Source organism: Pseudomonas sp. RtIB026 (assembly GCF_016861355.2).
In the GTDB taxonomy this organism is placed as follows: domain Bacteria; phylum Pseudomonadota; class Gammaproteobacteria; order Pseudomonadales; family Pseudomonadaceae; genus Aquipseudomonas; species Aquipseudomonas peradeniyensis.
In genome coordinates this window covers 1746306-2199429 of the sequence record NZ_AP023348.2, presented here as the reverse complement: position 1 = coordinate 2199429, position 453124 = coordinate 1746306, and the positions used below count along the sequence as shown (strand labels likewise).

Genomic DNA, 453124 nt, shown 5'->3' with positions numbered 1-453124 from the left:
CATGGGCACCACGCCCAGGCCGGTTTCGTTGCTGACCAGGATGACGGTGCCCGGCAACTGCACCAGGCACTCGAGCAGTGCGTCGCGCTCCTGCGCCAAGCGCAGGTCATCCTCGAGCATCAGCAGGTTGGTCAGCCACAGGGTCAGGCAGTCCACCAGCAGACAGCGTCCTTCGGCGGCTTCGGCACGCAGCACATCAGCCAGCGCCACGGGCTCCTCCACCAGCCCCCAATGGGCCGGACGGCGCTCGCGGTGCAGGCGCACGCGTTCATTCATCTCGCCATCCAGCGGCCGGCTGGTGGCGATGTAGGTCACCGACAGGCCGCTGGCCTCGGCCAGTTGCTCGGCCAGGCGGCTCTTGCCCGAACGGGCGCCACCGAGGATCAGGTTGCGCATGTCAGGCGACTCCACACAGTTGGCGCAGGTGCGCGGTATCCAGATGCTGCTCGACCAGATCGGCCAGACGCTCGATATCGCGTTCGCGCAGGGCCTCGTAGTCGATGGTCTGCACATCGGCCAAACCTGCCCAGCGCAGCAGCGCGGCGCACGACTGGCTGCCCTCGAACAGGCCATGCAGGTAGGTGGCGAGGATCTGCCCGTCGGCGCTGATGGCACCGTCGGCGCGGCCATCGGCCAGTTGCACCGCCGGACGCTCCAGCGCCGGTCCCTGTGTGACACCGGCATGTATCTCGTAACCCGACACCGGGCTCTGTTCGAGGTCGAGCGTGCCCGTGACATTGCGCAACTGCTTCTCGGCCTCCAGCACGGTGCTGTAGGCCAGCAGGCCGAGGCCTGCGCTGGAACCGGCGGGCCCTTCCAGGCCCAGCGGATCATGCACCTGCTCGCCGAGCATCTGCAGGCCGCCACAGATGCCGATGAGCTTGCCGCCGTAGCGCAGGTGCCGGGCGATGGCGGTGTCCCAGCCACGCTCGCGCAGTTGCGCCAGGTCGCCACGCACGCTCTTGGAGCCTGGCAGGATGATCAAGTCGGCGGGCGGGATCGGCTGGCCCGGGCCGATGAACTGCAGGTCCACCTGCGGATGCAGGCGCAACGGGTCGAAGTCGGTGTGGTTGCTGATCCGCGGCAGCACCGGGACGATCACCTTGAGCACGCGCTCGCCCTTCGCCCCCTGGCGGGTATCGATACCGTCCTCGGCCTCAAGGTGCAGGTCGGTGACATAGGGCAGCACCCCCAGCACCGGCTTGCCGGTGCGTTGTTCCAGCCAGTCCAGGCCCGGTTGCAGCAAGGCGATGTCGCCACGGAAACGGTTGATGACAAAGCCCTTGACCCGCGCCTGTTCGCTTGCCGACAGCAGCTCCAGGGTGCCGACCAGGTGGGCGAACACGCCGCCCCGGTTGATATCGGCCACCAGGATTACCGGGCAGTCGACCGCCTCGGCAAAGCCCATGTTGGCGATATCGCCGGCCCGCAGGTTGATCTCCGCCGGGGAGCCGGCGCCTTCGACCATCACCACCGGATAGGCTACGCTCAGGCGCTCGTGGGACGCCAGCACCGCCTGCATGGCGATCGCCTTGTAATCGTGGTAGGCGACGGCGTTCATGCTGGTTACCGCGCGGCCATGGACGATCACCTGGGCGCCGGTGTCGCTGTTGGGCTTGAGCAGCACCGGGTTCATGTCGGTGTGCGGCGCCAACCGGCAGGCCTGGGCCTGCACCGCCTGGGCGCGGCCGATCTCGCCGCCGTCGGCGGTCACGGCGCTGTTGAGGGCCATGTTCTGCGGCTTGAACGGCACCACGGCAACGCCCTGGCGCAGCAGCCAGCGGCACAGGGCGGTGACCAGCGTGCTCTTGCCGGCATCGGAGGTGGTGCCTTGCACCATGAGGGTGGTCATGCCGATTCCTTCTGGTAGTCCGCCAGGGCCTGGGCCAGACGTTGTTCGTCCGCCGACGTGGCAGGCAGGCCGAAACGCAGCGCGGGCGGCTGTTCGAACAAGCGCACCAGGATGCCACGGCGGGCGAGAAATTCATGCAGGTGCGCGGCACGCTCATCACGCACGTACTGGAACAGGTCGCAGCCACCGCTGGGTGGCAGGCCTGCACCATCGAGCAAGGTGGCCATACGCTGGCTGGCCTGGGCGCAACGGGCAATCTGTGCCTGGTGCGCCGCGTCGTCGGCAAAACACGCCTGCCCCAGCACACGGGTCGGACCGCTGACGGTCCAGGGCCCGAGTGCCTCGGCCAGGCGTCGCAGCACATCCACCTGGGCGACGACAAACCCCAGCCGCACGCCGGCCAGGCCGAAGAACTTGCCGAACGAGCGCAACACGATCAAGCCCGGTTGCCCGGCATGCTCGACCACGCTGTGTTCGGGCGTGTTGTCCATGAAGGCTTCGTCCACCAGCAGCCAGCTACCGCGCTCGGCCAGGCGCGTATGCCAGGCCAGCAGGCGTTCGCGGGTCACCCGGCGGCCAGTGGGGTTGTTAGGGTTGACCAGCACCAGGACGTCGAGGCTGTCGAGCACGTCCTCGACCTTGCTCTCGTCCAGTTCGACCAACGTGTGCCCTGCCCGTGCCCAGGCATGCGGGTGCTCGGCATAGCACGGCGACAGGACCCCGACCCGCCCGCTCGGGCGCAGGTACGGCAAGGCCTGGATCGCCGCCTGGGAGCCGGCCACCGCCAGCAACGGCTGCGCGCCGTAGTACTGCCGCGCCGCCGCCTCCAGGCCATCCTCGGTCTCCGGCAGGCGGGCCCAGGCCTCCAGCGGAATCGGCGGTATCGGGTAAGGCCATGGCGCGATACCGCTGGACAGGTCGAGCCACTGCTCCCGAGGGATGGCGTACTGTTTCACCGCCCGCAGCAGGCGGCCACCGTGTTCAAGCATTCAGATAGGCTCCCACGCAGATCAACAGCACCCACAGCCACACGCCGCGCTGCACCAGGCTCCAGCCGCGCTCGATGGCATCGGCGTCGGCCATTGGCCCTTCACCCAGGCGCGGCCGTTCGTGCAACTCGCCGTGATACACCGCCGGGCCGCCCAGCTCCACGCCCAGCGCACCGGCCCCCGCCGCCATCACCGGGCCGGCGTTGGGGCTGTCCCACAGCGGCGCCTGGCTGCGCCAGCAGGCCAGGGCCAGGCGGGTCTTGCCCAGCAGCGCATAGGTCAGCGCCACCAGCCTGGCGGGAATATAGTTCAGGCCATCGTCGATGCGCGCCGCGCACCAGCCAAAGCGCTCGAAGCGCTCGTTGCGATAGCCCCACATCGCGTCCAGGGTATTGCTCAGGCGATACAGCACCACCCCCGGCGCGCCGGCCACGACGAACCAGAACAGCGCGGCGAACACCGCGTCGCTGCCGTTCTCCAACACCGACTCAGTAGCCGCCCGGGCCACGGCGGGCTCGTCCAGCTCGCGGGTCTCGCGGCTGACCAGGTAACCGACGCGCCGCCGCGCCTCGGCCAGGTCGCCCTGGCGCAGCGCCTGGGCCACCGGCAGCACATGCTCGCCCAGGCTGCGCAGGCCCAGGGCGCAGTACAGCGCCAGCACATCCACCAGCCAGCCGATATACGGCAGCCACGACAGGATCAGCGCCAGCAGAGTCAGCGGCACCACGGCCAGGAACCACGCGGTAACGCCATGGCTGCGCCAGCCGCGCCCGCCGGCGTTGAAACGTTGTTCCAGGCGCGAGGCGAAGTTGCCGAAACCCACCAGCGGATGACGTCGACGCGGCTCGCCCAGCAGCGCATCCAGGGCCACGCCCGCCACGGTCAGCAAGGCCACGCTCATGGACGCTCTCCCCAATGGTTTTCGTACAGCATCTCGCTCAAGGGCCGTTGCTCGGCCCAGTCTTCCAGTACCAGCATCGGTGCCGGATAAAATTCGGTCACCGGCCCCAGGCACAGCACCGCCATGGGCTTGGCGCCGGCGGGCATGCCCAGTAGCTCGGCCAGGGCCTCGGGGTCGAACAGCGACACCCAGCCCATGCCCAGCCCTTCGGCACGCGCCGCCAGCCACAGGTTCTGGATGGCGCAGGCCAGCGAGGCCAGGTCCATCTCGGGCAAGGTGCGGCGACCGAAGACGTGCGCCTCGCGCTTGTCCATCAACGCCGCCACCAGCACTTCGGCGCAGTCGTTGATGCCTTCGACCTTGAGCTTCATGAATTCATCGGAGCGCTCGCCCAGGGCCTCGGCGGTGCGTACCCGCTCCTGCTCCACCAGCGCCTGGATCCGCTCGCGCAATGCACGCTGGCTGATCCGGATGAAGCGCCACGGCTGCATCAGGCCCACGCTGGGTGCCTGATGGGCGGCGGCGAGCAGGCGCCCGAGCAACTCGGGGGCCACCTCGCCCCCGGCGAAATGGCGCATATCGCGGCGTTCGCCAATGGCCCGGTAGATGGCCTGGCGTTCGGCTTCACTGTAGGCGTGTCGGCTCATGGTCGCAGCAGCGCCGCCGCCGCATCGGGGTTGGAGGGAAAATAGAAGTGCACGTAGGAGGCGGTCAGGCGCCCCAGGCGATAGACCGCCTCGTTGCCCCGCCCACCGTTGGGGCTCAGGCCACGGGCGATCGGCGCCAGCTCGGTGCTGGTCAGCGAATGGTGGTAGGTGTGGCCACGCAGGGTGCCTTCAGGCAGTTCGACCGCCTGCAGGGCCAGGGCCGCCAGGCGCTTCTGCATGGTTGCCTCGCCCGGCAGCAGGCCCAGCAGCGCGGCGCGCTCGCCCGCCACGTCGGTCAGTGCGTCGAGCAGGTAGAGCATGCCACCGCACTCGGCCAGCAGCGGCTTGCCGGCGGCATGATGGGCGCGGATCGCCTCCAGCATCGGCGCGTTGGCGGCCAGGGCCTGGTGATGCAGCTCAGGGTAGCCGCCGGGCAGGTAGAGGCTGTCCACCACGGGAAGCTCGCGATCATGCACCGGCGAGAAGAACTCCAGCTGCGCACCGAGGCCGCGCAGCAGGTCGAGGTTGGCACCGTAGGTGAACGCAAAGGCTTCGTCGCGGGCCACGCCGATGCGCACCCCGGTCAGCGACGAGGTCACGCTCACCGGCTCAGGCCCGGCAAAACTGACCGGTGGCGGCAACGCGGCATCGCAGCTGGCACCGAGCGCTTCGGCGGCAGCGTCCAGTCGAGCATCCAGATCGTTCAACTCGCTGGCCTGGACCAGGCCGAGGTGGCGGCTGGGCAGCTCGATGCCGCGCTCGCGGGACAACCCGCCGTACCAGCGCAGGCCTTCGGTCAGGCTGCCTTCGAGCAGTTGCGCATGGCGCAGGCTGCCGACCCGGTTGGCCAGCACCCCGGCGAACGGCAGGTCGGGCTGGTAGCGCGCCAGGCCCAGGGCCAGGGCGCCGAAGGTCTGGGCCATGGCCGTGCCGTCGATCACCGCCAGCACCGGCACGCCGAAGTGGCGTGCCAGGTCGGCGCTTGACGGGGTACCGTCGAACAGGCCCATCACGCCTTCGATCAGGATCAGGTCGGCCTCGCCCGCCGCTTCCCACAACAGGCGACGACTTTCCTCGGCGCCAATCATCCACAGGTCGAGCTGGTAGACCGGCGCGCCGCTGGCGCGCTCCAGGATCATCGGATCGAGAAAGTCAGGCCCGCACTTGAACACCCGCACCTTACGCCCGAGGTTGCGGTGCAGGCGAGCCAGGGCGGCGGTGACCGTGGTCTTGCCTTGGCCCGAGGCCGGGGCCGCGATCAGCACGGCGGGACACTGGCGCGACTCACTCACAGTTCGACGCCCTTCTGCGCGCGGATACCGGCCTGGAAGGCGTGCTTGAGCATGCCCATCTCGGTGACGGTGTCGGCCAGTTCGATCATTTCCGGCTTGGCGGCGCGACCGGTGACGATCACATGCTGCATCGGTGGACGGGCCTGGATATCCGAAAGCACCTGATCGAGGTCCAGGTAGCCATGCTTGAGGGCGATATTCAGCTCATCGAGCACGACGAACTGGATCGACGGGTCCTGCAGCAACTGCCGCGACACCGCCCAGGCGGCTTCGGCGGCGGCGATGTCACGCTGACGGTCCTGGGTTTCCCAGGTGAAGCCCTCGCCCATCACGTGGTAGCGCACCTGCTCGGGGAAACGACGGAAGAACAGCTCCTCGCCGGTACTGTTGCGGCCCTTGATGAACTGCACCACGCCGCATTGCATGCCGTGGCCCAGGGCGCGGGCGAGCATGCCGAAGGCCGAGCTGCTCTTGCCCTTGCCATTGCCGGTCAGCACCAGCAGCAGGCCGCATTCGTTGGGGGAATTGGCGATGCGCTCGTCGATGATCGCCTTCTTGCGCTGCATGCGCGCCAGGTGACGTTCGTCGCGTTCGATGGATTCGCTCATCAGGGGTCTCCGCAGGCTGTCGCGGCGGCGGCGACAGATAAAAGGCAGGCAGACGAGGAGCGCGCAGGGGGCATGGCAACGGCCACATCGCACCGCGCATCACCCTCCGTGATGCCGTTTGGCAGTGACAGGCCGGTCTCCGGGCTCATGAGCGGGCGCAGGCCCTGGCCACGCGCCTTCCCGGACTTGGAAATCCAGTGGCCTTGCGTAACCGTCGACTCATCTACCGTTGCGGGGGCAGCGCCGGGCTCGCGCCTGCTGGCGCCCACCGGCTTCCCAGTTTCACCCTGCCGAACCGCGGCTCGCAGGGCACCTGAAACACGCCGCGAAGGTTAGAGGGTTGAATCGGGAGCGTCAATCGAACGAGGGCCGATCTGGCCTGGATCAATGGCCGATCCGCCAGCTTGTGCCACACTCAAAGCAGTGATATCACATAGCCACCATTTTATCGGCTGACCTCGATCACAATGACAAGGAGAGCGCAGCATGCAAGGCCTGATCATCAACAACCCGCGCCTGGAGTTCCTGCGCCCGGCCCTGGAACGCTGGGTCGACTGCATCGACCGCTTCAACCAGCTGCAGGGCGACAACGAGGCACCCTACTGGCACGGCACCGCCGCCAACGTCGGCCTGCTCGCCGCCGCCGCCTGGCAGGGTGAGCTGGTGGCGCTGGAACGGCACATGAGCAAGAAGCAGCGCGACGAGGGCGAGCGCGATGGGCGCTGCGACCTGTCGATCAGCAGCGCCGAGGAGTCGCTGTACCTGCACGCCGGCCAGCGCTGGCCACGCATCGCCCGCCTCGACCTGACAGCAGCCCTGCAGGAAACCGCCGCCCTGGCCAAGCCGATCGCCTATGGCAGCCAGCTCAAGGCCGGGGCGCTGTTCGTCACGCCATGGAAGGCCGGCCAGCATGCCAGCCCCGAGGAACTGCAGGACCTGGTGGACGACCTGCAAAAGCACACGGCCTGCGCGATAGCCTGGTACTTCCCGTATGCCTACCGCAAGCTGCATAACGAACTGGGACAGTACTATCCCGGGGTGGCATTGCTGCTCAAGCAGGCTTGATCGGCGCCGCCTCAGTTGGCAGCGGCAGCCGGCGGGTCGACGGGAAAGAAACGCTCTGCCAGCCCAGGCGTCCTGAATCGCACCTTGTAGGCCTGTTCGTCGAACAACAGGCCTGTGCGCAGATCGTAGACCGGCCCGACAGCAGGCTTGGGCACCTGCTGGAGCGTGACATGGACGAAGCGATAGTGCTCACCGTAGACCTGCTCCAGGTTGTCGATCCGGAAGTAGTGGCCCGGCAGGAACAGGGTCTCCCCTTCGTCCCAGTAAAGCGAGAATGCGCTGATCGGCGTGCCCTCCTGGTAACGCCCTAGGGGCAGCTCGAACACCACCGACGTGTCGTCGAACACCCCCGGCAGGTGACCGGGTGCATTGACCGAAGGTTGCGAGGCGAACTCGGCGACCTTGTAGGGATTCTCGGTAAACGAGGTCAGGTCGGTATTGACCAGCACATCGCCAACCCGTATCCGGCCATTGCGATAGTGTTCGCCACTGGTGCCACGCGAAGCATGCCCGCCACGATACAGGCTCACCTCACTGCTCTCGGGCAGTTGCTCCAGGGTATCGGCCAGCTTGGCGATGTAGTCATCCTCGTCGCCATAGCGGTACGTGCCTGAGCGGAACACATCGTTCACCCTCGACTCGTCGCTGGTGTAGTACTCGATCAACGAATTGAAGTACTCGCGATCGTAACGGTAGGAATACTGGACAACGCCCTCCCTCCGCACGCAATCCAGGCCATGCTCGTCCAGCTCGGGAACCTGGTCGCGCGCCAGGCGTGGAATAGGCTGGGGCTCCAGCAATGCCTTCTGGCGGTGCAAGGCATTGGCGGAAAACGCCTTGGCCCGCGCGTCATCCACCACCACGTGGCGGTTCCAGAAGCGCGAGGTGGCGCTGGGCATGCCTTCGACGACGGGAGGCGCGCCACCGGCCAGCCGCGGCGGCACCAGCAGCTCCCATTCGTTGCTGTCGCTCAGACGTACCGGATACAGGGGGCCGAAGGCAAAGGGATTGTGCGCGGGCACCACCTGCCAGACCCGCAGTTCATGGTTGTAGCGCACCCGGTAGGACAGGCCGTTGAGCACGATCCAGCAGCTGCCGTGCGCATCGACCCTGATACCCCGCAAGCGCCCGCTGCCTTGCAGCTCGCCCCTCGGCAACGCGTTGCTCTCTCGCCCTTCCACCGGCAGCGTGGCGGTCTGCGCCACCTGCCAGCGCTCCAGGTGCACATCCATTTCGCCGGCCGGCGTTTCATAGGCCAATGAGGCAAAGCTCGACTGAAACCCCAGATCGACCATGTTCAAGGCGGCAAACAGGCTGTCGAGCATGGCATCGCGCAGGGCGCTCTTGCGGCTCTGCTCATCCGCGGCATGCAACGCCGCATCGATGTCCAGGCCCACCTTGCCCAGGCTTGCCCCCAGCAGCATCAGGGTCATTGGCCAGCCGAGCGGGGCAAAGCCGCCGAACACCTTGATGAATACCGACAGGTAACCGCTCCACATCGCCTTGCGCAGGTCGGCATTACCCAGCATCGCCGCGGCGTTGTCATTCATCTCGCCGGTGGCCTGGCTGGCCAGGTAGGTGAAGATATCGTCGCTGATCGGCCTTTTCAGGTAACCGAGCAACACCCGTGCCGCTTGCTCGCTCGCACTGTTGGCGATGCTTAGCAGGTGGGTCCTCACCGAGTGGGCGCGCGCGGGATCGCGGGCATCGGTGTGCGCCGCCTTGACGTAGCTGGCCAGGGTGTCGGCATCCTGCAACTGTTCACGCAGCCAGCCCGCCATGGCCTGCTCGGAGTCGAAGCTCTTGAACGCGTCGCTCGCCCAAGGGCGGTACAGCAGCGTCCGCCCCGTGTCGGTCGCAAAGCTGTAGAGGCAACCACGATCGCCGCGATCGAGCACGTAGCGACAGGCCGAAAACGGGTGCGTGGTGCTGGCCTGTTTCAGCTTGTCCAGGGTCGGCAGCACGCCGCCCTGCAGGCCGTCGGCGACCATCGACCGCAGCAGCGCCCAGTCGCTTCGACTGATACGTCCGGCCCGCACCGCGCCCGCCCCCTGTCCCAGCAGGTTGACCTTGGCCAGTACGCGAAAATGCTGCGAGTAGGTGTTCCAGAAGCGGCTGATCGCGCTGCGGTAGGCAACGGCGAAGTCCAACGCCCAGAGATCCTCCTGGACCTTGCTGGCAAGCATTGGCACTTCATTGCGTTCGTCGAAACAATCGGCTTGCCGACCCTGGCGGTAGAAACCACCGTACAGGTCGAGTTCGTCGGTCGCTTCCTGGAAATGCGCATCGAAGCGCTTGATCACCAGCTCGACCAGGTGCATCGACTTCAGCGGCGGGCCGCTGTGCTGCCAGCCGGTGAAACTGCGCTGACTGGAACTGGCGGTGGCGAACTGGTGCCACCAGATGAACCGTGGATCGATCGGCTTGCCCGTGTGCTTGAGCACGATGCGTTGCGCATGCTGGGAGGCCAGCACATAGGGGTCGGGGTATTCGCGAATGATCTCGTCGACCAGGCGCACCAGTGGCCGCCCCGCATCCAACGCCTCGAGACTGCGCTCCACGCGCTCCTTGATACTGCTCATGCTCCACTCCCGGGATGTCGTTGTCGGACGGACATCCTGGCTCGACGGGAAATGGCAGACGCGGTAGAAGATTGTCGCAGCACCCGCGAAGGCGGTGGATCCTATGACGCGATTGCGGGTAAATCCGCTCCCACAGGCTTAATGAAGCAGCATCAAGGATTCTGCGCCAGGTGGCCCGGCGGCAGTACGCGCTTGGCCTGGAGGTAGGCCTTGGCCCAGTAGCTGTTGGACAGGTAGTCCAGGCGCACGGTCCCGCCCGTCGACGGCGCGTGCACGAAGCGCCCTTCACCGACGTAGATGCCGGCGTGGCTGACCTGCGAACCGCCGCTGGTGGCGAAGAACACCAGATCGCCCGACTGCAGCGCATTGATATCCACGTTCGGCGCGCGCATGACGATCATCTCGCGGGTCGAGCGCGGCAGGCTGATACCCGCCGCGTCACGGTAGACGTAGCCGATCAGGCCGCTGCAATCGAACCCGGCATCCGGCGTGTTGCCCCCCCAGCGATACGGGGTGCCCACCAGGCCGATGGCGCGGAACAGCACATCGTCCGCCGCCGGCGATGAAGGCGCCTGATTGAACACCATCGGCTGTTTGGGCATGGGCGCCGGCGCAGGTGCACGGCTGGAACAGGCCGCGAGCAGGGCCAGCAGGGAGAGGAATGCGAAGCGCGCCAACATCGCCATGATGCGAACGTCCTGTCAGGAACCCTGCGGCCACGGCCGAAGGTCGAAAAGAGTTGAGAATTTAGATTAGACGCTTTCTGTAAATGCGCACGGCGGCGAGCTTTTCAGCTACGCCGCCGTGCGAGATTACAGCATTTTGATATCAAATCAATTGCGCGAGATCGTGGTCGGCGCCATGGCGAGCGCGCGTTTGGCCTCGATGAAGGTCTTGCTCCAGTAGCGATCGCCCAGGCTGTCGATGCGCACGCCACCGCTGCGGCGGCTGCTGGAGTGGATGAACTGGTTGTCACCCAGGTAGATGCCGGCATGGCTGACGCGGCCACGGCCGTTGGTGCTGAAGAACAGCAGGTCGCCGGGCTTGAGCTTGTTGCGGGCGACCTTGGGCGCGTCGACGTTGATCATCTCGCGGGTCGAGCGTGGCAGGTTCATGCCCGCCTCTTCGCGGAACAGGTAGCCGATGAAGCCGCTGCAATCGAAGCCGGACTTCTCGGAGGTGCCGCCGAAGCGGTAGCGGGTACCGATCAGGGCCATGCCGCGTTCGAGAATGCTGTCGGCCAGCACAGGCAGCTGGTACGGCTTACTGTTGCTGGAGAAGGCCTCGAGGTCGTCTTCGCTGGCCAGTTCTTCCTCGGTGAATACGGAAGAGGCGGAAGCCTTGGCCTTGACCGATTGCTCGGCGGCCACGCGGTGATCCTGCGAGGGTGCGACCGGGCCGGTGGAGGCGCAGCCGTAAAGTAGGGTGACAAGTGCAAGTGGCACGAGGGGTGCGAAGCGCTTCAGCATGGGCACGACCGTGTCTGTAGTCCTTTAGAAGGGGGAAACTATGCCTTCTATCGGACCCATTTGCAAATTTTATCGAAAAAGATGTGACTTTTCCGTTTTGACGCTCTGGCACCGCGTTCCCAAGGTCACCAGCCTAGGGTTTCCTTGAGGAACGGGATGGTCAGTTTGCGCTGGGCCTGCAGGGAAGCCTGGTCGAGGCGCTCGAGCAGGTCGAACAGCGCGCTCATGCTGCGCGTGCCGCGGGTGAGGATGAAGTGACCGACCTCGTCGGTCAGGTGCAGCCCGCGGCGCGAGGCACGCAGTTGCAGGGCACGCAGTTTGTCCTCGTCGGACATCCCGCGCATCTGGAAGATCAGTGCCAGGGTCAGCCGCGATTTCAAGTCTGCCAGCTTGATCGGCAGCTCCCGTGGCGAACTGGACGCTGCCAGCAGCAAGCGCCGGCCGCTGTCGCGCAGGCGGTTGAACAGGTGGAACATGGCCTCTTCCCAGTCCGCCTTGCCGGCAATCACATGCAGGTCGTCGATGCACACCAGTTCGTACTGTTCAAGGCGGTCAAGCAGTTCGACGCCGCGATCGAGCAGTTGCGCCAGGGGCAGGTAGACGGCGGGCTCACCCAACTGCTGGAAACGGTGGGTGGCGGCCTGCAACAGATGGGTACGGCCCACGCCCTGTTTGCCCCACAGGTAGATGAGGCTCTCGGTCCAGCCGGCATCGGCTTCGCACAGCCGCTCGACATAGCCCAGTGCCGCGGCATTGGCGCCGGGGTAGTAGTTGATGAAGGTGGCGTCGTCGCGCAGACGCACACCCAGGGGCAACTGGATCGGTTTCATGCTCGCGGGCGGTCGCGGGGACCACAGGGGGCCTTTGATTAACAGTGTGCAAAGTCTATACCCGCAGCGCGGACGGCACAATCGGCGAGGGGAATAGCGCAAGTAAAATCAATTAGTTGCAGTAATTTCTGGCGCAGCCAATAACCTGTGGGAGCGGGTTTACCCGCGATCACCCGCAAGGCGGGTGCCAGCCACCGCGGCGCCTGCTTCGCGGGTAAACCCGCTCCCACAGCCAGGGGATCACCCGCACGCACAAAATTGCATTAAAGCTCCGGGTCGATCTCCCCGGCATACATGTCCGATTCCTTGTACAGGTCATGCACATGCCGCAGCAGCACCATGATCACCGCCGCCACCGGCAACGCCAGCAACACTCCGGTGAAACCAAACAGCTCACCGCCGGCCAGGATCGCGAAGATCACCGCCACCGGGTGCAGGCCGATGCGGTCGCCTACCAGCAGCGGCGTCAGCACCATGCCTTCGAGGGCCTGCCCGACCATGAACACCGCAACGATGCCCAGCATCGGGTAAAGCTCGCCGCCGAACTGGAACAACCCGGCGACCAGCGCCGCGCCGATGCCGATGATGAAGCCCATGTACGGCACGATCGCCGCCAGCCCCGCGAGCATGCCGATCAGCAGGCCCAGCTCCAGGCCCACCAGCATCAGGCCGCTGGAATAGATGACGCCCAGCGCCAGCATCACCAGCAACTGCCCACGCACGAACGCCCCCAGCACCTCGTGGCACTCGCCGGCCAGCCCCACCACCTGCGGCTCGCGCTGGCGCGGCAGCAGGCTGCGCAGCTTGGCCATCATCAGGTCCCAGTCGCGCAGCAGGTAGAAGCCCACCACCGGGATCAGCACCAGGTTGGCCAGCCAGCCGATCAGCGCCAGGCTCGAGGCGGTGGCCTGGGACAACAGCACGCCGACGATGTCGGTGGTCTGGCCCATATGCTCGCCGATGGCGGCCTTGATCTTGTCGAACTTCCAGAAGCCATCGGCCAGGCCCAGGCGGCTCTGCACCCAGGGCAGTGCCACATGCTGCAACCAGTCGAGCATCTGCGGCGCCAGCTCGTACAGGCGCAGCAACTGCTTGGCCAGCATCGGCACCAGCACCAGCAGCAAGGCCAGGAAGATCAGGGTGAACAGGCTGAACACCACCACCACGCCCCAGGTGCGTGAAAGGCCGAGCCGCTCCAGGCGATCCACCAGCGGGTCGGCCAGGTAGGCCAGCAGGATGCCCACCAGGAACGGCGAGAGGATGTTGTGCAAAAAGTACAGCAGCACGGCGACCACAAAAGCCGCGCCAAACCAGATCCAGCGACGCATATCAATCATTCAAGTATTCCTTACCAGCGAAAACGCAGGCCGTCGAACGGCTTGGCGGCGGTGGCCGGCGGCGTTGCGCCGGCCGGTTCCTGGATGCTCGGCGCAGGCGTGGCGGGAGCAGGCTCGGCGGGCAGCTCCTGGAGCTTGGCCAGGCTCAACTGCGCGCGCAGCTGTTCGCGATTGCCGCTGACGCGGTAGGTCAGGGTGCCACCATCGGCCATCTGCAGCCGCGCGCCATAAGGCTCGAGCACCCGGCTCAGCTCGGCGTAGCGTTGCAGGTTCATGCCCTGGACCTGCACCTGCAGGTCGCTGCTGGCGCCGGGACGGGTGACGTAACGCGGCGCCAGGCGATTGCTCACCGCCAGCAACACGGCATCGGCCAGGGCCGACTGGTCGGCGCCCTCGGCGCTGCCCTGCTCGCGCTGATCGCCCAGCCACAGCTGCCACTTGCCCTGCCACTTGCCGTCGGCCTCATGGGCGTGTACCGCCAGCAGCGCATCGGCGCCATAGCGTTCGGAGGCCTCGCGCAGCGGTGCCGGGTCGTTGCCTTCGAGCAGCTTGGCATTGGCCACCAGTTGCTCCTGCAGGTCGGCCAACGGCAGGCGCAGGGGCAGGCCACGGTGCTGGGCGGCCCGACGCAGGGGTTCGGCGACGGCCTGGCCATCGCCGACCAGGTTGCTGCCCTCGACGCTGTCATTCAGCCACCAGCCAAGGATCGACGGCCGGTTGCTGCCCCACAGCGCCAGGCCAGCCTGGCGCAGGGCGCGCTCGGTGCTGCCGGGGTCGAATTCGACCAGCACCGACTCCGGCGGCCCGGCTTCGGTGCCGACCTGGTTGATGATCTGCTGCGGGTCCTTGCGCAGCGCGGCCAGTGCCGGGTTCTGCGCCGCCTTGGCATCGCCGGTCAGGCGCAGCACCAGGGTATCCAGGGCCTTGCCGGTGGCCTGGGCGCGGGCTTCGCTGCCCTGCCCTTCGACCGGTTCGCGCACCTGATACAAGCCGGAGACGGTTTCGGCCTGGGCGACGGTGCCGGCCACAGCCAGGCAGGCGCCCGCGAGGAAATTGAGAAGACGCATTGAGGATTCCTGTCCAGATGACCTTGGGGCGACACGCCCTTGCCTGTCGGCTGTGACCGCGCAACCACGGAAAATGCTCCGCGTTGCCGGCCCGTTACGTGGGTCGCCATGCCTATACCTTATACAGGCACCGGCGCGGCAACCAGTCGCACGGGGTGAAACACGGTTTTTTGCCCAGATTTCCCGCCTGCCCGTCGGCCTGAGGATGGCCGCCTTGGGGCAACCCTGATAAAATCGCGCGCCTTCGCAGACCAGTGACGTACAGGCAGCCGCCGTTTCTGAAACCGGCCTTGGCCGTCCCGGTCGTTTTTCTGAATCCCTCCCTCCTAAAGGCCTGGATCAATGAGCAAGCAACCCTCCCTGAGCTACAAAGACGCCGGTGTAGACATCGACGCCGGCGAAGCACTGGTCGAACGCATCAAGGGCGTCGCCAAGCGCACCGCACGTCCTGAAGTCATGGGTGGCCTGGGCGGCTTCGGCGCCCTCTGCGAGATCCCGGCCGGCTACAAGCAGCCGGTGCTGGTCTCCGGCACCGACGGCGTCGGCACCAAGCTGCGCCTGGCGCTGAACCTGAACAAGCACGACAGCATCGGCCAGGACCTGGTCGCCATGTGCGTCAACGACCTGGTGGTGTGCGGCGCCGAGCCGCTGTTCTTCCTCGACTACTACGCCACCGGCAAGCTCAACGTCGACGTGGCCGCCACCGTGGTCACCGGCATCGGCGCCGGTTGCGAACTGGCCGGTTGCTCGCTGGTCGGTGGTGAAACCGCCGAGATGCCAGGCATGTACGAAGGCGAAGACTACGACCTGGCTGGCTTCTGCGTCGGCGTGGTGGAAAAGGCCGAGATCATCGACGGCTCGAAAGTGGTCACCGGCGACGCCCTGATCGCCCTGCCGTCCTCCGGCCCGCACTCCAACGGCTACTCGCTGATCCGCAAGATCCTCGAGGTTTCCGGCACCGACATCGACAACACCCAGCTCGACGGCAAGCCGCTGGCCGACCTGCTGATGGCGCCGACCCGCATCTACGTCAAGCCGCTGCTGCAGCTGATCAAGCAGACCGGCGCGGTCAAGGCCATGGCCCACATCACCGGCGGCGGCCTGCTGGACAACATCCCGCGCGTGCTGCCAAAAGGCGCCCAGGCCGTGGTCGACGTGGCCAGCTGGCAGCGCCCGGCGGTGTTCGACTTCCTGCAGGAAAAAGGCAACGTCGACGAGCATGAAATGCACCGCGTGCTGAACTGCGGCGTGGGCATGGTCATCTGCGTGGCCCAGGACCAGGTCGAAAGCGCCCTGAACGTGCTGCGCGCCGAAGGCGAGCAACCGTGGGTGATCGGCCGTATCGACGTGGCCGCCGAAGGCGCCGCCCAGGTCGAGCTGCAGAACCTCAAGGCACACTGATGCCCTGCAATGTAGTCGTGTTGCTGTCGGGCTCCGGCAGCAACCTGCAGGCACTGATCGACAGCAACAGCGCCAGCGACAGCCCGGCACGCATCCGCGCGGTCATCTCGAACCGTGCCGATGCCTATGGCCTCGAGCGCGCCAAGGGCGCCGGCATCGAAACCGCCGTGTTGTCGCACACCGGTTTCGACGGGCGTGAAGCCTTCGACGCGGCGCTGATGGCGCTGATCGATGGCTTCCAGCCCGACCTGGTGGTGCTGGCCGGTTTCATGCGCATCCTCAGTGGCGATTTCGTGCGCCACTACCAGGGCCGCCTGCTGAACATCCATCCGTCACTGTTGCCGAAGTACAAAGGCCTGCACACCCACCAGCGCGCGCTGGAAGCGGGTGACGCCGAGCACGGCTGCAGCGTGCACTTCGTCACCGAGGAACTCGATGGCGGGCCTCTGGTCGTACAGGCTGTGGTACCCGTGGCAACGGATGACACCGCGCAGACGCTCGCCCAGCGTGTGCATCTGCAGGAACACCAGATCTACCCGCTGGCGGTGCGCTGGTTCGCCGAAGGACGCTTGCGTCTGGGCGAACAGGGTGCATTACTGGATGGCCAGCCGCTGGCGGCCAGCGGTCACTTGATTCGATCCTAGGAGAATTTATGCGTCGCGCCCTGCTCTTGGCTCTCGCCGTGCTCGCCCTGCCCCTCCAGGCAGCTGATCTGAAGCCTTTCGCGGCCAGCTACACCGCCGACTGGAAACAGCTGCCGATGAGCGGCACCGCCGCACGCAGCCTGGAAAAGAACGCCAACGGCACCTGGAGCCTGAACTTCAAGGCTTCGATGATGATCGCCAGCCTGACCGAGCAAAGCACCCTCAAGTTCGAGAACGACACCCTGCTGCCGCAGCAGTATCACTTCGAACGCGGCGGCCTGGGCAAGGCGAAGAAGGTCGACCTGAACTTCGACTGGGCCGGCAAGAAGATCACCGGCAGCGACCGTGGCGACGCCATCAACCTGCCGCTCAACCGCGGCGTGCTGGACAAGTCGTCCTACCAGCTGGCCCTGCAGCATGACGTGGCCGCCGGCAAGAAGAGCATGACCTACCAGGTGGTCGACGGTGACGAGATCGACACCTACGACTTCCGCGTGCTGGGCACCGAAAAAGTGACCACCAAGACCGGCCAGGTCGACGCGATCAAGGTCGAGCGCGTGCGCGACCCGAGCCAGAGCAAGCGCATCACCGAGCTGTGGTTCGCCAAGGACTGGGACTACCTGCTGGTCCAGCTGCGCCAGGTCGAGACCGATGGCAAGGAGTACGTGATCGTGCTGCAGGATGGCACGGTCGATGGCAAGGCGGTCAAGGGTAACTGATCGTCAAGCCTGCAATGCCCGAAGCCCCGCCCTGTGCGGGGCTTTTTTTTGCTGCTGTCCGCCCTCCCCTGTGTAGGAGCGGCCTTGTGCCGCGAAAGGGCCGCAAAGCGGCCCCGGCAATTTCTGCGTCGGTGCTGACATCCTGGGGCTGCTGCGCAGCCCTTTCGCGGCACAAGGCCGCTCCTACATGAAACTTGTTTCATCGCTGTTTTATTTACTTAGCCTGCTAACAAATTCTATAAAGAAGGCCTGCGACACAGTGCCGCAGCCAACCAAGCAGTGGAGTTTGACGATGACAGTCCAAGTAACCGAACGCGACGAATCGAAAATGTCCCACGAAGGCCAGGCCGCTGGCCTGCGGATCTGGGACGTGCATCAGCAAGGCCAACTGGTCGGCATGTTCCATGACGAGCAACAGGCTCACCAGTACCGCATGGAGCTGGAATGCCTCGAGCGCCAACGCCCGGCGCAGTGACCCGGCCCTGCAATAAAAAACCCCGCCAAGGCGGGGTTTTTCGTGCTTACCACATCAGATCGTCTGGGATCTTGTAGGCCGCGTAAGGATCGTCCTCGTCCGCTTCCTCGACATGGGTGTTGAGCAGCAGGATACGGTTGGGGTCGCGCTCCTGGATCTTCACTGCCGCCTCGCGCGGGATCACTTCGTAGCCGCCACCATGGGCGACGATGGCCAGCGCGCCATTGCTCAGCTTGCTGCGCATCAGGGCGTTGACGGCGATGCGCTTGACCTTCTTGTCATCGACGAAGTTGTAGTAATCCTCGGTGGTCAGCTTGGGCAGCCGGGTCGCTTCGATCAGTTGCTTGACCTGCGCGGCACGGGCCTTCTGCTCGGCCTTTTCCTGGACCTGGCGGTTCAGCTCCTGGTCCTTCTTGGCCTTCTCGGCCTGGGCTTCCCTGGCCAGGCGCTGCTGGCTGTCGTCCACCTCGACCTGGCCCTTGTGTTCCAGGCGTTTCTGTTTCTTCTCGGCTTTGTTGGTCTGCGAGACCTGTTTCTGGTTGACCAGGCCGGCTTTGAGCAATTGGTCGCGAAGGGAAAGGCTCATGGGTGTTCACTCACTTATGCATCGGCTCAGCCGCAGCTGGGCAGGTTCTTTTCCTGACGCTTGGCCTCGCCCCATAAGGCGTCCAGCTCGTCGAGGGTACGATCTTGAATGTTCAGGCCCTGCTCGCGCAATGCCTGTTCGATAAAACGGAAACGGCGCTCGAATTTACGGTTGGCGCGGCGCAAGGCGTTTTCCGGGTCGTGCTTGAGGTGCTGGGCCAGGTTGACGGTGGCGAACAGCAGGTCGCCCAGCTCGTCCTCCAGCGCCTCGCTGTCTCCATCGGCCATGGCCTGCAGCACTTCGTCGAGCTCCTCGCGGACCTTGTCCAGCACCGGCAACGCCTCGGGCCAGTCGAAGCCGACCGTGGCGGCGCGCTTCTGCAGTTTGGCGGCGCGAGACAGCGCGGGCAAGGCCGCGGGCACGTCGTCGAGCAGCGACAACTGCTCGGGCTCGCTCTTTTCGGCACGCTCCTCGGCCTTGATCTCCTCCCAGCGCGACTTGACCTGGGCCTCGTCGAGCTTGGGTGTGTCCAACGGTGCGTACAGCTCGCCGGTGGGGAATACATGGGGATGGCGGCGGATCAGCTTGCGGGTGATCGAATCGACCACGCCATCGAACTCGAAGCGCCCTTCCTCGCGGGCCAGCTGGCTGTAGTAGACCACCTGGAACAACAGGTCCCCCAGCTCGCCCTGCAGGTGCTCGAAGTCGCCGCGCTCGATGGTGTCGGCGACTTCGTAGGCTTCCTCGAGGGTGTGCGGGACGATACTGGCGTAGTCCTGCTTGAGGTCCCAGGGGCAGCCATATTGCGGATCGCGCAGGCGGGCCATGAGGTGCAGCAGGTCTTCAAGGGTGTAGGTCATGGGTTGTCCTTACCGGCCTCATCGCGGGGCAAGCCCGCTCCCACGCTGACGGTACAACAGCGTGGGAGCGGGCTTGCCCCGCGATAGCAGTCTCAAGGGGTACGATTACGCCGCGTCTCGATGATGTTGGGCAACTGCGAGATCCGCCCCAGCAAGCGCCCAAGGGCGTCCAGGCCTGGGATCTCGATGGTCAGCGACATCAGCGCGGTGTTGTCTTCCTTGTTCGAGCGGGTGTTGACCGCCAGCACGTTGATCTTCTCGTTGAGCAGCACCTGCGACACGTCGCGCAGCAGCCCCGGGCGGTCGTAGGCACGGATGACGATGTCGACCGGATAGGTCTGCACCGGGATCGGTCCCCAGCTGACCTGGATCATGCGCTCCGGCTCCTTGCCCGCCAGTTGCAGCACCGAGGCACAATCCTGGCGGTGAATGCTCACGCCACGGCCCTGGGTGATATAGCCGACGATGGCGTCGCCCGGCAGCGGCTGGCAGCACCCGGCCATCTGCGTAAGCAGGTTGCCGACACCCTGGATCTGGATGTCGCTGCGCTTGCCCGCGCGGATGCCCCGGGCCTGGCGCGGGATCAGCTCGACCGGCTCCAGGCGCTCGGGTTCGAGCAACTGCTGCGCGGCGTTGACCATGTGCGCCAGGCGCAGGTCGCCGGCGCCAAGGGCGGCGAACATGTCCTCGGCAGTCTTGACGTTGGCCTTTTCCGCCAGGCGTTCGAAATCCACCTGGGGCAGGCCCAATCGGCTCAGTTCGCGCTCGATCAGGGTCTTGCCGGCGGCCACGTTCTGGTCGCGGGCCTGCAGCTTGAACCAGTGGACGATCTTGGCCCGGGCCCGCGAGGTGGTCACGTAGCCCAGGTTGGAGTTCAGCCAGTCGCGGCTCGGGTTGCCGTGCTTGCTGGTGATGATCTCCACCTGCTCGCCGGTCTGCAGGCTGTAGTTCAGCGGCACGATACGGCCGTTGATCTTGGCGCCCCGGCAGTTGTGGCCGATCTCGGTGTGCACCCGATAGGCGAAGTCCAGCGGCGTGGCGCCCTTGGGCAGGTCGATGGCGTGGCCGTCGGGGGTGAACACGTAGACCCGGTCCGGCTCGATATCGACGCGCAGCTGTTCGGCCAGGCCGCCGATGTCGCCCAACTCCTCGTGCCACTCGAGCACCTGGCGCAGCCAGGAGATCTTCTCTTCGTAGTGGTTGGAGCTGGGCTTGACGTCGGTGCCCTTGTAGCGCCAGTGCGCACACACGCCCAACTCGGCTTCCTCATGCATGGCGTGGGTGCGGATCTGCACCTCCAGCACCTTGCCCTCGGGGCCGATCACTGCGGTGTGCAGGGAGCGGTAGCCGTTTTCCTTGGGGTTGGCGATGTAGTCGTCGAACTCCTTCGGAATGTGCCGCCACAAGGTGTGCACGATGCCCAGCGCGGTATAGCAGTCGCGTACTTCCGGCACCAGCACGCGCACCGCGCGCACGTCGTAGATCTGGCTGAACTCCAGGCCCTTGCGCTGCATCTTGCGCCAGATCGAATAGATGTGTTTTGCCCGGCCGCTGATGTCGGCGTTGACGCCGGTGGCCAGCAGCTCGTTCTGCAGCTGGTTCATCACGTCGCTGATGAAGCGCTCGCGGTCCAGCCGGCGCTCGTGCAGCAGCTTGGCGATCTGCTTGTACTGGTCGGGCTCGAGGTAGCGGAACGACAGGTCCTCGAGTTCCCACTTGATATGGCCGATACCCAGCCGGTGCGCCAGCGGCGCATAGATGTCGAACACCTCGCGGGCCACGCGCAGGCGCTTCTCGTCATCGGCGGCCTTGACCGCACGAATGGCGCAGGTACGTTCGGCGAGCTTGATCAGCGCCACGCGCACATCGTCGACCATGGCCACCAGCATCTTGCGCAGGTTCTCGACCTGCGCCTGGGAGCCGAGCACCAGCGACTGGCGCGGGCTGAGGCTGGCACTGATGGCCGCCATGCGCAGCACGCCGTCGATCAGCTTGGACACCACCGGGCCGAAACGCTGGCCGACCTCGGCCAGGGTCACCTTGCCTTCGCGCACCGAACGGTAGATGACCGCCGCCACCAGCGAATCCTGGTCGAGCTTTAGGTCGGCGAGAATTTCGGCGATCTCCAGCCCCGCCTGGAAACTGGAGGTACCGTCGGCCCAGGAATGCTTGGCCGGATTACCCTTCCTCTCGACTTCATGGGCAAACTCGCAGGCCTCTTTCAGCCCAGGGCGATCGAGCTGCGAATCGACGCTCACCACATGATCGAGCCATGCTTCGAGATTGATACTGCCGTCGTTGTTGACCGGCTGGTGCACTCTCACCTGTACCATCTTTGTTCTACCTTTCCATACAGCGCACCACACGGGTGCACTGGCTATCACCTGTGCGCCCCTCACTCCCTGAAGGGCGCACCAAGAGGGCCAGCCCAGCTAGCCCGCTTCGAATAACGCCATGGCCTCGACATGCGCCGTCTGAGGAAACATGTCGAGAATCCCGGCCCTTTTTAACCGGTACCCCTGTCCGACCAGCACCTGCGCGTCTCGCGCCAGCGTGGCCGGGTTGCACGATACGTAGACCAGCCGCTTCGCGCCCAGCCGGGCGATGCCTTGCACCACCTCGAAAGCCCCGTCGCGCGGTGGATCCAAGAGTACCGCAGAAAAGCCCTCGGCGACCCATCCGGCGCCCGCCAAAGGCTGCGATAAATCGGCCTGAAAAAACCGAGCGTTATGCACATTGTTGCCATCGGCGTTGGCCGCGGCGCGCTCGACCATGGCCTGCACGCCCTCCACCGCCACCACCTCGCGCGCCTGGCGAGCCAGGGGCAAGGCGAAGTTGCCCAGGCCGCAGAACAGGTCCAGGACCCGCTCGTGCGCCTCGGGCGCCAGCCAGGCGAGAGCCTGCTGGATCATCAAGGTGTTGACCTGGGCGTTGACCTGGACGAAGTCACCCGGCCGCCAGGCCAGTTCCAGGCCCCAGGGCTGCAGGGCAAAGCCCAGTTGCGCCGCAGCATCCACCGGCGCCGGCTCGCCCTCGCCCTGCAGCCACAGCTGGGCGCCGGCCTCGCGGCAGAACGCCTCGAGCCGCGCCAGGTCGTCACTTGGCAGGGGCGCTACATGCCGCACCAGCACCGCCTCGGCGGTGCCGCTGAACAGCTCCACGTGCCCCAGCGCCTGTGGCTTGCCCAGGCTGCGCAGCACGGTCGGCAGGTGGCGCATGATCGTTTGCAAGGGTTGTACCAGCACCGCGCATTCGTCGATGCCGACGATGTCCTGGCTGGCCTCGGCGCGAAACCCCACGTCCAGTTGGCGCGCCTTGGTGTCCCAGCGTACCGCGACCCGCGCCCGGCGGCGGTAGCCGAATTCCGGTCCGCTCAGGGGAACAGCCCACTCCTCGGGCTGCACGCCAGCCACCCGCTGCAGTTGCTCGGCGAGCAGGCGCTGCTTGAGTGCCAGCTGGCCGTCATGGGGCAGGTGCTGGAGGTTGCAGCCACCGCAGCGGGCGTAGTGCCGGCAAGGCGCTTCACGGCGCTCGGGGCTGGCCTGGAACACGCGCTCCAGGCGCGCCTCGACCACCTTGCCGCGGGCGGCGAGCACCCGCGCCTCGACGTCCTCGCCGGCCAGCGCGCCGCTGACGAACCAGGTACGTCCTTCAATGAAGGCGATGCCGCGACCGTCACCGGCCACGCGCTCGATCGACAGACGTTGCTTCTTGCCCACGGGCAGCTGTGCGGCACGGTTGCCGCCGGCCGGCTGGAAGCGCAGGCCGGTGTTGCTTTTCTTTCTGGACATCAGGTCGGGTCGAACAGGCCGGTGGAGAGGTAACGGTCGCCGCGGTCGCAGATGATGGCGACCATCACCGCATTCTCGACTTCACGGGACAGGCGCAGCATGGCTGCCACGGCACCGCCGGAGGATACGCCACAGAAAATGCCCTCTTCGCGGGCCAGGCGACGGGTGGTCTCCTCAGCCTCCTGCTGGGACATGTCGACCACGCGGTCGACGCGGGTGGCGTCGAAGATCTTCGGCAGGTACTCGTGGGGCCAGCGGCGGATGCCGGGGATGGCCGAGCCTTCCATCGGCTGCAGGCCGACGATCTGCACCGCCGGGTTCTGCTCCTTGAGGTACTGCGAGCAGCCCATGATGGTGCCGGTGGTGCCCATGGAGCTGATGAAATGAGTGATGCTGCCCTGGGTCTGCTGCCAGATTTCCGGGCCGGTGCTGTTGTAGTGGGCGATCGGGTTGTCGCCGTTGGCGAACTGGTCAAGGACCAGGCCGCGGCCTTCGGCCTGCATCTTCTCGGCGAGGTCGCGCGCGCCCTCCATGCCCTCTTCCTTGGTCACCAGGATCAGCTCGGCGCCATAAGCGGTCATCGCCGCCTTGCGTTCGGCGGTGGAGTTGTCCGGCATGATCAGGATCATCTTGTAGCCTTTGATCGCCGCGGCCATGGCCAGGGCGATACCGGTGTTGCCGGAGGTGGCTTCGATGAGGGTGTCGCCGGGCTTGATCTGGCCACGCAGCTCGGCGCGGGTGATCATCGACAGCGCCGGGCGGTCCTTGACCGAACCTGCCGGATTGTTGCCTTCGAGCTTGAGCAGCAAGGTATTGCTGGTGTCCCCGGCGATGCGCTGCAGGCGAACCAGTGGCGTATGGCCGATGCAATCGGCGATGGTTGGGTACTGCAGGGTCATGGGCGTTTTCGCAATCCGGACGGCAGGGGCGCCTATCATACCGGCAAACCCAGCGCGGCCATATCACGCAATTGCTGGATGTTATAGCGCATGGCTATAAGGGCATGGACCTGGCACCCGCTTTGCGGGTGATCGCGGGGCAAGCCCGCTCCCACGGAACAAACCGTAACTCATAGATTTAGGTGGACCCGCTCCCACAGGAGGACAGTTCCCAGCGCGGCAACGCAAGTTTCCTACAGGGTGTGCGAAGCCTTTGTGGGTGCGGGTTTGTCCCGCGATGAGCTCGACTCCCCCGCAGCCAGGCGCATGCACAAGCGCAGGCCATGCTCGCCATTGACCGCCCACACGCTCCCGCCCTGGCGCCGGATCGCATTGCGGGCAATGCTCAAGCCCAGGCCGAAACCACCATCCCCGGGCCGCGAACCCTCCAGCCTGGAAAACGGCGCGAATATCCGCTCCAGGTCTTCCTCGGCCACGCCACCGCCCTCGTCCTCCAGGTCGATACGCCAGTACCCGCCCTCTCGCCAACCGCTCAGGCGCACCACGCCCGCCTCCGGGGAATGACGGATGGCGTTGCGCAGCATGTTCTCCAATGCCTGGGCCAGGTCGTTGAGGCTGCCCTGCACCCAGCAGCCGGCCGGCAAGTCGCAGCGCAGCCGCTGCGGCGCCCAGCCACTTTCGTAGCAGGCGTTCTCGCTGAGCAGATCCCACAGCGCCGCCACCTGGATCGGCTCGAGGTTCACCGGTGCGCGTTCGGCGTCCTGCCAGGCCAGTTGCAAGGTGTCCTCGACCAGTTGCTGCATGCCATCCACCTCGCGGTGCAGGCGTTCGCGCAGGCGCTGCAGGTCGGTCTCGCCATCGCAGGCCACGCGCAGGCGGCTGAGCGGCGTGCGCATCTCGTGGGACAGATCGCGCAGCAACTGCTGCTGCAAGGCCACGGTGCCCTGCAGGCGCTCGGCCATCTGGTCGAAGGCGCGGGCCAGTTCGCCCAGTTCGTCCTTGCGCCGGGTGGTGCGCGAATCCAGGCGCGCGGCCAGCTGGTCGGCCCGCCAGGCATTGGCCTGCTCGCGCAACTGGTTGAGCGGCACGATCAGCATGCGGTACAGGCCGACGCACAGCAGCAGGGTGAACAACCCGGGGATGATGCCGTTGGTGACGACGCGCCAGAACAAGCGGTACTGGCCGGGGTTGAAGCGCTCCGGCAGCTCGATCACCAGCATGCCCTGCTCCGGCGCGCCGGGGAACGGCAGGCGCAACCAGGGCTGGCCGACACTGCGTCGGCTCATGGGCCAGTCGACGCCACGCAGGCGGGTCAGGCGCTGGGCCTGGCCGGCGCTCAGGTCGGCGCTGCCCAACGGTTGCAGGTCACCGTCGAGCACGCCCACCCAGCCCTGCTCGCGCTCGCGCATCTCGGCCAGCCAGGCGTCCACGCCCTCGCGGTCGCCACTGCGCCAGGCCTGCTCGGCCTGCGTCGCGTAGCCGCGCAGCACTTGCCGCGCCGGCTCGGACAGGAAGGCATCCTGGGTTTCCATGTGCCGGCCCCAGCTGTAGCTCAGGCCGATCATCAGCAGGCAGAAGCCCACCAGCAGGACGGTCAGTTTCCAGAACAGCGAGTGACGGTCGAGCACGGTTCAGTCGGCCTCGCCCGCGCCGAACACATAGCCCTTGCCCCACACGGTACGCACCTGCCGCTCGTGGTAGCCGATGGCCTTGAGCTTGCGGCGGATCTGGCTGACGTGCATGTCCAGGCTGCGGTCATGCCGCGAGTAGCCACGCTGCAGCACCTGCTGGTAGAGGAAGGGCTTGCTCAGCACCTCGTCCTGGCTGCGGTGCAGGGTGTCGAGCAGGCGATATTCACTGGGGGTAAGCCCGGCCCAGGCGCCGGCGAGGCTGACATCGGTGGCCTGCTCGTCGAAATGCAATTGCCCGGCCTCCACCCCACGCGGCGCCCGAGCGCGCCGCTCGAAGGCCACCCGGCGCAGGATCGCCTCGATGCGCACCCGCAGCTCGGCAAAGCTGAACGGCTTGGGCAGGTAGTCGTCCGCGCCGCGCTCGAAGCCGCTGATGCGGTCGGCCTCGGCGCCCAGCGCCGACATCAGGATCACCGGCGTGGCGCTGCGTCGACGCAGGCTGGCCAGTGCGTCCAGGCCGTTGAGCCCGGGCAGCAGGATGTCCATCAGCACCAGGTCGAACACCTGCCGGCCCGCCGCCTCCAGGCCTTCCAGGCCATTGCGGCACCAGGTCACCTGGAAGCCGCCGCGCTGCAGCTCGTCATGCAGGTAGGCGCCCAGCACGGGATCGTCCTCGATGGCGAGGATGTTGGTCGCGTGAATCGCTTCAGGATGCATTGGCAACTGCCATCAATTCTCAATTACGCGATTATTGGACAAGCGGTCCGAACAAGGCAACCTCCGTCCGACTGGCGTGACATTGAAGTGCCCGCACCGGCAACGCCAGCCGAGAAAAGCAAAAACCATTACAAATCCTGTGCATTACCCCTCAGCGCAGAGTAACGTTCCCGCTGATGCGCGAACCGCGCCTTTAACAGCACATGACAGGAGACAGGTGTGCTCGACCGTTTGGGAATCCGCAGCCGCGTCCTGCTGCTGGCCTTGCTGCCCGCCAGCCTGATGGCCCTGGTGCTGGGCAGTTACTTCACCTGGCTGCAACAAAGCGACCTGCGCACGCAACTGCTGCAACGCGGCAAGATGATCGCCGAGCAGTTGGCACCACTGGCGGCACCGGCCCTCGCCCGCCAGGCTCCGGCGCAACTGGAGCGCATCGCCGCCCAGGCCCTGGAGCAGGCCGATGTGCGCGCCGTGGCGTTCCTTGCCGCCGACCGCACGCGCCTGGCCCATGCCGGCCCCAGCATGCTCAACCAGCCGCCCAGCGGCGGCACCGGCACGCAGCTGCTGCAGCGCACGGGCAACGACGCCACCCGCTACCTGATGCCGGTGTTCGGCCATCACCGCGACCTGGCCACCGACGCCGTGCCGGCCGAGGCCGAGCGCCTGCTCGGCTGGGTGGAGATCGAACTGTCCCACGACGGCACCTTGCTGCGCGGCTACCGCAACCTGTTCACCAGCCTGCTGCTGATCCTCGCCTGCCTGAGCCTGACCGCGCTGCTGGCCCTGCGCATGAGCCGCACCATCAACAACCCGATCAACCGCATCAAGCACGCGGTCAACCAGCTCAAGGACGGCCACCTGGACGAGCGCCTGCCGGCCATGGGCAGCCACGAGCTCGACGAGCTGGCCGCCGGCATCAACCGCATGGCCGAAACCCTGCACAGCGCCCACGAAGAGCTGCAGCACAGCATCGACCAGGCCACCGAGGACGTGCGCCAAAACCTGGAGACCATCGAGATCCAGAACATCGAGCTGGACATGGCGCGCAAGGAGGCCCTGGAGGCCAGCCGCATCAAGTCTGAGTTCCTCGCCAACATGAGCCACGAGATCCGCACCCCGCTCAACGGCATCCTCGGCTTCACCCACTTGTTGCAGAAGAGCGAGCTGACCCCGCGCCAGCTCGACTACCTCGGCACCATCGAGAAGTCCGCCGACAACCTGCTGGGGATCATCAACGAGATCCTCGACTTCTCCAAGATCGAGGCCGGCAAGCTGGTGCTCGACAGCATCCCGCTGAACCTGCGCGACCTGATCCAGGACACCCTGACCATCCTCGCTCCGGCCGCCCACGCCAAGCAGCTGGAACTGCTGAGCCTGGTCTACCGCGACACGCCGCTGTCGCTGGTCGGCGACCCGCTGCGGCTCAAGCAGATCCTCACCAACCTGGTGAGCAACGCCATCAAGTTCACCCGCGAAGGCACCATCGTCGTGCGTGCCATGCTCGAGGACGAGCAGGAAGACAGCGTGCAACTGCGCATCAGCGTGCAGGACACCGGCATCGGCCTGTCGCCCCAGGATGTGCGTACCCTGTTCCAGGCGTTCAGCCAGGCCGACAACTCGCTGTCGCGCCAACCCGGCGGCACCGGCCTGGGGCTGGTAATCTCCAAGCGCCTGATCGAGCAGATGGGCGGCGAGATCGGCGTCGACAGCACCCCTGGCGAGGGCTCGCAGTTCTGGATCAGCCTCAACCTGCCCAAGGCCCACGACGACGCCGAGGAACAACCCGCCCAGGCCCTGCTCGGCCGCCGCGTGGCCATCGTCGACGGCCACGACCTGGCGCGCCAGGCACTGGAGCACCAACTGGAGGACTGCGGCCTGGCGGTCAGCGTGTTCGCCTCCTGCGACCAGCTGCTGCAAGGCGTGCAGGCCGCCAGCCAGGCCGGGCAGCCGTTCGAGTTCGCCGTGCTCGGGGTCAACCTGGGCAGCCTGGCCCCGGAACAGCTGGGCCAGTACCACCAGCAGCTCGAACGTCTCGGCTGCCAGTGCGTGGTGCTCTGTCCGACCACCGAGCAGCCGCTCTACCACCCTTACCTGCCCAATGCCCATGGCCAACTGCTGGCCAAGCCGACCTGCACCCGCAAGCTGCGTCGCCTGCTGCTGGAGCTGGTGCAGCCACGCCGCCCGGTGTGCGAACAGCGCAACCACGGTGGCCAGCGCATGCCGAAGATCCTCTGCGTCGACGACAACCCGGCCAACCTGCTGCTGGTACAGACCCTGCTCGAAGGCATGGGCGCCGAGGTGCTGGCAGTGGACAACGGCTACGGCGCGGTACAGGCCGTGCAGGACGAACCGTTCGACCTGGTGCTGATGGATGTACAGATGCCCGGCATGGATGGCCGCGCCTGCACCGAGCAGATCCGTCAGTGGGAAAGCAGCCAAAGCGGCCCGCCCCTGCCGATCGTGGCCCTCACCGCCCACGCCATGGCCAACGAAAAGCGCGCCCTGCTGCACAGCGGCATGGACGACTACCTGACCAAGCCGATCAGCGAGCGCCAGCTGGGCCAGGTGGTGATGAAGTGGACCGGCCTGAGCCTGGGCTCACCACCACCGGAACGCGCCAGCGAACGCCTGGCCGACAGCAGCGAGCTGAAGGTCCTCGACCCGGAAGAAGGCCTGCGCCTGGCGGCCGGCAAGCCGGACCTGGCGGCGGACATGCTGGCCATGCTGCTGGCCTCGCTGGAGTCCGACCGTGAAGCCATCCGCGCCGCGCGCAACGCCGCCGACCGCACGGCGATGATCGAGCGCGTGCACCGGCTCAACGGCGCCTCGCGCTATTGCGGCGTACCGCAGTTACGGGCGGCCTGCCAGCGCAGCGAAACCTTGCTCAAGCAGGACAGCCCCCAGGCGTTGCAGGCGCTGGACGAACTGGACCAGGCCATCAGCCGACTGGCCGAACAGGCGCGCGAGAGCGCGTAGGTAACTGTCCCCTGTGGGAGCGGGTTTACCCGCGAAGAATCCAGCGCGATGGATGGCACCGGCTGCGCCGGTGTTCGCGGGCAAGCCCGCTCCCACAGGGACCGCGCCAGATTCTAAAAATTGAGCAAGACAGTTGCTCCCACAGGGTGCGCGGATCACCTGTGAAGTCAGTTCCCAGCGCGACAGCGCAGCCCAGCAGACTGGGCGATCTCCCACAAGAGACACAGGTCAACCCCCAGACTGACCATTTGGCTAGACTGGTGGCATTTAAGATAGGACTCAGACCATGCGCGCCCTGTTGTTCAGCAGCCAGCACTACGACCAGGAAAGCTTCACCCGCGCCGCCAGTGCGGGCAACGTGGAGCTGCACTACCAGCCCGCCCGCCTGACCCTCGACACCGCGCCGCTGGCCCAGGGCTTCGAGGTGGTCTGCGCCTTCATCAACGACGAACTCGACGCGCCGGTGCTGGAACGCCTGGCCGCCGGCGGCACGCGCCTGATCGCCCTGCGCTCGGCCGGCTACAACCATGTCGACCTGGCTGCGGCGCAGCGCCTGGGCCTGACCGTGGTCCGCGTCCCGGCCTACTCGCCCCACGCCGTCGCCGAGCACGCCGCGGCCCTGATTCTGGCCCTCAACCGCCGCCTGCACCGGGCCTACAACCGCACCCGCGAAGGCGACTTCACCCTGCACGGGCTGACCGGCTTCGACCTGCACGGCAAGACCGTCGGCGTGGTCGGCACCGGCCAGATCGGCGCCGCCTTCGCCCGCATCATGGCCGGCTTCGGCTGCCAACTGCTGGCCTACGACCCCTACCCCAACCCCGAGCTGGTCGCCCTCGGCGCCCGCTACCTGGAACTGCCCGAGCTGCTGCGCCAGGCACGCATCATCAGCCTGCACTGCCCGCTGAGCGAGCACACCCGCCACCTGATCAACGCCCAGAGCCTGGCCCAGCTGCAGCCCGGCGCCATGCTGATCAACACTGGCCGCGGCGCGCTGGTCGACACCCCAGCGCTGATCGACGCGCTCAAGAGCGGCCAGCTCGGCTACCTGGGGCTGGATGTGTATGAAGAGGAAGCGCAGCTGTTCTTCGAGGACCGCTCCGACCTGCCGTTGCAGGACGACGTGCTGGCACGCCTGCTGACCTTCCCCAACGTGATCGTCACCGCCCACCAGGCCTTCCTCACCCGCGAGGCCCTGGATGCCATCGCCGCGACCACCCTGGACAACATCAACCGCTGGGCGGCAGGCAATCCGCACAATCTTGTAAACGGTTGATGCTAGGATACGCGGCAATTTTGGAGGACCCATGGTCGAACACGATTTCCGCTACACCCTTTTCAACCCGCAACACACCCTGATCGAGTGCCGCGCGCTGGTGCCTGGCCGCTACCAGGTTACCGGCAACGGCGGCTCGATCCAGAAGGGCGACGTCCTGCTGGTCACCCTCAAGGGCAGCAAGGACCTGTCCATGCGCCTGACCGTCGAGACCGTGCGCCACCTGATCAACCCGCATGGCCAGTGGGTCGCCGTGGCCCAGGGCCCGGCGTTCAACGAGCTTGAGATCCTCAACTGGCAGGTCAAGTGCGACAGCTGCGACGCGGTGCTGGACTTCGAGTTCGCCAACGACGCCAAGCTGGGCAAGAAGGGCCAGGCCCCGGCCGCCAGCGCGCGTATCCAGGAACTGGGCTGGGCGAGCAAGGGCGACAAGCACCTGTGCCCGCAGTGCCGGGAGCGTGGTTGAGTGAAACAGCTGCTGACCGGCGCGCTGATCGCCTGCGGCCTGCTGGGCTGCGCCGCACAACCCTCGAAGCTGCAGCAGGAGCAGAGCTACGTGCTGGAGTGGATCGGTGAGCGCCCGCTGATCGACTACAGCCACCTGACGCTGACCCTGGCCAGCGATGGTCGCGCCTACGGCAACGGCGGCTGCAACCACTGGTTCGCGCCCTACACACTGGAGGGCGAGCGCATCAGCTTCGGCAAGGTCGGCAAGACCCGCAAATTGTGCGCGCCAGCGCTGATGGACCAGGAAAAACGCTTCCTGCAGGCGCTGGAAACGGTGCAGCGCTGGGATGTGTCGCCGATCGAGCAGATCCGTTTCTGGCCGGCCGAGGGCAAGCCGCTGCGGTTCTGGCCTGAGGAAGGCTGATCATCGCCGGGGGCTGCTTTGCAGCCCTTTCGCGGCACAAGGCCGCTCCTACAGGGGTTCGCATTCCCTTGTAGGAGCGGCCTTGTGCCGCGAAAGGGCCGCAAAGCGGCCCCAGGATCGATCAGGCGCCGCCTTTCAAAGCCCTGATCTTCGCCTGCAGCCCTTCAAGCGTCTGCTCGCCCATCAACTGCTCACGCACCTTGCCCTTGTCGTCGATGATGTAGGTCACCGGCAGCGCCTCGCTGCGCGGCAACTCGTAGCGCTCGGCCGGGTCCTGGGCCAGCACGGTAAAACCGATGCCCAGGGTGTCGGCGGCGGCTTTCAGGTCCGGCCCCTGCAGGCCGTCGAAATTCACCCCCACCACCCGAATGCCCTGGGCCTCCCACTGCTTGGCGGCGGCATTGAGCTCAGGGATTTCCGTGCGGCACGGGCCGCACCATTCGGCCCAGTAGTTGAGCACCAGCCAGTGCCCGTCGATCTGTTCGGCCTTCACCGTATTGCCGTGCTGGTCCACGCCGTAGTCCGCACCGCAGCCGCCGAGCAACAGGCTCGCGGTGATGGCCAGTGCAGCTGCCAAACGCCTTGCCATGGGTCAATCCTTCTCGAAGTTTTCAAGCATTGAAGTCGGTCGCTGCGGTTAGAATAGCCGCCACACCCAGCTGGATGCGACCCGTCATGACCGATCTGACCCTCTATCATAACCCGCGCTGCTCGAAATCCCGCGGCGCCCTGGAACTGCTCGAGGCACGCGGCCTCGCGCCGACCATCGTGCGCTACCTCGAGACCCCGCCGGACGCCGCCACCCTCGAACAGCTGCTTGCCAAGCTGGGCATCGGCGCGCGCCAGCTGCTGCGCACCGGCGAAGACGAATACAAGGCCCTGGAGCTGGCCAACCCGGCCCTGAGCGACGCCCAGCTGATCAAGGCCATGGTCGAGCATCCCAAGCTGATCGAGCGCCCGATCCTGGTGGCCGGTGACAAGGCCGTGGTCGGCCGCCCACCAGAGAAGGTCCTGGAGATCCTGCCGTGAGCGAACCCTACATCCTGGTGCTGTACTACAGCCGCCACGGCTCGACCAGCGAGATGGCCCGGCATATCGCCCGCGGTGTCGAGATGGCCGGCCTGGAGGCGCGCCTGCGCACCGTGCCGGCAATCTCCACCGAGTGCGAGGCCGTGGCCCCGGACATCCCGGCCAGCGGCGCGCTTTACGCCACCCTCGACGACCTGCGCCACTGCGCGGGCCTGGCCATGGGCAGCCCGACCCGCTTCGGCAACATGGCCGCGCCGCTCAAGTACTTCCTCGACGGCACCAGCAGCCTGTGGCTGGGCGGCGAGCTGGTGGGCAAGCCGGCGGCGGTGTTCACCTCCACCGCCAGCCTGCACGGCGGCCAGGAGACCACCCTGCTGTCGATGCTACTGCCGCTGATGCACCACGGCATGCTGGTCACCGGCCTGCCCTACAGCGAATCGGCGCTGCTCGAGACCCGTGGCGGCGGCACGCCGTACGGCGCCAGCCACCATGCCGGCGCCGACGGCAAGCGTGAGCTGGACCCGCACGAGATCACCCTGTGTCGCGCGCTCGGGCAGCGCCTGGCGAAGACGGCCAAGGCCCTGGGTGGCGAACGTGGCTAGAAAGCCGAAGGTATTGCCGCCACTGGACTGGCTGGCCCCCCGGGTGCGCTTTACCCGCGCCCTGAGCCTGGCCTGCTTCTTCGGCCTGATCGCCCTGCTGGTGGTGAACAACCTGTGGTTCGCCGACCTGCACGGGGCGCGGGTCGAGGTGATCATGGCCATCGAGCTGATCCCCCTGCTGCTATTGCTGCCGGGCATGCTGATGGGCAGCGCCCGGGCGCACGCCTGGACCTGCTTCGTGGTGAACATCTATTTCATCAAGGGCGTGCTGGCGGCGTTCGATCCGGCGCGGGCGCTGTTCGGCTGGGTCGAGGTGCTGGTGAGCCTGGGGTTGTTCGTCAGCGGGTTGCTGTTTGTGCGCTGGAAGTTCCAGCAGGAGCGGCGCCTGGCGGGTGAAGGGCGTTAAGTTCCGGGGCTGCTCTGCAGCCCTTTCGCGGCACAAGGCCGCTCCTACAGGGGGACGCGTACTCCTGTAGGAGCGGCCTTGTACCGCGAAAGGGCCGCACGGCGGCCCCGGCGATCTCAATGATTGACGGTATGCGCCAGCATCACCGACAACTGGCACAGCGGCCGGCCGCTCTCTGCATGCCACTGGTTGAACGCCTGCTGCACCAACGCCAAGTCGCGCTGGCTGGTCGGCGGCTTGTCGATGATCTTCTGCGCGATCAGCGCCGCCGCCATGTCATCGGTGGGAATGAACGTATCCTTGCCGACCATCCGCAGGAACCGCGGCGCCGACAACCCGCCCAGCTGGTTGCCATGCTTGGCCAGGTACTTCCACAACCCGACGATATCGGTCTCAGGCCAGTCGGCGATGAACGCGCCGAAACTGCCCTTCTCCTTCGCCACGTCCAGCACCATCTGCGCATTGCGCGGCACGCTCTTGAGCTTGCCCAGGTGGCGGATGATGCGCTCGTCGTGCATCAGCCGCTCCAGGTGCTCGGCGCCCATCAGCACCACCTTCTGCGGATCGAAACCGAAGAACACCTGCTCGAACGCCGGCCACTTGGCGTCCACCAGGCTGTGCTTGAGCCCGGCGCGGAACACGCGCAGGGCCAGGGTCGACAGGTAGCGATCGTCAGGGATGTCGCGCAGCTGCGCGGGCGTGCGCGGCTGCGGCAGGAAGGCTTCCAGCGCCTGGGCCGAACCGAAGCGGTTCAGGCAGTACTCATGCAACCACTGATAGTCGCGCATGGGCTCAGATGTTCAGCACGTCGAGGAAACGCGGGGTGGCGCTCTCGTCGATCTTCAGGCTGGTGAAGTCGAACAGGTTGCGGTCGGCCAGTTGCGACGGCGCGACGTTCTGCAGGGCGCGGAAGATGCTCTCGGTACGGCCCGGGTGCTTGCGCTCCCACTCCACCAGCATGTCCTTGACCACCTGGCGCTGCAGGTTCTCCTGCGAGCCGCACAGGTTGCACGGGATGATCGGGAATTCCTTCATGTCCGAGTAGGCCTGGATGTCCTTCTCGCTGCAGTAGGCCAGCGGGCGGATCACCACGTTGCGCCCGTCGTCGGCGCGCAGCTTCGGCGGCATGCCCTTGAGCGCGCCGTTGAAGAACATGTTGAGAAAGAAGGTCTCGACGATGTCGTCGCGGTGGTGACCCAGGGCCATCTTGGTCGCGCCGATCTCGTCGGCGAAGGTGTACAGGGTGCCGCGACGCAGGCGCGAGCACAGCGAGCAGGTGGTCTTGCCCTCGGGTACCAGCTCCTTGACCACCGAGTAGGTGTCCTTCTCGACGATGTGGTACTCGACGCCCAGCTCCTTGAGGTAGGCCGGCAGCACGTGCTCAGGGAAGCCCGGCTGTTTTTGGTCCATGTTCACCGCGACGATGTCGAACTTGATCGGCGCCACCTTCTGCAGGTGCAACAGAACGTCGAGCATGGTGTAGCTGTCCTTGCCGCCGGACAGGCAGACCATGACCTTGTCGCCATCCTCGATCATGTTGTAGTCGGTGATGGCTTCGCCAGCGAGACGACGCAGGCGTTTTTGCAGTTTGTTCTGGTTGACCGAGAGGGTGCCCATAGCGCTTGGATCCGCGAGGTGTGACAAAAGCCGGCTATTTTACGCACAAACCGCACGGCGCAGTAGGTGAATCCGATAAAGACTTCAAGGGAATCAGCACCGGGCCTGACAGCGCAATTTGCTCTAAAAAGCCGGTTTTGTGCCGGGATCCGCTTCCTATACTGCGACATAAGGCCACATTGGCGCAGCACTTGGTGTCCTGGCCTCGGGCCATAGGCGCTCCATCCGGGGGGCGTTTGGCAACGACGATAGGAGTGACCCGTATGATTCATCACGTTGTTGGGCTGTTCACCCACCCTGACCAGGAGTGGCGGGAGATCCGTGGCGAGGAAGAAAGCATCAGCCACATGTACCTGACGCACACGCTGATCCTGGCGGCGATCCCCGCCGTCTCGGCGTTCATCGGCACCACCCAGGTCGGCTGGGTGATCGGCGAGCGGCCAGCGGTGATGCTGACCATGGAAAGCGCGCTGTGGATGAGCATCATGTCCTACCTGGCGATGCTCGCCGGGGTCGCGGTGATGGGCGCCTTCATCCACTGGATGGCACGCACCTACGACGCCAACCCGAGCATGGCGCAGTGCATCGCCTTCGCCACCTACACCGCCACCCCGCTGTTCATCGGCGGCCTCGCGGCGCTGTACCCGCACCTGTGGCTGGGCATGCTGATCGGCACGGCGGCCATCTGCTACACCGTGTACCTGTTGTATGTCGGCTTGCCGACGTTCATGAACATACCGTCGGATGAAGGCTTCCTGTTCTCCAGCTCCGTGCTGGCGGTGGGCCTGGTGGTACTGGTGGCGATCATGGCCGCGACCGTGATCATCTGGGGACTGGGCGTGGGGCCCGTCTACACCAACTGAACGCATACCTATCAGATCCAACCAACACTGGGGCATCACCCGAGGCCGCCGCAAGGCGGCTTCGTTTCGTGTGCCTGACCGGCGGCTCGGCAGCCGGTCATTGCCTGCGGCATAATGCCCGGTCAGGAGAACTGCCCCGCCATGCCCGAGCTGCTCAGACAACGCGTCGAAACCTGTTACCAGCAAGCCGAAACCTTCTTCAAACGCCCTTTTCCGCGCCCGCAGGTCAGCTTCAAGCTGCGCGGCCAGAAAGCCGGTGTCGCCCACCTGCACGAGAACCTGCTGCGCTTCAACCTGCAGCTGTACCACGAGAACCAGGACGACTTCCTGCGCCAGACCGTGGCCCACGAGGTCGCCCATCTGGTGGCCCACCAGCTGTTCGGCGAGCGTATCCAGGCCCATGGCGAGGAGTGGCAGCTGATCATGCGCGGGGTGTACGAGCTGCCGCCGAACCGTTGCCACAACTATGAAGTGCAGCGGCGGGTGACGACGCGCTACATCTACCGCTGTCCGTGCCCGGAGAGTGATTTCCCGTTCACCGCCCAGCGGCACAAGCTGGTGCGCCAGGGCCGGCGGTACCTGTGCCGGCGGTGTCGGGAGATTCTGGTGTACAGCGGCGAGACCCGCGTCGAGTAGATGCCGGACACCTCCCTGTAGGAGCGGCCTTGTGCCGCGAAAGGGCCGCGCAGCTGCCCCGGCGATCCTTGCATCAACGCTGAAATCCTGGGGCCGCTTTGCGGCCCTTTCGCGGCACAAGGCCGCTCCTACAGGGGGGGGTAGGCTTATGCAAGTGGCACAAAAAAGGCGACCCGAGGGTCGCCTTCTTCATTTCACACCGCGATCAACGTGCCGGGCCTTCGGCCACGCCCAGGTCGTCGGTTGGACGGGTGTCGATCAGCGGCGAGCCGCCGGATGCCAGTTCCGCCTGCAGGGTGTCGGTGTCCAGCTCCTTGACCCACTTGGCCACGACCACGGTGGCCACGGCGTTGCCGATCAGGTTGGTCAGGGCGCGGGCTTCGGACATGAAGCGGTCGATACCCAGGATCAGCGCCAGGCCCGCCACCGGCAGGTGGCCGACAGCCGACAGGGTCGCGGCCAGCACGATGAAGCCGGAACCTGTGACGCCCGCAGCACCTTTGGACGCTACCAGCAGCACCAGCAGCAGGGTGATCTGGTGGGTGATGTCCATGGTGGTGTCGGTGGCCTGGGCGATGAACACCGCGGCCATGGTCAGGTAGATCGAGGTACCGTCCAGGTTGAACGAGTAGCCGGTCGGGATCACCAGGCCAACCACGGATTTCTTCGCGCCCAGGCGCTCCATCTTGGCCAGCATGCGCGGCAGGGCCGACTCGGAGGACGAGGTGCCCAGCACGATCAGCAGCTCTTCACGGATGTAGCGGATCAGCTTGATCACGCTGAAGCCGTGGGCGCGGCAGATACCGCCCAGCACTACCAGGATGAACAGCACGCAGGTGATGTAGAAGCAGGCCATCAGGTAGCCCAGTTGCACCAGCGAACCCACGCCGTACTGGCCGATGGTGAAGGCCATGGCACCGAAGGCGCCGATCGGGGCCAGCTTCATGATCATGTTGATGATGTTGAACATGACATGGGCGAAGCGATCGATCAGGTCGAGCACCGGCTTGCCGTAGCTGCCCAGGCGATGCAGGGCGAAGCCGAACAGCACCGAGAACATCAGCACTTGCAGGATATCGCCGTTGGCGAAGGCGCCGACCACGGTGTTGGGGATGACGTTGAGCAGGAAGCCCACGGTGGTCTGCTGCGCGCCGGCGGCGGCGTAGGCGGCCACGCTGCTGGCGTTCAGGGTGCTGACGTCGACGTGCATGCCGGCGCCCGGCTGGACCACGTTGACCACGACCAGGCCGATGATCAGGGCGATGGTGGAGACGATCTCGAAGTACAGCAGCGCGTAACCGCCGGTCTTGCCGACCGATTTCATGCTCTGCATGCCGGCGATGCCGCTGACCACGGTGCAGAAGATGATCGGGGCGATGACCATCTTGATCAGTTTGACGAAGCCGTCACCCAGGGGTTTGAGGGCTACGCCGGTTTCCGGGTAGTAGTGGCCGAGCAGGATACCGATGGTGATGGCAACGATCACCTGGACATACAGCGATTTGTACAGCGGCTGACGAGTCGTCATGGCTAGTTTTTCCTCAAGTGGGCCGGCGCATCCTTCCCAGGATGTCGGGGCACCTGAATCGCGAACCCTCCTGTACCCGGAGGGATTTGTCGTTGTGGGCGAGTGCCTGGGCAGGCCTCTGTCAGCTGAATAGCAAGGGCGATGCCAAAGTGCCCGCTTGAGGTGCACAGCCAATGATTACAGGGTGTGAATGCCCCGGGACGGGGCGAAGAACCACGTAGGAAATGGCGGATTTCCGCCCGATGGCGGAAATCGTACAGGGCAGGTTGGCGGGAATCCGCCTCAGAGGTATTCAGTGGGACTTTCCGGTGGGAGCGGGCTTGCCCCGCGATGAGGCCCGGGCCGGATGGCACCGGCTTCGCCGGTATCGCGGGACAAGCCCGCTCCCACGCACCGCCCCCTGCACTGGAAAGGCAGAATCAATCGAGTCGGAACGCGATACGGAACGCAGCCCCGCCCAACGGCGAATCACCCAGGCTCAGCTCGGCGTCATAGCTGTCGATGATGTCCTTGACCACCGCCAGCCCGATCCCCTGCCCCGGGTGCTGGCGGTCCAGCCGCTCGCCGCGTTCGAGAATCCGCTCGCGTTGATCCGGCGGCACGCCCGGCCCGTCGTCCTCGACGCACAGCTCCAGCAGCCCCGGCGACTGCTGCAGGCTGACCCGCACCTGCCCCAGGCATAACCGGTAGGCGTTTTCCAGCAGGTTGCCCAGCAACTCCAGCAAGGCGCCCTGCTCCATCGGCACCCGTGCCAGGGCCGGAATATCGAGGCTGACCTCGACGCGCTTGTCGCGATAGACCTTGGCCAGGGTGCTGCACAGGCTGTCGAGCAACGGCTTGAGCTCGACCTGGTGCTTCACCAGGCCGCTCTTGCGCAGGCTGGCGCGCTGCAGCTGGTAGTCGATCTGCTGGCTCATGCGCTCGATCTGGCTCTGCAGCACCCGCGCCTGTTCGCGGTCGCCCTGCTCCATGCTCTCGCCAACGCCCTGCAGCACCGCCAGCGGGGTCTTGAGGCTGTGGGCCAGGTCGTCGAGCGAGTCGCGGTAGCGCTGACGCTGCTCGCGCTCGCTGCGCAGCAGGCGGTTGAGCGAGCCGGTCAGGCGCAGCAGCTCGCGTGGATGCTCGCGACTCAGCCCATCTCTGGCTCCGCTCTCCACATCGTCGAGCTCGGAGCTGAGCCGACGCAATGAACGCAGGCCCCAGGTCAGGCCGGCCCAGAGCAGCACCATCAACGCCAGCAGCGCCGCGCCGAAGCCCAGGTAGAGTTTCTCGCGCAGGCCGTTGAGGGTGTCCTGGTATTCACGCACCGGCTGCAGGGCGACGATGCTGAACGCCGCGCTCTTGCCGCCGAGCAGCTTGACCTCGACGTCGTAGACGAAGAATTCGTCGCCGTCGTCCTGGTGAATGCGGGCGAACTCGTTGCCGCGTCCGTCATAGCGGGGGTGATAGTTGATATTGCGGTTACGGGTGGCCCGCGACTGCCACACCAACGTGCCCTGGCGGTCGAAGATGTAGCCAAGCAGACCGGTGTAAGGCAGGTTGTAGCGTTCGTCCGGCAGCAGCGCCGGCATCTGCAGCTGGCCGCGCTCGATGCGCGCGGCCGAAATCAGGGTGGTCACGTCCGAGGCCAGGCGCTGCTCGATCGACTCCTGCAACGCCAGGCTGAAGGCCTTCTGCAAGGCCGGCAGCAGCGCCAGCATGAACAGCAGCGCCAGCAACGCCGCCGCCAGCATCAGGCGCACCCGCAGCGAACGGATCATCGGCAGCGCTCGGTGAACAGGTAGCCCAGGCCGCGCACGGTGTCGATCGGCTTGAAGCCGTTGTCGCCCTCGAGCTTGCGGCGCAGGCGGCCGACCAGCACCTCGATGACGTTCGGGTCGCGCTCCTCGTCGTCCGGGTACAGTTGCTCCATCAGGCGGTCCTTGGCCACCACTTGCTGGTGATGACGCATGAGGTACTCGAGGATGCGGTATTCGTAGGCGGTCAGCGCCAGCGGTTGCTCGTCCAGGGTCGCCTGCTTGCGGTTGAGGTCAAGCACCAGGGGCCCGGCAGCGATGGTCGACTGGGTGAAGCCGCTGGAGCGGCGCAGCAAGGCGTTCAGGCGGGCCTCCAGCTCCTCGAACTGGAACGGCTTGACCACGTAGTCGTCGGCGCCGGCAGCCAGGCCCTCGACCTTGTCCTGCCAGTTGCCGCGGGCGGTCAGGATGAGGATCGGGAACGTCTGGCCGAGGCTGCGCAGCTGGCGGATCAGATCCAGCCCGCTCATGCCCGGCAGGCCCAGGTCGATCACCGCCAGGTCGTGGTTGTACTGCTCGGCCTGGTACAAGGCCTCTTCCGCGTTGGCCACCGCCTGCACCACATGGCCGCCCTCGCCGAGGCGGGTGAACAGGTGATGACGCAGCAGCGCCTCGTCCTCGACCACCAGCAATTTCATGTGGATCTCCTTTCAATGGGAATGCCCTGTGCCGGCCTCTTCGCGGGTAAACCCGCTCCCACAGGGTTGTGCACCACCTGTGGGAGCAGGTTTACTCGCGAAGAGGCCGGCACAGGATAACAGCGACCTCAGAACTTGTAGGTAGCCGCCAGGTAGGTCTGCGCGCTGCTGGTCAGGCGCAGGGTACCGTCCTTCGGCCCGCCGTGGGCGCCGATCTCGGTGGCGGCGTTGCTGCGCAGGTAACGGTAGCCCAGCTCCACCGAGGTGTTGTCGGTCACTTCCTGGATCACACCGGCCTGCAGGCCGACGGCGTAACCGTAGTCGGTGTCGCGGCGGGCGCCCGGCGAATCCTGGGTCAGCTTGGTCATGCCCAGGCTGCCGCCGCCGAACAGTTTGGTGGTATCGCCCACCGGCAGGAACAGGTCGTAGCTGCCCAGCAGGTTCTCCTGGCGCAGCTTGACGCCGCTGTGATCGCCCGAGACGTTGTCGTAGGTGATGTAGTAGCGGCCCTGGTCGTTGATCTTGCCCAGGCGCGCGCCCCAGGTGCTGTCCTTGCCGATGATGCCGTCGGCGTTCAGGCCGTCGGTGTTGCGCTGCAGCAGGCCGGACTTGCGGACTTTGTCGCTGGTCTGGCCGTAGGTCAGGCTGGCGAAGTTGTCATCGGCCTGGGCAACGCTGGTGAGGCCGGCGGCGCAAACGGCCATGGCGGCGATCAGGGTATTGAGGGTTTTCATGGTTCAGGTACTCCGGGTTGGATGCGTTGTTGCTGTCTGGGGGCTAGAGTAGGGAGGGCGCCCTGAACCCCTGCTGAACCCGGCCTGAACCTTGGCTGAACGAACCGAAGAAGGAGCTCGACCATGCGTACCCTGCTTGCCCTGGCCTTGTTGTGCAGCGCCAGCCTTGCCCAGGCGGCGGTGCAGACCCGCGAGATTCCCTACCAGGATGCCGACGGCAAGCGCCTGATCGGCTACTACGCCTATGACGACGCTATCGAGGGCAAGCGCCCGGGCGTGGTGGTGGTGCATGAATGGTGGGGGCTGAACGACTACGCCAAGCGCCGCGCCCGCGACCTCGCGGCGCTGGGCTACAACGCCCTGGCCATCGACATGTACGGCGACGGCAAGAACACCGAGCACCCGGCCGACGCCCAGGCGTTCATGGCGGCGGCGATGAAGGACCCGAAAGCCGCTGCCCGGCGCTTCGACGCCGGGCTTGAGCTGTTGAAGATCCAGCCCAACACCAACAAGCACCAGCTGGCGGCCATCGGCTACTGCTTTGGCGGCAAGGTGGTGCTGGATGCGGCGCGCCGGGGCAAGAAGCTCGATGGCGTGGTGAGTTTCCACGGTGCGCTGGTGACCCAGACGCCGGCCAAGCCTGGGGTGATCCGGGCGAAGATCCTGGTGGAGCACGGTGAGGCCGACAGCATGGTCACCCCGGAGCAGGTGGCGGCGTTCAAGGCGGAGATGGATGCGGCCAAGGCCGACTACAAGTTTGTCGGGATTCCGGGTGCCAAGCATGGGTTCACCAACCCGGATGCGGATCGGTTGGGGCATGGGGGGCATGGCGGGCCGGATATCGGGTATGACAAGGCGGCTGACGAGAGCTCCTGGAAGGATATGCAGGCGTTCTTGAAAGACGCGTTCGACTGATGATCGCCGGGGCCGCTTTGCGGCCCTTTCGCGGCACAAGGCCGCTCCTACAGGAGACCGCATGCCCTTGTAGGAGCGGCCTTGTGCCGCGAAAGGGCTGCAAAGCAGCCCCAAATATCTGCTCCACCACCAGTCACCAGGCTGGCACAATACCCGCCATGAACAGACTCCCCACCTGCTGCGCCCCGCTCCAGCACCACTGGCCCCTGCCCCGCCCGGTCCCCGGCGCGGTGCTGGTCAGCTGCGCCTTCGACCCGGCCCGCCTGGCCGCCGACGACTTCCAGCGCGCCGGCATCGAGCAGACCGCCAGCCTGCAACGCTCGGTGGCCAAGCGCCAGGCCGAGTACCTGGCCGGTCGGGTCTGCGCCCGCGAGGCACTGCGGATTCTCGATGGTCGAAGCTACGTTCCCACCCCTCATGAAGACCGCTCGCCAATCTGGCCCGCCGGCATCCACGGCTCGATCACCCACGGCCAAGGCTGGGCCGCCGCGGTTGTCGCAGCCGACGGCCAATGCCGTGGCCTGGGCCTGGACCAGGAAACCCTGCTCAGCGAAGAGCGCGCCGAACGCCTGGCCGGGGAGATCCTAACGCCCGCCGAGCTGGAGCGCCTGGACCGCAGCCAGCAGGCCCTGGCCGTGACCTTGACCTTTTCGCTCAAGGAAAGCCTGTTCAAGACCCTCTACCCGCTCACCCGGCAGCGCTTCTATTTCGAACACGCCGAACTGCTGGCCTGGTCCGCCGACGGTCACGCCCGCCTGCGCCTGCTCACCGACCTGTCGGCCGAGTGGCACCACGGCGTCGAACTCGATGGCCAGTTCTGCCTGCAGGACGGCCATCTGCTCAGCTTGATCAGCGTCTAGTCGCGCGGCTGCTCACGCGGCCAGCTCAGGCTGAAACACGCCCCGCCCAGTTGCTCGCTGTGCCCGACCAGGGCGCGGCCGCCGTGCCAGTAGATGATCCGCCGCACGATCGACAGCCCCAACCCATGCCCGCCCGAGGCCCGGGTGCGACTGTCATCGAGACGGGTGAACGGGGTGAAGATGCGGTGCCATACCCCTTCGGGAATCCCGGGTCCGTCGTCCTCGACATCGATGCGGCAACGCTGCTGGCCGATCTGATAACTCAGGCGCACTTGCGATTCGGCATGGCGCATGGCATTGCGCACCAGGTTCTGCAGGGCCCGGTGCAGGTAACGCGGCTCGGCCTCGACCCGGGCGTCGCCGCCGTCGAGCCCGTGGCACACCCCGCGCACAACCCGCACCTCGGCCCGCAGCGGCGCCAGCTCCTCGATCACCCGCGCCAGCAGCTCGTCCAGGTCCACCACCTGGAAATGCAGGGCCGGCGCGCCCTGCTCCAGGCGGGCGTAGGTCAGCATCTCGTCGACCAGCTTGTCCAGGTCCTGGATATCGCCGTCCATGCCGGCCAGGTGCTTGGCCCTGGCCTCATCGGTGCTGGCGCTCTCGATCATCTCCAGGCCGAAGCGCAGCCGCGCCACCGGCGTGCGCAATTCGTGGGACACCGCCCGTACCAGCTCGCGCTGCATGGTCAATGAGCGCTGCAGGTGCTCGGCCATGCCGTTGAAGGCCTCGGCCAGACGCCCCACCGAGTCGGCGTCGCCGGCCGGCACGCGGGTATCGAGACTGCCCTGGGCGATGCGCGTGGCCGCCACCTCCAGGCCCGACACGCGCCGCTCCAGTTGGCGCACCAGCAGGTAGACCACCAGGCCGATCAGGCACAGGCCGAGGAAGGCGATCAGGATCAGCAACTGCGGCGGATACGGGTTGAGCTGGTACAGCGGGCCGATCTCCAGCACCCAGGGCGAACCGGACAGCCCCGCGAACACGCGGATCGAATCGCCGTCCCGGCCCAGGGCCATCACCGTGTCGCCCTCCTCCACCCGGCGGCGCTGGTCGTCGTCCAGGGCAGCGCGCTCGATACGCTGCAGGGCGATGTCGAAGCCGAAGCCCTTGCTCTGGCGCAGCTGCGCCAGACGCGCCTGCTGCTCGGTCACCGGGTAGCGCACCAGTTCGTCGGCCAATAGGTAAAGCGTGGCGCGGGCCAGCTGCTCGCTGATCTGCTTGACCTCGGCCACCAGCAACAGATCCTCGTGACCAACCCGGCGCAACACCCGGGCGGCATGCGGGCCGGTCTTTTCCACCACCACCAGGTCGCGGTACAGCCGCGCCCGCTGCCCGCCGTCGAGGGTGAACGCCGACAGCGGCTGCAGGTCCAGCGGCACGCCGAGCAGGCGCTCCCAGATCACCAGCGAACGGGTGCGTTCCACCGCGTTCTGTTGCGCCAGGTTGTCGGCCATCAGGCTGAAAGTGCCCTGGGCCAGACGCTCGCGGTGCTGGCCGGCGCGGATTTCGTTGAGCAGATGCAGGCTGAGCACGCCGAGCACGGCCACCAGCACCAGCACCGCGAGCATGCCGCCATAGATGCGCAGGAAGATCGAGTTCATGGCGCCTCGCCGACGAACAGGTAACCCTTGCTGCGCAGGGTCTTGATCAGCCGCGGGGTGATCGGGTCATCGCCGATCTTGGGGCGGATCTTGGAAATGCGCACATCGATGGAGCGGTCCTGGCCGTCGTAGCCGACACCGCGCAGCGAGGTGAAGATCTCCTCGCGGGACAGCACGCGCCCGGCGTTGCTGGCCAGCAGCCAGAGCAGGTCGAACTCGGCGCCGGTCAGCTCGATCAACTGGCCGCTCAGGCGCGCCTCGCGCTGACGGCTGTCTATATGCAGTGGGCCGAAGGTCAATTCCTGGCGCCGTTCCGGGGCCTCGCTGCGGCGCAGCAGGGCGTTGATGCGCGCCAGCAGCACGCGCGGGCGCACCGGCTTGCACACATAGTCGTCGGCGCCCAGGTCCAGGCCCTGGATCTGGTCCAGCTCGTCGCTGCGAGCGGTGAGCATGAGGATGGGGCCGGCGTACTGGCCACGCACCCGGCGGCAGATGCTCAGGCCGTCCTCGCCGGGCAGCATCAGGTCGAGGATCACCAGGTCTGGCTGGCTGTCGATGATGCGCCGGGCGGCACGGCCACCATCGCCCTCCACCGCCACCTCGAAGCCGTTGGCCTGGAGGTACTCGGCGGTGAGCTCGGCGAGGCGCTGGTCGTCCTCGACGATGAGGATGCGGTTGATTGGCTGGTCCATGGCCTTACCCTTCTTCTGGTTTTTTTTGGGCCTTGCTGTTGTCTGTACCGGCTTCATCGCGGGGCAAGCCCGCTCCCACGCATGACTCTGTATCCCACGCATGGTTCTGTATTCAGCGTGGGAGCGGGCTTGCCCCGCGATGAGGCCAGCACAACCCTTTGATTCCAGCGAAAAACCGCCTTCACCAAAGCGCAACATCAGCCCCGGATACTACGTCCCGCCCCCACCCCTGCCAACCACCCAGAACGCCCCACGACTGAACCGTTTTTTGTGATAGGGTGCGCGCCCGAAAAAAACTGCGCGAAGGCGTAGCACAGACAAAAAATAGTGCAAACCTCTTGGGACAAGGCCTACAGCGAATACCCACGGATCACTCACAAAGTACCCACAAGTTATCCACAGGCGCTCACCTTGCAAAGCCCCCGAGACCGCATTATCTTGTATCCCTATCGCAGCGAACCACTAGATGTTGGGTTTCGCGCAAAATCACAAACACAAGTCGCCAGGCAAATTCAAGCGAATTTACCGACTGAACTTAACGTGATTTCAACAGCCAAACCGCTCCTGCGGAGGGCGACCGAGGCAAGCCGCAGACGGCCTTGTTCGGGTATGAGTGTTGCAGGCAACGCCTCGCCACTCATCAGCAACAGATTTTGGGTACGCCCAGAACCTTTGACTTCGGCCAGGGAGCGGCAGGTTATTGCCCCTTATTCCTGAGTCTGTCCCGAAGTCGGTAAGCCCGAGCGGGCGTATGCGCGTGCATGACGCCTCCCCGCCCGGGCCATCGAGCAAGCGGACGGAACGGTGGGCGCCCCAACAAGGCGCCTGAACAAACTAGAAACTGTGGAGACACCCACCCATGCAAACCGACACAACTCGCGAGAACCCGCAGGCCAAGGCGCCGCAGGCCGAATCCAACCAGGATCTGGCTGCCACCGCCCCCGGCCAACTGCGCGTGATCAAGCGCAACGGCACTGTCGTCCCCTACACCGACGACAAGATCACCGTGGCCATCACCAAGGCGTTCCTCGCAGTTGAAGGCGGCACCGCCGCCGCCTCGTCGCGCATCCACGACACCGTCGCGCGCCTGACCGAGCAGGTCACCGCCACGTTCAAGCGTCGCATGCCATCGGGTGGCACCATCCACATCGAAGAAATCCAGGACCAGGTCGAACTGGCCCTGATGCGCGCCGGCGAGCAGAAAGTCGCCCGCGACTACGTGATCTACCGCGACCAGCGTGCCAAGGAGCGTGCCACCCGCTCCAACGCCGACAGCGTGGTCGAGCCGCACCCAAGCATCCGCATCACCCTGGCCGACGGCAGCCTGGCCCCCCTGGACATGGCCCGCCTGAACACCATCATCAGCGAAGCCTGCGAAGGCCTGGCCGAAGTCGATGGCGAGCTGATCCAGCGCGAAACCCTGAAGAACCTGTACGACGGCGTGGCTCTGAAGGACGTCAACACCGCCCTGGTGATGACCGCCCGTACCCTGGTCGAGCGCGAGCCGAACTACTCGTTCGTCACCGCCCGCCTGCTGATGGACACCCTGCGCGCCGAAGGCCTGGGCTTCCTGAATGTCGCCGACAGCGCCACCCACCACGAGATGGCCGACCTGTACGCCAAGGCCCTGCCGGCCTACGTCGAGAAAGGCGTCGAGTTCGAGCTGCTCGACCCAGCACTGAAAGGCTACGACCTGGAGCGCATGGGCAAGGCGATCAACCACGAGCGTGACCAGCAGTTCACCTACCTGGGCCTGCAGACCCTGTACGACCGCTACTTCATCCACAAGGATGGCGTGCGCTTCGAGCTGCCGCAGGTGTTCTTCATGCGTGTGGCCATGGGCCTGGCGCTGGAAGAGAAAGATAAAGAAGCCCGTGCGATCGAGTTCTACAACCTGTTGTCGTCCTTCGACTACATGGCTTCGACCCCGACCCTGTTCAACGCCGGTACCCTGCGTCCGCAGCTGTCCAGCTGCTACCTGACCACCGTCCCGGACGACCTGTCGGGCATCTACCACGCGATCCACGACAACGCCATGCTGTCGAAATTCGCCGGTGGCCTGGGCAACGACTGGACCCCGGTACGTGCACTGGGCTCGTACATCAAGGGCACCAACGGCAAATCGCAAGGCGTCGTGCCGTTCCTGAAAGTGGTCAACGACACCGCCGTTGCCGTGAACCAGGGTGGCAAGCGCAAGGGCGCCGTGTGTGCCTACCTGGAAACCTGGCACCTCGACATCGAAGAATTCATCGAGCTGCGCAAGAACACCGGTGATGACCGTCGTCGTACCCACGACATGAACACCGCCAACTGGATCCCTGACCTGTTCATGAAGCGCGTCTTCGATGACGGCAAGTGGACCCTGTTCTCGCCATCGGAAGTGCCTGATCTGCACGACCTGACCGGCAAGGCCTTCGAAGAGCGCTACGAGTACTACGAAGCCCTGACCGAGTACAACAAGATCAAGGTATTCAAGACCATCCAGGCCAAAGACCTGTGGCGCAAGATGCTGTCGATGCTGTTCGAGACCGGCCACCCATGGCTGACCTTCAAGGACCCGTGCAACCTGCGCTCGCCCCAGCAGCACGTGGGCGTGGTCCACAGCTCGAACCTGTGCACCGAGATCACCCTGAACACCAACAAGGACGAGATCGCGGTCTGCAACCTGGGCTCGATCAACCTGCCGAACCACATCGTCGACGGCAAGCTGGACACCGCCAAGCTGCAACGCACCGTGAACACCGCCGTGCGCATGCTCGACAACGTGATCGACATCAACTACTACTCGGTGCCGCAAGCGCGTAACTCGAACTTCAAGCACCGCCCGGTCGGCCTGGGCATCATGGGCTTCCAGGACGCGCTGTACCTGCAGCACATCCCCTACGGCTCGGACGCTGCCGTCGAGTTCGCCGACAAGTCGATGGAAGCGGTCAGCTACTACGCGATCCAGGCTTCCTGCGACCTGGCCGACGAGCGCGGCGCCTACGAGACCTTCCAGGGTTCGCTGTGGTCCAAGGGCATCCTGCCACTGGACAGCCAGCAGATCCTGATCGAGGCCCGTGGCCAGAAGTACATCGACGTCGACCTGACCGAGAGCCTGGACTGGGCCCCGGTGCGCGAGCGCGTACAAAAAGGTATTCGTAACTCGAACATCATGGCCATCGCGCCGACCGCGACCATCGCCAACATCACCGGCGTGTCGCAGTCCATCGAGCCGACCTACCAGAACCTGTACGTGAAATCGAACCTGTCGGGCGAGTTCACCGTGATCAACCCGTACCTGGTCCGCGACCTGAAGGCCCGCGGCCTGTGGGACTCGGTGATGATCAACGACCTGAAGTACTACGATGGTTCCGTGCAGCAGATCGAGCGTATCCCGCAAGAGCTGAAGGACCTGTACGCCACCGCGTTCGAAGTCGAGACCAAGTGGATCGTCGATGCCGCCTCCCGTCGCCAGAAGTGGATCGACCAGGCCCAGTCGCTGAACCTGTACATCGCCGGCGCTTCGGGCAAGAAGCTGGACGTGACCTACCGCATGGCCTGGTACCGTGGTCTGAAGACCACCTACTACCTCCGTGCCCTGGCCGCGACCAGCACCGAGAAGTCGACCATCAACACCGGCAAGCTCAACGCCGTGTCGAGCGGCGGCGACAGCGCCCCGGTCCAGGCCGCGGGCCCTGCCCCGGTACCGAAGGCTTGCGCCATCGACGAGCCGGATTGCGAAGCCTGCCAATAAGGCCTTCGCAGCGCTGAGCTGAAGATGCCGCCTCAACCGCCCTCACGGGTGGCTGAGGCGGCATTTTTTTGCGCCCCGACATTCCCTGCGGGAGCGGTGCGTGGGAACGGCACGTGGGAGCGAGCTTGCCCCGCGACAGGGCCCTACAGGCAATACACCCCCTAGGCCCTGACCAAGATCAAAACACCATATGTAGCGCCAAACAAAAAAAATCACACTACATATAGGATCTAATCCCATTTAGGGCTAGACTCTTACCCCGTGACGAACCACCGGTATCCAGTGAACGGAAGCACGTAATGCAGGTCGAAAATTTACCGCCTTGCGCCTCCTGCGCCGCCCCGATCCAAAGTGATTTCCGGTATACTTCGCGGCCCCAAAAAGGGATGAGCCAATGATCGACTGCGTGAAGCAAGCCCCCCCGGGCCACACCGCAGGTTTTATCGTTGCCGTACAGCTTCCAGGTGCCCTGCCCCCTCGCCCGAGTGCAGGCCAGGCGCCGACCCGAACACCTTCAAACGTGACGAGAGCCCGCTCTCACTGCTTGCCGCAGCGCCTGTTGGCGTCGCGCCGTACAGGCATCACTTCAAAATCCAACCGGTTGCCCCGCGCAACCCTCTAGCAGGAGCCAGGACCATGCTGAGCTGGGACGAATTCGACAAAGAAGACGGTGAAGTCGCCGCCAAAGGCAACACCCCCGCGCAGGCCGCAGCCGCCACCACCCTCGACAAGCTCGACAGCGCCGGCGGTGCCGCCGCCCTGGAAGCCCGTGCCGCCACCGCCGCCGACTCCGACGCCGTCAAGCGCGCCAAGGCTGCGCTGGACGCCCTGGATATCGCTGAAGGCCTGGCCGAGCTGGAAGGCTCCTCGGCCCGTGTCGCCGTTGACGAAAAGCGCATGATCAACTGCCGCGCCGACCTCAACCAGCTGGTACCGTTCAAGTACGACTGGGCCTGGCAGAAGTACCTCGACGGCTGCGCCAACCACTGGATGCCGCAAGAGGTCAACATGACCGCCGACATCGCCCTGTGGAAGAGCATGGACGGCCTGACCGAAGACGAGCGCCGCATCGTGATGCGCAACCTCGGCTTCTTCTCCACCGCCGACTCCCTGGTGGCCAACAACCTGGCCCTGGCCGTGTACCGTCTGATCACCAACCCCGAGTGCCGTCAGTACATCCTGCGCCAGGCCTTCGAAGAGGCGATCCACACCCACGCCTACCAGTACTGCATCGAGTCGCTGGGCATGGATGAAGGCGAGATCTTCAACATGTACCACGAGATCCCGTCGGTCGCGAAAAAAGCCGCCTGGGGCCTGAAGTACACCCGCGCCATCTCGGACCCGGAGTTCAACACCGGCACCGTCGAGACCGACAAAGAGCTGCTGCGCAACCTGATCGCCTACTACTGCGTGCTGGAAGGCATCTTCTTCTACTGCGGCTTCACCCAGATCCTCTCCATGGGCCGCCGCAACAAGATGACCGGCGTCGCCGAGCAGTTCCAGTACATCCTGCGCGACGAGTCCATGCACCTGAACTTCGGCATCGACGTGATCAACCAGATCAAGATCGAGAACCCGCACCTGTGGGATGCCGCGATGAAGGAAGAGGCTACCCAGATGATCCTGCAGGGTACCCAGCTGGAGATCGAATATGCCCGTGACACCATGCCACGCGGTGTGCTGGGCATGAATGCGGCGATGATGGAGGACTACCTCAAGTTCATTGCCAACCGTCGACTGACCCAGATTGGGTTGAAGGAAGAGTATCCGGGGACGACTAACCCGTTCCCTTGGATGAGCGAGATTATGGACTTGAAGAAGGAGAAGAACTTCTTTGAGACTCGGGTGATTGAGTATCAGACTGGCGGGGCGTTGAGCTGGGACTAATTTGTCCGGCCACTCCAGAAGGCTGCCCTCGGGCAGCCTTTTTTATTGCGTTCGCTTTCAAAGTGTTTGCGTGAGGGCCGAAAGGTGTTCGTCGGGGATCCTGTAGCGCCTACCAGATCGAGCGCCGCCCGCGCGGCGCATCGCGGCACAAGGCCGCTCCTACATCTGTTTCGGGCCAGTTTCTCCTGCGCCATCACCTGGTCCGCCTTGTTGGCACGACGCGGTTTCAGCGTGTGCCTTACCCCCGCCCCACATGACTCAAGACATGCACCAAGGCAGGCGCCGCCCCGCTAACAGGCATAACTGGCCCGAAACAGATGTAGAAGCGGCCTTGTGCCGCGATGCGCCGCGCGGGCGGCGCTCGATCTGATAGGCGCCACAAGGCTTTCGGCGAACACTTGGTGGCCCTCATGCAATAGCACTCAAATGCCCTCAAACATCTGATATCAAATCAAGAAACGCCCTACAGATTTGCCACTTTTTACCACCAGCAAATCACGCTAATTTCTCCAAGCGCTAAGAACGCTCACGCAGCGGAATCCCGTTCCCGTTAGAAACGGCTCTCCTGACTTTGGATAGCCCATCATGGACCACTACTCCACCACCCTCTTCACCCGCCACAACCGTCCCCTCCACACCCTCTGGCTCGAATCCCAGGCCTGGTTCTGCGCCCACGAACTCGGCCGGATGACCGGACGCTTCTTCGACGAACACTGCATCCGCAAGCTCGACCCGGACCAGCATCGCACCGTGCAGCTGCTGCGCTACGGCCAGTACAGCGAGACCACCATGGTCAGCGAGTCCGGGGCCTATACCCTGCTGGCCCATCATCACATTCCGGAAAACCGCCACCTGCGCCACTGGCTGACCCACGAGGTGGTGGCGGTGCTGCGCGATGGGCAGGACTCGGCGCTGGAAGACCTGCCGCGCCTGGGCAGGATGTGCTGGCCGGGTGGGCATACGGCGAGTCTGTTGTATTGGCAGAGTGAGCCTTGGGTACGGATGCGGGATATGCCGGTGGTGATGGCGGCGGAGAGGCCCGTGGTGGTGCCCGAGCGGCGCAAGTTGAGCTGGAAGGAATGTGCGCAGCGGGCGTTGCGGTTGCACGGGGTTGGCGATTGAACCCTGCGATCCCCTGAAAGGGCTGCCATGCAGCCCTGTTCAATCCTGCCCTGATTTCTTCCGGATGCGCTGGCGCTTGGCACCAAGCTCATAGCGAGCGATGTCGGCTATGCACTCCACCTTCGGCAAAAACAACGCCTCAAGCTCTTTTCTTCGACCTAGAACCATCGCCACTCGGATCAGATTTTCAAAACCGACATTTCGTCCCGTTTCAAGGTTGGACACGGTATTGGTGCCGATGCCAGCACGAGCAGCCACTTCCGCTTGCGACATCTGTTGAGCGAGCCGCTCGGTGCGCAAGCGCTCGCACAAGGCCCTCATGAGTTCGCAGGGTTTGGTAAGACTTAAATCCAACTTCATGTGTGTTAACTCAATAAATCGCAGTTAAGACACAAAATATTGGATTAATAACTCCTCTGCCAGGGAGGGGTTCGTCTTTCTGAATGGTCTGACAACGCCGTAAGACTCAGGCAGTTTTCGAAGGAAGATTTCGGATGACTGGGGCGTGGGAGCGGCGCTGCGCCGTAGGAGATTGCACCGCAAAGCCGGTGCTCCCCTTCGCGGGGCAAGCCCGCTCCCACGCCCTTATCCGCTCACAATGGACGTAGCACAATAGCCTTAGTGAGCAACATCCAACGGCATCCGATACTCGATCACCCCCGGTTTCTCGGCAATCCAGTCATACAACCGCTGCGCAGTCCGGTTGGTCTCCTGGGTATGCCAGTACAGCCGGTCGCACTGCTGCTGCCGGGCCTTGTCCTGGACGAACTCGATCAGTTGCTTGCCGACCATCCGCCCCCGGGCGCTCGGGCACACGAAGAGGTCTTCCAGGTAGCAGAAGTCGTTGCGTCCCCAGGTCGAGCGGTGGAACACATAGTGGACGAAGCCGAAGAGCCGCTCGCCGTCGGTGGCCACGGCGCAGTGCATGGGCTCGGCCGGGTCGAAGAAGCGGGCCCAGGTGCGCTCGGTGATGGCTGGGCCCAGGTCTACCTGGTAGAAGGCCTGGTATTGCGACCAGTAGTCGAGCCAGGGCTGGAGGTCGGTTTGCTTCACTTCGCGGATGAAGACAGGTAGTTGGGTGGTGGTCATTGGTGGAACCCCTTTTTGGGCAACGCAGTGTGGATGAGTGAGGGGGCCGGCCTGCCCGTAGCGCTTGCCTTCCTTGGTGGTTGCTTGCGGGCTTGGGTTTTATAGCGGATAAATGGTTGGTTTTTACCTGCCAATCGTTCGGTTGTTACCAGACCATTTTGGGGTTGTGGATGAGCGTAAGGCTTGGGATTGCCGGGGCTGCTTTGCAGCCCTTTCGCGGCGCAAGGCCGCTCCTACAGGAGGGCGCGGTCCCTTGTAGGAGCGGCCTTGTGCCGCGAAAGGGGCGCGAAGCGGCCCCGGCATTGGCAGCCATTAATCAGGTCCATCAGCCAGGGAATCAGGCCAATGTTCAAACACGCGCAGCTGGAATCGGTGAAAGCCTGGATCAACGACCCCGCACACGCCGCGCTGGCCTTGCATGTGCGTATTCAACGGGCGATCCGTCAGTTGATCCTCGACGACGCTCTGCCGGTGGGCAAGGCGTTGCCCGCCTCGCGCCCGCTGGCCCAGTCCCTGGGCGTATCGCGGGATACCGTGGAGTCGGCCTACAGCCAGTTGCACGCCGAAGGCTTTATCGAGCGGCGCGTGGGCAGTGGCAGCTTCGTGTCGCAACGGGCGCGCTGCCTGCCGTCGCGCAAGCGCCAGCGTCCGGCACACACCGAAGCCCCCGTGCAGTTGAGCCGCCGTGGTGAAGCGCTGTTGCACAGCGGTGGCGTCCACAACTTCCAGTCGCCCCGCCCCTTCGCTCCGGGCGTGGCCGAAACCCGGCATTTCCCCCTGGCCATCTGGGAGAAGCTGGAACGACAGGTGTACAAGGAATACGGCACGCGGGCGCTGGAACACAGCGAGCCGCAGGGCATGGCCCCGTTGCGCAGGGCAATCGCCGACTACCTCAACCTCGAACGCGGGGCCCAGGCATCCGCCGAGCGCATCCTGATCCTCACCAGCTCGCAACAGGCCCTTGGCCTGTGCGCCCAGGTGCTCATGGACGCAGGCGACCAGGTGCTGGTCGAGGACCCGCTGTACCAGGGCACCCGCAAGGCTGTCACCGCCGCCGGCCTGGCATGCGTGCCGGTCCCGGTGGACGAGCATGGCCTGCAGGTGGACGCCATGGCCCGGCTGGCGCCGGATGCCCGGGCGGTGTTCCTCACCCCTTCGCACCAATACCCGACCGGCGCGACCCTGGCGCTGGACCGGCGCCTGCTGGCGATCGAATGGGCCCGCCAGCAACAGGCCTGGATCATCGAGGACGACTACGACAGCGAGTTCCACTACGCCGGCCGCCCCACCGCCTGTGTGCAGGGCCTGGACCCACACGACCGCACGCTGTACATCGGCACCTTCACCAAATCGCTGTTCGCCGGCCTGCGCATCGGCTACCTGCTGCTGCCGCCCCAGCTCGTCACGCCGATGACCGCCGCTCGCACGCTGCAGGACGGACATAACGCCTCCATCGCCCAGCTGACCCTGGCCCGGTTCATGGAGGGTGGCCACTTCAACGCCCATGTGCGGGCCATGCGCGCGCTCTACGCCGAGCGGCGGGATGTACTGGCGGATCTGCTGCGCAGGCACCTGGGGGCGTTTCTCGTGCCGCAGGTGCCCGCCGGCGGGCTGCAGATGCCCTGCCATTTCGTGCAGGGCTTGCCTGAAGACGCCGTGGTCAGGGCGGCACGCGGAGTAGGGATCGATCTGTTGGGGCTGGGCAGCTTGTACGCGGTGCCGAGGAACGATGCCGGCTTGCTGATGGGGTTTGCGGCACTGACACCCGCTGAGATGAGGGAGGCGGTGGTGAAACTGGAGAAGGTGTTGGCAGGTCTGGTCACTTCGGGACGTTCGATGCGGTAGCCCGTTCTGCGCGAAACGAAATGTGGTAAACCAATCGCTGAAATCCACCGCGAAAACCAGGATCAGACAACGCCTAGAATTCTTGGCAAAAAAACCAAAATGCACCATCAACGCCTAGAAAACTAGTCTTTATCGAGTAGCGGATTTTCCTTTCAAGTGGACCATACAAAGCCTAGAATCCTAGGCATGCAGGTCAATAACGGCGTTTTAAGCATAGGATCCCAGGCGTTATGAAAGCCATATCAATGACTGACGACGCTATCGCCAACGAGATCGGCCAACGCATTGAGGCTATCCGCCTGAAGCGTAATATTGGCCAGGACATCGTCGCCCATGAAGCCGGGATTTCCCGGGAGACCTACCGCAAGCTCACGGCAGGCAAAGGCACCCTGGTGAACGTGATTGCCGTCCTGAGGGTGCTGGGAGAGCTTGATCGTCTCGCCTCCCTCATCGAGGACGTCAGGACCAGCCCCGTGCAACTGGCAAAAATGCAGGGCAAGCAGCGGATGCGGGCGACTGTCACACGGGCTACACCGCCGGCGCCTGAACACGGAATCAGGACGCCTATCGGCAAGCCCACGCTCATTGGTGGCCCGAAACCCGACAAGGATGACAGCTGGTGATTGCACGGATCTATCTCTGGGATGTGTATGTAGGCGCGCTCAACTGGAACACTCAGACCCAGATCGGAGAGTTCGAATACACCCCCGAGTTCGTCAGGACCGGCCTTGAGATCTCGCCGGTCCACATGCCCTTGCGCCAGGACTACACCTACGTGTTCCAGGGGCTGGACCGCGAAACCTTCAAGGGCCTGCCCTCGATCCTCGCCGATTCCCTGCCCGATGATTTCGGCAACGCACTGATCGATGCCTGGCTGGCCCAACAGGGGCGTGACAAGGCAACGTTTACCCCGGTCGAACGCCTGCTGTACCAGGGCAAGCGCGGCATGGGCGCCCTGGAATATCGTCCGGCGATGGCCACCGAGCGGGACAAGGGGGAGAGCATCCATATCGATGCCCTGGTGCGCCTGGCCAGCGAGGTGTTGTCCGAACGCGAATCGATCGCCGAGCGCCTGGATGCCAAGGACCCATCGCTGGACGACAGCGCCCTGCAGCACCTCATCCAGATCGGTACCAGCGCCGGCGGCGCCCGGGCCAAGGCGGTGATCGCCATGAATGCCGAAGGCGAGATCCGTTCGGGCCAGGTCACCGCGCCGCCGGGTTTCGAGTACTGGCTGCTCAAGTTTGACGTGGCCAAGGACTCGACCGTACTGGCTGATTCGCAAGGCTATGGGCGCATCGAGTACGCCTACCACCTGATGGCCAGGGCGGCCGGGATCACCATGACCGAGTGCCGATTGCTGGAGGAAGGTGGACGCGCTCACTTCATGACCCGGCGCTTCGACCGCACGACCGAAGGTGAAAAGATCCACGTGGCGACCTTGTGCGCACTCGACCACGCCGACTTCCGCAAGCCTGGCCAATACTCCTATGCCGAGGCCTTCGCGGTGATGCGCGCACTGCGGATTTCCCGCGACGGCGCCGAACAGTTCTACCGCCGCATGGTCTTCAACCTGGTGGCACGCAACCAGGACGACCACACCAAGAACACGGCCTTCATGATGGACACCGACGGCACCTGGTACCTGACGCCGGCGTATGACGTGTCCTATTCCTACCTGCCTGGCAGCTTCTGGGTCGATACCCACCAGATGACCGTGAACGGCAAACGCGACGACTTCACCCTCGACGATCTGTTAAGCGTTGCCAGCCAAGTGCGTGGCATGGACGCACGGCGGATCATCAAGGAAGTCTGCGAAGCCGTCGCACAATGGCCGCAGTTTGCCCAGGACGCTGGGGTGCCAACCTCAGCCAGTAAGCGAATCGGTGAAGTACACCGCCTGTATCTTGGCGAGGGGCTTTGAATAAACGCCCCTCCCGAGGGCTGGACACGCAGCTCAAGCCACCCGCACCACCACCTTGCCCTTGCTCCGCCCACCTGCCACCGCCGCCAACGCCTGTTCGGTAGCCTCGAAGGCGAACACTTGGTCGAGTACCGGCGTCAGGATCCCCTCCTCCACCAGCCGGGTGATGTCCTCCAACTGTCGACCATCGGCGCGCATGAACACGAACCGATAGCGCACGCCCAAGGCCTCACAACGCTTGCGGATGCGGCGGCTGAGCAGGCGAAGTACCTGCCGTAATGGCCAAGCCATCCCTTGCTCGGCCGCGAACTCAGGCGTGGGCGGCCCGGAAATGGAAATCAGCTGGCCACCCGGTTTGAGAATCTGCACCGAGCGCTCCAAGGTGCCTGCCTCCAACCCGCTGAGCACCACATCGTAGTCGCGCAATTCCCGGGTGAAATCCTGGCGCTTGTAATCGATGACCTCATCCGCGCCCAAGGCCTTCACCCATTCGACATTGCCCGTGCTTGTCGTGGTGGCGACGAACGCCCCCAAGTGCTTGGCCAACTGGATCGCGATGCTGCCCACGCCACCGGAGCCCGCATGAATCAGCACCTTCTGCCCCGGCTTGAGCTGGGCGGTTTCCACCAATACCTGCCAAGCGGTCAAGGCCACCAAGGGCAGCGCGGCGGCCTGCTCCATGCTCAAGTTGGCGGGCTTGCGCGCCAACGCCTGCTGGGTGACGGCAATCTGTTCGGCAAAACTGCCGATGCGTGCCTGCCCAGGCCGTGCATAGACCTCGTCGCCGGGCTTGAAGCGGGTAACACGGGCGCCCACGCGCAGCACGGTGCCAGCCAGGTCGTTGCCCAGGATCAGCGGCAAGCGGTACGGCAGCACCCGTTTGAACTCGCCGTTACGCAGTTTCACGTCCAGGGCGTTCACCCCGGCGGCGTGGACCCGCACCAGCACATCGTCATCCCCCAGGGTGGGCACGGGCATTTCGGCGATACGCCCGACGACATCCTTGCCATAACGATCAATGATGAAAGCTTTCATTGAGGTCTCCCGCAACTCACTGCGCATTGCGATAGCGCTCGGCAACCAAGGATTGGCGCAGGTCACCCATCAGTAACTGCCGGGTGCCATCCAACGCAGCCCAGCGCTCGGCATGTTGCAAGGGTGGAATGGTGATCGCTTCGCGGCGGTCGTAACCCACCAGCGCAGCATCGACCAAGTCTTCCACCTCCATCACTTCTGGCAGCGTGTTGATGTCCAGCCCGGAACGCGACCAGATCTCGGTGCGGGTCGCGGCCGGCAGCACGGCCTGCACATAGACCCCCCTCTGCCCCAGCTCCAGCGCCAGCCCCTGGGACAGGAACTGCACGAACGCCTTGGTGGCGCCATACACGGTCATGCCCAGTTCCGGCGCCAGACCCACCACCGAGCCGATGTTGACGATCGCGCCAGTGCCCTGCTCGGCCAGGCGCGGCGCAATGGCGGCAGCCAAGCGGGTGACGGCGGTGACGTTCAGGCCGATCAGGCGCTCGAGGCTTGCGCCATCCTGCCCCAGAAAGCCCCCTGACTGGCCTTGCCCGGCGTTGTTGATCATCACGCCTATACGCGAGTCTTCACGCAACCGCGCTTCGACCCGAGCAAGGGCATCGGCCTGGGTGAGGTCGGCGACCAGCACCTCGACGGCGACAGCGAAGTGCTCACGCAGGCGGGCAGCCAGGGTCTCCAGGCGCGCCTGGTCGCGGGCGACCAGCACCAGGTCGTGACCACGCTGGGCGAAGCGTTCGGCATAGGTGGCGCCGATACCGCTGGAGGCACCGGTGACGAGAACGGTAGGCAAGGCACTCATGGCAAATCCTCAAGGTGGGTGGCGACACCCGATCGGGGTGGGCCTGGCATTTATGATTACGGCCATCATCTAACTATGTCAACATTTTGATGATGACTGACATCAATGTATGATGAACCTCATCCCCACGGCGCAGGAGTCATCCGCCATGAAAGTCACCAAGGCACAAGCCCAGGCCAACCGCGCCCATATCGTCGAGACGGCGTCCTCGTTGTTCCGCCAGCGGGGCTATGACGGGGTCGGCGTCGCCGAGTTGATGGCGGTCGCCGGTTTCACCCATGGCGGCTTCTACAAGCATTTCGGCTCGAAGGCCGACCTCATGGCCGAGGCGGCGGCCTGCGGGCTGTCGCAGAACGCCTCCGGCACCGACAGTGGCGGTGTGGCGGACTACCTGCGCCAGTACCTCTCCAGGGAGCACCGCGACAACCCGGCCTCAGGTTGCACCCTGGCGGCGCTGGCCAGCGATGCCGCGCGCCAGCCCGACGCCGTGAAGGCGGTGTTTGCCGACGGGCTCGAGCGCTTGCTGGCAACGCTCCAGGCCGCCAGCGAGCCGACGGATACCGCCGACGAGCAGGCCGAACGCGCCCGGCGCCTGGGCGTGATCGCCACCCTGGTGGGCGCCATCACGCTCTCCCGCGCCTGCCCGGACGATTCGCCGCTCGCGGACGACATTCTCCAGGCCTGCCGGGACCGGTTGCTGACACCGCAGTAACCCCGCCCCGAGCTGTATTGAAAATCGCCCAGGCGCTGTATCTGTTTCAGCAGGCGCCCGCCCTTCACCCTCCACCTCACCCCCTGGATGGCTGAAGGAACCCGCATCATGGCTGCCCTGCTGCTGCAAATGTCCCCCATTGGCTTGGTGATCGCCCTGATCCTGCTGCTGCGCCGCCCACCCGTGCAGGCCGCGCTGGCCGGCGTGGCCGGTGTCCTGCTGCTGTGGGGCCTGGGCGCCGCGCAGCCGCTGTCGGCGGCGGTGTCCGGCGCCATCCTGCAAGACACGCTTATCCTGTTCCTCAGCACCGCCTGCGTGATCGTTCCTGGGCTGGCCTTCGTCATCCTGGTCGAACGCGCCAACGCCCCGCAGGCAATCGGCGTCTGGGTGCGGGAGCTGGGCTGGACGCCGCCGATGCAGGTGATCTTCATCGTGCTGGGCCTGGCGCCGCTGCTGGAGGCGATGACCGGGTTCGGCGTATCGCTGATCGCCACGGTGCCGCTGCTGATGGGGCTGTTCTCGCGTCAGGTCGGCATGAAGATGGCGCTGGCCGGCATGGTGGTGATGCCCTGGGGCACGCTGGGGCTGGCCACGGTGATCGGCGCGCTGCTGGCCCATGTGCCGGCGCAGGAACTGGGCAGCCATTCGGCGCTGGTCAGCGCGCCGGTGTTCCTCGGCCTGGCCGCCGTGGCGCTGGTGCTGGCGGGGATTCGCAGCCTGCAGGCATGGCTGGGGTTGGCGCTGGTCTCGCTGCTGTTCAGCACGGTGCTGTATGCGGTCAACCACTGGATCGGGCCGGAGGCATCGGGCGTGCTGGCCGGGCTGGCGGTGGCCGGCGTGGGTCTGGGGATGTCCTGGGCGCGGCGCGGGGCGCTGGTGCGCTGGCCGCAGGCGGCATGGCCGTACCTGGCCCTGCTGACGGTGATCATCATCTCGCGGGGGCTGTTCCTGCTGTCGGGGTGGGACGGGCTATGGGTGGTGCATGGCACCAACGTGTCGTGGAAGCCACTGGCTTCGCCGGGGCTGGCCTTGCTGCTGGTGGTGCTGATGATGGTCGGGCGCCAGGGCACGGGCTTTCCGTGGCAGGCGCTGGTCACGCGGGCGCGGTTCCCGGTGGCGACAATATTCCTGTTCCTGCTGCTGTCGCAGGTGATGGTCAAGGCCGGCTTCCTGGTCGAGGCGCAACGGGCGTTGCAGGCGCTGTCCGGTGTGTCGCTGGCGTCGACGGTGTCGCTGCTGGCGGGGTTGGCCGGCTATGTCACCGGCTCCAATGTCGGCGGCAACACGCTGATGATGCCCTCCATCGCCGCGCTGTCCACGGTCCACGGCCCGTGGCTGGCGGCGATGGTCAACAGCGCCGCCGGGCATGGCGCGCTGGGCTCGCTGTCGATCCTGTCGCTGATCATCGGGCTGGCCGGGGCCAACCGTGAGGAAGAGCACGGGCTGATCCGCTTCGGCTTTGCCCTGGTGCTGCTGAACATCGTCATCGTGGCTGCAACCGGCGTGGTTTTGCTCTACCTTTCCGGAGCCCCCGCCTGAGACGACACAAGGCCCCCATGGACCGGAACCCCAAGCCCGACAAACGCTGGCACACCGTCAACGCCTGGCTGCTGCGCCAGATCGACAGCGGCGAATGGCCCAGCGGCATGCAATTGCCTTCGGTGCGTGAACTGGCGCGGCTGTTCGACAGCAGCATCGCCACCGTGCAACGGGCACTGGCGGAGCTGGAGGCCAATGCCTATGTGCAGGCCACGCCACGGGTGGGCTATTTCGTCGCCAAGGGCGCGGCCCAGGTGCAGGGGTTCGACCTGGCCAGCGTCACCGTCAACGTAGACCACGCGGTGGTCGCCATGCTTGCCCAGGCGGCCAGCAACACCACGCTTTCGCTGAGCTCGGCGGTGCTGCATGACGAACTGGCGCCCCAGGTTCTGCTGAGCAGATGCCTGGCCTCCCTGGCGAGCAAGGCCGATCTGGCGCTGGCCGGGCTGATCGCCCCACCCGGCCTGGCCTCGCTGCGCCGACGCATCGCCGGGCTGATGCTGCAACGCGGCGTGGCCTGCGGGCCGGACGATATCCTGGTGACCTCGGGCGACACCGTGGCCCTGGAGCTGGCCCTCGAAGCCGTCGCCCGGCCGGGGGCCACGGTGGCCATCGAAACGCCCACCTACTACGGCATCCTGCAGACCATCGAACGCCTGGGAATGCGCGCCCTGCCCATCCGCACCCACGCCGACAGCGGCATGGACCTCGAGCACCTGGAATGGGCCCTCAAGCGCGGGAAGGTCGATGTGGTGTTCCTCAACCCGACGCTACAGAACCCACGGGGCTTCATCATGCCCGACGCGGCGCGGGCACGGCTCTCACAGCTGGCGCAGGCAGCGGATGTGCCGATCATCGAGGACGATATCTTCTTCGACCTGGTGGACGAGGCGCAGCGACCCAAGGCGATCAAGCACTACGACGAGACCGGGCAGACGATCTATTGCTCGTCGTTCTCCAAGACCGTGGCGCCGGGGTACCGGGTGGGCTGGTGCGTGGCCGGACGGTACCGGGATGCGATCCTGGCCCAGATGTTTTCGCGTAACCTGGCGGTGTCGAGCCTGGCGCAGCGGGTGCTGGATGAGTTTATCGGGCGGGGGTACATGGACGAGCACTGCGCGAAGCTGCGCGGGCGGCTGGTAGCGCAGACCGAGGTGATGGCGACGCTGGTGCAGTCGGTGTTTCCGGCGGGGACACGGTATGTGGCGCCGCAGGGCGGGTTTATCCATTGGGTCGAATTGCCGGAAGGGACGGACATGCTGGTGCTGCAACGGCTTGCGGCGGAGCGTGGCTGCAATGTCGGCGCCAGCGGGATGTTCTTTGCCGATGGGGAGTGTGGCACTGGGTTGCGGGTGTGCCTGGGGCGGGTGATCACGCCGCAGGTGATGGGCGGGTTGAGGGTGCTGGCGGAGTGTGCGGCGCTTTCAGGCGCTTGATTGCTGGGGGCGCTTTGCGCCCCTTTCGCGGCACTAGGCCGCTCCTACAGAGAGATGCACGCTCCCGTGTAGGAGCGGCCTTGTGCCGCGAAAGGGCTGCGCAGCAGCCCCAGCTATCTGGATCAGGCCAGATGCACCTGGCTGCGCAAATGCTCGGCCAACATATCGATAAAGGTCCGCACCTTGGTCGAGCCATATTTACTCTCCCGATGCAGGATATGGATCGGCCAGGGCGCCTCTTCATACTCGGCCAGGATCACCTGCAAGCGCCCGGCCGCCACTTCATCCGCCACCTGGTACGACAGCAGCCGGGCAATCCCGAGCCCGGCACTGGCCGCGGCGATGGCGGCGTCGTTGCTGGTCACGGTGAGGCGCGGCTTCATGCGGATCAGCGTCGGGTCGTCGATGGCGCCGAAGCGCCAGTCGGTGCGCGGTGACAGGGTCCCGGCGGCGATGACTTCGTGCTTCTGCAATTCCGAGGGATGGCGCGGCGTGCCGTGGCGTTCGAGGTACTCGGGCGAGGCGCACAGCAACCGGCGCATCCTGCCCACGCGCAACGCCTTGAGGCCCGAATCGGGCAGCTGGCCGATGCGCACCGCCACATCCATGCCCTCCTCCACCAGGTTCACCACGCGGTCGAGAAAGTACGCCGACACATCCACCTCGGGGTACTGCTGCAGGTAACGGACGATGCACGGCATGACGAACTTCTTGCCGAACAGGATCGGCGCGGTCACCGCCAGGTCGCCCTTGGGCGCGGCGTTGATGCCGGCGGCGGCTTCGTTGGCTTCGATAATGCTGGCGAGGATATGCCGGGTGTCTTCCAGATAGCGCCCGCCGGCCTCGGTCAGGCGCACGCTGCGGGTGGTGCGCAGCAGCAGCTTGACCCCGAGTTGGTCCTCCAGGGCGCTGACAGCGCGAGTCACCGCCGCCGGCGAGATGGCCAGGCGACGGGCGGCGGCGGCGAAGCTTTCCAGCTCGCCCACGGCCACGAACACTTTCATCAGGTGGATCTGGTCCATGCCGCGCCCCACGCGTTGTCGTGGGGCGATTATCGCCGTGGTCACGCTAGAGCTCCAGTACCAGGGGCTGCACGCCGCCCTCGGCCTGGGCGGGGATAGCGCAGCAGATCAACACGCTGCCGGGCTCGGGCAATTCGGCGGGCGGGTTCTGGTAGTGGACCTGGCCGCTGACCAGTTTGGTCCTGCAGGTACCGCAAGAGCCCCCTCGGCAACTGAAGTCCGGCGACAGGCCACGGCTTTCTGCCAGTTCCAGCAGCGTGCCGCTGTCCGGCGCCCAACGCGCTTCCTTGGCGGAGCTGGCGAAGTACACCGGCACCGGCTCGCTGGCGGGAGGGGGCTGTTGCTGCGTCGGCTGGTTGTCGTCGGTGTGGCGGCGCAGGGTCGAGGGGCCGAAGGCTTCGGCATGGATGCGGGCGTCGGGCACATGCACGCCGCGCAGGCCTTCGTACAGGTCCTGGGTGAAGCTGGCCGGGCCGCAGAGGTAGAAGTCGTAGTCATCCAATGCCAGCGTGGCCTTGACCTGCTCGATGCCCAGGCGGCTGGCGAATTGGTAGTCATGCCCTGGCACGGCCGAAGGTTCGGGCTGGCTCAGGGCACGATGGATGCTCAGAAAGCCATTGGCCTGTTGCTGGAGCGCGGCAAGCTCCTGCTGGAACGGCATGTCGGCCAGTGTGCGCCCGCCATGGAACAGATGGATTCGCCGCCCCTGCCCCCTGGCCAATTGCTCGCGGAGCATGGCGATCAACGGGGTGATGCCGACGCCCGCGCCGATCAGCACAAGGGGCCGGTCGCTCTGCTGATCCAGGGTGAAGCTGCCCGTGGGCTGGCGCACCTGAAGACGATCGCCGACCTTCACCTGTTGGTGCAGATAGCGTGACGCCGGCCCCTGCGCCTTGACGCTGATGCGCAGGAAGCCATCGGACGGCGCGCTGGACAGGCTGTAGGTACGGATCAGCGGCGCCTCCCCATCGATGCGCAAACGCACGGGAATATGCTGACCAGGGGCGAAGGCCACCGCGGCGCCATCCTCGGGTTGCAGATGGAACGAGCGGATATCGCGACTCTCCTGCTCGATGCGCAGTACCCGCCAGGTCAGCCACTGGCGCTGCCGTTCGCGCTGTTGCAGGCGCTGCTCGGTTTCGCGCCAGGTGCCGGTCATCAGGCTGGTGGGTGCGTATTCCTGGAAGGCCCAGCGCAGCGACACGGCAGCCCGGCGCAGCACCACCTGCTCGATGTCCAGGGTCCAGATCCGCTCGGCGCCTTCGAAGGCGCTGATCAGCGGGCTGTCGAGCATGACCTCGGTACGCCCGGAAACCTGCAGCACATCGCCCGTGGTGAAGTCGACGAACAGCAGGCCGGCGACCGGGTTGACCAGCAGATTGCCGAGGGTATTGAAATGCAGGTTGCCGGCGTAGTCGGGAATGGTCAGGCGATTGCCCTCGACCCTGACGAAACCAGGCCGGCCACCGCGATGGGAGACGTCCACCGAGCGCTGGCCAGCGTCCTGATCGACGTAGCTGGCGACAAAGAAGGTGTCGGCGCTTTCGATGATGGCGCGGGTCGCGGCATCGAGCGCCGCTGAATCCCGTCGCCCCTGCGGCGGCTCGTCGACGCGGGTGTACTCGCGCAGCTGGATGTACTGCGGGCAGTTGCCGAAGGATTGCTCGACCACCACCTCCAACTGGCCGGCGCTGGCTCGGCGGATCAGGCCATTGAGGCGATTGCGCCGCCGCGTGTGCAGCTCGATCCCCAGCAGGCCGATGGCGCCACCCGCCACCAGGCCAGGCGTGGCCGGATCGTCGCTGGCGAGATCGGCGCCGATCAACAGTTGCCGTGGATCGGGCGAGCTGACGAAGCCTTCCGGGCCTTCGAGCAGCGTCGCCCAGGGTTTGCCTGCGGCGTCCACGGTACCGGCCACCATGAACGGCAGCTGCTGGTAGAACGTGCGATGCTGGTCGGGCATGTAGTCACGAATGACCTTCTGCCCGAACGCCTCCATGCGCTCTGCAACACCGACGTGCTCCTGCAGCTGTTTTTCACCTGCATGCCAGGGCGATTGCATGGCGGCATCCCTCGGGAGTCAGAGCGTGGTCTGCAAACCGATGACCGTACGTGGCATCGGCACGAAGCCCGGCAGCGCCTCGATACGGGCCAGCCAGGCGCGCACGTTGGGGTACGGCTCCAGCGACACGTTGCCTTCCGGCGCGTGGGCGATGTACGAGTAATTGGCGATATCGGCGATGGTCGCCTGGCTACCGACCAGGAACGGGCCCTCGGCCAGTTCGGCGTCGATCACCTTGAGCAGGGTGTGGGCGCGACCGATGACTTCGTCGGTGTTGAACGAGGCACCGAACACCGTCACCAGGCGTGCCGCCGCCGGGCCGAAGGCCAGGGGACCCGCCGCCACCGACAACCAGCGCTGCACACGGGCGGCACCGAGCGGATCCGCAGGCAACCAGCGCTCACCGCCGTAGGCCTTGGCCAGGTAGACCAGGATGGCGTTGGAGTCGGCGATGACGATGCCGTTGTCATCGATCACCGGCACCTGGCCGAAGGGGTTGATGGCGAGAAACTCGGGTTGCTTGTGCTCGCCCTTGGCCAGGTCGACGAAGACCAGTTCGGTGGGCAGTCCGAGCAGCGACAACATCAGCTCGATGCGATGGGCGTGGCCGGACTTGGGGAAGTTGTACAGCTTGATCGGGCTTGGCATGTGCAGGGCTCCGGATCAGCGCCGGGAGTGGCGCTGCTGGAGGACATGCTGCACTGGATCGGCTGGCAGCAGAATCAGTGCTGGGAGCAATCCAGTATTTCGGCAGGTGGAATAATCACGATTGCGGGGGCAAGTCGGGTCGCCGCATCGCCGCTCCCACGCGCCCGCGATTACGATCTCAATGACCGTGCTGTTTCTGGTACTGATACAGCCCTCGCGCCGCCTCGACCACCAGCGGCACACAGGCCTGATGCTCATCGAAGCTCATCGAATCGAGCAGCTCGAAATTGTCTTCCAGCCCATGCAGGGAAATGGCCTTGAGCAGACGATCCTGCTCCGGCGGCAGCTCGCTCCACTCGGCTACCTGGGTACCGCGCATGTAGCCGAAGCACCATTCCTCGAGAATGATCGTCGGGCCCTCTTCGCCTTTGCCTTCCTCGAACAGCGGTTCGAAGTGCTCAATGTCGTCGGCCAACTCTTCCGCCACCTGGCTGGCGTAACGCAGCATCAGCGCGGTGTAGGCCTCTTCATGGGCGGGCTTCTTGAACTTCGGCACCTTGCCGCCGGAGACAGCGGGTAGCCATTGCTCAGGGTTGACCTTGCTGGGGGAACTGGCCAAAGCGGTGAAGAAGCCGTTGAGTTCGGCGAGGTTGAGCACCGAATAGTCGTTGCCGTAGGTCATCAGCAGGTCTTCGAGGCGATCGAGTTCTTTTTCGCTGAGCGCGGGGAGCATGGGCGGGTGTCCTAGGGTGGAAATTTGCGTGCACCCTAGCACAGGCAACGCCTGCCCGCTCCCATCAAGGGAACGGGCATCGGGCTATTGCTGCAGCCAGTGCGCCAGGTCGGCCTGCCGCCCGCTGCCGATCAGCAGCCACAGCAAGAGTCGGCACTTGCGCGGGCAGAGCCAGCCGGCCATGTGCAGGCCCCGGGCCTGCAGGTCGATCTCACCGCCGATGAATCCATAGGTCCCCTGGGCTGTCGGGCCATTGCCGGTGCGGGTGGCGATGATCACCGGCATGTTGCCGGCGATGCTCCCCAACGCCTCGGCCCAGGCTTCGGAAACATGGCCGGCGCCAAATCCGGCAACCACCAGCCCTGAATAGCCCAGGCCTCCGAGCGCTTGCAGCAGCCTCGTATCGGCATCGAGACAGGCCTCCAGCAGGACGACCTGGTGATCCACCTGCACCGGCAGGGGCAACACCCGCCGTGGCGTGGCAGCCTGGCGATAAATTGGGCGGCCCTCCACGACCTCCCCTATCGCTCCTGTGCCGGGCGACTCGAAGGCCGCCATTGCCAGGCTGGCAGTCTTGCGTACCCGTGCGGCTTGGTGGATCTGGTCGTTGATCACCACCAGCACGCCACGCCCCCGGCTACCATCGGCTATCGCCACCTGCACTGCCGCCAGCAGGTTCGCCGGACCATCCGCGCCCGGTTGGCTGGCCGAACGCATGGCGCCGGTCATGATCAGCGGGATGTCATGGGGCCAGAGCAGGTCGAGGAAATACGCGGTCTCCTCCAGCGTATCGGTGCCTTGGGTGAGGACCACGGCCTGGGCCCCCGCTTGCACTTGCGCGCTTGCCCAGGCCAGCGCGTTCAGCATGTCGCTGAACGCCAGCGAGGCGCTCGGCACCAGGCATAACGTGGCGGTACTGATCTGTGCCAGTGCCTGCAGTTGCGGCAGGGACGCCAACAGCGCGGCGCAATCGAGCCGGGGTGTCACCCCCTGCCCCGGCGCCCCGGATTGCATGCTGACCGTGCCGCCCAGGCTGGCGATCGAAACACGTGGTGCTGTCATGGGTTACCTCCCGCAAGCAGGCCGACCAGGGGCACGATGCCCAGGGTGCTGATGGCCATGGACAGGACATTGCCGATATAGCCGTGCATGTAGCCCGGCAAGCGCTGGCTGATGGCCACGGCAAGCGGTGGCGCGATCAGCGCGCCGAGCACGGCGCTGGCGACGATCACCTGCCAGCTGCCGCCCAGTGTCAGCACGGCGGCGGGCACGATCGACACGATGGGAATATAGGTCGGATACCAGCCCCGTTCTTGCCATTGCCGCCGCCAGAACAGCACACCGACCAACGATGCCAATGCCTGCCCAGCCACCATCTGCAGCACCAGTTGCGATCCGTAGGCCGGTGCCGCCGGGGCCAATACATAAGCCAGCAACACGCCCAGCAGCAAGCCGAGGCTGGCCAGTTCATTGCCAAAAAACGGCGCCTCGCTGAAATCGGCCAGTACCCGACGCAGGGTCCAGACCACACCATAGTCCGGCTTGCTGGCCGTCGCTACGACCTCAGGACGCTGCCCATCGCGAACCAACGTCGGGAAGCGCTTGCACAGCAGGAACGCCAGCATACTGGCCAGGGCCATGCCACTGACATTGCCGATCACCACCGGCAACTGCAGCGGGTAGCACAGGTAGTTGACCAGCAGCAGGCTGGCGGGCGTCACCAGCACGGCACCGAGCAGCGCGCCATTGATCGTGACGCGCCAACCGCCGCCAAACAGCAGGACCATGGCCGCCGGTAACGAGACAAAGGCGACGAAGGTCGGCTGCCAGGCACCACCGTCCAGCGTCCAGCCCCACAACGCATGGCTGAGCAGCAGACCAAGCAGCGAGCTGATGATCAGCCAGGGCCACAGCCCGGTGCCGTAGCAGATGGCAAAGCCTTGCCAGCGATATCCGCGCTGCTGGGCCCAATGCGCGAGGCTCGCCCCCAGCAGCAGCCCCAGTGCCGGCAACTCGTGCTTGTAGAAGGCGACCTCGCTGATATCACCGACAATCCAGCGCAGTCTGCTCAGCGGCTGGTCGAGGGTTGCGACGAGCTGCGCATAATCGGGCCATCCACCCAACATCAGGCTGGCAACGCAAAGCAGCGCGAGGCCCAGGAGAATCAGCGACGACGACCGTTGTCGCGGTAAGGAAAGGCGCTGTTCCATGACGCCTCCTCAACGTGGCATCGGCGCATGCAGCCGATACCCCAGGGTGGCGTCGTAGAGGTCGGTGCGCCGGTCACGCGGCAGGTCGTTGAGGCTGTTCCAGATCGGCGCCGAGCGGGCGGCGCTGAGGTCGACGTCGGCATAGAGGACGCACTCCTCCTCGGCATTGGCCACCTCGCCGATAGGCCAGCCGTTGGTGCCGGCAATCAGCGAACAACCGAGGAAGCGCCCGCCCCGTTCGCGACCGATGCGATTGGCGGCGGCGATGTAGACATTGTTGACGTGGGCCGCGGTCATTGTCAGGTACGAGGCCATGCAGCGTCCGGCCTCGTCGAACAGCGGCGGCGGTGTCCAGACCCAGTTGTTCAGGCTGCAGATGATGTCGGCGCCCTGCGCCGCCATGAGCCGTGGCACCTCCGGGAACCAGATGTCCCAGCAGATCAGCAGGCCGATGCGGCCGATGGGCGTTTCGAATACCGGGAAGCCCAGGTCCCCTGGCGTGAACCAGAGCTTTTCCTGGTTCCACAGGTGCGCCTTGCGGTAATGCCCGAGCCGCCCCTGCGGGCCAAACAGCACGGCGCTGTCGAAGAGCTTGAGGCCGTCACGCTCGGCGAAGCCTGCGGCCAGATACACCTGCTGCTCACGGGCGAACTCCGCCCAGGCCTGCAGGCATCGCCCATCCTCCAGCGACTCGGCGTGACCATAGGCCTCGGCGCGGGAGTTGAAGGTGTAGCCGGTGTTGGCCAGCTCCGGCAGCACGATCAGGTTGGCCCCTTCACGCGCGGCGCGGCGGGCCAGGGCCAAGCCACGGCTCAGGTTGCCATCGCAATGGTCCAGGCCGACCTGCGGATCGTACTGGATGACGGCAATGCGTACGGGGCTGACGGGAGTGGTGTGTTCCTGCATGGCGGCTTCCTGTTCTGGTTGTTGTGGAAGGCCGCCAGTAGAACGGGCATGGCATAAGGGACGACAGTCAGCGGAATCCTCTGGAACTGAGGGAGATTGCGAAAATACCTGGAGGAGCACTCCTACAAAGTTGTTTCAAAGCGCCTGTCGAGGTACCTGATAATGCGGATAGTGCTCCAGGCTGAAGCCCCCCTTGAAACGTGCGCCGGTGTTGTTGCAGAGGTTGATCACGGTGTCGATGGCAGTACGCAGACACGGCTCGGTCCAACCGGCATCGACAGAGAAAGACTCCCCGGCGAGGTAGAGCCCTGAATGGGCACTCAGGTCGCGGTTGTACTTCATCAGGCTTACCGCCTCGTAATAGGCGCCCGCCCGGTACAATTTCGCACAGCCAAGTGCATTCCTGTCTGTCATTCATCTTTGTATGCGGGTGTTTCCAAGATCGATGCCAAAGGGCGGCTCAACGACATGGGCGCAGGAGATTTTGCGTTGATCTGATGGTGATGGTTTCGGGTTCTCAGGGTGGTGAAGAGCCTGAGCATGCCGAGAGCAGGGAGGTGGGGATGGGTAGATGTGTATGGTGGTGCTGTGTGTGTCGTTGTCTGAACTGACGCTATCGCGGGGCAAGCCCGCTCCCACGCCCCCCGTTCCCACAGGCCTGTATTAGCGCAGTGGGAACGGATAGCGTGGGAGCGGGCTTGTCCCGCGATGGGTCGTCAGCGTTTAGACCGCCAGCGCGCGCTCACGCAGCTCGCTGTTGAGGATGCGGTCGTTCTCGCTGTAGTCCACCGGGCAGTCGATCACGTGCACGCCCGGGGTCTTGATGCAGTGCTCGAGCAGCGGCAGGAAGCCTTCGGCGCTTTCCACGCGGTGGCCATTGGCACCGTAGGCTTCGGCGTATTTGACGAAGTCCGGGTTGCCGTAGTCCAAGCCGAAATCGGTGAAGCCCATGTTGGCCTGCTTCCAGCGGATCATGCCGTAGCCGTCGTCACGCAGGATCACCACGGTGATGTGCATGCCCAGACGTACCGCGGTTTCCAGCTCCTGGCTGTTCATCATGAAGCCGCCGTCGCCGCATACCGAGATGACCGGGCGATCCGGGTACACCAGGTGCGAGGCCATGGCCGATGGCAGGCCGGCGCCCATGGTCGCCAGGGCGTTGTCCAGCAGCACGGTGTTGGGCTTGTGGGCCTTGTAGTTGCGGGCGAACCAGATCTTGTAGATGCCGTTGTCCAGGGCGACGATGCCTTCGGACGGCAGGGCGCGACGGATGTCGGCGACCATGCGCTGCGGGTAGACCGGGAAGCGGTTGTCATCGGCGCCTTCGGCGATCTGCGCTTCGTTCGCTTCACGGATGGCCATCAGGCGGGTGAAGTCCCAGTGGCTGGTGTCGGTCAGCGCTTCGCTGATCTGCCACACGGCGTTGGCGATGTCGCCGATCACTTCCACCTGCGGGAAGTACACGGCATCGACTTCAGCCGAGCGGAAGCTGACGTGAATGACTTCGGTGCCACCACGGACCATGAAGAACGGCGGCTTCTCGATCACGTCGTGACCAATGTTGACGATCAGGTCGGCGGCTTCGACAGCGCGGTGAACGAAGTCACCGGACGACAGCGCGGCGTTGCCCAGGAAGCGCGGGTGGCGCTCGTCGACCACGCCTTTACCCATCTGGGTGGTGATGAACGGGATGCCGGTCTTGTCGATCAGTTGCTTGAGGACCTTGGCGGTCATCTTGCGGTTGGCGCCGGCGCCGATCACCAGGATCGGGTTGCGGGCGTTCTGCAGTTTCTGCACGGCGGCTTCGATGGCCACGTGTTCGGCCAGCGGGCGACGGTGCAGGCTGCGCGGGATCGGCAGCGCATCGGTCTGCTCGGCGGCGATGTCTTCCGGCAGCTCCAGGTGCACGGCGCCCGGCTTCTCTTCTTCGGCCAGGCGGAAGGCCTCACGCATGCGCGCAGGGATGTTGTCGGCCGAGGCGAACTGGTGGGTGTACTTGGTGATGGGGTCCATCATGCCGCACACGTCGATGATCTGGAAACGGCCTTGCTTGGACTTCTTGATCGGCTTCTGGCCGGTGATCATCATCATCGGCATGCCGCCCAGGTAGGCGTAGGCGCTGGCGGTCACCAGGTTGGTCGCGCCAGGGCCGAGGGTCGACAGGCTGACGCCGGTCTTGCCGGTCAGGCGGCCGTAGGTGGCGGCCATGAAGCCCGCGGATTGCTCGTGGCGGGTCAGTACCAGCTTGATCTTCGACTTGCGCAGGGACTCGAGCAGGTCGAGGTTTTCCTCACCGGGAATGCCGAACACATACTCGACACCTTCGTTTTCCAGGCATTGCACAACGACATCGGCGGCCTTGGCCATCTTGCTTCTAACCTCAAGTAATAGGACGGTGAAAGTCCAGAAATGCGCAGCACGGTACGCTGGCATCGCTCGGTCCGGGTGCCAGGATTGCCCCGAACCTAAGCCTTGACGCAGGGTAGGTACGGGGAAGTCACGTAATTGTGACGGCAATATTGTCGCACCTGTGACGAGGCGATGTGAGGTAGCCGACGAGCAAAGGATATTTGCGTGATCGTCAGCAAACGGATGCCTGTGTAGGAGCGGCCTTGTACCGCGAAAGGGCTGCGTAGCAGACCCAGGATTTGTGCATCACGCTGATATCGCCGGGGCCGCGTTGCGGCCCTTTCGCGGCGCGAGGCCGCTCCTACAGGGGGAGACTGTGTTTATTTGGGAACGCAGAAAAGACAAAACCCCTACCTGCTCGCGCAGATAGGGGTTTTGCGAAATGAATCTTGACGATGACCTACTCTCACATGGGGAAACCCCACACTACCATCGGCGATGCATCGTTTCACTGCTGAGTTCGGGATGGGATCAGGTGGTTCCAATGCTCTATGGTCGTCAAGAAATTCTGTTGCCAGAACATCCAGATGGATACTCCAGCCAATTCGGATATGCGATATTTGTGGTTTGTCGCGAACTTTCGGTTCTTTCGTCTTCACCACCACAATTTGGCCTCGGCGCAAATTGCTTGGGTGTTATATGGTCAAGCCTCACGGGCAATTAGTATTGGTTAGCTCAACGCCTCACAGCGCTTACACACCCAACCTATCAACGTCGTAGTCTTCGACGGCCCTTCAGGGAGCTCAAGGCTCCAGTGAGATCTCATCTTGAGGCAAGTTTCCCGCTTAGATGCTTTCAGCGGTTATCTCTTCCGAACATAGCTACCCGGCAATGCCACTGGCGTGACAACCGGAACACCAGAGGTTCGTCCACTCCGGTCCTCTCGTACTAGGAGCAGCCCCTCTCAAATCTCAAACGTCCACGGCAGATAGGGACCGAACTGTCTCACGACGTTCTAAACCCAGCTCGCGTACCACTTTAAATGGCGAACAGCCATACCCTTGGGACCGGCTTCAGCCCCAGGATGTGATGAGCCGACATCGAGGTGCCAAACACCGCCGTCGATATGAACTCTTGGGCGGTATCAGCCTGTTATCCCCGGAGTACCTTTTATCCGTTGAGCGATGGCCCTTCCATACAGAACCACCGGATCACTAAGACCTACTTTCGTACCTGCTCGACGTGTGTGTCTCGCAGTCAAGCGCGCTTTTGCCTTTATACTCTACGACCGATTTCCGACCGGTCTGAGCGCACCTTCGTACTCCTCCGTTACTCTTTGGGAGGAGACCGCCCCAGTCAAACTACCCACCATACACTGTCCTCGATCCGGATAACGGACCTGAGTTAGAACCTCAAGGTTGCCAGGGTGGTATTTCAAGGATGGCTCCATGAGAACTGGCGTCCCCACTTCAAAGCCTCCCACCTATCCTACACAAGCAAGCTCAAAGTCCAGTGCAAAGCTATAGTAAAGGTTCACGGGGTCTTTCCGTCTAGCCGCGGATACACTGCATCTTCACAGCGATTTCAATTTCACTGAGTCTCGGGTGGAGACAGCGCCGCCATCGTTACGCCATTCGTGCAGGTCGGAACTTACCCGACAAGGAATTTCGCTACCTTAGGACCGTTATAGTTACGGCCGCCGTTTACCGGGGCTTCGATCAAGAGCTTCGCTTGCGCTAACCCCATCAATTAACCTTCCGGCACCGGGCAGGCGTCACACCCTATACGTCCACTTTCGTGTTTGCAGAGTGCTGTGTTTTTAATAAACAGTCGCAGCGGCCTGGTATCTTCGACCGGCGTGGGCTTACGCAGCAAGTGCTTCACCCTCACCGGCGCACCTTCTCCCGAAGTTACGGTGCCATTTTGCCTAGTTCCTTCACCCGAGTTCTCTCAAGCGCCTTGGTATTCTCTACCTAACCACCTGTGTCGGTTTGGGGTACGGTTCCCAGTTATCTGAAGCTTAGGAGCTTTTCTTGGAAGCATGGCATCAACCACTTCGCGCTCTAAAGAGCACTCGTCATCAGCTCTCGGCCTTGAGATCCCGGATTTGCCTAAGATCTCAGCCTACCACCTTAAACTTGGACAACCAACGCCAAGCTGGCCTAGCCTTCTCCGTCCCTCCATCGCAATAACTGGAAGTACAGGAATATTAACCTGTTTTCCATCGACTACGCTTTTCAGCCTCGCCTTAGGGACCGACTAACCCTGCGTCGATTAACGTTGCGCAGGAAACCTTGGTCTTTCGGCGTGCGAGTTTTTCACTCGCATTGTCGTTACTCATGTCAGCATTCGCACTTCTGATACCTCCAGCAAGCTTCTCAACTCACCTTCACAGGCTTACAGAACGCTCCTCTACCGCATCATCATAAGATGATACCCGTAGCTTCGGTGCATGGTTTGAGCCCCGTTACATCTTCCGCGCAGGCCGACTCGACTAGTGAGCTATTACGCTTTCTTTAAAGGGTGGCTGCTTCTAAGCCAACCTCCTAGCTGTCTAAGCCTTCCCACATCGTTTCCCACTTAACCATGACTTTGGGACCTTAGCTGACGGTCTGGGTTGTTTCCCTTTTCACGACGGACGTTAGCACCCGCCGTGTGTCTCCCATGCTCGGCACTTGTAGGTATTCGGAGTTTGCATCGGTTTGGTAAGTCGGGATGACCCCCTAGCCGAAACAGTGCTCTACCCCCTACAGTGATACATGAGGCGCTACCTAAATAGCTTTCGAGGAGAACCAGCTATCTCCGAGCTTGATTAGCCTTTCACTCCGATCCACAGGTCATCCGCTAACTTTTCAACGGTAGTCGGTTCGGTCCTCCAGTCAGTGTTACCTAACCTTCAACCTGCCCATGGATAGATCGCCCGGTTTCGGGTCTATACCCAGCGACTAAAGCGCCCTATTAAGACTCGCTTTCGCTACGCCTCCCCTATTCGGTTAAGCTCGCCACTGAATATAAGTCGCTGACCCATTATACAAAAGGTACGCAGTCACCTAACAAAGTAGGCTCCCACTGCTTGTACGCATACGGTTTCAGGTTCTATTTCACTCCCCTCTCCGGGGTTCTTTTCGCCTTTCCCTCACGGTACTGGTTCACTATCGGTCAGTCAGTAGTATTTAGCCTTGGAGGATGGTCCCCCCATGTTCAGACAAAGTTTCTCGTGCTCCGTCCTACTCGATTTCACTGGCAAGAGATTTTCGTGTACGGGGCTATCACCCACTATGGCCGCACTTTCCAGAGCGTTCCACTAATCTCAAACCAGCTTAAGGGCTGGTCCCCGTTCGCTCGCCACTACTAAGGGAATCTCGGTTGATTTCTTTTCCTCAGGGTACTTAGATGTTTCAGTTCCCCTGGTTCGCCTCTTGCACCTATGTATTCAGTACAAGATAACCAGCTTATGCTGGCTGGGTTCCCCCATTCAGAGATCTCTGGATCACAGTCTGTTTGCCGACTCCCCAAAGCTTATCGCAGGCTACCACGTCTTTCATCGCCTCTGACTGCCAAGGCATCCACCGTATGCGCTTCTTCACTTGACCATATAACCCCAAGCAATCTGGTTATACTGTGAAGACGACATTCGCCGAAAATTCGCACGTCGCTCTTTCGAGCAGAACTCACAAATTTTACCTTAGCCTGATCCACCAGCAGTGAAACTGGTAATCAGTCTATTTCTATCACATATCCGAATTTTTAAAGAACGATCTGACAAAAGTCAGAAATCAACATTCATCAACGAATGTTCATTTCTAAGTTCTGAGCAGTGCGAAACCTGAAGAGTGGTGGAGCCAAGCGGGATCGAACCGCTGACCTCCTGCGTGCAAGGCAGGCGCTCTCCCAGCTGAGCTATGGCCCCATTTGACCAGCCGAACCAGGTAGTACCAATAAATGGTAGGTCTGGGCAGATTTGAACTGCCGACCTCACCCTTATCAGGGGTGCGCTCTAACCAACTGAGCTACAGACCTATATAACAGGTCGCATCGTCTTTACATCATGAATCAAGCAATTCGTGTGGGAGCTCATCAGCAGGCTGATGTCTTCGATTAAGGAGGTGATCCAGCCGCAGGTTCCCCTACGGCTACCTTGTTACGACTTCACCCCAGTCATGAATCACACCGTGGTAACCGTCCTCCCGAAGGTTAGACTAGCTACTTCTGGTGCAACCCACTCCCATGGTGTGACGGGCGGTGTGTACAAGGCCCGGGAACGTATTCACCGCAACATTCTGATTTGCGATTACTAGCGATTCCGACTTCACGCAGTCGAGTTGCAGACTGCGATCCGGACTACGATCGGTTTTGTGAGATTAGCTCCACCTCGCGGCTTGGCAACCCTCTGTACCGACCATTGTAGCACGTGTGTAGCCCAGGCCGTAAGGGCCATGATGACTTGACGTCATCCCCACCTTCCTCCGGTTTGTCACCGGCAGTCTCCTTAGAGTGCCCACCATTACGTGCTGGTAACTAAGGACAAGGGTTGCGCTCGTTACGGGACTTAACCCAACATCTCACGACACGAGCTGACGACAGCCATGCAGCACCTGTGTCAGAGTTCCCGAAGGCACCAATCCATCTCTGGAAAGTTCTCTGCATGTCAAGGCCTGGTAAGGTTCTTCGCGTTGCTTCGAATTAAACCACATGCTCCACCGCTTGTGCGGGCCCCCGTCAATTCATTTGAGTTTTAACCTTGCGGCCGTACTCCCCAGGCGGTCAACTTAATGCGTTAGCTGCGCCACTAAAATCTCAAGGATTCCAACGGCTAGTTGACATCGTTTACGGCGTGGACTACCAGGGTATCTAATCCTGTTTGCTCCCCACGCTTTCGCACCTCAGTGTCAGTATCAGTCCAGGTGGTCGCCTTCGCCACTGGTGTTCCTTCCTATATCTACGCATTTCACCGCTACACAGGAAATTCCACCACCCTCTACCGTACTCTAGCTTGCCAGTTTTGGATGCAGTTCCCAGGTTGAGCCCGGGGCTTTCACATCCAACTTAACAAACCACCTACGCGCGCTTTACGCCCAGTAATTCCGATTAACGCTTGCACCCTCTGTATTACCGCGGCTGCTGGCACAGAGTTAGCCGGTGCTTATTCTGTCGGTAACGTCAAAATTGCACGGTATTAGCGTACAACCCTTCCTCCCAACTTAAAGTGCTTTACAATCCGAAGACCTTCTTCACACACGCGGCATGGCTGGATCAGGCTTTCGCCCATTGTCCAATATTCCCCACTGCTGCCTCCCGTAGGAGTCTGGACCGTGTCTCAGTTCCAGTGTGACTGATCATCCTCTCAGACCAGTTACGGATCGTCGCCTAGGTGAGCCATTACCTCACCTACTAGCTAATCCGACCTAGGCTCATCTGATAGCGCAAGGCCCGAAGGTCCCCTGCTTTCTCCCGTAGGACGTATGCGGTATTAGCGTTCCTTTCGAAACGTTGTCCCCCACTACCAGGCAGATTCCTAGGCATTACTCACCCGTCCGCCGCTGAATCAAGGAGCAAGCTCCTCTCATCCGCTCGACTTGCATGTGTTAGGCCTGCCGCCAGCGTTCAATCTGAGCCATGATCAAACTCTTCAGTTCAATACTGCTTGGGTTTTTAAGAAACCCTAAACTTGGCTCAGCAATCTCAAATGACTATGTGATTTCTCGCATGGCCACTTGTGATGCTGATAATCTTGGCGACTATCAGTCCATACTCACAAGCACCCACACGAATTGCTTGATTCAATTTGTTAAAGAGCGTTTGGCTGAGAGCTTTTCGTCTCAACCGAGGCGCGCATTCTACGCTTTCCTCATTTGCTGTCAAGCGTTATTTTGAAGTTTCTTTCGAAGTCGTTTTCTGCAAACACCTTCAACCTCAACAACTTACCGCTTGCCTCGTGGCGTTCAACGCTGCGAGGAGGCGAATAATACGCGGTTTGATTTCAGAGTCAACACCTTGATCTGAAAAAACTTTCGATCGCCATCCGGCGGCCGCTCGGCAACTATTCGGCGCGGTTGCCGCTCTGTAGAGAAACACGCAAGCGGAGCGGCTGCCATGAGCGATGCACAGAGCGAGAAGACCCCGGGGCTGTCGCCGGACGAAGAGCAGGAAGTCAGCCATAACCAGCCGCCCCGGGCGGCGGTGCTGCACGAGATCATCCGCGCCCAGGGCGACCAGGAGTTGGAGCGCACCCTCGCCGCCCTGTGGTGGTCGGCGCTGGCGGCCGGCCTGACCATGGGCCTGTCATTGATGGCCATGGGGCTGTTCTATGCTCGCCTGCCCGAGGGCGACAGCGCCCAGGTAGTCGCCAGCCTGGGCTACAGCGCAGGCTTTCTGGCAGTGATCCTCGCCCGCCAGCAACTGTTCACCGAGAACACCCTGACCGCCGTGCTGCCGTTGATGACCACCCCCACCCTCATCAACCTGGGCCGCCTGCTGCGCCTGTGGACCATCGTCCTGCTCGGCAACCTGGCCGGCACCCTGCTGGTGGCCTGGGTAATGCTCGAACTGCCGATCTTCGACAGCAAGACCGACATCGCCTTCCTGGATGTGGGCCGCAAGGTGATGGAGAACGACATCGGCCAGATGTTCGCCAAGGGCATCGTTTCGGGCTGGATGATCGCCACCATGGTCTGGATGATCCCGTCCATGGAGCACGCCAAGATCTGGATCATCCTGATGATCACCTACCTGATGGCCCTGGGCGACTTCACTCATATAGTAGTGGGCTCGGTCGAGGTGTCTTATCTGGTCTGGGCCGGCGAGCAGAGCTGGAGCGCCTTCTGGCTCGACTTCGCCCTGCCCACCCTGGCCGGCAACATCATTGGCGGCAGCTTCATTTTCGCCTTGATCAGCCATGCCCAGGTGCGCAGCGACAGCGGCAAGCCGCCCTCGAAACTGTTGAAGGACGACAAGCAGGTCAAGGATTAGCGCGCGACAACCGCCCGCTCGGATGACCTGCCCCGCTGCGGCAATGGCCGCGGTCGCCACCAGTTCTGCCCCGGATGCGGCGAGTCGAGGCTGAGCCGCTCGCCCATCTGTGGCGTGCTCAGTTGCACCTGGGCGGCATTGGCCAGCGCCAGGATGCGCTCGAAGGGTTCCTGCCAGCTGTGGATCGACAGGTCGAAGGTACCGTTGTGAATCGGCAGCAGCCAACGGCCTTTCAGATCCCGGTGCGCCTGCAGGGTCTGCTCCGGCTGCATGTGCACATTGGGCCAGGCAACGTTGTAGGCGCCGGTCTCCATCAAGGTCAGGTCGAACGGCCCGTAGCGCTCGCCGATCTCGCGCAAACCGGCGAAGTAACCGGTGTCGCCGCTGAAGAACAGCCGCAGCCCTTCGTCGATCATCACCCAGGACGCCCACAGCCTGCGGTTGCTGTCGAACAACCCGCGCCCGGAGAAGTGCTGCGCCGGCGTGGCGGCGAAGCGCACGCCTTCGACCTCGGTTTCCTGCCACCAGTCCAGCTGCCGCACCTTGGCCGGCGGCACGCCCCACTCGATGAGCAGGTCGCCCACCCCCAGCGGCGCGAGAAAGTGCTCGGTGCGCGGCGCCAACCGGCGGATGGCCTGCTCGTCGAGGTGGTCGTAATGGTCATGGGACAGGATCACCGCGGTCAGCGGCGGCAGGTCGTCGAGCGCCAACGGTGGCGCATGGAAGCGCAGCGGCCCGGCCCACTGCACCGGTGAGGCGCGTTCGGCGAACACCGGGTCGGTAATGAAGAAGCGCCCGCGCAGCTTGAGCAGTACCGTGGAGTGGCCGAGGCGCCACAGGCTGTGATCCGGTGCTTCGGCCACCTGCTGGCGTGTCATCGGCTGCAGGCTCAGCGCCGCGTCTGGCCGGGTTTGCGGCGGCTTGCGCAACAGCAGGTACTTGACGCCGATGCGCAGCTTCTTGAGCACGCCATCCCGGGGCAGCTCGACCTGGTTGTGAAAGCGTCCGTCCCGGTGCGGTGCCGGCTCGCCGGCGGGGGTAGCCATGGGGACCATGAGCAGCAGCACTCCGCATAAGAGGAAAGCCTTCATATTACTCCACAGGGTCGGATCAACCGTGAAATGGCTTGTAAGGTCATTTTTCGCCGATGAACGATTGTTCAACAATATTCACACGACTTATGCGATAAACGGCGCCCCACAGAAGAACGACAACCATGATCGACAACCGCAGCGGCAAGGGGCTCTCTTTCGTCAGGCGCATCTACCTGCCGCGCATCATCGGCCTGGGGATCGGCCTGTTCAGCGTGATGGCCGCCATCGCCCCGCTGAACCCGCCGCAGTGGGCCTGGGCCCTGCTGCTGTTCAACGGCTTGCTCTGGCCTCATGTGGCCTATCAGTGGGCTCGGCGCTCGGCCACGCCCTACCAGGCCGAACAGCGCAACATCCTGCTGGACTCGCTGATGGGCGGGTTCTGGACCGCGGCGATGCATTTCAACCCGCTGCCCACCGTGACCATCCTGTCGATGATGACCATGAACAACGTCGCCGCCGGTGGCAAACGGGTGCTGCTGCGCGGCCTGCTGGCCCAGCTGGGCGGCATGCTGCTGGCCAGCGCCCTGCTCGGCACCGGCCTGCAGCTCCAGGCCACGCAGTTGCAGGTGCTCGCCTGCCTGCCGATGCTCACCTTCTACCCCCTGGCCCTGGGCTGGGTGTGCTACCAGCTGGCGATCAAGCTGGCCGAGCACAAGCGCCGCCTCAGCGCCCTGAGCCGCACCGACAGCCTCACCGGCCTGCTCAACCATGGCTCATGGAAAGACCTGCTGCTGCTCAAGTTCCAGATCTGCCAGCAACAACAGCTGCCGGCGGTCATCGCCCTGATCGACATCGACCACTTCAAGACCATCAACGACACCTACGGCCATGTGGTCGGCGACTGCGTGCTGCGCCAGCTCAGCCAGGAACTGCGGCGCAGCCTGCGCGAGGACGACCTGGCCGGGCGCTACGGCGGCGACGAGTTCTGTGTGATCCTCCCCGGCGCCCAGGAGGCCCAGGCCTGCCAGGCCATGGAACGCCTGCGCGAGCGCGTCGGCGCCTACCGCAACCCGCAATTGCCTGACTTGCGCATCAGCCTGAGCATCGGCCTGGCGGACTTTCGCACCACCCTCGCCTCGCCCGAACACTGGCTGGAACAGGCCGACAAGGCCCTGTATGCCGCCAAGCACCAGGGCCGCGACCAGGTCAATTTCGCCCGCGGCGAGGCCGCCATGCTCAAGCTGGCCTATCCTGACTGAACCTTCGCCCAGGCCCGGGCGCAGACAGCAGTTGAAGGAGTCGCCCGTACATGGACAGGAACGTCGACCTTTCATCCTCCAGCCCCACCTCGCGCCTGCAGGTGCGCCGCCTGGTCGGCGGCTTCTGCGCGCTGTTCGGGCTTGCCTGCGTGTTCACCCTGGTGGCGCTGTTCAACATCGCCGCCACGCTGGACCACCAAGCGCAGCAGCAAAGCACCTTCCAGGCCACCCAGGCGCTGGAGCAGCGGCTGGTGGCCTCGCGCCAGTTCCTCTCCAGCTACGCCGTCTGGGACGTCGCCTATGAACATCTGGTCGGCAAGGTCGACTGGCAGTGGGCCTATGACGAGAAGAACGTCGGCGAGTCGCTGTACAGCGCCAGCGGCTACGAAGGCGTGTTCGTGGTCGAGGATGGCCGCACCACCTACGCCCTGTTCAAGGGCAAGCCCACCGACTCGCCGGCCAGCGCCCATATCGACAGCCCCCTGGCGGCGCTCATCGACGCGGCGCGCAAAGCGGCCCCCGCCCGCGAGCAGGTGACCCACTTCGTGCGTTTCAACGACTGGCCCGCAGTGCTCAGCGCGGCGGCGGTGCGCCCGGATAAAGAGGTGACCGAGGCGGATGTGCGCCAGGCGCCGGTGATGGTGTTCGTCGACCAGCTGACCGAGGCCAAGCTCGCCGTGCTGGGCAAGGGCGCTGGCCTGACCGGCATGCGCCTGGAGAAGAACGGCTCTGCCCAGGCCGGACAACCGTATATAGCCCTGGGCGAAACCGGCTATCACCTGGCCTGGAACACGCCGCTGCCGGGCCGCCAACTGCTCCACGCCTTCCTGCCACCGCTGCTGGCGGTGCTGCTGGTGCTCGGCCTGGTGCTGCTCTACCTGTTTCGCCATGCCCTGCGCAGCTCCCGCGCCATCGACGACAGCCTGCTGCGCCTGCAGCAGAGCAACCGTGCCCTGGAGGCGAGCGAACAGCGCTTTCGCGCGGTAGCCGAGGCCGCGTCCGACTGGATCTGGGAAACCGACCGCCAGCACCGCCTGACCTACCTGTCGCAGCGCTTCGTCAGCGTCACCGGTTACCGGCTAGAGGACTGGATAGGCCAGCCGCTCAACCAATTGCTGGCCTGCGACACTACACCGCTTTTGCCTTGGCTCGACAGCCAGGCCGACGAAAACCCGCAGCAACTGGCCAACCTGCGCTGCAACTACGATGACGCCAGCGGGCAGAACCGCTACTGCCGCGTATCGGCGCGCTCGATCATCTACGAGGGCAAGCTTGTCGGCTTTCGCGGTACCGCCAGCGACATCACCGACGAGGTCGCCGCCCATGCCCGCATCCAGCACCTGTCGATGCACGATGCCCTGACTGGCCTGGCCAACCGCAACAAGTTGTCACGCCACCTTGAGCAGGCACTGTTGCGCGGCAGCGATTCACCGCCGCTGACCTTGCTGCTGCTCGACCTGGACAGTTTCAAGCCGATCAACGATTCCCTCGGCCACCCGGCCGGCGACGCGGTACTGCAGGAGGTGGCCGGCCGCCTGCGCGACACCACCCGCGACAACGACCTGGTAGCCCGCCTGGGCGGCGACGAGTTCGTCCTGGTGCTGCATGGCCTGGACAACCGCAGCGAGATCGACCGCTTCTGCGCCCGCCTGCTCGACCTGCTGCAGCAACCCATCGCCTACGAGGAACACCAGTTGCACATCGGCGCCAGCATCGGCATCGCCCAGACCCGGGCCCAGGGCTACGATGCCGGCGAGCTGATCCGCTGCGCCGACATCGCCTTGTACCAGGCCAAGGCCGACGGCAAGAACACCTGGCGTTACTTCTCGCCGGAGATGAACCAGCAGATCCAGTACCGCCGGCAACTGGAAAACGACCTGCGTCGGGCGATCAAACAGCACGAGTTCGTCCTGCACTACCAGCCGCGCTACCGCCTGGACGACCTGAGCATCGTCTCGGTGGAGGCCTTGCTGCGCTGGCAACACCCCGAGGAAGGCCTGCTCGGGCCGGACACCTTCATCCCCCTGGCCGAGCAGAGCGACCTGATCGTGCCTCTTGGTCGCTGGGTGCTGGCCGAGGCTTGCCGCAATGCCCGCGACTGGCCCGACGAACTGCTGGTCTCGGTCAACCTGTCGCCGGCGCAGTTCTCCCGCAGCGATGTGGTCGCCGATGTGCGCCAGGTGCTGCTGGACACCGGTTTCCCGGCCCAGCGCCTGGAACTGGAGATCACCGAGAACGTGATGCTCAACGACATCGAAGGCGCATTGGGCACCATGCTCGCGCTCAAAGAGCTGGGCGTGCGCCTGAACATGGACGATTTCGGCACCGGGTACTCGTCGCTGGGTTACCTGCGCACCTACCCGTTTGACAGCATCAAGATCGACAAGCGCTTCATCGCCGGGCTCAGCAGCCAGAGCGGCAACGACCGTGCGGTGGTCCAGGCCATCATCAACCTGGGCAAGGCCATGGGGCTGACGGTCACCGCCGAGGGGGTGGAGACCGAGCAGCAGCTGCAGGCGCTGGACAAGGAGCAGTGCCATGAGGTCCAGGGCTACTACCTGAGCAAGCCGGTGGACCGGGCGGGGTTCGAGGCGCTGCTGGCGGGCCGGGAGGTGCGCCAGCAGGATGTGTCCTGAGTCCCTCGGGAGAGGGAGCTGTATCTCTGTGGGAGCGGGCTTGTCGGAACGCCGCACCGCCCGGATCACCGGCAAAGCCGGTGCCAAACATCGCATCGCGGGGCAAGCCCGCTCCCACGCAGGTGATGCTTAAAACTCTGTTTCCTGCGCGACAGCGCAGCCCGAAGGACTGGGGGGGTTCTACAGGGATTGCGTTTGCCCTTGGGAGATGCCTTCAGCGCAGGCTGCGTTCGGCCACGATCTCCGGCAGGTCGGTGCGCTGGAGGTAGATGCGCAGCGGCTCGCCGATGTTCAGCCGGTCGTCCACATGCTGCTCCAGCAACAAGGCCAGGCGCTCCCGGCACAATGCCATGCGCGTATCGGCCTCGTGCCGCCAGACGAACTCGTTGCAGGGGGTAATGCTGTCGTCGGCGACATCCATGCCGAACGAATCTTCGGAAAACCGCACGATATGAATGCCGCGCTTGCCGTGGAAGCCGACGAAGCCCTTGAGCTGGTCGGCGGCGTTGCAGATGTCCTGGGAAGTGATGGCCATGGCGTAACCTCGCAAAATTCGGAAGTGACGCACGCAGGGAACGGTCACCTCTGACGGGCGACGCGCAGGTGCCAGCCTAACGCAACTGCCGGAACCTTCGCCACGCTTTCTCACCCTTCCCGTTTCAGCCGGTTGGCGCCGCCACCGGGTCGACCTGCGACGCCAGCAGCGCCGCCAGCCAGTTCATGAACGCCTGGACCCGGCGCGGCACATGGCGCTGCCGCGCATACAGCAACGACACCGGCATGGCCCGCGCCTGCCAGGGCTCGAGCAGCGATACCAGTTCACCGTTGCGCAGGTGTTCAGCGACACCCACCGCCGGCACCTGGATCAGCCCGAGCCCGGCCAGGCAGGCGGCGGAGTAGGCTTCGGCATTGTTCACCGTGACCACGCCGGCCATGGCCTGGAAGCGCAGCTCGCCATCCTGCTCGTATTCGAACCCGGCGCTGCGGGCACCGAGGTTGCGCACGTAGTGGACCAACCGATGGCCAGCCAGGTCCTGCAGGTTCTGCGGCACGCCGTACCGCTCGAGGTAGGCGGGGCTGGCGCAGTTGCGCATGCTCAGGCGCCCCACCGGACGGGCCACCACATCCAGGTCGCTGAGCGCGCCGATGCGCATCACGCAGTCGAAGCCTTCGCGCAGCAGGTCGACCTGGCGGTCGGTGCAACTGAGCTCCACCTCCAGACGCGGAAAACGCTCAAGGAACCCTGGCAGCGCCGGCACGATCAGCCGCCGCGCCATCATGGTCGGCAGGTCGATGCGCAAACGCCCGGCCAACTCGGCATCGTCGGCGCTGAACAGGCTTTCGATCTCGTCCATGCCCGACAGCAGGTCCTTGCTGCGCTCGTAGAGCAAGGCACCATCCTGGGTGGTCTGCACCCGTCGCGTGGTGCGGTTGAACAGGCGCGTGCCGAGCAACCGCTCCAGCGCCCGCACCTGCTCGGAGACGGTCGAGCGCGGCAAGCCCAGGCTTTCGCCGGCCAGGGTGAAACTGCTCAGTTCGCTGACCCTGACAAAGGTGCGCAACAGCTCCAGCTTGTTCATCACGGGCTCCGATTGTCCATTCTATACGAACAGTATTTCCGGAATCCGTGGATTTAACAGCCATCAACCGATCAATAACCTGTCATTCAACAGCCACCCCACCGAGGTAATCGACATGACTCGCAAGATCGCACTGATCACCGGCGCCAGCCGCGGCCTGGGCAAGAACACCGCCGAACACCTGGCCGCTCGCGGTATCGACATCATCGGCACCTATCACAGCAAGGCCGACGAGGCCCGCGCCGTGGCCGCCTCGCTGGAGCAGGCCGGCGTGCGCGCCGCCATGCTGCAACTGGATGTCAGCGACAGTGCCAGTTTCGCCGCCTTCGCCGAGCGCCTGGGCGACACCCTCGAACAGCAGTTCGGCCGCCGCCAGCTGGACTTCCTGGTGAACAACGCCGGCATCGGCCTGAACGCGCCGTTCAGCGAGACCAGCGAGGCGCAGTTCGACCAGTTGCTGAACATCCAGCTCAAAGGGCCGTTCTTCCTCACCCAGCACCTGCTGCCGCTGTTGGCCGACGGCGGGCGAATCGTCAACATCTCCACCGGGCTGACCCGCTTCGCCCTGCCCGGCTACGCTGCCTATGCGGCCATGAAGGGCGCCATGGAGGTGCTGACCCGCTACCAGGCCAAGGAGCTGGGCGCGCGCGGCATCCGCGTGAACATTCTTGCGCCGGGCGCCATCGAGACCGACTTCGGCGGTGGCGTGGTGCGCGACAACCAGCAGGTCAATGACTACATCGCCGGCAACACGGCGCTGGGACGCGTCGGCCTGCCCGACGATATCGGAGCGGCCATCGCCCTATTGCTGGAGGACGGCAATGGCTGGATCACGGGGCAGCGGCTGGAGGTGTCTGGGGGGATGTTTCTCTAGGCGCGCGTTGTCCAGTCGATGCGCAGTTCCTGTGTAGGAGCGGCCTTGTGCCGCGAAAGGGCTGCGCAGCAGCCCCGGGATTTCAGCGTTGATGCAAAGATTGCCGGGGCTGCTGCGCAGCCCTTTCGCGGCACAAGGCCGCTCCTACACGTAGAAACGCCTACCACCCTTCAAACGCGGCTCAGGGCCTGATGCAGCGCCGCCACGGCGGGCAGTGCCAAGGCCTCGTGGGACATGCACAGCCCGACCCGACGCCGCAGCGCCAGGCCACTGCCCGGCTGCCAGTAGACACCCGGGCAACGCTCGACCAGCGACTGCGGCAACCAGGCCGCGCCTTGCCCGGCGGCGACCATGGCCAGGACCAGTTGCAACGAACCGGCCTGGCCGACCTGCTCGCCCCCGTCATACAAGCCCATCAGGCGTTGGTGCGAAGGGTGCTGCGGGCAGGTGACCCAGCGCCCGTCCGGCTGGCTGCCGGTGGCCATCACCCGCACGAACGCTTCCTCCCACAGCGCCAGGAACAGTTCATCCTCGCAACGCTGGGCCTCGTCGGCCAAGCGAGCGTCGCCGTCGCAGCCTTCCAGCAGGGTCAACTGCAAACCCGCCACCGCCTGGCTGGCCAGGCGCACGCAGGCCTCGACCTGGGCCGGCGCGATGTCCGCCTCGATGCCCAGCGCCAATGGCACCCGCTCCTGCCCCTGGCGAAACCGCAGGCGCAAGGCCTCGGCCTCGGCCACCATGCGACAGGCCTGGGGATACAGCTCGCGGGCGTGTTCGCTGACTTCGACGCCGCGGGCCTGGCGCAGGAACAGTTCGGCGCCAAGGTCCTCTTCCAGCTGGCGAATGGTCACCGACAAGGTCGGCTGGGCCACGCACAAACGCTGGGCGGCTACAGTGATGTTGCGCGCTTCGAAGACCGCGATGAATGCCTTGAGATGACGGATATCCATAGATAGAACCGATGCCAGCCAGAGAAATAAGCCGTTTTTCATGGCCGCGAGCGCTATCTAGAATCCTGGCCATCGAAAGCGATTATGCCTTGGAGGCAACCATGAACAAACCCCTGATCATCGTCACTGGCGCCAGCTCCGGTATCGGCGCCGCCACCGCCCGGCGCTTTAGCGCCGCAGGGCATCCGCTGCTGCTGATCGCCCGGCGCCTGGAACGCCTCGAGGCGCTGGCGCTCCCCGATTGCCTGTGCCGCGCCGTGGATATCCGCGACCGGGCGGCGCTGGTCGCCGCCGTGGCCGAGGCCGAAGCGCTGTACGGCCCGGCCGATGCCCTGGTGAACAACGCAGGCGTGATGCTGCTGGGGCAGATGCACGAGCAGGATCCGGAGCAGTGGGAGCGCATGTTCGACATCAACGTCAAGGGCCTGCTCAACGGCGTGCATGCGCTGGTCAGCGGGATGATCGAGCGGCGCCACGGCACGCTGATCAACGTCAGCTCCGTGGCCGGGCGCAAGACCTTCCCCAACCATGTCGCCTACGTGGGCAGCAAGTTCGCCGTGCACGGGCTGTCGGAGAACCTGCGCGAGGAGCTGGCGCCGCACAATGTGCGGGTGGTGACCATCGCCCCGGGCGCGGTGGAGACCGAGTTGCTCGGGCACACCACCGACGAGGGCATCAAGCGCGACTACGAGGCGTGGAAGGCCAATGACATGGGTGGCGTGGTGCTGAGTGCCGAGGATGTGGCCGGGGCGATCGTCTGGGCCTACCAGCAGCCGCAGCAGGTGTGCATTCGCGAGATCGTGCTGGCGGCGACCGCCCAGCAGCCCTGAGATGGATGTATCCGGGGCGCGATGCGCCCCGTTCGTCGGCAGGCCCCACCCCGTGATGAAAATACAGGCAAAAAAATGGGCGACCGAAGTCGCCCTAAATGCCTTGCGTGCTCGTGAATCGGGAAGGATCAGCGCTGATTGCGCTTTTTCGAGTCCTTCCAGATGAAAATGCCCAGACCGGCGAAGAACGCCAACATCAACCCGACCGTTACCACACCGGCGATAACCACGTTGTCGAAGAACATGTCGGCCCCTCCCTTGATGTGCCGTCATCCGATGGGTGCAAGGTAACCAATGCCGGGAGGGGGAAAATTGACCGGAGTCAATGGCGCCCGAGGCCGGGCGCGCGAGGCGGGTGCAGGGTTGACCTGCATCAAGTTTCAGCGCTTCTTGGGTTTGCCCTTGGGCTTTTTCTTCTTGGCCTGGGTTAGCGGCATGGCCTGCTCGAAGGCCTGGCGCATGTCGTTCAGGCGCTTGTCATTGAGGTCGTGGATGCGTTTGGCGCGTTCGGCGCCGAAATCGATCAGGTTGTCTTGGCTCATGGCGGGCTCGACGGACAGCAGAGGCCTTCATGATGAAGGCAAGCGGCAACGCTGACTAGGGTACAGAGCCTGGTCAGACTTCGATATCCACCAACAGCCCCTGGCGCGTGCGTTCGCCCATCGGCGCCACCGGCACGGTGTTGTCGGCGTTGAGCTCCTCGCCGGGCACGGCTTCGTAGCGGTCCCCTTCGGCCTGCTTGCGCCGTTGCTGCTGGCGGCGCTGCTCCTCGCGCAGCAGCAAGGTCTGCTCCTCGGGGTCGCGGTGGTGCTTGAGGTCGATGGAGCCGTCGCTGGAGGTCGGCTGCGCGGGTACCACCGGCGGGATGGTCGGCGGCGGCTTGACCGGATCCTGTTGCGAGGTCACGGGGGCGGCACTGAGCGGGATGATCGGCGGCAGCATGATGGGTCTCCTGTAGCCTTGTTATCGGCTGGTGGTGCGCCGCCTTGAATGCCCGCGGTCAAAGGTGTGCGGCGTATCACAAGGCCACACTGCGCTGGAGTATAGCGCGGGCTTACTCGGCTTCTTCGTCCGGGTCGTCGTCGGGCGCGGCGCTCGACTCGCTCCAGGGCCGCTTGTAGACCTGTTGCCAGACAGCATCCATGTGCTCGCGCACGACCTGCGGGGCGCTCTTGAGCGAGGCGCTGTCCTCGCGCTCGCCGCCGAACGCGTCCTCACCGGGCGGGCTGATCAGCGACTGGCCGGTGATGGTGTAGATCGCCTGGCCCTCACGCATCTCGATGGCGATGTCATGGGGGTCGATGCCGCCGCCGCAGAAAGCATGGCTGGCCACCGTCACTTCGGCGACACCGTCCTTGTTCAGGTCGCCGACATCGCTGACATCGGTATAGAAGTCGACGTCCAGGTCCAGCCCGGCGCAGGTGGTCTCCTGCTCGATCTGCCAGCGCGCCTTGAAGGCGTCACCACCGGCAGCGCGGCCATACAGCGTGGCCTTGAGCACCACCTTGTCGACTTCCTCCTCGGTATCGGGGTCGGTGGCCTGGCCATCGGCCCGGCTCAGCACCAGCAGGCCTTCGCCCTCACGGTCGTGGAAGTGCACGCTCTTGATCGGCGTCTGCACACCGAGCACCTCCAGTTGCTCGACCGGAATAGGCGGCAGGACCTCGAAGCTCTTCTGTTCACAGGCGGCCAACAGCGCGAGGCTGCCCAGGCCCAGGGTGACGTTCAACCAGCGGTGCTTGGCAACCATGTTGGCGCGTGGCCCTCGTGACGGGACGGTGTTCGTCGATGAAAGCGCTAGACTCTTCACATTCATTGGTCTGGCGAAGCCGATCCGTTAACATAGTCGGCTTTTTCATCGCGGGAGTTTTGGCAGTATGGCGCAGCAGTATCAACCGGGGCAACGCTGGATCAGCGACAGCGAAGCCGAGCTCGGTCTTGGGACCATCCTGGCGCAGGATGGCCGCCTGTTGACCGTGCTCTACCCGGCCACGGGCGACACCCGCCAGTACTCGCTACGCAATGCGCCGCTGACCCGCGTGCGCTTCTCGCCCGGCGACCTGATCACCCACTTCGAAGGCTGGAAGCTGACCGTGCAGGAGGTCGATGACATCGACGGCCTGATGGTCTACCACGGCATCGACGGCCAGAACCAGCCGCGCACCCTGCCCGAGACGCAGCTGTCGAACTTCATCCAGTTCCGTCTGGCCAGCGACCGCCTGTTCGCCGGGCAGATCGACCCGCTGTCGTGGTTCTCGCTGCGCTACAACACCCTGCAGCACACCAGCAAGCAGATGCTCTCGTCGCTGTGGGGCCTGGGCGGCGTGCGCGCCCAACCCATCGCCCACCAGTTGCACATCGCCCGTGAAGTGGCCGACCGCATCGCCCCACGGGTCCTGCTGGCCGACGAAGTGGGCCTGGGCAAGACCATCGAGGCGGGCCTTGTGATCCACCGCCAGCTGCTGTCCGGGCGCGCCAACCGCGTGCTGATCCTGGTGCCCGAGAACCTCCAGCACCAGTGGCTGGTGGAAATGCGCCGACGCTTCAACCTGCAGGTGGCGCTGTTCGACGCCGAGCGCTTCATCGAGAGCGACGCCAGCAACCCGTTCGAGGATGCCCAGCTGGCGCTGGTGGCCCTGGAATGGCTGGTCGAGGACGAGAAGGCCCAGGACGCGCTGTTCGCCGCAGGCTGGGACCTGATGGTGGTCGACGAGGCCCACCACCTGGTCTGGCACGAGGAGCAGGCCAGCGCCGAATATGCGCTGGTCGAGCAACTGGCCCAGGTCATCCCGGGCGTGCTGCTGCTCACCGCCACCCCGGAACAGCTCGGCCAGGACAGCCACTTCGCTCGCCTGCGCCTGCTCGACCCCAACCGTTTCCACGACCTGGCCGCCTTCCGCGCCGAGAGCGAGCACTATCGCCCGGTGGCCGAAGCCGTGCAGGAACTGCTCGACGAAGGCCGTCTGTCGCCGAAGGCCCACGCCACCATCCAGGGCTTCCTCGGCGCCGAAGGCGAGGCCCTGCTGGCCGCGGTCAGCGATGGCGACAGCCAGGCCAGTGCCCGCCTGATCCGCGAGCTGCTCGATCGCCACGGCACCGGCCGCGTGCTGTTCCGCAACACCCGCGCGGCGATCCAGGGCTTCCCCGAGCGCCAGCTGCACCCCTACCCGCTGGCCAACCCCGACGCCTACGCCGAGCTGCCCTCGGGCGAGCGCGCCGAGCTGTACCCGGAAGTGGCCTTCCAGGCCCAGGGCGAGAGCGGCGACGACGAGCGCTGGTGGCGTTTCGACCCACGGGTCGACTGGCTGATCGACACCCTGAAGATGCTCAAACGCACCAAGGTCCTGGTGATCTGCGCCCACGCCGAGACCGCCATGGACCTGGAAGACGCCCTGCGCGTGCGCTCCGGCATCCCGGCCACGGTGTTCCACGAAGGCATGAGCATCCTCGAACGCGACCGCGCCGCCGCCTACTTCGCCGACGAGGAATTCGGCGCCCAGGTGCTGATCTGCTCCGAGATCGGCAGTGAGGGCCGCAACTTCCAGTTCGCCCATCACCTGGTGATGTTCGACCTGCCGGCACACCCGGACCTGCTCGAACAGCGTATCGGCCGTCTCGACCGGATCGGCCAGAAGCACACGATCCAGCTGCACATCCCGTACCTGCAGGACAGCCCGCAGGAGCGCCTGTTCCAGTGGTACCACGAAGGCCTCAATGCCTTCCTCAACACCTGCCCGACCGGCAACGCCCTGCAGCACCAGTTCGGCCCGCGCCTGCTGCCGCTGCTGGCCGACAGTGACGAAAAGAGCTGGAGCAAGCTGGTGGCCGAGGCCCGCGCCGAGCGCGAACGCCTGGAAGCCGAACTGCACACCGGCCGCGACCGCCTGCTGGAACTCAACTCCGGCGGTGCCGGCGAAGGCCAGGCGCTGGTCGAGGACATTCTCGAACAGGACGACCAGTTCGCCCTGCCGATCTACATGGAAACCCTGTTCGACGCCTTCGGCATCGACAGCGAAGACCACTCGGAAAACGCCCTGATCCTCAAGCCGAGCGAGAAGATGCTCGACGCCAGCTTCCCGCTGGGCGACGACGAAGGCGTGACCATCACCTACGACCGTGGCCAGGCGCTGTCGCGCGAGGACATGCAGTTCCTGACCTGGGAGCACCCGATGGTCCAGGGCGGCATGGACCTGGTGCTGTCCGGCTCGATGGGCAACACCGCGGTGGCGCTGATCAAGAACAAGGCGCTCAAACCCGGCACCGTGCTGCTCGAGCTGCTCTACGTCAGCGAAGTGGTGGCCCCGCGCAGCCTGCAGCTGGGCCGCTACCTGCCGCCGGCCGCGCTGCGCTGCCTGCTCGACACCAACGGCAACGACCTGGGCCCGCGGGTGGCGTTCGAAACCCTCAACGACCAGCTCGAAAGCGTGCCCAAGGCCAGCGCCAACAAGTTCGTCCAGGCCCAGCGCGACGTGCTGGCCAAGCGCATCGCCGCCGGCGAAGCCAAGGTCCTGCCGATCCACGACGAGCGCGTGGCCCAGGCCCGGCAGCGGCTTACCGCCGAGGCCGACGAGGAGTTGGCGCGCCTGACCGCGCTGAAGGCCGTGAACCCGAGCGTGCGTGACAGCGAGATCGATGCGCTGAGCAAGCAGCGCGAAGAAGGGCTGGCGGCGCTGGAAAAAGCGGCGCTGCGTCTCGAGGCAATCCGGGTGCTTGTCGCCGGTTGATCAGGACTCACGCATCCTCTGTAGGAGCGGCCTTGTGCCGCGAAAGGGCTGCAAAGCAGCCCCAGGATTTCAGCGTTCATGCAAAGATCGCCGGGGCCGCTGCGCGGCCCTTTCGCGGCACAAGGCCGCTCCTACAGGGTTTGTGCGGGGCAGCGGTATCCGTTTAGACCATCCAGCTATTGCCTTCATATCCAAATGGTAGAAACCAAAGTGCCATTAATCAGGAAGGCTTAAGCACCCGTTCCTATACTCCAGCAGGAACAGTCTCCATCCGTGCTTTTTGGGGACGAGTGAAGACTCGACGAAGAGGCCTGCAATGGAGTGGCTGGGACTGCAATTGTTCGCCGAGCTGCCGGCGACCGGACAGATCATCCTCGACTGTCGACACAACCCCTTCCTGGTGCTGCTCGCCTTTATCGTGGCCAGCGCCGCCTGTTTCGCCACGCTGGACATGAGCGAAAGGCAAAGCCACTGCGATGACCGTTTCGCCCGCCGGCAATGGCGGGTGCTCGGCGCCTGCTGCCTGGCCGGCGGGATCTGGGCCATGCACTTCATCAGCATGCTGGCGTTCCAGGCGCCGCTGGAGATCCACTTCGACGCGCCATTGACCGGCCTGTCGCTGCTGGTGGCCCTGCTCGCCGCCTGGCTGGCGATGAACAGCCTCAACCGCAGCGAAATGCGCCTGCGCCACTACCTGCAGACCGCGCTGTTCATCGGCCTGGGCATCAGCCTCATGCACTACACCGGCATGGCCGCCCTGCAGACCAGCGCCCAGCAGTACTACCAGACCGGCCTGCTGCTCGCCTCCATCGGCATCGCCGTGCTCGTCAGCCTGCTGGCGCTGCTGATGGCCCGTTATTTCAACAAGGGCAGCGGCACCTTGCACCTGCTGCTCAAGTACGGCGCCAGCCTGTTAATGGCCGGCGGCATCGTGCTGACCCATTTCACCGGCATGGCTGCCATGACCCTGGTGATTCCCGGCGAAACCGCCCTGCGCCTGCCCTCGGCCGACAACAGTCTGCAACTGGCGCTGACCATCGCCGTCATCACCCTGCTGATCAGCGGCGGCAGCATCAGCGCGGCGCTGGCCGACAAGAAGCTGCAGAGCAAGGAGCACGACCTGCGCCGGGTCAATGTGCTGCTCAGCCAGCTCGACCAGGCCCGGGCCTCGCTGCAGCAGGCCGCCCACTACGACGCCCTGACCAACCTGGTCAACCGCCGCGGTTTCAACCAGGTGTTCGCCGAGCGCCTGGCCGAGCAGGCCGCCCATGAGGGCATGCTGGCGGTGATGTTCCTCGACATCGACCATTTCAAACGCATCAACGACAGCCTCGGGCATGCCGCCGGCGACGAGCTGCTCAAGGTCATCGCCGACCATATCAAGGCCGCCACCCGCGGCCAGGACCTGGTGGCGCGCTTCGGCGGCGACGAGTTCTGCATCGTCACCAGTCTCAACAGCCGCGACGAGGCCCGTCATCTGGCCCAGCGCATCATGCAACGAATGAAGGAGCCGATCGACCTGGCGGGCCGGCGCATGGTGATGACCACCAGCATCGGCATCAGCATCTTCCCCGACGATGGCCAGAGCACCGAGGAACTGCTGAAGAACGCCGACCTGGCGCTGTACCAGTCCAAGGGCTGCGGGCGCAACAGCCTGAACTTCTTCAACAACGGCCTGAAGACCCGCGCCACCCTGGAGCTGCAACTGGAAGAGGAACTGCGTGTGGCGCTGTTCGAGGAGCGCGGCCTGTGCGTGCACTACCAGCCGATCTTCGACCTGCGCAGCGGCCAGGTCGCCAAGCTCGAGGCCCTGGTGCGCTGGCAGCACCCGCAACACGGCTTGCTCAGCCCCGACCGCTTCATCTGCATCGCCGAGGCCAATGGCCTGATCGCCGAGCTGGACCTGTGGGTGCTGCGCCGGGCCTGCGAGGATCTGGCCCAGCTCAATCGCCATGGCTACGGCGAACTGAAGGTCACGGTGAACTGCTCGGCGCTCACCCTCGGCCGCGAGGAGCTGGCCACCGAGGTGGAAATGGCGCTGTTCCAGGCCGGCCTGGCGCCGCGCCAGCTGGAGTTGGAGGTCACCGAGAACGCGCTGATGGGTGACATCCACCACACTATCAGCCTGCTCAAGCGCATCCGCGCCCAGGGCGTGGCGCTGTCGATCGACGACTTCGGTACCGGTTATTCCTCGCTGGCCTACCTCAAGCGCCTGCCGCTGGACGTGCTGAAGATCGACCGCTCGTTCATCCAGGACGTACCGGGCAGCCAGAAGGACCGGGAGATCGTCCAGGCGATCATCATCATGGCCCACACCCTGCACCTGAAGGTGGTCACCGAAGGCGTCGAGACCGTCGAACAGCATGAATTCCTGGCCAGTCATGGCTGCGACTACCTGCAGGGCTACCTGCTCAGCCGACCAGTGCCGCTGGCCGAACTGCGGCCGATCCTCGAACGGCTCGACCGCCAGCCGGGCGAGCTCAGTCCTTGTTGCGATACAGCGTTACCAGGGTCGCCGGATCTTTTTGCAGATAGCCCTGGCTACCGTGCAGGCGCATCAATTGCGCGGCGAGGCCACTGAGCGGCGTCGCCGAGCCCTGCTCGCGGGAGAATTTCACCGCGGTGTCGAGGTCCTTGAGCAAGGTGCGCACATGCCACTTGACCGGTTCGAAGCGGCTCTCGGCCATTTGCGGAGCAAGAATCTGCAGCGGCCTGGAGTCGGCAAACCCGCCCGCCAGCGCCTCGGCAATCAGCCGCGCATCGACCCCTGACTGCTCGGCCAGCGCCACCACCTCGGCGATCACCAGCGCATTGCAGGCCACGATCATCTGGTTGCACGCCTTGGTCACCTGGCCGGCGCCCACCGCGCCCATGTGCGTCACCCGCTGGCCCAGGGTCTGCAGCACCGGCCGCGCCCGCTCAAGATCATCGGCCTCGCCACCGACCATGATTGCCAGAGTACCCGCCTCGGCCCCCGGCGTGCCGCCGGACACCGGCGCATCGAGCCAGGCCATGCCGCACAGGGCAGCCAGCTCGGCGGCCATCTCCCGGGTGGCGGTCGGCTCAAGGCTGGAGAAGTCCACCAGCAACTGACCGCTGCGCCCGCCCTGGGCGACGCCCTGCTCGCCGAACACCACCTCGCGCACCACCGCCGTGTCGGCCAGGCACAACAGCACCATATCCGTCGCCTGGCACAGCTCGGCGGGGCTGGCGGCCAGTCGCGCACCGGCGGCGACCAGCTCGGCGCACTTGTCCGGGCTGCGGTTCCACACGGTCAGCGGATACCCGGCGGCCAACAGCCGACGGCACATCGGCAGGCCCATCAGGCCGATCCCGGCAAACCCCAGCGAAGGCAATGCAGTACTCATGAGCGACTCCAGATTAAAGAAGCGTGACAAACGGACGATGCAATGCGGGTGCGAAGGGAAAAACCTTAGTCCGACTAAGGAAACCCCCTATCGCATAAGAAAAAGACGCACTGATAAAGTCGCGAAATTTCTCCGTGATGGCTAGATGATATTCATCACCGGGAAGCCAACCACTCCAGGCAAATGGCGCACTATGACCTCTACGAACACTTCTGCCAATGCGGCTCCCGAGCCGACCCTCAGCCCCACCTCGCTGACCGCCGGCAGTGCTCGAGACCTACCCGCCGCCCGCAGCACGCCGGCGCAACAGTACCTGTACTTCACCGAGCAGGACATCCAGCGCATCCTCGACAACCTCGACGGCCTGCGCGACCTGGTGTTTCCGCCGAACCTGCACGTCGAGGACGAGGACCAGCTGCGCCTGGAGCAGCAGTTCCCGTCGGTGTGCCTGATCGGCCTGGGCCGCTGCGGCTCGAACATCGCCCTGGACGTCGCAGAGCTGGTGTACAACGCCCGTACCTTCTTCCTCAACGAGTACAACAACGAGGACCGTTTCAAGGGCGAGGCCGGCTACAGCCCGGCGCGCTGGATCCGCCAGAACCTGCGCCTGGTGCAGAACAAGGCCGCCAAGCCGGTGTTCCTGGTCGAGCCGCTGGTGATGCTGGGCGATCTGGACAAGGACATCGCCGGGCGCATCCGCTTCTCGCGCAAGGGCGAGCGTGGCGGCTTCCTGCGCGACTACAGCAAGATGAAGATCATGGACCTGTCCGAGGTGCATGCCGGGGGCGCCGGCAACGCGCCGATCCTCGGCCAGTACCTGGCCAAGATCATCCTCAACAAGGACACCCAGCGCTTCTCCAGCGCCGACTGGAAGCTGATCCACTCGTACCTGATCGACTCCTGCGGCATCAAGGCCAACCAGTCGCGCCTGTACTTCTACATCTTCAGCGCCGGCGGCGGCACCGGCTCGGGGATGGCCTCGGAGTTCGGCCTGGCCCAGCAGTACTCGTACATGAACAAGACCTTCGACACCAAGCCGGCCGACGAGAACGACGGCAAGAGCGGGCACTCGTTCGTCTTCGAGCCGATCTTCACCAGCGGCATCTGCGTGCTGCCCAACGCCTCCGATCACCGCAGCGAGATGTCCGAGGCGCTGCACATCAACGCCGGGCGCCTGCTGTGCAAGTACCTGTCGGAAGAATGGGACTTCTCGTACAACTTCGACAACGAAGACAGCAGCGAAGCCAGCGTCATGGGCCGCATCCGCCCGTGGAACGCGATGATGCTGATCTCCAACGACATCATGCGCTACGCCGAGGAGAGCGATGACGGCACGATCCAGAACATCGACGTCAACGCCATGGAGAAGCACGCCAACCAGTACATCTCCCAGCAGATCTTCAACATCCTCACCGCCCAGGCGGTGACCACCGACTACGACCAGAACTACTTCCGTCGCGCCGGCATCGATATCGGCGAGACCATCCGCCTGGACGCCAACGACCTGTTCATGAGCCTGGCAGGCCCCGTGGCCATTGCCTACGCCGAATCGGTGGTGCCGGAAGTGCCGCCGGCGGGCTCGGACAAGTTCAAGGTGTTCGAGCGCGAGCAGCCGCGCCTGGACATCGACGACCTGTTCTTCCGCTCCATCGACCTGCCGCACTTCAACAAGCAGACCCAGGCCATCGAGGGCATCAGCCTGCTGCCGATCGAGTCGCGCCGCTACCGTGCCGCGCTGGAGCAGTACCAGGCCTCGGGCTACGACGCCGCAGCCTTGCACGACCTGCATTTCTTCAAGAACTGCTCGTCGGTGGTGTCGATCGTATCCCTGCCCAAGGACTACAAGCTGTCGTACATGGACCTGAACCGGCTCAAGACCCACCTCAACAGCCTGTTCCCCAACACCACGCTCAAGCGCTACGCACTGGTGATCGGCGCCTCGGCCAACCTGTCGCTGACCACCCTGATCGCCAAGAGCCCGTGCCTGTCGGATGACTTCCTGACCCTGATCGTGGCGTTCATCAAGCGCTGCTTCGCGCGCAACCCGTACCGCTTCGACGACACCATGGACAACGCGATCCTGGAGTTCATCACCAGCGAGCACTTCGATGAAGACAGCATCGACGACCTGCTCAACGAGTTCGAGAACCCGGCGAAGATCCTCGACACCAACTGGTATGCGATCAAACCGATGTACGAGAAGAAGTACCGCGAGCTGATCAACGACAAGAGCCGCTTCGTCTCGATCAACGATATCCGCCTGTCGCGCGAGTGCGTGAAGAAGGCGGTGAAGTACCTGCGCGAGATCTTCCGCCATCGTATCGGCAAGACCCGGGTGATTTCGCTGAACAGCCATACCGGGCGCGTGGATTACTGATAGAGCTGGGGCCACTTAGTGGCCCTTTCGCGGCACAAGGCCGCTCCTACAGGAAATCGCGCCCTCCTGTAGGAGCGGCCTTGTGCCGCGAAAGGGCTGCGCAGCAGCCCCATTTACGCATCCCGTAAACTGTTACCGCCCCGCCAAATCACCCCGCCACTGTTACCAACTTCCACCTTACGTGAGCGTCAACGCGCACCAACGTGAGGCGCCTGCGCGTTTTTGCGCACTAAAAAAGCGCGTGCTTATTCCGCTTTCTTCGCCTGGATCACGATGAACGGCGAAACCACCACCGCCCAGATCTCTGGATCGCGGGTTTGCAGGTCGAGCGCCTGCTCGGCGGAAACCGCCCCGACAGTGCCATCATTACGCCACTTGGCGAAGATCTCGCTGCGATTCTCGGCCATCGCCTCGGCAACGGTGATCAGGTCAAGGCTGGGGTCGACCCAAATCAGGTCACCCTTGGCCCAGAAACGCTCCAGGGCTTTCCACTCGATGACGGCGGTCTCGCCGAGCAATTTGGCATAGAGGGTGCTTACTTGATCAGTCATGGGTTTACCTGCGCAAAGATCGTCCAACAAAAAGGCCGGCATTTTTGCAGAAAAACCTGGTTTCAAATACGTAATTTGGTCGATCAGGCCCGAACTTGTGGGGGCGGGCCGCAGATACCGGCAAAGTGATGGCGCTTTTCTGTATCTTTATGTCGACCAGGCGACACCCCTCGAAACAGACGCTTTTCGCCCGCTTTTCAAGCGCTCGGACAGCGCTCTACACTGTACCGGTACAGTTCCGGGACATGTTCCGGGGGAAGGTGGGCTTACGGCATGGCGTAGCCAGGCCGAAATCCCGCCCGGTCTGTAGCCCTGGCCTCAGGACTATAAGAATTACAACAGAATGAGTGGAGCACTATGATCAAGATTTCCAAGCTGTTTGCCGCGATGGTTCTGGCCGGAGTCGCCAGCCATTCGTTTGCCGCCGACACCATCAAGATCGGCATCGCCGGTCCCAAGACCGGGCCGGTGACCCAGTACGGCGACATGCAGTTCGTCGGCGCCAAACAGGCCATCAAGGACATCAACGCCAAGGGCGGCGTCGATGGCAAGATGCTCGAAGCCAAGGAATACGACGACGCGTGCGACCCTAAACAGGCCGTGGCCGTCGCCAACAAAGTGGTCAACGATGGCGTCAAGTACGTGATCGGCCACCTGTGCTCCAGCTCCACCCAGCCTGCGTCCGACATCTACGAGGACGAAGGCGTGATCATGATCACCCCCGCCGCCACCTCCCCGGACATCACCAGCCGTGGCTACAAGATGGTCTTCCGCACCATCGGCCTGGACAGCGCCCAGGGCCCGGCCGCCGGCAACTACATCGCCGACCACGTCAAGCCGAAGGTCGTCGCGGTCCTGCACGACAAGCAGCAGTACGGCGAAGGCATCGCCACCGCGGTCAAGACCACCCTCGAGAAGAAAGGCACCAAGGTCGCCGTCTTCGAAGGCCTGAACGCCGGTGACAAGGACTTCTCCTCGATCATCCAGAAGCTCAAGCAGAACAACGTCGACTTCGTCTACTACGGCGGCTACCACCCAGAGCTGGGCCTGATCCTGCGCCAGGCGCAAGAGAAGGGCCTGAAGGCCAAGTTCATGGGTCCGGAAGGCGTGGGTAACGACTCCATCTCGCAGATCGCCCAGGGCGCCTCCGAAGGCCTGCTGGTCACCCTGCCGAAGTCGTTCGACGCCGACCCTGCGAACAAGGCCATCGTCGACGCCATCAAGGCCGACGGCAAGGACCCGAGCGGTCCGTTCGTGTTCCCGGCCTATTCGGCTGTCCAGCTGATCGCCGAAGGCATCAAGGCCGCCAAGTCCGAAGACACCGACAAGGTGGCTGCCGCCATCCACGCCGGTACCTTCAAGACCCCGACCGGCGACCTGTCCTACGACGCCAAGGGCGACCTGAAAGACTTCAAGTTCGTGGTCTACGAATGGCACTTCGGCAAGCCGAAGACCGAAGTCTCCCCTCAGTAACTGCGTGACTAATAGCTGACCGAGAAGCCCACTGTGCGAGCAGTGGGCTTTGTTTTACGAGGTTCTATGGACCTGATTCCCGTGATCCGGGAGCCGGTTCACCTGAAAATCTTAAAACCGTCACCCGCGGTTTCCTGGTTGTGCCCGCACAAGATCACGTGGCGTAGACCACGAGAACATGGGCCGGGGTCATCCCCCGCCAGAGAAATGCAAATCAGGTTTTTAGGAGCGCTGTAATGCCTGAGATCTACCATTTCCTACAACAACTGGTTAACGGATTGACCATCGGCAGTACCTACGCGCTGATCGCCATCGGTTACACGATGGTGTACGGCATCATCGGCATGATCAACTTCGCCCACGGCGAGGTGTACATGATCGGTTCCTACGTGGCCTTCATCGCCCTTGCCGGGCTGGCCATGATGGGCATTCACTCGTTGCCGATCCTGATGACCGTGGCTTTCGTCGCCACGATCTTCGTCACCAGCGCCTACGGCTACAGCATCGAACGGGTCGCCTACCGGCCGCTGCGCAACAGCAACCGGCTGATCCCGCTGATCTCCGCCATCGGCATGTCGATCTTCCTGCAGAACACTGTCCTGCTGTCGCAGGACTCAAAAGACAAGTCCATCCCCAACCTGATCCCCGGCAGCTTCTCGTTCGGCCCGGGGGGCGCTGAGGAAGTACTGGTCTCGTACATGCAGATCCTGGTGTTCGTGGTGACCCTCGTCGCCATGACCTGCCTGACCCTGTTCATCTCCCGTTCCCGCCTGGGCCGCGCCTGCCGCGCCTGCGCCGAGGACATCAAGATGGCCAACCTGCTGGGCATCAACACCAACAACATCATCGCCCTGACCTTCGTCATCGGTGCCGCGCTGGCGGCGGTGGCGGCCGTGCTGCTGAGCATGCAGTACGGGGTGATCAACCCCAACGCCGGTTTCCTGGTGGGCCTGAAGGCCTTCACCGCGGCGGTACTGGGCGGCATCGGCAGCATCCCGGGCGCCATGCTCGGCGGGCTGGTGCTGGGCGTGGCCGAAGCGTTCGGCGCCGACATCTTCGGCGACCAGTACAAGGACGTGGTGGCATTCGGTCTTTTGGTTCTTGTCCTGCTGTTCCGGCCGACCGGCATCCTGGGCCGCCCGGAGGTTGAAAAAGTATGAACAGAAATCTCAAACAGGCGTTCTTCAGCGCCTTGCTGGTCTGGGCCGTGGCCTTCCCGGTGCTGGGCCTGAAACTCAGCATCGACGGCATCAGCCTGATCGTGCACAGCCAGGGCTCGTTCACCATCAGCATCATCGCCGCGTGCTCGGTGCTGATGTTCCTGCGCGTATTGTTCGACAAGCAGTGGAGCGCGGTGATGGGCCGCCGCTCGGAGCGCAAGCTGGTTCCACCTTCGGTGACCAACTTCCTCACCCTGCCGAAGACCCAGCGCTGGGTCATCATGGGGCTGATCGTGGCGGCGCTGATCTGGCCGTTCTTCGGCTCGCGCGGCGCGGTCGACATCGCCACGCTGATCCTGATCTACGTGCTGCTGGGCCTTGGCCTGAACATCGTGGTAGGGCTTGCGGGCCTGCTCGATCTGGGTTACGTCGGTTTCTACGCCGTCGGCGCCTACAGCTACGCGATGCTCTCGCACTACCTGGGCTGGAGCTTCTGGGTATGCCTGCCGATCGCCGGCCTGATGGCCGCCACCTTCGGCTTCCTGCTCGGTTTCCCGGTGCTGCGCCTGCGCGGTGACTACCTGGCGATCGTGACCCTGGGCTTCGGCGAGATCATCCGCCTGTTCCTGCGCAACCTCACCGACTGGACCGGCGGCCCCAACGGCATCAGCAACATCCCCAAGCCTGAGTTCTTCGGCCTGACCTTCGAGCGCCGCGCCGCCGAGGGGATGCAGACCTTCCATGAGTTCTTCGGGCTGGAATACAACTCGATCAACAAGGTCATCTTCCTCTACCTGGTGGCCCTGCTGCTGGCACTGCTGGCGCTGTTCGTCATCAACCGCCTGCTGCGCATGCCGATCGGGCGCGCCTGGGAAGCGCTGCGTGAAGACGAGATCGCCTGCCGTGCGCTGGGCCTGAACCCCACCGTGATCAAGCTCTCGGCGTTCACCCTGGGTGCCTGCTTCGCCGGTTTCGCCGGCAGCTTCTTCGCCGCCCGCCAGGGGCTGGTGACACCGGAGTCGTTCACCTTCATCGAGTCGGCGATCATCCTCGCCATCGTCGTGCTGGGTGGCATGGGTTCGCAGCTGGGCGTGATTCTCGCGGCCATCGTGATGATCCTGCTGCCGGAGATGATGCGTGAGTTCAGCGAATACCGGATGCTGATGTTCGGTGCGCTGATGGTGTTGATGATGATCTGGCGTCCGCAGGGCCTGCTGCCCATGCAACGTCCGCACATGGAGCTGCCTCGATGAGCCGCGAAATTCTGCAAGTCAGCGGCCTGAGCATGCGCTTCGGCGGCTTGTTGGCGGTCAACGGCGTGGGCCTGACCGTCAAGGAAAAACAGGTGGTGGCATTGATCGGCCCGAACGGCGCCGGCAAGACCACCGTGTTCAACTGCCTCACCGGCTTCTACAAGCCCAGCGGCGGCACCATCCTGCTCGACGGCCAGCCGATCCAGGGCCTGGCCGGCCATCAGATCGCCCGCAAGGGCGTGGTGCGGACCTTCCAGAACGTGCGCCTGTTCAAGGAAATGACCGCGCTGGAAAACCTGCTGATCGCCCAGCACCGCCACCTGAACACCAACTTCTTCGCCGGCCTGTTCAAGACCCCGGGCTTCCGCCGCAGCGAGAAGGAGGCCATGGAGCGCGCGCAGTACTGGCTGGAGAAGGTCAACCTGACCGAGTTCGCCAACCGTACCGCCGGCACCCTCGCCTACGGCCAGCAACGGCGCCTGGAAATCGCCCGCTGCATGATGACCCAACCGCGGATCATCATGCTCGACGAACCGGCCGCCGGCCTCAACCCCAAGGAGACCGAGGACCTCAAGGCCCTCATCGCCTACCTGCGCGAATCCCACAACGTGACCGTGCTGCTGATCGAGCACGACATGAAGCTGGTGATGAGCATTTCCGACCACATCGTGGTGATCAACCAGGGCACGCCCCTGGCCGATGGCACGCCGGAAGAGATCCGCGGCAACCCTGATGTGATCAAGGCCTACCTGGGGGAGGCGTAAATGCTGAAGTTCGAGAACGTTTCCACCTTCTACGGCAAGATCCAGGCGCTGCACAGCGTCAACGTGGAGATCAACCAGGGTGAGATCGTCACCCTGATCGGTGCCAACGGCGCCGGCAAGTCGACCCTGCTGATGACCCTCTGCGGCTCGCCCCAGGCGAGCAGCGGCAGCATCAAGTACCTGGGCGAGGAACTGGTCGGCCAGCCGTCCTCGCACATCATGCGCAAGAGCATCGCGGTGGTGCCGGAAGGCCGCCGCGTGTTCTCGCGCCTGACCGTCGAGGAGAACCTGGCCATGGGCGGTTTCTTCACCAACAAGGGCGACTACCAGGAGCAGCTGGACAAGGTCCTGCAGTTGTTCCCGCGCCTTAAGGAGCGCTACATCCAGCGCGGCGGCACCATGTCCGGCGGCGAGCAGCAGATGCTGGCCATCGGCCGGGCGCTGATGAGCAAGCCCAAGCTGCTGCTGCTCGACGAGCCGTCCCTGGGCCTGGCGCCGATCATCATCCAGCAGATCTTCGACATCATCGAACAGCTGCGCCGCGATGGCGTGACCGTGTTCCTGGTGGAGCAGAATGCCAACCAAGCGCTGAAGGTCGCCGACCGGGCATATGTGCTGGAGAACGGCAAGGTGGTGATGCAGGGTACCGGTGAAGCGTTGCTGACCGATCCGAAGGTGCGCGACGCATATCTGGGGGGTTGAATGATCAAAGGGCCTTCGCAAGGCCCTTTTTTCTGCCTGCCAGGAATATATCGCCTATGCCGGCCTCTTCGCGGGCAAGCCCGCTCCCACAGGTACATCACTGCATACAAGGGTGGTGGTGAACCTGTGGGAGCGGGTTTACCCGCGAAAGGGCCGACACACGGTCCACTTGTGATCAGCGCCCAGCCTCGGTACCGTGGCCCGTTATTCTGCAAAGTCTCCCGGAGCCCGCCCCATGCGCCTCACCCCTTCCCTGCTGCTCACCGCCTTGCTGCCGCTGTTCACCGGCTGCCAGATGCTGGCCGAAAAACCGGTAGACCCGAACCTGGGCACCACCCGCATGCAAGGCGAACTGAGCGCGGCCGGCGGTCATCTGCTGTTCAAGCCCTGCAGCGAAAGCCGCCGCTTCATCGTCAACGACGCCGCCGCCACCGGCATCCTGCAGGAAGCCGCCAACCTGGCCGACGACGCCGGTGACAAGCTGTTTGCCGACGTCCGCGCGCGCATGACCGGCAGCAAGCAGGCCGGCAGCGACGGCCAGCTTGACGTGACCCGCCTGTACCGCCTCGAAACCTCCGAATATTCCGGCTGCGAAGACCCGAACTTCAGGCAACTGACCCTGCGTGCCGGCGGCCACGAACCGGACTGGGACATCAAGGCCAGCGGCAAGGGCATGGTGCTCAACCGCATCGGCCAGGATCCGCTGGCGCTGCCTTACCTGGAAGAGGCAATGCCCGGCGGCGGCCTGAGCCTGTCCAGCGAGGCCAATGGCCAGCGCGTCGAGCTGTGGGTCGCGCCGCAACGCTGCGTCGACGGCGCCACCGGGGCCATCCGCCACCTCAAGGCCGAACTGCGCATCGACGGCAAGACCCTGCAGGGCTGCGCCTACTACGGCGGCGCCCGCGACCTCTGATCACCAGGCGCTTTTATCCTGCCTGTCGGGGCGGCTAACAGCTTATACTTGGCGGTTTGTGTAAAGCCGCCGGCCGCCCATGGCCGGGATACTGGACCCTGCCATGCTACGAATCACCGAACTGAAGCTGCCCCTGGACCACTCCGACGACGAATTGCGCGCCGCCATCGTCCAGCGCCTGGGCATCAGCGATGAGCAACTGCTCGGCTTCACCCTGTTCAAGCGCAGCTACGATGCGCGCAAGAAGAACAGCGAGCTGCTGTTCATCTACACCATCGACCTTGAAACCAGCAACGAAGACGAACTGCTGCGCCGCTTCGAAGGCGACGGCAAGATCGGCGTGGCCCCGGACGTCAGCTACAAGTTTGTCGGCCAGGCCCCCGCCGACCTGCCTGCGCGCCCGATCGTGGTCGGCTTCGGCCCCTGCGGTATCTTCGCCGGGCTGCTGCTGGCGCAGATGGGCTTCAAGCCGATCGTGCTCGAGCGCGGCAAGGAAGTGCGCCAGCGCACCAAGGACACCTGGGGCCTGTGGCGCAAGAGCGTGCTCAATCCCGAGTCCAATGTGCAGTTCGGCGAAGGCGGCGCCGGTACCTTCTCCGACGGCAAGCTGTACAGCCAGATCAAGGACCCGAACCACCACGGTCGCAAAGTGCTGGAAGAGTTCGTCAAGGCCGGTGCCCCGGACGAAATCCTCTACATCAACAAGCCGCACATCGGCACCTTCCGCCTGACCAGCATGGTCGAGAAGATGCGCGAGGAAATCATCACCCTGGGCGGTGAGGTGCGCTTCGAGCAGAAGGTCACCGACCTGCTGGTGGACGGCGAGCAGCTCACAGGCGTGGTACTGCAAAGCGGCGAACAGCTGCACTCGCGCCATGTGGTCCTTGCCCTGGGCCACAGCGCCCGCGACACCTTCCGCATGCTCCACGCCAAGGGCGTGTTCATGGAGGCCAAGCCGTTCTCGGTCGGTTTCCGTATCGAACACCCGCAGTCGCTGATCGACAAGGCGCGCCTGGGCAAGTACGCCGGCCACCCGAAACTCGGCGCCGCCGACTACAAGCTGGTGCACCACGCCAAGAACGGCCGTTCGGTCTACAGCTTCTGCATGTGCCCGGGCGGCACCGTGGTCGCCGCCACCAGCGAACCGGGGCGCGTGGTCACCAACGGCATGAGCCAATACTCACGCAATGAGCGCAACGCCAACTCCGGCATCGTCGTCGGTATCGACCCCGAGCGCGACTACCCGGGCGGCCCGCTGGCCGGCATCGAGCTGCAGGAGCGCCTGGAGGCCCATGCCTACGTGATGGGCGGCAGCAACTACCAGGCACCGGCGCAGCTGGTGGGTGACTTTGTCGCCGGCCGTCCGTCCACCGCACTGGGCAGCGTCGAGCCGTCCTACAAGCCGGGCGTGACCCTGGGCGACCTGGCCCCGAGCCTGCCGGACTTCGCCATCGAGGCAATCCGTGAGGCGCTGCCGGCCTTCGACCGCCAGATCAAGGGCTACAACCTGCACGACGCGGTGCTGACCGGCATCGAGACCCGCACCTCGTCGCCGCTGCGCATCACCCGTGATGCCAGCTTGCAGAGCCTCAACCTCAAGGGCCTGTTCCCGGCCGGCGAAGGTGCGGGCTACGCTGGCGGCATTCTCTCCGCCGGCGTGGATGGCATCCGTATCGCCGAGGCGGTGGCGCGGGACATGCTCGGCCTGTAATCGCATCGCGGCTACAGGTAAAAGAAAACCCCGAACAGGCCTGGCCCGTTCGGGGTTTCTTTATATGAGCCGGAATCAGTGAGTGACGCGGCTGGTGCCATCGACGGTCATGATGCGCACACGTTCGCCCACGCGGAAAACCTCGTTCTGCTGCACTTGCTGCACATAGGCGCGCATGCTGCCATCGTCTTCACGCACGGTGATCTCGACCCCCTGGGTGCGGGTCAGGCCTTCTTCGGCGGCAGAGCCGGCCAGACCACCGGCCACGGCACCGATCACCGCAGCCACGACGCTGCCACGGCCGCCACCGATGGCGCTGCCGGCGACGCCACCGACGATGGCGCCAGCACCACCACCGATCGGGGTCTTGGTGCCTTCGATCTTCACCGGACGCAGGGATTCGATGGTACCCATGCGCACGGTCTGCACGCGGCGGGCCTCATCACGGGAGTAGCTGTCGCCGGTCAGCGACGACTGGCAGCCGCCCAGCAGCAGCGACACGGTGGTGAAGCTGGCCAGCAGCAAAGCGGATTTACGCATGGGTCAATCTCCATAAGACAGGTGTCCATTAGACTCCGCGCCTTGACAAGTGTCACGGCGCAAACGTTATAAAATTGTTTTCATTCAGCCCAGGTACAGCCTGCGCCGACTGTGTGGCGGGCTTTTACGTTCGACCAAGGATAGCCATGGATTACTTCATCGTCGTCGTGGTGACGATCGCCGGCCTGTATTTTCACGGGTGGCTGTATGTGCGCATGCGTCGCTGGATGGACCGGGACCTGGCGCTGTCACTGGCCGGGGAGGATCCGGCGAAGCGGGATTTCATGCTCAAGCTGCTGGAGCGGGCACGGGTGGAGAAGGTGCGGCGCAAGGAGTTGGCGGCGTGGCTGGAGCGGGAGGCGGCGGGGTATCGGTAATGCTGGGGCTGCTTTGCAGCCCATCGCGGCACAAGGCCGCTCCTACAGGGGTTACGCGATCCCTGTAGGAGCGGCCTTGTGCCGCGATGGGCCGCGCAGCGGCCCCAGATGTCAGGGCGCCAAACGCTCGCGCAGCCACTGGCCATCGACCAACCGGAAGTTCAGCCGGTCGTGCAGACGACTGGCACGCCCCTGCCAGAACTCGACACGCTCCGGCACCAGGCGGTAGCCGCCCCAGTGTTCCGGGCAATGCGGTTGGGTGTCGGAAAAGCGCGCCTCGGTGGCCTTGACCAGCCCTTCCAGTTCCTCGCGGTCGGCAATCACCCGGCTCTGCGGCGACGCCCAGGCGCCCAGGCGGCTGCCTAAAGGACGTACCTGGTAGTAGTCATCCGACTCCTTGGCCGTGACCTTTTCCACCCGCCCTTCGATCCGCACCTGACGCTCCAGCGCCGGCCAGAAGAAAGTCATGGCCGCGAACGGGTTCGCCGCGATGTGCTGGCCCTTGGCGCTTTCATAGTTGGTGAAGAACGTGAACCCTCGGGCATCGAGGGCCTTGAGCAACAGCACCCGGCAATGCGGACGGCCATCGGCGTCGACGGTCGCCAGGGTCATGGCGTTGGCTTCCACCGGCAGCTGCTCGGTCTTCAGCGCATCGGCGAACCAGTGGTGGAACAGCGCGAACGGCTCCCCCGGGGCCTGGGCTTCAGCCAGGCCATCACGGGTGTAGTCGCGGCGCATATCGGCCAGGGATTGGGTCATGACTGCGTTTCCTTGACGATCAGTTGGTCTTCGCAGGGCTGTTGGCGGCGACTTTCTTGTCGGTGGCGGCCTTCTTCGCGGCGGGCTTGGCCGGAGCGGCTTTCTTCTTCGCGGCGGTGCTGGCCTTGGCAGGCGCCTTGGCCTTGGCGGCCGGCTTTTTCGCGGCTGGCTTGGCAGCGGCCTTGGCGGCTGGCTTGGCCGCCGGGGCCTTGGCGTCCTGGGTGGCGACCATTGCCGCCGGGGCTGGCGCCGGGGCGGCCTGCTGGTACTTGGCCAGCAGCGCGATCATGGTGTTCTGCGGGGTCAGCAGCAGCTCGACGCGGCGGTTCAGGGCGCGGCCCTCTGCGCTGTCGTTGGCGGCGCGCGGCATCACCGAGCCCATGCCCTTGAGCATCAGGCGGTCACGCTGCAGGCCGCTGAGACGGAAGATCGCCGACACCGAAGCAGCGCGCTCGAGGCTGAGCTTCTGGTTGGCGGCGGTGGCGCCGCTGCTGTCGGCGTGGCCAAGCACCAGCACGGCGGTCTTGGTGTCGGTCTCGATGGCCTTGGCCACCTGGGTGATCGGGCCGAGGGTGACCGGCAGCAGCATGTTCGGACGGTCCGGGTTGTAGGAGCTGTCCACCGGAATGGTTACCGCCAGCACATCTTCACGGCGTTCGAGTTCAAACTTGCTGCCCTTGATCGCCTCGCGGACCTTCGGCTCGTACTGGTCGAGCCAGGCCTGGGTGGCCTTCTGGTCGATCTTCGGCACCGCCGCGACCTTGTCCTTTTTCTCATCGCTACCGAACGGCCACCACCAGCGGCTGGCGCTTTCGGACTTGGCATCAGCCTTGGCGACGTTTTCGACGACGGCCTCCTTCACTTCCTTGTCGGCGACCTTGTCGGTGCCGAAGGGCCACCAGTTCAAGCCACTGTCCTTGGCGGCGTCCTGGGAATGGCTGGCGCAGCCGGTCATGGCCAGGCACAGGGCGAGTGCTAAGGTTTTATGTGAAGACATCAGCGATACACCATGAAATAGAAAGAAATTTTGCCCATACGCGTCAGGCGTTGGCATTGAGGATAGTCAAAGGGTCCGGGCAATACCCGCGTTACCCGATCAAAGGCAACTGCCAAGGACCCGCACCAGGCGTTGGGCGCGCGGGTCCATCAGCACGTAGGGGCCCAGGGTATTGGTGACGAAGCCAAAGGCCACGTCGTGTTCGGGATCGGCAAAACCGACCGAGCCGCCCGCACCGGGATGGCCGAACGCCCGTGCGCCAAGGCCGAAGGTGGCGTTGGCCAGCTCCGGCTGGTCGAGCATGCAGCCCAGGCCGAAGCGGGTCTGGGTCAACAGGGTGCGGTCCTGGCCGAGGCTGTGCTCGCGGGTGAGTTCGTCAAGCAGTTCGGACTCCAGCAGGCTGCCGTCGAGCAGGCCGGCATAGAAGCCCGCCAGGCTGCGGGCGTTGCCGTGGCCATTGGCCGCCGGCTGCTGCATGCGCCGCCATTCGGGCTTGTTGGTGCTGGTGAGGATCGCCGGCGGGTTGGTGAAGGCCCGGGTGGGCAGGGCCTCGGGTTCGCGCAGGGTGACCTGCAGCAGGCGCTGGGCCGCGGCATCGCCGGGGTTACCCTTGCCGCGGGCGATATGCGCCACGCGGTGGAATTCGTCGTCCGCCAGGCCAACATGGAAATCCAGCCCCAATGGCCGGGCGGTTCGGGCCACGATCGAGTCGCCGGGGCCGCGACCGTCGGCGCGGCGGATCAGCTCACCGATCAGCCAGCCATAGGTGATCGCCGCATAACCGTGTTCGCTGCCGGGCGCCCACCAGGGCGCTTCGGCGGCCAGGGCATCGACCATGGTCTGCCAGTCGTACAGCGCCTCGGCTGGCAGCAGCTCACGGATGGCCGGCAGGCCGGCGCGATGGCTGAGCAGCTGGCGCAGGGTGACCTGCTCCTTGCCGGCCTGGGCGAACTCCGGCCAGTAGCGTGCCACCGGCGCATCGAGGGCCAGCTTGCCCTCGCCCACCAGTTGCAGGGCGGTGACGGCGGTGAAGGTCTTGGTGCAGGAGAACAGGTTGGCGATGGTATCGCTGTGCCAGGCCTCGCGGCCGTCCTTGTCGGCGCTGCCGGCCCACAGGTCGACCACGGTCTCGCCGCCAACCTGGATGCACAATGCGGCACCACGTTCCTGGGGATCCTCGAACAACGCGGCGAAGGCATCGCGCACCGCCTCGAACTTCAGCTCATAGTGACCCTGGATCTGCACCCGACTACCTCTCTGTACGACCTGGCTTGCAAAGGGGTGCATTGTTTCAGTAGTTGGGCGATTTGCAAACTGGATATGGCTGGGTGGTTGTCAGGGGCGTCCTTGTTCCCTGATGGAACGCTATCGCGGGGCAAGCCCGCTCCCATGAAAGCGCTCCCAGGGACAGCGCTCATTTTTTGGGGGCGGGCTTGTCCAGTTCGGTGCGTAGCTGCGTGAGGCTCTGCAGGTTGCTCCGGCGCACGGTTTCGACGAAGCCCGGGTAGCTCACGTCGGTAATGGCCACCAGGCCCAGGTGGCCGTTTTCGCCATCCAGCAGCCTGCCGCTGGCCGGTTGGTCGAGATACTGGAACCAGTGCGCGCCGACGATCATCGGTTGGGCCATGGCGGCCTTGAGGAAGTTGGCATAGGCCGGGCCCCGATCCTCCTCGCGGGCCACTTCAAGCGGGCCGGGCCAGAACGGACCGCGATCGCGGGAGCCGAACTGGAACTCCGAGACCAGCACCGGCTTGTCCAGCTCGGCCAAACGGACGAAGTCATAGCCGTCATCTGGCTTCAAGGTATAGAAGTTGAAGCTCAGCACATCGCAGAACCTGGCGCAGGCCTGCACCGCCTCGGGCGTGCTGACCGCATAGCGCCCGCCCAGCAGCAGATGGTTGGGCGCATGCCATTTCAGGGCATCGGAAATGGTCTTGAAATAGGTTTCGGCAAACACCTGCTGGAAATACTGGTAGTCGCGCTCGATTTCCGGGTGCTCCGGATTGGGCAATGGCGCCTCGAACCCTGGGTCTTCCATCAACTCCCAGGCGGTCAGCTCGATCCCCCAGGCCTTCGACAACCCTTGCTGGTTGCGGTATTTGTCGCGCAACTGCTTGAGGAAGGCACGCTTGGCCGGCACATCGGTGGTCAGGCGCAAGGTGCCATAGGCCAGGCCGTAGCGTGCCTTGGGGTCGTCGCCGGGGGCGGCCCAGGCCAGTTCGTTGTCGGCGAAGTAACCGATCAGCCAGGGGTCGTCGCGGTGATCCCGGGCGGCGATGGCCACGGCGCGCTCGGTGGCCATGGCGAAGCGCGGGTCGAACGGGTCGGGCATGCGACCCCACCAATCCATGCCGGTGCTGATGCTGGCGTAATCACCGACAATCGACAATGGCAAGGTAAACGGCAGGCGCTTGGCTTGAGCGAGCGCCGGGTCGCTCCAGTTGCCGAGGGTGTTGAAGCCCCAGGCCTGCAGGCGGTCCAGGGTGTGGGCCTGCCAGCGTTGGGCGTCCAAGGCCGGCACCGGGCAGGCCGTGCCATCCTGTGGGCAAGGCTTGCCGTAGGTGCGCTGCAGGTTGGCCGCATAGAAATCGAACCAGCGCCCTTGCTTGAAGCCCCGGCCCTGGGACGAGGTATTACCGTCGTCGTTATTGCCCTCGCCGTAGAAGGCGTTCATGGCTTCGCCCTCGCCTGGCAAGCTCTTGAACATGCCTTCGCGGCCGGCGACATAGGTGCGCCCGCCATCGGCGGCAACGGCATTGACGCCAAGCGAATAGAACGGATGCCCGTCCGGCGTCACCAGGTACCAGCGCCCGTCGCGTTTCTCGGTACGGAAGAAGCCCTTGGCTTCGAACGCCGGCCCCGCGAGCAGGCCGCCGTAGGTGTCCAGCTTGAGCTTGTCGCGCTCGGCCAGCCAGGTCTTGAGCTGTGCCTGTTCGCGGTTGTCGGCGGCCTTGAGCTGTTCATCGCTGACGATCTTCTCCGGCCAGCGGCCACGGGTCGATTGCCCATAGGCATCGATCAATTCGCTGTAGGCGGCCTTGAACGCCTGGTCGTCATCCTGCAGACCGACTTTCTCGATCAGCAGGCTCTGGGCAACCTTGGGGCCGGGAATGCTCAGGCTGACCGAAGTGACCTGCGCCAGGTCCACCGCACCTTCGCTGCTGGTGAGCAGCAGGCGCTGTCCTTCGAAAGTCCAGGGCATCGGAGGCCCGGCGCGCATGCCCCGGCTCAATGGTGAACTGGCCTTGAGCGGAATCATCACGGTCTGTGCGGGCCCAGCCGGCAGGTCGATACGGCTGGTGAGGGTGCGCCCGTCGCTGCTTTGCACCGTCACATCGACGGTCAGCGCCCAGTCCATCCCGCTCTGCAGGCGCAGGGTCAGTGCCTGGCCGGTGCTCCAGTCCCACGCTCCGCCTTGCGGTGCGAGGCGCAGGGTCGGCTGCGCCACCGGGTTGAACACCACCCGCCGCAACACTTCGCCTTCGGCTGTCTGTTCCGCGTTGTACTGCGGCAGGCTGGCGTCCTGGGTGACGACATTCACCACCGAGGCCGGGCGCACGAAACTGAACAGCGTCTGTTGCCCGGCCAGCAAGGGCGCACTGAACAACAGGGAGAACACGACAGGCAGGGTGCGGCGGATCATAGGGCGGTGACTCTCCTTCGGAGCCCGTCATGGGCTCACAATCGAGTAATGGACAACGGGATGTGCGTCTTGCTCCGACGCTCAGCCGATTTCCCGTCGGAACGGTGGCAGCGCATTGAGGATAGCCTTGCCGTAGCGCTGCGTGACCAGACGGCGGTCGAGCAAGGTGATGACGCCTCGGTCCTGCTCGGTGCGCAGCAGCCGTCCGCAGGCCTGGATCAGGCGCAGCGAGGCGTCGGGTACGGCGATTTCCATGAACGGGTTGCCGCCACGGGCCTCGATCCACTCGGCCAACGCGGCCTCGACCGGATCATCCGGCACGGCGAAGGGGATCTTGGCGATCACCACGTGCTCGCAGTAGGCACCCGGCAGGTCGACACCCTCGGCGAAACTGGCCAGGCCGAACAGCACGCTGTGCTGGCCGTCGTCGACCCGCGCCTTGTGCTTGTTCAGGGTCTCCTGCTTGGACAGGTTGCCCTGGATCAGCACCAGCTTGCGCCAGTCGCGGTCCAGGCCATCGAACACGTCCTGCATCTGCTTGCGCGAGGAGAACAGCACCAGTGCGCCACGCGCGTCCTCGACGATGCCCGGCAGCTCGCGGATGATCGCCGCTGTATGGGCCGTTGCGTCCCGCGGGTCGGCGCCCAGGTCCGGCACCCGCAGCAGGCCGGCGTCGCCATGCACGAACGGACTGGGCACCACGCACTGCACCGCGTCGCGGGGCAGGCCCGAACGCATGCGGAAACGGTCGAATTTGCCCAGGGCAGTGAGCGTCGCCGAAGTCACCAAGGCGCCATAAGCGACGTTCCACAGGCTCTTGCGCAGCATCTCGGCGGCCAGGATGGGGCTTGCATTGACCTCGATGTCGAACAGCGCGCCGCTTTCGGCCAAGGTCAGCCAGCGGGCCATGGGCGGATTGTCTTCCGGGTCTTCGGCGGTGAAGGCGGTCCACAGTTCCCAGTTACCCTGGGCGCGGGTCACCAGGCTGCCGAACAGCGGGTACCACTCCTCGGCCTGGTGGCTGGCAATCCCGATGTTGTTCTCGCCGTCCATGCCTTCCTTGAGCAGGTCGGCCAGGCGGGTGAACAAGTCGTTGAGGCGGGCGAAGCCTTTCTTGAGCTCGATGCCGACTTCGCGGATCTGCTCCGGCACCACGCCACCTTCGAAACGGTAGCGCGGGCGGTCGCGGCCTTCCATGTCCTCGCCGGCGCGGAAATCCGCCACCTGCTCACAGAGGGTGAACATGAACTGCTGCTGGGTGCGGACCTCACGCGCCAGCTCCGGAACCTGCTCGATGTACTTGCCAAGGTCGCCCGGCAACGGATGCTGGGCCAGCAGCTTGGTCAGGTTCTTGGCGGTCTGCTCCAGCCAGTCGGCGGTGGAGCGCAGGCGCGAATAATGGGCGAAGTGGCCGATGGCCTTGTCGGGCAGGTGGTGGCCTTCGTCGAACACGTACATGGTGTCGCGCGGATCGGGCAGCACGGCGCCACCGCCCAGGGCCAGGTCGGCCAGGACCATGTCGTGGTTGGTGACGATCACGTCGACCTTGCCCATGCCTTCACGGGCCTTGTAGAACACGCACTGCTGGAAGTTCGGGCAATGCCGGCCGGTGCACTGGCCATGGTCGGTGGTCAGGCGAGCCCAGTCCTGGTCTTCGACAGCCTCCGACCAGCTGTCGCGGTCACCGTCCCAGCGGTTGCCGGCGAGCTTCTCGATCATGCTGTTGAACAGCTTCTGGCTGCGCTCGTCGACCTCGATGCGAAAGCCTTCCTCCTCGAACAGCTGGGCGGTGGCCGACTGGGCATGGCCTTCCTGCAACAGGACGTCGAGCTTGGACAGGCACAGGTAGCGCCCGCGCCCCTTGGCCAGGGCGAAGCTGAAGTTCAGCCCGCTGTTGCGCATCAGGTCGGGCAGGTCCTTGAAGACGATCTGCTCCTGCAGGGCCACGGTCGCGGTGGCGATCACCAGGCGCTTGCCGGCGGCCTTGGCGGCGGGGATTGCGGCCAGGCTGTAGGCGACGGTCTTGCCGGTACCGGTGCCGGCCTCGACGGCCACCACGGCGGGCTCACCGGCACGGCGGCCGTCGTCGTCGCAGGCGATGTCGCCGAGCACCTTGGCCACTTCGGCGATCATCAGGCGCTGACCGTAGCGTGGCTTGAGGCTTTTGGCTTCGAGGAAACGCGAGTAGGCGCCCTGGATGGTGGCTTTGAGTTCGTTGCTGATCATGGTCTGCAGGCGCCCGGAGGGCTGGATATATTTTCAGTGTTTCGCATGGGCCGGCTATCATACCCCGCTATTGACCTTTGTGCCGCATGGAGATCCGGATGCTTGCCTTTGCCCTGCCCTACACCTTGCATGTCCTGGCTGCCCTCGTCTGGGTCGGGGGGATGTTCTTCGCCTGGCTGGTGCTGCGGCCGGCAACGGTTGCCGCGCTGGAGGGGCCTGCGCGGCTGCGGTTGTGGGTGGAGGTTTTCCAGCGGTTCTTCAGATGGGTCTGGCTGGCGGTGGCGGTGTTGGCTGTCAGCGGGGTCGGGATGATTCACCTGCGGTTTGCCGGGTTCGAGACCGCGCCTCGTTACGTGCAGGTGATGATTGGCGGGGGGATTGTCATGTTTGCGTTGTTCATGCGGGTTCAGTCTTTGTTGTTGCCTGAACTGCGGGCGGCGGTGGAGGCTGGGGATTGGGCTTCGGGGGCTGGGGTGCTGGGGCGGATTCGGCGGTTGGTGGGGGTTAATTTGTTTATTGGGGTGGTGGTGGTCGGGGTGGCTAGCTCGCGGATTTTGGTTTGAGGGCTTCGGCTTCGGCTTCGGCTTCGGCTTCGGCTTCGGCTTCGGCTTCGGCTTCGGCTTCGGCTTCAAAGATGATTGTTTTGGTTTTTGTAAGCACATTCGTAGGCGATGTCGACACTTAGTCACCTTTTCGCCTTTACGGCGACCTACTTTTCTCTAGGGAAAAGTAGGCAAAACCGTTCCGCTCCGTTCATCCGGCCCCTGCGCTTCGCTCCGGGGTTCCCTCGCTCCGTTCTTGCTCCCGGGAGGACCGCGCTGAACGCCCCATCCTGGGGCGCAGCGCTTGACGGCCATCCATGGCCGTCACCTCCCTCCGCAAGAACTCCGCTCGGCCTCCTGAAGTCGCAATTGGCGGCGCCTGGACTATTGCGCGTTTAGAAGCAAGAGCAAGAGCAAGAGCAAGAGCAAGAGATGCGAAGTTATTTGTTTTACAGTTATTTATATATTGGCTGTTCCGGCCCATTCGCGGGGCAAGCCCGCTCCTACAGGGTTATATATAACGGCGACTATTGCGTGGGAGCGGGCTTGCCCCGCGATGCGATCGAGAGATTAATTAAATTTCAACTAGCGACAGCTGCGCTAGTTCAGGCGCCGCCCGTAACTTCGCGACTTCAGGAGGCCGAACGCAGGCCTTGCGGAGGGAGGTGACGGGCATGGATGCCCGTCAAGCGCTGGGGCCCAGGATGGGCCCTGCAGCGCGGTCCTCCCGGGAGCAAGGCCGGAGTGAGGGAACCCGGAGCGAAGCGTAGGGCCGGATGAATGGAGCGAGGATTTTTTGGTGACTTTTTGATCCTTCAAAAAGTTACCCGCCGTAAGGGCGGAAAGGTGAATAAGCGTCAACATCGCAAATGAATGCACATACAACTCTCAACACCAACCAAAACAACCAAACAACCAAACAACCAAACAACCAAACAACCAAACAACCAAACAACCAAACAACACTAACCCAGAAAACTCAAAGCCGCTGAAGAATCAACTCCCCCGAGCCCCCAGCCAACCCAGGCTGCCCGGCCTGCCCAGGCCGCCCATTCCCCCCAGCATCAGTCCGATAAACCAGACACCCCTTACTGGCCCCACCCAAACCAGCCTTCCCAGCAGCCCCCGCCTTCCCCGGCGCCCCACCATCAAGCCGCACCACAATCCGCTCCTGCGCAAACCCTTCAGGCACCGCCAGACGAACCCGCCCACCGGCAGCACCATCATGCCCATTGCCCCCATCATCACCATTGGCCCCACGGCTGGCCTGCCCCCAGGTACACCCCCCGGGCTTGCCATTGGCCCCATCGAGCCCGACATACCCAGGCGCCCCAGCCCCGCCCCGGGCGTCGATCGACAGCCGATCCGCCTCCAGCGCCTGCAACCGCAGATCCAGGTTACGCCCCGGCCGCGCAGCACGCTCGTAGGTCCCGGGCGCCCCGGGCGCGCTGAACTCGCTGCCTTCGCCCAGGTAGGCACTCAATGCCTCGATACTCAGGTCCCGCTCGGCCGGCGCAATGGCGATCCGCGCATCACGCCCCAGCTCGAGCCGGTCGATCTTCAGTTCGGTAAGCGTGGCCGGCAGCAGCAACGTCGCCGAGTCGGCCACCCGCAACTGCTCCAGGTGCACGCTGGCCGCCTTGTTGGGCAGACGCAGCATCGAATGGGCGGCGACCTCCAGGCTTTCGGCCTGGACCAGGGGGCTGGCCAGTGCGGCCAGCAACATCAATTTACGCATGGCTCGACGCCTCCTGCGGACGGGGGATGGACATGACATGGAAGATACCGGTCAGCAGGATCTGCAGGCGGTCGAACCAGCGATGGCTGCGCCCGCGCAGGCTGCCATTGAAGAACAGCACCTCCAGCGCATGCAGCGACAGCAGGACGATACCCGCGGCATTGATCAGCAGATTGAGCGGCAACGGCTGCGGCATGAACAGGTTGAACAGCACCACGCCCCAGAACGCCACCGTCAGAGCCTTGCCCAGGCCCAGGATGAACTTCATGTCCGGCCCCCATGGATTGTTGTTATGTCGGCGCGGCCCGTTCGAGCGGACCGCGCCAACAACAGTAACCCTACTGCCGAGGTATGCGCCAGAGGGGTCAGTTCAGGTGCAGTTCCACCCGACGGTTGCGCGAGCGGCCCTCGTCGGTGTCGTTGTCGGCCACCGGCTCGCTCTCTCCGCGACCCTGGCTGGTCACCTTGTTCGGCGCCAGCCCCTGGCTGATCAGGTACTCGGCAACACCGCTGGCGCGGCGCTCGGACAAGCGCTGGTTGTAGGCGTCCGAACCCACGCTGTCGGTGAAACCGAGAACCTTGACACTGGCCACGCCGGGCTCGTTGAGCTTGGGCAACAAACCTTGCAGGCGCTGCTGGGCGCCCTGGGTCAGCTCGGCGGAGTCGAAGGCGAACAGCACCTGGCCCTGGTCATCGAGGGTGATCACCTCCGGGGTTGCCGCCGGCTCAGGTGGTGGCGCCGATGCCGGATACTGCGGCAACGGGCAGCCCATGTGATTGACCTGGGTGCCTGCCGGAGTATCCGGGCAGCGGTCGCGGCGGTCGAATACGCCATCGCCATCCTCGTCGCCATCCTGGGCATAGCAGATCAGGCCACCGGCAATCGCACCGGCAACACCGGCACCAGCCGCCCAGGTGGAACTCTCGATGGCGCCCAGGCCGCCGCCGACCAGTCCGCCAAGCAGGCTGCAGATGGGCCAGGTCCTTTGATTGAGGGGCGCGCTGCCATCGCTGTGGGTGGCGCAGCCTGTAAGCAGGCTTGTGGCCACCAGCAACGGCAGTGCCGCTTTCGACAAAACACGCATGGTGATTGCTCCTGTGTCACCGGCCGCTACCGGTCACACAGGAGTAAAGACGCGCCCGCGCCACTTCTCAAGGCGCGGGCGCACGGCACTCAACGCTGGATCTTGATCTCGGTGCGGCGGTTCATGGCACGGCCGTCGGCGGTGGCGTTATCGGCCACAGGCTGAGTCTCGCCAGCGCCCACCACCGAGACAAAGCTCGCACGCGGTACACCGCTTTCGACCAGGTAGTTGGTCACGGACTGGGCACGACGCTCGGACAGCTTCTGGTTGTAGCTGTCGGAACCGACACTGTCAGTGTGGCCGGAAACGCTCAGGCGGGCGCCCGGGGCTTCCTGCTTGAGGCGTGTCGCGATGGTGTTCAAGCGCTCCTTGTCAGTGGCAGTCAGGCGCGCCGAGTCGAACTCGAAACGCACGTCACGGATGACAATGACTTCTTCCTTCTGCACCACCACTTCCTCGACCACCGGCGCCGGCTCAGGCGGGCAACCGTTGGCATCGACCTGCACGCCTCGCGGGGTGCCGGGGCACTTGTCGCGGCTGTCCGGCACGCCATCGCCGTCCTCGTCGCCATCACCGTGGGCCCAGCAATAGCCAGCCGCCAGACCGCCACCGAGCAACGCGCCCCAGCCGGCCCAGCTGGAGCTTTCGATCGCGCCCAGGGCCGCGCCGCCCACGCCCCCGACGGCAGCACACTTCGGCCAGTCGGTTTTTTGCAAACCTGCACAACCAGTCAACACACTGGTGAGCAGAACCAGGGGTATCGCTGTGCGTACTATGCTCATCTTGTTGCTTCTCCTAGGGGGAATCGGTGCATTACCGATGCTCTGGGAGTAAAGACCGGCGATTACCGCTCTGCCAGCAATAAGCCACGACGTGGCGACGCGCCTCTTTGCCCGATCGCCTGGGACCGCTAGTCTTGAGCGACCTGAACGAGGAATGGCAATGACCGAGGTTTTCTCACAACGCACGCCGCAGCAGGCCCTGGCCGCCCTGCTCGATCGCTTCACCCCGCGCCACCTGCTGCTGGTGGGCAGCCGCTTCCCGGCCCTGGAGGCCTTCAGCGCCGCCCATCCCGAGACCCGGATCGAGGTCGCCACACCCGGCCCGCTTCCCGCCGAACAGGCGGCCCGACGCTTCGATCTGGCGGTACTGGTCGACTGCCTGGAGCACCTGCCCAAGCGCACCGGCCTGGAGCTGCTGGGCGGTATCCGCAACCTCAATGCCAGCCGCGTCGCGGTGCTGGCGGATCTGAACGCCTGCGGCTGGCAGGACACCGACTTCTATTCACTGGCACTCTCGGCCAGCGAGAAATTCCAGCGCGACGAACAGGTGCTGAGCCTGTTCACCTATGATCTGCATGACTACAAGCAGGTCCCGGACTGGCTCAATGCAAAGTTCTGGGCCAACCCTGAAAACTTCGGCAAGTACTGGTGGTGACTGGATGAGTGTCTCGATCTGCCCCTGCGGCAGCGGCAACCTGCTCGACGCCTGCTGCGGGCATTATCACAGCGGCACCCCGGCGCCGGACGCCCAGGCCCTGATGCGTTCGCGCTACAGCGCCTACGTGCTGGGCCTGGTGGACTACCTGGTCGACACCACCCTGCCGGCCCAGCAGGCCGACCTTGATCGCACGGCCATGTCGGCGTGGAGCGCGCAGAGCACCTGGCTAGGGCTGGAGGTGGAAAGCGCCGAGGTACTGGGCGGGCAACCCGAACACGCCTTCGTCACCTTCACCGCGCGCTGGCACGACCTGGAAGGCGACCACCGGCACCGCGAGCGCTCGGCATTCGTCCAGCATGCAGGACGCTGGTACTTCATCGACCCGACCGTGCCGCTCAAGGCCGGTCGCAACGATCCCTGCCCCTGCGCCAGCGGGCAGAAGTTCAAGAAATGCTGCGCCAGTTACCTCGGTAGTTGAACATGCGCCCCCTGGCCCGCCTGCTCACACTCTGCCTGCTGCTGGGCTGGCTGACGGGCTGCGCCGGCTGGGGCGGCGACACCTGGCGCGAGCCACAGCTGCACCTGCTTGAGGTGGAGCCTGTGAAGATGCGCCTGCATCAGCAGGAGTTTGTCCTGCACCTGCAGGTCGACAACCCCAACGACGGCCGCCTGTTCATCCGCCACCTGGCCTACTCGGTGCGCCTGGGCGACCTGCTCCTGGCCGAGGACGAGGCAAGCCTGTGGCGTAGCGTCGGCGGCCAGGCCCGGCGCACCTTCAAGATCACCGTGCGTACCAACCTCTGGCAGCACCTCAAGCCCCTGGCGAAGCTGCTCAAGAGCGGCCAGCCACTGCAATACCAGCTGCGCGGCGAGCTGGCCACCGGGCTGATCGTCCATCGGGACCTGCACTTGTCGCAAAGGGGTGAGATAATCCCCGGCGATCTACAACCGGAGTAACCCCGCAATGACCCAGCAACCCCATGTCCATGGCCCCGACTGCAACCACGGTCACGACCATCACCACGACCACGACCATGGCCATGTGCACGGCCCGCACTGCAACCACGGCCACCAGGAGCCGGTGCGCAACGCCCTGAAGGACGTCGGCCGCAACGACCCTTGCCCGTGCGGCAGCGAGAAGAAATTCAAGAAGTGCCACGGCGCCTGATCGACGTCGACGCAGACCATTGCGGGTCAAGCGCACTCCCCGGCAAATAGTCGTGGGAGCGGGCTTGACCCGCGATCTGCACGTACCAGCACTACCACTGGTAAATAAAGCTTCCCGGCACCTTGCACGGCGACTGCGCGCTCACTACCTTAGCGCCTTTCAGAACCCCGCCACGCCCTGCAGGAGCCTAGTCATGGCCGCCCCCGTCCTTCCGCCCTTCCCTCTCCGCCTCGGCAGTGCTGCCGCGTTGCTTGGCCTGCTCGCGCTCGGCGGCTGCCAGATGGGTGGTCACCAGGGCAGCGTACTGCCGACGACCGGCGTGCAACCGCTCAAGGGCCTGGCGCAGAACGTCTCGGTTCGGCGCAACGCGATGGGCGCGCCGCTGATCGAAAGCAGCAGCTTCCACGACGCACTGTTCAGCCTGGGCTACCTGCATGCCGGGGATCGCATCGAGCAGATGGTCGCCATGCGCCTGCTGGCCCAGGGGCGCCTGGCCGAGCTGGCCGGGGCCGACGCCCTGGAGTTGGATCGCCTGATGCGCGCCGCCAACCTCAAGCAGAGCGCCGGCCAGCTCTATGCCGACGCCTCGCCGCGCCTGAAGCGCTTCTTCGAGGTGTACGCCCGCGGGGTCAACGCCTACCTGTTCCGCTACCGCGATAAGCTGCCGGGCGAGCTCGCCCGCAGCGGCTACCGTCCGGAATACTGGAAACCGGAGGACTCGGCGCTGATCTTCAGTCTCTACGCCTTCAGCCAGTCGGTGAACCTGCAGGAGGAACTGTCGGCCCTGACCCTGGCGCAGAAGGTCGGTGCCGACAAGCTCGCCTGGCTGCTGCCCGGCGCCCCCGACGAGCCACTGGCCGAAGGCGAGGTCGACAAACTCAAGGGCGTGAACCTGGCCAGCCAGCTGCCGGGGCTCGGCGCACTCACCGCCGCCGGCCAGCAACTGGCCGATCTCGGCCTGCTGGGCGCCCCCGGCTCGGCCAACCTGGCCCTGGCGCCCCAGCGCAGCCGCAGCGGCAATAGTCTGCTGGCCAGCGACAGCCGCGCCGCCTGGGCGCTGAGCCCGGTGCAGATCCACACCACCAAGTACCGGGTCGCCGGCCTGTCGCTGCCGGGCCTGCCGATCGTGCTGGCCGGCTACAACGGCAAGCTGGCCTGGAGCAGCAGCGCGGTGATGGCCGACAACCAGGACCTGTTCCTCGAGCAAGTACGCCGCCAGGGCAACCAGCTGAGCTACCTCGCCGACGGCAAGTGGCAGCAGGCCCGCGCACGCAACGAAACCTTCTTCGTCCGCGGCCAGCGCCCGCAGCGCGAGGTGATGTACGACACCCGTCACGGCACCCTGCTGCCGGGCCATGGCAGCCTGGCCCTGGCCCTGCACCTGCCGCAGCTCAAGGAGGATCGCAGCCTCGACGCGCTGTTCGACCTGACCCGCGCGCAGAACATAGAACGCGCCTTCGACAGCACCCGCGAGGTCACTGCGGCGGCGCTGAACTTCGTGTTCGCCGAGCCGCAGCACATCGGCTGGCAGGTCAGTGGCCGCTACCCCAACCGCCGCGAAGGCCAGGGCCTGCTGCCCTCGCCGGGCTGGGACGGGCGCTATGACTGGGACGGCTACGCCGACGCGATGCTGCACCCCTACGACCAGGATCCGCCCGCCGGCTTCATCGGTCACGCCAACCAGCGCAGCCTGCCCAAGGGCTATGGCATGCAGCTGTCGAGCAGTTGGTACTACCCCGAGCGCGCCGAGCGCATGGCCCAGCTGGCCGGCAACGGTCGTCATGACAGCCGCAGCCTGATGGCGCTGCAGAACGATCAGGTGACGCTGCTGGCCGACAAGCTCAAGCAGATGTTCGACGCCCCCGGCATGGCCCAGCCGCTCAAGCAGGCCATCGATGCCCTGCCCGCCGCGCAGCGCGACAAGGCCCGCGATGCCCTGGCCCGGCTCAAGGCCTTCGATGGCCGATTGAGCCAGGTGTCCGCCGATGCCGCGCTGTATGAACTGTTCCTGCAGGCGGTCACCCGGCAGACCTTCCTCGACGAGCTGGGCCCGGAATCCAGCCCGGCCTGGCAGGCCTTCGTCGGCAATGCCCAGCTGTCCTACTCCGCCCAGGTCGATCACCTGCTGGGGCGCGACGACAGTCCGTTCTGGGATGATCGCGGCACGCCGCAGAAAGAAGACAAGCCGACCATCCTCGCCCGCAGCCTGGCCGCCGCAGTAGATGCCGGCACCGCCCAGCTCGGCGCCGATCGCCGCGCCTGGCAATGGGGCAAGCTGCACCAGTACCGCTGGCCGGCACCGGCCTACCACGGCCTGGGCGACAAGCTCGACCGCGCGCCCCTGGCGGCGGGCGGCGACTTCAGCACCCTGGCCCTGACGCCCTTTGCCTGGGGGAGCAACTTCGACACCCAGCTACCGGCCTCGGCGCGGATGATCGTCGACTTCGGCCAGGCAGAACCGCTGCAGGTACTGACCAGCAACGGCCAGTCCGGCAACCCGGTCAGCCGCCACTACAGCGACGGGCTCGATGCCTGGTTCAAGGGTCGCTTCACTAGCCTGCCGCTGCAACCACAGAACTTTGCCCGTGCCTATGGCAGCCAGCGGTTGACGCTGGTGCCTGGCAAATAAGTCCTATTGCGGCCCATCCGCGGTAGCCCTGGATGGACCGCAATAGAAGCTTCGCCAGGAGGTAAGCTCCCGGAGCCCTCTCAGGCAGCCACCACTGCAAGTTCGATGCGCTGCCCCAACACATGCAAGGCATGCTCGACCTGTTCGATCTTGGAGCGATGCAGCAGGTCGACCAGGCGATCCACCTGCGGTCGGTTAACGCCAAGCCGTCGGGCCATTTCAGTCTTGGTCACATTCTGGGCGATCATGGTGTTCCACAAGGCCGCCTTGGCTGCGGTCAGCGCCGGCAACCTGACAACGGCCTCGGCCGATTGCAATGACGTAGGCAACGGAATGGCGACCCGCCGCTCCACGTACAGTGAAAGCGCCGATTCCAGGCCATCCACGGCATCGAACAGCGCCTCATCGAGCGTATCCCCCGCACTGGCCATCTCGGGAATATCCGGGCAACTGATCCAGACACTGCCTGCATCACGGTGCACGTTCACCGGATAATCGAAATTCATTTAGTCACCTCGTTGCGTGGCCAATCGCGGACAACATATTTGTTGCGCATTACGATGAAGCCCCAGTAAACAACACCTGAAGGTTCAGCATTTCTTCATTTCAGGTAGTCCGTGTCTGTACCGTGCTCCTCGGTCCCGCGATCTGAATAGTGCGCCACTCCCGAAGTTATGCTTCTATCCTTGATCCCAGCCTTCGCCCTACAACGCTGACGACATCAGGACCACCATGCACCACTCGACCCACGACCTGCTCTCCCCTGTCCCGGGTATCGCCCGCCAGCTGCACAGCTTCCACTTCGGCCCGCGTGGCGCCGGCAAGGTGTACATCCAGGCCTCGCTGCACGCCGACGAGCTGCCGGGCATGCTGGTGGCCTGGCACTTGAAGCAGCGACTCGGGGAAATGGAGCAGCAGGGCCGGTTGCACAAGGAGATCATCCTGGTGCCGGTGGCCAACCCGGTGGGCCTGGAGCAGGTGCTGCTGGACGCGCCGCTGGGCCGTTTCGAACTGCAGAGCGGCGAGAACTTCAACCGCAGGTTCGTCGACCTGTCCGACAGCATTGGCGACCAGATCGAAGGGCACCTCACCCAGGATCCGGCGCACAATCTGGCGCTGATACGCGAATACCTGCGCCGGGGCCTGGATGCCCACCCCGCGCACACGCCGCTGCAGTCGCAGCGCCTGACCCTGCAACGCCTGGCCTGCGACGCCGACATGGTGCTCGACCTGCATTGCGACTTCGAGGCCGTCGAGCACCTGTACACCACGCCGGAGGCCTGGCCCCAGGTCGAGCCGCTGGCCCGTTACCTGGGCGTGCAGGCCAGCCTGCTGGCCACCGATTCGGGCGGACAGTCGTTCGATGAGTGTTTCAGCCTGGTGTGGTGGCAGCTGCAGCAGCGCTTCGGCAAACGCTTCCCGATCCCCCAGGGCAGTTTCTCGGTGACCATCGAGCTGCGCGGCCAGGCCGATGTCAGCCACCCGCTGGCGACCCGGGACTGCCAGGCGATCCTCGACTTCCTTACCCATGCCGGGGTCATCGAGGGCCAGCCGGCGCCGTTGCCCGCATTGGTTCACCCGGCAACGCCGCTGGCGGCGGTTGAGCCGGTCATGACGCCGCTCGGCGGGCTGCTGGTGTTCCACGCCGCGCCCGGCCAGTACCTGCAAGCCGGTGAGCTGATCGCCGAGGTCATCGACCCGCTCAACGACCGGGTCACGCCCCTGCGCAATACCCAGGCCGGGCTGCTCTATGCGCGCAGCATCCGGCGCATGGCCACGGCGGGCATGGTGGTTGCCCATGTGGCCGGCGAGCAGGTCTGTCGCAGCGGCTACCTGTTGGGCAACTGAGAAAAATCAGGCCACCGGGGCTGGAGGCGGCTCATCGGGTAGGGTCGGCTCGCCCGGCTCCATCGGCGGGTGCTCGCCGGGTTCCGGCGGTTGCGGCGTGTCGGGATCGGGCTGGTGTGGCACGCCACCGGCCTGCATCGGTAGCGGTGTGTGGATCGGCGGGTGGGCCATCAGCGACCAGGCCAGCAATCCGATCTGGTTCGGCTGCAGGACGGCCAGCTTGGCACTGATTGAGGGGTCGAGTTTCATCGGCGGCTCCTGACGAGGCCCGGCGCACGGCATGCGCGCCGAAACTGTATTCTCGTTGGAGTGCCGGGCGCGGAAACAATTCCCGCGCTTTGTCGGCTCAGGTGCGTGGCAGGGTAACGCCGCGCTGGCCCTGGTACTTGCCGCCACGATCCTTGTACGAGACTTCGCATGCCTCGTCGGACTGCAGGAACAGCATCTGTGCCACGCCTTCGTTGGCGTAGATCTTCGCCGGCAGCGTCGTGGTGTTGGAGAACTCCAGGGTCACATGGCCTTCCCACTCGGGCTCGAGCGGCGTGACATTGACGATGATGCCGCAACGGGCATAGGTGCTCTTGCCCAGGCAGATGGTCAGCACGTCACGTGGGATGCGGAAGTACTCGACGGTGCGGGCCAGGGCGAAGGAGTTCGGCGGGATGATGCACACGTCACTCTTGATGTCGACGAAGCTGCCGGCATCGAAGTTCTTCGGATCGACGGTGGCCGAGTTGATGTTGGTGAAAACCTTGAATTCGTCGGCACAGCGCACGTCGTAGCCGTAGCTGGAGACACCGAAGGAAATGACCCGGCTGTCCTGCTCGCCGCGCACCTGGCGCTCGACGAACGGTTCGATCATGCCGTGTTCCTGCGCCATGCGGCGAATCCACTTGTCCGATTTGATGCTCATGGCGGGGTGTCCTGAAGAGTGCGGGGTAAAAAACGAGAGGTGCATCTTACCGGTCCCGGCGCCCGGGTTAAAGTTTCCTCGCCCTATCCCGCGCCGGACGGGGCCTGCACCGGCCGTCGATCCGAATTTCATCAAAGCGCTTCTTGGCCATTGGCAGGTCGTGGAAAGTGGGTTAAGGTGGCGCCACTGTGCTGCACGTGACACCGAGAATCTCTAGTTTGATGCACGATCCTGATCGGCCCATCGCTGAATTTTCTGCTCTCTTTGCGCTCAGTCCCGGTCAGGGTGTTTCCTGACCGTTATCAACTTTGTCCAAGGAGACAGAAAAATGTCCAACCGTCAATCCGGTGTTGTCAAGTGGTTCAACGATGAGAAGGGCTACGGCTTCATCACCCCTCAGTCGGGCGACGACCTGTTCGTGCACTTCAAAGCCATCCAAGCTGACGGCTTCAAAACCCTGAAAGAAGGCCAGGCTGTTACTTTCGTCGCTACCCGCGGCCAGAAAGGCATGCAGGCTGAAGAAGTTCAGATCGCCTAAGTCGATCTCGCTTCCTCGCTTTCAAAAAAAACCCGCCATTGGCGGGTTTTTTTGTGCCTGAACAAAACAGAGGCTGGATTTGCGCATTTCCCTGTAGGAGCGGCCTTGTGCCGCGAAAGGGCCGCAGAGCGGCCCCGGCAATATCTGCTTGATACACAGATTCTGGGGGCGCTTCGCCCCCCTTTCGCGGCACAAGGCCGCTCCTACAGGTAACGGGTCAGTCTTCGCTGATGGTAATGCTCGGCATCGCTGGCGCCGCCGCTTCCTGCAGCACGATCCGCGCCCCCACCTGCCGCGCCAGCTCCTGGTAGACCATGGCGATCTGGCTTTCCGGCTCGGCGATGGCGGTCGGCTTGCCGCTGTCGGCCTGTTCGCGAATCAGCATCGACAACGGCAGCGAGGCCAGCAGCTCGACACCGTACTGCGCCGCCAGCTTCTCGCCACCGCCTTCGCCGAACAGGTGCTCGGCATGGCCGCAGTTGGAGCAGATATGCACCGCCATGTTCTCGACCACGCCCAGCACCGGGATGTTGACCTTGCGGAACATCTCCACGCCTTTCTTCGCGTCCAGCAACGCCAGGTCCTGGGGCGTGGTGACGATCACCGAGCCTGCCACCGGCACCTTCTGCGCCAGGGTCAGCTGGATGTCGCCGGTGCCCGGCGGCATATCGATCACCAGGTAGTCGAGGTCGTCCCAGGCGGTCTGGGTCACCAGTTGCAGCAATGCGCCCGAGACCATCGGGCCACGCCAGACCATCGGCGTGTTGTCGTCGGTGAGAAACGCCATGGACATGACCTCGACCCCATGGGCCTTGATCGGCACGAACCACTTCTGCTCGCGCACCTGCGGGCGGGTGCCTTCGGCGATGCCGAACATCACCCCCTGGCTCGGGCCATAGATGTCGGCATCGAGAATGCCCACCCTGGCACCTTCGCGGGCCAGGGCCAGGGCCAGGTTGGCGGCGGTGGTCGACTTGCCGACCCCGCCCTTGCCCGAGGCCACGGCGACGATGTTCTTCACGTTGGCCATCGCCGGCACCTGGGCCTGGGCCTTGTGGGTGGCGATCACGCAGTCGATGCTGACGCTGGCCGAAGTGACGCCATCAAGGTTGCCGATGGCGGTCTGCAGCACCTGCGCCCAGCCGCCCTTGAACAGGCCGGCGGCATACCCCAGCTGCAACTGCACGCTGACCTGCCCGCCCTGGATGTCGATGGCGCGCACGCAACCGGCGCTGACCGGATCCTGGTTCAGGTAGGGGTCGGTGTACTGGCGAAGCACGCCTTCGACGGCGGCACGGGTAACGGCACTCATGGAGGCTCCCATTGGCAAACTGGATACGGAACAGGCGCCTATGCTAACCCGTCAATCGTCAGCAGATGCGTCCTTGGGGTGAAATAAATTCGCCAGCCCTTTATAGTGGCCGATCACCCTCATTTTTACCCCGTAGCCAGATAAGTAGCCGAGCCACCATGTCCGAGCCACGTCAGATTCTCGTCACCAGCGCCCTGCCCTATGCCAATGGATCGATCCACCTTGGCCATATGCTGGAGTACATCCAGACGGACATGTGGGTGCGCTTCCAGAAGCTGCGCGGCAACCAGTGCATCTATGTCTGCGCCGACGACGCCCACGGTTCGGCCATCATGCTGCGCGCGGAAAAGGAAGGCATCACGCCGGAGCAGCTGATCGCCAACGTCCAGGCCGAGCACAGCGCCGACTTCGCCGACTTCCTGGTCGATTTCGATAACTACCACTCCACGCACAGCGAGGAGAACCGCGCACTGTCGAGCCTGATCTACACTCGCCTGCGCGACGCCGGGTACATCGCCACCCGTTCGGTCACCCAGTATTTCGATCCCGAGAAGGGCATGTTCCTCGCCGACCGTTTCATCAAGGGCACCTGCCCCAAGTGCGCGGCTGAGGACCAGTACGGCGACAACTGCGAGAAATGCGGCGCCACCTACGCCCCGACCGAACTGAAGAACCCCAAGTCGGCGATCTCCGGCGCCACCCCGGTGCTGCGCGACTCGCAGCATTTCTTCTTCAAGCTGCCTGACTTCCAGGCCATGCTGCAGCAGTGGACCCGCAGCGGCACCCTGCAGGACGCGGTGGCCAACAAGCTCGCCGAATGGCTGGACTCGGGCCTGCAGGAGTGGGATATCTCCCGTGACGCGCCGTACTTCGGCTTCGAGATCCCGGGCGAACCGGGCAAGTATTTCTACGTCTGGCTGGACGCGCCGATCGGCTACATGGCCAGCTTCAAGAACCTCTGCGAGCGCCGTCCGGAGCTGGACTTCGACGCGTTCTGGAACGAAGGCTCCAAGGCCGAGCTGTACCACTTCATCGGCAAGGACATCGTCAACTTCCACGCCCTGTTCTGGCCGGCCATGCTCGAAGGCGCGGGCCTGCGCAAGCCGACCGCGGTCAACGTGCACGGCTACCTGACCGTCAACGGCGCGAAGATGTCGAAATCGCGCGGCACCTTCATCAAGGCGCGCACCTACCTCGACCACCTGCAGCCGGAATACCTGCGCTACTACTACGCCGCCAAGCTGGGTCGCGGCGTCGACGACCTCGACCTGAACCTCGAGGACTTCGTGCAGAAGGTCAACTCCGACCTGGTCGGCAAGGTGGTCAACATCGCCAGCCGCTGCGCCGGCTTCATCCACAAGGGCAACGACGGTGTGATGGTTGCCGGCGATGCCGCGCCCGAGCTGACCGAGGCCTTCCTCGCCGCCGCGCCGTCGATCGCCGAGGCCTATGAGGCTCGCGACTTCGGCCGCGCCATGCGCGAGATCATGGCCCTGGCCGACCGCGCCAACGCCTGGATCGCCGACAAGGCGCCGTGGTCGCTGGCCAAACAGGAAGGCAAGCAGGATGAAGTGCAGGCCATCTGCGCCCAGGGCGTCAACCTGTTCCGCCAGCTGGTGATCTTCCTCAAGCCGGTACTGCCACTGCTGGCAGCCGACGCCGAGGCGTTCCTCAACGTCGCCCCGCTGACCTGGAACGACCACCTGTCGCGCCTGGAAAACCACCAGCTCAACCCGTTCAAGGCCCTGATGAGCCGCATCGAGCCGGCCAAGGTCGAAGCCATGGTCGCCGCCAGCAAGGAAGACCTGCTGGCCGCCGAAGCCAAGGCTGCTCCGGCGGGCAATGGCGAACTGGCCAAGGACCCGCTGTCGGCCGAGATCGAGTTCGATACCTTCGCCGCAGTCGACCTGCGCGTGGCGCTGATCGTCAAGGCCGAAGCCGTGCCCGGCGCCGACAAGCTGCTGCAGCTGACCCTGGACATCGGTGACGAGCGCCGCAATGTGTTCTCGGGCATCAAGTCGGCCTACCCGGATCCTTCCCAGCTGGAAGGCCGCCTGACCATGATGGTGGCCAATCTCAAGCCGCGGAAGATGCGTTTCGGCGTTTCCGAAGGCATGGTCATGGCCGCCGGCCCCGGCGGTGAAGAGATCTACCTGCTCAGCCCCGACAGCGGCGCCAAGCCAGGCCAGCGTATCAAGTAAGCCCTCCTGCCCCGGCCAATTGGCCGGGGCAGTTGCATCTGCCGCCCGCTACCCGATAATGATGGCACCCTCCGGCTTTCGACATCGCCATGAGTGACTACGTCCTGATCCTGGTCAGCGCCGCGCTGGTCAATCACCTGGCCCTGCAGGCCGAGCCGGTCGAGCGTGCGCGCCTGCATGCACTGGGTCTGTGTTCGGCCCTGTTGATCCTCCTCGCACTACCTGTCGGCGTCTGGCTACACCGGCAATTTCTCCTGCCCATGGGGTTGCAGGACCTGCAATTGTTCATCTTCCTGCCCTTGCTGGCGGCATTGGCCTGGACACTGCCAAACCTGCTCCGACATTTTCGGCCAGGCTGGCCCCTGCACGATCTGCAACCTCTGCTGAGCGCAAACGCCGTGGTGCTAGGCTTGCTGTTACAGCTTGCCAACGGCGCCGTCGACGGCTGGGGTATTCTGGCGTGGGCCACTGTCGGCGCGCTGGGATTCTGGCTGGCCCTGGCGCTGTATGCAGACCTTGACGCCCGCTGCCGCCATACCGAGATGCCCGCAGCCCTGCGCGGCCTGCCCGTCCAGCTGATCGGGGCTGGGGTGATGGCCATGGCGTTTTCTGGACTCAACGGACTCTTCACCCAATGAGCCCGGCTCCACGCATCGCCCTGCCCCTGGCAACGGAAGCCATCGCTGTGCAACACCTCGAGGACCTGTAAAGCCATGCCGACCACTGATCCGCGCCTGCGCAGCACCATGCAGCTGGTTCTGCTGGCCTGCGTCCCTGGCCTGCTGGTGCTGTTCTGGCTGCATGGCTGGGGCGTGCTGATCAACCTGCTGTTGAGCGGTTGCGCGGCGCTGGCTACCGAGGCTGTGCTATTGCGCTGGCGGAGAATGCCGGTCGCCTGCGCCCTTGGCGACGGCAGTGCACTGGTCACCGCCGCGCTGCTGGCCGCAGCCCTGCCCAGCCTGGCGCCCTGGTGGCTGCCCGTGACGGCGGCCTGCGTCGCCATCGGCCTGGGGAAACAAGCTTTTGGCGGGGTCGGGCGCAACCTGTTCAACCCTGCCATGGTCGGCTATGCGTTCGTCCTGTTGAGCTTCCCGCTACAGATGAACCACTGGCCCGGTCAGGCACCTGGGCTCGTGGAAAGCCTTGGCCTGAGCTTGGGCGCCAGCGAACGGATCGACGCCTGGGCCAGCCCCACGGTGCTCGATGTGCTGCGCCACAACCGCAGCCTGACCATAGACGAACTGTTCGCCAACCACCTGGCGTTCGGCCATCTGGGCGGGCGTGGTAGCGAGTGGGTCAACCTCGCCTTCCTGCTCGGCGGGTTATTCCTGCTGCAGCGCAAGGTCTTCGGCTGGCAGGCCCCCGTCGGTCTGCTCGCCGCCTTGTTCCTGTCCGCCCTGCTGGGCTGGAATGGCGCAGGCTCCGATTCCAACGGCTCGCCACTGCTGCACCTGCTGTCCGGCTCGACCATGCTTGCCGCGTTCTTCATCGCCACCGAACCCGTGTCCGGCTGCAAGCAACCACTGGCCCGCCTGCTGTTCGGTATCGGCACCGGCCTGCTGATCTACCTGATCCGCACCTGGGGCAGCTTCGCCGATGGCACGGCGTTCGCCGTCCTGCTGATGAACCTCGCCGTCCCCACCCTTGATCGCTGGGCGGAGCGCCGCCAGCAACAGGCCTGTCCATGACCGCCCGCTGGCACAGTGCCGCAGCGCTGCTCCTGGTGGCAGGGCTGGCGATTGCCGCGACGCTGGCCTGGCACCGCTTCACCGCCGGGCCGATTGCCGAGGCTTCGCGCCAATGGCAGGAACAGCAGTGGCTCAAGGTGCTGCCGCCGGGCAGCTACGACAACCGGCCATTGCAAACACCCGTGGCCCTCAAGGATCCCAGCCTGAGCCATAGCCATCTGCTGGCCGGCTACCGCGCCAGCCTGGCGGGCGTCACCAGCGCTATCCTGCTGCACAGCAGCGCCCAAGGCTATGGCGGTGCCATCGAACTGGTGATCGCCATCGCCCCCCAGGGCCGCCTGGTGGGCGTGCGCGTGCTCGAACAGCAGGAAAGCCCCGGCCTTGGCGATCAACTGGTCGACCCGGCGCGCCATTGGCTGGACCAGTTCATCGGCCGGACACTGCGCGATACGCCCGAGCAGGCCTGGGCAATCAAACGTGACCAGGGTGCGTTCGACCAGCTGGCCGGGGCGACGGTAACCTCGCGGGCAGTCATCGAGGCGATCCAGGATGCACTGCGCTATTTTGACCAGCATCGTCCCGCATTGCTCGGTGAGACGCCTCCATGAACCGTTTCTGGCTCCTGCCAATCAGCCTGGCGCCATTGCTCGGCGCGACCAGCACCATCGTCCAGGCGCTTGCGATCAGCCTTTGCACAATACTGCTGGTGGGCCTGCACCAGGCGTTGATGACTCCTCTGCGCCGTCACCTGGAACAAGCCCCCCGCCTGTGGATGAGCATTGTACTTGCCGCCACCTTGGCGACCTGCCTGCACCTCGGCCTGCAAGCCTGGGCAATGCCCCTGACCAAACAGCTTGGCCTCTACCCACTGCTGCTGGCCTTGCCCTGCCTCGCCAGCGAGCAACTGCCAGCACAGCCTGGCCGATATCGCCACCTGGGGTTCGGACTGCTCGGCTTACTGGCGGCCGGGCTGGCCCTGGGCATCTGCCGCCAACTCCTGGCCGAAGGTCTCGGCCTGCACCTCGCCGCACTGGCTCCCGGCGCGCTGATACTGCTCGGCTTGCTGCTGGGCCTGTACAATCACCTGCGCCCATCGAATACCGCCTCACGCCGTCAAGGAACCCGTTGACCCCATGAATGCCGCCAAACGCCTGGAGATCTTTCGCAGGCTGCATGAAGACAATCCCGAACCCAAGACCGAACTGGCCTACTCCACCCCTTTCGAACTGCTGATCGCCGTGATTCTCTCGGCCCAGTCGACGGATGTCGGCGTCAACAAGGCCACCGCCCGCCTGTTCCCGGTCGCCAATACCCCACAAGCCATCCACGCCCTGGGCGTCGACGGCCTGAGCGAGTACATCAAGACCATCGGCCTGTACAACAGCAAGGCCAAGAACGTCATCGAAACCTGCCGCCTGCTGGTCGAGCAGCACGCCGGCGAAGTCCCGCAGACCCGCGAGGCCCTCGAAGCCCTGCCCGGCGTCGGCCGCAAGACCGCCAACGTGGTGCTCAACACTGCCTTTCGCCAGTTCACCATGGCCGTCGACACGCATATCTTCCGGGTCAGCAACCGCACAGGTATCGCACCGGGCAAGACCGTGCTGGAGGTGGAGAAGAAGCTGCTCAAGTTCGTCCCCAGGGACTATCTGCTCGATTCCCACCACTGGTTGATCCTGCATGGCCGTTACGTCTGCCAGGCCCGAAAACCGCGCTGTGGCAGTTGCCGGATCGAAGACCTGTGCGAATACAAGCACAAGACCTCCGACGATTGAGGCAATAGCTGAAACCTGCGCGAGGCAATTGAAAAAATCTTTTTTACCCGCTCTGCGATTCCCGTTATAAGGACGGCCAATGGCCCTTTGGCTTGGAGTGACGCATGAGCACCGATAAAGAAGAGCTGGTAATCGACGACGATTTCCAGAGTGCGGACGACGATGTGGAGCCGCAGGCCGAACCGGCCAAGACCAACCTGAGCAAACGCCGCACCATCGACAACATGCTCGAGGAACGACGCCTGCAGAAGCAACTGGCCGACTTCGACTACGACTTGTAGAACAGGCACGCAAAAGCCTCCCGAACGGAGGCTTTTTCAATGATGCTCAGGCCAGCCCATGACGCTGGGCAAGCTCGATCAGGTCCACCAGCGAGCGGGCATTCAGCTTGAGCAGCAGGCGCGTCTTGTAGGTACTGACCGTCTTGTTGCTGAGGAACATGCTGTCGGCGATCTCCTTGTTGCTCTTGCCCCGGGCAAGCTGCTGCAACACCATCATCTCCCGCCCGGAAAGCCGCTCGACCATCTCCATCTCCGTGGCGCCGCTCACGCCCGAGCGTCCCTTGTGCAGCGCCTGGTTGGGGAAGTAGCTGTAGCCGGACAGCACGGCCTTGATCGCGCTGAGCAGTTCGGTCAGCTCCTGCTGCTTGCACACATAACCCGCCGCCCCCGCCTGCATGCAGCGCATCGAGAAGTGCCCCGGAGCCTGAGAGGTCAGCACCAGCACCTTGGTCCCGGGACTTGCCAGGGTCATCCGGGCAATCACTTCAAGCCCATCCAGTTTGGGGATCCCGATATCCAGAATGACAATGTCCGGCAGATACTCCCGCGTCAGTTGCAAGGCATCCACACCATTGTCGCTCTCCGCCACTACCTCGTAGCCATGCCGTTCCATCAGCATGCGTACGGCCAGGCGAATGACCGGGTGATCATCCACGATCAGCACTTTATTCATGCGATTCCCATTGATACGTTATTTTTAGTTCGATAGACCACCACACCCGAGCATAACGATTATTTATGCAGCGGTTTCCCTGGCAAATTCACCGAAAGAAGTGGACTACTGTTAATAGAGATTCTTCCTACAAGCAGCTAATTAACAAAATGTAATAGATGCATGTTCGTCGCCCCCAAAAAGTAACAGTCGGCAGAATTGGATCCAAGTGCCGCCAGGTGACACTTCATGCAGGAAATTTCGACTGTACAGACTGGATAAAAAGCGCTGCCGTAGCCTGTGGCATCACCCGGCAGGGAAATGATCCACGCTTATCGCATTCGGAAAAACGAGCTACTGATGGGCAAAGCATGGCCAGGCACTCATCATGAATCGCGACCCTATCAGTCCGTTGACCCTTATCGCTGTATTTGCCGGTGTGATCGAGGCGTCCGCCCTGGCCTCGCTGCCGTTTCTCAGCGACGACAGCCAGATTGTCTACACCTGGTTTCTGGTGGGGTTTCCGTTCTTCCTTACCGTGCTGTTCTTCCTTACGCTCAACTTCAACAACGGCTCGCTGTTTGCCCCGGACAGACGCGCCACGGGGGCGGACAGGCCGCCTCGCCCACCTGCCGCACGGGACAAAGGGGCGATGATCATCGCCATCTCCGGCGCCGACAGTCGAAAGCTCATCGAAAACCATGTGCAGCGGATGATCGAGCGTCCCCACGGCCAACAGCGGCGCTGGATCCTGTACAACCTCGATACGCGAACCTGCATCCACCTGTCGGTATCGCCGATGCAGGAAGGCGAGGCCCCGCCTCCCCCTGAATCCCGGGCATGAAAAAACCCGGCCGAGGCCGGGTTTTTCGGGCACGCCAAAGGCTTACAGCAGCGAACGGCCCTTGTTGGCCGCGATGCGCATGCGCAGTGCGTTGAGCTTGATGAAGCCTGCGGCATCGGCCTGGTTGTAGGCGCCGCCGTCTTCCTCGAAGGTCGCGATATTGGCATCGAACAGCGAGTCGTCCGACTTGCGGCCAACGACCGTGACATTACCCTTGTACAGCTTCAGGCGCACGACGCCGTTCACGTTGACCTGGGAGGCGTCGATCATCTGCTGCAGCATCAGACGCTCCGGGCTCCACCAGTAGCCGGTGTAGATCAGGCTGGCGTACTTGGGCATCAGCTCATCCTTCAGGTGAGCGACTTCGCGGTCCAGGGTGATCGACTCGATGGCACGGTGGGCCTTGAGCATGATGGTGCCGCCCGGGGTCTCGTAGCAGCCGCGCGACTTCATGCCGACGTAGCGGTTCTCGACGATGTCCAGGCGACCGATGCCGTTGGCGCCGCCGATGCGGTTGAGGTCGGCCAGCACGGTGGCCGGGGTCTTCTCGACGCCGTCGATGGCGACGATGTCACCGTTGCGGTAGGTCAGCTCGAGGTAGGTAGCCTGGTCGGGGGCGTTCTCAGGCGAGACGCTCCATTTCCACATGTCTTCCTCGTGCTCGGTCCAGGTATCTTCCAGGACACCGCCTTCGTAGGAGATGTGCAGCAGGTTGGCGTCCATCGAGTACGGCGATTTCTTCTTGCCGTGGCGCTCGATCGGGATGCCGTGCTTCTCGGCGTAGTCCATCAGCTTCTCGCGGGACAACAGGTCCCACTCGCGCCATGGAGCGATGACCTTGACGCCTGGCTTGAGCGCATAGGCGCCCAGTTCGAAGCGCACCTGGTCGTTGCCCTTGCCGGTGGCACCGTGGGAAATGGCGTCGGCGCCGGTTTCGTTGGCGATCTCGATCAGGCGCTTGGCGATCAGCGGGCGGGCGATGGAAGTACCCAGCAGGTACTCGCCTTCGTAGACGGTGTTGGCGCGGAACATCGGGAAGACGAAATCACGCACGAACTCTTCGCGCAGGTCGTCGATGTAGATTTCTTTCACGCCCATCGCCTGGGCCTTGGCGCGGGCCGGCTCGACCTCCTCGCCCTGGCCGAGGTCAGCGGTGAAGGTCACCACTTCACAGTTGTAGGTGTCCTGCAGCCACTTGAGAATCACCGAAGTATCAAGGCCGCCGGAATACGCCAATACGACCTTTTTTACGTCCGCCATGCCATCACTCCACGGGGTTGTACGGAAAGCGGATGATTCTACCGGCGTTGCTGAAAAATTTACAATGGGGCGACAGCTTGTGACGACAAAGCGACAGGAATTGTCGAGAGCGCGACCCGCTGTCGCACTCAGGATTTCGCTGGAGTGGACGGCGTGGCAGCGGCTGCAGGCGTCGTTGGCGCAGGCGTGGCGGCGGGTGCCGGGGCCGACGGGGGCACCTGCGCTGCCGGTTTCTCCACCGGCTTCTCGACCGGCGTTACACGCTCGAGCTGGATGTTCACCCGACGGTTGCGCGCCCGGTTGGCGGTACTGTTGTTCTTGGCCAACGGATAGCGTTCGCCGTGGAAGCGTACGCTGATCTGCTCTTCCGGCACGCCATGGGCCTTGAGGTAGTCGGCCACCGCCAGGGCCCGTCGGCGGGAGGTGTCGCGGTTGGTCAGGCGATTGCCGCTGTTGTCGGAGTGGCCGTTGAGTTCGATGTGGTTGACCGTCGGATCGGCCTTCAGGTAGTCGAGCAGCACATCCAGACGGGCGCGCGCCGAGCTGTCCAGCTCGATCCCGCCGCCGGGGAAGCCGACCTGGGTCTGGCGGATCTGGTCGTAGTTCATCGGCAGCAGCTTGGCGGCGCACAGTTGGTAGTCGCTGTAGGCCTTGGCGAAGCTGACCGGCATCACATGCACTTCCATCGGCCGACCACCTTCGCCCCGGTAGTTGCGCACCACGGTGCTGCGACCATCGAGCAGACCGTTGATCAGGCGGCTGGCCTGCCCCTGGCTGGAGGTGAACAGCACGCCGGTACGGGCCATGTGCACCGCACCGAGGTTGATGTCGCCGCGCCCGGGCTGCCAGGGCGCGGCGGCGGCCAGCAGGGTGGCGGAGCCAGCGCCCAGGACATTGCTGTCCGAACGCAGCTGGAAGGTCGGCTGCTCGCCGGCACGGCGCACGAACTCACCGCTGCCGAAACCGTCGATCGGCTGGATCAGGCGACATTCGAACTGGTCACCCTCGACTTTCCAGGCGACGTTCTCCACGCGGGTCTGGAAGGTCATTGCTCCGGCCGGCAGGCTGGCAACGAGGGTGAACAGGGCTAGGTAACGCTGGCGCACGGGCGGCTCCACAAATTCCGACGACTTACCTGAACGCTATCGGTCGCCCGTCGGAAAACTTGATAGCCGTGCTCGAACAGGGGTTTTCCGGTAGCATTGGCTTCTGAGTTCGACCCGCCTGGAATCTCCAATGTCCGATCGCCTGACCCTCCTGCGCCCCGACGACTGGCACATCCATCTGCGCGATGGTGCCGTCCTGCCCCACACCGTCGGTGACGTGGCGCGCACCTTCGCCCGTGCCATCATCATGCCTAACCTGGTTCCGCCAGTGCGCAACGCCGTCGAGGCCGCCGCCTACCGTGAGCGCATCCTTGCCGCACGCCCCGCCGGCAGCCGCTTCGAGCCACTGATGGTGCTCTATCTCACCGACCGCACCAGCGCCGACGATGTGCGGGCCGCCAAGGCCAGCGGGATCGTGTACGCCGCCAAGCTCTACCCGGCCGGCGCCACCACCAACTCCGATTCGGGCGTGACCAGCATCGACAATATCTTCCCGGCGATCGAGGCCCTGGCCGAAACCGGCATGCCCTTGCTGGTGCACGGTGAAGTCACGCGCAGCGAGATCGACGTGTTCGACCGCGAGAAACGCTTCATCGACGAGCACATGCGCCGCCTGGTCGAACGCTTCCCGACCCTGAAGGTGGTGTTCGAACACATCACCACCAGCGACGCCGCGCAGTTCGTCAGCGAAGCGCCGGCCAACGTCGGTGCGACCATCACCGCCCAGCACCTGCTGTACAACCGCAACCACATGCTGGTTGGCGGTATCCGCCCGCACTTCTACTGCCTGCCGATCCTCAAGCGCAACACCCATCAGGTGGCGCTGCTGGATGCCGCCACCAGCGGCAACCCGAAGTTCTTCCTCGGCACCGACTCGGCGCCCCACGCCAAGCATGCCAAGGAAGCCGCCTGCGGCTGCGCCGGCTGCTACACCGCTTATGCCGCCATCGAGATGTACGCCGAGGCGTTCGAACAGCGCAACGCCCTGGACAAGCTCGAAGGCTTCGCCAGCAAGCACGGCCCGGACTTCTACGGCCTGGCGCGCAACACCGACACCATCACCCTGGTGCGTGAGGAATGGACCGCGCCGGACAGCCTGCCGTTCGGCGACAACACCGTGATCCCCTTGCGCGCCGGTGAGAAGTTGCGCTGGCGCCTGCTGGAGGACAACGCGTGAGCGAAGATCTGTACGAAGACGACCAGGACAGCCAGGTCAGCAGCGGCTCGCGCCACCCGATGGCCGAGCGTTTCCGTGGCTACCTGCCCGTGGTGGTGGATGTCGAGACCGGCGGTTTCAACAGCGCCACCGACGCGCTGCTGGAGATCGCCGCCGTCACCATCGGCATGGACGAGAAGGGCTTCCTGTTCCCCGAGCACACCTACTTCCACCGGGTCGAACCGTTCGAAGGGGCCAATATCGAAGCGGCCGCGCTGGAGTTCACCGGTATCAAGCTGGACCACCCGCTGCGCATGGCGGTGAGCGAGGAAAGCGCGCTGACCGATATCTTCCGCGGCGTGCGCAAGGCGCTGAAGGCCAATGGCTGCAAGCGGGCGATCCTGGTCGGGCATAACAGCAGCTTCGACCTGGGCTTCCTCAATGCCGCGGTGGCGCGCAACGACATCAAGCGCAACCCGTTCCATCCGTTCTCCAGCTTCGATACCGCCACCCTCGCCGGCCTCGCCTACGGCCAGACCGTGCTGGCCCGGGCCTGCCAGAGCGCGGACATCGACTTCGACGGGCGTGAGGCGCATTCGGCGCGCTACGACACCGAGAAGACCGCCGAGTTGTTCTGCGGCATCGTCAATCGCTGGAAAGAGATGGGCGGCTGGCGCGATTTCAACGATTAAGCCGACCGTTCCCTGTAGGAGCGGCCTTGAACTGGCCTAATGATTTTGGACACCTTCATCGGGCGCTATGATGGCGCCCAATTGGAGGCAAAATCAGTGCGTAAATCTTATTCAAGAGAATACAAAGTCCAAGCTGCCGAAATGGTGCTGGACGGTGGGCAGTCAGTTCCTGAGGTCTGTGCCGCCCTTGGGCTGGGCCCTACCGCGCTTCGCCGCTGGGTTGATCAGGTGCGTGAAGAGAGAGCCGGTAAGGTTCCGGCTGGAGCCAAAGCGATCACACCCGAGCAGCAACGAATTGAAGAACTCGAAGCGCTGGTTCGGCAAAAGGATCGGGATATCGAAATCCTAAAAAAGGCCAGTGCTCTCCTGCTTCGGGACTCCAAAGATCGTTCTCGCTGATCAACGAGCTGAGTGAGCAATACCCTGTTGTCGACTGCTGCCGCGTGCTTGGGGTTAAGCGCAGCAGTTTCTATGCGTGGCGCAAACGGCAAGGACGTGAAAACCCGGCAAGAGATGCGCTACGCCTGCTGGTAATCAAGCACTTCAACGCATCGCGAAGTGCTTCTGGCTCGCGAACCCTGGCGCAGGAATTGCGGCACGAAGGCCATGAAATAGGACGATACAAGGTGCGTGCGCTAATGCGTGAAGCTGGCCTGAAGTGCAAACAGCGCAGGCCGCACCGCTATCGGTCATCAGGGGCAGAAGCGTTGATCGCCGAGAATCAGCTGAAGCGCAATTTCAAGGTTTCGGCGATCAATGAGGTTTGGTGTGGCGATGTGACCTATATCCAGGTTGGCAGGCGCTGGCTGTACCTAGCCGCCGTGATTGACCTCTATGCCCGTCGCGTAGTGGGTTGGGCATTCTCGATGATTGCAGATGCCAACTTAGCTTGTAACGCCCTGCGCATGGCCGCTGAATCGCGGGGTAGGCCGGCGGGCGTAATGTTTCATTCAGACCAGGGCTGTCAGTACACCAGCCATAAATTCAGAGCCGCGCTCGATGAGTACAACTTGAACCAGAGCATGAGCCATCGAGGCCAATGCTGGGATAACGCTGCCATGGAGCGATTCTTCGGAGCATTGAAATCAGAATGGGTGCCGGCAGAGGGTTACGAGACCGAAGCGCAGGCACGAGTGGATATCCAGGCTTATCTGATGCGCTACAACCTCAAGCGCCTCCACAGCTACAACGGCTATGAAACGCCAGTAGCCATGGAGGAAAAGCTCAAGGCAGCGGCATGAACCTTAACCGGTGTCCAAAATTACTTGACCAGTTCACCTTGCGCCGCGAAAGGGCTGCGCAGCAGCCCCAGGATCTCAGTGCCGAGGCGGATATCGCGGGACCGCTGCGCGGCCCTTTCGCGGCACAAGGCCGCTCCTACAGGGCGCCGAACGCACTAACCGCGGGCATAAAAAAACCGGCCACCAGGGCCGGTTTTTTTATGCGCATGGCAATTACAGCTTGCCAGCGTTCTCGCTCAGGTAAGCAGCAACGCCTTCCGGCGAAGCGTTCATGCCCTTGTCGCCTTTCTTCCAGTTGGCCGGGCAGACTTCGCCGTGCTCTTCGTGGAACTGCAGGGCGTCGACCAGGCGCAGCAGCTCGTCCATGTTACGGCCCAGTGGCAGGTCGTTGACGATCTGCGAACGAACGACACCGTTGGTGTCGATCAGGAAGGCGCCACGGAAGGCCACGCCGCCTTCGGACTCGACGTCGTAGGCCTTGCAGATTTCGTGGGTCATGTCGGCTGCCAGGGTGTACTTGACCTGACCGATACCGCCGTTGTTGACCGGGGTGTTGCGCCAGGCGTTGTGGGTGAAGTGCGAGTCGATCGACACGCCGATCACTTCCACGTTGCGCGCCTGGAAGTCAGGGATGCGGTTGTCCAGGGCGATCAGCTCGGACGGGCAGACGAAGGTGAAGTCCAGCGGGTAGAAGAATACCAGGCCGTACTTGCCCTTGATGGCCGAGGCCAGGTTGAAGCTGTCGACGATCTCGCCGTTGCCCAGCACGGCTGGAACGGTGAAGTCCGGGGCTTGTTTGCCAACGAGTACGCTCATTCGATCTCTCCTGATGAGGGGTGAAAAACCTTGCCCGGGCGGAACACCTTCCCCCGGATCCAGCAAAGGCCGACCATCATACACAGCTTTGCGTGACAGGCCGAATCTCGACCGCCGGTCGCTCTGGCGCGCACCTTACACAAAGTGTTTTGACAAGCATTCTCATTACCATTACTCTCCAACGCATCGACTCAACCCGCGACGGTCAGCCTTTATGTATGTGTGTCTCTGTGTCGGTGTCACCGATGGACAGATCCGCGATGCGATCTACGAAGGATGCTGCAGCTACAAGGAAGTGCGAGCTGCCACCAATGTGGCCAGCCAGTGCGGCAAGTGCGCCTGCCTCGCCAAGCAGGTGGTGCGCGAAACCCTCACCGAGCTGCAACTGAGCCAGCAGGCCGCCCTGCCCTACCCCGCTGAATTCAACGCGGCGTAATTACCCCGAATTCGAAGAACCGGACCCAGAGTCCGGTTTTTTTATGCCTGCAATTCAATAAGTTAGCGCCCGAACGCAGTTCACAAACATTCTTATTCCGATTAATTTTCACTTATTATTCAATAACTTAGGTTTGACATAGATAGTTGAGGGGCTCAGACTTGTTTTCATTGGCTCAACATCTACAGGGCAGACCCCATCATGAAAGGCGACGTAAGCGTCATCCAGCATCTCAACAAGATCCTCGGAAACGAGCTGGTCGCAATCAACCAGTACTTCCTGCACGCGCGCATGTATGAAGATTGGGGCCTGAACAGGATCGGCAAGCTCGAGTACAAAGAGTCCATCCAGGCGATGAAGGACGCTGACAAGCTGATCAAGCGCATCCTCTTCCTCGAAGGCATCCCCAACGTCCAGGACCTGGGCAAGCTGATGATCGGCGAGCACACCAAGGAGATGCTCGACTGCGACCTGAAGCTTGAGAAAAAGGCCCATGCCGACCTCAAGGCCGCCATTGCCCACTGCGAAACCGCTGGCGACTTCGGCTCGCGCGACGTGCTCGAAGACATCCTCGAAGACCAGGAAGAGCACATCGATTGGCTGGAAACCCAGCTGGGCCTGATCGACAAGGTCACTCTCGAGAACTACCTGCAGTCGCAGATGGGCGAAGAATAAGTTTTACGTCGGTCAGACAAAGCATCTCCAGCAGGTGATCGCGTAACACTGTAGGAGCGGCCTTGTGCCGCGAAAGGGCCGCATAGCGGCCCCGGCAATATCAGCTTGGTGCGCAGATCTGGGGGCGCTTCGCACCCCTTTCGCGGCACAAGGCCGCTCCCACAGGGGGACAGTTCCCTGCGCAACAGCGCAGCCCCCAAAGGGCTGGGCGATCTCCTAAAAGGACGAGACCTCGATTTTTCTGCGACACAGCCCAACAAAAAGCCCCGCTGATGCGGGGCTTTTTGCGTGCAGGCGAGTAGACCTGAATCAGGCCTCGGAAGCCTTGGCCTTGGCGGCCGCGTCCTTGATCAGGGTCTGCAGTTCACCCTTCTCGAACATTTCCAGCATGATGTCGCTGCCGCCGACCAGCTCACCAGCCACCCACAGTTGCGGGAAAGTCGGCCAGTTGGCGTACTTGGGCAGGTTGGCGCGAATTTCCGGGTTCTGCAGGATGTCGACGTAGGCGAACTTCTCGCCGCAACCCATCACGGCCTGCGAAGCCTTGGCCGAGAAGCCACACTGTGGGGCATTCGGCGAACCTTTCATGTAAAGCAGAATGGTGTTGTTGGCAATCTGCTCTTTGATTGTATCGATGATATCCATGAAGCACCTCGGCTGAACTTTCCGACAGGGTCGTCGGCACGGTGACGCATTGTATCGGAAAGCCGAGCAGCGTGCTCGGCCTTGCCGTGCTTCATGCGGCCTCGACCTGTACCGGCACTCCATTGAGGGCGGCATTGCCGGAAACGCCATCGCGCAGGTGTTCGTCAGTCAGGTCATTGGCACTCGCCCCCGGCTGCACAGCGGCCACCTGCAAGCGCGCGCCCTGGCGCCCATGGCCGTAGCCATGGGGCAGGCTGACCACGCCCGGCATCATCTCCTCGCTGGCCTGTACCGCCACCTCGATCACCCCTGTGCGCGAGCGCACCCGCACCATCTGGCCGTCCTGCAACTGGCGCCGGCTCAAGTCGTCCGGGTGCATCAGCAACTGGTGGCGCGGCTTGCCTTTGACCAGGCGGTGGTAGTTGTGCATCCACGAGTTGTTGCTGCGCACATGGCGACGGCCGATGAGCAACAGCTGGTCATCCGTGGGCGCGGACACACTGGCAAGGCGCCGCAGGTCTTCGAGCAGCACCGCCGGTGCCGCCTCGACCTGCCCGCTCGCCGTGCGCAGGCGCGTTGCCAGGTTGGCACATAGCGGCCCGAGGTCGAGACCATGGGGATACGCGTCTAGCGCCTCCAGCGAGAGCTTCCAGGGCGTCCCGTCGCCATAAGGCCCCTTGCGCAGGGCGAAGTCGATCATCTGTGCCGGCGGCAAGGTGGCCTTGAGCTCGACCTGCGCGCGCTCGGCAAAGGCCTTGGCCAGGCCCACGAAGATCTCCCAGTCGTGCAGCGCGCCATCGGGCTTGGGCAGGATTGCCCGGTTGAAGCGGGTGACGTTGCGCACCGCCAGCAGGTTGAAGGTGGAATCGTAGTGATCGTTCTCCAGCGCCGAGGTCGACGGCAGGATCAGGTCGGCATGGCGCGTGGTCTCGTTGATGTACAGATCGATGCTGAGCATGAAGTCGAGGCCGGCCAGGGCGTCGTCCAGGCGTCGCCCGTTAGGCGTGGACAGCACCGGGTTGCCTGCCACGGTCACCAGCGCCCGCACCTGCCCTTCGCCTGGTTCGAGGATCTCTTCGGCCAGGGCCGAGACCGGCAGCTCGCCGCCATACTCGGGCAAGCCCGAGACCCGGCTGCGCCATTGATCGAAATGCCCGCCGGAGGTGCTGGCGACCAGGTCGACCGCAGGCGCCGTGCACAGGGCGCCACCCTCGCGGTCGAGATTACCGGTGACCAGGTTGATCAACTGCACCAGCCAGTGGCACAGCGAACCGAAGGCCTGGGTCGATACGCCCATCCGGCCATAGCACACCGCCTTGTCGGCGGCGGCGAAATCCCGCGCCAGCTGGCGGATCGCCTCGGCCGGAATACCGCACAACGCGCTCATGGCGGACGCATCGAATGGCAGGATGGCTTCGCGCACCTGCTCCAGGCCCGCAACCGGCAGATGCGAGCCCCGGGCCAGGTTCTCGCTGAACAGCGTATGCAGCAAGCCACACAGCAGCGCCGCGTCGCCACCGGGGCGAATGAACAGGTGCTGGTCGGCCAGCGCAGCCGTCTCGCTGCGTCGCGGATCCACCACCACCAGTTGCCCGCCCCTGGCCTTGAGTGCCTTGAGGCGCTTTTCCACATCCGGGACGGTCATGATGCTGCCATTGGAGGCCAATGGATTGCCGCCGAGGATGAGCATGAACTGCGTATGGTCGATGTCCGGAATTGGCAGCAGCAGGCCATGGCCGTACATCAGGTGGCTGGTCAGGTGCTGCGGCAACTGGTCCACCGAGGTCGCCGAGAAGCGATTGCGGGTCTTGAGCAAGCCAAGGAAATAGTTGCTATGGGTCATCAGCCCATAGTTGTGCACGCTGGGGTTGCCCTGGTACACGGCGACCGCGTTGCGCCCGTGGGCCTGCTGGATCGCCCACAGCCGCTCGGCGGCCAGGGCGAAGGCTTCGTCCCAACTGATTGGCAGCCACTGGTCACCGATGCGCCGGTGGGGCTGGCGCAGGCGGTCGGGGTCCTCCTGGATGTCCTGCAGGGCGACCGCCTTGGGGCAGACATGGCCGCGGCTGAACGGATCCTGCGGGTCGCCCTTGATCGAGCTGATCCGCGCCGGGCCATCGGCTTCGTGGGTGACTTCGATGTTCAGGCCGCAGATGGCCTCGCACAGGTGACAGGCTCGGTGATGCAGGGTCTTGGTCATGGCCGCCTCTGCCTTGTTATTGTCGAGGTTCGACTATGCGCCTGCCGACCGAGGCTCGCCAGCGAGGTTCGCGGCGTGAATCGGACGACATCAGGCGGGCGATTCGCGACAACGGGTTTGCCAAATACGCTCCGAGCCGTGTACAACCGCTGTAGCAAATAAAAAACAGCTAGCCGGCAAGGGCTTACGACACCCTTTGACACAGTGGCGCTGTTTCCCCTCTTGGTTTTAGGCGACATTTAATTATAGTATTGCGCCTTTCCCTATTCCGTCCGCCCCGTGCGGCTTACGCCGCAGGTCACCCCCGTTGTCAACAAAACCCATACGGTCGACCTGCAGAACGTTGCAGATAAGGTAGTCAATCATGAGCGCAAGGCACTTTCTCTCCCTGATGGATTTCACCGCTGACGAATTGCTCGGTGTGATCCGTCGAGGCATCGAGCTGAAGGACCTGCGCAAACGAGGCGTGCTGTTCGAGCCGCTGAAGAACCGCGTGCTGGGCATGATCTTCGAGAAGTCCTCGACCCGCACCCGGGTGTCCTTCGAAGCCGGCATGATCCAGCTCGGCGGCCAGGCCATCTTCCTGTCGCCGCGCGACACCCAGCTGGGCCGCGGCGAGCCGATCGCCGACAGCGCCATCGTGCTCTCGAGCATGGTCGACGCGGTGATGATCCGCACCCACGCCCACAGCACCCTGACCGAGTTCGCCGCCAACTCGAAGGTGCCGGTCATCAACGGCCTGTCCGACGAGTCGCACCCCTGCCAACTGCTGGCCGACATGCAGACCTTCTTCGAGCACCGTGGCGCGATCCAGGGCAAGACCGTGGCCTGGGTCGGCGACGGCTTCAACATGTGCAACTCCTATATCGAAGCTGCCGTGCAGTTCGATTTCCAACTGCGCATCACTTGCCCTGAAGGCTACGAGCCTGATCAGCGCTTCCTGGCGCTGGGCGGTGACCGTGTACAGATCATCCGTGATCCGAAGGAAGCCGTGCGCGGCGCTCATCTGGTGACCACGGATGTCTGGACTTCCATGGGCCAGGAAGAGGAAACTGCACGGCGCCTGGCGCATTTCGCGCCTTACCAGGTCACCCGCGAACTGCTCGACCTGGCGGCACCCGATGCCCTGTTCATGCATTGCCTGCCCGCCCACCGTGGCGAGGAAATCAGCCAGGACCTGCTCGACGACCCCCGTTCGGTCGCCTGGGACGAAGCTGAAAACCGCTTGCATGCGCAGAAGGCCCTTCTGGAATTCCTTGTAGAACCGGCTTACCACCACGCATGAGTCAACAGCTACTGCTCAACCTGCGCAACCTCGCCTGCGGCTATGGCGAACAGCGCATCGTCCAGAACCTCAACCTGCACCTGAACGCAGGCGACATCGGTTGCCTGCTGGGGTCCTCCGGTTGCGGCAAGACCACCACGCTGCGCGCCATCGCCGGCTTCGAGCCGGTGCACGACGGCGAGATCCAGCTGGCCGGCGAAGTCATTTCCCGCGCCGGGTTCACCCTGGCCCCGGAAAAGCGCCGGATCGGCATGGTGTTCCAGGACTACGCCCTGTTCCCCCACCTCACCGTGGCACAGAACATCGCCTTCGGCATCGGCAAGCACCCGCGCCAGGCGGCGGTGGTCGACGAGATGCTCGAGCTGGTCAAGCTCGGCGGCCTGGGCGGGCGCTACCCGCACGAGCTGTCCGGCGGCCAGCAGCAGCGCGTGGCCCTGGCCCGGGCGCTGGCGCCCGAGCCGCAGCTGCTGCTGCTTGACGAGCCGTTCTCCAACCTCGACGTGGAACTGCGTCGGCGCCTGAGCCATGAGGTCCGCGACATTCTCAAGGGCCGTGGCACCAGCGCCATCCTGGTCACCCACGACCAGGAAGAAGCCTTTGCCGTCAGCGACCATGTCGGCGTGTTCAAGGAGGGTCGCCTGGAACAGTGGGACACCCCCTACAACCTCTACCACGAGCCGCAGACCCCGTTTGTCGCAAGCTTCATCGGCCAGGGCTACTTCATTCGCGGCCAGATGAGCAGCCACGAGTCGGTAACCACCGAACTCGGCGAGCTGCGCGGCAACCGTGCCTACACCATGGCTCCTGGCAGCTCGGTGGATGTGCTGCTGCGTCCGGATGACATCGTGCATGCCCCCGACAGCCCGTTGCGGGCGCGGGTCATCGGCAAGAGCTTCCTCGGCGCCTCGACCCTGTATCGCCTGCAACTGCCCACCGGCAGCCAGCTCGAGGCGATCTTCCCCAGCCACAACGACCATCAGGTCGGCCAGGACGTCGGTATCGCGGTAGCGGCGGACCACCTGGTGCTGTTCGCGGTACCCGGCAGCGTCGCCGCGCAGCTGGCCAGTCATGAGCAGGGCGTACGGCGCGTGAGTTCCACGCATTGATGCAGGCGGCCTGACATCACTCTGTAGGAGCGGGCTTGTCCCGCGATTGCGCCAGATCTGGCTACAACTGTGCCGGATCGAACGCAATCACGGGACAAGCCCGCTCCTACAGGGACACATGCCCATGCAGATTCACAACATCAGCGTACCGCTGGCCACCCGCCGAGCCATCCCGCCGATCTTCACCCGCTCCCCTTCCAGACGACAGAACAGCTCACCGCCCCTGGTCGAGCACTGGAAGGCCTGCAGCTCGGACTTGCCCAACCGCGCCGCCCAGTAAGGGATCAGCGAGCAATGGGTGGAACCGGTGACCGGGTCCTCCGGGATGCCGATGCCCGGAGCGAAATAGCGCGACACGAAATCATGCCGCTCGCCTGGAGCCGTCACGATCACCCCCAAGCCCGGCAGGCGAGCCAGCGCCGCCATGTCCGGCGCGCAATCGCGTACCGCCTGCTCCGAGTCGAGCACCACGAACAGCTCGCGGGTCTGGTAGACCTCGCGCACCTCGCATCCCAGCGCTTCGGCCACCGCCACAGGCTCGGTCAGCGGCTGCGGGTCGATGCGCGGGAAGTCCAACCACAGGCGGCCATGCTCACGGCTGACGCTGAGCAGGCCCGAACGGCTCTGGAAATCCAGGCGCGGCGCTTGCTCACCGTAGACGTCGAACAGGACATGGGCGCTGGCCAGGGTGGCGTGACCGCACAGGGGGACTTCGGTGCTCGGGGTGAACCAGCGGATCCGATAGCCATCACCTTCGGCCACCACGAAGGCGGTTTCGGCGAGGTTGTGTTCGGCGGCCACCTGCTGCATCAGGCCATCGTCGAGCCACTGTTCCAGGTGGTAGACCATGGCCGGGTTGCCAGCGAACGGGCGGTCGCTGAAGGCGTCCACCTGATGAAAATGCAACTGCATGCCACGACTCCTGTATCTGACGGGAAAGGTTCCGAGCATGCGGCATGCCGCCAGGGCCCGACAGTGACAGAGTCGTGGAATTTCAATCAGTACAGATGATCAGCCGCGACCGATCTCGGCGAACTGTCCCTGGGTATGGGTGGCCAGCACCACGGCGGCCAGTTCCACTTCGAGACCACGGCGACCAGCGCTCACATGAATCGTTTCATGTTGTTGCGCGGATTGATCGATAAAGGTGCGCAGGCGCTTCTTCTGCCCCAGCGGGCTGATCCCCCCGACCAGGTAACCCGTGGCGCGCTGGGCCGCCTGCGGATCGGCCATCTCGCATTTTTTTACCCCCGCCGCATGGGCCAGTGCCTTCAGGTCGAGGGTGCCGACCACCGGTACCACCGCTACCAGCAGCTCGCCCTTTTCGCTGCTGGCAAGCAGGGTCTTGAACACTCGCAGCGGGTCAAGGCCCAGCTTTTCCGCCGCCTCCAGGCCATACGAGGCGGTTTTCGGATCATGTTCGTAACTGTGCACGCGGTGCTCGGCGCGCGCCTTCTTCAAAAGGTCCAGGGCGGGGGTCATCAACGGCTCCAGTCGATCACAAGTCGCCCGGTACTTTAGGGCAATTCCACCGGTGCAGCCAGCGCAGGTCCCAGGCTAGAGCAGCGGCCATGGATTCACGACCCGGTGCGTCAGTCAGATTGTGGCCAAGCGTTCATTTTCGACCTTTGACATCAGCGTTTCTTGTCTATATTTTTTCGTTTATGAATACATGGTGCACCTATAAGGTGCACTTCCTGTACCCGCCCGGCGTCAATGGGGATCGACTCCGGGCTTTTTTGCTGTCGAGCGCCCAGCGCCTCACAACAACAAGAACCGAGGTCACACATGACAACTGCTCTACGCGAACCCACGTTATCCGCCCAATGCCTGGCCGAGTTTCTCGGCACCGCCCTGCTTATCTTCTTCGGCACCGGTTGTGTCGCCGCGCTCAAGGTCGCCGGCGCCAGCTTCGGCCTGTGGGAGATCAGCATCATCTGGGGGGTCGGCGTGAGCATGGCGATCTACCTGACCGCCGGCGTCTCCGGCGCGCACCTGAACCCGGCGGTCAGCATCGCCCTGGCCGTGTTCGCCGGTTTCGACAAGCGCAAGCTGCCGTTCTACATGCTGGCCCAGGTGTGCGGCGCGTTCTGCGGCGCCGCCCTGGTGTACTTCCTGTACAGCAACCTGTTCTTCGATTTCGAACAAAGCCACGCCATGGTGCGTGGCAGCCAGGCCAGCCTGGAGCTGGCCTCGGTGTTCTCCACCTATCCGCACCCGGCGCTGTCCACCGGCCAGGCCTTCCTGGTCGAGGTGATCATCACCGCCATCCTGATGGCCGTGATCATGGCCCTGACCGACGACAACAACGGTCTGCCACGCGGTGCCACCGCCCCCCTGCTGATCGGCCTGCTGATCGCCGTGATCGGCAGCGCCATGGGCCCGCTGACCGGCTTCGCGATGAACCCGGCGCGGGATTTCGGGCCTAAACTGATGACCTTCCTGGCCGGCTGGGGCGAAGTCGCCTTCACTGGCGGGCGCGATATTCCGTATTTCCTGGTGCCGGTGTTTGCGCCGATCCTCGGTGCCAGCCTGGGCGCGGCCCTGTACCGCGGGCTGATCGCCCGCAACTTGCCAGCCATCCAGGCCGCGGCCCAACAAACAGACGATAATCCTCAGGGCGACACCCAGGTTTCCTGATGCCCGCGCCGGGCCCGGACCGCAAGGCCGGCGCCCGCCACGCCCTGACCTACTCCCATATTCGTGCAAGGCCACCGACATGACCGATACCCTGGACAAGAACTACATCATCGCCCTGGACCAGGGCACCACCAGTTCGCGCGCCATCATCTTCGATCGCGACGCCAACGTGGTGGGCACCTCGCAGCGTGAATTCGCCCAGCACTACCCGCAGGCGGGCTGGGTCGAGCATGACCCGATGGAAATCTTCGCCACCCAGAGCGCGACCATGGTCGAGGCCCTGGCCCAGGCCGGCATCAGCCACGCCCAGGTCGCCGCCATCGGCATCACCAACCAGCGCGAGACCACCGTGGTCTGGGACAAGGAAACCGGGCGTCCGGTGTACAACGCCATCGTCTGGCAGTGCCGCCGCAGCACCGATATCTGCGCCCAGCTCAAGCGCGACGGCCACGAGCAGTACATCCGCGAGGCCACCGGCCTGGTCACCGACCCGTACTTCTCTGGCACCAAGCTCAAGTGGATCCTCGACAATGTCGAAGGCGCCCGCGAACGCGCCGAGCGTGGCGAACTGCTGTTCGGCACCATCGATACCTGGCTGATCTGGAAGTTCTCCGGCGGCAAGGTGCATGTCACCGACTACACCAACGCCTCGCGCACGCTGATGTTCAACATCCACAGCCTGCAATGGGACGACAAGCTCCTCGATATCCTTGGCATTCCGCGCCAGATGCTGCCTGAGGTACGCCCATCGTCCGAAGTCTATGGCAAGACCAAGAGCGGTATCGACATCGCCGGTATCGCCGGCGACCAGCAATCGGCGCTGTTCGGCCAGATGTGCGTGGAGCCCGGCCAGGCCAAGAACACCTACGGCACCGGCTGCTTCCTGCTGATGAACACCGGCGACAAGGCGGTCCAGTCGTCCCACGGCCTGCTCACCACCATCGCCTGCGGCCCCCGCGGCGAGGTGGCCTACGCCCTCGAAGGCGCGGTGTTCAACGGCGGCTCCACCGTGCAGTGGCTGCGCGATGAACTGAAGATCGTCAACGACGCCTACGACACCGAATACTTCGCCAGCAAGGTCAAGGACAGCAACGGCGTCTACCTGGTGCCGGCCTTCACCGGCCTGGGCGCGCCCTACTGGGATCCGTATGCCCGTGGCGCGCTGTTCGGCCTGACCCGTGGCGTCAAGGTCGACCACATCATCCGCGCCGCCCTGGAGTCGATCGCCTACCAGACCCGCGACGTGCTCGACGCCATGCAGCAGGACTGCGGCCAGCGCCTGAGCGAACTGCGGGTGGATGGTGGCGCGGTGGCCAACAACTTCCTCATGCAGTTCCAGGCCGACATTCTTGGCACCTGCGTCGAGCGTCCGAAGATGCGCGAGACCACGGCCCTGGGCGCGGCCTACCTGGCAGGCCTTGCCTGCGGTTTCTGGAGCGGCCTGGACGAGCTGCGCGACAAGGCGATCATCGAGCGCGAGTTCAGCCCGCAGCTGGATGAAGCGGCGAAAGAGAAGCTGTACAAGGGCTGGCGCAAGGCTGTCGATCGCACCCGCGACTGGGAAGATCACGACGCCTGATCCCTGAAGCATCGCGGGGCAAGCCCGCTCCCACAAGTGGTTGTGCGTGGGAGCGGGCTTGCCCCGCGATGGCTATTTACGCGATAACCAGACTGGTCCTACACCACGACCTACGGCATCATTGCAGAATTTGTCCGGCAGCCCCAAAGGACCGCCCATGAATCTGCCCCCACGCCAACAACAAATCCTCGAGCTGGTCCGCGAACGCGGCTACGTGAGCATCGAGGAGATGGCGCAGCTGTTCGTCGTCACCCCGCAGACCATCCGCCGCGATATCAACCAGCTCGCCGAGGGCAACCTGCTGCGCCGTTATCACGGTGGCGCGGCCTACGACTCGAGCATCGAGAACACCGCCTACGCCATGCGCGCCGACCAGATGCGCGACGAGAAGCAGCGCATCGCCGAAGCCGTGGCCCGACAGATTCCCGACCATGCCTCGCTGTTCATCAATATCGGCACCACCACCGAATCCATTGCCCGCGCTCTGCTCAACCATAACCACCTGAAGGTCATCACCAACAACCTGCACGTAGCGGCGATCCTGGCGGCCAAGGACGATTTCGAGGTGCTGGTGGCCGGCGGCACGGTGCGTCGCGACGGCGGCGTGGTCGGCCAGGCGAGCGTCGACTTCATCAACCAGTTCAAGGTCGACTTCGCCGTGGTCGGCATCAGCGGCATCGATGAGGACGGCAGCCTGCTGGACTTCGACTACCAGGAAGTGCGGGTATCCCAGGCGATCATCGCCAACGCCCGCCAGGTGCTGCTGGCGGCGGACTCGAGCAAGTTCGGCCGCAATGCCATGGTCCGCCTCGGTTCGATCAGCCTGATCGACTGCCTGGTGACCGACCAGGCGCCCACTCCTGCCCTGACCCAGTTGCTCAACCAGTACAAGATTCGTCTTGAGGTGGTTTGAGGCAGAGGGCGTGGGAGGCCAAAGGGCGCAGGCCTCACCCCTTGTATTGCCTGTGAGATCGAGCGCCGCCCGCGCGGCGCATCGCGGGACAAGCCCGCTCCCACATCTGTTTCGGGCCAGTCTGTCCTGTGACGTTATAGCTGTTCGCCTTGGTGCACATCTTGAGACAGGTGGAGCGGCAGTGGTGCCCACGCTGAAACCGCGTCGTACAAACTAGGCATACAGCCGCGGCGGCGCAGACATAACTGGCCCGAAACAGATGTGGGAGCAACTGTCTTGCTCAATTTTTAGAATGGCGCGATCCCTGTGGGAGCGGGTTTACCCGCGAAGCAGGCGACGCGGTGCCTGGCACCGGCTATGCCGGTGTTCGCGGCTGAAGCCGCTCCCACAGCGACCGTGCGGCCCTCAAGCCACGCGCTACGCCTGTGGGCTTGTCCCGCGATGCGCCGCCCGGGCGGCGCTCGATCTCGACACCCCTGAAAATCTCCAACCGTTCACCCCACCTTTTTCACAAATGTTCATTTCCCTGTCATCCGATCAGTTTTTTCTATAAAGACTGACTGGCAGCCGCCTGTTCATTGCGCTAGTATTTTCGAAAACGAACATCAATGTTCATATTCGATGTGAACAGCCCCAGGAGGCCTTGCCCGTGTCCCAGCCCGTTTCGTCCCAGCCACCACTCCAGGACTGCTACGACCTCGCCGTGATCGGCGGTGGCATCAATGGCGTCGGTATCGCTGCCGATGCCGCCGGGCGCGGCCTGAAGGTGTTCCTTTGTGAAAAGGACGACCTGGCACAACACACCTCCTCGGCCAGCAGCAAGCTGATCCACGGCGGCCTGCGCTACCTGGAGCACTACGAGTTCCGCCTGGTGCGCGAAGCGCTGGCCGAACGCGAAGTGTTGCTGGCCAAGGCGCCGCACATCGTCAAGCCCATGCGCTTCGTGCTGCCCCATCGCCCGCACCTGCGCCCGGCGTGGATGATCCGCGCTGGCCTGTTCCTCTATGACCACCTGGGCAAGCGCAAGCGTCTGGGCGCCTCGCGCGGCCTGCGCTTCGGCCCGGGCTACCCGCTCAAGCCGGCCATTACCCGCGGCTTCGAATACGCCGACTGTGCGGTGGACGATGCCCGCCTGGTGGTAGTCAACGCCATGGCCGCCCGGGAAAAGGGCGCGCACATCCACACCCGCACCCGCTGCCTGCGCGCCGAGCGCGTCGATGGCCTGTGGCAGGTGGAACTGCAGCATGCCGACGGCAGCCTGCAGAGCATCCGCGCCCGGGCACTGGTGAACGCGGCCGGCCCCTGGGTCGCCAGCTTCATCAAGGACGACCTCAAGCTCGACGCGCCGTACGGCATCCGCCTGATCCAGGGCAGCCACCTGATCGTGCCGCGCCTGTACGAAGGCGAGCACGCCTACATCCTGCAGAACGAAGACCAGCGCATCGTCTTCTGCATCCCTTACCTGGACCGCTTCACCCTGATCGGCACCACCGATCGCGAGTACAGCGGCGACCCGGCCAAAGTGGCGATCACCGAGCAGGAAACCGACTACCTGCTCAAGGTGGTCAACGAGCACTTCAACCACCAGCTCAGCCACGCCGATATCCTGCACACCTATTCCGGCGTACGTCCGCTGTGCAACGACGAGTCGGACAACCCGTCGGCCGTCACCCGCGACTACACCCTCGCGTTGTCCGCTGCCCAAGGCGAGGCGCCGCTACTGTCGGTGTTCGGCGGCAAGCTGACCACCTACCGCAAGCTGGCCGAGTCGGCCATGGCCGAACTGCAACCGTTCTTCACCCAGATGCGTGGCAGCTGGACCGCCGGCGCACCGCTGCCGGGCGGCGAGAGCATGACCACCGTACAGGCGCTGGTCGATGCCGTGCTGGCACGCCATGACTGGTTGCCGGTGGACATCGCCAAGCGTTGGGCCGTCACCTACGGCAGCCGCGTATGGCGCCTGCTCGAGGGCGTGGAAGGTCCAGAAGGCCTGGGGCAATCCATTGGCGGCGGGCTGTTCAGCCGTGAAGTGGACTACTTGCGCGAACAGGAATGGGCGGTCGATGCCGCCGACATCCTCTGGCGCCGGACCAAACTCGGCCTGTTCACCTCTGCCGCCGAGCAGCAGGCACTCGAGGAGTACCTGCTACAGAACCAGGCTCGCGTCCAGGCTGCCTGATCACGCCTCGGCGACAGGCACAGCCGGCAGGAGGCGGGCGTACGCCTCCTGCGCCAGACTCAGGCGCAGCGCCTGCAGCGAGGCTTCGTACTTCACCCTCAGGGCCTCGGATCGAACCAGGTACATCTGCTCGGACAGCGACGCGGCCTGTGTCAATTGCTCATCGAGGGCAGAGACCAAGGCATCGACCCTCTCCGGGTAGCGCACATGCACAAAGCTGTCCCAAAACGGGCGTTGTGCCAGCGCCTCGCTCAGCCGTTGCGGCGTCTCCTCCCGCAGGACCTGAAGCCTGGCCGTGATCAGGTCACCCGGCGACACCCTGGCATCCATCAGGTAGTACATGCCGTCAGGCTGGGCAGGAAGGCCCAGCGGCTCGGCCAGATGCGTCCGATAGGCCATATAGACTTCGATCGGGTCCACCTCCCCACCTCTACGCTCGAGCTCCTGAACCTTGCGCGCAGCCAGCGTATTGACCTCATCCAGCCGATACAACGCCCGGCCGGCCTTCAGCAAGGCCTCCTCACGCTCGACCAGGCGCGTTCCCGCCGAAGCACGCTCCACGTACAACGTGACCTCCAGTTCGCTGAGGATCAGCAACAATCGATCCTCGCAGGCACGCTCCCCGCCAGCCTGGGCGAACATCACTGCACGCAGCTCGGTGTTCTGCTCGCACGCCTCGATCATTCGCCAGATGCGCCTGCGATAGAAATCGTCATGCTCGCGAAAATCCTCGGTCCGGGCAAAATCGGCAAAGAACTGGAACAGCGCCGTTGATTCAGGTTCCTCGCGCAATCTCAGCCATTGCGCTTCACGCTGGCTACGCAGCTTGCCCGAGCTGCCGGCCAACCACAGCTCCCGAGCCGCCTGATCGATCAGCTGGTGCTCGATGGGGTTGCGATTGATCGGCTCACGGGACGCCAGGTTCACCAACGCCTGGCTGGCTTCATCCAGCGGATTGTCGTGCAGGACCATCCGCTGCAGGCGCAGCTGCAGGTTGTGCAAATCCTGACGCACATGCTGGATGCTGTTGTTGCGCAGGTCGACCACCCCCTGCCAGGGCAACTGCTGAACCCGCTCGGGCAACCTGGCGATCTCGCCCGAATGCAGCGATAACCGACGCAGGTGTCGCAGCCCATTCACATCCGGAGCCCAACCGAGCGGGTTATGGCCCAGGTCGAGTTCCCGTAGATTGACCAGGGCCAGCAGGCGCTGGTTGCCGGCACTGTCCATGGCGATCTGGTTGTACCCAAGGCGCAGGTAGCGCAGCGAAGTAAGGCGCTCGATGCCCGCCGGCACCTGAGTCAGCCTGTTTTCCCGCAGGTCAAGTTCCACCAGCCCGGTGAAACGTGACAGGAAGTCCGCATCGACGTTGGCGAGGTCCATGTCGCGCAGGGTCAGACGGGTCACATGACCATAGCTGATGCCCGCGGGCAGGCTCGGCAGGCTGCCGACCTGCTCGCCACGGACCATCAGCCAATGGCCACCATCGCCCAGGACTCGGCTCTTGCGGCGCCAGCAACGACGCATGACGGTGGCCACACGCCGGCGCCTGAGCTTGGCGAGTATGCCGCCGCCTGCGCGGCACCAGCTCTGCAAGCCTTCGCGCAGGCGGCTCAACTGATGTTTCAACTGGTTGTAGTGCACCCATGGATCGACATGCCTGGAGACCAGGTCCAGCAGATAGTTTTCCAGCTCATCCTCGCCGAGGGTCGGATAGATCTGATGAATCCCCCGTCGACTCGCCTGTCGGCCACCTGGAGTACGGCCACATAATGGATATCCCAGGCGGCCGTCGGCGAAACGGGCCAGTGGACGGATACCCTCTCCGACCGGCGCCTGCCTGATCAATGTAGCCACCTGCTCGCGCTGGGTGGCAGCCAATGCTGCCAACTTGTCGGTCAACGCCTTTTCGTCCAGCGAAGCATCACCCAACAACAGTTTCTGCGACGGTTGCAGATGCAGGCATATCGCCTGGATCAGACTGTCCTGCTCCGTTGCCTGCGGTAACGGGATGCCGTTGCCATCCCGGGCCTGATAACCCTGGGTGCCGCGAACGATATAGCGAATATCCGCGGCTTCCTCACTGCCTACCTGTGTGCGCAACGTGCCTGCATGAGAACCGTCACGCAATTCAAGACGCAGGTTCTCAGCCCACGGCGCTTGCTGGTCGATCAACCCTAGGGCCAGACGCTCACTGTCAAGATTCACCGCGCTTGCCTGGCGCAAGCCAGCGCAAGCCCGATCCAACCGACTGTCACGCAGAAACCAGTACGCGTGCTCGGCAAGCTCCAGCGGAATGCGCTGCTTATCGAGCATCTCTGCGAGCTGCCGCCCATTGGCCTGTTCGATGATTTCCCGCGCGCCCCGATGGCTCAATCCCGGGAAATCCCGCCTCAGCAGCAACGCTTCTGGTGTCTCGGTGCCTTGCCTGGATCGCACCTCGGCCTCAAAGGCTTCGCCACGCAACGCAGGAAACTGCTCGTGCAGCTGGTAGCGCTCCCAGGCATCGAGCAACCGGGCTGGGGGCGACGCCTGCTGTACATGCAATCGACGCAGGTGCTCCTCGCCAAAACCGGTACCTTCGGCCAGCCACAGGGCCTGCTCATCGGTCATGTTACTCAGTTCTCGGCCAAGCCGACGCATCAACAGGCCTGCGCCGGACCATTCATGTGGTTCCATTGAGTTCCTGAACAGCTTGGTCTGCCCTGCGTCATCGACTATCGGTACCAGGTTGTCTACCGCCAGCGAACGCTCCAGCACCTTCCCGGTCGCCATTCCCCCCGTGGCGAGGATGGCAGCCACCGCAAGGTTCTCTGCCACCCCGAACATATGCTGCAAGGCGGACTGACGATCACCTATTGCCCAGTCCTCGTAGCCCTCGTAGACCTCATTGGCAATCTGGACGGCGGCCACCCCCAGCATGACCTCGCCAAGCAGTGGCACGAAGAAGGCCGCCAGATTGAGCAGGGTAAGCCCGGCTTCCAGGTAACGGTCGAATCGCTCGCGACACGCGTCGGCATCTGCTTCAGCGGTGGGCACCGCAAGCACACGCGCGTCATCCAGGATTTTCTCGATACGCAACTTACCCAGGTAGGCAATCAACGTGCCTTCGAAGTCCAGATGACGTCCATCCAGTTCGATATCCCGGGAGCTGTCCGTCTCCTTGAGCAGCTTTTTCAGGACAGTGGCGAACACCGGCCTGTCCCGCTCACGGACGAAACGCATGAAAAAGTCGACATAAGGTGATTGCCGCATGCGCCTGGCCAGCGTCTGGTACAACGCAGACCAGGAGGCATGATGCTGGACGGGCTGGATCGGATCGCCCGGAATCCAGCTGAGAATGCCCGTGACAGCCCCCAAGGCGTGCTCCCGGACTTCCACGGTCACCACGCCCTCCACGCGCTTGCCCAGCAGGTGCAACTGACGGCAGGTCAATACGGCCGGATCGCCCGGAACGATCGGCGCAGGCGCACACAATGGCAGCAGTTGCAGGTAGGCGCGCTCATCGATATGTCCTTCGAGAATGGCCCGGCGCACGGCAACCTCCATGCGTGCCCGAAGGTCCTCTTTGACCTGCGCATGAACGGCCTCCTTCTCCAGCAAATCGCTCGGTCGCAGGTGCGCCCTGAGCAATGTCTGATACTGACCGCCCAGGTCGAGACTGCGGCAAAGTTTCGCGAACTGAGTAAAACCGATATTCAGCCGTTTTTTATCGGCATCCAGCACCGTAGCCACGGTCAGTTCGCCAGGCGTGGTTTCATCCTCGGTGTAGTTATGCAGTGCCGCAGTCAACAGCTCCCTGCTGGACGTGCGCCGGTCCCATAGCTTCGGCGCCGAGTTCAGCGGCACCGGATGATAGATCTCCTGCACGATCTTCACAGTGCTGTTGCGCACGTCAACGTCGAGCTTGAACTGCTGGTGCAGTGCCTGCCTGAGCAAGGGCTCGGCAAAAGCATCAAGTGCCGACACAGGTGCCAGCAGTTCACGCATCTTCTCGGCACTTTTCTGCTGTGCCTTGAGCGCACGGTGTAGCGCCTGCAAGCGGTCGACCGCGGCGGTTTGCAACCAAGCCGGCAAACGCTTGGCAATCAGCGCATCGATGGAATCGGGGGCAATCTCGTGAAAACTCATCCAGCTTCTCCTGATGGGAAAAGCCACAGTTGACCCGCGACCCGCCAAGCCATGTCGGTAGATAGCTACATGTCTTCATTCGGATTTCCGAACAGCATGGCACCATGCGTTCGGTTTGACGGACATCAAATGACATCCAAAAACCTTCAACAAAGAGTCATCCCCAGCATTTTCACGGCGTTATGATCAAGGTTGGGGCTTGGCACGACTCATGCTCTACACTTGAACGCCGAATGCACCACGCTTCATGCTGTATTCGTTGAACGAAAGAGTCCGCCAACGGCTCCATAAAAAAAACAAACACGTCGAGGAAAATTTGATGCGCATCGTTCGTCAATTGCTGGGCGCCGCCATCGCGGCCGCTGTCATCGCATCGCCGGTCATGGCCGAAGAGCTCACCGGTACTCTGAAGAAGATCAAGGACTCCGGCACCATCACCCTGGGCCATCGCGACTCCTCCATCCCGTTCTCCTACCTGGCCGGCAAACCGGAACCGGTGGGCTACTCCCATGACATCCAGCTAGCCGTTGTCGAAGCTCTGAAGAAGCAACTGGGCACCGACATCAAGGTCAAGTACAACCTGGTTACCTCGCAGACCCGCATCCCGCTGGTGCAGAACGGCACCGTGGACCTGGAGTGCGGCTCCACCACCAACAACGTCGAGCGCCAGCAGCAGGTCGGCTTCTCGGTGGGCATCTTCGAAGTCGGCACCCGCCTGCTGACCAAGGTCAAGGATGGCCAGCCCTCCTATAAAGACTTTGCCGACCTGGCCGGCAAGAACGTGGTGACCACCGCCGGCACCACCTCCGAGCGCATCCTCAAGGCGATGAACGCCGACAAGCAGATGAAGATGAACGTGATCTCCGCCAAGGACCACGGCGAAGCCTTCAACATGCTCGAAAGCGGCCGCGCCGTGGCCTTCATGATGGACGACGCCCTGCTGGCCGGTGAAATGGCCAAGGCCAAGAAGCCTGCCGACTGGGTCATCACCGGCACGCCACAGTCGTACGAAATCTACGGCTGCATGGTGCGCAAGGACGATCCGGCCTTCAAGAAAGCGGTCGACGAAGCCATCGTCGCCTACTTCAAGTCGGGTGAAGTCAACAAGAGCTACGACAAGTGGTTCCAGCAGCCGATTCCGCCAAAGGGCCTGAACCTGCAGTTCCCGATGAGCGACGAGCTGAAGAAGCTGATCAATGAGCCGACCGACAAGGCAGCGGACGAGAAGAAGTCCTGACCTCCGGCAAATAGTGGCCTGAAGCGCATCCGCGCGAATCCATCCAACAGGCCACTTAGTTAGTGTCTAACCTTTACATCCGAGGGCGTCGAACGCCCCCGGATGTATCGAGGTGCCCGTGAAACAACCGTCTGAGGGGAAATCCCGATGAATTACAACTGGGACTGGGGCGTGTTCTTCAAGTCCACCGGCGTGGGCAGCGAAACCTATCTGGACTGGTACGTCACCGGTCTGGGCTGGACCATCGCCATCGCCATCTCCGCCTGGATCATCGCCTTGCTGCTGGGCTCGCTGCTCGGCGTGATGCGTACCGTACCCAATCGTCTGGTGTCAGGGATTGCCACCGCCTACGTCGAGCTGTTCCGCAACGTGCCGCTGCTGGTGCAGCTGTTCATCTGGTACTTCCTGGTACCGGACCTGCTGCCCGAAGGCCTGCAGGAGTGGTTCAAGCAGGACCTCAACCCGACCACCTCGGCGCTGATCAGCGTGGTCATCTGCCTGGGCCTGTTCACCGCCGCCCGTGTCTGCGAGCAGGTGCGCACCGGCATCCAGGCGCTGCCCCGCGGCCAGGAGTCGGCCGGGCGCGCGATGGGCTTCAGCCTGTCGCAGATCTACATGAACGTGCTGCTGCCCCAGGCCTACCGGATCATCATTCCGCCGCTCACCTCGGAATTCTTGAACGTGTTCAAGAACTCCTCGGTGGCCTCGCTGATCGGCTTGATGGAGCTGCTGGCGCAGACCAAGCAGACCGCCGAGTTCTCCGCGAACCTGTTCGAAGCATTCACCCTGGCCACCCTGATCTACTTCACCCTGAACATGGGCCTGATGCTGCTCATGCGCATGGTCGAGAAGAAAGTCGCGGTACCGGGCCTGATTTCCGTGGGAGGCAAGTAAATGGACATGGATTTCAGTGAAATCATCCCGGCCCTGCCCGCCCTCTGGGACGGCATGGTCCTGACCCTGCAACTGATGGTCATGGGCGTGGTCGGCGGCATTGCCCTGGGTACCATCCTCGCCCTGATGCGCCTGTCGTCGAACAAGCTGCTGGCCAATGTCGCCGGCGCCTACGTCAACTACTTCCGCTCCATCCCGCTGCTGCTGGTGATCACCTGGTTCTACCTGGCGGTGCCGTTCGTGCTGCGCTGGATCACCGGTGAAGACACCCCGGTGGGTGCGTTCACCTCCTGCGTCGTGGCATTCATGATGTTCGAGGCGGCCTACTTCTGCGAAATCGTCCGCGCCGGCGTGCAGTCGATCTCCAAGGGCCAGATGGGCGCCGCGCAGGCGCTGGGCATGAGCTACGGCCAGTGCATGCGCCTGATCATCCTGCCCCAGGCGTTTCGCAAGATGACCCCGCTGCTGCTGCAACAGAGCATCATCCTGTTCCAGGACACCTCGCTGGTCTACACCGTCGGCCTGATCGACTTCCTCAACTCGGCCCGCTCCAACGGCGACATCATCGGACGCTCCCACGAGTTCCTGATCTTCGCCGGTGTCGTCTACTTCCTCATCAGCTTCTCCGCTTCGTGGCTGGTCAAGCGCCTGCAAAAAAGGATCACCGTATGATTTCCATCAAGAACGTCAACAAGTGGTACGGCGACTTCCAGGTACTGACCGACTGCAGCACCGAGGTCAAGAAGGGTGAAGTGGTGGTGGTCTGCGGCCCGTCCGGCTCGGGCAAGTCGACCCTGATCAAGTGCGTCAACGCGCTGGAACCGTTCCAGAAAGGCGACATCGTGGTCGACGGCACCTCCATCGCCGACCCGAAGACCAACCTGCCCAAGCTGCGCTCGCGGGTCGGCATGGTGTTCCAGCACTTCGAGCTGTTCCCGCACCTGACCATCACCGAGAACCTGACCATCGCCCAGATCAAGGTGCTCGGCCGCAGCAAGGAAGAAGCCACCAAGAAAGGCCTGGCACTGCTTGAGCGCGTGGGACTGTCGGCCCATGCCCACAAACACCCCGGCCAGCTCTCCGGCGGCCAGCAGCAGCGCGTGGCCATCGCCCGTGCCCTGTCGATGGACCCGATCGTCATGCTGTTCGACGAACCCACCTCGGCACTGGACCCGGAAATGGTCAGCGAAGTGCTCGATGTAATGGTGCAACTGGCCCACGAAGGCATGACCATGATGTGCGTGACCCACGAAATGGGCTTTGCGCGCAAGGTGGCCAACCGGGTCATCTTCATGGACAAGGGCAGCATCATCGAAGACTGCACCAAGGAAGAGTTCTTCGGCGACCAGGGCGCCCGCGACCAACGCACCCAGCACTTCCTCAGCAAGATCCTGCAACACTAAGTCCGCCTCAGTGACGCTGCCCGGCCCTTCGCCGGGCAGCGGAAGCTGGTCGTGACAAGGCCACTGTGATGAAATGCGACCCCTCGCTCCTTCGCCCTGCCCAGCCTGCCGTGAAATCCCGTCTGATCCGCCAACTGCTCGTCCCGCCCCTGGTCATCCTGCTGATGGTCGGGCTAGGCTTCGCCGGCTTCCTGATCAGCGAGAGCAACGGCATCCGCACCCTCAGCGAGAACGGCGAGCGCCAGCTGGAACTGCACGCGCGTACCGTCGAGAGCGAAATCAGCAAGTACACCTACCTGCCCAGCCTGCTGGAGCTGGAAGACAGCGTCTCGCGCCTGCTCACCGACCCCGAGGCTGGTGATCGCCAGGCCGTCAACGAATACCTCGAAGGCCTGAACCGACGCAGCCGCAGCCGGGCGATCTTCGTCCTCGACACCAACGGCCGGGTCCAGGCCACCAGCAACTGGCGCGACGCCGACTCTTTCCTCGGCGAGGACCTGGCATTCCGCGCCTACTTCCAGGTCGCCGTGCGCGGCGAGCCGGGGCGCTTCTACGGCATCGGCAGCACTACTGGCGAGGCCGGCTACTACCTGGCCCACGGGCTGGAGGAGCACGGCAAGATCATCGGCGTGGCGGTGATCAAGGTGCGCCTGGACACCCTCGAGGAGCGCTGGCAGCGCGCCCGCCTGGAGGCCTTCGTCAGCGACGAGAACGGCATCATCATCCTCTCCAGCGACCCGGCCCGGCGCCTGAAATCGGTACGCCCGTTGACGCCGCAGATCAAGGAGCGCCTGGCGCGCAGCCTGCAGTACTACTGGTGGCCGCTCAACGAACTGCAACCGCTGGCCCGCGAAACCCTGGCCGACGGCGTGGAGAAGCTCACCTTCCCGGCCAACAGCGAGACCGACCAGGGCAAGCAGCGAGAGGTGTCCTACCTGGCCCAGACCCGCCGCCTGGTCGACACCCCCTGGCATTTCACCCTGCTCACCCCGCTGCAGGACCTGCGCCGCGAATCGATGATGCAGGGCATCCTGGTGGGCGTGGCCTTCGCCCTGCTGGCGATCCTGGCCATCGCCTGGAACGAGCGGCGCAAGGTGATCGCCACCCGCCTGGCCGCCCGCGAGGCGCTGGAAGAAGCCAACAGCCAGCTGGAACGCAAGATCACCGAGCGCACCGCCGACCTGCGCGCCAGCAACGAACGGCTCAAGGGCCAGATCCGCGAACGGCGCCACGCCGAGCAGACCCTGCGCCACGCCCAGGACGAACTGGTCCAGGCCGGCAAGCTGGCGGCCATCGGGCAGATGTCCACCAGCATCGCCCATGAACTCAATCAACCCTTGGCGGCCCTGCGCACCCTGTCCGGCAACACCGTGCGCTTCCTTGAGCGCGGCGCGCTGGAAACCGCCAGCGCCAACCTGCGCACCATGAACGACCTGATCGACCGCATGGGCCGCATCACCGCCAGCCTGCGCTCGTTTGCCCGTCGTGGCGACGACAGCGGCCAGGCTTCGCTGGAAAAGGCCGTCGAAGCCACTCTGCAGGTGCTGGCCAACCGCATCAGCGCCTGTCACCTGCAACTGCACCGGCAGTTCGACGACCAGCTGCTGGCCATCGACCAGACCCGTCTGGAACAGATCCTGGTCAACCTGATCGGCAACGCCCTCGACGCCATGGCCACCCAACCCCTGCCGCAACTGTGGCTGGAAGGCGAAGTCCAGGGCGACAAGTACCGCCTGCGGGTGCTCGACAACGGCCACGGCATCGATGCCGAGGCACGCAAGCACCTGTTCGAACCCTTCTTCACCACCAAACCGGGCGAGCATGGCCTGGGCCTGGGCCTGACCCTGTCGGCGAGCCTGGCCACCGCCGCCAAGGGTACACTGAGCGTCGAACACCCTGCCGGTGGCGGCACCGCGTTCGTGCTTGCCCTGCCCCTGGTCACGCCCCCTAGCGAATTGGCTGAGCCTCTATGAAACAAGCACCTCTCACCGTCCTGATCGTCGAAGACGACCCGCACGTGCTGCTCGGCTGCCAGCAGGCGCTGGCCCTGGAAGACATTGCCTGCGAAGGCGTCGGCAGCGCCGAGCAGGCCCTGGAACGCATCGGCGACGACTTTGCCGGTATCGTCGTCAGCGATATCCGCCTGCCGGGCATCGATGGCCTGGAACTGCTCAACCGCCTCAAGGCCCGCGACCGCAGCCTGCCGGTGGTGCTGATCACCGGCCACGGCGACATCGACATGGCGGTCGGCGCCATGCGCAACGGCGCCTACGACTTTATGGAGAAACCCTTCTCGCCGGAGCGCCTGGTCGAGGTGGTGCGCCGGGCGCTGGAACAGCGCGGCCTGTCCCGCGAGGTGTTCGCCCTGCGCCGCCAGCTGGCCGAGCAGAGCAGTCTTGAAGGCCGCATCATCGGCCGCTCGCCGGCCATGGAGCAATTGCGCGAACTGATCGCCAACGTCGCCGACACCTCGGCCAACGTGTTGATCGAAGGCGAGACCGGCACCGGCAAGGAACTGGTGGCCCGCTGCCTGCACGACTTCAGCCGACGCCAGGGCCAGCCGTTCGTGGCGCTGAACTGCGGCGGCCTGCCGGAGAACCTGTTCGAAAGCGAGATCTTCGGCCACGAGGCCAATGCCTTCACCGGCGCCGGCAAGCGGCGCATCGGCAAGATCGAGCACGCCAACGGCGGCACGCTGTTCCTCGACGAGGTCGAGAGCATGCCGCTCAACCTGCAGATCAAGCTGCTGCGCGTGCTGCAGGAGCGCACCCTGGAACGCCTGGGCTCGAACCAGAGCATCCCGGTGGACTGCCGGGTGATCGCCGCGACCAAGTCCGACCTTGCCACCCTGGGCCAGAGCGGCCAGTTCCGCAGCGACCTGTACTACCGCCTCAATGTGGTCACCCTGGAGCTGCCGCCGCTGCGCGAGCGCCGCGAAGACATCCTGCAACTGTTCGAGCATTTCCTGCAGCAATCGGCCCTGCGCTTCGACCGCGAGGCGCCGGAGCTGGACAGCCAGACCCTGTCGCGGCTGATGGCCCACGACTGGCCGGGCAACGTGCGCGAGCTGCGCAACGTCGCCGAGCGCCATGCCCTGGGCCTGCCCGCGTTCAAGAAGGGCCCCAGTGGTGGCGCCAGCCAGGGCCTGGGTTTTGCCGAGGCGGTCGAAGCATTCGAACGCAACCTGCTCAGCGACGCTTTGCAGCGCACCGGCGGCAACCTCAGCCAGGCCAGCCAGGAGCTGGGCATGGCCAAGACCACGCTGTTCGACAAAGTGAAGAAGTACGGCCTCGGCTGATCGGCAACCTGACCCTGGAAGTTCAACGTGGACCTGGTATTCAAAGCGGCCCTGGGCGCCGGCGTGGTGGTGCTCCTGGCGATCCTGTCGAAGACCCGCAACTACTACATTGCCGGCCTGGTGCCGCTGTTTCCCACCTTTGCCCTGATCGCCCACTACATTGTCGGCAAGGGGCGATCGCTGGAAGACCTGAAGACCACCATCCTGTTCGGGATGTGGTCGATCATTCCGTACTTCGTGTACCTGGCAACGCTCTACGTACTGGTCGACCGCCTGCGCCTGGAGGCGTCGCTAGGCCTGGCCACGGTGGCCTGGCTGGTGGCGGCGACGGTGCTGGTGAGCGTTTGGGTGCGGATGCACTGATGAACCGTGGCGCCTGCTTCGCGGGTAAACCCGCTCCCACAGGGAACCCATGGCTCTTGAGAAGGATGCCTAGCCTGTGGGAGCGGGTTTACCCGCGAACAAAACAACGCCGATTCAAAGCCGGGCGATATGCGTGACATCCTGCCGATGCGCCTGCAGGTAGGGTAAAACCGCCCCCAGCAACGGTGCCTTGAACGGCTCCTGGAAACGATGCGCCAGCCCCGGAATCAGCCGCAACTGGCTGCCCTGGATATGCGCAGCCAGATGCACCCCGTGCATCACCGGCAGCAACGGATCAGCGGTGCCATGCACCACCAGCGTCGGCACCCGCAGCTGGTTGAGCAACTCGACCCGACTGGGTTCGGCAAGGATCGCCATGATCTGGCGCTTGACCCCTTCCGGATTGAACGCCCGGTCATAAGCCACGGCGGCTTGTTCGAGCAGCACAGCCCGGTCGTCCCGCACCTCGGGGCTGCCCAGCGCTGCCAGCAGGTCGGCCTGCTGCTCGATGGCCACCTCGCGACTCGGCGCGCTGCGCCGCGCCAGCAACTGCACCAGCGCCGGATCCGGCGCCGGCAGGCCGACAGCGCCCGAGCTGGACATCACCAGGGTCAGGCTACTCACCCGCTCCGGGGCCATGGCCGCCAGGTGCTGGGCAATCATGCCGCCCATGCTCACACCCAGCACATGGAACTGGCGGATGCCCAGGGCATCCATCAGTCGCAGACCGTCACCGGCCATGTCGGTGAGGGAATAAGGCGCCGACACCGGCAGGCCCAGCTTGTAGCGCAACAGTTCGACGGTCAGGTTGGCCGAGGCCGGCAGCTGGTTCCAGCGCGACAGGCCGACATCGCGGTTGTCGTAGCGGATCACCCTGAAACCTTGGCGGCACAGGGCCTCGACCACGTCGTCCGGCCAGTGAATCAGCTGCCCGCCCAGGCCCATGACCAGCAACAGCGCCGGATCGCGGGGCGCACCGACACTCTGGTAGACCAGGCTCAGCTCACCCAGCTCGGCCCGTTGCACCGGCACATGGACGTCGCAGCGACCCTCGGCGAAACTCGCCGGCACGCTGACCAGCAGCAAGAAGAAAAGTAGTAAAGCCCGCATGAAAGAAACACCAGAATGCAGATCCCCAGTAGAGCGCGAGTCTGATGAAATCCGTTCGGGCGCGCTGCCACAAAACCGTGACAGTTTCGTGAACCTTGCCGAGCGGTCGTGTGCATCCTGTTATCGACAGCACATGGCAACATGAGGGAAACTCAACGCAATCTCGTTTTAGCTCAAAGAATGCTCACGGAGCCGTCGTGCTGGAAATCCGCCACCTGAAAACCCTTCATGCCCTACGCGAAGCCGACAGCCTGGTGGAGGCCGCCGAGCGCCTGCACCTGACCCAGTCGGCGCTGTCGCACCAGTTCAAGGAGCTGGAGGAGCGCCTGGGCCTGCCGCTGTTCGTGCGCAAGACCAAGCCCATCCGCTTCACCAGCGCCGGCCTGCGCCTGCTGCAACTGGCCGATGCCACCCTGCCGCTGCTGCGCGGCGCCGAGCGCGACATTGCCCGCCTGGCCGGCGGTACCGCCGGACGCCTGCACATGGCCATCGAGTGCCACAGCTGCTTCCAGTGGCTGATGCCGACCATCGATCAGTTCCGCGATGCCTGGCCGGAAGTGGAGCTGGACCTGGCCTCGGGCTTCGCCTTCGCCCCGCTGCCGGCCCTGGCCCGCGGCGACCTGGACCTGGTGGTGACCTCCGACCCGGTGGACCTGGCCGGCATCACCTATGTACCGCTGTTCACCTACGAGGCCATGCTCGCCGTGGCCAACCAGCATGCGCTGGCGAGCAAGCCCTATATCGTGCCCCAGGATCTGCTCGACCAGACCCTGATCACCTACCCGGTGGAACGCGACCGCCTGGACATCTTCACCCGCTTCCTGGAGCCGGCCGACATCGAGCCGGCGGCGGTGCGCACCTCGGAGCTGACGGTGATGATGATGCAACTGGTAGCCAGCGGTCGCGGTGTGTGCGGCATGCCGCACTGGGCGCTGCACGAATACAGCTCGCGGGGCTACGTGAAGGGCAAGCGCCTGGGCGAGAAAGGGCTGTTCGCCACGCTCTACGCCGCGGTGCGCACCGACATGCTCGATGCACCGTACATGCGCGACTTCCTGCTGACCGCCAAGGACACCTCGTTCGCCACCCTGGACGGGGTCAGCGCGGTGCGTTGAGGCCTTCGCGCCACAGCGGCAGGATCAGGTCGCGAGTCAGGGGGGCCAGATCCAGGTCCGGCGCCTGGTCGGCGGACAGCCAGGTCACCTCTTCGATTTCCGCCGCCGGGTTTACCGTCGCGGTGCATTGGACGCGAAACAACTCGGCCTGCACCTCGAAGCCCGGTTCGTTGGCGGCCGGGGCGCTGAAACGGCCCAGGTGAATGGCCTGGACCGGGTCGACGCGCAGGCCCAACTCCTCGTGCAGCTCGCGTACCAGCGCCTGGGCCGGCGATTCGCCTGCATCGATCTTGCCGCCAGGCTGCATGAACGCCTGGGTGCCGCGCTTGCGTACCAGCAGGGTGCGGCCTTGCGCGTCGATGAGCAGGGCGGCGGCGATGCGGATAATGTTGGGCATGGTGGACTCACGAGCGAATGAAGGGGCGCAGGATACCTGACAAGGCCCTATCGCGGGGCAAGCCCGCTCCCACCAGAGCCCTGCCGAGTACGCGTGGGAGCGGGCTTGCCCCGCAATAGGCCTCCCGGACGAACGGCCCCTTGCCAATCCGCTGGCAACCCGCCATAACCAACCCATGAACCTCCCCGCCCACCAACACCCGGTGCTCGGCCTGTTCCACCCCGCCGTCGCCACCTGGTTCCGCCAGCGTTTCGCCACGGTCACCGAGGCCCAGGCCGGCGCCTGGCCGCTGATCCACGCTGGCCAGTCGATGCTGCTGGCCGCGCCGACTGGCTCGGGCAAGACCCTCAGCGCCTTCCTCGCCGTGCTCGATGAGCTGTTTCGCCAAGGCCTGGCGCAAAACGGCGAACTGCCAGCACAGACCCAGGTCGTCTACGTCTCGCCACTCAAGGCACTGTCCAACGACATCCGCCTGAACCTCGACGCGCCGCTCGAAGGCATCGGCCGGCAGCTCGAACAGCTTGGCCTGAAGGCCCCGCGCATCACAACCGCCGTACGTACCGGCGACACCCCGCAGAAGGAGCGCGCGGCCATGCGCAAGCTGGCGCCGCATATCCTGGTGACCACGCCGGAATCGCTCTACGTGCTGATGGGCTCGGCCTCGGGCCGCGAGGGGTTGGCCAACGTGCACACGGTCATCGTGGACGAGATCCACGCGCTGGCCGGCAACAAGCGCGGCTGCCACCTGGCGCTGACCCTCGAGCGTCTGCAGGCCCTGGCCGGCCGACCGCTGCGACGCATCGGCCTGTCCGCCACCCAGCGCCCGGTAGAGCGGGTGGCGCGGTTCCTGGTCGGGCATGAACGCCCCTGCGCCATCGTCGATATCGGCCATGCCCGCCATCGTGACCTGGCCCTGGAAGTGCCACCCGTGCCGCTGGGCGCGGTGATGGCCACGGATGTCTGGGAGCTGGTCTACGACCGCCTCGCCAGCCTCGCCCGCGAGCACCGCACCACCCTGGTATTCGTCAACACCCGGCGCCTGGCCGAGCGCCTGACCCGCCACCTTGGCGAGCGCCTGGGCAACCACGCAGTGGCCGCGCACCACGGCAGCCTAGCCAAGGAGCATCGCCTGACCGCCGAGCAGCGCCTCAAGGGCGGCGAACTGCAGGTGCTGGTGGCCACCGCCTCACTGGAGCTGGGCATCGATATCGGTGAGGTCGACCTGGTCTGCCAGATCGCCTCGCCGGGCTCGATCGCCGCCTTGCTGCAACGGGTCGGGCGTTCCGGCCACCAGGTCGACGGCGTGCCCAAGGGGCGCCTGTTCCCCACCTCGCGGGACGATTTGATCGAATGTGTCGCCCTGCTCGACTGCGTGCGCCAAGGCGAGCTGGACGAATTGCACATCCCCGAGGCGCCACTGGATGTATTGGCCCAGCAGATCGTCGCCGAAGTCAGCAACCAGCCCTGGGACGAACGGGCGCTGCTCGACCTGTTGCGCCAGGCCAGTCCCTACGGCCAGCTCGACGAAGGCCACTACCAGCCCTTGCTGCGCATGCTCGCCGAAGGTTTCAACGGCCGCCAGGGCATCCGCAGCGCCTACCTGCATCGTGATGCGCTAAACCACACCCTGCGCGGGCGGCGCGGCAGCCAGCTGACCGCCCTGACCAGCGGCGGCACCATCCCGGAGACCGCCGACTATGCGGTGCTGCTCGAACCCCAGGCGCTGAACATCGGCAGCGTCAACGAAGACTTCGCCGTGGAGAGCATCGCCGGCGATATCTTCCAGCTGGGCAACGCCTCCTATCGCATACTACGGGTCGAACCTGGCCGGGTACGGGTCGAGGACGCCCACGGCCTGCCGCCGACCATCCCGTTCTGGCTGGGCGAGGCGCCAGGTCGCAGTGACGAACTGTCCGCCGCAGTGGCCCGCCTGCAGCAGCGGATCGACCAGCAATTGCAGGCCGGCGACAGCCAACAGGTGCGCGCCTGGCTGCAAACGGCCTACGCCCTGGATGAAGGCTGCGCAGAGCAACTGCTCGACTACCTGGGGCGCACCTGGCAGGTACTGGGCGCCCTGCCCTCGCAGCAGACGCTGGTGATGGAGCGCTTCTTCGACGAGTCCGGCGGCACCCAGCTGATTATCCACTCGCCCTACGGCAGCCGGATCAACCGTGCCTGGGGCCTGGCCCTGCGCAAGCGCTTCTGCCGCACGTTCAATTTCGAGTTGCAGGCGGCGGCCAGCGAGGACGCCATCGTGCTGTCGCTATCCACCAGCCACAGCTTCGCGCTGGACGAGGTATGGCGTTACCTGCACAGCCGCACCGCAGAGCCGATCCTGGTCCAGGCCCTGCTCGATGCGCCGCTGTTCGGCGTGCGCTGGCGCTGGAACGCGGCGGTAGCGTTGGCCTTGCCGCGCTATGTGGGCGGACGCAAGGTGGCGCCGCAGATCCAGCGCATGAAGAGCGAGGACCTGGTGGCCGCCGTGTTCCCCGACCAGATCGCCTGCCTGGAGAATATCGTCGGCGAGCGGCAGATCCCCGACCACCCGCTGGTGCAACAGACCCTCGACGACTGCCTGCACGAGGCCATGGACAGCGAGGGCTGGCTGGCGTTGCTGCGGCGCATGGAAAATGGCGAGGTACGCCTGCTAAGTCGCGACCTGCCGGCCCCTTCGCCGCTGGCTTCGGCCATCCTCAACGCCCGGCCCTACACCTTCCTCGACGACGCGCCGCTTGAAGAGCGGCGTACCCAGGCCGTGCTCAACCGACGTTGGAACGACGTGCACAGCGCCGACGACCTGGGTGCACTGGACGGCGACGCCATCGCCGCAGTGCAGGCCGAGGCCTGGCCGCAGGCGGACAACGCCGACGAAATGCATGAGGCGCTGATGAGCCTGGGCGCCATTACCCAACCTGAAGTAGAGGGCAATCCCGGCTGGCCGCAACTGCTGCTGCAACTGGCCAAGGCAGGTCGCGCCTGTCATCTGGATGCCGGGGAGCAACGCCTGTGGTTCGCCCGCGAGCGCCTGCAGGCAATGCTGATCCTGTATCCCGACGCACGCCCGCACCCGGACGTTACGGTGTTGCCGGGCTTCGCCGACCCGCCCGACCTCGACACGGCCCTGGTCGAGTTGCTGCGCGCACGGCTCAGTGGCTTCGGTCCATTGACCCTGACCGAGATCGTCAACCCGCTTGCACAGCCGGCGGGTAATGCCGAACAGGCCCTGGCCCGCCTGGAAGGCGAAGGCTATGTGATGCGTGGCCACTTCAGCCCAGGCCAGACTGGCCTGCAGTGGTGCGAGCGGCACCTGCTGGCACGTATCCACCGCTACACGGTCAAGCGCCTGCGCCAGGAAATCGAGCCGGTCAGCCTGCAGGACTTCATGAGGTTTTTGTTCGACTGGCAGCACCTGGGTGGCGAAGCACGCCTGCGCGGGCCGCAGGCGCTGGGCGAAGTGCTCGCCCAACTGCAAGGTTTCCCCGCCGCCGCCGGTACCTGGGAAAGCGACCTGCTGCCGGCTCGTATCAAGGACTACAGCCCACACTGGCTGGACGATGCCTGTCGCAGCGGCCAGTGGGCCTGGAGCCGGCTGGCCTCGACACAGTCAGCCAGCACCCTGGCCAGCACGCCCCTGGTGCTGCTGCCCCGCGAGCACCAGGGGCTGTGGCGCAGCCTGGCGCCCACAGCCGACCTCGAACAACTGGGCGCACGCGCACGGCGGGTCATGCAGACGCTGCAGGAACAAGGCGCCTTGTTCTTCGATGAACTGGCCCATGAGGCCCACCTGCTACCCAGCGAGCTGGAGACAGCCCTGCAGGAACTGGTAGGTTCCGGCCTGGCCAGCGCCGATGGTTTCAGCGGCCTGCGCAGCCTGATCACACCCGCGGCCAAGCGCACTTCACGCAACAGCCGCCGCGGCCATCCTGCGCTGTCGAGCAGCATGGTCCACGCCGGACGCTGGGCGCTGTTGCGTCGTTCGAGCATTGCAGTGGACGCAGACCTGCGCCTGGAACATGTGGCCCGCAGCCTGCTGCGCCGCTATGGCGTCATGTGCTGGCGCCTGCTGGAACGCGAAAGCGACGTGCTGCCGTCGTGGCGGGACCTGTTGCGCTGCTACCACCGCCTAGAGGCCCGCGGCGAAATCCGTGGCGGGCGCTTTATCGCCGGGCTGGCGGGTGAGCAGTTCGCCTTACCTGAAGCCGTGGGGCTGTTGCGCCAGGTGCGCAGACGCACGCCACAGGGCGAGCTGGTGGTGGTCAGCGGCTGCGATCCGTTGAACCTGGTGGGTACCTTGTTGCCGGGGGCCAAGGTACCGGCGGTGGCGGGTAACCGCGTGCTGTACCGGGAGGGTGTCGCGGTGGCCACTCGGGTGGCGGGGCGATACCAGTTTCTGATCGAGGCGTCGGCGACCGAGCAGGAGCAGTGGCATCAACAGCTGTTGCGCCAGACGCCGCCCCTGTAGGAGCGGCTTCAGCCGCGATCACCCGCAAAGCGGGTGCCACACTCAGCGCAGCCTGCTTCGCGGCTAAAGCCGCTCCTACACCTGGAAACCGGCGAAGCGCTTGTTGAACCCGGCCACCCGCCCTTCGACCGTGGTCTTGCGCTGCTGCCCGGTGTACACCGGATGCGAGGCACTGGACACATCCAGCGCCACATAGGGGTAGGTCTGACCGTCGCTGTGCATCTGGGAGCGATCTGTCTCGACGGTCGAGCCGATCAGGAAGAACACATCGGCGGCAGTGTCGTGAAACAGCACGGGGCGATAGGCGGGGTGGATACCAGCTTTCATGGGGTCAATCTCCTGCGAGCAATAGTTACTTTATAACATATCTCATTGCGAATGATTTTCGATACCCCAATTTTCATTTTTCTCGTCCGCCCCACGCTGGCATAGCGGCGCCCAACCGGGCTATGGTCGGGCTTTGCCCCAGGCCCCTGAGCCTGACCGAGCCATTCGCAAGGACACCGTATGAGCCTGTCACTCCTCAGCCGTTACGCCTTCTTCGCCGCCTGCGTGCTGTTCACCCTCGCCAGCCTGCCGTTCCTCACCCACGACTGGTTGTGGCCGTTCACCCTGACCACCGGGGTGCTCAGCCTGATCGGCGTGTTCGACCTGCTGCAGCAACGCCACGCGGTCCGCCGCAACTACCCGATCCTGGGCAACATCCGCTACCTGGTCGAGGGCATCCGCCCAGAGATCCGCCAGTACCTGCTGGAATCCGACAGCGACGCCCTGCCCTTCTCCCGCGCCCAGCGCTCGCTGGTCTACGCCCGGGCCAAGAACGAAGCCTCGGACAAACCCTTCGGCACCCTGATCGACGTCTACGAGTCGGGCTTCGAGTTCATCGGCCACTCCATGCGCCCGGCGCCGTTGGCCGACCCGGCCAGTTTCCGCGTCAGCGTCGGCGGCCCGCAGTGCACCCAGCCGTACTCGGCATCGATCTTCAACATCTCGGCCATGAGCTTCGGCTCGCTCAGCGCCAACGCCATCCGTGCCCTCAACCAGGGCGCCAAGCTGGGCAACTTCCACCACGACACCGGCGAGGGCAGCATCAGCCCCTACCACCGCGAACACGGCGGCGACCTGGTCTGGGAACTGGGCAGTGGCTACTTCGGCTGCCGCACCGCGGACGGCCGCTTCGACCCCGAGCGTTTCGCCGCCCAGGCGCAGAACCCGCAGGTGCGGATGATCGAGATCAAGATGAGCCAGGGCGCCAAGCCCGGCCATGGCGGCATCCTGCCCAAGCACAAGGTGACCCGGGAAATCGCCGAGACCCGTGGCGTCATGATGGGCGAGGACTGTATCTCGCCCTCACGCCACAGCGCCTTCTCGACCCCGATCGAGATGATGCAGTTCATCGCCCAGTTGCGTGAACTGTCCGGCGGCAAGCCGGTGGGCTTCAAGTTCTGCCTGGGCCACCCGTGGGAATTCATGGGCATCGCCAAGGCCATGCTGGAAACCGGCATCCTGCCCGACTTCATCGTCGTCGACGGCAAGGAAGGCGGCACCGGCGCCGCCCCGGTGGAGTTCACCGACCATATCGGCGTGCCGCTGCGCGAAGGCCTGCTGTTCGTGCACAACACCCTGGTCGGCCTGAACCTGCGCGACAAGATCAAGCTCGGCGCCAGCGGCAAGATCGTCAGCGCCTTCGACATCGCCAGCGTGCTGGCCATCGGCGCCGACTGGGCCAACTCGGCGCGCGGTTTCATGTTCGCCATCGGCTGCATCCAGTCGCAGAGCTGCCACACCAACAAGTGCCCGACCGGCGTGGCCACCCAGGATGCCCTGCGCCAGCGTGCGCTGGTGGTGCCGGACAAGGCCCAGCGAGTGCTCAACTTCCACCACAACACCCTGCGCGCCCTGGCCGAAATGCTCGCCGCCGCGGGCCTGGAGCATCCGGCGCAACTGGAGGCCAAGCACCTGGTGCGGCGGATCTCGGCCACCGAAATCAAGCTGTTCTCGCAGATGCACGTGTTCCTCAAACCGGGCGAGTTGCTGACCGGCGAGGTCAATGGGCAGTTCTATTCGCGGATGTGGCAGCTGGCCCGGGCCGATAGTTTCGAGCCGCATAGCGAGGTGGCGGCCTGATCGATCACAGGGGCCGCTTTGCGGCCCTTTCGCGGCACAAGGCCGCTCCTACAGGGGGACGCATAATCCCTGTAGGAGCGGCCTTGTGCCGCGAAAGGGCTGCGCAGCAGCCCCCGCTATTTCAGCTTGTCAGCGCCTGCGCCTCTTTCGGCGCCAGACGGAAGCTGTAGTACAACGCCGTCAGCAGCACCAGGAACGCCGGGCCGATATACAGGGCCACGCGGGTATCCTCGAAGTACGCCATCAGCCCCACCACCAGCACCAGGAACGCCAGCGCCAGGTACGAGCTCAGCGGCCACAGCCACATGCGGTACTTCAGCGCGTTGCGCTCGGCAGTGCTCAGCCCGGCGCGGAACTTCAGCTGCGCCAAGAGGATCATCACCCAGGTCCAGATCGCGCCGAAGGTGGCGATCGAGGTCACCCAGACGAACACTTTCTCCGGCACCAGGTAGTTGGCCAGCACGCCCAGCAGCAGCGCGGCGATCGACAGCAGCAGCGCGTTGCGCGGCACGCCGTTCTTCGAGGTGCGGGCGAAGGTAGCCGGGGCCTGGCCATTCTGCGCCAGGCTGTAGAGCATGCGCCCGGTGCTGAAGATGCCGCCGTTGCACGACGACAGCGCGGCGGTGATCACCACGAAGTTGATGATGCCGGCGGCGGTCTTGATGCCCAGGCGCTCGAAGGTCATCACGAACGGGCTGCCCTGGCTGCCGATCTCGTTCCACGGGTAGATCGACAGGATCACGAACAGCGCGCCCACGTAGAACAGCAGGATGCGCCAGAACACCGAGCCGATGGCCTGGGGGATGGTCTTCTGCGGGTTGCGCGCTTCGCCGGCGGTCAGGCCGATCATTTCCACACCCAGGTAGGCGAACATCACCATCTGCAGCGACATCAGCACGCCGGTCACGCCATTGGGCATGAAGCCGCCGTTGCTCCACAGGTTGGAAATGCCCATGGCCACGCCGTCGTTACCGAAGCCGAAGGCGATGATGCCGATGCCGCCGAGCACCATGGCAATGATGGTGACGATCTTGATCAGGGCGAACCAGAACTCGAACTCGCCGAACGCCTTGACCGCGATCAGGTTGATCGCGCCCATGCTGCCCAGGGCCATCAGCGCCCAGATCCAGCGCGGCACGTCGGGGAACCAGATGCCCATGTAGATGGCCACCGCGGTGATCTCGGCGACACAGGTCACCAGCCACAGGAACCAGTAGTTCCAGCCCGTGAGGAAGCCCGCCAGGGGGCCGAGGTAGTCCTGCGCGTAGCGGCTGAAGGAGCCTGCCACCGGGTTGTGCACGGCCATCTCGCCGAGGGCGCGCATGATCACCAGGATGGCCAGGCCACCGATGATGTAGGAGAGCATGATGGCGGGGCCGGCCATTTCGATGGCCTTGGCCGAACCCAGGAACAGGCCGACGCCGATACAGGCGCCAAGGGCCATCAGACGGATGTGCCGTTCGCCCAGCTCGCGCTTGAGCGGGCCGCCCTGGACGGACTCGTCGTGGGCAGGATGGTTGCCGACTGGCATAGCAATACAACCTCATTTTGTTATTGGATTTGACCTTCGTGCAGCACCGGCCGCGCCGATAGGCGGGGCGTCGTCTCGCCAGGCCGCCTTGTGGGCGGGCCTGCCCACCGGGCGCGGGGCGTCGGCGGGTCGAAGGGGGCGAGCAGTATAGGAAGCCACTTGCAGGGCTTTTCACTATATACAGTGGGATATTTGGCGAGAATTCTCGGCAAAAAGCCCTTTACCGGAGGGGCATTCTGGCCTCGCTCCGCCCATGCACAGGAATGGGGCAGCTACATTAACAACATTGCCGAAGAATGGAAGTCGCACCAAAGGCGCATGTTCATACGCGATTGCTCGAAGCTTCTTACAAATTTTTCACCAAACTGGGCCAGCGTCTAAGCTTCAGACAAGTAACGCGAAAACACCTGGCCGGACTCAAGACTATGGGCGCACTGTGGCAATCGGAACCAACCGGAACGGAAGCACCCAAAGCACCTCAGGCTGAAGCCCCCTTGCCCAAGACCCCACGTCAGCGCCGCCTGTGGTGGCGCCTGATCCTGCTCATCCTGTTGATCGGGCTGGTCGCGGCGGGCCTTGCCGCTTATGACGAGTTCCAGACCTCACGCCTGCAATCGCGCGAGTTCAGCCGTCTGGCCGGCACCCTCACCTACGCCCTCGAGCCCGGCCCGAGCGATGCCATCGTCTACCCGGGCGAGGGTCCCTTCGACAGGCGCCTGGGCTACAGCGCCCTGGGCGAGTTCCTGCCACGGCTGCTCAAGCGCGACTACCTGATCAACCAGCAGGTGCGTTTCTCCCCGGCGCTGATGAACTACGTCGATCACGGCCTGTTCGTGCCCTACGTGGAGAAGATCCAGGCCGGCCTGTCTATCACCGACTGCCGCGGTGACATGCTCTATCAGTACAACTACCCGCAGCACCTGTACCCGAACTTCGCGGCGATCCCACCGGTGATGGTCAACAGCCTGCTGTTCATCGAGAACCGCGACCTGCTCGACCCGAAAGACCCACAGAACAACCCGGCGGTGGACTGGCCGCGCTTCGCCAAGGCCGCCTACAGCCAGGTGGCCAAGTACCTGGCGCTGCCCGGGCAGTCGGCCGGCGGCAGCACCCTGGCCACCCAGCTGGAGAAGTACCGGCACTCGCCGGACGGGCTGACCGTCTCGGGCGCGGAGAAGATCCGCCAGATGATTTCCGCCAGCGTGCGCGCCTACCAGGGCGGCCCGGACACCACCGAGGCCCGCGAACGCATCGTGCGCGACTACCTCAACAGCGTGCCGCTGTCGGCGGTACCCGGCCACGGCGAGGTGCACGGCATGGCCGAAGGCCTGCGGGTGTGGTACGGCGCCGACTTCGACCAGGTCAACCAGGCCCTCACCTCCACCGCCAGCGATGAAAAGAGCATGGCCGAACGCGGCCTGGCCCTGCGCCAGGTGCTGTCGCTGATGATCGCCCAGCGCCGCCCCTCGCACTACCTGTCCAAGGGCCGCATCGAGCTGGCCGAGCTCACCGATTCGCACATCCGCGTACTCGCCGCCAACGGCATCATCGAGCACCCCCTGGCCGACGCCGCCCTGGCCAGCAAGGCGGTGTACCGCGACTGGGTGGCCCAGCCGACCATCGTGCCGATCATCACCAACAAGGGCATCAGCCTGGCCCGCAACCGCCTGGCGGCCATGCTCAACCGGCCGCTGTACGACCTCGACCGCCTCGACCTGTCGGCCACCAGCACCCTGCAGGCCGACCTGCAAGTGCAGGTCAGCCAGTACCTGAAAAACCTCGCCGACCCGGAGTTCGCCGCACAGATCGGCCTGATCGGCGAACGCCTGCTCACCGCCAAGACCACCGACCAGGTGAGCTACAGCTTCACCCTGTTCGAACGCACCGCCGACGGCTCGCGGGTGCGGGTGCAGACCGACAGCACCAACCAACCCTTCGACATCAACGAAGGCAGCAAGCTAGAACTGGGCTCCACCGCCAAGCTGCGGGTGCTGACCACCTACCTGGAGATCATCGCCGAGCTGCACGACAAGTACGCCGGCAAGCCGGCGGCCGAGCTGAAGAAGGTCCCGGTGGCCGAACTCGACCGCATCACCCAGTGGTCGCTGGAATGGCTGATGCAGAACAGCAAGAACCAGAGCCTGGACGCCATGCTCGACGCCGCGCTCGAACGCAAGTACTCGGCCAACACCGGCGAGGCCTTCTTCACCGGTGGCGGCATGCATGTGTTCAACAACTTCCGCAAGGAAGACAACAACCGCAACCCGACCCTCAAGGATGCCCTGCGCGAGTCGATCAACCTGCCGTTCATTCGCCTGATGCGCGACATCGTGCGCTACGTCACCTACCAGCAGCCGTTCAACCGCGAACCGCTGCTCAGGGACGACAGCGACCCGCGCCGCCAGGAATACCTGGCGCGCTTCGCTGACCGCGAAGGCTCCAACTACACCATGCGCTTCTGGAAGAAATACCAGCGCAAGACCTCGCAGCAGCGCCTGGACACCTTCCTCGACAGCCTGCGCGTAACCCCGCAGCGCCTGGCTGCGGTGCACCGCTACCTGTTCCCCGAGGCCGGCCAGGAGACCTTCAACGCCTTCGTCCGCGCCCACAGCAAGGAAGACAAGAAGGCCATGGCCAAGCTCACCGACGGCCGCCTGGTGGAGATGTACGAAGCCTACGGCCCGGGCAAGTACGACCTGCCCGACCAGGGCTACATCGCCAAGGTCCACCCACTGGACCTGTGGCTGCTCGGCTACCTGCTGAAGAACCCCGGCGCCTCGCTCAAGGACGCCCTCAACGCCAGCCGTTTCGAGCGCCAGGAGGTCTACAGCTGGCTGTTCAAGAGCCGCCACCAGGGCGCCCGCGACAGCCGTATCCGCACCATGGTCGAGATCGAGGCGTTCACCGATATCCACCAGCGCTGGAAGCGCGTCGGCTACCCGTTCGACCATCTGGTGCCGTCGCTGGCCACCGCCATCGGCAGCTCCGGCGACCGCCCGGCGGCGCTGTCCGAACTGGTCGGGATCATCCAGAACGACGGCGTGCGCCTGCCCACGCTGCGCATCGACACCCTGCACTTCGCCCAGAATACCCCCTATGAGACGCAACTGATCAGCGACCCGGACCGTGGCCAGCGGATCCTCCCGGTGGAAGTCGCCCGGGCGCTCAAGGGCGCCATGTCGCAGGTGGTCGACGCCGGTACCGCACGGCGCATCTCCGGCAGCTTCAAGCTGCACGACGGCACCCCGCTGGTGATGGGCGGCAAGACCGGCACCGGCGACAACCGCATCGAAAGCTTCGGCGCCGGCGGCCGGCTGATCGGCTCGCGTTCGCTGAACCGCACCGCGACCTTCGTGTTCTTCCTCGGCGACAACCACTTCGGCACCCTCACCGCGTTCGTCCCGGGGCGCTCGGCCGAAGCGTTCAAGTTCACCTCGGCGCTGCCGGTGCAGGTGCTCAAGGGCATGGCGCCGATCCTCATGCCGTACCTGGAACCGGGTAATCCCACCGCCTGCAAGGCGCCGCAGGTGGCGGGTCAGTCCTGAACAATCAAAAAAATAGATGATAATCATCTGCATTTAACGGCTTGTCTTTAGATATATCTTGAGTAATATCTTGCGATATATCTAAACAGACGGAGCCCTCCCCATGCGCGACCACGACCCCTTCGAACGCCGCCCTGGCCGCGGCGAGCGTGGCCCGCGGGTGTTCGCCCCCGGCGACCTGAAGCTGCTGATGCTGTCGATGCTGGCCGAGCAACCCGGCCACGGCTACGACCTGATCCGCCAGATCGAGACCCTCTTCGACGGCAGCTACAGCCCCAGCCCCGGGGTGATCTACCCCACCCTCAGCTACCTCGAGGAAGCCGAGCTGGTCACCGGCGCCATCCAGGGCAGCAAACGCCTCTATGCCATCACCGCTGCCGGCCGCAGTGCCTTGCAGGAACAGGCCGTCGCCCTCGACGGCGTGCGCATGCGCATCGAGGTGAGCAAGCGCGCCCTGCGCGGCCACGACCGGCCGCCGGAAATCCACGAAGCCGTCGGCAACCTGCGCCACGCGCTGCACATGCACAGCGGCCGCTGGACCAGCGAAGAGATCGAGCGGGTGCGCAACCTGCTCAATGACACCGCCAAGGCCATCGCCTCCGGGCCGGCCACCCCCGTTACGGAGAACACCCCATGAGCGACACTATTCATCGCGTCAATCACGAGATCCGCCAGCGCCGTCTCGAAGTGCTGCGGGTCACCGACCTCACCCCGCGCATGCGCCGCATCACCCTCGGTGGCGCGGAGCTGGCCGGTTTCACCAGTGTCGGCACGGACGACCACATCAAGCTGCTGTTTGCCTGCAGCCCCGAGGAACAACAGGCCATCGACGCGCGCAACCTGGGTCGCGACGGCGGCGCCCGGCCGACCATGCGCGAGTACACACCACGGCGCATCGACCTGGTGAACAACCAGCTGGATATCGATTTCGTCCTGCATGGCGACGGCCCCGCCTCCACCTGGGCAGCCCAGGCCGCGCCCGGCCAGACCTTGGACATCGCCGGCCCGCGGGCCTCGATGGTGGTGCCGGATATCTTCGACAGCTACCTGCTGATCGGCGACGAGACGGCAATCCCGGCCATAGCCCGGCGCCTGGAGGAACTGCCGGCGGGCCGCCAGGTGCTGGCGGTGATCCAGATCGAGGACGAGCAGGAGCGCCAAACGCTGACAAGCAAGGCCCAGGTCGAGGTGATCTGGGTGCGCCGGCACCAGGAGGATGTGTTGGTGCGAGTGAAACACCTGGCGCTGCCTCAAGGCCGGTTGTATGGCTGGGTGGCGCTGGAGAAGGCACTGACCCGCCAGGCCAAGGCGCTGCTGCTGGAGAAAGGCGTGCCCGAGGATGCCCTCAAGGCTGCGGCTTACTGGCGAGCTGACGGTACCGCCGACGACGAATGATCGGGATCTGCACACCCCGGTGTAGGAGCGGCCTTGTGCCGCGAAAGGGCCGCGCAGCGGCCCCCGGGGTCTCAAATTGCTGGGGCCGCTGCGCGGCCCTTTCGCGGCACAAGGCCGCTCCTACAGGGCTGCGCATGATCTGAATGGCGAGGTCGGCAATCTCATGAAGGCCTGCGCCAGCGATCCAACCCCAGCAGTACCAACCCGATCCCCCAGAACCCCGCCAGCACCATCAGGGCATTGCCCAGCACCTGCCCATATCCCAACCGTGCCACATCGATGAACGGATAGGGATAGACCCCGATCTCATGCCCGCGCAACAGCACGAAGGCGAAATACAACGCCGGGTACAACGTCCAGGCCGCCAGGTGCCAGAGCCGCAATCGCCCCTTGGGCACCTCCAGCCACCAGTACAGGAGGAACACCAGCGGCATCACATCGTGCAGCAGTTCGTCCGCCAGCCACTGCCAGCCCTGGGGCTGCCACAGGTGGCGCAGCAACAAGCTGTAGGCCAGCGCCACCAGCAGGATGCTCGCGGCGATGCACGAGCTCACCGCCGGCGACAGGAACCAGCGCCTGGCCGCCGACTCGCGGCCGAACGCGGCCTGGCTGAGCACGGTGGCCACCAGCGTGTTGCTCAACACGGTGAAAAAACAGAACAGGTTGACCAGCCCGCCGATCAGGCTGGCCTGCTCCTGCCAGCGCGCCAGCAGCACCAGGTACAACTGGATCGCCAGGCCGGTCCAGCCGAGGACGGCTGCCAGGGTCAGCCAGGGGCGGCGCGGCATCAGCCTTTGCGCTGCAGCTTCACGTACAGCTGCTCGACCTTTTCCCGTGCCCACGGGGTCTTGCGCAGGAAGGTCAGGCTCGACTTGATGCTTGGATCGCTCTTGAAGCAGCGGATGTCGACGCGCTCGGCCAGGCCCTGCCATTGGTAGTGCGCCACCAGCTCGGTGAGGATCTGCTCGAGGGTCTTGCCGTGCAGCGCGTTGTGATTGGCCGTGCTCATGCCAGTGCTCCAGGTTCGGGAAGGTGCGCACCTTACACGAGTGTAGTGGCATCTACAGCCTCTACCGCTGTGCCCTGTAGGAGCGGCCTTGTGCCGCGAAGGGCTGCAAAGCAGCCCCGACGACATAGGTCATGGCCAAGATCCTGGGGCCGCTTTGCGGCCCTTTCGCGGCGCAAGGCCGCTCCTACTGGGTAAACGCGTCACCACATAAAGTGCTGGCCAGTGGCAAACAGCTTGTGATGAAATGTTATAAAGTAACCACTAACAATTCTGCCAAGGAACGCCACATCCCCATGCGTCACATGCCGCTGCACCTCTCCCCCCTTGCCGTCGCGCTCTGGCTGGCCTCCACCTCCAGCCAGGCCGTGGAGCTGCAACCCCAGGTGATCACCGCCAACCCGCTGGGCAACGCCCAGCTGGCCGCACCCAGCACCGTCCTCGAGGGCGACGACCTGCTGCAGCAGCAACACGGCAGCCTCGGGGAAACCCTCAACAAACAGCCCGGCGTTGCCTCCACCTGGTTTGGCCCCGGTGCCAGCCGCCCGGTGATCCGCGGCCTGGACGGCGACCGTATTCGAATCCTGCGCAACGGCGTCGGCGCCCTGGACGCCTCGTCGCTGTCCTATGACCACGCCGTGCCACTGGACCCGGTGACCGTCGAACGGGTCGAGATCGTCCGCGGCCCTGCCGCGCTGCTGTATGGCGGCAACGCCATCGGCGGCGTGGTCAACACCTTCGACAATCGCATCCCCGACTCGCCCATCGACGGCATCCATGGCGCGGGCGAGCTGCGCTACGGCGGCGCCGACACCACCCGCAGCAGTGCCGGCAAGCTTGAGGCCGGCAACGGCGCCTTCGCCCTGCACCTGGACGCCAACAGCCGCCAGTTCAACGACCTGCGCATCCCCGGCTACGCCCGCAGTTCGAAAGTCCGCGATGCCGACGAGCCCGGCAGCAAGCATCGCCTGAAAAACAGCGACGGCCGTCAGGACGGCGGTGCGATCGGCGGCTCCTACCACTGGGACCACGGCTATACCGGCCTGTCCTACAGCCGCTACGACAGCAACTACGGCTCGGTGGCCGAGCCCGGCGTGCGCCTGGACATGCAGCAGGACCACTACGGCTTCGCCTCGGAACTGCGCGACCTCGACGGGCCGTTCAGTTCGGTCAAGGTCGATGCCGGCTACACCGACTACCAGCACCGCGAAATCGAAAGCGGCGAGGTGCACACCACCTTCAAGAACAAGGGCTACGAGGCGCGCATCGAGGCCCGTCACCAGCCGCTGGGCCCGGTCGAGGGCGTGATCGGCGCCCAGGTCAGCCGCAACGAGTTCTCCGCGCTGGGCGAGGAAGCCTTTGTCCCGCACACCGACACCGACAGCCTGGCGCTGTTCCTGCTCGAACAATGGCAGGCCAGCGAACGGCTCAACCTGAGTCTGGGCGCGCGCCTGGAGCACACCCGGGTCGATCCGGACGCCAAGGGCAACGAGAACTTCGCCGGGGCCGACAGCGCCAGCAGCTTCAACGCCTTCAGCCTGTCCTCGGGCGCGGTGTACCAGCTCGACCCGATCTGGTCGCTGGCCGCCAACCTCGGCTATACCGAGCGCGCGCCGACCTTCTACGAGCTGTACGCCAACGGTGCCCACGTGGCCACCGGCGCCTACGAGATCGGCGATCCGAACCTGAACAAGGAAAAGGCCATCTCCACCGACCTGGCCCTGCGCTTTGACAACGGCACCCACAAGGGCAGCGTCGGCGTGTTCTACAGCCACTTTCGCAACTACATCGGCCTGATCGGCACCGGCAACCTGCGTGAAGGCCATGATCACGGCCACGACGATCATGACCACGATCACGACCATGATCACGGCGATATCCCCGAGTATGCCTACCAGGGCGTGCGAGCACGCTTCTACGGCATCGAGGCCCAGGATCGCTGGCAACTGCTGGAAAACCGCTACGGCAGCTTCGCCCTGGAACTGTCCGGCGACTACACCCGGGCCAAGAACCTCGACAGCGGCGAGCCGCTGCCGCGCATCGCGCCGCTGCGCCTGAACAGTGGCCTGGTCTGGGAGCTGGACCGCTGGCAGGCGCGGGTCGATGTGCAGCACGCCGCGTCACAGCACCGCAAGCCGGCCAACGAAACCAGCACCGATGGATACACCACCCTCGGCGCCAGCCTGGGCTATCGCTTCGACATCGGCCAGAGTGAATGGCTGGCCTTCGTGCGCGGCGAGAACCTCACCGACCAGACCGTGCGCTATGCCAGCTCGATCCTGCGCGATATCGCGCCGGCGCCGGGGCGCAGTGTGCAGGTGGGACTGCGCACTTCCTTCTAAGGCTCCTCTGTGGGAGCGGGTTTACCCGCGAATGCGTTAGTGGATTCAACATTGCATTCGCGGGTAAACCCGCTCCCACAGTGGCCCCTGTACCTCGAACTGTTACCTAGTGAGCAACAATCCCCTGCGACATTTTGTCTTTTTTTCTTACAACTTCCCCTATATCCTCCCTGCCGCAAGCTGAATCGCTTCACTCGATCCCCAACGCAGTCATTTCCCTTCGAAGATCTCGCACTTCGTTGCGCTTGCCGTTTCCTCAACAATCAAAAGATAGCGCTATCTCATGCTCCAGCTGCCCAATACCCGCTACTCCGGCCTCGCCCTCGCCACCCTGCTCGGCGCCCTGTCCCCCACCACCAGCGCCAGCGAGATGTTCGCCAAGGACTCGCCGTGGATGCTCGGCGACTGGGGCGGCACCCGCAGCGAGCTGCTGGAAAAAGGCTATGACTTCACCCTCGGCTACACCGGCGAGATGGGCAGCAACCTGCACGGCGGCTACAGCCACGACCGCGCTGCGCGCTACAGCGACCAGTTCACCTTCGGCGTGAACATGGACCTGCAAAAGATCCTTGGCTGGCACGACACCGAGTTCCAGCTGACCGTCACCGAGCGCCATGGCGACAACATCAGCAACGATCGCATCAACGACCCGCGTGTCGGTGGCTTCACCTCGGCGCAGGAAGTCTGGGGCCGTGGCGAGACCTGGCGACTGACCCAGATGTGGATCAAGCAGAAGTACTTCGATGGCGCGCTGGACGTGAAATTCGGCCGCTTCGGCGAAGGCGAGGACTTCAACAGCTTCCCCTGCGACTTCCAGAACCTGGCGTTCTGCGGCTCGCAGGTGGGCAACTGGGTCGGTGGCATCTGGTACAACTGGCCGGTCAGCCAGTGGGCCCTGCGCGTGCGCTACAACCTGAACGACGAACTCTACGCCCAGGTCGGCGTGTTCGAGCAGAACCCCTCCAACCTCGAGAGCGGCAACGGCTTCAAGCTCAGCGGCAGCGGCACCCAAGGCGCGGTGATGCCGGTCGAACTGGTCTGGAGCCCGCGGGTCAATGGCCTGAAAGGGGAATATCGCGCCGGCTACTACTACAGTAATGCCAAGGCACAGGATGTACTCAAGGACAGCAACGGCACGCCAGCCGCCATCAGCGGCGCCGCCTACCGCAGCAGCTCGAGCAAGCATGGCCTGTGGCTGGGCGCCCAGCAGCAGGTGACCGCGCTGGCCTCGGACCAGTCGCGCGGCCTGAGCCTGTTCGCCAATGCCACGGTGCACGACAAGAAGACCAATGCCATCGACAACTATGTGCAGGCAGGTGTGGTTTACAAGGGGCCCTTCGATGCCCGCGCCAAGGACGACATCGGATTCGCCCTGGCCCGCGTGCACGTCAATCCCGGCTACCGCAAGAACGCCCGCCTCATCAACCAGGCCAACGGCCTGGACGACTACGACAACCCCGGCTTCCTGCCCGTGCAGGACACCGAGTACAGCGCCGAACTCTATTACGGCATCCACCTGGCCGACTGGCTCACCGTGCGCCCGAACCTGCAGTACATCCGCCATCCGGGCGGAGTGTCGCGGGTCGACGACGCCCTGATCGGCGGCCTGAAGATCCAGAGCAGTTTCTAACCCGACCCTTTCACACTACGGAGAACAGACGATGAGCACTGACGGTGCCAAGAATGGAACCCGCTGGCTACCGCGCCTGATGGGCGTATTGCTGCTGCTGATGGGCCTGGCCCTGCTGGCCGGCGGCATCAAGCTGAGCCAGCTGGGTGGCTCGCTTTACTACCTGATTGCCGGCATCGGCTTCGCCTTGTCCGGCATCCTGCTGCTGGCCAAGCGCCGTATCGCCTTGGGCCTGTATGGCCTGGTGCTGCTGGGCAGCACCGCCTGGGCGCTGCTGGAAGTCGGTCTGGACTGGTGGCAACTGGTGCCGCGCCTGGCCATCTGGTTCGCCATCGGCGTGGTCCTGCTGCTGCCGTGGGCGCGCCGCCCGCTGGTCGGCCCCGCGTCGAAGGTCAACACCGCCCTGCTCAGCGTCGCCGTGGTCGCCTCCGGCGCCACCGCCGTGGCCAGTCAGTTCACCCACCCGGGCGAGATCCGTGGCGAGTTCACCCGCGACAACAGCGAGATGGGCAGCGCCGCCCCGGCCATGCCGGACGGTGAATGGCAGGCCTACGGCCGCACCGAACACGGCGACCGCTACTCGCCGCTGCGCCAGATCACCCCGCAGAACGCCTACCGCCTGGAAGAGGCCTGGCGCATCCGCACCGGTGACCTGCCGAGCGAAAACGACCCGGTGGAGCTGACCAACCAGAACACCCCGCTGAAGGTCAACGGCATGCTCTATGCGTGCACCGCCCACAGCCGCCTGCTGGCCCTGGACCCGGACACCGGCGCCGAGATCTGGCGCTACGACCCGCAGGTCAAGAGCCCCACCGGCACCTTCAAGGGCTTCGCCCACATGACCTGCCGCGGCGTCTCGTACTACGACGAGAACAGCTACGTCAGCCGTGACGGCAGCCCCGCGCCGAAGATCACCGACGCAGGCCAGGCCGTGGCCCAGGCCTGCCCGCGCCGCCTCTACCTGCCCACCGCCGACGCCCGCCTGATCGCCATCAACGCCGACACCGGCAAGGTCTGCGAAGGCTTCGCCAACCAGGGCGTGATCGACCTGACCCGCGGCATCGGCCCGTTCACCGCCGGTGGCTACTACTCCACCTCGCCGGCGGCGATCACCCGTAGCCTGGTGATCATCGGTGGCCACGTCACCGACAACGAGTCGACCAACGAGCCGTCCGGCGTGATCCGCGCCTACGACGTGCACGACGGCCACCTGGTGTGGAACTGGGACAGCAACAACCCGGACGACACCAAGCCCCTGGCCGACGGGAAAATGTACAGCCGCAACTCGGCCAACATGTGGTCGATCGCCAGCGTCGATGAAGACCTCGGCATGATCTACCTGCCGCTGGGCAACCAGACCCCCGACCAGTGGGGCGCCGACCGCACTCCCGGCGCCGAGAAATACAGCGCCGGCATCGTCGCCCTGGACCTGGCCACCGGCAAGGCGCGCTGGAACTACCAGTTCACCCACCACGACCTGTGGGACATGGACGTTGGCAGCCAGCCGACCCTGGTTCACCTGAAGACCGACGACGGCGTCAAGCCGGCGGTCATCGTGCCGACCAAGCAAGGCAGCCTGTACGTGCTCGACCGCCGCGACGGCACGCCGATCGTGCCGATCCGCGAGATCCCGGTACCGCAGGGCGCCGTGAAAGGCGACCACACCGCGCCGACCCAGGCCCGCTCCGACCTCAACCTGCTCGGCCCCGAGCTGACCGAACAGGCCATGTGGGGCGCCACGCCGTTCGACCAGATGCTCTGCCGCATCCAGTTCCGCAGCCTGCGCTACGAAGGCCAGTACACCCCGCCGTCCGAGCAGGGCAGCCTGGTCTACCCGGGCAACGTCGGCGTGTTCAACTGGGGCAGCGTGTCGGTCGACCCGGTGCGCCAGATCCTCTTCACCTCGCCGAACTACATGGCCTTCGTGTCGAAGATGATCCCGCGTGAGCAGGTAGCCGAAGGCAGCAAGCGCGAAAGCGAGACCAGCGGCGTGCAGCCGAACGCCGGCGCGCCATACGCGGTAACCATGCACCCGTTCATGTCGCCGCTGGGCATCCCGTGCCAGGCGCCAGCCTGGGGCTATGTGGCGGCCATCGACCTGTTCACCAACAAGGTGGTGTGGAAGCACAAGAACGGCACCACCCGCGACAGCACCCCGGTGCCGATCGGTATGCCGGTGGGCGTGCCGAGCATGGGTGGCTCGATCGTCACCGCCGGTGGCGTGGGCTTCCTCAGCGGCACCCTGGACCAGTACCTGCGCGCCTATGACGTGAAGAACGGCCAGGAGCTGTGGAAGGGCCGCCTGCCGGCAGGCGGCCAGGCCACGCCGATGACCTACACCGGCAAGGACGGCAAGCAGTACGTGCTGGTGACCGCCGGCGGCCATGGCTCGCTGGGCACCCGCATGGGTGATTACATCATCGCTTACAAATTGGCTGAGTAAGCCAGCCCCGTCTGGCAAGCAGCCCTGTAGGAGCGGCCTTGTGCCGCGAAAGGCCGCAGAGCGGCCCCGGTTATCAACGCAGATGCAAAGATTGCCGGGGCCGCTCTGCGGCCCTTTCGCGGCACAAGGCCGCTCCTACACCATTGAAACCCATCCTCCCCTGCCCCATCTAAGCACCATAGCCATTCACGCAGGTGCCCCATGAGCGACCAGCAGGATTTCCCGGAACATCCCGACGAACACAGCGAAGTCGAACACCTCGATACCTCGGCCACCCCCGGCCACCACCTCGCCCTGCCCGGCCAGCAGCTGCCGGACAAGGTCTACGTGATCCCGATCCACAACCGCCCGTTCTTCCCCGCGCAAGTGCTGCCGGTGATCGTCAACGAAGAACCCTGGGCCGAAACCCTCGACCTGGTCGCCAAGACCCCGCACCACTCCCTGGCGCTGTTCTTCATGGACACCCCGCCGGAAGACCACCGCCACTTCGACACCAAGGCCCTGCCCGAGTACGGCACGCTGGTGAAGGTGCACCACGCCAGCCGCGAAGGCGGCAAGCTGCAGTTCGTCGCCCAGGGCCTGACCCGGGTGCGCATCCGCACCTGGCTCAAGCACCATCGCCCGCCCTACCTGGTGGAAGTCGACTACCCACGCCAGCCGGCCGAGCCCACCGACGAGGTCAAGGCCTACGGCATGGCCCTGATCAACGCGATCAAGGAGCTGCTGCCGCTCAACCCGCTGTACAGCGAAGAGCTGAAGAACTACCTCAACCGCTTCAGCCCCAACGACCCGTCGCCACTGACCGACTTTGCCGCCGCCCTCACCTCGGCCACCGGCAACCAGCTGCAGGAAGTGCTCGACTGCGTGCCCATGCTCAAGCGCATGGAAAAGGTCCTGCCGATGCTGCGCAAGGAAGTCGAGGTGGCCCGGCTGCAGAACGAGATCTCCGCCGAGGTGAACCGGCAGATCGGCGAGCACCAGCGCGAGTTCTTCCTCAAGGAGCAGCTCAAGGTCATCCAGCAGGAGCTGGGCCTGACCAAGGACGACCGCAGCGCCGACCTGGAGCAGTTCCAGCAGCGCCTGGAGGGCAAGACCCTGCCTGACCAGGCGAAAAAACGCATCGACGAAGAGATGGGCAAGCTGGCCATCCTCGAGACCGGCTCGCCGGAGTACGCCGTTACCCGCAACTACCTGGAATGGGCCACGGCCCTGCCCTGGGGCGTGTACGGCAAGGACAAGCTCGACCTCAAGCACGCGCGCAAGGTGCTCGACCGCCACCACGCGGGCCTGGACGACATCAAGGAACGTATCCTCGAGTTCCTCGCCGTGGGCGCCTGGAAGGGTGAGATCAGCGGCTCCATCGTGCTGCTGGTGGGCCCGCCGGGCGTGGGCAAGACCAGCATCGGCAAGTCCATCGCCGAATCCCTGGGCCGGCCGTTCTACCGCTTCAGTGTCGGCGGCATGCGCGACGAGGCCGAGATCAAGGGCCACCGCCGCACCTATATCGGCGCCCAGCCGGGCAAGCTGGTGCAGGCGCTGAAGGAAGTCGAGGTGATGAACCCGGTGATCATGCTCGACGAGATCGACAAGATGGGCCAGAGCTACCAGGGCGACCCGGCCTCGGCGCTGCTGGAGACCCTCGACCCCGAGCAGAACGTCGACTTCCTCGACCATTACCTGGACCTGCGCCTGGACCTGTCCAAGGTGCTGTTCGTCTGCACCGCCAACACCCTCGACTCGATCCCCGGCCCCTTGCTCGACCGCATGGAAGTGATCCGCCTGTCCGGCTACATCACCGAAGAGAAGCTGGCCATCGCCAAGCGTCACCTGTGGCCCAAGCAACTGGAGAAGGCCGGCGTGTCCAAGGCCAGCCTGGGCATCAACGACGCCGCCCTGCGCGCAGTGATCGAAGGCTACGCCCGCGAAGCCGGGGTGCGGCAGCTGGAAAAACAGCTGGGCAAGCTGGTGCGCAAGTCGGTGGTCAAGCTGCTCGAGGACCCCGAGGCCAAGATCAGGATTGCCGCCAAGGACCTGGAGCCCGCCCTGGGCATGCCGGTGTTCCGCAGCGAACAGGTGCTGGCCGGCAAGGGCGTGATCACCGGCCTGGCCTGGACCAGCATGGGCGGTGCGACCCTGCCCATCGAAGCCACCCCCATCCATACCCTCAGTCGTGGCCTCAAGCTCACCGGACAGCTGGGCGAGGTGATGAAGGAGTCGGCGGAGATCGCCTACAGCTACGTCAGCTCGAACCTGAAGCAGTTCGGCGGTACGCCGGGTTATTTCAACGAGGCCTTCATCCACCTGCATGTCCCTGAAGGCGCCACGCCGAAGGACGGCCCCAGCGCCGGCGTGACCATGGCCAGCGCCCTGCTGTCGCTGGCCCGTGACCAGGCGCCGAAAAAGGGCGTGGCGATGACCGGCGAGCTGACCCTGACCGGCCAGGTGCTGCCGATCGGCGGGGTGCGCGAGAAGGTGATCGCGGCGCGCCGGCAGAAGATCTTCGAACTGATCCTGCCGGAGGCCAACCGCGGTGACTTCGAAGAGTTGCCCGAATACCTGAAAGACGGTTTGACCGTGCATTTCGCCAAGCGCTTTGCCGACGTGGCGAAAGTGCTGTTCTAAAAAGCCCAAGCCAGCTCCTGCAGGAACCTGTAGGAGCGGGCTTGCCCCGCGATCTGGCCCGCACAGACCACACAAACTTCCGACAGCTTCGGTTATCCTCAGGCAACTTCAGCCTCAGGAGCCAACATGATCGCCCCTCGTCTGCTCGTCCCCCTGGGTCTGGCCCTGCTCACCGCCTGCGCCCAGCACCCGCAACACACCGTCGAACTGGACGGCGACAGCGAGTGCCCCAAGCGTCTGGTCGTCGGCCAGACCATGACCCTCACGCTGCCCAGCAACCCCACCACCGGCTACCGCTGGCTGCTGCAGAACCCGGCCCCGGAGATCCTGCGCAGCCTCGGCCCCGAGGTATACAACTCACCGGAACAAGCCGGCATCGTCGGCAGCGGCGGGCTTTCCACCTGGCGTTTCCAGGCCAAGGCCGCCGGCGAGGGTCACCTGATCCTGGTCTACCAGCAGCCGTGGGCCCCGGAAGTGCGCCCGGTGCAGACCTTCGATTGCGCCATCCGGGTCAAGTAAGCGGGCGGCGCCGGTCAGCGAATCATGCAAGCTTGCCGTGGTTTGGCTAGAATGCCGCCCCTGTAGATTGCCAGCCGCCTGGACCCACCCGTGAGCAAACAACCCGACCGCCTATTCGCCCAACCCCTGGAGCAGGTGCCCGACTTCGTCTTCAACGAAGACGTGGTGCAGGTGTTCCCGGACATGATCAAGCGCTCGGTGCCCGGTTACCCGACCATCGTCGAGAACCTCGGCGTGCTGGCCGCGCGCTTCGCCCAGCCGAACTCCGCGCTGTACGACCTCGGCGCCTCGCTGGGCGCGGTGACCCAGGCGCTGCGTCGCCATGTGCGCACGGACGGCTGCCGGGTCATCGCGGTGGACAACTCCGCGGCCATGGTCGAGCGCTGCCGCCAGTACCTCACCGCCCAGGACTCGATGTTCCAGGAGCTGCTGCCGGTGCAGGTGCTGGAGGCCGACATCCTCGCCCTGCCCTTCGAGCCCGCCTCGGTGGTGGCGATGAACTTCACCCTGCAGTTCGTCGCCCCCGAGCAGCGCCTGGAGCTGCTGGGCCGCATCCGCCAGGCCCTGTTGCCGGGCGGTGCGCTGATCCTCTCGGAAAAACTGCGCTTCACCGACGCGCAGGAGCAGGACCTGCTCAACGAACTGCACCTGGACTTCAAGCGTGCCAATGGCTACAGCGAACTGGAAATCGCCCAGAAGCGCAGTGCCATCGAGAACGTGATGAAGCCCGACACCCTGGAGACCCATGAACAGCGCCTGCGCGCTGCCGGTTTCTCCAAGGTCGTGCCCTGGTTCCAATGCCTCAACTTCGCCTCGCTGATAGCCCTGCCATGATCGATCTGTCCCCCCTCGTCCGCCGCCTGGCGGGCACGCCCCTTGCCACCTGGTCCCAGGGCCTGCAGGCGCAACTCGAAGCCAAGCTGGAAAAGGGCCACGGCGACCTCGACCGCTGGCGTGGCGCCCTCGAGGCACTGCCGCAGCTGACCCCGAGCGAGATCGACCTGGTCGACGGCCTGCGCCTGGACTGCACCTGCGACGACGCCACCCGGGCGCAGATGCGCCAGGCGCTGATGGGCCTGTCGCCCTGGCGCAAGGGCCCGTTCGACCTGTTCGGCGTGCATGTCGACACCGAATGGCGCTCGGACTGGAAATGGTCGCGGGTCGGCCCGCACCTGGACCTCAAGGGCAAGCGTGTGCTCGACGTCGGCTGCGGCAACGGCTACTACCAGTGGCGTATGCTCGGCGCCGGCGCCGACATGGTCATCGGCGTGGACCCCAACTGGCTGTTCTTCTGCCAGTTCCAGGCCGTGCAGCAGTACCTGCCTGAACTGCCGGCCTGGCACCTGCCGTTCGCCCTCGAAGAGCTGCCGGCCAACCTCGAAGGCTTCGACACCGTGTTCTCCATGGGCGTGTTCTACCACCGCCGCTCGCCCATCGAGCACCTGCTGGCGCTCAAGGACTGCCTGGTCAAGGGCGGTGAACTGGTGCTGGAAACCCTGGTGATCGAGGGTGACGAAAACCAGGTGCTGGTACCCGAGGATCGCTACGCGCAGATGCGCAACGTCTGGTTCCTGCCGTCGGTGCCGGCCCTGGAGCGCTGGCTGCGCCGCGCCGGCTTCAGCGATGTGCGCTGCGTCGATGTCAGCGTCACCAGCATCGAGGAGCAGCGCAGCACCGAGTGGATGCGCTACCAGTCGCTGGGCGACTTCCTCGACCCGAACGACCACGGCAAGACCGTCGAAGGCCTGCCGGCCCCGCGTCGCGCCACATTGCTGGCACGCAAATAAAAAAAGGCGCCCGTTCGGGCGCCCAGGGTCACCTGCGCCGAGGAGCTGTCGCGGTGCAGGTGTGTGGTACTCAGTCCTTGGCCAGTTCGCGGGCCTTTTCCTCGGCCTCGCGCTCGGCCAGCGCCTGCTGCTTGTCGCCGTGCAGGCGAGCCTGGTCGTCGCGGAACGCTTGCCAGAATTGCTTCGAACGTTCCGCGCCACCCTCGGCGAAAACACTGGTGCTGCCCAAGGCGAGAATCGCCAGCAGCAGGTACTTGGTCAGGTTCATCGTGCTTGCCTCGTGTTAACCGTTTCGACAGGGCCATCATCGCAAGCGGCAGCTAACGCCAAGGTGAGGCGGACATTACAGTCCTGCAAGACAACCGCATCGCGGGGCAAGCCCGCTCGCACAGGATCGCCCTGTCAGGCACATGACCCGCGTATTACAAATCCGTTATTCCCGCCGCTTGCCCATTCGCATCCAGTAACATCCTCGCCGCTTGACCCTGATGTCACTACAGGGTCGAGAATCGCCCCCTTTCCACACAGAGCCCGACCATGCGCCTACTGATCATCGAGGACGAACCCCGCACCGCCGACTACCTGCAACAGGGCCTGCGCGAGAACGGCTACGTGGTCGATTGCGCCCACACCGGCACCGACGGCCTGCACCTGGCCCGCCAGCAGGCGTACGACCTGGTGATCCTCGATGTCAACCTGCCCGGGCTCGATGGCTGGGGCGTGCTGCAGCGCCTGCGCGCCGAATCCTCGACGCGGATCATGATGCTCACCGCCCATGGCCGCCTGGCCGACCGGGTCAAGGGGCTGGACCTGGGCGCTGACGACTATCTGCTCAAGCCCTTCGAGTTCCCCGAACTGCTGGCGCGCATCCGCAGCCTGTTGCGGCGCAACGACCAGCATCTGCAGCCAAGCACGCTGAAGGTCGCCGACCTCGAACTCGACCCCGGCCGCCACCGGGCCTGGCGCGGCGGCCAGCGCATCGACCTGACCGCCAAGGAATTCGCCCTGTTGCACCTGCTGATGCGCCAGAGCGGCGAGGTGCTGTCGCGCACGCAGATCATCTCGCTGGTGTGGGACATGAACTTCGACTGCGACACCAACGTGGTGGAGGTGTCGATCCGCCGCCTGCGGGCAAAGATCGACGACCCGTTCGAGGACAAGCTGATCCACACCCTGCGCGGCGTCGGCTACGTGCTCGAGGCACGGACGTGAAGCGCTCCAGCCTGTCGCTGCGCCTGGGCCTGACCGTCACCTTGCTGGGCGCGGCGCTGGTCTTGCTGCTGGCGTGCCTGGCGGTGTTCGCCCTCGACCACGAGCTGGACAGCCGGGCGCGTAAGGACCTGGCGCGCAAGATGCAACAGGTCGAACACAACCTGCGCGTCGATCTGCGCAGCGACGATCTGGGTGCCCGCGCCCACCCCCTGCTCGACCTGGTCATGGGGCACGACAACCTCAGCCTCAGCGTGCTGGCCGTCAACGGCCGCCACCCCGCCCTGCTCAGCCTGGGGCCGGCGCTGCAGTCGCAGCACCTGCTGAACCAGGAGGCCGACAACCAGCTGACCTTCCATACCTGGCGCGACGATGATGGTAATCAGATCCTCACTGCCAGCCGCCTGATGCGCCTGCGCGACGACACCCCGGTCAAGGTGCTGATGTCGCTCAACCGCAGCGATGACAACAGCCTGTTGCAGGCCTACCTGAACTCGACCCTGCTGGCCCTGCCGCTGCTGCTGGTGCTGATCGGCATCGCCGCGTGGAAGCTGGTGCAGCGCGGCCTGCGCCCGCTGCGGCACTTTCGCCGGATCGCCGGGCAGGTCTCGACCCAGGACCTGGCGCATCGCCTGCCGGACGAGGGCCTGCCTGCCGAGCTGGCCGACCTGGCCCGTGCCATCAACGTCATGCTCGACCGGCTCGACCAGGGCGTGCGCCAGCTGTCGCAGTTTTCCGACGACCTGGCCCACGAACTGCGCACGCCGATCGGCAACCTGATGGGCAAGGCCCAGGTGACCCTGGCCCGCGAGCGTGATGGCGACAAGTATCGCGAGGCGCTGGAGGACAGCGTCGAAGAGCTGACCCGGCTCAACCGCATCATCAACGACATGCTGTTCCTGGCCCAGGTCAGCCAGCCGCAGACCCAGGTGGCACTGACCCCTGTGGCGCTGGCAGACGAAGTGGCGCGGGTGAGTGAGCTGTTCACCTTCAGCGCCGAGCTCAAGGGCATCTCCCTGCACTTGCAAGGCTGGGGTACCGCGATGGCGGACAAGCTGATGTTCCAGCGGGCGCTGTCGAACCTGCTGAGCAATGCGATTCGCCATGGCCCTGAAGGCCAGCCGGTGGCCGTGGGGATTGAGCGAGTCGGTGACCAGGTCTGCGTGTGGGTGGAAAATCGCGGGCCGGGGATTGGCGAGGCGCATTTGCCGCACCTGTTCGAGCGGTTCTACAGGGCCGGGGCCGGGCGTTCGCGATTGGAAGGCGGGACGGGGTTGGGGCTGGCGATCGTGAAGTCGATCATGCAGTTGCATGGGGGGCGGGTGGAGGTTCAGAGCCAACCAGCGGGCCCGACTCGCTTCACCCTGGTGTTCCAGGCCGAGTGATCCACCGCCAGCGCCGGCCTCTTCGCGGGTAAACCCGCTCCCACAGGGATCTCACCAGCCCTGGGGCTTGCCCAGTACCTGTGGGAGCGGGTTTACCCGCGAAAGGGCCGGTACTGAAGAGCGCTGATCAGCGCGAAGCGGCGACGATCAGTGCCTTCATCTCTGCTACCGCCGCCTTGAAACCGACAAACAGCGCATGGGCCACCAGCGCGTGGCCGATGTTCAGTTCGTTGATGCCCTTGATCGCGGCCACGGCCTCGACGTTGTGGTAGTGCAGGCCATGGCCGGCATTGACGATCAGGCCCTGGCTAACGCCAAATGCCACGCCATCGACAATACGCTTGAGCTCCTCGGCCACCTCGGTCGGTGTCTCGGCGTCCGCATAGCGGCCGGTGTGCAGCTCGATGGCCGGCGCGCCGACACGGCGCGAAGCCTCGATCTGCCGCTCGTCGGCATCGATGAACAGCGACACCTCGGCGCCAGTGCGCGACAGGCGCTCGACCGCCGCCTTGATCCGCGCTTCCTGGCCGGCCACATCGAGGCCGCCTTCGGTAGTCAGTTCCTGGCGGGTTTCCGGCACCAGACAGATATGCGCCGGGCGGATCTTCTCGGCGAAGGCCATCATCTCTTCGGTGACGCCCATCTCGAAGTTCATGCGGGTCTGCAGCACGTCCTTGAGCAGCAGCACGTCGCGCTCCTGGATATGCCGGCGGTCTTCGCGCAGGTGCACGGTGATGCCGTCGGCACCCGCTTCCTCGGCGTCCAGGGCGGCCTTGACCGGGTCCGGATAGCGGGTGCCCCGGGCCTGGCGCAAGGTCGCCACGTGGTCGATGTTGACGCCGAGAAGCATGCGGTTGCTGTGAGTCACGAAGGGGCACTCCTGAAGGTTGAGGGCCACAGCATACGTGCTGATCAGCGCTTGCGAAACAGTTCCCGGCTGACCAGCGGCTTGGGCCCCAGGTGCACCGCCAGGGCCTGGCGCATCAGGCGCTTGGCGGCGAGCAAGGCGCCGGGCGCCTCCCAATCGGCCTGGGCCAGGGCCAGCAGCTCGCTGCCCTTGAACAGCCCGGGCTGGAACAGCTCGACCCGCTCAAGGCCAGCGTCCACCTGCAGGCGATAGAGCCCCTCGGCGACGACGGCGCTGTCGTTGACGTCATGATCCAAAGCGAAGGCATAACCCAGCTCGTCCAGCAGGCGCCATTCGAAGGAGCGCAGCAACGGCTCCAGCGGCCGCCCGGCGGCCAGGGCCTGCAAGGTCAGGGTGTAGTGTTCGAACAACGCCGGGTGCGGCGCCTCGGCGGGCAACAGGCGCATCAGCAGCTCATTGAGGTAGAGTCCGCTGAACAGCGCGTCGCCATGCAGCCAGGCGGCAATGCCGGAGCTGTCCAGGCGGCCGACGTTCTTCAGTTCGCCGCGCCCGCGCAGTTCGACTTCCAGCGGCACGAACGGCCGCACCAGGCTGCCACCCTTGCCCCGCGCCCGGCGCAGCACCGCCCGCACCCGCCCCTGGGGGGTGAGGAAGTCCACCAGCGCGCTGGTTTCCTTGTAGGGGCGGCTGTGCAGCACGTAGGCGGGTTGGGGGGCTGGTTGTTCCATGACGATCTCTGAACCCAGGTTTGACGCAACCCATGTAGGAGCGGCCTTGTGCCGCGAAAGGGTCGCGCAGCGGCCCCAAGACCCACGTAGTAATCGAGATCTTGGGGCCGCTGCGCGACCCTTTCGCGGCACAAGGCCGCTCCTACAGAGGGGGTACAGGCTTTACAGGTCGCCGTAACCCAGCGACCGCAGGGCGCGCTCGTCGTCGGACCAGCCACCCTTGACCTTGACCCACAGGTTGAGCATGACCTTGGAGTCGAACAGCACTTCCATGTCCTTGCGCGCCTCGGAACCGATGCGTTTGATACGCTCGCCCTTGTCGCCAATGATGATCTTCTTCTGCCCGTCACGCTCGACCAGGATCAGCGCATGGATATGCAGCACATGGCCCTGCTGCTTGAACTCCTCGATTTCCACGGTGATCTGGTACGGCAGCTCCGCGCCCAGCTGGCGCATGATCTTCTCGCGCACCAGTTCGGCGGCGAGGAAGCGGCTGCTGCGGTCGGTGATCTGGTCTTCCGGGAAGAAGTGTTCGTTCTCCGGCAGGTGCTTGGCGATCTGGGCTTCCAGCGCTTCGAGGTTGTGCCCCTGCTGCGCGGAGATCGGCATCACTTCGGCGTTCGGCAGTTGTTCCTGCAGCCATTGCAGATGCGGGATCAGCTCGGACTTCTCTTCCATGCGGTCGGTCTTGTTGACCGCAATGATCAACGGGCCGGTGACGTACTGCACCCTCTCCAGCACAAGCTGGTCCTCGTCGGTCCACTTGGTACGGTCGACCACGAAGATCACCACGTCGACGTCCTTGAGGGCCGCCGAGGCGTTGCGGTTCATGTAGCGGTTGAGCGCCTTGTCGTTGGCCTTGTGCATGCCGGGGGTATCGACATAGATCGCCTGCACGTCACCCTCGGTCTTGATACCGAGCATGTTGTGGCGGGTGGTCTGCGGCTTGCGCGAGGTAATCGCCAGCTTCTGCCCGAGGATGTGGTTGAGCAGCGTGGACTTGCCCACGTTGGGGCGACCGACAATGGCGACATAGCCGCAGCGGGTCGAAGTGTTCTCAGTCATTGCCATTCTCCACGCCCAGGGCGATCAATGCGGCGGCAGCGGCGACCTGCTCGGCGATACGCCGGCTCACGCCCTGGCCGCGGCTTTTCTTGTTCAGCAGGACCACTTCGCATTCGACGAAGAAGGTCCGGCAGTGCGGTTCGCCCTGGATGTCCACCACTTCGTAGCGTGGCAGCTCGCAGGCACGCGACTGCAGGAACTCCTGCAGGCGGGTCTTGGGGTCCTTGTTGGTGTCGACCAGGGTCAGCCCGTCGAACTCATCGGTCAGCCAGGCCAGGATACGCTCGCGGGCGGTCTGCATGTCGGCGTCCTGGTAGATGGCGCCGATCAGGGCCTCGAGGGCGTCGGCGAGGATCGACTCGCGACGAAAGCCACCGCTCTTGAGTTCGCCCGAGCCTAGGCGCAGGTACTCGCCCAGGTCGAAGCCACGGGCCAGACGGGCCAGGGTCTCGCCCTTGACCAGGCGTGCACGCAGGCGCGACAGCTGGCCTTCGCGGGCCTGCGGGAAGCGCTCGAACAGCGCCTCGCCGACCACGAAGTTGAGGATGGCATCGCCAAGGAATTCCAGGCGCTCGTTATTGCGCCCGGCATAGCTGCGATGGGTCAGGGCCAGCAGCATCTGGTCCTGGTTCTTGAAGGTGTAGCCGAGCTTGCGCTCCAGGCGGGCCAGGGAAGCGCTCATGGGGCCACCCGTGCAATGTTCAACGCGTTGTTCAAATCAACATCCTGAAAGACGGTTTGACTGCGGTCTGTCGCCGGAAACGGCGAAAGCTCTCGCTCCCTGAGAACACAGCCTATGTCAGAAATGCAATCGGCGCTGTCCGTGGACAGCGCCGTCGTTACTCAATGGATCAGCCCGACCCGCGACAGGTTCGGGAAGTGGCTGAGTTTCGGCTCCGGCCAGCTCATCCACACCGCGAACGCCTTGCCGACGATGTTCCGGTCAGGAACCATGCCGTGCAGCTCCTTGGGAATATTCGGGTCATCCCAGAAGCGGCTGTCGTTGGAGTTGTCGCGGTTGTCGCCCATCATGAAGTAATGACCGGCCGGCACGGTCCATTGCTGGTCCGGCGGCATGCGGTAGCGGGTCATTTCCTTGCGGATCAGGTGCTCGGCTTCACCGAGCTTTTCCTTGTACAGCTCGGCGCTGCCCAGGGTACCCGGCTCGCTGCCGACCAGTTGCTCGGCGATCGACTGGCCGTTGACGAACAGTCGCTTGTCGCTGGTGTAGCGCACCACGTCGCCCGGCAGTCCGACCACACGCTTGATGTAGTTGACGTTGGGGTCGCTTGGGTAGCGGAACACCATCACATCCCCGCGCTGCGGATCGCCCACCTCGATGACCTTCTTGTCGATCACCGGCAGGCGAATGCCGTAGGAGAACTTGTTCACCAGGATGAAGTCGCCCACTTCCAGCGTCGGCTTCATCGACCCCGACGGGATCTGGAACGGCTCGACCAGGAACGAACGCAGCACCAGCACGATGAACAGCACCGGGAAGAACGACTTGCCGTACTCGACCAGCAAGGGCTCCTTGTTCAGGCGTTCGACCACGGCCATTTCGGGCTGGCTGACGCTGCCCTGGTAGTTGGCGATCGCCGCCCGCCGGCGCGGGGCCAGGAACAGCAGGTCGATCAGACCCAACAGACCGCAGACGGCGACGGCGATGACGAGCAACAGCGGGAAATTTAGCGACATAGGACCTAGCTATCCAACCTGAGCACGGCAAGGAAGGCTTCCTGTGGAATCTCCACGTTACCCACCTGCTTCATGCGTTTCTTACCGGCCTTCTGCTTCTCCAGCAGCTTCTTCTTACGGCTGACGTCACCACCGTAGCACTTGGCCAGTACGTTCTTTCTGAGCGCCTTGACGGTTGTCCGCGCGATGATCTGGCCGCCAATGGCTGCCTGGATCGCCACATCGAACATCTGCCGAGGGATCAGTTCCTTCATCTTTTCGGTCAATGCGCGGCCTTTGTAGGCGGCATTGTCGCGGTGCACGATCAGGGCCAGGGCATCGACCTTGTCGCCGTTGATCAACACGTCCAGCTTGACCAGGTTGGCCGACTGGTAACGGTCGAAATGGTAGTCCAACGAGGCGTAACCGCGGCTGGTCGACTTCAGGCGGTCGAAGAAGTCCAGCACCACTTCGTTCATCGGCAGGTCGTAGCGCACCTGCACCTGGCTGCCGAGGAACTGCATGTCGCGCTGCACGCCACGCTTCTCGATGCACAGGGTGATGACGTTGCCCAGGTGCTCCTGTGGCACCAGGATGGTCGCGGTGACGATCGGCTCACGGAAGTCGTTGACCGCCGAGACGTCCGGCAGCTTCGATGGGTTGTCGACGGTGATGGTCTCGCCGGTCTTGAGCTCCAGCTCGTAGATCACGCTCGGCGCGGTGGTGATCAGGTCCAGGTCGTATTCGCGCTCCAGGCGCTCCTGGATGATCTCCATGTGCAGCATGCCGAGGAAGCCGCAACGGAAGCCGAAGCCCAGGGCGTCGGAGCTTTCCGGCATGTACTGCAACGACGAGTCGTTCAGGGTCAGCTTCTGCAGGGCGTCGCGGAAGTCCTCGAAGTCGTCGGAACTGACCGGGAACAGGCCGGCGTAGACCTGCGGCTGGATCTTCTTGAAGCCTGGCAGCACTTCGACTTCAGGCGTGTTGGACAGGGTCAGGGTGTCGCCCACCGGCGCGCCGTGAATGTCCTTGATGCTGGCGATGATGAAGCCCACTTCACCGGCTTTCAGATCGGCAGTCTGGGTGTGTTTCGGGGTGAACACGCCGACGCTGTCGACCAGGTGCACCTTACCGGTGGACTTGACCAGGATCTTGTCGCCCTTCTTGACGCGGCCCTGGCGCACGCGCACCAGCGAGACCACGCCCAGGTAGTTGTCGAACCAGGAGTCGATGATCAGTGCCTGCAGCGGCGCATCGATCTCGCCCTCCGGCGCGGGGATGGTCTGCACCAGGCGCTCGAGTACCTCGTCGACGCCCATGCCGCTCTTGGCGCTACAGGCCACGGCATCGGTGGCGTCGATGCCGATGATCTTCTCGATCTCGTCCTTGACGCGGTCCGGGTCGGCCTGGGGCAGGTCCATCTTGTTCAGCACGGGCATGACTTCCAGGCCCTGCTCGATGGCGGTGTAGCAGTTGGCCACGGACTGGGCCTCGACACCTTGACCGGCATCGACCACCAGCAGCGCACCCTCGCACGCCGCCAGCGAGCGCGAGACTTCATAGGTGAAGTCGACGTGGCCGGGGGTATCGATGAAGTTCAGCTGGTAGGTCTTACCATCCTGGGCCTTGTAGTGCAGCGTGACGCTGTGGGCTTTGATGGTGATACCGCGCTCGCGCTCGAGATCCATGGAGTCGAGAACCTGAGCTTCCATTTCGCGCGCAGTCAGGCCACCGCACATCTGGATGAAACGGTCGGCCAGCGTCGACTTGCCATGGTCGATGTGGGCGATGATGGAGAAATTGCGGATATGACTCAAATCACTCACAGGTCAACACTCGAAAAGGCTGCGAGCCGGACGCCCGCCGAAAAATAGCCGGGAATTGTACCTCAAGCCGGAGGGATATGGGAGATTCCTCTATCGGGTGCACTTACGCACTGTAGGAGCGGCCTTGTGCCGCGATCGGGCGCGCAGCGGCCGCAATATCCAGCATGCGCTGCACCTGGCGAGCGGTGACGGTGCCTCTGCGGCCGCTGCGCGCCCGATCGCGGCACAAGGCCGCTCCTACAGAGAATTGTGAAATTTCATGAAAAAAGGCAGCCGAAGCTGCCCTTTCCCTACTGTTCAACCCGCTTATTCAGCCAGCTTGAAGGTGATGAAGCTGGCACGCCCCTGACGCAGCACACGCATGGACACCGAACGGTTCTTCGGCAGCTCCTTGGCGATCTCGGTGAACTGCTTGGCCGAGGCGATGGCCTGGTTGTTCAGGTGGCTGATGACATCACCCGGACGCAGGCCGATCATGGCCGCCGGACCATCCTGGACTTCCTTGATGACCACGCCGCCCTTGAGTTCCAGCGACTTCTTCTGCTCGGCGGTCAGGTCCGACACGGATACGCCCAGACGGTTGCTGCTGCGCTCGGCGCTGCCATCGGCACCCGCGCCCAGACCGATGTCGGCGTCATCCTCAGGCAACGCGCCGATGGTGACGTCCAGGTTCTGACGCTTGCCGTTGCGGATGATCTCCAGCTTGGCCTTCTCGCCGTCCTTGAGGCTGCCGACCAGGTGCGGCAGGTCGGCGGACATGACGATCGGCTGGCCGTTCATGCTCAGGATCACGTCGCCCACCTGCAGGCCGCCCTTGGCTGCCGGGCCGTTTTCCAGGACCTGGGCCACCAGGGCGCCGGCCGGCTTGTCCAGGCCGAAGGACTCAGCGAGGTCCTTGTTGACCTCCTGGATCACCACGCCCAGCCAGCCGCGGCTGACCTTGCCATCTTTCTTCAGCTGGTTCGACACATCGATCGCCACGTCGATCGGGATGGCGAACGACAGGCCCATGAAGCCGCCGGAACGGGTGAAGATCTGCGAGTTGATGCCCACCACCTCGCCCTTCATGTTGAACAGCGGGCCACCGGAGTTGCCCGGGTTGATGGCCACGTCAGTCTGGATGAACGGTACATAGGTGTCGTTGGGCAGCGTACGGCCCTTGGCGCTGACGATACCTTTGGTCACCGAATGGTCGAAGCCGAACGGCGAGCCGATGGCCAGCACCCACTCACCGACCTTGAGCTTCTCCGAGTCGCCCAGCTTGACGATCGGCAGGTTCTTGCCTTCGACCTTGAGCAGGGCCACATCGGTGCGCGGGTCGGTGCCTACCAGCTTGGCCTGCAGTTCGCTGCGGTCGGACAGGCGGACGATGATCTCGTCGGCGTCGGCCACCACGTGGTTGTTGGTCAGCACATAGCCGTCGCTGGAGATAATAAAGCCCGAGCCCAGCGACTGCGCTTCGCGCTGGCGATCGCCACGGGGCGAGCGCGGCTGCTGCGGCATGTTGCGCTCGAAGAACTCGCGGAACATCGGCGGCAGGCCTTCGAGGTCCGGCATCTGCCCGGCGGCGACGCGGCGGTCCGGCAGTTTCTGCTTGGTACTGATGTTGACCACCGCCGGCGAGGCCTGCTCGACCAGGGTGGTGAAGTCCGGCAGGGACTCTTCGGCCTGGGCGTTGAGCACCTGGCCGAGCATGAGCACGGCGGCGAACATCGATAGGTAGGTTTTCAAGCGTGGTATTGACATACGGCTCCCGTCACAACGAGCGTAGTTAGCAGTAAGGTTCCCGCAGACGCAGGAAAGGCCAGACTCCGAGAAGCCTGACCTATAGAAAATTTGCGGCAGGATTGCAAATGACAATGCCTTAATTTCATGTCAGCTCTGTGTAACAAGAGCTGTCAGAAGGCGCGCCGTCATTGACGCGCCTGGGCATCCTGGGCCCGCATCGACAGGGCGACACGTTCAGCGGTCCCCAGCGGGATCTCGCCGACCACGGTGACCATTACCTTGCCCTTGGGCGTGGTCAGGCGCCGCGACACCGCGACGGTGGGACCGAGCTGGGCACGGGTATCGATACCGGCCTCGTTGCCGATCGGCTCGAGGAACACCGAGAAACGAGCGAGGCCGTCGTCATACATGAGGCTGCTGACGGTGCTCTTGCGTTCAGGATCGCGACGTACCGAGCTGTTGACCAGCTCGAAGCCCGGCGGCAGCCAGTCCGAACGCCATCCGGCGACGGTTTCGGCGGTGCCGGCAGCCTTGCGCTCGACCGGTTTGCAGCTCGCGCTGGCCCCCAGTTCGGCATCGGTCGGCAAATTGTCGGTGTCCAGACGGGTCATCTGGAAGCGCTCGAGCAACTGACCCTTGTCGTTGAGCATCAACGAGCGCAGGGGCAGGCCGGTGCGGCGGTCCAGGTGCAATTCGAAGGCATAGCGATGCTGGTCACGCGGGGTGAGCGCGACAATCACCGCGTCGCGCCCGGCGACGCGTGATTTGCCTGCCACGCTCAGGTCGTACCAGCTCATCAGTTTCAGAGGATCAAGCACCCGCGGGGCGCTGTCCGGCGGTGTGCCCACGCTGCTGGCCAGGTTGCCGCTGACGCACTGCACCTTGCCATCGACCCGCACGATTTCCTGGGCCGAGCCGTCGAGCTGCAGCAGCCGCTCGCTGACCTTGCCGTCCTGGACGCGATGCCAGATATCGTGGGATGAGAAGCTGCCGTTGCGTTCGTAGACGAAGGATCCCTGGTAACTCTGCTGCTGCTCGGCCCGTGCCAGCTTGTTCAGCCACTCACTCGCCTCGGGCGAGGAGTTGGCGGCCAGGGCCTGTACCGTCAGGCTGCTGCCAAGCAGCAGCGACAGGAGAGGTAGCGCGCGCATGATCCTCCTTAACTTAGCGGTTTTCCAGGCTGGCGGCGCGGGCGTAAGGCAGCGCGGTCTCGTTGCCCTTCAGCGCGGACTCCTGGGCGTGCTGGCGCAGGTAACCCGGCAGACGTTGATCCCAGCCGGCCTGGTTCTGCAGCACACCGTTGGCCATCGGCCCGGTCGGTTGCTCGTTGCCTTCACTATAGCCTGCCAATACGGCTGGGCCTTGCGCCTGTGGCATGCTCAGGCCCTGCTGGGCAGGCTGCTGGGCGGCCAGCTCGGCACCAGTGATCTCGTCCTGGTTGTAGAAACGCACGCCGGCCAGTACGGCAACGGTCACCGAAGCGGCCACGGCCAGGCGGCCGATGCTGCGCCACGGGCCCTGCTTGACCTTGGCCGGCACGGCCTCGTCGGCCAGCGCCGCGGAAACCGCCGAGGCGATGTCCAGCTTGGGCAGCAGCAGCTCCTTGTGCATGGCTGCGCGGGCAACCTGGTAACGCGACCAGGTGGCACGGGTTTCGGCATCGTCGACGGCGTTCAGCACGCGACGCAGTTCCAGTTCGTCCGCTTCGTTATCCATCACCGCGGACAGCGATTCCTGCAAAGCTTCACGACTCATGGCGGTTCCTCTCTTGGCTGTCGCCGCTGTCTCAGGTTTCCTGCAACAAAGGTTGCAGGGCTTTGTCTATGGCCTCCCGAGCGCGGAAGATTCGAGAGCGCACGGTACCCACTGGACATTGCATGACGCTGGCAATGTCCTCGTAACTCAGTCCATCGAACTCGCGCAGCGTCAATGCTGTACGCAGGTCTTCCGGCAGTTGCTGGATGGTGCGATGGACAGTGCCTTCGATTTCATCCCGCAACAACGCGCGCTCTGGGGACTCGAGATCCTTGAGACCATGATCGCCGTCGTAAAACTCCGCATCCTCGGAGCTCACATCGCTGTCTGGTGGCCGTCTACCGCGGGACACCAGGTAGTTCTTCGCCGTGTTGATGGCGATGCGGTACAGCCAGGTATAAAAAGCACTGTCACCGCGAAAATTCCCAAGCGCCCGGTATGCCTTGATGAAGGCTTCCTGCGCCACGTCCTGCGCCTCATGGGTGTCGTGTACAAAACGCACGATCAACCCGAGAATCTTGTGCTGATACTTCAGCACCAACAGATCGAAAGCTCGCCTGTCGCCACGCTGCACGCGCTCGACAAGCTGCTGATCCTCTTCCTGGGTTAGCATGAACACTCCTCAGTGATCTCGAAGGAGCGCTGCAACAGCCATCGTTCAGGCTTGCAACCATAGACTCGGGCTTTGCGCAAAAGTTCTCCCCTCCAAGCAAGTTTCCTGCGGCCCTTGGTCGGCTCGCACGAAAGACGCAGCGCGGTCACGGCCGGCTGCGTCGATAATCTGGTTTCATTACGCAGGTGCCAGCCCAAGATAGAGCTGCCGCCTTGCGTCGCCGCGGCGATCTGTGGCGTACGGGCAGCCTTCATAGGATTTCCAGGGGTATCGGAAAGTTCCCATAAAGATCGCCATCCACCCGTATGCGCCATTGGAAATCAGGCGCCCGGGGCTGCTATAAAGGCATCCCGGCCAGGTTTCACGATAGTTTCACAGTGCCATCTGCGCTCGACTATTGTGCCGTGCCCCTTCCAAAGATTACTAGTGTCCCGACATGAGCCAACAATTCCAACATGATGTCCTGGTGATCGGCAGCGGTGCCGCCGGTCTCAGCTTGGCACTGAACCTTCCGCGCCACCTGCGCATCGCCGTGCTGAGCAAGGGCGACCTGGCCAACGGCTCGACCTTCTGGGCCCAGGGCGGCGTCGCCGCGGTGCTCGACGACACCGACACCGTGCAGTCCCATGTCGAGGACACCCTCAACGCCGGTGGTGGGCTGTGCCACGAGGACGCCGTGCGCTTCACCGTCGAGCACAGCCGCGAGGCCATCCAGTGGCTGATCGAGCAAGGCGTGCCGTTCACCCGCGACGAACACTACAGCGTCGACGACGGCGGCTTCGAATTCCACCTGACCCGCGAGGGCGGCCACAGCCACCGGCGCATCATCCATGCCGCCGATGCCACGGGCGCCGCGATCTTCACCACCCTGTTGGAACAGGCTCGGCAACGCGCGAACATCGAACTGCTCGAACAACGCGTGGCCGTCGACCTGATCACCGAGCGCCGCCTGGGCCTGGACGGCGACCGCTGCCTGGGCGCCTACGTGCTGGACCGCAACAGCGGCGAGGTGGACACCTTCGGCGCGCGCTTCACCGTACTGGCCACCGGCGGCGCGGCCAAGGTCTACCTGTATACCAGCAACCCCGACGGCGCCTGCGGCGACGGCATCGCCATGGCCTGGCGCGCCGGTTGCCGGGTGGCGAACCTGGAGTTCAACCAGTTCCACCCGACCTGCCTGTACCACCCTCAGGCCAAGAGTTTCCTGATCACCGAGGCCCTGCGCGGCGAGGGCGCCCTGCTGCGCCTGCCCAACGGCGAGCGCTTCATGCCGCGCTTCGATCCGCGCGAGGAGCTGGCGCCACGAGACATCGTCGCCCGCGCCATCGACCACGAGATGAAGCGCCTGGGGGTGGACTGCGTCTACCTGGACATCAGCCACAAGCCGGCCGATTTCATCACCAGCCACTTCCCGACGGTCTACGAGCGCTGCCTGACCTTCGGCATCGACATCACCCGCCAGCCGATCCCGGTGGTGCCTGCGGCCCACTACACCTGTGGCGGGGTGATGATCGACGAGCACGGCCACACCGACGTGCCCGGCCTGTACGCCATCGGCGAGACCAGCTTCACCGGCCTGCACGGCGCCAACCGCATGGCCAGCAACTCGCTGCTCGAATGTTTCGTCTATGGTCGCGCCGCCGCCGCCGACATCGAGGCGCGCCTGGAGCAGGTGGCCATGCCCCGCGCCCTGCCCTGCTGGGACGCAAGCCAGGTGACCGACTCGGACGAGGACGTGATCATCGCCCACAACTGGGACGAGCTGCGGCGGTTCATGTGGGACTATGTCGGCATCGTGCGCACCAGCAAGCGCCTGCAGCGCGCCGAGCACCGGGTGCGCATGCTGCTGGACGAGATCGACGAGTTCTACAGCAACTACAAGGTCAGCCGCGACCTGATCGAACTGCGCAACCTGGCGCAGGTGGCCGAGCTGATGATCCGCTCGGCCATGCAGCGCAAGGAAAGCCGGGGCCTGCACTACACCCTGGACTACCCGGGGATGCTGCCCGAGGCCCGGGACACCATCCTGGTGCCGTAGGCAGTCTGCGCGATCCCTGTAGGAACGGCCTTGTGCCGCGAAAGGGTCGCGAAGCGGCCCCAGGATGTCAGTGTTAGTGCAAAAATCGCGGGGCCGCTGCGCAGCCCTTTCGCGGCACAAGGCCGCTCCTACAGGGGCATGCGCCAGATCACACAAGTGTAGGGTCGATCACCAGCACCAGCTTGCCGGACACCTGGTTGCTCGCCAGCTCCGCGTAGGCGGCCTCGGCGAACGCCACCGGGTAGGTGTCGACCAGCTGTGGCGACAGGCGCCCCTCGGCGAACAGCGGCCACACCTGCTGACGCAGCTCGCGCAACAACTCTGCCTTGAATACATCATCGCGGTTGCGCAAGGTCGAACCGGTGATTTCCAGGCGCTTGCCCAGCACCAGCGCCAGGTCCAGCTCGACCTTGCGCCCGCCCATCAGGCCAATGATCACCCAGCGCCCGTCACGGGCCAACAGCTTGAGGTTGAGCGGGCCATAGCTGGCGCCCACCGGGTCGAGGATCACGTCGAACGGCCCGAGCTGCTCCAGATCGTCGAGGTTGTCATTGCGCACCACGCCGCCGGCGGCGCCGAGGGACTGACAATAGGCCAGGCGCTCCGGCGAACCGACACTGACCCACACCGGGTTGCCGAACGCCTTGCACAACTGGATGGCCGCGGAGCCCACACCACTGGCACCGGCATGCACCAGCACCTTCTCGCCGGCTTTCAACGCGCCCAGCTGGAAGATGTTCAGCCAGGCCGTGGCATACACCTCGGGCACCGCCGCTGCCTCGTGCAGGCTCAGGCCTTCAGGCACCGGCAGCACGTGCCGGGCGTCGACCACGACTTCCTCGGCCATGCCGCCGCCAGCCAGCAGCGCGCAGACCCGGTCGCCCACGCGCCAATCGGCGCCAGCCCCGACCTCCTCGACGATCCCTGAGCACTCCAGGCCCATATATGGACTGGCGCCAGGCGGTGGCGGGTACAGTCCGGCCCGCTGCAGCAAGTCGGCGCGGTTCAGTCCGGCGGCGGCCACTCGGATGCGCACCTGCCCGGCATCGCAGGCCGGGCGCTCGGCCTCGACCCACGCCACATGTCCGTCAACGCCTTGCAATGCCTTCACAGTGCCTCCATAGTTGAATCATATGACTGAGCCTGGGATAAGCACGTCCCAGGCTTTTTGCAGTATGCGTCCGGCTCCGATGGAACCGGCGAACGGAAAAGACGGCCTACTATGCGTGATCAATTGCCTCCACGTCGAATCAGCATGAAGCATTTCCTCCCCAGCACCGCCCTCGCCCTCATGATCGGCCTGGGCAGCCTCACGCTCGGTGGCAATGCGGCCGCCGCCAACAAGTGGGACAGCCTGCAGCCGGACCGCGACGAGGTCGTGGCCAGCCTCAACATCGTCGAGCTGCTCAAGCGCCACCACTACAGCAAGCCGCCGCTCGACGACGCCCGTTCGGTCATCATCTACGACAGCTACATCAAGCTGCTCGACCCGTCGCGCAGCTACTTCACCGCGGCCGACATCGCCGAATTCGACAAGTGGAAGACCCAGTTCGACGACTTCCTCAAAAGCGGCAACCTCGAACCCGGCTTCACCATCTACAAGCGCTACCTGGACCGCGTGAAGCAGCGCCTGGACTATGCCCTGGGCGAGCTGAACAAAGGCGTCGACAAGATCGACTTCAGCGCCAAGGAAGACCTGCTGGTCGACCGCAAGGACGCGCCCTGGATGAAGAACCAGGCCGAGCTCGACGACCTGTGGCGCAAGCGCGTGAAAGACGAGGTGCTGCGCCAGAAGATCTCCGGCAAGGAGCTCAAGCAGATCCAGGAAACCCTGATCAAGCGTTACAAGAACCAGCTGGCGCGCCTGGACCAGACCCGTGCGGAAGATATCTTCCAGGCCTACATCAACACCTTTGCCCAGTCCTACGACCCGCACACCAACTACCTGTCGCCGGACAACGCCGAGAACTTCGACATCAACATGAGCCTGTCGCTCGAAGGCATCGGCGCGGTGCTGCAGAGCGACAACGACCAGGTCAAGATCGTGCGCCTGGTGCCGGCAGGCCCTGCCGCCAAGACCAAGCAGGTCGCCCCGGCAGACAAGATCATCGGCGTGGCCCAGGGCAACAAGGAAATGGTCGACGTGGTCGGCTGGCGCCTGGACGAGGTGGTCAAGCTGATCCGCGGCCCGAAAGGCTCGGTGGTGCGCCTGGAGGTCATTCCGGCCAGCAACGCGCCGAACGACCAGACCAGCAAGATCGTCTCGATCACCCGCGAAGCGGTCAAGCTCGAGGAGCAGGCGGCGAAGAAGTCGGTGCTCAAGCTCAAGCAGGACGGGCGTGACTACAAGCTGGGGATCATCGAAATCCCGGCCTTCTACCTGGACTTCAAGGCCTATCGCGCAGGCGATCCGGACTACAAGAGCACCACCCGCGACGTGAAAAAGCTGCTTACCGAGCTGCAGAAGGAAAAAGTCGACGGCGTGGTCATCGACCTGCGCAACAACGGTGGCGGCTCGCTGCAGGAAGCCACCGAGCTGACCAGCCTGTTCATCGAGAAGGGCCCGACCGTACTGGTGCGCAACGCCGACGGCCGTGTCGACGTGCTCGAGGACGAGAACCCGGGCGCCTTCTACAAAGGCCCGCTGGCGCTGCTGGTAAACCGCCTGTCGGCCTCGGCCTCGGAGATCTTCGCCGGTGCCATGCAGGACTACCACCGCGCGCTGATCATCGGCGGCCAGACCTTCGGCAAGGGTACCGTGCAGACTATCCAGCCACTCAACCATGGTGAGCTCAAGCTGACCCTGGCCAAGTTCTACCGGGTTTCCGGGCAGAGCACCCAGCACCAGGGCGTGCTGCCGGACATCGCCTATCCGTCGATCATCGACACCAAGGAAATCGGCGAAAGCGCGCTGCCTGAGGCCATGCCGTGGGACACCATCCGCCCGGTGGTCAAGCCGGCCTTCGATCCGTTCAAGCCGTTCCTGGCCCAGCTCAAGGCGCAGCATGAGGCGCGCAGCGACAAGGACGCCGAGTTCGTCTACATTCGCGACCGCCTGGCGCTGACCCAGAAGCTGATGAACGAGAAGACCGTCAGCCTCAACGAGCAACAGCGTCGCGCCCGCCACGACGAGATCGAGGCCAAGCAGCTGGCACTGGAGAACATCCGCCGCAAGGCCAAGGGTGAAGAGCCGCTCAAGGAACTTAAAAAGGAAGACGAGGACGCCCTGCCTGCCGAGCCGGACGACACCAAGCCAGAGGACGATGCCTACCTGTCCGAGACCGGTCGCATCCTGCTCGACTATCTGGGCCTCAGCACGTCGGTGGCCAAGCACTGAAATGATGGCGAAATAATGTGACCTGTCATCAAACAGTCACCGGACTGTCGTGAAATGTAAGGGCCGGACGTGCAAGCGTCCGGCCTTTTTCACTTCAGGAAGCAGTCCATGACCGTCACCGAACAGCTCAGCGCATTGAGCGCCATCCTGGCTCAACGCAGCGTCCACTGTCTGTTCCAACCCATCGTCTGCCTCTCTGAAAGGCGTATCCTCGGCTATGAGGCCCTGAGCCGCGGCCCGTCCAACAGCCCACTGCACTCGCCGCTGAACCTCTTCGCCATCGCCCGCCAGGCCGGCCGCCTCGCCGAACTGGAGGTGCTGTGCCGGGAAACCGCCTGCCGCCGTTTCAGCGAGCTGAACCTTCCGGGCCTGTTGTTCCTCAACGTCTCGCCCGAGTCCCTGGTCGAGCCCGACTACCCGTCCGGGCGCACCCTGAAAATGCTCGAACAGGTCGGCCTGGCACCCAGCCGAGTAGTCATCGAGCTGACCGAGCAGACGCCTACCGAAGACTTCCAGCTGCTGTACAACGCCCTGCACCACTACCGCGACATGGGTTTCTCCATTGCCCTGGACGACCTGGGCGCCGGTTACTCGAGCCTGCGCCTGTGGTCGGAGCTGCGCCCGGACTATGTGAAGATCGACCGTCATTTCATCGATGGCATCCACCAGGACCCGCTCAAGCGCGAGTTCGTCGGCTCCATCCTGCAGATCGCCCGTGCCTCCCGCGCCCAGGTGATCGCCGAGGGCATCGAACTGGCCGAGGAGCTGGCAGTGCTGGGCGACATGGGGGTGACCCTGGTCCAGGGCTACCTGCTCGGCCGCCCTCAGGAGTTTCCAGCAGGCGACAGCCTCGGCCTGCCGCCCCCAGTGACAGGCTCGGGCGTTGCGCTGTGCGAGGACAGCCGCGACCTCAGCGCCCTGCTTATCCAGCAACCCTCGGTCACCCTCGACACCGCCACGCAGCAGGTGCTCGACGCTTTCCGTCGACAGGCCAACCTCAACTCCCTCGCCGTGCTGGACGAGCAAGGTCGCCCCTGTGGCATCGTCCACCGCCACTCGCTCGCCGACGTCCTGCTCCAGCCTTTCGGCACCGACCTGTTCGCGCGCAAGCCGATCAGCCGCCTGATGAGCCAGGATTTTCTCGCCGTCGAGCGCGGCCAGTCGCTGCAGCAGGTCAGCCGCCTGCTTACCAGCCGTGCGCGCCAGCGTATCGAGGAAGACTTCATCATCACCCAGAATGGGCGTTACCTGGGGCTTGGGCGGGTGATCGACGTGCTCAAGCTGATCACCGAGCAGAAGATCCAGCAGGCAAGGCACGCCAATCCGCTCACCCTGCTGCCGGGCAACGTGCCGATCCAGCAGTGCCTGGCACGCCTGCTGTTGCAGCGGCGCAAGGCAGCTGTGTGCTACGTGGACATCGACAGTTTCAAGCCCTTCAACGATATCTATGGCTACGCCCGAGGCGATGAAGTGCTGTTGTGCCTGGCCCAGTGCCTGAACGACTGCGTCGATCCGAGCCGGGATTTCGTCGGCCATATCGGCGGCGACGACTTCATGCTGGTGCTGGGTTCGGCGGACTGGCGCGAGCGCCTGCAATTGCTGCTGGAGGCCTTTGGCCGGCAATGCCGGCGCTTCTACCGTAGCGAACACCTGGAGGCCGGCTGCTTCATCGCCCACAACCGTCAGGGGCAGCGGGAGACGTTCGCCTTGCTGTCACTGTCGATCGGCGTGGTCTGGCTGGAGCCCGACAGCAGCGACGGGCTGGATGCCGGTCAACTGGCCGAACTCGCCTCCCAGGCCAAGCGCCAGGCCAAGGATGGCGGTGGCTCAGGCCTGAGCCTGATCGATACGACTGTGCTGAGTTAAACCAGGGGACCGCTATGCGGTCCTTTCGCCGGCAAGCCGGCTCCCGCAATCCAGCCTACAGCCCCGATTTCAGGCTTCTTCCGGGTAGCGATACTCGAACACTCGCACCACTTCCGAGGCATGCCAGGATGCCGCCTCCATACCATCCACCGGCCCGGAAAACCGCCCCAGGCGCTCGACGCACTCGAAGAACCCGGTGCGTGGCAGGCGACTGGCCCCCTGGCTGATCACCAGCGAGCTGCGCAGCGGCTGCTCGGCGCGGGCGTCGAGCGTCGCCAGGTACTCGAGGGCCGCCGTCAGGGTCTGCATGGCCGGGCTGGGCAATTGCAGACGCTCGAGCAGCGCACGGTAGGTGAGCAGGTGGCGTTGACGGCGGGCCAGGTCGAGCTCGGTCAGCAGGCTCTGCCACTGCTGACGGCTGATCCTGACCTGGCTCATGACGGCTCGCTCCAGCCGGCCACGCCCAGGTGCCAGGCCAGGCTGCGCAGGATCGCAGCGTCCGGGCGGCGCTCCCCGGACTCGATCATCGCCAGGTAGGCCGGGCTGATGCCGACACTGCGTGCCAGTTGCTCCGGGGCCAGGCCCTTGGCCTGACGCAAGGACGCCAGCTGGTCCAGGGAGGACTGGCTGGCGCTCGGTTGAGTGCTCTCGTTGTGACTGACTGAGTCGGGAGCTACGGCCGGCGCCTGGCCTGCGGCCGCCAGCAACTTCTGATATTGCTCCCAGGGAACCACTGCGTACTCGGGCTGACCGTCCCGGCTGATGACCTGAATACCCATACAACCCCCTTGACGTTGGATTACGGCATGTAATCCGTAGGCATAACCCTTATGCCAATTATATTACCAACCTCGGGGGTCTGTGCGGAATCAGCTGCCGGGCCGTTCGAGACGCAGGGCCTCGGGAGTATCAGGCAGGCGCTCGACCACCCGCAGCCGTTCCGGCGACTGGGCATCGCGCCAGGCCTTGAAACGGCCCAGCTCATCGGCCACGGTCTTGAGCACCCAGCCCAGCACGGCGATGTCATCGAGCAGGCCGACACCCAGCAACCAGTCAGGGATGGCGTCCAGGGGGCTGACGAAATACAGCAGCCCGGCAACGATGGTCACCAGCGCCCTGGGGCTGACGGCGCGGTACTCGCCACGCCACCAGGCCAGGCACAGCGCCTGCATCAGGCGCAGGTCCTCGCGTAATTGGCCCAGCTTCGGCCCCTTGCGGGCCACCGCGAACAACAGGGCCGGCAGCCGGCCACGACTGAGCAGGCGCTCGGCCAAGGGCAGGAAGCGGGCGAAATTCCAGGGTGCGCTCATGGGACCTCCAGAGGAGCAGGGGTTATCCACATTTATTGTGGATAACCTTGTGAACAGGGCGACATTGGCGCCGCGTGGTGCCCGCCGGGCAAGGGCCAGGTACGAATCGGGCGTTTTTTACACAACCGTTTCAATCGCGCAAACGTTTTGCGACACCGGCACCCGTGTCTGCGCAGCTACTGCTTGCGACAGTGAATGACGCCGACGGTTCGCGTCAAGCCGGACTGAAAACGACGACGCCCCGTCGAAACGGGGCGTCTTCTTGCAACGGGCCGGGTATTACTTGGCCGGTGCCTGGTCGGCCTTGGCCGGATCCTTGATGGCAATCAGTTCCAGGTCGAAGACCAGGACCGAGTTGGCCGGGATCAGCGGGCTCGGGCTCTGGGCGCCATAGGCCAGCTCAGCCGGGATGTACAGCTTGTACTTCTCGCCGACGTGCATCAGTTGCAGACCTTCGACCCAGCCCGGGATCACGCCGCTGACCGGCAGGTCGATCGGGCTGCCGCGCTCGACGGAGCTGTCGAAGACCTTGCCGTCGGTCAGCTTGCCTTCGTAGTGGACGGTGACCACGTCGGTCGGCTTGGGTTGCGGGCCGTCGGCCTTCTTGACCACTTCATACTGCAGGCCCGAAGCGGTGGTGATCACGCCAGGCTTCTTGGCGTTTTCCTCAAGGAATTTCTTGCCGGCGGCGGCAGCTTCCTCGCTGGCCTTGGCCAGGCGTTCTTCGGCGCGCTTCTGCAAGGCGGTGAAGGCTTCGACCAGCTCTTCGTCCTTGATGCGCTGCTCTTTCTTGCCTACCGCGTCCTCGATGCCCTGGGCGACGGCTTTCGAGTCCAGGTCGTCCATGCCTTCCTGGGCCAGGCTCTTGCCCATGTTCAGGCCGATACCGTAGGAGGCCTTCTGTGCCGGAGTCTTCAGCTCGACGCTGCTGGTCTGGGCGTCGCAGCCCGCGAGGACCAGGCCTACCAGGGCAACCGCGGCCGCCAAACGATGCTGTTTCATGTAATTTCCTTGTTCATGCGCCATGAGGGCAATCAGGGTAAAGCCGCGAGCTTAGCAGGCGGCCGCGACCAATGGCTACCGGCATAAGAGCGGGTTGCGCGCAGGAAGTTCCTGGGTGAAAGGTTGTTCATCCTCGGCGCTTGAAGCCAATGGCCAGTATTGACGGTTCAAGGGCGTGTTGCCGGAAGAATTTCATACAACCCGCTGCTCTTCCTCTCGCAGCGTCAGCACCTCGAATCCGCCCTCGGTCACCGCCACCGTGTGTTCCCACTGCGCCGACAGGCTGTGGTCGCGGGTGATCACCGTCCAGCCATCGCGCAACCCGCGCGTGCCGCGCCCGCCCTGGTTGATCATCGGCTCGATGGTGAACACCATCCCCGCTTGCAGCGGCATGCCCTGGCCGCGCTGGCCGTAGTGCAGCACCTCCGGCGCCTCGTGCATCTGCCGGCCGATGCCGTGCCCGCAGTACTCGCGCACCACGCTGTAGCCGGCGGCCTCGGCGTGGGCCTGGATGGCATGGCCAATATCGCCGAGCGTCGCGCCGGGGCGCACCTGCTCGATGCCCTTCCACAAGGCGGCATAGGTGGTGTCGACCAGGCGCCTGGCCTCGTCGCCGATCTGGCCGATGCAGTACATCTTCGACGAGTCGGCAATGTAGCCGCCCTGCTCCAGGGTGATGTCGACGTTGACGATCGAGCCTTCCTTGAGCACCTCGTCGACCTTGGGCATGCCATGGCAGACCACATGGTCCACCGAGGTGTTCAGCGAATAGGGGAAACCGTATTGGCCCTTGCTCGCCGGCCGGGCCTTGAGGGTTTCGACGATGAAGGCCTCGGCGCGGTCGTTGATCTGCATCGTGGTCACCCCGGGGCGAATGAAACCGTCGAGGTCGGCGAACACCCGGGCGAGCAGTTGGCCGGCGTTGCGCATCAGCTTGAGCTCGGCGGCGTCCTTGAGGATGACCTTGCTCATTGCAGCAACTCCTTGAGGTTGGCCTGTTCCTGGCGCAGCAAATGGCGCAGCAGTTCCTGGTAGGTCGCTTGCGGGTGCAGCTCGGCCAGCATGCCGATGCGGATCCAGTGCTCGGCCTGGGCGTTGATCGAACGCGACAGCGCGGCGCTGGCCACGCGCAGGTCTTCGTGGAGGTCGTCGGAGATCTTGACGATGCCCATGGTGCAGTTACTCGCATATATGAAACGTATGTGAATCATATACTCATCCAATTGCATGTGCCATCCGCTGGTGCGTGGCTCCCCGTATCGGTGCACGCCCATCGCGGGGCAAGCCCGCGCCCACGCGTGCTCACCTGCGGGGCGTGGGAGCGGGCTTGCCCCGCGATGACATGGCCCGGGATTTGCTGCCCCATATGGCATCGAGACCATCAACGCCGATGGTCCCCTCCCATCACGACGAAGGCGCCGTGTTGCCCCGCTTGCCATTTGCAGGCCGGGCAGCCGGCGCCTTTGTCGTTTCATCAGCAGGAGATTGCCGATGAGCGACAGCCAAGTGCGCAGTGTGTGCCCGTATTGCGGGGTCGGCTGCGGCATCGTCATGCACGTGAGCGATGGCAAGGTGGTCAAGGTCAGTGGCGACAAGCAGCACCCGAGCAACTTCGGCCGCCTGTGCACCAAGGGCCAGAGTGCCCATGTGCCGCTGCAGGCCGGGCGCATGGCCCACGCCTTCGTGCGCGACCAGCGCAACCAGCAGCCGGCGCGCCGCAGCCTGGACACGGCCATCAGCGAAACCGCCGCGCGGTTGCGCGCGATCATCGACATCCATGGCGCGGATGCCGTGGCCTTGTACGTGTCCGGGCAGATGTCGCTGGAAGCCCAGTACCTGGCCAACAAACTGGCCAAGGGCTTCATCCGCACCCGCCATATCGAGTCCAACTCACGGCTGTGCATGGCCAGTGCCGGCAGCGGCTACAAACAGTCGCTGGGCGCCGACGGACCGCCGGGCAGCTACCAGGATTTCGAGCGTGCCGAGGTGTTCCTGGTGATCGGCGCGAACATGGCCGACTGCCACCCGATCCTGTTCCTGCGCCTGCTGGACCGGCTCAAGGCCGGGGCCAGGCTGATCGTCGTCGACCCCCGACGCAGCGCCACCGCCGACAAGGCCGACCTGTTCCTGCAACTGCGTCCGGGCACCGACCTGGCGTTGCTCAATGGCCTTCTCTATCTGCTGCATGCCAACGGCCACACCGACGCGGATTTCATCGCCCGCCACACCGAGGGCTGGGAAGACCTGCCGGCGCTTCTCGAGGACTACACCCCGCAACGGGTCGCGGCCATCACCGGGTTGGACGAGGCCGACATCCGCGAAGCCGCCCGCCTGATCGGCGAGGCCGGTGAATGGATGAGCTGCTGGACCATGGGCCTGAACCAGAGCATCCACGGCACCTGGCACACAAATGCCCTGTGCAACCTGCATCTGGCCACCGGCGCCATCTGCCGCCCCGGCAGCGGGCCGTTCTCGCTGACCGGCCAGCCCAACGCCATGGGCGGCCGCGAGATGGGCTACATGGGGCCGGGCCTGCCGGGCCAGCGTTCGGCGCAGGTGGCGGCGGACCGCGTCTTCGTCGAGCGGCAATGGCAGCTGGCGCCCGGCACGTTGCGCAGCGAGGGCGGCGAAGGCACCGTGGCGCTGTTCGAACAGCTCAAGAGCGGCGAGGTGAAGGCCTGCTGGATCATCTGCAGCAACCCGGTGGCCAGCGTCGCCAACCGCCAGCAGGTGATCGACGGCCTGAACCAGGCGCAACTGGTGATCAGCCAGGACGCCTTCCTCGACACCGAGACCAACCGCTACGCCGACATTCTCCTGCCGGCGGCGCTGTGGGCCGAGGGTGAAGGGGTGATGATCAACAGCGAGCGCAACCTGACCCTGATGCCCCGCGCCGTCGAGCCACCCGGCGAAAGCCTGGAAGACTGGCGCCTGATCGCGCGCATCGCCTGTGCCCTGGGCTACGCGCATGCCTTCGACTACCCCGACGCCGAGGCGGTGTTCGATGAGATCCGCCACTTCCATAACCCGGACACCGGCTACGACCTGCGCGGCATCGACTATGCCGGACTGCGCGCCAGCCCCCGGCAGTGGCCCTGCGCGCCGGGGCGCGAGGATGACCGCAGCCCGCTGCGCTATCGCAACGACGAACACGGCCAGCCAGCGGCACTGGCCTTTCCGACCGTCAGCGGCAAGGCGCGTTTTCATGCGCGGCCCTGGCTGGCGCCCGCCGAGCTGCCGGACGACGCCTACCCCTTTGTCCTCAACACCGGCCGCGTGCAACACCAGTGGCACACCCTGACCAAGACCGGCAAGGTCCCGAGCCTGAACCGGCTCGAGCCCGGCCCCTTTGTCGAGATCCACCCCGACGATGCCCGGCGCCTGGGCATCCGCGACAAGGACCAGGTGGCAATCCGTTCACGCCGTGGCCAGGCGCTGCTGCCGGCCCGTCTCAGCAACCGGGTGCTGCCTGGTGGCTGCTTCGCGCCGTTCCACTGGAATGACCTGTACGGCGAGCAGTTGGCGATCAACGCGCTGACCAGCGACGCCGTCGACCCCACCTCGCTGCAACCGGCCTTCAAGTACTGCGCCGTGACCCTCGAACGGGTCGCGGGCGAACGCATTGAGGCCCTCGACCTGAACGTCGCCATTCCTTCGGAGCCCGTCACCATGCCGACCGCCACCCTCGCCCGCCTGCTGGGCCTGGAGACACAGCCTGCCCCGGTGCTTGCCGAGGAGGAGCGGCATTACCTGCAAGGTTTCCTGCTCGGCCTGCAACAGGCGCGGGCCGAAGGCGTGCCAAGCCTGCCGGCTAACGCACCGCTGGCGCCGCCCCGACGCCTGTTCGTCGATGGTCTGCTGGCGGGGCTGTTCGCCCAGCCTCAGGCACAGGCAGGATTACCTTGCCATCGCGTGCTGTGGGCCTCGCAGACCGGCAACGGCGAGGCGCTGGCCGAGCGCTGCGCTAAACGCCTGCGCGAGGCAGGGCTGAAGGTGGAGCTCAGCAGCATGGAAGGTGTCAGCCCGGCGCAACTGCGCGGCTGCGCCAGCGTACTGCTGATTGCCAGCACCTTCGGCGACGGCGACGCCCCGGACAGTGGCGCCTCGTTCTGGCAGGCCCTGCAGGGCGCGGGCGACGTCGATTGCGTCAAGCTGCCCTATGCGGTACTGGCCCTGGGCGACTCCAGCTACGACCAGTTCTGCGGCTTCGGTCGCAAGCTCGACCAGCGCCTGGCGGAACTGGGCGGCCAGCGCCTGCTGGAGCGGGTCGACTGCGAGCCGGATTTCGATGCCGCATTCAGTGCGTGGCTCGAGGCCCTGCTGGCGGCCCTCGGCACAAACACCCCCGCGACATCGGCACCAGCAACCGCCGAATCTCACGGCAGGCACCAGCCATGGCCTGCGCGCCTGGTGCAGAACCGCCTGCTCAACGGCCCCGGCTCGACCAAGGAAACCCGCCAACTGGTGTTCGACCTCACGAGTAGCGGCCTGGACTATCAGCCCGGTGATGCCCTGGGCGTGTGGCCGCGCAACTGCCCGGCGCTGGTCCAGGAGCTGCTCAGCCTGATGCAACTCGATGGCCAGGCCGTGGTCGAGCTTGAAGGTCAGACGCCGATGCCCCTGAGCCTGGCGCTGGAACGGCATCTGGAGATTGCCCGTGTCACGCCACGACAGCTCGAAGCGCTCAGCGAAAACGCACCCTCTCTGCAACAGTTGTTGCAGCCTGAGTGCAAGACCGCGCTCAAGGACTGGCTATGGGGCCGGCAACTGGCCGATGTGCTGCGCGAGTTTCCCCGGCAATGGCCACTGAGCCGTTGGCTGACCTTGCTCAAGCCCTTGCAGCCGCGGCTGTACTCGATCAGCTCAAGCCCCAAGGCGCATCCCGGGCAGGTGCACCTGACGGTGTCCACAGTGCGCTACGGTGAACGCAAGGGGGTCTGCTCGGCCTTTCTCGCCGACCGTGCTGCGGACGTCGAAGTGGCCATCTTTGCCCAACCATCCAGACACTTCCGCCTGCCCGACGACGACGGCACGCCCATCGTAATGATCGGCCCCGGCACCGGCATCGCGCCCTTCCGGGCGTTTCTCGAAGAACGCCGGGAACGCGCTGCGTCTGGCCGCAACTGGCTGTTCTTCGGCGAGCAGCACGAGGAGCACGACTTCTACTATCGCGAGCAGTTGCTGGCTTGGGAAGCACAGGGCCATGTGCGCCTGAGCACCGCGTTCTCCCGCGACCAGCCGCAGAAGATCTATGTGCAGCAACGCCTGCTGGAACAGGGCGCCGAGCTGTGGCGCTGGCTGCAGGATGGCGCGCATGTGTATGTCTGTGGCGATGCCCAGCGCATGGCCCGGGATGTGGATGCGGCCTTGCGCCAGGTGGTGGCGCAGCACGGCGGCCTGGACGAGGCCGCGGCAGCGGCGTATGTCGAAGGGTTGGGGCGGGACAAGCGCTACCGGCGGGATGTGTATTGATGCACCACGGTGGTGAGGGCTGCACCCTGCTTGTGCGGCCGCACCACCTGGCCAGCACATGCCCAAAGCTGTAACCCTTGTGGGAGCGGGCTTGCCCGCGATGAAAGCGAGCCTGGCACACTCCCTGCTTCACCCAATGCACAACAGCCCCAACGACCAACGGCGGTCGACAGGGGCCTCACACTGATGAGTACAGGCAAAGGCGCCTGGAGCTTCGGCTCCAGGCGCCTTTTTCGTTTTCCGTGATCGAGGATCGGCTATGCAGGCAACAGCGAACGAGGCACAACGAGCGCGACTGGTCATCGTCGGCAATGGCATGGTCGGCCATCACTGCGTCGAGCAGTTGATCGAACGCGGCGCCACGGCACACTTCGAGCTGCATGTGTTCGGCGAGGAGCGCCAGCGCGCCTACGACCGCGTGCACCTGTCGGAGTATTTCACCGGCAGCTGCGCCGAGACCCTGGCCCTGTGCGCCCCGGACTACTACAGCCGCCACGGCGTGTACCTGCACCTGGGCGAGGCAGTGCTGGACATCGATCGCGAGCGCCGGGAGCTGGTCACCGCCGAGGGGCGCCTGGGCTACGACCAGTTGATCCTGGCCACCGGCTCCTACCCGTTCGTGCCGCCGATCGAAGGCTCCAGCGGCAATGCGCGCCTGGTCTACCGCACCCTCGAGGACCTCGACGCGATACGCGCCGCCGCCGCGGATGCCCGGCGTGGCGTGGTGGTCGGTGGCGGCCTGCTCGGCCTCGAGGCGGCCAACGCCCTCAAGTCCCTGGGCCTGGAGGCGCATGTGGTGGAATTCGCCCCACGCCTGATGCCGGTACAGCTGGACAGCGAAGGCGGCGCGGCGCTCAAGGCACGGATCGAGGCCCTCGGCGTGGGCGTGCACCTGTCCCGCGCGACCCAGTCGATCAGCGCTGGCGAGCAGTACCGCTACCGGATGAACTTCGACGGTGGCGAACACCTGGAGACCGACCTGATCGTCTTTTCCGCCGGCATTCGCCCACAGGACGCCCTGGGCCGGGCCTGTGGCCTGGAGATCGCCGCGCGCGGAGGTGTTGTGATCGACAACCAGTGCAAGACCAGTGATCCGCGGATCTTCGCCATCGGCGAGTGCGCGTCGTGGAATGGCAGCGTGTTCGGCCTGGTCGCCCCCGGCTACGCCATGGCGCGCAACCTGGCCGCGCGGCTGCTGGGCGAGGCGGCAGACGACTTCACCGGCGCCGACATGTCGACCAAGCTCAAGCTGCTGGGCGTGGATGTCGGCTCGATCGGCGATGCCCACGGCGCCACGCCCGGCGCACGCAGCTACCGCTTCATCGACGAGGCCAACAGCGCCTACCGCCGGCTGGTGGTGGATGCCAGCGGCAAGCACGTGCTCGGCGCGGTGCTGGTGGGCGACAACAGCTACTACGACACCTTGCTGCAGTATGCCCAGAATGGCATCGCCCTGCCGGCCGACCCGGCCGCGCTGATCCTGCCGCAAGGCGGTGGCGCGCCGGCCCTGGGCGCCGATGCGCTGCCCGACAGCGCGACCATCTGCTCCTGCCACAACGTCAGCAAGGGTGCGGTGTGCGCCGCCATCGACAGTGGTTGCGCCGACCTTGCCGCCGTCAAGGGCTGTACCAAGGCCGCCAGCGGCTGTGGTGGCTGCGCAGCCCTGCTCAAGCAGGTGTTCGAACACGAACTGACCGCCCGTGGCGTGACGGTAGACAAGAGCCTGTGCGAGCACTTCGCCTACACCCGCCAGGAACTCTACGCATTGGTGCGGGTGGAGGGCATCCGCACCTTCAGCGAGCTGCTCGACCGCCATGGCAAGGGCCACGTGGGTTGCGACATCTGCAAGCCGGCGGTAGGCAACATCCTCGCCTCGTGCTGGAACCAGCCGATCATGGACCCGGCGCTGGTGCCGCTGCAGGACACCAACGACACCTTCATGGCCAACATGCAGAAAAACGGCACCTACTCGGTGGTGCCGCGCATTCCCGGCGGCGAAATCACCCCGCAAAAGCTGATCGTGATCGGCCAGGTGGCGCAGAAATACGACCTCTACACCAAGATCACCGGCGGCCAGCGCATCGACCTGTTCGGCGCCCAGCTGCATGAACTGCCGCTGATCTGGGGCGAGCTGATCGCCGCCGGTTTCGAGACCGGGCACGCCTACGGCAAGTCGACGCGCACGGTGAAATCCTGTGTCGGCAGCACCTGGTGCCGCTATGGCGTGCAGGACAGCGTGGCCATGGCGCTGCGCCTGGAGGATCGCTACAAGGGCCTGCGCTCACCGCACAAGCTCAAGTTCGCGGTGTCCGGCTGCACCCGCGAATGCGCCGAGGCGCAAAGCAAGGACATCGGCGTGATCGCCACCGACAAGGGCTGGAACCTGTACGTGTGCGGCAACGGCGGCATGCGCCCGCGCCACGCCGAACTGTTCGCCACCGACCTCGACGACGAGACCCTGGTACGGTTGATCGACCGCGTGCTGATGTTCTACATCCGCACCGCCGACAAGCTGCAACGCACCTCGGTGTGGCGCGAGGGCCTCGAAGGCGGGCTCGACTACCTCAGGCAGGTGGTGATCGACGACAGCCTGGGCCTGGCCGCCGAACTCGAGGCACAGATGCAACTGGTGGTCGATCGCTACGAATGCGAATGGGCCAACGCCCTGGGCGATCCGGAAAAGCTCAAGCGCTTCCGCACCTTTGTCAATGACCAACGCGCCGATCCGGATGTGCACTTCGTGCGCGAGCGTGGCCAACGCCGACCGGCCGCGCCCCTACAGCTGATTCCCACCCATGAGGAGGCGATGTGATGAACCTGTCCAACACGGCTGTAGCAAGTGAAACCCGCTGGCAGGCGGTGTGCCTGGCCAGCGACCTGGTCGCCGACTCCGGGGTGGTGGTGTGGCATGAGGGCGAACAGGTGGCGTTGTTCTACCTGCCGGGACAAGGGCAGGAGCTGTACGCCGTCGGTAACCGCGACCCGCGTTCGGGCGCGAACATCATCGGGCGTGGGCTGGTGGCCAGCCTGGGAGCAACCGTGGTGGTAGCGGCGCCGCTGTACAAGCAGCATTTCTGCCTGCAAAACGGCAACTGCCTGGAAGATCCGACACAGCGCTTGCCGGTGTGGCCGGTGCGTATCCGTGGGATGACGGTCGAACTGGGACAGAGATTCAGATAACGATCAGCCTGCCGGGGCATGCCCCCGGCCAGTGCCCGGCTCTTGCCGCGGGTAATCAGTTCAGCCGCAAACCTGCCTTGATGGCTTCCCAATGGGCCAGATCAACCGCCTCCAGTGGTGTTTCCTTGCTATAGCTGACCGCCACAAAACGGGCCTGCCCGCTAGGCGCGTAGGCCAACTGACGCTGGTACGAGACCACTTCGCCGCGCTTGAACTGCAGGCTGACTTCCAGGCCGTGGATGCCGCGATCGACGCCTGCGCTGACCGGCTGTGGTTCGCTGATGACCGCCCCCAGGCGCTCACGCAACTGCGCCAGTTGCTGCTGGTAAAGCGCCTCCAGCGTCTGCCCGGCCGCCAGCGGACTGCGGGCGATCACCAGGGTGGTGCCACGCTGACGGAAGGTCAGCATGTTCATGGTGGTGTCTTCGGGCGTTTCATCGCCCAGTTCAAGGACCAGGTCCTGGGTCAGGTAGGCGGCCATAGCGCTGCTCCATGCATCGAAGCGGCACACGCTAAAGGTTCGGGGCTTCGCCTGCAAGGGAGGAACCGCCGCCCAGTGACGAAGATCACCCAGACGTTGCAGGTCTGGCCCGCACGGATACACTGCCGGGCATGAACCTCGATACCCGCATCAAGTTCCGGCACCTGCTGTGCTTCCTGGAGATTGCCCGGCAGGGCAGCCTGGCCAGAGCCGCCGACGTGCTTGCGATCAGCCAGCCGGCGATCTCCAAGACCCTCAAGGAACTGGAGGAGCTGCTCGAGGCACGCCTGTTCGAGCGCGGCCACAACGGCGTGACCCTGACCCCGGCCGGCACGCGCTTCATGCGCTACGCCGGCCCCAGCGTGCAGGCGTTGCGCGACGGGGTCGGCAGTGTCCGCGGCGAGGCGCGAGCGCCGTCGCAGGTGCGCATCGGCGTGCTGTCGACGGTCGAAGGGCTGCTGATGCCCGAGGTGCTGTGCCGCCTGCACCAACGTCACGAGGCGTTGCCGATCAGCGTGGTGACCGGGGCCAGCGCCCAGTTGCTCGGCCAGTTGCACCTGGGGGAGCTGGAACTGGTGGTCGGGCGGATGACCGACAGCCCGCAGATCCAGGGGCTGTCGTTCGAGCACCTGTACAGCGAGTCGATGACCCTGGTGGTGCGGCCCGGGCATCCACTGCTGGCGCAGCAGCCCGTCGAGCGCAGGCAGGTCGGTGATTATCCGCTGGTGCTGCCGCCACCGGGGACGACCATTCGCCAGCATGCCGACAGCCTGTTCGTGCAATGCGCGATCCCGCTGCCGGCACAGCGCCTGGAAACCTTGTCGCTGGCCCTGAGCAGGCGCTATGTGCTGGGCAGCGAGGCGGTCTGGGTGGCGCCACGGGACGCCGTGCTGATCGACTTCGGGCGTGGTGAGTTGGCCGAACTCGACCTCGGTGTGCGCGAACCGGGCGGGTCGGTGGGCATCTGCCGCAATGCGGCCCTGCCCCAGAGCCTGCCGGCGCAATGGGTGTGCGAGGTGCTCCGCGAGGTGGCCGAGGCCTATCGACTCGGGACCTATCCCTGACAACCCGGCAGGCATCTTCCTATACAATCCCCGCCAGTTCCCCGCGCCTCCAGGACCCCTTTCATGGACGAAACCGCGCAGCACTGGCTGCATGCCCTCTCCGCCCCCATGGCCGCCCTCAACGGCGCCAGCTACACCGCCCCCGACTATTTCGAGGGCGAAGACCAGACCGACCTCGAGCGCTGGTGGGGCATCAGCAACCGCGCCCAGTTGCTGGACATGCTCAGCATGGCCGACAACGGCCACGCCACCGAGATGAGCGAGGCCTACTGGCAATACCAGCGCTGCCTGCCCAGCCAGTGGCAAGCCCTGCTCGACACCCTGTCTCCACGCGAGCGCATCCGCCACGAATACGCCGCCCGCACCTTCCCCGACTGTGGCCCGGGCGGCACCCGGGCCTGGGACCTGGGGCGCATGGGTTTCCTGTTGCGTGCCGGCGTCAAGAAAGGCCTGATCGAACGCGACGAGAGCCTCTACCTGCACTACCGCCTGGCCCTGCGCGCCCGCCATTACTACAACCGCTGGGACGGCTACCTGGCCGGCTACCTGTTCGGCAAGGCGCTGTGGAATGCCAGCGACAGCAGCGACGAGACCCTGGCCGCCAACCTCGAGCGCCAGGGCTGCGAGCACTGGAATCGCTGCATCGTGCTCAACCTGCGCCTCGGCGCCCATGACCTGCTGGCCGGGCTGCCCTGGGACATGCCCCTGCCCGAGCCCGCACGGCCCACCACGCTGGAAGAGGACTGCTGGTCATGAGTTGCTGGATTCGCCTGGGGATCGAACCGACCCAGGACCTGGACACCATCCGCCTGGCCTATCGCGGCCGCCTGCCCTCGCACCACCCGGAAACCGACCCCGAAGGTTTCCAGGCGCTGCGGGCAGCCTACGAGGAAGCCCTGCGCCTGGCCCGCGAGCAGGCGCCCAGCGAGGCTGAGCCAACACTCGAAGAGAATGCCCCTCATCCAGCACTCAAGCAGTTCCACACCCTGCTTGAGGAGCCGTCCCTGCGCTTCGACCCACAAGCCTGGCAGCGTTTTATCGCCGAACTGGACGAGTTGCCGCTGGACGAACTGGACGACCTCGGCTGGCAACTGCTGCACACCCTGCGCGACTGCGGACCGCTGTCCCACCACTGCGCGGGCCTGCTGGCCCGGCGCCTGGGCTGGGCCGAACAGCTGCTGCGCCTGGACGACCGCCACGAAGTGGAAGCTTTCCTCGACCGCCTGGAAGAGCCCGACCCCTTCGACACCGCCTGCATGCGCGACTGGCCGGCCAGCGCACAGATGGAAAGCCTGTGGTATTTCCGCAGCCTTGAATACTGCTACCAGCAGCGCCCACTGTTCGAATACGAGCAGTTCGCCAGCGTGCATACCTGCCTGGCCATGCCGGATGACCCGGCCCTGGTGCAACGCCTGCTGGTGCAATTCTGCCAGGCCGGCATCGCCAGCAGGACCTTCCACGACCTGCTCCAGGCGCGCCAGCAACAGGCCCCGGACGATGCCGACCTGCTCTACCTGCTGGCCCGCCAGGCCGATGCCCTGGGCGCCGAGCAACAGGCCCTGGACTGCTGGCTGCGGCTGTACCGCGAACACCAGCACCCCCAGGCCGAACGCTGGCTGATCGACCTCTGCGCCCGTCACCAGCCCCAGCGCCTGCCGTTGCTGATCCAGGCCTTCGACCGCCTGCACACCCCGGCCGGCTGGCCCGCCGAGCTGGACGACCCCGCGCAAAACTGGGGCAGCCCCGGGCAATCCCCGCAGACCCTGGCGCGCTGGTCCGAAGCCTCGCGCCTGGAGCTGCAAGGCATCGCCGCGACCTTTGTCGACTGGCGGCTGGACGGCGACGACGAACTGCCGCTGCTCGCCTGGCTGTTGCAGGACCCGCAGGACCACGACCTGCACCGCCTGTACTGGCAGGCCTGGGCGCTGCAACGCGGGGAAGCCGGCCTGCTGCGCCAGGTTCTCGCCCAGCCCCTCGCCGAAGATGCCCTCGACGCGCTGATCCTCGAAGGCTTCCAGCGCCAGGCCAGCCAGCAACTGCACTGGCTTGAACAGGCCCCGGTGGTCAAGGCGCTGGTGGACTTCTGCGCCAGCGACGCCCCGGTGGCGGTCCTGCCCGAGGCCTTGACCGAGGACGCCATTCGCCCGGTCTGTCGCGAATGGCTGCGGCGCATGCGGGTCTACCCGGCCCACGCCCTGCATGCCCTGAATGTGCGCTTCGACATGCGCCGCCTGTTCACCACGCCGTTCGCCTTGCAACTGCAGGGCAACCTCGCCGAGACCGGTGTGCTGCTGCCGGCGATGCCTGAAGGTGAGTCGCTGTGGAACTGGCATCGCCAGCAATTGTTCATGCTCGCCCTGCTGGAGCAGCCGTCACGCTGGCTGACCCTGATCGACCCGGCCCTGCCGAGCCAGCTGCACTACCCGGCCGGGCATCCGTTCGCCCCGCTGCACGCCCTGCTCTGCCAGTTGCTGCCCAGCCCCGACGGCAGCAGTGGCCTGCTCGGCAGCCTGGACACCCGCGACCCTGTACAGGCGGTGGTTTCAGCGCGGTTGCTGACCCTGCATCAAGCCCTGAACAGCACACGTCTACCGGATGCAGCGCAATTGCTGGCCTGCCTGGAGCATGACGATGGCAGCCTGGGCAACGACCATCCTCTGGGTTACCTGCTGTTTTGCGCCGTGCTGCACCATGACCGCTCCCTGGACACCGAGCAGCGTGAACGTCTGCGCCAGCGCCTGGAAGCGCTGGCCCCGCAGGACGAATGGTTCGAGGCGCTGCGCAACGGCTTGCTGCAAGGCAAGACCAAGCATCCACCGGCCGAACTCGCCCATGCCCACGGCGTCGACAGCCGTGCGCTCAATGACGTGCTCGACGCCCTGGACAGCCTGTACAACGATTGCGCGCCGCCAAAGCTCCGCGCCCTGCGCGCCTTGCAGAAGATCAAGGACGACCCGCAGCAGGACCCGGGCCTGCGCTGTGCAATCATGGCCGTGCTGTCGTGGAGCGAGCGCATGCTGCGCAATGCCCTGCAGCACCCTCCGGCGAAATTCTGGGCCGTATGGAAGCTCAATAGCCGCCTGAACCGCTCAGGATTCGCCTTGAACCTGGCCGCCGCCGCCCTCTGCGCCAGCATGATGCTCACGCTGCCGGTGTTGATGCTGGTCACGGTGCTGTTGTTGATCAGCGCCTTCCTCAGGCGCCTGCGCGACCTTGGCCAGGGTATCCCGGCGCTGATCCTGCTGCTCGTGCTGAGCAGGGTGCTTCCGGTACTGCCGCTGTTGCTGCTGGGGCTGCCCGGTGACCGGCTGCCGAACCGCTACGGCTCGCAACCGGGCCAGCAGGCGCTGCTCGATGACAGCCTGCAGGCTACCCTGCGGCGCCTGAACGGTCAGTAGCGCAGCTCGTCGAGCGCCTGGCTCAACGCCTGGCGCTCACGGCTGATCTCACCGGCCTGCTGCCCGGCGAGCACGGCGTTGAAGGCGTCCAGCCAGTTGCCGATCAGCTCGCGCTCGTCGCCCAGGCTCTGCATCCAGGCCCGCTCCAGGCGGGCCAGCAGGGTACGGTTGGGCAGCGTGTCGCGCGGGTGGATCTTCAGCCGCGCCAGGCGCTCTTCACTGGCCAGGCGCGTCTCGGCATCCAGCCCGGTGGGGCTGCGGTCGATGCTGTGGCTGTGCTTCTGGCCGCTTTCGAGGAAGGTCACGTCCACTTCCAGCAGACCGTTGATGTCGTAGCTGAAACGCACGTCGAGTGACTGGATCTCGCCGGTCGACTGCAAGGGGATCTCGAAACTGTCCACCAGGATGTTGTCGCGCACCCACGGCCGCTCGCCCTGGTACACGGCGATGCGCACGAACTTTTGCTCCGGGTGGCTGCTGTAGAAGCGCTGCACCTTCGAGGTAGGGATCACCGTGTTGCGCTCGATGATCGGCGAGAACGCGCCGGTGACGTCCTCGCCCCGGGACGAGGCCACACCGAGGGTGTAGGGGCAGACATCGGTCAGGATCAATTCGTCGATGGCCGCGTCGCGGGCCTTGCAGGCGGCCTGGCTAGCCGCGCCGAGGGCGACAATGGTGTCCGGGTCAAGGTGCCGGTACGGCAGGCGGCCGAACAGCTTGGCCACCAGTTGCTGCACCTGCGGCATGCGCGTGGCGCCGCCTACCAGCACCAGGCTGTCCAGCTCGCGTGGGCTCAGCCGGGCATCGCGCAGGGCCTGCTCGATGGGCGCACGCACCCGGGTCAGCAAAGGCGCCCAGATCGCCTGCAGCTTGAGGTCGTCCAACCGCCACTCGCGGGGCTGCACGCCATCGTGCCAGTCCAGCACGCGGCTGCCCTCGCCCGCCTCGCGCTTGAGCTGTTCGATGGCGTCATGCAGGCTGGCCAGGGCCTGGGGGGCCAGCTCCTCGACCTTGAGGTTCCAGTCGCGCAGGCAGGCCTGCAACAACACTTCGGTGAAATCCTCGCCGCCCAGGTAATTGTCACCGGTGGAGGCATGCACCTCGATCAGCGGCAAGGCGTACTCCAGCACGGTGACATCGAAGGTGCCGCCGCCCAGGTCGAACACCAGGGTGCGCTCGAACTTCTGCTCGTGCAGGCCATAGGCCATGGCCGCGGCGGTCGGCTCGTTGATCAGCCGCTGGACCTTCAGCCCGGCCAATTCAGCCGCGAACACCGTGCGCTTGCGCTGCTCGTCGCTGAAATACGCCGGTACCGAAATCACCGCCTCGTTGACCGCGCAGCCCAGGTACGCCTCGGCATCCTGTTTCAACGCACCCAGCACCAGTGCAGACAATTCTTCAGGCGTGAATCGATGCTCCCCCAGCGTGTAGCGCTTGTCGCTACCCATGAAGCGCTTGAACGCCGCCGCGGAGCGCTCGGGGTGCGTGGTCAATCGCGCCCGGGCGGCCTGGCCGACCAGGATCGAGCCGTCGTCATCGACACTGACCACCGAAGGGGTGAGCACTTCACCCACGGCATTAGGGATCAGCCGGGCTTCACCGCCCTGCCAGACGGCAATCAGGCTGTTGGTGGTGCCGAGGTCGATACCGAGCAGTGGCGTGGAATGGGTGGGGGCGTTGGAGAGGCTGGCATCCTGCATGATCGGTCTCTGGCTTGCGATAGGAACCGACGCGGGGCCTGCTGGCCACATGCGGCGGACAGGGGCATTCTGGCGCAATGCCAGAAACAAAAAAAGCGACCCTAAGGTCGCTTTCTCTGTTGCTTCCGGGTGTTCAGTGGGCCCTGGAAGCTAAATATGGCGCGGCGGACGGGACTCGAACCCGCGACCCCCGGCGTGACAGGCCGGTATTCTAACCGACTGAACTACCGCCGCGCTATACATCGAGTGGTGGGTGATGACGGGATCGAACCGCCGACCCTCTGCTTGTAAGGCAGATGCTCTCCCGGCTGAGCTAATCACCCTTCGTCTCGGTGTGGCGCGCATTCTACGGAGGACCTCCTACCCTGGCAAGCACTTTTTTCAAAATTTCTGAAAAAAATTTCCAGGCCTTTCAAAGACCTAGCCGCGCCGCGATTTTCTTCCTCTATATAAGACTGCTGGCCCTCTGACAGGGCTGGCCTGGAACCGCCGCTCGGAGAATAATGCCCGCCTTATGTATTAAGGAGAGATTCCCCCTCATGTGGTTCAAGAACCTGCTGTCCTATCGCCTGACCCAGGAAGTACCGTTCGAGGCCGAGGCCCTGGAGGCCGCCCTGGCCAGCAAGCCGGCCCGCCCCTGCGCCAGCCAGGAACTGACCACCTACGGTTTCGTCGCGCCGTTCGGCAAGGGCGAGGATGCCCCCCTGGTCCACGTCAGTGGCGAGTTCATGCTGATCGCCGCCCGTAAGGAAGAACGCATCCTGCCCAGCAGCGTGGTCAACGACGCGGTCAAGGAGAAGGTCGAGGAGATCGAGACCGAGCAGATGCGCAAGGTCTATAAAAAGGAACGCGACCAGATCAAGGACGAGATCATCCAGGCCTTCCTGCCGCGTGCCTTCATCCGCCGCTCGATGATCTTCGCCGCCATCGCCCCGCGCCTGGGCATGATCCTGGTCAACTCGGCCAGCGCCAAGCGCGCTGAAGACCTGCTGTCGACCCTGCGTGAAGTGATCGGCTCGCTGCCGGTGCGCCCGGCCACCGTGAAGATCGCGCCGAGCGCGACCATGACCGACTGGGTCAAGTCGCAAAAGGCCGCCGAGGGCTTCTTTGTCCTCGACGAGTGCGAACTGCGCGACACCGCCGAGGACGGCGGCATCGTGCGCTGCAAGCGCCAGGACCTGACCAGCGAGGAAATCCAGCTGCACCTGAGCACTGGCAAGCTGGTCACCCAGCTGGCCCTGGCCTGGCAGGACAAGCTGTCGTTCGTGCTCGACGACAAGATGGTGATCAAGCGCCTGAAGTTCGAGGAACTGCTGCAGGAGCAAGCCGAGCAGGATGGCGGCGACGAGGCCCAGCAACAGTTCGACGCCAGCTTCCAGCTGATGATGATGACCTTCACCGAGTTCCTGCCAGTGCTGTTCGAAGCCCTGGGCGGCGAAGAGATCCCGCAGGGGGTCTGAGGGTCAGGCCGGCGCGGCCCAGCGGCGCCGGCTGAACTTCAGGCGCACCCGCAATCGCCGGTGCGCCTCACGATCCAGTGCGTCCCTGGGGATGCACTGGCTCTGGCTGAACCTGTGCCCCTTGGGCACGAACCGCAGTACCACCAGGTTGGGCAGTGCGACGCTGTCCCTGCACAGGCGCGCCAACTGCCAGCCCCGCGCGCGGCTATATAGAAGCCAACCACGTGGGTCACGGCGCAGGCCGGTGATGGCCTCGGGGTGTATCAGCAGGATTCGCCGGGGAATGGCCCAGCAGGCGTGGGCAAGACAGGCGACGACCAGCAGGCCGCGCAGCCAACCGGGCAGCGCCATCAGCGCGAGGGTGAGCAGTGCCAGCGCCAGGCTGGCGAGGTAGGCCGTCAGCAGCAGGCGCGAGCCTTGCCAACGGCACTCGAAGCATTCACTTGGGCTGGACACGGTCCAGGATGATGCGAACCATGCGCTGCAGCTCCGGGTCTTCGGACTCGCTGCGTTCCATGAACCAGCCGAACATGTCCTGATCCTCGCAGGTCAGCAGGCGACGATACAGCTCGCGGTCGGCTTCGCTCAGGCTCGGGTAGACCTCCTGGGTGAAAGGTACCAGCAGCACGTCCAGTTCCAGCATGCCGCGGCGGCTGTGCCAGAAAAGCCGGTTGAGTTCAGTTTGTTCGACCATGGGGCCCTCCTCGAGTGGTCGCGCAGTATACCGTGCAGCGGACAAAGCGGCACAAGGCGTTGGTCTAGTCACCTACCTATTTTGTTACCGGCGTTCTATGATGGCCGCCAGTCTTTAGCTACCGCGATGACCCATGGCCGATTCCGCTTTCTTCTGTACCCTCTCCCATGAGGGCATCCTCGCCGTCCGCGGCTCCGACGCCGGCAAGTTCCTGCAAGGTCAGCTGACCTGCAACATCAGTTACCTCAGCGACGAGCACGCGAGCCTTGGCGCCCGTTGCATGGTCAAGGGGCGCATGCAGTCGAGCTTCCGTATCCTGCCCGAGGGCAATGGCTACCTGCTGGCCATGGCCAGCGAACTGCTCGCGGCGCAGCTTGCCGACCTGAAGAAGTACGCGGTGTTCTCCAAGGCCACGCTGGTCGACGACAGCGCCGCCTGGACGCGCTTCGGCCTGCAGCAGGGCGACGCCGCCCTGCAGGCGCTGGGCCTGTCCGTGGCGGACGAGGCCGGCGCGACCGCCCGCCATGATGGGCTGATCGCCGTCCGCGCCTCGGCCGGCCGGGTCGAACTGTGGGCGCCTGCCGACCAGGCTGCCGCCGTTGGTGAAAAACTCGCAGCCTTGCTGCCTGAGGGCACGCTCAACGACTGGCTGCTGGGCCAGGTCCGCGCAGGCATCGGCCAGGTCATGGGCCCGACCCGCGAGCTGTTCATCCCGCAGATGATCAACCTGCAGGCCGTCGATGGCGTGAGCTTCAAGAAAGGCTGCTACACCGGCCAGGAAATCGTCGCCCGCATGCAATACCTGGGCAAGCTCAAGCGCCGCCAATATCGCCTGGCGCTGGCCGAGACAGCGGTACCCCAGCCGGGCGCCGAGATCTTCTCGCCGACCCACGGCTCGTCGGTCGGCGAAGTGGTGATCGGGGCCAGCACCGGCAGCGCCGTCGAACTGCTGGCCGTGCTCAGCGCCGAGGCGGTGGCGGACGACAACCTGCACCTGGGCAGCCTGGAAGGCCCGCGCCTGACGCTGCTCGACCTGCCTTACGAACTGGACCGCGACCGGGAAATCCAGCGCTGACCAGCCCGCCCCGGCTTTATGCCGGGGCAGCACCACCTTTGCCGTAGAGAAGTCCATGAACAAGCTGGCCGAGAAGGTCCAAGCGCAACTGCTCGCCGCCATCGACCGGGACGACCTGGTCCTGCCGACGCTGCCGGAAGTCGCCCTGAGCATCCGCGAAGCCGCCGAAGACAGCGAGATCAGCGTTTCCGCCCTGAGCAAGGTGATCGGTCGCGACGCCGCGTTGTCGGCCCGCCTGATCAAGGTGGTCAACAGCCCGCTGATGCGCGCCGCCGTCGAAGTCACCGACCTGCACACCGCCATCACCCGCCTGGGCATCAACTACAGCTGCAACCTGGCCATCGGCCTGGTGATCGAGCAGATCTTCCATGCCCGCGCCCCGGCGGTGGAACACAAGCTGCGGGATATCTGGGCCAACAGCCTGGAAGTCGCAGGCATCAGCTATGAACTGTGCCGACGCTACACCCAGCTCAAGCCCGACCAGGCCACCCTCGGCGGCCTGGTGCACCAGATCGGCGCCCTGCCGGTGCTGATCTATGCCGAGGAGCACAACGAGCTGCTGTCCGACCCGATCTGCCTGCATTTCGTGATCGAGCAGATCCAACCGGTGCTGGGCGACAAGATCCTCAGCGCCTGGGAATTCCCCGAGCAGTTGGTCAATGTGCCTAGTCAGGTGCAGGACCTGGACCGGCGCACCGACCAGATCGACTACATCGACATCGTGCAGATCGCCCGCTGCATCAGCCAGCGCGAGCGCAGCCGGCCCCTGGCCGCCCTGCCCGCCTACCGCCACCTGGGGCTGCCCTATGGCACCGAGCTGGATATCGCCGAGCTGCTGGATGCGCGGAGCATGCTGCGCTGATCGAGCCCCGTCTGCGCCGCCCCCTTCGCGGGTAAACCCGCTCCCACAGTCACCAGCCTCCCTGTGGGAGCGGGTTTACCCGCGAATAGGGCTGTAGGGACAACACATCAATCCGCGATAAAACTCACCCGCACCTTCAGCCCGCCCCGCTCGCCGTCGTGCAGGCTGATCTGCGCCAGGTGCGCCCGGCAGATCTCGCCGACGATCGCCAACCCCAGCCCGCTGCCCTGGGCGCTGCGCCGATAGAAGCGCTCGAACACCCGCTCACGCTCGTCCTCGGGAATCCCCGGCCCGTCGTCCTCGACTTCGAGCACGGCCGGCGCCAGTACCCGCAGGACTACGTCGCCACCGGGCGGGGTGTGGGCCAGGGCATTGTCCACCAGGTTGCTGAGCAGTTCGTTGAGCAAGGTCGGCTCGCCCTTGAGCCACACCGGCGCCTCGGCCTCCAGCGCCAGGGCGACGCCGCGGGCATGGGCCAGGGGCGCCATGGCCATGCCCAGTTCGCGGGCCAGCTGGCTCAGGTCCAGGCGCTGGGCGCCGCCCTCGGCGATGGCCCGGGCGCCGTTCTCCACCCGTGCCAACGACAGCAGCTGGTTGGCCAGGTGGGTGAGTCGGTCCGTGCCCTGGGCCGCTGCCTCCAGGGTCTTGCGCCATTCATCGGGCTGCTGTGAGCGCAAACCCAGTTCGACCCGCGCCTTGAGCGCCGCCAGCGGCGTGCGCAGCTCGTGGGCGGCGTCGGCGATGAACTGCGCCTGGCGTTCGAACTGCCCCCGCAAGCGCTCGGTGAAGTGATTGAGCCCGCGCACCAGCGGCCCCAGCTCGCGCTGCACCTGGACCACCGGCAGAGCACGCAGGTCGTCCGGCTGGCGCTCCTCCACCGCCGTGCGCAAGCGCTCCAGCGGGCGCAGCGCGGCACTCACCGCGAACCACACCATCACCAGCGCGCCGAAGGCCAGCATGCCCAGGCGCAGCAGGGTGTCGGCCATCAGCCCGCGAGCCATGCGCACCCGTGCCTCCTCGGTCTCGGCCACGCGGATCTCGGCCATGCCGTTCATGTTCGGTTCGCTCACCGCCTTGAGCAGGCTGACCACGCGCACGTCCTGGCCCAGGTAGGTGGCGTTGTAGAAGCGCGCCAGCGCCGGATAGTCGTCGGTGCGCGGCGTGCCCGGCGGCGGCGGCGGCAGGTTCTCGTAGCCGGAGATAAGCTTCTGGTGGATGTCCAGTACCTGGTAGTAGATGCGCCCGGCACTGTCGTAGGCAAAGGTGTCCAGGGCCACGTAGGGCACATCGGCGCTGAGGGTGCCGTCGCGCTGCGACAGGCCGGCGGCGATGGTCCGTGCCGACGCCAGCAGGGTCCGGTCATAGGCGGTGTCGGCGGCCTCGCGACCGTTCCAGTAGGCGCTCAGGCCGCTGGCCAGCATCAGCACCACCAGCAGCAGCGCCAGGTTGCCCAGCAAGCGCCCGCGCAGGCTACCGTTGTCACGCATCGCGATGCTCGAGCAGATAGCCCAGGCCACGGAAGGTGACGATGGCCACCGGATGGCCGTCGAGCTTCTTGCGCAGGCGATGAATGTAGATCTCGATCGCGTCGGCGCTGGCCTCCTCGTCGAGGCCGAACACCTGGGCCGCCAGCTGTTCCTTGCTCATCACCCGGCCAGGGCGGGCGATCAGCGCCTCGAGCACGCTCTGCTCGCGCTGGGTCAGGGTCAGCGGCTCGCTGCCAAGGCTGAAGCGCCGGGTATCCAGGTCGTAGACCAGCGGGCCGCAGCGCTGCTGGCGCTCGCCACCAAGCACGCTGCGGCGCAGCAGGGCCTTGACCCGCGCTTCCAGCTCGGTCAGCTCGAAGGGCTTGGCCAGGTAGTCGTCGGCGCCCAGGTTCAGGCCGTGCACACGGTCCTTCACATCGCTGCGGGCGGTGAGCATCAGCACCGGCAAGGTCTTGCCGCGCCCGCGCAAACGCGCCAGCACCTCGAAACCGTCCAGCCGCGGCAGGCCGACATCCAGCACTGCCACGGCGTAGTCCTCGCTGGCCAAGGCCAGGTCGGCGGCCACGCCGTCATGCAGCACGTCCACGGTCAGGCCCTGGCTCTTGAGGGCCTGGGCCACGCTTTCGGCCAGTTGCAGATGGTCTTCGACCAGCAGCACACGCATCGGATTCTCCCTGTTCGGCTGGGCTTTTTGCGCGGAGTGTAACCCCGTGGCGGGTGCTGTGAAGCCCTCGCCGGAAACCTTTCACGCTGAAAGGTTAGCGAAAGGTTGGTTGCCTAGCATCGCACCACGGTCGCCCCGCGCGCCGCAAAAAGCACCAGCAAGGTGCAACACATAAGAACAATAAATGGAGTCACCGACGATGCTGTCCATGCAGCCGCAGGCGTTTGCGCCTATCCGTTCATTCGCCGCCCGACCTTCCGCCCTCGCCAGCGCCGTCGCCCTTGCCGGTGTCGCGCCCATCAGCCAGGCCGCCTTCTTCGAAGACAGCACGGCCACCTTCGAAACCCGCAACATGTACTTCAACCGCGACTTCCGCGACGGCACCAGCGCGCAGCAATCCAAACGCGACGAATGGGCCCAGGGGTTCATGCTCAATTTCGAGTCCGGCTACACCGAGGGCACCGTGGGCTTCGGCCTGGACGCGCTGGGCATGGTCGGGGTCAAGCTCGACTCCAGCAAGGACCGCACGGGCACCGGCCTGCTGCCCACCCACGACAACGGCAAGGCGGCCGACGAGTACTCCAAGCTGGGCCTCACCGGCAAAGTCAAGGTCTCGCAGACCGAGCTGAAGATCGGCACGCTGATACCCGAACTGCCGACCCTGCAGCCCAACGACGGGCGCATCCTGCCGCAGACCTTCGAAGGCGGCCTGGTCACCTCGAAGGAGATCAAGGGCCTGACCTTCACCGGCGGGCGCCTGGAAAAGGCCAAGGACCGCGACGACAGCAACTGGGAAGACCTGGCCCTGAACAACAAGAATGGCCGCTTCGGTGGCACCTTCAGTGCCGACAACTTCGACATGGGCGGCCTGGACTACCAGTTCACCGACCGCATCACCGGCAGCTACCACTTCGCCCAGCTCGACGACATCTACCGCCAGCACTTCATCGGCCTGCTCGCCACCCAGCCCTGGGGCCCGGGCACCTTTGGCGCCGACCTGCGCCTGGCGATCAGCGACGACGCCGGCGCGGCCAAGGCCGGCAAGATCGACAACACCACCGTCAACGGCATGCTCAGCTACACCCTGGGCGGGCACAAGGTCAGCGGCGCCTGGCAGCAATTGTCCGGCGACAGCGCCTTCCCCTACGTCGATGGCGCCGACCCGTACCTGGTCAACTTCGTCCAGATCAACGACTTCGCAGGCGCCGACGAACGCTCCTGGCAGGCACGCTACGACTACAACTTCGCAGCCCTCGGCATCCCCGGTCTGACCTTCATGACCCGCTACATCAGTGGCGACAACGTCAGCCGCGCCGCCGGTGGCGAGGGCAAGGAGTGGGAACGCAACACCGAACTGAAGTACGTGGTACAAAGCGGCCCGTTGAAGAACGTCGCCGTGCGCCTGCGCAACGCCACCTTCCGCTCCAACTTCACCCGCGACGCGGACGAAGTGCGGCTGCTGGTGAGCTACAGCGTGGCTCTGTGGTAACCCATAACAACAACGTTCACGGAGATAGACGATGACCTTTTCACTGCGCCGCCTCGTCCTGGCCACTGGTTGCCTGCTGCTGGCCGGCAACGCCCTGGCCGCCGAACCGAAACGCCCCGAATGCATCGCCCCGGCCTCGCCCGGTGGCGGTTTCGACCTGACCTGCAAGCTGGTGCAGAGCGCCCTGGTCAACGAGAAGATCCTCAGCAAGCCCATGCGCGTGACCTACATGCCCGGCGGTGTCGGTGCGGTAGCCTACAACGCGGTGGTCGCCCAGCGCCCGGCTGACGCCGGCACGTTGGTGGCCTGGTCCAGCGGCTCGCTGCTGAACCTGGCCCAGGGCAAGTTCGGCCGTTTCGACGAGAACGCGGTGAAGTGGCTGGCGGCCGTCGGCACCAGCTATGGCGCCATCGCGGTGAAGAGCGACTCGCCCTACAAGACCCTCGACGACCTGGTCGCGGCGCTGAAGAAAGACCCGAGCAAGGTGGTGATCGGCTCCGGCGGCACCGTCGGCAGCCAGGACTGGATGCAGACCGCGCTGATCGCCAAGGCCGCCGGGATCAACCCGCGCGACCTGCGCTACGTGGCCCTGGAAGGCGGCGGCGAAATCGCCACCGCGCTGCTCGGCGGGCACATCCAGGTCGGCTCCACCGACATCTCCGACTCCATGCCGCATATCCAGAGCGGCAACATGCGCATCCTCGCGGTGTTCTCCGACAAGCGCCTGGACGAGCCGGAAATGAAGGACATCCCCACCGCCAAGGAGCAAGGCTACGACATCGTCTGGCCGGTGGTGCGCGGCTTCTACCTGGGGCCGAAGGTCAGCGACGAGGACTATGCCTGGTGGAAGGCTTCGTTCGACAAGCTGCTGGCCTCCGAGGACTTCGCCAAGCTGCGCGACCAGCGCGAGCTGTTCCCGTTCGCCATGACCGGCGAGGAGCTGGACGGCTATGTGAAGAAGCAGGTGGCGGACTACAAGGCGCTGGCCCGTGAGTTCGGGCTGATCCAGTAAGCCACTCACACAGCTCCCTCTGTAAGAGCGGCCTTGTGCCGCGAAAGGGCTGCGCAGCGGCCCCAGGATTTCAGCTTCGCAGCTTGAATTGCCGGGGCTGCTGTGCAGCCCTTTCGCGGCACAAGGCCGCTCCTACAGAGGGCCGCGCAGTGTCGAACATTACCGAGGATTCTTCCATGATCCTGCAACGCCTCTTCGCCCTGGCCCTGCTGGCGCTGTGCGCCGTGCTGGCCGTGATGGCCTGGCCCTACCAGGCCGCCTTCTCCTATGAACCGGTAGGCCCGCGCGCCTACCCGCTGCTGATGCTCGGCCTGATGGGCCTGGGCCTTTTGTACCTGGCGATCCGCCCCACACCCATCGTGCGCAAGGACGACGAACCGGAACTGGACCGCGAGACCCTGATCAAGATCGCCGCCTGCGTCGGCCTGCTGCTCGTCTTCGCCAGCACCTTCGAAACCCTGGGCTTCATCCTCAGCGCCATCCTGGTCGGCGTGCCCATGGCCCGCCTGTACGGTGGCCGCTGGCTGCACAGTGCCCTGGTGGTGGTGGGCATGAGCCTGTTCCTCTACTGGCTGTTCGACCGCGTGATGGACGTGCCCCTGCCCCTCGGCCTGCTCGACGTACTGGAGAACTGACACATGGATACCTTGAGCTACCTGGGCCAGGGCTTCGGCGTCGCCCTGAGCCCGTACAACCTGGTCACCGCCCTGACCGGCACCCTGATCGGCACCGTGGTCGGCCTGCTGCCGGGCCTGGGCCCGATCAACGGCGTGGCCCTGCTGATCCCCATCGCCTTCGCCCTCGGCCTGCCGCCGGAGTCGGCGCTGATCCTGCTGGCCGCGGTGTACCTGGGCTGTGAATACGGCGGGCGGATCAGTTCGATCCTGCTGAACATCCCCGGTGAGGCCTCGACCGTGATGACCACCCTCGACGGCTATCCCATGGCCCGCCAGGGCCTGGCCGGCGTGGCGCTGTCGCTGTCGGCCTGGAGTTCGTTCATCGGCGCCTTCATCGCCACCTGCGGCATGGTGCTGTTCGCCCCGCTGCTGGCGAAATGGGCGATCGCCTTCGGACCGGCGGAGTACTTCGTGCTGATGGTGTTCGCCATCGTCGCCCTCGGCGGCATGGCCGGCGACAAGCCGCTGAAGACCTTCATCGCCGCGCTGATCGGCCTGTTCCTCTCGGCGGTGGGCATCGACGCCAACAGCGGCGTGTACCGCTTCACCGGCGACAGCGTGCACCTGGCCGACGGCATCCAGTTCGTGGTGCTGGTGCTGGGCCTGTTCTCCATCAGCGAGATCCTCCTGCTGCTGGAAAAGACCCACCACGGTCACGTGGCGGTCAAGGCGACCGGGCGCATGCTGTTCAACTTCAAGGAAGCGGCCTCGGTGTTCTTCGTCAACATCCGTTGCGGTCTGCTGGGCTTCTTCATGGGCGTGTTGCCGGGTGCCGGCGCGACCCTGGCCAGTGCCGTGGCCTACATGACCGAAAAACGCATCGCCGGCGACAAAGGCAAGTTCGGCAAGGGCGACGCCCGTGGCCTGGCCGCGCCGGAAACCGCCATCGGCGCCTCCTGCTGCGGCGCCCTGGTGCCGATGCTGACCCTCGGTGTGCCAGGCTCCGGCACCACCGCGGTGATGATCGGCGCGCTGACCCTGTACAACATCACCCCCGGCCCGCTGCTGTTCGAACAACAGCCAGACATCGTCTGGGGCCTGATCGCCTCGCTGTTCATCGCCAACCTGATGCTGATCATCCTCAACGTGCCGATGATCCGTGTCTTCACCCGCATCCTCGCCGTGCCGAACTGGGCGCTGGTGCCGATAATCGCGATCATTACCGCGATCGGCGTGTACGCAGTGCATGCCACCACCTTCGACCTGTTCCTGATGGTCGGCATCGGCATCATGGGCTACATCCTGCGCAAGCTGGACTTCCCGCTGTCGCCGATCCTGCTGGGCTTCATCCTCGGCGGGCTGATGGAGCAGAACCTGCGCCGTGCGCTGTCGATCTCCAACGGTGAACTGGGCATCCTCTGGTCGAGCCCGATCAGCATGGGCGTCTGGGTGCTGGTGGTGTGCATGCTGAGCCTGCCGCTGCTGCGCAGCTGGCGCAAACGTGCCCTGCAGCGCCGGGCCATGGCCGATGCCTGATCGGTCGTTGCCACTGTTCTGGGCCACCGGGCTGGTCGGTCTTGCCGGCGGATTTCTCGCCAGCAAGGTCGGCTGGCCCTTGCCGTGGATGGTCGGCTCGTTGCTGGCGATCATCCTGGTGCGTTGCCTGAGCCCCTGGCAGCTCAGCGAAATCCCCAATGGCCGCAAATGCGGGCAATGGATCATCGGCATCGGCATCGGCCTGCACTTCACCCCGGCGGTGATCGAGCAGGTGGCCAGCCACTTCGCGCTGATCTTCTTCGGCGCGTTGTTCACCACCCTCTCCAGCGTGATCAGCGTGTGGCTGCTGCGGCGTACCGGTGAAGACCGCGCCACGGCATTCTTCGCCAGCATGCCGGGCGGTTCGGGCGAGATGGTCAACCTCGGCGCGCGCAACGGCGCGGTGCTCAGCCAGGTGGCCGCGGCGCAGAGCCTGCGGGTGCTGGCGGTGGTGCTGTGCGTGCCGGCGCTGTTCAAGTTCTTCCTCGGCGATGGCGTGCCGCTGAACCATGCCGGCAGCGTGAGCTGGGGCTGGCTGGCGCTGATCGCGCCGCTGGGGGTGCTGGTGGCGCTGCTCTGGCAGCGCCTGCGCCAACCCAACCCCTGGTTGTTCGGGCCGTTGCTGGTGGCAGCCAGTGTGAGCCTGGCGGGCAACCTGCAGATTGGCCTGCCCAACGGCGCCAGCCAGATCGGCCAGTGGCTGATCGGCAGCGGCCTGGCCTGTCATTTCAATCGCGCGTTCTTCCGCCGGGCGCCGTCGTTCCTTGGCCGGACCTTGCTGGCCACGGCGCTGTGCATGCTGATCGCGGCGGGCGCGGCCTGGGCGTTGAGCCTGCTGACGCACCTGGACCTGCGCTCGCTGACGCTGGGGATGATGCCTGGGGGCATCGCCGAGATGAGCCTGACGGCGGAGACCCTGCAACTGTCCGTGCCGCTGGTGACGGCGCTGCAGGTGATGCGGCTGTTGTTCGTGCTGTTCCTGGCCGAGCCGTTGTTCCGGCGCTGGAATGCCAGCCAGTAGAGATGTGCTGGCTTCTTCGCGGGTAAACCCGCTCCCACAGGTACTGCGCAGACCCTGAAAGGCAGCACATTTTCTGTGGGAGCGGGTTTACCCGCGAAGAGGCCCTCAGCCAATCACAGCGGCGGCAACGCCCAATCGATCGGCGCCATCCCGCGTTGTTCCAGGAAGCTGTTGGTACGGCTGAAATGCCCGCAGCCAAAGAACCCACGGTAAGCCGACAATGGCGATGGATGCACCGACTTGAGCACCAGGTGCTTGCTCGCATCGATCAGCTTCTGCTTGCTCTGGGCATGGGCACCCCACAGCAGGAACACCACGTTCGGGCACTGCTCGCTGACCACCTGGATGATCCGGTCGGTAAAGAACTCCCAGCCTTTCTTCGCGTGGGACGCGGCATTGGCGCGCTCCACGGTCATGGTGGTGTTGAGCAGCAGCACGCCCTGCTCGGCCCAGCTCTGCAGGTAACCATGCGCGGGAATCGGCAGGTTCAGATCGCGCTGCAGCTCCTTGTAGATATTGACCAGCGACGGCGGCGTGGGGATGCCCGGCTGCACCGAGAAACACAGGCCATGGGCCTGGCCGGGGCCGTGATACGGGTCCTGGCCGAGGATGACCACCTTGACCTGCTCCAGCGGCGTGGAATTCAAGGCGTTGAAGATCAGCGGCCCAGGCGGGTAGATCTCCTTGCCGGCGGCGTACTCGGTACGCAGGAACTCGCGCAGCTGATGCATGTAGGGCTGGTCGAACTCGGCGCGCAGCGCGGCCTTCCAGCTGGGTTCGAGTTTGATGCGATCGTCGTCGGTCATGGGGGCATCCAAAAGCAAAGTGCCGCGACACTAGGAAAGCCGGGCCGGCTTGTCAATCGATCCGACCGACGACCGGCAGCTTCGCCGCGGCAGGCCATACTGAGGGGATGACCTGCACGAGGTAGTCCATGTCCATTCAATGCGAGGTACTGACCGGCGTCGACGGCGCCCGTATCGGCATCGCCACCCTGGATGCGCCCAAGGCGCTCAACGCCCTGACGCTGCCGATGATCGAAGTGCTCGACGAACGGCTGCGCGCCTGGGCCAGCGACCCCGGGATCGTCTGCGTGCTGCTGCGCGGCAACGGGCCGAAGGCCTTCTGTGCCGGTGGCGATGTCCGCGCCCTGGTCGAGGCCTGCCGCGAACACCCCGGTAGCGTACCGCCGCTGGCCGCTACCTTCTTCGCCAGCGAATATCGCCTCGATCATCGCCTGCACACCTACCCCAAACCCTTGTTGTGCTGGGGCCATGGCCATGTGCTGGGCGGCGGCATGGGCCTGCTGCAGGGCGCCGCGGTACGTATCGTCACCCCCAGCAGCCGCCTGGCCATGCCGGAAATCAGCATCGGCCTGTACCCGGATGTCGGCGCCAGCTGGTTCCTCGCCCGCCTGCCGGGCAAGCTCGGCCTGTTCCTGGGGCTGACCGGGGCCCCGCTCAACGCCCGCGACGCGCTGGACCTGGACCTGGCCGATCGTTTCCTGGGCGAGCATCAGCAGGAGGCGCTGATCGAGGAACTGCTGCAATTGAACTGGCAGGAGCAGACCGCCCTGCAGCTCAACAGCCTGCTCAAGGCCGAGCAGCACCGCGCCTGCGCCGAACTGCCGCAAGGCCAGTGGCTGGCACGCCGCGCCGTGATCGACGAAGTGCTCGATGTGGCCGACCCGGTGGCGGCCTGGCGGGCCCTGGCCGGCCTGGCCACCCATACCGATCCCTTGCTGGCGGCGGCGGGCCAGCGTCTGCACGAGGGCTGCCCGCTGACGGCGCACCTGGTGTGGGAGCAGATCCGTCGGGCGCGGCACCTGTCACTGGCCCAGGTGTTCCAGATGGAATACACCCTGAGCCTGAACTGCTGCCGTCACCCGGAGTTCAGTGAAGGGGTGCGGGCCAGGTTGCTGGACAAGGACAACACCCCGCGCTGGCACTGGCCGGATGTGGCACAGGTGCCGGCGGCGGTGGTGGAGGCGCATTTCAGCAAGGCCTGGGAGGGGCGCCATCCGTTGGCGGAACTGGGATGACGTCAGTGCCCTGTCACCGCGACCAGCCCCGCTCGCCACCCCGGCCCCCATCGGGTCGACGGTCACGGTTGCCCTGCCCGTTGGAGTGCCAGCGATCGCCCCGGCGGTCGTCATTGCGGTAGTCGTGGCGGTCGCGATCCCGCCCGTAGTCGTAGCGCTGGCGGTTGCCGTAGTCGTAACGCGGATTCCCGTGCCAGCGCGGCTGCATGCCGGGCGCCGGATAAGGGCGGTATTGCGGCACCGGCGCCGGCCTGTAGTAACGCGGCGCGGGCTGATAGTAGTAACGGGTCTGCGGCACCACGTAGTAGCGGTCCTGGCGGTAGTAGCCTGGGTAAACGTAGCGATCGCTGGTGTAGTAGTCGCTGCGGTAATAGCCGCCGCTCTCGTAATAGGGGGCGCAGGCGGAGGTCAGCAGTCCGAGCAGGACGACGAGCAAAATTCGTGGGTACATGGCGGCCTCCTGGACCGCAGGGATGCCCGGCACAGCGACGCTGGCGGGCGTCGACGACAAGCTGTTGGTCGACACAGGATAAGACCGTGGCAACCGGGTTCAGTGCCATTTTCGCAACAAATTGAAACAGGTCCTGTAACGCCGAAAAACATGCAGTCATTTTTCGGTCATCTCTCTAGAATGTGGCCACCGGCACACCTCACGGGACGATCATGCCCTCGCCTTCCACCCTGTTCTCGCAACGCTCGCTGATCTTCGCCCTGCTGCTGTTGCTGGCCGGTGGCTTCCTGGCCACTTCGCTGCTCGGCTACTACGCCTCGCGCGGGGCGATCCGCGACGGCATCGTCAACACCGAGCTGCCGCTGACCTCCGACAACGTCTACTCGGAGATCCAGAAGGACCTGATCCGCCCGGTGCTGATCGCCTCGATGATGGCCCAGGACACCTTCCTGCGCGACTGGGTGCTGGCCGGCGAGCAGGACACCGGGCGCATCACCCGCTACCTGGGCGCCGTGATGGGCAGCCAGGCCACCTGCACCAGCTTCTTCGTCTCCGACCGCAGCCTCACCTACTACCAGGCCAAGGGCGTGCTCAAGCAGGTGCGGGCCGACGCCTGGCGCGACGCCTGGTATTTTCGCCTGCGCCAGTCGAGCAAGCCCTACGAGATCAACGTCGACCTGGACATGGCCAACCAGGACAAGCTCACCGTGTTCATCAACCACCGGGTGCTCGACTACCAGCAGCGCTTCATCGGCGCCGCCGGCGTGGGCTTGAGCGTGGAGTCGGTGGTCCGCCTGATCGACGACTACCAACGGCGCTACCAGCGCTCGGTGCTGTTCACCGATGCCCAGGGCAAGGTCCTGCTGACCGGCTCCGACGGCGGCCCCCATGGCCTGCGGGCTGGCCAGCAACTGGCCGACAGCAGCCAGTGGCAGGACCTGCTGGCACGCATGCCGACACCGGCCAGCGGCAGCCACGAGTACACCGACAACGACGGCCACAGTCACTTCCTCAATGTGCGCCTGCTGCCGGAACTGGACTGGTACCTGTTGGTGGACAAGCGCGAAACCGGCGCCCTGGACCGCATCCGCCAGTCGCTGTACCTGAACCTGGCGATCTGCGCCATGATCACCCTGGTGGTCCTGTCGCTGCTCAATGCCATGGTCAAGCGGCACCAGGATAACGCCGAAGCGCTGGCCACCCTCGACAGCCTCACCGGCCTGCCCAATCGCCGCAGCTTCGACCTGCTGGCCGGCCAGGCGCTGGTCGAGGCCCAGCGCGACAACGCGCCGCTGGTCGCCCTGCTGATCGACCTCGACCACTTCAAGACCCTCAACGACACCCACGGCCACCTGGCCGGCGACGAAGTGCTGCGCCAGTTCGCCAATGTGCTGCAGGGCAGCCTGCGCCAGTCCGATATACTGTGCCGCTGGGGCGGCGAGGAGTTCATCGTGCTGCTGCGCGAAGCCGAAGGTCGCCAGGCCATCGAGGTGGCGGAAAAGATCCGCCGGCGCACCGAGCAACTGACCTTCAGCCATGCCGACCAGCCAATACGCCTGACCGTGAGCATCGGCCTGTCCGCCCTGCAGCGCGACGACAGCCTGCACAGCCTGCTGACCCGCGCCGACCACGCGCTCTATCGTGCCAAGCAAGGCGGACGCAACCGTGTCTGCAGCGAAATGCCCGGAACCGACCATGCCTGATCCTCGACACTGCCCCGCCTGCGGCGCCCTCAACCGGTGCGGCCTGGCCGACCCGCGCAACGCCACGCAAGGCTGCTGGTGCTTCGAAGTGGCCATCGACCCAACAGTGATCGAGGCCTTGCCCACCGAACTGCGCGACAAGGCTTGCCTGTGCCCGCGCTGCGCGCAGGTCGATGGGCAACTCAAGGCAGCGCCAGTGCACACGATCCGCTAGACTGCGCGCCGATTTCCCGCAAGCGACCCGCCCCATGCGCCTCGACCGATTCCTCGGCAACCTGCCCTGCTACAACCGCCAGCAAGTACGCCTGCTGCTGGCACAGCGGCGCGTGCGCGTGGATGGCCAGCCGACCGCCGACCCGTTGCTGGAGGTGCGTGAATTCAGCCGCGTCGAGGTCGATGAGCAGGTGCTCCAGGCCGGTCGTCCGGCACGCTACCTGATGCTGCACAAGCCCACCGGTTGCGTCAGCGCCACCCAGGACCCGCAGCACCGTACCGTGCTCGACCTGTTGCCGGCAGAGCTGCGCGATGACCTGCACATCGCCGGGCGCCTGGACTACAACACCACCGGGCTGATGATCCTGACCAACGATGGCCAGTGGTCGCGGCGCCTGACCCAGCCACGGACCAAGCAGCCCAAGACCTACCTGGTGCACACCGAGGACGAAATCGGTGCACATTACGTCGACAGGTTCCGCGAAGGGTTCTACTTCGCCTTCGAAGACCTCACCACCCTGCCCGCCCAGCTGGAGATCCTCGGCCCGCGCAGCGCACGCCTGGTCATCGTCGAGGGGCGTTATCACCAGGTGAAGCGGATGTTCGGGCACTTCCAGAACAAGGTGGTGGGGCTGCATCGGGAAAGCATGGGTTCGATCACACTGGACCCGATATTGCTTCCAGGAGCGTTCAGGACGCTGACCGCCGAGGAAATCGCCTCGGTCTGAGCGGATTTGCATGCCCCTGTAGGAGCGGCCTTGTGCCGCGAAAGGGCCGCGCAGCGGCCCCGGCAATTTCTACCTCGACGCGGAGATCGTTGGGCCGCTTCGCAGCCCTTTCGCGGCACAAGGCCGCTCCTACAGGGCGTGTATGCGGCCGATCCACCATTCGGCGGTTTCCCACGAAAGATTGCTCCAACGGCACTTGCGCGATCCCGCCCTCCCTGCTTGACTGCTAACTCGTCGGTCTGCATGTGACTCAACGGTCACAACCGCAGTCCAAGACGCCCTTTACCGGCCACCCGGGGTCTCGATGCCCTGGGGCACGGTAATCGCCCGCACAACAATACCGTCGACTACACGCGTCAAGGATCGACACAAGGGCCCACCGGTTTCCGTTCCAGGCGAATGCCTACCTGTCATAAAGCACGTGCACCCTAATGGCCTGTCCGGTCGATTCGGCGCCTAGCCCGCCTGCCGATCGCACACGCCACCAGGTGACGCGAATACCCTTTTTGCGCCAGGAGTCGATGACATGAGGCCAGAAATCGCTGTACTTGATATCCAAGGGCAGTACCGGGTTTACACGGAGTTCCATCGCGCGCAGGGCGCCGAAAAGACGATCATCCTGATCAATGGCTCGTTGGCGACCACGGCGTCCTTTGCACAGACAGTGCGCAGCCTGCACCCGCAGTTCAACGTGGTGCTGTACGACCAGCCGTATGCCGGCAAGTCCAAACCGCACAACCGCCATGAACGGCTGCTGACCAAGGAGACCGAGGCGCACATCCTGCTCGAACTGATCGAGCATTTCCGTGCCGACCATGTCCTGTCGTTCTCCTGGGGCGGTGCCTGCACCCTGCTGGCGCTGGCGCACCAGCCGCGGCTGGTGAAGAAGGCCATCGTCAGTTCGTTCTCGCCGGTGATCAACGAACCGATGCGCGACTACCTGGACCGCGGTTGCCAGTACCTGGCCGCCTGCGACCGCTACCAGGTGGGCAACCTGGTCAACGACACCATCGGCAAGTACCTGCCGTCGCTGTTCAAGCGCTTCAACTACCGCCACGTCAGCAGCCTGGACAGCCACGAATACGCGCAGATGCACTTCCATATCAACCAGGTGCTCGACCACGACCTGGAACGGGCGCTGAAGGCCGCGCGCAACATCGACATCCCGGTGCTGTTCATCAACGGCGACCGCGACGAGTACACCACCGTCGAGGATGCCCGCCAGTTCAGCCGCCATGTCGGGCGCAGCCAGTTCAGCGTGATCCAAGGCGCCGGCCACTTCCTCGACATGGAGCACAAGACCGCCTGCGAGGATACCCGCAGTGCGATGCTCGGTTTCCTCAAGCCGGCTCTGCGCGAATCCCGCCACCGCTACTCACAGGAAACGGGGCAGCATGCACTGGCCATCTGAGCGCATCGGCGCCCTGTAGCCCTCGATACCCGCAGGCTAGGGTCGCCGACAGGCTTTTTTTACAGCCTTGGGCTTCTCATTCGGGGAGGGTTCTGGTAAAAAGTCGTGCTTCGAAGCGGGTATAGTTTATTGGTAAAACTATAGCTTCCCAAGCTATTGAGGAGGGTTCGATTCCCTCTACCCGCTCCAACTCGCATTCCCCGCACGACGTTCCAATGACGTCGTCGCTGTCAAAAGGAGCCTCGGCTCCTTTTTTCGTTTCTGCGCCAAAGCATTGATCTGGCCTCCCCCTCAACCTGGACATAACCCCGCCAGCCTGCGGCCACAGCGTTAAGTGTGAAGGCTGGGGCCAAAACAGCGCGTGTCCGCAGTTGCGGGCTAGAAATTCAACGCAACGCTGAAATTGGCAAGGTCACTCATCATCGTCTTGCCTATCTCGGCCTTCAAACGCCGACCGAACGGCCTCCACGATTCGCGCTGCCAGGCGCTCATCCTCAAGCTGCGGATAGTGCTTCCTGAGCTTGCCGGAAACACTCCAGCCATTCTCCTTGACCGCGCGAATGATGCGATTTGCATCCTGGTCTGGCATCTCCACGACGTCTTTGAGCCGCTCCTGGGCGAGCTGGAAGATGATAAGGATCCTGGCTTCGTCCGCCATCCCCGTTCGAATCGTGTGCTCGACGACGCGCGCCGTATAGAGAACATGTGCGGTCAGATCCGGATAACGCCAGGCGAAGCGCGCATCTTCGTAGTCGTCGAACTCGAAGTTGCTCGGTGTACCGTCTTCGTCGGTCACAAGCCTGCCAAAGCGATAGGATGCCGCATAGCGGCGCATGAAGGGGCGAGAGAATACCTCCAGTGTCGCATCATAGCCGGCACGGAACTCGGCCGAGCTGGTAATGGTTGCTGAAACAGGCAATATCACGCCATTTGGAACCGCCTGGTCCCGAACCAACGTGTCGTTGATCAGGAAACGGTGGATTCGCCCATTCCCGTCTCTCATCGGATGGATGTAGACGAAACCGAACGCCAATGCTGCGGCGCGGGCAAGCGACTCGGCTCCGCGGGTGGCCATCTCGAATTCGTTGAGGCCAGCAAGCATCGGGGCCAGGTCGTCAAAATGTGGGGCGACGTAGTGCACGATGTTCTCGCGCATCGTGGATTGCCCTACAAAAACGGGGGAGTGCCGCAACCCGAGGCCAAACGCATCGCGCCCCAGGATACCTGCCTGCAAGAGATGCAGACTTCGGTCACTCAAAGGGTCTTCGATATGGCCGCAGTGCTGCGCGATGACATGTGCAAAGCGCTGGATGCGGTCGGCTTGGCCTTCCTCTTTTTCAATCAGAAAACTCGCGCGCGACTCTTTCAACGTCAACCAGCTCGCCGTCCGCATCAGGATGTCGGGGCCGAAGGTCTGATCGAGCTCTTCCAACGCGGCTGTCAGGTCAAACTGCAAGGCTTGCTGCACGGCGTCGGTTCGCCGGATCAGTGGGCAAAACTCAGGCGTACCTGGCAGATTGTTGTTGACCCGCCAGCGGCGAGATCGAAACGGCGTCGTTCGGGTCAGGTAGCGGGCCGGCGACACGGCATCGGTATAGGCGCCATTGGTCACATCAGGCACGTCCAGATGCTGCCCCGTCAGCCACTCGTATAGAAACCCGGTGCGCCGGGCGTACTGGCCATAAGGGGAACGTCGGCACCAAGCTTCGACTGGCTCGGGCCCTGTGACTGCAAACAGGCGGGCGAAGAATTCAAGGTGAATCGCCTCGTACTTGAGCCCGAATTCGAAGTGGCCTGCAAAATCGTCGTCAGGCCGATAGTTGGGCGGATACTTGTTTTCTACCTGACTACCGGTGTCGCGGCTTGCCCGCACCGTGCCGATGGTCGAGTCGACGCGTAGAGGTTGTGCCGGATCAACCCCGTACCGAGTGGCTAGCGCCTTGAAACCGACCTGCATGGAATAAATCCTCTACCGAAAGCCCAAAAACGCTACTTTTAGCGGAACATCACCCTAAAACAATACCATCAGCCATGAGACGCAAAAATACTACGGAACATACAATTTCGCTACTTACCCCAAGCATTCCCTCAAAAACGCTAATGAATATGCCATTTCATGTTCAATTCCCCCTACCCACTCCAACTCGCATTCCCCGCACGACGTTCCAGCAACGTCGTCGCTGTCAAAAGGAGCCTCGCCTCCTTTTTCGTTTCCAGCGTCCCTTTCTTGATCTGGCCCATGGCCATTGCCGCGCCGATTGGCTTGAATGCCCAGTGATTCGCGGTGCATAACCGCTAAGCTTGCTGAAACAATTCCAAAGGACTGCGCATGTTTCTCTCCCGCTGGCTACCAGGCCTGGCCAACCTGTTGCACTACCGCCGCGAATGGTTCCACGCTGACCTGCAGGCCGGCCTGTCGGTGGCCGCGATCCAGATCCCCATTGCCATCGCCTATGCGCAGATCGTCGGCCTGCCTCCGCAGTACGGCTTGTACGCCTGCGTGCTGCCGATGATGGTCTATGCCCTGATCGGCAGTTCACGGCAATTGATGGTCGGCCCGGACGCCGCCACCTGCGCCATGATTGGCGGGGCCGTGGCGCCGCTGGCCATGGGCGATGCGCACCGCATCGCCGAACTGTCGGTGATCGTCACCGTGCTGGTGGGCGTGATGCTGATCGCCGCCGGGGTGGCGCGGGCCGGTTTCATCGCCAGCTTCTTCTCGCGGCCGATCCTCATCGGCTACCTCAACGGCATCGGCCTGAGCCTGCTCGCCGGGCAGTTGTCGAAGGTGGTGGGTTTCAAGATCGAAGGCGATGGGTTCATCCTCAGCCTGATCAACTTCCTCCAGCGCCTGGGCGAGATCCACTGGTTGACCCTGGCCATCGGCCTTGCCGGGCTGGGCCTGCTGATCTGGCTGCCGCGACGCTACCCGCGACTGCCGGCGGCACTGGTGACCGTGGTGGTGTTCACCGCCCTGGCCGGGCTGTTCGGCCTTGACCGTTATGGGGTAGCGATCCTAGGCCCGGTGCCGGCGGGCATCCCGGAACTGGCCTGGCCGCAGAGCAGCCTGGCGGAAACCAAGAGCCTGCTGCGCGACGCCCTGGGTATCGCCACCATCAGTTTCTGCAGCGCCATGCTCACTGCCCGCAGCTTTGCCGCCCGCCACGGCTACGCGATCAACGCCAACCACGAGTTCCTCGCCCTGGGCGTGAGCAACCTGGCCGCCGGCATATCCCAGGGCTTCGCCATCAGCGGCGCCGATTCGCGCACCGCGGTCAACGACATGGTCGGCGGCAAGAGCCAGTTGGTGGGCATCATCGCCGCCCTGGTGATCGCCCTGATCCTGCTGTTCTTCACCGCGCCCATGGCCTGGATTCCCCAGGCCGCGCTGGGCGCGGTGCTGCTGATGGCCGGCTGGGGGCTGATCGACGTGAAGTCGCTCAAGACCATCCGCAAGCTAAGCCGTTTCGAGTTCTGGCTGTGCCTGCTGACCACGGTCGGCGTGCTCGGCCTGGGCGTGTTGCCGGGCATCGTGTTCGCCGTGACCCTGGCCATCCTGCGCCTGCTCTACAGCATCTACCAGCCCACCGACGCCGTGCTGGGCTGGGTGCCGGGCATCGAGGGCCAGGTGGACGTGCGCCAGCACAAGGACGCCCGCACCGTCCCGGGCCTGGTGGTGTATCGCTTCGACGATGCGATCCTGTTCTTCAATGCCGACTACTTCAAGATGCGCCTGCTCGAAGCCGTGCAGGGCGTGGAGAAACCACAGGTGGTGCTGTTCGACGCGGAGGCCGTGACCAGCATCGACGTCAGTGGCGTGGCGGCCCTGCGCGAAGTGCGCGACACCCTCGCCGCCCAGGGCATCCACTTCGCCATCGCCCGCGCCCGCGGCACCTTCCTGCGCATGCTGGTGCGTTCCGGGATGGCGCGGGAAATGGAAGAGAAGTTGCTGTTCGGCTCGGTACGGGCGGGGATTCGGGCGTATCGGGTGTGGCGCAACAGGGCTCGGCGGGAGGGGGCGAGCGAGTAAAGGAAAGGGACTACGCCATCACCAGAAGGGAATGATGCAGCTGCGCAGTCACCACTCTGTAGCCTTGCCATTCATCTTCAACTCGTAGCATTGATCCCAGGATCAGCTACGCCAATGGCGTACCTTCTGCTATGCTCTTCACCGAAACCGCCATCTTTACCAAACGCGTCAGAGAGTTGCTCGACGATGAGGCCTACCGAATGCTTCAAGTACGCCTCATGATGTGCCCCGACGCGGGAGAGATTGTTGAGGGAACCGGCGGCCTGCGCAAGATCCGCGTCCCGGCAAATGGGCATGGAAAGCGTGGAGGCGCCAGGATCATCTACTACCACTTCGTCGCCGCATCCCAGATTGCCATGCTTTGTATCTATCCCAAGAATGAACAGTCAGACCTTAGCGCCACGCAGCGCAAGGTACTGAAAGCTGTTATCGAACACTGGAGCCAGCCATGAGCCGTTTCTTCGACGAACTGATGGAAAGCGTTGAACAAATGGATGAGATCATCCAAGGTCAACGCCCTCCCTCACGCCAGTTCGAAATCGACGCCCTCCAGGTCAGGAGCATACGCAAGGCGACCGGGCTATCTCAGGCACGCTTTGCCGAGATGATCGATGTGCAGGTGGCCACCTTGCGTAACTGGGAACAGGGACGTCGAGAGCCGACAGGGCCGGCCAAAGCCCTGTTGAGGGCCATCAACAACGATCCAGATCATGTTCTGAAAGCACTTTCCCACTGAACACGCACGACGTCCCTTGAACGGGACGTCCGCTCGATCTACGGCACACAAGCCCGCGCAACAACCTGTGCTCCCTGCCCAAGCAAGCTGATCAACCCACAGGGCAGGCTCCCGCGCCATTGCAGATAGTCATGCCCGGCAGGAAACTCCACCTGTTCTACCCGGTACCCCTTGGCCAGCAGCACATCGCGCAGATGGCGGTTGGTATCGAGGATCCTCGGTCCCTCGAACAGCCCCGCCTGCAGGTAGAACCGCAATGGCCGGCGCGGTGCCTTGACATACTCGCGGGTCAACCAGCCAGACTCGTCGCCGGCCATCGGCCACCAGTAGGAGCCGGACATGCTCAGCACATTGCCGAACAATTCCGGGTGCCTGAGGCCCATGTAGGCCGACGCCAGGCCGCCGTAACTGGACCCGGCGACCACGGTGCGCGAAGCCGGCGCCGCCAGTCCCTGGCGGCTGGCCCAGGGCATCAGCTCTTCGGCCATGAAGCGGGCGAACAATGGGTTGGGCGGCAGCTCCCGCTCGCGGCTTTCGCTGCTGGGGTTGGCGATGATCAGCGCCGCAGTGGGCGGGATCAGGCCGTCGGCCATCAGGTTGTCGAGTATCGTCGGGGTCGGCACCTGGCGGGTGTAGGCATGGGCATCGAACAGCACCAGCAAGGCCTGGTCAGCCTTGCCCGGGCGCCAGCCCGCCGGGCGGTAGAGGTAGATATCGCGCTCGTTGCCCAGCACCTCGCTGGCCAGGCGCTTGCGCTCCAAAGAGCCACGGGCCACCCCGGCACGCTCGGCGACCCAGGGCTGGGGCGCCGCATCCGCAAGCTCCAGGCGTGAACGCGATAACCAGGCATCGCCGCTGGCGTCGGCGAAGGTGTTGGGGTTGAGCGGGTCGCGCCGGGTGCTGGCGAGGATCACCCGACGGTCGTCGGATACCGGCACATCCGGGGCCATCTGGTAACTCAGGCGGGTGGCCGCTGGCACCTCGAAGCTGTGAAACCAGACATCGCTCGCACCCATCCGAGACAAGGGCTCGTGGTTGCCAGAAGGCGCACCGAACATCCGCACATTGTCCCGTGCGCCACGCCAGAGGAAAGTGACCAGCCGCTTGTCCGGCTGCCCTGGAATTACTTCGACCAGCGGCGTCCCTTCGCCCGCACGTGCCTTCCAGAACGCATCGGTGCCTCCACCAGACGCCAGTTGCTGCTGCAGAGCACGCATTGTCGGGCTGAGCAGGGGCGCAGCAGTTCGACGCTGCTCGCTGGACGGCTGCACCTGCTCCAAGCTCACGCTGAAGCGTTCTGCCGGTCGGATCGCCAAGGGTTCGGCGCGCACTCCGTAGCGGCCATCCTGCGGCGCGACGAACAGGAACTCACGGGGTTGATCCAGGCCGTCGATCAGCAGGCGCAACGGCCGCCCCTCGGTATCCAGCAGGCGCAGGCTGACATCACCGTCGACCCGACCACGCACCAGGTCCCCGGCCTTGAGCGCCAACTGCCAGGTTGGCGGATGCGCTGCGTCGACCTGGCCGGCGACCGATTTTCCAACCTCAAGATCGGCGTGCGCGGCCGCCAGGGCCGCATTCGAGCACAGTGCAGCCAGCAGCCATGCACCACTCAAGCGCTTGAATCGCTGCATGCCCACCTCAGAAGTCGACGCTGGCGGAGAGTTTGAGCGTGCGCGGTTCGCTGACGGTGGCGTAGCCATCGTTGAACACGCCGGCCCAATAGGCCCGGTTCTCGACGTTCTCCAGACTGGCGCGCAGGGTCACCTCCTTGCTCAGCACCCTGGTCGCATAGCGCGCGCCGAGGTCGTAGCGGGTCCACTGCGGGATCTTCAACTGGTTGGCGGAATCGAGGTACTGGGAGCTGCTGTGGATACCCAGGGCGGTCAGGGTCAGGCCCTCGACCCCGGGCAGGTCCCACTCGGCGCCGAGGTTGGCCGACCAGGCCGGCACGCCGCGGGCGGTGTTGCCGTCCATGGCGCCATTGGCGGTCTTGCTCAGCACCGCACGGGTGTAAGTCACGCCACCGAGCAGGCGCACGCTGGGGACGACTTCGCCGAACATCGTCCACTCAACCCCTCGGTTGCGCTGCTCGCCGTCATCGTTGTAGCGATTGCTGGGCTTGTCGTAGATCATGCTGGGCTTGTCGATCTGGAACACCGCCAGCGTGTGGGTGAAGTCGCCCAGGTCCCACTTCACCCCGGCCTCCATCTGCTTGGCGACATAGGGCGCGAACTGCTCGCCGTAGTTGGCGGCCTTCTGGTCGGTGACCATGCCGCCCTGGGTCAGGCCCTCGATGTAGTTGGCATACAACGACACCGGCGCTTCCCAGGGCTTGAGCACGATGCCCACGGCCGGAGTCAGCTTGCGCTCGTCGTACGCAGGGTTGCTCATCTTCTGGCGCACGCGCTGGGAACGCACCCCGAGGGTGAGCAACACCCGCTCGTCCAGGAAGCCCAGGGTATCGGCCACGGCAAAGCTCGACAGGGTGTTGTCGCCGGTCTTGGTGCTGCTGCCGTGGTCGCCGGCGATGATCGCCTTGCCCGGGTGGTAGATGTTGGTGGGGTACTTGGCTCCGGTGACCGTTGGCGCACGGCCGATGTCCTGGTGCAGCAAGGTGGTGCTGAGCACCATCTGGTGGCTGACCGGGCCGGTCATGAAGTTGCCGCGCAGACCGGCCTCGGTAGACAGGCTGTGGGTGTAGCCGGCCTGGTTGTAGGTTTCCCCCGTAGCCGTGCCGTCGGCCTTGTTCACCACCACCCGCGTACCGTTGAGGAAACCATCGTAGCGCGTGCGCGCGCCACCGACGCTGGCGTAGGCGCTCCAGCTGTCATCGAGCTGGTACTCGCCACGCACCACCATGGCCTTGCTGATCTGCCGGGCGTGGATGCCTTCGAGGATGTTGGTGTCCGGCTTGGGTGCGCGGGTTACGTGGTTGAGGCCGCTGAAGCCGGCCATCATCGGGCTGCCGTTTTCCAGTTTCTCGTGGTTTTCGTAGGCATCCAGTTCGAGCTTGAAGTCATCGCCCCGATAGTCCAGGGCCAGCGCCGCCAGGGTACGGTCCTTGGACTGTTCGTCGACACCCGTGTCGCCGCTGCCGTAGACGCCATTGAAGCGAATGCCGAAGCGGCCATCGGCGAAGCGCCGGCCGACATCGATATGCTCGGCGACATAACCATCGGACACGTAGCTGGTGGTCAGGCGGGTCAACGGCGCATCGCCGGCGCGTTTGGGCACCAGGTTGACCACCCCGCCGACACCACCGTTGGGCGCCATGCCATTGAGCAGCGCGCCCGGTCCCTTGAGCACTTCGACGCGCTCGAGGAATTCGGTCGGCACGTGACCATCGGGCGCCAGGCCGTAGAGTCCACCCAGCGCCAGCTCGGTGGAGTCCAGGGCATAGCCACGGATCATGAAGTTCTCGTAGGCATGCCCTTCACCGGTGCTGAAGCGGATCGACGGGTCGTTGCGCAACACCGCGCCGACCGTGCCGCTCTGCTGGTTCTCGATGGTCTTGGCGGTGTAGGCGGTGACGCTGAAGGGGGTGTCCATCAGGTCACGGTTGCCCAGCATGCCGATGCGCGCGCCACGGGCCACCTGGCCACCGCTGTAGCTTTCCGGCAGGTCGCTGTTGAAGCCCGAGGCATTGACCGTGGTCGCCCCCAGGGTCAGGGCACCCTGGTCGGTCGGGCCGCGCAGGATGATCACGCCGTTTTCTTCCACCGCCACCAGGTCGCTGCCGGCCAGCAGCTGGCGCAGGGCCTGCAACACCGTGTAGCGGCCCTGCAAGGCAGGCGCGCTGCGCCCGGCCAGCACACGGCTGTCGGCGGCGATCGCCACCCCCGATTCATGGGCCAGGGCATGCACCGTGGCCTCCAGCGACTGCCCCGGCAGGTCGAGGTTCAGCGGCTGGCTATCGGCCAGGGCCAGGCCACTGCCGCCGAGGGCGCAGGCCAGGGCCAGGCGCCGCAGGGTGCCGGGGAAGCGGGGGGTGAAAAGCGACATGATCGGTCCTTGCAGGAGGTGGGTTCACAGCTGATGACGCGGCAGCGGCGGTTTACCCCTCAAACTTTTTTGGGCGTCAGCGCGGCACGACCAGACGCTCGCCACCCTGCTCCAGCAGCCTGACCGGCAGGATCCCCGGCAACGCCTCAAGCAACACCTCGGGGCGGTCGCTCGGGAAGCTGCCCGTCAATCGCTGGTTGGCCACCCCCGGATCGACCCGAACGGTCCGCCCGACATAGGCATTGAGCTCGCCGATCACCTCGACCAGCGGCTGGTCGGTGAACGACCACCAACCCCGCTGCCAGTGCGCCAGGTCCGGGCCAAACCGGCCACCGGCACGCAAGCTGCCCAGCCGCCCCTGGCCATCCAGGCAGATGCGTTCGCCGGCCTGCAGCACCTGCTCGCCACCTTGCAGGTCGCGCACCTGGACCCGCCCCCTGGCCACCGCCACCTGGACCCGGTCGCCACGGTCACTGACCGTGAAGGCGGTGCCCAGCACCTGCACCAGGCCCAGGCGCGTGCTGATCAGGAACGGTCGCCACAGCTCATGGGCGACATCGAAGAACACGTTGCCGTGCAGCAGCAGGACCTGGCGCTGGCCATGATCGAAACACACGCGCAGGTTGCTTTCGGCCGCCACCAGCAACTGGCTGCCGTCCGGCAACGCCAGCGCCTCCGGCGCTTGCCCGTGGGCCGTCTGCAGGTCCTGCTGGAACGCTGCGGTGCGCTTGTACATCCAGCCCAGCCAGCCACCGGCAGCCAGCAGCAAGGCCAGCGCGCCGCCCTGGCGCAACACCCGCCGGCGACCGACATCGCAGGCCTGCGGCTGCAACGCGCCACGCAGCTGCGGCGCGAGGCGGTGAACCAGCTGCCAACGCTGCTCGGCTTCCAGCCAGGCGCGCTCATGCTCGGCGCTGCGCCCGCGCCAGCGCTGCGCCAAGCCGTGAGTCTTGCGCACGCGCTCCGGATCGTCCCCTTGCAGCGCCGCCAGGTAGACCAGCGCCTGTTGCACCTTGCGCGGCGCAGCCGGCTCAGTCATGAAGGCTCGCCAGGCGCAGCTCGGACAGGTCGAAGACCGCCCGGGCGATATGCAGCTCCACCGACTTGGCCGACAGCGCCAGGGCCTCGCACACCTCACGGTGACTGTGGCCGTGCAGGCGCACGCGAACGAACACCTCACGGCGCAGCCTGGGCATCCGTTCGATGCGGGCGATCAGGTGCTGCAGCTGCTCGCGCGCGATCATGATCTCTTCCACGCTGGGGCTGAGCCAATCGGCCCGCGCCAGCCAGTCTTCCAGCGCCGCCAGTTCGGTGCTGCGCCGACGGTACTGGTCGATGCACAGGTTGCGCGCCGCCTGGAACAGCAAGGCCCGGGCATTGATCACCGGTGCGTTGAGCGCGTGGGCATAGGCCTGGGCGAAGCTGGACTGGGCGATATCGGCGGCGTCGTCAGGATTGCGCAGCCGCCCGCAGAGGTAGCGGCGCAGATCGCTGTAATGGGCGAGCAGATCATCGACGGCCGCCTTGAGGGCAGGCTGGGCGTGCCAAACGCGGGAAAGGGAGGTCATTGCGGATGTGGCGAGGGCCGTTAATAGGAATTCCTATCATTCTCACACATGCCAATCGGCCATCGCTAGTGTCCTGTCTCGGAAATACGTTCTCTTTTGGCGAGTGGCTTGGGTGTTCGGCCAAGGCGCCGCGACGAGTCATAGCAGGGCTATGGCGAGGAGTGGTAACGCCGGCCGGGCGCCCAAGACGCCGCCAAAAGTGAACAGCTTATTTCCGAGACAGGACACTAGTGTGGTGTTTTGCAAATACGACCAATAAATCGCGAGCGATTTTTGCGCTCAGGCAAGGCGTCGCGACGAGTCGTAGCCCAGCTACGGCGAGGAGCGACAACGCCGCATGAGCGCAAAAAACGCCGCGAGTTATGGTCGTTATTTGTGAAACACCACACTAGCATCATCGTGTCGATCAGTAACCCAGCTTGCGCAGCAACTGGCCCTCGTTCTGCGGCAACGGCCGGCCGTAGAAACGCATCAGCTCAGCGGCGCGGTTGGTGAAGATGCCATCGACGCCGGCTTTCATCGCCTTGTCGAAATCCACCGCCTCGTCGAGGGTGTAGACGTGCACCAGCAGGCCCTTGGCATGGCTGGCCTGGTTCATCCACGGCTGGATCAGGTCGGAATAGCTCTGCTCGCCCAGGCGGGTGCGGATCGCCGAAGGGCCGGTACCGATGGCGCCGCCGGCCTTGGCGTAGTCGAGCCAACGCTCGAACTCGGCACGGTCCTTGGGCTGCTGGCGAGCGTAGAAGGCCGACTTGTCCTGCTCGCCGGACTCGGCGAAGTCCTGCCCGGAGGCCGGTTCGATGCTGCCCTTGGCCACCCACAGCAAGAGGATCTTCGGCACCTGCGGCATGGCTTGGTGCAGCAGCTTGAGGCTGTTGCGGTCGAAGGTCTGCAACACCACCCGGCCCGGCTTGTCGAGCCAGCCGCGGGCTTCGAGGCGTTTCTTCAGGTCCTGTTCGATGCCAGGGAACTGGGCCGGTTCCTTGGTCTCGATGTACAGGCCGGGGTGACGCTCGGGGTTGCCTTCGGCGATGTCGATCACCTCGTCCAGGGTCAGGATGCGCTGGCCCTTGAACGCATCCCGGGCACGCTGGGGATAGGCCTTGTTGAACCAGCTGCCGGCATCCAGCGCCTTGAGCTCGGCCAGGGTGAAGGCGCTGACCGGGCTGGCCTTGCGCTCCGGGTAACGTTCGGCGACGTCGCTGGTGCGCGCCAGCACATCGTCGTGGACTACCACCAGCACGCCATCGCGGGTGCGCTGCAGGTCCATTTCCAGGTAGTCAGCGCCCAGTTCACGAGCCAGCAGGTAGGCGGGAGTGGTGGACTCGGGGGCGTCGAACGAGGCGCCGCGGTGGGCGATCACGGCCGGGTGAGGGATGTCCTGGGCACTGGCGAGGGCCTTGCCATCAGTGGCATGGGCGGCAGAGCTCGCCAGCAGGGTGGCCAGGAGAAGGGTCTTGTACATGGGTAGTCCTTTGCAGATCGGGGCCGGCCTCCGGAAGACGCCGGCAAGGTCAACGGTGCAGTCCTTGAAGGCGCAAGCCTCGCACACTCTGCATGACATGCTAAAGTCCCCGGCGTTTTCCGCCCCACCCAACGGACCGCCCATGCCCGCACTCGACGCCCACCTGCCCTCCTGGGCCGACCTCAACCAGCGCCACCCCAGCACGGCCCTGCTGCTGGGCAACGGCGCCAGCCGCGCGCTGTGGAAACCGTTCGGCTACTTCTCGTTGTTCGAGCAAGCCCAGCAGGTGCGACACAAGGCGCTGGGCGTGAGCGACCAGGCGCTGTTCAAGGCCCTGGGCAGCGAACTGTTCGAGCCGGTGCTCAGCACCCTGAACACCACGGTAAGGGCCAACGCCGCGCTGGCGATCAACTCCACCGCGCCGCTGAACCGCTACTACTCGATCAAGGAAGCGTTGATCCACGCGGTGCGCGCCGTGCACCTGCCCTGGCCGCTGTTCCCCGACGCGACACGCACGGCCATCAACCAGGCGCTGCGCCAGTACCGCACCGTCTACACCAGCAACTACGACCTGATCCTGCCCTGGGCCGTGGCCCAGGATGCGCAAGGTTTCGCCAGCCTGTTCGACGAGCAGGGTTTCTTCGATGTGCGCCGCAGCCAGGTCGAAGGCATTCGCGTGCTGCACCTGCATGGCGGCATGCACCTGCTTAAACTACCCGACGGCAGCACCCGCCAGCGCGGCGCGGAACAGGCCGAGCTGCTCGAAGGCTTCGCCGTCAACATCCCCGGCGAAGTGCCGCTGTTCGTCAACGAGAGCCGCAGCGAGGACAAGCTGCGCGCCATCCGCAACAGCGACTACCTGTCCTGGAGCCTGGGGCAACTGGCCCGCGAACAGGGTGGCCTGTGCCTGTTCGGCCAGCACCTGGATGCCAGCGACCAACACCTGCTCGAGGCCATCCGTCAGGCACGGCCCCAGCACCTGGCCATCGCCATCCGGCCATTGAGCGAGGCTTCGATCATCAACCAGAAGCAGCACTTTATCGACCGCTTCGCCGATCTTGCCCAGGTTCCCCTGCATTTCTTCGACTCAGCCAGTCACCCCCTCGGGCTGGCAGAATTGGCGATCGCCGTGCCCGTCAACCACGCTCGTCGGCGCTAAATCGATCACTTTGCAAATGTAAATAATTCTCGATAAGATCCGCACCCTTTCCTCCACGCCAGCCCGGAAAGCGTGCATGCAGCGCCCCAAGCCCGACCCTGTCGCCCACGGTTTCTATGCCGACATCCTGCATTTCCTGCGCAAGCGCATGGACAATGCCAGCGATGCCGCGGACATGACCCAGGATGTGTTCGCCCAGTGGCTGGGCTACCGGGACCGGGCCAAGGTGGAGCAGCCGCGCGCGTTCCTGTTCCAGGTGGCCCGCAACCTGCTGAGCGACCATTGGCGACGGCAGAAAGTCCGCCACGCGGTGCTGGCCGACGACACCCTGCCCGAGGCACATGACACTCCCGCCAATGACCCGCTGGACCACGCCCAGCAGCAACAGCGGCTGAATCAATTGCGCCAGGTGCTCAGCGAACTCTCGCCGCGACGCCGCGAAGCCCTTATGCTGCACCGTTTCGAAGGCCTGACCCAGGCCCAGATCGCCGAACGCATGAACATTTCCGTCAGCATGGTCGAGAAGCACATCGCCGCCGCCCTGCTGCAATGCAAGCAACGCCTGGACAGTGACAACGGCACGGAGCAGTTCCCATGACCCCCACCGACGAGCTCGACCCGCGGCCGATCGACGCCCAGGCGGCGAGCTGGTTCAGCCGCAACCGCAACCAGCCTTCGCGCCAGGAGCGCAAGGCGTTCGCCCTGTGGATGCAGACGCCCGAGCACACCCGCGCCTACCGCCAGTTCGAACAATTGTGGGATGACCTGGCCGCGCTCAAGCAGGCCAACCGCCCCGTGCCCTTGCCGGTGCGCCGCGCACCACGCTGGCGCCCGGCCCTGGCAACCGCGGCGGCCCTGCTCTGCGCGGTGCTGGCGGGCAACCTGGGGGCGGGCAGCACCGCCTTCAGCCAGCGCATCGCCGCCGGCCAGGCCTTGCAGACCCTGCAACTGCCCGACGGCAGCCAGCTCTACGTCAACGCCCAGACCCGCCTGCGCCTGGACTTCAGCGCCGAACGACGGCTGATCCACCTCGACCGCGGCCAGTTGTACATCGAGGTCGCGCCCGACAAGGAACGCCCATTGTTCGTCGACGCCGGCAGCGGCCGGGTGCGCGTGGTCGGTACCGGCTTCGACCTGCGCCGTGGCGAGCGTGAACTGGTGGTGGCGGTTGCCCACGGCCAGGTGGCGTTCGATACGCCGGGCGAACGACAACCGCCCGTGCTGCTCGGAGCCCGTCAGGGTGCCACCTACGACCTGGCGCGCGGCAGCCTGACACGCCACGAACTCGGTGAGCAGCAAGTCGCCGACTGGCGCGAGGGCCATGTGAGCTTCCGCAACCGCGAGCTGGCCAGCCTGGTCGACGAGCTCGGCCTGTATCGCCAGCACCCGGTAGTGCTGGCCGATCCGGCGCTCGGCCGCTACAAGGTGTCCGGCAACCTCGACGTGCACGACCCGGACGCCCTGCTCAATGCCCTGCCGGCGCTGTTGCCGGTCAAGACCACCTTGCTCGCCGACGGGCGCCTGCGCATCGAGCGACGCTAAAAAAATAATTTGAGAATTTTTATCATTCGCAGGTGAGGTTTTGTCGCAACGCCGCGTCTTCCTCCCCGCCTGCCGCGTGATGGCGGGCTTTTTCCGGCCTTTTGCCGTTTGGGGGAATTCATGTTGTCCGCGTTGCGTCCATTGCACTGCCTGCCTGCCCGACCCACCCTGCTGGCCCTGTGCCTGGCCATGAGCCTGGCCGCCGAAGCCGCGCCGGTGCCCTTCGACCTGCCGGCGCAACCGCTGGCCCGTTCGCTGAGCCAGCTGGCCCAGCAGGCCAAGGTCCAGTTGCTGTTCGACGAGGCCCTGCTCGGCAGCGCCCAGGCACCGGCGCTCAAGGGCGACTTCGAGGCCGAGGCGGCCATCGGGCGCCTGCTGGTGGGCAACCGCTTCAGTGTCGTACGCATGGGCAACACCTACGTGGTGCGCCTGCGCGAGGACGCCCCGAGTGCCGACAACAGCATCCAGCTCGGCGCCTTGAGCATCGTTGGCGACGGCAAGCAGGTGGAGCCCGGCAACGTCGGACGCTCGACCCTCGACCAGGAACAGATCGACCGCTACCAGCCGAACAACATCCCCAGCGTGCTGGCCACCTTGCCAGGCGTGAACATGGGTGGCTCGGCCAAGCCCGGCGGCCAGACCATCAACATCTGGGGCCTGGGCGACGCCGAGGACGTGCCGATGACCCTCGATGGCGCGCCCAAGAGCGGCTTCGAGCGTTACCAGCAAGGCACGATCTTCATCGAGCCGGAACTGATCAAGCACATCGAGGTGGAGAAAGGCCCGCACTCGGTGAAGACCGGCAACGGCGGCTTCGGCGGCAGCGTCAACATGGAGACCAAGGACGCCGGCGACCTGCTGCAGGAAGGCCGCAACAGCGGCGCCATGCTCAAGTATGGCTATGCCAGCAACGACCATCAGCAGATCTACAGCTCGGCGCTTTTCGGCCGCAGCGATGACCGGCGCTTCGACGGCCTGGTCTATTACACCAAGCGCGACGGCGGCAACCTGAAAATGGCCGACAACCTGCCGGACCCGAACAACCAGTGGCCGGTCAACCCCAAGCGCGTGCCCTACAGCGCCCTGGACCTGGACGGCATGCTGCTCAAGGGCAACGTCCACTTCACCGACGAGCACAGCCTGGGCCTTTCCTACTCGCGCTCCGAAACCGACCGCTGGACCACCTTCGCCGCCACCGCCTACCCGGCGCCCCCCTCGGCGGCGGACATCAAGAAGTACGGCTATGAAGGCTCTCTCAAACGCTTCCTGGCCTATCGCACCACCATCGACACCACCTGGTCGGCCACCTACAAGTACCAGCCCATCGAGAATCCGTGGGTCGATTTGCAGGTGAAATACTCCGAGTCCGACACCAAGCAGACCGACGAGCGTGAAGCCACGGCGTTCTTCCAGCCGTCCACCGGTGGTCGCAAGATGGACACCGAGTACAAGGACCGCATGCTCGATGTGAAGAACACCAGCAGCTTCCTCACCGGTCCGCTGGAACACGCGCTCACCGCAGGCGTGCAGGTTCGCCGCCATGATCGCGACACGCAGATGTGGATGCCCGGCAAGACCTATGAAGTGCCCAAGTACAACTATGGCCACTACCAGCCGTACTTCATGCCCAGCGGCCAGGTCGACAGCCAGGGTTACTACCTGCAGGACGCGGTCACCCTGGGCAGCGTGACCATCACGCCGTCGTTGCGCTATGACCACGTCACCAACGAGGGCAAGCCCAACCAGGCGCCCTACTACAACAACCCGGCGGCCGGCCACGACTACAGCGACAAGACCTACAGCGGCTGGTCGCCGCGCCTGTCGCTGTTCTGGAAGGCCACCGAGCAGACCGTGCTGTTCGCCGACTACAGCAAGACCTGGCGCGCGCCCGTGCTGGATGAGCAGTACGAGGTGCAAGGCGTGGGAAGCCGTACATCCACCAGCCGCAATCTCGACCCGGAACGTATCACCGGCGTGCGCGTGGGCAGCATCAGCGATTTCTCCAACGTGTTTGTCCAGGGCGACAGCGCCCAGGTACGCACGACCTTGTTCCGCAACAAGATCACCGACGAGATCTTCAAGGCCACCGGGGTCGGCTGCCAGGAGCAACTGGCCACCGGCGGCAGCATCGCCAACACCTGCGGTGGCGGCCTGATGGGCAACTACCGCAACATCGGCGACGTAGAGTACAAGGGCTTCGAGATCGAGACGTTCTACGACTCCACCTACCTGTTCGGCGCGGTGTCGTACGCCTGGATGGAAGGTCGCCACGAGGGCGCCTACACCAACCCTTGGGGCCCCGACGTGTGGGCCAAGGATGTGCCTGCGCCGAAATGGATCACCACCCTGGGGGTCAAGATTCCGTCCTGGGACGCCCGTGTCGGCTGGACCGCGCAGTTCGTCGGCGCCACCCACCACCTGCCCAGTGACAAGTACTTCGAGGGCCCGGCCAGTGCCCTGGGCGACCGCTACTACGACAACTTCGGCAATGAGAAGTACGAGATTCACGGCCTGTTCGCCAACTGGAAACCCCAGCAGCCGTACCTCAAGGGCACCGAGGTCAACCTGACCGTGGACAACCTGTTCAACAAGGCCATCCGGCCGGAGCTGTCGGGCGAGAACGCCTACACCCAGGGGCGCAATGCCAAGATCAGCGTGACCCGGTTCTTCTGATCCTGCGCAACGGCGATGATGCAATGGACTGCATCACCTGCCACTCGCCACCCGTTCCTGGGCCCTGGCGACATTCACCTGCATCGCCACGACAGCCAGTTCATGGAGCGCCTGGGCAACGGCGTGGGTACCCCGTTCCTGCATCCAGGCCAGGATGTCGGCCAGGTGCCAGAGCGAAAGGCTGCCGTCATGCACCGGGGCCGGGAAAGTGCGGTGATGCGTGAGCATGAGCTTGCGCATGTTCTGTCGGGACACCCCCACCAGCGCCGCCACATCGGTCAGGCCGACCAGGTCCGGACTGGCTTCGATCAGGCGGGCCTCCGGCAAGACCTGCCGGACATTCTCCAGGGCGCTGTGCATCGCTTCCCGCGCAGTCTTGCCCTCGCGGGCGAAGGCCAGGGCCAGGCGACCGGGCTGACCGCTACCGACCACCGCGTCATCGCAACCGGCCTCTCCCAGAAGCTCGATCAGTGCATCGACATCCACGCCGTCGTGCAATTGGTACTTGAGGGTGAATTCGTACTCCATCACTTTCGCTCCACTGGCTGATTGACGATCCCACGCATCGACGTGCAGTTGTCCACGACCCGGCGCAACTGGCGAGCGAAGGAGCCCGGATTTCTGGGCGTGCTCCACACGCTGGTGATGCAGAACTCGCCACAGCGGCATTCGCGGTCGTTGTTGGGGCAATAGATCCGCCCCCAGCAATGGCCGCCCCGCACCGTGACTTTCCAGCCCTGCGCCTCAGCGTGTGTCAGGGACTGCTCGACTTCCTTGTTTGGATGGAGAGGACGGGCCATCGATTGAGCTCCAGTATGGGCATGGGAATAAGGTTGTCAAGTGACAACCATGCGACGCCGACGGGCGTCACCACAAGCCAGACTAGGTGCCAGAGAGGCTGCAACAGGCTCAGAAAGACTCTTTCGGAAACGGCCTAACCGAAACTGGGAAGGTGCTGTAGGTTCAATCACCCAGCAATCAGACCATCCGCCTGCAGCAGGGTTTCCAGGCAATGCTCGCGTACCCCATAGAACGCCTTGAGCTCGGCGATCTTCTCCAGCAGCGCGGCATTGTCCTGGGGCTGTCGGCGCTTGACCGCAAGAATCATCTTGTTCTTGTTGGTGTGCTCGAGCGAGATGAATTCGAACACCTTGGTCTCGTAGCCACAGGCCTCAAGATAGAGCGCGCGCAGGCTGTCGGTGAGCATTTCGGCCTGCTGCCCCAGGTGCAGCCCGTATTGCAGCATCGGTTGCAACAGGCCGGGGCTGCGCAGTTGCGGACGAACCTGCTTGTGGCAGCACGGCGAGCACATGATGATCGCGGCGTTGCAGCGAATGCCGGTGTGGATGGCGTAGTCGGTGGCAATGTCGCAGGCATGCAGGGCGATCATCACGTCGATGGCCTCAGGCACCACGCTGCGCACATCACCGCATTCGAACACCAGGCCCGGATGCTCCAGGCGCGCGGCGGCGGCGTTGCACAGCTCGACCATGTCTGGACGCAACTCGACCCCGGTGACCTGCGCCTCACGCCCGAGGGTATTGCGCAGGTAGTCGTGCATGGCAAAGGTCAGGTAGCCCTTGCCCGAACCGAAGTCGGCGACTTTCAGCGCCTGCTGCGCATCCACCGGCGCACCGCTCAAGGCATGGTCGAAGACTTCGATGAACTTGTTGATCTGCTTCCACTTGCGCGACATCGACGGGATCAGCGCGCCCTGCCCATCGGTCACCCCCAGGTCGCGCAGGAACGGTCGCGACAGTTCCAGGTAGCGCTTTTTCTCGCGGTCGTGCCCGCCAGCCCCCGCCTCACGCGGCGCCGGCTGGGCCAGGTGACGGCGCAGCATCGGTTTGCCCTTCTTGCTGAACTCCAGTTGCACCTCGCCGGCGGCGGTGAACAGGTGCGCGTTGCGAAAACTCTCCGGCAGCAGCTCGGCCACCAGCGCCAGCGCCGGGTCCAGCCCCAGGTTGCGGGTGATGTCGCGGGTCTGGTGACGGTAGACCAGCGACAGACAGGCCTGGCCCTTGATCTGCACCGGCTTGGCGATGATCCGCTGCAGGGTCTGGTCGGCGCCGACATGACGGGCCAGCACCAGCTTGCTCAGGCTGCCATCAGCCAGGGCATCGGCTAGCAGGCTCAGGAACTGGGCACGCGGGTCCGGCGCGGTGGGGGCGGAAGAAGGGGACGACATGGGAACGGGTGCCTCGGAATGCGGGGGCGCGATGCGCAATGCCGGGCATTCTACGTCGATGTCAGGCCATCGCGAACCCCTGTGGGAGCGGGCTTGCCCGCGAAGCCGATAACTCGATGCATGACACCGGCTTCGCCGGTGTTCGCGGCGCAAGCCCGCTCCCACGACAACAAGCATTGATTCAGACCACGAGAATCAGTCGAGAATCACCAGGCGGTTGGGCAGCTCGTTGCGCGCATGGGTGGGCGGCACGTGTTCGCTGAGCAGCTCGCCGCAGGCCTCGATGCACTCGACGAAACCCTGCAGGGTATGGCCCTGGCGCACCTGATCGGTGAAGCGGGCGACGATCGCCTCGCGTGCCTGCTCGGGCAGGTGCCGGGCAATGCCCTCATCAACCAATATCTCGACATGACGCTCGGCTTCGCTGACGAAGATCAGCACCCCCGTGGCACCAGCGGTACGCTGCAGGTTGAGCTCGAGAAACTGCTGGCGGGCCAGGCCCGACGCACGCCGGCGCCGCAGCACCACCGGCACCACCCAGGCCGCCAGGCGCGGGTGGCGCAACAGCAGGCACAGGCTGATGAAGGTCAGCATCTGCGCCAGCAGCAGGCCATTGACGCCAATGCCGCCCAGCCACAGGTGCAACGCGCCAGGGATCAGCAAGGCCAACAGGGCGGCCCAGAGCAACGGCAGGTAGGGGAAGTCATCGGCGCGGCGGGCCAGCACGGTCACCAGCTCCGCATCGGTACGCCGCTCGGCGCGGGCGATCGCCTCGGCGATCTGGCGCTGTTCGTATTCGGTCATGCCATCGTCTCTCGAGCGTTCTTATCGTTGTTATCCCGGCAATCGGGTGGGCGAGAGTGTATCTCAACAAACGCCTCATATAAGGCATAATCCGCGACTGCGCCGGATCATGGATGAATGATCCACAGAACCGCCAGCGGACGCGACAATAACAGGCGTACGAAACGTCTCGGCCAGCCGCATATCACTCGACAACGGAATTGATGATGAAACTGTCTTTGCTGGGCCTGGCCATGGGCCTTGCCAGTCAGGCGGCCCTTGCCGCCCCAACCGCCGCGCCCCTGCAAGACAAGCAGGCGTTCATCGACCATCTGGTCGGCCAGATGACCGAGGCCGAGAAGATCGGCCAACTGCGCCTGATCAGCATCGGCCCCGAGATGCCCCACGAGAAGATCCGCGAGGAAATCGCCGCCGGACGCATCGGTGGCACCTTCAACTCGCGTACGGCCCCCGAGAACCGGCCGATGCAGGACGCGGCCATGCGCAGCCGTCTGAAGATCCCGATGTTCTTCGCCTACGACACTATCCACGGCGAGCGCACCATCTTCCCGATCGGCCTGGGCCTGGCCTCGTCCTGGGACATGGACGCCATCGCCAAGGTCGGCCGCACCTCGGCCATCGAGGCCGCCGCCGATTCGCTGGACATGACCTTCGCGCCGATGGTCGACATCGCCCGCGACCCACGCTGGGGCCGCACCAGTGAAGGTTTCGGCGAGGACACCTACCTGACCTCGAAGATCGGCCAGGTGATGGTCAAGTCGTTCCAGGGCTCGAGCCCGGCCAACGCCGACAGCATCATGGCCATCGTCAAGCACTTCGCCCTGTACGGCGCGGTGGAGGGCGGGCGCGACTACAACACGGTCGATATGAGCCTGCCGAAGATGTACAACGACTACCTGCCGCCCTACCGCGCCGCGCTCGACGCCGGTGCCGGCGGGGTGATGGTGGCGCTGAACTCGATCAACGGCGTGCCGGCCACCTCCAACACCTGGCTGATGAACGACCTGCTGCGCAAGGAGTGGGGCTTCAAGGGCGTGACCATCAGCGACCACGGCGCCATCCAGGAACTGATCCGCCATGGCGTTGCCCGCGACGGCCGTGAGGCCGCCAAGCTGGCGATCAAGGCCGGCATCGACATGAGCATGAACGACACCCTCTACGGCGAGGAGCTGCCAGGGCTGCTGAAGTCCGGCGAAGTCAGCCAGGCCGAACTGGACCAGGCGGTGCGTGAAGTGCTGGGCGCCAAGTACGACATGGGGCTGTTCAAGGACCCCTATGTGCGCATTCCCAAGGCCGAAACCGACCTGAAGGACTACTACGCAGAAGACCGCCTGCACCGTGACACCGCCCGCGACGTGGCACGCCGTGGCCTGGTGCTGCTGGAGAACCGCGAGCAGACCCTGCCGCTGAAAAAGGCCGGCACCATCGCCCTGGTCGGTCCCCTGGCCGATGCGCCGATCGACATGATGGGCAGCTGGGCCGCCGACGGCAAACCGCAGCACTCGGTCACCGTGCGCGAGGGCTTGCGCCGTGCCGTGGAAGGCAAGGCCAAGCTGGTCTACGCCAAGGGTTCGAACGTGACCGGCGACAAGGCCATGTTCGACTACCTGAACTTCCTCAACTTCGACGCACCGGAAATCGTCGATGACCCACGTCCCGCCGCCGTGCTGATCGACGAAGCGGTCAAGGCCGCCAGGCAGTCGGATGTGGTGGTGGCCGTGGTCGGCGAGTCCCGCGGCATGTCACACGAATCGTCGAGCCGCACCACCCTGGAGATCCCGGCGGTGCAACGCGACCTGATCAAGGCGCTGAAGGCCACCGGCAAGCCCCTGGTGCTGGTACTGATGAACGGCCGTCCGCTGTCGATTGCCTGGGAGCGCGAGCAGGCCGACGCCATCCTCGAGACCTGGTTCAGCGGCACCGAAGGCGGCAACGCCATCGCCGACGTGCTGTTCGGCGACTACAACCCGTCCGGTCGCCTGGCCATCACCTTCCCACGCTCGGTCGGGCAGATCCCGATGTACTACAACCACATGCGCATCGGCCGTCCGTTCACCCCGGGCAAGCCGGGCAACTACACCTCGCAGTACTTCGAGGAGCCCAACGGCCCGCTGTACCCGTTCGGCTACGGCCTGAGCTACACCAGCTTCGAGCTGTCGGGGCTGGCGCTGTCGCAGAAGGAACTCAAGCGTGGCGGCACCCTGCAGGCCAAGGTTACGGTGAAGAACACCGGCAAGCGTGACGGCGAGACCGTGGTGCAGCTGTATATCCAGGACCAGAGTGCGTCAATGAGCCGCCCGGTCAAGGAACTGAAGAACTTCCAGAAAGTCATGCTCAAGGCCGGCGAAGCGCGAACCTTGACCTTCGACATCAGTGAGCAGGACCTGAAGTTCTACAATGGCCAACTGCAGCACGTCGCCGAAGCTGGCCAGTTCAATGTGCAGATCGGCCTCGACTCGCAGGCGGTGCAGCAGCAGAGCTTCGAGCTGCGTTAAGCAGGTTCGGCCCCTTCGCGGGGCAAGCCCGCTCCCACAGGAACATCTGCAATCCTGTGGGAGCGGGCTTGCCCCGCGATGAGGCCGGCACAGACAACCGAGATCCCGGATCCGCCCCATGCCCTCATCCTTCCGCGCCCTGCGCCTGGGTTTGATCATCCTGCTGATCCTGGTCGGCACCACCCTCAGCGCCGGCTGGGCCATGCACCAGGCCAAGCGCCAGGCCATGGAAACCGACGCCCGCCGGGCCAGCGAGCAACTGGGCCTGTATGCCAACGCCCTGCACACCCTGATCGAGCGCTATCGCGCCCTGCCTGCGGTGCTGGCGCTGGATCCGGAGCTGATCGCGGCCCTGCGCGGTCCGATCACCGAGCCGGTGCAGGACGCCCTGAACCGCAAGCTCGAACGCATCAACGGCGCCGCCAACTCCTCCACCCTGGAGCTGCTCGACCGCACGGGCCTGGCCATCGCCGCCAGCAACTGGCGCCTGCCGACCACCTATGTCGGCTCCAACTACGGCTTTCGCCCCTATTTCAAGCAGACCCGCAGCCAGGGCAGCGGCCGGTTCTATGCCGTCGGCGTGACCAGCGGCGTGCCGGGCTACTTCCTGTCCAGCGCGGTAAACGACGAACATGGCCGCTTCCTCGGCGCCATGGTCGTCAAACTTGAGTTCCCGGAGCTGGAACGCGAGTGGCGCCAGGGCAGCGATATCCTGCTGGTCAGCGATGCCCGCGGCATCACCTTCATCGCCAATCAGGACGGCTGGCGCTACCGCGAGCTGCAACCGCTGTCCGGCGCCGACCGCGCCGAACTGGCCGAAACCCGCCAGTACGACAAGCAACCGCTGGTGCCCCTGCAGCACCAGGCCCTGACCCGCTTCACCGACACCAGCCACCTGACCCGCGTGCAAGGCCCGGATGGCACCGCCGAGTACCTGTGGGAGCGCCTGCCCCTGGAGGCCGAAGGCTGGACCCTGCACTTGCTGCGCAAGCCGCAGGTCGCCGAGGATGGCCGCAACGCCGCCCTCGCTGCTGCAGCCATCTGGCTGAGCCTGGTGTTCGCCGCGCTGTTCGTCAGCCAGCGCCTGCGCCTGGCCCGCCTGCGCCAACGCAGCCGCGAAGAGCTCAAGCGCCTGGTCGAGGAGCGCACCCGTGAGCTGCATACCGCCCAGGAAGGCCTGGTGCAATCGGCTAAGCTGGCGGCGCTGGGGCAGATGTCGGCAGCCCTGGCCCACGAAATCAACCAGCCGCTGACCACCCAGCGCATGCAGTTGGAAACCCTGCGCCTGCTGCTCGACCATGGCCGCCATGACGAAGCCCGCCAGGCCCTGGAGCCGCTGGAGCAGATGCTGACCCGCATGGCCGCGCTCACCGGCCACCTGAAGACCTTCGCCCGCAACAGCCCCGGCGGCCTGCGCGAACGCCTGGACCTGGCCACGGTGGTCGACCAGGCGCTGCACCTGCTGGATACCCGCATCCGCGCCGAAGGCGTCGAAGTGGCGCTGTACCTGGCCCGCCCGGCCTGGGTCCGCGGCGACGCGATCCGCCTCGAGCAGGTGCTGATCAACCTGCTGCGCAACGCCATCGACGCCATGGCCGACAAACGTTACAAACGCCTGGAGATCCGCATCGAGGCAGACGATGGGCAATGGCGCCTGAGCGTGCTCGATTCCGGTGGTGGCATCCTCGACTGCGACCTGGACCGGGTCTTCGATCCGTTCTTCACCACCAAGCCGGTCGGTGAAGGGCTGGGCCTGGGCCTGGCCATCTCCTATGGCATCGTCATCGACGCCGGTGGCCGCCTGCAGGTCGAGAACCTGCCGGGCGGTGCCCGCTTCAGCCTCACCCTGCCCCGCGACCTGGAGCCTGTATGTTGAATTCGGTGATTGTCGTCGACGACGAAGCGAGCATCCGCACCGCGGTGGAACAGTGGCTGAGCCTGTCGGGCTTCAGCGTGCAACTGTTCGCCCGCGCCGAAGACTGTCTGGACAGGCTCGAGCCGCACTTCCCCGGGGTGATCCTCAGCGACGTACGCATGCCCGGCATGTCCGGCCTGCAACTGCTCGAACAGCTGCAGGCGAACGACCCCGACCTGCCGGTGATCCTGCTCACCGGCCATGGCGATGTGCCCATGGCCGTGGAAGCGATGCGCAATGGCGCCTATGACTTCCTGGAAAAGCCGTTCACACCACAGCACCTGATGGGCAGCCTGCGCCGGGCCCTGGAAAAGCGCCAGCTGGTCCTGGAGAACCGCCACCTGCATGAGCAGGCCGACCTCAAGGCGCAGCTGGAGAACACCCTGCTGGGCATGTCCCAGGGCTTGCAGCAACTGCGCCGCCAGGTGCTGGAGCTGGCCGGCCTGCCGGTCAACGTGCTGATCCGCGGTGAAACCGGCAGCGGCAAGGAGCGCGTGGCGCGCTGCCTGCACGACTTCGGCCCGCGCGCCGACAAACCCTTCGTCGCCCTCAACTGCGCGGCCATTCCCGAAACATTGTTCGAGGCCGAGCTGTTCGGCCATGAAAGTGGCGCGTTCACCGGTGCCCAGGGCAAGCGAATCGGCAAACTGGAGTACGCCAATGGCGGTACCGTGTTCCTCGACGAAATCGAGAGCATGCCCCTGGCCCAGCAGGCCAAGCTGCTGCGGGTGATCCAGGAACAGAAGCTCGAGCGGCTGGGCGCCAATCAGAGCATCAGCGTCGACCTGCGCATCATTGCCGCGACCAAGCCGGACCTGCTTGAAGAAGCCCGCGCCGGGCGTTTCCGCGAAGACCTGGCCTACCGCCTGAACGTCGCCGAGTTGCGCCTGGCACCCCTGCGCGAACGGCGCGAGGACATCCCACTGCTGTTCGAGCATTTTGCCCGCGGCGCCGCCGAACGCCTGGGGCGCAGCGCCCCACCGCTGAGCGGCGCGCAACTGGCGCGCCTGCTGGCCCACGATTGGCCGGGCAATGTGCGCGAGCTGGCCAATGCCGCCGAACGGCATGCCCTGGGGCTGGGCTCGCCGGCCCTGGAGATCGAGTCCGGCGGGCAATCCCTGGTCGAGCAGATGGAAGCGTTCGAAGCCCAGTGCCTGCGCGCAGCGCTGCGCCAGCACAAGGGTGAGATCAAGGGCGTGATGGAGGCACTGCAACTGCCGCGGCGCACACTCAATGAAAAGATGCAGCGGCATGGGTTGGTGAGAGAGGACTTTCTTGAGCGCGAATGAGCGGATTCTTGCCTATCCATTGGCGAGAACAAGCGAAATTCCGCTCACTCACTGATCCTCCGAGGCACTTCTTCGCGGGGCAAGCCCGCTCCTACAAGGATATGCATTACCCGCAGGTTACAGGGGTTGCGTGGGAGCGGACCGGCTCGCGATGCACCCAAACGGATCACTGCGCCCCCACCTGGCACACCTCCTGCAAAACCCTTCTCAAGCTGCGCCTCGAGCGCGCTCCACAAAAACAACGAGAAGGTATCCCTGATGGATAACGCCAGCACTCTGCCCACCGGGGCGGCCGTTGCGCCCGCCGCGCAAAAGTCCACCGCCAGCCGCCTTAAATCGATCTTCAGTGGTTCCATCGGCAACATGGTCGAATGGTACGACTGGTATGTCTACGCCGCATTCTCGCTGTACTTCGCCAAGGCCTTCTTCCCCGCCGGCGACACCACCGCCCAACTGCTCAACACCGCCGCGATCTTCGCCGTGGGCTTCCTCATGCGCCCGATCGGTGGCTGGCTGATGGGCCTGTACGCCGACCGCAAGGGCCGCAAGGCGGCACTGATGGCTTCGGTGCTGCTGATGTGCGCAGGCTCCCTGGTCATCGCCCTGACCCCGGGCTACGAGACCATCGGCGTCGCTGCGCCAGTCCTGCTGGTCATCGCCCGCCTGATGCAGGGCTTGTCGGTGGGTGGCGAATACGGTACCTCCGCCACTTATCTGAGCGAGATGGCCAGCAAGGAACGCCGTGGCTTCTTCTCCAGCTTCCAGTACGTCACCCTGATCTCGGGTCAGCTCATCGCCCTGGCGGTGCTGATCGTCCTGCAGAACACCCTGACCACCGAGGAGCTGTATGCCTGGGGCTGGCGCGTGCCGTTCGTGATCGGCGCGCTGTGCGCGGTGGTCGCCCTGTACCTGCGTCGCGGCATGGAAGAAACCGCGTCCTTCACCAAGAAGGAAAAATCCAAGGAAAACCTGATGCGCACCCTGCTGCGCCATCCCAAGGAGCTGATGACCGTAGTCGGCCTGACCATGGGCGGAACCCTGGCCTTCTACACCTACACCACCTACATGCAGAAGTATCTGGTCAACACCGTGGGCATGAGCATCAGCGACTCGACCACCATTTCGGCGGCCACGCTGTTCCTGTTCATGTGCCTGCAACCAGTGATCGGCGGGCTGTCCGACAAGATCGGTCGACGCCCTATCCTGATCGCCTTCGGCGTGCTCGGCACCCTGTTCACCGTGCCGATCCTCAGCACCCTGCACACCATCCAGACCTGGTGGGGCGCGTTCTTCCTGATCATGGCCGCGCTGATCATCGTCAGCGGCTACACCTCGATCAACGCCGTGGTCAAGGCCGAACTGTTCCCGACCGAGATCCGCGCCCTGGGCGTCGGCCTGCCGTACGCGCTGACCGTGTCGATCTTCGGCGGCACCGCCGAGTACGTGGCCCTGTGGTTCAAGAGCGCCGGCATGGAGACTGGCTACTACTGGTACGTCACCGCCTGCATCGCCTGTTCGTTGCTGGTGTACGCGACCATGAAGGACACCAAGCAGCATTCGCGGATCACCACCGACTGATCCCTCCTCGCAGAACTGAAAAGGGGCGCTCCGGATGACCGGGCGCCCCTTTTTTAATGGATTGTGAGCCGAATAATAGCGTCATTCGGCTCATATCATGAGCCGAATGACGCTATTATTTGGCTCATGAACCCAAAAGCGCACACGGCTGCAGACACCGTCTGGGTCTGGCAGCAGGCCGACTGGCCCGACGTTCGTTGGGACGCGTCGCAACTGGCAACCTTGCTCAGGGACTGCGTCCAGGCGCAAGGCTGCCTGCTGGGCAGAGCGGGGGCGGTGACCGAGGCCAATGCCAACCTCGATACACTCGATACCCTGCTGCAGAACATTGTCACGTCCTCGGCCATCGAGGGTGAGCAGCTCAATGTGGAGTCCGTGCGCTCTTCCCTGGCCCGCCGGCTCGGGATTGCCGAGCCAGGAACGACCACGACACGCAGCGAGGGCCTGGCCGAGTTGATGGTGGATGCGACCATGGGCTATGTTCGGCCACTGGATCAGCAGCGCCTGTTCCTGTGGCATCGCTGGCTGTTCCCCGAGCATGACACTACGCTCGCACCGCCCATGCCAGTCGGCGCATGGCGCGACGATGCCCCGATACAGGTGGTGTCGGGTCGTATCGACAAACCCAGGGTGCATTTCGAAGCACCGCCGCGTGCCGGCCTGGAGCAGCAGGTGCAGCAGTTCCTCGACTGGTTCGAGAGAAGCCGCAGTGATCGGCAACTCGACCCCCTGCTACGCGCGGGGCTCGCCCATTTCTGGTTCGTCACCTTGCACCCCTTCGCCGATGGCAATGGCCGCCTGGCCCGCGCCATCACAGACCTGGCATTGGCCCAGGGCGAGCAGCGGGCGGTCCGTTTCTACGCCATATCCAGCAGCATCCTGGAAGACCGGGCCGGCTACTACGCAGTCCTTGAAAGCAGCCAGCGCGGCGATCTGGACGTCACACAATGGCTGGCCTGGTTCCTTGCCACCTTGCTGCGCAGCCTCCAGCAAGCGCTGGCGCGCATCGACCGGGTGCTGGCCAAGGCACGCTTCTGGCTGATCCATCGTGGCGACGGCTTGTTACCCGAACAGGTCAAAGTGCTCAATCGCCTGCTCGACGGTGGCCCTCGCGGCTTCGAGGCGGGTATCAGCGCCAGCCAGTACCAGGCTGTGGCCAAGGTCTCCAAGGCCACAGCCACCCGGCACCTTGCCGACCTGCTGGACAAGCACTGCCTGGTTCGTCTGCCCGGCGGCGGACGAAGCACCCGCTACAGGATCGATACCCGAGAAGCCTGAGCAAGGCCGGTCAAGCCGGCCAACCCATGGTTACGACAGCTCGGCCACCCGCTGCGGCTCGCGACGCTGGTAATAGGTGGCCATCAGCACCAGTACCAGCAGCAAGCCGCCAAGCACCAGCGATGAGCCCACCGTGCCGAAATCCAGCCCGCCTTTCTCGTGTGACTTGGTCAGCACGTCGCCCAGCGTGGCACCGAACGGACGGGTGAGGACGAAGGCGATCCAGAACAGCACGACGCCCGAGATCTTCGTCCAGTAGCGGGCCGCGGCCACCAGCGCGATCCCCGAGCCAATCAGCAGCACGCCACCGGCGAAGCCCAGGCCGGAATCATCGGCCAGGTAATCGCCCAGGGCGGTGCCCAGGGTGTTGGAGAACAGGATCGCTACCCAATAGAACAGCTCGCCACCACGATTGCGGATGCGGCTGACGTCCAGCGGGTTGCCGCTCAGGCGCCACAGGGCAAAGGTCAGCAGGAGAATGCCGATCAGCAGTGCCGAGCCCATGGCGTAGCCCAGGCCCAGGGTCCGGTCCATGAAGTCGGACATGGTGGTACCGGCGGTACTGGTGGCGAGGATCACCAGCCAGTACAGCATCGGGTGGTAACGGCGCGAGTAGAGCTGGGTGAGCAGGGTCACCAGGAACACGCTGATAAGCAACAGCGAACTCATGGCGTAGCCGATGTCCAGGGTCATCGACAGCAGGTCGCCGGCCGTCTCGCCGAGGGTGGTGGCGCAGATCTTCATGACCCAGAAGGCCAAGGTGATTTGCGGGAGTTTGTTCATGGGTGTGCCGCTCCAGGGGTTCAAGTGCGGCGATGGTGGCGAGCGAAGCCTGAAAAATCGGTTTGAGCCGTATGAAAAATCCGTTGATTGCTTAATCCCCAGGCTCGCGTGCCCTTAACTCCCCATTAATTTCCGCCTTTCATCTTTGTCGAACTGGAAAATCATTGGCGCTCGTGCTGCACGCCACACGCGATGCTCACTGCAAGCCAGGGATAGCCACACCCTAAATAATCTAATAAATAGATTCTTTTGCGCTATTTTTTGCGCTTTTTTATCGATTTTATAGGCGTAGCATTGGACCCATAGAAACAACAACCCCTAGCAACTCACCGGAGCAACGACCATGAAAAACAAACTGATCCTTACCCTCGCCCTCTCTGTTCTGGCCACTGGCGCCTTTGCCGAAGACGGCTTCGATCGTACCGGCGCCCACACCTTCGCTGCCGTGCAGAGTCAGTCGGCCACCTACGCAGAAGATGGCTTTGATCGTACCGGCGGCCAACGCTTCGCCGAAGACGGCTTCGATCGCACAGGCGGCCAGCGCTTCGCCGAAGATGGCTTTGATCGCACCGGCGGCCAACGCTTCGCCGAAGACGGCTTTGATCGCACCGGCGGCCAGCGCTTCGCCGAAGATGGCTTCGACCGCACCAACGGCCACCGCATCAGCTGATCGCTGATGCGCGCAACCAGCCCGGCTTCGGCCGGGCTTGATCATTTGCAGCCGGGCCAAGCCTTGGCACACTAGGCGCCTTGTCCCCCACCAGGAAGGGCCTCGCGGCCTTGCGCAGATGTACTACTACGAACCCGCCAAAGGCCACGGCCTGCCCCATGACCCGTTCAACGCCATCGTCGGCCCACGGCCCATCGGCTGGATCTCCAGCCACGACCGCGAAGGCCGCCTGAACCTGGCGCCCTACAGCTTCTTCAACGCCTTCAACTACATCCCTCCGATCATCGGTTTCTGCAGCGTCGGGCGCAAAGACAGCCTGAACAACATCGAGCAGACCGGTGAGTTCGTCTGGAACCTGGCCACCCGTCCGCTGGCGCAGCAGATGAACCAGAGCTGCGCCGCCGTGGCGGCGGATGTCGATGAGTTCACGCTCAGCGGCCTCACCCCGACCGCCTCGAATGTGGTCAAGGTGCCGCGCGTGGGCGAAAGCCCGGTGAGCTTCGAATGCAAGGTCAGCCAGATCGTCCAGCTCAAGCGTGCGGACCAGGAAGTGGTGCCCAGCTGGCTGATCCTCGGCGAGGTGGTGGCGGTGCACATTGCCGAGCACCTGCTCAAGGACGGCATCTACGACACCGCCGCCGCCGAGCCGATCCTGCGTGGCGGCGGCCCGGCCGACTACTTCGCGCTGGGCGAGCTGTTCAAGATGGCTCGCCCACAGGTCTGATCAGAAGACCAGTTCACCTTCCTCGCTCACGCCCTGCAGGCGTTCGAGTTCGGCACAAGCGGCCTGGTCGGCCGCGATCGCCGACTGGAACACCTGCCCGTCCAGCACTTTGTGAAAGCGCGGCGCACCGCCCATGACCAGGGCCTTCACGGCGATCGCCGCGTAGTAGCCGCCGCCTTGCACCGGAACCATTGCCGAAACCGCTTCGAAGTGGGGGAATTCTCTACGTGCCATGTCGCTTTGCGCCTGTGTGATCGAGGGGCGGCATTCTACACGTTAGGCGAAGGTATGCAGGTCCAGGCTGCTGACCACCTGCTCCTGCACCAGCTCCCCGAACACGTCGAGGGTGGGCGAAGCGAAATAGCCACTCATCGCCTGCTGGTCGCACCAGCTGCCGCTGAGCAGCCACAGGTCGGCATCGACCTGCGAGCGCTGCACGCTGAAGCTCAGGCAGCCCGGCGCACGTCGCGACGGCTCGAGCAGGTCGCGCAGGCGCACGCCGAGTTCTGCGGATCGACCGTTGCTGGCGCGGATGAAAGCCAGGTGTGTGACCGGTTGTTGCTGGGTCATGAACGATCTCCTTGAAGCGCTACGGACGGGAAAACCAGGCTGCCAAGGTTAGAGGTTCGCCCGCGCGGGACGTTAGGCCATTACTGCCGGCCGATTGCCTGATCCTGCAACGCGGCAGGATCAGGCAATCGATCTGCAGCTTTCGACTAGCGCCTGCCATTGCCCAAACCTATGCTGCGTCGGTCAGCAGAGGAATCCCGCCATGAGTTCATCCACGCCCCTCGATCCGCTTCTGGAACAGCAACGCCAGGAGCTGGCCGGGCTGATCCGACGTCACGCCAATGGCCCCTATGGCGCGGTGTCGGCCATCGAAGACCTGTACCTGACTCGCTATGAAGAAGATGTGCGCGGCATGCCGGCCCTGGCGCAACCGGCCTTGTGCATCCTGGCCCAGGGCAGCAAGACATTGTTCCTGGGCGACGAGCGCTATACCTACGACCCGCTGCACTACATGGTGGTCTCGGTAACGCTGCCCATCACCGGCGCCCTGCTCGAAGCCAGCCCCGAGAACCCCTGCCTGGGTTTGCGCCTGGACATCGACCCGGCGCAGATCAGCCAGCTGATCGCCGAGAGCGGGCCGATACTGGTCCCCGGCCAATCCTCCGGCCGAGGGCTGTTCGTGGAGAAAAGCGATCCGCAGTTGCTCGACACGCTGCTGCGCCTGGTCCGCCTGCTCGACAGCCCACGAGATATTGCCGTGCTCGCCCCACTGGTGCGCCGCGAGCTGATGTATCGCGTGCTGCGTGGCCCCCAGGGCTGGCGGCTGTGCGAGATCGCCCTGTCCAGCAGCCAGACCCACCGGGTATGCCAGGCCATCGCCTGGCTCAATCGGCATTACCAGGAGCCCTTGCGCATCGAGGACCTGGCGCGCGAGGTCAACCTCAGCACCTCGACCCTGCACCACCGTTTCAAGGCCGTGACCTCAATGAGCCCGTTGCAGTACCAGAAGCAGCTGCGCCTGCAGGAGGCGCGGCGACTGATGCTCAACGACGGGCTGGAGGCCGCGGTGGCTGGCTACCGGGTAGGTTATGAAAGCCCGTCGCAGTTCAGCCGCGAGTACAGCCGCCTGTACGGCGCGCCGCCGATTCGCGACGTGGCGCGCCTGCGCGCCAGCGCCAGCTGAAAAGAGACAAACATCGGGCGACTGTAGGAGCGGGCTTGCCCCGCGATCGAGGGCAAAGCCCTCGCTGCAGCTTCAGCCCTGAACCGCCCGCTGCCACTGACCTTGATCCACCTGGATCAAGGTCGGCCCCCTGCGCTCCACCGCCCTGCCCAACGCTGCCTGCAGTTGCGCCACATCACCCACGTCCTCTGCCTCGGCCCCCAACGCCCGCGCCACGCCAATGAAGTCCGGGGTATGGATGTCCACGCCGACCGGCTCGATCGCCCGGTTGACCATGTACTTCTTGATCTCCTCGTACCCCTGGTTGTTCCACAGCAGCACGATCAACGGCACCTGCGCCTCGACCGCGCTGGCAAGCTCAGGCAGGGTGAACTGCAGCCCGCCGTCACCGATCAGGCACACCGCCGGCGCGCGTACGGCGGGCGACTCGGCGCTGCCCAGCCAGGCGCCCATGGCGGCCGGCAACGCGTATCCCAGCGTGCCGTAACCAGTGGAGGCATTGAACCAGCGACGCGGCCTGGCCATGTCCAGGGTCAGGTTGCCGGTATAGACCGGCTGGGTCGAGTCGCCCACCAGGATGGCGTCCGGCAGGGTCTGCAGGATGCTGGTCAGCAGACGGGTCTGGCTCAGGGTCGGCTGGTCCCAGCTGGCCGCGTTGTCCTGGCGCAGGCGGGCGGCCCGCGCCGCTCCCCAATCGCTTTCGCGCGGCGGCTGCGCCTGCAGGTTCAGGGCCACCAACAGCGCTTCAATAGCCTGGGCGGCATCCGCTACCAGGGCCAGTTCGGGCAGGTAGTTGCGCACCGTCTGGTCCGGGTCGATATCGATCCGCAGCAGGCTGCCGGGGATCTCGAAACCGCCCTTGAAGGTCACGTCGTAGTCGGTTTCGGCCAGTTCGGTGCCGATGGCCAGCACCACGTCGGCCTCGGCCACCAGCGCACGGGTGGCCGGCAGGGTCTGGGTCGAGCCGATCTGCAGCGGATGGTTCGCGGGCAACAACCCCTTGGCGTTGATGGTCAGCGCCACCGGCGCCTGCAGGTGCTCGGCCAGCCGCGCCAGCCCGGCGCCCGCCTTCAGCGCACCGCCACCGGCCAGGATCAGCGGACGCCGCGCCTTGGCCAGGCGCACGGCCATGCGTTGCACGGTCTGTGGCGCGGCGCCGGCCCGGGTGGTGCGCACCACGCGGCCCGGCAACAGGTGATCGGCGGGTTCCACCAGCACATCCAGCGGGATCTCGATATGCACCGGGCGCGGACGGGCGCCATCGAACACGGCGAAGGCGCGGGCCAGCACCTCGGGCAGGTCATCGGCGCTCATCAGCGTGTGCGAGAACGCCGCCACCCCCGCGACCAGGCCAGCCTGGTTGGGCAGCTCGTGCAGCTTGCCGCGTCCACCGCCCAGCTGGCTACGCGATTGCACGCTGGAAATCACCAGCATCGGGATCGAGTCGGCATAGGCCTGGCCCATGGCGGTGGTGATGTTGGTCATGCCCGGGCCGGTGATGATGAAGCACACCCCAGGCTTGCCCCGGGTACGCGAGTAGCCGTCGGCCATGAACCCGGCCCCCTGCTCGTGGCGCGGGGTGATGTGGCGGATCGAGGAGGCGGCCAGGCCGCGGTAGAGTTCCACGGTATGCACGCCGGGAATGCCGAAGACATGATCGACGCCATAGCCTTCGAGGAGTTTGACCAGCACTTCACCACAGGTTGCCATCATCGAGTACCCGATTCTTGTTGAGACCTGTGCTCATGGAACCAAGCGCCGACTACCGCCACAATGCAAAAAAACACATACTAGCCATGACCTCACATCATGGCTTGTCACAATGAAACGCCTGCCGCCCCTCCCCGCCCTGCACACCTTCCTGGTGACCGCCCGGCACTGCAACTTCACCCGCGCCGCGCAACAGCTGCACATCACCCAGGGCGCGGTCAGCCGGCAGATCGCCGGGCTCGAGGAGCACCTGGGCTACGCGTTGTTCCAGCGCCAGGCCCGGGGCCTGGCGCTGACCCGCGAAGGGCAGGACTGGCTGCCCCGGGTGCAGCAGATCTTTGCCCTGATCGAGCAAGGCGTGCGCGAGGTCGGCGGGCGTAGCGCGACACTGCAGCTAAAGGCGCCGACCTGCGTGATGCGCTGGCTGCTGCCACGCTTGCTGGAATGGCAGGCACTGCGCCCGGACGTGCCGGTGGAGTTGACCACCACGGTGCAGCACGGCGTGGATTTTCGCCGCGAGGGCTTCGATGCGGCCGTGGTGTATGGCGCGGCGCCGAACCATGGGCTGCAGGTACGCAAGCTGTTCGATGAACAACTGACGCCGGTCTGCGCGCCATCGGTATCAAGCGACCTCTTGCAGTTGCAGGACCTGGCGCGGCAGATGCTGCTGCACCCCTCGCGGGACGAACACGACTGGCAGCTGTGGTTGCAGGCGGCCAACGCCGGGTTCGAGCCCCAGGGGCCGAAGCAGCACTTCGAGACGTTGGACATGGCAATGGCCATGGCCTCCCAGGGGACGGGGATCGCCATCGGCGATTTCTCGCTGATCGGCGACGACCTGCGCACAGGCCGGTTGTGCATGCCGTTCGAGCTGAAGGTGACGACCGGGAAGGGCTATTACCTGGTGAGCCCGTCGAAGACCATGCCCACGGGGCTGGTCGAGTTGGTGGAGTGGCTGCAGACGCGCGCCTCAAGCCTTGCGCAACCTTTGTAGGAGCGGCCTTGTGCCGCGAAAGGGCCGCATAGCGGCCCCGGCGATATCTGATTTGTCGCTGAAAGCCTGGGGCTGCTGTGCAGCCCTTTCGCGGCACGAGGCCGCTCCTACAGGGTACCGCGCGACTCAGTAGCCGACCGTGAACCGCGCCCGCGAGTGCGCCGGTTTCTCCAGCTCGTCGAGCATGGCGATGGCGTAATCGGCAAAGGTGATCCAGCTCTTGCCATCAGCGCCGATCAGCAGGTGGTCCTTGCCCAGGGTGTAGTGCCCGCTGCGCTCGCCTTCGACGAACTCCGCCGACGGCGACAGGAAGGTCCAGTCCAGGGTCGGCTCGCGGCGCAGCGTCTCGAGGAAGCGCACCCCGGCACTGGCCTCGGCCTTGTAGGCCTCGGGGAAGTCCGGGCTGTCGATCACCCGGTGCCCGGATGGCAGCAGCAGCAGGCTGCCGGCACCACCCACCACCAGCAGGCGCTTGACCCCGGCACGCTTGACCGGCTCGATGATCGCGCCAGGCTCGAGGGTGGAGAAATGCGCCGCGCTCAACACCGCATCGCAGCCAGTCACGGCCGTCTGCAGGGCGGCGCTGTCCTTGGCATCCAGCGCCTTGACCGTCACGCCGTCACGGCCTTGCAGCTTGCCCGGATCCCGAGCGATGGCCACCACACTGTGGCCACGACGCAGGGCCTCTTCCAGCAACTGGCTGCCGGCGCGCCCGGTGGCGCCGATGATTGCGATCTTGCTCATGGGAAACACTCCAACAGGTTGAAAGGGATTACCACTTCATCTCGCCCTTGGCGACCTTGGCCCCCAGTTCCAGGGAGCTCTCGTCGGCAAGGTTCGGGTAGCGTTGCTTCATCGCCGCGATCAGCGCGGTGGAATCGGCGGCCTTGGCGGCTTCGGTATCGAAGTCACGAATGTAGCCGGCGGTGAAGCGCACAGCGTCCAGCGAGCGGCTGCTGTCGCCCAGGTAATGCCCGGGGATCACCGTGCGCGGGGCGAGCTGCTCGATCTTCGTCAGGGTGCTCAGCCAGTCGGCGTGGGATTTCGCGGTCTGGGTATCGGCCATCCACACGTGGATATGCTCGGAAACCACCACACCACCGACCACTGCCTTGATCGAGGGAATCCAGACGAAGCTGCGGTCCGGCTGTGGACCGTCCAGGCCGACAACCTCCAGTGCCTGGCCTTCAAGCTCCAGGCGATTGCCCTCGAGGACCTGCGGCACCACCAGGCGTGCCGGCTTGTCCGCGCCCATCTGCGGGCCCCAGTAGGCCAGCTTGGCGTCCATGGTCTTGCGGATGTGCTCGACCGTGGCGGCCGAGGCGACCACCCGGGCCTTGGGAAACGCCTGGGTGATGGTGTCCAGGCCGAAGTAGTAGTCGGGGTCGCCATGGCTGACATAGATGGTGGTCAGCTGCTTGCCGCTGGCACGCAGGCGTTCGACCACCTGCTCGGCCTGGCCTTTGCCGAACTGGGCGTCGACCAGGATGACGTCGTGGGCGCCGCTGACGATCACCGAGCTGACCGGGAAGATCGCCGCGTGGCCAGGGTTGTAGGCTTCGAGCTTGAGCGGTTCGCTGGCCATGGCCTGGCCGCCGAGGGTGAGACAGGCCAGCAGCAGACCGCGCAAGGGAGTGAGAAGAGACATCGCAAGATCCTGTGAGTGGGACGATGCAGGCAAGCTTAGTTGCCCGAACCAATACAAAAAATGCGATGCTTCGACATAGTTTGTTTCTGAAATCGGACAGATCATGGACCGCCTCAACGCCATGCGCGTATTTGTCACCGTCGTCGACCTGGGCAGCCAGTCCGCCGCGGCGGATCATCTGGAGCTTTCCAGGCCCGTGGTATCACGCTACCTGGCGGAGCTGGAGGACTGGGTCGGCGCGCGCCTGATGCAGCGCACCACGCGCAAGCTAAGCCTGACAGCGGCGGGCCTCGAAACCCTGCCCCGCTGCCGCCAGTTGCTGGAGCTGGCCGGCGACCTGCAGAACGCCGTGCGCCAGCCGGACGACGCCCCCCGCGGTGAACTGCGCATCAGCGTCAGCACCTCGTTCGGCCAGGCCCAGCTGGTGGACGCGCTGGCGGCCTATGTCAAACGCTATCCCGGGGTGAAGGTGGAGCTGCAGATGCTCGACCGCACCGTCAACCTGGTGGACGAGCGCATCGACCTGGCCATCCGCACCAGCAACGACGTCGACCCCAACCTCATCGCCCGACGCCTGAGCGTGTGCCGCTCGGTGGTCTGCGCCAGCCCCGCCTACCTGCGCGAGCACGGCACGCCGCGCCAGGTCGAGGAACTGAGCCGGCACAACTGCCTGACCCATGCCTACTTCGGTCACAGCCTGTGGCATTTCGAGGTGGACGGGCAGAGCGTCGCCGTGCCGGTGCAGGGCAATATCAGCGCCAACGAGGCCATGACCCTGCAGAAAGCCGCCCTGGCCCACGTCGGCATCGCCATGCTGCCCACCTACCAGGCTGCGGCCGCGTTGCGCAGTGGCGAGCTGGTGCGGCTGTTGCCGCACGCCAGGCCACGGGAGCTGACCCTGAATGCGGTGTACACCTCGCGCAAGCACATGCCGGCGACACTGCGCAGCATGCTGGACTTCCTGGCGCAGCGGTTCGGCGACGAGCCGGAGTGGGACAAGGGATTGAGCTGAGTCCAGGCCATGCAGATCCGCGCACAAGGCCTATGCTGGAAGGTATCACCTGTTGCACCAACAGGAGGTCCGCACCATGAGCATCAAATCCAGGCGTTGCGCCCTCGTCTTTGCCCTGGTCGCGGTGGCCGGGCTCTACGGCTCGGCCTGCTGGCGGGTCGAGCTGCTGCGCAGCCAGCCCAACGCGGCCGCCAGCTGCGTCCACGAGCACTGCGTCCCTCATAGCGCCACGCTGAGCGCCGTCAGGTAGAGAGGATCACTCCTCGACGCTCATGTACTCTTTCGCCCAGCGGATGTAGTCCTCGGGCTGGGTGTAGGTGTGCGAAAGCTCGGTGGCGCCGAGGTTGTCCGATTTGTGCTGCTGGCCGCGCTGCTGGCGCAGGCAGTCGTAGGTGGCCTTGATCGCGGCGAAGTAGGCGGCATGGCCATCGACCACGATGCGCACGCCCAGGCGCGCCAGGCGCTCGTCGTCACGCAGGTTCGGGTTGGCGTAGGTGACCAGCATCAGCGGCACGCTCAGGTGCTCGGCGATCTGCTCCAACTGCTCGAAGTCCTTCACCCCCACCATGCAGATGCCATCGGCGCCGGCCTTCTGGTAGCTCTGGGTGCGGACGATGATTTCCTCGGTGGTGAGCACGCCGGCATTGGTCCGGGCGATGATCGCCAGCGCCGAATCGACACGCGCCTCCAGCGCCGCACGAATCTTGCCCACGCCCTCCTCCACCGAGATCAGGTCGGTGGACTTGCGACCGAACTGGGCCGGCAGCAAGGTATCCTCGATGGTCAGCGCGGCCACGCCGGCGCGCTCCAGTTCGATGACCGTGCGCATCACGTTGAGCGCATTGCCATAGCCATGGTCGGCATCGGCCAGTACCGGCAACTGGGCGACGCGACCGATGCGGGTGGCCTGCTCGACGAACTCGCTGAGGGTGATCAGGGCGAAGTCCGGCGCGGCCAGGACCTGCAACGAGGCGACCGAGCCGCCGAGGATGCCGACTTCGAAGCCCAGGTCCGCGGCGATACGGGCGGACATCGGGTCGAAGACCGAAGCGGTGTGATAGCACGAACCTGAAGCAAGCAGTTCGCGGAAGGCAAAACGCAGATCGTGGTGGGAAGCCTTGGGCATGATCACTCCGCTTGTAATGAAATTTGTGAACGGCTGACAACCGACCCCTGAATCGGGTCTACCTGACTGTTCCAACCGTCGCCATCTGGGCGGTCATGCTCGACATGCAGGCAGAGGAATAGAAGGTGTGGACATACAGCGACGCGAAATCCTGCGGCAAATGGCTGCACCATGCTGGTGCAGGCCCCGGATTTCAGCCTCTGCGGCCTAGCCACGATATCACGCGGCCATGCAGCACTGGATGAATGCGCCAATGCCGATCTTGCATAGGGGATGCACGGAGTACATAGGTAGCTATGTAACTCAGGGTACAATTGTCTCGCTGGTGGCAGTGGGATTGCCCCGCGATGGCCACACCGCACTGCATGGCACCGGCTTGGCCGGTGTTCGCGGGACAAGCCCGCTCCTACAAGAAAAAGGAACCGAACGTGACCGCCGCCCTGCCCCCCACCGTCCTGCGCAGCGTCCTGACCGCCCTGATGCTGGCGATCTTCCTCGGCGCCCTCGACCAGACCATCGTCGCCGTGTCCATGCCGGCGATTTCCGCGCAATTCAATGATGTCGGGCTGCTGGCCTGGGTCATCTCCGGCTACATGGTGGCCATGACCATCGCCGTGCCGATCTACGGCAAGCTCGGCGACCTGTATGGCCGGCGGCGCATGATCCTCACCGGCACTGCCCTGTTCACCCTGGCCTCGGTGGCCTGCGGCCTGGCCCAGGACATGCCGCAGCTGGTGCTGGCGCGGGTGCTCCAGGGCATCGGCGCCGGCGGCATGGTGTCGGTGAGCCAGGCGATCATCGGCGACTTCGTGCCGCCCCGCGAGCGCGGCCGCTACCAGGGCTATTTCAGCAGCATGTATGCCCTGGCCAGTGTCACCGGGCCGGTGCTCGGTGGCTGGCTGACCGAGTATCTTTCCTGGCGCTGGGTGTTCTGGATCAACCTGCCGCTGGGGCTGGTGGCGCTCTGGGTGATCCACCGGGCGTTGGACGGCTTGTCGGTCAAGCGCCGCGAGGCCCGGGTGGACTATCTGGGCGCGGTGTTGATGATCCTCGGCCTGGGCAGCCTGCTGCTGGGCATCACCCTGGTCGGCCAGGGGCATGCCTGGCTGTCTTCGCAGGTGCTGGCGCTGCTGGGCTGCGCGCTGCTCGGGCTGCTGGCATTCATCGCCCACGAGCGCCGTTGCCGTGAGCCGCTGCTGCCGCTGGGCCTGTTCGGCAACCGGGTCGCGGTGCTGTGCTGGTGCGTGATTTTCTTCGCCAGTTTCCAATCGATCTCGCTGACCATGCTCATGCCCCTGCGCTACCAGGGCATCACCGGGGCCGGCGCTGACAGCGCGGCACTGCACCTGCTGCCGCTGGCCATGGGTCTGCCCATCGGTGCCTTCACCGGCGGGCGCATGACCAGCCGCACCGGCCGCTTCAAGCCGCAGATCCTCACCGGTGCGCTGCTGATGCCGCTGGCCATCGCCGCCATGGCGCTGACGCCGCCGCAATCGGGGTTGCTCAGCGCACTGTTCATGCTACTGACCGGGATCGCCTGCGGCCTGCAGTTCCCCACCTCGCTGGTGGGCACGCAAAGCGCGGTGGACAGCCGGGACATCGGCGTGGCGACCAGCACCACCAACTTGTTCCGCTCGCTCGGCGGGGCGATGGGGGTGGCGTGCATGTCCAGCCTGCTGCTGGCGCTGCTGCATCAGGGCGGCTTGGAGATGCTGGGCAACCCATTGCTGGGCAGCCTCAAGGCGGGCGAGGCGGATCCGCAGACCCAGGTGCGCTTGCTGGAAACCTTCCGCGACCTGTTGCTGGTCAGTGCCGGGGCTTCGCTGATCGGGCTGCTGGCGGCGCTGGCACTGCCGGACCGGCAGTTGCGCGGGCGCTGAAAGTTGTGGGAGCGGCGGTGCGCCGATGCGACTTGCCCCGCGATAGCGTTCCGCCCAGGTGACGTCATGGCCTGGAAGGTCTCATCGCGGGGCAAGTCGCATCGGCGCACCGCCGCTCCCACGTTATTAATTCTGCGTTAATAGGATGGGAGTAACACTTCCTCACAATCCTTAACAAAGTGTCATTTGCGCAAGCCCGGGCTCAAGCGCAGCATATCCAGCCCGGTATCGACCCATTTTTCGACATCGGCCAACAGATCGAAGCTGTCCGGCAGCAGCAGCCAGCGGCCGATCAGGCCATCCACATAGGCAAACATGGCCACGGCAGCCCGATCGATATCGAGCTCCCCGGGCAACTGGCCACGACGTACGGCATTGCCCAGGGCCAGGGCGATGCTCTGATGGCAGTCCAGCACCGCGCCCTGGCGTTGCTGGCGAATCTCACACATGTCGTCGGTGAACTCGCACTTGTGATGCAGGATTTCATTGATACGCCGGGTACGGGCATCGAGCACCAGCTCGTTGAACACTTGCAGCAACAGCTTGCGCATGCAGCCGAGCGGGTCGAGTTCGTCCTCGCTTTCACTGGCCCGGGCCAGGTGGTCATGGGTCTCGTGCAGGCTGTCGAGCAGCGCCTGCACCAGCTCCGCCTTGTTGCTGAAATGCCAGTAGATTGCCCCGCGGGTCACCCCCGCGAGCTCGGCGATGTCGGCCAGGGTGGTGCGCGCGACCCCGCGCTTGTAGAAGGCCTTTTCCGCCGCCTCGATGATCTGGGCACGGGTTTCCTGGGCTTCTTCTTTGGTTCGACGGACCATGGCAGTACAACCTCATCAGGCCCCGCCTGCGCATCCGGCGGGCGGGAATCAGGCCGGGGCAGGCGCTACATGGGCCGCTCCCGGGTGCATGTGGACGATCCGCGGCGACTCACCGACGGTATTTACAAACAACCATGAATGTAAGTATATTCCTTAGCAAGCTATTTATCCACCGGATAGCGTTTTTCTCATAAGACACTTCCACTATATTCTTGAGCTCCCTTGCTCCTGCGACCCGAGGATCCTCATGCAATTCAAGCCAGCCGTAACCGCCCTGGTTTCCGCCGTGGCCCTGGCAACCCTGCTCAGTGGCTGTAAGAAAGAGGAAGCCGCGCCAGCGCCCCAGGCTCCTCAGGTCGGCGTCGTGACCGTGCAACCGCAAGCCTTCACCCTGACCTCGGAACTGCCGGGGCGCACCAGCGCCTACCGTGTGGCCGAGGTTCGCCCGCAAGTGAACGGCATCATTCTCAAGCGCCTGTTCAAGGAAGGCACCGACGTCAAGGAAGGGCAGCAGCTCTACCAGATCGACCCGGCCGTCTACGAGGCGACCCTGGCCAACGCCCAGGCCAACCTGCAGGCTACCCGCTCGCTGGCCGAACGCTACAAGCAACTGATCGACGAGCAGGCCGTCTCCAAGCAGGAATACGACGACGCCAACGCCAAACGATTGCAGGCCGAGGCCTCGCTCAAGAGCGCCCAGATCGACCTGCGCTACACCAAGGTGCTGGCGCCGATCAGTGGCCGCATCGGTCGCTCCTCGGTCACCGAAGGCGCCCTGGTGAACAACGGCCAGACCAACGCCATGGCCACCATCCAGCAGCTCGACCCGATCTACGTCGACGTCACCCAGTCCACCGCCGAGCTGCTCAAGCTGCGCCGTGACCTGGAAGGCGGCCAACTGCAGAAGGCCGGCGACAACGCCGCCCAGGTGCAGCTGGTGCTGGAAGACGGCAGCCTGTTCAAGCAGCAGGGTCGCCTGGAGTTCTCCGAAGTCGCGGTCGACGAGACCACCGGTTCCGTCACCCTGCGCGCGATCTTCCCCAACCCCGACCACACCCTGCTGCCCGGCATGTTCGTCCATGCGCGGCTCAAGGCCGGGGTCAACGCCAACGCCATCCTGGCCCCGCAACAGGGCGTGACCCGCGACCTCAAGGGCGCGCCGACCGCGCTGGTGGTCAACCAGGAGAACAAGGTCGAACTGCGCCAGCTGAAGGCCAGCCGCACCCTGGGCAGCGACTGGCTGATCGAGGAAGGCCTGAACCCGGGCGACCGTCTGATCACCGAAGGGCTGCAGTTCGTGCGACCGGGTGTCGAGGTCAAGGTCAGCGAAGCCACCAACGTCAAGAAGCCGGCCAGCCCGGCTCAGGCCAACGCGGCCAAAGCAGACGCCAAAGCGGAGTAAACCATGTCGAAGTTCTTTATCGATCGCCCGATCTTCGCCTGGGTGATCGCCCTGGTGATCATGCTGGTCGGCGCCCTGTCGATCCTGAAGCTGCCGATCAACCAGTATCCGAGCATCGCCCCGCCGGCCATCGCCATCTCCGTGACCTACCCGGGCGCCTCGGCGCAGACGGTGCAGGACACCGTGGTGCAGGTGATCGAGCAGCAGCTCAACGGTATCGACAACCTGCGTTATGTGTCGTCGGAAAGTAACTCCGACGGCAGCATGACCATCACCGCCACCTTCGAGCAGGGCACCAACTCCGACACCGCGCAGGTCCAGGTCCAGAACAAGCTGAACCTGGCCACCCCGCTGTTGCCGCAGGAAGTGCAGCAGCAAGGTATCCGCGTCACCAAGGCAGTGAAGAACTTCCTGCTGGTGATCGGCCTGGTGTCCGAAGACGGCAGCATGAGCAAGGACGACCTGGCCAACTACATCGTCTCCAACATGCAGGACCCGATCTCGCGGACCGCGGGCGTCGGTGACTTCCAGGTGTTCGGTGCGCAGTACGCCATGCGCATCTGGCTGGATCCGGCCAAGCTGAACAAGTTCCAGCTGACCCCGGTCGACGTGCGCACCGCCGTGGCCGCGCAGAACGTCCAGGTCTCGTCCGGCCAGCTCGGCGGCCTGCCGGCACTGCCGGGTACCCAGCTCAACGCCACCATCATCGGCAAGACCCGCCTGCAGACCGCCGAGCAGTTCGAGAAGATCCTGCTCAAGGTCAACAACGACGGTTCCCAGGTCCGCCTGGGGGATGTCGCCACGGTCGGCCTGGGCGGCGAGAACTACGCCATCAGTGCCCAGTACAACGGCATGCCGGCCTCGGGCCTGGCGGTCAAGCTGGCCACCGGCGCCAACGCCCTGGACACCGCAAAGGCGCTGCGCACCACCATCAGCGACCTGGAGCCGTTCTTCCCGCCGGGCGTGAAGGCCGTGTTCCCGTATGACACCACCCCGGTGGTCACCGAATCGATCAGCGGGGTGATCCACACCCTGATCGAGGCCGTGGTCCTGGTGTTCCTGGTGATGTACCTGTTCCTGCAGAACTTCCGCGCCACCATCATCACCACCATGACCGTGCCGGTGGTGTTGCTGGGTACGTTCGGCATCCTCGCCGCCGCCGGTTTCAGCATCAACACCCTGACCATGTTCGCCATGGTCCTGGCCATCGGCCTGCTGGTGGACGATGCCATCGTCGTGGTGGAGAACGTCGAGCGGGTGATGTCCGAGGAAGGGTTGCCGCCCAAGGAGGCGACCAAGCGTTCCATGGAGCAGATCCAGGGCGCCCTGGTGGGTATCGCCCTGGTGCTGTCGGCGGTACTGCTGCCAATGGCGTTCTTCGGCGGTTCCACCGGTGTGATCTATCGCCAGTTCTCCATCACCATCGTCTCGGCCATGGGCCTGTCGGTGCTGGTAGCGCTGATCTTCACCCCGGCCCTGTGCGCCACCATGCTCAAGCCGCTGAAGAAGGGCGAGCACCATGTGGCCAAGCGCGGCTTCTTCGGCTGGTTCAACCGCAACTTCGACCGCAGCGTCGTCGGCTACGAGCGCAGCGTCGGCACCATCCTGCGCAACAAGATCCCGTTCCTGCTGGCCTACGCCCTGATCGTGGTCGGCATGATCTGGTTGTTCGCGCGCATCCCCACCGCGTTCCTGCCCGAGGAAGACCAGGGCGTGCTGTTCGCCCAGGTGCAGACCCCGGCCGGCTCCAGTGCCGAGCGCACCCAGGTGGTGGTCGACCAGATGCGCGAGTATCTGCTCGACAAGGAAGCCGATACCGTGGCATCGGTGTTCACCGTCAACGGCTTCAACTTCGCCGGTCGTGGCCAGAGCTCGGGCATGGCGTTCATCATGCTCAAGCCGTGGGACGAGCGCTCGAAGGAGAACAGCGTGTTCGCCCTCGCCCAGCGCGCGCAGATGCACTTCTTCAGCTTCCGCGACGCGATGGTGTTCGCCTTCGCCCCGCCGGCGGTGCTCGAACTGGGTAACGCCACCGGCTTCGACGTGTTCCTCCAGGACCGCGCCGGCGTCGGCCACGCGAAACTGATGGAAGCGCGCAACCAGTTCCTGGCCAAGGCCGCGCAGAGCAAGATCCTCAGCGCCGTGCGTCCGAACGGGCTGAACGACGAACCGCAGTACCAACTGACCATCGACGACGAACGCGCCAGTGCCCTGGGCGTGACCATCGCCGACATCAACAACACCCTGTCGATCGCCCTGGGCGGTAGCTACGTCAACGACTTCATCGACCGTGGCCGGGTCAAGAAGGTCTACATCCAGGGCGAGCCAAACTCGCGGATGAGCCCGGAAGACCTGCAGAAGTGGTACGTGCGCAACGGCAAGGGCGAGATGGTGCCGTTCTCCTCCTTCGCCAAGGGCGAATGGAGCTATGGCTCGCCGAAGCTGTCGCGCTACAACGGCGTTGAGGCGGTCGAGATCCTCGGTACCCCGGCACCGGGCTACAGTACCGGTGAGGCCATGGCCGAAGTCGAGCGCATCGCCGGCGAACTGCCAACCGGCATCGGCTTCTCCTGGACCGGCATGTCCTACGAGGAAAAACTCTCCGGCTCGCAGATGCCGGCGCTGTTCGCCCTCTCGGTGCTGTTCGTGTTCCTGTGCCTGGCAGCGTTGTACGAAAGCTGGTCGATCCCGATCGCGGTGGTGCTGGTCGTGCCGCTGGGCATCATCGGTGCACTGCTCGCCACCAGCCTGCGCGGGTTGTCCAACGACGTGTACTTCCTGGTCGGCCTGCTGACCACCATCGGCCTGGCGGCGAAGAACGCCATCCTGATCGTCGAATTCGCCAAGGAACTGCACGAACAGGGCAAAAGCCTGTACGACGCGGCCATCGAGGCCTGCCGTATGCGTCTGCGCCCGATCATCATGACCTCCCTGGCGTTCATCCTCGGCGTGGTACCGTTGACCATCGCCAGCGGCGCCGGCGCCGGCAGCCAGCACGCCATCGGTACCGGTGTGATCGGCGGCATGATCAGTGCGACCGTGCTGGCGATCTTCTGGGTACCGCTATTCTTCGTCGCAGTGTCGTCGCTGTTCGGCAGCAAAGAGCCGAAAGAACACGCCACCCCTGAAACTCCACGTTATGAGGCTGGGCAATGACCAAGTCTTTGTTGTCCCTGGCGGTAACCGCCTTCATCCTCGGCGGCTGCTCGCTGATCCCCGACTACCAGGCGCCCGAGGCGCCGGTGGCCGCGCAGTGGCCGCAAGGTCCTGCGTACTCGCCGACCGAGTCGGCCAACGTTGCCGCGGCCGAGCAGGGCTGGCGCCAGTTCTTCCACGACCCGGCGCTGCAGCAGCTGATCCAGACCTCGCTGGAAAACAACCGCGACCTGCGCGTCGCGGCGTTGAACATCGACGCCTACCGCGCCCAGTACCGTATCCAGCGCGCCGACCTGCTGCCGGCCGTGACGGCCAATGGCAGCGGCAGCCGCCAGCGGATGCCGGCCAACATGTCGCAGACCGGCGAATCCACCATCAACAGCCAGTACTCGGCCACCCTCGGTGTCAGCGCCTATGAGCTGGACCTGTTCGGCCGTGTGCGCAGCCTGACCCAGCAGGCCCTGGAAACCTACCTGTCCAGCGAGCAGGCGCGCCGCTCCACGCAGATCAGCCTGGTGGCCAGCGTGGCCAACGCCTACTACACCTGGCAGGCCGACCAGGCGCTGCTGAAGCTGACCGAAGAAACGCTCAAGACGTACGAAGAGAGCTACAACCTGACCCGCCGCAGCAATGAGGTGGGCGTGGCTTCGGCGCTGGACCTGAGCCAGGCCCGCACCGCCGTCGAAGGCGCGCGGGTCAAGCTGTCGCAGTACCAGCGCCTGGTCGCCCAGGACCTGAACAGCCTCACCGTGCTGGTGGGCACCGGCGTGCCGGCCACCCTGCCCAAGCCGCTGGAGCTCAATGCCGACCAGTTGGCCGAAGTGCCGGCCGGCCTGCCGTCCGACATCCTGCAACGCCGTCCGGACATCCAGGAGGCCGAGCACCTGCTCAAGGCCGCCAATGCCAACATCGGCGCCGCCCGCGCCGCGTTCTTCCCGAGCATCAGCCTGACCGCCAACGCCGGTACCCTGAGCCCGGACATGGGCGGGCTGTTCAAGGGTGGTTCGGGCACCTGGCTGTTCCAGCCGCAGATCAACCTGCCGATCTTCAACGCCGGTAGCCTCAAGGCCAGCCTGGACTACTCGAAGATCCAGAAGGACATCAACGTCGCCAAGTACGAGAAGACCATCCAGACCGCCTTCCAGGAAGTCGCCGATGGCCTGGCCGCACGCAAGACGTTCGAAGAGCAGTTGCAGGCGCAACGCGACCTGGTGGCGGCGAACCAGGACTACTACCGCCTGGCCGAGCGTCGCTACCGCATCGGCATCGACAGCAACCTGACCTTCCTCGACGCCCAGCGCAACCTGTTCAGCGCCCAGCAGTCGCTGATCGGCGATCGCCTGTCGCAGCTGGTCAGCGAGGTCAACCTGTACAAGGCCCTCGGTGGCGGCTGGTACGAACAGACCCAGCAGCAGGCCTCGATCCAGACGCCGAAAGGCTGATTGGACCGGTAACGCATCAAGCCCACCCTTGCGGTGGGCTTTTTGTTTTTTGGCTGACTGCCAGGGCCCTTTCGCGGGTAAACCCGCTCCCACAGGGGGAATGCAGCGTCCTGTGGGAGCGGGTTTACCCGCGAAAGGGCCAGCACAGCCTGCACCGGCTACCAGCGCCAACATATGGTTCGATAATCGCCCCATTCCGCGTTCCGCGAATTGCCTCGCCCCCACCCTCCCCCGCACCATCGCCCACGCAACGTTGCACAAGCTCTCTCTAAAGACGCCCGACCCTGCGGCCCGCACCCGCAGCGCACCGGCTCGCCCAATAAAAACAAGAGATCCACGACAGATGAGCACTTTGCAACCCGCACGCCAGCTGCTGCCGGGCCTGTTGGCCCTGTCCTGCGCCTTGCCCGCCGTCGCCGCCGAAAGCGGTTTTCTGGAAGACGCCAAGGCCAGCCTCAACCTGCGCAACTTCTACATCAACCGCAACTTCGTCGACCCGGCCAACCCCCAGGGCAAAGCCGAGGAATGGACCCAGAGCTTCATCCTCGACGCCCGTTCCGGCTTCACCCAGGGCACCGTTGGCTTCGGTGTGGACGTGCTGGGCCTGTACTCGGTCAAGCTCGATGGCGGCAAGGGCACGGCTGGCACCCACCTGCTGCCGGTGCATGACGATGGCCGCCCGGCCGATGATTTCGGCCGCCTGGGCGTGGCCTTGAAAACGCGCCTGTCGCAGACCGAGCTCAAGGTCGGCGAGTGGATGCCGGTGCTGCCGATCCTGCGCTCGGACGATGGCCGCTCGTTGCCGCAGACCTTCCGCGGCGGCCAGCTCACCTCCAAGGAGCTCGACGGCCTGACTCTGTATGCCGGCCAGTTCCGTGGCAACAGCCCACGCAACGACGCGAGCATGGAAGACATGTTCATGCAGGGGCGCGCCGGCATCACCTCCGACCGCTTCAACTTCGCCGGTGGCGAATACAGTTTTAACGACAAGCGCACGATGGTCGGCCTGTGGGACGCCCGCCTCAAAGACATCTACCGCCAGCAGTACCTGAACCTGGTGCACAGCCAGCCCTTGGGCGACTGGACCCTGGGCGCCAACCTGGGCTACTTCCTCGGCAAGGAAGACGGCAGCGCCCGCGCCGGCGATCTCGACAACCGCACTGCCTCGGCCATGCTCTCGGCGCGCTACCAGGGCCACACCTTCTACGTCGGCCTGCAGAAGGTCAGCGGCGACGATGCCTGGATGCGGGTCAACGGCACCAGCGGCGGCACCCTGGCCAACGACAGCTACAACGCCAGCTTCGACAATGCCCAGGAACGCTCCTGGCAGGTGCGCCATGACTTCAACTTCGTCACCGTGGGCATCCCCGGGCTGACCCTGATGAACCGCTACATCAAGGGTGACAACGTGCATGCCGGCGGGGTGGACGATGGCAAGGAGTGGGCCCGCGAGACTGAGCTTGCCTATGTGGTGCAGGCCGGGACGTTCAAGGACCTGTCGGTGAAATGGCGCAACTCGACCATGCGCAGGGACTTCAGCAGCAATGCGTTCGACGAGAACCGGTTGATTGTCAGTTATCCGCTGAACCTGCTTTAGCAGGTCTGGCCTCTCGCGGGTAAACCCGCTCCCACAGGGACAGCACAGCCTTGGAGTCCAGTGTTATACCTGTGGGAGCGGGTTTACCCGCGAAGAGGCCGGTGGCCACACTAAAGAATCTAAAGGAATATATAAATCAAATAACATTCTTTGACGTCATATATGGCAGCCCGCTAAAACCGAGCCCTGATCCCCGCACCAGAGCCCGAGCATGGACCTCCGCCAACTGCGCTATTTCATCGCCCTCACCGAATACCGCAGTTTCGTCCGCGCCGCCGAAGCCATGGGCATCACCCAACCTGCCTTCAGCCGCGCCATCCAGAACCTCGAGCAGACCTTCGGCTGCGCCCTGGTCGATCGCGCCAACAAGTCACTGCCCCCTACCCCCGAGGGGCAGGTGGTACTGCAACACGCCCGCCGCCTGGTGCAAGGCGCGGCGCAGTTGAACAACGACGTGCTGCAGATGACCAAGCTCGATGCCGGCGAACTGCATTTCGGCAGTGGCCCGGCCCTGGCCGTGCGCCTGGTGCCCCAGGCCCTGCAACAGTTCATCGATCGCCACCCAGGCATCCGCACCGCGCTGCTGGTGGACAACGCCGAACGCCTGGGCCAGGCGCTGCGGCGAGAGCAGATCGAGTTCTTCGTCGATGACGTGCGCCCCTTCGAGGCCGATCCGAACTTCCACACCGAAGCGCTGACCCCGCGCCCCGGCCTGTTCTTCTGCCGCCCGGGTCACCCATTGCTGGCCAAGGACAGCCTGTCGACCAACGACCTGTTCGCCTACCCACTGGCCAGTGCGCTGCTGGCGCCGGGCGTGCGCAAGCGCCTGGCCAACCTCAGCGGACGCAGCGACTTCACCCCGCACCTGCAGACCGAGCACCTGGCGGTGCTGCGCAGCGTGGTGCTGGCCAGCGACGCCATCGGCACGGCCAGCGAGGAGGCGGTGGCCGAGGACCTGGCCACCGGCGATCTGGTGCGCCTGCACTGGCGCAACCTGCCGCCGGGCCTGGAGGTCCTCAGCGTGCGCTGCGGGGTGATCAGCCGCAGCGGCTATCGCCTGTCACCGGCGGCGCGGGCGATGATCGACACCCTGGTCAGCCTGGATGCTGCCCCATCGCCCGCAGACGCCGGGCATCGACAATCTCCACCTCGCCATAGCCCAGGCGCACCACGCCGGACTGCTCGAAGCTCCTGAGGATCTGGTTGATGGTCTGGCGCGACAGCGACAACATCAGCGCCAGCTGTTCCTGGGACACCTGCAACCGCCACTGGGCGACATCGCGCTCGCCATAGCCTTCGGCCATCTGCAGCAGGCGCTGGGCCACCCGCGGCGCTGCGGCCAGCAGGCTCTGCTGCTCCAGGGCAACGAACACCCAGCGCAACTTGTGGCTCATCAACAAGGCCAGGTCGCGCCAGTGCACAGGCTCACGCGCCAGCCACTCGAGCAGCGGCGCCTGGGGGATCCACAGCAGGCGCGTCGGCCCTTCGGCATAGGCGTCGTGGGTACGCGGCTGGCCGTCGAACAGGCTGATCTCGCCAAACCAGTGGGGCGACTCGACCAGCGTCAACAGTGCCTCCTTGCCTTCGCTGCTGACCGCGCCGACCCGCATCGCCCCCTCCAGCACCGCATACAGGCCACAGGGCGCATCGCCGCGCTGGAACAGGCATTGCCCCGGCGCCAGCTCACGCGCACGGCCCAGGGCCAGCAGGCTATCCTGAACGGTAGCGGGCAATTGCCGGAACCACTGGCCATGCAGCAGCTGGGTACGCGGGTCGTGCATGGTGCCTCGCAAAACGAACTCTGTCGGCCAGGCGACAGACGACGGTGACTGAACAGGGGCAAGCTGCGCTCACCCCTGATGGAGGAACAACAATGAAAAACCTCGTCGAGCACCTGAGTCAATACGCGGCCTACCACCGCGATCCGCGCAACATCGCCACCCACTTCATCGGCATTCCGCTGATCGTGCTGGCGGTGACCATCCTGCTGTCGCGCCCCGGCTGGGACCTGGCCGGCGTCTGGCTGTCGCCGGCCCTGCTGCTGGCGGGCTGGTCGGTGTGGTTCTACCTGCGCCTGGACCTGCGCTTCGGGCTGGTGATGGGCCTGCTGCTGGGGCTGTGCCTGTGGGCCGGCCAGGCACTGGCCGTGCAGAGCACCGGGCTGTGGCTGAGCGCCGGGCTGGGGGCGTTCGTGGTGGGCTGGATCATCCAGTTCGTCGGACACTGGTATGAAGGACGCAAGCCGGCGTTCGTCGATGACCTGAGCGGGCTGATCATCGGGCCACTGTTCGTGGTGGCGGAGCTGGCGTTCATGGCCGGGCTGTGCCCTGAGCTGAAAAAGGCCGTGGAGGCCAATGCCGGGCCGGTGGCCATCCGCCAGAAGAAAGCGGCGATCTGACCCCACCTCGAGGCCTGTAGGAGCGGCCTTGTGCCGCGAAAGGGCCGCAAAGCGGCCCGGCAGCTTCGGCGTCCCCCGCGATGGGGCTGCTGCGCAGCCCATTCGCGGCACAAGGCCGCTCCTACAGGGAAGCGCGCAAGCCTACAGCCGCGACTCCACCCCCAGCTCATCCCACACCGACTCGGCCAGGTGGAACGTGGCGTTGGCCGCCGGGATCCCGCAGTAGATCGCGCTCTGCATGATCACTTCCTTGATCTCTTCGCGCGTCACGCCATTGTTGCCGGCGGCGCGCAGGTGCAGCTTGAGTTCGTCGTTGCGGTTCATGCCGATCAGCATGGCGATGGTGATCAGGCTGCGGGTATGCCGCGCCAGGCCGGGGCGCGTCCAGATATCGCCCCAGGCATGCCGGGTGATCATCTCCTGGAACTCGCCGTTGAAGTCGTTGAGCTTCTCCAGGCTGCGGTCGACATGGGCGTCGCCCAGCACCGCACGGCGTACCTGCATGCCCGCCTCGTAGCGTTGTTTCTCGTCCACGGTGTACTCCTCAGCGGCTCGACAGGAAGTCGAGCACACGGCGGCTGAACGGCGCGCCGATCTCGACATTGGACAGGTGCGCCGCCGCAAACTCCACGTACTCGGCGCCGAGGATGCCGGCCTGCATGAAGCGACCGTGCTCGGGGGTGGTCACCGCATCGGCGCTACCGGCGACAATCAGGGTCGGCACCTGGATCTGGTTGAGCTGGTCACGGAAATCGGCATCGCGCACCGCGGCGCAATTGGACGCGTAGCCCTCCGGCGAGGTCTGCGCCAGCATCTGGCAGATACGCAGGGTGCGTTCCGGCTCGGCGGCGGCGAACGCCGGGGTGAACCAGCGGGCGATGGAGGCATCGCGCAAGTCGGCCATGGCCTGCCGGCCCCCCGCGAGCACGGTGTCGATGCGGGTGTTCCACACTTCGTCACTGGCGATCTTCGCCGCCGTGTTGCACAGCGCCAGGCTGAGCAGGCGGTTACCCGCGTTTATGCCCAGCCACTGACCGATCAGGCCACCCATGGACAGGCCGATGAAATGGGCCTTCTCGATATCCAGGGCATCAAGCAGGGCCAGCACGTCGCCACCGAGTTGCTCGATGCTGTAGGGGCCCTCGGTGACCAGCGAACCGCCATGCCCCCGGGTGTCGTAGCGCAGCACACGGAAATGTTCGGCCCAGGCCGGGATCTGCGCATCCCACATGTGCAGGTCGGTGCCCAGCGAGTTGGACAGGACCAGCACCGGCGCATCGTCCGGACCGTCGAGTTGGTAATGCAATGCGCCATCGGCCAGTTGCAGGTGCGCCACAGCGGTCTCCTTTCAGGCAGTGAATCGTTGATGTTCGGCCACGGCGCGTGCCACCCAGACACGCGCCTGGCCGAGGTAATGGGCAGGGTCGAGCAGACGGTCGAGCTCCTCAGCGGACAGTTCGGCGCTGACCTGCGGTTCGTCGCCCAGCACGGCACGCAGGTGGCGCCCCTCGGCCACGGCGCGCTGGCAGCATTGCTCCAGCAGGTGATGGGCACGCTCGCGCCCCAGGCGCTGGGCGAGCACGATACTGACCGCCTCGGCCAGCACCAGGCCCTGGGTCAGGTCCAGGTTGCGGCGCATGCGGGCGGCGTCCACCTCCATGCCCTCGGCTATCAGCTGCGCCTGGCGCAGGGCGCCGGAGACCAGGCAGCAGATTTCCGGCAGGGTTTCCCATTCGGCATGCCACAGGCCGAGGCTGCGCTCGTGCTCCTGGGGCATCGCGGTGAACAGGGTCGAGACCAGCCCCGGCACGCGGGTGGCGGCACCGATCAGCACCGCCGCGCCCACCGGGTTGCGCTTGTGCGGCATGGTCGAGGATCCGCCCTTGCCCGGCGCGCCGGGCTCGAACAACTCGCCCGCCTCGGTCTGCATCAGCAGGCTGACATCCCGGCCGAACTTGCCCAAGCTGCCGGCGACCAGGCCCAGTACCGAGGCGAACTCCACCAGGCGGTCCCGCTGGGTGTGCCACGGCTGTTCGGGCAAGGACAGTTTCAGCTGCGCGGCCAGGGCCTCGGCCACCGGCAAGGCCTTGCTGCCCAGCGCCGCCAGGCTGCCGGAGGCGCCGCCGAACTGCAGCACCAGCAGGCGCGGGCGCAGTTCCTTGAGGCGCTGGCGATCACGGGTCAGGGCGCCAAGTACACCGGCCAGCTTCATCCCCAGTGTCACTGGCGTCGCATGCTGCAGCCAGGTGCGCCCCACCAGCGGCGTGTCGGCATGCTGCAGCGCCTGGCGGGCCAGGGTGTCGGCCAGCTTGCCGAGGTCGCGGTCGATCAGCGCCAGGGCGTCACGCAGTTGCAGCACCAGGCCGCTGTCCATCGCATCCTGACTGGTTGCGCCCAGGTGCACGTAGCGCTCGGCCTCGGGCACGCCGCTGGCGACCACCTTGCCCAGGGCCTTGACCAGCGGAATCGCCGAGTTGCCGGCAATGGCGATGGCATCGGCCAAGGCACGCACGTCATAGCGCTCGGCCTTGCAGGCCGCCTCGATGGCGCTCACCGCGGTGTGCGGCACCAGTCCGGCACCCGCCTCGGCACGGGCCAGGGCGGCCTCGAAATCGAGCATGCCCTGCAGCCGGCCACGGTCGGAGAAGATCTCGCGCATGGCCGGCGCGGTGAAGTAGGCATCGAACAGTTGGTTGCTCATGCAACGTCCTTAGTGATCATGGTGCAGGTACGCCGCTTGCTTGGGCAGGCGCAGGCTGAACAGGAAGGCCACCGCCATCATCGCGGTCACGTACCAGTAGAAGGTGTTCTCCATCCCTAAGGTTTTCAAGCCCAGTGCCACGTATTCGGCGGAACCGCCGAACACCGCGTTGGCCACGGCATAGGCCAGCCCTACCCCCAGCGCACGGACCTGCGGGGGGAACATCTCGGCCTTCACCAGGCCGCTGATGGAGGTGTAGAAGCTGACGATGCACAGCGCCAGGGTCACCAGCACGAAGGCCATGAACGGGCTGCTCACGGTCTTCAGCGCCATCAGCAACGGCACGGTGAAGATCGTCCCCAGGGCGCCGAACAGCAGCATCGAATTGCGTCGGCCAATGCGGTCGGAGAGCATGCCGAACACCGGCTGCAGGATCATGAACACGAACAGCGCGCCGGTCATGACGAAACTGGCGCTCTTGGCGTTCATGCCGGCGGTGTTGACCAGGTACTTCTGCATGTAGGTGGTGAAGGTGTAGAAGATCAGCGAGCCACCGGCGGTGTATCCCAGCACTGTGATGAAGGCGGCGGCATGGTTGCGAAACAACCCGCTGATGGTGCCGGCGTCCTTGTCCTGGCGGGTCTCGGCGCTGCTGGTCTCCTTCAGCGAGCGACGCAGCATCAGCGAGATCAGCGCGGCGATGGCGCCGACCACGAACGGGATGCGCCAGCCATAAGCGCGCAGCTCATCCTCGCTGAGCAGCTGTTGCAGGATCACCACCACCAGCACCGCCAGCAATTGGCCGCCGATCAGGGTGACGTACTGGAACGAGGCGAAGAAGCCGCGCTGGCCGCGCAAGGCCACTTCGCTCATGTAAGTGGCGGTGGTGCCGTACTCGCCGCCCACCGACAGGCCCTGGATCAGCCGTGCCAGGAGCAGCAGCGCCGGTGCCCAGGCGCCGATGCTGGCGTAGGTGGGCAGGCAGGCGATGATCAGCGAGCCGCCGCACATCATCAGCACCGAGATCATCAGCGAATTCTTGCGCCCGTGACGGTCGGCCAGGCGGCCGAAGATCCAGCCACCGATGGGGCGCATCAGGAAGCCTGCGGCGAACACACCGGCGGTGTTGAGCAACTGCACCGTGGGGTCGTCGGAGGGGAAGAAGGCCGGGGCGAAGTAGATCGCGCAGAAGGCATAGACATAGAAGTCGAACCATTCGACCAGGTTGCCCGACGAGGCGCCGACGATGGCGAAGATCCGCTTGCTGCGTTCTTCGCCGGTGTAATAGCTGGAAGTCATGGTGTTTTTACTCCTGGGAGGTCACTGCAAAGTCTAGACATACCCAGTAACAATCTCGTTCCCTGCCGGACATGGATCCCTGTAGGAGCGGCCTTGTGCCGCGAAAGGGCTGCGTAGCAGCCCCCGGCGGTATTCGCGTTGGAACACAAGTCTCGGGGCCGCTGCGCAGCCCTTTCGCGGCACAAGGCCGCTCCTACAGGGGGCGAGTCCAACTTCAGACCCGCTCGATGGCCAGCGCCAACCCTTGCCCGACGCCCACACACATGGTCGCCAGCCCCTTGCGCCCGCCACTCTTCTCCAGCTGATGCAGCGCCGTCAGCACCAGGCGCGCCCCGCTCATCCCCAGCGGGTGCCCCAGGGCGATCGCACCGCCGTTGGGATTGACCTGCGGCGCATCGTCCGCCAAGCCCAGCTCGCGCAGCACCGCCAGCCCCTGGCTGGCAAACGCCTCGTTGAGCTCGATGACATCGAAATCTGCCACCGCCACACCCAGCCGCTCGGTCAGCTTGCGCACCGCCGGCAGCGGGCCGATGCCCATCACCCGTGGCGCCACGCCGGCACTGGCCATGCCCAGCACCCGGGCCCGTGGGGTCAGGCCATGCTTTTTCACCGCCTCGGCCGAGGCCAGGATCAATGCGGCGGCGCCATCGTTGACGCCCGAGGCATTGCCTGCGGTAACCGTCTTGTCAGGGCCATTGACCGGTTTGAGCCTATTCAGCGCCTCCAGCGTGGTGTCCGGGCGCAGATGCTCATCCTGCTCGACCACCGTCTCGCCTTTCTTATGGGCGATACGCACCGGCACGATCTCTTCGGCGAAGTAACCGGCAGCCTGCGCGGCGGCGGCCTTCTGCTGGCTGCGCAGGGCAAAGACGTCCTGATCGGCGCGCGACACCTGGTAGTCGTCAGCGACGTTGTCGGCGGTCTCGGGCATCGAGTCCACGCCATGCTGCGCCTTCATCAACGGGTTGACGAAGCGCCAGCCGATGGTGGTGTCCTCGAGCTTCATGTTGCGCGAGTAACCGCTCTCGGCCTTGCCCATCACGAACGGCGCGCGGGACATCGACTCGACGCCACCGGCGATGGCCAGCTCCATCTCGCCACTGGCGATGGCGCGGAAAGCACTGCCAATGGCGTCCATGCCCGAGGCGCACAGGCGGTTGAGGGTCACGCCGGGAATGCTCTGCGGCAGGCCGGCCAACAGCAGCGCCATGCGCGCCACGTTGCGGTTGTCCTCGCCGGCCTGGTTGGCGCAGCCGAGGAACACTTCGTCGAGCAGTTCCCACTGCACCTGCCGATTGCGCTCGACCAGCGCCTTGAGCGGCACCGCCGCCAGGTCGTCGGCGCGCACACTGGCCAAGGCGCCGCCGAAGCGGCCAATGGGGGTGCGGATGGCGTCGCAGATAAAGACGTCACGCATCAGGCTTCTCCTGCCGTCTGGCCATGGGCGGCGGCGGTGCGCGCTTCGAGGTCGCGCAGGGCGGACAGCTCGACATCGCTGGGTGCCGCAGTCTGCTGCACGTCGTCGGCGAAGCGGATCGCCCACCCGGTGGCGGCAACGATCTGCTCGCGAGTCACGCCCGGGTGGATCGATGTGACCACGAATTCATGGGTGCCCGCTTCCGGCTCCATGATGCACAGGTCGGTGATGATGCCGACCGGTCCCTCGCCGGGCAGGCCAAGGCGCTTGCGCGAGTCGCTGCCTTCGCCGTGGCCGACCGAGGTGATGAAGTCGAGCTTGTCGACGAACGCCCGCGGCGACTGCTTGAGGATGATCAGCACCTGCTTGGCGGAACCGGCGATCTCCGGTGCACCGCCGGCACCCGGCAGGCGAGTCTTCGGCGCATGGTAGTCGCCGACCACCGTGGTGTTGATGTTGCCGAAGCGGTCGACCTGGGCCGCGCCGAGGAAGCCGACGTCGATGCGCCCGCCCTGCAGCCAGTAGCGGAAGATCTCGCCGGTCGGTACCACGGTGTCGGCGGTTTCGGCCAGCTCGCCGTCACCGATGGACAACGGCAGCACGCTCGGCTTGGCGCCGATCGGGCCGGACTCGTAGATCAGCACGACATCAGGCGACGAGGTCAGGCGTGCCAGGTTGGCGGCCTTGGACGGCAGGCCGATGCCGACGAAGCACACGGCACCGTTGCGCAGGCGACGGGCCGCCGCGACGGTCATCATTTCGGAAGTGGAGTAGCTCATTGCGCGGCCTCCGCGGTGCTGGCCAGCTTGGCCTGGAATTCGGTGAAGTCCCGGGTGCCATGGATAAAGGTATCGATCCAGGCGGTGAACGACTCGCGGTTGCGGGCGATCGGGTCCCAGGCCTGGTAGAAGCGGTTGTCGCGCTCGTAGTAGCCGTGGGCGTAGGACGGGTGGGCGCCGCCGGGCACCAGGCACACCGCGCTGAGCGCCCAGGTCGGCAGCACACAGGCATTCATCGGCGCATTCAGGTCATCGACGATCTCCTCGACGGTGACGATGCAGCGCTTGGCCGCCAGGGCCGCCTCCTTCTGCACGCCGAGGATGCCCCACAGCAGCACGTTGCCCTTGCGGTCGGCCTTCTGCGCATGGATCACGGTGACGTCCGGGCGCACCGACGGCACGGCGGCAAGCACCTCGCCGGTGAACGGGCAGGTGACGCTCTTGATCAGCGGGTTGACCTTCGGCAGGTCGGAGCCGGCGTAAGCCCGCAGCACCGCGAACGGCAGGCCGGAGGCGCCGGCGACATAGGCGTTGGCCAGGTCGGCGTGGCTGTGTTCCTCGATCTCGATGGCGTGCGGCCACTGCTTCTCCACCGCGTCGCGCAGGCGATGCAGCGAACCAACGCCGGGGTTGCCGCCCCAGGAGAAGATCAGCTTGCGCGCGCAGCCGGCACCGATCAGCTGGTCGTAGATCAGGTCCGGGGTCATGCGCACCAAGGTCAGGTCGCGCTTGCCCTGGCGGATGATCTCGTGACCGGCCGCCGTCGGAATCAGGTGGGTGAAGCCTTCGAGGGCGACGCTGTCGCCATCCTGGATGAACTGCTTCACGGCCTCGTGAAGCGAGAGGATTGCTGCCATTGGAGACTCCTGGTCAGGTCGAGTCGAGTCAGTGAGCAGCGGGCCATTGCGTCGCTGCGATGGGCCCAGATTACGGCGGCTGTCGGGATGGTAACAATCCGATAATCGCACTTTCGTGCGATTATCGAACCATTTGTTACTCTACTATCTAACGCGTACCTATCGCCTCAGGTCGCGTCGGCGTGGCTCACCAGCCCCTTCACCACTACGCCGATGGTGGCCAGCGCCGCTGGCACCAGCAACGCGGTCAGCACCTGCTCGAAGGTCCACCCCAGACCCAGCAGCGTCGCCCCGCTCCAGGCACCGAGAATCGCGCCGAAGCGACCGATCCCGAGCATCCACGACACCCCGGTGGCGCGCCCCTGGGTTGGGTAGAACCGCGCCGCCAACGACGGCATGGCCGATTGCGCGCCGTTCACGCACATGCCGGCGACCAGCACCAGCGTGGCCAGCAAGGTGATGTTGCCCAGGCTCTGCCCCACGGCATAGGCGAACACACCCGCCAGCAGGTAGAAGACGCCGATCACCTTGTGCGGGTTGAAGCGGTCCATCGCCCACCCCACGGCCACCGCGCTGAGCACGCCGCCGAACTGGAACAACGCGCCGATGAAGGCGGCCTGCTCCATGCTCGCGCCGCTGTCACGCATCAGGGTCGGCAGCCAGCTGGTCAGCAGGTAGACGATCACCAGGCCCATGAAATAGGTCAGCCACAGCAGCACGGTGCCCAGGCCATAGGTACCCGAGAAGATCACCGCGAACACGTTGCGCGCCGCCACCGCCTTCTGCTCCGGCACACTGAAGCTCGCGGCCTGTGCCACCAGCGCCGGAGCAATCGGCGCCAGGGTCCGGCGCACCTTCTCGGTGCCACGGTTGCGCACCACCAGGAACCGCGCCGACTCCGGCAGCCAGACCAGCAGCACCAGTGCCAGCAGCAACGGCAGCACCCCGCCGATCACCAGCAGGCTGTGCCAGCCGTAGGCCGGGATCAGCTTGGCCGAGATGAAACCGCCCCCGGCCATGCCCAGGTTGAAGCCACAGAACATGCTGGTCACCAGCAGCGACTTGAGCCGCTCCGGGGTGTACTCGGAGAGCAAGGTGGTGGCATTGGGCATGCCCGCCCCCAGGCCCAGGCCGGTCAGAAAGCGCAATACCAGCAGTTGCTCGACATTGGTCGCGTAGGCCGAGGCCAGGCTGAACCCGCCGAACACCAGCACCGCGCCCACCAGCACGCCCTTGCGCCCGAAGCGGTCGGCCAGCGGGCCGGAGCCGAGGGCGCCGAAGACCATGCCGATCAGCGCGGCGCTCATCACCGGGCCGAGACTGGCGCGGTCGATGCCCCATTCCTGGGACAGCGCCGGGGCGATGAAGCCCATGGCGGCGGTGTCCAGGCCATCGAGGAAGACGATCAGGAAGCACAGGATCACCACCCGCCATTGATAGCGCGACAGCGGTTGGTCATTGATGAGGGACTGGACATCGAGGCAGTTGCCGACAGCGGATTGTGGCTTGTTCATTGTTGTTATCCGGGAGTTGGGCACAGGCAGGCTACCGCGCATCGCTGATGCGCAGGAACAGCAAACGGTGGATACGGCGAACTGGATCAGCCGGCGTGCAGCAGCACTGCGCGCGGGTGCGGCCGCGACAGCGAAGGGATGGTCTTCATGGGGATGCCCTCGGGCCTGTTGTTATTGTCCGGTCGGCGAAGCCGACTCGTGCGACAGACATTAATCAGCAGGCCTGGGCGGCGCAATTCGTCGGGAACGACACTGTGCGTTTATCGAACACAAAGCGCCCGGTTCCTGTGCGAGCAACTGTCATGTGCAAACTCCACTCCCACAAGTACTGCACAACGTCTGAGACAGTGGGAATCCCGTGGGAGCGGCTTCAGCCGCGAACACCGGCGAAGCCGGTGCCACAGGATTGTGCGCAGGAATGAGGAGCGTCTGTGCGGATCAGCCAAACAACTGGTGACACAGGTCCTGGCTGGCCGCCAGCAGGATCGGCAGGAAACGCTGCTCCAGTTCCCCACGGCTGACCCGACCGACATGGGTACTCACGTTCAACGCCGCCAGCACCTGCCCCGAGGCGTCATAGATCGGCACGGCAATCGAACGCAGGCCCTGCTCCAGTTCCTGATCAACCACGCACCAACCCTGCTCGCGCACTTGCTGGATGCAGGCGAACAGCGATGCCGGATCGTGCAGGGTACGGCTGGTCCGCGCCTTGAGGTCCGCCCGCTCCAGATATTCGTGCAGGCTGGCGTCGTCCAGCGCCGCCAGCAGGATGCGGCCCATCGACGTGCAATAGGCCGGGAGCCGCCCACCGACCGACAGGTCGACCGAGATCAACCGCTCGACCGTGGCCGAGCGCGCTATATAAAGGATGTCGTCGCCCTCCAGCGTGGCCATGTTGGCCGCCTCGTGGAGCTGGTCGCTGATCCGGTCGAGGTAGGGCTGGGCCGATACCGCCAACGGCGTGGACGACAGGTAGGCATGGCCAAGGGTCAGCACCTTGGGCAACAGCGAATAGGTTCGCCCGTCGGTGGTCGCGTAGCCAAGCTTCATCAGCGTATGCAGACAACGCCGTACCGCCGCCCGGGGAATTTCCGTGCGGTGGCTGATCTGGGCAATGGTCAGGTGTCGCTTGCGCTCCTGGAACGCCTGGATCACCGCAAGGCCACGAGCCAGGGAGGTCATGAAATCCGGATCGCCGGTGAAGGCCTGGATGCGCTTGGCCGCGGACGCCACGATCGGCGGTGCCAGGGTGGGGCTGGTATTGCGCGCGGGCTCGTTCGTTGGCGGGCCGCTGGTTTCTTCGCTCATGGACATGCCTCAAAAAAATCGCTACCTCGTTCGATTATCGAACGAACGGCCGATAATCGCAATTGACCGCTGACACTTTTGCTTATACCTTTCCCCTGCCACATGTGGCTTCTTTGGAGAGACTGGTCAGGTACCCACCGTAGAAGTCCCAGGCAACGGCCTCGCCTCCCAGCGAGGCCGTTTTCATTTCCGACACCCATCGGCAAACTTGCCTACCACAACAACTTGAACTTTCAGCAGTCCGCTCGGACAAACCCTCTGTCCGCAAAGAATAACTTCAGGACTATTGTCAATGGCGGGTAAAGAACGATAGCCTTCGAATTGCCGATTGCTATAATCGGCTCATGTTGATTGTCTGCGCTGTATAACGGATCCAATCGACAAACTTTCGTTGCCTTCCTGACGCCTGCCCGCTGCCTGAGCAGTGGCTTGTCGTGTGGTGCGCCGCAGGTCGCCCTCCCACACTCTGTCCTTGCAGTGCAACGATGTGTTCGCGTTGCTGAATTTCCACATCCTGCGTGTGTATTTAGCGGCTGACGCCCAACTTCAACCTATTCAGGTATTACTGTGACGAAAGAAGAACTGCGCGCGGAGCTCGAGCGCCAGGCCGAACGTTACAAGGATGTTTACGGTGGTGAAGTCACCACCTATGCCGCACAACCCGACCCGGAACGCAAACCCTGGCGTAAACGCGCCAGCATTCTCGACCAGGCCTTCGCCCAGGAAATCGAGAAGATCGAAAAGGAACTGCGCAGCGACGGCGAGTGAAGTCACACGATGTCATGGCGCCGCTATCGAGCAACGGTTGCGGCAAGGCATCCTGGGTGAAAATGCTCGATATGAAATGGAATCACACAAATTTCATACAATCGTTTAAATTGCGGGCTCTCTACGAAAATCGTCTCAAATCGCTGATTTTTCTGAAATTTATCGATTTTTTACGACGTTTTTGCGCGAAAGCTCACCTGCGCCATGCAGGTGCGGGGTCGTCATTCCCCTGCCATCGGTCAGTGGCGGGTGCATCGATTGCCATGGTTTTCTGGCATAATCCGCCCCCCCTAAGACCGCCAGACAACCTTCATGATCGATTTATTCAGCGGACTGGATGCCTGGGTTATCGTGAGCCTGACGCTCGCTCTGACCTTCGTGCTCGCATTCGAGTTCATCAATGGCTTTCATGACACCGCCAACGCGGTAGCCACTGTCATCTATACCAAGGCCATGCCACCGCACCTGGCCGTGTTCTTCTCCGGTGTGTTCAACTTCCTCGGGGTTCTGCTCGGTGGTGTCGGGGTGGCCTATGCCATCGTCCACCTGCTGCCGGTCGAACTGCTGATCAATGTGAACACCGGCCACGGCCTGGCCATGGTCTTCTCGCTGCTGGCCGCGGCCATCACCTGGAACCTGGGCACCTGGTACTTCGGTATCCCGGCCTCCAGCTCGCACACCCTGATCGGCTCGATCCTCGGCGTCGGCCTGGCCAACGCCCTGATCAGCGACATTCCGCTGGGCGACGGCGTCAACTGGCAGAAGGCGATCGACATCGGCATGTCCCTGGTGCTCTCGCCCATGGCCGGCTTCGCTGTCGCCGCCTTGCTGCTGATCGGCCTGAAATGGTGGCGTCCGCTGTCGAAGATGCACAAGACCCCGGACCAGCGCCGCAAGCTCGACGACAAGAAGCACCCGCCGTTCTGGAACCGCCTGGTGCTGGTGATCTCGGCCATGGGCGTGAGCTTCGTGCACGGCTCCAACGATGGCCAGAAGGGCATCGGCCTGATCATGCTGGTGCTGATCGGCATCGTCCCGGCCAAGTTCGTCCTCGACCTGAACAGCACCACCTACCAGATCGAGCGCACCCGCGACGCCACCCTGCACCTGAGCCAGTTCTACCAGCGCAACGCCGCGACCCTGGGCGAGTTCCTGGCGCTGGGCAAGGCGCAGGCAAGCGATCTGCCGGAACAGTTCAGCTGCAATCCGCAACAGACCGAGCCGACCATCACCGCGCTGCAATCGTCGCTCGCCGGGGTGACCGACTACCGCGCCCTGAGCGCCGAGAAGCGCGTCGAAGTGCGTCGCTACCTGCTGTGCCTGGACGACACGGCGAAGAAGGTCGGCAAACTGCCGGGCCTGCAGGCCCGTGAAAAGGCCGACCTGGAGAAACTGCGCAAGGACCTGACAGCCACCACCGAGTACGCACCATTCTGGGTGATCGTCGCCGTCGCCCTGGCCCTGGGCCTGGGCACCATGGTCGGCTGGAAGCGCGTGGTGCTGACCGTTGGCGAGAAGATCGGCAAGCAGGGCATGACCTATGCCCAGGGCATGTCGGCACAGATCACCGCGGCCTGCGCCATCGGCATGGCCAACGTGTTCAGCCTGCCGGTGTCCACCACCCACGTGCTGTCGTCAGGTGTCGCCGGTACCATGGTCGCCAACAAGAGCGGCCTGCAGGGCGGCACCGTGAAGACCATCCTGCTGGCCTGGGTGCTCACCCTGCCGGCAACGATGGGCCTGGCCGCCGGCCTGTTCTGGCTAGCCACCAAGGCCATTGGCTGAGTGGTACGGCAATAGAAGAAGGCGCCCTCGGGCGCCTTTTTCGTGGGTATTTCTTCGCGGGTAAACCCGCTCCCACAGGGCAGTGGGATATCCCTGTGGGAGCGGGTTTACCCGCGAAGAGGTCGGTACAGGAAACTCAACGCTTCCTGCCCCCCAACAACGACCCCATCAACCCACGCACCAGCTGCCGCCCCAATTGGTTGGCCGCCTGGCGCACCGCCGACTTGATGGCCTGCCCCGCCGCGCTCTGCAGGAACTCACCGGCCTTGTCGGCGAAGCTGTCCTCATCGGCCTTGGCCTGGGGCGCCGGCTCCACCGGCTCGCCCTTGCGCTGGGTAAGCATTTCATAGGCCGACTCACGGTCCACCGGCTTGTCATAGCGCCCGGCCAGCGGCGATGCCGCGATCAGGGCCTGCCGCTCGACTGCGCTCAACGGCCCGATCCGCGACTGTGGTGGCGCGATCAGCACCCGCTGGACCATGGCCGGCGTGCCCTTCTCTTCCAACGTCCCGACCAGCGCCTCACCAATGCCCAGTTCGGTCAACACCGCCAGGCTGTCGAACGCCGGATTGGGGCGGAAACCATCGGCCACGGCGCGCAGCGACTTCTGCTCCTTGGCGGTGAATGCCCGCAAGCCATGCTGGATGCGCAGCCCGAGCTGGGCCAGCACCGCATCCGGCAGGTCGCCTGGTGACTGGGTGACGAAATATACCCCCACACCCTTGGAGCGGATCAGCCGCACCACCTGCTCCAGACGGTCCTGCAACGCCTTGGGGGTGCCGTTGAACAGCAGGTGCGCTTCGTCGAAGAACAGCGCCAGCACCGGCTTGTCGGCATCGCCACGCTCCGGCAGTTGCTCGAACAGTTCGGCCAGCAGCCACAGCAGGAAGGTCGCATAGACCTTGGGCGCGTCATGCACCAGGCGGCTGGCATCGAGCAGATGGATACGCCCGCGACCATCGCCTTCGGGGCGCAGCAGGTCCTCCAGTTGCAGCGCCGGCTCGCCGAACAGCGCCTCGGCGCCCTGCTGCTCCAGGGTCGCCAGGCGGCGCAGCAAGGCCTGCGTGGAGGCGCTGGTCATCAAGGCGCTGTCCTCGCCCAGCAGCTGGGGATTGTCCTTCAGGTGCGCGAGCAGGGCCTTGAGGTCTTTCAGGTCGAGCAGCAGCAGGCCTTCGCGGTCAGCCACCTTGAACGCCGCATACAAGGCGGCCTGCTGGCTGTCGGTGAGCTCCAGCAGATTGCCCAGCAGCAACGGTCCCATTTCGCTCAGGGTGGTGCGCAAGGGATGCCCCGATTGCCCCGCGATATCCCAAAGACTTACCGGATAAGCCTGGGGCTTGTGGTTCAGCCAGGGCATGCCGGCGATCCGCTCGGCCACCTTGCCCTGGGGCGCCCCGGCCGCGCCGAGGCCGCACAGGTCGCCCTTCACATCCGCGGCGAATACCGCGACCCCGGCATCGCTGAACAGCTCGGCCAGGTGTTGCAGGGTGACCGTCTTGCCGGTGCCGGTTGCCCCGGCCACCAGGCCATGCCGGTTGGCCAGGCGCATGGACTGGAATACCGGCTGACCATCAGGACCCGCTCCTACTACCATTCGTAAGGAATCTGACATCTTCTTTCATCCCCTGCTCAAGTTCCGCCGCGTGACAGCCGATATTTCAAAATGATTCTACCCAGAAAGACAGTAACAACCCGAAAAGGACCCACGGGAATTGTTGCACTGTTTTCCAGCCGTGCTTTGTGCGAACGACCCGATAAAAAACCTTAGCGGACACGATCACGTTATGAATAAAAGCCTTCGTTTCAGCCACAAGATTCTTCTGGCGGCATCACTGATCGTGATACTCGCCTTCAGCCTATTCACCCTGTACAACGATTACCTCCAGCGTAACGCCATTCGCGAAGACCTGGAGAACTACCTGGCTGAGATGGGCGAGTCCACCTCCACCAATATCCGCAACCTGTTCGAAGGGCGCATCAAGCTGGTCGAGAACGTCGCCCAGAACATTGCCCAGTACCCACAGAACACCGGCACCCTGCTGGGCCAGAACGCGCTGACCTCGAGCTTCCAGACCATCTACCTGGGCCAGCCCGACGGCACCTTCACCGTGCGCCCGGACACCAAGATGCCTGACGGCTACGACCCGCGCGTGCGCCCCTGGTACAAGGACGGCCTGAACGCCAACGGCCCGATCCTCACCGAACCCTACATTGACATGGCCACCAACGAGCTGGTCATCTCGATCATCAGCACCGCCTCGCGTTCGGTCGGCGTGGTCGGCGGCGACCTGGCCCTGGACGGCCTGGTGCAGATCATCAACTCGCTGAACTTCGGCGGCATGGGCTACGCCTTCCTGGTCAACGACCAGGGCAAGATCCTGGTGCACCCGGACAAGAACCTGGTGATGAAGACGCTGTCGGACCTGTTCCCGCAGAACACGCCGAGGCTGTCCAGCAACCTGACCGAAGTGACGCTCAACGGCGAAACCCGCCTGCTGACCTTCACTCCGGTCAAGGGCCTGCCTTCGGCCAACTGGTACATCGGCCTGTCGGTGGACAAGGACAAGGCCTTCTCGATGCTCAGCACCTTCCGCACTTCGGCGGTGATCGCCACGCTGGTGGCAGTGGTGATCATCATCGCCCTGCTCGGCCTGCTGATCCGCGTGCTGATGCAGCCGCTGCACACCATGACCCGCGCCATGTCGAACATCGCCGAGGGTGAAGGCGACCTGACCCGCCGCCTGGAAATCCACAACCACGACGAGTTCGGTATCCTCGGTACCGCCTTCAACCGCTTCGTCGAGCGCATCCACGGTTCGATCCGCGAAGTGTCCTCGGCCACCGAGCAGGTCAACGAAGTGGCACTGCGGGTGATCAGCGCCTCGAACTCGTCGATGAGCAACTCCGACGAGCAGTCCAACCGCACCAACAGTGTCGCCGCCGCAATCAACCAGCTCGGCGCCGCTGCCCAGGAGATTGCCGGCAACGCCGCCCAGGCCTCGCAGCATGCCAGCTCGGCGCGGCTGCTGGCCGAGGAAGGCCAGCAGGTGGTGCAGCGCAACATCGATGCGATGAACCGCCTGTCGGACCTGATCGTCACCTCCAGCGAGCATATCGAGACGCTGAACAACAAGACCGTCAACATCGGCCAGATCCTCGAGGTGATCACCAGCATTTCCCAGCAGACCAACCTGCTTGCCCTCAACGCCGCCATCGAGGCCGCCCGCGCCGGTGAGGCCGGGCGTGGCTTCGCCGTGGTCGCCGACGAGGTGCGCAACCTGGCGCACCGCACCCAGGAGTCGGCGCAGCAGGTACAGAAGATGATCGAGGAGCTGCAGGTCGGCGCCCGCGAGTCGGTCGACACCATGGGCCAGAGCCAGCGCCACAGCCAGGACAGCATGGACATCGCCAACCAGGCCGGCGAACGCCTGGGCAGCGTCACCCAGCGCATCGGCGAGATCGACGGCATGAACCAGTCGGTGGCCACCGCCACCGAAGAGCAGACCGCCGTGGTCGACTCGATCAACATGGACATCAACGAGATCAACATGCTCAACCAGGAAGGCGTCGAGAACCTGCAGGCCACCCTGCGCGCCTGCTCGGACCTCGAGCAGCAGGCCGGCCGCCTCAAGCAACTGGTCGGCAGCTTCCGCATCTGACCTGAGCAAACGCGTCGCCTGATTCGCGGGCAAGCCCGCTCCCACAGGATCTCTGCCGGCCCTGTGGGAGCGGGCTTGCCCCGCGAAGGGCGCAACGCCATTCACCCGTACTCCACCCTCGGCGATCGAACAAACTATCCTTCAGATAGGTCAACCCTCAGGCGCGTCATCGCCGGATCATTACCGCCGAATGACACACCCGAGGACGATCCCGGAGGGATGCTGATCGTGCACATCGCCGACATCACCATGTTCTACGCCCCGGCCAGCGGCGGCGTGCGAACCTATCTTGATGCCAAACACCGCCGCCTCGACGCCATGCCCGGCGTTCGCCACAGCCTGTTGATTCCCGGTGCCAATGCCAGCCAGGTCGACGGTGTCTACCACGTGCCTGCCCCGCCCCTGCCCTTCGGCAACGGCTACCGCTTCCCGGTGCGCCTGGCGCCCTGGTGCAAGGAATTGCGCCGCCTGCAGCCCGACCTGATCGAGGTCGGCGACCCCTACCTCACCGCCTGGGCGGCCCTTGAAGCGCGGCGCAAGCTCGATGTCCCGGTAATAGGCTTCTATCACTCCGACCTGCCCTTGCTGGTGAGCAATCGCATGGGCAACTGGTTCACCCCCAATGTCGAGGCCTATGTCAGCAAGCTCTACGGGCATTTCGACCGGGTCCTGGCACCCAGCCAGGTGATGGCCGACAAGCTGCGCCGGCTGGGCGTGGAGAACGTGCACGTGCAGCGCCTGGGCGTGGACCTGGCGCTGTTCAACCCAGAACGGTACGACCCCGGCCTGCGCGCCGAGCTGGGCATCGCCGATACCAGCCGCCTGCTGGTGTTCGCCGGCCGCGGCTCGCGGGAAAAGAACCTGCCGGTGCTGCTCGATTGCATGCACGCACTCGGCCAGCCCTACCACCTGCTGCTGGTGGGCTCGAACATGCCGGCCAGCGTGCCGGACAACGTCAGCGTGATCGACCACTTCCGCCCGCCCCAGGAGGTCGCCCGGCTGCTGGCCAGTGCCGACCTGCTGGTGCACGCCGGCGACCAGGAAACCTTCGGCCTGGTGATCCTCGAAGCCATGGCCAGCGCCACGCCCGTGGTGGCCGTGCGCGCCGGCGCATTCAGCGAAATCGTCGACGAACGCTGCGGCCGCCTGTGTCCGCCCAACAATGGCCAGGCCATGGCCGAAGCCGTGCGCGAGGTCTTCGACAACGGTGTGAGCGAGCTCGGCCGCCACGCCCGTCACCACGTGGAGCGCCACTACAGCTGGGACAGCGTCGTCAACGGTCTGCTCCAGCATTACCAGGCAGTGCTCGGCCACCCGCTGCCGGTGCGCGCCCATGGCTGAGGGCCGAGCCGACACGCGCAGCCTGATGCTGGTGCTGCACGATATCTCGCCCGAAACCTGGCCGGACTACCAGCCCTTCGTCCAGGCCATCGACGAACTCGGTGGCGTGCCGATGACCTGGCTGGTGGTACCGGACTTCCACCATCGCAACCCGCTGACCCGTTCACCCACCTTCTGCCGCCTGCTCGAGCGGCGCCTGGCCCAGGGCGACGAGCTGGCCCTGCATGGCTACTACCACGCCGACGATGGCCCGCCACCGCGCGGACCGGGCGAATATTTCATGCGCCGGATCTATACCCACGAGGGCGAGTTCCATGGGCTGGACCAGGCCAGTGCCCTGCAACGCCTGCAGGCCGGGCTGGCAGTGTTCGAACGACAGGGCTGGCCGGTGGCAGGCTTCGTCGCCCCCGCCTGGCTGATGAGCGAAGGCACGCGCCAGGCGTTGCGACAGTTGCCACTGCGCTATACCAGCTCCCCACGTCACTTGTACCGGCTGCCGGACTTCACCGCCTTCGATGCCCCAGGACTGGTGTGGAGCGCCCGCAGCGCCTGGCGCCGCGGCCTGTCGAGGGTGGTCAGCGACTGGCAATGCCGCCGCTGGCGCGAAGCCGACACCCTGCGCCTGGGCCTGCACCCGGTCGACATGCGCCACGCCAGCGCACGCAATTACTGGCTCGACACCCTGCACCAGTTGCTGGCCCAAGGCCGTGAGCCACTGACCAAGTCGGCCTGGCTGGCGCGCCAGGCCGCCCCATGAAGCGCCTGGGCTGGCTGGCCCTGGCACTGCTGCTGGCGGGGCTGGTACCCGCCCTGTTCGGCGGCAGCGACCTGCTCCCGCGCCTGCGCGCCTTCGAACCCGGGTTGCTGCTGCTGTTGCTGGCCATGATCCTGCTGTGCTGGATTCTCAATGCCGCCCGTCTGCGCCTGCTGCTGGGTGACCAGGGCGCACGGGTGGGACGGATGCACAGCCTGGGCGTGGTGATGGCTACCGAGTTTGCCATCTGCACCACGCCCGGCGGCAGCGGTGGCCCGTTGACCCTGATGACACTGCTGGCCCGCGAGCGCATCGCGCCATCGCGCAGTGGCGCGGTGTTCGCCATGGACCAGTTGAATGACCTGCTGTTCTTCTTCTGCGCGATGCTGTCGATTGCCGCCTACGCCCTGTTCCACCACCTTGGCCACAGCCAGGCGCAGATGCTGCTGGGCAGCGCCCTGCTGCTGTGTGCCACACTCGCGGGGATCTTCCTGCTGCTTCGCTATCGACGCCGGGTGATGCGTGGCAACGGCCGGTTGTTGCATCGCCTGGGCATGGCGCCAGCACGCCGACGACGTTGGGCACGCAAGCTGCTGCGCTTTGTCCATGCCCTGGCCGATACCTGGCGCATGCCCCGGCGTACGCTGGCGCTGGTGTTCATCCTCACCTGCGCGCACTGGTGCCTGCGCTACAGCGTGCTATATCTGGCATTGCGGGGGTTGGGGGTGGACCTGGGGTGGATTGCCAGTTTCCTGGTGCAGATGCTCTCGCTCAGTGCCGGGCAGTTCAGCCTGTTGCCGGGCGGTGCCGGCGCGGCGGAGCTGACCTCGGCGACCTTGCTGTCACCACTGGTGGGCAGTTCGACGGCGGCAGCGGCGATCCTGATCTGGCGCGCGGTTACCTATTACTTCTATCTGCTGGCGGGTGGGCCGGTGCTCCTGTACCTGCTGGCACATCCGCGACTGGAGCGTCGTCGCCAGACGGGTTGAGGCGCCCCCAAAGCTCGGCGGCACCGGGAAACTCGGTGCCGTCCTCATCGCTCAACGCCTCGGGGTCGAAGCGAGCCAGGCAGCCTTCGCCCAAGGTGGGTGGCGCCGAGGCGCCGGCCTTGTCACGCGGGTCTGCCATGCCAGGGCCCTCGACTCAGTTGAACACCACGGTCTTGTTGCCGTGCACCAGCACGCGGTCTTCCAGGTGGTAGCGCAGGCCACGGGCCAGGACCATCTTCTCCACGTCACGGCCGAAGCGCACCATGTCCTCGATGCTGTCGGCGTGGCTGACACGCACCACGTCCTGCTCGATGATCGGGCCGGCGTCCAGCTCCTCGGTCACGTAGTGGCAGGTCGCGCCGATCAGCTTCACGCCGCGCAGCGCCGCCTGGTGGTACGGCTTGGCCCCCACGAACGACGGCAGGAAGCTGTGGTGGATATTGATGACTTTTTCAGCGTATGCCTGGCACAGCTGCGGCGGCAGGATCTGCATGTAGCGCGCCAGCACCACGGCGTCGGCGCCGTACTCGGCGACCAGGCGCGAGACCTCGGCGAATGCCGGCTGCTTGTCCTTCGGATCGACCGGCACATGGTGGAACGGAATGCCATGCCACTCGACCATGCTGCGCAGGTCATTGTGGTTGGAGATCACGCAGGGAATCTCGCAGTCCAGCTCGTCGGTGTGCCAGCGGTGCAGCAGGTCGGCCAGGCAGTGCGACTCACGGCTGGCCATCAGCACCACGCGCTTCTTCTGCGCCGAGTCGGTGATCCGCCAGGTCATGGAGAACTCTTCGGCGATCGGGGCGAATGCCTCGCGGAAAGCCTCGATACCGAACGGCAGGGACTCGGCGCGGATCTCATGGCGCATGAAGAACCAACCGCTCTGCTCGTCGGAGTGGTGGCTGGCTTCGTTGATCCAGCCATTGTAGAGGGCCAGGAAATTACTGACTTTTGCCACGATGCCGACGCGGTCGGGGCAGGCAATCACCAGTCGATAGGTGCGCATGAGGGAGACTCCAGAACTTCGCAAAGGCGCATATTCTAGCGACCTGCCGGGAAAAACGCAGTAAGCATCTACACCCCCGCGCCACCTGGCTCAAGGACCCAGTCGTACAGGCCTATTCCCTTCTTCCCAAGGGGAAATAGCCTGCGCCCCAGACAAATTGTAAATTTTTCTTAACCTAATGACTGCGCAGTCAGTGCCTACTATTAAATGAGTGATCAATATTAATTTGTTTACTTGAGAGTTTCGCCTGTCTATTATTGCCCCCACTGTCTCTCTCTGAACATGCATTAAGGAACACATCATGTCCCTGATCAACGAATACCGCGCCACCGAAGAAGCCATCAAGGAACTTCAAGCCCGCCTGGCCAACCTGTCGCAAGACGGCAAGCTGCAAAAAGAACTGGAGTTCGAAAAGAAACTGCGCGAGCTGATGGCCGAAAACGGCAAGTCGCTGCGTGACGTGATCGCCCTGCTCGATCCGGAAAGCAAGCTGAGCAAAGCCCCGCGCGGCGCAGTCAAGACCACCGGCACCAAGCGTGCACGCAAGGTCAAGCAATACAAGAACCCGCACAACGGCGAGGTTATTGAAACCAAAGGTGGCAACCACAAGACCCTGAAAGAGTGGAAAGCCAAGTGGGGCGGCGACGTCGTCGAAAGCTGGGCCACCCTGCTGGACTGATTCGCTTATCAGGCGCATTGGTTTCAACATGAAAAACGCCGGCACTTGCCGGCGTTTTTTGTTTATCTGCACATTTCAAAGCTGGTACTGCACTTTCAGTTGCCGGACATGGGCTTGCCAGGCCTCCAGCACCTGCCGTCCCGCTTCGCTGGCATCGGCCCAACTGCTCTGGCATGCCTGCTCGAAGTCCGCCACGGTATTAGGCGCACCGTAAGTAGGATCTGTAAGACGCTGCTGACAGAACGCATGCCAACGTGCGCGGTCTTGTTCATCAAGGGTGTCGGAAAAGTTTCGCGCGCGATAGCGGAACAGCAGTTCAGGCAGCCGCGGATCATCGAACATCCATTGTCCATGCGCCAATTGCGCCGGATCCACACGCCGTACTTGTTCGCTCAGGCGCTTGTCGCGGTCGCCTAGAAAACCGTCATACAACTGTTGCTCCGGGTCTTCGCTGGGGGCAAAGCCTTCTTCCTGATAAATGATGTCCAGCTTGTCTCCCCACATGGCCTGCTGATTGGCCAACTGCTCTGCCCGTGCCTGCAATGCCGACAACTCGAGCCCCAGGCGTTGTTGATCGGCCGGGCGCAGTACCGACAGTGGCGCCAATACCGGGCAGCGGTTGATATGCACCAACTTCAGCGGTACCGGTAGTTCGCCCTGGGCCATGTCTTCGTGCCGCGTATACAGGCGCTGGCGCAATGCCTCTGCACTTTCATGGAGCAGCGGCGAAGCATCTTGTTGCAAGTCACAGACAATCAGCGCGTTGCGGTTGCGCGGATGCCAGGCCAAAGGCAGTACCACGCCGATATAATTGCGCTGGGCCGAGAAACGCCCGGATACATGAACCAGCGGTTGCAACAGCCGAACCTGTTCCATGACCTTGTGCTTGCTGCGCAACTGGAACAACCAGTCATACAACCGCGGCTGTTTCTCGCGGATCAAGCGGGCCAGGGCAATGGTCGCCCGCACGTCGGAAAGCGCCTCGTGGGCATGGCCGTGGTCGATGCCATTGGCCTTGCTCAGCAGTTCCAGGCGCAGGCTGGTACGCCCGTCCTGCTGTGGCCAGACGATCCCCTCGGGGCGCAGCGCATAAGCGGTGCGGACCACGTCAATAAGGTCCCAGCGGCTGTTGCCACCCTGCCATTCCCGGGCGTAGGGGTCGAAGAAGTTGCGGTAGAGGCTGTAGCGGGTAACCTCATCGTCGAAACGCAAGGTGTTGTAGCCTGCAGCGCAGGTGCCGGGGCGAGCCAGTTGATCGTGCACCCGGGTCATGAACTCGGCTTCGCACAGGCCTTGGTCGGCCAGTTGCCGAGGGGTGATGCCAGTCACCAGGCAGGCCGCCGGATGCGGCAAGATATCGTCAGAGGGGCGGCAGTAGAGGCTGATCGGCGCCTCGATCTCGTTGAGGTCGAGGTCGGTGCGCACGCCGGCCACCTGCAGCGGGCGGTCGCTACGCGGATTGATGCCGGTGGTTTCGTAGTCGTGCCAGAAAATGCTGGAGCTCACGGGGTCTTCCTGTATCAAGGTCGACCAGAGTCTAGCGGCATGTACGAGGGCGGGGCCAGCCTCAGGCGGAGGCGTTCATGGGCCTGAAGCTGAAGAAGTCGCGCAGGGAGCGAACGAATTCATCGTATTCCTGCGGTGCCTGCAGCAGCATGAAGCCGGCATCGAAATGCCCCGGCGTCTCATCCTCGCGGCACCACAGGCAACTGGCGGTCAGGTTGATGAACTGCAGTCCGCCACCGGCGAGGGGCACCCGTAGCTGCAGCTCGAAATCCGGCCCCACCAGCACCGGCAACTGGCTGATCAGCATCAGGCCGTCTTCCGAGGCATTGCCCAGATAGCCGATCTGCTGGTCGGTGCAGCGGTTGAACACCTTGAGCACGCAAGGCAGCTGATGACGTTGTATGTGTCGCTCGATAAACATGATCGCAGTGAAATCCTGTACCTGGGGCCAGGAAGACAAGGTACTGGCGATGAACGTTACGACTCTCTAACAGATTAGCCCAGTCCGACGGACGGACTACATGAAATCATCGACACATTGGGATTAACGCCAAGGTGTAGTGTTCACGGGACTCGCCACCGTCGCCTCGCTGCCGCGCAGGTGCCCGAGCTTTTCCAGCGTCTGCAGGCGGGCCTGGGCGCGGTAGGCGTACTCGTTGCGCGGATACTGCTGGATCAGGTACTGGTAGGTCTGCGCCGCGTCGACGAAGAGCTTCTGCCGCTCCAGGCACTGGCCACGCAGCAGCGACACCTCCGGGTGGATGAACGGTCGGGCGCGGCTGGTGCGGTCGACCTGCGACAGCTCCAGCATGACTTTCGCGCAATCGCCACGGTCGTAGGCGCGATAGGCATTGTTCAAGTGGTGGTCCATGGACCAGCGGGTGCAGCCGACGACACTGGCCGCCATGGTCAAAACGATCAGGGTGCGCATGGAAATTCTCCTTTGATGGGCAGTGTATCGGCCTTTCACGGCAAATCTTCACCGCCATTTGCAAGCATACCCGTACCGTTCAAACGCAACCCTGCTTCGTGTGCGGGTAGTGCAACGGAACAATGACTACAGCGCAATTGAGGAGTAGCCTTTCGCTGCGCTTCACTATAGGAGTCTGTGCATGACCATCCGCCGTACCAAAATCGTCGCCACCCTTGGCCCCGCCAGCAATTCGCCGGAAGTGATCGAACAGCTGATCCTCGCCGGCCTGGACGTGGCACGCCTGAACTTCTCCCACGGCACCCCGGACGAGCACAAGGCCCGCGCCCGCCTGATCCGTGACATCGCCGCCAAGAACGGCCGCCATGTCGCGCTGCTGGGCGACTTGCAGGGTCCGAAGATCCGCATCGCCAAGTTCGCCAACAAGCGCATCGAACTGAAAGTCGGTGACAAGTTCACCTTCTCCACCGCCCACCCACTGACCGAAGGCAACCAGGACATCGTCGGCATCGACTACCCCGACCTGGTCAAGGACTGCGGCGTCGGTGACGAACTGCTGCTCGACGACGGCCGTGTGGTCATGCGCGTCGAAACCGCCACCACCGATGCCCTGCACTGCGTGGTGATCATCGGTGGCCCGCTGTCCGACCACAAGGGCATCAACCGCAAGGGTGGCGGCCTGACCGCGCCGGCCCTGACCGAAAAAGACAAGGCCGACATCAAGCTGGCCGCGGAAATGGACCTGGACTACCTGGCCGTATCGTTCCCGCGTGACGCCAGCGACATGGAATACGCGCGCAAGCTGCGTGACGAAGCCGGCGGCAGCGCCTGGCTGGTGGCCAAGATCGAACGCGCCGAAGCCGTGGCCGACGATGAAACCCTCGACCAGCTGATCCTCGCTTCCGACGCCGTCATGGTCGCCCGTGGCGACCTGGGCGTGGAAATCGGCGACGCCGAGCTGATCGCCATCCAGAAGAAGATCATCCAGCACGCCCGCCGCAACAACAAGGCAGTGATCGTGGCGACCCAGATGATGGAGTCGATGATCCAGAACCCGATGCCGACCCGCGCCGAAGTGTCCGACGTGGCCAACGCCGTGCTCGACAACACCGACGCGGTGATGCTGTCGGCCGAAAGCGCCGCCGGCAGCTACCCGATCGAAGCCGTGCAGGCCATGGCCCGTATCTGCTCGGGCGCCGAGAAGCACCCGACCAGCCAGAAGTCCAGCCACCGCCTGCACACCACCTTCGAGCGCTGCGACGAGTCCATCGCCCTGGCGGCGATGTACACCGCCAACCACTTCCCCGGCGTCAAGGCGATCATTGCCCTCACCGAAAGTGGCTACACCCCGCTGATCATGTCGCGCCTGCGTTCGCACGTGCCGATCTTCGCCCTGTCGCCGCACCGCGCCACCCAGGCCCGTGCCAACATGTTCCGCGGCGTCTACCCGATTGCCTTCGACCCGGCCTCGCTGCCGGCCGACAAGGTGAGCCAAGCGGCGGTCGACGAGCTGCTCAAGCGCGGCCTGGTCGAACAAGGTGACTGGGTGATCCTGACCAAGGGCGACAGCTACCACACCATCGGTGGCACCAATGGCATGAAGATCCTGCACGTGGGTGATCCGCTGGTTGGTTGATCCCTCGGCAGTCCCTATCGCGGGGCAAGCCCGCTCCCACGCCGATCCCCTCGGCACTTGTGGGAGCGGGCTTGCCCCGCGATGCTTTTCAGCCCTCAAACATGCTCGGTAAATACGTCCGCAAATATCTGATTACGTGGCACCCCGGCAATGAACAGCCGTCGGGCAAAGCGCTCCACGCTCTCAGGCGACCCGCACACCAGCGCCATGGTCTGACGCGATATCAGTTTCAACCCAGCCAGCGCTTCATCCAGCTGCGCCGCCAACACCCATTCGACCGTCACTCCGTCCAGCGCCTGTAACGACTGCGCCAGATAGTGCCCCTCAGCGGTGTGTGCCACGTGCAGCACCCGAATTTCCCCCTGGTGCCCCTGTCGCAACGCCTCGCGCAGGATGCCCCACAACGGTGCCAGCCCGGTGCCCGCCGCCAGCAGCCAGAGCGGCCGCGCCTGCCAGTCCGGGTCATAGTGCAACGCACCGCCGCGCAGTTCGCCGAGCCTCAGCACATCCCCCAGGCGAAGCTGCCTTGCCTGGTCGCAGAACGCTCCGGGACGGTGGCAATCCAGGTGAAACTCGAGGAAGTCGTCCTCGCCCGGCAGGCTCGCCAGCGAATAGGGCCGCGCAACGCTGCCGCTCCACAACACCAGGTGTTGCCCGGCCTGGTAGCGCAATGGCCGCTCCGGTTGCAGCCTCAGGCGCAGCACATCGGCGAACCAGTCCAGGCCGATCACCGTGGCCGGCAGGCCATCGTTTCGGGGGTCGAACAGCGCCACCCGCAAGTCACTGGCGACCGCGCACTGGCAGGCCAGGCGCCAGCCCTGCTCACGCTTGTCCGCCGCCAATGCCTCGGGTTTCGCGTCGGTGGGGACACCCTCCAGGCAGCGCACCAGGCAGGCGTGGCAGCTACCGGCGCGGCAGCTGTAGGGCACGGTGCAACCGGCGTCGTTGAGCGCATCGAGCAGGTTGCTGCCGGCCGGCACCGCCCAGCGGCGCTCGCCCACGCAAACTTCTGGCATGTCAGTTCATCTCCAAGTACAAGCGATTGGGGCCGCTCTGCGGCCCTTCGCGGGTAAACCCGCTCCCACAGGGGAAATGCATGGCCCTGTGGGAGCGGGTTTACCCGCGAAGGGCCGCAAGGCAGCCCCGGTCAACATTACGCTGATCTCATTGAACTGCATTGCAACGCTCACGTCATCAGCAAAAAGGATGCCCTTTCCCTGCCGACCTTGGTCCAGACCACGTGCAGGTGTTTCCGAAGGCGCGGCACGGTATACTGCCGCGCCTTTTTGTGCCGGCCCGACCAGCCGGCGCCTTGCCAGGCGTTCCTGACATACAGGTGTGCATTGTCGGAATGCCTTTTCGAATGTTCCCGTCTTTAAGAGGAGCGCGCTGCATGACCGTGATCAAGCAAGACGACCTGATTCAGAGCGTCGCCGACGCCCTGCAATTCATCTCGTACTACCACCCCGTCGACTTCATCCAGGCGATGCACGAAGCCTACCTGCGTGAAGAGTCGCCAGCCGCGCGTGACTCGATCGCCCAGATCCTGATCAACTCGCGCATGTGCGCCACCGGCCACCGCCCGATCTGCCAGGACACCGGTATCGTCACCGTATTCATCCGCGTCGGCATGGACGTACGCTGGGACGGCGCCACCCTGAGCGTCGACGACATGATCAACGAAGGTGTGCGCCGCGCCTACAACCTGCCCGAGAACGTCCTGCGCGCCTCGATCCTGGCCGACCCGGCCGGTGCCCGCAAGAACACCAAGGACAACACCCCGGCCGTGATCCACTACTCGATCGTCCCTGGCGACAAGGTCGAGGTCGATGTCGCAGCCAAGGGCGGCGGCTCGGAGAACAAGTCGAAGATGGCCATGCTCAACCCGTCCGACTCGATCGTCGACTGGGTGCTGAAGACCGTCCCGACCATGGGCGCCGGCTGGTGCCCGCCTGGCATGCTCGGCATCGGCATCGGCGGCACCGCCGAAAAAGCCGCGGTCATGGCCAAGGAAGTGTTGATGGAATCCATCGACATCCATGAGCTGAAGGCCCGTGGCCCGCAGAACCGCCTCGAGGAAATCCGCCTGGAGCTGTTCGACAAGGTCAACCAGCTGGGCATCGGCGCCCAGGGCCTGGGCGGCCTGACCACCGTGCTCGACGTCAAGATCATGGACTATCCGACCCACGCCGCGTCGCTGCCGGTGTGCATGATCCCCAACTGCGCCGCCACCCGTCACGCCCACTTCGTGCTCGACGGTTCCGGCCCGGCCGAGCTGGAAGCGCCGTCGCTGGACGCCTACCCGGAAATCGTCTGGGAAGCCGGCCCGAGCGCCCGTCGCGTCAACCTCGACGACATCACCCCGGAAGAAGTCGCCAGCTGGAAGCCGGGCGAGACCATCCTGCTCAACGGCAAGATGCTCACCGGTCGCGACGCCGCGCACAAGCGCATGGTCGAGATGCTCAACCGCGGCGAAGAGCTGCCGGTCGACCTCAAGGGCCGCTTCATCTACTACGTCGGCCCGGTCGACCCGGTCGGTGACGAAGTGGTGGGCCCGGCCGGTCCGACCACCGCAACCCGCATGGACAAGTTCACCCGCCAGATCCTCGAGCAGACCGGTCTGCTGGGCATGATCGGCAAGTCCGAGCGCGGCCCGACCGCCATCGAGGCGATCAAGGACAACAAGGCCGTGTACCTGATGGCCGTCGGCGGCGCCGCCTACCTGGTAGCCCAGGCCATCCGCAAGTCGAAGGTCCTGGCCTTCGCCGAGCTGGGCATGGAAGCGATCTACGAGTTCGAAGTGAAGGACATGCCGGTCACCGTCGCGGTGGACAGCAAGGGCGAGTCGGTGCACATCACCGGTCCCGCGCTGTGGCAGGGCAAGATCGCCGAGAGCCTGGCGGTTGAAGTAAAGTAAGCCTCCTGCTGTAACAGCGGCGGCCCCATCGCGGGGCAAGCCCGCTCCCACGCTGACGTGTGGGGGCCGGGCTTGTCCCTCGATGGGGCCGTTGTCGTTTCACAGCCCTCGATTGTCAAGCAGGCAGCGCCTTGAGCCAGAACGACATGATCTTCGCCGACTGCGCCTGCTCGTCGAGGTCCCGCCAACGGTAGGCGGTACGCAGCGACGGCTCATGCAGAAAGCCGCGGTTGCGCCAGAAGCCCTGCAATGGCTTGTAGTCCGCCGGACGCCGTGGGTGTCCGGAGGGGCGCTCCACCGCACAGAACGCGCAGCAGTCGAACTCGGCCAGTTTGTGCGCATAGGACTCGCGCTCGATGAAAAAGCGCACGCCAAGTCCCTGTCCACGGTACGCCGGCAAAAGCACCGACTCGCCGAAGTAGTAGACCGAGGCCGGGTCGCGCCCCTGGGCGAGGAACGGTTGCTGCAACTCGGGATCGACATCCACCAGCGGCAGGCCGGTGGCGGCGCCCACCACCTGGTCGCCGTCCAGCGCCAGCACCACCAGGCTGCGGCCGGACTCGGCGTAGCTGGCCAGGTAATCGGCCTGGTGGCTCAGGGAGCTGTCCAGGAGATAGGGAAACTCGCGAAACAGCGTCAGACGCAGGTGCGCGAGATCATCGATGTAAGGCGCGATGGCGGCGCCATGGAGCAAGCGGATTTCCATGCGGGGCGGTCGTCCTGTCGATGGCTATGACTGAGGTCCACCCTAGCACCCACCCTGCCCTGCGGCCTTTCCCCTGCGCGACAGGTATTTCTCCATGACCGCTACAAGTGCTCGATCCCTGTAGGAGCGGCCTCGTGCCGCGAATGGGCCGCAAAGCGGCCCCGGCGATCTTTGCATGCACGCTGAAATCCTGGGGCCGCTTTGCGGCCCTTTCGCGGCACGAGGCCGCTCCTACAGTTCAGCGTGTCAGTCAGGAGATACGGGTGCCCAGCACTTTCAAGAACGCCGCCAGCCACGCCGGATGCGCAGGCCAGGCCGGCGCGGTAACCAAGTTGCCATCCACGTGGGCCTGGTCCACCGCGATATCGATGAACCGCCCACCCGCCAGCCGTACCTCGGGTGCACAGGCGGGATACGCGCTGCACTCACGCCCTTCGAGCACACCTGCCGCCGCCAGCAACTGGGCCCCATGGCACACCGCCGCGATCGGCTTACCAGCCTGGTCGAAGGCCTTGACCAGCTCCAGCACCTTGTCGTTCAGGCGCAGGTACTCTGGGGCGCGGCCACCGGGAATCAGCAACGCGTCGTAGCTTTCGGCGCGCACCTGGACGAAGTCGTAGTTCAGGGCGAAATTGTGTCCCGGCTTCTCGCTGTAGGTCTGCTCGCCCTCGAAATCGTGGATCGCCGTGCGCACCGTCTGCCCGGCAATCTTCTCCGGGCACACGGCATGGACGGTATGGCCGACCATGGCCAGGGCCTGGAATGGCACCATGACCTCGTAGTCCTCGACGTAATCGCCCACCAGCATGAGAATCTTCTTCGCCGTCATCGCATCCACTCCTTCGGTTGTCTGGGAACAGTCCCTGCACGATAGTCCGCTTTGCCAGAAGGCGATATACGACGCTAGTTTCGGCGATCCAACAGGTTGGCCACCACCCGGTCGAGCCAGCCCCACAGGCGCTGCTGCACCCGCCGCCACAACGGCCGCGCATGCCAGCGCGCCAGATCGACTTCCAGGCTCTGGGCGAAGTCGCGCTCGAAGCTGGCGGCCACCGCGGCAGTCAGCGGCGGGTCGAGGGCCTCGACGTTGGCTTCGAGGTTGAAGCGCAGGTTCCAGTGATCGAAATTGCACGACCCCACGCTGACCCAGTCATCCACCAGCACCATCTTCAGGTGCAGGAAGCACGGCTGGTACTCGAAGATCCGCACCCCGGCGCGCAGCAGTCGCGGATAGTAGCGGTGCCCGGCATAGCGCACCGCCGGATGATCGGTGCGCGGGCCGGTCAACAGCAGTCGCACATCGAGGCCCTTCTGCGCAGCGCGGCGCAGGGAGCGGCGCACGCTGAAGGTCGGTAGAAAGTAAGGCGTGGCCAGCCAGATACGGCGCTGGCCGCTGTTCAGGGCGCGCACCAGCGCATGCAGGATGTCCTTGTGCTGGCGGGCGTCGGCGTAGGCCACCCGACCCATGCCCTGGCCCTGAGCCGGGACCTGGGGCAGGCGCGGCAGGCCGAAGCCCTCGGGCGGACGCCAGGCGGTGCGGCGCTGGTTGGCGTGCCACTGTCGATCGAACAACAGCTGCCAGTCAGTGACGATCGGCCCCTGCATGCGCACCATCACCTCATGCCATTCGCTGGCCTCCTCGCCCGGCGTCCAGAATTCATCGGTGACCCCGGTGCCGCCGACCACCGCCAGCCGCTCATCCACCAGCAGCAGCTTGCGATGATCACGATAGAGGTTGCGCAAACCCCGGCGCCAGCGCAGGCGGTTGTACCAGCGCAGGTAGACGCCCGCCGCCAGCAGACGCTCGCGCAGGGCCGTGGGGAAGGCCAGCGAGCCGTAGTCGTCGAACAGGCAGCGCACCCGTACGCCGCGTCGCGCCGCCTGCTCCAGGGCCTCGACCACCGCTTCGGCGCAGGCGCCGCCCTCGACCAGGTACAGCTCCAGGTCGACCTGGAACTCGGCGCGCACGATCGCCAGCAGCATGCGCGGAAAGAACTCGGGGCCGTCGATCAGCAGTTCGAACTGGTTGCCATCCCGCCAGGGGAAGACCGGCCCCGGCATGTCAGCGGGCAGTGAAGATCAGCACCGCGCTCACCGGCACCGAGGGATTGATCGACTTGAGCCCGGCCAGCTTGCGCAGGTTTTCCAGACCCGGCAGCAAGCCGAAGTCAGAGGCGCGCAGGATCAGCGGCTCGAGGGTCACCACCTGGAATCGTCGCTCGTCCAGGCGCGTGGCCAGCAGCAGGGTGTTGTAGCTGCGGGTCTGGCCATGCAGGGTGACGCTGACCGGCAGGCGCAGCTCCAGCTGCGCGCCATTGGCCAGGTCGTTGATCGGACGCAGGTCGATCTGCGCCTGTACCGTGGCCTCGGGGAACTGCTCGAAGGCGAACAGGTTGTCGCGCATGCGCTCGTCGCGCAGCGGGATACCGCTGCTGATCGAGTCCATCTCGATGCTCACTTCGGCCGCGCCCTTGCGGTCGACCTTGCCGTGCAGCACCAGGAATCGGTTGACCTCGGCGATATTGCCGTTCTTGCCGGTGACGAAGGACAGGCGCGAGGACTCGCCGTCCAGGTGCCAGTTGGCGTGAGCGGGCAGGCACAGGGCGAGCAGGAGGGCGGGCAGCAGGCGGGACGGCTTGAACATGTGAAATCCTGTAAATCAAGGCCGTCAACCTTACCCGCACGGTCTCACGGCAGCAAGCGGCAGCCCTCGCGCATGCCCTGCCAGGCGGCCTGGTTGCGCCGCCCCAGTCCTTCGGCGGTGACCAGGCGCCGGGCGCCGTCCTCCTCCAGCAGGCTCAAGGGCAGGTACTGCTGTACATAGCCTCGGCAGTAGGTTTCAGCGAAGCCCATGACGAAGCGGCACGAACAATACTCCTTCGCCGAATAGGCCGAGAGAATGCCCGGGAAGTCCGCCAGCGCCCGGCGCTCATGCCAGGCCCAGGCCAACCCGGCCAGCAACAGCACGAGCACGACCCGCTTCATGCGCCCTCCCCGGCCACGGCGGCCAGCACCCGCTTGAGCAGTTCGTTGTGGCTGAAGCTGGCGTCGCGGTCATCGGCGTAGCGCACGATCACCAGCTTGCGCGAGGGCAGCACATAGAGCGCCTGGCCCCAATGGCCGAGCGCGGCGAAGGTGTCCGCTGGCGCATCCGGCCACGGCGCCGACTGCCCGGGCAGCGGCTGGTTGAGCCACCAATGACCGCCGGGGTTGGCTTCGCCCGGCACCGGCTGGGCGGCGCTGAACAGGGTGCGGTTGAACGCCACCCAATCAGCTGGTAGCAACTGGCCCTCGCGCCAGCGTCCGTCGCGCTGCATCAGCAGGCCGATGCGCGCCAGGTCGCGGGCATCGAGATAGAGATAGGAAGAACCGACATAGGTACCCGCGCCATCCCGCTCCCAGACCGCGCTGTCGATCCCCAGCGGGGTGAACAGGGCCTGCCAGGGGTAGTCGGCATAGCCCGCGGGGTCGAGCATGCCGCGCAGGCTGGCGGCGAGCAGGTTGCTGTCGCCGCTGGAATAGGCGAAATGCGTGCCGGGCGCACTGGCGGCGGGCATTGCCGCCGTGTAGGCCGCCATGTCGGTGCGGCCACGGGTATAGAGCATGGCCACCACCGACGACTTCAAGGGTGCATATTCGTAGTCCTCTTGCCAGGCCAGGCCACTGGCCCAGTGCAACAGGTGGGCCAGGCGCAGCCCGGGATGCTGCTGCAGGGCCGGGTAGTAGCGCACGGCCGGTTCGTCGAGTTTGAAGCGCCCCTCACCGTAGGCCACGCCCATGACCGTGGCCAGCACGCTCTTGCTGACTGACCAGGTCAGGTGCGGTGTGTCGGCACGGGTTGGCTCAACGTAGCGCTCATGGAGAATACGACCATCGCGAATGATCAACAGTGCGTCGGTACGAATGCCGCCGCGTTCGGCAGCGCGTGGCGCGAAGGCGTAGGAGTCGACGGCTTGCCAGTCGATGACAGCGTTATCGACTGGCCACTGCGCTGTGGGCCAGTCTTCGGCCAAGGCCGGGCCTGCGGTCATGGCCAGGGCAAGCAATAGTGCCTTCATGGGGAGCAACCTGCAGAGGGCTGCTGTGCGCCCATCGCGGGGCAAGCCCGCTCCCACAGGTCCCGCGATCGGGCGCACGGCGGCCCAGGTTCAAAGGTGCCCCCAATTTCTCAGGCTTTCATGACAATCCGGCGGCACTCCAGGCCTTGGCCAGGCGCTTGTCACGGGCCGCGCCAGCCAGCGCCAGCAGGCCCTGGTCGCGCAGCCACAATTGCGCCCAGTGCTCGGGCCCTGCGGCCAACGCCTGGTCGATCTCGCTCCGCAAGCCCTGGAACTGGGCAAACAGGCCACCCAGCAGCAAGTGGCAGGCCACGCTGTCCGGGCATTGCCGGCTGCCCTCGGCACAACCGGCCAGCAGCGCGATCAACCGCAGCCGCAGGTCCTGCGGCCAGGCGCATTCCTGGGCGACGCCATGCAGCCAGGCCACCAGCGCGGCGAGCACATAAAGGTCTTCAAGGGAACGGAACGGTTTGACGTAGGCGTCCCAGCCATCGCCGGCAAGCAACTCGCACGCCGCCTCCTTGAGCTGCAGCCGGCCATGGCCGACTTCGGGCATCAACGGCAGGGTCGGCAAGGCCTCGAGGCTGACACCCGGCTCCCCCGGATAGACCACCGCCAGTTGCAACCGCGGCGCCTCGCCCGGCCCTTCATGGCGCGCCGCCACCAACAACCATTCAGCGTCCAGCCCGGCGGTGACGAAGTCCTTGCTGCCGGTCAGGCGCAAACCATCGAGGCGGGTGTGCATGTCCGCCGGGCGCACGCTGCGCCGCTCGGTGGCGCACAACGCCCCCAGGCTGGCGGGGGCGCTGGGCCAGAGCACGCGCAGCGCCGCCTGGTAACCGAGCAGGAAGGCCAGGCCCGGCGTGGCCATGGCCCGCCCGCCCAGCACCGCCAGCTCGAACGGCGCGACGGCGCCCAGGCGTTCAAGCACCGCCGCATAGGTTTCGCCCAAGGTCGCCGCCAGTGGGTGGCGCAAGGGGTCGTTGAGTCGTTGCAACCAGGCCATCGCAAGCTCCTTGTAGGGGTGTCACGCAAGCATCACCAAAGATTCACAGGGGTGACACCGGGCGTACCTAGGCTGACTTTGCACAACAAAGCCGACCGGCCGCAACCCTTTGGCTGGCTTATGGAGACTCGCAATGACTCGGATCGCTCGCTCTGGCGACAACAGCACTGAACGCCGTCTGCAAGCCGAACGCCTGGTCGGCGCCGCGGCCCTGCAGGAAGCACAGGCCCTGCGCTTCAAGGTGTTCAGCGCCGAATTCAAGGCCAAGCTCAAGGGCGCCGAACACGGCCTGGACATGGACGACTACGACATCCACTGCCGCCACATCGGCGTGCGCGACCTGGCCACCGGCCAACTGGTCGCCACCACCCGCCTGCTCGACCACCAGGCCGCCAGCAGCCTGGGCCGCTTCTACAGCGAAGAAGAATTCAGCCTGCACGGGCTGTTGCAGCTTCAGGGCCCGATCCTCGAACTGGGCCGCACCTGCGTCGACCCGGCCTACCGCAACGGCGGCACCATCGCCGTGCTCTGGAGCGAGCTGGCCGAAGTGCTCAACGAAGGCCGCTACAGCTACCTGATGGGCTGCGCCAGCATCCCCATGCAGGACGGCGGCGTACAAGCCCACGCGATCATGCAGCGCCTGCGTGAACGCTACCTGTGCACCGAACACCTACGCGCCGAACCGAAGAACCCGTTGCCCAGCCTGCCGTTGCCGAACAACGTCATCGCCGAGATGCCGCCGCTGCTCAAGGCCTACATGCGCCTGGGCGCGAAGATCTGCGGCGAGCCTTGCTGGGACGAGGACTTCCAGGTCGCCGACGTGTTCATCCTGCTCAAGCGCGACGACCTCTGCCCGCGCTACGCCCGTCACTTCAAGGCGGCGGTCTGATGCTGCGCCTGCGGGCCGCTGCCCGCCTATTGCGGCTGTTCCTGGTGCTGGCCCTGGGGCTGGCAATGGCCAGCATCATCGCCCTGGGCGAACGCCTGGGCCTGAAGGCCTCGATCGAACACCGCCAGCGCTGGACACGCCTGTTCATGGGCCGCCTGGTTGCCGCCCTGCCCTTCGACGTAAAGGTCAGGGGTGAACTGCCACAACGGCCAATGCTCTGGGTCTGCAATCATGTATCGTGGACCGATATCCCGCTGCTCGGCATGCTCACACCGCTGTCGTTCCTGTCCAAGGCCGAGGTCCGCCACTGGCCGGTGGCCGGCTGGTTGGCCGAAAAAGCCGGTACGTTGTTCATCCGCCGTGGCGGTGGCGATGCCCAACGCCTGCGCCAGCAGATCAGCGAACAGCTGGGCGAGCAACGCCCCCTGCTGATCTTCCCGGAAGGCACCACCACCGACGGTCGCACCCTGCGTACCTTCCATGGACGTCTACTCGCCGGGGCCATCGATCAGGGCACGCCGCTGCAGCCGGTGGCGATCCAGTATCTGCGCGCGGGTCAAGCCGATTCGATCGCGCCGTTCATTGGCGAGGACGACCTGGTGTCCCATCTGATGCGGATCTTTGGCCACGACCGGGGCGAGGTGGTGATCCACCTGTTGCCTCCGATTGGCAGCGAAGGCCAGGAACGCGCGGCGCTGGCGTTCCAGGCGCAGCAGGCGGTGCGCCAGGCATTGTTCGGCATCGTGGAAGTCGAGCCGCGCCGCCTGGCCAAGGCGGCCTGAACAGTTGACGTCAGCTGTGCCGGCCTCTTCGCGGGTAAACCCGCTCCCACAAGGGCAACGCCAGCTTCAACTAGTGCACTGTACCTGTGGGAGCTGTTTACCCGCGAAGAGGCCAGCACAGGCAGGAGAGCATCAACTGCCTGCCACTCTTCGCGCTACCGCAAACGCCTGCAGTTGCGGATAGAACTCACGAAAATCCGCCAACAAAGGCTCATACAGACGCTCCAGCTCCCCCATCACCCCGTCCATCCCCTCGGGCCGTGACAAGCGCCGGGCAATGCCGCCAAACACCTGCTCCAGGGTGGCGAAGTCGCCATAGGCCCCCAGCCAGTCATCCGCCGCCATGAACGGCGCGATCCGTGCCAGCCGGCCCGGCAGCTGCGGTTCAGCCAGCAGCACCTTGTAGAAGTTACCGGTGAACTGTACCAGCGGCTGCTCCGCGTACTCCCCCCAGTGCCTGGCCAGGCAATGATCGAAGAACACATCCAGCACGATCCCGGCGAAGCGCCGCCGCTCGCGCGGGAAACGCGCCAGCGCCGCCAGCACCAGCGGGTGGCTGTCGGTGTAGCTGTCGATGTGCCGGTGCAGCCGGATCGAAGCCTCCAGCGCCGGCGGAAAACGTCCCTCCAGCGTGCCCTTGACGAAGTCGCCATACAGGCTGCCGAGCAGTTGTTGCGGCGCCGGGCCGCCCAGGTGAAGGTGCGCGAGGTAGTTCATGGCGCCAGTCTAGCACCGCCCACCCCCATATCGTCATGAACCGATATAGCCAATGACGCTTGCCTCAGAACCCTTTCATATTTGTATATCGCGATGCAGCGATTTATATTTCGCTCCATCGCGATATACCGCTACACACCACGAGCCAACCATGCCCCTCGATCTCGACGAAATCATAAAAGCCCTGGCCCACCCGGTCCGGCGAGACATCCTCAACTGGCTGAAAGATCCGGCCGCGCAGTTTCCCGACCAGCACCACAGCACCGAGCACGGTGTGTGTGCCGGGCAGATCGACCAACGCTGCGGCCTGTCGCAGTCGACCGTCTCCGCCCACCTGTCCACCCTGCAGCGCGCCGGTCTGATCAGCAGCCAGAAGATCGGCCAGTGGCATTTCTTCAAACGCAACGAGGCGACCATCAAGGCGTTCCTCGAGCAAATGAGCCAAGAGCTCTGACCTGATCCACGCGAGGCTTCGCATATGACTACGCTGTTCGACCCGATCACGCTGGGCGACCTGGAACTGCCCAACCGCATCATCATGGCCCCGCTGACCCGCTGCCGCGCCGACGAAGGCCGCGTGCCCAACGCGCTGATGGCCGAGTACTACGTACAGCGCGCCAGCGCCGGCCTGATTCTCAGCGAAGCGACCTCGGTCACGCCGATGGGCGTCGGCTATCCGGATACCCCGGGAATCTGGAACGACCAGCAGGTGCGTGGCTGGCACAACGTGACCAAGGCCATCCACGGCGCCGGTGGGCGGATCTTCTTGCAACTGTGGCATGTCGGGCGCATCTCCCACCCGTCGTACCTGAACGGCGAGCTGCCGGTGGCCCCCAGCGCGATCCAGCCCAAGGGCCATGTCAGCCTGGTGCGCCCATTGAGCGACTATCCGACCCCACGAGCCCTGGAAACCGAAGAGATCGCCGACATCGTCGAGGCCTATCGCAGCGGCGCCGAGAACGCCAAGGCCGCCGGCTTCGACGGCGTGGAGATCCACGGCGCCAATGGCTACCTGCTCGACCAGTTCCTGCAGAGCAGCACCAACCAGCGCACCGACCGCTATGGCGGCTCGCTGGAGAACCGCGCGCGGTTGCTGCTGGAAGTTACCGACGCCGCCATCGAGGTATGGGGCCCGGGCCGCGTGGGCGTGCACCTGGCGCCACGGGCCGATGCCCACGACATGGGCGACGCCGACCGTGCCGAGACCTTCACCTACGTGGCACGGGAGCTGGGCAAGCGTGGCATCGCCTTCATCTGCTCGCGGGAGAAGGAAGGCGACGACAGCATCGGCCCACTGATCAAGGCGGCGTTCGCTGGCCCGTATATCGTCAACGAGCGCTTCGACAAGGCCAGCGCCAACGCTGCCCTGGCCAGCGGCAAGGCCGATGCGGTGGCCTTCGGCATCCCGTTCATCGCCAACCCCGACCTGCCCGCGCGCCTGGCCGCCGACGCGCCGCTCAATGCGCCGCGTCCGGAAACCTTCTACGCCAAGGGGGCCGTGGGCTACATCGACTATCCACGGATGTGAGTGAAGCGAACGTAGGGCAGGTTCGTCGTCGTGGCAGCGGGCTTGCCCAGCGATAGTCCAAGGACTCAGGGCCGGGCGTTGATCTGCTGCTGCAGGTTCTGGATCTGGCTCTGCAGGGTGCTGATATTGCGCGTCACCTGCCCGCGGAAGGCATCGAACTCCTGTACCGAGGCACCGCCGGCCGATGTGGCCGGGCGGTTGTCCACCTGGCTCTTGAGCACCAGCACATCCTGCTCCAGGCTCTCGATGGCCGCGCTCGGGTTGCCCTGTTTCTTCAGCGCCGCCACTTCATTGCTCAGGCTCTTGAGCTGACCATCCAGCTTGCCGCCATCCACCTGGCCCGACTTGAGCGCCGCAAGCTCCGCGTTGACCGCCTTGAGCTGCGCCTGCAACTGGCCCTGCAACTCGGTCACCGCCTTCTGCTGCTCGCGGGTGTCGGCCAGCACCTGCTCCAGACGCTTGCCCAAGTCCCCGGCCTGCCCGGCGACGCCCTGCTGCTGCTTGCCCTGCTCCGCCAGCGAGGCCTGCAACTGGCGAATCTGCAGCTTCAACGCCTCGCTGCCGGTGCTGTTGCTGGACTCGCTGGCATCGACCTTGCCACTGATCGCCTGCAGGCGCCCGGCCGCTTCTTCGCTGATGCGGGCAAAGCTCTCCTGGGTCGCCACCAGTTGCTGCTCCATCAGGGTGATCTGCTGGAAGCTCCACCAGCCAAGCCCGCCCAGGGCGATGAACGAGGCACCGAGCAAGGCCCACAGCGGGCCATTGCTGCGTGGGCGCGCCGCCTTCTGGCGGCTGCGGGCCACATGGGCGGGCAGCAGTTCATCGTCGTCGGGGGTGCCGGCACGCAAGGTGGGCACATCGTCAAAATCGTCGTGGGCGTCGTTACGCATGGGTGCATTCAACCGCGGTGGTAGCAAAGAGACATGAGTATAAACCGCCTGGGCGGCGCACTGATGACCATCATCCCGCCCACAGGTTCAGCGTTGTCCCGCCTGCGCCTGCCACCAGGCACAGAATTCATCCAGCGCGGACCACACATCGGCCTGGGGTCGGTAGTCCAGGTACTGCCGGGCGCGGCCGATATCGAGGGTGAAATCGCTGCTCATCACCTGCACCGCCGTGCGGCTGAGGGTCGGCTGCGGACGCCCGGGCCAAAGCAGGCAGGCGGCCTCGTTGAGCGCCGCCAGGCCATAGGCCAGGCCGGGGGAGCGGTAGCGGGTGACCTGCGGCAGCTGCATGCGGCGCATCACGTAGTTGACCACGTCCCACAGCGGCAAGGGCTGGCCGTTGCTGATGTTGTAGGCCTGGCCAAGTGCCTGCTCCTCGGCGAACAACGCACTGAGCAGCGCTTCGTTGAGGTTGTGCACACTGGTGAAATCGACCTTGTTCAGGCCATTGCCGATGATCGCCACGCGCCCCTTGGCCTGCATGCGCATCAGCCGCGGGAAGATGCTTGCGTCGCCGGCCCCGGTGACGAAACGCGGTCGCAGCGCCAGCACTTCCAGGCCGAACTCCTGGGCGCCGAACACTTTCTGCTCGGCCAGGTGCTTGGTCAGTGCGTAATGGTCATGGAAGCGGCGCGGTACCTGGTCCTCGCGGATATCCAGGCGTGACCGGCCGGTGAAGTAGATCGACGGCGACGACAGGTGCACCAGGCGCCGCACATGCTCCTTGATGCAGCCCTCGACCACGTTCTCGGTCAACACCACGTTGCCCTGGTGGAAGTCCTGGTAGCGGCCCCAGGTGCCCACGGCGCCAGCGCAATGCACCACCGCATCCACACCCTGGCACAGGCGCCGGGCCAATTCGGCGTCGCCCAGGTCGCCCGGGATGAACTGCGCCCCGCGCTTGACCAGGTGCTCCACGCCCTCTGCCCGCCGACCATTGACCCGCACCTCCAGGCCCTGCTCCAGGGCGAAACGCGCAAAGCGCCCGCCAATGAAGCCGCTCGCGCCGGTGACCAGAATTCGCATGTAAGACTCCGCCTTGCCAGATTTCGGATGCAACTGACGCCCGATGTGCCTACAAGGGCACCAGCCACTGCCGCGCCGAATGGCGCAGGTGGTCGGTCAGCTGGGCGAGCAACTGCCCGCCGTTGCGCCAATGATGCCAGTACAGCGGTACATCGATGGGAGTATCGGCGCAGATTTCCACCAGCTCACCACGGGCCAGCTGCTCGGCAACCTGCCGCTCCGGCACCAGCCCCCAGCCCAGGCCGGCCTCGGTCATGCGCAGGAAACCTTCGGACGAGGGACATAGGTGATGCAGGAAACCTTCCTGCACGCCTAGCGACGCCAGGTAGCGATGCTGGAGAAAATCGTCCGGCCCGAACACGATTGCCGGGGCACGGGCCAACCGCTCGACCGCGAAACCCTGGGGGAAGTAGCGCGCCATGAACGCGGGACTGGCCAGCGCTCGATAGCGCATCGACCCCAGCGGCAGGCTGCGCGCCCCAGCCACGGGACGTTCGCTGCCGCACAGGCAGGCCGCAACCTCGCCGGCACGCATGCGCTTGAGGCCGACCTCCTGGTCCTCGACCACCAGGTCAAGCAAGACCTGCTGCTGCGCGCAGAAGGCCCCCACCGCACCGGCCCACCAGGTCGCCAGGCTGTCGGCGTTGAGGGCGATGCGCAGGCGCTCGGGCATGCCTTCCTCGTCCAGCGCCGGCACCTGGCGCTGCAGGTCGCGCTCGAGCAGGCGCACCTGCTGCACATGGTTGAGCAACTGCCGGCCGACCTCGGTCGGGCTCGGTGGCGTGGCGCGCACCAGCACCGGCTGGCCGACCCGCGCTTCGAGCAGCTTGATGCGTTGCGAGATGGCCGATTGCGACAACCCCAGCACCTGGGCGGCGCGTTCGAAACCGCCTTGTTCGATCACCGCGGCGAGGGCGGCGAGCAGCTTGTAGTCGAACATCGATTTCTCTAATGACTGATCAGCTCTATTTGTTTTTCTTATACAGCTGCAGCCCTGACAATAGCCACATCTTTCTTGTTGATCCGTGCCGATGCTTGCATCGGTGCCCGTGGAGTGTTCCCGCTATGTGGCAAAGCTATCTCAACGGCATGCTGGTGGCCTTCGGCCTGATCATGGCCATCGGCGCGCAGAACGCCTTCGTCCTGGCGCAGAGCCTGCGCCGCGAGCATCACCTGCCGGTGGCGGCGCTGTGCGTGGTCTGCGACGCGCTGCTGGTCGCCGCCGGCGTGTTCGGCCTGGCCACGGTGCTGGCGCACAACCCCACGCTGCTGGCCGTGGCGCGCTGGGGTGGCGCGGTGTTCCTCATCTGGTACGGCGCCAAGGCCCTGCGCAGCGCGTTTTCCAAGCAAAGCCTGCAGCACCAGCAAGGCCAGGGTGTGCGCTCGCGCCGCGCGGTGCTGCTGAGCGCGCTGGCGGTGACCCTGCTCAACCCCCATGTGTACCTGGACACCGTGCTGCTGATCGGCTCCCTCGGCGCACAGCAGACCGTGCCCGGCGCCTACGTGGCCGGCGCCGCCAGTGCCTCGCTGGTGTGGTTCTCGACCCTGGCGATCGGCGCCGCCTGGCTGGCGCCGTGGCTGGCACGCCCGGCGACCTGGCGCATGCTCGACCTGATGGTGGCGGTGATGATGTTCGCGGTGGCGGCGCAGCTCATTTTCAACTGAACCGCGCCCCTGTGTAGGAGCGGCCTTGCCGAGACGTCGGACCGGCCGGAAAGGGCTGCGTAGCGGCCCCAGGATTTCAGCGTGCATGCAAAGATCGCCGGGGCCGCCTTGCGGCCCTTTCGCGGCGCAAGGCCGCTCCTACAGGGATTGCACATCGCCTGGAAGGGGCCGCCTGTCGGGCCCGGCCAACCGCTCTGGAACCTCTATTCCCCACAGATGTTGCGTGGTTAAGCGCCCGGGCCGGTGCTATGATCCTGCCCTTGCGTCGCAAAGGGTACAAACTCGCCGACGCTCATCAGGCCACCCGTGAGGCCTGGCGCAAACCGCAAACAGACCTGAATCAGGAGATCCACCATGGCTTTTGAATTGCCGCCGCTGCCGTACGCCCACGATGCCCTGCAGCCGCACATCTCCAAGGAAACCCTGGAGTTTCACCACGACAAGCACCACAACACCTATGTCGTGAACCTGAACAACCTGGTCCCAGGCACCGAATTCGAAGGCAAGACCCTGGAAGAGATCGTCAAGAGCTCTTCGGGCGGCATCTTCAACAACGCAGCCCAAGTCTGGAACCACACCTTCTACTGGAACTGCCTGTCGCCAAACGGCGGCGGCCAGCCGACCGGCGCCCTGGCCGAGGCCATCAACGCCGCCTTCGGTTCGTTCGACAAGTTCAAGGAAGAGTTCACCAAGACTTCGGTCGGCACCTTCGGCTCCGGCTGGGGCTGGCTGGTGAAGAAGGCCGACGGCTCCCTGGCCCTGGCCAGCACCATCGGCGCCGGCTGCCCGCTGACCAGCGGCGACACCCCGCTGCTGACCTGCGACGTCTGGGAACACGCCTACTACATCGACTACCGCAACCTGCGTCCGAAGTACGTCGAGGCGTTCTGGAACCTGGTCAACTGGACCTTCGTTGCCGAGCAGTTCGAAGGCAAGACCTTCAAGGCCTGATCATTCGCCTTGAATTCAAAAGACCCGGCCTGAGTGCCGGGTTTTTTATTGCCTGGCGGGATGTCGCCGCATTCGGTAACGGCATACCTGACAGAATTGTTTGCAACCCATCTCCGCGCTCTTGCTCAGCCCGCATAGCGCGCTAACATCAACCATCTGGAAAGTTGACGCAGCGCACTCAAGTCGCATGACCGCTCGACCGATACAGAGCCAAGGGCAATTCCGTCGACGGACGGGTTGCCTGCCGGGGTATCGGGTCGATAGTCTCCCGCCATGGTTGATGGCAAAATAATGGCATGCGCATGGATTAAGGAAACCCCATTGAAGCTGGAATTTCGAAACAGCTTATCGGTCAAGCTGCTGAGGGTCGTACTGCTCTCGGCGCTGGCTGTCGGCGTCGTACTCAGCTGTGCGCAGATCGTCTATGACGCCTACAAGACCCGCCAGTCCGTGAACAACGATGCCCAGCGCATCCTCGACATGTTCCGCGACCCATCGACCCAGGCGGTGTACAGCCTCGACCGGGAAATGGGCATGCAGGTGATGGAAGGCCTGTTCCAGGACGAATCGGTGCGCATGGCCTCCATCGGCCACCCGAACGAAACCATGCTGGCGGAAAAATCCCGGCCGCTGCAGGACATGTCCATGCGCTGGCTGACCGACCTGATCCTCGGCCAGGAGCGCACCTACACCACGCAGCTGGTCGGCCGCGGCCCGTACAGCGAGTATTACGGCGACCTGAGCATCACCCTCGACACCTCCTCCTACGGCGAGGACTTCCTGATCAACGCCGTGATCATCTTCATCTCCGGCGTGCTCAGGGCACTGGCCATGGGCCTGGTGCTGTACCTGGTGTACCACTGGCTGCTGACCAAGCCACTGTCGAAGATCATCGACCACCTGACCCAGATAAACCCCGACCGCCCCAGCCAGCACCAGATCCCGCAGCTCAAGGGTCACGAGCGCAACGAGCTGGGCCTCTGGGTCAACACCGCCAACCAGCTGCTGGCCTCCATCGAACGCAACACCCACCTGCGCCACGAGGCCGAGAACAGCCTGCAGCGCATGGCCCAGTACGACTTCCTCACCGGCCTGCCCAACCGCCAGCAGTTGCAACAGCAACTGGACAAGATCCTGGACGACGGTGGCCGCCTGCAACGCCGCGTCGCCGTGCTGTGCGTGGGCCTGGACGACTTCAAGGGCATCAACGAGCAGTTCAGCTACCAGGTCGGCGACCAGCTGCTGCTGGCCCTGGCCGACCGCCTGCGCGCCCACAGCGGCCGCCTTGGCGCCCTGGCCCGGCTGGGGGGCGACCAGTTCGCCCTGGTCCAGGCCAACATCGAGCAGCCCTATGAAGCCGCCGAACTGGCCCAGAGCATCCTCGACGACCTCGAGGCGCCCTTCGACCTCGACCACCAGCAGATCCGCCTGCGCGCCACCATCGGCATTACCCTGTTCCCCGAGGACGGCGACAGCACCGAGAAGCTGCTGCAGAAAGCCGAGCAGACCATGACCCTGGCCAAGGCCCGCTCACGTAACCGCTACCAGTTCTACATCGCCAGTGTCGACAGCGAGATGCGCCGCCGTCGCGAGCTGGAAAAGGACCTGCGCGAAGCCCTGCCGCGCAACCAGCTGTACCTGGTGTACCAGCCGCAGATCAGCTACCGCGACCACCGCGTGGTCGGCGTCGAGGCGCTGCTACGCTGGCAGCACCCGGAGCTGGGCATGGTCCCGCCCGACCAGTTCATCCCCCTGGCCGAGCAGAACGGCAGCATCATCAGCATCGGCGAATGGGTGCTCGACCAAGCCTGCCGGCAACTGCGCGAATGGCACGACCAGGGCTTCAGCGAACTGCGCATGGCGGTCAACCTGTCCACCGTGCAACTGCACCACAACGAACTGCCGCGGGTGGTCAACAACCTGCTGCAGGCCTACCGCCTGCCACCCCGCAGCCTGGAGCTGGAAGTCACCGAGACCGGCCTGATGGAAGACATCAGCACCGCCGCCCAGCACCTGCTGAGCCTGCGCCGCTCCGGCGCCTTGATCGCCATCGATGACTTCGGCACCGGCTATTCCTCGCTCAGCTACCTGAAATCGCTGCCGCTGGACAAGATCAAGATCGACAAGAGCTTCGTCCAGGACCTGCTCGACGATGACGACGACGCCACCATCGTTCGCGCCATCATCCAGCTGGGCAAGAGCCTGGGCATGCAGGTGATCGCCGAAGGCGTCGAGACCGCCGAGCAGGAGAGCTACATCATCGCCCAGGGCTGCCACGAGGGTCAGGGCTACCACTACAGCAAGCCGTTGTCCGCGCGCGAACTGACCAGTTTCCTCAAACAGGCGCAACGCAACCAGGTTTCCGCCCTGTAAGCCCCGCCGGCCTTGGCGGTGCACCGCGAACGGGCGTTTGCATGAAATGCGCGCCCGCCCCTTTACAGCAAATGCAAATCTTTCGCATGATGTGGCGGTTTCGCGTGCCACGGCGCACGGTCCACCCTTGGTCCAACCACACGACGCAGGAAACCACAATGATTCGAATGCCTCTGGCCTCCGCCAGTCTGCTGGCCATCGCCATCGCCCTCGCCGGTTGCGGCGAAGGCAAGGACGACAAGGCCGCCGCACCGCAAGCCCAGGCACCTGCCGCCGCCAGCACCGCCGCCGCAGCGCCGGGGGCTGTCGATGAAGCGGCCGCCAAGGCCGTGGTCAAGCACTACGCCGACATGGTCCATGCCGTGTACAGCGACTCGCTGAGCACCGCCAAGCAATTGCAGACCGCCGTCGACGCGTTCCTGGCCAAGCCCAACGACCAGACCCTGAAGGCCGCCCGTGATGCCTGGGTCGCCTCGCGCGTGCCGTACCTGCAAAGCGAAGTGTTCCGCTTCGGCAACACCATCATCGACGACTGGGAAGGCCAGGTGAACGCCTGGCCCCTGGACGAAGGCCTGATCGACTACGTCGACAAGAGCTACGAGCACGCCCTGGGCAACCCGGCGGCCAACGCCAACATCATCGCCAACACCGAGATCCAGGTCGGCGAAGACAAGATCGACGTCAAGGACATCACCCCCGAGAAGCTCGCCACCCTCAACGAGCTGGGCGGCTCGGAGGCCAACGTCGCCACCGGCTACCATGCCATCGAGTTCCTGCTCTGGGGCCAGGACCTCAATGGCACAGGCCCAGGCGCGGGCAACCGTCCGGCTTCCGACTACCTGGAAGGCAAAGGTGCCACGGGCGGCCACAACGACCGTCGCCGCGCCTACCTGAAAGCGGTTACCGACCTGCTGGTCAAGGACCTCGAGGAGATGGTCGGCAACTGGGCGCCGAACGTCGCCGACAACTACCGCGCCACCCTCGAGGGCGAGCCGGCCAACGACGGCCTGCGCAAGATGCTGTTCGGCATGGGCAGCCTGTCGCTAGGCGAGCTGGCCGGCGAGCGCATGAAGGTCTCGCTGGAAGCCAACTCGCCGGAAGACGAGCACGACTGCTTCAGCGACAACACCCACTACTCGCACTTCTACGACGCCAAGGGCATCCGCAACGTCTACCTGGGCGAGTACACCCGTGTCGACGGTACCAAGCTGAGCGGCCCGAGCCTGTCGTCGCTGGTGGCCAAGGCCGACCCGGCCACCGACGCCACCCTCAAGGCCGACCTGGAAGCCACCGAGGCCAAGATCCAGGTGATCGTCGACCACGCCCTCAAGGGCGAGCACTACGACCAGCTGATCGCCGCCGACAACGCCGCCGGCAACCAGATCGTGCGTGACGCCATCGCCTCGCTGGTCAAGCAGACCGGCGCGATCGAGCAGGCCGCGGGCAAGCTGGGCATCGACAACCTGAACCCGGATACCGCCGATCACGAGTTCTGATCAGCGTCATGGTTCAGCAGAGGTGGCCTTCGGGCCGCCTTTTTGTTTTCCAGCAACACCACCGCCCCCTTGTAGGAGCGGCCTTGTGCCGCGAAAGGGCTGCAACGCAGCCCCGGCAGTTTCTGCATCAGCTCCGAAATCCCGGGGCCGCTTCGCGGCCCTTTCGCGGCACAAGGCCGCTCCTACCGATAGGCCAACTGACATCGATTTCATTCAGCAATTGCAAATTGCTCTTATTCAAACATCCCTGGCCTGATAAGCTTGCACGCCGGTTTTTCGCCCATGCCCAGGATCCTCGATGTCCTTGCTCCGCCTAAGCCCCCTGCTGCTGGCCTTCGCCCTCGCCGCCTGTGACGACGCTCCGCGTTTCACCCAGGCCGAGCCCGGCGAAGCCCTCTCCGGCGGCAAGGCCACGGTGCAACGCAGCGACCGCAACGCCTATTCGCTGCCCTCGGCCAACCTCACACCCGAGCGGCGCCTGGATTTCGCCGTGGGCAACAGCTTCTTTCGCAACCCCTGGGTGATTGCACCGTCCACCACCACCGCCCGCGATGGCCTCGGCCCGTTGTTCAACACCAACGCCTGCCAGAACTGCCATGTGCGTGACGGTCGCGGCCATCCGCCGGAGCCGGACGACAGCAACGCGGTGTCGATGCTGGTGCGCCTGTCGATCCCCGACCAGCCCTATTACGCCCGCGAGATCGAGCGCCTGGGCGTGGTCCCCGAGCCGGTCTACGGCACCCAGCTGCAGGACATGGCCATCCCCGGCGTGGCCCCGGAAGGCAAGGTGCGGGTGGGCTACGACAACCACAGCGTCACCTTCAAGGACGGCCACCAGGTCGAACTGCGCCGCCCGACCCTGCAGATCACCCAGCTCGGCTACGGCCCGCTGCACCCGGACACCCGCTTCTCGGCCCGGGTCGCCCCGCCGATGATCGGCCTGGGCCTGCTCGAAGCCATCCCCGAAGCCGACCTGCTGGCCAACGAGGACCCGGATGACCTCAACCGCGACGGTATCCGCGGCCGCGCCAACCGGGTGTGGGACGACGCCCAGGGCAAGACCGTGGTCGGCCGCTTCGGCTGGAAGGCCGGGCAGCCCAACGTCAACCAGCAGAACGTGCACGCCTTCGCCGGCGACATGGGCCTGACCACCACCCTGCTGCCAAAGGACGACTGCACGGCGGCGCAGGTCGATTGCCTGGCCGCGCCCAACGGCGACGGCCAGGGCGGCGAGAAGGAAGTCAGCGACAACATCCTGCGCCTGGTCACCTTCTACACCCGCAACCTCGCCGTGCCGGCCCGGCGCAACGTCGATGCGCCGCAGGTGCTGGCGGGCAAGAACCTGTTCTACCAGGCCGGCTGCCAGGGCTGCCACACGCCACAGTTCACCACTGCCGCCGATGCGGCCGAGCCGGAACTGGCCGGCCAGGTGATCCGCCCCTACAGCGACCTGCTACTGCACGACATGGGCCCGGGCCTTAGCGACGAGCGCACCGAGTTCGCCGCCAACGGCCAGGACTGGCGCACCCCGCCATTGTGGGGCATCGGCCTGAGCGAAACCGTCAGCGGCCACAGCCAGTTCCTCCACGACGGCCGCGCCCGCAATCTGCTCGAAGCCGTGCTCTGGCACGGTGGCGAGGCCCAGGCGGCGCGCGATCACGTACTGACCTTCAATGCCGAGCAGCGCGCCGCGCTGCTGGCGTTCCTGAATTCCCTTTAAACCGCACAAGGAGCCGGGCATGTTCCGACCCAAACTGTTGTTCACCAGCCTCGCCGCACTCGCCCTCGGCGCCTGTTCGCCGCAAGACCCGCAGGCGGTGACCTCCGCGGCCATCGCCAAACAGGTGATCCTGCCGACCTACAGCCGCTGGGTCGAGGCCGACCGGCAGCTGGCCGCCAGCGCCCTGGCCTACTGCGAAGGCAAACAGTCCCTGGAGACCGCCCGCGCCGACTTCCTCAACGCGCAGAAGGCCTGGGCCGAGCTGCAGCCATTGCTGGTCGGCCCGCTGGCCGAGGGCAACCGCCCCTGGCAGGTGCAGTTCTGGCCGGACAAGAAGAACCTGGTCGGTCGCCAGGTCGAGCAACTGGTCAGCGGCGAGCAGCCTGTCACCACCGAGTCGCTGGGCAAGGCCAGCGTCGTGGTGCGTGGCCTGTCGGCCTACGAATACATCCTGTTCGACAGCAAGCCGGACATCGCCAGCGCCGAGCAGAAAGCTCGCTACTGCCCACTGCTGGTGGCCATCGGCGAACACCAGAAGGCCCTCGCCGAGGAAATCCTCAAGGGCTGGAACAGCACCGACGGCATGCTGTCGCAGATGACCAAGTTCCCCAACCAGCGCTACGCCGATTCCCACGAGGCGATCGCCGACCTGCTGCGTGCCCAGGTCACCGCCCTGGATACCCTGAAGAAGAAGCTCGGCGCACCGATGGGCCGGCAGAGCAAGGGCATCGCGCAGCCGCTGCAGGCCGAAGCCTGGCGCAGCCACTCTTCGATCAAGAGCCTGGAAGCCTCGCTCAAAGCCGCCCAGACGGTCTGGGTCGGGGTCGACAACCAGGGCCTGCGCGGCCTGCTGGGCAAGGACCAGACGGCACTGGCGCAAAAGATCGACGACGCCTACGCTGCGGCGATCAAACTGCTGGCCGACAACCAGAAGACCCTGGGCGAGCTGCTTGCCGACGACGCCGGCAAGCAGACCCTCAACCAGATCTACGACGCGCTCAACGTCGTCCACCGCCTGCACGAGGGCGAGCTGGCCAAGGCGTTGAACATCCAGCTGGGCTTCAATGCCAACGACGGTGACTGATCATGCTGCGACGCCAGGCCCTGAAACTCGGTAGCGTGTTGCTCAGCGCCCTGACCCTGGGCGGCTGGAGCCTGTTCCGCGGCAAAGGCAGCGAACCGTTGCTGCTGTCGGCGCGCGACGACGGCGACGGCAAGCACTACGCCGTGGGCTTTCGCCTGGACGGCACCGAGGTGTTCAGCACCCAGGTGGCCCAGCGTTGCCATGCGATCATCAACCACCCGACGCTGCCGATCGCCTTGTTCGTCGCGCGCCGCCCCGGTACCGAGAGCTACCTGGTCGACCTGCATGACGGCCGGCTGCTGCAGACCCTCGCCTCGCAACCGCAGCGGCATTTCTACGGCCATGCGGTGATCCACAAGGACGGTGAGTGGCTGTACACCACCGAGAACGACACCAGCGACCCCGGTCGCGGCGTACTGGGCGTCTACCGTTTCGAAGGCGAACGCCTGGTGCACAGCGGCGAGCTTTCCACCCACGGCATCGGCCCCCACGAAGTGGCCTGGCTGCCCGATGGCGAGACCCTGGTGGTGGCCAACGGCGGTATCCGCACCGAGGCCGAGAGCCGGGTAGAGATGAACCTCGACGCCATGCAGCCGAGCCTGGTGCTGATGCAGCGCGACGGCACCCTGCTGAGCAAGGAGACCCTGGCCCAGCAGATGAACAGCGTGCGCCACCTGGCGGTGGGCGACGATGGCACCATCGCCGCCTGCCAGCAGTTCATGGGTGGCGCCGAGGAGACCGCCGAGCTGCTGGCGATCAAGCGTCCGGGCGAGCCGTTCAAGGCCTTCCCGGTGCCGGAGCGCCAGCTGCAGTCGATGGCCCAGTACACTGCCAGCGTCGCGATTCACAGCGACCTGCGTCTGGTGGCACTGACCGCGCCACGGGCCAATCGCCTGTTCATCTGGGACCTGGACAGCGGCGCGGTGAAGCTCGACGCGCCGATGCCAGATTGCGCCGGGGTCGGGGCGGTGAAGGATGGCTTCGTCGTTACCTCCGGGCAGGGGCGTTGCCGGTTCTACGATTGCCGCAAGGCAGAGCTGATCGGCCAGCCGATGAACCTGCCTTCAGGCTTCTGGGATAACCACCTGCACCTGGTCTGATTTGTCGTAAAAGCTATCGCGGGGCAAGCCCGCTCCCACGGCCTGACGTGGGAGCGGGCTTGCCCCGCGATTTGGCCGGCACAAGTTTATCCCTCCTCTTTTCGCAAAAACCGACAATACTTTCCCCCACTGCACGTGGGCCGGATCGCCCGTGGTCGTGCCCGACAAATAGATAACCCACATCCAGGGAACCGGACCATGTTGCGCCGCCGCATGCTGATCATGTTGGCCGTCGTCCTGCTGATCGTGTTGATCCTGGGGGGCATCAAGGCCTTTTCCATCTACCAGCAGGTGCAGATGTTCTCGCAGCCCCGGCCGCCGGTGAGCGTGGCCGCGGCCCAGGCCGAGCTGCGCCAGTGGCAGGAGCGCCTGCCGGCGGTCGGCAGCCTCAAGGCCTATCAGGGCGTGGAGCTGAGCCTGGAAGTCGCCGGCACGGTGAAGTCGCTGCACTTCGAGTCCGGGCAACAGGTGAAGGCCGGCCAGTTGTTGCTGCAACTGGACAGCGACCAGGAAACCGCCCTGCTCGGCACCGCCCAGGCCGACCTGGGGCTGGCCAAGGTCGACTTTGGCCGAGGCAGCCAGCTGGTCGGTGATTCGGCCATCTCCCGCGGCGAGTTCGACCGCCTGACCACCCAGTACCGGCGCAACCAGGCGGTGGTCGAACAACTCAAGGCCTCGCTGGCGAAAAAGAGCATCAGCGCCCCGTTCAGCGGCACCATCGGCATCCGCCAGGTGGATGTCGGCGCCTACCTGGCCAGCGGCACGGTGATCGCCACCCTGCAGGACCTGTCCAGCCTCTATGTCGACTTCAATGTGCCCGAGCAGGCGCTGCCGCACCTGAGCCTCGGCCAGCGGGTGCTGGCACAGGTGGCCGCCTACCCCGACCAGACCTTCCCCGCCAGCCTCAGCGCGATCAACCCCAAGGTCGAGGAAAGCACCCGCAACCTGCTGGTCCGCGCCACCCTGGCCAACCCCGAGGGCAAGCTGCTGCCGGGCATGTTCGCCAGCCTGCAAGTACTGTTGCCCGACCCGCAGCCGCTGGTGGTGGTGCCGGAGAACGCCATCACCTACACCCTCTACGGCAACTCGGTGTACCGGGTCAGCGAGAAAAAGGGCGAGGACGGCCAGCCCCAGCGCGACGCCAACAGCCAGCCGCAATTGATCGCCGAGCAGCTCACCGTACAGACCGGCGAGCGTCGCGAGGGCTGGGTCGTGGTGCTCAAGGGGCTGCAGGCCGGCGATCAGGTGGTCACCGCCGGCCAGCTCAAGCTGACGCCCGGCGCGGCGATCCGCATCAGCGCCGACAGCGCCCTCAAGCCCGCCGCGCCCGGCGCGAAGTGAACGGGAGGCGGCCATGGCGTTCACCGACCCGTTCATCCGCCGCCCGGTGTTGGCTTGCGTGGTCAGCCTGCTGATCCTGCTGCTCGGCCTGCAGGCCTGGAGCAAGCTGCAGATCCGCCAGTACCCGCAGATGGAAAACGCCCTGATCACCGTGACCACCGCCTACCCCGGGGCCAATGCCGAGACCATCCAGGGCTACATCACCCAGCCCTTGCAGCAGAGCCTGGCCAGCGCCGACGGCATCGACTACATGACCTCGGTGAGTCGGCAGAACTTCTCGATCATTTCGGTCTATGCGCGGATCGGCGCCGACACCGACCGCCTGTTCACCCAGTTGCTGGCCAAGGCCAACGAGGTGCGCAACAAGCTGCCCCAGGACTCCGAGGACCCGGTGCTGAGCAAGGAAGCCGCCGATGCCTCGGCGCTGATGTACATCAGCTTCTACAGCAACGAGATGAGCAACCCGCAGATCACCGACTATCTGTCCAGGGTCATCCAGCCCAAGCTGGCCACCCTGCCAGGCATGGCCGAGGCCGAGATCCTCGGCAACCAGGTGTTCGCCATGCGCATCTGGATCGACCCGGTGAAGCTGGCCGGCTTCGGCCTGTCGGCAGTGGACGTTACCAACGCCGTACGCCGCTACAACTTCCTCTCCGCCGCCGGCGAGGTGAAGGGCGAGTACGTGGTCACCAGCATCAACGCCACCACCGAGCTGAAATCGGCCGAGGCCTTCGCCGCCCTGCCGGTCAAGACCAGCGGCGACAGCCGGGTTCTGCTGGGCGACGTGGCACGGGTGGAAATGGGCGCGGAAAACTACGACACGGTCAGTTCGTTCGACGGCACGCCATCGGTGTACATCGGCATCAAGGCCACGCCGGCGGCCAACCCGCTGGAGGTGATCAAGGAGGTGCGGCGGATCATGCCGCAACTGGAAGAGGAGCTGCCTTCGAGCCTCAAGGTATCCATCGCCTACGACGCCACCCTGTTCATCCAGGCCTCCATCGACGAGGTGATCAAGACCCTCGGCGAAGCGGTGCTGATCGTCATCGTCGTGGTGTTCCTGTTCCTCGGCGCCCTGCGCTCGGTGGTGATCCCGGTGGTGACCATCCCGCTGTCGATGATCGGCGTGCTGTTCTTCATGCAGATGATGGGCTACTCCCTGAACCTGCTGACGCTGCTGGCCATGGTGCTGGCCATCGGCCTGGTGGTGGACGACGCGATCGTGGTGGTGGAAAACATTCACCGTCATATCGAGGAGGGCAAGACGCCCTTCGACGCGGCCCTGGAAGGTGCCCGCGAAATCGCCCTGCCGGTGGTGTCTATGACCATCACCCTGGCCGCGGTGTACGCACCCATCGGCTTTCTCACCGGGCTGACCGGTGCCTTGTTCAAGGAGTTCGCCCTGACCCTGGCCGGGGCGGTGGTCATTTCCGGCATCGTCGCCCTCACCCTGTCGCCGATGATGTGCGCCCTGCTGCTGCGTCACGAGCAGAACCCCAGTGGCCTGGCGCACCGCCTGGACCTGATCTTCGACGCGCTCAAGGTACGCTACCAGCGCCTGCTGCACGGCACCCTGAACAGCCGCCCGGTGGTGCTGGTATTCGCCGTGCTGATCCTGTGCCTGATCCCGGTATTGCTGATGTTCACCCGCAACGAACTGGCGCCGGAGGAGGACCAGGGGGTGATCTTCATGATGAGCAGCTCGCCGCAGACCGCCAACCTGGACTACCTCAACGCCTACACTGACCAGTTCACGCCGATCTTCAAGCGCTTCCCCGAGTACTATTCGTCGTTCCAGATCAACGGTTTCAACGGTGTGCAGAGCGGGATCGGTGGCTTCCTGCTCAAGCCCTGGAACGAGCGCGAGCGCACGCAGATGCAGCTGTTGCCGCTGGTGCAGGCCGAGCTTGAGCAGATCGGCGGGCTGCAGATCTTCGGCTTCAACCTGCCGTCGCTGCCCGGCACTGGCGAGGGTCTGCCGTTCCAGCTGGTGATCAACACCGCCGGTGACTACCCGGCCCTGCTGGAGGTGGCCCAGAAGGTCAAGGAGCGCGCCCAGGCGTCGGGCAAGTTCGCCTTCCTCGACATCGACCTGGCCTTCGACAAGCCCGAGGTGGTGATCGACATCGACCGTGCCAAGGCGGCGCAGATGGGTGTGTCGATGGACACCCTGGGCAGCACCCTGGCGACCTTGCTGGGCGAGGCCGAGATCAACCGCTTCACCCTGGAGGGCCGCAGCTACAAGGTCATCGCCCAGGTCGAACGCCCGTACCGGGCCAACCCTGGCTGGCTGAACAACTACTACGTGAAGAACGAGCAGGGGCAATTGCTGCCGCTCGCGACCCTGATCACCCTCAGCGACCGCGCCCGGCCGCGCCAGCTCAACCAGTTCCAGCAGTTGAACTCGGCGATCATCCAGGGCGTGCCGCTGGTGAGCATGGGCGAGGCGCTGGAGACCGTGCGCGCCATCGCCCGCGAGGAGGCGCCCGAGGGGTTCTCGCTGGACTATGCCGGGACGGCGCGGCAGTTCGTCCAGGAAGGCAGCGCGTTGTGGGTGACCTTCGGCCTGGCGCTGGCGATCATCTTTCTGGTGCTGGCGGCGCAGTTCGAGAGTTTTCGGGATCCGCTGGTGATTCTGGTGACGGTGCCGTTGTCGATCTGCGGGGCGTTGTTGCCGTTGTTCCTGGGGGTTTCGAGCATGAACATCTATACCCAGGTGGGTTTGGTGACCCTGATCGGGCTGATCACCAAGCATGGGATTCTCATTGTCGAGTTTGCCAATCAGCTACGGGATGAGCGGGGGCTTGGAGTACGTGAGGCGATCGAGGAGGCTGCCGCGATTCGCCTGCGGCCGGTGCTGATGACCACGGCGGCCATGGTGTTTGGCATGGTGCCCCTGATTTTGGCCTCTGGGGCCGGGGCGGTGAGTCGGTTTGATATCGGGATGGTGATTGCTACCGGGATGTCGGTTGGGACGTTGTTTACGTTGTTTGTTTTGCCTTGTATTTATAGTGTTTTGGCGCATAAGGGAGGGGGTGGTGTTCGTGGGTGATTGTTTTGGTTTTGTATGCGCATTCGTAGACGATATCGACATTTAGTCACCTTTTCGCCTTTACGGCGACCTACTTTTCTCTAGGGAAAAGTAGGCAAAACCGTTCCGCTCCGTTCATCCGGCCCCTACGCTGCGCTCCGGGGTCCCCTCGCTCCGTTCTTGCTCCCGGGAGGACCGCGCTGAACGCCCCATCCTGGGGCGCAGCGCTTGACGGGCATCCATGCCCGTCACCTCCCTCCGCAAGAACTCCGCTCGGCCTCCTGAAGTCGCAATTGGTGTTGCCTGAGCTATCGCGCGCTTAGAAGCAAGAGCAAGAGCAAGAGCACCGAGCAAGAGCAAGAGCAAGAGCAAGAGCAAGAAACGCGAAGTTATTTGTTTGAGCATTAGTTATGCATTGGCTGTTCCGGCCCTTTCGCGGGGCAAGCTGAACTGGTCAAGTAATTTTGGACACCGGTTAAGGTTCATGCCGCTGCCTTGAGCTTTTCCTCCATGGCTACTGGCGTTTCATAGCCGTTGTAGCTGTGGAGGCGCTTGAGGTTGTAGCGCATCAGATAAGCCTGGATATCCACTCGTGCCTGCGCTTCGGTCTCGTAACCCTCTGCCGGCACCCATTCTGATTTCAATGCTCCGAAGAATCGCTCCATGGCAGCGTTATCCCAGCATTGGCCTCGATGGCTCATGCTCTGGTTCAAGTTGTACTCATCGAGCGCGGCTCTGAATTTATGGCTGGTGTACTGACAGCCCTGGTCTGAATGAAACATTACGCCCGCCGGCCTACCCCGCGATTCAGCGGCCATGCGCAGGGCGTTACAAGCTAAGTTGGCATCTGCAATCATCGAGAATGCCCAACCCACTACGCGACGGGCATAGAGGTCAATCACGGCGGCTAGGTACAGCCAGCGCCTGCCAACCTGGATATAGGTCACATCGCCACACCAAACCTCATTGATCGCCGAAACCTTGAAATTGCGCTTCAGCTGATTCTCGGCGATCAACGCTTCTGCCCCTGATGACCGATAGCGGTGCGGCCTGCGCTGTTTGCACTTCAGGCCAGCTTCACGCATTAGCGCACGCACCTTGTATCGTCCTATTTCATGGCCTTCGTGCCGCAATTCCTGCGCCAGGGTTCGCGAGCCAGAAGCACTTCGCGATGCGTTGAAGTGCTTGATTACCAGCAGGCGTAGCGCATCTCTGGCCGGGTTTTCACGTCCTTGCCGTTTGCGCCACGCATAGAAACTGCTGCGCTTAACCCCAAGCACGCGGCAGCAGTCGACAACAGGGTATTGCTCACTCAGCTCGTTGATCAGCGAGAACGATCTTTGGAGTCCCGAAGCAGGAGAGCACTGGCCTTTTTTAGGATTTCGATATCCCGATCCTTTTGCCGAACCAGCGCTTCGAGTTCTTCAATTCGTTGCTGCTCGGGTGTGATCGCTTTGGCTCCAGCAGGTACCTTACCGGCTCTCTCTTCACGCACCTGATCAACCCAGCGGCGAAGCGCGGTAGGGCCCAGCCCAAGGGCGGCACAGACCTCAGGAACTGACTGCCCACCGTCCAGCACCATTTCGGCAGCTTGGACTTTGTATTCTCTTGAATAAGATTTACGCACTGATTTTGCCTCCAATTGGGCGCCATCATAGCGCCCGATGAAGGTGTCCAAAATCATTAGGCCAGTTCAAGCCCGCTCCTACAGGGATTTATATAACGGCGACTGTCGTGTAGGAGCGGGCTTGCCCCGCGATACGATCGAGAGATTAACTAAACTTTCAACTAGCGACAGCTGCGCCACCCCAGGCGCCGCCCGTAACTTGCGCGACTTCAGGAGGCCGAACGCAGGTCTTGCGGAGGGAGGTGACGGGCATGGATGCCCGTCAAGCGCTGGGGCCCAGGATGGGCCCTGCAGCGCGGTCCTCCCGGGAGCAAGGCCGGAGTGAGGGAACCCGGAGCGAAGCGTAGGGCCGGATGAATGGAGCGCAGCGGCTTTGGTTACTTTGGCCAAGATGTAGAGACCGGACACATCGCTGACACATGTGCGCAGACATGGTTGACACATTATGGTCCGTAATCAGGTTTATTCACGTCGATGGTGCGCAGGCGTTGATGGCAGAAATAGACATCGAACATGTCCCCACCGTCTCGCCCAGGGCGTATCGCTATGGTCTGCCCGACCAACCCTTTTGCGATGCTGAAATAGCGTTTCTGGAAGCGGAAGCGACTGTGATAAACCTTGGCCAGGATATCGTCTGGCCCATATTCAAATTCCTCAAGCTGGTTGGGGTAGGCCCACGGGCTGGGGTGATATCTGGCCATCGGCACTTGATACCCCAAAGCCTGATGAGGGCGCTGTAAGTTGTAAATTTCCCGCCATCGGTCAAACGCCATCTGGGCTTGCATCAAGGTCGAGAACTGCCGCCCATCGAGTACTTCAGCCTTCAAGGAGCGGTGGAAACGCTCAATTTTGCCATTCGTTTGAGGGTGATATGGGCGACTGAAACTTATCTGTATCCCTAGTCGAATCAACCAGATACTCAGTTCTGTAACCTCTCCAGGATTACGCGGTGAGCCCCAGGGAGCACCATTATCGACGTTGATTCGGACCGGTAGGCCGTAGCGCTGGAAGACCTCAGTCATCTTCTCCTTGACCGTCGTTCCTCGCTCGTTATCGCAAGCGTGAATAGCCAAATTGAAGCGGGAGTGGTCGTCAAGAATGGTCAGCGGATGACACCGGCCTTGCTGCAGGGCGAAGTGCCCTTTGAAGTCCATCTGCCAGAGATCGTTGGGTGCATCGTGCTCAAACCTAAGCCGCGCCTCTCGCGCCTTCTCAGGGCTCTGGATCAGTTCATGGCGGTGCAACACGTTGGTGACGGTGCTGGGGGCAATACGCTTGCTCAGCAGGCTGCTGATTGTTCGTCCGCCCCAGGCCGGGTGCTCCTGTCGAAGTGCAACGACTTCTGCTTCCAACGCAGCCTCGGTCAAGCGAGGGCTACTAGCCGGCCTCCGAGATCGTTCCTGTAGAGCGGCCGAGCCACCTTGTTCAAAACGGCGCAGCCACTTGTATCCGGTTTGAGGACTGATGCTGAAACGTCGGCATAACTCTCGAATATTGGCATCCGGTTGTCTCGCCAGGGATACGAACTCTTCTTTCAGGCTCATGGCGTTTCTCACGTTCCAAGGCATGGCGAAAATCCTGGCAAAGGGGGCTGCCAGGAAGTGTCAACCATGTCTCCGTACACGTGTCCACCATGTGTCCGGTCTCTACACCAAGACCAAAGTAACCCGCCGTAAGGGCGGAAAGGTGAATAAGCGTCGACATCGCAAATGAATGCGCATACAACTTCAAAAACAAACACCAACCAACCAACCAACCAACCAACCAACCAACTATAAAACCCAAATAAACAAACGCCAGAGATTCATAAATAAACCCCTGGCGCAAAAACACAAAACCCACGTCAACCAAACGGCCGTAACCCCTGCCTCATCCCAAACAAGAACAACAGAAGATCATGATCCGGCTCAGCCCGCCCCTGCTCCACCTTGGCCACCCGTGGCAACGGACACACCCCACCGACCTCAGCCTTGCTGAACACCGTAGGCCGCGGCTGTTCCCAGGCCGCCGCCGCCGCCGTGGTCACCGCCAACGCCGCGACCAGGAACAAAGCTCGAGCGATTTCTAGTTTCATTGCTCTAAACCTTTGACCGCGCTGCCAAACGCCATTTGGTAAAAATAGAGCAAGGTCTGCCATTCCGCCTCGTTGAACGACGAGTGGCGGCGCAACTGCCGCAGGTCGTTATAGGCCGCCCGCTGGCAACTGATCCGCCGCCGGCACTTCTCCAGGTCCAGCAACGCCACTTCCACCCGCGCCTGTTCACCCTCGCCCAGCACCTTGACGAACACATGCTTGCCGTACAGGCAGCCATGCTGCCAATGCCCCAGGTGCATGCGCGCCAGGTTGTCGGCCAGATCCTTGAGCATGCGCTCGTGCACCGCCTGCGGGTAATGCTCGCGGGCCCCGGCGGCATGCCAGGCATCAAGGTCGACGAAACCATCGAGCGCCTCGCTGACCAGCAAGGCCCGCCACTGATGATCCGCGTCCCGCTCGGCCCCGGCATAGACAATCCGCGGTACCCGCACACCCAGTTGCTCGAAACTGTTCAGCGCATCGAGTTCGCGCAGCACCGTGGGGCGCCCGAACGGATGCAGCAGGCTGCGGTAGATGTGCCCGACCTGGCGTTTGGCATACAGCAGATGCCCATCACCGTCGCTCAGGCGCTGCACGCCACTCTCGCCGCCACGCCGCTGGTTGGGCTCCTCGACCCACTCCCCCTGCTGCTGCCAGTAGTAATCGAACTGCCTGGACTGATTCTGGGCTACCGCCATCACTCATTACCCCTTGCGCAATACGTACACTCGCCACATGGCATAGAACGGCAGGAAGTCGAGTCGTTCCTGAATTCTGAATCCCGCTGACACAAATTCTTCTTCAACTGTAGCCGCCGGTAACACGAAGCGGTTCTGATAGCTGTCCTGCGCGGCCCGGGCACTGCGCCTGGCTTCGAGCTTGCGGCGGCGCCAGGCCTTGAAATTGCCATCGACCCACAGTGAAAGGATCACGCTGTCGCGGCTAACCCGTTGAAACTCCGAAAGAATCGTCTTTCGATGAGCCGGATCACCGATATGGTGAAACAGGCGCATGCAAAAGATGCTGTCGACCGCGTTGTCCGGCAGGTCGATAGCGAACGCGGAAGTCTGCAAGGGACGTACCCGCGCAACCACCTCTGGCGGTTGTGACGCACAGGCTGTCTCGATCATCGCCGCCGAATTGTCGGCACCGATGATCACGCGGTTGGCCTTTTCCGCCAGCAGCGGCCAGAACCGCCCGGCACCGCAGGGCAGGTCGAGCACCAGGCCAGGCTCACCGGCCAGCGCCAGGGCGCGGCGGGCCAGTTGCTCGTCACGCTGGTGGGAAAGGCGTCGAGCCAGGCCATCCTGATGCTTGAGGAAGTATTCCCGGGCGTGGTTGCGGTCGTACTTGTCCGAGAATTCGAGTTTGATGGGGCTACGCATTGGACATCTCCTGACTCCAGTGCGCTCACCTTAGGCAGGCAAGCGTTGGAATCAGGTCATGTCCGTGTGAAAAATCTGTCAGCGACCAATGCAGGTGTTACAGGACGTTAATCAGGATCCAATAGCCCATCCCGGCCTTCACCGTCCTGCACCACTTTCGTGCCCTGGCTCAGGTCGACCTGGAAGCGACAGCCATGGGGAAGCGTCGCGGTCAGGGTAACGCGCCAGCCCTGGTCGTCACAGATGCGTTGCACCAGCGACAAGCCCAGGCCCAAGCCCTCGCCACGGCGCTCGTCGCCACGCACGAACGGCCGGAACATCGCCTCGCGCTGCTCCTCCGGAATCCCCACGCCACTGTCCTCGACACTGAAGCCATTGGCCTCCAGGCTAAGGCGAATGTAACCGCTGTCGGTGTAGTGCGCCGCATTGCGCAGCAGGTTACCCATCACCGACTGCAGGAACGTGGCGTTGTACAGCACCGGGCTGGCACTGACCCGACCATCGTAGTAAAGCGCCAGCCCCTTCTGCTCGATGGTGTCGCGCCATACGCCGATCAGATCGTCGCCCACCTCGCGCAAGCTTGCCCGTGAAGCGACGGCACCTTCATCGCGCTGGGCACGGGCCAGCATCAGGAAGGTCTTCACCAGTTCGCGCATTTCCTCGGTTGCCCGGGCAATACGTTCGACCTGGCTGCGCGCCCGCCCATCGAGGCCGGGGTTTTCCATCAACAGCTCGCACGAGGTCGCCAGGACCATCAACGGTGTGCGCAGCTCATGGCTGACGTCACTGGTGAACAGCCGCTCGCGGGTCAGGGCATCGCGCAGGCGCCCCAGGGTATCGTCGAAGGCAACGGCCAGCTGGCCGACCTCGTCCGCCGCGTAGTCCGGCGCCAACGGCGGCGCCAGCCCCAGCAACTGGTCACGGTGACGCACCTGGCGCGCCAGGCGGATCACCGGCGCCATCACCCTTCGTGCCAGCAACCAGCCGAGGATCACCGCCAGGGCCAGGCTGAGCACGAAGCCGACCACCACCACGGCGAACAGTACCCGTTCACGCTCCTCGAAATCGCTCTGGTCCTGCAACAGCACATAGCGCCGACCGTCGACGATCTCGACCATGGCATGGTACGAGAGCTGGTCGCGAAACACCTCGTGGAAGCCCGCATCCAGGTGACGCAGGTCCTTGGGCAATTCGAAGTCATCGCGCCCGCCGCTGAAATAGAACAGCTGGTCGGGGCGTGGCCGGTGGCTCCAGTCGCTGACGCTGTCCATGCGCAACAGGCGTTGCAGGTCGCCACCAAGCACCGAGGAGATCAAGCGTTCCTCGACCAGGTGCACCGTGGCGACAATGCCAAAGGCAAAGGCCCCGGCCACCAGCGCGCTCATCAGCGCGAAAGCGATGATGATGCGCTGGGCAAGGCTCTGCTTAAACTCCATCGCGGCCCTCGGCGAGGCGATAGCCGACGCCATGAACGGTATGCAGCAGGGGCTTGTCGAACGGTTTGTCGATCACCTGGCGCAACTGGTGGACATGACTGCGCAGGCTGTCGCTGTCCGGGCAGTCGTCGCCCCACAGGGCTTCCTCCAGCACTTCCCGACGCAACACATGGGGGCTCTTCTGCATCAGCACGGCCAGCAGCTTCAAGCCGACCGGGTTGAGCTTGAGCAGGCGCCCCTGGCGGGTCACCTCCAGGGTATCGAGGTCATAGCTCAGGTCGGCGACCTGCAGGGTACGCCGGCCACCGCCCTGGGCGCGACGCAGCACCGCCTCGATACGCGCCGCCAGCTCGGACAGCGCGAACGGCTTGAGCAGGTAGTCGTCCGCACCCGAGCGGAAGCCTTGCAGACGGTCGTCCAGCTGGTCGCGGGCGGTGAGCATGATCACCGGCGTGTCACGACGAGCATCCTCGCGCAGGCGCTTGCACAGCGTGTAGCCATCGATGCCGGGCAACATGATGTCGAGCACGATCAGGTCGTAGTGTTCGGTCGCGGCCAGATGCAGGCCGGACAGGCCATCCTGGGCACAGTCGACGGTGTAGCCCTTCATGCCGAGGTAGTCGGCCAGGTTGGCCAGAATATCGCGGTTGTCTTCAACCAAAAGAATGCGCATCGAGGTCTCCTGTGCGGCGCTTCGCCGGACGCGGCAGGCGCAGCTTACGGCCAATGCCTGCATGGTGCCATGCCCTGGCTAGAAATCACCGAACTTGACAGTTTTTTCACCGATCATTCACGCACACAGGATAGCGGGCACCCGACAATGCACGGTCTTTTCCATCTTCTGGAGTCACCATGCAGGTATCCGTGCGCCCTCGCCCGATCAACCCGTGGCTGTACCTGGGCATTCCTTTCGTCACCGCCGTGGCCTTGGTCCTGCTTGAATGGACATCGCTGGATATGGACGTGGCCAACCTGTTCTACGACCCGGTTGCCAGTCAGTTCATCGGTCGCCACAGCTACCTGCTGGAGACCATCCTGCATGACCGGGTCAAGCAGGGCGTGATCGTCTTCGGGCTGCTGGCCGTGGTCGGCTTCGCCCTGAGTTTCGTCTGGCAGCGGCTGCTGGGCTGGCGCCGCGAGCTGGGTTGCCTGGTGTTGGCGCTGGGGCTGTCGACCGCCTTCGTCACGCCGCTGAAGAAGGTGACCCAGGTGCAATGCCCGTGGAGCCTGACCCAGTTCGGCGGCAAGGAGACCTACAGCAAGCTGCTGGAGCCACGCCCGGCCACCGACAAGCCCGGACTGTGCTGGCCGGGTGGACACGCCGCGACCGGGTTCTGCCTGTTCGGCCTGTTCTTCATGCTGCGCGACCGGCGTCCGCGCCTGGCGCGGGTGGCGCTGGCGGTAGCCTTCGTGGCCGGCTCGGTGCTGTCAGTCGGACGGATGATGCAGGGCGCGCATTTCCTGTCGCACAACGTGTGGACGGCGGTGTTCTGCTGGTTGATCGGGCTGGGGTCGTATTACCTGGTGTTGTATCGCCGGGGCCGCTTTGCGGCCCTTTCGCGGCACAAGGCCGCTCCTACAGGATAATGCGATTTCCTGTAGGAGCGGCCTTGTGCCGCGAAAGGGCTGCAAAGCAGCCCCACTGCACCTCGAGGTAAATGAAAAAGCCCCGGCTCTCGCGAACCGGGGCTTTCCTTGGTGCAGGGGGTGAGGCTGGCTTACATCATGCCGCCCATGCCACCCATGCCACCCATACCGCCCATGTCTGGCATGCCGCCACCAGCAGAGGCTTCTACGGGAGCGTCAGCGATCATAGCTTCGGTGGTGATCATCAGGCCACCGATCGAAGCGGCAGCTTGCAGCGCCGAACGGGTAACCTTGGCCGGGTCCAGGATGCCCATTTCGATCATGTCGCCGTACTCGCCGGTGGCGGCGTTGTAACCGAAGTTGCCCGAACCTTGCTTGACCTTGTCAGCGACAACGCTTGGCTCGTCGCCGGCGTTGGCAGTGATCTGGCGCAGTGGCGCTTCAACAGCACGGCGCAGCAGGGCGATACCGACGTTCTGCTCTTCGTTGTCGCCTTTGAGGTCCTTGATGGCTTCCAGGGCGCGCACCAGGGCAACGCCACCGCCAGGCACCACGCCTTCTTCGACGGCTGCACGGGTAGCGTGCAGGGCGTCTTCGACGCGGGCTTTCTTCTCTTTCATCTCGACTTCGGTGCCGGCACCGACCTTGATCACGGCAACACCGCCAGCCAGCTTGGCCAGACGCTCTTGCAGCTTCTCACGGTCGTAGTCCGAAGTGGTGTCGGCAACCTGGGCGCGGATCTGGGTGACGCGAGCCTGGATGTCGGACTCTTGGCCAGCACCGTCGATGATGGTGGTGTTTTCCTTGGACAGGATCACGCGCTTGGCGTTACCCAGGTGCTCCAGGGTGGCGGTTTCCAGGGACAGGCCGATCTCTTCGGAGATCACGGTAGCGCCGGTCAGGACGGCGATGTCCTGCAGCATGGCCTTGCGGCGGTCGCCGAAGCCCGGGGCCTTGACCGCGGCAACCTTGACGATGCCGCGCATGTTGTTGACCACCAGGGTGGCCAGGGCCTCGCCTTCGACGTCCTCGGCAACGATCAGCAGCGGACGGCCGGCCTTGGCAACGGCTTCCAGTACTGGCAGCAGCTCACGGATGTTGGAGATCTTCTTGTCGACCAGCAGCAGCAGCGCGCCTTCAAGCTCCGCAACCATGGTGTCCGGCTTGTTGACGAAGTACGGCGACAGGTAGCCACGGTCAAACTGCATGCCTTCTACGACGGACAGTTCGTTTTCCAGGCCCGAGCCTTCTTCAACGGTGATCACGCCTTCTTTACCGACTTTTTCCATGGCTTCGGCGATGATTTCACCGATGGAGTTGTCGGAGTTGGCGGAGATGGTGCCGACCTGGGCGATGGCCTTGGAGTCGGCGCATGGCTTGGACAGGTTTTTCAGTTCGGCAACAACGGCAGCAGTGGCCTTGTCGATACCGCGCTTGAGGTCCATCGGGTTCATGCCGGCAGCGACGGCTTTCAGGCCTTCGTTGACGATGGCCTGGGCCAGGACGGTAGCGGTGGTGGTGCCGTCACCGGCAGCGTCGTTGGCCTTGGAAGCGACTTCCTTGACCAGCTGGGCGCCCATGTTCTCGAAAGCGTCCTTGAGCTCGATCTCTTTGGCGACGGAAACGCCGTCCTTGGTGATGGTCGGCGCGCCGAAGCTCTTGGCCAGGACCACGTTACGGCCTTTCGGGCCCAGGGTCGCTTTTACCGCGTCAGCCAGAACGTTGACACCAACCAGCATTTTCTTACGGGCGGAATCGCCGAATTTTACGTCTTTAGCAGCCATGATCGTTTAATCCTTGGAATTCTTTGGAGTAACGGGAAGTCGGGGAGAAATCAGGCTTCGATAACGGCCAGGATTTCGTTCTCGGCCATGACCAGCAGGTCTTCGCCATCGACTTTCACGGTGTTGCTGCCCGAGTAAGGGCCGAAAACCACTTTGTCACCCACTTTCACGGCCAGCGCGCGTACTTCGCCGTTGTCCAGGATACGACCGGTGCCGACGGCAACGACTTCGCCGCGGTTTGGTTTTTCAGCGGCCGAACCCGGCAGGACGATACCGCCAGCGGTTTTCGATTCTTCTTCGCTGCGACGGATGACGACGCGGTCATGCAGAGGACGAAGCTTCATTGTCGATCTCTCCCAAATTGTGGTTTTCATCGGCCGGTGTCGACACCGGCGGGTTGATTCGATCCGGCGTTGCCGGGCGTGGCCCGCACCGGGCGAACCACCTATGTCATGTCTGGTGTCGCCACCAGAAACCTTGCGGTGACACATACATGAGGCCGGGATATTCGATTACAAGGCTTGCTACAGAAAAATTTTCATAAGGTGTGAGAATCATCGTGGGAGCGGGCTTGCCCCGCGATCAGGGCGACCGGCCCCATCGCGGGGCAAGCCCGCTCCCACGCCTTGCGAGACCTTTTCGCGGGTTACTTGTCGCGGCGCTCGTACTCGCCCTCGATCACGTTCGGACGATGGCCACCATCGCGGGGCTGGGCCTGGAATGGGTCATCCTGGAACGCCCGCTGGCGCAGGGCCTGTTCCTCGGCGCGGCGACGCAGCTTGCCGGCAACCAGGCGGCGGGTGAACGGCAACAGGCAGAGCAGGCCCAGCACATCGCTGATGAAGCCTGGCAACAGCAGCAGGCCACCACCGACGGTGAGCATCAGGCCCTGGAACATGTCCTCAGCTGGCAGTTCGCCGCGCTGCAGGCTCTCCCGGGCACGCAGGGCGGTGGCCAGGCCGGCCACACGCATCACCAGCACACCCAGGGCGGAACCGGCGATGATCAACAGCAGCGCCGGAAAGAAACCGATGGCCGCGCTGACCTTGACGAAGACGAACAGCTCCAGCACGGGGAAAAGCAACAACAGCAGTAGAAAAGCACGCATCAAGGGTTCCTCGACGGAAGAGAGTCTTCCTGTAAGACCATCAGATGGATGCCTCGACGCCTGTTTTCAACCCTCGACCTGCGTCGAATCCGGCCATTTGTCAGCGCGCGCCAGCAAAACCAAGGCCTCACGGACTTGTGTCGGCGTATTGCAACTAGACGGGAAAGGCAGCCAGTAAATGCCCTGGCCAATACGCAGGTGCATGCCCTCGCTGTCGATGCCGACCATCTGCGCCGAAAGCGGCAACCCTACCAGTGTTACGTAGTGATCAATGGCATTGGCATGGTCATCGTTCATATGCTCGATCATGCTTCTTTCGACCTCGCCCGCGAAGGGGTTGGCCAGGGTCACCTGGTCGAGCCAGTGGATCGCACCGAAACCGCCGATGTAGCGGTGACGTACCGGCTCGAGCACCCAGAAATCGAAGTCGTGGGCCTTGTGGTAATTGGCCGATTCAGGGAAGTACCGGTAGTAGCGGGCCGCGGCAGCCTCGATGGCCGCGTCGTCGCTCAGCTTGCGCGCCTCGGCCATCACCGTCAGGCGCCCGACTGCCTGGACGTCCTCGGCATCGCGCTCGCCCACCAGCAGCGAACATTTGGGGTCTTTCTGCAGGTTGTGGGTGTGCTGGGCGATACGGCTGATGAGGATCAGCGGATGGCCCTCGGCGTCCAGGCAATAAGGCACCACCGAGCCGAAGGGATAGCCGGGCATGGACTTGGAGTGGGTCGAGAGAACGCCACGATATTCCTTGAGCAGCAGTTCCCGGGCGGGGCGGAGGGCGTTGGTACTCACTGGAGAGTCTCCTGGCGACAGACTGGATGGGTGACAAGATAAGCATTATCACCCGCCCCTGCCACTGGGTCTGCTGCCGTGTAGATCTACGCATACCCCTGTAGGAGCGGCCTTGTGCCGCGAAAGGGCTGCATAGCAGCCCCAGGATCTCAGCGATGAGGCAGACATCGCCGGGGCCGCCTTGCGGCCCTTTCGCGGCGCAAGGCCGCTCCTACAAAGAGCACGCACAGCGCTTTACCGGATCGACTTACCAGGTAACACCAAACCCGGCGGTATATCGGGTCTTGTCCAGGTCACTGTCGCGGGTGCCCTTGATCAGGTCCTTCTCCGCCTTCAGGTTGAGCGAAGCCCACTCGGTCACCTTGTAACGCAGCCCCATCTCGGCATCCAGCGCGTACTCGGCCACACCGCCCAGCGGCTTGCCGACCTCGCCATTGGTGAAGAACTCCACCTTCTTGCCGATCAGGTAGCGGTTGTAGTCCCACTTCACGGCGGCGGCATAGAAGTTGTCCTTGCCGCCGTCGCGGTATTCGAAATCGGTGCGGTTGATCAGCGAACCGAGCGAGAACGCGCCCAGCTCATCATCCCAGAACTGATAACCCGGGCCGGTACCGACGGTACGCTGGCGCGCCAGGTCCTCGATATGATCGCGCTTGTACTCCAGGCGCCCCTGCCAGAACCACTTCTCGGTGATGAAACGGTCAAGAGCGTACTCGGCGCTCCAGTTGTTGGTGGTGGTGACGTCGTCCTTGGTCTCGCGGTTGTACTCGCCCTCGGCGTTGTGCCGCCAACGACCGTGGCGGGCGGTGGTCTTGAAGCTGACGTCGTAGTCGTCGGTATTGTTCTCGGCGCGCTTGTAGTCCATCGCCACATCGACATTGCCCTTCCACAGGAAGTCCTCGACCACCGGCCGTGGCTTCATGATCTGCTCGATGCTGGCCAGCTCGACGGTCTTCGGCGCATCGCCGTTGGCCAGGGTCACCTTGCCCGGTTCGGCGGCCTTGAGCGACTTGGCCTTCTCGCCGGAGTAGGCGTCCTGCTTGACCAGCAGTTCCTGGTCGCTCTCCAGCGTCTTCACCTGTTTCCAGTCCAGGGCGATCGAACCGCCATAGGGCGTCTCCAGCAGCAGCTTGCCGCCGTCGAAGACCTTGATCTTGCCGCTCAGGCGGTCACCGTTCTTCATCCACACGGTGTCGGCGAGCACGGGAGTACAGAGGGACGCGGTGATGAGGCAAAGCAGGGTTCTAGAAGACATAAGCGCAATATGGGTTCGATTCGACGAAAAAGCCGGGCATTATCCAGATACCGACAACCTGAGCAAGGACAGACCCAGACCATGCCGATGAGTTCCACTCGCATTTGCCCGGACCGCCTGTCCGGTTTCATCCGCAGGCCAGGTACCCCGTGATGTCCATGCCGCCACCCTCCCCGCCGGAAGACGCAGAGGCCCGACGAATGGCACTGTACTCGGTGCTGGGCCAGGTGCCCGCCGGCAAGGTGGTCAGCTACGGGCAGCTGGCCGAACTGGCCGGCCTCGGCCGTGCCGCACGCTGGGTCGGGCGTACCCTCGGGCAGTTGCCGGCGGACACCCGCCTGCCCTGGCACCGGGTGCTGGGTGCCGGCGGTCGGCTGAGCCTGGCCCTGGGCACGCCGTCGGGCGACGAACAACGCGCCCGTCTACGCGCAGAAGGGGTGAATGTGGCCAATAATCGTGTGGATATGGCGCGCCATGGCTGGCGTCCAATGGAGCACAGCGGTTAGAGTGCGCGCTTTGTTTTCGCAAACCTTGAGGCAGATGTTGGCCCATGCCCCGTAAAACCTGGCGCGCTGCGCTCGCTGCCTATGCCAGCCCGTCAACTTTGGTGCTTTTGCTGCTCGGATTCGCCGCCGGCCTGCCGTACATGCTGGTGTTCTCGACGCTTTCGGTCTGGCTGCGCGAGGCGGGTGTGGCGCGCGAGACCATCGGCTATGCCAGCCTGATCGGCCTGGCGTACGCCTTCAAGTGGGTCTGGTCGCCGCTGCTCGACCAATGGCGCCTGCCGCTGCTCGGCGGCATGGGCCGTCGTCGTTCGTGGCTGCTGTTGTCCCAGGTGCTGGTGGTGCTCGGGCTGATCGGCATGGGCTTCTGCGACCCGCAGAAGCACCTGTCGTGGCTGATTGCCCTGGCGGTGCTGGTGGCCTTCGCCTCCGCCACCCAGGACATTGCCGTCGACGCCTACCGCCTGGAGATCGCCGACGATCAGCGCCAGGCCGCCCTGGCCGCCAGCTACATGGCCGGATACCGGGTTGCCGCCCTGCTCGCCACCGCCGGTGCGCTGTTCTTCGCCGAGTGGTTCGGCTCCACCGGATTCAGCTACCTGCACCAGGCCTGGACCGGCACCTACGTGCTGTTCGGCGTGCTGATGCTGCCCGCGCTGTTCACCACCCTGGTGATGCGCGAACCGCCGGTGCCCCTGCGCACCCAGCTGTCGGCGGCCCGCTACGGGCTTATGCACCAGCTGGCCTCGGTGTTCGTGCTGATCATCCTGCTGGTCTCGGTGCCCGCCAGCTTCACCCAGCTGTTCAACACCGACTGGGCCAGCGTGGTGTTCGGCGACTCGACCATGCTCGACCTGCTGCTCGAGGACCGCGCCTTCCTGCGCCTGATCCTCTACGTGCTGCTGACCTGGGCGTGCCTGTCGTCCCTGGGCCGACGCGGCCTGGCGCCGGTGCTCACACCGGTCAACGACTTCATCGCGCGCTACCGCTGGCAGGCCCTGCTGCTGCTCGGGCTGATCGCCACCTACCGCATGTCCGACACGGTGATGGGCGTGATGGCCAACGTGTTCTATATCGACATGGGCTTCACCAAGGACCAGATCGCCAGCGTCAGCAAGATCTTCGGCCTGATCATGACCCTGGTCGGCGCCGGTGCCGGTGGCCTGCTGATCGTGCGTTTCGGCATCCTGCCGATCCTGTTCATCGGCGGCGCGGCCTCGGCGGCGACCAACATCCTGTTCCTGATGCTGGCCGACATGGGCCCGAACCTGGAAATGCTGGTGGTGACCATTTCGCTGGACAACTTCAGCTCGGGGCTGGCCACGTCGGCCTTCGTCGCCTACCTGTCGAGCCTGACCAACCTGAAGTTCTCGGCCACCCAGTACGCCCTGCTGAGCTCGATCATGCTGTTGCTGCCGCGCCTGATCGGTGGCTATTCCGGGGTGATGGTGGAGAAGTTCGGCTACCACGACTTCTTCCTGATCACCGCGCTGCTCGGCGTGCCGACGCTGGTGCTGATCGCCCTGCACTGGCGGCAGGAGGTTGGTCGGGGAAAGCCGGTGCCGGTGAATAACTCGACCGCCGAGCAACCCTGACCTGTAGGAGCGGCCTTGTGCCGCGAAAGGGCCGCATAGCGGCCCCGGCAATCAGAGCGTCCATGACTATTGCCAGGGGGCGCGCTGCGCCCCTTTCGCGGCGCAAGGCCGCTCCTACAGGACTCGGGTTTACTGAGTGACAGCCCCTTCCCCCGAACGCCTGCCCACCACGAACCACAATGGCCACAACGCCAGTGCCCCCGCCACGCCCGCCGCCACGGCAAAGTGCATCAGGCTCGCACCCGCGCCGAGCATCGCCAACACCGCGCCGCCCAGCCCCAGCAAGGCGATGGTGATCATCCCCAGCATCGCCGATACCAGGCCCTTGCTCTGTTCGCTGGAGAACAGCGTCATGCGGTACAGCACGGCGTTGGCCACGCCCAGGCCCAGCGCGTACAGCGACATGCCGGCCACCACGCTGGGAACCGTCGGCCAATACCAGGTCGCCGCGACCATCAGCGACAGCCCCGCCAGGTATGGCCACAGGGCCCCGCGCACCAGTGCCGGCAGCGGGTAGCGATCGGCGATGCGGTTGATGATCAGGTTGCCCATGATCAGCCCGCCGAACACCGGCAGCTGCCACAGCGCGTATTCCAGGGTGCTCAGGCCTTCGTCATGGATCAGCAACACTGGCGACAGGCCGATCCAGCCAATCAGCGGCAGCCCCACCAACCCCAGCGCCGCACTGCCGGCCACGAAGCGCCGATTGCCCAGCAACTGGCCGTAGCCAGCCAGCAACGGCAGCAGGTGGATGGGCGTAAACGGCAGGCGCGAACCGTCGCGCCGCTCCACGCCAAGGGTTTCCGGCATTAGCCGGTAGAGCAGCAACCAGCACAGCACCGCGCCTGCGGCAAACGCCACGAACAGCCAGCGCCAGTCTAGCCACTGCAGCATCAAGGTACCCACCAGCGGGCCAAGCAGCGGCGACAGCAGGGCGATATTGGCCAGCAGGGCCATCATGCGCACCGCGTCGGCCTCGCTGAACGCCTCATTGAGCGCCGGATAGCTGACCGTGACCACGAAGCCCAGACCGATGCCCTGCAGCAGGCGCAGCAGGTTGAACAGGCCGATGTCCTGCGCCCAGAAGGTTGCAAGGCAGGCCAGGCCGAAGAAGATGCAGCCGCCCAGCAGCAACGGGCGTCGGCCGTAGCGATCCGCCAGCGGGCCGATCAGCCATTGCAGCAGCACCCCGCCCAGCAGGTAGAGGTTGAGGGCGTGGGGAATGTATTCGGGACTGGCCTGAAGATCGCCAACCACCACCGGCATGGCGGGCATGACCGCGTCGCTGGCGAGGTAGGTCAGCAGTTCGAACAGCGCCAGGGTCAGACCGAACAGCAAGGCGCGCAAGGGAGTGATATACAGCAAAGGTTTCATGGCGGACATCGGGTTTGTAGGCAGGATCAAGGTATATGCCAGAAATGACAGTACCCGGCTGTGAACAAGTGTAAGGGTCTTGAAAAGCATCGCGGGGCAAGCCCGCTCCCACAAGACCGTTGCTGGCGATGTGGGAGCGGGCTTGCCCCGCGATAGGAAGCGACGCGGCGTTACTGGACCGCCGCCTCCTGCACCACGCGGATCACCCGCTGCGGAAACGGAATGTCGATGCCTTCGGCCTTGAGACGGTCGCGGGCATGCTCGTTGAGCATGAACAGCACGTCCCAGTAGTCGGCAGTCTTGACCCAGATACGCAGCGACACGGTGATCGAGCTGTCACCCAGGGTCGAGATCACCGCCTGTGGCGCCGGATCCTGCAGCACGCGCGGATCCTGGGCCAGCTCCAGCAGCACGTTGCGCGCCTTCTGCAGGTCGGCGTCGTAGTCCACGCCCACGTCGAACACCACCTTGCGGGTCGGCTGGCGGTTGGTGTTGGTGATGATGCCGTTGGACAGGCTGCCGTTGGGCATGATCACGGTCTTGTTGTCACCGGTGCGCAGCACGGTGTGGAAGATCTGGATGCTGTCCACGGTGCCACTGACACCTTGCGCCTCGATCCAGTCACCGATGCGGAACGGACGGAACATCAGGATCAGCACGCCGCCGGCGAAGTTCGCCAGGCTCCCCTGCAGGGCCAGGCCGATGGCCAGGCCCGCGGCACCGATGGCGGCGACGAACGAAGTGGTCTCGATGCCGATCATCGAGGCCACGCTGACCATCAGCAGCACCTTCAGCACGATGTTGGCCAGGGTGCTGATGAAGCCCTGCAGCGCCGCATCGGCACGCAGGCCGACCAGCTTGCCCAGGCGGGCGCTGAGCTTGTTGATGATCCACCAGCCGATGGCCAGAGTCAGCAGCGCCAGCAACAGGCGGCTGCCGTACTCCATGATCAAGGGGAGCCAGGTTTGCGATTGGCGGACCAGCTGATCGACTTCAGCGTTCAAATCCATGTTTATCTCCTGATGCCGAACGGCAAGTACACAATGAGGCGGGCAACGCAAAGCAAGCGGCCCGGACCCCGATGGACATCACTGCGCCATCAAGGTTCCGGGCCGCCGCGGATCAGTCGCGGAAGTTGTTGAACTGCAGCGGCATGTCGAATTCCTTGGCGCGCAAGGCAGCAATGGCCTCTTGCAGATCATCACGCTTCTTGCCGGTAACACGTACCTGCTCGCCCTGAATGGCGGCCTGGACCTTGAGCTTGGCGTCCTTGATGTGAGCGACGATCTTCTTCGCCAGCTCCTTGTCGATGCCTTCGCGGAACTTGGCTTCCTGCTTCATTTCCTTACCGGAGGCATAGGCGTCCTTGGCTTCCAGGCATTTGACGTCGATCTTGCGCTTGACCAGCGCCAAGCGCAGGATCTCGATCATCGCCTCGAGCTGGAACTCGGCCTCGGCAGTCAGCAGTACGGTCTGCTCCTTCTCCTTGAACTCGAAGCTGCCCTTGCCTTTGAGGTCGTAACGGCGGTCGAGCTCCTTGATGGCGTTTTCGACGGCGTTCTGCACTTCGTGCTTGTCCAGTTCCGATACCACGTCGAACGAAGGCATGGTTGTTCTCCATAAAAAAAAGCGCGCTCGGCCTGAAGATGGAGCGCGTCGGGTTTGATGGTTAAAATGCGGACTCATTATAACGGGTTGCGAAACGCAGATGAGCAGCACCTGGCATATTCTCGGCGCCGGCAGCCTCGGCAGCCTCTGGGCCTGTCGCCTGGCCCGCGCCGGCAAGGCGGTCCGCCTGATCCTGCGCGACCAACAGCGTCTGGCCGCCTATGAGCACGGCGGTGGGCTGACCCTGGTCGAACAGAACGGCGCCCACCACTACGCGATCCCCGCGGAGACTGCCGACGCCCGCGGCCCGATCCATCGCCTGCTGGTCGCCTGCAAGGCCTACGACGCCGCGCCCGCCGTGGCCCGTCTGGCCCCGCGGCTGGCCAACGGCGCCGAGCTGGTGCTGTTGCAGAACGGCCTGGGCAGCCAGGACGAAGTCGCCGACCAGGTGCCCCACGCCCGCTGCATCTTCGCCTCCAGCACCGAGGGCGCGTTCCGCGAGGCCGACTGGCAGGTGCGCTTCGCCGGCCACGGCTTCAACTGGCTGGGCGACCCGGCCAATCCCAACGTCCCGTCCTGGTTCACAGACCTGCACGACGCCGGCATCCCGGCCCAATGGGCGCTCGACATCCCTACCCGCCTGTGGCGCAAGCTAGCGCTCAACTGCGCGATCAATCCGCTCACCGTACTGCACGACTGCCAGAACGGCGGCCTGCTTGGCCACCTGGCCGAAGTCGACCAACTGTGCGACGAACTGGCCGACCTGCTGCGCCGCTGCGGCCAGCCCGAGGCCGCCAACGACCTGCACGAGGAAGTGCAGCGGGTGATCATCGCCACTGCGGCCAACTACTCTTCCATGTACCAGGACGTTCGCCATGGCCGGCGCACCGAGGTCCACTACCTGCTCGGCCACGCCTGCCGCGCCGCCGCACGGCATGGCGCCAGCGTGCCGCATCTGGAAAAGTTGCGCCGGCGCCTGGCGGTAAACCTCGAGGCGCGCGGTTTGCGCAGCGACTGACGCCCCTTATCCACAGGACAGGACACCTCTTCACCCATGACCTTGCGTCAACGCCTGGAAAACCTCCCGGTCGGGCAGAAACTGCTGGCGGCCCTGCTGGTGCTGCTGGTGACCATCCTGCTGGTGGCCAACCTTGCCTTCATCAGCGCCGCCTACTGGATCACCCAGGAGAGCATGGCGCCCCAGGCCCTGCAGACCATCGGCCGGCTGGTCTCCAACCCGCAGCTGTCCGCGCGCGCCGGCGACTCGACACAGAACGCCACGGCGCTGCTCAAGGAGCTCGACAGCTACTCGCCGTTGCGCGCCGCCGCAATCTATGGCGGCGACGGGCAGATGCTGGCCCAGCTGCAGCACGGCGACCCGCTGACCCTGCCCAAGCGCTACCGCAACATCGATGGCTGGCGCCTGATGGAGTTTCGCAGCACCCAGCTGATCCGCCTGCCGCGCAGCGCCGCCCCGCCCGCGCACCTGCTGCTGGTGGCCAGCAGCGAGCTGCCCACCGCGTTCTACACCGGCACGCTCTCCGCCAGCCTGGCCATCCTGGTGTTCAGCATACTGCTGTGGCTGGTCATCGCCCGGCAGATCAAGCGCCTGATCACCGTGCCGATCAATCGCCTCGAAGAGCTGACCCGCCAGGTTACTCGCGAGGAGAGCTATGCGCTGCGCGCCAAACGCGGCAACGATGACGAGATCGGCAGCCTGGCCGAGGCGTTCAACACCATGCTGTCGCGCATCGAGGCCCGCGAGCAGCAGCTCAAGCGCACCCGCGACGAGTTCCAGGACGCCTACGACCAGGCCCAGGGCCTGGCCGAGGAAACCCGTCACACCAACCGCAAGCTGGAACTTGAAGTCCAGGTGCGCAGCAAGATCGAGAAAAAACTCACGGGCTTTCAGAACTACCTGAACAGCATCATCGACTCCATGCCCTCGGCACTGATTGCCCTCGACGAGCAGCTCTACGTCACCCAGTGGAACCACGAGGCCACGGTGCTCTCCGGCACACCGCTGGACGAAGCGCTGAACCAGCCGGTGTTCCTCGCCTTCGAGCCGCTCAAGCCCTTCCTGCCGCAGCTCAAGGAGAGCGTGGAGAAACACCGGGTGGCCAAGATCGAGCGGGTCACCTGGCCCAAGGGCGAGGACCTGCGCCACTATGCCCTGACCTTCTACCCGCTGATGGGTGGCGCTGGACGTGGCGTGGTGATCCGCATCGACGACATCACCCAGCGCCTGTCCCTGGAAGAGATGATGGTGCAGTCGGAAAAGATGCTCTCGGTCGGCGGCCTGGCCGCAGGCATGGCCCACGAAATCAACAACCCGCTGGGCGCCATCCTGCACAACGTGCAGAACATTCGCCGGCGCCTGTCGCCGGAGCTGCCGCGCAACCAGGAGCAGGCCGGCGAACTGGGCATCGACCTGCCGGCCGTCAACCGCTACCTGGAGAGCCGCGAAGTGCCGCAATTGCTCGACGGCATCCAGCAGGCCGGCGCCCGGGCGGCCAAGATCGTCACCCACATGCTCAGCTTCAGCCGCCGCAGCAATCGCCAACTGGCCCCTTGCGAGCTGCCGGCGCTGATCGACCAGGCCGTGGAGATCGCCGGCAACGACTTCGACCTGGCCATCGGCTTCGATTTCAAGGGCCAGGCCATCGTCCGCCAGTTCGACCCGCAACTGGGCCCGGTGCCCTGCACCGCCAACGAGCTGGAGCAAGTGCTGCTCAACCTGCTGAAGAACGCCGCCCAGGCCATTCACCAACGCCCGCAGCCCAGCGAACCGGGGCGCATCATCCTGCGCACGCGGCTCAACCCACCGTGGGCGGAGATCCAGGTCGAGGACAATGGCGTCGGCATGCCCGAGACGGTGCGCAAGCGCACCTTCGAGCCGTTCTTCACCACCAAGGAGATTGGCCAGGGCACCGGCCTGGGCCTGTCGGTGTCGTACTTCATCATCACCAACAACCACAAGGGGCAGATGGAGGTGCAGTCCACCCCCGGCCAGGGCACCTGCTTCACCCTGCGCCTGCCCCTGAGCCCGGCCCAGCCGAGCACCATCCAGACGGAGACATGACATGGGCTATCGCCTGTCGAAGATCTACACCCGTACCGGCGACAAAGGCGAAACCGGCCTGGGCGACGGGCGCCGAGTGCCCAAGGACCATCCGCGGATCGAGGCGATCGGTGAGGTGGACAGCCTCAACAGCCAGTTGGGCGTGCTGCTGGCCGGGCTGGCCGAGGCCGGGCTTGGCGAGTTGATCGAGGTACTGGCGCCTTGTCAGCACCGTTTGTTCGACCTTGGCGGGGAGCTGGCGATGCCCAGCTACCAGGCGTTGAACTCTGCCGAGGTGGAGCGCCTGGAGGCGGCCATCGACCGCTGGAACGAAGAGTTGGGGCCGCTGAAGAACTTCATCCTGCCCGGGGGTTCGATGCTGGTGGCCCAGGCCCATGTCTGCCGCAGCGCGGCGAGGGCGGCGGAACGGCGTTGCCAGCAGCTGAATGCGCTGGAACCGCTGGAGGGGGTGGGGCTGGCCTATATCAACCGGGTGTCGGACCTGCTGTTCGTCGCGGCCCGGATCATTGGGCGGCGCCAGGGAGTGAATGAAGTGCTGTGGCAAGCGGCCGAGAAGCCCGCCTGAACGCATCGCGGGGCAAGCCCGCTCCCACGCCAGATTGTGGTCTGGCGTGGGAGCGGGCTTGCCCCGCGATGGCCTGATGTATCAGATCTCAGGCCAGAACGCCCGAATCCCCGCAACACCCTGCGCCCCAACCTCCCAGGCCCGCTCCCGCTCGCTCGGCCCGACCCCGCCCAGCAGAAACACCGGATGGCTGATCCCGCCGATCATCCGCTGCGCCTCGCCCCACCCCAGCGGCACCGCCTCGGGATGAGTCTGGGTCGCCTGCACCGGCGACAGGGTGACAAAATCCACCCCCATCTGCTCGGCCAGCGCCAGTTCCTCGGCACTGTGGCAGGACGCCGCCAGCCAACGCTCCTTCGGGAATGGCCGGCCCTTGGCCGCGTACTTGCGCAACTGCGCGGCGGTCAGGTGCCAGCCCGCCGACGGGAAGTCGCCCAGCCATTCCAGTGGCCCCTTGAGCATCAACTGGGCTTTGCCCGCACACAGGCCGACCGCATCCACCGCGACGTCGCGGTACTTGGGGTCGTACATGTCCGGCGCACGCAGCTGGATCAGCTTGATGCCGCTGGCCACGGCCTTCTGGATACCCTTGAGCAGCTCAGGCACCTCCAAACCGTCCGGGGTGATCAGGTACTGGTCGGGCAAGCGCGCCGCAGCGACGATCGGCTTGTTGGCCTCGGGGAACTCATACTGGCCAAGGTCACGCGGCGCCACCCAGGCCAGGGGCTGCCCCTCGGCGCCATGGGGTTCGCCGGTAAAGACGTGCACTTCACGCACATCCAGCAGTACTTGCTTGTCCGGATAGTCGTGGCTGACCTTGATCAACGGCCGCGAAGTCGCGACCTCGATACCCAGTTCCTCACGCAACTCACGGGCCAGCGCCGCCTCGACGCCCTCACCCTCCTCCACCTTGCCGCCGGGGAACTCCCACAGGCCGCCCTGGTGCTGGGTATCGGCGCGGCGGGCAATCAGGATCCGCCCGTCGGCGCCACGAATGACCGCTGCGACTACATGAATCCGTTTCACCCTTCACGCTCCGCCAGGCCAGCTTGTTGCCAGGCCTGGAAGGCCGGCCATTGGTAGATGGTCTCGATGTAGGCAGCCGCTTCGGCCGGCACCGCAACACGGTAGGTACGCAGGCGTACGGCCACCGGCGCGAAGAAGGCGTCGGCCAGGGTCGGCCGGCCGAACAGGAACGGGCCGTTGTCCTTGGCGACTACGCGGCATTCGTTCCACAGGGCAACGATGCGGTCGATATCGACCTGCACGTCCAGCGGCACCTCATCCAGCGCCTGGTCACGAGACAGGTCGAACGGCATGGCGCCACGCAGGGCGAAGAAGCCGCTGTGCATCTGCGCGCAGGCCGAACGGGCCTGGGCACGGGCGGCGATGTCCTCGGGCCACAGGCGGGCCTCGGGGTGGCGTTCGTTGAGGTATTCGGCGATGGCCAGGGAGTCGGCGATCACACCGTGCTCGCTCTTGAGCAGCGGTACCTTGGCGGTGGCCGAGAAGGCCAGCAGGCGCTGGCGGGTGTCAGGCTGGTTGAGCTTGACCAGGGTTTCTTCGTAGGGGACGCCAGCCAGCTCGAGGGCCAGGGCGCCGCGTAGCGACCAGGAGGAATACAGCTTGTCGCCGATGATCAGGTGATAGCTCATGATTGGGCTCCAGCGGAATCGGGATATTGGGGCTGCCTTGCAGCCCTTTCGCGGCACAAGGCCGCTCCTACAGGAGATCGCGTTCCCTTGTAGGAGCGGCCTTGTGCCGCGAAAGGGCCGCAAAGCGGCCCCTATGCATCAGGTCCGGTATTCGGCGTTGATCTTCACGTACTCGTGGGACAGGTCGGTGGTCCAGATGGTTTCGCTGCACTGGCCACGACCCAGCTCGATGCGGATGGTGATCTCCTCCTGGGCCATCACTGCCGAACCCTGCGCCTCGGTGTAGCTCGGGCTGCGACCGCCCTGGCTGGCGATGCACACGTTGTCGAGGTAGACGTCGATCAGGCTAACATCCAGCTCTGGCACACCGGCACGGCCAACCGCGGCGAGGATACGGCCCCAGTTGGGGTCGGAGGCGAACAGCGCGGTCTTGATCAGCGGCGAGTGGGCCACGGCGTAGCCGACGTCCAGGCACTCCTGGTGGTTGCCACCGCCGTTGACCTGCACGGTGACGAACTTGGTGGCGCCTTCGCCGTCACGGACGATGGCCTGGGCCACCTCCATGCACACCTCGAACACCGCTTTCTTCAGCGCTTCGAACAGTGCGCCGCTGGCCTCGGTCACTTCCGGCACATCGGCCTTGCCGGTGGCAATCAGCATGCAGCAGTCGTTGGTCGAGGTGTCGCCGTCGATGGTGATGCGGTTGAACGACTTGTTGGCGCCGTCGAGCATCAGGTCCTTGAGCACTGCGGGGGCGACCTTGGCGTCGGTGGCGATGTAGCCGAGCATGGTGGCCATGTTCGGGCGGATCATGCCCGCGCCCTTGCTGATGCCGGTGACGGTGATGGTCTTGCCGTCGTACTGGAACTGGCGGCTGGCGCCCTTGGGCAGGGTGTCGGTGGTCATGATGCCGGTGGCGGCTTCGGCCCAGTGGTTTTCCGACAGGTTGTCCAGGGCGGCCTGCAGCGCGCCTTCGATCTTCTCGACCGGCAGCGGCTCGCCGATCACGCCGGTGGAGAACGGCAACACGGACTCCGCCGGCACGCCGGCAAGCTCGGCCAGCTTGGCGCAGGTGCGCTCGGCGGCGGCCAGACCCGGCACGCCGGTCCCGGCGTTGGCGTTGCCGGTGTTGGTCAGCAGGTAACGCACGGTGCCCTGCACACGCTGCTTGGAAAGGATCACCGGGGCCGCGCAGAAGGCGTTGAGGGTGAACACGCCGGCGACGCTGGAGCCTTCGGCGCAGCGCATCACCACCACATCCTTGCGCCCTGGGCGCTTGATGCCCGCCGAGGCGATACCGAGTTCGAAACCGGGAACCGGGTGCAGGGTGGGCAGGGGACCAAGACCAACAGCCATTAGAGCGCTCCTAGAAAATTGTGGGGAATTAGGGGGCGCTTTGCGCCCCTTTCGCGGCACAAGGCCGCTCCTACAGGGGTGTTGCGATTCCTGTAGGAGCGGCCTTGTGCCGCGAAGGGCTGCAAGGCAGCCCCGGGATCTCAAGCCAGTGGCGAATTCAGATCATTCAATCTGACCATGGCAATGCTTGAATTTCTTGCCCGAACCACACCAGCACGGCTCGTTGCGGCCCAGCTTCATGTCGTTGCGAACCGGTGCAGAGGCCACCGCGACTTCAGCGCCCTCCTCGGCCAGCTGCTCACCTTCCAGGCCCGGCGCTGCGGCATGCTGGAACTGCATGCGGCTGGCCAGTTCCTCGGCCTCGCGGCGCAGGCGCGCCTCTTCCTCGGCCGGGTCTTCGCGGCGTACCTGGACGTGCGACAGCACGCGGATGGTGTCGCGCTTGATCGACTCCAGCAGTTCCTGGAACAGGGTGAACGACTCGCGCTTGTACTCCTGCTTCGGGTTCTTCTGCGCATAGCCACGCAGGTGGATACCGTGGCGCAGGTGGTCCATGGTCGACAGATGGTCTTTCCACAGGTCATCCAGCACGCGCAGCAGGATCTGCTTCTCGAAGGTGCGCAGGGCGTCGATGCCGGCCTGGTCTTCCTTCTCGTTGTAGGCGTCGGTGATTTCCTTGATCAGCCGCTCGCGCAGGGTCTCCTCGTAGAGGTGATCGTCCTCGTCGAGCCACTGCTGGATCGGCAGCTTGATGGCGAAGTCGCTGGCCAGCGAAGCTTCCAGGCCGGCCACGTCCCACTGCTCGGGCAGCGATTGCGGCGGGATGTGCTGGCTGATGGTGGCATCGAGCACTTCCTGGCGGAATTCGGCGATGGTGTCGCCGATGTTCTCGGCGGCCAGCAGGCTGTTGCGCATGTGGTAGATCACCTTGCGCTGCTCGTTGGCCACGTCATCGTATTCGAGCAGTTGCTTGCGGATGTCGAAGTTGCGGCCTTCGACCTTGCGCTGCGCCTTCTCGATGGCGTTGGTCACCATGCGGTGCTCGATGGCCTCGCCGGACTGCATCCCCAGGGCCTTCATGAAGTTCTTCACCCGGTCGGAGGCGAAGATGCGCATCAGGCTGTCTTCCAGCGACAGGTAGAAGCGGCTGGAACCGGCATCGCCCTGACGGCCGGCACGGCCACGCAGCTGGTTGTCGATGCGGCGCGACTCGTGGCGCTCGGAGGCGATCACGTGCAGGCCACCGGCTTCCAGCACCTGCTGGTGACGCTTCTGCCAGTCGGCCTTGATCTGGGCGATCTGCTCGGTGGTCGGGTTGTCCAGGGCGGCCACTTCGGCCTCCCAGTTGCCGCCCAGCAGGATGTCGGTACCACGACCGGCCATGTTGGTGGCGATGGTCAGCGCGCCCGGAGCACCGGCTTGCGCGATGATCTCGGCTTCTTTCTCGTGGTACTTGGCGTTCAGGACCTTGTGGTCGATACCTTCCTTCTTGAGCAGGTTGGACATGTGCTCGGAGGTTTCGATGGTCGCGGTACCGACCAGGACCGGACGGCCATGGGCCATGCTTTCCTTGATGTCGGCGATGATCGCGGCGTACTTCTCGTCGGCGGTCAGGTACACCAGGTCGTTGAAGTCCTTGCGGGCCAACGGCTTGTTCGGTGGGATGACCATCACGTTGAGGTTGTAGATCTGGGCGAACTCGAACGCCTCGGTGTCGGCGGTACCGGTCATGCCGGACAGCTTGCTGTAGAGACGGAAGTAGTTCTGGAAGGTGGTCGAGGCCAGGGTCTGGCTCTCGGCCTGGATGTTCAGGTTTTCCTTGGCCTCGATGGCCTGGTGCAGGCCTTCGGACAGGCGGCGGCCCGGCATGGTACGGCCGGTGTGCTCGTCGATCAGGAGGATCTGGCCTTCCTGGACGATGTACTCGACGTTGCGGTGGAACAGCTTGTGCGCGCGCAGGCCGGCGTAGACGTGGGTCAGCAGGCTCAGGTTGTGCGCCGAATACAGGCTCTCGCCCTCGGCCAGCAGGCCGGACTGGGTCAGCATGTCCTCGATGAACTGGTGGCCGGCCTCGTTCAGTTCGACCTGGCGGCTCTTCTCGTCGATGCTGTAGTGGCCCTCTTGGGTCACCTGGCCTTCGACTTCCTCGATGTGCTGGGTCAGACGCGGGATCAGGCGGTTGATCTCGATGTACAGCTTGGAGCTGTCCTCGGCCTGGCCGGAGATGATCAGCGGGGTGCGCGCCTCGTCGATGAGGATCGAGTCGACTTCGTCGATCACGGCGAAGTTCAGCTCACGCTGGAACTTCTCGTCCTGACTGAACGCCATGTTGTCGCGCAGGTAGTCGAAACCGAATTCGTTGTTGGTGCCGTAGGTGATGTCGGCGGCATAGGCGGCACGCTTTTCTTCCGGCGGCTGGAAGGCCGAGACGATGCCGACGTTGAGGCCGAGGAACTCGTACAGCGGACGCATCCAGTTGGCGTCGCGGCGGGCCAGGTAGTCGTTGACGGTGACCACGTGCACGCCCTTGCCGGACAGCGCGTTGAGGTACACGGCCAGGGTGCCGACCAAGGTCTTGCCTTCACCGGTACGCATTTCTGCGATCATGCCTTCGTGCAAGGTCATGCCGCCGATCAGCTGGACATCGAAGTGACGCATGCCCATCACGCGCTTGCCGGCCTCGCGGGCCACGGCGAAGGCTTCGGGCAGCAGCTGGTCGAGAGTCTCGCCTTTGGCCAGACGCTCCTTGAACTCTGCGGTCTTGCCCCGCAGCTGCTCGTCGGAGAGGGCCACCATCTTCTCTTCGAAGGCATTGACGGTGCTCACCGTCTTGAGCATGCGTTTGATTTCACGCTCGTTCTTGCTTCCAAAAAGTTTTTTTAACAAAGGCGCAAACATATCGGCAGGATCTTCCACACGTAGGGATGGAGGGCGGCCCCGTGAGTCGCCCGTGCAGCCCTGAGGCCGCATGCGAACGAGCATTCTACCCGGAAACGATGGTGAGGAAAGTGGTGGATTTCCACGATGCTGGCACAGCGCTTTTAGGGGGCCTGACTAACATAGGGGCTTTTTGCGCAAGTTCAAGGTGCGCGAAGATGAAACGTATCGCGAATGACTTGCATCAAGATCCGACGACCGCTCGCGGGGCAAGCCCGCTCCCACGCCCCGCCACACGCTGGCGTGGGAGCGGGCTTGCCCCGCGATGAATGCCCAACTGGTAGACTGTCGATCCTGTAACCCTCTGCAGACCTCCATGGCCTACAAACCCACCCCTGCCCGCCCCCCCGCCGACCTGTTGCGCAAGGCACGGCCACTGCGCCTGCTGCTCAACCAGGCCGAACGCCTCGAGCACCTGCAGCGCCTGCTGGAGAGCCAGCTGCAACCGGCCGCCCGCGAGCACTGCCACGTGGCCTCCTGGAAGGAAGGGACGTTGTTGCTGGTGGTAACCGACGGCCATTGGGCCACCCGTCTGCGCTACCAGCAGAAGCGCCTGCAACGCCAGCTGCAAGCCATGGAGGCGTTCGCCAACCTGAGCCGCATCCAGTTCAAGGTGCAACCACCGCTGGTCTCGGCAAAGCGTGAAGGTCATGGGCCTGAACTGTCGGAATCTGCCGCAGACAGCATCCTAGGTTCGGCCGAGGGCATCAGCGACCCGAAGCTGCGCGCAGCGCTGGAGCGCCTGGCGGCTCATGCGCAGAGCAAAGCCTGATACACGACCACGTGGGAGCGGCGATGCGGCGACCCGACTTGCCCCGCGATAGCGTGCGCGGGCCTATCGCGGGTCAAGCCCGCTCCCACGCTCCACCTTTTGGCTGCACTCCATAAAAAAGGCCACCCGAAGGTGGCCTTAATCACACTAGAGAGAGTGTTCGAACTTACACGGCCGCAACAGGGCGCATGTACGAGATCGGTGCCGTGCTGGCATCTTCGAAGGTGACCACTTCCCAAGCGTCGGTTTCGGCGATCAGCTTGCGCAGCAGCTGGTTGTTCAGCGCGTGCCCGGACTTGTAGCCCTTGAACTCGCCGATCAGGCTGTTGCCCAGCAGATAAAGGTCGCCGATGGCGTCGAGGATCTTGTGCTTGACGAATTCGTCATCGGAACGAAGGCCGTCTTCGTTAAGCACGCCGGTCTCGTCGACCACGATGGCGTTCTCCACGCTGCCGCCCAACGCAAGGTTGTGCTTGCGCAGGTACTCGATGTCACGCATGAAGCCGAACGTGCGGGCACGGCTGACTTCCTTGACGAACGAGGTGCTAGAGAAATCTACGACCGCGCTCTGGGTCTGGCCCTTGAGGACCGGGTGATCGAAGTCGATCTCGAAGCTCACCTTGAACCCGTCGAAAGGCAGGAAAGTGGCGCGCTTGTCGCCCTCTTCCACCGTCACTTCGCGCAGGATGCGGATGAACTTCTTGGCTGCGTCCTGTTCTTCCAGGCCGGCCGATTGGATCAGGAATACGAAGGGTCCGGCGCTGCCATCCATGATCGGCACTTCCGAGGCGGAGAGCTCGACGTAGGCGTTATCGATGCCCAGGCCCGCCATGGCGGAGAGCAGGTGCTCGACCGTATCGACTTTGACGTCACCGTTGACCAATGTCGTGGACATGGTGGTCTCACCGACGTTGGCCGCGCGCGCCGGGATTTCGACCACAGGGTCGAGGTCGGCGCGACGGAAGACGATGCCGGTGTCGACAGGCGCAGGCTTGAGGGTCAGGTAGACCTTCTCCCCGGAGTGCAGGCCGACACCTGTGGCACGGATGGTATTCTTCAGGGTGCGTTGTCTAATCATGGCATTGGCCGCTTCAGCGCAAATTGCGAACAGGTATCAACAAAGGCTGGGGATGATAACAGACCCGGCCTTTGCTGAACACCAATCACCCTAATACCCCTGATAAATTCCATTAATCGGCCTGACGACGCAGGAACGCCGGGATATCCAGGTAGTCCAGATCATCCTGAGGGTTGAGTTTAGCTGCCGCCGCGGCACCCGCGTGGGCCTGGTTGCGCATCACGGTCGGACGCTCCAGGTCACGGTAGTTGACCGCCGACTGCTCCTGGCGAACCGGGGCCGGGTTGGAGGACTCATACACCTGCTGGGCAGTCTGCAGGGTGTTGTCGACCACCTTGACCGGTTTCTCGATACGCGCGCCCAGGCCAGTGGCCACCACGGTCACGTGCAGCTCGTCGCGCATGTCCGGGTCGATCACGGTGCCGACCTTGACCATCGCGTGGTCGGAGGCGAAGGCCTCGATGATGCTACCCACGTCGGAGTACTCGCCCAGCGACAGGTCGGGACCTGCGGTGATGTTCACCAGGATGCCGCGGGCGCCCTGCAGGTTGACGTCCTCGAGCAGCGGGTTGCGGATCGCCGCTTCGGTGGCTTCGCGAGCACGGTTCGGGCCGCTGGCGCAACCGGTACCCATCATCGCCATGCCCATCTCGCCCATCACGGTGCGCACGTCGGCAAAGTCGACGTTGATCATGCCCGGACGCTTGATGATGTCGGAGATACCGCGAACGGCACCGGCCAGCACGTCGTCGGCCTTGGCGAAGGCGGACAGCAGGCTTGCATCCTTGCCAAGGATGGTCAGCAGCTTCTCGTTGGGGATGGTGATCAGCGAGTCGACGCTCTCAGCCAGCATGCGGATGCCTTCGTCGGCGATCTGCATGCGCTTGCGACCCTCGAACGGGAACGGACGGGTCACCACCGCAACGGTGAGGATGCCCATTTCCTTGGCCACTTCGGCGATGATCGGCGCCGCGCCGGTACCGGTACCGCCGCCCATGCCGGTGGTGATGAACACCATGTTGGTGCCCTGCAGCACCTCGGCGATGCGCTCACGGTCTTCCAGCGCGGCCTGACGGCCGACTTCCGGATTGGCACCGGCACCCAGGCCCTTGGTCACACCCGTGCCCAGTTGCAGGATGGTGCGTGCGCCGATGTTTTTCAGCGCCTGAGCATCGGTGTTGGCGCAGATGAATTCCACGCCTTCGATGCTGCTCTTGACCATGTGGTTGACGGCGTTGCCGCCGCCACCGCCAACGCCGATCACCTTGATGACCGGACTTTGCGGGACGTTGTCTACGAGCTCGAACATTTTCCCTCTCCTTACAGTTCTCTAGTTGTCGCGCCTACCACTACTGCTTTGAAACTTAGAAGTTGCTCTGGACCCAACGCTTGAGTCGTTCAAGCACAGGGCCCTTCGGTTCATCGCCATAGCTGTTGTTGCTGCTGTTGCTGTTGCTGATACCGGTCAGGGACGGGTCCTCGGACTGCTTCTGCAGGCCGTAGGTGAGCAGGCCCACGCCGGTGGAATAGATCGGGTTGCGCACCACGTCGCTCAGGCCCCGAACGCTGTGCGGCACGCCCAGGCGTACTGGCATGTGGAAGATCTCCTCGGCCAGTTCCACGGCGCCTTCCATCTTCGCGGTGCCGCCGGTGAGGACGATGCCGGCCGGCACCAGGTCCTCGAAGCCGCTGCGACGCAGTTCGGCCTGGATCAGGGTGAACAGCTCGTCGTAACGCGGCTCCACCACTTCGGCCAGGGCCTGGCGCGACAACTCGCGCGGCGGGCGGTCGCCGACGCTCGGCACCTTGATGGTCTCGCCGGCACCGGCCAGCTTGGCCAGGGCGCAGGCGTAGCGGATCTTGATTTCCTCGGCGTACTGCGTGGGGGTGCGCAGGGCCATGGCGATATCGTTGGTGACCTGATCGCCGGCGATCGGGATCACCGCGGTGTGACGGATCGCGCCTTCGGTGAAGATGGCGATGTCGGTGGTGCCGCCGCCGATGTCCACCAGGCACACGCCCAGCTCTTTCTCGTCGTCGGTCAGCACCGAGTAGGCCGAGGCCAGCTGCTCGAGGATGATGTCGTCGATTTCCAGGCCGCAGCGGCGCACGCACTTCTCGATGTTCTGCGCCGCGTTGACCGCGCAGGTGACCACATGGACCTTGGCTTCCAGGCGCACGCCCGACATACCCAGGGGCTCGCGCACGCCTTCCTGGTTGTCGATCACGTAGTCCTGCGGCAGGGTGTGCAGCACCCGCTGGTCGGCCGGAATGGCCACGGCCTGGGCGGCATCGAGCACGCGCTCGAGGTCGGCGGTGCTGACTTCGCGGTCGCGGATGGCGACGATGCCGTGGGAGTTCAGGCTGCGGATGTGGTTGCCGGCCACGCCGACGAACGCCGAGTGGATGCGGCAGCCGGCCATCAGCTGGGCCTCTTCGACGGCGCGCTGGATCGACTGCACGGTCGATTCGATGTTCACCACCACGCCCTTCTTCAGGCCGCGGGACGGATGGGTGCCGATCCCGACGATCTCCAGGGTGCCGTCCTCGCCGACCTCACCCACCAGCGCCACCACCTTGGAGGTGCCGATGTCCAGCCCGACGATCATTTTGCCGCTATGCGCGTTTGCCATGGTCCTGCCTCTCTCTAATTCTTCGCAACGGCGGGTTGGGCCGTCGTCGGTGCATTCGGTTCCCGCCAACCAACGGCAAGTCCGTTGGAATAACGCAGATCGATGCGGGCGATATTGGTGATCTGGTCTTTAAGCGATTTGTCGTAAATGGCAATGAAACGGCGCATCTTCTCCACCAGATGGTCGCGCCCCAGCAGCAGCTCGACGCCCGCCCCGGCGCTGCCCGCACCGGTGGTCAGGAACCAGCTGCCTCGCTCGCGCAGCTCCAGGCGAGCGATGGAAAAGCCCATGGGGCGCAGCATCTGGCTCAATACCTGATACTGCTGCATGACTTGTTGCTGAGCGCGCTGCGGCCCGAACAGCTGCGGCAGGTGCTCGTAGTTGGCCAGCTCGCGCGGGGTGAAGGCCTGGCCCTGGTTGTTGAGCAAGGCCTCGTCGCCCCAGCGCGCCACCGGCAACTGTTCTTCCAGGCGGATCACCACCTCGTCCGGCCACACCCGGCGCACTTCGGCGTGGGCGATCCAGGGCATCTGCTCCAGCTCCACGCGCATCGCCGCCAGGTCGACGGTGAAGAAGCTCGCCGCCACGTACGGCGCGATCCGCTGCTGCACCGACTGCTGGCTGATGTAGCTGAGGTCGCCCTGCACGTCGATCTTGGTGATCGGCCGGTCGGCGTAGGGCATCAGGCGGATGGCGCCCTCGTAGGCGCCAAAGCCTGCGGCCACCAGCAGCACCGGCCACAACAGGCGCTTGAGACCGCCGAAGCTTGGCCGAGGCAGGCGCGCCGATACGGGCTCGTCGGCCACCAGTCGGCTGGCACCACGTGGCACCGGCTTGCTGCGGCCGGTAACGGGTGGTTGCTGACGTATCATCGCGCCTTGCATGGCTGGTTAACCTCGCTTCGCTACGCTGTCGGCCAGGATCGCCAGCACCAGTTGCTGGAAGTCCAGGCCGGCGGCGCGGGCCGCCATGGGCACCAGGCTATGGTCGGTCATGCCCGGTGCGGTGTTGACCTCGAGCAGCCAGAACCGGCCCTGCTCGTCCTGCATCACGTCCAGCCGGCCCCAACCCTCGATGCCAACGGCATCGCAGGCGCGCGCGGTCAGGTCGATCAGTTCCTGTTCCTTGACGCTGTCCAGGCCGCACGGGATGCGGTACTGGGTGTCATTGGCGATGTACTTGGCGTCGTAGTCGTAGAACACGTGCGGGGTGCCCAGCGCGATCGGCGGCAGCACCTGGCCACGCAATACGGCGACGGTGAACTCCGGGCCGTGGATCCATTGCTCGACCAGTACCTGCGAATCGTATTTGGCGGCGTCTTTCCAGGCGGCGACCAGTTCCTGCTCGCTGTTCACCTTGGCCATGCCGATGCTCGAACCTTCATGGGCAGGTTTGACGATCAACGGGAAGCCCAGTTCCGCACTGGCGGCAACACAATCCTGCTCGCTGCCCAGCACCGCGTGACGCGGGGTCGGGATGCCCAGGCTCTGCCACACCTGCTTGGTGCGCAGCTTGTCCATGGCCAGCGCCGAGGCGAGGATGCCGCTGCCGGTGTAAGGGATGCCCAGGCATTCGAGCAGGCCCTGCATGCTGCCGTCCTCACCGCCACGGCCGTGGAGGATGATGAAGGCGCGGTCGATCTTCTCGTTCTGCAAGCGATCCAGCAGGTCGTCACCGACGTCGATGGCGACCACGTCGACTCCGGCGCTGCTCAGCGCCTCGATCACGGCCCTGCCCGACTTGAGCGAGACCTCGCGCTCGGCGCTCTTGCCACCGTACAACACGGCGACGCGGCCGAAGGCCTTGACGTCGAGGGTGGAATGCAGCGTGTCGTAGGCGCTGGTCATTTCGACTTCTCCTGCTTGGCGCCGGCGAACAGCGGGCTTTTCATCAGTTGCGGGGCCAGGCCGCCGACATCACCGGCACCCTGGCAGATCAGGATGTCGCCGGCGCGCAGCAGCGGCTTGACCAGCGGCGCGAGCTCGGCGCCGCGCTCGATGTAGATCGGGTCGAGCTTGCCGCGCTGGCGGATGCTGTGGCACAGCTGGCGGCTGTCGGCACCAGGGATCGGCTCTTCGCCGGCCGGGTAGACCTCCATCAGCAGCAGCACGTTGGCATCGCCCAGCACCTGCACGAAATCGTCGTACAGGTCGCGGGTGCGGCTGTAGCGGTGCGGCTGGTAGACGATCACCAGGCGACGGCTCGGCCAGCCGCCACGCACGGCCTTGATCACCGCGGCGACTTCGGTCGGGTGGTGGCCGTAGTCGTCGACCAGCATCACGCTGCCACCGTCGACCGGCAACTCGCCGTACACCTGGAAGCGTCGACCGACGCCCTGGAAGCCCGACAGGCCCTGGACGATGGCTTGGTCGCTGATGCCTTCGTCGGTGGCGATGGCGATGGTGGCCAGTGCATTGAGCACGTTGTGGTTGCCCGGCATGTTCACCGACACTTCCAACGGCTCGCAGTCGCGGCGCAGCACGGTGAAGTGGGTCTGCATGCCTTGCTGGCGCACGTTGATGGCGCGGATATCGGCCTCTTCGCTGAAGCCGTAGGTGACGGTCGGACGCTTGACCTGCGGCAGGATCTCACGCACCACCGGGTCGTCCAGGCACATCACCGCCAGCCCGTAGAACGGCAGGTTGTGCAGGAACTCGACGAAGGTCTTCTTCAGTTTGTTGAAGTCACCTTCGTAGGTGGCCATGTGATCGGCGTCGATATTGGTGACCACGGCGACCATCGGCTGCAGGTGCAGGAAGCTGGCGTCGCTCTCGTCGGCCTCGGCGATCAGGTAGCGGCTGGTGCCCAGCTGCGCGTTGGTGCCGGCCGCGGTCAGGCGACCGCCGATGACGAAGGTCGGATCCAGGCCGCCGGCGGCGAACACCGAGGCCAGCAGGCTGGTGGTGGTGGTCTTGCCGTGGGTGCCGGCAACGGCAACGCCGTGACGGTAGCGCATCAGCTCGGCGAGCATCTCGGCGCGCGGCACCACGGGAATGCGGCGCTCCAGGGCGGTGGCGACTTCCGGGTTGGCCGGGTTGATCGCGCTCGACACCACCAGCACGTCAGCGTTGGCGGCGTTCTCGGCGCGGTGGCCGACGAAGATCTGCGCGCCGAACGACTGCAGGCGCTCGGTCACCGGCGACTCCTTCAGGTCGGAACCGGACACTTCATAGCCCAGGTTCAGCAGCACTTCGGCAATGCCGCACATGCCCACGCCGCCGATACCGACGAAGTGGATGCGACGGATACGGCCCATTTTCGGGTGGGGCATGGCTTTCTGGCTCTCAACCATGGGCCACCTCCAGGCAGATATCGACCACGGTGCTGGTTGCGCCAGGTTTGGCCAGGCGGCGGGCGGTGCCGGCCATGGCGTTGAGTTTCTCGGGTTGCATCAGCACCTCGTTCAGGCGTTCAGCGAGCTGCGCTGCGCCAGTAGTCGCTTGTGGCATCAGGAAGGCGGCGCCTTCGCGAGCCAGGTATTGGGCGTTGTGGGTCTGGTGGTCGTCGATGGCATGGGGCAAGGGCACCAGCATCGAGGGCAGGCCCGCCGCCGCGAGTTCGCTGACGGTCAGGGCGCCGGCCCGGCACACCACCATATCGGCCCAGCCATAGGCATGGGCCATGTCCTTGATGAACGGTTCGACCTGGGCCTCGACACCCGCCTCGTGATAACGCTCGGCGGTGACAGGGGCGTGGTTTTTCCCGGCCTGGTGGAACACCTCGGGGCGCAGGTTCGCCGGCACTTCGGACAGGGCCTTAGGCAACAATTTGTTCAATGGTTCCGCACCCAGGCTGCCGCCCATGACCAGCAGGCGCGCACGCCGCTCGGCCAGGGGCGCGCGTGCCGCCTCCATGAACAGCTCAGCACGCACCGGATTGCCGGTGGTGCGCAGCTTGTCGCTGGCGGCGAAGGTGTCCGGGAAGGCTTCGCAGACACGTGCGGCCAACGGCAGCAGCAGGCGATTGGTGGTGCCGGCGCGGGCATTCTGCTCGTGGATCACCAGGGGCACCCCGCACAAGCGGGCGGCAACACCGCCGGGGCCGGTCACATAGCCACCGAAGCCGACCACGCAGACCGGCTTGAGCTCACGCACGATGCGCCGCGCCTGCAGCACGGCCTTGATCAAAGTGAACGGTGCCTTGAGCAGCGACAGCTTGCCCTTGCCACGCAGGCCGGTGACCTGGATCAGGTGCAGCGGCAGGCCGGCCTGGGGTACCAGTTCGTTCTCGATGCCACGCGGGGTGCCCAGCCAGTGCACGCTGTAGCCACGGGCCTGGAACTCGCGGGCGCAGGCCAGGGCCGGGAACACGTGGCCCCCGGTACCGCCGGCCATGATCAGGATGTTCTTGCCGTCAGCGGCCATGACTGGTCTCCTCGGCAAAATCGCTCTCCTTGAATTCGTGTTCCTCGCTGCCCAGATGCGTGCGACTCTCCCACTCGATGCGCAGCAACAGCCCGACGCAGGCGCAGCAGATCACCAGCGAGCTGCCGCCGTAGCTGAGGAACGGCAGGGTCAGGCCCTTGGTCGGCAGCAGGCCGACGTTCACGCCGATGTTGATCAGGAATTGGCCGATCCACAGGAACGACAGGCCAAAGGCCATGTAGGCGGCGAAGAACTGCTTGGCCTTCTCGGCCCACAGGCCGATGTACAGCGCACGCACGGTAATGAAGACGAACAGCGCGATGGTCAGCAGCGAGCCGATCACGCCCAGCTCTTCGGCCAGCACCGAGAACACGAAGTCGGTGTGCGCCTCGGGCAGGTAGAACTGCTTCTGCACACTGTTGCCCAGGCCCACACCCAGCCACTCGCCGCGGCCGAAGGCGATCAGCGCCTGGGTCAGCTGGTAGCCGGAGCCGAACTGGTCGGACCAGGGGTCGGTGAAGGTGATCAGGCGCGCCATGCGGTACGGCTGGGCCTGGACCAGCACCACCACCGAAATGACCGCCAGCACCACCATCAGCGAGAAGCGGAACAACCCTACCCCGCCAAGGAACAGCATGGCCGCCGCGGCGCCCATCATCACCACCGTGGCGCCGAAGTCCGGCTCCATCAGCAGCAGGCCGGCCATCGGCAGCAGCACGATGAACGGCTTGAAGAAGCCCATCCAGCTCTCGCGCACCTCGGTCTGCCGGCGCACCAGGTAGCCAGCGAGGTAGATGACCACGAAGACCTTGGCGATCTCCGACGGCTGCACGTTGAAGAAGCTGAAGCCGATCCAGCGCATCGAACCATTCACTTCACGGCCAATACCCGGCACCAGTACCAGCACCAGCAGGCCGAAGGCACCGATCAGCATGAGGAAGCCCATGCGCTGCCAGGTGGCGATCGGCACCAGCATGGTCATCAACCCGGCGCCCAGGCCGAGGGTGACGTACACCAGGTGGCGGAACATGTGGTACAGCGGGTTGCCCGACTGCACCGCGGCCACTTCCGAGGAGGCCGAAGTAATCATCACCAGGCCCAGGCCGAGCAGCGCCAGGCAACCGGCCAGCAGCGGGAAGTCGAGGTCGATGCCACGGCCGCTGATCAGCGGCGACGGGTACGGTTTGAGGATGCCGAAGATCATGCCAGCCCCTCCGCCGCCTGGGCGAACAGGCGCCCGCGTTCTTCGAAATTCTTGAACATGTCGAGGCTGGCGCAGGCAGGCGACAGCAGTACCGCGTCACCCGGCTGGGCCAGCTCGGCGCAACGCTGCACGGCTTCGTCGAGGCTCTTGACCCGGACTTGCGCCACGGCATCGCCCAAGGTTTCGGCCAGACGCTCGGCGTCACGGCCCAGCAGCACCACGGCACGGCAGTGTTGAGCCACCGGCTCGCGCAGGGCGGCGAAGTCGGCGCCCTTGCCGTCGCCACCGGCGATCAGTACCAGCTTGCCTTCGATATCGGCGCCCAGGCCTTCGATGGCGGCCAGGGCCGCACCGACGTTGGTGGCCTTGGAATCGTCGTACCAGTTCACTCCGTTGCGCTCACGTACCCACTGGCAGCGATGGGCCAGGCCCTTGAATTCACGCAGCGCCTCGAGCATCGGCTCGAATGGCAGGCCGGCGGCATGGCCGAGAGCCAACGCGGCCAGGGCATTGCTCTGGTTGTGGGCGCCACGGATCTTCAGCTCACGCACCGGCATGAGGGCCTGGAATTCGAAGGCCAGGTACTTCTCGCCCTCGACCTCGCGCAGGCCAAAGGCCTTGAAGTCCGGCGCGTTGAGACCGAAGCTCCAGCTCGGCCGGCCTTCGACCGGCAATGGACGGCTCAGGGCATCCTGGCGGTTCACCACCACCTGGCGGGCGCCGCGGAAGATCCGGTGCTTGGCCAGGTGATAGGCCGGCAGGCCGCTGTAGCGGTCCATGTGGTCTTCGCTGATGTTCAGCACGGTGGCCACTTCGGCGTTGAGCTGGTCGGTGGTCTCCAGCTGGAAGCTCGACAGCTCCAGCACGTACAGCTCGACATCGTCGGCCAGCAGGTCGAGGGCCGGGGTGCCAAGGTTGCCGCCGACTGCCACACGTTTGCCTGCCTTGGCGGCCATCTCGCCGACCAGGGTGGTCACGGTGCTCTTGGCGTTGGAGCCGCTGATGGCGACGATCGGTGCCTTGGCGTGGCGGGCGAACAGCTCGATGTCGCCGGACAGCTTCACGCCACGCGCGGCGGCCTGCTGCAGGGCAGGCGTGGCCAGGGCCAGGCCGGGGCTCACATACAGCTCGTTGGCCCGGCACAGGAAGTCCACGTCCAGCTCGCCACAGCGCACTTCCACCTGCGGGTATTCACGGCGCAGGGTGTCCAGTTCCGGCGGTTGCTCGCGGGTGTCGGCGACCGCAAAGGCAATGCCCCGGTTCGCCAGGAAGCGAACCAGGGACATGCCGCTCTTGCCGAGGCCGACAACGATGCGGAATTGGTCGGAAGCGATCAGTGACACGCTCGGTTACCTCAGTTTCAGGGTGGCAAGGCCAATCAGCACCAGAATCACGGTGATGATCCAGAAGCGGACGATCACCCGTGGCTCGGGCCAACCCTTGAGTTCAAAGTGGTGATGGATCGGCGCCATGCGGAACACGCGCTTGCCGGTGAGCTTGAACGAAGCCACCTGGATGACCACCGACAGGGTTTCCATCACGAACACGCCGCCCATGATGAACAGGACGATCTCCTGGCGGACGATCACCGCGATGGTCCCCAGGGCCGCGCCCAGCGCCAGTGCGCCGACGTCGCCCATGAACACCTGGGCCGGGTAGGTGTTGAACCACAGGAAGCCCAGGCCGGCGCCGATCAGCGCGCCGCAGAACACGATCAGCTCGCCCGCGCCAGGCACGTACGGGATCAGCAGGTATTCGGCGAACTTCACGTTGCCCGACAGGTAGCAGAAGATGCCCAGGGCACCGCCAACCATCACCGTCGGCATGATCGCCAGGCCATCGAGGCCGTCGGTCAGGTTGACCGCGTTGCTCGAGCCGACGATGACGAAATACGTCAGCACGATGAACCCGGCGCCCAGCGGAATCGCCAGGTCCTTGAGCATCGGAATGATCAGCGTGGTCTCGACGCTGGTCGGCGCGGTCTTGTACAGGAAGATCGCCGCGGCCAGGCCGAACACCGACTGCCAGAAATATTTCCAGCGGCTTGGCAGGCCGCGGGAGTTCTTCTCGATCACCTTGCGGTAGTCATCGACCCAGCCGATGGCGCCGAACGCCAGGGTGACGATCAGAACCACCCACACGTAGCGATTGGTCAGGTCGGCCCACAGCAGGGTGCTGATGGCGATGGCGGACAGGATCAGCGCGCCGCCCATGGTCGGGGTGCCGGATTTGGACAGGTGCGATTGCGGGCCGTCGTTGCGCACGGCCTGACCGATCTGGCGGATCTGCAGGGTACGGATCATCCACGGGCCCAACCACAGGGCCAGTGACAACGCGGTCAGCACACCCAGGATCCCGCGCAGGGTCAGGTACTGGAAGACCGCGAAGCCCTTGTGGAACTGTTGCAGATACTCAGCCAACAGCAGCAGCATTAATGTTTCTCCCCGCTGGCACCACACAGTGCGGCCACGACGTTTTCCATCGCAGCGCTGCGCGAGCCCTTGATCAAGATAGTGGTGTCGCTGGCATTCTCGGTGCCAACGGCAGCGATAAGCTCAGCTTGAGTAGCGAAATGGCGGGCATTGGCGCCGAACGCCTTGACCGCATGAGCCATGTTGGCACCCACCGCGTACAGCGCGTCGACCTTGCCGCGTGCGTAGTCACCCACCTGGCGGTGACCTTCCTCGGCCCATTGTCCCAGTTCGCCGATATCCCCGAGCACCAGGACGGTGCGTCCGGAAAAGCCGGCGAGTATATCAATGGCGGCGCACATCGAGGTGGGATTTGCGTTGTAGCTGTCGTCGATGACCCGCACGCCGTTCGGCGCGATCTGCGCCACGGTGCGGCCCTTGACCGGTTGCACGGCGTTCAGACCGGCGGCGATGCCGCTCAGGCTCAGACCGACGGCATGGGCGGCGGCGGCAGCGGCCAGGGCGTTGCTGACGTTGTGGGTGCCGAGCAGGTTCAACTGCAACGGGACGCTGCCAGTCGGGCCGTGCAAGGTGAACGACGGGCAGCCACGAGCGTCGCGCCCGATATCACTGGCGTGGAAGTCCGCCTGCGGATTGTCCAGGGCGAAACTGAAGATGCGGTGAGCGCCTGCCCGCTTGCGCCAGATCTCGAACGCCTTGTCGGCCAGGTTGAGGATGGCCGTGCCGCCCTCGCCCAGGCCTTCGAGGATTTCGCCCTTGGCCTCGACGATCTTCTCCGGGCCACCGAACTCACCGACATGGGCGGTACCGGCGTTATTGATGATGACCACTTGCGGCTGGGTCAGGCCAACGGTGTAGCGAATCTCGCCAATGCGCGAGGCGCCCAGCTCGATCACTGCGGCGCTGTGCTCCGGAGCGATCTCCAGCAGGGTCAAAGGTGCGCCGAGGTCGTTGTTCAGGTTGCCACGGGTGGCATGCACCGGCCCGCGGGTGCGCAGGATCGCGGCGAGCATTTCCTTGACCGTGGTCTTGCCGCTGGAGCCGGTGATGGCCACCACCGGCTTGTCGAAGGCGGCACGGTTCAGGGCGCCGAGCTGACCGAGGGCGACGCGGCAGTCGGCGACCAGCAGCTGCGGCAGGTCGACACCGGCAACTTCGCGCTCGACCAGCGCGGCGACCGCGCCCTTGGCTTTCACGTCGGCCAGGTAGTCGTGGCCATCGAAGCGCGGGCCGGTCAGGGCGACGAACAGTTGGCCGGCAGCGACGGTGCGGCTGTCGATGCTCACACCGGTGAAGCTGGCGTCGGCGCCTGCCAGGCGCGCACCCAGGGCACCGGTCAGTTGGCTGAGAATCATCGGCTTAAGCATGTGGCGCCTCCCAGGCTGCAAGTGCCTTGTCGGCTTCGACCAGGTCGGAGAAGTCATGGCGTTCGCCATTGATCTCCTGGTAATCCTCGTGCCCCTTGCCAGCCAAGACGATCACGTCGTCCACACTGGCACTGGCGATCAGCTGGGCAATGGCCGCGCCACGGCCAGCGACGAACGCGACGGCAGCAGGCTTGGCGAAACCGGGGCGAATATCGTCGAAGATCCGCAGGGGGTCTTCGCTACGCGGGTTGTCGTCGGTGACCAGCACACGGTCGGCCAGGCGCTCGGCCACTTCGGCCATCAGCGGACGCTTGCCGGCGTCACGATCGCCACCACAGCCGAACAGGCACAGCAGCTTGCCGTGAGCGTGCGGACGCAAGGCTTCGAGTACTTTTTCCAGGGCATCCGGGGTGTGGGCGTAATCGACCACCACCAACGGCTTGTCACCGCCACCCAGGCGCTGCATGCGGCCGACCGGCCCGTGCAGTTGCGGGGTGACCTTGAGAATTTCATCCAGCGGGTAATCCAGCGCCATCAGCGTGGCTACCGCCGCCAGCATGTTGCTCAGGTTGAAACGCCCCAGCAGGCGGCTGCGCAGGACATGCTCGCCCTGTGGGGTGACGATCACGGCGCGCACGCCATCATCGTTGAAGGCAGACTCTTTGCAGAACAGCGTCGCCGCCGAATCCTGCAGGCTGTAGCTGATCAGGCGCGATGTGGCTGGAGCATCTGCCAAGCGACGCCCAAAGTCATCATCCAGGTTGACCACCCGGGCACGCAGGCTCGACCAGGCGAACAACTTGGCCTTGGCGGCCTCGTAGGCCTCCATGCTGCCGTGGTAGTCCAGGTGGTCGCGGGACAGGTTGGTCATCACCGCGATATCGAAGTCCAGCGCGGCCACCCGACCCTGTTCGAGGGCATGGGAGGATACCTCCATGGCCACGGCCTTGGCTCCGCCCTTCTTCAGGTCGCTCAAGGTCGATTGCACGGCGATCGGGTCCGGCGTGGTCAGGCGGCCGCTCTGCAGCTCACCATAAAAACCGGTGCCGAGGGTGCCGATCAGGCCACAGCGCTTGCCCAGGGCGTCAAGTGCCTGAGCCAGCAATTGGGTCACGCTGGTCTTGCCGTTGGTACCGGTCACGCCGACCAGGTCGAGCTGACGGCTCGGCTCGCCATAGAAGCGTCCGGCGATCTGCGACAACTGGCCAATCAAACCCTTGACCGGAATCAGCGGCGCATCGGTGAGCGGCAGCACGCTGGCGCCCTGCTCTTCGTAGGCCACCGCGGCGGCGCCACGGGCCAGGGCATCGGCGATGTGCGCGCGACCATCGACCTTGGCCCCCGGCACGGCCAGGAACAGGTCGCCTGGACGCACGGCGCGGCTGTCCAGGGTCAGCTCGCGGATCAACGGATCGCGGCTGGCATGGGCGAACAGTTTGCTCAATGGCATCGTCATCAACCTCGCCCTCCCTTGGCGGGTACTGCGCTGGCTTGCTGCGTCGAAGGCGGCAGGTTGTCCGGCGGTACATTCATCAGGCGCAAGGTGCCCGACATTACTTTGCTGAATACGGGGGCCGAGACCAGGCCGCCGAAGTAGCCACCCTTGCTCGGCTCGTCGATGACCACGACGATGGCGTAGCGCGGGTCGCTCATCGGGCCGAAGCCGGCGAACAGCGAACGGTAGGCGTTCTCGGTGTAGCCCTTGGAGCCGACGGTGGCCTTGCGCGCGGTACCCGACTTGCCACCCACGTGATAGAACGGCACCTGGGCGCGGAACACCCCGCGCGGCGCCTCGATCACCTGCTGCAGCATGGCCTGCACGGTCTCGGCGGTTTCCTTGGGAATCGCCTGCACGGCTTCCGGCGCCTTGTCGACCTTGAGGATCGACAGCGGCACCATCTTGCCGTCGTTGGCCAGCGCGGCGTAGGCATGCACCAGTTGCAGGGCGGTCACCGACACGCCGTAGCCGTACGACAGGGTCGCGGTCTCGGCCTTGCGCCACTCGCGGTGGTTGGGCAGGTTGCCGACGCGTTCGCCAGGGAAGCCCAGGCCGGTGTACTGGCCCAGACCGACCTGGGACATCACCCGGTAGATGGCCTCGCCACCGATATCGAAGGCGATCTTGCTCATGCCGACGTTGGACGAGTTGATCAGGATACCCGTCAGGTCGAGGATCGGGCCCTCGCTCCTGGAAACGTCCTTGATGGTGTAGCGACCAATTTGCAGGCTGCCCGGATACACCTCGACCTTGTCGGTGGGCTTCCAGCGGCCACTCTGCAGCGCGGCGCTCATGGAGATCGGCTTGACCGTCGAGCCCGGCTCGAAGACGTCGATGATCGCCCGGTTGCGCATGGCCGCCGGGAACATGCTGCGGCGGTTGTTCGGGTTGTAGGTCGGCTGGTTGACCATGGCCAGGACCTCGCCGGTCTTGACGTCCATGATCACCAGGCTGCCGGCCTTGGCTTCCTGTTCGGCGATGGCGTTGCGCAGTTCGCGGGTGGCCAGGTATTGCAGACGCAGGTCTATCGACAACGCCAAGGTCTTGCCGGCCTTGGCGTTCTTGGTTACCTGGATGTCCTTGATCAGCCGGCCGCGCCGGTCCTTGATCACCTGCCGCTTGCCGGGCACCCCGGCGAGCCATTCGTCGTAGGCAAGCTCGACGCCTTCACGGCCATGGTCGTCCAGGTCGGTGAAGCCGACCATGTGCGCGGTGACGTCGCCGGCCGGATAGAAGCGGCGGAACTCTTCCAGGCCGTACACGCCAGGCACCTTCAGGTCGAGCACGTGCTGGCCCTGCTCCGGGGTCAGGCCGCGGACCAGGTAGATGAATTCCTTGCTGGCCTGCTGGGTGAGTCGTTCGGTCAGCTGCTGCGGGTTCTGCCCGAGCGCGGCTGCCAGTTGCGGCCAGCGTTCCTTGGCCGCCTGCATTTCCTTGGGGTTGGCCCATAAGGTAGTGACCGGGGTACTGACCGCCAGCGGCTCGCCATTGCGGTCGGTGATCAGGCCACGGTGCGCGGGAATGGGGATATGGCGCAGGCTGCGGGCATCGCCCTGGCCCTTGAGGAAGTCACGGTCGACCACCTGCAGGTCGATGATGCGCCAGCAGATGGCACCGACCATCAGCGCCAGCAAGCCGATCACCACCCTGAACCGCCAGGGGTAGAGTGCGCCCTCGAGCTTCATCATGGCGCCACCATCCGCACTTCGTCAGCAGCGGGCACGCGCATCTTGAGCTGCTCGGAGGCCAGGCTCTCGATACGGCTGGAGGCGGTCCAGGTGCTTTGCTCGAGGATCAGCCGGCCCCACTCGGCCTGGGCCTTGTCGCGCTCGCTCAGTTCACCGTACAGGGTGTTGAGCAGCTGGCGGTTCCAGTGGGCGCTATAGGAGACGGCAATGGCCGAAATCAGGACGGCGACGAACAGCAGAAGCATCAGGAAGCTTCCGCCTGGCAAAGGTTTGGCAAACAGCCGGCTCACCGCAACTTCTCCGCCACCCGCATCACGGCGCTGCGCGATCGCGGATTGGCCTTGAGCTCGGCTTCGGAGGCGAATTGCGCCTTGCCGATGAGCTTGATCTTCGGTTCGAAGGTCTTGTGCTGCACCGGCAGGTTGCGCGGCAGGTTGTCCGCCTCGCCCTTGACCAGCTTGCGCATGAACAGTTTGACGATACGGTCTTCCAGCGAGTGGAAGCTGATCACCGCCAGGCGGCCGCCCACTTCGAGGGCATCGAGCGCGGCTTCAAGGCCCGTCTCGAGGTCACCCAGTTCGTTGTTGACGTGAATGCGCAGGCCCTGGAAGGCGCGGGTTGCCGGGTTCTTGCCCTTTTCCCAGGCCGGGTTGGCGACCTTGAGCACTTCAGCCAGGTCGGCGGTACGGGTGAACGGCTGCTTCTCGCGACGCTCGACCACGGCACGCGCCATGCGCCCGGCGAAACGCTCCTCGCCATACTCCTTGAACACGCGGGCGATTTCCTCGACCGGCGCAGTGGCGATGAACTCGGCGGCGCTGATGCCCTGGTTCGGGTTCATGCGCATATCCAACGGGCCGTCGTTGAGGAAACTGAAGCCACGCTCGGGGTCATCGAGCTGCGGCGAAGACACGCCCAGGTCGAGCAGGATGCCGCTGACCTTGCCTGCCAGGCCGCGCTCGGCCACCTCGGCGCCCAGCTCGGCAAAGCTGCGCTGCACAATGACAAAGCGGCCGTCTTCGGCCGCCAGCGCTTGCCCGGTGGCAATCGCCTGTGGATCCTTGTCGAACCCCAGCAGCCGCCCTTGCGGTCCGAGCTTGCTGAGGATCAGGCGGCTGTGGCCGCCGCGCCCGAAGGTGCCGTCCAGATAGCAACCGTCGGCGCGCAGGGCCAAGGCCTCGACGGCTTCGTCGAGGAGGACGGTGATGTGGTTGAAGCCGCTATCTATGGTCACAGGATCAGGTCACGCAAATCATCGGGCATGGCGCCCGGTTGTTGAATAGCTGCAAGGTCGGCTGCCGAAACCGCGTTCCAGGCATCCTCATCCCACAGCTGGAATTTGTTCAGCTGCCCCACCAGCATCGCCTTCTTGTCCAGCTTGGCGTACTCACGCAGGCGCGGCGGCACCAGGAAACGCCCACTGCCGTCGAGCTCCAGGTCAACCGCATTGCCGATCAGCAAACGCTGCAGGCGACGGTTTTCCTCACGCAACGACGGCAAGGCGCGCAACTTGGCTTCTATCTGCTCCCACTCATCGAGGGGATAAACACACAAGCAGGGGTCAACGGCGTCGATGGTCACGATCAGTTGACCATTGCAACGCGAATCGAGCTCGTCACGGTACCGGCTCGGCATGGCGAGACGGCCCTTGGCATCGAGGCTGACGGCGTTGGCTCCGCGGAACACGGCTGCGATTCCCCACAATGTTAGCTTTTTTGTGTCAGAAAACCCACTTCATCCCACTTTCTGCCACTTGCGCACACTATAGGAATCCGCCCGCCACACCGTCAAGGCACGTTCATAAGGAAATCCCTTACAGGACGGCGATTTAGCTCAACAAAGGAAGGTGGAAGGATTACCGGAGAAGAAAACTGACGGGAAAAATCAAACACACTCAAGCGGATAGAGTGCGAAGTTAAAGTGATTTATTAAGAGTAAGAATTTTTCGGTATTACCAGGACGCTTCTGCTATCGATTCAAGCAGGGAGGGAAGAGGTGGAGAGTCGATCTGTAAGCCGGGTTTTGTCGAGGACAGTCATTCCTCTACGACGGCCATCACTGGACGCCTCTAGCAACCTACCCGGTTCCGACGCGGGCCACGCCGTATGGAACCCTATTTGGTCTTGCTCCGAGTGGGGTTTACCTAGCCACGAACTGTTGCCAGTCGCGCGGTGCGCTCTTACCGCACCTTTTCACCCTTACCGGCGCCGAAGCGCTTAGGCGGTTGTTTTCTGTGGCACTTTCCGTAGGCTCGCGCCTCCCAGGCGTTACCTGGCACTCTGCCCTATGGAGCCCGGACTTTCCTCCCCCGCCTCTTGCGGAACAAAAGACGGCAGCGACTGTCCGATCGACTCTCCGCCGACAAGGTTACCGGTAGGCGCGCCCAAGAACAAGCGATGTGACAAATAATGCCGTTACGCCACTATCGGCAGCGTCCTTGAGATCGAGCGCCGCGCGGGCGGCGCTCGGTCTCACAGGCGCTGCAACCCCAACGTCGAGCACCTCGAAGGCTATTAATCGGCCTTCTGTTTCTCCAGCGCCAACTGGTAGAGCAGATTCTTGCGTACCCCGGTAATCTCGGCCGCCAGTGCCGCGGCCTTCTTCAACGGCAGCTCGGCCAGCAGCAAGTCCAGAACGCGCTGCGTTTCACTGCTGATCGCCTGCTCGCCCTCCGGCGCACTCCAGCCGGCCACCAGCACCACGCACTCACCACGTTGCTGGTTGCTGTCGTCCTGCACGAACGCGCGCAGCTCGGCCAGGGGCAGCCCCTTCAGGGTCTCGAAGGTCTTGGTGATCTCGCGGGCCAATAGCGCCGGACGCTCGCCGCCGAACACCGCCTCCATGTCTTGCAGGCATTCGAGGATGCGATGCGGCGCCTCATAGAAGATCAGCGTGCGCGGCTCTTCCCTGACCTGCTCCAGGCGAGCCTTGCGCCCGGCGGCCTTGGCCGGCAGGAACCCCTCGAAGATGAAGCGGTCCGACGGCAGCCCCGCCGCCGACAGCGCGGCGATCAGCGCGCAGGCGCCGGGCACCGGCACCACCTGCACCCCGGCGGCACGCGCCTGGCGCACCAGGTGATATCCCGGGTCGGAAATCAGCGGGGTGCCGGCATCGGACACCAGCGCCACATCGTCGCCGGCCAGCAGGCGGGTGATGAAACGCCCGCCTTCGTCGCGTTCGTTGTGCTCATGACAGGCCGCCAGCGGCGTGTCGATGCCGAAGTGCTGCAGCAGGCGCACCGAGTGACGGGTGTCCTCGGCGGCGATCAGGCTCACGTCGGCCAGCACCTTCAGCGCCCGGGCGCTCATGTCGTCGAGGTTGCCGATGGGCGTGGCGACGACGTAAAGCTTGCCCAACGTGGATTTCGAAACCCCTGCAACATCAGTCACTGCGCACACCTGCTTTCCGGATCAAAGGTCGTCATTGTAGCCCGAGCGCCGGTAACAGGGCGCAAAGAACTTCACCCCGGCACCCCCCGCGGCCACCTATAGTGAAGGATCAGTGTCGACGAGATCGCGCCCCGCCCCCCGCTTGGGTACAATTGCCGGCCAACTTGATCGAGTAACAGGACCTTTACATGATCGCTTGTCTGCGGCTGCTCACAGCCCTCTGCCTCGCTGCCCTGCTGGCAGCCTGCGCCAGCTCGCCCTCATCCAGCCTGGGCGAACTGCCGCGCACCCCGGACGCCAGCATCGAGCAACTGCTCGAGAAGGCGGCCTCCAGCAAGTCCGCCGAGGACGCGGCCCTGCTGCGCCTGAGCGCCGCGGACCTGGCATACAAGCAGAAGGACTTCCCGCGCGCGGCCCGGATCCTCGAGCAGGTCCAGCTGGAACCGCTCAAGCCCGCCCAGCAGGTGTTCGCCTCGACCCTGGCCGCGGAACTGGCCATGAGCCGCAACCAGCCCAAGGCCGCCCTGACCGCCCTCGGCCACCCGAGCCTGCAGCGCGTCGGCGAACTGCCGGCCGAGCAGCAGGTTCGCACCTACAGCGTCCACGCCGCCGCCCTCGAAGCCGATGGCCAGGCCCTGGCCGCCGCCCAGCAGCGCGTGCTGCTGGCGCCGTTGCTCAGCGAGCAGGCCGCCGCCGCCAACAACGACGCGACCTGGGCCCTGGTCGCCTCGCTGCCCGCAGAGCAACTGCAGCAGCCCGCCGCCAACGAGACCCTGGCCGGCTGGACCAGCCTGGCCCTCGCCGTGAAGCGCGCCGGCACCCTGGAACAGCAACAGGCCGCCATCGACAGCTGGCGCCAGCAACACCCCGAGCACCCGGCGGCCAGGCAACTGCCGACCGCCCTGGTCAAGCTCAAGGAGCTGGCCAGCCAGCCGCTGACCAAGATCGCCCTGCTGCTGCCCCAGGAAGGCCCGCTGGCCGGCGTCGCCCGCGCCCTGCGCGACGGCTTCATGGCCGCCCACTTCCAGGCCCAGCAAGGTGGCCAGCCGGCCCCGGCGGTGCAGGTGTTCGACAGCTCGCGCATCACCTCGCTCGATGACTTCTACCGCCAGGCCCAGGCCGCCGGTGTGCAACTGGTGGTCGGCCCGCTGGAAAAACCGCTGGTCAAGAAGCTCGCCGCCTACCCGCAACTGCCCATCACCACCCTGGCCCTGAACTACGCTGACGCCGGCCAGAAAGCCCCGCCGCAACTGTTCCAGTTCGGTCTGGCCGCCGAGGACGAAGCCCGCGAAGTCGCCCGCCGCGCCCGCGCCGACGGCATGGTTCGCGCCGTGGCCCTGGTGCCGAGCGGTGAATGGGGCGACCGCGTGCTCGCCGCCTTCCGTCAGGACTGGGAAGGCAATGGCGGCACCCTGATCAGTGCCCAACGCATTGCCCAGCCAGTCGCCCTCGCCCAGCAGATCGCCGACCTGTTCCAGCTGCGCCAGAGCGAAGGCCGCGCCAAGAGCCTGCAGAGCACCGTCGGCGGTAACATCGCCGCCCAGCCTTCGCGCCGCCAGGACATCGATTTCATCTTCCTCGCCTCGACGCCGCAGCAGGCCCAGCAGATCAAGCCGACGCTGAACTTCCAGTACGCCGGCGACGTGCCGGTCTACGCCACCTCCAACCTGTACAGCGCCAGCGGCGACGTCAACCAGTACAACGACATGAACGGCATCCGCTTCTGCGAAACGCCGTGGCTGCTGGACACCAGCAACAGCCTGCGCCAGCAGGTCGTGCAGCAGTGGCCGCAGGCCGCCGGCAGCCTCGGCCGCCTGTACGCCATGGGCGTCGACGCCTACAGCCTGGCGCCGCGCCTGGGCCAGCTCAAGGCACTGCCGGACAACCGCGTCGAAGGCCTGTCGGGCAGCCTGAGCATGAATGCCAACCAGCGCGTCGAACGCCAGCTGCCGTGGGCCGAGTTCGCCGGCGGTCAGGTCAAGCGCCTGCCGGACACACCGCGCTGATGCCTGGCGCATCGCCCAGCCATGCCGGCCAGGCCGCCGAGGACCATGCCCTTGACTACCTTCAAGGGCAAGGCCTGCGGCTGCTGGCGCGCAACTGGCGATGCAAGCGGGGCGAGCTCGATCTGGTCATGCTCGATGCCGATACAGTAGTATTCGTCGAAGTCCGCTACCGGTTGCATGCGGAGTTCGGCGGAGCGCTCGCCAGTATCGATGGGCGCAAGCAGCAGCGACTGGCGCTGGCCGCCAACCTCTTCCTGCAGCAAACGCCCCACTGGGCCACCCACCCCTGCCGTTTCGACGTAGTCGCCCTGCAGGGCCAGGGGCATGCGGGGCAACCGCTTCATTGGCTGAAAAACGCCTTCGAATGCTGAACCCAATTCGATTTTCTAGCTCTATGTTTCGCGGGCTGGTCACTGTTGCGCGTAGCAAAGGCCACCGCCCCTCTTAAGGTCACCCAGATGGACATGCAATCCCGAATCCGCCGACTGTTCCAGAACAGCATCGACACCAAGCAACAGGCAATGGACATCCTGGCACCCTACATCGAGCAGGCCAGCCTGGTCATGGTCAACACCCTGCTCAACGACGGCAAGATGCTCGCCTGCGGCAACGGCGGCTCGGCCGGTGATGCCCAGCATTTCTCTTCGGAGCTGCTCAACCGCTTCGAGCGCGAGCGCCCGAGCCTGCCGGCCATCGCCCTGACCACCGACAGCTCCACGCTCACCTCGATCGCCAACGACTACAGCTACAACGAAGTCTTCTCCAAGCAGATCCGCGCCCTGGGCCAGCCCGGCGACGTTCTGCTGGCGATCTCCACCAGCGGCAACTCGGCCAACGTGATCCAGGCGATCCAGGCCGCCCATGACCGCGAAATGATCGTCGTTGCCCTGACCGGGCGCGACGGCGGCGGCATGGCCTCGCTGCTGCTGCCCGAGGACGTGGAAATCCGCGTACCCTCGACCGTGACCGCACGCATCCAGGAAGTCCACCTGCTGGCGATTCACTGTCTGTGCGACCTGATCGACAGCCAACTGTTCGGGAGTGAAGAATGATCTCCAAGCGTCTCGGCCTGATGGCCCTAACCCTGTGCCTGGGTGTCTCCGGCTGCAGTTCCGTGCTGACCTCGACCCGCAACTCGCCGATCGAGGACGACCGCGGCACCCGCACCATCGGCAGCAAGATCGACGATTCGCTGATCGAGACCAAGGTTTCGGTCAACATCGCCAAGGCCAACCCTGAGCTGGACAAGGGCTCGCACATCGTCGTCAGCAGCTACAACGGCGTGGTGCTGCTCGCCGGCCAGACCCCGCGCGCCGACCTCAAGTCCCTCGCCGAGCAGACCGCCGGCCAGGTGCAGCGGGTCAAGAAGGTGCATAACGAGCTGCAAGTGATTCAGCCCTCTTCGATCCTGGCGCGCAACAACGACGCCTGGCTGACCACCAAGATCAAGACCCAGATGCTGACCGACGAAAGCGTTCCCAGCTCGCGCATCAAGGTGATCACCGAGAACGGTATTGTCTACCTGCTCGGCCTGGTCCGGCAGCAGGAGGCCAACGCCGCCACCAACGTGGTGCAGGGCGTGTCGGGCGTGCAGAAGATCGTCAAGTTGTTCGAATACATCGACTGACAACCCTTCGGCGAGCGTCATGACGCTCGCCTTTTCCCTCTGATCCAGGAAGTACCCCATGAAAAAGCTGCTGCTGCCCGCCCTGCTGATCGGCGCCTTCGCCACCCTGGCCGGCTGCTCCACCCCGAGCGTGATCACCCTCAACGATGGTCGCGAACTGCAGACTACCGACACTCCGCACTTCGACCGCAACTCCGGCTTCTACGAGTTCAAGCAACTGGACGGCAAGCCGACCCGCATCAACAAGGACCAGGTGCAGAGCATCAAGGACCTGTAATTGCGAAATGGCGGTTCAGCCAGGCCAAGCAAAACGCCCGATGCACAGCATCGGGCGTTTTGTTTTTCAGGGCCTCAGAACGCCCAGTCCAGGGTCAGGCCGACCCCGTGGCTCTTGTCGCGGCTACCCAGCAGTCCGTTGTAATCGAGGTTGACCCGGGCCTGACGCCCCAGGCTGATCCCCGCCCGTGCGCCGACCACCGCCGCATCACGGTCCAGTGACAGCGCCTGGACCTTGTAGGTATCGCCCTGACCGGCAAAGGCCAGGTGCTGGTCGGCCCCGGTGGAGCTCAGGTTGTGCTGCCAGCCCAGGGTGGCGGAAAGCTCAACCGCTTGACCACTGTTCAATTGCAGTTGCTTGCCGGCGCGCATGCCCAGGGTCGAGAGCCAGGCATCGCGGTTATCCTGCCCACCCTTGAGCGCGGCAGCGCCACCATGCTCCTTGAAGCTGTCGCTGGCGATATGCACATAGGCCAGGTTGGCGAACGGTTCCAGCGCCATGCCCGGCACCGCGACCTTCCAGGCGGCCTCGCCGAACACCTGGGTGCTCTGCGCATCGCGCTTGCTCTTCTGGCGATCACTGACCTCGTTGTACTGCAGCTCGCGCTTGGTCTCGATGCGGTGCCAGCTGTGGCTGCCGCCCAGGCTCAGGCGCACCTGCTCCAGTTCCTTGCCGGCATAGGCACCCAGGTGGTAGCTGTCGACGCTGGCCGAGGAATGACGACCATCGCCCATGCTCAGCGAGCTGTCGCTGTAGCCGGTGAAGACGCCGACGCGGGTGTCCTCGCTCATCTGTCCGTCAACCCCCAGCAGCATGCCGCCAATCGAACTGCTGTAGCGCGCATGCCCGGAATCACCGTCGGCCTTGCCCCAGGCTCCCAGGGCTTTGACCCACAGGCCGTTGCCCTGGCCGTCCGTGGCCGGAGCGGCGGCGACACCCTGCTGGCGAGTACGCTCGCCCACGGCGTCGCGCAATTGGCGACTGTCGTTGAGCAGCAGGTTGCCCACCGCCGGGTGGATTTCACCGGACAGCTGATCGAACGCCTGCCGGGCGCTGCCGGCATCGGCCGACAACAGCAGGCTCTCGTAGACCGGGTTGCCCGCACCGAGCCGATCGGCAGCCGCGGCCACCGAACGCTGGTTGGCGGTCAAGCCGACACTGGCGAAGCTGGCGCTACGTTGCACCGCCAGCTGCACCCCGGTGCCGGTATAGGCCAGGCCACCACCGAGGAACAGCAGGTTGGACTGCACAGCGGCAAAACCGCCCTGCACGCCGCCTGCGGCCTGCAGGATGTCGAACTGACGCCCCACCAGGCTGGTTGCCTGCCGGGACTGCAGCGAAACCCCGGGGTTCTGCAGATCCAGGGCCAGGTTCGCACCGTTTACCGAAACCGTGCCATCGCTGACCAGGCGGTCGCTGCCAGTAGCATCAACCTCCACGGCATAGGTCGAGCCTGGCTGGAAGGTCACGTCGGAGCCCACGCGCAAGGTGCCGATGGAGTTGCCTGGCGCCACCACGCCACCACGGTTGACCACCAGCGCACCGATCCGGCCATTGCCACCCAGCACGCCGCCGTCATTGACGGTCACCGTCGATTGCAGCGAGCCATTGACCGCCAGCCGCCCCTGGTTGACCAGGGTTGGGCCGCCGTAGGTGTTGTTACCGCTGAGTACCAGGGTGCCGATGCCCTGCTTGGTCAGGCCGCCATGGCCAGCGATATCGTTACTCCAAAGGTCCCACCCGCAACCAAGGCTGTTACAGAGCCGCTTGGTCGGCCTGCCGTCATCCACCACAGCGCCGACACCCGGCAGATCGACCACGAACTGGCTCGGGCCGTAGCCGCCGGCAATACGGAACTCCTCGGGAATGTCCTGTTCGGTGACCAACATCCCCGGGCCACGGATACCCTTGTCCAGGTTGATCATGCCCCAACCGTACAAGGCATCGATGCCGGGCGCGCCCATGTCGGTGGCGGTGGTGCGCAGCACACTGGCGATCTGTGCGCCGCTCATGTAGGGGAAGCGCTCCATCAGCACCGCCGCCGCGCCGGCGGCATGGGGCGCGGCCATGGACGTACCGTTCTTGTTGGCGTAGCCCTGGGTCAGGTCTGCCAGGCTGGTGCCGCCGATCACCGCGCTGTAGATCCGGGTACCGGGGGCCGATACGCAGAAGCTTGCGGTATAGCCGCAACGGGAAGAGAACGTACTGACCAGGTAGGGGTTGGCGCTACTGGTGTCTGGGTTCTGTTGCAACGCCGCCACGGTCAGCCAGTTGGGCGCGATCTCCGGGACGAAGTAGCCCAGCCCGGCAATCGCATCCGGGTTGTTCAGGTTGTAGTCGTTGCCGGCGGCGAAGATCGTCAGCACTCCGCTGCGGGCGGCGGCGATGGCCCCGTCGTAGGCGCCGCCGGGCAAGGTGCCCAGCAGCGGCTGGATCTGCGCGAACTGTGCCCGGGCATCGTCCACGGTGAAATGCGGGAAGTCCGGATTGCGCCCGCCCTTGGCGAAGCGATCGGTGATGCCGATGCCCCAGCTGTTGTTGATGATCCGCGCGCCGCTGGCCACCAGGCTGTCCCAACCGGCCTTGTATACCGCGCCATCGTTGCCCAGGACGATGCCGTCCTCGGGACCGGGGTCGCCGTTGTCCGCGCTGATGATCTGCGCATCATAGGCCACGCCGTGCATCGACTCGCCGTCACGGTTGCCGGCGGCGATCCCGCCGACGTGGGTGCCGTGGGAGCCGAGCTTGCCGTCCGAGCCCACCGACGGGCTGCCGTCATAGCGGAACGCATCGCCGGCCTTCACCGGAATATAGGGGTCGGTGTACTGGCGGATGCCGCTGGTGACCAGGGTCACGATCTTGTCCTTGCCGGCGAACTCGGGGTGCGGGGCGTATACCGGCTGGTCGAAGATCCCCAGTTTCACCCCCTTGCCGCTATAGCCGGCGGCATAGGCGCTGTCGGCGTGGATTGCCCCCAGCCCCCAATCGGCCTTGAACTCGCTGCTGCGCCAGCTGCTGGCGTCATCCAGCCGGCCACTCTCCACATAGGGCGCGGCCTGGGCCGTGCCCATCAACGCCACCCAACCCACCAATGCCCGCCCCAGTGGGGCCAGGGCCCAGCCCTGCGCGAGTGCGCTGTCATCCTTTCTGACTTGCTTCACTACAACCTTCCTTAGTTTTGTTTTGGTTTAGTACCGCGTTGGTCACACTCCGTGTTGCAACGCCTGGCCCAACTCGCGCCAGGGCGTTTCAGAACCGCCATTGCAGGTTGAGTCCCGCGCCATGCTGTTGTTCGCGACTGGCCAGGCGCCCCTGGTAGTCCAGGCTCAGGTCCAGGTCGCGGGTCAACCCCACCCGCGCCTGCAGCCCCACCAGCGCGGCATCGCGCAAGGCCGGCGCAGTCTCCACCCGGAACGGCAGGTCGCTGCTGGCGAAAGCCAGGTGTTCGCGATCCTGGGTGCCGCTCAGGCGATGCTGCCAGCCCAGGCTTGCCGCCAACTGCAGGTCTTGTTGCGGGCCCAGTTGCCATTGCTGGCGCCCACGCAGGCCCAAGGTGCTGAGCCAGGCATCGCGCTGCTCGTCACCGGCATGCAGCGCCGCGGCATCGCCTTTCTCGTGGAAGCCGTCGCGATCCAGATGCTGGTAGGTCAGGTTGGCGAAAGGTTCCAACTGCACCGCTGGCAACGCCAGGCGATAGGCCGCCTCGGCGAACACCTGCTGGCTGCGGGCATCGACCCGTGCGCGCTGACGACCGGACACCTCGCCATAGGCCAGGTCGCGCCGGACCTCGGCACGATGCCAGCTGTGGCTGGCGCCCAGGCTCAGGCGCAGCTGGTCCAGGTCGTGGCGGACATAGGCGCCCAGGTGATAGCTGTCGACCGTGGCCCGGGAATGGCTGCCGCCCATGCCCAGGGAGCTGTCGCTATAACCTGCGGCCAGGCCGGCCCGGGTCTGCTCGTCAAGGTCATGGTCCACGCCCAACAGCACGCCGCCCAGGGAACTGGTATAGGACTCGCTGCCCTGCACGCCCTCGATGCGCCCCCAACTGCCCAGGCCCTTGAGCCAGAGCTGGGTCGAGCCCGACTCGCTGGCACTCGCTCCAGACGCGCCAGCGCTCAAGGCTCGGTCTTGCACGCGCTCACCCAGGGCATCGCGCAAGACCGAGCCCTGGCTGAGCAGCATCGAGTCCAGCGCCGGGTAGATCTCCCCGGCCAGCTGGCGCAGGCCGTCCCGGGCCTGGTCCGCCGAGGTCGAAAGCAGCAGGCTTTCATACACGGGATTGCCTGGACCCAACCGTTCCACGGCGCCGCCGCTGGCGCGCTGGTTGGGCGTGGCGCCGACGCTGGCGAACGTCGTGGCGCTGCGCGTCACGTCCAGTTGCACGCCGTTGGCTGAATAATCGAGGAAGGTCCCCAGGAACAGGTAGTCGGGCTCGACCTGGGCAAAGCGCCCGTTGACGCCACCCGCCGCCTGCAGGATATCGAACTGGCGCCCCACCAGGCTGGATACCGGGCCGCCGGCCAACAGGTTCGCCCGCGCCTGGGGCTCCAGGCTGAGATTGGCGCCGCCGACACTGGCCTGGCCAGCAACGACGAGCCGGTCGCTGGCCGTGGGCGACAGTTCCACCCGGTAGGTCGAGCCCGGCTGCAAGTCCAGGTTGCCAGCGACATTCAAGGTGCCAATGGAGTTACCCGGGGCCACCACGCCCCCGGCGCTGGCGGTCAGGGCGCCGACCCGCCCGTTGCCGCCCAGGGTACCGCCTGCGTTGACCGTCACCGCCGATTGCAGGCTGCCGTTGACCGCCAGCAGGCCGCCATCGACCCGGGTCGGGCCACGGTAGCTGCTGTCCCCCGTGAGTTCGAGCCAGCCAGCCCCGGACTTGACCAGGCTGCCCTGGTAGACACGCTGCGCGGCAGCCGCGTCGCGAGCCATGCCCAGGGCATAGTCGCTGCGATCCTGCTGGCTGGCGCCCGCTGCCAGGCCATGCTCCCAGCCGCGATCCTTGAGGGTCTGCTGCCAGGCCTGGCGCTCCGCGGCGTCCTCGGTTTGACGCTGCACCAAGGCCTGGTCAGAGATGCCGTTGCTCCAGGTATCGCCCTGCCCGCGCCCCAGGTTGACGTCGAATTCACCCAGCAACTGCCCGGGCCCGTGCAACGCCCGGCCCAGGTCCGGGACGCCCCAACCTACCCGGTCACTAGGTCCTTGGGTTGGCGAACCGTCGAGCTGGCGCGAGGTAGTCAGCAGTACTTGCAGGGCCTGCTGGTTGTTCAGGTAGGGATAGCGCTCCATGACCAGGGCCAAGGCCCCGGTGGCATGGGGCGCGGCCATCGAGGTGCCGTTGTAGGTGGCGTAGCCGCCACCGGGCACGGTACTGCTGATCGCCGCACCCGGGGTCGCCAGGCACCAGTACTTGGCGATACCGCACTGGTTGTATTTCTGCTGGTTGTTCTTGTCCAGGCCCGACACCGCCAGCCAGTGGCCTTCCAGCTCCGGCTGGAAGTACGGCAGCGCCGAGCGCACGCTGGCATTGGCATAGCCGCTGTTGCCGGCGCTGAATACGTTGATCACGCCGCGGCGCGCCACGTCGCCGGCGGCGTCGAGCCAGGTGTCCTGCTGGAAATGCTGGGCGTAGGCCGCGCGCAAGCCGTCCAGGGTCTGGTAGCTGACATCCTTGGGCTGGCTGCCCCAGCTGTTGTTGATGGCCCGCACACCGGCGTCCACCAGGGCATCGTAGACCGCCTTGAAATACTTGGGGTCAGGGCCGGGACCGAACAGGAACTTGTCGTCGTGGTTGGTGTTGCCCACGTAGACCTGGGCATTGAAGGCCACGCCATGCATGCCAGCGCCATCACGGGCCGCGCCCATGGTGCCGGTGACATGGGTGCCATGGCTGTCGTTGGCGCCATTGAGCACCCCGGACACGCTGAACGGAGTGCCGTCCAGGTACTGGCCGGTGGCGGTAACCGAGTGAAAACGTCCGGGGCTGGCTTCGGGATGGGCGGCATCGAACCCCGAGTCCAGGGCGCCGATGCTGACCCCGGCGCCGGTGATGCCGGCGGCATAGGCTTGGCTCGCCTGCATGCGCTCCAGGCCCCAGTCCTGCTGGTACTCGGCCGACCGCCAGCTGGCGGGGTCGCCCGGGCGACCGGTTTCCTGGTAGGCCGCCGCCGCAGACAGCGGCAGTCCGGTGGCGAACGCCAGGCACAGGGTGCCCGTCAGCGCCTTGAGCTGATCACATCTCACATCCATGTCGATGACTTCTCTTGTTTTTGTTGTCGGGTCGCCCGTCCTGGGTCGACCGGTGTGTCGCTGCATTACCTGGCCGCAAGGCCCCATCGAGCCAGAGGCGGTTTCCCGCCCCTGGCCAGGTTACTTCGGCCTCAGGCCAGAAGGCGGCCTTCGGCTGCAAGTCGTGAGCTTCTGAAATTGATTACGATATGTCAATCGGCGTTAATAAATAGCCAACAGCTGTCACAAAACACAGGCATGCGCTCCATGAGGCTCGCGCAGCGGCCGGGATCTTCTTGCTGCGTAGTTACTTGACCACCTTCAGGCTTGGACGGCCACTCGGGCGCGGCGGCTCGGGCGGACCTTGGTCATCCGGCTCCACGGCGTCGTCTTCAAGGTCATCCTCATCCTCGAGCGGCGGCTCCAGCTCGAAGACCATACCCTGACCGTTCTCCCGGGCGTAGATCCCGAGGATGGCGCCGACCGGCACAAAGAGCGAGTGCGCCACGCCGCCGAAGCGGCCTTCGAAGCTCACCGCCTCGTTGTCCATGTGCAGGCTGCGCACGGCACTGGGAGAAATGTTCAGGACGATCTGGCCATCGCTGGCAAAACCCTGGGGCACCTGGACCGCCGGATACTCGGCATTGACCAGCATATGCGGCGTGCAATCGTTGTCGACGATCCACTCGTACAGCGCACGAACCAGATAGGGGCGACTGGAGTTCATCAACGGTTCCTCTTAAACCTTGCGCATTTCACGTTCGGCAGCGGACAGGCTCGCCTGGAAAGGCTCGCGGGCGAACTGTCGCTCCATGTAATCCAGCAGCGGCTTGGCCTGCCGCGGCAATTCGATACCCATCACCTGCAAGCGCCAGAGTATGGGCAGTAGACAGCAATCGACCAGGCTTTGCTCCTCGCTCATGAAGCAGGCCATCTCGCCGAACAACGGGGCCACGCCGGTCAGGCTCTCGCGCAGCTCCTTGCGCGCCTGGGTGCGTGCCGCCTCGCTGCTGCGCGTATCGAGCACGGTGTCGGCCAGGGCGCACCAGTCACGCTGGATGCGGTGCATCAGCAAGCGGCTGTTGCCCCGGGCCACCGGGTAGACCGGCATCAGCGGCGGGTGCGGGTAACGCTCTTCGAGGTACTCCATCACCACGGTCGATTCGTACAACGCCAGGTCGCGATCGACCAGGGTCGGCAAGCTGCCGTAAGGGTTCACTTCAATCAGCTTGGGCGGCAGGCGATTGGCGTCGACATCGATGATCTGCACCGTGACGCCTTTCTCCGCGAGCACCAGGCGGACCCGATGAGAGTAATGATCAGCGGGGTCGGAATAGCAGGCTAACCTGTTGGTTGCGCCCATGTAGCGCCTCCTCGCACGGGATGCTTGTAAAACTTCAAATGAAAACGCGCCCGGGGCGCCCCAGCAATTTCGCTGGAGCCCCCCGGGCGCGTTCAACTACCAGAAACTACTGCGTGATCAGTGCACGTCCTTCCAGTATTCGCGCTTGAGCAAGTAGGCGAACACGAAGAAGAAAGCCAGGTACAGCAACACGTAGGTACCGATGCGCTGGCTTTCCAGTTTGACCGGGTTGGCCGAATAGGCCAGGAAGGTCACCAGGTTCTTGACCTTCTCGTCGAACTGCTCGGCCGTCAGGGTACCGGATTTCTCCTCCACGGTCAGCTGGTCGCATGCTTCATGGGTCAGCGGACTACCAGTCAGCGGGTCGAACTGCTTCTTGCCATCGACTTCGGTCTGCACCTGCTTGCAACCGATCACCTGGTTGCCCTGCAGGCCCACCAGCACGTTGGGCATGCCGACGTTGGGGAAGACCTTGTTGTTCACCCCGTATGGTCGCGACTTGTCCTCGTAGAAGCTGCGCAGGTAGGTGTACAGCCAGTCGTTGCCACGCACCCGGGCGACCAGGGTCAGGTCGGGCGGCGCGGCGCCGAACCAGGTCTTGGCATCGTTGGGCTGCATGCCGATCTTCATGTGGTCGCCGATCTTGGCGCCGGTGAACACCAGGTTCTCGAGCATCAGCTCATGGGGAATCCCCAGGTCGTCGGCCACGCGCTCATAGCGTTGGAACTTGGCGCTGTGGCAGCCCATGCAATAGTTGGCGAAGGTGCGCGCGCCATCCTGCATCGCGGCCTTGTCGGTCAGGTCGATATCGACCTTGTCCAGCTCCAGGCCATGTTCGGCGGCGAACGACAGGCTAGGCATCAGTGCCAGCAAGCATACTGCAATCAACTTTTTCATCAGCCAGTCACCCTTTCCGGAACCGGTTTGGTCTTCTCGAGCCTTGTGTAGAATGGCATCAGCAGGAAGTAGGCGAAGTACAGCACCGTGCACACCTGCGACAGCAAGGTACGTCCCGGGGTTGGCGCCAGTACGCCCAGCACGCCAAGGATGACGAAGGACACGCAGAACACCAGCAACCAGATCTTGCTCAGCCAGCCCTTGTAGCGCATGGAGCGCACGGGGCTGCGGTCCAGCCAGGGCAACACGAACAGCACGGCGATCGCCGCACCCATGGCGATGACCCCGAACAACTTGTCGGGCACCGCACGGAGGATCGCGTAGAACGGCGTGAAGTACCACACAGGCGCGATGTGCTCAGGGGTCTTGAAGGCGTTGGCCTGTTCGAAGTTCGGTTTTTCCAGGAAGTAGCCACCCATTTCCGGGAAGAAGAACACCACCGCGCAGAACACGAAGAGGAACACCACCACACCGGCGATATCCTTGACGGTGTAGTACGGGTGGAACGGGATGCCATCCAGCGGAATGCCGTTCTCGTCCTTGTTCTTCTTGATATCCACACCATCGGGGTTGTTCGAACCCACTTCGTGCAGTGCCAGGATGTGCAGCACCACCAGGCCGAGGATCACGATCGGCAGGGCCACCACATGCAGGGCGAAGAAGCGGTTCAAGGTGATGCCGGAGATCAGGTAGTCACCACGGATCCACTGGGTCAGGTCGTCACCGATGACCGGGATCGCGCCGAACAGCGAGATGATCACCTGGGCACCCCAGTAGGACATCTGGCCCCACGGCAGCAGGTAGCCCATGAAGGCCTCGGCCATCAGCGCCAGGTAGATCAGCATGCCGAACAGCCAGACCAGCTCGCGCGGCTTCTGGTAGGAGCCGTAGAGCAGCCCGCGGAACATGTGCAGGTAGACCACGATGAAGAACGCCGAGGCACCGGTGGAGTGCAGGTAGCGCAGGATCCAGCCGTACTCGACGTCGCGCATGATGTACTCGACCGAGGCGAAGGCCTCTTCCGCCGAGGGGGTGAAACTCATGGTCAGCCACACGCCGGTGACGATCTGGTTGACCAGCACCAGCAGTGCCAGGGAGCCGAAGAAGTACAGGAAGTTGAAGTTCTTGGGCGCGTAATACTTGCTCAGGTGGTCTTCCCACATCTTCGTCGCGGGGAAGCGCGCATCGATCCACTCCATGAACTTGCTCATCATGCGTTCTCCTGATCGACGCCGATGACGATGATTTCGTCCGACTCGTACGAGTGCGGTGGCACTGGCAGGTTAAGAGGCGCCGGCTGGGACTTGTAGACGCGCCCGGCGAGGTCGTAGTGCGAGCCGTGGCACGGGCAGAAATAGCCACCGACCCATTTCGGGCCCAGGTCGGCGGGAGCGACTTCAGGACGGAACGTCGGCGAGCAGCCCAGGTGCGTGCACAGGCCGACCAGGATGAGGATCTCGGGCTTGATCGAGCGAACTTGCGGATCGACGTAGGTCGGCTGCACCGACGCCTTGGATTCGGGGTCGGACAGCTCGCCGGTGATCTTTTTCAGATTTCCGAGGATCTCTTCCGTTCGCCGCACGATGAATACAGGTTGACCGCGCCACTCGGCCACCATCTGCTGGCCGGGCTCGACCTTGGCGATATTGACCTTCACCGGTGCCCCTGCGGCTTTCGCCTTGGCACTGGGAAACCATGACCCCACGAACGGTACCGCTGCCCCCACTGCCCCCGCTGCCCCGACCACGGATGTCGCGGCTACGAGGAAGCGGCGCCGGCCTGCGTTGACGCCGTCATTGCTCATTCAGTCCTCTCCCATCAGCTTGCTTGGCCTGTTCTAACAGGCATCTACTTAGGTACGTCTGTGGCACTAAAAATTGGCCGCAATGGTAAGGAACAAATCCACACGCTGACAAGGTGATTACCCGCTGGTCGGGCCACTACCCTCGCTTTGCTTGATCTGCGTCTATGCGACAAACGGCCACGGACTAGCAAACAGGTTAGTTGAAGACATAAAAAAAGCCCGGTTCCAAAAAGGAACCGGGCTTTTTTCGACTGCCGAAGCGGTATTAACGCTTGGAGTACTGAGGACGCTTACGCGCTTTACGCAGACCCACTTTCTTACGCTCGACTTCACGAGCGTCGCGGGTGACGAAGCCAGCACGACGCAGGGCGCCACGCAGGGTTTCGTCGTATTCCATCAGGGCGCGGGTGATGCCGTGGCGGATTGCACCGGCTTGACCGCTGACACCACCACCGGAAACGGTGACGTAGATGTCGAACTTCTCAACGGTCTCGGTCAGTTCCAGCGGCTGGCGAACAACCATGCGAGCGGTTTCGCGGCCGAAGAACACGTCCAGAGAACGGTTGTTGATGGAAATGTTGCCAGTGCCCGGACGCAGGAATACACGTGCGGTTGCGGTCTTGCGACGGCCAGTGCCGTAGTTTTGAGTCGCCGACATAATGAACTATCCCGTTAGATCTTCAGTTCTTGAGGCTGCTGAGCAGTGTGTGGGTGAGCTGCACCCGCGTACACTTTCAGCTTGCGGTACATGTCGCGACCCAGCGGGTTCTTCGGCAGCATGCCTTTGACCGCGGTTTCGATAACACGCTCAGGGGCCTTGGCGATCAACTTCTCGAAGTTGATTTCCTTGATACCGCCCGGGAAGCCGGAGTGGGAGTAGTACATCTTGTCGGAAGACTTGGCACCAGTCACACGGATTTGCTCGGCGTTGATGACGACGATGTAGTCGCCGGTGTCAACGTGAGGGGTGTATTCTGGCTTGTGCTTGCCACGCAGGCGGCTAGCGATTTCGGTAGCCAGACGACCCAGGGTCTGACCAGCGGCGTCGACTACGAACCACTCGCGCTTTACTGTTTCCGGTTTAGCAGTAAAAGTTTTCATTCTCTAAAGCCTCAGAGGCCGCCCAGCGAAAAATAGACGGCGAATCTTACTGGATAGTGCACAGCTTGCCAAGGGCAAGCGCGCAGCCGAACGCTGACGCTTTTGGGGGCTCGGGTCGGGCACGCCAATGTTCGACAAGGGTTCCCTTTGTGGTGGTGCATCACTTCCGCCACACGGAGAGGGGCCGAATTATCCAGATTGCAGGAAAAATTTCAACCTGCTTTTATGGACCTCTTTGCCACGGAGCGCCTTCCCGATGGATTACCGCAAGCTCGCTCGTACCGACCTCAACGTCAGCGCCCTGTGCCTGGGCACCATGACCTGGGGCGAGCAGAACACCCAGGATGACGCCTTCGCCCAGATCAAGCTGGCCAAGGCCCACGGCATCAACTTCATCGACACCGCCGAGATGTACCCGGTGCCGCCGCGCCCGGAAACCTATGCCGCCACCGAACGCATCATCGGCAACTGGTTCGCCGCCAACGGCGACCGCGACGACTGGATCCTCGCCAGCAAGGTCGCCGGCCCCGGCAACGGCATCAGCCATATCCGCGACGGCCAGCTCAAGCACAACCGCCAGCACATCGTCGCCGCCCTGGACGAGAGCCTGAAGCGCCTGCAGACCGACCGCATCGACCTGTACCAGTTGCACTGGCCCGAGCGCAGCACCAACTTCTTCGGCAAGCTCGGCTACCAGCACCTGCCCCAGGACATCTTCACTCCGCTGGAGGAAACCCTGGAGGTGCTCGACGACCAGGTGCGCGCCGGCAAGATCCGTCATATCGGCCTGTCCAACGAAACCCCATGGGGCACCCTGAAGTTCCTGCACCTGGCCGAGACCCGCGGCTGGCCGCGGGCGGTGTCGATCCAGAACCCCTACAACCTGCTCAACCGCAGCTTCGAGGTGGGCCTGGCGGAGGTGGCGATCCGCGAGCAGTGCGGTCTGCTGGCCTATTCGCCGCTGGCCTTCGGCATGCTCTCGGGCAAGTACCAGGACGGCGCCCGCCCGGCAAACGCCCGCCTGACCCTGTACAGCCGCTTTGCCCGCTACTCCAACCCGCAGACCGTGGCCGCCTGCGGCCGCTACGTGCAGCTGGCCCGCGAGCATGGGCTGGACCCGGCGCAGATGGCGCTGGCCTTCGTGACGCGCCAGCCGTTCGTGACCAGCAACATCATCGGCGCCACCAGCCTCGAGCAGTTGCAGAGCAATATCGACAGCCAGGCGCTGAGCCTGGGCGATGAACTGCTGGCGGCGATCGAGGCGGTGCATCAGGAGCAGCCGAACCCGGCGCCTTGAGCGCAGCCCCATCGCGAGGCAGGCGTGGGAGCGGGCTTGCCGCGCGATGGAGATCGTACTTTGGCGGGGTAGACACAATCGCCAAAAAATAAGACGATCCAGCCGGTGATTGACCACTCTACCCTATAAGAACAATGACAATGATGTTTACCCAACCCTCCGCGTCCTTGCGGCGCGTCAGCATCCTGGCCGTGGATAAAGTGTTCGCTTCGACACTGATGCAGGCCAAGGATTTCTTCCACCTGGCCAGCCTGCGCTACAGCAAGCAGCTGGGCCTGGGCCTGCAGCCGATGTTCGAGATCGGCCTGGTAAGCCCGGACGGCTTGCCCGTGGACAGCTTCAGCAACGTGCAGCTGCCGGTCGACAGCGGCCTGAACGACGCCGACGTGATCATCCTGCCGGCGTTCTGGGACGACTTCGACAACCTGCTGCAGCGCTACCCCCAGGTCCTGCCCTGGCTGCGCGAGCAGCATGCCCGTGGCGCGGTGCTGTGCGCCGAGGCCAGCGGCGTGTTCTGGCTGGCCGAGTCCGGGCTGCTCGATGGCAAGGAGGCGACCACCTACTGGCGCTTCTTCGCCAACTTCGCCGAGCGCTTCCCGAAGATCCGCCTGAACCAGGACAAGCACCTGACCGACGCCGACAACCTGTACTGCGCCGGCGGCACCACCTCGGCCTGCGACCTGTACATCTACCTGATCGAGCGTTTCTGCGGCGCCAACGTGGCCCGCGCCGTCGCCCGCGACATCCTCTACGAGGTGCAGCGCAGCTACACCCCGGGGCGCATGGGCTTCGGCGGCCAGAAGCTGCACCAGGACCTGATCATCCTGCAGATCCAGCACTGGCTCGAGGAACACTTCGCCGACAAGTTCCGCTTCGAGGACGTGGCCCGCAACCACGGCATGAGCATCCGCAACTTCATGCGCCGCTTCCAGAGCGCCACCGGCGACAAGCCCCTGCACTACCTTCAGCGGCTACGGATCGAGACGGCCAAGGGCCTGCTGTCGAGCACGCGCAAGAGCATCAAGACCATCAGCTACGAGGTGGGGTACGACGACGCGAGCTTCTTCGCCCGGTTGTTCCGCCAGCACACGGAGCTGTCGCCGAACCAGTATCGGCAGCAGTTCATGCAGGAAGCCTGAAAATCGCCGGGGCTGCTTTGCAGCCCCAGATTCTTACGGCTTGTGCGCCCGCGACAGGAACTCGTGGGACTGCATCTCCAGCAACCGGCTCAGGGTCCGCTGGAACTCGAAGCTCAGGCGCCCGCCGGTGTACAGGTCCTTGAGCTCCACCTCGGCCGAGATGATCAGCTTCACGTTACGGTCGTAGAACTCGTCGACCATGTTGATGAAGCGCCGGGCGATGTCGTCGGTGGTCACGCCCATCTGCTCGACGTTGCTCAGCAGCACGGCGTGGAAGATCTTGCCCAGCTCGATGTAGTCGTTCTGGCTGCGCGGCCCATCGCACAGGGCACGGAAGTCGAACCAGGCGACGTCGTCGCAGGTGCGCAGGGCATGAATCTCGCGGTTCTCGATCATCAGCACGTCGTTCTCGACGGCCTGGGTGCACTCTGGGGTCAACGCTTTGAAGCTGGCGCGCAGGCTTTCATGCGCCGCGTCGTCGAGCGGGAAGTGGAACAGCTCGGCCTGTTCCAGGTGGCGCAGGCGATAGTCGACGCCGCTGTCGACGTTCACCACGTCGGTGTACTGCTTGATCATGGCGATGGCCGGCAGGAAGCGCGCACGTTGCAGGCCGTCCTTGTACAGGCCGTCCGGCACGATGTTGGAGGTGGCCACCAGCGACACGCCGTTCTTGAACAGCTCTTCCATCAGGGTGCCGAGGATCATCGCGTCGGTGATGTCGGAGACGAAGAACTCGTCGAAGCAGATCACCTTGGCCTCTTCGCTGAAGCGCTTGGCGATGATGGTCAACGGGTTCTTCTCGCCCTTGAGGGTCTTCATTTCCTCATGGACGCGCTTCATGAAACGGTGGAAGTGCGTGCGCATCTTCTGCTTGAACGGCAGCGCTTCATAGAAGGTGTCGACCAGGTAGGTCTTGCCTCGCCCTACCCCACCCCAGAAGTACAGGCCCTTGACCGGCGTCTGCTCCTTCTTGCCGAACAGCTTGCCGAACATGCCCGGCTTGTTGTTCTGCGCGCGCACCAGGTCGTCGTACAGGCGCTGCAGGTGACGCACCGCAGTTTCCTGCGCCGCGTCATGGAAGAAGTCGGGACGTTTCAGATCTGCTTGATATCGTTCTAGGGGCGTCATGATTTCGTTAGCGAGGCAACAAAAAACGGGCCGTCACTGTAGCGACCGGCCCGCCTGATGGCAATGATACATGCGACCACTTGCCTCATTACCTGCACCTGTAGGAGCGGCCTTGCGCCGCGAAAGGGCTGCGCAGCGGCCCCGGGATCTCCGTTTCATGCAGAACTGCCGGGGCCGCTTCGCGCCCCTTTCGCGGCACAAGGCCGCTCCTACAGGGGAAGCGCTCAGTCCTGCTGTGGCGCCAGGGCCTCGCGCAGGCTTGCGATGGCTGCATCACGGGCCTCGGCGGCCTCGAACTGCGGCCCGTCGGCAACCTGCTCGCCCTCCAGCCACAGGCTGAAGCTCAGGCCCTCGACCCGTACATCGGCCTCGCCACCTTGCTGCAGTTGCTTGCTCACCGCACCTGCGCTCTTGCCATCGGCGAAGCTGCGCGACAGCAGCAGTTGCTCGCCATCGGCGGCCAGCAGGCGGAAACGGAAGCTGCCGTCTTCATCGCGGAAGCTGACAAAGCGGGCGGCCTTGGCGGCCTTCTTCTTCACTTCGGTGCTGGCCTGGACCGCCGTGCGGAACGAACGCAGGCCAACCGCCTCGCGCAGCTGCTCGAGGAACGGCGTGGCGATCTTGCGGGCCTTGGCGGCGCCGGTAAGGAGAATGTCCTCCAGGTCCGACGGGCGCGAGATCAGCTGGTGGTAGTGCTCGCGCTTTTCCGCCAGCTGGCCGTCGAGCAGCTGGAACAGACGCTGCTTGGCCTCGCCCCAGCCCAGGCCCTGCACCAGCTCTTCGCGGAACTCGGCGCACTGTGCTGGCGTGGAGAAGGCCTGGAACAGGGTGAACAGGTGCGAATTGTCCGGGTCCTTGGCCTCGCCCGGCGCCTTGGAGTCGGTGACGATGCGCGAGATGGCGTCCTTCATGTCCTTGGCGCTGGTGAACAGCGGGATGGTGTTGTCGTAGCTCTTGGACATCTTGCGACCGTCCAGGCCCGGCAGGGTGGCGACGCTCTCCTCGATCACCGCCTCCGGCAGGGCGAAGAAGTCGTTGCCCTGGCCGAACAGGTGGTTGAAGCGCTGACCGATGTCGCGGGCCATTTCCACGTGCTGGATCTGGTCGCGGCCGACCGGCACCTTGTTGGCGTTGAACATCAGGATGTCGGCGGCCATCAGCACCGGGTAGCTGAACAGGCCCATGGTCACGCCGGCATCCGGGTCTTCGCCGGCCTCGACGTTCTTGTCCACCGAGGCCTTGTAGGCGTGGGCGCGGTTGAGCAGACCCTTGGCGGCGACGCAGGTCAGCAGCCAGGTCAGCTCGGGGATCTCGGGGATGTCCGACTGACGGTAGAAGGTCACCTTGTCCGGATCCAGGCCACCGGCCAGCCAGGTGGCGGCGATTTCCAGGCGCGAGCGCTGGATGCGCTGCGGGTCGTCGCACTTGATCAGGGCGTGGTAGTCGGCCAGGAAGTAGAACGAGTCGACGCCGGGCTGCTGGCTGGCGAGGATGGCCGGACGGATGGCGCCGGCGTAGTTGCCCAGGTGCGGGGTGCCGGTGGTGGTGATACCGGTGAGGATGCGCGTGGTCATGGGTGTTCGCTTATTCAGGCTTGGCTCAGTTCGAAAGGCGCGGCAGCAGCAGATCCTTCAGATCGGTCAGCTTGCCATGGAAGAAGTGTCCGCATTCTGCCACTTTCAGCAGCTCATGGGGACGCGACAGGTCATTCGACCAGTCGTAGACCAGCTGCGGATCGACCACCTCGTCGGTGTCCGGCTGCACCACCGTGAGGGTGACACGCTCAGGCAACGGGAACTGTTCGCTCAGGCGCATCACCGCCGGGGCGATCATGAACAGCTGCTGCAGGGCCACGCCCCCGGCCTCCAGGCGACCGGCCAGGCTGGCGGCGACGAAACCACCGAAGGAGAAGCCCATCAGCACCAGCGGCAGTTCGGGATGCTGCGCGCGCAGCCAGGCCGCGGCGGCCTCGGCATCGGCCACTTCACCGGCGCCCATGTCGTGGCTGCCGGCGCTCTGGCCAACGCCACGGTAGTTGAAGCGCAGGGTGACGTAACCGGCGTCGCGGGCGGTGCGTTGCAGGGTCGAGACCACCTTGTTGAGCATGGTGCCGCCCTGGACCGGGTTGGGGTGGCAGATCAGCACCGCGCCGCGGGCGTCGGCCACGTCCAGGTACAAGGCTTCCAGCTGGCCACACGGGCCATCGATGAACAAGGGTGTTTCGCGGATAAGCAAGGCACTACTCCGTGACCTCGAGGAGGGTCGACTCGTCTAGCTGAGGAATTCTGTTCTGATTTGCGATCGCTCGCGGTATACAGCGCAGGTCTGAGCCGTTAACGTAAAGCAAAGCCGTTTATAGAGGAAGGACTCGTGGAACACTCGCTCCTTGTTTGGTTGCTGCCGACCCTGGCCCTGGTTGTCGGCGTCGGCGTCGGTTTCGCGCTGGCCCGCCTGCTGCCCAACGCGGCACCGAGCAACACCCAACGCCAGCTGGATGACATCCAGCAGCGCTTCGACAATTACCAGAATGAAGTGGTGACCCACTTCAACAGCACCGCTTCGCTGGTCAAGAAGCTGACCCAGAGCTACCAGGACGTCCAGGATCACCTGGCCGACGGCGCCAACCGCCTGGCCCTGGATGAACTGACCCGCCAGCGCCTGCTGGCCGCGCTGCACTCGGAAGCCGCGCAAGGCCCGCGTGATCGCCTGACGCCGCCGAAGGACACCGCCGAGGTGCCGCGCGACTACGCACCGAAGACCCCGAACTCGCCGGGCATGCTCGACGAGAGCTACGGGCTCAAGCGCTGAGTCGATGACATGAAGAAGGCCTCGAAAGAGGCCTTTTTTGTGGGCAATTGGTCCATTCACCGGCAAAGCCGGCTCTGATACACATTGATATAGCAGGACCCTGTGGGAGCGGGTTTACCCGCGAAGAATCCAACGCGGTGGATGGCACCGACTACGCCGGTGTTCGCGGCGGTGCGGCGGTCCGATAAACCCGCTCCCACAGGTAATCTTGCCAACCTGTCACCGATACCAGGCCGCCCCCTCCTCGCCAATCCCATAGCGCGCCCTCGCCTCCCCCAGCACATCCGCCGGCAATACGCCCTGGCACACCAGCCCGTACAACGCCGCCATCACCACCGCATGCCGATCCACCTCGAAGAACCGACGCAACTGCTGACGCGTGTCACTGCGCCCGAAACCATCGGTGCCCAGGGTGATGTAAGGCGCCTGCACATACTCGGCGATAAGCTGCGGCCAGGCACGCACATAGTCGCTGGCCGCGATCACCGGAGCATCACCGGGCAGGCTATGACGCACGTGACAATCCGCCTGCTCCCCGGCCATCGCCAGGCGTTGCGCATCCCTGGCCCCACGCGCCAGCTCGCTGAAGCTGGTGACGCTGAACACCTCGCTGTCGACCTGCCAGTCGCTGGCCAACAACTCGCCGGCGGCGATCACCTCGCGCAGGATGGTGCCCGAACCCAACAGCCGTACCTGGCCACGGGGCGCTGCCGACGCATGCCGGGCAAACCGGTACATGCCTCGCAACACATCCTCGTGCACGTCCTCGGGCAATGACGGCTGCGGGTAGTTTTCATTCATCACCGCCACGTAGTGGAACTCGTCTTGTTGCTCTACCAGCATGCGCCATGCGGCATGATCAAGGATCACCGCCAGCTCGCCGGCAAAGCACGGGTCCCAGGCCCGGCAGTTGGGCACCATGGAAGCCATGACCAGGCTCGAGCCGTCCTGGTGCTGCAGCCCCTCGCCACCCAGCGTGGTGCGCCCCGCGGTGGCGCCGAGCAACAGGCCGCGGGCGCGCTGGTCGGCGGCGGCCCAGATCAGGTCGCCGACCCGCTGGAAGCCGAACATCGAGTAATAGATGTACACCGGCAGCATCGCCTCGCCATGCACCGCGTAAGCAGTCGCCGCCGCGATCCACGAGGAGATCGCCCCGGCCTCGGTGATGCCCTCCTCCAGCAACTGGCCGTCGCGCGCTTCCTTGTAGACCAGCAGTGAGCCGGCGTCCTCCGGCTCGTAGCGTTGCCCCTGGGGCGAGTAGATGCCGATCTGGCGGAACAGGCTGGCCATGCCGAAGGTCCGCGCCTCATCGGCGACAATCGGCACTACCCTAGGCCCCAGCCCCGGCACCTTGAGCCAGTTGCCGAGCAGGCGCACGGCGGCCATGGTGGTGGACATCTCCTTGCCCTCGGCGCGCAGGGCAAAGCCGGCGAAGCTGTCCAGGTCCGGCACGGGCAGGCCGGCGCAGTCGCTGCGCCGCACCGGCAGCGGCCCGCCCAGGGCCTCGCGGCGCTGGCGCAGGTAGATCATCTCCGGGCTGTCGGCGGCCGGACGATAGAACCGCAGCTGCTCCACTGCCTCATCCGACAGCGGCAGGTGGAAACGGTCGCGGAAGGCCAGCAGTGCCTGCACATCGAGCTTCTTGGCCTGGTGCGCGGTCATCCGCGACTCGCCGGCGCTGCTCATGCCGTAGCCTTTCTTGGTCTTGGCCAGGATCACCGTCGGCCGGCCCTTGCAGGCCTTGGCCGCGGCATAGGCGGCATGCAGCTTGCGAAAATCGTGGCCACCGCGCTTGAGGGCGTTGATCTCGTCGGCGCTCATATGCGCCACCAGGCGCTGCAGCGCCGGGTTCTGCTTGAAGAAGTGCTCGAGGTTGTAGCTGCCGTCCTTGGCGCCGAGGGTCTGGAACTGCCCGTCGGGTGTCGCCGCCAGCTGGCGCAGCAGCGCATGCTCATGATCCCGGGCGAACAGCGCGTCCCACTCCGAGCCCCACAGCACCTTGATCACGTTCCAGCCGGCGCCGCTGAACAGCGCTTCGAGTTCCTGGATGATCTGGCCGTTGCCGCGCACCGGGCCGTCCAGGCGCTGCAGGTTGCAGTTGACGATGAAGGTCAGGTTGTCCAGGCCTTCGCGGGCCGCCAGGGTCAGGCCGGCGATCGATTCCGGCTCGTCCATCTCGCCATCGCCGAACACGCCCCACACATGCCGCGCCGAGGTGTCGAGCAGGCCGCGGTGCTGCAGGTAGCGCATGAACCGCGCCTGGTAGATGGCATTGAGTGGGCCGATGCCCATGGAGCCGGTGGGGAACTGCCAGAAGTCAGGCATCAGCCAGGGATGCGGATAGGAGCACAGGCCATTGCCCGCGACTTCCTGCCGGTAGTTGGCCAGTTGCGCCTCGCTCAGACGCCCTTCAAGGAAGGCGCGGGCATAGATGCCCGGCGCCGAGTGCGGCTGGAAAAACACCAGGTCGCCACTGCGCTGCGCGCCGCCGCCCTCGCCACGGAAGAAATGCTGGAAACCGACCTCGAAGATTTCCGCCGCCGAGGCATAGCTGGCGATATGCCCGCCAAGCTCGCCGTAGGCATGGTTGGCCCGCACCACCATGGCCAGGGCGTTCCAGCGCAGGATGCCGGTGATTCGCTCGTCCAGCTCCAGATCGCCCGGATAGTTGCCCTGCTGCTCCACCGGCAAGGTGTTGCGATAGGCCGAGAAGGCCTGGGCCTCACGTTCCAGGCCCAGTTCCAGGGCATGGGCCTGCAGGCGCTGCAGCAGATAGCGCGCCCGTGCCGGGCCACAGTGTGCCAGGGTCGAGGACAGGGCCTCGCACCACTCGGCGGTTTCCCCGGGGTCACTGTCCAGGGCGGCTTCGAGGGCCGTCAACGGCTCGTTCGGGTTCATCATCGCTACCATCGCGCAGGCCTCGTCCGTGGCGGTTCAGGCGCAGGCCTTCAGGGCCTGGGCAATGTCGGCGAGCAGGTCGTCGATGTCTTCCAGCCCCACCGACAGACGCACCAGGCCTTCCGAGATGCCGTGCTCGGCACGCTCCTGCTGGGTATAGCTCGAATGGGTCATGCTCGCCGGGTGCTGGGCCAGCGACTCGGCATCGCCCAGGCTGACCGCGCGGCTGAACAGCTGCAGGGCGTTCATGAAACGACGACCGGCCTCGATCCCGCCCTTGAGTTCGAAGGCGATCATGCCGCCCGGCAGGCGCATCTGCCGCTGGGCCAACGCGTACTGCGGGAAGGATGGCAGGCCCGGGTAGTGCAGCAGCTCGACCTGTGATTGTCCGGCGAGGAACTCGGCCACCTGCTGGGCATTGGCGCAGTGGCGATCCATGCGCAGGGCCAGGGTCTTGATGCCGCGCATCAGCAGCGCTGCGTCATGGGGCGACAGCACCGCGCCGGTCATGTCCTTGAGCCCTTCCAGGCGGATGCGATCGACCAGCGCCTTGCGCCCGACCACCAGCCCGGCGGTGATGTCGCCATGCCCGGACAGGTACTTGGTGGCCGAATGCACCACCAGGTCCACGCCCAGCTCCAGCGGGCGCTGCAGGTAGGGCGTGCAGTAGGTGTTGTCGACCACGATGCTCAGGTCGTGGCCACGGGCGGCATCGACCACCGCGGTGATATCCACCAGCTGCATGTTGGGGTTGGCCGGCGATTCGAAATAGATCATCCGCGTCTTCGGGGTGATCGCAGCCTGCAGTGCCGGGATGTCGTTGAGGTCGACATGGCGGATCTTCACGCCGAACTCGCCGATGCCGTGGTGCAGGTAGGCGAAGGTGCAGCCGTACAGGGTGCTGCCGACGATCAGCTCGTCACCCGGGCGTAGCAGGGTCCATAGCGTGGCGGTGATGGCCCCCATGCCGGAGGCCAGCGCCAGCCCGGCCTCGCCTCCTTCCAGGGACGCCATGCGCTGCTCGAGCAGGGCCAGGGTCGGATTGGAAATACGGCTATAGAAATGCCCCGGTTCCTCGCCCGCGAAGCAGGCGGCGCCGTACTCGACGGTGGGGAAGGCATAGGTGGCGGTCTGGTACACCGGCGGCACCAGGGCGCCGCCGTGGGACAGCGGGTCGTAGCCATGGTGGATGGCCCGCGTGGAGAATCCGGTGTTCTTGTTGGAGTCGCGCATGGCAACAGCCTCTTGTGGTTTGTTATAAGCTTATGCCACCAAGCTGCCGCGCTTTTTCCAAATTTGCCCACGCAATCGGGCATGTTTTGAAAGAAAAACAACAAAAACAGAACCAGGAGGGCAAGATATGCCTTCAGCTCTCGACCGTACCGACCGCGCCCTGCTCGCCGCCCTGCAGGACAACGCCCGCCTGACCGTTTCCGAACTCGCCGACCAGGTCGCCCTGACCACCTCGCCCTGCTGGCGGCGGGTCAAGTTGCTCGAGGACAACGGCTACATCACCGGCTACCAGGCGATTCTTTCGCCCAAGTCACTGGGCTTCGGAGTGACCGCGTTCGTCAGCATCATGATGGACTCCCACACCAAGGAGATGGCTCTGGCGTTCGAGCAAAGGCTGATGGAGATTCCCGAGATCGTCGCCTGCCACAACATCTCCGGGCGCTATGACTTTTTGCTGGAGATCCTCGCCCGGGACCTGGAGTCGTTTGGCGAGTTCACCCGGGAGGTGCTGCAACGCTTGCCGGGGGTGAAGGAGATCTATTCGAGTTTTTCGTACAAGGCGGTGAAGGAGCGACGGGTGATCCCGGTTTCCGAGAAACACATTTAGAGAGTCGGGGGCGCGCTGCGCCCCGTTCGCGGCACAAGGCCGCTCCTACAGGGTTGTGCGGTCCCCTGTAGGAGCGGCCTTGTGCCGCGAAAGGGCTGCACAGCAGCCCCGGCTCTCCCGAACCAAACAAAAAACCCCGCCGAAGCGGGGTTTCTCAGATCACGCGGTTACTCAGATCGCGCCACGCAGACGCAGCACATCCAGCACCAGCTTCACACCTTCATCGACACTGACCGACTGGGTGTCGATCACCAGGTCCGCATCCAGCGGCACATCGAACGGGAAACTCTCGCCCGGAATGTTGTCGCCACCGGCCGCGTACAGCCCCTGTGGATCACGCTCACGGCACACCAGCGGCGACGCCTGGACGTAGACGGTGACCAGGCGCTCCTTGCCGATCAGCGCCTTGGCCTGCTCGCGGCCTTCGGCATCCGGGGCAACGAACGCAGCCAGGGTCAGCAGGCCGGCTTCGTTGAACTGGCGCGCCACATGGGCGGCGCGGCGCCAGTTCTCGGTGCGCCCGGCGCGATCCTGCGGCAGGCCCTTGTTCAGGTCGTGGCGCAGGTTCTGGCCATCGAGCACATAGACCGCACGGCCCATGTCGAACAGCTTGCGCTCCACCGCGTAGGCCAGGGTGCTCTTGCCGGCGCCGGACAGGCCGCTGAACAGCACGGTGGCCGGCTGCTGGCCGAAGCGCAGGGCGCGCTCTTCGGTCGACACATGGGCCAGCTTGCCGTGCTGACCGGTGCTGCCGTGCGGCAGTACCGGCGGGGCGATGATCATGCCGGCGCCGACGGTGCCGTTGGTCAGGCGGTCGATGACGATGAACGCGCCGGTGGTGCGGTTACTCTCGTAGCCGTCCAGGGCAATGGCGCTGTCCAGCGCGACCTTGACCCGGCCGATCTCGTTGAGCTGCAGCGCGCTGGCGGCGCCCTGCTCCAAGGTGTTCACATCGACCTTGTGGGTGATGCTCGCAATCGAGCCCGGCACGTAGCTGGTGGCGCGCTTGATGTCGTACTTCTTGCCCGGGAGCATTGGCTCCTCGGCCATCCACACCAGCATGGCATCGAACTGGTCGGTGACCGACGGTACGTTGTCGGCATGTACCAGCAGGTCGCCACGGGAGATGTCGATCTCGTCTTCCATCGTCAGGGTCACGGCCTGGCCGGGGCCGGCGTTCTCCAGTTCACCTTCGTAGGTGACGATGGACTTGACCCGGCTGCTCTTGCCCGACGGCAGCACGACGATCTCGTCGCCCTTGTGCACCACGCCACCGGCGATGGTGCCGGCGAAGCCACGGAAGTTCAGGTTCGGACGGTTGACGTACTGCACCGGGAAACGCAGGTCGGTGACGTTGCGGTCGGCGGCGATCTCGACGGTCTCGAGGATCTCCATCAGCGCCGGGCCCGTGTACCACGGCGAACGCTCGCTGCGGTTGACCACGTTGTCGCCCTTGAGCGCCGACATCGGCACGAAGTGCAGGCTGCTCGGCTTGAGGTTGATGCCCTCGGCGAACTTCAGGTAGTCGGCCTTGATCGACTCGAAGACCTGCTCGTCGAAGCCCTTGAGGTCCATCTTGTTGACCGCGACGACGATGTGCTTGATGCCCAGCAACGAGGCGATATAGCTGTGCCGGCGGGTCTGGGTCTGTACGCCGTAGCGGGCATCGACCAGGATGATCGCCAGGTCGCAGGTGGACGCGCCGGTGGCCATGTTGCGGGTGTACTGCTCGTGGCCCGGGGTGTCGGCGATGATGAACTTGCGCTTGGCGGTGGAGAAGTAGCGGTAGGCGACATCGATGGTGATGCCCTGCTCGCGCTCGGCCTGCAGGCCGTCCACCAGCAGCGCCAGGTCGACTTCCTCGCCAGTGGTGCCGGATTTTTTCGAGTCGCGGGTGATGGCCTCGAGGTGGTCCTCGTAGATCATCTTCGAGTCGTGCAGCAGGCGCCCGATCAGGGTGCTCTTGCCGTCGTCCACGTTGCCACAGGTCAGGAAGCGCAGCAGCTCTTTACGCTCGTGCTGGGCCAGGTAGGCGAGGATGTCCTCGCTGATCAAATCGGATTGGTGCGACATGAGGAAACCCTGAAATTAGAAGTAGCCTTGGCGTTTTTTGTCTTCCATGGAACCGGCGCCATCGTGGTCGATGACGCGGCCCTGGCGCTCGGACGTTCGGGTCAGGAGCATTTCCTGGATGATGTCCGTCAGGGTCTCGGCTTCAGACTCGACCGCGCCCGTCAGCGGGTAGCAGCCCAGGGTACGGAAACGCACTTTCTTCTTGACGATGCGCGCCTTCTCCTCGTCGCTCAGGTGCTCGAGGATGCGCTCGTCGTCGATCATGATCAGGGTGCCGTTCTTCTCGATCACTTCGCGCTCGGCGGCGAAGTACAGCGGCACGATCGGGATGCCTTCGAGGTAGATGTACTGCCAGATGTCCAGCTCGGTCCAGTTCGACAGCGGGAACACGCGGATCGACTCGCCCTTGTTGACCTTGCCGTTGTAGATGTTCCACAGCTCCGGGCGCTGGTTCTTCGGGTCCCAGCGGTGCTTGCTGTCACGGAACGAGTAGACGCGCTCCTTGGCCCGCGACTTCTCTTCGTCACGGCGCGCACCGCCGAAGGCGGCGTCGAAGCCATGCTTGTCCAGCGCCTGCTTCAGGCCCTGGGTCTTCATGATGTCGGTGTGCTTGGAGCTGCCATGGGTGAACGGGTTGATGCCCTGCGCCACACCCTCGGGGTTGACGTGGGTGATCAGCTCCAGGCCCATCTCTTCGACCATCTTGTCGCGGAAGCGGTACATCTCCTGGAACTTCCACTGGGTGTCGACGTGCATCACCGGGAACGGCAGCTTGCCCGGGAAGAACGCCTTGCGCGCCAGGTGCAGCATGACCGCGGAATCCTTGCCGATCGAGTACAGCATCACCGGGTTGTCGAACTCGGCGGCCACCTCGCGGATGATGTGGATGCTCTCCGCCTCCAGCTGTTTCAAGTGCGTCAGATTGTCGACCATGGCTACTCACGAAAAACGATCTTATGGACGGCCTGCGGGCCGTGTTCGAGCGAGCCACTTTATCACAGCACCTGATTCTATTTAGGAGGCTGCCTAGATCGAAACAATCTAACGATATGACTGGGGGTTTGGGCCCTGTAGGAGCGGCCTTGTGCCGCGAAAGGGCTGCAAGGCAGCCCCGGCGATTTATGCATCAACGCTGAAATCCTGGGGCTGCTGCGCAGCCCTTTCGCGGCACAAGGCCGCTCCTACAGGAACGACATCTGCATCATCAGATCGGATTCGGGCAATCGATGAACAGGTGCTCGACCGCGAACCGCCGCGCCAGGTAATCGCCCAGCGCCTGCACGCCATAGCGTTCGGTGGCGTGGTGCCCGGCGGCAATGAAGCTCACGCCATTCTCGCGGGCACTGTGGAAGGTCTGCTCCGACGCCTCGCCACTGATGAACAGGTCGACCCCGGCGGCGATGGCGGTGTCGATGTAGCCCTGCCCACCGCCGGTGCACCAGCCGACCCGGCGGATCATCTGCTCACCCTCGACGACCAGCGGCTCTCGCCCCAGCGCCTCGCGCACCCGGCGGGCGAAGTCCCGCGCCGACACCGGTTCCGCCAGCGAACCGACCAGGCCGACCACCTTGGGGTTGTTCGGGTCCAGCGGGCCCTCGACGGTGATGTCCAGCTGGCGCGCCAGCTGCACGTTGTTGCCCACTTCCGGGTGTACGTCCAGCGGCAGGTGGAAGGCCAGCAGGCTGATGTCGTGCTTGAGCAGGGTCTTCAGGCGCCGCTGCTTGATCCCGGTGATGCACGGGTTCTCGCCCTTCCAGAAGTAGCCATGGTGCACCAGCACCAGGTCGGCTTCGGCCTCGACCGCCGCGTCCAGCAGCGCCTGGCTGGCGGTCACGCCGCTGACGATACGGCTGACCTGGGGGCGGCCTTCGACCTGCAGGCCGTTGGGGCAGTAGTCCTGGATCTTCGCGCTGCCCAGGTAGCGCTCGGCTTCCTCGACCAGGGTATTGAGGGCGACGGCCATGAAAAATCTCCTCGAATTCGGCGTTGCACCAGGGCGCAAGGCCCTATAATGGCCGCCATTATGGGCCGTCGCCGGTTTCGGGGGAACCGCTGTCAGGTTCTCCCCTTCGCGGGGCAAGCCCGCTCCCACGCCGTGCGCGAACGGCGTGGGAGCGGGCTTGCCCCGCGATACACCAACCGTCGCCGTCCGGTTTTTTCACGTGTATGATCGCGCGCGCTCGCCCCGGGCCGAACTGACAAGGCCCCCGCCCTACTCCCAGGATTCATTCATGTTCAAGGCTCTGCGTTACTTCGGCTGGCCCCTGCTCACCGGTGTGCTGATCGCCATCCTGATCATCCAGCGTTTCCCGCAATGGGTCGGCCTGCCCAGCCAGGACGTCAACCTGCAGCAGGCCCCGCAAACCACGAAGATCATGCAGGGCCCGGTGTCCTACGCCGATGCCGTGACCCTGGCCGCGCCCGCGGTGGTCAACCTGTACACCACCAAGGTGGTGAACAAGAGCGCCCACCCGCTGTTCGAAGACCCGCAGTTCCGCCGTTTCTTCGGCGACAACCTGCCCAAGCAGCGGCGCTGGGAGTCGAGCCTGGGCTCGGCGGTGATCATGAGCCCAGAAGGCTACCTGCTGACCAACAACCACGTCACCAGCGGCGCCGACCAGATCGTCGTGGCCCTCAAGGACGGCCGCGAGACCCTCGCCCGGGTGATCGGCAGCGACCCGGAAACCGACCTGGCGGTGCTGAAGATCGACCTCAAGAGCCTGCCGGCGATCACCATCGGCCGCTCCGACAACATCCACATCGGTGACGTGACCCTGGCCATCGGTAACCCGTTCGGCGTCGGCCAGACCGTGACCATGGGCATCATCAGCGCCACCGGGCGCAACCAGCTGGGCCTGAACAACTACGAAGACTTCATCCAGACTGATGCTGCGATCAACCCGGGCAACTCCGGCGGCGCGCTGGTGGATGCCAATGGCAACCTGGTGGGCATCAACACGGCTATCTTTTCCAAGTCCGGTGGTTCCCAGGGCATCGGCTTCGCCATTCCGGTCAAGCTGGCACTGGAGGTGATGAAGTCGATCGTCGAGCACGGCCAGGTGATCCGTGGCTGGCTGGGCATCGAGGTGCAGCCGCTGAGCCAGGAACTGGCCGAATCGTTCGGCATGCAGGGCCGCCCAGGGATCGTCGTGGCGGGCATCTTCCGCGATGGCCCGGCGGCGCGCGCGGGGCTGCAACTGGGCGATGTGATCCTGAGCATCAATGGCGAGCCGGCCGGTGACGGGCGCAAATCGATGAACCAAGTGGCGCGGATCAAGCCCAATGAGAAGATCACCATCGAGGTGGTGCGCAATGGGCAGCAGCTGAAGCTGGTGGCCGAGGTGGGGCTGCGGCCGCCGCCAGCGCCGGTGGCCACCAAAGAAGAGAAGTGATATTGCTTGATTGGGGCTGCTTTGCAGCCCTTTCGCGGCACAAGGCCGCTCCTACAAGGATCGCGTTGTTCCTGTAGGAGCGGCCTTGTGCCGCGAAAGGGCCGCAAAGCGGCCCCGACTGCATCAATGCAGGATCTGGCTCAGGAACAACTTGGTCCGATCACTGCGCGGCCGGTCGAAGAAGTCATCCGGCGCGGCCTGCTCGACGATCTCCCCCTTGTCCATGAAGATCACCCGGTTCGCCACGGTGCGGGCAAAGCCCATCTCGTGGGTCACGCAGAGCATGGTCATACCGTCTTCGGCCAGGCTGACCATGGTGTCCAGCACCTCCTTGACCATCTCCGGGTCCAGCGCCGAAGTCGGCTCGTCGAACAGCATGATCTTCGGCTTCATGCACAGCGCCCGGGCAATCGCCACCCGCTGCTGTTGACCACCAGACAACTGCCCCGGGTACTTGTGCGCCTGCTCCGGAATGCGCACGCGCTCGAGGAAATGCATGGCGATTTCCTCGGCCTTGCGCCGCGGCAGCTTGCGCACCCACATCGGCGCCAGGGTGCAGTTCTCCAGGATGGTCAGGTGCGGGAACAGGTTGAAGTGCTGGAACACCATGCCCACCTCGCGGCGGATCGCCTCGATCTGCTTGAGGTCATTGGTCAGTTCCACGCCATCGACGACGATGCGCCCCTGCTGGTGTTCCTCCAGCCGGTTGAGGCAGCGGATGGTGGTCGACTTGCCCGAGCCGGACGGCCCGCACAGGACGATGCGCTCGCCCTGGCGCACGTTCAGGTTGATGTCCTTGAGCACATGGAACTGGCCGTACCACTTGTTCACGCCCTGCATCTGGATGATGCCTTCGGGGCCGGCAGGCTGCTTGATCGCTTCACTCATTTCGAAACTCCTAACGCTTGTGGCCAGTGTCCAGCTTGCGCTCCAGGTGCATGGAGTAGCGGGACATACCGAAACAGAAAATCCAGAACACCAGGGCGGCGAACACGTAGCCCTCGGTGGCCATGCCCAGCCAGGCCGGGTCAGCCGCTGCCTGCTTGACGCTGTTGAGCAGGTCGAACAGGCCGATGATGATCACAAGGCTCGTGTCCTTGAACAGGGCGATGAAGGTGTTGACGATGCCGGGGATCACCAGCTTGAGCGCCTGGGGCAGGATCACCAGGCCCATCGCCCGCCAGTAGCCCAGGCCCATGGCCGCGGCGGCTTCGTACTGGCCCTTGGGGATGGCCTGCAGGCCGCCACGCACCACCTCGGCGATGTACGCCGACTGGAACAGGATCACGCCGATCATCGCCCGCAGCAGCTTGTCGAAGCTCATGCCCTCGGGCAGGAACAGCGGCAGCATCACCGACGACATGAACAGCACGGTGATCAGCGGCACGCCGCGCCAGAACTCGATGAAAGTCACGCAGACCACCTTCACCGCCGGCATGTTCGAGCGACGTCCCAGCGCCAGCAGGATGCCCAGCGGCAAGGCGCCGACGATACCGACCGTGGCGATCACCAGGGTCAGCATCAGGCCGCCCCACTGGCTGGTGGGCACCGTGTCCAGGCCCAGCGCGCCGCCGTGCAGCAGGATGTAGGCGAGGATCGGGTACAGCACCAGGAAGCCCAGGCCGTACACCGCCTTGCGCGGGAAGCGCTTGATGAACAGCGGTGCGGCACCGAGCACGGCGAGCCACACGGTCAGGTCGACGCGCCAGCGCAGTTCCGCCGGGTAGTAGCCGTACATGAACTGGCCGAAGCGCTGCTGAATGAACACCCAGCAGGCGCCCTCCTTGGTGCAGTCGGCGCGGGTGGTGCCGACCCAGTTGGCGTCGATGAACGCCCACTGCACCAGCGGTGGCACGATCAGCCAGACCAGGTACAGGGCGAACAATGTCAGCAGGGTGTTGAGCCAGCTGGAGAACAGGTTGGACCGCATCCAGGCGAGCACGCCAACGGTCTTCACCGGGGGCGGCATGTCGGGTTTGAAAACATGGGCTGTCACGGAAGTACCCTCACCGCTCGATCAGCGCAATGCGCTTGTTGTACCAGTTCATCAGCAGCGAAATGCTGATGCTGATGGCGAGATAGACGCTCATGGTGATGGCGATCACCTCGATGGCCTGGCCGGTCTGGTTGAGCACGGTACCGGCGAACAGCGAGACCATCTCCGGGTAGCCGATACCGGCGGCCAGCGACGAGTTCTTCGCCAGGTTCAGGTACTGGCTGGTCAGCGGCGGAATGATCACCCGCAAGGCCTGGGGAATGATCACCTTGCGCAGCGTCGGGCCTTCGCGCAGGCCCAGCGAGCGGGCCGCCTCGGTCTGGCCATGGCTGACCGAACGGATGCCGGAACGCACGATCTCGGCGATGAACGCCGCGGTGTAGATGGTCAGCGCCAGGGTCAGCGCCAGCAGCTCGGGGATCAGCACCCAGCCACCAACGAAGTTGAAGCCCTTGAGCTGCGGCACCTCCCAGTGCACCGGGCTGCCGAACAGCAGCGCGCAGACGCCGGGGATGCCGATGAACAGCAGCAGGCCGACCCAGAACTTGTGGAACGGCTCGCCGGTTTCGTTGAAACGCTTGTTGGCGAAACGCACCATCACCACGATGGCAACGATCGCCAGCGTCAGCGCGATGACGAACGGCCAGAAGCCCTCGGCCATCGAGGCGCCGGGCATGTTCAGGCCGCGATTGCTGATGAAGAAGGTGTCGTCGATGTTGATGCTGCCCCGTGGCCCCGGCAGGGTCAGGAACACGGCGAAGTACCAGAACAGGATCTGCAGCAGCGGCGGAATGTTGCGGAAGGTCTCCACATACACCGTCGCCAGCTTGTTGATCATCCAGTTCGGCGACAGCCGCGCCACGCCGATGATGAAGCCCAGCAACGTCGCCAGGATGATGCCGATGAAGGTTACCAGCAGGGTGTTGAGCAGACCGATGACGAACACCCGGGCGTAGCTGTCCGATTCCACGTAGGGGATCAGGTGCTGGGCGATGCCGAAGCCGGCGCTGCGCTCGAGGAAATCGAAGCCCGAGGTGATGCCCCGGTGCTGCAGGTTGGTCTGGGTGTTGTGGAACAGGTACCAGCCCAGGCCCACCACGAAGACCACCGTGAGGATCTGGAACAGCCACGCGCGCACACGTGGATCACTAAGGGAAAACCCTTTCCGTGCGCCGATTTGATTTTGCATGAAGTGCCCCGAAAAGAAGGGATTCGAACGACCCGCGGCGGCAGGATGCCGCCGCGGGGTGCAACCATCAGCGCACCGGTGGCGCGTACTGGATGCCGCCGTTGTTCCACAGGGCGTTCATGCCACGGTCGATCTTCAGGTCGGTGCTCTGGCCCAGGTTCTTCTCGAACACTTCGCCATAGTTGCCGACTTGCTTGACGATCTGCACTACCCAGTCCTTGGGCAGCTTGAGGTCCTTGCCGTACTCGCCATCGGCGCCCAGCAGGCGGGCGACGTCAGGGTTCTTGGTGGACTTGGCCTCGGCCTCGACGTTCTTCGAGGTGACGCCGGCCTCTTCAGCATTGAGCATGGCGAACAGGGTCCACTTGACGATGCTGAACCACTCCTCGTCGCCCTTGCGCACCACCGGGCCCAGCGGCTCCTTGGAGATGGTTTCCGGCAGCACCACGTACTCGGTCGGCGCGGCCAGCTTGGAACGCTGGGCGAACAGCTGCGACTTGTCCGAGGTCAGCACGTCGCAACGGCCGGACTCCAGCGACTTGGCGCTTTCGTCGGAGGTGTCGAAGGTGATCGGGGTGTACTTCAGGCCATTGGCGCGGAAGTAGTCGGAGACGTTCAGCTCGGTGGTGGTGCCGGCCTGGATGCAGATGGTCGCGCCGTCGAGTTCCTTGGCGCTGGAGACGCCGAGTTTCTTGTTGGCGAGGAAGCCGACGCCGTCGTAGTAGGTGACGCCAGCGAACACCAGGCCCATGCCGGCATCGCGCGAGCTGGTCCAGGTGGTGTTGCGCGACAGCACGTCGACTTCGCCGGACTGCAGCGCGGTGAAGCGCTCCTTGGCGTTGAGCTGGCTGAACTTGACCTTGGTCGCGTCGCCGAACACGGCGGCGGCCACGGCGCGGCACACATCGGCGTCGATGCCGACGATCTTGCCTTGCGCGTCCGGTACGGAGAAACCTGGAAGACCATCGCTCACGCCACACTGGACGAAGCCCTTCTTCTTCACCGCATCGAGGGTGGCGCCGGCCTGGGCGAAGCTGGTGGCGCCCAGCGCGGCGGCGGCGGTCAGGACTGCCAGGGTGGTTTTCAACATCTTCATCAACAACCTCCAAATCGCTCTTGTTGTATGAGCCGGAATTGCACCGCACCCTTATGAGGCGCATCCGACCCCTTGTTGGCTTGTTTTTGGGTCAATTGGCGCAATGGGCTGTTCTATGACAGCCTTCGATCCACACGAGGGGTGTTACCGCGACCGGTCCACCTCTTCGCATGGCAAGGACATAGCAAAGGGCGTACCACAGTCGAAGGCTTAAGCGATTAAGCGGTAGTCAAGTAGTAAAAGTTGTAGAGTTGCGACATCTTTTTCTGGCATTAACCTCCAATGCCTTCTTTTTACGCACTACATAAGTACGCAAGCACTCTTTCGGAGCAGTCATGACCAACCCGCTGATCCTCGAACCCCAGAAAACCGCCGACGCCTGTGTGATCTGGTTGCACGGCCTGGGGGCCGACCGTTACGACTTCCTACCTGTGGCGGAATTTCTCCAGGAACGCCTGCTGAGCACCCGCTTCATCATGCCCCAGGCCCCCACCCGCCCGGTGACCATCAACGGTGGCTACCAGATGCCCAGCTGGTACGACATCAAGGCCATGACCCCGGCGCGGGCCATCGACGAAACGCAGCTGGAGGAATCGGCCGATCAGGTCATTGCCCTGATCAAGGCGGAACAGGCCAAGGGCATCAACCTGTCGCGCATCTTCCTCGCCGGTTTCTCCCAGGGCGGCGCCGTGGTGCTGCACACCGCCTATATAAAGTGGCAGGAGGCCCTGGGCGGGGTGATCGCCCTGTCCACCTACGCACCGACCTTCACCGACAGCCAGCAGTTGAGCGCCTGCCAGCAGCGCACCCCGGCGCTGTGCCTGCACGGCGTGCATGACTCGGTGGTGATCCCGTCGATGGGCCGCACGGCGTTCGAATACCTCGATACCTGGGGTGTGGCTGCCCAGTGGCACGAGTACCCCATGGAACACGAAGTGGCGGTGGCCGAGCTGTCCGACATCCACGACTGGCTGAGCCACCAGCTGAAGTGATCCTGTAGCCCAGGATGCATTGCACTACGCCGCGCCCGATTCTTGCATTACACTGCCCGGCGTACATTCCTTAACCAGTTGACGAGACGACCGTGCTCAAGGCACTCAAGAAAATATTCGCCAAGGGAGACGCCGCGCCACAGGCCGCCGAGCCCGTCGCCGTGACCCCGCCCGCGCCGGCCGCGCAACCGGCCGTCGAAAAGGCACCAGCGCGCCAGCACGCCAAGCCCAGGGCCGCGGCAAAACCGCAGGCCGAACCCCAGCCCGCCGACCAGCCACGCGCCGAGCAGCCCGCCCGGGACAAGCCGCGCCGCGAACGCAAGCCCAAGCCCCAGGCCAGCCTGTGGAAGCCCGAGGACTTCGTGGTCGAGCCGCAGGAAGGCAAGACCCGCTTCCACGACTTCAAGCTCTCCAACGAGCTGATGCACGCCATCCACGACCTCGGTTTCCCCTACTGCACGCCGATCCAGGCCCAGGTCCTGGGCCACACCCTGCGTGGCCAGGACGCCATCGGCCGGGCCCAGACCGGCACCGGCAAGACCGCCGCGTTCCTGGTCTCGATCATCTCGCAGCTGCAGCAAGTGCCACCGCCCAAGGAGCGCTACATGGGCGAGCCGCGGGCACTGATCATCGCCCCGACCCGCGAGCTGGTGGTGCAGATCGCCAAGGATGCCCAGGCGCTAACCAAGTACAGCGGCCTGAACGTGATGAGCTTCGTCGGCGGCATGGACTTCGACAAGCAGCTGAAATCGCTGGAGGCCCGCCACTGCGACATCCTGGTGGCCACCCCCGGCCGCCTGCTGGACTTCAACCAGCGCGGCGAGGTGCACCTGGACATGGTCGAGGTGCTGGTGCTGGACGAGGCCGACCGCATGCTCGACATGGGCTTCATCCCCCAGGTCCGCCAGATCATCCGCCAGACCCCGCCCAAGAGCGAGCGCCAGACCCTGCTGTTCTCGGCCACCTTCACCGACGATGTGATGAACCTGGCCAAGCAGTGGACCACCGATCCGGCCATCGTCGAGATCGAGCCGGAGAACGTGGCCAGCGAGACCGTCGAGCAGCACGTCTACGCCGTGGCCGGCAGCGACAAGTACAAGCTGCTGTACAACCTGGTCACGCAGAACAAGTGGGAACGGGTGATGGTGTTCGCCAACCGCAAGGACGAGGTGCGGCGCATCGAGGAGAAACTGGTGCGCGACGGCATCAACGCCGCCCAGCTGTCGGGCGACGTGCCACAGCACAAGCGCATCCGCACCCTGGAGAATTTCCGCGAAGGACGCATCAGCGTGCTGGTGGCCACCGATGTGGCCGGCCGCGGCATCCACATCGACGGCATCAGCCATGTGATCAACTTCACCCTGCCGGAAGATCCGGACGACTACGTGCACCGTATCGGCCGTACCGGCCGTGCGGGCAGCAGCGGTGTGTCGATCAGCTTTGCCGGCGAGGACGATTCGTACCAGCTGCCGGCGATCGAGGAGCTGCTGGGGCGCAAGATCAAGTGCGAGATGCCGCCGGACGAGCTGTTGAAGCCGGTGCCGCGCAAGCATCATTGATCTTCAAGGCCGCTCACCTCCCTGTAGGAGCGGCCTTGTGCCGCGAAAGGGCCGCGCAGCGGCCCCAGCAATATCTGCATCAATGCTGAAACCCTGGGGCCGCTTTGCGGCCCTTTCGCGGCACAAGGCCGCTCCTACAGAAAGCGACCTTTCCCTAGGACTCCCAGCGCCCCGCCGCATCCTGATCGCTCTGCTTACCCTCGACCCAGCGCGGCCCTTCCCGGGTGTTCTCCTTCTTCCAGAACGGCGCCCGGGTCTTCAGGTAATCCATGATGAAATTGCAGGCATCGAACGCCGCCTGGCGGTGCGCGCTGGCCACGCCGACGAAGACGATCGGCTCGCCCGGCTCCAGGGCGCCGATGCGGTGCAGCACCTCGACCTTGAGCAACGGCCAGCGCTGCTCGGCCTCGACCACGATCTTGGCCAGGGCCTTCTCGGTCATCCCCGGGTAGTGCTCGAGGAACATCCCGGCCACATCCAGGCCATCGTTGAAGTCGCGCACGTAGCCGACGAAACCGACTACCGCCCCCACGCCGACATTGGCGGCGTGCATGGCGTTGACCTCAGCGCCCGGGTCGAAGGCCGCCTGCTGGACACGTACGGCCACGGTCAACCTCCGGTCACGGGTGGGAAGAACGCGATCTCGTCACCCTCTTCCACTGGCTCATCGAGCCGGCACAGCTCTTCGTTGCGGGCGCACATCAGGTTCTGCTCGGCCAGCACCGCATAATGCCCGCCCTTGCCCACCAGGGCCTGGCGCACATCCTCCAGTACCTTGAAGTCACCTTCCAGGCGCTCGGCATCGACGCCCAGCAACTCACGGTAGCGGGCGAAATACATGACCTTGACCTTCATCACCCCTCCACCTTGTAGTGGCCGCTCTTGCCGCCGGTCTTCTCCAGCAGGCGCACTTGCTCGATGACCATGCCCTTGTCCACCGCCTTGCACATGTCGTAGATGGTCAGCGCGGCGACGCTGGCGGCGGTCAGGGCTTCCATCTCGACGCCGGTCTGCCCGGCCAACTTGCAGCGGGCGACGATATGCACCACATCCTCGCCTTCGGCGGCCAGCTCGACCTTGACGCCGGTAAGCATCAGCGGATGGCACAGCGGGATCAGGTCGCTGGTCTTCTTCGCCGCCTGGATGCCGGCGATGCGCGCCACGGCGAACACGTCGCCCTTGGGATGTTGGCCATCGACGATCATGCGCAGGGTGTCCGGCAACATGCGCACCCGCGCCTCGGCAATCGCCTCGCGCGCGGTCACGGCCTTTTCAGTGACGTCGACCATGTTGGCGCGCCCCTGGGAATCAAGATGAGTCAGCACTGCTCTGCTCCTGGGTAGGGAATACAGAGTGTAAACCTGCAGGTCAGCTTTGAGCAGAGGGCAGATCAGCGCATCGCGGGGTAAGCCCGCTCCCACGACGAATCGTGGGAGCGGGCTTGGGTTACAGATGCGACTCGGCGTACTCGGCCAGCACCGAGCGCGGCACGCCCTGCAGGGTGATGTGAACGCCGTGGGGGAAGTCCTTGAAGCGTTCGGTCAGGTAGGTCAGCCCGGAGCTGGTGGCCGACAGGTACGGCGTGTCGATCTGCGCCAGGTTGCCCAGGCAGACCACCTTGGACCCGTTCCCCGCGCGGGTGATGATGGTCTTGATCTGGTGCGGCGTGAGGTTCTGGCACTCGTCGATGAGGATCAGGCTCTGCTGGAAGCTGCGACCCCGGATGTAGTTCAGCGACTTGAACTGCAACGGCACCCGCTCGAGGATGTACTCGACACTGCCGTGGGTGCTCTCGTCGTCCATGTGCAGCGCTTCGAGGTTGTCGGTGATGGCGCCCAGCCAGGGCTCCATCTTCTCCGCCTCGGTGCCCGGCAGGAAGCCGATCTCCTGGTCCAGCCCCTGCACGCTGCGGGTGGCGATGATGCGCCGGTAGCGCTTGCTGACCATGGTCTGCTCGATGGCCGCGGCCAACGCCAGGATGGTCTTGCCGGAGCCGGCGGCGCCGGTGAGGTTGACCAGGTGGATATCCGGGTCGAGCAGGGCGAACAGCGCCAGGCTCTGGTGGATGTCCCGCGGCTTGAGGCCCCAGGCTTCCTGGTGCAGCAGCGGTTCCTGGTGCAGGTCGAGCAGCAGCAGCTCGTCGTTGCGGATGCCCTTGATCCAACCGACGAAGCCCTGTTCATCGATGATGAACTCGTTGATATGCACCGCCGGCAGGTTGTCGATCAGTTGCACCCGGTGCCAGGTACGGCCGCGTTCCTGGCGGGTGTCGACCTTGCTCACGCGGTCCCAGAACGACCCTGTGACCGAGTGATAGCCCTTGGACAGCAAGGACACGTCGTCGACCAGCTGGTCGGTGCTGTAGTCCTCGGCGGCAATCCCGCAGGCACGCGCCTTCAGGCGCATGTTGATGTCCTTGGTCACCAGCACCACGTCGAGGTCCTTGCGCTTGGCGCGCAGGTCCAGCAGCTGGTTGATGATGATGTTGTCGGCGAGGTTTTCGGGGAGCAGGCGGTTCGGCTCGTTGCGCGTGCTCATGAGGATGGACAGGAAGCCCTTGGGCCCGCTCTTGCCGCGCTGGATCGGCACGCCCTGCTCGACATCGCTGGGCGAGGCATCACCGAGGGTCTGGTCGATCAGGCGGATGGCCTGGCGACACTCGGCGGCGATGGTGTGTTTACCGGTCTTGAGCTTGTCGAGTTCCTCCAGCACCGTCATCGGTATGGCGACGTGGTGCTCCTCGAAGTTGAGCAGGGCGTTGGGGTCGTGAATCAGGACGTTGGTATCGAGCACATACAGGATTGGCTGGTTGGAGGAAGGGTTGCGTCCTTGGTCATCCATACTCGTTCACCTTATGTGAAAGCCACACGGCGCGAACGGCTGCGCCGCAGAGTGACTGCCGTTCTTCCCGTATCCGCGTCGTTACGGGCGGGAAGCTCACCTGGCAAAAGGGGCGTGGATGACGCCACCTGTGCTGCAGGGTTCGGCTGTCTGATTCCTTGATACCGCAAAAACCATGACCGAAAAAAGTCTTTTTACGCTCTAGTGAAGTTTATTTTTCGGATTGACGAACAGGGCTTGGCGCGAGGCCGGAGCGGGACTACAGTCAGAGATCAGGTAGCGCATCAAGCCCGTTCAGGCGCGCACGAAACGCTGGCGCAGCACATTGCTCAGGGCATCCACCAGCAGCACCAGCAACAGCATGGCGATGATCACCGTGCTGGCCTGGGCCTCCTGGAACAGGCTCAGGGTCGCGTAGAGCATCTGTCCCAGCCCGCCCGCCCCCACGAAGCCCAGCACGCTGGCCATGCGGATGTTGTTTTCCCAGCGATACAGGCTGTACGCCAGCAGTTGTGGCCACAGGTTGGGCAACGTGCCGAAACAGAACGCCGCCACCTGGCTGCCGCCTTGCAGGCGGATCGCCGTCGCAGGCTCAGGCGGCGCATTCTCCAGCGCCTCGGCGAACAGCCGCCCCAGCACCCCGGCGGTGTGCAGCGCCAGCGCCAGGGTGCCGGCATTCGGCCCCAGGCCCGCCGCCAGCACGGTCAGCGCCGCCCAGACCAGCTCCGGAATCGCCCGCAGCGCATTGAGCAGCAGGCGCGCCGCGCCCTGCAACGGCCAGCCAAAGCGTCCGGCGGCCGGCAGCGCCAGCATCAGGCCGAGCAGTATTGCCAGCAGTGTCCCCATCCCCGACATCGCCAGCGTTTCCAAGGCGCCGCGCCCAACCGCCCGCAGGTGCGCCACAGAGAGGTCCGGGTGCAGGAAACGCGCCGCGTATTCCCCCATCTGCGCCGGCCCACCGCTGCCGACAACCGCTGCCAGGTCCAGCTCCAGGTAGGCGAACGACGCCAGCACCGCCGCCAGGATCGCGACAATCACCAGCCCATTGATCACCCGCCTCATGCGAGCCTCCCGCGCAGGAAGCGGCTGAGCAGGTCGGCCAGCATCACCAGCAGCAGGAAGGTCAGCAGCATGCTCGCCACCTCGGCGCCGGCGAACATGCGCATCGACAGGTCGATCTGCTGGCCGAGGCCGCCGGCGCCAACGAAGCCCATCACCACCGAGGCGCGCACCGCGCATTCCCAGCGGTACACGGTGTAGGACACCACCTCGCTCGCGGCCTCGGGCAGGGTGCCGTAGAGAAACGCCGACAGCCGGCTGCTGCCGGCCTGGAGCAAGGCATGGGCCGGGCGCTGGTCCACCGATTCGAAGATCTCCGCGTAGACCTTGCCGAGCATGCCGCTGTAGGTAATGGCGATGGCCAGCACCCCGGCGGTCGGGCCCAGGCCCACGGCGCGGACGAACAGCAGTGCCCAGACGATCTCCGGCACGCTGCGCAGGAAGATCAGCACGCCGCGCACCGGCAGGCGCGCAGCGCGTGACCATGGTCCCAGACGTCCACCATTGGAAGCCGCCCGCAGCGACAACGCCCGGCTGGCCAGCAGGCTGGCCGGGACTGCCAGCAGCAACGCCAGGGTCATGCCCGCCGTGGCCACGGCCAGGGTCTGCACGGTGGCGGTGAGCAGCAGGTCGAGAAACCCGGCGTCGTGGGCCGGGGGCCAGAACGCGCTGACGAAGCTGGCCATCTGCCGGCGGTTCTCGGCCTGCAACAGCACGCCGGGGTCGAGTTCGCTCAAGCGCAGGCCCGGCCACAGCAACGCCAGGCCCAGCAGGGTCAACAACAAGCGGGGGATGGCAGCGGGATCGCGCTGGTCAGTGCTCAGCATCGCGGGATCTGCACCTGCAGGCTCGCCGTCGCGGCGACAGGCGAGGCCAGTTGCTCGTTGGCGTACAAGGCATCGAGCATCGCTTCGCTGACCGCTGCTGCCGGGCAGTCGAACGCCACCTGCCCGGCACGAATGCCGACAATGCGCGGAAAATGCGCCAGCGCGAGCTCCACCGCGTGCAGGCTGGCGACCAGGGTCACGCCATGGGCCTGGGCATGGCGGTTGAGCAGCGCCAGGCTGTGGTCGGCCAGCACCGGGTCCATGGCCGAGACCGGTTCGTCGGTCAGCAGCACTTCAGGTCGCTGGTACAAGGCGCGGGCAATGCCGACCCGCTGCAACTGGCCACCGGACAACTGCCCGCACTGGGCGAACAGCTTGTCGGCCATGCCCAGCTCGGCCAGCACCGCGCGGGCACCGGGCACATCGCCGGGATGGATCAGATTGAGCAGCCCGCGCAACGTGCCCCACTGCCCGAGGCGCCCCGCCAGCACGGCGGTGACCACCCGCTGGCGCGGCGGCAGGGGCGGCGCCTGGTGCACCAGGCCAACCCGTGCGCGCAAGCGCTGGCGGGCCCGGGCAGACAAGGCCCAGGGTTGCTCGCCCAACAGCTCCAGGCGCCCGTCACTGGGCGCCACGGCAGTGGCCATCAGGTGCAGCAGGCTGGACTTGCCGGCCCCGGACGGGCCGATGATCGCCACCCGCTCGCCTTGGCCGAACTGCAGGTCCACCGCGCTCAAGGCCTGGACCTGGCCATGGCGCACACTGGCGCCCTGAACACGGATACTCACTTGAGCAGGCCGGCCTCACGCGCGGCTTGCTCGGTGCCCGCGTAGTTCTCGGGCTTGGTCTCGATGAAGCGGCTGGCGGCCTGCAGGTCGAGGATCGCCTTGTCCGCAGGCTTGGCCGGGTCCAGGGCGAGGAAGGCCTGCTTGATCTTTTCTTTCAGTGCCGGGTCCATGTTGCCGCGCACGGTCCAGTTGTAGTCGAAGTACTCCGGCGTGGTGGCGAACACCTTCACCTTGCTGGTATCGACCTTGCCCGCCGCGACCAGCTTGTCCCAGACGCTGGCGTTGAGCACGCCGGCATCGGCCTTGCCGGCCTGGACCCAGGCGGCGGTGGCATCGTGGGCGCCGGAATAGGCGACGCGGCTGAAGTACTCCTCGGGCTTGATGTTGTCGTTCTTGAGCATGAAGTAACGCGGCATCAGGCTGCCCGAGGTGGACGAAATCGAACCGAAGGCGAAGGTCTTGCCCTTCAGATCCTTGAGGCTCTTCACGTCCGGGTTGGCGGTGATGAACTTGCTGGTGAACTTGGCATCCTGCTCACGCTGCACCAGCGGCGTGGCCTTGGGGTCCTTCAGGTGCACCTGGACGAAGGTGAAGCCCCCCAGCCAGGCCAGGTCCAGACGATCGCTGGCCAGCGACTCGACCACCGCCGGGTAGTCAGCCACCGGCACGAACTGCACTTTCATGCCCAGTTGCTGCTCGAGGTATTCGCCCAGCGGCTTGAACTTGCGCAGCAGTTCGGTCGGCGCCTCGTCGGGGATGGCGCTGACGCGCAGCACATCGGCGGCCTGGGCGACCACCGCGCAGCAGGACAGCGCGAGGCCGGCAAACAGGGCCAGGGGGCGTTTGAGCATGGGGATTCTCCGGTTCGATAGCGGGGCATGAGTCGATGGCGCATCGCAGGTCTGCGTGGGAGCGGGCTTGCCCCGCGATGCTGATAAACGAGGGAAGTATAAGAGCCGCAGGCACAAAGGCCAGCTTTGCTACAATCGCGCATCACGAAAAGTCGAGGTGCACATGAGCGAGCCGATTCGTCTGACACAGTACAGCCACGGCGCTGGCTGTGGCTGCAAGATTTCTCCCAAGGTCCTGGATGTGATCCTCGCCGAGAGCGGCACCCAGGCCCTCGACCCAAAACTCTGGGTCGGCAACGCCTCGCGCGACGACGCCGCCGTCTACGCCCTGGATGACGAGCGTGGCGTGGTCTCGACCACCGACTTCTTCATGCCCATCGTCGACGACCCGTACGACTTCGGCCGCATTGCCGCCACCAACGCCATCAGCGACATCTACGCCATGGGCGGTGACCCGCTGATGGCCATCGCCATCCTCGGCTGGCCGGTCAACGTGCTGCCGCCGGAAGTCGCCCGCGAGGTGATCCGCGGCGGCCGCGCCGTGTGCGCCGAAGCGGGCATCCCGCTGGCCGGCGGCCACTCCATCGACGCCCCCGAGCCGATCTTCGGCCTGGCCGTGACCGGCGTGGTGAGCAAGCGCCACCTCAAGCGCAACGACACCGCCAGCGTCGGCTGCCGCCTGTACCTGACCAAGCCGCTGGGCATCGGCATTCTCACCACCGCCGAGAAGAAGGCCAAACTGCGCGAGCAGGACCAGGGCCTGGCCCGCGACTGGATGTGCACCCTCAACACCCCGGGCAGCCGCTTCGGCAAGCTCGACGGCGTGCAGGCGATGACCGACGTCACCGGTTTCGGCCTGCTCGGCCACCTGGTCGAAGTCGCCGAAGGCAGCGGCCTCACCGCCCGCCTGCAGTTCGCTGCCGTGCCGCGCCTGCCAAGCGTCGAGCATTACCTGGCCGAAGGCTGCATCCCCGGCGGCACCCTGCGCAACTTCGACAGCTACGGGCACAAGATCGGCGCGTTGAGCGACGAGCAGAAGCACCTGCTGTGCGACCCGCAGACCAGCGGCGGCCTGCTGGTGGCGGTCACCCCGCAGGGCGAGACGGAATTCCTCGCCGTGGCGCGGGAACTCGGGCTCGAGCTGGCGCCGATCGGCGAGCTGGTCGAGCGACAGAGCCACGCAGTCGAGGTGATCTGATGCGCCCCGACTGCACCGAGCTGAAACAGCTGTTCCTCGACGACGTGCCGATGATGGACATGCGCGCACCAATCGAATTCACCAAGGGCGCCTTCCCCGGCGCCGTCAACCTGCCGCTGATGAACGACCAGGAGCGGCAGAAGGTCGGCACCTGCTACAAGCAGCAGGGCCAGGCCGCCGCCATCGCCCTGGGCCACCAGTTGGTCAACGGCGCGCTCAAGCAGCAGCGCCTGGAAGACTGGGCCGCGTTCACCCAGGCCCATCCCGACGGCTACCTCTACTGCTTCCGTGGCGGCCTGCGCTCGCAGATCGTCCAGGGCTGGCTCAAGGACGCCGGCATCCAGTACCCGAAGGTGGTGGGCGGCTACAAGGCCATGCGCACCCTGCTGATGGATACCACGCTGCAGGCGGTGCAGCAGTGCGAGT

Annotated in this window: 399 protein-coding genes, 5 tRNA genes, 3 rRNA genes, 1 other RNA gene, 2 pseudogenes and 1 riboswitch (2 of these 411 only partly in view); of the genes and pseudogenes, 183 read left to right on the top strand and 227 right to left on the bottom strand. The window is 64.9% G+C overall.

The genetic code is table 11. The annotated features are described in order from the left end of the window. The 7 genes in view from cobU to cobO are tightly spaced (at most 1 nt apart) and all read right to left on the bottom strand, a layout consistent with a single transcriptional unit that may run on beyond the window. Positions 1-396, bottom strand: partial view of a bifunctional adenosylcobinamide kinase/adenosylcobinamide-phosphate guanylyltransferase gene (gene cobU / locus PRtIB026_RS09935; RefSeq protein ID WP_203647678.1) — the 5' portion only. It extends 126 nt beyond the left edge of the window; the window shows 396 of its 522 coding nt (coding positions 1-396); its start codon is at positions 394-396; its stop codon lies off the left edge, out of view. Between the two features lies 1 nt (position 397). Further along, positions 398-1852: a cobyric acid synthase gene (locus PRtIB026_RS09930; RefSeq protein ID WP_203647679.1), complete on the bottom strand. Its 1455-nt coding sequence runs from the start codon at positions 1850-1852 to the stop codon at positions 398-400. After that, positions 1849-2841 (bottom strand): threonine-phosphate decarboxylase CobD, encoded by a 993-nt coding sequence (gene cobD, locus PRtIB026_RS09925; protein WP_203647680.1) that lies wholly within the window; start codon positions 2839-2841, stop codon positions 1849-1851. Before cobD ends, PRtIB026_RS09930 begins: the two co-directional genes overlap by 4 nt. Next, the gene (cbiB, locus tag PRtIB026_RS09920) at positions 2834-3742 is read right to left on the bottom strand and encodes an adenosylcobinamide-phosphate synthase CbiB (RefSeq protein ID WP_203647681.1); all 909 of its coding nucleotides are present in this window, start codon (positions 3740-3742) and stop codon (positions 2834-2836) included. The genes cobD and cbiB overlap by 8 nt, the downstream gene beginning before the upstream one ends. Continuing rightward, complete coding sequence (gene bluB / locus PRtIB026_RS09915) at positions 3739-4389, bottom strand: 5,6-dimethylbenzimidazole synthase (protein WP_028690901.1); 651 nt, start codon at positions 4387-4389, stop codon at positions 3739-3741. The genes cbiB and bluB overlap by 4 nt, the downstream gene beginning before the upstream one ends. After that, positions 4386-5681, bottom strand: a complete 1296-nt coding sequence (locus tag PRtIB026_RS09910; protein WP_203647682.1) for a cobyrinate a,c-diamide synthase — start codon at positions 5679-5681, stop codon at positions 4386-4388. Before PRtIB026_RS09910 ends, bluB begins: the two co-directional genes overlap by 4 nt. Continuing rightward, entirely contained in the window at positions 5678-6289 is a 612-nt protein-coding gene (cobO, locus tag PRtIB026_RS09905; RefSeq protein ID WP_028690903.1) for a cob(I)yrinic acid a,c-diamide adenosyltransferase, read from the bottom strand. Before cobO ends, PRtIB026_RS09910 begins: the two co-directional genes overlap by 4 nt. A gap of 112 nt (positions 6290-6401) precedes the next feature. Further along, a riboswitch (cobalamin riboswitch) is annotated at positions 6402-6621 on the bottom strand. A gap of 154 nt (positions 6622-6775) precedes the next feature. Here cobO and PRtIB026_RS09900 point away from each other — a divergent pair. Further along, a complete protein-coding gene (locus PRtIB026_RS09900) occupies positions 6776-7354 on the top strand; it encodes a hypothetical protein (protein WP_203647683.1) in 579 nt (192 codons plus the stop codon). A gap of 11 nt (positions 7355-7365) precedes the next feature. Here the strand turns inward: PRtIB026_RS09900 and PRtIB026_RS09895 are convergent, their stop codons facing one another. The 6 genes from PRtIB026_RS09895 to PRtIB026_RS09870 form a co-directional block, all read right to left on the bottom strand. Further along, positions 7366-9936 carry a dermonecrotic toxin domain-containing protein gene (locus PRtIB026_RS09895; RefSeq protein ID WP_203647684.1) on the bottom strand — a complete coding sequence of 857 codons (2571 nt, stop codon included), beginning with the start codon at positions 9934-9936 and terminating at the stop codon, positions 7366-7368. A gap of 152 nt (positions 9937-10088) precedes the next feature. Beyond that, positions 10089-10622 carry a C40 family peptidase gene (locus tag PRtIB026_RS09890; RefSeq protein ID WP_232856710.1) on the bottom strand — a complete coding sequence of 178 codons (534 nt, stop codon included), beginning with the start codon at positions 10620-10622 and terminating at the stop codon, positions 10089-10091. 147 nt (positions 10623-10769) lie between these two features. Beyond that, positions 10770-11405 (bottom strand): C40 family peptidase, encoded by a 636-nt coding sequence (locus PRtIB026_RS09885; protein WP_110736398.1) that lies wholly within the window; start codon positions 11403-11405, stop codon positions 10770-10772. Between the two features lie 125 nt (positions 11406-11530). Next, a complete protein-coding gene (gene hda / locus PRtIB026_RS09880; protein ID WP_203647685.1) occupies positions 11531-12235 on the bottom strand; it encodes a DnaA regulatory inactivator Hda in 705 nt (234 codons plus the stop codon). Between the two features lie 263 nt (positions 12236-12498). After that, positions 12499-13572, bottom strand: coding sequence for an AI-2E family transporter (locus PRtIB026_RS09875; RefSeq protein ID WP_203647686.1), 1074 nt, complete (start codon positions 13570-13572; stop codon positions 12499-12501). An 11-nt stretch (positions 13573-13583) separates the two neighbouring features. Next, on the bottom strand, positions 13584-14639 hold the full coding sequence (locus PRtIB026_RS09870) for a DUF2066 domain-containing protein (RefSeq protein ID WP_203647687.1): 1056 nt from the start codon (positions 14637-14639) through the stop codon (positions 13584-13586). A gap of 342 nt (positions 14640-14981) precedes the next feature. Between PRtIB026_RS09870 and purM the strand changes: the two genes are divergently transcribed. The 4 genes from purM to PRtIB026_RS09850 all read left to right on the top strand — a co-directional run bounded on the left by purM (position 14982) and on the right by PRtIB026_RS09850 (position 17878). Next, complete coding sequence (gene purM, locus PRtIB026_RS09865) at positions 14982-16040, top strand: phosphoribosylformylglycinamidine cyclo-ligase (RefSeq protein ID WP_203647688.1); 1059 nt, start codon at positions 14982-14984, stop codon at positions 16038-16040. Continuing rightward, positions 16040-16684, top strand: coding sequence for a phosphoribosylglycinamide formyltransferase (gene purN / locus PRtIB026_RS09860; RefSeq protein ID WP_203647689.1), 645 nt, complete (start codon positions 16040-16042; stop codon positions 16682-16684). Before purM ends, purN begins: the two co-directional genes overlap by 1 nt. Positions 16685-16692: 8 nt before the next feature. Continuing rightward, entirely contained in the window at positions 16693-17403 is a 711-nt protein-coding gene (locus PRtIB026_RS09855) for a DUF3108 domain-containing protein (protein WP_050704538.1), read from the top strand. Positions 17404-17695: 292 nt separating this feature from the next. Continuing rightward, positions 17696-17878, top strand: coding sequence for a hypothetical protein (locus PRtIB026_RS09850; protein WP_203647690.1), 183 nt, complete (start codon positions 17696-17698; stop codon positions 17876-17878). Between the two features lie 46 nt (positions 17879-17924). On the opposite strand, the gene PRtIB026_RS09845 is transcribed toward PRtIB026_RS09850, so the two are convergent. The 7 genes from PRtIB026_RS09845 to PRtIB026_RS09815 form a co-directional block, all read right to left on the bottom strand. Then, a complete protein-coding gene (locus PRtIB026_RS09845) occupies positions 17925-18464 on the bottom strand; it encodes a DUF2058 domain-containing protein (RefSeq protein WP_203647691.1) in 540 nt (179 codons plus the stop codon). A 26-nt stretch (positions 18465-18490) separates the two neighbouring features. Further along, a complete protein-coding gene (gene mazG, locus PRtIB026_RS09840) occupies positions 18491-19324 on the bottom strand; it encodes a nucleoside triphosphate pyrophosphohydrolase (RefSeq protein ID WP_203647692.1) in 834 nt (277 codons plus the stop codon). Positions 19325-19416: 92 nt separating this feature from the next. Further along, entirely contained in the window at positions 19417-21657 is a 2241-nt protein-coding gene (gene relA, locus PRtIB026_RS09835; RefSeq protein WP_203647693.1) for a GTP diphosphokinase, read from the bottom strand. Between the two features lie 99 nt (positions 21658-21756). Beyond that, positions 21757-23115: a 23S rRNA (uracil(1939)-C(5))-methyltransferase RlmD gene (gene rlmD, locus PRtIB026_RS09830; RefSeq protein WP_203647694.1), complete on the bottom strand. Its 1359-nt coding sequence runs from the start codon at positions 23113-23115 to the stop codon at positions 21757-21759. Beyond that, complete coding sequence (gene cysM, locus PRtIB026_RS09825) at positions 23115-24014, bottom strand: cysteine synthase CysM (RefSeq protein WP_203647695.1); 900 nt, start codon at positions 24012-24014, stop codon at positions 23115-23117. The genes rlmD and cysM overlap by 1 nt, the downstream gene beginning before the upstream one ends. A gap of 233 nt (positions 24015-24247) precedes the next feature. Continuing rightward, positions 24248-25642: a sensor histidine kinase gene (locus PRtIB026_RS09820; protein ID WP_203647696.1), complete on the bottom strand. Its 1395-nt coding sequence runs from the start codon at positions 25640-25642 to the stop codon at positions 24248-24250. A 3-nt stretch (positions 25643-25645) separates the two neighbouring features. Continuing rightward, entirely contained in the window at positions 25646-26362 is a 717-nt protein-coding gene (locus PRtIB026_RS09815) for a response regulator transcription factor (RefSeq protein WP_203647697.1), read from the bottom strand. Positions 26363-26581: 219 nt separating this feature from the next. Between PRtIB026_RS09815 and PRtIB026_RS09810 the strand changes: the two genes are divergently transcribed. The 4 genes from PRtIB026_RS09810 to PRtIB026_RS09795 all read left to right on the top strand — a co-directional run bounded on the left by PRtIB026_RS09810 (position 26582) and on the right by PRtIB026_RS09795 (position 31485). Then, a complete protein-coding gene (locus PRtIB026_RS09810) occupies positions 26582-29338 on the top strand; it encodes a response regulator (RefSeq protein WP_203647698.1) in 2757 nt (918 codons plus the stop codon). A 286-nt stretch (positions 29339-29624) separates the two neighbouring features. After that, on the top strand, positions 29625-30614 hold the full coding sequence (locus tag PRtIB026_RS09805) for a 2-hydroxyacid dehydrogenase (RefSeq protein WP_203647699.1): 990 nt from the start codon (positions 29625-29627) through the stop codon (positions 30612-30614). Between the two features lie 31 nt (positions 30615-30645). Continuing rightward, complete coding sequence (locus tag PRtIB026_RS09800) at positions 30646-31080, top strand: hypothetical protein (RefSeq protein ID WP_028690922.1); 435 nt, start codon at positions 30646-30648, stop codon at positions 31078-31080. After that, positions 31081-31485, top strand: coding sequence for an META domain-containing protein (locus tag PRtIB026_RS09795; protein WP_203647700.1), 405 nt, complete (start codon positions 31081-31083; stop codon positions 31483-31485). It begins immediately after the preceding gene. Positions 31486-31606: 121 nt separating this feature from the next. Here the strand turns inward: PRtIB026_RS09795 and PRtIB026_RS09790 are convergent, their stop codons facing one another. Beyond that, the gene (locus PRtIB026_RS09790; protein WP_028690924.1) at positions 31607-32074 is read right to left on the bottom strand and encodes a TlpA disulfide reductase family protein; all 468 of its coding nucleotides are present in this window, start codon (positions 32072-32074) and stop codon (positions 31607-31609) included. An 86-nt stretch (positions 32075-32160) separates the two neighbouring features. Between PRtIB026_RS09790 and arsC the strand changes: the two genes are divergently transcribed. The 3 genes from arsC to PRtIB026_RS09775 are packed head-to-tail and all read left to right on the top strand — an operon-like array spanning position 32161 to position 33522. Beyond that, a complete protein-coding gene (gene arsC / locus PRtIB026_RS09785) occupies positions 32161-32514 on the top strand; it encodes an arsenate reductase (glutaredoxin) (RefSeq protein WP_203647701.1) in 354 nt (117 codons plus the stop codon). After that, positions 32511-33116: an NAD(P)H:quinone oxidoreductase gene (gene wrbA, locus PRtIB026_RS09780; protein ID WP_050704525.1), complete on the top strand. Its 606-nt coding sequence runs from the start codon at positions 32511-32513 to the stop codon at positions 33114-33116. Before arsC ends, wrbA begins: the two co-directional genes overlap by 4 nt. Continuing rightward, positions 33109-33522: a DUF2069 domain-containing protein gene (locus tag PRtIB026_RS09775; protein WP_203647702.1), complete on the top strand. Its 414-nt coding sequence runs from the start codon at positions 33109-33111 to the stop codon at positions 33520-33522. Before wrbA ends, PRtIB026_RS09775 begins: the two co-directional genes overlap by 8 nt. A 116-nt stretch (positions 33523-33638) precedes the next feature. Here PRtIB026_RS09775 and PRtIB026_RS09770 read toward each other — a convergent pair whose 3' ends face one another. Further along, the gene (locus PRtIB026_RS09770) at positions 33639-34310 is read right to left on the bottom strand and encodes a DNA-3-methyladenine glycosylase I (protein WP_050704524.1); all 672 of its coding nucleotides are present in this window, start codon (positions 34308-34310) and stop codon (positions 33639-33641) included. A gap of 4 nt (positions 34311-34314) precedes the next feature. After that, positions 34315-35139, bottom strand: coding sequence for a tRNA 2-thiocytidine(32) synthetase TtcA (gene ttcA, locus PRtIB026_RS09765; RefSeq protein WP_011532643.1), 825 nt, complete (start codon positions 35137-35139; stop codon positions 34315-34317). A gap of 263 nt (positions 35140-35402) precedes the next feature. Here ttcA and PRtIB026_RS09760 point away from each other — a divergent pair, with 263 nt between their 5' ends. Next, positions 35403-36002, top strand: a complete 600-nt coding sequence (locus PRtIB026_RS09760) for a Yip1 family protein (protein ID WP_028690929.1) — start codon at positions 35403-35405, stop codon at positions 36000-36002. A gap of 141 nt (positions 36003-36143) precedes the next feature. After that, entirely contained in the window at positions 36144-36638 is a 495-nt protein-coding gene (locus tag PRtIB026_RS09755) for a SprT family zinc-dependent metalloprotease (RefSeq protein ID WP_203647703.1), read from the top strand. Between the two features lie 205 nt (positions 36639-36843). Here the strand turns inward: PRtIB026_RS09755 and PRtIB026_RS09750 are convergent, their stop codons facing one another. The 4 genes from PRtIB026_RS09750 to PRtIB026_RS09735 all read right to left on the bottom strand — a co-directional run bounded on the left by PRtIB026_RS09750 (position 36844) and on the right by PRtIB026_RS09735 (position 41334). Beyond that, positions 36844-38166 carry a dicarboxylate/amino acid:cation symporter gene (locus tag PRtIB026_RS09750; protein WP_110736363.1) on the bottom strand — a complete coding sequence of 441 codons (1323 nt, stop codon included), beginning with the start codon at positions 38164-38166 and terminating at the stop codon, positions 36844-36846. A gap of 419 nt (positions 38167-38585) precedes the next feature. Beyond that, a complete protein-coding gene (locus PRtIB026_RS09745; protein ID WP_203647704.1) occupies positions 38586-39926 on the bottom strand; it encodes an ATP-binding protein in 1341 nt (446 codons plus the stop codon). After that, a complete protein-coding gene (locus PRtIB026_RS09740; RefSeq protein ID WP_028690933.1) occupies positions 39923-40600 on the bottom strand; it encodes a response regulator in 678 nt (225 codons plus the stop codon). Before PRtIB026_RS09740 ends, PRtIB026_RS09745 begins: the two co-directional genes overlap by 4 nt. Before the next feature lie 128 nt (positions 40601-40728). Continuing rightward, positions 40729-41334, bottom strand: a complete 606-nt coding sequence (locus tag PRtIB026_RS09735) for an outer membrane protein (protein ID WP_050704272.1) — start codon at positions 41332-41334, stop codon at positions 40729-40731. 123 nt (positions 41335-41457) lie between these two features. On the opposite strand from PRtIB026_RS09735, the gene PRtIB026_RS09730 reads away from it, so the two are divergent. Beyond that, positions 41458-42249 (top strand): dienelactone hydrolase family protein, encoded by a 792-nt coding sequence (locus PRtIB026_RS09730; protein ID WP_267813780.1) that lies wholly within the window; start codon positions 41458-41460, stop codon positions 42247-42249. A gap of 158 nt (positions 42250-42407) precedes the next feature. Then, entirely contained in the window at positions 42408-43109 is a 702-nt protein-coding gene (locus PRtIB026_RS09725; protein WP_267813779.1) for a 4'-phosphopantetheinyl transferase family protein, read from the top strand. On the opposite strand, the gene PRtIB026_RS09720 is transcribed toward PRtIB026_RS09725, so the two are convergent. Both PRtIB026_RS09720 and PRtIB026_RS09715 read right to left on the bottom strand, forming a co-directional pair. Continuing rightward, positions 43106-44710, bottom strand: coding sequence for an ATP-binding protein (locus PRtIB026_RS09720; protein ID WP_203647705.1), 1605 nt, complete (start codon positions 44708-44710; stop codon positions 43106-43108). The genes PRtIB026_RS09725 and PRtIB026_RS09720 overlap by 4 nt on opposite strands. Beyond that, entirely contained in the window at positions 44707-45402 is a 696-nt protein-coding gene (locus PRtIB026_RS09715) for a response regulator (protein WP_028690938.1), read from the bottom strand. Before PRtIB026_RS09715 ends, PRtIB026_RS09720 begins: the two co-directional genes overlap by 4 nt. 859 nt (positions 45403-46261) lie before the next feature. Between PRtIB026_RS09715 and PRtIB026_RS09710 the strand changes: the two genes are divergently transcribed. The 3 genes from PRtIB026_RS09710 (at position 46262) to PRtIB026_RS09700 (ending at position 52147) form a co-directional block, all read left to right on the top strand. Continuing rightward, the gene (locus PRtIB026_RS09710; protein ID WP_203647706.1) at positions 46262-49138 is read left to right on the top strand and encodes a ribonucleoside-diphosphate reductase subunit alpha; all 2877 of its coding nucleotides are present in this window, start codon (positions 46262-46264) and stop codon (positions 49136-49138) included. Positions 49139-49774: 636 nt separating this feature from the next. Further along, positions 49775-51025 (top strand): ribonucleotide-diphosphate reductase subunit beta, encoded by a 1251-nt coding sequence (locus PRtIB026_RS09705; RefSeq protein WP_050704266.1) that lies wholly within the window; start codon positions 49775-49777, stop codon positions 51023-51025. A 585-nt stretch (positions 51026-51610) separates the two neighbouring features. Then, positions 51611-52147 (top strand): Bro-N domain-containing protein, encoded by a 537-nt coding sequence (locus PRtIB026_RS09700; protein WP_203647707.1) that lies wholly within the window; start codon positions 51611-51613, stop codon positions 52145-52147. A gap of 39 nt (positions 52148-52186) precedes the next feature. Here PRtIB026_RS09700 and PRtIB026_RS09695 read toward each other — a convergent pair whose 3' ends face one another. Both PRtIB026_RS09695 and PRtIB026_RS09690 read right to left on the bottom strand, forming a co-directional pair. Then, the gene (locus PRtIB026_RS09695; RefSeq protein WP_203647708.1) at positions 52187-52507 is read right to left on the bottom strand and encodes a helix-turn-helix domain-containing protein; all 321 of its coding nucleotides are present in this window, start codon (positions 52505-52507) and stop codon (positions 52187-52189) included. A 258-nt stretch (positions 52508-52765) separates the two neighbouring features. After that, on the bottom strand, positions 52766-53236 hold the full coding sequence (locus tag PRtIB026_RS09690) for a GNAT family N-acetyltransferase (RefSeq protein ID WP_203647709.1): 471 nt from the start codon (positions 53234-53236) through the stop codon (positions 52766-52768). 345 nt (positions 53237-53581) lie between these two features. Here PRtIB026_RS09690 and PRtIB026_RS09685 point away from each other — a divergent pair, with 345 nt between their 5' ends. The 3 genes from PRtIB026_RS09685 to PRtIB026_RS09675 all read left to right on the top strand — a co-directional run bounded on the left by PRtIB026_RS09685 (position 53582) and on the right by PRtIB026_RS09675 (position 57005). After that, positions 53582-55081: a PLP-dependent aminotransferase family protein gene (locus tag PRtIB026_RS09685; protein WP_203647710.1), complete on the top strand. Its 1500-nt coding sequence runs from the start codon at positions 53582-53584 to the stop codon at positions 55079-55081. 245 nt (positions 55082-55326) lie between these two features. Next, on the top strand, positions 55327-55704 hold the full coding sequence (locus PRtIB026_RS09680; RefSeq protein ID WP_186599698.1) for a helix-turn-helix domain-containing protein: 378 nt from the start codon (positions 55327-55329) through the stop codon (positions 55702-55704). After that, positions 55701-57005, top strand: coding sequence for a type II toxin-antitoxin system HipA family toxin (locus PRtIB026_RS09675; RefSeq protein WP_203647711.1), 1305 nt, complete (start codon positions 55701-55703; stop codon positions 57003-57005). Before PRtIB026_RS09680 ends, PRtIB026_RS09675 begins: the two co-directional genes overlap by 4 nt. A 33-nt stretch (positions 57006-57038) precedes the next feature. On the opposite strand, the gene PRtIB026_RS09670 is transcribed toward PRtIB026_RS09675, so the two are convergent. Continuing rightward, entirely contained in the window at positions 57039-58040 is a 1002-nt protein-coding gene (locus PRtIB026_RS09670) for an NADP-dependent oxidoreductase (protein ID WP_203647712.1), read from the bottom strand. 16 nt (positions 58041-58056) lie between these two features. After that, positions 58057-58845, bottom strand: coding sequence for an SDR family NAD(P)-dependent oxidoreductase (locus PRtIB026_RS09665; RefSeq protein ID WP_267813778.1), 789 nt, complete (start codon positions 58843-58845; stop codon positions 58057-58059). A gap of 148 nt (positions 58846-58993) precedes the next feature. Here PRtIB026_RS09665 and PRtIB026_RS09660 point away from each other — a divergent pair, with 148 nt between their 5' ends. The 3 genes from PRtIB026_RS09660 (at position 58994) to PRtIB026_RS09650 (ending at position 62532) form a co-directional block, all read left to right on the top strand. Continuing rightward, on the top strand, positions 58994-59557 hold the full coding sequence (locus tag PRtIB026_RS09660) for a TetR/AcrR family transcriptional regulator (RefSeq protein ID WP_203647713.1): 564 nt from the start codon (positions 58994-58996) through the stop codon (positions 59555-59557). A gap of 108 nt (positions 59558-59665) precedes the next feature. Next, the gene (locus PRtIB026_RS09655) at positions 59666-61096 is read left to right on the top strand and encodes a transporter (protein ID WP_203647714.1); all 1431 of its coding nucleotides are present in this window, start codon (positions 59666-59668) and stop codon (positions 61094-61096) included. A 17-nt stretch (positions 61097-61113) separates the two neighbouring features. Then, positions 61114-62532, top strand: coding sequence for a PLP-dependent aminotransferase family protein (locus PRtIB026_RS09650; protein WP_203647715.1), 1419 nt, complete (start codon positions 61114-61116; stop codon positions 62530-62532). A 122-nt stretch (positions 62533-62654) separates the two neighbouring features. Here the strand turns inward: PRtIB026_RS09650 and PRtIB026_RS09645 are convergent, their stop codons facing one another. The 14 genes and pseudogenes from PRtIB026_RS09645 to PRtIB026_RS09580 all read right to left on the bottom strand — a co-directional run bounded on the left by PRtIB026_RS09645 (position 62655) and on the right by PRtIB026_RS09580 (position 78098). Beyond that, on the bottom strand, positions 62655-63554 hold the full coding sequence (locus tag PRtIB026_RS09645; RefSeq protein WP_203652698.1) for a LysR family transcriptional regulator: 900 nt from the start codon (positions 63552-63554) through the stop codon (positions 62655-62657). 46 nt (positions 63555-63600) lie between these two features. After that, positions 63601-65616 carry a pyridoxamine 5'-phosphate oxidase family protein gene (locus PRtIB026_RS09640; RefSeq protein WP_203647716.1) on the bottom strand — a complete coding sequence of 672 codons (2016 nt, stop codon included), beginning with the start codon at positions 65614-65616 and terminating at the stop codon, positions 63601-63603. An 18-nt stretch (positions 65617-65634) separates the two neighbouring features. After that, positions 65635-66264: a glutathione S-transferase family protein gene (locus PRtIB026_RS09635; RefSeq protein WP_203647717.1), complete on the bottom strand. Its 630-nt coding sequence runs from the start codon at positions 66262-66264 to the stop codon at positions 65635-65637. A gap of 178 nt (positions 66265-66442) precedes the next feature. Further along, positions 66443-66997, bottom strand: a complete 555-nt coding sequence (locus PRtIB026_RS09630) for a UPF0149 family protein (RefSeq protein ID WP_203647718.1) — start codon at positions 66995-66997, stop codon at positions 66443-66445. An 84-nt stretch (positions 66998-67081) separates the two neighbouring features. After that, complete coding sequence (locus PRtIB026_RS09625; RefSeq protein WP_203647719.1) at positions 67082-68059, bottom strand: asparaginase; 978 nt, start codon at positions 68057-68059, stop codon at positions 67082-67084. Then, the gene (locus tag PRtIB026_RS09620) at positions 68056-69123 is read right to left on the bottom strand and encodes a hypothetical protein (protein ID WP_267813905.1); all 1068 of its coding nucleotides are present in this window, start codon (positions 69121-69123) and stop codon (positions 68056-68058) included. The genes PRtIB026_RS09625 and PRtIB026_RS09620 overlap by 4 nt, the downstream gene beginning before the upstream one ends. A 93-nt stretch (positions 69124-69216) precedes the next feature. Beyond that, entirely contained in the window at positions 69217-70113 is an 897-nt protein-coding gene (locus tag PRtIB026_RS09615) for a nitrilase family protein (RefSeq protein ID WP_203647720.1), read from the bottom strand. A 135-nt stretch (positions 70114-70248) separates the two neighbouring features. Next, positions 70249-70560, bottom strand: a pseudogene (locus PRtIB026_RS09610) (amine oxidase); the annotation flags it as partial. A gap of 276 nt (positions 70561-70836) precedes the next feature. Next, positions 70837-72480 carry an acetolactate synthase large subunit gene (locus PRtIB026_RS09605; RefSeq protein WP_023629316.1) on the bottom strand — a complete coding sequence of 548 codons (1644 nt, stop codon included), beginning with the start codon at positions 72478-72480 and terminating at the stop codon, positions 70837-70839. Between the two features lie 429 nt (positions 72481-72909). Beyond that, positions 72910-73025 (bottom strand): 5S ribosomal RNA (rrf, locus tag PRtIB026_RS09600). Positions 73026-73161: 136 nt separating this feature from the next. Further along, positions 73162-76055, bottom strand: a 23S ribosomal RNA gene (locus PRtIB026_RS09595). Between the two features lie 241 nt (positions 76056-76296). After that, a tRNA-Ala gene (locus PRtIB026_RS09590) sits at positions 76297-76372 on the bottom strand. A 33-nt stretch (positions 76373-76405) separates the two neighbouring features. Beyond that, positions 76406-76482, bottom strand: a tRNA-Ile gene (locus tag PRtIB026_RS09585). A 79-nt stretch (positions 76483-76561) separates the two neighbouring features. Then, a 16S ribosomal RNA gene (locus PRtIB026_RS09580) occupies positions 76562-78098 on the bottom strand. Together the 16S, 23S and 5S rRNA genes with 2 tRNA genes alongside form the textbook arrangement of a ribosomal RNA operon. A gap of 457 nt (positions 78099-78555) precedes the next feature. Between PRtIB026_RS09580 and PRtIB026_RS09575 the strand changes: the two genes are divergently transcribed. Then, positions 78556-79431: a formate/nitrite transporter family protein gene (locus PRtIB026_RS09575; RefSeq protein ID WP_232855828.1), complete on the top strand. Its 876-nt coding sequence runs from the start codon at positions 78556-78558 to the stop codon at positions 79429-79431. Here PRtIB026_RS09575 and PRtIB026_RS09570 read toward each other — a convergent pair. Next, positions 79428-80522 carry an MBL fold metallo-hydrolase gene (locus PRtIB026_RS09570; RefSeq protein ID WP_203647721.1) on the bottom strand — a complete coding sequence of 365 codons (1095 nt, stop codon included), beginning with the start codon at positions 80520-80522 and terminating at the stop codon, positions 79428-79430. The two genes, PRtIB026_RS09575 and PRtIB026_RS09570, sit on opposite strands and share 4 nt — an antisense overlap. A gap of 125 nt (positions 80523-80647) precedes the next feature. On the opposite strand from PRtIB026_RS09570, the gene PRtIB026_RS09565 reads away from it, so the two are divergent. Further along, a complete protein-coding gene (locus PRtIB026_RS09565; RefSeq protein WP_203647722.1) occupies positions 80648-81724 on the top strand; it encodes a diguanylate cyclase in 1077 nt (358 codons plus the stop codon). A gap of 50 nt (positions 81725-81774) precedes the next feature. Next, positions 81775-84360 carry an EAL domain-containing protein gene (locus PRtIB026_RS09560; RefSeq protein ID WP_203647723.1) on the top strand — a complete coding sequence of 862 codons (2586 nt, stop codon included), beginning with the start codon at positions 81775-81777 and terminating at the stop codon, positions 84358-84360. A 214-nt stretch (positions 84361-84574) separates the two neighbouring features. On the opposite strand, the gene PRtIB026_RS09555 is transcribed toward PRtIB026_RS09560, so the two are convergent. Both PRtIB026_RS09555 and PRtIB026_RS09550 read right to left on the bottom strand, forming a co-directional pair. Then, positions 84575-84895 carry a DUF2025 family protein gene (locus tag PRtIB026_RS09555; protein WP_203647724.1) on the bottom strand — a complete coding sequence of 107 codons (321 nt, stop codon included), beginning with the start codon at positions 84893-84895 and terminating at the stop codon, positions 84575-84577. 124 nt (positions 84896-85019) lie between these two features. Continuing rightward, entirely contained in the window at positions 85020-85940 is a 921-nt protein-coding gene (locus PRtIB026_RS09550; protein ID WP_203647725.1) for a LysR family transcriptional regulator, read from the bottom strand. A 115-nt stretch (positions 85941-86055) separates the two neighbouring features. Between PRtIB026_RS09550 and PRtIB026_RS09545 the strand changes: the two genes are divergently transcribed. Next, the gene (locus PRtIB026_RS09545) at positions 86056-86814 is read left to right on the top strand and encodes an SDR family NAD(P)-dependent oxidoreductase (protein WP_203647726.1); all 759 of its coding nucleotides are present in this window, start codon (positions 86056-86058) and stop codon (positions 86812-86814) included. A 170-nt stretch (positions 86815-86984) separates the two neighbouring features. Here the strand turns inward: PRtIB026_RS09545 and PRtIB026_RS09540 are convergent, their stop codons facing one another. Continuing rightward, positions 86985-87764, bottom strand: coding sequence for a LysR family transcriptional regulator (locus PRtIB026_RS09540; protein ID WP_203647727.1), 780 nt, complete (start codon positions 87762-87764; stop codon positions 86985-86987). Between the two features lie 101 nt (positions 87765-87865). On the opposite strand from PRtIB026_RS09540, the gene PRtIB026_RS09535 reads away from it, so the two are divergent. Continuing rightward, positions 87866-88594 (top strand): SDR family oxidoreductase, encoded by a 729-nt coding sequence (locus tag PRtIB026_RS09535; protein ID WP_203647728.1) that lies wholly within the window; start codon positions 87866-87868, stop codon positions 88592-88594. A 128-nt stretch (positions 88595-88722) separates the two neighbouring features. Here the strand turns inward: PRtIB026_RS09535 and ccoM are convergent, their stop codons facing one another. The 4 genes from ccoM to PRtIB026_RS09520 all read right to left on the bottom strand — a co-directional run bounded on the left by ccoM (position 88723) and on the right by PRtIB026_RS09520 (position 90344). Continuing rightward, positions 88723-88839 carry a cytochrome c oxidase subunit CcoM gene (gene ccoM / locus PRtIB026_RS26465; RefSeq protein ID WP_023629476.1) on the bottom strand — a complete coding sequence of 39 codons (117 nt, stop codon included), beginning with the start codon at positions 88837-88839 and terminating at the stop codon, positions 88723-88725. Between the two features lie 135 nt (positions 88840-88974). Then, entirely contained in the window at positions 88975-89136 is a 162-nt protein-coding gene (locus tag PRtIB026_RS09530; protein WP_177330824.1) for a hypothetical protein, read from the bottom strand. 73 nt (positions 89137-89209) lie between these two features. Continuing rightward, on the bottom strand, positions 89210-89536 hold the full coding sequence (locus PRtIB026_RS09525; protein WP_203647729.1) for an aspartate-semialdehyde dehydrogenase: 327 nt from the start codon (positions 89534-89536) through the stop codon (positions 89210-89212). Between the two features lie 112 nt (positions 89537-89648). Further along, positions 89649-90344, bottom strand: coding sequence for a M949_RS01915 family surface polysaccharide biosynthesis protein (locus PRtIB026_RS09520; RefSeq protein ID WP_203647730.1), 696 nt, complete (start codon positions 90342-90344; stop codon positions 89649-89651). A gap of 127 nt (positions 90345-90471) precedes the next feature. Here PRtIB026_RS09520 and rapA point away from each other — a divergent pair, with 127 nt between their 5' ends. Together rapA and PRtIB026_RS09510 are read left to right on the top strand one after the other, a co-directional pair. Then, positions 90472-93318: an RNA polymerase-associated protein RapA gene (gene rapA, locus PRtIB026_RS09515; RefSeq protein WP_267813776.1), complete on the top strand. Its 2847-nt coding sequence runs from the start codon at positions 90472-90474 to the stop codon at positions 93316-93318. 316 nt (positions 93319-93634) lie between these two features. Then, positions 93635-95899 (top strand): putative bifunctional diguanylate cyclase/phosphodiesterase, encoded by a 2265-nt coding sequence (locus tag PRtIB026_RS09510; RefSeq protein WP_203647731.1) that lies wholly within the window; start codon positions 93635-93637, stop codon positions 95897-95899. On the opposite strand, the gene PRtIB026_RS09505 is transcribed toward PRtIB026_RS09510, so the two are convergent. Then, positions 95799-96686: an NAD(P)-dependent oxidoreductase gene (locus PRtIB026_RS09505; RefSeq protein ID WP_203647732.1), complete on the bottom strand. Its 888-nt coding sequence runs from the start codon at positions 96684-96686 to the stop codon at positions 95799-95801. The two genes, PRtIB026_RS09510 and PRtIB026_RS09505, sit on opposite strands and share 101 nt — an antisense overlap. 193 nt (positions 96687-96879) lie before the next feature. On the opposite strand from PRtIB026_RS09505, the gene PRtIB026_RS09500 reads away from it, so the two are divergent. Further along, entirely contained in the window at positions 96880-99063 is a 2184-nt protein-coding gene (locus PRtIB026_RS09500) for a hypothetical protein (RefSeq protein ID WP_186735307.1), read from the top strand. A 245-nt stretch (positions 99064-99308) separates the two neighbouring features. On the opposite strand, the gene PRtIB026_RS09495 is transcribed toward PRtIB026_RS09500, so the two are convergent. Continuing rightward, positions 99309-99614, bottom strand: coding sequence for a DUF2288 domain-containing protein (locus tag PRtIB026_RS09495; protein ID WP_062363838.1), 306 nt, complete (start codon positions 99612-99614; stop codon positions 99309-99311). Between the two features lie 357 nt (positions 99615-99971). On the opposite strand from PRtIB026_RS09495, the gene PRtIB026_RS09490 reads away from it, so the two are divergent. The 7 genes from PRtIB026_RS09490 to PRtIB026_RS09460 all read left to right on the top strand — a co-directional run bounded on the left by PRtIB026_RS09490 (position 99972) and on the right by PRtIB026_RS09460 (position 107590). After that, the gene (locus tag PRtIB026_RS09490) at positions 99972-101087 is read left to right on the top strand and encodes a branched-chain amino acid ABC transporter substrate-binding protein (protein ID WP_186735311.1); all 1116 of its coding nucleotides are present in this window, start codon (positions 99972-99974) and stop codon (positions 101085-101087) included. Positions 101088-101323: 236 nt separating this feature from the next. Next, positions 101324-102247: a high-affinity branched-chain amino acid ABC transporter permease LivH gene (livH, locus tag PRtIB026_RS09485; protein ID WP_028692119.1), complete on the top strand. Its 924-nt coding sequence runs from the start codon at positions 101324-101326 to the stop codon at positions 102245-102247. Beyond that, entirely contained in the window at positions 102244-103500 is a 1257-nt protein-coding gene (locus PRtIB026_RS09480) for a high-affinity branched-chain amino acid ABC transporter permease LivM (RefSeq protein WP_028692120.1), read from the top strand. The genes livH and PRtIB026_RS09480 overlap by 4 nt, the downstream gene beginning before the upstream one ends. Continuing rightward, on the top strand, positions 103497-104264 hold the full coding sequence (gene livG, locus PRtIB026_RS09475) for a high-affinity branched-chain amino acid ABC transporter ATP-binding protein LivG (RefSeq protein WP_028692121.1): 768 nt from the start codon (positions 103497-103499) through the stop codon (positions 104262-104264). The genes PRtIB026_RS09480 and livG overlap by 4 nt, the downstream gene beginning before the upstream one ends. Next, positions 104265-104966: an ABC transporter ATP-binding protein gene (locus PRtIB026_RS09470; RefSeq protein WP_203647733.1), complete on the top strand. Its 702-nt coding sequence runs from the start codon at positions 104265-104267 to the stop codon at positions 104964-104966. A gap of 235 nt (positions 104967-105201) precedes the next feature. Then, entirely contained in the window at positions 105202-105879 is a 678-nt protein-coding gene (locus tag PRtIB026_RS09465) for a COG3650 family protein (protein WP_203647734.1), read from the top strand. A gap of 103 nt (positions 105880-105982) precedes the next feature. Continuing rightward, positions 105983-107590, top strand: coding sequence for an NAD(P)/FAD-dependent oxidoreductase (locus PRtIB026_RS09460; RefSeq protein WP_232855818.1), 1608 nt, complete (start codon positions 105983-105985; stop codon positions 107588-107590). Positions 107591-107665: 75 nt separating this feature from the next. Here PRtIB026_RS09460 and PRtIB026_RS09455 read toward each other — a convergent pair whose 3' ends face one another. Then, positions 107666-108130, bottom strand: coding sequence for a glycine zipper 2TM domain-containing protein (locus PRtIB026_RS09455; RefSeq protein WP_050704227.1), 465 nt, complete (start codon positions 108128-108130; stop codon positions 107666-107668). 146 nt (positions 108131-108276) lie between these two features. Between PRtIB026_RS09455 and PRtIB026_RS09450 the strand changes: the two genes are divergently transcribed. Beyond that, entirely contained in the window at positions 108277-108507 is a 231-nt protein-coding gene (locus PRtIB026_RS09450; protein ID WP_028692125.1) for a hypothetical protein, read from the top strand. Positions 108508-108618: 111 nt separating this feature from the next. Here the strand turns inward: PRtIB026_RS09450 and pdxH are convergent, their stop codons facing one another. The 5 genes from pdxH to dinG form a co-directional block, all read right to left on the bottom strand. Next, complete coding sequence (gene pdxH, locus PRtIB026_RS09445; protein WP_203647735.1) at positions 108619-109266, bottom strand: pyridoxamine 5'-phosphate oxidase; 648 nt, start codon at positions 109264-109266, stop codon at positions 108619-108621. A gap of 19 nt (positions 109267-109285) precedes the next feature. Beyond that, complete coding sequence (locus PRtIB026_RS09440; protein ID WP_203647736.1) at positions 109286-110263, bottom strand: OmpA family protein; 978 nt, start codon at positions 110261-110263, stop codon at positions 109286-109288. A 99-nt stretch (positions 110264-110362) separates the two neighbouring features. Further along, positions 110363-111508, bottom strand: a complete 1146-nt coding sequence (locus tag PRtIB026_RS09435) for a serine hydrolase domain-containing protein (RefSeq protein ID WP_203647737.1) — start codon at positions 111506-111508, stop codon at positions 110363-110365. Positions 111509-111677: 169 nt separating this feature from the next. Further along, positions 111678-113906, bottom strand: a complete 2229-nt coding sequence (locus PRtIB026_RS09430; protein WP_203647738.1) for a beta-galactosidase — start codon at positions 113904-113906, stop codon at positions 111678-111680. An 81-nt stretch (positions 113907-113987) separates the two neighbouring features. After that, a complete protein-coding gene (dinG, locus tag PRtIB026_RS09425) occupies positions 113988-116132 on the bottom strand; it encodes an ATP-dependent DNA helicase DinG (RefSeq protein ID WP_203647739.1) in 2145 nt (714 codons plus the stop codon). 98 nt (positions 116133-116230) lie between these two features. Here dinG and PRtIB026_RS09420 point away from each other — a divergent pair, with 98 nt between their 5' ends. Continuing rightward, complete coding sequence (locus PRtIB026_RS09420; RefSeq protein WP_267813775.1) at positions 116231-116695, top strand: CopD family protein; 465 nt, start codon at positions 116231-116233, stop codon at positions 116693-116695. Here the strand turns inward: PRtIB026_RS09420 and PRtIB026_RS09415 are convergent. The 5 genes from PRtIB026_RS09415 to PRtIB026_RS09395 all read right to left on the bottom strand — a co-directional run bounded on the left by PRtIB026_RS09415 (position 116673) and on the right by PRtIB026_RS09395 (position 120279). Beyond that, positions 116673-116813 carry a hypothetical protein gene (locus PRtIB026_RS09415; protein WP_203647740.1) on the bottom strand — a complete coding sequence of 47 codons (141 nt, stop codon included), beginning with the start codon at positions 116811-116813 and terminating at the stop codon, positions 116673-116675. The genes PRtIB026_RS09420 and PRtIB026_RS09415 overlap by 23 nt on opposite strands. An 840-nt stretch (positions 116814-117653) precedes the next feature. Further along, positions 117654-118412 (bottom strand): collagen-like protein, encoded by a 759-nt coding sequence (locus PRtIB026_RS09410; protein WP_203647741.1) that lies wholly within the window; start codon positions 118410-118412, stop codon positions 117654-117656. Beyond that, positions 118405-118680, bottom strand: coding sequence for a DUF1145 domain-containing protein (locus PRtIB026_RS09405; protein ID WP_050704046.1), 276 nt, complete (start codon positions 118678-118680; stop codon positions 118405-118407). The genes PRtIB026_RS09410 and PRtIB026_RS09405 overlap by 8 nt, the downstream gene beginning before the upstream one ends. A gap of 97 nt (positions 118681-118777) precedes the next feature. Beyond that, positions 118778-119497, bottom strand: a complete 720-nt coding sequence (locus PRtIB026_RS09400; protein ID WP_203647742.1) for an OmpA family protein — start codon at positions 119495-119497, stop codon at positions 118778-118780. Between the two features lie 89 nt (positions 119498-119586). Then, a complete protein-coding gene (locus PRtIB026_RS09395) occupies positions 119587-120279 on the bottom strand; it encodes an OmpA family protein (protein WP_110738786.1) in 693 nt (230 codons plus the stop codon). A gap of 160 nt (positions 120280-120439) precedes the next feature. Here PRtIB026_RS09395 and PRtIB026_RS09390 point away from each other — a divergent pair, with 160 nt between their 5' ends. From PRtIB026_RS09390 to PRtIB026_RS09370, 5 genes are all read left to right on the top strand, one after another. Further along, complete coding sequence (locus tag PRtIB026_RS09390) at positions 120440-120934, top strand: DUF6231 family protein (RefSeq protein ID WP_203647743.1); 495 nt, start codon at positions 120440-120442, stop codon at positions 120932-120934. A gap of 4 nt (positions 120935-120938) precedes the next feature. Beyond that, entirely contained in the window at positions 120939-121415 is a 477-nt protein-coding gene (locus PRtIB026_RS09385; protein ID WP_203647744.1) for a YchJ family protein, read from the top strand. Between the two features lie 2 nt (positions 121416-121417). Beyond that, positions 121418-121894 (top strand): LEA type 2 family protein, encoded by a 477-nt coding sequence (locus tag PRtIB026_RS09380; protein ID WP_203647745.1) that lies wholly within the window; start codon positions 121418-121420, stop codon positions 121892-121894. 7 nt (positions 121895-121901) lie between these two features. Continuing rightward, positions 121902-122105, top strand: coding sequence for an SEC-C metal-binding domain-containing protein (locus PRtIB026_RS09375; protein ID WP_012313055.1), 204 nt, complete (start codon positions 121902-121904; stop codon positions 122103-122105). 193 nt (positions 122106-122298) lie between these two features. Next, entirely contained in the window at positions 122299-124734 is a 2436-nt protein-coding gene (locus PRtIB026_RS09370) for a penicillin acylase family protein (RefSeq protein ID WP_267813774.1), read from the top strand. Between the two features lie 80 nt (positions 124735-124814). Here the strand turns inward: PRtIB026_RS09370 and PRtIB026_RS09365 are convergent, their stop codons facing one another. Then, positions 124815-125240: a type II toxin-antitoxin system HicB family antitoxin gene (locus PRtIB026_RS09365; protein WP_203647746.1), complete on the bottom strand. Its 426-nt coding sequence runs from the start codon at positions 125238-125240 to the stop codon at positions 124815-124817. 226 nt (positions 125241-125466) lie between these two features. Between PRtIB026_RS09365 and PRtIB026_RS09360 the strand changes: the two genes are divergently transcribed. Next, positions 125467-126582: a succinylglutamate desuccinylase/aspartoacylase family protein gene (locus tag PRtIB026_RS09360; RefSeq protein WP_203647747.1), complete on the top strand. Its 1116-nt coding sequence runs from the start codon at positions 125467-125469 to the stop codon at positions 126580-126582. Between the two features lie 6 nt (positions 126583-126588). Here PRtIB026_RS09360 and PRtIB026_RS09355 read toward each other — a convergent pair whose 3' ends face one another. Together PRtIB026_RS09355 and dcd are read right to left on the bottom strand one after the other, a co-directional pair. Continuing rightward, positions 126589-126831, bottom strand: a complete 243-nt coding sequence (locus PRtIB026_RS09355) for a hypothetical protein (RefSeq protein WP_203647748.1) — start codon at positions 126829-126831, stop codon at positions 126589-126591. Positions 126832-126928: 97 nt separating this feature from the next. Next, a complete protein-coding gene (dcd, locus tag PRtIB026_RS09350) occupies positions 126929-127495 on the bottom strand; it encodes a dCTP deaminase (RefSeq protein ID WP_050704036.1) in 567 nt (188 codons plus the stop codon). 328 nt (positions 127496-127823) lie between these two features. Here dcd and PRtIB026_RS09345 point away from each other — a divergent pair, with 328 nt between their 5' ends. Further along, positions 127824-128033, top strand: coding sequence for a cold-shock protein (locus PRtIB026_RS09345; protein WP_003254922.1), 210 nt, complete (start codon positions 127824-127826; stop codon positions 128031-128033). Positions 128034-128250: 217 nt separating this feature from the next. On the opposite strand, the gene apbC is transcribed toward PRtIB026_RS09345, so the two are convergent. Continuing rightward, positions 128251-129345 carry an iron-sulfur cluster carrier protein ApbC gene (apbC, locus tag PRtIB026_RS09340; RefSeq protein WP_203647749.1) on the bottom strand — a complete coding sequence of 365 codons (1095 nt, stop codon included), beginning with the start codon at positions 129343-129345 and terminating at the stop codon, positions 128251-128253. A gap of 158 nt (positions 129346-129503) precedes the next feature. Between apbC and metG the strand changes: the two genes are divergently transcribed. The 7 genes from metG (at position 129504) to PRtIB026_RS09305 (ending at position 135287) form a co-directional block, all read left to right on the top strand. Beyond that, positions 129504-131546, top strand: coding sequence for a methionine--tRNA ligase (gene metG, locus PRtIB026_RS09335; RefSeq protein ID WP_203647750.1), 2043 nt, complete (start codon positions 129504-129506; stop codon positions 131544-131546). An 89-nt stretch (positions 131547-131635) separates the two neighbouring features. Beyond that, a complete protein-coding gene (locus PRtIB026_RS09330) occupies positions 131636-132184 on the top strand; it encodes an Rnf-Nqr domain containing protein (protein ID WP_203647751.1) in 549 nt (182 codons plus the stop codon). A 75-nt stretch (positions 132185-132259) separates the two neighbouring features. After that, positions 132260-133234 carry an RnfABCDGE type electron transport complex subunit D gene (locus PRtIB026_RS09325; RefSeq protein ID WP_203647752.1) on the top strand — a complete coding sequence of 325 codons (975 nt, stop codon included), beginning with the start codon at positions 132260-132262 and terminating at the stop codon, positions 133232-133234. Beyond that, positions 133231-133842, top strand: coding sequence for an RnfABCDGE type electron transport complex subunit G (locus tag PRtIB026_RS09320; protein WP_234561830.1), 612 nt, complete (start codon positions 133231-133233; stop codon positions 133840-133842). The genes PRtIB026_RS09325 and PRtIB026_RS09320 overlap by 4 nt, the downstream gene beginning before the upstream one ends. After that, a complete protein-coding gene (locus PRtIB026_RS09315) occupies positions 133839-134363 on the top strand; it encodes an Rnf-Nqr domain containing protein (protein WP_232855803.1) in 525 nt (174 codons plus the stop codon). The genes PRtIB026_RS09320 and PRtIB026_RS09315 overlap by 4 nt, the downstream gene beginning before the upstream one ends. Positions 134364-134367: 4 nt before the next feature. Further along, positions 134368-135006, top strand: coding sequence for an endonuclease III (gene nth, locus PRtIB026_RS09310; RefSeq protein WP_203647753.1), 639 nt, complete (start codon positions 134368-134370; stop codon positions 135004-135006). A 104-nt stretch (positions 135007-135110) separates the two neighbouring features. Beyond that, complete coding sequence (locus tag PRtIB026_RS09305) at positions 135111-135287, top strand: PA3496 family putative envelope integrity protein (RefSeq protein WP_203647754.1); 177 nt, start codon at positions 135111-135113, stop codon at positions 135285-135287. Positions 135288-135333: 46 nt separating this feature from the next. Here the strand turns inward: PRtIB026_RS09305 and PRtIB026_RS09300 are convergent, their stop codons facing one another. Beyond that, positions 135334-135960 (bottom strand): response regulator transcription factor, encoded by a 627-nt coding sequence (locus tag PRtIB026_RS09300; protein WP_028690074.1) that lies wholly within the window; start codon positions 135958-135960, stop codon positions 135334-135336. 367 nt (positions 135961-136327) lie between these two features. Between PRtIB026_RS09300 and PRtIB026_RS09295 the strand changes: the two genes are divergently transcribed. Then, on the top strand, positions 136328-136783 hold the full coding sequence (locus tag PRtIB026_RS09295; protein WP_232855801.1) for a hypothetical protein: 456 nt from the start codon (positions 136328-136330) through the stop codon (positions 136781-136783). Between the two features lie 42 nt (positions 136784-136825). Here the strand turns inward: PRtIB026_RS09295 and PRtIB026_RS09290 are convergent, their stop codons facing one another. Continuing rightward, positions 136826-138043, bottom strand: a complete 1218-nt coding sequence (locus PRtIB026_RS09290) for an argininosuccinate synthase (protein ID WP_110738802.1) — start codon at positions 138041-138043, stop codon at positions 136826-136828. A 128-nt stretch (positions 138044-138171) separates the two neighbouring features. Next, entirely contained in the window at positions 138172-139149 is a 978-nt protein-coding gene (locus PRtIB026_RS09285) for a flagellar protein MotY (RefSeq protein ID WP_203647755.1), read from the bottom strand. Between the two features lie 130 nt (positions 139150-139279). Between PRtIB026_RS09285 and pyrC the strand changes: the two genes are divergently transcribed. Genes pyrC through PRtIB026_RS09265 form a run of 4 tightly spaced genes read left to right on the top strand, consistent with a single transcriptional unit; the run spans position 139280 to position 142238 of the window. Then, positions 139280-140326 (top strand): dihydroorotase, encoded by a 1047-nt coding sequence (gene pyrC, locus PRtIB026_RS09280; protein ID WP_203647756.1) that lies wholly within the window; start codon positions 139280-139282, stop codon positions 140324-140326. Positions 140327-140385: 59 nt separating this feature from the next. Further along, positions 140386-140997 (top strand): ribonuclease T, encoded by a 612-nt coding sequence (rnt, locus tag PRtIB026_RS09275; RefSeq protein ID WP_225933324.1) that lies wholly within the window; start codon positions 140386-140388, stop codon positions 140995-140997. Between the two features lie 39 nt (positions 140998-141036). After that, positions 141037-141396 carry a transposase gene (locus PRtIB026_RS09270; protein WP_075043813.1) on the top strand — a complete coding sequence of 120 codons (360 nt, stop codon included), beginning with the start codon at positions 141037-141039 and terminating at the stop codon, positions 141394-141396. Next, positions 141393-142238 carry an IS3 family transposase gene (locus PRtIB026_RS09265; RefSeq protein WP_324256565.1) on the top strand — a complete coding sequence of 282 codons (846 nt, stop codon included), beginning with the start codon at positions 141393-141395 and terminating at the stop codon, positions 142236-142238. Before PRtIB026_RS09270 ends, PRtIB026_RS09265 begins: the two co-directional genes overlap by 4 nt. A 213-nt stretch (positions 142239-142451) precedes the next feature. Here PRtIB026_RS09265 and PRtIB026_RS09260 read toward each other — a convergent pair whose 3' ends face one another. Beyond that, positions 142452-143054, bottom strand: coding sequence for a peroxiredoxin (locus PRtIB026_RS09260; RefSeq protein WP_023629028.1), 603 nt, complete (start codon positions 143052-143054; stop codon positions 142452-142454). A gap of 214 nt (positions 143055-143268) precedes the next feature. Between PRtIB026_RS09260 and PRtIB026_RS09255 the strand changes: the two genes are divergently transcribed. After that, positions 143269-143490 (top strand): bacterioferritin-associated ferredoxin, encoded by a 222-nt coding sequence (locus PRtIB026_RS09255; protein ID WP_203647757.1) that lies wholly within the window; start codon positions 143269-143271, stop codon positions 143488-143490. Between the two features lie 201 nt (positions 143491-143691). Beyond that, positions 143692-144165 (top strand): bacterioferritin, encoded by a 474-nt coding sequence (gene bfr / locus PRtIB026_RS09250; protein ID WP_203647758.1) that lies wholly within the window; start codon positions 143692-143694, stop codon positions 144163-144165. Between the two features lie 309 nt (positions 144166-144474). Here the strand turns inward: bfr and grxD are convergent, their stop codons facing one another. Next, positions 144475-144810, bottom strand: a complete 336-nt coding sequence (gene grxD / locus PRtIB026_RS09245; protein WP_103449407.1) for a Grx4 family monothiol glutaredoxin — start codon at positions 144808-144810, stop codon at positions 144475-144477. Positions 144811-144901: 91 nt separating this feature from the next. Continuing rightward, positions 144902-147010: a molybdopterin oxidoreductase family protein gene (locus PRtIB026_RS09240; RefSeq protein WP_203647759.1), complete on the bottom strand. Its 2109-nt coding sequence runs from the start codon at positions 147008-147010 to the stop codon at positions 144902-144904. A gap of 364 nt (positions 147011-147374) precedes the next feature. Here PRtIB026_RS09240 and argF point away from each other — a divergent pair, with 364 nt between their 5' ends. Both argF and PRtIB026_RS09230 read left to right on the top strand, forming a co-directional pair. After that, on the top strand, positions 147375-148295 hold the full coding sequence (gene argF, locus PRtIB026_RS09235; RefSeq protein ID WP_050704023.1) for an ornithine carbamoyltransferase: 921 nt from the start codon (positions 147375-147377) through the stop codon (positions 148293-148295). Continuing rightward, positions 148292-149401 (top strand): ABC transporter ATP-binding protein, encoded by a 1110-nt coding sequence (locus tag PRtIB026_RS09230; RefSeq protein ID WP_267813769.1) that lies wholly within the window; start codon positions 148292-148294, stop codon positions 149399-149401. Before argF ends, PRtIB026_RS09230 begins: the two co-directional genes overlap by 4 nt. Before the next feature lie 132 nt (positions 149402-149533). Here PRtIB026_RS09230 and PRtIB026_RS09225 read toward each other — a convergent pair whose 3' ends face one another. Both PRtIB026_RS09225 and ybaK read right to left on the bottom strand, forming a co-directional pair. Beyond that, entirely contained in the window at positions 149534-150313 is a 780-nt protein-coding gene (locus PRtIB026_RS09225; protein WP_203647760.1) for a PhzF family phenazine biosynthesis protein, read from the bottom strand. A gap of 99 nt (positions 150314-150412) precedes the next feature. Continuing rightward, positions 150413-150883, bottom strand: coding sequence for a Cys-tRNA(Pro) deacylase (gene ybaK, locus PRtIB026_RS09220; RefSeq protein WP_050704020.1), 471 nt, complete (start codon positions 150881-150883; stop codon positions 150413-150415). A 306-nt stretch (positions 150884-151189) separates the two neighbouring features. Between ybaK and PRtIB026_RS09215 the strand changes: the two genes are divergently transcribed. The 4 genes from PRtIB026_RS09215 to glpD all read left to right on the top strand — a co-directional run bounded on the left by PRtIB026_RS09215 (position 151190) and on the right by glpD (position 156712). Beyond that, positions 151190-152041, top strand: a complete 852-nt coding sequence (locus PRtIB026_RS09215) for an MIP/aquaporin family protein (protein ID WP_203647761.1) — start codon at positions 151190-151192, stop codon at positions 152039-152041. A gap of 79 nt (positions 152042-152120) precedes the next feature. Then, complete coding sequence (gene glpK / locus PRtIB026_RS09210) at positions 152121-153620, top strand: glycerol kinase GlpK (RefSeq protein WP_203647762.1); 1500 nt, start codon at positions 152121-152123, stop codon at positions 153618-153620. A gap of 157 nt (positions 153621-153777) precedes the next feature. Further along, complete coding sequence (glpR, locus tag PRtIB026_RS09205; protein ID WP_203647763.1) at positions 153778-154533, top strand: DeoR/GlpR family transcriptional regulator; 756 nt, start codon at positions 153778-153780, stop codon at positions 154531-154533. Positions 154534-155182: 649 nt separating this feature from the next. Then, a complete protein-coding gene (glpD, locus tag PRtIB026_RS09200) occupies positions 155183-156712 on the top strand; it encodes a glycerol-3-phosphate dehydrogenase (RefSeq protein WP_203647764.1) in 1530 nt (509 codons plus the stop codon). On the opposite strand, the gene PRtIB026_RS09195 is transcribed toward glpD, so the two are convergent. Then, positions 156713-160843, bottom strand: a complete 4131-nt coding sequence (locus PRtIB026_RS09195; protein WP_203647765.1) for an NEL-type E3 ubiquitin ligase domain-containing protein — start codon at positions 160841-160843, stop codon at positions 156713-156715. Positions 160844-161162: 319 nt separating this feature from the next. Between PRtIB026_RS09195 and PRtIB026_RS09190 the strand changes: the two genes are divergently transcribed. The 7 genes from PRtIB026_RS09190 to PRtIB026_RS09160 all read left to right on the top strand — a co-directional run bounded on the left by PRtIB026_RS09190 (position 161163) and on the right by PRtIB026_RS09160 (position 168038). Continuing rightward, positions 161163-162080, top strand: a complete 918-nt coding sequence (locus PRtIB026_RS09190) for a glutamate/aspartate ABC transporter substrate-binding protein (RefSeq protein ID WP_203647766.1) — start codon at positions 161163-161165, stop codon at positions 162078-162080. A gap of 147 nt (positions 162081-162227) precedes the next feature. Further along, positions 162228-162974 carry an amino acid ABC transporter permease gene (locus PRtIB026_RS09185; protein WP_203647767.1) on the top strand — a complete coding sequence of 249 codons (747 nt, stop codon included), beginning with the start codon at positions 162228-162230 and terminating at the stop codon, positions 162972-162974. Next, complete coding sequence (locus PRtIB026_RS09180; protein ID WP_203647768.1) at positions 162975-163646, top strand: amino acid ABC transporter permease; 672 nt, start codon at positions 162975-162977, stop codon at positions 163644-163646. Then, positions 163643-164377: an amino acid ABC transporter ATP-binding protein gene (locus PRtIB026_RS09175; RefSeq protein ID WP_203647769.1), complete on the top strand. Its 735-nt coding sequence runs from the start codon at positions 163643-163645 to the stop codon at positions 164375-164377. Before PRtIB026_RS09180 ends, PRtIB026_RS09175 begins: the two co-directional genes overlap by 4 nt. Before the next feature lie 68 nt (positions 164378-164445). Further along, entirely contained in the window at positions 164446-166350 is a 1905-nt protein-coding gene (locus PRtIB026_RS09170) for a sensor histidine kinase (protein ID WP_203647770.1), read from the top strand. Between the two features lie 47 nt (positions 166351-166397). Then, positions 166398-167675, top strand: a complete 1278-nt coding sequence (locus tag PRtIB026_RS09165) for a sigma-54-dependent transcriptional regulator (protein ID WP_232855829.1) — start codon at positions 166398-166400, stop codon at positions 167673-167675. Positions 167676-167702: 27 nt separating this feature from the next. Beyond that, positions 167703-168038: a GlpM family protein gene (locus tag PRtIB026_RS09160; protein ID WP_203647772.1), complete on the top strand. Its 336-nt coding sequence runs from the start codon at positions 167703-167705 to the stop codon at positions 168036-168038. Positions 168039-168152: 114 nt separating this feature from the next. Here PRtIB026_RS09160 and PRtIB026_RS09155 read toward each other — a convergent pair whose 3' ends face one another. Next, positions 168153-169148, bottom strand: a complete 996-nt coding sequence (locus PRtIB026_RS09155; RefSeq protein ID WP_203647773.1) for an alpha/beta fold hydrolase — start codon at positions 169146-169148, stop codon at positions 168153-168155. Between the two features lie 197 nt (positions 169149-169345). Between PRtIB026_RS09155 and metR the strand changes: the two genes are divergently transcribed. Beyond that, positions 169346-170263: a transcriptional regulator MetR gene (gene metR / locus PRtIB026_RS09150; RefSeq protein ID WP_019097212.1), complete on the top strand. Its 918-nt coding sequence runs from the start codon at positions 169346-169348 to the stop codon at positions 170261-170263. Here metR and PRtIB026_RS09145 read toward each other — a convergent pair. Next, a complete protein-coding gene (locus PRtIB026_RS09145; protein WP_203647774.1) occupies positions 170247-170660 on the bottom strand; it encodes an NUDIX hydrolase in 414 nt (137 codons plus the stop codon). The genes metR and PRtIB026_RS09145 overlap by 17 nt on opposite strands. 175 nt (positions 170661-170835) lie before the next feature. Between PRtIB026_RS09145 and PRtIB026_RS09140 the strand changes: the two genes are divergently transcribed. Further along, entirely contained in the window at positions 170836-175122 is a 4287-nt protein-coding gene (locus PRtIB026_RS09140; RefSeq protein WP_267813768.1) for a DEAD/DEAH box helicase, read from the top strand. A gap of 75 nt (positions 175123-175197) precedes the next feature. Here PRtIB026_RS09140 and PRtIB026_RS09135 read toward each other — a convergent pair whose 3' ends face one another. Beyond that, positions 175198-175449 (bottom strand): type B 50S ribosomal protein L31, encoded by a 252-nt coding sequence (locus PRtIB026_RS09135; protein WP_203647775.1) that lies wholly within the window; start codon positions 175447-175449, stop codon positions 175198-175200. Between the two features lie 180 nt (positions 175450-175629). Here PRtIB026_RS09135 and PRtIB026_RS09130 point away from each other — a divergent pair, with 180 nt between their 5' ends. Next, on the top strand, positions 175630-177249 hold the full coding sequence (locus PRtIB026_RS09130) for an FMN-binding glutamate synthase family protein (RefSeq protein WP_203647776.1): 1620 nt from the start codon (positions 175630-175632) through the stop codon (positions 177247-177249). Between the two features lie 121 nt (positions 177250-177370). Here the strand turns inward: PRtIB026_RS09130 and PRtIB026_RS09125 are convergent, their stop codons facing one another. After that, positions 177371-178780 (bottom strand): amino acid permease, encoded by a 1410-nt coding sequence (locus PRtIB026_RS09125; RefSeq protein ID WP_203647777.1) that lies wholly within the window; start codon positions 178778-178780, stop codon positions 177371-177373. 425 nt (positions 178781-179205) lie between these two features. Here PRtIB026_RS09125 and PRtIB026_RS09120 point away from each other — a divergent pair, with 425 nt between their 5' ends. The 3 genes from PRtIB026_RS09120 (at position 179206) to PRtIB026_RS09110 (ending at position 183720) form a co-directional block, all read left to right on the top strand. Beyond that, entirely contained in the window at positions 179206-182325 is a 3120-nt protein-coding gene (locus tag PRtIB026_RS09120; protein ID WP_203647778.1) for a transglycosylase domain-containing protein, read from the top strand. A gap of 103 nt (positions 182326-182428) precedes the next feature. After that, positions 182429-182962, top strand: a complete 534-nt coding sequence (locus tag PRtIB026_RS09115) for a PadR family transcriptional regulator (protein ID WP_203647779.1) — start codon at positions 182429-182431, stop codon at positions 182960-182962. Continuing rightward, on the top strand, positions 182959-183720 hold the full coding sequence (locus PRtIB026_RS09110; RefSeq protein ID WP_203647780.1) for a siderophore-interacting protein: 762 nt from the start codon (positions 182959-182961) through the stop codon (positions 183718-183720). The genes PRtIB026_RS09115 and PRtIB026_RS09110 overlap by 4 nt, the downstream gene beginning before the upstream one ends. Before the next feature lie 161 nt (positions 183721-183881). On the opposite strand, the gene PRtIB026_RS09105 is transcribed toward PRtIB026_RS09110, so the two are convergent. Next, positions 183882-184508, bottom strand: a complete 627-nt coding sequence (locus PRtIB026_RS09105) for a Pr6Pr family membrane protein (protein ID WP_203647781.1) — start codon at positions 184506-184508, stop codon at positions 183882-183884. Further along, positions 184508-184729 (bottom strand): VF530 family DNA-binding protein, encoded by a 222-nt coding sequence (locus PRtIB026_RS09100; protein WP_028690109.1) that lies wholly within the window; start codon positions 184727-184729, stop codon positions 184508-184510. The genes PRtIB026_RS09105 and PRtIB026_RS09100 overlap by 1 nt, the downstream gene beginning before the upstream one ends. Positions 184730-185022: 293 nt before the next feature. Here PRtIB026_RS09100 and PRtIB026_RS09095 point away from each other — a divergent pair, with 293 nt between their 5' ends. From PRtIB026_RS09095 to cmoB, 7 genes are all read left to right on the top strand, one after another. Next, a complete protein-coding gene (locus tag PRtIB026_RS09095) occupies positions 185023-187068 on the top strand; it encodes a TonB-dependent receptor (RefSeq protein WP_203647782.1) in 2046 nt (681 codons plus the stop codon). Between the two features lie 283 nt (positions 187069-187351). Then, positions 187352-188698 (top strand): carbohydrate porin, encoded by a 1347-nt coding sequence (locus tag PRtIB026_RS09090; RefSeq protein WP_203647783.1) that lies wholly within the window; start codon positions 187352-187354, stop codon positions 188696-188698. 31 nt (positions 188699-188729) lie between these two features. Further along, positions 188730-191141, top strand: a complete 2412-nt coding sequence (locus PRtIB026_RS09085) for a glucose/quinate/shikimate family membrane-bound PQQ-dependent dehydrogenase (RefSeq protein ID WP_203647784.1) — start codon at positions 188730-188732, stop codon at positions 191139-191141. 201 nt (positions 191142-191342) lie between these two features. Beyond that, a complete protein-coding gene (lon, locus tag PRtIB026_RS09080) occupies positions 191343-193763 on the top strand; it encodes an endopeptidase La (RefSeq protein ID WP_203647785.1) in 2421 nt (806 codons plus the stop codon). Between the two features lie 126 nt (positions 193764-193889). Continuing rightward, entirely contained in the window at positions 193890-194282 is a 393-nt protein-coding gene (locus tag PRtIB026_RS09075) for a protease inhibitor I42 family protein (RefSeq protein ID WP_203647786.1), read from the top strand. Between the two features lie 90 nt (positions 194283-194372). Further along, complete coding sequence (gene cmoA, locus PRtIB026_RS09070) at positions 194373-195116, top strand: carboxy-S-adenosyl-L-methionine synthase CmoA (RefSeq protein ID WP_050703993.1); 744 nt, start codon at positions 194373-194375, stop codon at positions 195114-195116. Beyond that, on the top strand, positions 195113-196069 hold the full coding sequence (gene cmoB, locus PRtIB026_RS09065) for a tRNA 5-methoxyuridine(34)/uridine 5-oxyacetic acid(34) synthase CmoB (protein WP_203647787.1): 957 nt from the start codon (positions 195113-195115) through the stop codon (positions 196067-196069). Before cmoA ends, cmoB begins: the two co-directional genes overlap by 4 nt. 70 nt (positions 196070-196139) lie before the next feature. Here cmoB and PRtIB026_RS09060 read toward each other — a convergent pair whose 3' ends face one another. Then, positions 196140-196337 (bottom strand): hypothetical protein, encoded by a 198-nt coding sequence (locus PRtIB026_RS09060; RefSeq protein WP_203647788.1) that lies wholly within the window; start codon positions 196335-196337, stop codon positions 196140-196142. Between the two features lie 269 nt (positions 196338-196606). Here PRtIB026_RS09060 and PRtIB026_RS09055 point away from each other — a divergent pair, with 269 nt between their 5' ends. Both PRtIB026_RS09055 and PRtIB026_RS09050 read left to right on the top strand, forming a co-directional pair. Continuing rightward, positions 196607-197281: a heavy metal response regulator transcription factor gene (locus tag PRtIB026_RS09055; protein WP_050703990.1), complete on the top strand. Its 675-nt coding sequence runs from the start codon at positions 196607-196609 to the stop codon at positions 197279-197281. Then, a complete protein-coding gene (locus PRtIB026_RS09050) occupies positions 197278-198663 on the top strand; it encodes a heavy metal sensor histidine kinase (protein WP_232855783.1) in 1386 nt (461 codons plus the stop codon). Before PRtIB026_RS09055 ends, PRtIB026_RS09050 begins: the two co-directional genes overlap by 4 nt. A gap of 127 nt (positions 198664-198790) precedes the next feature. On the opposite strand, the gene pdxJ is transcribed toward PRtIB026_RS09050, so the two are convergent. The 10 genes from pdxJ to rpoE form a co-directional block, all read right to left on the bottom strand. Continuing rightward, complete coding sequence (pdxJ, locus tag PRtIB026_RS09045; RefSeq protein ID WP_269806722.1) at positions 198791-199513, bottom strand: pyridoxine 5'-phosphate synthase; 723 nt, start codon at positions 199511-199513, stop codon at positions 198791-198793. Positions 199514-199575: 62 nt separating this feature from the next. Beyond that, complete coding sequence (recO, locus tag PRtIB026_RS09040) at positions 199576-200259, bottom strand: DNA repair protein RecO (RefSeq protein ID WP_203647790.1); 684 nt, start codon at positions 200257-200259, stop codon at positions 199576-199578. A gap of 162 nt (positions 200260-200421) precedes the next feature. Beyond that, a complete protein-coding gene (era, locus tag PRtIB026_RS09035; RefSeq protein ID WP_203647791.1) occupies positions 200422-201324 on the bottom strand; it encodes a GTPase Era in 903 nt (300 codons plus the stop codon). Next, entirely contained in the window at positions 201317-202006 is a 690-nt protein-coding gene (rnc, locus tag PRtIB026_RS09030) for a ribonuclease III (RefSeq protein WP_028690123.1), read from the bottom strand. Before rnc ends, era begins: the two co-directional genes overlap by 8 nt. Before the next feature lie 161 nt (positions 202007-202167). Continuing rightward, positions 202168-203022: a signal peptidase I gene (gene lepB, locus PRtIB026_RS09025; protein WP_110739523.1), complete on the bottom strand. Its 855-nt coding sequence runs from the start codon at positions 203020-203022 to the stop codon at positions 202168-202170. A gap of 5 nt (positions 203023-203027) precedes the next feature. Beyond that, positions 203028-204827, bottom strand: coding sequence for a translation elongation factor 4 (lepA, locus tag PRtIB026_RS09020; protein ID WP_110739522.1), 1800 nt, complete (start codon positions 204825-204827; stop codon positions 203028-203030). Positions 204828-205133: 306 nt separating this feature from the next. Next, complete coding sequence (locus PRtIB026_RS09015) at positions 205134-206540, bottom strand: DegQ family serine endoprotease (RefSeq protein ID WP_420713659.1); 1407 nt, start codon at positions 206538-206540, stop codon at positions 205134-205136. Positions 206541-206740: 200 nt separating this feature from the next. Further along, entirely contained in the window at positions 206741-207706 is a 966-nt protein-coding gene (locus PRtIB026_RS09010; protein WP_203647793.1) for a MucB/RseB C-terminal domain-containing protein, read from the bottom strand. A gap of 13 nt (positions 207707-207719) precedes the next feature. Next, on the bottom strand, positions 207720-208310 hold the full coding sequence (locus PRtIB026_RS09005; RefSeq protein WP_203647794.1) for a sigma-E factor negative regulatory protein: 591 nt from the start codon (positions 208308-208310) through the stop codon (positions 207720-207722). 31 nt (positions 208311-208341) lie between these two features. Next, positions 208342-208923 (bottom strand): RNA polymerase sigma factor RpoE, encoded by a 582-nt coding sequence (gene rpoE / locus PRtIB026_RS09000; RefSeq protein WP_010220971.1) that lies wholly within the window; start codon positions 208921-208923, stop codon positions 208342-208344. Between the two features lie 436 nt (positions 208924-209359). On the opposite strand from rpoE, the gene nadB reads away from it, so the two are divergent. Next, positions 209360-210961, top strand: coding sequence for an L-aspartate oxidase (gene nadB, locus PRtIB026_RS08995; RefSeq protein WP_203647795.1), 1602 nt, complete (start codon positions 209360-209362; stop codon positions 210959-210961). 148 nt (positions 210962-211109) lie between these two features. Here nadB and PRtIB026_RS08990 read toward each other — a convergent pair whose 3' ends face one another. Continuing rightward, positions 211110-212072 carry an NAD(P)H-quinone oxidoreductase gene (locus PRtIB026_RS08990; protein WP_203647796.1) on the bottom strand — a complete coding sequence of 321 codons (963 nt, stop codon included), beginning with the start codon at positions 212070-212072 and terminating at the stop codon, positions 211110-211112. Positions 212073-212216: 144 nt separating this feature from the next. Between PRtIB026_RS08990 and PRtIB026_RS08985 the strand changes: the two genes are divergently transcribed. Together PRtIB026_RS08985 and PRtIB026_RS08980 are read left to right on the top strand one after the other, a co-directional pair. Then, on the top strand, positions 212217-214298 hold the full coding sequence (locus tag PRtIB026_RS08985) for a carboxy terminal-processing peptidase (RefSeq protein WP_203647797.1): 2082 nt from the start codon (positions 212217-212219) through the stop codon (positions 214296-214298). Between the two features lie 108 nt (positions 214299-214406). Beyond that, positions 214407-216164 (top strand): bifunctional diguanylate cyclase/phosphodiesterase, encoded by a 1758-nt coding sequence (locus PRtIB026_RS08980; RefSeq protein ID WP_267813760.1) that lies wholly within the window; start codon positions 214407-214409, stop codon positions 216162-216164. 69 nt (positions 216165-216233) lie between these two features. Here PRtIB026_RS08980 and PRtIB026_RS08975 read toward each other — a convergent pair whose 3' ends face one another. From PRtIB026_RS08975 to PRtIB026_RS08950, 6 genes are all read right to left on the bottom strand, one after another. Continuing rightward, positions 216234-216602: a hypothetical protein gene (locus PRtIB026_RS08975; protein ID WP_050703980.1), complete on the bottom strand. Its 369-nt coding sequence runs from the start codon at positions 216600-216602 to the stop codon at positions 216234-216236. Then, a complete protein-coding gene (locus tag PRtIB026_RS08970) occupies positions 216599-216943 on the bottom strand; it encodes a helix-turn-helix domain-containing protein (RefSeq protein ID WP_203647798.1) in 345 nt (114 codons plus the stop codon). The genes PRtIB026_RS08975 and PRtIB026_RS08970 overlap by 4 nt, the downstream gene beginning before the upstream one ends. Before the next feature lie 90 nt (positions 216944-217033). Continuing rightward, positions 217034-217474: a YkvA family protein gene (locus tag PRtIB026_RS08965; RefSeq protein WP_050703978.1), complete on the bottom strand. Its 441-nt coding sequence runs from the start codon at positions 217472-217474 to the stop codon at positions 217034-217036. 279 nt (positions 217475-217753) lie between these two features. After that, positions 217754-218476 carry an FKBP-type peptidyl-prolyl cis-trans isomerase gene (locus tag PRtIB026_RS08960; protein WP_050703977.1) on the bottom strand — a complete coding sequence of 241 codons (723 nt, stop codon included), beginning with the start codon at positions 218474-218476 and terminating at the stop codon, positions 217754-217756. A 192-nt stretch (positions 218477-218668) separates the two neighbouring features. After that, complete coding sequence (map, locus tag PRtIB026_RS08955) at positions 218669-219448, bottom strand: type I methionyl aminopeptidase (RefSeq protein ID WP_203647799.1); 780 nt, start codon at positions 219446-219448, stop codon at positions 218669-218671. Next, positions 219445-219648, bottom strand: coding sequence for a ParD-like family protein (locus PRtIB026_RS08950; protein ID WP_203647800.1), 204 nt, complete (start codon positions 219646-219648; stop codon positions 219445-219447). Before PRtIB026_RS08950 ends, map begins: the two co-directional genes overlap by 4 nt. Positions 219649-219967: 319 nt before the next feature. Between PRtIB026_RS08950 and PRtIB026_RS08945 the strand changes: the two genes are divergently transcribed. From PRtIB026_RS08945 to nirD, 3 genes are all read left to right on the top strand, one after another. Then, positions 219968-223948: a bifunctional nitrate reductase/sulfite reductase flavoprotein subunit alpha gene (locus PRtIB026_RS08945; protein ID WP_203647801.1), complete on the top strand. Its 3981-nt coding sequence runs from the start codon at positions 219968-219970 to the stop codon at positions 223946-223948. A gap of 259 nt (positions 223949-224207) precedes the next feature. Next, entirely contained in the window at positions 224208-226760 is a 2553-nt protein-coding gene (gene nirB / locus PRtIB026_RS08940; RefSeq protein ID WP_203647802.1) for a nitrite reductase large subunit NirB, read from the top strand. Next, positions 226760-227128 carry a nitrite reductase small subunit NirD gene (nirD, locus tag PRtIB026_RS08935; RefSeq protein ID WP_203647803.1) on the top strand — a complete coding sequence of 123 codons (369 nt, stop codon included), beginning with the start codon at positions 226760-226762 and terminating at the stop codon, positions 227126-227128. Before nirB ends, nirD begins: the two co-directional genes overlap by 1 nt. Before the next feature lie 55 nt (positions 227129-227183). Here nirD and PRtIB026_RS08930 read toward each other — a convergent pair whose 3' ends face one another. After that, positions 227184-227609: a DcrB-related protein gene (locus PRtIB026_RS08930; protein ID WP_203647804.1), complete on the bottom strand. Its 426-nt coding sequence runs from the start codon at positions 227607-227609 to the stop codon at positions 227184-227186. Positions 227610-227740: 131 nt separating this feature from the next. On the opposite strand from PRtIB026_RS08930, the gene pcaQ reads away from it, so the two are divergent. From pcaQ to PRtIB026_RS08915, 3 genes are all read left to right on the top strand, one after another. Beyond that, positions 227741-228673 carry a pca operon transcription factor PcaQ gene (gene pcaQ, locus PRtIB026_RS08925; RefSeq protein ID WP_203647805.1) on the top strand — a complete coding sequence of 311 codons (933 nt, stop codon included), beginning with the start codon at positions 227741-227743 and terminating at the stop codon, positions 228671-228673. Positions 228674-228736: 63 nt separating this feature from the next. Then, entirely contained in the window at positions 228737-229429 is a 693-nt protein-coding gene (locus tag PRtIB026_RS08920; RefSeq protein ID WP_203647806.1) for a DUF1266 domain-containing protein, read from the top strand. Then, positions 229426-232071, top strand: a complete 2646-nt coding sequence (locus tag PRtIB026_RS08915) for a J domain-containing protein (protein WP_203647807.1) — start codon at positions 229426-229428, stop codon at positions 232069-232071. Before PRtIB026_RS08920 ends, PRtIB026_RS08915 begins: the two co-directional genes overlap by 4 nt. On the opposite strand, the gene PRtIB026_RS08910 is transcribed toward PRtIB026_RS08915, so the two are convergent. The 3 genes from PRtIB026_RS08910 to PRtIB026_RS08900 all read right to left on the bottom strand — a co-directional run bounded on the left by PRtIB026_RS08910 (position 232065) and on the right by PRtIB026_RS08900 (position 234094). After that, on the bottom strand, positions 232065-233771 hold the full coding sequence (locus PRtIB026_RS08910) for a molecular chaperone HscC (RefSeq protein ID WP_203647808.1): 1707 nt from the start codon (positions 233769-233771) through the stop codon (positions 232065-232067). The two genes, PRtIB026_RS08915 and PRtIB026_RS08910, sit on opposite strands and share 7 nt — an antisense overlap. A 157-nt stretch (positions 233772-233928) precedes the next feature. After that, a tRNA-Asp gene (locus tag PRtIB026_RS08905) sits at positions 233929-234005 on the bottom strand. A 13-nt stretch (positions 234006-234018) separates the two neighbouring features. Beyond that, positions 234019-234094, bottom strand: a tRNA-Val gene (locus PRtIB026_RS08900). A 216-nt stretch (positions 234095-234310) separates the two neighbouring features. On the opposite strand from PRtIB026_RS08900, the gene rdgC reads away from it, so the two are divergent. Further along, a complete protein-coding gene (gene rdgC, locus PRtIB026_RS08895) occupies positions 234311-235231 on the top strand; it encodes a recombination-associated protein RdgC (RefSeq protein WP_232855770.1) in 921 nt (306 codons plus the stop codon). Between the two features lie 3 nt (positions 235232-235234). Here rdgC and PRtIB026_RS08890 read toward each other — a convergent pair whose 3' ends face one another. Beyond that, positions 235235-235687, bottom strand: coding sequence for a protein YgfX (locus PRtIB026_RS08890; RefSeq protein ID WP_203647809.1), 453 nt, complete (start codon positions 235685-235687; stop codon positions 235235-235237). Further along, entirely contained in the window at positions 235671-235925 is a 255-nt protein-coding gene (locus PRtIB026_RS08885) for a succinate dehydrogenase assembly factor 2 (RefSeq protein WP_028690159.1), read from the bottom strand. The genes PRtIB026_RS08890 and PRtIB026_RS08885 overlap by 17 nt, the downstream gene beginning before the upstream one ends. A gap of 133 nt (positions 235926-236058) precedes the next feature. Here PRtIB026_RS08885 and PRtIB026_RS08880 point away from each other — a divergent pair, with 133 nt between their 5' ends. Both PRtIB026_RS08880 and PRtIB026_RS08875 read left to right on the top strand, forming a co-directional pair. Next, positions 236059-237000 (top strand): YgfZ/GcvT domain-containing protein, encoded by a 942-nt coding sequence (locus PRtIB026_RS08880; RefSeq protein WP_203647810.1) that lies wholly within the window; start codon positions 236059-236061, stop codon positions 236998-237000. 55 nt (positions 237001-237055) lie between these two features. Next, positions 237056-237862 (top strand): HDOD domain-containing protein, encoded by an 807-nt coding sequence (locus tag PRtIB026_RS08875; RefSeq protein ID WP_050703963.1) that lies wholly within the window; start codon positions 237056-237058, stop codon positions 237860-237862. A 107-nt stretch (positions 237863-237969) separates the two neighbouring features. On the opposite strand, the gene PRtIB026_RS08870 is transcribed toward PRtIB026_RS08875, so the two are convergent. Then, on the bottom strand, positions 237970-239349 hold the full coding sequence (locus PRtIB026_RS08870) for a sensor histidine kinase (RefSeq protein ID WP_203647811.1): 1380 nt from the start codon (positions 239347-239349) through the stop codon (positions 237970-237972). Next, positions 239342-240013: a response regulator gene (locus tag PRtIB026_RS08865; RefSeq protein ID WP_203647812.1), complete on the bottom strand. Its 672-nt coding sequence runs from the start codon at positions 240011-240013 to the stop codon at positions 239342-239344. Before PRtIB026_RS08865 ends, PRtIB026_RS08870 begins: the two co-directional genes overlap by 8 nt. Before the next feature lie 199 nt (positions 240014-240212). Between PRtIB026_RS08865 and PRtIB026_RS08860 the strand changes: the two genes are divergently transcribed. The 5 genes from PRtIB026_RS08860 (at position 240213) to PRtIB026_RS08840 (ending at position 245688) form a co-directional block, all read left to right on the top strand. Next, positions 240213-241502: an OprD family porin gene (locus PRtIB026_RS08860; protein ID WP_203647813.1), complete on the top strand. Its 1290-nt coding sequence runs from the start codon at positions 240213-240215 to the stop codon at positions 241500-241502. A gap of 31 nt (positions 241503-241533) precedes the next feature. Further along, positions 241534-242514: a Bug family tripartite tricarboxylate transporter substrate binding protein gene (locus PRtIB026_RS08855; RefSeq protein ID WP_028690165.1), complete on the top strand. Its 981-nt coding sequence runs from the start codon at positions 241534-241536 to the stop codon at positions 242512-242514. Between the two features lie 176 nt (positions 242515-242690). Further along, positions 242691-243149: a tripartite tricarboxylate transporter TctB family protein gene (locus tag PRtIB026_RS08850; RefSeq protein ID WP_203647814.1), complete on the top strand. Its 459-nt coding sequence runs from the start codon at positions 242691-242693 to the stop codon at positions 243147-243149. A 3-nt stretch (positions 243150-243152) separates the two neighbouring features. After that, positions 243153-244667 carry a tripartite tricarboxylate transporter permease gene (locus PRtIB026_RS08845; RefSeq protein WP_203647815.1) on the top strand — a complete coding sequence of 505 codons (1515 nt, stop codon included), beginning with the start codon at positions 243153-243155 and terminating at the stop codon, positions 244665-244667. Then, positions 244660-245688 carry an AbrB family transcriptional regulator gene (locus tag PRtIB026_RS08840; protein ID WP_203647816.1) on the top strand — a complete coding sequence of 343 codons (1029 nt, stop codon included), beginning with the start codon at positions 244660-244662 and terminating at the stop codon, positions 245686-245688. The genes PRtIB026_RS08845 and PRtIB026_RS08840 overlap by 8 nt, the downstream gene beginning before the upstream one ends. Before the next feature lie 113 nt (positions 245689-245801). On the opposite strand, the gene ung is transcribed toward PRtIB026_RS08840, so the two are convergent. Continuing rightward, the gene (gene ung / locus PRtIB026_RS08835) at positions 245802-246494 is read right to left on the bottom strand and encodes a uracil-DNA glycosylase (RefSeq protein ID WP_110737486.1); all 693 of its coding nucleotides are present in this window, start codon (positions 246492-246494) and stop codon (positions 245802-245804) included. Positions 246495-246622: 128 nt separating this feature from the next. Here ung and PRtIB026_RS08830 point away from each other — a divergent pair, with 128 nt between their 5' ends. Further along, a complete protein-coding gene (locus PRtIB026_RS08830) occupies positions 246623-247729 on the top strand; it encodes an enoyl-CoA hydratase/isomerase family protein (protein WP_203647817.1) in 1107 nt (368 codons plus the stop codon). A 13-nt stretch (positions 247730-247742) separates the two neighbouring features. On the opposite strand, the gene PRtIB026_RS08825 is transcribed toward PRtIB026_RS08830, so the two are convergent. Next, complete coding sequence (locus tag PRtIB026_RS08825) at positions 247743-248180, bottom strand: hypothetical protein (protein WP_062572988.1); 438 nt, start codon at positions 248178-248180, stop codon at positions 247743-247745. A gap of 212 nt (positions 248181-248392) precedes the next feature. On the opposite strand from PRtIB026_RS08825, the gene PRtIB026_RS08820 reads away from it, so the two are divergent. The 5 genes from PRtIB026_RS08820 (at position 248393) to PRtIB026_RS08800 (ending at position 252424) form a co-directional block, all read left to right on the top strand. Further along, positions 248393-249883, top strand: coding sequence for a sensor domain-containing diguanylate cyclase (locus tag PRtIB026_RS08820; RefSeq protein ID WP_203647818.1), 1491 nt, complete (start codon positions 248393-248395; stop codon positions 249881-249883). Then, on the top strand, positions 249876-250097 hold the full coding sequence (locus PRtIB026_RS08815) for a cysteine-rich CWC family protein (protein WP_203647819.1): 222 nt from the start codon (positions 249876-249878) through the stop codon (positions 250095-250097). The genes PRtIB026_RS08820 and PRtIB026_RS08815 overlap by 8 nt, the downstream gene beginning before the upstream one ends. A gap of 34 nt (positions 250098-250131) precedes the next feature. Beyond that, the gene (locus PRtIB026_RS08810; protein WP_203647820.1) at positions 250132-250824 is read left to right on the top strand and encodes a pseudouridine synthase; all 693 of its coding nucleotides are present in this window, start codon (positions 250132-250134) and stop codon (positions 250822-250824) included. Positions 250825-251350: 526 nt separating this feature from the next. Then, positions 251351-252235 carry an alpha/beta fold hydrolase gene (locus tag PRtIB026_RS08805; protein WP_203647821.1) on the top strand — a complete coding sequence of 295 codons (885 nt, stop codon included), beginning with the start codon at positions 251351-251353 and terminating at the stop codon, positions 252233-252235. Positions 252236-252350: 115 nt separating this feature from the next. Next, positions 252351-252424 (top strand) — tRNA-Gly (locus PRtIB026_RS08800). Between the two features lie 223 nt (positions 252425-252647). On the opposite strand, the gene PRtIB026_RS08795 is transcribed toward PRtIB026_RS08800, so the two are convergent. Then, complete coding sequence (locus PRtIB026_RS08795; protein ID WP_203647822.1) at positions 252648-254192, bottom strand: Fic family protein; 1545 nt, start codon at positions 254190-254192, stop codon at positions 252648-252650. Positions 254193-254564: 372 nt separating this feature from the next. On the opposite strand from PRtIB026_RS08795, the gene PRtIB026_RS08790 reads away from it, so the two are divergent. The 3 genes from PRtIB026_RS08790 to nadS all read left to right on the top strand — a co-directional run bounded on the left by PRtIB026_RS08790 (position 254565) and on the right by nadS (position 257001). Further along, on the top strand, positions 254565-256265 hold the full coding sequence (locus PRtIB026_RS08790) for a SulP family inorganic anion transporter (protein ID WP_267813753.1): 1701 nt from the start codon (positions 254565-254567) through the stop codon (positions 256263-256265). A gap of 131 nt (positions 256266-256396) precedes the next feature. Beyond that, positions 256397-256717, top strand: a complete 321-nt coding sequence (locus PRtIB026_RS08785) for a type II toxin-antitoxin system RelE/ParE family toxin (RefSeq protein ID WP_203647823.1) — start codon at positions 256397-256399, stop codon at positions 256715-256717. Beyond that, positions 256714-257001, top strand: a complete 288-nt coding sequence (nadS, locus tag PRtIB026_RS08780; protein WP_203647824.1) for a NadS family protein — start codon at positions 256714-256716, stop codon at positions 256999-257001. Before PRtIB026_RS08785 ends, nadS begins: the two co-directional genes overlap by 4 nt. Before the next feature lie 38 nt (positions 257002-257039). Here nadS and PRtIB026_RS08775 read toward each other — a convergent pair whose 3' ends face one another. The 5 genes from PRtIB026_RS08775 to PRtIB026_RS08755 all read right to left on the bottom strand — a co-directional run bounded on the left by PRtIB026_RS08775 (position 257040) and on the right by PRtIB026_RS08755 (position 264039). Next, on the bottom strand, positions 257040-258635 hold the full coding sequence (locus tag PRtIB026_RS08775; protein WP_203647825.1) for an alpha/beta hydrolase: 1596 nt from the start codon (positions 258633-258635) through the stop codon (positions 257040-257042). 7 nt (positions 258636-258642) lie between these two features. Then, positions 258643-261006, bottom strand: a complete 2364-nt coding sequence (locus tag PRtIB026_RS08770) for a TonB-dependent receptor (RefSeq protein WP_203647826.1) — start codon at positions 261004-261006, stop codon at positions 258643-258645. Positions 261007-261082: 76 nt separating this feature from the next. Continuing rightward, complete coding sequence (locus tag PRtIB026_RS08765) at positions 261083-262045, bottom strand: FecR family protein (protein ID WP_203647827.1); 963 nt, start codon at positions 262043-262045, stop codon at positions 261083-261085. Continuing rightward, on the bottom strand, positions 262038-262574 hold the full coding sequence (locus PRtIB026_RS08760) for an RNA polymerase sigma factor (RefSeq protein WP_203647828.1): 537 nt from the start codon (positions 262572-262574) through the stop codon (positions 262038-262040). The genes PRtIB026_RS08765 and PRtIB026_RS08760 overlap by 8 nt, the downstream gene beginning before the upstream one ends. 406 nt (positions 262575-262980) lie before the next feature. Further along, positions 262981-264039: a glycerophosphodiester phosphodiesterase family protein gene (locus tag PRtIB026_RS08755; RefSeq protein ID WP_203647829.1), complete on the bottom strand. Its 1059-nt coding sequence runs from the start codon at positions 264037-264039 to the stop codon at positions 262981-262983. Between the two features lie 142 nt (positions 264040-264181). Here PRtIB026_RS08755 and PRtIB026_RS08750 point away from each other — a divergent pair, with 142 nt between their 5' ends. The 4 genes from PRtIB026_RS08750 to PRtIB026_RS08735 all read left to right on the top strand — a co-directional run bounded on the left by PRtIB026_RS08750 (position 264182) and on the right by PRtIB026_RS08735 (position 269413). After that, positions 264182-265198: a DUF4917 family protein gene (locus PRtIB026_RS08750; RefSeq protein ID WP_203647830.1), complete on the top strand. Its 1017-nt coding sequence runs from the start codon at positions 264182-264184 to the stop codon at positions 265196-265198. A gap of 76 nt (positions 265199-265274) precedes the next feature. Further along, on the top strand, positions 265275-265796 hold the full coding sequence (locus PRtIB026_RS08745) for an RNA polymerase sigma factor (RefSeq protein WP_203647831.1): 522 nt from the start codon (positions 265275-265277) through the stop codon (positions 265794-265796). Beyond that, complete coding sequence (locus PRtIB026_RS08740; protein WP_203647832.1) at positions 265793-266740, top strand: FecR family protein; 948 nt, start codon at positions 265793-265795, stop codon at positions 266738-266740. The genes PRtIB026_RS08745 and PRtIB026_RS08740 overlap by 4 nt, the downstream gene beginning before the upstream one ends. A 120-nt stretch (positions 266741-266860) precedes the next feature. Next, a complete protein-coding gene (locus PRtIB026_RS08735; RefSeq protein WP_203647833.1) occupies positions 266861-269413 on the top strand; it encodes a TonB-dependent receptor in 2553 nt (850 codons plus the stop codon). Between the two features lie 33 nt (positions 269414-269446). On the opposite strand, the gene PRtIB026_RS08730 is transcribed toward PRtIB026_RS08735, so the two are convergent. From PRtIB026_RS08730 to PRtIB026_RS08715, 4 genes are all read right to left on the bottom strand, one after another. Further along, positions 269447-269941 carry a helix-turn-helix transcriptional regulator gene (locus tag PRtIB026_RS08730; RefSeq protein WP_062572979.1) on the bottom strand — a complete coding sequence of 165 codons (495 nt, stop codon included), beginning with the start codon at positions 269939-269941 and terminating at the stop codon, positions 269447-269449. Beyond that, positions 269941-270213 (bottom strand): hypothetical protein, encoded by a 273-nt coding sequence (locus tag PRtIB026_RS08725; RefSeq protein WP_267813750.1) that lies wholly within the window; start codon positions 270211-270213, stop codon positions 269941-269943. The genes PRtIB026_RS08730 and PRtIB026_RS08725 overlap by 1 nt, the downstream gene beginning before the upstream one ends. Before the next feature lie 167 nt (positions 270214-270380). Then, entirely contained in the window at positions 270381-271601 is a 1221-nt protein-coding gene (locus PRtIB026_RS08720) for a class I SAM-dependent methyltransferase (RefSeq protein WP_203647834.1), read from the bottom strand. A 195-nt stretch (positions 271602-271796) separates the two neighbouring features. Further along, complete coding sequence (locus PRtIB026_RS08715; RefSeq protein ID WP_234560679.1) at positions 271797-272405, bottom strand: TPM domain-containing protein; 609 nt, start codon at positions 272403-272405, stop codon at positions 271797-271799. A 203-nt stretch (positions 272406-272608) separates the two neighbouring features. Between PRtIB026_RS08715 and bglX the strand changes: the two genes are divergently transcribed. The 5 genes from bglX (at position 272609) to PRtIB026_RS08690 (ending at position 280960) form a co-directional block, all read left to right on the top strand. Further along, positions 272609-274900 carry a beta-glucosidase BglX gene (bglX, locus tag PRtIB026_RS08710; protein ID WP_232854627.1) on the top strand — a complete coding sequence of 764 codons (2292 nt, stop codon included), beginning with the start codon at positions 272609-272611 and terminating at the stop codon, positions 274898-274900. A gap of 118 nt (positions 274901-275018) precedes the next feature. After that, on the top strand, positions 275019-276776 hold the full coding sequence (locus tag PRtIB026_RS08705) for an ATP-binding protein (protein WP_203647835.1): 1758 nt from the start codon (positions 275019-275021) through the stop codon (positions 276774-276776). After that, the gene (locus tag PRtIB026_RS08700; protein ID WP_203647836.1) at positions 276770-278104 is read left to right on the top strand and encodes a sigma-54-dependent transcriptional regulator; all 1335 of its coding nucleotides are present in this window, start codon (positions 276770-276772) and stop codon (positions 278102-278104) included. The genes PRtIB026_RS08705 and PRtIB026_RS08700 overlap by 7 nt, the downstream gene beginning before the upstream one ends. Before the next feature lie 258 nt (positions 278105-278362). Then, the gene (locus PRtIB026_RS08695; protein WP_420713634.1) at positions 278363-279682 is read left to right on the top strand and encodes an MFS transporter; all 1320 of its coding nucleotides are present in this window, start codon (positions 278363-278365) and stop codon (positions 279680-279682) included. A gap of 126 nt (positions 279683-279808) precedes the next feature. Further along, a complete protein-coding gene (locus tag PRtIB026_RS08690) occupies positions 279809-280960 on the top strand; it encodes a Fic family protein (protein ID WP_203647837.1) in 1152 nt (383 codons plus the stop codon). Between the two features lie 30 nt (positions 280961-280990). Here the strand turns inward: PRtIB026_RS08690 and PRtIB026_RS08685 are convergent, their stop codons facing one another. Next, positions 280991-281743 (bottom strand): hypothetical protein, encoded by a 753-nt coding sequence (locus PRtIB026_RS08685; protein ID WP_203647838.1) that lies wholly within the window; start codon positions 281741-281743, stop codon positions 280991-280993. Between the two features lie 343 nt (positions 281744-282086). On the opposite strand from PRtIB026_RS08685, the gene PRtIB026_RS08680 reads away from it, so the two are divergent. Continuing rightward, positions 282087-282413 (top strand): hypothetical protein, encoded by a 327-nt coding sequence (locus PRtIB026_RS08680; protein ID WP_203647839.1) that lies wholly within the window; start codon positions 282087-282089, stop codon positions 282411-282413. A 118-nt stretch (positions 282414-282531) separates the two neighbouring features. Further along, a complete protein-coding gene (locus PRtIB026_RS08675) occupies positions 282532-283137 on the top strand; it encodes a flavin reductase family protein (protein WP_203647840.1) in 606 nt (201 codons plus the stop codon). Here PRtIB026_RS08675 and PRtIB026_RS08670 read toward each other — a convergent pair whose 3' ends face one another. Continuing rightward, complete coding sequence (locus tag PRtIB026_RS08670; protein WP_203647841.1) at positions 283138-283371, bottom strand: hypothetical protein; 234 nt, start codon at positions 283369-283371, stop codon at positions 283138-283140. Positions 283372-283413: 42 nt separating this feature from the next. Continuing rightward, positions 283414-283707, bottom strand: a complete 294-nt coding sequence (locus PRtIB026_RS08665) for a putative quinol monooxygenase (protein ID WP_050703928.1) — start codon at positions 283705-283707, stop codon at positions 283414-283416. A 202-nt stretch (positions 283708-283909) separates the two neighbouring features. Here PRtIB026_RS08665 and PRtIB026_RS08660 point away from each other — a divergent pair, with 202 nt between their 5' ends. Then, positions 283910-284830: an AraC family transcriptional regulator gene (locus PRtIB026_RS08660; RefSeq protein WP_110737424.1), complete on the top strand. Its 921-nt coding sequence runs from the start codon at positions 283910-283912 to the stop codon at positions 284828-284830. A 72-nt stretch (positions 284831-284902) separates the two neighbouring features. On the opposite strand, the gene PRtIB026_RS08655 is transcribed toward PRtIB026_RS08660, so the two are convergent. Next, positions 284903-286540 (bottom strand): 5-guanidino-2-oxopentanoate decarboxylase, encoded by a 1638-nt coding sequence (locus PRtIB026_RS08655; RefSeq protein ID WP_203652701.1) that lies wholly within the window; start codon positions 286538-286540, stop codon positions 284903-284905. 112 nt (positions 286541-286652) lie between these two features. On the opposite strand from PRtIB026_RS08655, the gene PRtIB026_RS08650 reads away from it, so the two are divergent. Next, a complete protein-coding gene (locus tag PRtIB026_RS08650) occupies positions 286653-287534 on the top strand; it encodes a LysR substrate-binding domain-containing protein (protein WP_203647842.1) in 882 nt (293 codons plus the stop codon). A gap of 126 nt (positions 287535-287660) precedes the next feature. Here the strand turns inward: PRtIB026_RS08650 and PRtIB026_RS08645 are convergent, their stop codons facing one another. Both PRtIB026_RS08645 and PRtIB026_RS08640 read right to left on the bottom strand, forming a co-directional pair. Further along, positions 287661-288278, bottom strand: coding sequence for an NAD(P)-dependent oxidoreductase (locus tag PRtIB026_RS08645; protein ID WP_203647843.1), 618 nt, complete (start codon positions 288276-288278; stop codon positions 287661-287663). Between the two features lie 28 nt (positions 288279-288306). Beyond that, positions 288307-289182, bottom strand: coding sequence for an MBL fold metallo-hydrolase (locus PRtIB026_RS08640; RefSeq protein ID WP_203647844.1), 876 nt, complete (start codon positions 289180-289182; stop codon positions 288307-288309). A 103-nt stretch (positions 289183-289285) separates the two neighbouring features. Between PRtIB026_RS08640 and PRtIB026_RS08635 the strand changes: the two genes are divergently transcribed. Next, on the top strand, positions 289286-290194 hold the full coding sequence (locus PRtIB026_RS08635) for a LysR family transcriptional regulator (RefSeq protein WP_203647845.1): 909 nt from the start codon (positions 289286-289288) through the stop codon (positions 290192-290194). 76 nt (positions 290195-290270) lie between these two features. Next, positions 290271-290444, top strand: coding sequence for a hypothetical protein (locus PRtIB026_RS08630; RefSeq protein ID WP_177330819.1), 174 nt, complete (start codon positions 290271-290273; stop codon positions 290442-290444). A gap of 6 nt (positions 290445-290450) precedes the next feature. On the opposite strand, the gene PRtIB026_RS08625 is transcribed toward PRtIB026_RS08630, so the two are convergent. Then, entirely contained in the window at positions 290451-291320 is an 870-nt protein-coding gene (locus PRtIB026_RS08625) for an isocitrate lyase/PEP mutase family protein (protein WP_197866695.1), read from the bottom strand. Positions 291321-291748: 428 nt separating this feature from the next. Here PRtIB026_RS08625 and PRtIB026_RS08620 point away from each other — a divergent pair, with 428 nt between their 5' ends. Then, on the top strand, positions 291749-293200 hold the full coding sequence (locus tag PRtIB026_RS08620) for an MDR family MFS transporter (protein ID WP_203647846.1): 1452 nt from the start codon (positions 291749-291751) through the stop codon (positions 293198-293200). Positions 293201-293382: 182 nt separating this feature from the next. Here the strand turns inward: PRtIB026_RS08620 and ttgR are convergent, their stop codons facing one another. Then, complete coding sequence (gene ttgR, locus PRtIB026_RS08615) at positions 293383-294015, bottom strand: efflux transport transcriptional regulator TtgR (RefSeq protein WP_028690203.1); 633 nt, start codon at positions 294013-294015, stop codon at positions 293383-293385. A gap of 247 nt (positions 294016-294262) precedes the next feature. On the opposite strand from ttgR, the gene ttgA reads away from it, so the two are divergent. The 5 genes from ttgA to PRtIB026_RS08590 all read left to right on the top strand — a co-directional run bounded on the left by ttgA (position 294263) and on the right by PRtIB026_RS08590 (position 302807). Continuing rightward, positions 294263-295417, top strand: a complete 1155-nt coding sequence (gene ttgA, locus PRtIB026_RS08610) for a toluene efflux RND transporter periplasmic adaptor subunit TtgA (protein ID WP_110737409.1) — start codon at positions 294263-294265, stop codon at positions 295415-295417. A 3-nt stretch (positions 295418-295420) separates the two neighbouring features. Then, positions 295421-298573, top strand: coding sequence for an efflux RND transporter permease subunit (gene ttgB, locus PRtIB026_RS08605; RefSeq protein ID WP_203647847.1), 3153 nt, complete (start codon positions 295421-295423; stop codon positions 298571-298573). Next, positions 298570-300015 (top strand): AdeC/AdeK/OprM family multidrug efflux complex outer membrane factor, encoded by a 1446-nt coding sequence (locus PRtIB026_RS08600; protein ID WP_203647848.1) that lies wholly within the window; start codon positions 298570-298572, stop codon positions 300013-300015. The genes ttgB and PRtIB026_RS08600 overlap by 4 nt, the downstream gene beginning before the upstream one ends. 343 nt (positions 300016-300358) lie before the next feature. After that, positions 300359-301612, top strand: coding sequence for an OprD family porin (locus PRtIB026_RS08595; RefSeq protein ID WP_234560687.1), 1254 nt, complete (start codon positions 300359-300361; stop codon positions 301610-301612). A 211-nt stretch (positions 301613-301823) separates the two neighbouring features. Continuing rightward, positions 301824-302807, top strand: a complete 984-nt coding sequence (locus PRtIB026_RS08590; protein WP_203647849.1) for a LysR family transcriptional regulator — start codon at positions 301824-301826, stop codon at positions 302805-302807. On the opposite strand, the gene PRtIB026_RS08585 is transcribed toward PRtIB026_RS08590, so the two are convergent. Further along, entirely contained in the window at positions 302707-303393 is a 687-nt protein-coding gene (locus PRtIB026_RS08585) for a Crp/Fnr family transcriptional regulator (RefSeq protein ID WP_203647850.1), read from the bottom strand. The two genes, PRtIB026_RS08590 and PRtIB026_RS08585, sit on opposite strands and share 101 nt — an antisense overlap. A gap of 92 nt (positions 303394-303485) precedes the next feature. On the opposite strand from PRtIB026_RS08585, the gene PRtIB026_RS08580 reads away from it, so the two are divergent. Further along, positions 303486-304010, top strand: coding sequence for a DUF962 domain-containing protein (locus tag PRtIB026_RS08580; RefSeq protein ID WP_203647851.1), 525 nt, complete (start codon positions 303486-303488; stop codon positions 304008-304010). Positions 304011-304151: 141 nt separating this feature from the next. Here PRtIB026_RS08580 and pcaC read toward each other — a convergent pair whose 3' ends face one another. From pcaC to pcaR, 9 genes are all read right to left on the bottom strand, one after another. Then, positions 304152-304544, bottom strand: a complete 393-nt coding sequence (gene pcaC, locus PRtIB026_RS08575) for a 4-carboxymuconolactone decarboxylase (protein WP_203647852.1) — start codon at positions 304542-304544, stop codon at positions 304152-304154. Between the two features lie 10 nt (positions 304545-304554). Then, a complete protein-coding gene (pcaD, locus tag PRtIB026_RS08570) occupies positions 304555-305346 on the bottom strand; it encodes a 3-oxoadipate enol-lactonase (protein WP_267813742.1) in 792 nt (263 codons plus the stop codon). Between the two features lie 12 nt (positions 305347-305358). Then, complete coding sequence (locus tag PRtIB026_RS08565; RefSeq protein ID WP_203647853.1) at positions 305359-306711, bottom strand: 3-carboxy-cis,cis-muconate cycloisomerase; 1353 nt, start codon at positions 306709-306711, stop codon at positions 305359-305361. 9 nt (positions 306712-306720) lie between these two features. Continuing rightward, entirely contained in the window at positions 306721-308010 is a 1290-nt protein-coding gene (locus PRtIB026_RS08560) for an MFS family transporter (RefSeq protein ID WP_203647854.1), read from the bottom strand. 214 nt (positions 308011-308224) lie between these two features. Next, on the bottom strand, positions 308225-309430 hold the full coding sequence (pcaF, locus tag PRtIB026_RS08555) for a 3-oxoadipyl-CoA thiolase (protein ID WP_203652702.1): 1206 nt from the start codon (positions 309428-309430) through the stop codon (positions 308225-308227). Continuing rightward, complete coding sequence (locus PRtIB026_RS08550) at positions 309427-310206, bottom strand: CoA-transferase subunit beta (RefSeq protein ID WP_203647855.1); 780 nt, start codon at positions 310204-310206, stop codon at positions 309427-309429. Before PRtIB026_RS08550 ends, pcaF begins: the two co-directional genes overlap by 4 nt. Continuing rightward, on the bottom strand, positions 310203-311063 hold the full coding sequence (locus PRtIB026_RS08545) for a CoA transferase subunit A (RefSeq protein ID WP_203647856.1): 861 nt from the start codon (positions 311061-311063) through the stop codon (positions 310203-310205). Before PRtIB026_RS08545 ends, PRtIB026_RS08550 begins: the two co-directional genes overlap by 4 nt. 167 nt (positions 311064-311230) lie before the next feature. Further along, entirely contained in the window at positions 311231-312577 is a 1347-nt protein-coding gene (locus PRtIB026_RS08540; RefSeq protein WP_203647857.1) for an MFS transporter, read from the bottom strand. Between the two features lie 438 nt (positions 312578-313015). After that, positions 313016-313885, bottom strand: coding sequence for an IclR family transcriptional regulator (gene pcaR / locus PRtIB026_RS08535; protein ID WP_203647858.1), 870 nt, complete (start codon positions 313883-313885; stop codon positions 313016-313018). A 567-nt stretch (positions 313886-314452) separates the two neighbouring features. Between pcaR and PRtIB026_RS08530 the strand changes: the two genes are divergently transcribed. After that, a complete protein-coding gene (locus PRtIB026_RS08530; RefSeq protein ID WP_050703906.1) occupies positions 314453-314653 on the top strand; it encodes a hypothetical protein in 201 nt (66 codons plus the stop codon). 312 nt (positions 314654-314965) lie between these two features. Beyond that, complete coding sequence (locus tag PRtIB026_RS08525; protein WP_203647859.1) at positions 314966-316438, top strand: inorganic phosphate transporter; 1473 nt, start codon at positions 314966-314968, stop codon at positions 316436-316438. Positions 316439-316574: 136 nt separating this feature from the next. Here PRtIB026_RS08525 and PRtIB026_RS08520 read toward each other — a convergent pair whose 3' ends face one another. Next, complete coding sequence (locus PRtIB026_RS08520) at positions 316575-318050, bottom strand: helicase HerA-like domain-containing protein (protein ID WP_203647860.1); 1476 nt, start codon at positions 318048-318050, stop codon at positions 316575-316577. 172 nt (positions 318051-318222) lie between these two features. Between PRtIB026_RS08520 and PRtIB026_RS26620 the strand changes: the two are divergent. From PRtIB026_RS26620 to PRtIB026_RS08500, 5 genes and pseudogenes are all read left to right on the top strand, one after another. Continuing rightward, positions 318223-319191: pseudogene (locus PRtIB026_RS26620) on the top strand (cache domain-containing protein); the annotation flags it as partial. Between the two features lie 141 nt (positions 319192-319332). Continuing rightward, the gene (locus tag PRtIB026_RS26615) at positions 319333-320097 is read left to right on the top strand and encodes a methyl-accepting chemotaxis protein (protein WP_373694313.1); all 765 of its coding nucleotides are present in this window, start codon (positions 319333-319335) and stop codon (positions 320095-320097) included. Positions 320098-320316: 219 nt separating this feature from the next. After that, the gene (locus PRtIB026_RS08510; protein ID WP_203647862.1) at positions 320317-321438 is read left to right on the top strand and encodes a glycosyltransferase family 4 protein; all 1122 of its coding nucleotides are present in this window, start codon (positions 320317-320319) and stop codon (positions 321436-321438) included. Next, on the top strand, positions 321431-322195 hold the full coding sequence (locus tag PRtIB026_RS08505; protein WP_203647863.1) for a DUF2334 domain-containing protein: 765 nt from the start codon (positions 321431-321433) through the stop codon (positions 322193-322195). Before PRtIB026_RS08510 ends, PRtIB026_RS08505 begins: the two co-directional genes overlap by 8 nt. Then, on the top strand, positions 322192-323181 hold the full coding sequence (locus PRtIB026_RS08500; RefSeq protein WP_203647864.1) for a lysylphosphatidylglycerol synthase transmembrane domain-containing protein: 990 nt from the start codon (positions 322192-322194) through the stop codon (positions 323179-323181). Before PRtIB026_RS08505 ends, PRtIB026_RS08500 begins: the two co-directional genes overlap by 4 nt. A gap of 154 nt (positions 323182-323335) precedes the next feature. Here the strand turns inward: PRtIB026_RS08500 and purU are convergent, their stop codons facing one another. Further along, entirely contained in the window at positions 323336-324187 is an 852-nt protein-coding gene (gene purU / locus PRtIB026_RS08490; protein ID WP_186713139.1) for a formyltetrahydrofolate deformylase, read from the bottom strand. Positions 324188-324488: 301 nt separating this feature from the next. Between purU and mvaT the strand changes: the two genes are divergently transcribed. Then, positions 324489-324866, top strand: coding sequence for a histone-like nucleoid-structuring protein MvaT (gene mvaT, locus PRtIB026_RS08485; protein WP_028690229.1), 378 nt, complete (start codon positions 324489-324491; stop codon positions 324864-324866). Positions 324867-324941: 75 nt separating this feature from the next. Here the strand turns inward: mvaT and sbcB are convergent, their stop codons facing one another. The 3 genes from sbcB to PRtIB026_RS08470 form a co-directional block, all read right to left on the bottom strand. Beyond that, the gene (gene sbcB / locus PRtIB026_RS08480) at positions 324942-326372 is read right to left on the bottom strand and encodes an exodeoxyribonuclease I (protein ID WP_203647865.1); all 1431 of its coding nucleotides are present in this window, start codon (positions 326370-326372) and stop codon (positions 324942-324944) included. 61 nt (positions 326373-326433) lie between these two features. Beyond that, entirely contained in the window at positions 326434-326793 is a 360-nt protein-coding gene (locus PRtIB026_RS08475) for a PilZ domain-containing protein (protein ID WP_023631126.1), read from the bottom strand. A 123-nt stretch (positions 326794-326916) separates the two neighbouring features. Further along, on the bottom strand, positions 326917-327303 hold the full coding sequence (locus PRtIB026_RS08470) for a tetratricopeptide repeat protein (RefSeq protein WP_050703897.1): 387 nt from the start codon (positions 327301-327303) through the stop codon (positions 326917-326919). A gap of 181 nt (positions 327304-327484) precedes the next feature. Between PRtIB026_RS08470 and pyk the strand changes: the two genes are divergently transcribed. Further along, complete coding sequence (gene pyk / locus PRtIB026_RS08465; protein WP_203647866.1) at positions 327485-328939, top strand: pyruvate kinase; 1455 nt, start codon at positions 327485-327487, stop codon at positions 328937-328939. Positions 328940-329034: 95 nt separating this feature from the next. On the opposite strand, the gene PRtIB026_RS08460 is transcribed toward pyk, so the two are convergent. Beyond that, entirely contained in the window at positions 329035-329955 is a 921-nt protein-coding gene (locus PRtIB026_RS08460) for an iron-sulfur-binding ferredoxin reductase (protein WP_203647867.1), read from the bottom strand. A gap of 377 nt (positions 329956-330332) precedes the next feature. Between PRtIB026_RS08460 and PRtIB026_RS08455 the strand changes: the two genes are divergently transcribed. Then, entirely contained in the window at positions 330333-331856 is a 1524-nt protein-coding gene (locus tag PRtIB026_RS08455) for a fumarate hydratase (protein WP_203647868.1), read from the top strand. Between the two features lie 115 nt (positions 331857-331971). On the opposite strand, the gene PRtIB026_RS08450 is transcribed toward PRtIB026_RS08455, so the two are convergent. The 7 genes from PRtIB026_RS08450 to PRtIB026_RS08420 all read right to left on the bottom strand — a co-directional run bounded on the left by PRtIB026_RS08450 (position 331972) and on the right by PRtIB026_RS08420 (position 337626). Next, complete coding sequence (locus PRtIB026_RS08450) at positions 331972-332562, bottom strand: GNAT family acetyltransferase (protein ID WP_203647869.1); 591 nt, start codon at positions 332560-332562, stop codon at positions 331972-331974. Between the two features lie 250 nt (positions 332563-332812). Then, entirely contained in the window at positions 332813-333391 is a 579-nt protein-coding gene (locus tag PRtIB026_RS08445; protein ID WP_203647870.1) for a DJ-1/PfpI family protein, read from the bottom strand. Between the two features lie 74 nt (positions 333392-333465). Next, the gene (locus PRtIB026_RS08440) at positions 333466-334623 is read right to left on the bottom strand and encodes a phospholipase D-like domain-containing protein (protein WP_203647871.1); all 1158 of its coding nucleotides are present in this window, start codon (positions 334621-334623) and stop codon (positions 333466-333468) included. A 1-nt stretch (position 334624) separates the two neighbouring features. Then, complete coding sequence (locus PRtIB026_RS08435; protein ID WP_050703892.1) at positions 334625-335206, bottom strand: YceI family protein; 582 nt, start codon at positions 335204-335206, stop codon at positions 334625-334627. Between the two features lie 44 nt (positions 335207-335250). Continuing rightward, the gene (locus PRtIB026_RS08430; RefSeq protein WP_203647872.1) at positions 335251-335547 is read right to left on the bottom strand and encodes an amidase; all 297 of its coding nucleotides are present in this window, start codon (positions 335545-335547) and stop codon (positions 335251-335253) included. Further along, the gene (locus tag PRtIB026_RS08425) at positions 335544-336620 is read right to left on the bottom strand and encodes a serine hydrolase domain-containing protein (protein WP_203647873.1); all 1077 of its coding nucleotides are present in this window, start codon (positions 336618-336620) and stop codon (positions 335544-335546) included. The genes PRtIB026_RS08430 and PRtIB026_RS08425 overlap by 4 nt, the downstream gene beginning before the upstream one ends. A 118-nt stretch (positions 336621-336738) precedes the next feature. Next, positions 336739-337626, bottom strand: coding sequence for an acyl-CoA dehydrogenase (locus tag PRtIB026_RS08420; RefSeq protein WP_203647874.1), 888 nt, complete (start codon positions 337624-337626; stop codon positions 336739-336741). Positions 337627-337759: 133 nt separating this feature from the next. On the opposite strand from PRtIB026_RS08420, the gene olsB reads away from it, so the two are divergent. Continuing rightward, positions 337760-338515: an L-ornithine N(alpha)-acyltransferase gene (olsB, locus tag PRtIB026_RS08415; RefSeq protein ID WP_028689712.1), complete on the top strand. Its 756-nt coding sequence runs from the start codon at positions 337760-337762 to the stop codon at positions 338513-338515. Continuing rightward, positions 338515-339297, top strand: a complete 783-nt coding sequence (locus PRtIB026_RS08410; RefSeq protein ID WP_203647875.1) for a lysophospholipid acyltransferase family protein — start codon at positions 338515-338517, stop codon at positions 339295-339297. Before olsB ends, PRtIB026_RS08410 begins: the two co-directional genes overlap by 1 nt. Positions 339298-339429: 132 nt before the next feature. Here PRtIB026_RS08410 and PRtIB026_RS08405 read toward each other — a convergent pair whose 3' ends face one another. After that, positions 339430-340014, bottom strand: coding sequence for an ACP phosphodiesterase (locus PRtIB026_RS08405; RefSeq protein WP_203647876.1), 585 nt, complete (start codon positions 340012-340014; stop codon positions 339430-339432). Between the two features lie 151 nt (positions 340015-340165). On the opposite strand from PRtIB026_RS08405, the gene PRtIB026_RS08400 reads away from it, so the two are divergent. Both PRtIB026_RS08400 and PRtIB026_RS08395 read left to right on the top strand, forming a co-directional pair. Then, positions 340166-340468, top strand: a complete 303-nt coding sequence (locus tag PRtIB026_RS08400; RefSeq protein ID WP_203647877.1) for an ArsR/SmtB family transcription factor — start codon at positions 340166-340168, stop codon at positions 340466-340468. 24 nt (positions 340469-340492) lie between these two features. After that, the gene (locus PRtIB026_RS08395; protein WP_203647878.1) at positions 340493-341542 is read left to right on the top strand and encodes an alkene reductase; all 1050 of its coding nucleotides are present in this window, start codon (positions 340493-340495) and stop codon (positions 341540-341542) included. Positions 341543-341607: 65 nt separating this feature from the next. On the opposite strand, the gene PRtIB026_RS08390 is transcribed toward PRtIB026_RS08395, so the two are convergent. From PRtIB026_RS08390 to PRtIB026_RS08380, 3 genes are all read right to left on the bottom strand, one after another. Further along, positions 341608-342432: an ATPase gene (locus tag PRtIB026_RS08390; RefSeq protein ID WP_203647879.1), complete on the bottom strand. Its 825-nt coding sequence runs from the start codon at positions 342430-342432 to the stop codon at positions 341608-341610. Positions 342433-342519: 87 nt separating this feature from the next. Next, entirely contained in the window at positions 342520-343515 is a 996-nt protein-coding gene (locus PRtIB026_RS08385; RefSeq protein ID WP_203647880.1) for an NAD-dependent epimerase/dehydratase family protein, read from the bottom strand. Positions 343516-343564: 49 nt separating this feature from the next. Further along, complete coding sequence (locus PRtIB026_RS08380; RefSeq protein ID WP_186713153.1) at positions 343565-344455, bottom strand: LysR family transcriptional regulator ArgP; 891 nt, start codon at positions 344453-344455, stop codon at positions 343565-343567. 125 nt (positions 344456-344580) lie between these two features. On the opposite strand from PRtIB026_RS08380, the gene PRtIB026_RS08375 reads away from it, so the two are divergent. The 9 genes from PRtIB026_RS08375 (at position 344581) to PRtIB026_RS08335 (ending at position 358297) form a co-directional block, all read left to right on the top strand. After that, positions 344581-345180 carry a LysE/ArgO family amino acid transporter gene (locus tag PRtIB026_RS08375; protein ID WP_186713154.1) on the top strand — a complete coding sequence of 200 codons (600 nt, stop codon included), beginning with the start codon at positions 344581-344583 and terminating at the stop codon, positions 345178-345180. A 354-nt stretch (positions 345181-345534) separates the two neighbouring features. After that, positions 345535-346131, top strand: coding sequence for a superoxide dismutase (locus PRtIB026_RS08370; RefSeq protein WP_203647881.1), 597 nt, complete (start codon positions 345535-345537; stop codon positions 346129-346131). 321 nt (positions 346132-346452) lie between these two features. Continuing rightward, the gene (locus PRtIB026_RS08365) at positions 346453-348504 is read left to right on the top strand and encodes a putative bifunctional diguanylate cyclase/phosphodiesterase (protein ID WP_050703880.1); all 2052 of its coding nucleotides are present in this window, start codon (positions 346453-346455) and stop codon (positions 348502-348504) included. A gap of 158 nt (positions 348505-348662) precedes the next feature. Next, positions 348663-350000 carry an imelysin family protein gene (locus PRtIB026_RS08360; protein WP_203647882.1) on the top strand — a complete coding sequence of 446 codons (1338 nt, stop codon included), beginning with the start codon at positions 348663-348665 and terminating at the stop codon, positions 349998-350000. Positions 350001-350298: 298 nt separating this feature from the next. Then, positions 350299-351720 carry a di-heme oxidoredictase family protein gene (locus PRtIB026_RS08355; protein ID WP_203647883.1) on the top strand — a complete coding sequence of 474 codons (1422 nt, stop codon included), beginning with the start codon at positions 350299-350301 and terminating at the stop codon, positions 351718-351720. Positions 351721-351739: 19 nt separating this feature from the next. After that, positions 351740-352804 (top strand): imelysin family protein, encoded by a 1065-nt coding sequence (locus PRtIB026_RS08350; RefSeq protein WP_203647884.1) that lies wholly within the window; start codon positions 351740-351742, stop codon positions 352802-352804. A gap of 2 nt (positions 352805-352806) precedes the next feature. Next, a complete protein-coding gene (locus tag PRtIB026_RS08345; RefSeq protein ID WP_203647885.1) occupies positions 352807-353904 on the top strand; it encodes a DUF1513 domain-containing protein in 1098 nt (365 codons plus the stop codon). Positions 353905-354102: 198 nt separating this feature from the next. Further along, entirely contained in the window at positions 354103-355245 is a 1143-nt protein-coding gene (locus PRtIB026_RS08340) for an efflux RND transporter periplasmic adaptor subunit (RefSeq protein WP_203647886.1), read from the top strand. A 13-nt stretch (positions 355246-355258) separates the two neighbouring features. Next, on the top strand, positions 355259-358297 hold the full coding sequence (locus PRtIB026_RS08335) for a multidrug efflux RND transporter permease subunit (protein WP_203647887.1): 3039 nt from the start codon (positions 355259-355261) through the stop codon (positions 358295-358297). A 461-nt stretch (positions 358298-358758) separates the two neighbouring features. Here PRtIB026_RS08335 and PRtIB026_RS08330 read toward each other — a convergent pair whose 3' ends face one another. The 8 genes from PRtIB026_RS08330 to colR form a co-directional block, all read right to left on the bottom strand. Beyond that, positions 358759-359592 carry an IS3 family transposase gene (locus PRtIB026_RS08330; protein WP_232857812.1) on the bottom strand — a complete coding sequence of 278 codons (834 nt, stop codon included), beginning with the start codon at positions 359590-359592 and terminating at the stop codon, positions 358759-358761. Between the two features lie 8 nt (positions 359593-359600). Then, the gene (locus PRtIB026_RS08325) at positions 359601-359960 is read right to left on the bottom strand and encodes a transposase (RefSeq protein WP_075043813.1); all 360 of its coding nucleotides are present in this window, start codon (positions 359958-359960) and stop codon (positions 359601-359603) included. Positions 359961-360346: 386 nt separating this feature from the next. After that, complete coding sequence (locus tag PRtIB026_RS08320) at positions 360347-361471, bottom strand: IS481 family transposase (protein ID WP_203646997.1); 1125 nt, start codon at positions 361469-361471, stop codon at positions 360347-360349. A 275-nt stretch (positions 361472-361746) separates the two neighbouring features. Further along, entirely contained in the window at positions 361747-361977 is a 231-nt protein-coding gene (locus PRtIB026_RS08315) for a hypothetical protein (RefSeq protein WP_028689699.1), read from the bottom strand. Then, positions 361974-362675: a lipopolysaccharide kinase InaA family protein gene (locus PRtIB026_RS08310; protein WP_203647888.1), complete on the bottom strand. Its 702-nt coding sequence runs from the start codon at positions 362673-362675 to the stop codon at positions 361974-361976. The genes PRtIB026_RS08315 and PRtIB026_RS08310 overlap by 4 nt, the downstream gene beginning before the upstream one ends. 6 nt (positions 362676-362681) lie before the next feature. Next, positions 362682-363362 carry a class I SAM-dependent methyltransferase gene (locus tag PRtIB026_RS08305; RefSeq protein WP_050703871.1) on the bottom strand — a complete coding sequence of 227 codons (681 nt, stop codon included), beginning with the start codon at positions 363360-363362 and terminating at the stop codon, positions 362682-362684. A gap of 107 nt (positions 363363-363469) precedes the next feature. Next, the gene (locus tag PRtIB026_RS08300) at positions 363470-364798 is read right to left on the bottom strand and encodes a sensor histidine kinase (RefSeq protein WP_186731955.1); all 1329 of its coding nucleotides are present in this window, start codon (positions 364796-364798) and stop codon (positions 363470-363472) included. After that, entirely contained in the window at positions 364788-365471 is a 684-nt protein-coding gene (gene colR / locus PRtIB026_RS08295) for a two-component system response regulator ColR (RefSeq protein ID WP_028689695.1), read from the bottom strand. Before colR ends, PRtIB026_RS08300 begins: the two co-directional genes overlap by 11 nt. 179 nt (positions 365472-365650) lie before the next feature. Here colR and PRtIB026_RS08290 point away from each other — a divergent pair, with 179 nt between their 5' ends. Next, the gene (locus PRtIB026_RS08290) at positions 365651-366385 is read left to right on the top strand and encodes a phosphatase PAP2 family protein (RefSeq protein ID WP_203647889.1); all 735 of its coding nucleotides are present in this window, start codon (positions 365651-365653) and stop codon (positions 366383-366385) included. Between the two features lie 131 nt (positions 366386-366516). On the opposite strand, the gene groL is transcribed toward PRtIB026_RS08290, so the two are convergent. The 5 genes from groL to PRtIB026_RS08265 all read right to left on the bottom strand — a co-directional run bounded on the left by groL (position 366517) and on the right by PRtIB026_RS08265 (position 371324). Next, positions 366517-368169 (bottom strand): chaperonin GroEL, encoded by a 1653-nt coding sequence (groL, locus tag PRtIB026_RS08285; protein ID WP_203647890.1) that lies wholly within the window; start codon positions 368167-368169, stop codon positions 366517-366519. A gap of 50 nt (positions 368170-368219) precedes the next feature. Further along, positions 368220-368513 (bottom strand): co-chaperone GroES, encoded by a 294-nt coding sequence (locus tag PRtIB026_RS08280; RefSeq protein ID WP_028689692.1) that lies wholly within the window; start codon positions 368511-368513, stop codon positions 368220-368222. A 302-nt stretch (positions 368514-368815) separates the two neighbouring features. Then, positions 368816-369277: an FxsA family protein gene (locus PRtIB026_RS08275; protein WP_050703867.1), complete on the bottom strand. Its 462-nt coding sequence runs from the start codon at positions 369275-369277 to the stop codon at positions 368816-368818. Between the two features lie 66 nt (positions 369278-369343). Then, positions 369344-370069 carry a HugZ family protein gene (locus PRtIB026_RS08270; protein ID WP_203647891.1) on the bottom strand — a complete coding sequence of 242 codons (726 nt, stop codon included), beginning with the start codon at positions 370067-370069 and terminating at the stop codon, positions 369344-369346. Positions 370070-370316: 247 nt separating this feature from the next. Next, positions 370317-371324: a DUF481 domain-containing protein gene (locus PRtIB026_RS08265; RefSeq protein WP_203647892.1), complete on the bottom strand. Its 1008-nt coding sequence runs from the start codon at positions 371322-371324 to the stop codon at positions 370317-370319. A 152-nt stretch (positions 371325-371476) separates the two neighbouring features. On the opposite strand from PRtIB026_RS08265, the gene PRtIB026_RS08260 reads away from it, so the two are divergent. Next, positions 371477-371830, top strand: coding sequence for an MGMT family protein (locus PRtIB026_RS08260; protein WP_110739830.1), 354 nt, complete (start codon positions 371477-371479; stop codon positions 371828-371830). A gap of 44 nt (positions 371831-371874) precedes the next feature. Then, the gene (locus PRtIB026_RS08255) at positions 371875-373422 is read left to right on the top strand and encodes an AmpG family muropeptide MFS transporter (RefSeq protein ID WP_203647893.1); all 1548 of its coding nucleotides are present in this window, start codon (positions 371875-371877) and stop codon (positions 373420-373422) included. Between the two features lie 129 nt (positions 373423-373551). Here PRtIB026_RS08255 and PRtIB026_RS08250 read toward each other — a convergent pair whose 3' ends face one another. The 3 genes from PRtIB026_RS08250 to PRtIB026_RS08240 form a co-directional block, all read right to left on the bottom strand. Continuing rightward, entirely contained in the window at positions 373552-374796 is a 1245-nt protein-coding gene (locus tag PRtIB026_RS08250) for an MFS transporter (protein ID WP_203647894.1), read from the bottom strand. A 170-nt stretch (positions 374797-374966) separates the two neighbouring features. Then, the gene (locus PRtIB026_RS08245) at positions 374967-375806 is read right to left on the bottom strand and encodes a mechanosensitive ion channel family protein (RefSeq protein ID WP_203647895.1); all 840 of its coding nucleotides are present in this window, start codon (positions 375804-375806) and stop codon (positions 374967-374969) included. A gap of 112 nt (positions 375807-375918) precedes the next feature. Beyond that, positions 375919-376404 (bottom strand): YajQ family cyclic di-GMP-binding protein, encoded by a 486-nt coding sequence (locus PRtIB026_RS08240; RefSeq protein ID WP_203647896.1) that lies wholly within the window; start codon positions 376402-376404, stop codon positions 375919-375921. Positions 376405-376504: 100 nt separating this feature from the next. Between PRtIB026_RS08240 and PRtIB026_RS08235 the strand changes: the two genes are divergently transcribed. The 3 genes from PRtIB026_RS08235 to PRtIB026_RS08225 are packed head-to-tail and all read left to right on the top strand — an operon-like array spanning position 376505 to position 380051. Then, a complete protein-coding gene (locus tag PRtIB026_RS08235) occupies positions 376505-377422 on the top strand; it encodes a putative 2-dehydropantoate 2-reductase (RefSeq protein ID WP_203647897.1) in 918 nt (305 codons plus the stop codon). 36 nt (positions 377423-377458) lie between these two features. Then, a complete protein-coding gene (locus PRtIB026_RS08230) occupies positions 377459-379486 on the top strand; it encodes a sensor histidine kinase (protein WP_203647898.1) in 2028 nt (675 codons plus the stop codon). A 1-nt stretch (position 379487) separates the two neighbouring features. Next, positions 379488-380051, top strand: a complete 564-nt coding sequence (locus PRtIB026_RS08225; RefSeq protein ID WP_203647899.1) for a cob(I)yrinic acid a,c-diamide adenosyltransferase — start codon at positions 379488-379490, stop codon at positions 380049-380051. Positions 380052-380132: 81 nt separating this feature from the next. Here the strand turns inward: PRtIB026_RS08225 and PRtIB026_RS08220 are convergent, their stop codons facing one another. From PRtIB026_RS08220 to secA, 4 genes are all read right to left on the bottom strand, one after another. After that, the gene (locus PRtIB026_RS08220) at positions 380133-381077 is read right to left on the bottom strand and encodes a Nudix family hydrolase (RefSeq protein WP_203647900.1); all 945 of its coding nucleotides are present in this window, start codon (positions 381075-381077) and stop codon (positions 380133-380135) included. Then, on the bottom strand, positions 381074-381706 hold the full coding sequence (locus PRtIB026_RS08215) for a glutathione S-transferase family protein (protein WP_203647901.1): 633 nt from the start codon (positions 381704-381706) through the stop codon (positions 381074-381076). Before PRtIB026_RS08215 ends, PRtIB026_RS08220 begins: the two co-directional genes overlap by 4 nt. A 138-nt stretch (positions 381707-381844) precedes the next feature. After that, positions 381845-383062: a bifunctional glutamate N-acetyltransferase/amino-acid acetyltransferase ArgJ gene (gene argJ / locus PRtIB026_RS08210; protein WP_203647902.1), complete on the bottom strand. Its 1218-nt coding sequence runs from the start codon at positions 383060-383062 to the stop codon at positions 381845-381847. Positions 383063-383224: 162 nt separating this feature from the next. Then, positions 383225-385960 carry a preprotein translocase subunit SecA gene (gene secA, locus PRtIB026_RS08205; protein WP_203647903.1) on the bottom strand — a complete coding sequence of 912 codons (2736 nt, stop codon included), beginning with the start codon at positions 385958-385960 and terminating at the stop codon, positions 383225-383227. A 355-nt stretch (positions 385961-386315) separates the two neighbouring features. On the opposite strand from secA, the gene PRtIB026_RS08200 reads away from it, so the two are divergent. Further along, positions 386316-386771, top strand: coding sequence for a DUF721 domain-containing protein (locus tag PRtIB026_RS08200; RefSeq protein WP_203647904.1), 456 nt, complete (start codon positions 386316-386318; stop codon positions 386769-386771). 166 nt (positions 386772-386937) lie between these two features. On the opposite strand, the gene lpxC is transcribed toward PRtIB026_RS08200, so the two are convergent. From lpxC to rsmI, 18 genes are all read right to left on the bottom strand, one after another. Next, positions 386938-387849 (bottom strand): UDP-3-O-acyl-N-acetylglucosamine deacetylase, encoded by a 912-nt coding sequence (gene lpxC / locus PRtIB026_RS08195; RefSeq protein ID WP_028689733.1) that lies wholly within the window; start codon positions 387847-387849, stop codon positions 386938-386940. A 112-nt stretch (positions 387850-387961) separates the two neighbouring features. Next, positions 387962-389158 carry a cell division protein FtsZ gene (gene ftsZ, locus PRtIB026_RS08190; protein WP_054894013.1) on the bottom strand — a complete coding sequence of 399 codons (1197 nt, stop codon included), beginning with the start codon at positions 389156-389158 and terminating at the stop codon, positions 387962-387964. Between the two features lie 55 nt (positions 389159-389213). Next, on the bottom strand, positions 389214-390482 hold the full coding sequence (gene ftsA, locus PRtIB026_RS08185) for a cell division protein FtsA (protein ID WP_028689735.1): 1269 nt from the start codon (positions 390480-390482) through the stop codon (positions 389214-389216). A 14-nt stretch (positions 390483-390496) separates the two neighbouring features. Beyond that, positions 390497-391366 carry a cell division protein FtsQ/DivIB gene (locus tag PRtIB026_RS08180; protein ID WP_062364074.1) on the bottom strand — a complete coding sequence of 290 codons (870 nt, stop codon included), beginning with the start codon at positions 391364-391366 and terminating at the stop codon, positions 390497-390499. A 6-nt stretch (positions 391367-391372) separates the two neighbouring features. After that, positions 391373-392329, bottom strand: coding sequence for a D-alanine--D-alanine ligase (locus tag PRtIB026_RS08175; protein ID WP_203647905.1), 957 nt, complete (start codon positions 392327-392329; stop codon positions 391373-391375). After that, a complete protein-coding gene (murC, locus tag PRtIB026_RS08170) occupies positions 392326-393774 on the bottom strand; it encodes a UDP-N-acetylmuramate--L-alanine ligase (protein WP_203647906.1) in 1449 nt (482 codons plus the stop codon). Before murC ends, PRtIB026_RS08175 begins: the two co-directional genes overlap by 4 nt. Beyond that, positions 393767-394846 (bottom strand): undecaprenyldiphospho-muramoylpentapeptide beta-N-acetylglucosaminyltransferase, encoded by a 1080-nt coding sequence (murG, locus tag PRtIB026_RS08165; RefSeq protein ID WP_203647907.1) that lies wholly within the window; start codon positions 394844-394846, stop codon positions 393767-393769. The genes murC and murG overlap by 8 nt, the downstream gene beginning before the upstream one ends. After that, positions 394836-396050, bottom strand: coding sequence for a putative lipid II flippase FtsW (ftsW, locus tag PRtIB026_RS08160; RefSeq protein WP_189657241.1), 1215 nt, complete (start codon positions 396048-396050; stop codon positions 394836-394838). The genes murG and ftsW overlap by 11 nt, the downstream gene beginning before the upstream one ends. After that, the gene (murD, locus tag PRtIB026_RS08155) at positions 396047-397393 is read right to left on the bottom strand and encodes a UDP-N-acetylmuramoyl-L-alanine--D-glutamate ligase (protein ID WP_203647908.1); all 1347 of its coding nucleotides are present in this window, start codon (positions 397391-397393) and stop codon (positions 396047-396049) included. The genes ftsW and murD overlap by 4 nt, the downstream gene beginning before the upstream one ends. A gap of 6 nt (positions 397394-397399) precedes the next feature. Next, positions 397400-398482 carry a phospho-N-acetylmuramoyl-pentapeptide-transferase gene (mraY, locus tag PRtIB026_RS08150; protein ID WP_028689742.1) on the bottom strand — a complete coding sequence of 361 codons (1083 nt, stop codon included), beginning with the start codon at positions 398480-398482 and terminating at the stop codon, positions 397400-397402. Beyond that, positions 398482-399849: a UDP-N-acetylmuramoyl-tripeptide--D-alanyl-D-alanine ligase gene (locus tag PRtIB026_RS08145; RefSeq protein WP_203647909.1), complete on the bottom strand. Its 1368-nt coding sequence runs from the start codon at positions 399847-399849 to the stop codon at positions 398482-398484. The genes mraY and PRtIB026_RS08145 overlap by 1 nt, the downstream gene beginning before the upstream one ends. Further along, positions 399842-401305 carry a UDP-N-acetylmuramoyl-L-alanyl-D-glutamate--2,6-diaminopimelate ligase gene (locus PRtIB026_RS08140; RefSeq protein WP_203647910.1) on the bottom strand — a complete coding sequence of 488 codons (1464 nt, stop codon included), beginning with the start codon at positions 401303-401305 and terminating at the stop codon, positions 399842-399844. The genes PRtIB026_RS08145 and PRtIB026_RS08140 overlap by 8 nt, the downstream gene beginning before the upstream one ends. Next, positions 401305-403032 (bottom strand): peptidoglycan D,D-transpeptidase FtsI family protein, encoded by a 1728-nt coding sequence (locus PRtIB026_RS08135; protein ID WP_162232950.1) that lies wholly within the window; start codon positions 403030-403032, stop codon positions 401305-401307. The genes PRtIB026_RS08140 and PRtIB026_RS08135 overlap by 1 nt, the downstream gene beginning before the upstream one ends. Then, positions 403032-403325, bottom strand: coding sequence for a cell division protein FtsL (gene ftsL / locus PRtIB026_RS08130; protein WP_028689746.1), 294 nt, complete (start codon positions 403323-403325; stop codon positions 403032-403034). The genes PRtIB026_RS08135 and ftsL overlap by 1 nt, the downstream gene beginning before the upstream one ends. After that, on the bottom strand, positions 403322-404269 hold the full coding sequence (rsmH, locus tag PRtIB026_RS08125; RefSeq protein ID WP_050703844.1) for a 16S rRNA (cytosine(1402)-N(4))-methyltransferase RsmH: 948 nt from the start codon (positions 404267-404269) through the stop codon (positions 403322-403324). Before rsmH ends, ftsL begins: the two co-directional genes overlap by 4 nt. Next, complete coding sequence (mraZ, locus tag PRtIB026_RS08120) at positions 404266-404721, bottom strand: division/cell wall cluster transcriptional repressor MraZ (protein WP_011535546.1); 456 nt, start codon at positions 404719-404721, stop codon at positions 404266-404268. Before mraZ ends, rsmH begins: the two co-directional genes overlap by 4 nt. Positions 404722-405030: 309 nt before the next feature. Beyond that, positions 405031-405390: RNase P RNA component class A (gene rnpB / locus PRtIB026_RS08115), an RNA gene on the bottom strand. A gap of 158 nt (positions 405391-405548) precedes the next feature. Next, complete coding sequence (rsmI, locus tag PRtIB026_RS08110) at positions 405549-406343, bottom strand: 16S rRNA (cytidine(1402)-2'-O)-methyltransferase (RefSeq protein ID WP_244671025.1); 795 nt, start codon at positions 406341-406343, stop codon at positions 405549-405551. 269 nt (positions 406344-406612) lie between these two features. Between rsmI and PRtIB026_RS08105 the strand changes: the two genes are divergently transcribed. The 5 genes from PRtIB026_RS08105 (at position 406613) to PRtIB026_RS08085 (ending at position 410334) form a co-directional block, all read left to right on the top strand. After that, positions 406613-408430 carry a penicillin-binding protein activator gene (locus PRtIB026_RS08105; protein ID WP_203647912.1) on the top strand — a complete coding sequence of 606 codons (1818 nt, stop codon included), beginning with the start codon at positions 406613-406615 and terminating at the stop codon, positions 408428-408430. Then, a complete protein-coding gene (locus PRtIB026_RS08100) occupies positions 408430-408801 on the top strand; it encodes a YraN family protein (RefSeq protein WP_203647913.1) in 372 nt (123 codons plus the stop codon). Before PRtIB026_RS08105 ends, PRtIB026_RS08100 begins: the two co-directional genes overlap by 1 nt. Positions 408802-408888: 87 nt before the next feature. Beyond that, positions 408889-409482, top strand: coding sequence for a phosphoheptose isomerase (locus PRtIB026_RS08095; RefSeq protein WP_050703840.1), 594 nt, complete (start codon positions 408889-408891; stop codon positions 409480-409482). Then, entirely contained in the window at positions 409479-410057 is a 579-nt protein-coding gene (locus tag PRtIB026_RS08090) for a BON domain-containing protein (RefSeq protein WP_050703839.1), read from the top strand. The genes PRtIB026_RS08095 and PRtIB026_RS08090 overlap by 4 nt, the downstream gene beginning before the upstream one ends. A gap of 58 nt (positions 410058-410115) precedes the next feature. Beyond that, positions 410116-410334, top strand: a complete 219-nt coding sequence (locus PRtIB026_RS08085) for a YgdI/YgdR family lipoprotein (protein ID WP_028689754.1) — start codon at positions 410116-410118, stop codon at positions 410332-410334. Between the two features lie 74 nt (positions 410335-410408). Here PRtIB026_RS08085 and PRtIB026_RS08080 read toward each other — a convergent pair whose 3' ends face one another. From PRtIB026_RS08080 to rplM, 9 genes are all read right to left on the bottom strand, one after another. After that, a complete protein-coding gene (locus tag PRtIB026_RS08080) occupies positions 410409-413405 on the bottom strand; it encodes an autotransporter domain-containing protein (RefSeq protein ID WP_267813903.1) in 2997 nt (998 codons plus the stop codon). A 178-nt stretch (positions 413406-413583) separates the two neighbouring features. Then, positions 413584-416583, bottom strand: a complete 3000-nt coding sequence (locus PRtIB026_RS08075) for an autotransporter serine protease (protein WP_203647914.1) — start codon at positions 416581-416583, stop codon at positions 413584-413586. A 286-nt stretch (positions 416584-416869) separates the two neighbouring features. Then, complete coding sequence (locus tag PRtIB026_RS08070) at positions 416870-417289, bottom strand: ClpXP protease specificity-enhancing factor (RefSeq protein WP_203647915.1); 420 nt, start codon at positions 417287-417289, stop codon at positions 416870-416872. Between the two features lie 12 nt (positions 417290-417301). Beyond that, complete coding sequence (locus PRtIB026_RS08065) at positions 417302-417925, bottom strand: glutathione S-transferase N-terminal domain-containing protein (protein ID WP_203647916.1); 624 nt, start codon at positions 417923-417925, stop codon at positions 417302-417304. A 117-nt stretch (positions 417926-418042) separates the two neighbouring features. Beyond that, on the bottom strand, positions 418043-418822 hold the full coding sequence (locus tag PRtIB026_RS08060) for a cytochrome c1 (protein WP_050703833.1): 780 nt from the start codon (positions 418820-418822) through the stop codon (positions 418043-418045). Continuing rightward, positions 418822-420033 carry a cytochrome b gene (locus tag PRtIB026_RS08055; protein WP_203647917.1) on the bottom strand — a complete coding sequence of 404 codons (1212 nt, stop codon included), beginning with the start codon at positions 420031-420033 and terminating at the stop codon, positions 418822-418824. The genes PRtIB026_RS08060 and PRtIB026_RS08055 overlap by 1 nt, the downstream gene beginning before the upstream one ends. Beyond that, the gene (gene petA, locus PRtIB026_RS08050; protein WP_023628711.1) at positions 420033-420626 is read right to left on the bottom strand and encodes a ubiquinol-cytochrome c reductase iron-sulfur subunit; all 594 of its coding nucleotides are present in this window, start codon (positions 420624-420626) and stop codon (positions 420033-420035) included. The genes PRtIB026_RS08055 and petA overlap by 1 nt, the downstream gene beginning before the upstream one ends. A gap of 265 nt (positions 420627-420891) precedes the next feature. Further along, entirely contained in the window at positions 420892-421284 is a 393-nt protein-coding gene (gene rpsI, locus PRtIB026_RS08045) for a 30S ribosomal protein S9 (RefSeq protein WP_043198013.1), read from the bottom strand. Positions 421285-421298: 14 nt separating this feature from the next. Beyond that, positions 421299-421727, bottom strand: coding sequence for a 50S ribosomal protein L13 (gene rplM, locus PRtIB026_RS08040; protein WP_008097538.1), 429 nt, complete (start codon positions 421725-421727; stop codon positions 421299-421301). 256 nt (positions 421728-421983) lie between these two features. Between rplM and PRtIB026_RS08035 the strand changes: the two genes are divergently transcribed. Both PRtIB026_RS08035 and PRtIB026_RS08030 read left to right on the top strand, forming a co-directional pair. After that, complete coding sequence (locus PRtIB026_RS08035; RefSeq protein WP_203647918.1) at positions 421984-423024, top strand: NADP(H)-dependent aldo-keto reductase; 1041 nt, start codon at positions 421984-421986, stop codon at positions 423022-423024. Positions 423025-423266: 242 nt separating this feature from the next. Next, positions 423267-424163, top strand: coding sequence for a GlxA family transcriptional regulator (locus PRtIB026_RS08030; RefSeq protein WP_203652703.1), 897 nt, complete (start codon positions 423267-423269; stop codon positions 424161-424163). A 33-nt stretch (positions 424164-424196) separates the two neighbouring features. On the opposite strand, the gene zapE is transcribed toward PRtIB026_RS08030, so the two are convergent. From zapE to PRtIB026_RS08015, 3 genes are all read right to left on the bottom strand, one after another. Beyond that, the gene (gene zapE / locus PRtIB026_RS08025) at positions 424197-425291 is read right to left on the bottom strand and encodes a cell division protein ZapE (protein ID WP_203647919.1); all 1095 of its coding nucleotides are present in this window, start codon (positions 425289-425291) and stop codon (positions 424197-424199) included. Between the two features lie 224 nt (positions 425292-425515). After that, on the bottom strand, positions 425516-426865 hold the full coding sequence (locus PRtIB026_RS08020) for a tryptophan--tRNA ligase (RefSeq protein WP_203647920.1): 1350 nt from the start codon (positions 426863-426865) through the stop codon (positions 425516-425518). Between the two features lie 25 nt (positions 426866-426890). Then, positions 426891-427526: an alpha/beta hydrolase gene (locus PRtIB026_RS08015; RefSeq protein ID WP_203647921.1), complete on the bottom strand. Its 636-nt coding sequence runs from the start codon at positions 427524-427526 to the stop codon at positions 426891-426893. 135 nt (positions 427527-427661) lie between these two features. On the opposite strand from PRtIB026_RS08015, the gene PRtIB026_RS08010 reads away from it, so the two are divergent. Then, entirely contained in the window at positions 427662-428099 is a 438-nt protein-coding gene (locus PRtIB026_RS08010) for a YhcB family protein (RefSeq protein ID WP_203647922.1), read from the top strand. 219 nt (positions 428100-428318) lie between these two features. On the opposite strand, the gene mdeB is transcribed toward PRtIB026_RS08010, so the two are convergent. Together mdeB and PRtIB026_RS08000 are read right to left on the bottom strand one after the other, a co-directional pair. Next, positions 428319-431009 carry an alpha-ketoglutarate dehydrogenase gene (mdeB, locus tag PRtIB026_RS08005; RefSeq protein ID WP_203647923.1) on the bottom strand — a complete coding sequence of 897 codons (2691 nt, stop codon included), beginning with the start codon at positions 431007-431009 and terminating at the stop codon, positions 428319-428321. A gap of 24 nt (positions 431010-431033) precedes the next feature. Further along, entirely contained in the window at positions 431034-432230 is a 1197-nt protein-coding gene (locus tag PRtIB026_RS08000; protein WP_203647924.1) for a methionine gamma-lyase, read from the bottom strand. A 127-nt stretch (positions 432231-432357) separates the two neighbouring features. Here PRtIB026_RS08000 and PRtIB026_RS07995 point away from each other — a divergent pair, with 127 nt between their 5' ends. Next, on the top strand, positions 432358-432837 hold the full coding sequence (locus PRtIB026_RS07995) for an Lrp/AsnC family transcriptional regulator (protein WP_028689769.1): 480 nt from the start codon (positions 432358-432360) through the stop codon (positions 432835-432837). Positions 432838-433008: 171 nt separating this feature from the next. Here PRtIB026_RS07995 and cysN read toward each other — a convergent pair whose 3' ends face one another. From cysN to PRtIB026_RS07980, 3 genes are all read right to left on the bottom strand, one after another. Continuing rightward, positions 433009-434910: a sulfate adenylyltransferase subunit CysN gene (cysN, locus tag PRtIB026_RS07990; RefSeq protein WP_203647925.1), complete on the bottom strand. Its 1902-nt coding sequence runs from the start codon at positions 434908-434910 to the stop codon at positions 433009-433011. A 15-nt stretch (positions 434911-434925) separates the two neighbouring features. Further along, positions 434926-435843 carry a sulfate adenylyltransferase subunit CysD gene (gene cysD / locus PRtIB026_RS07985; protein WP_011535568.1) on the bottom strand — a complete coding sequence of 306 codons (918 nt, stop codon included), beginning with the start codon at positions 435841-435843 and terminating at the stop codon, positions 434926-434928. A 271-nt stretch (positions 435844-436114) separates the two neighbouring features. Next, on the bottom strand, positions 436115-436873 hold the full coding sequence (locus PRtIB026_RS07980) for a Nif3-like dinuclear metal center hexameric protein (RefSeq protein WP_028689771.1): 759 nt from the start codon (positions 436871-436873) through the stop codon (positions 436115-436117). Positions 436874-437141: 268 nt separating this feature from the next. Between PRtIB026_RS07980 and algW the strand changes: the two genes are divergently transcribed. Beyond that, positions 437142-438302, top strand: a complete 1161-nt coding sequence (gene algW / locus PRtIB026_RS07975) for a Do family serine endopeptidase AlgW (protein ID WP_198745891.1) — start codon at positions 437142-437144, stop codon at positions 438300-438302. Between the two features lie 123 nt (positions 438303-438425). Here algW and PRtIB026_RS07970 read toward each other — a convergent pair whose 3' ends face one another. From PRtIB026_RS07970 to PRtIB026_RS07955, 4 genes are all read right to left on the bottom strand, one after another. After that, on the bottom strand, positions 438426-439190 hold the full coding sequence (locus PRtIB026_RS07970; protein ID WP_050703824.1) for an amino acid ABC transporter ATP-binding protein: 765 nt from the start codon (positions 439188-439190) through the stop codon (positions 438426-438428). Positions 439191-439200: 10 nt separating this feature from the next. Next, complete coding sequence (locus PRtIB026_RS07965) at positions 439201-440298, bottom strand: amino acid ABC transporter permease (RefSeq protein WP_062575088.1); 1098 nt, start codon at positions 440296-440298, stop codon at positions 439201-439203. A gap of 10 nt (positions 440299-440308) precedes the next feature. Then, positions 440309-441487 (bottom strand): amino acid ABC transporter permease, encoded by a 1179-nt coding sequence (locus PRtIB026_RS07960; RefSeq protein ID WP_203647926.1) that lies wholly within the window; start codon positions 441485-441487, stop codon positions 440309-440311. A 67-nt stretch (positions 441488-441554) separates the two neighbouring features. Beyond that, positions 441555-442583, bottom strand: a complete 1029-nt coding sequence (locus tag PRtIB026_RS07955) for an amino acid ABC transporter substrate-binding protein (protein WP_023629381.1) — start codon at positions 442581-442583, stop codon at positions 441555-441557. A 335-nt stretch (positions 442584-442918) separates the two neighbouring features. Between PRtIB026_RS07955 and PRtIB026_RS07950 the strand changes: the two genes are divergently transcribed. Next, entirely contained in the window at positions 442919-443575 is a 657-nt protein-coding gene (locus PRtIB026_RS07950) for an alpha/beta hydrolase (protein ID WP_203647927.1), read from the top strand. 92 nt (positions 443576-443667) lie between these two features. Next, the gene (gene rhlB / locus PRtIB026_RS07945; RefSeq protein WP_203647928.1) at positions 443668-445134 is read left to right on the top strand and encodes an ATP-dependent RNA helicase RhlB; all 1467 of its coding nucleotides are present in this window, start codon (positions 443668-443670) and stop codon (positions 445132-445134) included. 154 nt (positions 445135-445288) lie between these two features. On the opposite strand, the gene moaE is transcribed toward rhlB, so the two are convergent. The 8 genes from moaE to PRtIB026_RS07905 form a co-directional block, all read right to left on the bottom strand. After that, positions 445289-445741: a molybdopterin synthase catalytic subunit MoaE gene (gene moaE, locus PRtIB026_RS07940; RefSeq protein ID WP_203647929.1), complete on the bottom strand. Its 453-nt coding sequence runs from the start codon at positions 445739-445741 to the stop codon at positions 445289-445291. A 2-nt stretch (positions 445742-445743) separates the two neighbouring features. Further along, positions 445744-445989 carry a molybdopterin converting factor subunit 1 gene (moaD, locus tag PRtIB026_RS07935; protein WP_203647930.1) on the bottom strand — a complete coding sequence of 82 codons (246 nt, stop codon included), beginning with the start codon at positions 445987-445989 and terminating at the stop codon, positions 445744-445746. Then, positions 445989-446459, bottom strand: coding sequence for a cyclic pyranopterin monophosphate synthase MoaC (gene moaC, locus PRtIB026_RS07930; RefSeq protein ID WP_046857035.1), 471 nt, complete (start codon positions 446457-446459; stop codon positions 445989-445991). Before moaC ends, moaD begins: the two co-directional genes overlap by 1 nt. Before the next feature lie 121 nt (positions 446460-446580). Then, on the bottom strand, positions 446581-447975 hold the full coding sequence (locus PRtIB026_RS07925) for a PhoH family protein (RefSeq protein ID WP_011535580.1): 1395 nt from the start codon (positions 447973-447975) through the stop codon (positions 446581-446583). A 294-nt stretch (positions 447976-448269) separates the two neighbouring features. Further along, a complete protein-coding gene (gene phnE, locus PRtIB026_RS07920) occupies positions 448270-449037 on the bottom strand; it encodes a phosphonate ABC transporter, permease protein PhnE (protein ID WP_203647931.1) in 768 nt (255 codons plus the stop codon). Then, complete coding sequence (locus PRtIB026_RS07915) at positions 449034-449861, bottom strand: PhnE/PtxC family ABC transporter permease (RefSeq protein WP_203647932.1); 828 nt, start codon at positions 449859-449861, stop codon at positions 449034-449036. Before PRtIB026_RS07915 ends, phnE begins: the two co-directional genes overlap by 4 nt. After that, on the bottom strand, positions 449855-450649 hold the full coding sequence (locus tag PRtIB026_RS07910) for a phosphonate ABC transporter ATP-binding protein (RefSeq protein WP_267813739.1): 795 nt from the start codon (positions 450647-450649) through the stop codon (positions 449855-449857). Before PRtIB026_RS07910 ends, PRtIB026_RS07915 begins: the two co-directional genes overlap by 7 nt. Further along, on the bottom strand, positions 450646-451500 hold the full coding sequence (locus PRtIB026_RS07905; RefSeq protein ID WP_050703810.1) for a putative selenate ABC transporter substrate-binding protein: 855 nt from the start codon (positions 451498-451500) through the stop codon (positions 450646-450648). Before PRtIB026_RS07905 ends, PRtIB026_RS07910 begins: the two co-directional genes overlap by 4 nt. Positions 451501-451663: 163 nt before the next feature. On the opposite strand from PRtIB026_RS07905, the gene selD reads away from it, so the two are divergent. Then, complete coding sequence (gene selD, locus PRtIB026_RS07900; RefSeq protein WP_203647933.1) at positions 451664-452698, top strand: selenide, water dikinase SelD; 1035 nt, start codon at positions 451664-451666, stop codon at positions 452696-452698. Then, positions 452698-453124: the 5' portion of a tRNA 2-selenouridine(34) synthase MnmH gene (mnmH, locus tag PRtIB026_RS07895; RefSeq protein ID WP_203647934.1), read on the top strand. It continues 686 nt past the right edge of the window; 427 of the gene's 1113 nt are visible here — the first part of the coding sequence; it begins with the start codon at positions 452698-452700; its stop codon lies off the right edge, out of view. Before selD ends, mnmH begins: the two co-directional genes overlap by 1 nt.

What these genes read in the sequence shown, in the direction of transcription:
- PRtIB026_RS09930 (WP_203647679.1), bottom strand. Translation starts at nt 1,852, where the DNA reads ATGACCACCCTCATGGTGCAAGGCACCACCTCCGATGCCGGCAAGAGC.
- cobD (WP_203647680.1), bottom strand. Translation starts at nt 2,841, where the DNA reads ATGCTTGAACACGGTGGCCGCCTGCTGCGGGCGGTGAAACAGTACGCC.
- cbiB (WP_203647681.1), bottom strand. Translation starts at nt 3,742, where the DNA reads ATGAGCGTGGCCTTGCTGACCGTGGCGGGCGTGGCCCTGGATGCGCTG.
- bluB (WP_028690901.1), bottom strand. Translation starts at nt 4,389, where the DNA reads ATGAGCCGACACGCCTACAGTGAAGCCGAACGCCAGGCCATCTACCGG.
- cobO (WP_028690903.1), bottom strand. Translation starts at nt 6,289, where the DNA reads ATGAGCGAATCCATCGAACGCGACGAACGTCACCTGGCGCGCATGCAG.
- PRtIB026_RS09900 (WP_203647683.1), top strand. Translation starts at nt 6,776, where the DNA reads ATGCAAGGCCTGATCATCAACAACCCGCGCCTGGAGTTCCTGCGCCCG.
- PRtIB026_RS09895 (WP_203647684.1), bottom strand. Translation starts at nt 9,936, where the DNA reads ATGAGCAGTATCAAGGAGCGCGTGGAGCGCAGTCTCGAGGCGTTGGAT.
- PRtIB026_RS09890 (WP_232856710.1), bottom strand. Translation starts at nt 10,622, where the DNA reads ATGGCGATGTTGGCGCGCTTCGCATTCCTCTCCCTGCTGGCCCTGCTC.
- PRtIB026_RS09885 (WP_110736398.1), bottom strand. Translation starts at nt 11,405, where the DNA reads ATGCTGAAGCGCTTCGCACCCCTCGTGCCACTTGCACTTGTCACCCTA.
- hda (WP_203647685.1), bottom strand. Translation starts at nt 12,235, where the DNA reads ATGAAACCGATCCAGTTGCCCCTGGGTGTGCGTCTGCGCGACGACGCC.
- PRtIB026_RS09875 (WP_203647686.1), bottom strand. Translation starts at nt 13,572, where the DNA reads ATGATTGATATGCGTCGCTGGATCTGGTTTGGCGCGGCTTTTGTGGTC.
- PRtIB026_RS09870 (WP_203647687.1), bottom strand. Translation starts at nt 14,639, where the DNA reads ATGCGTCTTCTCAATTTCCTCGCGGGCGCCTGCCTGGCTGTGGCCGGC.
- purM (WP_203647688.1), top strand. Translation starts at nt 14,982, where the DNA reads ATGAGCAAGCAACCCTCCCTGAGCTACAAAGACGCCGGTGTAGACATC.
- purN (WP_203647689.1), top strand. Translation starts at nt 16,040, where the DNA reads ATGCCCTGCAATGTAGTCGTGTTGCTGTCGGGCTCCGGCAGCAACCTG.
- PRtIB026_RS09855 (WP_050704538.1), top strand. Translation starts at nt 16,693, where the DNA reads ATGCGTCGCGCCCTGCTCTTGGCTCTCGCCGTGCTCGCCCTGCCCCTC.
- PRtIB026_RS09850 (WP_203647690.1), top strand. Translation starts at nt 17,696, where the DNA reads ATGACAGTCCAAGTAACCGAACGCGACGAATCGAAAATGTCCCACGAA.
- PRtIB026_RS09845 (WP_203647691.1), bottom strand. Translation starts at nt 18,464, where the DNA reads ATGAGCCTTTCCCTTCGCGACCAATTGCTCAAAGCCGGCCTGGTCAAC.
- mazG (WP_203647692.1), bottom strand. Translation starts at nt 19,324, where the DNA reads ATGACCTACACCCTTGAAGACCTGCTGCACCTCATGGCCCGCCTGCGC.
- relA (WP_203647693.1), bottom strand. Translation starts at nt 21,657, where the DNA reads ATGGTACAGGTGAGAGTGCACCAGCCGGTCAACAACGACGGCAGTATC.
- rlmD (WP_203647694.1), bottom strand. Translation starts at nt 23,115, where the DNA reads ATGTCCAGAAAGAAAAGCAACACCGGCCTGCGCTTCCAGCCGGCCGGC.
- cysM (WP_203647695.1), bottom strand. Translation starts at nt 24,014, where the DNA reads ATGACCCTGCAGTACCCAACCATCGCCGATTGCATCGGCCATACGCCA.
- PRtIB026_RS09815 (WP_203647697.1), bottom strand. Translation starts at nt 26,362, where the DNA reads ATGCATCCTGAAGCGATTCACGCGACCAACATCCTCGCCATCGAGGAC.
- PRtIB026_RS09805 (WP_203647699.1), top strand. Translation starts at nt 29,625, where the DNA reads ATGCGCGCCCTGTTGTTCAGCAGCCAGCACTACGACCAGGAAAGCTTC.
- PRtIB026_RS09800 (WP_028690922.1), top strand. Translation starts at nt 30,646, where the DNA reads ATGGTCGAACACGATTTCCGCTACACCCTTTTCAACCCGCAACACACC.
- PRtIB026_RS09790 (WP_028690924.1), bottom strand. Translation starts at nt 32,074, where the DNA reads ATGGCAAGGCGTTTGGCAGCTGCACTGGCCATCACCGCGAGCCTGTTG.
- arsC (WP_203647701.1), top strand. Translation starts at nt 32,161, where the DNA reads ATGACCGATCTGACCCTCTATCATAACCCGCGCTGCTCGAAATCCCGC.
- PRtIB026_RS09770 (WP_050704524.1), bottom strand. Translation starts at nt 34,310, where the DNA reads ATGCGCGACTATCAGTGGTTGCATGAGTACTGCCTGAACCGCTTCGGT.
- ttcA (WP_011532643.1), bottom strand. Translation starts at nt 35,139, where the DNA reads ATGGGCACCCTCTCGGTCAACCAGAACAAACTGCAAAAACGCCTGCGT.
- PRtIB026_RS09760 (WP_028690929.1), top strand. Translation starts at nt 35,403, where the DNA reads ATGATTCATCACGTTGTTGGGCTGTTCACCCACCCTGACCAGGAGTGG.
- PRtIB026_RS09755 (WP_203647703.1), top strand. Translation starts at nt 36,144, where the DNA reads ATGCCCGAGCTGCTCAGACAACGCGTCGAAACCTGTTACCAGCAAGCC.
- PRtIB026_RS09750 (WP_110736363.1), bottom strand. Translation starts at nt 38,166, where the DNA reads ATGACGACTCGTCAGCCGCTGTACAAATCGCTGTATGTCCAGGTGATC.
- PRtIB026_RS09745 (WP_203647704.1), bottom strand. Translation starts at nt 39,926, where the DNA reads ATGATCCGTTCGCTGCGGGTGCGCCTGATGCTGGCGGCGGCGTTGCTG.
- PRtIB026_RS09740 (WP_028690933.1), bottom strand. Translation starts at nt 40,600, where the DNA reads ATGAAATTGCTGGTGGTCGAGGACGAGGCGCTGCTGCGTCATCACCTG.
- PRtIB026_RS09735 (WP_050704272.1), bottom strand. Translation starts at nt 41,334, where the DNA reads ATGAAAACCCTCAATACCCTGATCGCCGCCATGGCCGTTTGCGCCGCC.
- PRtIB026_RS09730 (WP_267813780.1), top strand. Translation starts at nt 41,458, where the DNA reads ATGCGTACCCTGCTTGCCCTGGCCTTGTTGTGCAGCGCCAGCCTTGCC.
- PRtIB026_RS09725 (WP_267813779.1), top strand. Translation starts at nt 42,408, where the DNA reads ATGAACAGACTCCCCACCTGCTGCGCCCCGCTCCAGCACCACTGGCCC.
- PRtIB026_RS09720 (WP_203647705.1), bottom strand. Translation starts at nt 44,710, where the DNA reads ATGAACTCGATCTTCCTGCGCATCTATGGCGGCATGCTCGCGGTGCTG.
- PRtIB026_RS09715 (WP_028690938.1), bottom strand. Translation starts at nt 45,402, where the DNA reads ATGGACCAGCCAATCAACCGCATCCTCATCGTCGAGGACGACCAGCGC.
- PRtIB026_RS09710 (WP_203647706.1), top strand. Translation starts at nt 46,262, where the DNA reads ATGCAAACCGACACAACTCGCGAGAACCCGCAGGCCAAGGCGCCGCAG.
- PRtIB026_RS09705 (WP_050704266.1), top strand. Translation starts at nt 49,775, where the DNA reads ATGCTGAGCTGGGACGAATTCGACAAAGAAGACGGTGAAGTCGCCGCC.
- PRtIB026_RS09700 (WP_203647707.1), top strand. Translation starts at nt 51,611, where the DNA reads ATGGACCACTACTCCACCACCCTCTTCACCCGCCACAACCGTCCCCTC.
- PRtIB026_RS09695 (WP_203647708.1), bottom strand. Translation starts at nt 52,507, where the DNA reads ATGAAGTTGGATTTAAGTCTTACCAAACCCTGCGAACTCATGAGGGCC.
- PRtIB026_RS09690 (WP_203647709.1), bottom strand. Translation starts at nt 53,236, where the DNA reads ATGACCACCACCCAACTACCTGTCTTCATCCGCGAAGTGAAGCAAACC.
- PRtIB026_RS09685 (WP_203647710.1), top strand. Translation starts at nt 53,582, where the DNA reads ATGTTCAAACACGCGCAGCTGGAATCGGTGAAAGCCTGGATCAACGAC.
- PRtIB026_RS09680 (WP_186599698.1), top strand. Translation starts at nt 55,327, where the DNA reads ATGACTGACGACGCTATCGCCAACGAGATCGGCCAACGCATTGAGGCT.
- PRtIB026_RS09670 (WP_203647712.1), bottom strand. Translation starts at nt 58,040, where the DNA reads ATGAAAGCTTTCATCATTGATCGTTATGGCAAGGATGTCGTCGGGCGT.
- PRtIB026_RS09665 (WP_267813778.1), bottom strand. Translation starts at nt 58,845, where the DNA reads ATGAGTGCCTTGCCTACCGTTCTCGTCACCGGTGCCTCCAGCGGTATC.
- PRtIB026_RS09660 (WP_203647713.1), top strand. Translation starts at nt 58,994, where the DNA reads ATGAAAGTCACCAAGGCACAAGCCCAGGCCAACCGCGCCCATATCGTC.
- PRtIB026_RS09655 (WP_203647714.1), top strand. Translation starts at nt 59,666, where the DNA reads ATGGCTGCCCTGCTGCTGCAAATGTCCCCCATTGGCTTGGTGATCGCC.
- PRtIB026_RS09650 (WP_203647715.1), top strand. Translation starts at nt 61,114, where the DNA reads ATGGACCGGAACCCCAAGCCCGACAAACGCTGGCACACCGTCAACGCC.
- PRtIB026_RS09645 (WP_203652698.1), bottom strand. Translation starts at nt 63,554, where the DNA reads ATGGACCAGATCCACCTGATGAAAGTGTTCGTGGCCGTGGGCGAGCTG.
- PRtIB026_RS09640 (WP_203647716.1), bottom strand. Translation starts at nt 65,616, where the DNA reads ATGCAATCGCCCTGGCATGCAGGTGAAAAACAGCTGCAGGAGCACGTC.
- PRtIB026_RS09635 (WP_203647717.1), bottom strand. Translation starts at nt 66,264, where the DNA reads ATGCCAAGCCCGATCAAGCTGTACAACTTCCCCAAGTCCGGCCACGCC.
- PRtIB026_RS09630 (WP_203647718.1), bottom strand. Translation starts at nt 66,997, where the DNA reads ATGCTCCCCGCGCTCAGCGAAAAAGAACTCGATCGCCTCGAAGACCTG.
- PRtIB026_RS09625 (WP_203647719.1), bottom strand. Translation starts at nt 68,059, where the DNA reads ATGACAGCACCACGTGTTTCGATCGCCAGCCTGGGCGGCACGGTCAGC.
- PRtIB026_RS09620 (WP_267813905.1), bottom strand. Translation starts at nt 69,123, where the DNA reads ATGTTGGGTGGATGGCCCGATTATGCGCAGCTCGTCGCAACCCTCGAC.
- PRtIB026_RS09615 (WP_203647720.1), bottom strand. Translation starts at nt 70,113, where the DNA reads ATGCAGGAACACACCACTCCCGTCAGCCCCGTACGCATTGCCGTCATC.
- PRtIB026_RS09605 (WP_023629316.1), bottom strand. Translation starts at nt 72,480, where the DNA reads ATGGCCAAGGCCGCCGATGTCGTTGTGCAATGCCTGGAAAACGAAGGT.
- PRtIB026_RS09575 (WP_232855828.1), top strand. Translation starts at nt 78,556, where the DNA reads ATGAGCGATGCACAGAGCGAGAAGACCCCGGGGCTGTCGCCGGACGAA.
- PRtIB026_RS09570 (WP_203647721.1), bottom strand. Translation starts at nt 80,522, where the DNA reads ATGAAGGCTTTCCTCTTATGCGGAGTGCTGCTGCTCATGGTCCCCATG.
- PRtIB026_RS09565 (WP_203647722.1), top strand. Translation starts at nt 80,648, where the DNA reads ATGATCGACAACCGCAGCGGCAAGGGGCTCTCTTTCGTCAGGCGCATC.
- PRtIB026_RS09560 (WP_203647723.1), top strand. Translation starts at nt 81,775, where the DNA reads ATGGACAGGAACGTCGACCTTTCATCCTCCAGCCCCACCTCGCGCCTG.
- PRtIB026_RS09555 (WP_203647724.1), bottom strand. Translation starts at nt 84,895, where the DNA reads ATGGCCATCACTTCCCAGGACATCTGCAACGCCGCCGACCAGCTCAAG.
- PRtIB026_RS09550 (WP_203647725.1), bottom strand. Translation starts at nt 85,940, where the DNA reads ATGAACAAGCTGGAGCTGTTGCGCACCTTTGTCAGGGTCAGCGAACTG.
- PRtIB026_RS09545 (WP_203647726.1), top strand. Translation starts at nt 86,056, where the DNA reads ATGACTCGCAAGATCGCACTGATCACCGGCGCCAGCCGCGGCCTGGGC.
- PRtIB026_RS09540 (WP_203647727.1), bottom strand. Translation starts at nt 87,764, where the DNA reads ATGGATATCCGTCATCTCAAGGCATTCATCGCGGTCTTCGAAGCGCGC.
- PRtIB026_RS09535 (WP_203647728.1), top strand. Translation starts at nt 87,866, where the DNA reads ATGAACAAACCCCTGATCATCGTCACTGGCGCCAGCTCCGGTATCGGC.
- ccoM (WP_023629476.1), bottom strand. Translation starts at nt 88,839, where the DNA reads ATGTTCTTCGACAACGTGGTTATCGCCGGTGTGGTAACGGTCGGGTTG.
- PRtIB026_RS09530 (WP_177330824.1), bottom strand. Translation starts at nt 89,136, where the DNA reads ATGAGCCAAGACAACCTGATCGATTTCGGCGCCGAACGCGCCAAACGC.
- PRtIB026_RS09525 (WP_203647729.1), bottom strand. Translation starts at nt 89,536, where the DNA reads ATGCTGCCGCCGATCATCCCGCTCAGTGCCGCCCCCGTGACCTCGCAA.
- PRtIB026_RS09520 (WP_203647730.1), bottom strand. Translation starts at nt 90,344, where the DNA reads ATGGTTGCCAAGCACCGCTGGTTGAACGTCACCCTGGGCCTGGGCAGC.
- rapA (WP_267813776.1), top strand. Translation starts at nt 90,472, where the DNA reads ATGGCGCAGCAGTATCAACCGGGGCAACGCTGGATCAGCGACAGCGAA.
- PRtIB026_RS09510 (WP_203647731.1), top strand. Translation starts at nt 93,635, where the DNA reads ATGGAGTGGCTGGGACTGCAATTGTTCGCCGAGCTGCCGGCGACCGGA.
- PRtIB026_RS09505 (WP_203647732.1), bottom strand. Translation starts at nt 96,686, where the DNA reads ATGAGTACTGCATTGCCTTCGCTGGGGTTTGCCGGGATCGGCCTGATG.
- PRtIB026_RS09500 (WP_186735307.1), top strand. Translation starts at nt 96,880, where the DNA reads ATGACCTCTACGAACACTTCTGCCAATGCGGCTCCCGAGCCGACCCTC.
- PRtIB026_RS09495 (WP_062363838.1), bottom strand. Translation starts at nt 99,614, where the DNA reads ATGACTGATCAAGTAAGCACCCTCTATGCCAAATTGCTCGGCGAGACC.
- PRtIB026_RS09490 (WP_186735311.1), top strand. Translation starts at nt 99,972, where the DNA reads ATGATCAAGATTTCCAAGCTGTTTGCCGCGATGGTTCTGGCCGGAGTC.
- livH (WP_028692119.1), top strand. Translation starts at nt 101,324, where the DNA reads ATGCCTGAGATCTACCATTTCCTACAACAACTGGTTAACGGATTGACC.
- PRtIB026_RS09480 (WP_028692120.1), top strand. Translation starts at nt 102,244, where the DNA reads ATGAACAGAAATCTCAAACAGGCGTTCTTCAGCGCCTTGCTGGTCTGG.
- livG (WP_028692121.1), top strand. Translation starts at nt 103,497, where the DNA reads ATGAGCCGCGAAATTCTGCAAGTCAGCGGCCTGAGCATGCGCTTCGGC.
- PRtIB026_RS09470 (WP_203647733.1), top strand. Translation starts at nt 104,265, where the DNA reads ATGCTGAAGTTCGAGAACGTTTCCACCTTCTACGGCAAGATCCAGGCG.
- PRtIB026_RS09465 (WP_203647734.1), top strand. Translation starts at nt 105,202, where the DNA reads ATGCGCCTCACCCCTTCCCTGCTGCTCACCGCCTTGCTGCCGCTGTTC.
- PRtIB026_RS09460 (WP_232855818.1), top strand. Translation starts at nt 105,983, where the DNA reads ATGCTACGAATCACCGAACTGAAGCTGCCCCTGGACCACTCCGACGAC.
- PRtIB026_RS09455 (WP_050704227.1), bottom strand. Translation starts at nt 108,130, where the DNA reads ATGCGTAAATCCGCTTTGCTGCTGGCCAGCTTCACCACCGTGTCGCTG.
- PRtIB026_RS09450 (WP_028692125.1), top strand. Translation starts at nt 108,277, where the DNA reads ATGGATTACTTCATCGTCGTCGTGGTGACGATCGCCGGCCTGTATTTT.
- pdxH (WP_203647735.1), bottom strand. Translation starts at nt 109,266, where the DNA reads ATGACCCAATCCCTGGCCGATATGCGCCGCGACTACACCCGTGATGGC.
- PRtIB026_RS09440 (WP_203647736.1), bottom strand. Translation starts at nt 110,263, where the DNA reads ATGTCTTCACATAAAACCTTAGCACTCGCCCTGTGCCTGGCCATGACC.
- PRtIB026_RS09430 (WP_203647738.1), bottom strand. Translation starts at nt 113,906, where the DNA reads ATGATCCGCCGCACCCTGCCTGTCGTGTTCTCCCTGTTGTTCAGTGCG.
- dinG (WP_203647739.1), bottom strand. Translation starts at nt 116,132, where the DNA reads ATGATCAGCAACGAACTCAAAGCCACCATCCAGGGCGCCTACTCGCGT.
- PRtIB026_RS09420 (WP_267813775.1), top strand. Translation starts at nt 116,231, where the DNA reads ATGCTTGCCTTTGCCCTGCCCTACACCTTGCATGTCCTGGCTGCCCTC.
- PRtIB026_RS09410 (WP_203647741.1), bottom strand. Translation starts at nt 118,412, where the DNA reads ATGCGTAAATTGATGTTGCTGGCCGCACTGGCCAGCCCCCTGGTCCAG.
- PRtIB026_RS09405 (WP_050704046.1), bottom strand. Translation starts at nt 118,680, where the DNA reads ATGAAGTTCATCCTGGGCCTGGGCAAGGCTCTGACGGTGGCGTTCTGG.
- PRtIB026_RS09400 (WP_203647742.1), bottom strand. Translation starts at nt 119,497, where the DNA reads ATGCGTGTTTTGTCGAAAGCGGCACTGCCGTTGCTGGTGGCCACAAGC.
- PRtIB026_RS09395 (WP_110738786.1), bottom strand. Translation starts at nt 120,279, where the DNA reads ATGAGCATAGTACGCACAGCGATACCCCTGGTTCTGCTCACCAGTGTG.
- PRtIB026_RS09390 (WP_203647743.1), top strand. Translation starts at nt 120,440, where the DNA reads ATGACCGAGGTTTTCTCACAACGCACGCCGCAGCAGGCCCTGGCCGCC.
- PRtIB026_RS09385 (WP_203647744.1), top strand. Translation starts at nt 120,939, where the DNA reads ATGAGTGTCTCGATCTGCCCCTGCGGCAGCGGCAACCTGCTCGACGCC.
- PRtIB026_RS09380 (WP_203647745.1), top strand. Translation starts at nt 121,418, where the DNA reads ATGCGCCCCCTGGCCCGCCTGCTCACACTCTGCCTGCTGCTGGGCTGG.
- PRtIB026_RS09375 (WP_012313055.1), top strand. Translation starts at nt 121,902, where the DNA reads ATGACCCAGCAACCCCATGTCCATGGCCCCGACTGCAACCACGGTCAC.
- PRtIB026_RS09370 (WP_267813774.1), top strand. Translation starts at nt 122,299, where the DNA reads ATGGCCGCCCCCGTCCTTCCGCCCTTCCCTCTCCGCCTCGGCAGTGCT.
- PRtIB026_RS09365 (WP_203647746.1), bottom strand. Translation starts at nt 125,240, where the DNA reads ATGAATTTCGATTATCCGGTGAACGTGCACCGTGATGCAGGCAGTGTC.
- PRtIB026_RS09360 (WP_203647747.1), top strand. Translation starts at nt 125,467, where the DNA reads ATGCACCACTCGACCCACGACCTGCTCTCCCCTGTCCCGGGTATCGCC.
- PRtIB026_RS09355 (WP_203647748.1), bottom strand. Translation starts at nt 126,831, where the DNA reads ATGAAACTCGACCCCTCAATCAGTGCCAAGCTGGCCGTCCTGCAGCCG.
- dcd (WP_050704036.1), bottom strand. Translation starts at nt 127,495, where the DNA reads ATGAGCATCAAATCGGACAAGTGGATTCGCCGCATGGCGCAGGAACAC.
- PRtIB026_RS09345 (WP_003254922.1), top strand. Translation starts at nt 127,824, where the DNA reads ATGTCCAACCGTCAATCCGGTGTTGTCAAGTGGTTCAACGATGAGAAG.
- apbC (WP_203647749.1), bottom strand. Translation starts at nt 129,345, where the DNA reads ATGAGTGCCGTTACCCGTGCCGCCGTCGAAGGCGTGCTTCGCCAGTAC.
- metG (WP_203647750.1), top strand. Translation starts at nt 129,504, where the DNA reads ATGTCCGAGCCACGTCAGATTCTCGTCACCAGCGCCCTGCCCTATGCC.
- PRtIB026_RS09330 (WP_203647751.1), top strand. Translation starts at nt 131,636, where the DNA reads ATGAGTGACTACGTCCTGATCCTGGTCAGCGCCGCGCTGGTCAATCAC.
- PRtIB026_RS09325 (WP_203647752.1), top strand. Translation starts at nt 132,260, where the DNA reads ATGCCGACCACTGATCCGCGCCTGCGCAGCACCATGCAGCTGGTTCTG.
- PRtIB026_RS09320 (WP_234561830.1), top strand. Translation starts at nt 133,231, where the DNA reads ATGACCGCCCGCTGGCACAGTGCCGCAGCGCTGCTCCTGGTGGCAGGG.
- PRtIB026_RS09315 (WP_232855803.1), top strand. Translation starts at nt 133,839, where the DNA reads ATGAACCGTTTCTGGCTCCTGCCAATCAGCCTGGCGCCATTGCTCGGC.
- nth (WP_203647753.1), top strand. Translation starts at nt 134,368, where the DNA reads ATGAATGCCGCCAAACGCCTGGAGATCTTTCGCAGGCTGCATGAAGAC.
- PRtIB026_RS09305 (WP_203647754.1), top strand. Translation starts at nt 135,111, where the DNA reads ATGAGCACCGATAAAGAAGAGCTGGTAATCGACGACGATTTCCAGAGT.
- PRtIB026_RS09300 (WP_028690074.1), bottom strand. Translation starts at nt 135,960, where the DNA reads ATGAATAAAGTGCTGATCGTGGATGATCACCCGGTCATTCGCCTGGCC.
- PRtIB026_RS09295 (WP_232855801.1), top strand. Translation starts at nt 136,328, where the DNA reads ATGAATCGCGACCCTATCAGTCCGTTGACCCTTATCGCTGTATTTGCC.
- PRtIB026_RS09290 (WP_110738802.1), bottom strand. Translation starts at nt 138,043, where the DNA reads ATGGCGGACGTAAAAAAGGTCGTATTGGCGTATTCCGGCGGCCTTGAT.
- pyrC (WP_203647756.1), top strand. Translation starts at nt 139,280, where the DNA reads ATGTCCGATCGCCTGACCCTCCTGCGCCCCGACGACTGGCACATCCAT.
- rnt (WP_225933324.1), top strand. Translation starts at nt 140,386, where the DNA reads ATGGCCGAGCGTTTCCGTGGCTACCTGCCCGTGGTGGTGGATGTCGAG.
- PRtIB026_RS09270 (WP_075043813.1), top strand. Translation starts at nt 141,037, where the DNA reads ATGATTTTGGACACCTTCATCGGGCGCTATGATGGCGCCCAATTGGAG.
- PRtIB026_RS09260 (WP_023629028.1), bottom strand. Translation starts at nt 143,054, where the DNA reads ATGAGCGTACTCGTTGGCAAACAAGCCCCGGACTTCACCGTTCCAGCC.
- PRtIB026_RS09255 (WP_203647757.1), top strand. Translation starts at nt 143,269, where the DNA reads ATGTATGTGTGTCTCTGTGTCGGTGTCACCGATGGACAGATCCGCGAT.
- bfr (WP_203647758.1), top strand. Translation starts at nt 143,692, where the DNA reads ATGAAAGGCGACGTAAGCGTCATCCAGCATCTCAACAAGATCCTCGGA.
- grxD (WP_103449407.1), bottom strand. Translation starts at nt 144,810, where the DNA reads ATGGATATCATCGATACAATCAAAGAGCAGATTGCCAACAACACCATT.
- PRtIB026_RS09240 (WP_203647759.1), bottom strand. Translation starts at nt 147,010, where the DNA reads ATGACCAAGACCCTGCATCACCGAGCCTGTCACCTGTGCGAGGCCATC.
- argF (WP_050704023.1), top strand. Translation starts at nt 147,375, where the DNA reads ATGAGCGCAAGGCACTTTCTCTCCCTGATGGATTTCACCGCTGACGAA.
- PRtIB026_RS09230 (WP_267813769.1), top strand. Translation starts at nt 148,292, where the DNA reads ATGAGTCAACAGCTACTGCTCAACCTGCGCAACCTCGCCTGCGGCTAT.
- PRtIB026_RS09225 (WP_203647760.1), bottom strand. Translation starts at nt 150,313, where the DNA reads ATGCAGTTGCATTTTCATCAGGTGGACGCCTTCAGCGACCGCCCGTTC.
- ybaK (WP_050704020.1), bottom strand. Translation starts at nt 150,883, where the DNA reads ATGACCCCCGCCCTGGACCTTTTGAAGAAGGCGCGCGCCGAGCACCGC.
- PRtIB026_RS09215 (WP_203647761.1), top strand. Translation starts at nt 151,190, where the DNA reads ATGACAACTGCTCTACGCGAACCCACGTTATCCGCCCAATGCCTGGCC.
- glpK (WP_203647762.1), top strand. Translation starts at nt 152,121, where the DNA reads ATGACCGATACCCTGGACAAGAACTACATCATCGCCCTGGACCAGGGC.
- glpR (WP_203647763.1), top strand. Translation starts at nt 153,778, where the DNA reads ATGAATCTGCCCCCACGCCAACAACAAATCCTCGAGCTGGTCCGCGAA.
- PRtIB026_RS09195 (WP_203647765.1), bottom strand. Translation starts at nt 160,843, where the DNA reads ATGAGTTTTCACGAGATTGCCCCCGATTCCATCGATGCGCTGATTGCC.
- PRtIB026_RS09190 (WP_203647766.1), top strand. Translation starts at nt 161,163, where the DNA reads ATGCGCATCGTTCGTCAATTGCTGGGCGCCGCCATCGCGGCCGCTGTC.
- PRtIB026_RS09185 (WP_203647767.1), top strand. Translation starts at nt 162,228, where the DNA reads ATGAATTACAACTGGGACTGGGGCGTGTTCTTCAAGTCCACCGGCGTG.
- PRtIB026_RS09180 (WP_203647768.1), top strand. Translation starts at nt 162,975, where the DNA reads ATGGACATGGATTTCAGTGAAATCATCCCGGCCCTGCCCGCCCTCTGG.
- PRtIB026_RS09175 (WP_203647769.1), top strand. Translation starts at nt 163,643, where the DNA reads ATGATTTCCATCAAGAACGTCAACAAGTGGTACGGCGACTTCCAGGTA.
- PRtIB026_RS09170 (WP_203647770.1), top strand. Translation starts at nt 164,446, where the DNA reads ATGAAATGCGACCCCTCGCTCCTTCGCCCTGCCCAGCCTGCCGTGAAA.
- PRtIB026_RS09155 (WP_203647773.1), bottom strand. Translation starts at nt 169,148, where the DNA reads ATGCGGGCTTTACTACTTTTCTTCTTGCTGCTGGTCAGCGTGCCGGCG.
- PRtIB026_RS09145 (WP_203647774.1), bottom strand. Translation starts at nt 170,660, where the DNA reads ATGCCCAACATTATCCGCATCGCCGCCGCCCTGCTCATCGACGCGCAA.
- PRtIB026_RS09140 (WP_267813768.1), top strand. Translation starts at nt 170,836, where the DNA reads ATGAACCTCCCCGCCCACCAACACCCGGTGCTCGGCCTGTTCCACCCC.
- PRtIB026_RS09135 (WP_203647775.1), bottom strand. Translation starts at nt 175,449, where the DNA reads ATGAAAGCTGGTATCCACCCCGCCTATCGCCCCGTGCTGTTTCACGAC.
- PRtIB026_RS09130 (WP_203647776.1), top strand. Translation starts at nt 175,630, where the DNA reads ATGAGCCTGTCACTCCTCAGCCGTTACGCCTTCTTCGCCGCCTGCGTG.
- PRtIB026_RS09125 (WP_203647777.1), bottom strand. Translation starts at nt 178,780, where the DNA reads ATGCCAGTCGGCAACCATCCTGCCCACGACGAGTCCGTCCAGGGCGGC.
- PRtIB026_RS09120 (WP_203647778.1), top strand. Translation starts at nt 179,206, where the DNA reads ATGGGCGCACTGTGGCAATCGGAACCAACCGGAACGGAAGCACCCAAA.
- PRtIB026_RS09115 (WP_203647779.1), top strand. Translation starts at nt 182,429, where the DNA reads ATGCGCGACCACGACCCCTTCGAACGCCGCCCTGGCCGCGGCGAGCGT.
- PRtIB026_RS09110 (WP_203647780.1), top strand. Translation starts at nt 182,959, where the DNA reads ATGAGCGACACTATTCATCGCGTCAATCACGAGATCCGCCAGCGCCGT.
- PRtIB026_RS09105 (WP_203647781.1), bottom strand. Translation starts at nt 184,508, where the DNA reads ATGCCGCGCCGCCCCTGGCTGACCCTGGCAGCCGTCCTCGGCTGGACC.
- PRtIB026_RS09100 (WP_028690109.1), bottom strand. Translation starts at nt 184,729, where the DNA reads ATGAGCACGGCCAATCACAACGCGCTGCACGGCAAGACCCTCGAGCAG.
- PRtIB026_RS09095 (WP_203647782.1), top strand. Translation starts at nt 185,023, where the DNA reads ATGCGTCACATGCCGCTGCACCTCTCCCCCCTTGCCGTCGCGCTCTGG.
- PRtIB026_RS09090 (WP_203647783.1), top strand. Translation starts at nt 187,352, where the DNA reads ATGCTCCAGCTGCCCAATACCCGCTACTCCGGCCTCGCCCTCGCCACC.
- PRtIB026_RS09085 (WP_203647784.1), top strand. Translation starts at nt 188,730, where the DNA reads ATGAGCACTGACGGTGCCAAGAATGGAACCCGCTGGCTACCGCGCCTG.
- lon (WP_203647785.1), top strand. Translation starts at nt 191,343, where the DNA reads ATGAGCGACCAGCAGGATTTCCCGGAACATCCCGACGAACACAGCGAA.
- PRtIB026_RS09075 (WP_203647786.1), top strand. Translation starts at nt 193,890, where the DNA reads ATGATCGCCCCTCGTCTGCTCGTCCCCCTGGGTCTGGCCCTGCTCACC.
- cmoB (WP_203647787.1), top strand. Translation starts at nt 195,113, where the DNA reads ATGATCGATCTGTCCCCCCTCGTCCGCCGCCTGGCGGGCACGCCCCTT.
- PRtIB026_RS09060 (WP_203647788.1), bottom strand. Translation starts at nt 196,337, where the DNA reads ATGAACCTGACCAAGTACCTGCTGCTGGCGATTCTCGCCTTGGGCAGC.
- PRtIB026_RS09055 (WP_050703990.1), top strand. Translation starts at nt 196,607, where the DNA reads ATGCGCCTACTGATCATCGAGGACGAACCCCGCACCGCCGACTACCTG.
- pdxJ (WP_269806722.1), bottom strand. Translation starts at nt 199,513, where the DNA reads ATGCTTCTCGGCGTCAACATCGACCACGTGGCGACCTTGCGCCAGGCC.
- recO (WP_203647790.1), bottom strand. Translation starts at nt 200,259, where the DNA reads ATGGAACAACCAGCCCCCCAACCCGCCTACGTGCTGCACAGCCGCCCC.
- era (WP_203647791.1), bottom strand. Translation starts at nt 201,324, where the DNA reads ATGACTGAGAACACTTCGACCCGCTGCGGCTATGTCGCCATTGTCGGT.
- rnc (WP_028690123.1), bottom strand. Translation starts at nt 202,006, where the DNA reads ATGAGCGCTTCCCTGGCCCGCCTGGAGCGCAAGCTCGGCTACACCTTC.
- lepB (WP_110739523.1), bottom strand. Translation starts at nt 203,022, where the DNA reads ATGTCGCTAAATTTCCCGCTGTTGCTCGTCATCGCCGTCGCCGTCTGC.
- PRtIB026_RS09015 (WP_420713659.1), bottom strand. Translation starts at nt 206,540, where the DNA reads ATGTTCGCCGCCGTGCTCATGCTCGGCCAGGTGCTCAACGCCCAGGCC.
- PRtIB026_RS09010 (WP_203647793.1), bottom strand. Translation starts at nt 207,706, where the DNA reads ATGCGCGCGCTACCTCTCCTGTCGCTGCTGCTTGGCAGCAGCCTGACG.
- PRtIB026_RS09005 (WP_203647794.1), bottom strand. Translation starts at nt 208,310, where the DNA reads ATGAGTCGTGAAGCTTTGCAGGAATCGCTGTCCGCGGTGATGGATAAC.
- rpoE (WP_010220971.1), bottom strand. Translation starts at nt 208,923, where the DNA reads ATGCTAACCCAGGAAGAGGATCAGCAGCTTGTCGAGCGCGTGCAGCGT.
- nadB (WP_203647795.1), top strand. Translation starts at nt 209,360, where the DNA reads ATGAGCCAACAATTCCAACATGATGTCCTGGTGATCGGCAGCGGTGCC.
- PRtIB026_RS08985 (WP_203647797.1), top strand. Translation starts at nt 212,217, where the DNA reads ATGAAGCATTTCCTCCCCAGCACCGCCCTCGCCCTCATGATCGGCCTG.
- PRtIB026_RS08980 (WP_267813760.1), top strand. Translation starts at nt 214,407, where the DNA reads ATGACCGTCACCGAACAGCTCAGCGCATTGAGCGCCATCCTGGCTCAA.
- PRtIB026_RS08975 (WP_050703980.1), bottom strand. Translation starts at nt 216,602, where the DNA reads ATGAGCCAGGTCAGGATCAGCCGTCAGCAGTGGCAGAGCCTGCTGACC.
- PRtIB026_RS08970 (WP_203647798.1), bottom strand. Translation starts at nt 216,943, where the DNA reads ATGGGTATTCAGGTCATCAGCCGGGACGGTCAGCCCGAGTACGCAGTG.
- PRtIB026_RS08965 (WP_050703978.1), bottom strand. Translation starts at nt 217,474, where the DNA reads ATGAGCGCACCCTGGAATTTCGCCCGCTTCCTGCCCTTGGCCGAGCGC.
- PRtIB026_RS08960 (WP_050703977.1), bottom strand. Translation starts at nt 218,476, where the DNA reads ATGAAACAGCATCGTTTGGCGGCCGCGGTTGCCCTGGTAGGCCTGGTC.
- map (WP_203647799.1), bottom strand. Translation starts at nt 219,448, where the DNA reads ATGAGCAAGGTCATCCTCAAGGACGCCGCCGAGCTCAAGCTGATGCGC.
- PRtIB026_RS08950 (WP_203647800.1), bottom strand. Translation starts at nt 219,648, where the DNA reads ATGGGCATCGTCAAGATCTCCGACGACCTCCACGAAGACCTGCGCGTG.
- PRtIB026_RS08945 (WP_203647801.1), top strand. Translation starts at nt 219,968, where the DNA reads ATGAGCGACAGCCAAGTGCGCAGTGTGTGCCCGTATTGCGGGGTCGGC.
- nirB (WP_203647802.1), top strand. Translation starts at nt 224,208, where the DNA reads ATGCAGGCAACAGCGAACGAGGCACAACGAGCGCGACTGGTCATCGTC.
- nirD (WP_203647803.1), top strand. Translation starts at nt 226,760, where the DNA reads ATGAACCTGTCCAACACGGCTGTAGCAAGTGAAACCCGCTGGCAGGCG.
- PRtIB026_RS08930 (WP_203647804.1), bottom strand. Translation starts at nt 227,609, where the DNA reads ATGGCCGCCTACCTGACCCAGGACCTGGTCCTTGAACTGGGCGATGAA.
- pcaQ (WP_203647805.1), top strand. Translation starts at nt 227,741, where the DNA reads ATGAACCTCGATACCCGCATCAAGTTCCGGCACCTGCTGTGCTTCCTG.
- PRtIB026_RS08920 (WP_203647806.1), top strand. Translation starts at nt 228,737, where the DNA reads ATGGACGAAACCGCGCAGCACTGGCTGCATGCCCTCTCCGCCCCCATG.
- PRtIB026_RS08915 (WP_203647807.1), top strand. Translation starts at nt 229,426, where the DNA reads ATGAGTTGCTGGATTCGCCTGGGGATCGAACCGACCCAGGACCTGGAC.
- PRtIB026_RS08910 (WP_203647808.1), bottom strand. Translation starts at nt 233,771, where the DNA reads ATGCAGGATGCCAGCCTCTCCAACGCCCCCACCCATTCCACGCCACTG.
- rdgC (WP_232855770.1), top strand. Translation starts at nt 234,311, where the DNA reads ATGTGGTTCAAGAACCTGCTGTCCTATCGCCTGACCCAGGAAGTACCG.
- PRtIB026_RS08885 (WP_028690159.1), bottom strand. Translation starts at nt 235,925, where the DNA reads ATGGTCGAACAAACTGAACTCAACCGGCTTTTCTGGCACAGCCGCCGC.
- PRtIB026_RS08880 (WP_203647810.1), top strand. Translation starts at nt 236,059, where the DNA reads ATGGCCGATTCCGCTTTCTTCTGTACCCTCTCCCATGAGGGCATCCTC.
- PRtIB026_RS08875 (WP_050703963.1), top strand. Translation starts at nt 237,056, where the DNA reads ATGAACAAGCTGGCCGAGAAGGTCCAAGCGCAACTGCTCGCCGCCATC.
- PRtIB026_RS08870 (WP_203647811.1), bottom strand. Translation starts at nt 239,349, where the DNA reads ATGCGTGACAACGGTAGCCTGCGCGGGCGCTTGCTGGGCAACCTGGCG.
- PRtIB026_RS08865 (WP_203647812.1), bottom strand. Translation starts at nt 240,013, where the DNA reads ATGCGTGTGCTGCTGGTCGAAGACCATCTGCAACTGGCCGAAAGCGTG.
- PRtIB026_RS08860 (WP_203647813.1), top strand. Translation starts at nt 240,213, where the DNA reads ATGCTGTCCATGCAGCCGCAGGCGTTTGCGCCTATCCGTTCATTCGCC.
- PRtIB026_RS08855 (WP_028690165.1), top strand. Translation starts at nt 241,534, where the DNA reads ATGACCTTTTCACTGCGCCGCCTCGTCCTGGCCACTGGTTGCCTGCTG.
- PRtIB026_RS08850 (WP_203647814.1), top strand. Translation starts at nt 242,691, where the DNA reads ATGATCCTGCAACGCCTCTTCGCCCTGGCCCTGCTGGCGCTGTGCGCC.
- PRtIB026_RS08845 (WP_203647815.1), top strand. Translation starts at nt 243,153, where the DNA reads ATGGATACCTTGAGCTACCTGGGCCAGGGCTTCGGCGTCGCCCTGAGC.
- PRtIB026_RS08840 (WP_203647816.1), top strand. Translation starts at nt 244,660, where the DNA reads ATGCCTGATCGGTCGTTGCCACTGTTCTGGGCCACCGGGCTGGTCGGT.
- ung (WP_110737486.1), bottom strand. Translation starts at nt 246,494, where the DNA reads ATGACCGACGACGATCGCATCAAACTCGAACCCAGCTGGAAGGCCGCG.
- PRtIB026_RS08830 (WP_203647817.1), top strand. Translation starts at nt 246,623, where the DNA reads ATGTCCATTCAATGCGAGGTACTGACCGGCGTCGACGGCGCCCGTATC.
- PRtIB026_RS08825 (WP_062572988.1), bottom strand. Translation starts at nt 248,180, where the DNA reads ATGTACCCACGAATTTTGCTCGTCGTCCTGCTCGGACTGCTGACCTCC.
- PRtIB026_RS08820 (WP_203647818.1), top strand. Translation starts at nt 248,393, where the DNA reads ATGCCCTCGCCTTCCACCCTGTTCTCGCAACGCTCGCTGATCTTCGCC.
- PRtIB026_RS08815 (WP_203647819.1), top strand. Translation starts at nt 249,876, where the DNA reads ATGCCTGATCCTCGACACTGCCCCGCCTGCGGCGCCCTCAACCGGTGC.
- PRtIB026_RS08810 (WP_203647820.1), top strand. Translation starts at nt 250,132, where the DNA reads ATGCGCCTCGACCGATTCCTCGGCAACCTGCCCTGCTACAACCGCCAG.
- PRtIB026_RS08805 (WP_203647821.1), top strand. Translation starts at nt 251,351, where the DNA reads ATGAGGCCAGAAATCGCTGTACTTGATATCCAAGGGCAGTACCGGGTT.
- PRtIB026_RS08795 (WP_203647822.1), bottom strand. Translation starts at nt 254,192, where the DNA reads ATGCAGGTCGGTTTCAAGGCGCTAGCCACTCGGTACGGGGTTGATCCG.
- PRtIB026_RS08790 (WP_267813753.1), top strand. Translation starts at nt 254,565, where the DNA reads ATGTTTCTCTCCCGCTGGCTACCAGGCCTGGCCAACCTGTTGCACTAC.
- PRtIB026_RS08785 (WP_203647823.1), top strand. Translation starts at nt 256,397, where the DNA reads ATGCTCTTCACCGAAACCGCCATCTTTACCAAACGCGTCAGAGAGTTG.
- nadS (WP_203647824.1), top strand. Translation starts at nt 256,714, where the DNA reads ATGAGCCGTTTCTTCGACGAACTGATGGAAAGCGTTGAACAAATGGAT.
- PRtIB026_RS08775 (WP_203647825.1), bottom strand. Translation starts at nt 258,635, where the DNA reads ATGCAGCGATTCAAGCGCTTGAGTGGTGCATGGCTGCTGGCTGCACTG.
- PRtIB026_RS08770 (WP_203647826.1), bottom strand. Translation starts at nt 261,006, where the DNA reads ATGTCGCTTTTCACCCCCCGCTTCCCCGGCACCCTGCGGCGCCTGGCC.
- PRtIB026_RS08765 (WP_203647827.1), bottom strand. Translation starts at nt 262,045, where the DNA reads ATGACTGAGCCGGCTGCGCCGCGCAAGGTGCAACAGGCGCTGGTCTAC.
- PRtIB026_RS08760 (WP_203647828.1), bottom strand. Translation starts at nt 262,574, where the DNA reads ATGACCTCCCTTTCCCGCGTTTGGCACGCCCAGCCTGCCCTCAAGGCG.
- PRtIB026_RS08755 (WP_203647829.1), bottom strand. Translation starts at nt 264,039, where the DNA reads ATGTACAAGACCCTTCTCCTGGCCACCCTGCTGGCGAGCTCTGCCGCC.
- PRtIB026_RS08750 (WP_203647830.1), top strand. Translation starts at nt 264,182, where the DNA reads ATGCCCGCACTCGACGCCCACCTGCCCTCCTGGGCCGACCTCAACCAG.
- PRtIB026_RS08745 (WP_203647831.1), top strand. Translation starts at nt 265,275, where the DNA reads ATGCAGCGCCCCAAGCCCGACCCTGTCGCCCACGGTTTCTATGCCGAC.
- PRtIB026_RS08740 (WP_203647832.1), top strand. Translation starts at nt 265,793, where the DNA reads ATGACCCCCACCGACGAGCTCGACCCGCGGCCGATCGACGCCCAGGCG.
- PRtIB026_RS08735 (WP_203647833.1), top strand. Translation starts at nt 266,861, where the DNA reads ATGTTGTCCGCGTTGCGTCCATTGCACTGCCTGCCTGCCCGACCCACC.
- PRtIB026_RS08730 (WP_062572979.1), bottom strand. Translation starts at nt 269,941, where the DNA reads ATGGAGTACGAATTCACCCTCAAGTACCAATTGCACGACGGCGTGGAT.
- PRtIB026_RS08725 (WP_267813750.1), bottom strand. Translation starts at nt 270,213, where the DNA reads ATGGCCCGTCCTCTCCATCCAAACAAGGAAGTCGAGCAGTCCCTGACA.
- PRtIB026_RS08720 (WP_203647834.1), bottom strand. Translation starts at nt 271,601, where the DNA reads ATGTCGTCCCCTTCTTCCGCCCCCACCGCGCCGGACCCGCGTGCCCAG.
- PRtIB026_RS08715 (WP_234560679.1), bottom strand. Translation starts at nt 272,405, where the DNA reads ATGACCGAATACGAACAGCGCCAGATCGCCGAGGCGATCGCCCGCGCC.
- bglX (WP_232854627.1), top strand. Translation starts at nt 272,609, where the DNA reads ATGATGAAACTGTCTTTGCTGGGCCTGGCCATGGGCCTTGCCAGTCAG.
- PRtIB026_RS08705 (WP_203647835.1), top strand. Translation starts at nt 275,019, where the DNA reads ATGCCCTCATCCTTCCGCGCCCTGCGCCTGGGTTTGATCATCCTGCTG.
- PRtIB026_RS08700 (WP_203647836.1), top strand. Translation starts at nt 276,770, where the DNA reads ATGTTGAATTCGGTGATTGTCGTCGACGACGAAGCGAGCATCCGCACC.
- PRtIB026_RS08695 (WP_420713634.1), top strand. Translation starts at nt 278,363, where the DNA reads ATGGATAACGCCAGCACTCTGCCCACCGGGGCGGCCGTTGCGCCCGCC.
- PRtIB026_RS08690 (WP_203647837.1), top strand. Translation starts at nt 279,809, where the DNA reads ATGAACCCAAAAGCGCACACGGCTGCAGACACCGTCTGGGTCTGGCAG.
- PRtIB026_RS08685 (WP_203647838.1), bottom strand. Translation starts at nt 281,743, where the DNA reads ATGAACAAACTCCCGCAAATCACCTTGGCCTTCTGGGTCATGAAGATC.
- PRtIB026_RS08680 (WP_203647839.1), top strand. Translation starts at nt 282,087, where the DNA reads ATGAAAAACAAACTGATCCTTACCCTCGCCCTCTCTGTTCTGGCCACT.
- PRtIB026_RS08675 (WP_203647840.1), top strand. Translation starts at nt 282,532, where the DNA reads ATGTACTACTACGAACCCGCCAAAGGCCACGGCCTGCCCCATGACCCG.
- PRtIB026_RS08670 (WP_203647841.1), bottom strand. Translation starts at nt 283,371, where the DNA reads ATGGCACGTAGAGAATTCCCCCACTTCGAAGCGGTTTCGGCAATGGTT.
- PRtIB026_RS08665 (WP_050703928.1), bottom strand. Translation starts at nt 283,707, where the DNA reads ATGACCCAGCAACAACCGGTCACACACCTGGCTTTCATCCGCGCCAGC.
- PRtIB026_RS08660 (WP_110737424.1), top strand. Translation starts at nt 283,910, where the DNA reads ATGAGTTCATCCACGCCCCTCGATCCGCTTCTGGAACAGCAACGCCAG.
- PRtIB026_RS08655 (WP_203652701.1), bottom strand. Translation starts at nt 286,540, where the DNA reads ATGGCAACCTGTGGTGAAGTGCTGGTCAAACTCCTCGAAGGCTATGGC.
- PRtIB026_RS08650 (WP_203647842.1), top strand. Translation starts at nt 286,653, where the DNA reads ATGAAACGCCTGCCGCCCCTCCCCGCCCTGCACACCTTCCTGGTGACC.
- PRtIB026_RS08645 (WP_203647843.1), bottom strand. Translation starts at nt 288,278, where the DNA reads ATGAGCAAGATCGCAATCATCGGCGCCACCGGGCGCGCCGGCAGCCAG.
- PRtIB026_RS08640 (WP_203647844.1), bottom strand. Translation starts at nt 289,182, where the DNA reads ATGTCTCTTCTCACTCCCTTGCGCGGTCTGCTGCTGGCCTGTCTCACC.
- PRtIB026_RS08635 (WP_203647845.1), top strand. Translation starts at nt 289,286, where the DNA reads ATGGACCGCCTCAACGCCATGCGCGTATTTGTCACCGTCGTCGACCTG.
- PRtIB026_RS08630 (WP_177330819.1), top strand. Translation starts at nt 290,271, where the DNA reads ATGAGCATCAAATCCAGGCGTTGCGCCCTCGTCTTTGCCCTGGTCGCG.
- PRtIB026_RS08625 (WP_197866695.1), bottom strand. Translation starts at nt 291,320, where the DNA reads ATGCCCAAGGCTTCCCACCACGATCTGCGTTTTGCCTTCCGCGAACTG.
- ttgR (WP_028690203.1), bottom strand. Translation starts at nt 294,015, where the DNA reads ATGGTCCGTCGAACCAAAGAAGAAGCCCAGGAAACCCGTGCCCAGATC.
- ttgA (WP_110737409.1), top strand. Translation starts at nt 294,263, where the DNA reads ATGCAATTCAAGCCAGCCGTAACCGCCCTGGTTTCCGCCGTGGCCCTG.
- ttgB (WP_203647847.1), top strand. Translation starts at nt 295,421, where the DNA reads ATGTCGAAGTTCTTTATCGATCGCCCGATCTTCGCCTGGGTGATCGCC.
- PRtIB026_RS08600 (WP_203647848.1), top strand. Translation starts at nt 298,570, where the DNA reads ATGACCAAGTCTTTGTTGTCCCTGGCGGTAACCGCCTTCATCCTCGGC.
- PRtIB026_RS08595 (WP_234560687.1), top strand. Translation starts at nt 300,359, where the DNA reads ATGAGCACTTTGCAACCCGCACGCCAGCTGCTGCCGGGCCTGTTGGCC.
- PRtIB026_RS08590 (WP_203647849.1), top strand. Translation starts at nt 301,824, where the DNA reads ATGGACCTCCGCCAACTGCGCTATTTCATCGCCCTCACCGAATACCGC.
- PRtIB026_RS08585 (WP_203647850.1), bottom strand. Translation starts at nt 303,393, where the DNA reads ATGCACGACCCGCGTACCCAGCTGCTGCATGGCCAGTGGTTCCGGCAA.
- PRtIB026_RS08580 (WP_203647851.1), top strand. Translation starts at nt 303,486, where the DNA reads ATGAAAAACCTCGTCGAGCACCTGAGTCAATACGCGGCCTACCACCGC.
- PRtIB026_RS08565 (WP_203647853.1), bottom strand. Translation starts at nt 306,711, where the DNA reads ATGAGCAACCAACTGTTCGATGCCTACTTCACCGCGCCGGCCATGCGC.
- PRtIB026_RS08560 (WP_203647854.1), bottom strand. Translation starts at nt 308,010, where the DNA reads ATGACTTCCAGCTATTACACCGGCGAAGAACGCAGCAAGCGGATCTTC.
- PRtIB026_RS08550 (WP_203647855.1), bottom strand. Translation starts at nt 310,206, where the DNA reads ATGAGCTACTCCACTTCCGAAATGATGACCGTCGCGGCGGCCCGTCGC.
- PRtIB026_RS08545 (WP_203647856.1), bottom strand. Translation starts at nt 311,063, where the DNA reads ATGGCAGCAATCCTCTCGCTTCACGAGGCCGTGAAGCAGTTCATCCAG.
- PRtIB026_RS08540 (WP_203647857.1), bottom strand. Translation starts at nt 312,577, where the DNA reads ATGAACAAGCCACAATCCGCTGTCGGCAACTGCCTCGATGTCCAGTCC.
- pcaR (WP_203647858.1), bottom strand. Translation starts at nt 313,885, where the DNA reads ATGAGCGAAGAAACCAGCGGCCCGCCAACGAACGAGCCCGCGCGCAAT.
- PRtIB026_RS08525 (WP_203647859.1), top strand. Translation starts at nt 314,966, where the DNA reads ATGATCGATTTATTCAGCGGACTGGATGCCTGGGTTATCGTGAGCCTG.
- PRtIB026_RS08520 (WP_203647860.1), bottom strand. Translation starts at nt 318,050, where the DNA reads ATGTCAGATTCCTTACGAATGGTAGTAGGAGCGGGTCCTGATGGTCAG.
- PRtIB026_RS26615 (WP_373694313.1), top strand. Translation starts at nt 319,333, where the DNA reads ATGAGCAACTCCGACGAGCAGTCCAACCGCACCAACAGTGTCGCCGCC.
- PRtIB026_RS08510 (WP_203647862.1), top strand. Translation starts at nt 320,317, where the DNA reads ATGCTGATCGTGCACATCGCCGACATCACCATGTTCTACGCCCCGGCC.
- PRtIB026_RS08505 (WP_203647863.1), top strand. Translation starts at nt 321,431, where the DNA reads ATGGCTGAGGGCCGAGCCGACACGCGCAGCCTGATGCTGGTGCTGCAC.
- PRtIB026_RS08500 (WP_203647864.1), top strand. Translation starts at nt 322,192, where the DNA reads ATGAAGCGCCTGGGCTGGCTGGCCCTGGCACTGCTGCTGGCGGGGCTG.
- purU (WP_186713139.1), bottom strand. Translation starts at nt 324,187, where the DNA reads ATGCGCACCTATCGACTGGTGATTGCCTGCCCCGACCGCGTCGGCATC.
- mvaT (WP_028690229.1), top strand. Translation starts at nt 324,489, where the DNA reads ATGTCCCTGATCAACGAATACCGCGCCACCGAAGAAGCCATCAAGGAA.
- PRtIB026_RS08475 (WP_023631126.1), bottom strand. Translation starts at nt 326,793, where the DNA reads ATGTTTATCGAGCGACACATACAACGTCATCAGCTGCCTTGCGTGCTC.
- PRtIB026_RS08470 (WP_050703897.1), bottom strand. Translation starts at nt 327,303, where the DNA reads ATGCGCACCCTGATCGTTTTGACCATGGCGGCCAGTGTCGTCGGCTGC.
- pyk (WP_203647866.1), top strand. Translation starts at nt 327,485, where the DNA reads ATGACCATCCGCCGTACCAAAATCGTCGCCACCCTTGGCCCCGCCAGC.
- PRtIB026_RS08460 (WP_203647867.1), bottom strand. Translation starts at nt 329,955, where the DNA reads ATGCCAGAAGTTTGCGTGGGCGAGCGCCGCTGGGCGGTGCCGGCCGGC.
- PRtIB026_RS08455 (WP_203647868.1), top strand. Translation starts at nt 330,333, where the DNA reads ATGACCGTGATCAAGCAAGACGACCTGATTCAGAGCGTCGCCGACGCC.
- PRtIB026_RS08450 (WP_203647869.1), bottom strand. Translation starts at nt 332,562, where the DNA reads ATGGAAATCCGCTTGCTCCATGGCGCCGCCATCGCGCCTTACATCGAT.
- PRtIB026_RS08445 (WP_203647870.1), bottom strand. Translation starts at nt 333,391, where the DNA reads ATGACGGCGAAGAAGATTCTCATGCTGGTGGGCGATTACGTCGAGGAC.
- PRtIB026_RS08440 (WP_203647871.1), bottom strand. Translation starts at nt 334,623, where the DNA reads ATGCCGGGGCCGGTCTTCCCCTGGCGGGATGGCAACCAGTTCGAACTG.
- PRtIB026_RS08435 (WP_050703892.1), bottom strand. Translation starts at nt 335,206, where the DNA reads ATGTTCAAGCCGTCCCGCCTGCTGCCCGCCCTCCTGCTCGCCCTGTGC.
- PRtIB026_RS08430 (WP_203647872.1), bottom strand. Translation starts at nt 335,547, where the DNA reads ATGAAGCGGGTCGTGCTCGTGCTGTTGCTGGCCGGGTTGGCCTGGGCC.
- PRtIB026_RS08425 (WP_203647873.1), bottom strand. Translation starts at nt 336,620, where the DNA reads ATGAAGGCACTATTGCTTGCCCTGGCCATGACCGCAGGCCCGGCCTTG.
- PRtIB026_RS08420 (WP_203647874.1), bottom strand. Translation starts at nt 337,626, where the DNA reads ATGGCCTGGTTGCAACGACTCAACGACCCCTTGCGCCACCCACTGGCG.
- olsB (WP_028689712.1), top strand. Translation starts at nt 337,760, where the DNA reads ATGACTCGGATCGCTCGCTCTGGCGACAACAGCACTGAACGCCGTCTG.
- PRtIB026_RS08410 (WP_203647875.1), top strand. Translation starts at nt 338,515, where the DNA reads ATGCTGCGCCTGCGGGCCGCTGCCCGCCTATTGCGGCTGTTCCTGGTG.
- PRtIB026_RS08405 (WP_203647876.1), bottom strand. Translation starts at nt 340,014, where the DNA reads ATGAACTACCTCGCGCACCTTCACCTGGGCGGCCCGGCGCCGCAACAA.
- PRtIB026_RS08400 (WP_203647877.1), top strand. Translation starts at nt 340,166, where the DNA reads ATGCCCCTCGATCTCGACGAAATCATAAAAGCCCTGGCCCACCCGGTC.
- PRtIB026_RS08395 (WP_203647878.1), top strand. Translation starts at nt 340,493, where the DNA reads ATGACTACGCTGTTCGACCCGATCACGCTGGGCGACCTGGAACTGCCC.
- PRtIB026_RS08390 (WP_203647879.1), bottom strand. Translation starts at nt 342,432, where the DNA reads ATGCGTAACGACGCCCACGACGATTTTGACGATGTGCCCACCTTGCGT.
- PRtIB026_RS08385 (WP_203647880.1), bottom strand. Translation starts at nt 343,515, where the DNA reads ATGCGAATTCTGGTCACCGGCGCGAGCGGCTTCATTGGCGGGCGCTTT.
- PRtIB026_RS08380 (WP_186713153.1), bottom strand. Translation starts at nt 344,455, where the DNA reads ATGTTCGACTACAAGCTGCTCGCCGCCCTCGCCGCGGTGATCGAACAA.
- PRtIB026_RS08375 (WP_186713154.1), top strand. Translation starts at nt 344,581, where the DNA reads ATGTGGCAAAGCTATCTCAACGGCATGCTGGTGGCCTTCGGCCTGATC.
- PRtIB026_RS08370 (WP_203647881.1), top strand. Translation starts at nt 345,535, where the DNA reads ATGGCTTTTGAATTGCCGCCGCTGCCGTACGCCCACGATGCCCTGCAG.
- PRtIB026_RS08360 (WP_203647882.1), top strand. Translation starts at nt 348,663, where the DNA reads ATGATTCGAATGCCTCTGGCCTCCGCCAGTCTGCTGGCCATCGCCATC.
- PRtIB026_RS08355 (WP_203647883.1), top strand. Translation starts at nt 350,299, where the DNA reads ATGTCCTTGCTCCGCCTAAGCCCCCTGCTGCTGGCCTTCGCCCTCGCC.
- PRtIB026_RS08350 (WP_203647884.1), top strand. Translation starts at nt 351,740, where the DNA reads ATGTTCCGACCCAAACTGTTGTTCACCAGCCTCGCCGCACTCGCCCTC.
- PRtIB026_RS08345 (WP_203647885.1), top strand. Translation starts at nt 352,807, where the DNA reads ATGCTGCGACGCCAGGCCCTGAAACTCGGTAGCGTGTTGCTCAGCGCC.
- PRtIB026_RS08340 (WP_203647886.1), top strand. Translation starts at nt 354,103, where the DNA reads ATGTTGCGCCGCCGCATGCTGATCATGTTGGCCGTCGTCCTGCTGATC.
- PRtIB026_RS08335 (WP_203647887.1), top strand. Translation starts at nt 355,259, where the DNA reads ATGGCGTTCACCGACCCGTTCATCCGCCGCCCGGTGTTGGCTTGCGTG.
- PRtIB026_RS08325 (WP_075043813.1), bottom strand. Translation starts at nt 359,960, where the DNA reads ATGATTTTGGACACCTTCATCGGGCGCTATGATGGCGCCCAATTGGAG.
- PRtIB026_RS08320 (WP_203646997.1), bottom strand. Translation starts at nt 361,471, where the DNA reads ATGCCTTGGAACGTGAGAAACGCCATGAGCCTGAAAGAAGAGTTCGTA.
- PRtIB026_RS08315 (WP_028689699.1), bottom strand. Translation starts at nt 361,977, where the DNA reads ATGAAACTAGAAATCGCTCGAGCTTTGTTCCTGGTCGCGGCGTTGGCG.
- PRtIB026_RS08310 (WP_203647888.1), bottom strand. Translation starts at nt 362,675, where the DNA reads ATGGCGGTAGCCCAGAATCAGTCCAGGCAGTTCGATTACTACTGGCAG.
- PRtIB026_RS08305 (WP_050703871.1), bottom strand. Translation starts at nt 363,362, where the DNA reads ATGCGTAGCCCCATCAAACTCGAATTCTCGGACAAGTACGACCGCAAC.
- PRtIB026_RS08300 (WP_186731955.1), bottom strand. Translation starts at nt 364,798, where the DNA reads ATGGAGTTTAAGCAGAGCCTTGCCCAGCGCATCATCATCGCTTTCGCG.
- colR (WP_028689695.1), bottom strand. Translation starts at nt 365,471, where the DNA reads ATGCGCATTCTTTTGGTTGAAGACAACCGCGATATTCTGGCCAACCTG.
- PRtIB026_RS08290 (WP_203647889.1), top strand. Translation starts at nt 365,651, where the DNA reads ATGCAGGTATCCGTGCGCCCTCGCCCGATCAACCCGTGGCTGTACCTG.
- groL (WP_203647890.1), bottom strand. Translation starts at nt 368,169, where the DNA reads ATGGCTGCTAAAGACGTAAAATTCGGCGATTCCGCCCGTAAGAAAATG.
- PRtIB026_RS08280 (WP_028689692.1), bottom strand. Translation starts at nt 368,513, where the DNA reads ATGAAGCTTCGTCCTCTGCATGACCGCGTCGTCATCCGTCGCAGCGAA.
- PRtIB026_RS08275 (WP_050703867.1), bottom strand. Translation starts at nt 369,277, where the DNA reads ATGCGTGCTTTTCTACTGCTGTTGTTGCTTTTCCCCGTGCTGGAGCTG.
- PRtIB026_RS08265 (WP_203647892.1), bottom strand. Translation starts at nt 371,324, where the DNA reads ATGTCTTCTAGAACCCTGCTTTGCCTCATCACCGCGTCCCTCTGTACT.
- PRtIB026_RS08260 (WP_110739830.1), top strand. Translation starts at nt 371,477, where the DNA reads ATGTCCATGCCGCCACCCTCCCCGCCGGAAGACGCAGAGGCCCGACGA.
- PRtIB026_RS08255 (WP_203647893.1), top strand. Translation starts at nt 371,875, where the DNA reads ATGCCCCGTAAAACCTGGCGCGCTGCGCTCGCTGCCTATGCCAGCCCG.
- PRtIB026_RS08250 (WP_203647894.1), bottom strand. Translation starts at nt 374,796, where the DNA reads ATGAAACCTTTGCTGTATATCACTCCCTTGCGCGCCTTGCTGTTCGGT.
- PRtIB026_RS08245 (WP_203647895.1), bottom strand. Translation starts at nt 375,806, where the DNA reads ATGGATTTGAACGCTGAAGTCGATCAGCTGGTCCGCCAATCGCAAACC.
- PRtIB026_RS08240 (WP_203647896.1), bottom strand. Translation starts at nt 376,404, where the DNA reads ATGCCTTCGTTCGACGTGGTATCGGAACTGGACAAGCACGAAGTGCAG.
- PRtIB026_RS08235 (WP_203647897.1), top strand. Translation starts at nt 376,505, where the DNA reads ATGAGCAGCACCTGGCATATTCTCGGCGCCGGCAGCCTCGGCAGCCTC.
- PRtIB026_RS08230 (WP_203647898.1), top strand. Translation starts at nt 377,459, where the DNA reads ATGACCTTGCGTCAACGCCTGGAAAACCTCCCGGTCGGGCAGAAACTG.
- PRtIB026_RS08225 (WP_203647899.1), top strand. Translation starts at nt 379,488, where the DNA reads ATGGGCTATCGCCTGTCGAAGATCTACACCCGTACCGGCGACAAAGGC.
- PRtIB026_RS08215 (WP_203647901.1), bottom strand. Translation starts at nt 381,706, where the DNA reads ATGAGCTATCACCTGATCATCGGCGACAAGCTGTATTCCTCCTGGTCG.
- argJ (WP_203647902.1), bottom strand. Translation starts at nt 383,062, where the DNA reads ATGGCTGTTGGTCTTGGTCCCCTGCCCACCCTGCACCCGGTTCCCGGT.
- secA (WP_203647903.1), bottom strand. Translation starts at nt 385,960, where the DNA reads ATGTTTGCGCCTTTGTTAAAAAAACTTTTTGGAAGCAAGAACGAGCGT.
- PRtIB026_RS08200 (WP_203647904.1), top strand. Translation starts at nt 386,316, where the DNA reads ATGGCCTACAAACCCACCCCTGCCCGCCCCCCCGCCGACCTGTTGCGC.
- lpxC (WP_028689733.1), bottom strand. Translation starts at nt 387,849, where the DNA reads ATGATTAGACAACGCACCCTGAAGAATACCATCCGTGCCACAGGTGTC.
- ftsZ (WP_054894013.1), bottom strand. Translation starts at nt 389,158, where the DNA reads ATGTTCGAGCTCGTAGACAACGTCCCGCAAAGTCCGGTCATCAAGGTG.
- ftsA (WP_028689735.1), bottom strand. Translation starts at nt 390,482, where the DNA reads ATGGCAAACGCGCATAGCGGCAAAATGATCGTCGGGCTGGACATCGGC.
- PRtIB026_RS08180 (WP_062364074.1), bottom strand. Translation starts at nt 391,366, where the DNA reads ATGCAAGGCGCGATGATACGTCAGCAACCACCCGTTACCGGCCGCAGC.
- PRtIB026_RS08175 (WP_203647905.1), bottom strand. Translation starts at nt 392,329, where the DNA reads ATGACCAGCGCCTACGACACGCTGCATTCCACCCTCGACGTCAAGGCC.
- murC (WP_203647906.1), bottom strand. Translation starts at nt 393,774, where the DNA reads ATGGTTGAGAGCCAGAAAGCCATGCCCCACCCGAAAATGGGCCGTATC.
- murG (WP_203647907.1), bottom strand. Translation starts at nt 394,846, where the DNA reads ATGGCCGCTGACGGCAAGAACATCCTGATCATGGCCGGCGGTACCGGG.
- ftsW (WP_189657241.1), bottom strand. Translation starts at nt 396,050, where the DNA reads ATGATCTTCGGCATCCTCAAACCGTACCCGTCGCCGCTGATCAGCGGC.
- mraY (WP_028689742.1), bottom strand. Translation starts at nt 398,482, where the DNA reads ATGCTGCTGCTGTTGGCTGAGTATCTGCAACAGTTCCACAAGGGCTTC.
- PRtIB026_RS08145 (WP_203647909.1), bottom strand. Translation starts at nt 399,849, where the DNA reads ATGCTTAAGCCGATGATTCTCAGCCAACTGACCGGTGCCCTGGGTGCG.
- PRtIB026_RS08140 (WP_203647910.1), bottom strand. Translation starts at nt 401,305, where the DNA reads ATGACGATGCCATTGAGCAAACTGTTCGCCCATGCCAGCCGCGATCCG.
- PRtIB026_RS08135 (WP_162232950.1), bottom strand. Translation starts at nt 403,032, where the DNA reads ATGAAGCTCGAGGGCGCACTCTACCCCTGGCGGTTCAGGGTGGTGATC.
- rsmI (WP_244671025.1), bottom strand. Translation starts at nt 406,343, where the DNA reads ATGAGCGCCCGGGCGCTGAAGGTGCTGGCCGACGTGAGCCTGATCGCC.
- PRtIB026_RS08105 (WP_203647912.1), top strand. Translation starts at nt 406,613, where the DNA reads ATGATCGCTTGTCTGCGGCTGCTCACAGCCCTCTGCCTCGCTGCCCTG.
- PRtIB026_RS08100 (WP_203647913.1), top strand. Translation starts at nt 408,430, where the DNA reads ATGCCTGGCGCATCGCCCAGCCATGCCGGCCAGGCCGCCGAGGACCAT.
- PRtIB026_RS08095 (WP_050703840.1), top strand. Translation starts at nt 408,889, where the DNA reads ATGGACATGCAATCCCGAATCCGCCGACTGTTCCAGAACAGCATCGAC.
- PRtIB026_RS08090 (WP_050703839.1), top strand. Translation starts at nt 409,479, where the DNA reads ATGATCTCCAAGCGTCTCGGCCTGATGGCCCTAACCCTGTGCCTGGGT.
- PRtIB026_RS08085 (WP_028689754.1), top strand. Translation starts at nt 410,116, where the DNA reads ATGAAAAAGCTGCTGCTGCCCGCCCTGCTGATCGGCGCCTTCGCCACC.
- PRtIB026_RS08080 (WP_267813903.1), bottom strand. Translation starts at nt 413,405, where the DNA reads ATGGGCACGGCCCAGGCCGCGCCCTATGTGGAGAGTGGCCGGCTGGAT.
- PRtIB026_RS08075 (WP_203647914.1), bottom strand. Translation starts at nt 416,583, where the DNA reads ATGGATGTGAGATGTGATCAGCTCAAGGCGCTGACGGGCACCCTGTGC.
- PRtIB026_RS08070 (WP_203647915.1), bottom strand. Translation starts at nt 417,289, where the DNA reads ATGAACTCCAGTCGCCCCTATCTGGTTCGTGCGCTGTACGAGTGGATC.
- PRtIB026_RS08065 (WP_203647916.1), bottom strand. Translation starts at nt 417,925, where the DNA reads ATGGGCGCAACCAACAGGTTAGCCTGCTATTCCGACCCCGCTGATCAT.
- PRtIB026_RS08060 (WP_050703833.1), bottom strand. Translation starts at nt 418,822, where the DNA reads ATGAAAAAGTTGATTGCAGTATGCTTGCTGGCACTGATGCCTAGCCTG.
- PRtIB026_RS08055 (WP_203647917.1), bottom strand. Translation starts at nt 420,033, where the DNA reads ATGAGCAAGTTCATGGAGTGGATCGATGCGCGCTTCCCCGCGACGAAG.
- petA (WP_023628711.1), bottom strand. Translation starts at nt 420,626, where the DNA reads ATGAGCAATGACGGCGTCAACGCAGGCCGGCGCCGCTTCCTCGTAGCC.
- rpsI (WP_043198013.1), bottom strand. Translation starts at nt 421,284, where the DNA reads ATGTCGGCGACTCAAAACTACGGCACTGGCCGTCGCAAGACCGCAACC.
- rplM (WP_008097538.1), bottom strand. Translation starts at nt 421,727, where the DNA reads ATGAAAACTTTTACTGCTAAACCGGAAACAGTAAAGCGCGAGTGGTTC.
- PRtIB026_RS08035 (WP_203647918.1), top strand. Translation starts at nt 421,984, where the DNA reads ATGGATTACCGCAAGCTCGCTCGTACCGACCTCAACGTCAGCGCCCTG.
- zapE (WP_203647919.1), bottom strand. Translation starts at nt 425,291, where the DNA reads ATGACGCCCCTAGAACGATATCAAGCAGATCTGAAACGTCCCGACTTC.
- PRtIB026_RS08020 (WP_203647920.1), bottom strand. Translation starts at nt 426,865, where the DNA reads ATGACCACGCGCATCCTCACCGGTATCACCACCACCGGCACCCCGCAC.
- mdeB (WP_203647923.1), bottom strand. Translation starts at nt 431,009, where the DNA reads ATGGTAGCGATGATGAACCCGAACGAGCCGTTGACGGCCCTCGAAGCC.
- PRtIB026_RS08000 (WP_203647924.1), bottom strand. Translation starts at nt 432,230, where the DNA reads ATGCGCGACTCCAACAAGAACACCGGATTCTCCACGCGGGCCATCCAC.
- PRtIB026_RS07995 (WP_028689769.1), top strand. Translation starts at nt 432,358, where the DNA reads ATGCCTTCAGCTCTCGACCGTACCGACCGCGCCCTGCTCGCCGCCCTG.
- cysN (WP_203647925.1), bottom strand. Translation starts at nt 434,910, where the DNA reads ATGTCGCACCAATCCGATTTGATCAGCGAGGACATCCTCGCCTACCTG.
- cysD (WP_011535568.1), bottom strand. Translation starts at nt 435,843, where the DNA reads ATGGTCGACAATCTGACGCACTTGAAACAGCTGGAGGCGGAGAGCATC.
- PRtIB026_RS07980 (WP_028689771.1), bottom strand. Translation starts at nt 436,873, where the DNA reads ATGGCCGTCGCCCTCAATACCCTGGTCGAGGAAGCCGAGCGCTACCTG.
- algW (WP_198745891.1), top strand. Translation starts at nt 437,142, where the DNA reads ATGTTCAAGGCTCTGCGTTACTTCGGCTGGCCCCTGCTCACCGGTGTG.
- PRtIB026_RS07970 (WP_050703824.1), bottom strand. Translation starts at nt 439,190, where the DNA reads ATGAGTGAAGCGATCAAGCAGCCTGCCGGCCCCGAAGGCATCATCCAG.
- PRtIB026_RS07960 (WP_203647926.1), bottom strand. Translation starts at nt 441,487, where the DNA reads ATGCAAAATCAAATCGGCGCACGGAAAGGGTTTTCCCTTAGTGATCCA.
- PRtIB026_RS07955 (WP_023629381.1), bottom strand. Translation starts at nt 442,583, where the DNA reads ATGAAGATGTTGAAAACCACCCTGGCAGTCCTGACCGCCGCCGCCGCG.
- PRtIB026_RS07950 (WP_203647927.1), top strand. Translation starts at nt 442,919, where the DNA reads ATGACCAACCCGCTGATCCTCGAACCCCAGAAAACCGCCGACGCCTGT.
- moaD (WP_203647930.1), bottom strand. Translation starts at nt 445,989, where the DNA reads ATGAAGGTCAAGGTCATGTATTTCGCCCGCTACCGTGAGTTGCTGGGC.
- PRtIB026_RS07925 (WP_011535580.1), bottom strand. Translation starts at nt 447,975, where the DNA reads ATGGATGACCAAGGACGCAACCCTTCCTCCAACCAGCCAATCCTGTAT.
- phnE (WP_203647931.1), bottom strand. Translation starts at nt 449,037, where the DNA reads ATGAGGCGGGTGATCAATGGGCTGGTGATTGTCGCGATCCTGGCGGCG.
- PRtIB026_RS07915 (WP_203647932.1), bottom strand. Translation starts at nt 449,861, where the DNA reads ATGCTGAGCACTGACCAGCGCGATCCCGCTGCCATCCCCCGCTTGTTG.
- PRtIB026_RS07905 (WP_050703810.1), bottom strand. Translation starts at nt 451,500, where the DNA reads ATGCTCAAACGCCCCCTGGCCCTGTTTGCCGGCCTCGCGCTGTCCTGC.
- selD (WP_203647933.1), top strand. Translation starts at nt 451,664, where the DNA reads ATGAGCGAGCCGATTCGTCTGACACAGTACAGCCACGGCGCTGGCTGT.